The organism is Streptomyces sp. Y309 (assembly GCF_056712025.1).
On the sequence record NZ_CM160048.1, the window covers coordinates 2817088 to 3275479 of the forward strand.

The following is a 458392-nucleotide window of genomic DNA, read 5'->3' on the forward strand; positions in this document are numbered from 1 at the left end:
ACCGCGCTGCCCGACGCGGGCGGCTACGCGCTCGGCTCGTTCTGGCCGACGTGGCTGCTCGCCCTGGTCGCCGCGGGCCTCTCCGGCCCCATCGCCTTCATCACCCTGCTCGGCGACTACACCCGCTATGTCTCCCCCGCGCGGCACTCGCCCCGCCGCGTCCTGCGGGCCACCTGCGTGGGCCTGACGGCGGGACTCCTCGTGCCGCAGCTCTTCGGTACGTTCACCGCGTACGCCGCCGGGGCCGCGCTCGACTACGCCGAACCGCTGGTCGCGGCGGCGCCCGGCTGGTATCTGCTCCCGCTGCTGCTCGCCGCGTCCGCCGGGTCCGTCGGCAATGCCGGGCTGATGCTGTACTCCATGGGGCTCGACCTCGACGCGATCGTGCCGCGGGCGTCGCGGGCGCGAGCCACGTACGCGGTGGCCGTGGTCGCCACCGGGTGCGTGTTCGTGGGGCACTTCGCCTGGGCGGCGCAGGACGCGATGACGTCCTTCGTGCTGCTGCTCACGGCCATCGGGACGCCGTGGGCCGTGATCACGCTCATGGGCTTCGTACGCTGCCGTGGCGTGTACGACGCCGACGCCCTCCAGGTCTTCAACCGCCGTGCGCGGGGCGGGAGTTACTGGTACCGGGGTGGCTGGAACCCGTGGGCCACGGCGGCCTGGGCCCTCGGCGCGGGCGTCGGCCTCCTCGCGGTCTCCCTCCCCTTGTACGAGGGGCCGCTGCTCTCCCTGACGGGCGGGGTGGACTGCAGCTTTCTGCTGTCGGGGGTGGTTGGGGGTGTCGCTTACGCGATGTACCCCAACCCCGCCCCTTCCCGTAACTGGGGCTCCGCCCCAGACCCCGCTCCTCAAACGCCGGAGGGGCTGAATACTTCGCCGGTGCGGCAAGGTTTTAGCCCGTCCGGCGATTGAGGACGAGCCGCGGAGCGGCGATCGGCGGGGGTCGTCCCACCCACCCGGGACACCCACCCCGGGGGTCCGGGGGCGGAGCCCCCGCCCGCGGCAGAGCCGCTAATCGATGCAGCGGGAAGGGGTGGGACTGGGGAAAGCCCCGCAGGGAACCCGCCTCACCCCACCTCCAGCACCGCCTTCCCATGCAACCGCCGCCCCCGCAGCGCCTCCACCGCCACCCCGGCGTCGCCCCACGCCCCCCGCCACGTCTCCCCCGCATCAAGCCGCCCCGCGGCAACCTCCCCGGCCAGCCACTCCAGATCCCGCGCAAGCGCATCACACCCCAGCAGATAGAAGCTCACGACCGCCCGGTCGTGCCGCCCCTGGTCCCCGTACAGCACCCCATGCGGAAAGTGCTCGTCGTCCCCACCCGAGTGCCCCACGGAGACCAACACCCCGCCCGCCCCCAACTTCTCGTACGCGGCGACCAGTTGCCGCCCACCGACGAGATCCACGACCCCGTCCAGGGACCCCTCGGCCTCGGCGGGGTCACCGACGACCGCGTGCGCGCCGAGCCCCCGCAGCAACTCCCCCCGCCCGTCCGGATCCCCGGTCGCGGCCACGACGTACGCGCCGGCCCGCCGCGCGAGCTGCACGGCATACCGCCCGACCCCACCCGTCGCCCCGGTGACCAGGACCCGCCGCCCGAGCAGGGGCCCGACCCGGTGCAGGGCGCGCAGCGCGCTCGCCCCGGCGACCGGGATCGTACTGATGGCTCCGAGGTCGGCCCCCTCCGGCACCACGCCCATGAACCGCGTGTCCACGGCGCGGAGTTCGGCCCACCCGCCGGCCTCGCCGAGGGTCACCACGGGGGTGCCGGCCGCGGGCCCGGAGCCGTCGGCGGCGGCGCGCTCGACGTATCCGGCGGCGTCCCAGCCGAGCACGGTGCCCGGCGCGGCGCCCGGCACGACGCTCGCGACCTCGCCGTAGTTGAGGGAGGTCGCGGTGACCCGGACGAGCGCCTGGTGCGGGGCGGGTTCGGGGTCGGGCGCGGAGCCGAGACGGAGCCCGGCGGGGGCGGAGGGGTCGACGAGGAGAGCACGCATGACGAAGTCACCTTTCACAAGGCACGAAGGACAGGGAGGCCACCCCGGGCAGAACGGAGCCCGGCAACGGAGCGGCACGCAGCACGAAGCGGCACCGCAACGCAGCGACACGGCGGCATCGCGACGCAGCCACACCACGACACCGCGGCACCACGACACCGCGGCACCACGACACCGCGGCACCACGACACCGCGGCACCACGACACCGCGGCACCACGACACCGCGGCACCACGACACCGCGGCACCACGACACCGCGGCACCGCGGCACCACAACGCAAGCGGCACGCAGCACATGGCGCCGCGGGCCGACCTACCTCCGCCATACTGCCACTGAGTGGCATTAGCCCTCAAGTGGCATTGGCTACCGAGCTACACTCCCGGCATGGACCCCGCACGCGCCCCCGCCCAGCTCCCCCTGCGCGAACGCAAGAAGCTCCGCACCCGGCAGGCCCTGGTCGACACCGCCCTCGACCTGTTCACGGAGCGCGGCTTCGACGGCGTCACGCTCGACGAGCTCTGCGACGCCGTGGAGGTGTCCAAGCGGACCTTCTTCCGCACGTTCACCAGCAAGGAGGACGTGGCGATGGCACCGCTCCACGACCTGTGGACGGTGTTCCTCGACGAACTGGGCGAGGTGCGGCCGGACAGCCGCCCGCTGCACGAACTGCTGCGCGACACCCTGCTCGGCGCGCTCGACCGGATGCCCGGCGAGGAATGGGCGCACCGCGTGCTGCTCAACCGCCGCCTCGCCGCGGACAATCCGTCGATGGACGCGCACGGCCTCGCCTTCTGCGACCGCACCGGCCGCGCCGCCCTGGACATCGTCGTACGCCGCTTCGACCTCGGCGACACCCCGCCCGACCCGGACCGGCTGCGCGCGCACCTGGCCGTCGACCTGCTCGTGGCCGCCTGGCACCGCGGCCTCGACGTCTGGACGACCGGCGCCGCCGCGCCCTCGCGGGCCGGTCTCGCCGCCGCGTTCCGCCGGGCGTGCGCGGCCGTACCCGAAAGCCTGACGCTCACCGCGCACCCCAGGTCACCCTGAGAGCGCATGAAGGCCGGGCCCGGCAGCAGTTGCCGGGCCCGGCCTTCACGGACGGACGATCAGGGAAGGGCTCAGCCCAGGCGGTGCATCCACCCGTGCGGGTCGGCCGCGACACCCCGCTGGACATCGAGCAGCGCGTCCCGCAGCTTCATGGTCACCTCGCCGGGGCTGCCGCCGCTCTGCACCCACTCGCCGCGGGCGGACTTGACCGTGCCGACCGGCGTGATGACGGCGGCGGTGCCGCAGGCGAAGACCTCCGTGAGCGTGCCGTTCGCGCTGTCGGCCTGCCACTGCTCGATGGAGACGCGGCCCTCCTCGGAGGTGTAGCCGAGGTCGCGGGCGACGGTGAGGAGCGAGTCCCGGGTGATGCCCGCGAGCAGCGAGCCGGTCAGCTCGGGGGTCACGATCTTGTCGCCGTACACGAAGTACAGGTTCATGCCGCCCAGTTCCTCGACCCACTTGTGCTCGACGGCGTCGAGGTAGGCGACCTGGTCGCAGCCCTTCTCGGCGGCCTCGGCCTGGGCGAGCAGGGACGCGGCGTAGTTGCCGCCGGTCTTGGCGTCGCCCATGCCGCCGGGGACGGCGCGCACGCGGTCCTCGGAGAGCCAGATGGAGACGGGCTTGACGCCGCCGGGGAAGTACGCGCCGGCGGGCGAGGCGATGACGGCGAAGAGGTACTCGTTGGCGGGCTTGACGCCGAGCCCGACCTCCGTGGCGATCATGAACGGGCGCAGGTAGAGCGACTCCTCGCCGCCGTGCGCGGGCACCCAGTCGATGTCCTGCCGCACGAGGGCGTCACAGGCCTCGATGAAGGTCTCGACGGGCAGCTCCGGCATGGCCATGCGGCGCGCGGAGGACTGGAAGCGCCGGGCGTTGGCCTCGGGGCGGAACAGGGCGACGGAGCCGTCGGGCTGGCGGTAGGCCTTCAGGCCCTCGAAGATCTCCTGGGCGTAGTGCAGGACGGTGGTCGCCGGGTCGAGGGAGAGCGGGCCGTACGGCACGAGCTGGCCGTCGTGCCAGCCGCGGCCCTCCGTCCAGCGGATGGTCACCATGTGATCGGTGAAGTGGCGGCCGAACCCGGGGCTGGCCAGGACCGCCTCGCGCTCCGCGGCGGAGACCGGGGTCGAGGAGGGCTTGAGCTCGATCGTGGGCGTCGTCATGGTTGCGTGTCCTTCACCGGTTTGTGTGTGACGGACCACCCACGGGCCCGTACGCCCGCATCCCTCGCGGCGTCCGGGCACGTCGCCGTAACGCGGTCCCACGTTCGATTATCGCTCGTGGCACGGCATGGACGAAACAGCGGTCAGGGCGGCCCTGGGTTCGATGGTGACACCCGGTGGCCGCAAACGAGAAGCCGCCGGGTGCTGGTGCGACCCGGCGGCCAGGGCGTGTCCGATGGGTCCCGTCGGCGTCGCGGCGCCTGGCACGCGCGTCTGCGGCGTTGTCGTCGGTTGCCGACGCTCCGCGTCGACGCCCTCCTCCGCCTTGCAGCCACACGCACCAGACACCGCTCGACCCCACAAAACACGCACCCGGAACACAGCCGACCGGACCCATCGGACACGCCCTTGCTGTGACGGAGCAGTGACCGGCGGATCAGCCCGCTACTCGTACGGCGAGCGCGTCGCCGATCTCGTCGGTGGTACGAGGGGTGTCGCCGCGCCCGCCGAGGTCGGCGGAGACGGCCTCCTCGACACGGATCGCCTCGTTGTCGTAGCCGAGGTGGCGCAGGAGGAGGGCGACGGACAGCACGGTCGCCGTCGGGTCGGCCTTGGCCTGGCCCGCGATGTCGGGCGCCGAGCCGTGCACGGGCTCGAACATCGACGGGAACTCGCGGCTCGGGTTGATGTTCCCGGAGGCCGCGACGCCGATGCCGCCGGAGACGGCCGCGGCGAGGTCGGTGATGATGTCGCCGAAGAGGTTGTCGGTGACGATCACGTCGAACCGGCCGGGGTCGGTGACCAGGTAGATCGTGGCCGCGTCGACGTGGATGTAGTCGGTGGTGACCTCGGGGAACTCCTCGGCCACCTTGTTGAAGACGTTCGTCCAGAGGTGGCCCGCGTACGCGAGCACGTTGTTCTTGTGGACCAGCGTCAGCTTCTTGCGCGGGCGGGCCTGCGCGCGGGCGAAGGCGTCGCGGACGACGCGCTCCACACCGAAGGCCGTGTTCACGGAGACCTCGGTGGCGACCTCGTGCGGGGTGCCCTTGCGGATCGTGCCGCCGTTGCCGGTGTAGGGGCCCTCGGTGCCTTCGCGGACGACGACGAAGTCGATCTCGGGCTGGCCCGCGAGCGGCGTGGCCACGCCCGGAAGCAGCCGCGAGGGGCGCAGGTTGACGTGGTGGTCGAAGGCGAAGCGGAGCTTGAGCAGGAAGCCGCGCTCCAGGACGCCGGAGGGGACCGAGGGGTCGCCGATGGCGCCGAGCAGGATCGCGTCGTGCTTCTTGAGGGCCGCGAGGTCGGCGTCGGTGAGGGTCTCACCGGTGGCGTGATAGCGGCGGGCCCCGAAGTCGTACTCCTTGGTCTCCAGCTTCACATCCTGCGGGAGAACGGCGTTGAGGACCTTGAGTCCCTGGGCCACGACTTCCTGGCCGATCCCATCTCCGGGGATCACTGCGAGATTGATGCTGCGAGACATACCGGCACGGTACTCCTCGTCCCATCCAATGACATGCGCCGTCCACCATACGGACAGCCCAGGTCCGCCTCGCGGGGCCCCACGGGGGCGCCACCACATGGACACCCTCTCTTCACTCCCACGTCTGGCGCGAGTTGGAAGTTACTGGGAAGTTCCCTCGTCATGGAGACCCCCAACCTCGGCATACCCGAGCAGCTCGCGAAGACCATGAGCATGCCGGAGCAGCACGAATACCTCCGCAGCAGGCTCTCCCGGCGCAAGGTGCTGGCGAGTTCGTTCGCCACGGCGGGCGTCGCGGGCGGCATAGGTCTGCTCGCGGGCAGCTCGGGCAGCGCGTACGCCGAGCGCCCCAGCGCCACCTCCCCGCTCGCGGCCCCGCCCGGACCGGTGAAGGTCGACGGCAAGCTCGTCGCGCCGTTCGGCCGCCATCTCGCCTTCGGGGCCGACCCGAAGACCCAGATGCGGATCTCCTGGCAGGTGCCGTTCGCGGTCAAGTCCCCTTACGTACGCGTGGGTCCGAAGCCGTGGGAGCTGAGCCAGAAGATCGAGGCGGAGGTGCGCGACCTGCACACGCCGTCCCTGTCGAAGAAGCTCCCGAAGGTCGAGCAGTACTACCTGCACGCGGCGCTCGACGGCCTGAAGCCCGGCACGACGTACTACTACGGCGTCGGCCACGACGGCTTCGACCCGGCGTCGCCGGAGCGGATGTCCACGATCGGCTCGTTCCGTACGGCCCCCGCGCGGCCGGAGAAGTTCGTCTTCACGGCCTTCGGGGACCAGGGCGTGAGCTACGAGGCGCTGGCCAACGACCAGTTGATCCTCGGCCAGAACCCCGCCTTCCATCTGCACGCGGGCGACATCTGCTACGCGGACACCACCGGGCACGGCAAGGAGGGCGACACCTACGACGCGCGCGTGTGGGACCAGTTCCTCGCGCAGACCGAGTCGGTGGCGAAGTCCGTGCCGTGGATGGTGACGACCGGCAACCACGACATGGAGGCGTGGTACTCGCCCAACGGCTACGGCGGCCAGTCCGCGCGCTGGTCGCTGCCCGAGAACGGCTTCGACCCCAAGGGCGCGCCGGGCGTCTACTCGTTCCGCTACGGCAACGTCGGCGTCGTCGCCCTGGACGCGAACGACGTCTCGTACGAGATACCCGCGAACAAGGGCTACACGGACGGCAAACAGACCGCCTGGCTCGACAAGCGCCTCGGCGCACTGCGCGCCGACGAGGACGTCGACTTCGTCGTCGTGTTCTTCCACCACTGCACGTACTCGACGGCGACGCACGGCTCCGACGGCGGCGTGCGCGACGCCTGGCTGCCGCTGTTCGCCAAGCACCAGGTGGACCTGGTGATCAACGGCCACAACCATGTGTACGAGCGCACCGACGCCATCAAGAACGGCGAGGTCGGCAAGCCGGTGCCGGTCGGCGCGTCGACCGATCCGACGCGCGACGGCATCGTGTACGTCACCGCGGGCGGCGCCGGCAAGGACCTGTACAGCTTCCCGGTCGGGGTCGGCGACAGCTACGAGGGCCACGAGAACGACGAGGGGACGATCCTCACGTTCCACTGGACCAAGCTGCGCCTGCCCGACCCGGACACCGTGGAGTGGTCACGGGTGCGCTACACCGGCTTCTCGTTCCTCGCGGTCGAGGTGACGACCGGAGCGCGTCCGAAGCTCACGGTCTCGGCGCTCGCCGAGAGCGGCGAGCGCGTCGACCACTTCGAGATCGAGCGCCGGAAGTAACGGACCGGCACGGGGAACGCCGGAAGCAGCGCGGTGGCGGACGACCGGCGGGCGGGGCTCAGTGCCCCGTCTCGCCGCCGTTGTCCCTGCGGTCGAGGGCCCGCTGGAGGGCGGCGGCAGCGTTCTTGCGCTCGGACTCGGTGGGACGGACGATGTGGCGGACTCGGCGGGCGGTCGTCTCGGCCATGGGACATCGACTCCTTCGATCGGGCATCCGGGAGTGCTGATCCGCGCACGCGGAGCTGTGCGCGGAGAGGGGGTTACGAGACGCCGGAAGAGGCGGGGAGCGTGGGCCGCAGGGTTCGCCTGCACGGGCCCGGCTCGCGGCCGCCTTCGCTTGATCGAGCGAGACGTTCGGCTCCTACAAAGCTAAGACAGCTTCGGCCACTTGTCTCTACGGTTAGTCGGACTTCCTACTATCTGAGACGACTCTCACTGGAGCGGCCGACCCTGCTTCCGTTTCCGGCCGGCCCCGAAGCGCCCGCAACTCCCGGATGAGGGCCCGTACGGCCAGCGATCCTGCCTGCTCAGGCGTGGTGACATAGCCCACGGAGCGGGTCGGGCGGTCCGGCCCGAGGTCGCTGACCCGGACCGTGGGCGGCGCTCCGGTCAGGGACAGGGCGGGCATGATCGCCATGGCGTGCCCGGCGCTCACCATCGCGAGCACCGCCCCGTCGTCCTCGGTCTGCGTGTTGGCCCTGGGGATCCAGTCCTGGCGCGACCACCAGTCGCGGGTGTACGAGGTGCAGTTCTCGGCCCAGTCGGCGAGCGGCAGGGAGCGCGGGTCGGGGTGGCCCGCCGGGTGCACGAAGGAGTACGGCTCCTCGAGGAGCACGCCGCCGACCAGTCCGCGCGGGATCGGCGACGTGGTGCCGATGGTCGCGATCGCGATGTCCGCGCGCCCGTCGGCAACCTCGCCCGCGGTGCCGCGGCCCAGTTCGCGTACGACACGGACCTCGGGCTCGATGCCGGGGTGGCGGGCCCGCAGGCCGGCGAGCGCGGGCGGCAGCAGGTGCAGGGCCGCACTGCGGAAGGCGGCGATGCGCAGCGGGCCGGTGAGGGTGGCCGCCCCCGGACCCGCGGCGCCGTCGGCGGCCCCGCGTGTCTCGGCGGCGAGGATCTCCAGGAGCCGCAGCACGCGCCGCGCGTGGGCGACGGCGCGCTCGCCCGCGGGCGTGGGCGTGGCGCCCGCGCGGCCGCGCTCGAAGAGCACCGCGCCGAGCTTCCGCTCCGTGCCGCGCACCGAGTGCGAGACCGCGGACTGGGTCAGGTCCAGCTCCCGGGCGGCGCCGGAGAAGCTGCGGGCATGCTCGACGGCGACGACGACCCGCAGTTCGTGCGGGGCCAGGTCGTGCTCGGTCACCGGTTCCCACCTCGTCGTATGAGGAGCGCTCATGGTTCGGCGCGTTCCATGAGCCGAACCCTCTGCCGCGCCCCCGCATTCCCCGCCTACGGTCTGCGCCATGAACGATTTCGCCGGCGCCCGCGCCCTCACCGTCCACCAGACCGCCCGCCCCCACGGCTTCCCCACCCCCGCGGACTTCGCGTTCGTGGAGTCGGCGGTGCCCGAGCCCGCGCCCGGCACGGCGCTGGTGGAGAACCTGTACTGGTCCGTCGACCCCTATCACCGCGAAATGATGGACGGCGAGTTCGCGCTGAACGCCCCGCTCGAAGGCCGCACCATCGGCCGCGTGACCGCGTCCCGGACGCCCGAGCTGGCCGAGGGCGAGATCGTCTTCCACCGGCAGGGCTGGCGCACGCACGCGGTGGTGACGCCCGAGGAGGTGCGCCGGCTGCCGCGCTTCGACGGGGTGCCGCTGTCGGCGTACATGAGCATCCTCGGCGGCACGGGCCTGACCGCGTACGTGGGCCTGACCCGCGTCGCGAAGCTGCGCGAGGGCGAGGACCTGTTCGTCTCCGCGGCGGCGGGCGGCGTGGGTACGGCGACGGGGCGGCTCGCCCGCGTCATGGGCGCGCGCCGGATCGTGGGCAGCGCGGGATCGGCGGCGAAGGTCGCCTACCTGAAGGACCACGTCGGCTACGACGACGCCTTCGACTACCACGCCGGACCGGCCGCGGACCTGCTCGCGAAGACCGCCCCCGACGGCGTGGACGTGTACGTCGACAACGTGGGCGGCGAGCAACTGGAGGCGGCCATCGAGAGCCTGCGGGAGTTCGGACGCATCGTCCGCGTCGGCACCGTCGCCCAGTACAACGACCCGCAGCCCCTGTCCGCGCCCCGCAACCTCACCGAGATCGTCGAGAAGAGCCTGCGCATGGAGGGCTTCCACGTGCGCAACTACCGTGATCTTCAGGAGGAGTTGTACGAGTACGTCGTGCCGCATCTGCAGAGCGGCCGGATCGGGCTCGACGAGACGGTCGTGGACGGGTTCGACCGGATCGTGGACGCGTTCCTGGGGATGCTGCGGGGGCGGAACGTGGGGAAGATGATCGTGCGGGCGGCCGGGGCCGACGCCTGAGCAGGGCTGGTGAAGTCCGCTGCGGTTCGGCCGCGCCCTGAAGGGGCGCGGGGAACTGCGCGACCAGCCACGATGGAGCCGCAGATGATCGACGGCCTATGACTGCCCCGCGGCGGAGCGCTTAGAAGACGTCCCCGTCCCGCCAGTCGATGAACAGAGGGTGCGCGGGGTCAAGCCCGGAGTTCCACAGCATCGGCGGGTCCTCGTCCGGCATGTGCTCGACGCCGTTGGGGCCGAGCGTGCCGACGCCTCCGGTCCAGGTCACCCAGCCGTGCGCGCGGTACAGCTTCTCGCCCTCGGTGGACGGCGAGAGGGCACCCAGGTCGTAGGCCCGCTCGACGATCCCCTCCAGCGCGCCCATGACCTGCCCGCCGAGCCCCTGCCGCTGCCGGTCGGGGCGCACGGCGACGGCCTCGACGTAACCGGCGCGCAGCGAACGGCCGTTGTGCAGGACGCGGCGCTGGACGACGGAGCCGTGGGCCAGCAGCGTGCCCTCGCGATCGTGGACGAAGGCGTGCATGCCGCCGAGGCCGTGCGTCCAGTCCTCGTCGCTGAAGTCGCCGTCGAAGGCGAGGTCCATGAGCGCGCGGGCGGCGCCGAGTTCGGCGGGGGTGGCGTCGGCGGTGTGGGCCGTACGCAGCACGGTCCCTTCGGGGGTACGAGGGATGTCGGGGGTACGAGGGGTGGTCACGGGCTCACCGTACTCAGGCTCCATTTGAGTACGCACCCCGATTATCCGGCGCCCCGCCCGGCGGCAGAGTCGACGGCATGAACGGTTCCTCTGCCTCTTCCGGGCCGACCGGGTCCACGGGGTCCGCCGGGCCCGGGCCCACCGGGTCCTCCCCCGGCCTGGGCCTGTACGCCCTGAAGCCCTGGTACGCCCGGAAGCTGTCGGGCGTGCGCGGCGCGCTGGCCCGCCGCGAGGTGTCGCCGGACGCGCTGACGGCGGCGGGTGTGGTGTGCGCGGCGGGCTCGGCGGCGGCCCTCGCGTGGCTGCCGGCGCCGCTCGCCGCAATCCCGGTGGCGGTGCTGCTGGCCGCGCGCCTGGCGTGCGCGAACCTCGACGGCGCCCTGGCCCGCGACACCGGCCGCACGACACGACGCGGCGCCCTGCTCAACGAACTGGGCGACCGGGCCGCCGACTTGGTGATGCTCGCCGGCTTCTTGCCGCTGGCCCCCCTGTGGCTGGTGGCCACGGCGGCCCTGGCGGCGACGCTCCCGTCCTGGGTCTCCCTGGCGGGCGCGGCGGCGGGCGCGGGACGCCTGAACGGCGGCCCCGTGGGCAAGACGGAACGCTGCGCCCTGGTGATCGTGGCAGCGGCCACCGGCTGGTGGACGCCGGTCCTCGTGGCGCTGGCGGCGGGCTCGGCGCTGACGACGGTGACGCGGTGCGGGCGGCTGTGGCGGGAGCTGGGCGCCAACTCACGGAGCGAACAAGGGGAGCTGGGGATCCGATGAGCGTCGCGATGCTCGCGGGCGAGGCGGCCGCGCGGGCCGTGCCCGTCGTGGCGGGGGTGCTCGGTGCCGGTGGGGTGGCCGTGGCCGCGTTGCCCGCGCGGGTGCGGATGCGGGCGGAGTTGCGCAGGCGGTGGCGGACGTGGGCGCTGGCCGCGCCGTTGTTCCTCGGCGCGTTCTGGGCGGGTCCGGCGGGCGCGTTCGTGCTGGCGGCCGGGCTCGGGGCGATCGCCGTCGGTGAGTACGCGCGCATGGCGGCCCTGCCGCGCGGCGAGCGCGCGGTGCTGTGGGCGGCGGCGGTGCTGCTCCCGGCGGCGGCGTGGGGCGCGCCGGACGCACTCGACGTACGGACGGCCGGGGCACTCCTGGTCCTGGCGGTGCTGCCCCCGCTGCTCTCCGGCGACACGGCCCACGGCTTCACCCGCGCCTGCCGCACCCTCTTCGGCCTGCTGTGGATCCCCGTGTCCCTGACGGGCCTGGTCCTGCTGGGCGACACGGCGGTCGCGGTGGGCGTGGCGGTGGCGTTCGGCGACGTGGGCGCATGGTGCGGCGGCACGGCCCTGGGCCGCCGCGGGCTCCTGTCCCGCCCCCTCTCTTCCCTGTCCCCCAACAAGACATGGGCGGGCGTACTCGGCGCGGCAGCAGCAACAGCCGCCGCCCTGGCGTCCGTTGGCGCCTTCACCCCACTCCTCTGGGCAGCGGTCCTGTCCGGCTGCGTACTCGGCGACCTCCTGGAGTCCATGGTGAAACGGGAGGCGGGCGTAAAGGACGCGGGCACCTGGCTCCCGGGCTTCGGCGGCTTGCTGGACCGCATCGACTCATTGCTCCTGGCCCTGCTGGTGACGACGGCGGTGACGCTGTGACGATTCAGCCCGTCCGGCGTTCGAGGACGAGCCGCGGAGCGGCGATCGGCGGGGGCCTGTCCCACCCGAACGGGACACCCACCCAGCGGGGTCCAGGGGCGGCAGCCCCTGGTTACGGGAAGGGGCGGGACTGGGGAAAGCACAGCGCAGCGCTACGCCGAGCCCTCTGGTGGACCCTCCTGACCCTCACCGGAGGTGTCTCCCGCAGAGGCCACCTCCCCCCGGGAGGCTGCGTGGTCGTGGCCAACCACACCTCGCACGCCGACACGGCGGCCCTCCTCGCGGCCCTGGACGCCCACCACGCCCCCACCATCGCCGCGGCGGCGGACTACTGGTTCGCCTCCCCCTGGCGAAGCCGCGTCTGCTCCCGCCTGGCAGCAGGCTTCCCGGTACGCCGCACAGGCGGCGGCATGGACGACCTCCTGTCCAAGACGGACGCCCTGCGCGCGGGCCGCGCCGTGGTCCTGTTCCCGGAGGGCACCCGCGCCAGGCAGGGCGAGCTGGGCGCGTTCCACAAGGGCGCCCTGGTCCTGGCCCGGCGGGCGGGCGTACCCGTCGTCCCCGTGGGCATCGCGGGAACGGACCGCCTGCTCCCGAAGCACGGCCCACTGCGCCCGTCCCTGGTCCGCGTACGCATCGGCACCCCGCTCCCGCCGACGGCGACCCCCGAGGAGGCCCGCGACGCGGTGGCGGCCCTGCACCGCCGTACCACCGAGGAACCCCTGAAGGACTCCCGCACCCGCAAGCGGATCGCCCGGACGCTCACCTCCCGCTGGGGCCTGCCGCTGGCCTTCGCCTGGGCCTTCGCGGAGGCCCTGAGCTGGCCGCTGATGCCGGAACTGCTCCTGGCGATCGCGTGCGTCGCGGTGCCGCGCCGCGCCCTGAAGCTGTCCCTGACGGCCCTGGCGGGCACCCTCGCGGGCGGCGTACTGGCCCTCCAACTTGCGGCATCCGGCACGGACTTGCCGCACCCGCTCACCACCGACCGCATGCGAGCGGAGGCACACCAGCAGCTGACGACCCAATCCGCGTCGGCGGTCCGCCACCAGCCGTGGAACGGCATCCCCTTCAAGGTGTACGCGGCGGGCGCGGGCCACGCCGACGTGCCCGCCCCCGACTGGCTCGCCCAGTCGGCCGCCGCCCGCGGCTCCCGCACCCTCACCGTGGGCCTGGCCTGCGGTGCCTTCGGCTTCCTCGCCCACCGGCTGCGCCGCTTCTACGGCCTCTACCTGGCCCTCCTGACCGCCGGTTTCACGGTCGGCCTGACCCTGATCGTGGCGGGCTGGAGCTGACGGTCACCGTCGCACCCGGCGAATTCCGGTGGCCGCCCTGTCCGCCCCCTGTCCGCCGTCGGCACCGCGCGGCACACTCGGAACATGTCTGATACCGAACAGAGCAAGCCGGAGACCGGACACCACGACGAGCACTGGACACCCATCCACGGGCAGCCCTACCGCTCCGTTCCGTACCGTCCCGCCCGCATGCCCGTGGCCGAATCCCTCGCCCACGCCGCCGAGTTGAGGGAGCGGATGCGGGAGCGGCGCACGGTGCGGCAGTTCGCGGCGGATCCCGTGCCGCCGCAGGTGGTGCGGGACGCCATCGCCTGCGCGGCGACCGCGCCTTCGGGCGCACACCAGCAGCCGTGGACGTTCGTCCTGGTGCAGGACCCGGAGGTGCGCCGCCGGATTCGCGAGGCGGCCGAGCACGAGGAGCAGATCTCGTACGACGGACGGCTCGGCGAGGAGTGGCTGGCCGCCCTGCGCCCGCTCGGCACGGACGAGGTGAAGCCGCATCTGACGGACGCCCCCGCGCTGATCGTCGTCTTCCAGCAGCGCTACTGGCTGGGCGAGGACGGCACGAAGCACAAGCACTACTACGTCGACGAGTCCGTCGGCATCGCCGTCGGCATGCTGCTCTCCGCCCTGCATCTGTCCGGACTCGCCGCGCTGGTGCACACGCCGAGCCCGATGCGGTTCCTGTCCGAGGTGCTCGGCCGCCCGGAGAACGAGAAGGCGTTCGCCGTGATCCCGGTCGGCTATCCGGCCCCGGACTGCCAGGTCCCCGACCTCGTACGGAAGTCCCTGGACCAGGTCCTCGTGGAGGTGTAGCCGCACGCACCGGACCTGAACCCCCTCCAGCTAACCAGTAAAAGACACTTGACTGGTTAGCTGGAGGCGTGCTCGAATCACCCCATCGCCAACCACCTAAACGGCAATGAGGGGTTAGAAGAGATGAGTAGCACCCAGGTCCGCCACCGCTCCGCCACCGTCCGCGGCCACGAGATCTTCTACCTCGAGGCGGGCCCCGCCGACGCCCCCGCCCTGCTGCTCCTGCACGGCTTCCCGACCAGCTCGCACATGTTCCGCGACCTGCTGCCGCGGCTCGCCCACCGCTACCGCCTCATCGCCCCCGACCACCTGGGCTTCGGCCGCTCGGCGACGCCGTCGGCCGCGGACTTCCCGTACACCTTCGCCGAACTCGCCGTCGTGACGGCCGAGTTCACGGAGGCGATCGGCCTGGACCGGTTCGCGCTGTACGTGCAGGACTACGGCGCCCCGATCGGCCTGCGCCTCGCGCTCGCCCACCCGGACCGGGTCACGGCGATCGTCACGCAGAACGGCAACGCGTACGAGGAGGGGCTCGGCAAGGAGGCCTGGGCGCCGGTCTTCGCGTACATCGCGGATCCGGGCGAGGAGACGGCCGCGGCCGTCCACGCGATCCGCTCCCCCGAAGGCATCAAGTGGCAGTACACGCACGGCGTCCCGGACCCGAGCCTGGTCAGCCCGGACGCCTGGGACCACGACACGGCCCTGATGGCACGCGAGGGACAGGACGAGATCCAGCTCGCCCTCATCGGCGACTACGGCAGCAACATCGAGCTCTACCCGGACTTCCAGGCCTACTTCCGCGAGAGCCAGGTTCCCGTGCTCGCGGTGTGGGGCGCCCACGACGAGATCTTCGTGCCCGCCGGGGCGCTCGCCTTCCAGCGCGACCTGCCGGAGACGGAGGTGCATCTGCTGCCGACGGGCCACTTCGCCCTGGAGACGCACGCGGAGCAGATCGCGGGCCTGATCGACGGCTTCTTGAAGAGGGTCACCGGATGACACGGACAACGCTGGACAGGGTCACCGGACAACACACCGCCCCCGGCCGGGGTGGGGCCCAAGCCGGGGGCGGGGTTCAAGGGGGTGTGATCCCCCGTGGGGGTGTCAGCCCATGTGCGGGTAGGAGTAGTCGGTCGGCGGGACCAGCGTCTCCTTGATGGCGCGGGTCAGGGTCCAGCGCATCAGGTTCTGCGGGGCGCCCGCCTTGTCGTTGGTGCCGGAGGAGCGGCCGCCGCCGAAGGGCTGCTGGCCGACGACGGCGCCGGTGGACTTGTCGTTGATGTAGAAGTTGCCCGCGGCGTAGCGGAGCTTCTCCATCGTGTACGCGGCCGCGGCACGGTCGTTGGCGATGACCGAGCCGGTGAGCGCGTAGTCCGACACCGACTCCATCTGGGTCAGCATCTCCTCGTACTTGTCGTCCTCGTAGACGTGCACGGCGAGGAACGGGCCGAAGTACTCGGTGGTGAAGACCTCGTTGGCCGGGTCGGAGCACTCGACGACGGTCGGGCGCACGAAGTAGCCGACGGAGTCGTCGTACGTGCCGCCCGCGACGATCGTGCAGGAGTCGTCGGACGTGGCGCGGTCGATGGCGGCCTTGTTCTTGGCGAAGGCACGCTCGTCGATGACGGCGCCGATGAAGTTCGACAGGTCGGTGACGTCACCCATCTTGATGCCGTCGACCTCCGCCGCGAACTCCTCCTTGAAGCCGGAGTTCCAGATGGAGGCCGGGACGTACGCCCGCGAGGTGGCGGAGCACTTCTGGCCCTGGAACTCGAAGGAGCCGCGGGTCAGCGCGGTCTTCAGGATGGCGCGGTCGGCGCTCGGGTGGGCGACGACGAAGTCCTTGCCGCCGGTCTCGCCGACCAGACGCGGGTACGAGCGGTACTTCTCGATGTTCTCGCCGACGGTCTTCCACAGGTACTGGAAGGTCTTCGTCGAGCCCGTGAAGTGGATGCCCGCCAGGTCGCGGTGGTGCAGCGCGACCTTGGAGACCTCGATGCCGTCACCGGTGACGAGGTTGATGACGCCCTTGGGCAGACCGGCCTCCTCCAGGAGCTGCATGAGCAGCACGGCGGCGTGGGTCTGCGTCGGGGACGGCTTCCACACGACGACGTTGCCCATGAGCGCGGGCGCGGTCGGCAGGTTGCCGGCGATGGCGGTGAAGTTGAACGGCGTGATCGCGTAGACGAAGCCCTCGAGCGGGCGGTGGTCCAGGCGGTTCCAGACGCCCGTGGAGTTCGCCGGGGGCTGCTCGGCGAGCAGGTCACGGGCGTACTTCACGTTGAAGCGCCAGAAGTCGATCAGCTCGCAGGGCGTGTCGATCTCGGCCTGCTGGGCGGTCTTGGACTGGCCGAGCATGGTGGAGGCGGCCAGCGTCTCGCGCCACGTCGTGGACAGCAGCTCGGCGGCGCGCAGGATGATCGCGGCGCGGTCGTCGAAGGACATCGCGCGCCAGGCCGGCGCGGCGGCGAGCGCGGCGTCGACGGCGTCCTGGGCGTCCTGCTGGGTCGCGTGGCGGCCGTTGCCGATGACCGCCTTGTGGTTGTGCGGCTGCACGACCTGGAACGGCTCGCCGCCGCCGAGGCGCTGCACGCCGCCGATCGTCATCGGCAGCTCGATCGGGTTCTCGGACAGCTCCTTGAGCTTGGCCTCGAGCCGGATGCGTTCCGGGGAGCCGGGGGCGTAGCCGTGGACCGGCTCGTTGACCGGGGCGGGGACCTGGGTCACAGCGTCCATGAGTTCCGTAACTCCTTTGTGCGGGGGAAATCTGGCGGCCGGGGGCCGGCTCAGCCCTTGGTGAGGATCGACCGGCCGAAGAAGAGCAGGTTCGCCGGCTTCTCCGCGAGACGGCGCATGAAATAGCCGTACCAGTCGGTGCCATAGGCGGTGTACACGCGCATCCGGTGGCCTTCGGCGGCGAGCCGCAGGTGCTCGTCGCTGCGGATGCCGTACAGCATCTGGAATTCGTACTCATCCAGTTTGCGCCCGGCGCGGCGCGCGAGCTCCTGGGTGATGGCGATGAGCCGCGGGTCGTGGGACCCGATCATCGGGTACCCCGAGCCCTCCATCAGAATTTTCAGGATACGGACGTACGCCTTGTCGGTCTCGGCCTTGTCCTGGTACGCGACGGAGGCGGGCTCCTTGTAGGCGCCCTTCACGATGCGTACGCGGCTGCCGTTCGCGGCCAGGCGGCGGGCGTCGTCCTCGGTGCGGAAGAGATAGGCCTGGATCACGCAGCCCGTCTGCGGGAAGTCCTTCCGCAGCTCCTCGTGGATGGCGAACATCGAGTCGAGGGTGGTGTGGTCCTCCGCGTCCAGCGTAACCGTGGTGCCGATCGCGGCGGCGGCCTCGACGACGGGGCGGACATTCGCGAGGGCCAGCTCGTGGCCGCCCTCCAGCGCCTGCCCGAACATGGACAGCTTCACGGACATCTCGGCCTTCTCGCCGAGCCCGAGGTCCTTCAGGCGCTCGACGAGCTCCAGATAGGCATCGCGGGCGACGGTGGCCTGCTCGGGGGTCGTGATGTCCTCGCCGACGACGTCGAGCGTGACTTCGAGCCCCTTGTCGATGGAATCCATGATCACGGGGATCACCTGGTCGACGCTCTCACCGGCGATGAACCGGTCCACTACCTGCTTGGTGCCCGGCGCCGCCGACACAAAACGGCGCATCTTGTCACTGCGCGACGCGGCAAGGATCACGGGACCCAGCACGGGGCACCTCCACGGGAGTACGAGCGAGTGCCGCACCGGACATTTTTGCGACAGAACCGGTACGGCACGGAGAACCACCGTGAAACTTAAGGATCGCTCGGATCCTGAGCCATCGACACCTGTCACGCATCCGTGGGCTGGATCTCAGACATATGTATGAGGGGCGGCCGGAACTGCGTGAGAATGGGCTTCGTACGGCGATGGCGCGAGCGGAGGGCGGCGGCGGGTGAAGGGCGACTACCAGGAACTGGTCGACGAGATCTCGGCCCTGCTCGGCGCGCCCGCGACCCTGGAGAACCGCGACTTCGAGCTGATCGCCTTCGGCGCGCACGACGGCGGCGACGGCCTGGACACCCCGGACCTCGACCCGGTCAGGACCCGCTCGATCCTCACCCGGCGCTCCACGGCCCAGGTCCGCGCCTGGTTCGAGAGCTTCGGTATCACGCGCGCGACGCGCCCGGTCCGCATCCCGCCGACCCCGGAGGCGGGCGTGCACCGCGGCCGGGTCTGTCTTCCGGTACGCCACCGGGGGTTCGCCCTGGGGTACGTCTGGCTGCTCGACGACGAGCCGGGGCCCACGGACGCGCAGCTCACCGCCGCGATGGAGGTGGCCGCGCGGATCGGCGCGCTGCTCGCGGACGAGGCGCAGGCCGGCGCCGACCTGACCCGGGAGTTCCGGGCGGCCCTGACGGCGGAGCGCGGCTGGCAGCGCGACATGACGGTGGCGGCGCTGCGCACGGCGCTCGGCCCGCGCGGCGACGGGCTGCACGCGGTGGTGTGCGTGGCGCCCTGGCGCTCCCCCAGCTCCCGGCCTCCCTCGGGCAGGACGGGCGGTCCCGCCGCCGACCCGGACGACGTGCCCGCGGTGCGGACGGTGCCGGGGGCGACCGCGCTGTGCTCCGTGCCGTGGGGAACGGTCGGCCAGTCGCTCGCGGTCCTGGTGCGGCTGCGCTCGGCGGACGTCCTGACACCGGCGCTGACGGTGGCGTCCCGCCTGGTCGAGGCGGCGGGCAAGGGCGCCGCGGCCGGGGTGGCGGGGGCGCGGCGCGGGCTCGACGACCTGGGGGCGGCCTGGGGGGAGGCGACGGCTGCGGCGCGGGCGGCGCTCGCGGAGCCGCGGTTCGCGCCGCTCTCGCGCTGGTCGGACATCGGCCCCTACCGGCTGCTCACGGCGCTGCCCCCGGACGCGGCGCACGACGCGGTGGCCCGCGAACTGCTCTCCCCCGCCCACCGCGAACTCGCCCGCACCGCCGAGGTGTTCCTCGACCGCGCGGGCCAGGCGGGCCGCGCGGCGGCCGAGCTGGGCATCCACCGCCAGACCCTCTACTACCGCCTCTCGCGCGTGGAACAGCTCACGAAGCTGGACCTGGACGAGGGCGAGGACCGGCTGCTGCTGCACATGATCCTTAAGGCGTCACGCCTGTAGGGGGCGAGCAGGTGCCGCGGCCCGTTCCTGCTGTCCCGCCCGCTCCATCACCCGCCGCAGCCCCTCCGTCAACTGCGTGGCGTCGGTCGCCGACTCCGGGTCGAAGAGCCACTGCACCATCAGCCCGTTGAGCAGCGTCGTGTAGAGCCGCCCCTCCGCGTCGAGGACCTCGTCGCCCAGCGTGTCCTCGTCGACGTCGAGCAACACCGCGGCGAGGCCCGCGCGCCCCTCCCGCTGTGCCTTGGCGACGAGTTCGCGCACTCCGGGCAGCCGGTCGCCGTGGGTGACGAACTCCAGGCTGAGCACCCACACCCCGCGCGCCTCGGGAAACGTACGGATGACGTTCCCCCACACCTCCTGGAACCGCTCCAGGGAGCCCCCCGGCGCCGCACCGGCGCCGCCCACCGGGCCGAAGGCGTCGCCGATCGACTCGATGAGCGCGATGTAGGCCTGCGCGAGCAGGGCGTCCTTCGAGCCGTAGTGGTAGCCGATGGACGCGAGATTCGTGCCCGACTCCTTGACGATGTCGCGCGCCGTCGTGCGCACGAACCCCTTCTCCAGCAGGCAGCGCTTGGCGCCTTCCAGCAGATCCTCACGGTGTCCCATGCGGCAACTCTACCCACGATCCAGACGCTCGTCCTATACACTCGTCCTAGACAATTGTTTTATACGTCCGTACAGTTCCTGGGCATGGCTACGAATCCGATGCCCGCCCGTGCGGGCCACAGGGAGTGGACGGCCCTCGCCGTCCTGATGCTCCCGCTGCTGCTCGTCTCGATGGACGTCTCGGTCCTCTACTTCGCGATCCCCGCGATCAACGCGGACCTGGAGCCGACCGGCACCCAGCAACTGTGGATCTTCGACATCTACGCCTTCGTGCTCGCCGGACTGCTCATGACCATGGGCTCGCTCGGCGACCGCGTGGGCCGCCGCCGGCTGCTGCTGTTCGGCGCGGCGGCCTTCGGCGCGGCCTCCCTCACCGCCGCCTACGCCGACAGCGCCGAACTCCTCATCGCCGCCCGCGCCGTCCTCGGCATCGGCGGCGCCACCCTGATGCCGTCCACGCTCGCGCTGGTCCGCACCCTGTTCCGCGACGCCGGGCAGCGCGCGCAGGCGATCGGCATCTGGTCCGGCGTGATGGTCGCGGGCGTCGCGCTCGGCTCGGTGCTCAGCGGGCTGCTCGTCGAGTTCTTCTGGTGGGGCTCGGTGTTCCTGGTCAACCTGCCCGCGATGGCGCTGCTCCTGCTGCTCGCGCCGGTCCTCATCCCGGAGTCCAAGGACCCGCGCCCCGGCCGCTTCGACCTGCTGAGCGTGCCGCTTTCGATGGCCGCGGTGCTTCCGGTCGTGTACGGCCTGAAGGAGATGCCCGCCGAGGGCGTGCGTGTGGAGTACGTCGTGTCGGTCGCCGTGGGCCTCGTCTTCGCGGCCCTCTTCGTACGCCGCCAGCGCACCGCCGCGTCCCCGCTGATCTCCCCCGCCCTGTTCCGCGGGTCGCGCGGCTTCGGTCCCGCGGTGGTCCTGAACCTCGTCTCGTCCTTCGCGATGATGGGTTCGGCGTATTTCACGACGCAGTATCTGCAGTCCGTGCTCGGCAAGAGCGCGATGGAGGCGGCGCTCTGGGCGCTGCTGCCGTCGGTCCTCATCGGCTGCGCGGCGCCGGTCGCGACGGCGCTGGTGCGGCGGGGCACGGACCGGGCGTATGTGGTCGCGGGCGGCTTCGCGGTCGCCGCGTGCGGGTACGGGCTGCTGCTGCTCGCGGACACCGACGCGCTGTGGACGGTGCTCGCGGGGGCGGGGGTGCTCGCGTGCGGGGCGGTGGTGGTCGGCTCGCAGCTCACCGATCTGGCGCTCGGGTCGGCGCCCGCGGAGAAGGCCGGGGCGGCGTCCTCGCTCCTGGAGACCGGCCAGGAGTTCGGCGGGGCGCTCGGGATGGCCGTCCTCGGGTCGATCGGGACGGCGGTGTACCGGCACGAGATGCCCGGCGGGGCGCCGGACGAGGCCCGCGAGACCCTCGGCGGCGCGCTGGCCGCCGCGGGTCGCCTGCCGGCGCCGGCGTCCGATGCCCTTGCCGCGGCTGCGCGTTCGGCTTTCACCGGCGGCATGCATGCCGCTGCGCTGGCGGGGGCGGGGGTGCTGCTTGCCGCAGCCGGGCTGGCGGCGTGGGCCCTCCGAGCCCAGGGGGCTCCGCCCCCGGCCCCCCGCTCCTCAAACGCCGGAGAGGCTGATGTCCCCCACCCGCCCGCCCTCTCATCGCGCTGACGCGCTCGTCCTCAAGCGCCGGACGGGCTATTTCCCACCCGCCCGCCCTTTTTCGCCCTTCGGGCGGAGTGGGGTGGGTGGGGGAAAGCCCGTCCGGCGCTTGAGGACAAGCCGCGGAGCGGCGATCGGCGGGGGTCTGTCCCACCCGCCCTGGACCCCCACCCCGGCTGGGGTCCAGGGGGCGCAGCGCCCCTGCCCGCGGCGGAGCCGCTAATCGATGCAGCGGGAAAGGGGCGGGCCTGGGGCGCCCCGCGAGGGCCCGGCCCCGCCCCCCTAGTCCCCTAGTCCGTCAGGTTCACGGAGCGCACCGAGACCGCGCCGATCTCCTCGGAGAGCTCGGCGAGGACCGGCTGCGGGACCGTGTCGTCGACGGTGAGGACGGCGAGCGCCTCGCCCCCGACGTCGGCCCGGGCAACCTGCATCCCGGCGATGTTGATCCCGGCCTCGCCCAGGACGCGCCCCACGGTGCCGACGACACCGGGCCGGTCCTCGTACCGCAGCACGACCATGTGGTCGGCGAGCGCCAGATCGACGTCGTACTCACCGACGGCCACGATCTTCTGGTGGTTCTTGGGACCGGCCAGCGTGCCGGACACGGCGATCTCCTCGCCGTCGCCGAGCGTGCCGCGCACGGTGACCACGTTGCGGTGGTCGGGCGACTCGGACGACGTGGTGAGCCGCACCTCGACCCCGCGCTCCTGCGCGAACAGGGGGGCGTTGACGTAGCTGACGGTCTCGTCGACGACGTCCTCGAACACGCCCTTCAGGGCGGACAGTTCGAGCACCTTCACGTCGTGCTGGGTGATCTCGCCGTACACCTCGACGTCGAGCCGGGCGGCGACCTCGCCCGCGAGGGCGGTGAAGATCCGGCCGAGCTTCTCGGCCAGCGGAAGCCCGGGGCGCACGTCCTCGGCGATGACACCGCCCTGGACGTTCACCGCGTCCGGCACCAGCTCACCGGCGAGCGCGAGGCGCACCGACTTGGCGACGGAGATGCCCGCCTTCTCCTGAGCCTCGTCGGTGGAGGCACCGAGGTGCGGGGTGCACACGACCTGGTCCAGCTCGAAGAGCGGCGAGTCGGTGCAGGGCTCCTTCGCGTACACGTCGAGGCCGGCGCCCGCGACGCGGCCCTCCTTGAGCGCCGAGAACAGCGCCTCCTCGTCGACGATGCCGCCGCGCGCGGCGTTGACGATGCGCACGGACGGCTTGACCTTGTGCAGCGCCTCGTCGCCGATGAGCCCGAGGGTCTCGGGGGTCTTCGGCAGGTGCACGGTGATGAAGTCGGAGACTTCGAGGAGCTCGTCCAGCGAGAGGACCTTCACGCCCATCTGCGCGGCGCGCGCGGGCTGCACATACGGGTCGTACGCCACGACCTTCATGCCGAAGGCCGACATGCGCTGCGCGACGAGCGCGCCGATGCGGCCGAGGCCGACGACGCCGAGCGTCTTCTCGGCGAGCTCCACGCCGGTGTACTTGGAGCGCTTCCACTCGCCGTTCTTCAGGGCCGTGTTCGCCTGCGGGATGTTGCGCGCGGTGGCGACGATCAGGCCGCAGGCGAGCTCGGCGGCGGTGACGATGTTCGACGTCGGGGCGTTGACGACCATCACGCCGGCCTTGGTGGCGGCGGAGACGTCGACGTTGTCCAGACCGACGCCCGCGCGGGCGACGACCTTCAGCTTGGGCGCGGCGGCGATCGCCTCGGCGTCGACCTTGGTCGCGGAGCGGACCAGGATCGCGTCGGCACCGGCGACAGCGGGCAGCAGATCGGCGCGGTCCGCGCCGTTGCAGTGCCGGATCTCGAAGTCCGGGCCCAGGGCGTCGACGGTGGCGGGCGACAGCTCTTCAGCGATGAGTACGACCGGTTTGCCGTTGGCAGCAGTGCTCACGTGAGTCCTCACAAGTCCAATGCGGACGGCCGTCCCGACGGCCGCAGGCGGTGGAGGGTGCTAGCCGCGTGGAAGACGCACGACGCTGTGGGCCTGACGCGAATGTGGTTTGCAGTGTAGTGGCGCGCCGAGGGCCTTCTCGCGGCTACCCGGAAGGATCACCCGCACGTGGAAGATCCAGCCCCTCCGGCGTTTGAGGAGCGGGGTCCGGGGCGGAGCCCCGAGGCGGTACGCAGGACAACGGCGCGGGTACGGCCCCCGAGGGACCGGCACCGTACCCGCGCCGCACGGCTTACGCCTCCTCGTCCACCCAGGACATGAGCTTGCGCAGCTCCTTGCCGGTGGTCTCCAGCAGGGACTCGGCGTCCTGCTGCTTGTACTCGTTGTACTTCTTCAGGCCGCCGTGGTACTCGGCCATCCAGTTCTTGGCGAACGTGCCGTCCTGGATCTCGGCGAGGACCTTCTTCATCTCGGCCTTGGTGGCGTCGGTGATGATGCGCGGGCCCGTCACGTAGTCGCCCCACTCGGCGGTCTCGGAGACCGACCAGCGCATCTTCTCCAGGCCGCCCTCGTACATGAGGTCGACGATGAGCTTCAGCTCGTGCAGGCACTCGAAGTACGCGATCTCCGGCTGGTAGCCCGCCTCAACCAGGGTCTCGAAGCCGGCCTTCACCAGCGCGGCCGTACCGCCGCAGAGGACGGCCTGCTCGCCGAAGAGGTCGGTCTCGGTCTCCTCGGTGAAGGTCGTCTTGATGACGCCCGCGCGGGTGCCGCCGATGCCCTTGGCGTAGGACAGGGCGAGCTCGAAGCCCTTGCCCGTGGCGTCCTGTTCGACGGCCGCGATGCACGGGACGCCGCGGCCCTCCTCGTACTGGCGGCGGACCAGGTGGCCCGGGCCCTTCGGAGCGACCATGCAGACGTCGACGCCCTCGGGGGCCTTGATGAAGCCGAAGCGGATGTTCAGGCCGTGGCCGAAGAACAGCGCGTCGCCGTCCTTCAGGTTGTCCTTGATGGACTCCTCGTACACCTGGGCCTGGATCGGGTCCGGCACCAGGACCATGATGACGTCGGCTTCCTTGGCGGCCTCCGCGGGCGTGACCACGCGCAGGCCCTGCTCCTCGGCCTTCGCCTTGGACTTGGAGCCCTCGTGCAGGCCGACCCGCACGTCCACACCGGAGTCGCGCAGCGAGAGGGCGTGGGCGTGACCCTGGCTGCCGTAACCGATGACCGCGACCTTGCGGCCCTGGATGATGGACAGGTCGGCGTCGGCGTCGTAGAACAGCTCGGCCACTGGAAATCTCCTATGTGTGCTGGTGTTGCGTCCCACCGTACGGCGGGCTGGGTGAGGGAAGTTGTCGGGTCTCGCCATCCGGAACCAACGCCCGGCGCGCGGGAGCGATGCGGTCTCCCGCGCACAGGATCTCGCGCAGGCTGCCGCGCACGGGATCTCGCGCAGGCTCCCGCGCACGGGGTCAGTCTCGCGCGCGGCGCTCGAGCGCGGCTACGCGGACCGGTCGAGCGCGCGCAGACTGCGGTCCGTGATGGAGCGCGAGCCGCGGCCGATGGCGATGGTGCCGGACTGCACCAGCTCCTTGATGCCGAAGGGTTCGAGCATCTTGAGCATGGCTTCCAGCTTGTCGCTGCTGCCGGTGGCCTCGATGGTGACGGCCTCCGGGGAGACGTCCACGGTCTTGGCGCGGAACAGCTGGACGATCTCGACGATCTGCGAGCGGGTCTCGTTGTCGGCGCGGACCTTCGCGAGGACGAGCTCGCGCTGGACGGCCGAGCCCGGCTCGAGTTCGACGATCTTCAGGACGTTGACCAGCTTGTTGAGCTGCTTGGTGACCTGTTCGAGCGGCAGGTCCTCGACATTCACGACGATGGTGATGCGGGAGATGTCGGGGTGCTCGGTGACGCCGACGGCGAGCGAGTCGATGTTGAAGCCGCGGCGGGAGAAGAGTGCGGCGATCCTGGCCAGGATGCCGGGGGTGTTCTCGACGAGGACCGAGAGCGTGTGCTTGGACATGGGAGTCATGGCGGGTGGTACCTCTCCTGGGCTCTCAGTCGTCTTCGTTGTCGCCGAAGTCGGGGCGCACGCCCCGCGCTGCCATGACCTCGTCGTTGGAGGTGCCGGCGGCGACCATGGGCCAGACCTGCGCGTCCTCGTGGACGATGAAGTCGATGACGACGGGCCGGTCGTTGATGGAGTTGGCCTCCTCGATCACCTTGTCGAGGTCGGCGGGGTCCTCGCAGCGGATCGCGTGGCAGCCCATCGCCTCGGACAGCTTGACGAAGTCCGGGATGCGGGTGCCCGCGCTGGGCTGCTTACCGTCGGCCTCGGGGCCGGAGTGCAGGACCGTGTTCGAGTAACGCTGGTTGTAGAACAGCGCCTGCCACTGGCGGACCATCCCGAGGGCGCCGTTGTTGATGATGGCGACCTTGACCGGGATGTTGTTCAGGGCGCAGGTGGTCAGCTCCTGATTGGTCATCTGGAAGCAGCCGTCGCCGTCGATCGCCCACACCGTGCGCTCGGGCTGTCCGGCCTTCGCGCCCATCGCGGCCGGCACCGCGTAGCCCATCGTCCCGGCGCCGCCGGAGTTGAGCCAGGTCGCGGGCTGCTCGTACTGGATGAAGTGGGCGGCCCACATCTGGTGCTGGCCGACGCCCGCCGCGAAGATCGTGCCCTCCGGCGCGAGTTGGCCGATGCGCTCGATGACCTGCTGCGGGGACAGCTGGCCGTTGTCGGGGTGGTCGTAGCCGAGCGGGTACGTCTCGCGCCACCGGTTGAGGTCGGCCCACCAGGCGGTGTAGTCGCCGACGTGGCCGGCGGTGTGCTCGGCCTGGATGGCCTGGACGAGGTCGGCGATGACCTCGCGGGCGTCGCCGACGATCGGGACGTCGGCGGCGCGGTTCTTGCCGATCTCGGCGGGGTCGATGTCGGCGTGCACGACCTTGGCGTACGGGGCGAAGCTGTCCAGCTTGCCGGTGACGCGGTCGTCGAAGCGGGCTCCGAGGGCGACGATCAGGTCGGCCTTCTGCAGCGCGGTGACGGCGGTGACCGCTCCGTGCATGCCCGGCATTCCCACGTGCAGCGGGTGGCTGTCGGGGAAGGCGCCCAGTGCCATGAGGGTGGTGGTGACGGGCGCGCCGGTGAGCTCGGCGAGGACCTTCAGCTCGGCGGTGGCGTGAGCCTTGAGGACGCCGCCGCCGACGTAGAGGACCGGCCGCTTCGCGGCGTTGATCAGCTTCGCGGCCTCGCGGATCTGCTTGGCGTGCGGCTTGGTCACCGGGCGGTAGCCGGGCAGCTCCTGCTGCGGCGGCCAGCTGAACGTGGTGCGCGCCTGCAGGGCGTCCTTGGCGATGTCGACCAGGACCGGGCCCGGGCGGCCCGTGGCGGCGATGTGGAAGGCCTCCGCGATGGTGCGCGGGATGTCCTCGGCCTTGGTGACCAGGAAGTTGTGCTTGGTGATCGGCATCGTGATGCCGACGATGTCCGCCTCCTGGAAGGCGTCCGTGCCGATCGCCTTGGAGGCCACCTGGCCGGTGATCGCGACGAGCGGGACGGAGTCCATGTGGGCGTCCGCGATGGGCGTGACCAGGTTGGTGGCGCCGGGGCCGCTGGTCGCCATGCAGACGCCGACCTTGCCGGTGGCCTGCGCGTATCCGGTGGCCGCGTGGCCGGCGCCCTGCTCGTGCCGGACCAGGATGTGGCGCACCCGGGTGGAGTCCATCATCGGGTCGTACGCGGGGAGGATCGCGCCTCCGGGAATGCCGAATACCGTGTCGGCCCCGACTTCTTCGAGAGAACGGATCAGCGACTGCGCGCCCGTGACGTTCTCGACGGAGACGGTCTGCGGTCCTGAGGATCGGGGCCGCGGCTGCGGATGGGCCCCGGTGGCCTGCTCGGTCATCGGCATTCTCTTCTCGAAGCTGAGGGTTTCTGCTGAGGATTCTGCGGGGTGTCGCTGGGGTTTTGCCTGGGTTTGGCCGGTGCCAGTGCAACAAAAAACCCCTCGTGCCGTGAGGCAAGCGAGGGGAGCGCGCCGGGTGCGGTCGCTGGGTCTCCGGTGTCCGGACCGGGGCGTCCCAGCTTCAGCCGACGCGCTTTCCAAGTACGAGAATTCGGGTGCGCATGGCTCTGACCCTCCCCCTGGCGTGCTACGACTGTCAAGTAGGTGGGACGGGCGTCTCATTATGTGAGCGGCCGTAGGGGGCGGATCCAGCCGCGTACGCACCCGTTCCACCGAAGGGCGTGGTGGGGCCGCCGAACGGCGTCGCGGCCTCGCCGTACGCCGCCGACGCGGCTTTGAAGGCCGGCGCGCCCTCTCCGTAGACAGCGGGCTCGGCCGTCGGGCCGCCCACGCACACCGGCTCGACGGGGGCGCCCGGCACGGGATACTCCCCGGCCGCGAGGGCCCGGCGCAGCCGGTATTCGTCGAGCGGGCCGGAGAAGGCCATGCCCTGCCCGTGCGTGCAGCCCATCGCGCGCAGGGCGATGACCTGCTCGGGAAGGTCCACGCCCTCGGCGACGGAGCACAGGCCGAGGTCGCCCGCGATCCGGAGCAGCCCGGCGGTGATCTTGTGCAGCCGCGCGGACTCCACGACGCCCTCGACGAGCCCGCGGTCCAGTTTCAGTACGTCGAGGGGGAGCCGGCGCAGTGCGGTGATGGCCGCGCTGCCGCTGCCGAACCCGTCGAGCGCGACGCGGACGCCGAGGCGGCGCAAAGCAGCCAGGCGGCGCTCCAGGTCGTCGAGGGAAACGCGAGGGTCGCTGTCCGCGAGCTCGACCACGAGTCCACCGGACGGCAGCCCGTGCCGGGTGAGGAGCGCCTCGACGGAGCCGAGCGGCATGGAGCGGTCCACCAGGCGGCGTGCGCTGACGCGCACGCAGACGGGCACCGCGTGGCCGGTCTGGGCGCGCTCGGCGGCGTGCTCCACGGCTTCTTCGAGGAGCCAGCGGCCGAGCTCGGCGGCGCGGTCGCCGCCGTCGGCGGTGCGCAGGAACTCGGCGGGCGTGAAGAGGATGCCCTGGGCCGAGCGCCAGCGCGCCTGGGCGGCGACGGAGGTGATGCGGCCGGTCTCCAGGGACACCACGGGCTGGTGCAGCAGCACGAACTCGCCGTCGTGCAGGGCGCTGCGCAGCCGCGTGGCCAGCTCGGCCTTACGCGCCACGTCGGCCTGCATCTGGGGTGCGTACAGCTCGACGCGGCCCTTGCCCGCGGCCTTGGCGCGGTACATCGCGAGGTCGGCGTTGCGCAGCAACTCGCCCGCGCCGACGCCCGGTTCGGCGAAGGCGACGCCGATGGACGCGGCGACCCGGACATCGTTGCCGTCGATGTCGTAGGGCTGGGAGAGCCGGATTCTCAGCCGGTCGGCGAGCTCGAAGATGTGCTTCTCGCGCGCGGTCTGGTCCCGGGTGCCGTCGCCGACGATCAGGGCGGCGAATTCGTCGCCGCCGAGCCGTGACGCGGTGTCCGAGGTGCGGACCGCCTCCTGGAGCCGCTGTGCGGCCTGCACGAGCAGCGCGTCGCCCGCCTGGTGCCCGATCGTGTCGTTGACGGCCTTGAATCCGTCGAGGTCGATGAAGAGGACTGCGGTGCCCCGGTCGGTGACTCTGCGACCGCCGAGCGCGGCGGCGACTCGGCGGGTGAAGAGTGCCCGGTTGGGCAGGTCGGTGAGTGGATCGTGCTCGGCGTTGTGCTGCAACTGCGCCTGCAGTCGCACGCGTTCGGTGACGTCACGGCTGTTGAAGATGAGGCCGCCGTGGTGACGGTTGACGGTGGACTCCACGTTCAGCCACTCGCCGCAGCCGGACTTGAAGCGGCACTCGATGCGGGTGGTCGGCTCCTCCACGGGGTTGGCGGCGAGGAAGCGGCGCACTTCGTGGACGACGCGGCCGAGGTCCTCCGGGTGGATGAGCGTGGCCAGTTCGGAGCCGACGAGTTCGTCGGCCTCGCGGCCGTAGACACCGGCGGCGGCCGGGCTGACGTACCGCAGGATGCCGCTCGGCGCGGCGATCATGATGACGTCGCTCGATCCCTGCACGAGGGACCTGAAGTGGTTCTCCTTCTGGGCCAGTTCCTGGGTGAGCGTGATGTTGTCGAGCAGCATGATGCCCTGGCGCACGACGAGAGCGAGGACGACTGTGCCCGCGGTGAAGAGCACCACCTCGTCGACGCTTCTGCCGTTGAGGACGTTGTAGAGGATCCCCAGTGTGCAGACGGCGGCGGCCAGGTAGGGCGTGAGGGCGGCGAGCGATCCGGCGATGGGGCGGGTGGTGGCGTACCTCCCGCGGTTGTCGCCGCGCTCGCCCGGCCGGGCGTCGCGGTCGTCGTGCTCGCGGCCGCGTACGTCGGTGAACCGGGCCCTGCCGTACGCCCGGTACGACGCGGACGCCGGGAGCTCGTCGGCGCGCGCGTGCCAGGGCGCGGCCCATGGGGCGTACGCGAGGAGCAGCGAGCCGGCGAACCAGCCCGCGTCGAGGAGCTGCCCCGAGCGGTAACTGGCGTGCAGCAGCGGCGAGGTGAACAGCGCGTCGCACATCACCGTGAGGGCGAGGGCGCCGATCGCGGTGTTCACGGCCGTGCGGTTGGCCGAGGACCTTCTGAAGTGCAGCGCGAGGACCATGCTGACGAGCGCGATGTCCAGCAGCGGATACGCGAGCGACAGCGCGGCGTGCGCGACACTGGGGCCCTCGAACTGCGCGTTGTGCGCGAGGGCGAGGCTCCACGACAGCGTGAGCAGTGAGCCGCCGATGAGCCAGGCGTCGAGCGCGAGGCACACCCAGCCGGCCCTGGTGACCGGCCGCTTGGCGAGCACGAGGAGCCCGATGATGGCGGGTGGCGCGAAGCACAGGAAGAACAGGTCCGCGATGCCCCGGTCCGGCACGGGCACCTGCAGGACGACCTCGTACCAGCCCCAGACGCCGTTGCCGCAGGCCGCCATCGCGGAGGAGAGCGCGAAGAGCAGCCATGCGGGTCGAAAGCGGCTGCGGCGGGTGCGGGAGTACCGGAAGCAGGACACGGCGGCTGCTGCGGCGGCGGCGCTCAGGCCGAAGTCGCCCATGATCAGGGCGAGTCGGCCCGATCCCCAGCCCAGCGCGGACCCGGTCGCGTATCCCCCGCAGACCAGCAGCAGGACGACCTGGGAGAGCAGTCCGGCGCCGCCGCCGGAGGCCGGGCGCCGGGCCGTCGGCGTGCCCGGCGGCGGCACGGACGCCCCGATCCTGCCCTCCAGGACGGTGGCGGAGGCCGACTGCCCGCTCACCGGCTCGCCCCGCTCCGTGCGGCGGCGCCCCGGCAAGGGACGCCACGACCGCGGACCCCGGGGGTCGCGCCCGCGCGGCAGCCACCCGCCGCGGGGCCGCGGCACGACGGGCTCACGGCACGGAAGTCGCTGATCCGCCGGGCCGTCCGGCGTGGATGCGCGCACGAGGGCGTCGTACGCGGCAAGCTGGTGCGGGTTCGGTTCATGCGGATCGGGCTCATACACGACGAGTTCGGACGCGACGGGCTCACACACGGCGCGCCCGAACGCGACGACGCCGCCCGGCAAAACTCCGGACGCGACGGGCTCGTACACGACGGGTGGGTGGGTGGCGGGGTGACACGGGACGGCTGCGAACGCGGGCATGCTGGGCGAGAGTTGCCCGGCGGGCCACCGCCCCGTGAACGGGGTCCCGAGGGGCGGGTGTCCGGCGGGGGGTTGCCCGGAGGCTGGCTGCCCCGCGAGCGGGTTCCCGACGGGCGGCTGTCCGGCGGGGGGTTGCCCGACGGGCGGTTGTCCGACGGGGGGTTGCCCGACGGGCGGTTGTCCGACGGGGGGTTGCCCGACGGGCGGTTGTCCGACGGGCGGTTGCCCGACGGGCGGGTTCCCGGCATTCGGTTGTCCAGCGGGCGGGTTCCCGAGGGGCAGTTTCCCGGCGGGCGGCTTCCCTGCAGACGGGTTCCCGACGGGCGGCATCCCGGCTTTCGGCTGCCCGGCGGACGGCATCCCGGCATTCGGCTGCCTGACGGGCAGCTTCCCGGCGAGCGGGTTTCCTGCGGACAGCTTCCCTGCGAACAGGTTTCCGACGAGCGGCTTGCCGACGGGCGGGTTCCCAGCGAGTGGTTGCCCGGCATTCGGTTGCCCGGCGGTCGGCTTCCCGACGGGCGGCTGTCCGGCGGGTGGATTCCCGACGGGCGGCTTCCCGGCAATCGGTTGCCCGGCGGTCGGCTGCCCCACGTGCGGGTTGCCGATGCGCGGTTGACCGGCGGATGGGTTCCCGACGGGCGGCCTCCCGGCGCGTGGTTGCCCGGCAAGTGCTTCGGGCGGGGCCGGGACGGGTGCGTCGCCGACTGCGCGTGTGTCGCCGACGCGTACGTCGCCGACCGGGCCGTCACCGGGCGGTGCGCCTGCGGGCGGTGCGGCCGGAGGCGGTGTGGTAGGAGGCGTCGCGTGGGTGTCGGTGGGGCGGCGGTCGTCAGGGGGCGGAGCGGTGTGGGCCTCCGCCGCGCGTGGGTCACCGGACGGTGCCGGCCGGACCGGCACATGAGTCGGTGGCGCCTGGCATCGTGCCGGCGTCTGCGGGCTGGTGTGCGTGAGAGTCGCCGGCGGTGGTCCCGCCGCGTCGGATCGTTCGCCCATAGGCCGTGCATCGCCCGTCGCCCCCCTCGCAGTCCTGTTGCTCACATCCCCGGCGCCGAACGGTGCGCGGCGCATCCCCAGTCGGGACGATACACCAGTCTCGTCACTCAGGGACAGGGTCGCTCTACTCTCCGTGACTGCCAGCGTCAATGCGGACACGCGGCGCACGCGGGCGGCTGCGGAGCGTGCGCAGAACGGGGCTCCCCGCTTCCGCGCCCCTCGGGCTAGGACGTCGTCAGGACGACGTTGGCGAGCGGCTCCCCGGCGGCGTAACGGTTCACCTGACCCGACAGCAGGCGCTTGGCGCGGGGCCGGAACGCGGACGTCGGACCGCCCACGTGCGGGCTGATGAGCACGCCGGGGGCCTGCCACAGCGGGTGGCCGGCGGGCAGCGGCTCCGGGTCGGTGACATCCAGGGCCGCGGTGAGGCGGCCGCTCTCGAGCTCGGCCAGGAGCGCCTTGGTGTCGACGACGGGCCCGCGGGCCACGTTCACCAGCAGCGCGCCGTCCTTCATGCGCGCCAGGAACTCGGCGTTCACCAGGCCGCGCGTGCCGGCGGTGAGCGGCGTGGAGAGGATCACGACATCGGCGTCGGGGAGCAGTCGAGGCAGTTCGGAGAGCGGATGCACAAGACCGCGCTCCGTAGTGCGCTCGGAGCGCGCGACGCGCGCCACCCGCGCACACTCAAAACCCGCGAGCCGGTCCTCGATCGCGGAACCGATCGATCCGTACCCAACGATGAGGACGGACTTGTCGGCGAGCGCCGGATTGAACCCCTGCCGCCACTCCTGCACCCGCTGCCCCTCCACGAAACGCGGAATGCCCCGCAAAGAGGCGAGGGTCAGCGTCAGCGCGAGCTCGGCCGTGCTGGCCTCGTGCACCCCGCGCGCGTTGCACAGCTGAACACCCGGAGGGAGCCGCTCGACCGCGGGGAGCACGTGGTCGACCCCCGCCGTCAGGGTCTGCACGACGCGCAGCGACGTCATCGCGGCCAGCGGGCGCGCGCAGATGTCGGGATCGATCATGTAGGGAACCGCGTAGAAGACGCAGTCGGCGGGGTCGGCGGGATAGTCCCCGCCATTCCAGTATCGGTACGTGAGACCTCCTTCGGAGGGCGCCGGCAGCCCCTCCATCTCGGACGCTTCCACTGGCAGCCATACGTCGGTTGTCATGGTCAGGAGGCTAATGCGCACAGGCCGCACGCGCCGCGCCCGGGCGCAGAGGTTACGTTGGGGGCCGCCGGGACGAAGATCACCGGACAGGGGAGGGTACGGCCAGGTGGAGCGCAGGACGATCGGCGCCGGGGCGCTCGCAGTGGGCGCCGTCGGACTCGGCTGCATGCCGATGAGCTGGGCGTACACCGGCTCGCGGCAGCGGGGGGAGGACTCGCTGCGGACCGTGCACGCGGCGCTCGACCAGGGTTCGTCGCTCCTCGACACGGCCGACATGTACGGGCCGTTCACCAACGAGCTGCTGATCGGCCGGGTGCTCAAGGAGCGGCGCGCGGAGGCCTTCGTGTCGACGAAGTGCGGGCTGCTCGTCGGCGAGCAGCACATCGTCGCCAACGGCCGCCCCGGCTATGTGAAGCGGGCCTGCGACGCGTCGCTGCGGCGCCTGCAGACGGACACCATCGACCTCTACCAGCTGCACCGCGCGGACCCCGAAGTGCCCGTCGAGGAGACGTGGGGCGCGATGGCCGAGCTGGTGACGGCGGGCAAGGTGCGGGCGCTCGGGCTGTGCGCGGTGGGGGCGCGGGCGCGCCGCAGGGCGGGGGCGGGCGCGGGGCTGCACGACGCCACGATCCGGCAGTTGGAGCGGGTCCAGCAGGTCTTCCCGGTGACGGCGGTGCAGGCCGAGCTGTCGGTGTGGTCGCCGGAGGCACTGGAGTCGCTTTTGCCGTGGTGCGCGGCGCGCGGGGTGGGGCTGCTCGCTGCGATGCCGCTGGGGAACGGTTTCCTCACCGGCACGCTGACGCCCGGCCAGGGTTTCGAGCCGGACGACGTGCGGGCCCGCCACCCCCGCTTCACCGCCGAGATGATGGCCGCCAACCAGCCGCTGGTGGTGGGCCTGCGCCGGGTCGCCGAGCGGCACGGCGCGACGCCCGCGCAGGTGGCCCTCGCCTGGGTGCTCGCGCAGGGACCGCAGGTGGTGCCGGTACCCGGCGCCAAGCGGGACCGCTGGGCGCGGGAGAACGCGGGGGCGGCGGGGGTGCGCCTGACGCGCCAGGACTTGGCGGACATCGCGGCGCTGCCGCCGGCGCAGGGGTCGTGGGACTGACCTGCCCCAGTCGGCGGAGGTACCGACCGTCCTCGTCGGCCGAGCGGCCCCAGGCCCCAGGCCCCAGGCCCCAGGCCCCAGCCAGACTGATCGGAATTGGCGCGCGGTGGAAGGGAACCTGCGGGGCAGCTGCGGTGTATGAACAGTAGAAGCGCCGCGTCGAAGGGACCCTGATCGTGCTGTCTGCCCAACGTTCCGCTGTTACGGCCATGTTGGCCGCTGCCGCGCTGCTGCTCGCGACCGGATGCTCGTCCGACGACGACGGCGACCCGGGAGGCGGCAAGAGCGCCGAGTCGAGCCCCGCCGAGACGGGCGCGTCCCCATCGGGCGACGGCCCCGCGCCCCCGCCGGAGAAGGGCTCCGCCGAGGTCACCAAGACGCTCGCGACGGACCTGAAGTCCCCCTGGGGCCTCGCCCCGCTGCCCGGCGGCGACCTGCTCGTGTCCTCGCGCGACGAGGGCACGATCACCCGGGTCGACGGTGAGTCCGGCAAGAAGACGGAGGTCGGCAAGGTGCCCGGGGTCGCCCCCGCGGGCGAGGGCGGCCTGATGGGCCTCGCCCTCTCTCCGACGTACGCATCCGACCACCAGGTGTACGCGTATTTCACCACCGAGTCCGACAACCGCATCGCCCGCATGCTGTACGACGAGAAGAAGCCGTCGGGCCGGCAACTGGGCGCGCCCGACACGGTGTTCAAGGGCATCCCGAAGGGCGTGATCCACAACGGCGGCCGGATCGCCTTCGGCCCGGACAAGATGTTGTACGCGGGCACGGGAGAGACCGGCGAGAAGGATCTCGCCCAGGACAAGAAGTCCCTCGGCGGCAAGATCCTCCGCCTGACCCCGGACGGCGAACCGGCCCCGGGCAACCCGTTCGACTCCCCCGTGTATTCGTACGGCCACCGCAATGTCCAGGGCCTGGACTGGGACGAGGACAAGCGCCTGTGGGCCTCGGAGTTCGGCCAGGACACCTGGGACGAGCTGAACGAGATCAAGGCCGGCGACAACTACGGCTGGCCGGAGGTCGAGGGCAAGGGCGACGGGGACGGCAAGGGCTTCCACGCGCCGGTGGCCGAGTGGAAGACGTCCGAGGGCTCCCCGAGCGGTGTGGCCTACGCGCAGGGCTCGGTCTGGATGGCGGGCCTGCGCGGCGAGCGGCTGTGGCGGATCCCGGTGCGGGGCGTGGACGGCGAGCCGAAGACGGAGGCGTTCCTCACGGAGAAGCACGGCCGACTGCGCACCGTGGTCGCGGCGGGCGGCGACAAGCTGTGGCTCGTGACGAGCGAGACGGACTCCCGGGGCACACCGGAGAAGGGCGACGACAAGATCCTGGAGGTGCGGGTGAAGTAGCGATGCGGGAGCAGTGGCGGTGCAGGTGAAGTAGCGGGCCAGGTGAAAGAGCGGCGACGGTCAGTCGCGGGCCGCGTCACCGGAGTCGGCACGGCGCTCGGCGTCCGCGGACTCCACGGAGTCGTCGGCCTCGCCCCCGCGGTCAGCACGGTCCCCGGGATCCGTGCGGTCCTCGGGTGCTGTGCGGTCCTCGGGATCCGTGTCGGCCTGCTTCGGCACCCGGACGACGACCGTGCCGGAGGACAGATCGATCGGCCCGCGCCCGGGGTCTCCGTCGTCCACGTCGACCCGGGACAGCTCAAGACGCTTGTTCTCGTCGTCCGTGTGCTTGCGCCCCGGGGCGAAGAGTTGCTCGAACACGTTGAACACTGCGCCTCCAGGGACCGGACGGGTGGTCCTCTGTCCAGCGTAAGCGAGGACGCGGGCATTCCCCGGGGGCCGGGACGCGGGCCTACCGGGGCGGGCCCGTCGCCTCCTCCGGTGCGGCCGGGAACAGCTGGAGCCGGTGGGCCAGCGCCGCCGCCTCGCCGCGACCCGCGACGCCGAGCTTGCCGAGGATGTTGGAGACGTGGACGCTCGCCGTCTTCGGGGCGATGAAGAGTTCCTCGGCGATCTGGCGGTTGGTGCGGCCGGCGGTGACCAGGCGCAGGACGTCGCGTTCGCGGGAGGTCAGGCCGAGGGCCTCGGCGGGGTCGGCGGGCGCGGCCGGGGCCGCGCCGGTGAGGGAGAGCCGGGCACGCTGGGCGAGCCGGTCGGCGGCGTCGGCGAGGGGGCGGGCGCCCAGGTGCTCGGCGACGGCACCGGCCTGGCGGAGCAGTTCGGCGGCCCGGTCGCGGTCGGCGGCGCCGCCGGTCGCGGTGTTGGCCGTGAGCAGGGACTCGGCGAGGCGGTGGCGCACGCGGGCGAGGTCGTAGGGGCGCTCCAGCGGGGCGACGGCGGTGAGGGCGGCCAGCCAGTCGTCGGGGGTGGCGCGGCCCTCGGCGCGCCGGAGTTCGGCGCGGACCCAGAGTTCGTACGCCTGCCAGACCGGGACGTTGGCGGGCATGCCCTTGGCGGTGGTGCGGATGAGGTGGAGGGTTTCGGTGCGGCCCGGCGCGGCGACGGGCAGGCCGCGGGCGTCGGCCTCGGCGGTGGCGGCGGCGAGGAGCAGCGGCCAGCCGTACCGCTGGGTGCCGGGCGGGAAGCCGGTGGCGACGGCCTGTTCCAGCTCGGCGCGGGCGTCGAGGATGCGGCCCTCGCCCGCGGCGACGCCGACGGCGACGCGGGCTTGCGGAAGGGAGTTCTGCGGCATCGGGTCATGGGTGCCGAAGTGCTTGCGGGCGTCGGCGAGTTGGCGGGCGGCCTCGGCGATGTCGCCGCGGGCGAGCGCCAGGTGGGCGAGGCGCAGGCAGGCGCCGCCGCGCGGCTTGGCGCTCAGGCCCGCGCGGCGGGCCGATTCGGCGGCCTCCTGCCAGCGGCCGAGGCCGTAGAGCGACTCGGAGTGGTTGACCCACATCCAGTGCTCGGACTCGACCAGGCCGTACCGCTGGGCGAGGCCGATGCCCTCGTCGAGGAGTTCGACGGCCTCGCGGGAGCGGCCGACGCCCTCGAGGACGGACGGCAGGTTGATGTAGGTGCGGCCGATCGGGCCGACGCTGCCGCTCGCGAGCACCTGGTCGCGGACGGCGAACAGCTCGGCGAACCCGGCGTCGATCTCGCCCGCGTCGACCATCAGGCCGCCGAGCGTGAGGCGGGCGGTCAGCTCGATGTCGCGGGCGCCGACCATGCGGGCGTACTCCACGGCCTGTTCGGCGGCGGCGAAGGCCTCGGGGCCCGGCTCGTGCAGCATGGACCAGCCGGCGACCATGGCGAGCACCTCGGCGTGCACGACCGACGGCGGATGGCCGCGGACGAGGTCCTGGGCGGTGGCGAGTTCCTTCCAGCCGTCGCCGCGGGCGAGGGTCTGCACGAGCCGGGAGCGCTGCACCCAGAACCACGCGGCGCGCAGCGCGTCCGGCTCCGGCTCCTCCTCCAGGAGCCGCAGCGCCCGCTTGGTGATCTTCAGGGCGCGTTCGCGCTCGCCGCACAGCCGGCCCGCGACGGCGGCCTCGGCCATCAGGTCGAGATAGCGCAGCGGGGTGGTCTCGGGGTCGCAGCCGCAGGGCGGGTAGACCTCGGTGTAGTCGACGGGGCGCAGGCGGACGCGGACGTCGTCCGGGGCCTCGTCCCAGAGTTCCATCGCCCGCTCCAGGAGCCGCAGTTGCTCGGAGTAGGCGTGCCGGCGGCGGGCCTCGACGGAGGCGTTGAGGACGGCGGGCAGAGCCTTGGCGGCGTCGTGGGCGTGGTACCAGTAGCTGGCCAGGCGGGTGGCGCGCTGGTCGGCGGCGACCAGCGACGGGTCGGCCTCAAGGGCGGTGGCGAAGCGGCGGTTGATGCGGGAGCGCTCGCCGGGCAGCAGGTCGTCGCCGACGGCCTCGCGCACCAGGGAGTGCCGGAAGCGGTAACCGTCGCCGCCGGGCGAGGGGATCAGGATGTTGGCGCCGACCGCGGCCCGCAGCGCGTCGATCAGGTCGTCCTCGGAGAGTCCTGCGACCTCGGCGAGCAGGTCGTACTCGACGGTCGAGCCGCCCTCCGCGACGATCCGCGCCACCCGCTGGGCGTCCTCGGGCAGTTCCTCGACGCGTACGAGGAGCAGGTCGCGCAGCGAGTCGGTGAGGTTCGCGCAACTGCTGCCGTGCGAGGCGACGGCCAGTTCCTCGACGAAGAAGGCGTTGCCGTCGGACCGCTCGAAGACGTCGTCGACCAGCTTCGGCTCGGGCTCGGCGGCGAGGATCCCGGCCATCTGGCGTCCGACCTCGTCGCGGGTGAAGCGGCGCACCTCGACGCGGCGGACCGTACGCAGCCGGTCGAGTTCGGCGAGCAGGGGGCGCAGCGGGTGGCGGCGGTGGATGTCGTCGGCGCGGTAGCTGGCGAGGACGACGAGGCGGCCGTGGCGCAGCGTGCGGAAGAGGTACGACAGGAGGTGGCGGGTGGAGGCGTCGGCCCAGTGCAGGTCCTCCAGGGCGAGGACGACGGTGCGCTCGGCGGCGATGGCCTCCAGGAGGCGTGCGGTCAGCTCGAAGAGCCGGGCCATGGCCTCCTCGCCGTGCCGTCCGGCGCTGCCCGGCAGGGGCGCGGCGTCGCACAGCTCGGGCAGCAGCCGCGCCAGCTCCTCCTCCTGGCCGGCCGCCGCGGCGGCGAATTCGGCGGGCAGTTTCTGGCGCAGCGTGCGCAGGGCCGTCGAGAACGGCGCGAAGGGCAGCCCGTCCGCGCCGATCTCCACGCAGCCGCCGACCGCGACGACGGCGCCGCGCGCGCAGGCTCCGGCCGCGAACTCCTCCAGGAGGCGCGTCTTGCCGACGCCCGCCTCCCCGCCGAGCAGCAGCGCCTGCGGCTCGCCCACCGGCCCCGCCGTGGGGGCGGCGGCGCGGGCGAGCGCGTCGTTGAGTGCGCCCAGTTCGTCGGCCCGGCCGACGAACACCGGGCTGACTGACCTGGTCTCCACGGGCGTGAGCATGGCACAGACCTGGGGCTTTGGGGCAGGGCGTTTCCCGGTGGGCGAAACCGGGGTGGCGTCGGGTGGCGTACGCGGGGGCGGCATGCCCGCCCCGTCACGCGGCGCGTGTGAAGTGGTCCGTGGCGCGTGCCGGTGTCACCCGCCCCTCGGTTGCGTGGCCGCGCTTCCGGAGGGCCTTGCGGGCCCGGCGGGCCTCACGGACGAGGCTGTGCCGCTCGGCCGCCTGCGCGAGCTCGGCGGTCCGCAGCTGGTGCAGTTCGTACTCGAACATGTCGTTCTCCTGGCTTCTCAGTGGTGTGTTCCGTCATCGCTTTCGGCGATGGGTCCACTGTCGTTCGCCAGGGGGGTGCGGCACATCGGGAGAGTGCCGCATCTTGGGGGTGGTGGGGGCCTTAGGGCGGGGGTGGGGCCTTAGACGGGGCTCTTCCCCCATACCGGCACATGATCAACTCGTCGACGGGAGGCCCAGCAGCAGGTCCGTGTACTTCGCGATCGCCAGTACGAGCCCGATCACGCCGAGCGCGACACCGGCCCACGCCACCGACTTGATCCACGGCGCCTGTACGCGCCCCGGGTCGCCGAACGCCGGGCGCAGCAGCACGGCGACACCGGCCACCAGCGCGGCGAGCGCGAACAGGCCGCCGACCAGCGCCGTCGTCTTCCAGGAGTCGCCGTACACCTGCTGGACCTGCTCGGCCACGCCGGCGCTCTGCGACGTCTTGAGCTGGCCGATGAGCGACTCGCGTGCCGACGCGACGGTGCCGAGCCAGCCGCCGGAGAGCCCGACGACGCCGAGCGCGGCGGCGACGACGGCACCGGCGCCCTGGCCGACCCCGGCGGAGGCGGCGGCCTTGCCGGTCGCCGCCTCGGCCTCACCGTCGTCGTCCTGCTCGAAGTCCTCGTCGTCCAGAGCGCCGTCGGCCCCGGCGGACTCGACGGCCTCCTCGGTCTCCGTGGTCTTCCCGGTCACCGGGGCCTTCTCGGCCTCCGTGGCCTCCACGGTCTCGGCGGTCTCTGCGGACTCGTCAACTGCCTTGGTTCCCATGCCCCGCACCGTACGGACGGAGTCTGAGAACTCTCTTACCGCGACGGCCCCATTCTGAGAGTCCCCTTAACGCCGTGCGCCCGCGCCACCGGTCGCGCCGGTCAGCGCCCGCCGCCCTAGGGCGTGTCCGATGGGTCCGGTCGGCTGTGTTCCGGGTGCGTGTTCGTGGGGCCGAGCGGTGTCTGGTGCGTGTGGCTGCAAGGCGGAGGAGGGCGTCGACGCGGAGCGTCGGCAACCGACGACAACGCGGCAGACGCGCGTGCCAGGCGCCGCGACGCCGACGGGACCCATCGGACACGCCCTAGGCCGCACGCGCCGCCCGCGCATCCCGCCACTCCGGCGCGAGCACCGACCACACCTCCATGTCGTGCCGTATCCCCTGCCAGGGGAAGGACTCCCGCAGCACCCCGTCCCGCACGAAACCGAGCCGCTTCGCCGCCTTCTTGCTGCGTTCGTTGAGCGAGGACACCAGCCACTCCACGCGGTGCATGCCGCGCTGGTCGACCGCCCAGTCGATGATGACGCGCGCCGCGTTGGTGATCAGCCCGCGCCCCGCTGCGGACGGCTCCAGCCACACGCCGACCTCGCACGACTCGACCTGCGTGTCGAAGATCCGGAAGAGCACGCCGCCGACGAGCGTCCCGTCGAGCCAGATCCCGTACAGCCGCCCGGTGTCGGCGGCCTGCCGCTCGGCGAAGTGCTGGAGGTGCGCCCGCGCCGACTCCACGTCCTTGACCTTCACCGTGAACGGCACCCAGGGGCCCGCGTACTCGCGCGCCCGCTCCACATGGGCCAGCAGCTCCTCGGCCTGCCACGGCTCGATGGGCCGCAGCTCGGCCCCTTCCCCCACGGATATCGCGAACATCCCCGCCGCTCCTCACACGCTCCGGCCGGGCGCGCGACATCCGCCCGCCCGGCCCTTCGTCACCGGTCGTTCAGCGCGAGCGGGGCGTCCTCCCCGGCACGCTGTCCGGGGATCGTCGCACGTGTCCGCGATTCGGGCACCTCAATACTGATCCGCGGCAGCCAGCGGTCCAGGCGTTTCGGCAGCCACCAGTTGGCGCCGCCGAGCATGTGCATCAGCGCGGGGACGAGCAGCGTACGCAGCACGAACGCGTCGAGCGCGACGGCCGCGGCGAGCGCGATGCCGAACATCGCGATCACCCGGTCCCCGCTGAGCACGAACGCCAGGAAGACCGAAATCATGATCACGGCAGCGGAGTTGATCACGCGGCTGGTCTCGGCGAGGCCCACGCGGACGGCGACACGGTTGTCCCCGGTCTCCAGCCACTCCTCGTACATCCTGCTGACCAGGAACACCTGGTAGTCCATGGAGAGGCCGAAGAGGACGGAGACCATGATGACCGGGAGGAAGGGCTCGATCGGCCCCGCCCGTCCCAGGCCCATCAGCTCGCTCCCCCAGCCCCACTGGAACACCGCCACCACCACGCCGAACGCCGCCGCCACGGCCGCCACGTTCATCACGGCGGCCTTGAGCGGTATCCCGACCGAGCGGAACGCGAGCAGCAGCAGGACGCAGCCCAGGCCGATCACGACGCCCACGAACAGCGGCAGCTTGCTGACGATGATCTCGGAGAAGTCGTCGTAGCCGGCCGTCACGCCGCCGACGTGCAGGTCGAGGGAGGTGCCGGTCTCGGCTCTGGGGAGCACGTCGGCGCGCAGCCGGTCAACCAGGGCGCTGGTCGCCTGCGACTGCGGGGCGGAGTCCGGCACGACGGTGAGGAAGGCGGCGGCCCCGCTGTCGTCGTACGTCACCGGGCTCACGGAAGCGACGCCCGGCGTCGACTTCAGGGTGGAGCCGAGGTTGTCGAGGGCGAGCCGGTCGGGGGCGCCGTTGACCTCGGTGACGAGGGTGAGGGGGCCGTTCACGCCGGGGCCGAAGCCGTCGGCCAGCAGGTCGTAGGCCTGCCGGGTGGTGCTGGTGGCCGGGTTGTTGCCCTGGTCGGAGGTGCCGAGGTGCAGCGAGAGGGTGGGGATGGCGAGCAGCGCGATCACGGCCACGGCCACGCCGCCGAGCAGCTTCGGGTGCCGTTCGACGAACGCGGACCAGCGGGCGGCGAGCCCGGTCGGCACCTCGGGCGCGGGCCCGCTCTCGGCCAGCTTGCGGCGTTCGCGGCGGCTGAGGGCGCGCGGCCCGATGAAGGAGAGCAGCGCGGGGAGCAGGGTCACGGACGCGGCGACCGTCAGGATCACGGTGAGCGACGCGGCGATGGCGACGCCGTTGAGGAAACTCAGGCGCAGGATGAGCATGCCGAGCAGGGCGATGCAGACGGTGGCGCCCGCGAACACGACGGCGCGGCCGGTGGTGGCGACGGCCCGCTCGGCGGCCTCGGCCACGGGCAGGCCGCGTTTGAGGCCCTTGCGGTGCCGGGTCACGATGAACAGCGCGTAGTCGATGCCGACGCCGAGCCCGATGAGGGTGCCGAGCATGGGCGCGAAGTCCGCGACGGTCATGAAGTGGCCGAGCAGCACGATGCCCGCGTACGCCGTGCCGACGGAGACGACCGCCGTGGCGATGGGAAGGAGCGAGGCGGCCAGCGAGCCGAAGGCCAGGAAGAGGACGACGGCGGCGACGGCCACGCCGACGATCTCGGCGGTCTTGGCGCTCTTGGACTCCGTGAGCCCGATCGCGCTGCCGCCGAGCTCGACGTCGAGGCCGTCGGTCTCGGCGGCCTTCGCGGTGTCGACGACGGCCTGGGCCTGGGCCTGGTCGAGGGAGTCGCTCTGCTCACGGAAGGTGACGGTCGCGTACGCGGTGCGGCCGTCCTCGCTGATCTGCGCGGCGCCCGGGTCGGTGTACGGACTGGTGACGGACGCGATCCCCGGCAGGTCCGCGATGCGGTCGAGGGTCTCGGTCATCGTCTGCTCGACGGCGGCGGAGCGGACCTTCTGGTCCGTGCCGGTGTGCCAGACGACGGTGTCGCTGTCGCCGCCGAGCTCGGGGAAGCCCTCGCCCAGGAGCTTGGTCGCGCGGTCGGCCTCGGTGCCCGGCACTTCGTAGTTGTTCGAGTACGCGGAGCCGACCGCGGCGGCCGCGGCCGCCGTGCCGCCGAGTGCGAGGAGCCAGAGCAGTACGGCGACTAGGCGGTGCCTGACGCACCACCGGGCGAGTGCTGCCACGGACTGGCTCCCTGGAGGATTCGCGGATCTTCAGCGGGAACAGCCGGGAAGCGTCGGAGTGACCCGTAAAGAACACATGAGGAATACGTGCGGGGGAAATGGATCATGATCATTGCTTATGCGACGACATGACCCATGCCCGTCACTCTGACACCCCCTGGAGATCCTTAGTCCGTTTCGTGGCCTTACTCACAAGATCACAAGCTCCCCGGGGCGGCTCGCGGCCCGCCCCGGGGGGTCAGCCCGAGACGCTCGCGCGCCCGTTCTCGATGTGCCCCATCAGGCGCCGCCGGAAGGCCTTGTCGCCCTCGGCGGTGACCTCGATGTCGTACCAGCCGCGCTCGTCGCCCGTCTGCCAGGCGATGGTGCGGCTGCTTCCTGCCTTGATCCGAACCGTGCGGGTGCGCCGCCGGACGTCGGCTTCCTCCACGTATCCGAGCGGCCTGACCGTGAAGACGAGGTGCCCCTTGCCCCGGTTGGCCAGCGTCAGATGGATCTCGCGCCGGGTGATCGCCGAGGAGAGGGCGGCCGCGCCTTCCCTCTGTCCTACGAATTCGCGGCGGAATCCGTTCGGCCCGGTGACGGTGAAGTGATACGCGTCACTCTGCTCGGGCAGGATCCAGCCGCCGTCGTGCGGCACGTCCTGGTGCTGCGGAACGGGGAACTCCGCCGCGTACGGGTACAGCGCGAAGTGCGCGCTGCGCCGGCCGCCGTTGCGCAGCCGCACCTTCAGGGTGCCGTCCTTGGTGCGCCTGAGGTCGGCATCCGGCTGGTAGGGCACCGGGCGCGCCCGGCGCACGCCCGGCTCCTGCTCGGGCATCGACTGCTTCTCCGGCGGCTTCGGCTGCCAGCGGCCGCTGAACACCGGGATGGTGCCGGGCTGTTCCACCTCCGGCTGGCGGTGGCCGCGGTGGAAGTCGAAGGCGCCGGTGAGATCGCCCGTGACCGTGCGGCGCCAGGCGCCGATGTTGGGCTCGCGCACGCCCGTCCACCTCTCCAGGAAGCGCACGACGGAGGTGTGGTCGAAGATCTCCGAGCACACATAGCCGCCGACGGTCCACGGCGACACGACGAGCATCGGCACGCGCGCCCCGAGCCCCGTGGGCAGCCCCTGCCAGCGCTCTTCCTGGTGGTCGGTCGGGGGCACGGGCGGCGGCACGTGATCGAAGAAGCCGTCGTTCTCGTCGTAGTTGATGAAGACGGCGGTACGCCGCCACACCTCGGGATGCGAGGCGAGCGCGTCCAGGACCTTGTAGACGATGGTGGCGCTGTGCACCGGCGAGGAGACCGAGGGGTGCTCGGAGTCCAGAGCGGACGGCACCAGATAGCTGACCTTGGCCAGCCTGCCGTCCGCGACGTCGGCGGCGAACGTCTCGGCCAGCTTGCCGGTCGGCACCCGGCGAAGCCCCCGCTCGAACAGCGACCGCTCCCGCTTGGTCAGCGTCTTGACGCCGTCGTCGAGCGCGGCGAGCAGCCTGGCCCGCGCGGCCTCGTCCTTGGCGTCCCGGACCTTGGCGTAGAAGGCCTCCAGATACGTGTCGCCGGTCTTGGCGAGGACCTTGCGCGCGATCGCCTTGAAAGTGGTGAAGAACTCGATCTGGTTGTCGGTGAAGTTCTCCCACTCCGTGTACGTCTGCCAGCTCACGCCCGCCTTCTCCAGGCGCTCGGCGTACGTCCCCCAGTCGTAGCCGGGGTGCTTGCCCTCGTCGTACGCGTCGTTCTCCACGGCGCGCCTGCCGTCCGCCTCGAAGCCCGTCCTGCCGCTCCACAGGTGGTTGCGGTTGGGGCTGGTGGAGGTGTGGATGGAGGAGTGGTAGGCGTCGCAGACGGTGAAGGTGTCGGCGAGTTCGTAGTGCAGCGGGATGTCCTCGCGCGTGTAGTACGCCATGGTGGCCGCGGTCTTCGCGGTGATCCAGCCGTCCATCCAGCCGTCGCGCCAGGCCTTGGCGCCGCCGCGCCAGGAGTGGTCGAGCGCGCCGATGTACTGCAGGTCCTTCTGCTGCGCCGCGGCGGCCTCGCGCACCGGGAACGGCAGGACGGTGCCCGGCCCGCCGGGCTGCTCGAACACGCTCTTGCCGCCGGGCAGTTGGATCGCGTTGCGGTCCGAGAAGCCGCGGACGCCGCGCAGGGTCCCGAAGTAGTGGTCGAAGGACCGGTTCTCCTGCATCAGGATCACCACGTGCTCGATCGCGTCGAGCCCGCCCTTCGGCGGCTCCTTGGCCAGGGCCTCCGTAAGTGCGGGCGGCAGGAAGGACCCCACCGCGGCGGCCCCGAGGGCGCCCCCGCCCACAGCCATCAGCCGCCTGCGCGATATCTCCGCCACGCCCAACCTCCAGTCGACGCCCAATGGTTCAACGGTGACCCATTGGTCTGTTGAGCTGGGACGGTAGTGACTGCCGGTTGCACTGGGAAGACCGACGGCGGAAGTCGGCGTGAACGTCCCCGGCATGCGGAAGGGGGCGCCGCACCCGATGGATGCGGCGCCCCCTTTCGCGTACGGGGAAGGCTCGGCGTCAGCCCTCGACGCCCAACTGCTCCAGGATCAGCTCCTTGACGCGGGCCGCGTCGGCCTGGCCGCGGGTGGCCTTCATGACCGCGCCGACCAGGGCGCCGGCCGCCGCCACCTTGCCGCCGCGGATCTTGTCCGCGATGGCCGGGTTGCCGGCGATGGCCTCCTCGACGGCGGCGGTCAGCGCGCCCTCGTCCGAGACGACCTTCAGGCCGCGCTTCTCGACGACCTCGTCGGGCGTGCCCTCGCCCTTGAGGACGCCATCGATGACCTGGCGGGCCAGCTTGTCGTTCAGCTCACCGGCGGCGACGAGCGCCGAGACGCGCGCCACCTGCTCCGGCGTGATCGGCAGCGAACCGAGGTCCACGCCCTGCTCGTTGGCGTTGCGGGCCAGCTCGCCCATCCACCACTTGCGGGCGGAGACCGCGTCCGCGCCCGCGTCGATGGTGGCGACGATCGGGCCGATCGCACCGGCGTTGAGGATCGACTGCATGTCGTGGGCGGAGACGCCCCACTCCTCGCGCAGCCGGTTGCGCTGGGCCAGCGGCAGCTCGGGCAGCTGCGCGCGCAGTGCCTCGACCCACTCGCGGGTCGGGGCGACCGGCACCAGGTCGGGCTCGGGGAAGTAGCGGTAGTCCTCCGCCTCCTCCTTGACCCGGCCGGGCGTCGTGGAGCCGTCCTCCTCGTGGAAGTGCCGGGTCTCCTGGACGATCTTCCCGCCGGCGCCGAGGACGGCCGCGTGGCGCTGGATCTCGAAGCGGGCGGCCCGCTCCACGGAGCGCAGCGAGTTGACGTTCTTCGTCTCGGAGCGGGTGCCGAACTTCTCCTGGCCCTTGGGGCGCAGCGAGAGGTTCACGTCGCAGCGCATCTGGCCCTGCTCCATCCGGGCCTCGGACACGTCGAGCGCCTTGATGAGCTCGCGCAGCTCGGCGACGTACGCCTTGGCGACCTCAGGGGCGCGCTCCCCGGCACCGACGATCGGCTTGGTGACGATCTCGATGAGCGGGATGCCCGCGCGGTTGTAGTCGAGCAGGGAGTGCGAGGCGCCGTGGATGCGGCCGGTGGCGCCACCGACGTGCGTCGACTTGCCGGTGTCCTCCTCCATGTGGGCGCGCTCGATCTCCACGCGGAAGACCTCGCCGTCCTCCAGCTGGACGTCCAGATAGCCGTTGAAGGCGATCGGCTCGTCGTACTGAGAGGTCTGGAAGTTCTTCGGCATGTCCGGATAGAAGTAGTTCTTCCGGGCGAAGCGGCACCACTCGGCGATCTCGCAGTGCAGCGCGAGACCGATCTTGACGGCGGACTCCACGGCGATCTCGTTGACGACCGGCAGGGCGCCGGGCAGGCCGAGACAGGTGGGGCAGGTCTGCGTGTTGGCGTCCGCGCCGAGCGCGGTCGAGCAGCCGCAGAACATCTTCGTCTTCGTGCCGAGCTCGACATGGACCTCGAGGCCCATGACCGGGTCGTACGTCGCGAGAGCGGCCTCGTACGGCACCAGCTCGGGGGTTGTGACAGTCACGGTGTTGGAACTTCCCTCTCAGCCGAGCAGAACGTCGTCGTCGCCGATGCGCTTCAGCTCGCGCACCAGCAGAGCGATGCCCGTGACGATGGCGGCGGCGGAGACGACCGCGTCGACGAGCTTGAGCGTGTCGTGCTCGGCACGGGCCTTCTTGACCTGCTTGATCGTGCTGAGCGCGCCGAACGCGGTGGTGCCGATGGACAGATACGTGCCGGTCTTGGACTTCTTGAAGCCCTTGGCCTTGCTCAGTGTCTTGCTGCTCACAGCGACGGTGCCTCCTCCAACAGCGGGTGACCCCACTTTTCCACGAAGGCGGCCTCGACGGCGGCGCCCACCTTGTAAAGGCGGTCGTCCTTCATGGCGGGAGCGATGATCTGGAGCCCGACCGGCAGGCCGTCCTCCGGCGCGAGGCCGCAGGGCAGCGACATGGCGGCGTTGCCCGCCAGGTTGGTCGGGATGGTGCACAGGTCGGCCAGGTACATGGCCATCGGGTCGTCGGCGCGCTCGCCGATCGGGAAGGCGGTGGTGGGCGTCGTCGGGGAGACGATCACGTCCACCTGCTCGAAGGCCTTCTCGAAGTCGCGGGTGATGAGCGTGCGGACCTTCTGGGCGCTGCCGTAGTACGCGTCGTAGTAGCCGGAGCTGAGTGCGTACGTACCGAGCATCACGCGGCGCTTGACCTCGTCGCCGAAGCCGGCCTCGCGGGTGAGCGCGGTGACGTCCTCGGCGGACTTCGTGCCGTCGTCGCCGACGCGCAGGCCGTAGCGCATGGCGTCGAAGCGGGCCAGGTTCGAGGAGCACTCGGACGGCGCGATCAGGTAGTACGCCGACAGGCCGAGGTCGAAGGACGGGCAGTCCAGCTCGACGATCTCCGCCCCGAGCTCCTTGAGCAGCTCGACGGACTCGTCGAAGCGCTGCACGACACCCGCCTGGTAGCCCTCGCCGCGGAACTGCTTGACGACGCCGACGCGCATGCCCCGGACGCTGCCGTTGCGGGCGGCCTCGACGACCGGCGGGACCGGGGCGTCGATGGACGTGGAGTCGAGCGGGTCGTGCCCGGCGATGGCCTCGTGCAGCAGGGCCGCGTCCAGGACCGTGCGGGCGCAGGGGCCGCCCTGGTCCAGGGAGGACGAGAAGGCCACCATGCCGTACCGCGAGACGCCGCCGTACGTCGGCTTGACGCCGACCGTGCCGGTGACGGCCGCGGGCTGGCGGATGGAGCCGCCGGTGTCGGTGCCGAGGGCGAGCGGGGCCTCGTACGAGGCGAGGGCGGCGGACGAGCCGCCGCCGGAGCCGCCAGGGATCCTGGTCAGGTCCCAGGGGTTGCCGGTCGGGCCGTACGCGCTGTTCTCGGTGGAGGACCCCATGGCGAACTCGTCCATGTTGGTCTTGCCGAGGATGACGACGTCGGCGGCCTTGAGGCGCTTGGTGACCGTCGCGTCGTACGGCGGGATCCAGCCTTCGAGGATCTTGGAGCCGACCGTGGTCGGCACGCCCTCGGTGGTGAAGATGTCCTTCAGGGCGAGCGGGACACCGGCGAGCGGGCCGAGCTTCTCGCCCCGCGCGCGCTTCTCGTCGACGGCGCGGGCCTGCGCGAGCGCGCCCTCGCGGTCGATGTGCAGGAAGGCGTGCACCTTCTCGTCCACGGCGTCGATCCGGGCCAGGTGGGCCTCGGTGACCTCGACGGCGGTGAGCTCACCGGCGGCGATCTTCGCGGCGATGTCGGCTGCGCCGAGCTTGATGATGTTGCTGTCCGTCATGACTTGTTAGTCCTCCCCCAGGATCTGCGGCACCTTGAAACGCTGCTGCTCCTGTGCCGGGGCTCCGGAGAGCGCCTGCTCGGGGGTGAGCGACGGACGGACCTCGTCCGCGCGCATGACGTTCGTCAGCGGCAGCGGGTGGGAGGTCGGCGGTACGTCTTGGTCGGCGACCTCCGAGACGCGTGCGACCGCGCCGATGATGTCGTCGAGCTGTCCGGCGAAGTGGTCGAGCTCTTCGTCCTTCAGCTCCAGACGTGCTAGGCGGGCGAGGTGGGCGACCTCCTCGCGCGTGATGCCAGGCATGCAGCGATCCTCAGGGGTGAGTGTGATGGTTTCGCCCCCAATCCTATGGGGCGGGCCGAGCTGCCCGCGCCCGACTTCTCTCCGGGGCCGTTCAGCCACGGTGGGTGGCCTGTTCGCGCTGTTCGCGACGTGGCCGATCCGTATCGACAACTTCGGCACCTGAGGTGCAGGCCGACGACGAGGTCGCGCCCCGAAGGGGCGCGGGGAACTGCGCGACCAGCCACGACGGAGCCGCAGAAGCAAAACGACCGGCGCGGCAGATCCAGCGGACCCCCGACGGCTACGGCACCGCCCGGGTGGGCGGCGTCGGAGCCGCGTCCGGCGCAGCGGGGGCGGAGGCATCCGGCGGGTCCACCTGCCGGTGCCACCCGCGCTCACCGCGCGTACGCAACCACGCCGTCGTCTCGCTCGGCGGCATCGCGGCGGCGACCAGCCAGCCCTGGACGGCGTCGCAGCCCAGGTCGCGCAGGCGCTCCCAGGTCTCGTCGTCCTCGACGCCCTCGGCGACGACGAGCAGGCCGAGGGAGTGCGCGAGGTCGACCGTGCAGCGCACGATCTCGGCGTCCTCGTTGTCGACGGCGAGCCGGGCCACGAACGACCGGTCGATCTTCAGCTCGCTGACGGGCAGGCGGCGCAGGTGCACCAGCGAGGAGTAGCCGGTGCCGAAGTCGTCGAGGGACATCTTCACGCCGTGCCCGGTGAGCCCGGCGAGGGTGTCGGCGGCGCGCTGCGGGTCCTCCAGGAGCACGTGTTCCGTTATCTCCAACTGAAGCGCCCCGGCGGGCACTCCGTGGCGGGCCAGGCGCGCGGCGACGGCGCCCGCGAAGCCGGGGGTGTGCACGTCGCGCGGCGACACGTTCACCGCGACCGGGACGTTCAGGCCCTGCTTGCGCCACCGCGCCACCTGGGCGAGGGCGGACTCCAGGACGTACTCCGTCAGGTGCGGCATGAGGCCGGACGACTCGGCGATGGCGATGAACTCGTCCGGCGGCACCTTGCCGCGCTCGGGGTGCACCCAGCGCACCAGCGCCTCCAGGCCGGCCACCTGGCCGTCGAAGCGGACCTTCGGCTGGTAGTGCAGCTCCACGTCGCCCGCGTCCAGGGCGCGGCGCAGGTCGCCCAGGAGGCCGAGCCGGTCGGGGGTGTTGGAGTCCCGCTTGGACTCGTACACCTCCACGCCCGTGCGGTCCCGCTTGGCCTGGTACATCGCCACGTCGGCGCGGCGCAGGAGCCCTTCCGCGTCGAGCGCGTGATCGGGGAAGACGGCGAGGCCCGCGCTGGCCTCGAGGACGAGGGTGAGGCCGTCCAGGTCCAGGGGGGAGCCGAGGGCGGCGACCAGGGAGCGGGCGACGCGCGTGGCGGACGTCGTGGAGTCGGCGACCGGCAGCAGCACCGCGAACTCGTCGCCGCCGAGCCGGGCCGCCTCCGCGCCGCGCGGCAGCGCGAGCCGCAGCCGGTCGGCGATCTGCAGGAGCAGCCGGTCACCGGCGAGATGGCCGAGGGTGTCGTTGACCGAACGGAAACGGTCCATGTCGAACAGCATCAGGGCGGAGCGCGCGCCGATGCGCTCCGCGTCGTCCAGGGCCGTCCAGGTCCGCTCCAGGAGCCACTGCCGGTTGGGCAGCCCGGTCAGCGGGTCGCGGAGCTGCTCCTCGGCTCTGGCCCGCGCGATCCACAGCGTGGAGTCCAGGGCGACGAGCGGGATCGTGAACAGGGGCAGGAGCAGCGGCAGCGACATCGCGACGACGCAGATCAGCGGGGCGATGCCGAGCAGGGCCACGCCGAGCAGGCCCTGCCGGACCAGGGCGGTGCGGGTGACGGTGGGCAGCGCGCCGGTGCGCGGGGCGTGCACGTACCAGAGCAGGACGCGGGTGACGGCGAGATAGGCGACGGCTACGAGGGCCACCTCGGGCGCCGTGTAGAGGTCCCAGCTCTCCGGGTTCCAGGGGGTGTCGGCGGAGGGTGCGGTGCCGAACGCGGCCATCGCGAGGGCGCCGGCGCCGATGCCGAGGATGTCCACGGCGCCGTGCAGGACGCCCTGTCGCCAGCGGTGGCGGCGGGCGACGCCGACGAGGACGACGACGGTGAGGCTGACCATGCCCGCGGGCATCCAGCCGTACAGCAGCAGGACGGCGACGGTCAGCGCGCCGCCGGAGCCCGTGCCGCCCCACCAGCGGTCGCGGCCGAGCGCGACGAGGTGACCGACGATGAGGCCGGTCAGGACCGCGAGGGACCAGCCGACCGTGCCGGACGGGAAGAGCGGGTGGCCGCCGGTGAAGGCGTGGAAGAAGCCGGTGCCGAGGACGACGGCGGCCGCGGCGACGACGGCCGCGGGCAGCAGCTGCCAGCTCCCGCGCCCGGCCTCGTCATCGGCCCCGTCCACCCCGGCCCCGTCAAGTCCCTGGCCCCGCACGTCCGCCCCTCGCGCGTCGGCGCCCCGGGCGTCCGTCCCGCGTCCGCCGCCTCCGCGCCACAGCCCGCGCCGCTGCGCCCCGCCGCCCTCACCCGCCGCGGCGTCCGTCCCGGCCCGCCCACCGCCTCGGCCGGCCGGGGCGTCCCCGCCGACGCCGGCCACCGCACCCCGCACGCCCGCGGCGTCCCCACCTCCCCCGGAGCCGGTCACCGAACCCCTGCCCGCGGAGGACTCCCCGCCGCCCGCGGAGCCGGTGACGGCTCCCCGGAGGGCGGGCGCCGCCGCCCCACCGCGGACTCCACCCGGAACAGCCGGGGAGCCCGCGCCGGCGAGTCCGGGGCCCGCCGTGCCGTCAACTGCCGTGCCGCGCACGGCTGGTGCGGTCGCGGGCGGGGTGGCGTCCGCCGCGATGCCCGTCTCTTCCGCGCCGGTCCAGGGCGCGCCGTGTCCACCCGCGCCCCGCCGCTCACCTTCGGCACTCGCCGTCACGCCAGCCTCCGCCGGGACCACCGCTCGGTGACCGCCGGTTCCCCGCACGGGCACGACCTGTCCGCCCGGCTCCGGTCCCTCACCAATTGCCCTACCCCGTATGGGTGTTGCTTCCTCCTGCGGGGCGGGATCGGGGCCGGAAACGTCCGCCCAGCTGGGCACCGCGACCGCGTCGGCGCCGCCGGGCACGGTCCAGGCCCGCTCACGGGGACGGAACTCGGGGGTCCCGCCGGGCCACGCGGCGGTGTCGCTCCGGGCGGCGCCCGTGCCGTGCGCGCGGCCGCGCCGGGCGCCGAGCGTGCGCCGCAGGAGCGACCGCAGCCATGAGTCCGGGGCGACGCTCTCGGTCGGTTCCATTCCCGTCCCTCTCACAGCCGGCGGTGCCCACGCCACGCGGAGCCACGCGGACTTGAAGATCCCTGGACAGCCGCGTCTGAAACCCTTCCCCCGGCTCTCGGTGAGCGGGGGCTACCCCATCCGCAGCGGGGCACGGCAGGCGCACACCTCAACAGTAGGCCGCAGAAGGCTTCCACGGGCAGCGGTCGTCTACGGTTGCCCGAATGCGACCCGGCCACCCGTATGCATCTGATATGCGCTGAACGGGTGGCCTTCAACCGCTATTCTTCGGTCGGAAGTGCGACTTCCCGCGCGGCGTCCGCCCCTTGTTCGAGCAGGACCGCGAAGCCGTCCTCATCGAGAACGGGAACCTTCACTTGCATGGCCTTGTCGTACTTCGAACCGGGGTTGTCGCCCACTACGACGAATCCGGTCTTCTTTGAAACGGAACCGGTGACTTTCGCTCCGCGGCTCTGCAGCGCCTCTTTCGCGCCATCTCGCGTGTAGTTCTGGAGCGTGCCCGTGACGACGACGGTGAGGCCTTCCAGGGGGCGCGGGCCCTCGGCCTCTCCGCCGCCGACCTCCTCCATGCGCACTCCGGCGGCCCGCCACTTGCGCAGGATCTCGCGGTGCCAGTCCTCGGCGAACCACTGCTTGAGGGACGCGGCGATGGTCGGGCCGACGCCCTCGACGGCGGCGAGCTCCTCCTCCGTCGCCTGCTCGATGCGGTCGATGGAGCGGAACTCGCGGGCCAGCGCCTCGGCGGCGACCGGGCCCACGTGCCGGATGGACAGGCCGGTGATGACGCGGGCCAGCGGGCGCTCCTTGGCCGCTGCGATGTTCTCCAGCATGGCGAGGGTGTTCTTCTTCGGCTCGCCCTTCTGGTTGGCGAAGAAGGTCACGACCTTCTCCTCGCCGGTCTTCGGGTCCCGCTTGGGCAGGCCCGAGTCCTGGTCGAGGACGTACGACTTGATGGGCAGCAGCTCCTCGACCTTCAGGTCGAAGATGTCGCCCTCGTCGAGGATCGGGGGCTCGGCGGGCTCCAACGGCCTGGTCAGCGCGGCCGCGGCGACATAGCCGAAGTTCTCGATGTCCAGGCACTTGCGGCCCGCGAGGTAGAACAGGCGCTCGCGCAACTGGGCGGGGCAGGTCTGCCCGTTCGGGCAGCGGAGGTCGATGTCGCCCTCCTTCATGGCCCGCAGGGTGGTGCCGCACTCAGGGCACTCGGCGGGCATCACGAACTCGCGCTCACTGCCGTCGCGCAGGTCGACGACAGGGCCGAGGATCTCCGGGATGACGTCGCCCGCCTTGCGCAGGACCACCGTGTCACCGATGAAGACGCCCTTGGCCTTGACCACTTCCTGGTTGTGCAGCGTGGCGAACTCGACCTCCGAGCCCGCGACGGTGACGGGCTCCACCACCGCGTACGGCGTGACGCGGCCGGTGCGGCCGACGCCGACTCTGATGTCGACGAGCTTGGTGTTGACCTCCTCCGGCGCGTACTTCCAGGCGATGGCCCAGCGCGGGGCGCGCGAGGTGGAGCCGAGGCGGCCCTGGAGCGGGATCTCGTCGAGCTTGACGACGACGCCGTCGATCTCGTGCTCCACGGAGTGGCGGTGCTCGCCGTAGTACGCGATGAACTCGCGGACGTCGTCGAGGCCCTGGACGACCTTGCTGTGCGTGGTCGTGGGCAGGCCCCATTCGCGCAGCAGCGCGTAGGCGTGGGAGAGGCAGTCGATGTCGAAGCCCTCGCGGGCGCCGATGCCGTGCACCACCATGTGCAGCGGGCGGGTCGCGGTGATGCGCGGGTCCTTCTGGCGCAGGGAGCCCGCCGCGGCGTTGCGCGGGTTGGCGAAGGGCTTGTCGCCGGCCTCCACCAGGCGGGCGTTCAGCTCCTCGAACTTCTCCATGGGGAAGAAGACCTCGCCGCGGATCTCGACGAGGGCGGGGATGCGGTCGCCGTGCAGGCGCTCGGGGATGTCCGCGATCGTGCGGACGTTGGGCGTGATGTCCTCGCCCGTGCGGCCGTCGCCGCGGGTCGCGGCGCGGGTCAGCCTGCCGTTCTCGTACGTCAGGTTGACCGCGAGGCCGTCGATCTTCAGCTCGCACAGGAAGTGGTGGTCGCTGGTGCCGACCTCCTTGGCGACGCGGTCGGCCCAGGCGGCCAGCTCCTCGTCGTCGAAGGCGTTGTCGAGCGACATCATGCGCTCGCGGTGCTCGACGGAGGCGAAGTCCGTCTCGTACGAACCGGCGACCTTCTGGGTCGGCGAGTCCGGGGTGCGCAGCTCCGGATGCCGCTCCTCCAGGGCTTCCAGCGAGCGCAGCAGCTTGTCGAACTCGGCGTCGCTGACGACCGGCTGGTCCTTCACGTAGTACCGGAAGCGGTGCTCCTCGATCTGTTCGGCGAGCTGGGCGTGCTCGTCGCGTGCCTCGGCGGGCACCGTGCCTTCCTGTTCGACAGCCACCGTCTCGTCCTCCCGTTACCTTCAGACCCAGTTACTCAGGGTTGTCCGCGAGTGATCTCGCCGCCCGGACGCAGTGGGCGAGCGCCGCGCGGGCATACGCGGGCGAAGCGCCCGCGAGACCGCACGACGGCGTGACCGTGACCGCCTCCGCGAGCGACCCCGGATTCAGCCCCAGCCTGCGCCACAGCGTCCTGACACCCATGACGCTACCGGCAGGGTCTGACAATGGTCCGTCCGTGCCCGGCACGACACCGGCGAACAGCTTCGTGCCGGCTTCGACGGCCTCGCCGAGTACCTCGTCATCACGCTCGGTGAGCAGCGCGAAGTCGAACGACACGGCGTCGGCGCCCGCCCGGCGCAGCAGCGCGAACGGCACGTCGGGCGCGCAGGAGTGCACGGCGACGGGGCCGTCGTGGACGGCCATGACGTCGCGCAGCGCGCTCTCGACGACCTGACGGTCCACGGCACGGTGGGTGCGGTACTGGCTGGCGGTCTTGATCTGCCCGCGGAGCACGGCGGTGAGCGACGGCTCGTCGAGCTGGAGCACGGGCGTGGCGCCCGGCACCCGCCTGCGGACCTCCGCGAGGTGGGCCCGCAGGCCTTCCGCGAGGGATCCGGCCAGGTCCCGGCAGGCACCGAGGTCGGAGAGCGCGGCCTCGCCGTTCCGCAGTTCCAGGGCGGCGGCGAGCGTCCAGGGCCCGACGGCCTGGACCTTCAGCGGGCCCTCGTACCCCTGGGTGAACTCCTCCAGGGCGTCCAGGTCCTCGCCGAGCCAGGACGCCGCGCGGCGCGTGTCGCGGCCGGGCCGGTCGCCGATGCGCCAGCCGCTGGGCTCCACGCGCGCGTACAGCTCGACGAGCATCCCGGCGGTGCGGCCGATCATGTCGGCGCCGGGGCCGCGCGCGGGCAGCTCGGCCAGGTACGGCATGCCCTGCCCGGGGCCCGCGGCGGACCCCGCCGCTCCTTCGAAGGTGCCGGTGACCGTCTTCGCGGTCTCGCGGGCGTCGCCTCCCGGCATCGATCCGACGCCGGTGGCGCCGCCCCACTGCATCGTGCTCTCTGCCGTGCTCACCGCCGTGTTCACCGTCCCGGCCGCACCGTCAGGTCGTTGACCTCGGCGTCGCGCGGCAGGTCGAGGGCCATCAGGATGGTCGTGGCCACCGACTCGGGGTCGATCCACTGCGCGGCGTCGTACTCCTTGCCCTCCTGCTGGTGGACCTTGGCCTGCATGGGGCTCGCCGTGCGGCCGGGGTAGACGGAGGTGACGCGCACGCCGTTGCCGTGCTCCTCGTTGCGCAGGGAGTCCGCGAGGGCCTTCAGGCCGTGCTTGGAGGCGGCGTACGCGGACCAGTCGGCGCTCGCGCGAAGGCCCGCGCCGGAGTTCACGAAGATCACGTGGCCCTGGGCGACGCGGAGTTGGGGCAGGAAGTGCCGGGTCAGCTCGGCGGGCGCGATCAGGTTGACGTTGAGCTGGTGGCGCCAGGACTTCGGGGTGAGCTCGCCGACGGGGCCGAGGTCGACGACGCCCGCGATGTGCAGCAGCGAGTCCACGCGGTCCGGGAGCGTCTGGTGCGAGAAGGCCCAGGAGAGCTTGTCCGGGTCGTTCAGGTCGCCGACGAGGGTGTTCGCGCCCGGGTACTCGGCGGCGAGCTCCTTGGCGCGTCCCGCGTCGCGCGCGTGCAGCACGAGGGTGTCCCCGCGCGCGTGGAGACGGCGGGCGACGGCCGCGCCGATGCCGGAGCCCGCCCCGGTGATCACATGAGTTGCCATGCGCCCATGGTCGCATTCCGGCCGCACGGGGCCGACGACCAGCCGTCCCCTGTCACCCGTCGCCCGGGCGGCCGGTCAGCGCGTGCCCATGGCCTCCTCCAGATAGGCAAGGGCGCCCACCGGCTCCTCCGCGAAGAAGACCAGGTCGGTCAGCGGCACCGGCAGGAAGCCCTCGTCCTTCATGCGGCGGAACTGCTCCTTCAACCCGTCGTAGAACCCGGCCGAGTTGAGCAGCACCACGGGCTTGGTGGTCCTGCCGTGCTTCTTCAGCTCCAGGATCTCGGTGGCCTCGTCGAGGGTGCCCGTGCCGCCGACCATGATGACGACGGCGTCGGCCTTCTCCAGGAGCAGCGCCTTGCGCTCGGCGAGGTCCTTGGCGATCACCATGTCGTCCACGCCCGGCCGGGCCTTCGCGGCGAGGAAGTCGACCGAGACGCCCATGAGGCGGCCGCCGGCCTCCTGCACGCCGTCCGCCACGACCTTCATCAGGCCCACGTCCGAACCTTCCCCAAGCTCTTAAAGAGCAGGGGAGACCCCACTCACACCAGCGTGTGCCCGCCCTTGCCGAGCAGCTCGGCGAATTCGCGGGCGGGGCGGGTGTAGGTCTCGGGCAGGTCGGCGGCGGAGAGGAAGACGCAGATATTCATGGGCTCCACGGTACGTTCCGCCTCTGACACCCCGCCTCTGACATCTCGGGAAGAAGAGTTCGCCGGAACGCGCTGCACCAGAGAGAGCCACTACAGGAGGGCGGCATCGTGACCGAGGGACACCCCGAAGTACGTCAGGGACACGAAGGACACCAAGGACACCGCATCACCGTCGAGCAGGGCACCCGGCACGTGCGCGTGGCGCACGGCGGGCAGGTGGTGGCCGAGAGCAGGCGGCCGTTGCTGCTGCGCGAGACGGGCTACCCGGTGCGCTACTACCTGCCTCCGGAGGACGTGCGTACGGACCTGCTGACGCCGTCCGAGACGCACACGTACTGCCCCTTCAAGGGGACGGCGTCCTACTGGTCGCTGCCGGACGCCGCGGACACCGTGTGGGCGTACCCGGAGCCGAAGCCCGAAGTGGCCGCCATCAAGGACCACTTCTGCTTCTACGAAGTGGAGGAGGTTCCGGAGGCCTGAGAGGCCCCAGAGGCCTAAGCGGCCGTCGCCGTGAACGTCCTGCGGTAGGCGGCCGGTGACACGCCCAGGACGGAACGCATGTGCTGGCGCAGCGAGTTGGCGGTGCCGAAGCCCGCGCGGTGGGCCACCAGGTCGATGGGCAGGTCGCTGGTCTCCAGGAGGTTGCGGGCCAGTTCGAGGCGCTGGGCGGTGAGCCAGCGGCCCGGCGTGGTGCCCGCCTCGTCGCGGAAGCGGCGCGTGAAGGTGCGCAGGCTCATGCGCGCGTGCTCCGCCAACTCGCCGAGCGTCAGCGGCTCCTGGAGCCGTTCGAGGGCCCACGCGCGCGTGGCCGCCGTCGTGGCGAGCGTCGGCTCCGGGACGGGCCGTTCGATGTACTGCGCCTGGCCGCCGTCGCGCCAGGGCGGTACGACGCAGCGGCGCGCGACGTGGTTGGCGACGGCGCTCCCGTGGTCGCGGCGTACGAGATGCAGGCACAGGTCGACGCCCGCGGCGACGCCCGCCGACGTGAGGATGTCGCCGTCGTCCACGAAGAGGACGTCCTCGTCGAGCCGCACCCTCGGGAACGCGCGCCGGAACTGTTCGGCGACCTGCCAGTGCGTCGTCGCGGGCCGCCCGTCGAGGAGACCGGCCGCCGCCAGGACGAACGAGGCGCTGCAGAACGACACCAGGCGCGCGCCCGGACGCACCCGCGCGAGGGCGGCGCCGACCGGCCCCTTCAGCCCGTCGACGGCGGTCGCCGTGCCGCAGGGGCCCGCGGGCGGGATCACCACCGTGTCCGCCGTCTCCAAGGCCTCCGGGCCGTGCTCGGCGGTCACGGAGAAGCCCGCGTCGGTCCGTACGGGGCGGCCGTCCGCCGTGCACACCACGACGTCGTACAGCGCCTGTCCCGCCGCGTCCTCGGCGTTGCCGAACACGCGCGAAGGGATGCCCAGTTCGAAGGGGTACACGCCGTCCAGGGCGAGGACGACGACGCGGTGCGCGCTGCCGGAGGTCATGGCCAGATCCTGTCACATGATGGCCAAACTGCCAGCACCGCCGTCGGCCTCCCGGTCGCACTCTGGTGACCGCTCACCAGAGAGGAACAAGATCCATGAGCTCCCGTACGACCACGTCCGCGACCACGAGCACGCCGGCGACCACGCCCGCAGCCACCGCCGTCACCATGCGCGCCGTCAGCCCGCGCGCGTGGGGTGCCCCCGACGTCCTGGTCCCCGTCGAGGTGGACCGTCCCGAGCCCGGCCTCACCGAGATCCTGGTCAAGGTGCATGCGGCCGGGGTGAATCCGGTCGACTGGAAGACGCGCGCCGCGGGCGAGTTCGGGACGTGGGGCGACACCCCGATCCTCGGGTACGACGTGTCCGGCACGGTCGAGGCCGTCGGTCCCGGAGTGACCCTCTTCGCCCCCGGTGACGAGGTGTTCGGCATGCCGCGCTTCCCGGAGCAGGCGGGCGGCTACGCCGAGTACGTCACCGCTCCCGCGCGGCGCTTCGCCCGCAAGCCCGCGAACATCGACCACGTCGGGGCGGCCGCGCTGCCCCTGGCCGCGCTCACCGCCTGGCAGGGCCTGATCGAGACGGCCGGGTTGCGCGCCGGTCAGCGCGTGCTGATCCACGCGGCCGCCGGCGGCGTCGGCCACCTCGCGGTGCAGATCGCCAAGGCGCACGGCGCGTACGTCATCGGCACGGCGCGCGCCGACAAGCACGACTTCCTGCGGAGCCTGGGCGCGGACGAGCTGATCGACTACACGGAGGTGGACTTCGCGGAGGCGGTACGGGACGTGGACGTGGTGCTCGACGGGGTGGGCGGCGAGTACGGCACCCGCTCCCTGGCGGTCCTCCGTCCCGGCGGCCACCTGGTCACGCTGCCCGACCCGGGCGGGCTCCCGGACGCCGCGCGGGCCGCCGCGCTCGGCGTGCACACCGGCTGGACGGTCGTGGAGCCGGACCGGCACGGCATGCTGGAGATCGCCCGCCTCGTGGCGGAGGGGCGGCTGCGCGCCGAGGTCGCCCGGACGTTTCCGCTGGCGCGGGCGGCCGAAGCACACGCCGTGGGCGAACTGTCCCGCACCGCGGGGAAGCTGGTCCTCACCGTGACGTGATGCGTATGGGGCTGCGTCCCTTTCCCCCGCATCGCCGCTTCGCGGCTCGTCCTCAATCTCCCCCAAGCTCTTAAGGAGCAGGGGGGACCCCCTCGACGGGCTAGAACCCGCTCAGGCCAGTGCGGTAGCCCGCTCCGTTGTGGCGATTGTCGCCGAGCCCACCACCCGCGTGCCGTCGTACAGGACGATCGCCTGGCCTGGGGCGACCCCCCGTACCGCCTCCGCGAAGGAGACCCGCAGCTCGCCGTCCACCAGCTCCGCCGTGACCGGCGTCTCGCCGCCGTGGGCGCGGAGCTGGGCGGTGTACGAGCCGGACCCGGAGGGGGCCGCGCCGCACCAGCGGGGCTTGATGGCCGTCAGGGCCGTGACGTCCAGGTCGGCGGCGGAGCCGACCGTCACGGTGTTGTTCACCGGGGAGATGTCCAGGACGTAGCGGGGCTTGCCGTCGGGGGCGGGGGTGCCGATGCGCAGGCCCTTGCGCTGGCCGATGGTGAAGCCGTACGCCCCCTCGTGGGTGCCCAGCTTGTTGCCCTCGGCGTCGACGATGTCGCCCTCCGCCCTGCCCAGGCGGGAGGCGAGGAAGCCCTGGGTGTCGCCGTCCGCGATGAAGCAGATGTCGTGGCTGTCGGGCTTCTTGGCGACGGCGAGCCCGCGGCGCTCGGCCTCCGCGCGGATCTCGTCCTTCGTGGTGACCGTGTCGCCGAGCGGGAACAGCGCGTGCGCGAGCTGCCGGTCGTCCAGGACCCCGAGGACGTAACTCTGGTCCTTGGCCATGTCCGAGGCGCGGTGCAGCTCGCGCGTGCCGTCGTCGTTCACCACGACCTGCGCGTAGTGGCCGGTGCAGACCGCGTCGAAACCGAGGGCGAGGGCCTTGTCCAGGAGCGCGGCGAACTTGATCTTCTCGTTGCAGCGCAGGCACGGGTTCGGGGTGCGCCCCGCCTCGTACTCGGCGACGAAGTCCTCGACCACGTCCTCCCGGAAACGCTCGGCGAGGTCCCACACGTAGAACGGGATGCCGATGACGTCCGCCGCGCGCCGCGCGTCGCGCGAGTCCTCGATGGTGCAGCACCCGCGCGCGCCCGTGCGGAACGACTGCGGGTTCGCGGAGAGCGCCAGGTGCACACCGGTCACGTCGTGCCCGGCTTCGGCGGCCCGGGCAGCGGCGACGGCGGAGTCCACGCCACCGGACATGGCGGCGAGGACGCGGAGCGGACGGCTGGTGCGCGGCTGGGCCGAGGAGATCTGCGAAGTCATAGCCCTAACAGGGTACGGGTCCGTGGGAACCCACTGCCCGTGAGTATGCGTTGAGGATCACATGGGGGACGAGAACGCGGAGCACACCGAGAAGGCCGGGCGGGCCGAGGAGACCGGGCGCCCCGGGCAGGCCGGGAATCCCGGGTCCGGCGGCAGCGGGGCGGGCGCGGAGCCCACGCGGCGGCGCGGGCCCACGCGGCGCGCGCTGCTGCTCGGCGGTGCGGCCGCCGGCGTCGGCGCGGCCGTGCTCGCCCGCGACGAGCTGGGCCGCCTGTGGTGGCGGTTCCCCGGCGTCGTCAAGAAGCGCAGGGAGGGCGAGGTCGACGCCCGGGGCGCGCAGTGGATAGCGGCGTCCAGTGCGAACTGGCGGCGGGCCGACCGCCCCTCGGACTACGACATCGACCGCGTCGTCATCCACGTCGTCCAGGGTGGGTACGCGACCGCCCTGAAGGTCTTCAAGGACCCAGGGCACGGGGCGGCGGCGCACTATGTCGTCCGCAAGGACGGGCACGTCGCGCAGATGATCCGCGAGCTCGACGTGGCCTTCCACGCGGGCAACAGGTCCATGAACGAGCGCAGCGTGGGCATCGAGCACGAAGGGTTCGTGGACGAGAAGTCGTCGTTCACGGACGCGATGTACGCGGCTTCGGCGCGGCTCACGGCGGGGATCTGTGGGCGGTACGACATTCCGGTGGACCGGGAGCATGTCATCGGGCATGTGGAGGTGGAGGGTACGGATCACACCGATCCTGGGCCGCACTGGGACTGGGAGCGGTATTTGCGGCTTGTGCGGCGGGAGCGGGACAGGCCTGCCCGGGCGGGCACGCCTGCCTAGTGGGAACCGCGCCGGGGGTGGCCCGGTGGGAGCTCCCGGCTGAATTCCCTCAGCTCAGGCCTGCCGTCCGTGCCCGTTCCACCGCCGGGCCGATCGCCCCCGCCACCGCCTCCACGTCCGCTCGCGTCGACGTGTGGCCCAGCGAGAAGCGGAGGGTGCCGCGGGCCAGGTCGGGGTCGGTGCCGGTGGCGAGGAGGACGTGGCTGGGCTGGGCGACGCCCGCGGTGCAGGCGGAGCCGGTCGAGCACTCGATGCCCTGCGCGTCCAGGAGCAGCAGGAGCGAGTCGCCCTCGCAGCCGGGGAAGGTGAAGTGGGCGTTGGCGGGCAGTCGGCCCCCGGGGGCGGGGTCGCCGCCGAGGATGGCGTCGGGGACGGCCGCGCGGACGGCCGCGACCAGTTCGTCGCGCAGCGCGCCGATCTCGCGGGCGAACCACTCGCGGCGCTCGGCGGCGAGCCGCCCGGCCACAGCGAACGCGGCGACCGCGGGCACGTCGAGCGTGCCGGAGCGCACGTGCCGCTCCTGCCCGCCGCCGTGCAGCACGGGCACGGGGCTCTGGGCGCGGCCGAGCAGCAGCGCGCCGATGCCGTAGGGGCCGCCGATCTTGTGCCCGGAGACGGTCATCGCGGCGAGCCCGGAGGCACCGAAGTCGACGGGCACCTGCCCGAAGGCCTGCACGGCGTCGGCGTGCAGCGGCACGTCGAACTCGGCGCAGACGTCGGCCAGTTCGCGCACCGGCTGGAGGGTGCCGATCTCGTTGTTGGCCCACATGACGGTCGCGAGGGCGACGTCGTCGGGGTCGCGGGCGATGGCCTCGCGCAGCGCTTCGGGGTGCACGCGGCCGTGCGCGTCCACGGGGAGGTACTCGACGGTGGCGCCCTCGTGCTCACCGAGCCAGTCCACGGCGTCGAGGACGGCGTGGTGCTCGACGGGGCTCGCCAGGACGCGGGTTCGGGGCGGGCCGCCGTCCTTGCCGGAGCGTCGCGCCCAATAGAGGCCCTTCACGGCGAGGTTGTCGGCCTCGGTGCCGCCGGAGGTGAAGACGACCTCGCTGGGGCGCGCGCCGAGCGACTCGGCCAGTGTCTCGCGTGCCTCCTCGACGGTGCGCCGCGCCCGGCGCCCCGCCGCGTGCAGTGAGGAGGCGTTGCCGGTGACGGCGAGCTGGGCGGTCATCGCCGAGATCGCCTCCGGAAGCATCGGAGTGGTCGCGGCGTGGTCGAGGTAGGCCATGGTGCGCACGATTCTACGAGCCGCGTGTGCGCGGCCGGACCCCGCGGGGGCCCGTCGGCGCCGGTCAGCCCGCGAAGCTCCAGGACACCGTGTCGTTCAGGGACATCAGTACGCCGAGGAGGACGAGGTCGGCCACGCCGAGCCCGAGTCCGAGCAGCGCACGGCCTCGGCGGGCGGTGCCGCGCCACAGCGCGACGGACGCGAGGGCGATGGCGACGGGGCCGAGCACGATGTTCAGGACGAGCAGCCCGAGCAGACCGAGGACGAAGGAGGCCACGGCCATGCCGTCGGTGTCCCGACGGCCGACGGGACGGTGCGCCGCGTGGCGGTCGGCCGGTGCCTGTGCGGTGAGTTCCATGGTGCGACTCCTCAGGGTGGTCGGATGTCGTACGGAATCCGAGGTCTCGCACGGATCCCAGATCTCGTACGGAATCTGGCGGCCGTACGGAATCGGTGGCGCCGTCAGCGGTGGCGCGCGTGCCGCTCGCGCACCGCGAACACCAGCAGCCACAGGCCGATGGCGGTGGCCATGACGAGCGTGACGGGCAGCGGGGCGTGCGCCACGGTGCCCATGGCGACGCCGAGCAGCAGGAGTGCGGCGACGAGGAACAGCATGGGAGATCCACCTCTCTTCGGTGAACGCTTGTGGTTACAACTGTTCACTGACTGGAGAGTCTACTCGCTCCCCGGCTTTCACATCTCGGAGAACAGTTGTTAACTGCATGGCATGAGTCACACCCTCGACGGCCCGGCCCGGGGCGCCCGGCAGGCGCAGAAGCAGAAGACCCGGCAGGCGCTCCTCGACGCGGCGCTGCGCCTGCTGGAGGAGCAGAGCCTGTCCAGCCTCGGCCTGCGCGAGGTGACCCGCGCCGTGGGGGTGGCCCCCACCGCCTTCTACCGGCACTTCCGTGACACCGCCGACCTGGGCGTGGCCCTCGTCGAGGAGGCCCTGGGCAGCCTGCACGCGACGCTCGTCGCCACGCTCGCGGCGACCGGCGACGGCGAGGAGCGCATCGCGGCCGCCGTTGACCTGATCGCCGCCTATGTGCGCGCCCACCCGGCCCACGCCCGCTTCATCGCGCGCGAGCAGCACGGCGGCGTGAAGCGGGTGCGCGAGGCCATAGGCGCGCAACTGACGCTGTTCGCCGAGGAAGTGGCGGCGCAGTTCGCCATGGAGCCGGAGGCGGCGGGCTGGAGCGAGGAGGACCTGCTGATGCTCGCGCGGATGTACGTGGACCACATGGTGATGACCGCGTCCGCGCTCCTGGAGACCGACGACGAGGGCCCGGTGACGGACACGGCCCGCAGGCAACTCCGCCTGGTGAGCCTCGGCCGCCTGCACTGGCTCGACGCGCCGGTAAGGGGCAACTAGCCTTGTCGGTCATGACGACCACACGCGATGAGACCACCACACCCGACGACTGGCCCCTCGACGAGACCTTCACCTCCTCCTCCGGCACCGTCCGCTGGGCCGCCCTCGGGCCCGCCGGGGCGCCCCCGGTCGTCCTGGTCCACGGCACCCCGTTCTCGTCGTACGTCTGGCGGGGCGTCGCCAGGGCGCTGTCGCGGGAACACCGCGTGTACGTATGGGACTTGCCGGGGTACGGCGCCTCCGAGATGCGGGACGGGCAGGACGTGACGCTCGCCGCGCACGCCCGCGTGCTCACGGAACTGCTCGCGCACTGGGGCCTGGACGGGCAGGACGGGCGGGACGGGCGGGACCTCCCGGCGGTCGTGGCGCACGACTTCGGGGGCTGCGTGGCGCTGCGGGCCCACCTGCTGCACGGAGCGCGCTATGCCCGCCTCGCCGTCGTCGACCCGGTGGCGCTCGCGCCGTGGGGCTCGCCCACGTACCGGCTGCTCGGCGCGCACGCGGAGGTGTTCGCGCAGCTCCCGGCCGCGCTGCACGAGGCGCTGGTGCGTGAGTACGTCGGCTCGGCGAGCCACCGCGGACTGCACCCGGCCGTCCTCGACCGGCTCGTGGCGCCCTGGTGCACCGAGGCGGGCCGGCCGGCCTTCTACCGGCAGATCGAGCAGAACGACCAGCGCTTCACGGACGAGATCCAGGGCAGGTACGGCGAGTTGGCGCTGCCCGTCCTCATCTGCTGGGGCACCGAGGACACCTGGATCCCGGTGGCGCGCGGCCACGAACTCGCCGAGCTGATCCCGGGCGCCGAGCTGCGCCTGATCGAGGGCGCCGGACATCTCGTACAGGAGGACGCGCCGGCGGAACTCACGGCGGAGCTCGGCCGTTTCCTCATTGCGGGCCCTCGTACAGCGCACTGACCGCCGCGGCGGCCCGCGCCATCTCTTCGCGCACCTCCGGCGGCGAAAGCACCTCGACGGCGTCGGAGAACGCGAGCAGCACGCGGGCCGCGCGCGTCTCCTCGCACACCATGCGCACAGTGATCCACTCCCCCTTGCCCCCGGTCCCTACGTCCCCCTCATCCCCCTCATCCTCGGCGACCACCTCGGTGAGCGCGCCCCCGTGCAGTCGAAGGAAGCGCCCGTAGCGGTCGCGGCGCACCCGCGCGGTGACCTCGATGCCGCCGGTGCGCCGCTCCACCCGCCGCTTCAGCACCTGCCAGACATCGGCGAGTTCGACGCCCGGCCTGCGCCGCACGGGCTCGTCCGTGACGCGCGCCGAGCGCACCCGGTCGGCGCGGAACAGCCGCGGCTCCCCGTCCCGGTCGGCCACGAGATACCAGACACCCGCCTTGGAGACGAGGCCGTACGGATCGAGGAGGTAGGTCACCGGCTCGTCCGGGTCCTCCGCGCCGCTGTGCACATAGCCGACGCACAGCCGCCGGTCGGCGAAGACGGCGTCCTGGAGCGTGCCCAGGTGGTCCACCGGCAGCCCGTCGCCCGGTCCGCGCGTCCACCGCGTGGCGTCGACGAGGATCCGGCGGCTGGTCAGTTCGGCGGCGGGCCGGTGCGGTGCGGGCAGCGCCGCCATCACCTTGCGCAGGGCCGAGCCGATGGCCGCGTCCAGGCCGAGCGCGGCGTGCGCGCCCTGCGCGGCGAGGACGAACAGGGCGCGCGACTCGTCGGCGGTCAGCCCCGTGACGTCCGTGCGGTAGCCCGGCAGCAGCGCGATGCCGCCGTGCCGGCCGCGCTCGGCGTACACCGGGACACCGGACGCGGAGAGCGCGTCGACGTCGCGGTAGATGGTGCGTACGGACACCTCGAGGCGCTCGGCGAGTTCGTGCGCGGGCACCGTCCCGCGGGTCTGGAGCAGCAGGAGGATGGAGAGCAGCCGGTCGGACTTCACACGGTCAAGGATCGCGCAGGCCGGGCCCCGGGCACGCCGCGGCCACCCCGGGCCCCGGACACCCGCGGCCACCGTCGCCGCGCCTGATCCAGAAGCGCCCGGTCCAGAAGCGCCCGATCCAGAAGCGCCCGATCCAGAAGCGCCCGATCCAGAAGCGGCGGAAAAGCCCCGTCACCTGTTCCCAAATTCTGCTTATGATTCGGACGTGTTCGACTCCCGGCACATCAGGTCCTTCCACGAAGTGGTCCGCACCGGTTCGTATTCCGCCGCGGCCCGCTCGCTCGGCTATACGCAGCCCGCGATCACCCAGCAGATGAAGGCGCTCGAACGGTCCGTGGGCACGGTCCTGTTCACCCGCGTCGGCCGCCGGATGCGGCTCACGGAGGCGGGCGAGGCGCTGTCCCGGCACGCCGGGGTGATCCTCGGCAACATCGACGCGGCGCAGCAGCAGATGAACGCGATCACGCGGCTGCGCACCGGCCGGGTCAGACTGTGCGCGTTCCCGAGCGCCACCGCCACCCTGATCCCCGAGGCCCTGGCCCGCCTGGCCCGCGGCCACCGCGGCATCCGCGTCGAGCTGCAGGAGTACGAGCCGCCGGAGTCGCTGCGGCGCCTGGTGCACGGCGACGCCGACGTCACGCTCGCGTTCACCTATCCCGGCCTGCGCGAAGACGTGCCGGACGAGGTCGTCGAAGTACCGCTGATGGAGGACCAGTTGACGGTCCTGATGCCCACCCGGCACCCCATGGCGCGGCGCCGCTCGGTGCGGCTCGCCGATCTGTCCGAGGAGCGCTGGATCGCCGGGTGCCTGCGCTGCCGGGCCAACTTCCTGCACGAGTGCGCCGAGCAGGGCTTCGCGCCGGACATCGCCTTCACCACCGACGACAACCTCGTCATACAGAGCCTCGTCTCGGAGGGACTCGGCATCGCGATGATGCCGGGCCTCGTCCTGAACTTCCTGTGCCACCGCTCCGTCACCGGCCGCCCGCTGGACCCGGCGTCGCGGCGGCAGGTGTCCGCGTACGTCCTGCGGGAGCATCTGCGCATTCCGGCCACGGCGCTCGTGCTCGACGAGTTGAAGGCCGTGGCGGCGAACCGGGTGGGTTGCTAGAACGCTCTATCTAGTCTCAACAGGTAAGTTCTCCACCCCATCCATAAGCAAGCTTTGAGGTTCCGCCAAGAAACTGTCGTTGGACGTGATGGATGGTGCGGGCCGACCCTGCCCGTATGACCACCCCCACCGCGCACACCCGCACCCGCACGACGGAGCGCCTCGACGCGCTCGTCTCCGACATCCGCGAGGCCGTCGGCCGCGGCCTGCCGCCGGACCTGACCGCGTACCTGGTCGGCGAGCGCCTCGCGCCCCACCTCGGCGCCGCCGACCTGCTCACCCCCGAGCAGTGCGAGGGCGATCCGGACCGCTACCGCCAGCACCTGCTGCACGCCGAGAGCGACGGCAGCTTCTCCGTCGTCGCTCTGGTGTGGCTGCCCGGCCAGCGCACGTCGGTGCACGACCACGTGTCGTGGTGTGTGACCGGCGTGCACGAGGGCGAGGAGCACGAACGGCGCTACCGGCTCGTGCCGGCCGCGGGGCCCGGCACCGCGGCGCACCTCGTCGCCACGGAGGACGTGGTGAACCCGAAGGGCGCGGTGTGCGGTTTCGCGCCGCCCGGTGACATCCACCGCGTGTGGAACGCGGGTGCCGGGCGGGCGATATCCCTGCACGTCTACGGCGCGGACATCTCGCGGCTCGGCAGCAGCGTGCGGCGCGTGTACGACCTGCCGGCCGACCGCTGATGGCGCTGCTCGGACAGCGCCCGCCGAAACCGGCACCGGCACCGCGTGCGCGCCCGCTCTCGCGGTGGCGCGCGGCCACTTCGGGCCCCTGGCCCGGCCTAGCCCTCGCGGCGACGGGCGTCGCCCTCGCCTGGCTGACCCACCGCCTGGTGCCCGGCATACCGATGCTGACGGTCGCCATCGTCCTCGGTCTGGCGGCCGCGCAGGTGCCCGGTTCGCGGGTGTGGGTACGCGGCTGGGCCCGCCCCGGACTCACCTTCGCCGCGAAACGGCTGATGCGGGTGGGTGTGGTGCTGCTGGGCCTGAAGCTCAGCCTGCGCGATGTGCTGGGGGTCGGCTGGGAGACCGTCGCGATGGTGCTCGTCGTGGTCGCGGCGACGTTCTTCGGTACGTGGTGGCTCGGCCGGAAGCTGGGGCTGCCCGGTGACCAGCCCCTGCTCATCGCCACCGGCTACTCGATCTGCGGGGCGTCGGCGATCGGCGCCGTGAGCGACGTGTCGCGCAGCGAGGAGCGGGACACGGCCGCTTCGGTGGCTGTCGTGACGCTCTGCGGGACGCTCGCGATCGCCGTACTGCCGCTGCTCCAGGGGCCGTTGGGGCTGAGCGACGCGGAGTTCGGGCGGTGGGTCGGGGCGAGCGTGCACGACGTGGGGCAGGTGGTCGCGACCGCGCAGACCGCCGGGGGTGACGCCCTCGGGGAGGGCGTGCTCGTCAAGCTGATGCGGGTGGCGATGCTGGCTCCGCTGGTGGCGGGGGTGGCGATGGCGGCACGGGCACGCGCCGCGGACGCCCCGGGGGCGGTGGACGGCGCGGGTGGGCGACGGCCGCCCCTGGTGCCGCTGTTCGTCGCGGGATTCGTGGGGATGGTGGCGGTACGCAGCACGGGGTGGCTGCCCGACTCGGCCCTCGACGCGGCCGGAGTCGCCCAGGAACTCCTCCTCGCCGCGGCACTGTTCGGCCTCGGCAGCGCGGTGGACCTCCGGTCACTGGTACGCACCGGGGGCCGGGTGGGCCTTGTGGGACTGTGCGCGTGGGTCGTGGTGGGAGGGGTGTCTTATGCGGGGGTGTGCCTTACGGGTTGACGGGTTTCTGGCGGGGCGCCTTGGACACGGGGCCAGGCCTGCCCCTCCCCGTACATGACGGTCAGGGGAGGCGGACTCGGGCCAGTTGGCGGGACTGGGCGACCAGGCGGTCGGCGGAGTCCCAGACTTCGGCGTCCTCCTCCAGATAGCCACCGGCCAGGTTGCGGGTGGAGATGGCGACGCGGAGGGGCCCGGGCACGGGCCGGGCACGGACGTGGACGGTGAGTTCGACGGTGGGCACCCACCCCTTGAGCCCGAGCTCGAACGCCGTCGGCGGCAACGCGTCCACGGCGAGCAACAGCGACAGCGGGTCGGCGGGGCGCCCGTCGGCGAGCCCGAACCACCCCCGCATCTCCCCCTTGCCGGACGGCGCCCCCAACGCCCACCCCAGCGTCGCGGGATCCAGCTTCAGCCACAGCCGGTCGGCGATCGCGGACGACCCTGGCACGGCGCGCTGCTCGGCCGGCGCGTCGTCGGCCCCGAAGCACTCCTCGACGGGCGGCAGCACCGGCGGCACGGCCGACGTACGCACATCGTCGGGCAACGCCCCGAGATCCCCGTACGAAGCAAGCACCCGCAGCCGCTCGACCTCACTGCCGTCGGCCCCGAACTGTACGAGCGAGGCCTGCCCGGTGGAGAGCCCGCGCCCGGTCCGCACGGTCTGGGTGCGGACGACGGCGGGCCCCGGCGCGGACGCCGTCAGATAGTGCGCGGAGACCGTGAACGGGTCGGGATGCGGCAGCGCGTGCGCGAGGGCGCGGCCGACGACCGCGAGGAGATAGCCGCCGTTGACGGCGTTGACGATGGTCCAGCCCGCGGAGAGGTCGGTGTCGTAGACGCCCGGCTCCCGCTCGGTGACCGCCGTGTCGCGGTCGAACTCGCTGTCCCCCACCGCCGCGCGCGCTACCGGCGCCTCAGATGTTTCCACCATGCCAGCAACGTACAACATGAAACTACTGAGCGGTAGCTTTTTTCACGGGCCGAAGCACACACGCCCCCCGTCACCGCCCGCCGCCGGATCGAGGCAGACCTCGGCCCTGCGGGCGTCGCGGGCCGCCGTCATCGGGGTCGCGATGTAGTCGTCGGAGTTCCGCGCGAGGGCCCGCTTGGTGCGCGCGCCCGGCTGGGACAGCTCGATGCGGTCGCCCGCCCGCAGGTTCATGCCGCGCGCCCAGACCGCCCCGCACCGCTCGCTGTACCGGATCTCGACGCGCTGCCCGCCGGGGGCCGTCCGCATCAGTGGCGAGACGACCATGCCCTGCCTGCCGCACCCCATCTCCTTGGGGTTCTTGCCCTCGCAGGACCGCGCACGGCACCCCGGCTCGAACTGCGCCGGAGGCGCCAAGGGCCGCCCGTCGGCCTCGTCACGTACCGGCCCTCCCGAGCCTCCCGACGCGGCGCCCGTCGACAGGACCACCGCCAGCGTCACGGCGCCGACGGCGGCCGCCACCACGCCGCCCACCAGCGCCGCCCGCCGCCCGCGCCGGACCCGATGCCCGGCCGTGACGGTGGCGGCGGACGGACGCGGCGCGGGCACCGCGGCCCGAGTCGACCGCGCCCGGCCGCTCCACACGGGGTCCGCGAGCCCCCACAGCGCGAGCAGCCGCCCCGAGGGCTCCCGCGCCACCTCGCACAGCGACTCCACCGCCTGTTTCGGCGGCTGCTGCTTGCCGTTGAGATAGCGGTCCCAGGAGGACTTGCTGTACGGCGTGTGCCGCGCGAGCGCGGCCAGGCTCAGGCCCGCGCGCTCCTTCACCTCGCGCAACTCGGCGGCGAGACGGGCGCATTCGAGAGGCGTTTCGGCGTCCGCCCCGCTCACGGCGTGTTCCTTGTGCCCGCTCATGACGTGTTCCTTGTGCGCCTTCACCGTCGCAGCGCCCCCCACGTGTCCGGGCCCACGATCCCGTCGGGCGCCAGGTGCTGGGTCTTCTGGAAGCTCCGGGCCGCGCTCTTGGTCCGCTCGCCGTACGCGCCGTCGACCGTGCCCGGGTCGTGGCCGTGGTGGCGCAGCAGGCACTGGGCCTCCACGACGTCCCAGCTCGTGCTGTTGGTGTCGAGCAGCACCTCGGTGCTGAGGCTGTAACCGGCGTACAGGGCGCCGTCCTTGCGGCCGATGTCGCAACGGTGGCTCTTGCCGGGCCGGAAGACGAACACGCCCCGCTGCTCTCCCGGCTGCCCCTGCTGCGACGTCTGCTCCTGCCGGTCCGGGCGGCCCTCGGACGAGGAGCCGTCGCCGTCCCACGGGCGGCCGATCAGCAGGCTCGTGACGGCGGCGAGCAGGGCGGCGCAGACCACGCCGACCAGGAGGCGACGGCGGCGCGGGCCCCCGGGGCGGCGCGGCGGACCGTCGCGGCCTCCGTCCGCCCCCTCACCACCTTCGCTCGCCTCACTCCCCATGGCCCCCTCCGGGCCCTCGCTCCCCCACGCCTCCGCCGCCACGTCCCGCAGCGCGAGCAGCCGGCCGGGGTCCGCCCCGCACGTCCGGGCCAGCTCCTCGACGGCCTCGCGCGGCGGTAGCGCCTTGCCGTTGAGATAGCGCGCCCAGGACGAGCCGCTGTAGGAGGTCTTGGCTGCGAGAGCGGACTGGCTGAGCCCGCTGTGGTCCTTCAACGCCCGCATCTGTACGACGAGTTGCCACACACGCCGGTCCAGGGAGGCGGGCAGCTCCTTCCAACGCGACATGCTCCACCCCTGACGCGTTCGAGATCCCCCGAGGCGACGAGTGCCTCCCGCCGTGTGGCGGCAGGCCGTACGCCCTTCCCCCGAAGGATGGCAAGGGCGCGGGGTCCGGTTCCAGCCTTTCCCCGGCCACCGTTCAACACGCGCCATGGTCGACAAGCCGCGTCGGGGTCCGAGGGCCGTCCCGCCGTCCCACGACGACGGCATGGGACACGGCGCCCCCGCAGGTCAGAGGCCCGGGCCTCCCGCGAACCCGCCACTTCGCGGCTTCCCCTGTCCGCCGTGCCGCGGCCCGGCGCACAGTCGGTGACGCACAACGGGCGGCGTGGTCCACCCCACGCCGCCCCACCACACAGGAAGGGACGAAGCCACATGATCATCGGTAAGCGCGCAGCAATCGGCACGGCGGCCCTGGCTCTCGGCGGCGGCCTGATGGCCTCGGGCGTGGCGCCCACCGCCTTCGCCTCCCAGGGGTCCGCCGCCCAGCGGGCACCGCAGGCCACCATGGCCGTCACGGACCAGGGCACCCAGCAGTCCGCCGACGCGCGGCGGCCCGGCTGCCCCTGGCCGTCCGTCTGCTTCTACAAGGGCAACACCCTGCTCGCGAAGTACAAGGACATGGGCTACCAGAACCTCGGTCCGCGGGCCAAGCAGGCCAAGGTCATCACCAACTCCCGCCGTGACGACGGAGCCAAGCTCTACTTCGTGCACACGAGCGGCCAGCGGAAGTCGGCCTGCCTCAAGCCGCGCAAGACCGGCTACGTCAATCCTGGCTGGAAGCCGTACGCCATCAACATCCGCAACAGCCCCAGCTGCCGGTGACCGACCGGCCCTGCGGTGACCCGGGTGGCCTCCGGTGACCCGGGTGATCCCGGTGACCCGGGTGACACGACAGCGGGCGGCCCGTCCTCCCTCGGGGGAGAGGACGGGCCGCCCGCCTGCCCTGCCCGGGTCAGACCGACTCCTCGGCGGCCGACGAGCGGCGGTTCCAGGCGCGCGGCGCCCGCCAGTGGTAATGCATCGCGAGCAGCCGCAGCACGAACGCGGTGACGATGGCGAACGCCGTCGTGAACCCGTTCAGGGCGTCGAAGCGGATGCACAGGGCGACGATCGTGGCGCCCACGACGGCGGGGACCGCGTACAGGTCACGGTCCCAGCGGACCAGGGACGGCACCTCGTTGGCGACGATGTCGCGCAGGACGCCGCCGCCGACCGCCGTGGCCAGGCCCAGGGTGGCGGACGCGGTGAGGCCGAGCCCGTAGTCGTACGCCTTCGTGGTGCCCGTGACGCAGAACAGGCCGAGGCCGGCCGCGTCGAAGACGTTCACCGCGAACTGGGTGCGTTCGACCTGGGGGTGCAGGAAGAACACGAGGAGTGCGGCGAGCAGCGGCGTGAGGAAGTAGCCGAGATCGGTGAAGGCGGCCGGGGGGACCGCGCCGATCACCAGGTCGCGGAAGAGGCCGCCGCCGAGGGCCGTGACCTCGGCGAGTACGGCGATGCCGAAGACGTCGAAGTTCTTGCGTACGGCGAGGAGGGCGCCGGATATCGCGAAGACGAAGATGCCGACGATGTCCAGTGCGTGCTGGACCCCCGGGCTGAACAGTTCCTGAAGCACGCACCATTGTCCCCCAACCGAAAGCCACCCCTCCCGCCCCAGCCCCTGACCACCCCGGGCAGGAAACGCGCCGCGAGCGGCAAAAGCCCCGGGGGGCGGGGAACCCCGGCACATGCCGGGGGTCGGCAGAGGAACGCGCCGCCAGCCGTAAGGGCGGACGGGTGGGTGGGGGAAAGCCCGTCCGGCGATTGAGGACGAGGCCGGAGGCCGATCTGCGGTGCGGCGGCCTCCGGCACCAAAAGCACGCTCAGTCGGTCGTGCCCGAGCCCTTCTTCAACCCCGCGCCCTTCTTCGAACCCGTGCCCTGTTCCGGACCCACGTCCTCCCCCGGCTCGGCGTCCTTCTGCAGCTCGGCGTCCGCTCGCGGCTCGGCGTCCACCTGAGGCTCGGCGGGCCCGTCCGCCACCGCAGGCTCCTCCGCCTCGGCGGCCTCAGCCTCCGGAGCAGACACCTCCGCGGCAGCGGACTCCTCCGCGGACGCAGGCTCCTCCGCAGGAGCGGACTCCTCCGGAGACGCGGGCTTCTCCGCCTCGGCGGCCTCAGCCTCCGAAGCAGGCTCCTCCGCAGCAGCGGCCTCCCCCGGAGACGCGGCCTCCCCCGCGGCAGCGGACTCCTCCGCGGACGCGGCCGACGCCGGCGCCGGCGACTCGGCGGCGCCCCCACCTCCCGTACCCTCCGCGGCAGCGGCCTCCGCATCCGCCACGGTGCTCACCGACACCACATCGATCGCCTCCCTGGCCACCTGGAGGAGCTTCGTGTCCTCGGGGGCCTGGTCGGAGGCGTTCTCGGGGTGGTGGCAGGCCACCTGGTGGGCGGTTTCGAGGGCGAGGAGCGGAGGCTCCTTGACCGCGCAGATCTCCGTCGCCTTCCAGCACCGCGTGTGGAAGCGGCACCCGCTCGGCGGGTCGATGGGCGAGGGCACGTCCCCGCGCAGCAGGATGCGCTCGCTCTTGACCCCGCGCCGCTTGGGGTCCGGCACCGGCACCGCGGACAGCAGCGCCTTGGTGTACGGATGCATGGGCCTGGTGTACAGGTCCTTGCGGTCCGCGAGTTCGACGATCTTGCCGAGGTACATCACCGCGATGCGGTCGGACACGTGCCGGATGACCGACAGGTCGTGCGCGATGATCACGTACGTGAGCCCGAGCTCGTCCTGGAGGTCGTCGAGGAGGTTGACCACCTGGGCCTGGATGGACACGTCCAGGGCGGACACCGGCTCGTCGGCGACGACCAGCTTCGGCTGGAGGGCGAGCGCCCGCGCGATGCCGATGCGCTGGCGCTGGCCGCCGGAGAACTCGTGCGGATAGCGGTTGTAGTGCTCGGGGCTGAGGCCGACCCGCTCCAGCATCCCCTGGACGGTCTTCTTGACGCCGCCCTCGGGGCTGACGCCCTGGAGCTTGAAGGGCGCGCCGACAATCGTGCCGATGGTGTGCCGGGGGTTCAGCGACGAGTACGGGTCCTGGAAGATCATCTGGACGTCGCGGCGCAGCGGCCGCATCTTCGCCGTGCCCAGGTGCGTGATGTCCACGCCCTCGAACTCCACGCGCCCGCTGGTCGGTTCGAGCAGCCGGGTGATGAGCCGCCCCATCGTCGACTTGCCGCAGCCGGACTCGCCGACGACGCCGAGCGTCTCACCGGAGCGCACGTCGAAGCTCAGCCCGTCGACGGCCTGGACGGCCGCGACCTGCCGCTGGAGCAGCCCCTTCTTGATGGGGAAGTGCTTCACCAGGCCGTCGACCTTGAGCAGCACGTCCCGCTCGGCGTCCGGGGCGGGTTTCGCCTGCGGGGGGATGGTCATGTCCTGGTCCTTCACAGCTTCGGCGCAATCTCTTCGGTCCAGATCTTGGTGCGCTCCTCGCGCGACATGTGGCAGGCCGAGTAGTGCCCGGAGCCGACCTCGCGCAGCTCGGGGCGCTCGGTGCGCGTGATCTGGTCCTTGGGCACGTCGGCGTGCGGGCAGCGCGGGTTGAAGGCGCAGCCGCTCGGCAGGTTGATGAGGCTGGGCGGGGAGCCCTTGACCGGTACGAGGCGCTCGGTCTCCTCGCGGTCGATGCGCGGCATCGAGCCGAGCAGGCCCCAGGTGTAGGGGTGCTGGGGCTCGTAGAACACCTGCTGCGCGGAGCCGCGCTCGACGCACCGGCCGCCGTACATCACGAGCAGGTCGTCGGCCATCTCGGCCACCACGCCCAGATCGTGGGTGATCATGATGACCGCGGAGCCGAACTCCTTCTGCAGATCGCGGATCAGGTCCAGGATCTGCGCCTGCACCGTCACGTCGAGCGCCGTCGTGGGCTCGTCCGCGATGAGGAGTTCCGGGTTGTTGACGAGCGCCATGGCGATCATCGCGCGCTGCCGCATGCCGCCGGAGAACTCGTGCGGGTAGGCGTCGACGCGCTTGTCCGGCTGCGGGATGCCCACGCGGTCGAGCATGTCGATGGCCCGCTTGCGCGCGACCTTCTTGTCGACGTCGTGGTGGACCCGGTACGCCTCGACGATCTGCTTGCCGATGGAGTAGTACGGGTGCAGCGCGGACAGCGGGTCCTGGAAGATCATCGCCATCTCGCGGCCGCGCAGCTTGCGCACCTCGTCCGCCGGGGCGCTGAGCAGTTCGGTGCCGTTCAGCCAGATCTCGCCGGAGAGCTGCGGCTTGCGACGGCCGTATTGCCCGGCCGTATGCAGGCCGAGGATGCCGAGCGAGGTGACGGACTTGCCGGAGCCGGACTCGCCGACGATGCCGAGGGTGCGGCCCTTCTCCAGCTGGAAGGAGAGCCCGTCGACGGACTTGACCAGGCCGTCGTCGGTCGGGAAGTGCACCTTGAGGTCGCGCACCTCGAGGAAGGCGGTGGGAGCGGGCGAGCCGGAGACCACTTCGCCGACGGCCGCGCCGGATTTGGCGACCGAGGTGCTCTCGGGAGCGGCTCCGCTCTTGGACAGTTCGGTCATCCCAGCCTCACTCGCGGGTCGATGACGGCGTACAGAAGGTCCACGACGAGGTTGGCGACGGCGATCGCGAGGGCCGCGCACAGGGTGACGCCGAGGATCACGGGCAGGTCCTTGCTGCTGATGGCCCTGACCGCTTCGAGGCCGAGGCCCGGAAGGTTGAAGGTGGACTCGGTGAGCACGGCGCCGCCCATGAGCACGCCGAGGTCGAGTCCGAAGACGGTGAGGATCGGCGTCATCGCGGAGCGCAGTGCGTGTCTGCGGATGACGGCGGGCTCGCCGAGGCCCTTGGCGCGCGCGGTGCGGATGTAGTCCTCGCCGAGCACTTCCAGCATGGTGGCGCGGGTGAGACGGGCGTACATCGCGGCGTTCAGGAAGGCGAGGACGATCCACGGCAGGATCAGCGTCTGGAACCAGACGTCGATGGAGTCGTCCGTACTGAGGCTGTCGGCGATCTCCACCCAGCCCAGGTTGTGGACGAAGATGCCCATCGCGATCATGCCGGTGAAGAAGACGGGGAGCGAGACGCCGCCGAGGGCGGTCGTCATCGCGGCGCGGTCCCAGACCGTGCCCCGCTTGAGCGCGGAGACCACACCGGTGAGGACACCGGCACCCAGCCACAGCACACAGGCGCCGGCGGCGAGCGCGCCGGTCACGGGCAGGGCGTCCTTGAGGGTCTCCCAGACGGGGGCCTCGGTGCGGAAGGAATAGCCGAAGCAGGGCGCCGGGCAGTGCGTGACGTCACTGCCGTTGGCGTAGTCCCGGCCCATCGGGATGCCCTTGATGAAGTCCCAGAACTGGATGATCAGCGGGTCGTCGAGGCCGAGTTTGGTGCGGATGCCTTCGAGCTGCTCGGCTCCGGCCTGCTTCCCTGCGAAGAGGACGGCGATGTCCTGTCCCGCCCACTTGGGCAGCATGTAGAAGACGGTGAAGGTCGCGAGCAGTACGACCAGCACCATGATGATGACGGCGATCAGGCGCCGGATGAGATAAGCAAGCACTGTGCGCGGCCCGGCGGTGGCTCCCCGGCCCCCTTGTGAGGGGCCGGGGAGCCACCGCCCGGGGCCATCACCTGCCCTTCGGACTGGCGGGATGCGGCGGCGGTGTGGCGGTCGGTCGAGTAGTACGGTCGCCGCGGCGGGATTCACGCCCGCCGCGGCGGCTCTCCGGCGTTACTTCTTGTCGTTGACGCCGAGCGAGACGTAGTCGTACCGGCCGTTGTAGGCGTCGGACATGTAGGCGTTCGTCAGCCGCTCGCCGCGCCAGGTGATGTTCTTCTCGTACAGGAACGGCATCCAGTCGGCCTGGTCGAGGATGCGCTTGTCGATCTTCTTGTAGATCTCCGCGGCCTTGGTCAGGTCGGTCTGGGCGATCGCCTCGTCGAACATGGCGTCGATCTTCTTGTCCTTGATCTGGGACTCGTTGTAGTTGCCGTTCTCGTTCAGGAAGCGGCTGTCGAACAGCGGCTGCGCGTAGCCCTGGCCGGTCGGGAAGTCCGGGCCCCAGCCGCTCATCTGCATGCTGTAGCCGCGCTTCTGCACGACGGACGGCGAACCGGTGATGCTGGCGGAGTCGGCGCCGTCGAGCTGCTCGACGGAGACGTTGATGCCGACCTTCTTGAGCTGCGCCTGCAGGGCCTCGGCCGTGTCGACCTCACCCGGGTTGTTGTTGCGCGCGGTGATCTTGGCGCTGAAGCCGTTCGGCTTGCCGCACTGCTTCAGCTCGTCCTTGGCCTTGGCGATGTCCGGCTTGCCCTTGCGCTCAAGGACTCCGTACGGGTCGTAGTCGCTGGAGCCCGGGACCGCCTTCGGCAGGGTGCTGTTGGCGATGTCACCGGCCGCGAGCTTGCCGCCGCGGGTCTGCTGCAGGCCCGCGAAGTCCGTGCCGTAGAAGACGGCCTTGCGGCAGTGCACGTTGTCGAACGGCTTGGCCGTGTGGATCAGTGCGACATAGCGCACGAAGGACGTGTGCATGTTGTCGACGTTCGCCTTGTGCTTCTGCACCGCGGTGACACGGCCGGACTGGGTCATGCCCGTGCCGTTGAGGTCGACGTCGTAGTCGCCGTCCATCAGGCGCTTGTCGTTCTCCTCCAGGTTGGCGGAGATCGTCACGTCGATCTTGTCCGGCAGGGCCGGGCGGATCGGGTCCGAGTCCTTCTTCCACTTGTCGTTGCGGACCAGGACGATCTTCTTGCCGGGCTTGTACGACTGGAACTTGTACGGGCCCGAGGAGAACGGCCGCGAGGTGTACTTGGCCTTGGTGTCCTTGGCCGCCTTCACCGGGGAGCCGGCCGGCATCGCCAGGAACTGCTCGAAGTCACCGTTGCGCTTGGGCAGCTTGAAGACGATGGTCTTGTCGTCGGGCGTCTCGATCGCCTTCAGACCCAGCTTGTCCTTGGACGTGTCCTTGTACGGACCCTTGTACTCACCCTTGGGGTCGAGCGTCTGGCGGATGTAGCCAGGACCACCGGTGATGGTGTCGGTCGCCCACAGGCGCTCGATGCCGTACTTGACGTCCTTGGAGGTCAGCGGCGAACCGTCCTCCCAGGTGACGCCGTCACGCAGCTTGTACGTGTAGGTCTTGCCGTCCTTCGAGATGTCCGCGGTGGACTCGGCGAGGTCCGGGACCAGCTTCGTGCCCTCCTTGCCCGGCTTGGTGTCGTACGACACCAGCTGCCGGGTGTAGAAGCGCATGAAGTCCCAGGACATGCCGTAGTAGGCACGCTGCGGGTCGGTCGAGTCGAGGTCCTGCTTGCCGACCATGCGCAGCGTGCCGCCGGCCTTCTTGGACGGGTTGGCGACCTTGTTCAGGGCGGCGTTGTAACCCGCGCCCTTCCCGCCGCCGTTGTCGTCGTCGCCACCGCCGCACGCCGTGGTGGTGACCAGTGCCGCGACGACGAGGGCCGCACCAGCGGTGAGCCGTCGTTTCGGGGAAACTCTGGGCATTTTCTCGCAACCTCCGAGATTCGCGGTCCCTGGCCTATCGCTGCCGAGAACCATGGAATGAGCCACCTGACCAGCGGCAGGGGCAAGTCAGTTGGACTGCTAGCGGGTTCCCTTGGGGTCGAGCGCGTCGCGCAGACCGTCCCCGAAGAGGTTGAAGGCGAGCACCGTGATGAAGATCGTCACACCCGGGAAGACCATGAACATCGGGTCGTGCTCGTACGTTTCGAGGGCGTCGCGCAGCATGCCTCCCCAGGAGGCGGTCGGCGGCTTGACGCCCGCGCCGAGGAAGCTGAGAGCGGCCTCCGTGAGGATGTTCGTCGGGATCATCAGCGTCGCGTAGACGGTGATGGGGGCGACCAGGTTGGGCAGCAGCTCGCGGAAGAGGATGTGGCGCCGGCCGCCGCCGAGGCTCTTGGCCGCCTCGACGTACTCGCGCTCGCGGAGCGAGAGCGTCTGGCCGCGCACGATGCGTCCGATGTACGGCCAGCCGAAGAAGCCGATCACAAGGACGAGGATCGCGACGCGCACGCTCGTCCCTTCCAGGCCCATCAGGTCGTCGGGGAGCACCGAGATCAGGGAGATGATGAAGAGCAGCTGCGGGAACGAGAGCAGCACGTCCATCACGCGGCTGATCAGGGCGTCGACCCAGCCGCCGAAGTAGCCGGCGATGATCCCGAAGAGCGTGCCGAGGACCACGGCGACGATGGCGGCGAGGAAGGCCACGAGCAGTGAGATGCGTGCGCCGTAGACGATCCGGCTGAATACGTCGCGGCCCTTGTTGGGCTCGACGCCGAACAGGAAGTCGCCGCTGACGCCGCCGAGCGAGCCCGTGGGCAGGTTGGTCAGCGGGTCCAGCTTGTCCTGGTGGAAGTCGTTCGGCGGATGGCCGAGGACGCTGACGATCAGGGGCGCGAAGACGGCGACCAGGACCAGGACCAGCACGGTGATGCCACCGGCCAGCGCGACCTTGTCCCGCTTCAGCCGGTTCCAGGCGATCTGCTTGAGGGACCGCCCCTCGACCTTCTTCACCCCTGCACCGCCTGCGGGAGCGACGTCCTCAGTGGGTTTCGCGTCCGCAGGTGTGTCATGCAATGGCGCCGTCATCGTGGCAGGGACCCCTCTCAACCGGCGGTGACCGGCCCGCACTTGCCGCTGTAGCGACGTGATCAGTCCGTCGTACACAGGGGCGAAGGCCCCTTGTGAGCGGGAGTCTTCAACGGGGCCGCGATCTGTTACCAGACTTGTCGGGGAATGGATGCGCAACCGTGATGCTGATCGAGGTGTTCCGTTATCCGGACGTGACTGAACGCCGGGCGAACACGGGGCAGTTGGGGTCCAAGGCGCCACAGGAGCCCATAACGTCGCTCCGGCCCCGTTAGCGGACATCGCGCACGTCGGCGCTGTTCAGGCCGATGGCGGTCGTCGGTTTTCGGCCTGCGGCCGGATGATGTCCGGATCGAGGTGGTGGAAGTTTCGGGGTTTTCGCGGGTTTTACGGCGGTTTTCTTCAGTACGACGCGGGATAGCCGTATCCGCCTGCGGCGGGGGCCGGGGCCGCCTGCGGGTCGCGGTCGTAGAACGGGCGGGCGTTGGCGCGCAGCCACATCGCGACCGGGTCGTGCGGGTCGGACATCGCGACGGTCGAGACCGGCAGGCCCTCGGGGACGGCGCCGATGGACTGCTGCATCATCGCGCGGACCGTGTCGACCGACCCGGGCGAGGTGTCGTACACGTCCAGGCCGATGGCCAGGTACGGGGCGCCGAGGGCGGGCTGGACCCAGGCGCGGCGCAGCGAGCGGACCGCCGGGGTGCGGTGCGCGTTCTGCGTCAACAGGGCGTAGAACTGCGGGAGTTCGATGGCCGGGTCGGTCAGCCGCAGCGGGCCCGCGGGCTGCAGGTCGAGGCCGCTCGCGATGCGGCGCAGGTCGAGCCAGGGGATGCCGACGCCGCCGCCCGGGGCGTGCGGGTTCAACCACAGGCCGTAGTGGTCCGGGTACAGGGCGCGGGCCGCGTCGACGCCGCCGATCACTTCGTACCCGCGGTTCCAGCCGCTGGCCGCGAGCTCCTGGGCGGAGGTCACGCAGGGGGCGTAACCGAGGCCGTCGACCTCCATGTTGCCGTACTGCGCGTCGGGGGAGCCCGCCTGGCCGTGCCAGAGCAGCATCCAGACGCGGCCGTCGGCGAGGGCGTGCAGGAGCGCCTCGTACGCGTCATAGCGCCCGGGCGTCACCTGGCGCAGCATGTGCTCGACCTGTCCCGCTGCGGCCGTGCCCGACGCACTCACCCGTAACCGCCCCTTCGCGACGTACCCGACGTACCCGACCTGCCCGCACGGCCGTGTCGACCGAGTCGGGTTCCCAGCTTACTTCTGGCGGGGGCGCCTTGATCGGGGCTCGGCCCTGGCGCACCGTAGCGGCAACCGCCGCCACCGCTGCGCGGCGGCGTTCTCCCACCCACCCACCCGTTACTGTCGGCCCCGCCGCACCGCCGGGGCTGGACCTTGGCCCTGTGGGGGGGGAACCACCACGCGGCGCGAACGGACGCGTCCACCGGGCTGCGGCCCCCGGCCCACCCTGCGGCCCACAGTCACGGGTGGGCGGGTGGGAGAAAACGCCGCGCGCAGCGCGGCGCACCACCCACCCAGCCGCGGACGAAGCACAACGCGAGGACAGCGACCACCGCGCGGCGCGAACGGACGCGTCCACCGGAATCCGGCCCCCGGGCCCACCCTGCGGCCCACAGTCACGGGTGGGCGGGTGGGAGAAAACGCCGCGCGCAGCGCGGCGCACCACCCACCCAGCCGCGGACGAAGCACAACGCGAGGACAGCGACCACCGCACGGTGCGAACGGACGCGGGCACCGACCTCAGGCCCCCGGCCAGGAACGGCAGCCGCGGACGCAGTCACCTACCGAACCGAGAAGAACGGCCGCGTCCGCTCCCTCATCCAGTCGGCCACCGGGTCCTGGGCGACGTCCAGGAGGACCAGGTTGACCGGCCAGGGGACGGGGAACCGGGTGAGGGCGCGGCCCAGGGCCTGCATGGGGGCGTCGCGGGCGTCGCCCTCCCAGGAGGTCAGTTCGACGCCGACGAAGAGGGAGGGCGCGTCGTCCTCGACGGCGGCCAGGCAGCGGCGCGCGGTGAGCACGACACCCGCCGCCTCGAACTCCCGGGACGCGGCGGACAGGAAGTCCACCGGGTCCTCCTTCCAGTCCGGCTCGAACAGCCGCACCCGCCCCCCGCTCGCGGGACCGTCCAGCTCGGTGCGCCCCACGCGGCACAGCGCGGCGACGGCCGGCGGCGGCAGCGGCACGGCGACGGTGCCCTCGGGGTTCAGGGCGATCCCGAGCTGCGGCGGCAGACCGCGCGCGAACTCCACGGCCGGCGCCACCGTGCAGTTCATCCGGCCGCCCGTGGCCTGCTGGAACTGCTGCTCGGAGGTGAAGACGGGGACGTACGCCTGACCGTCGATCTCCAGCGTCGGCAGGTCGAGGGTCGCGCTCTCGGGGCCGCCGCCTCCGGGCAGGGGCACCCAGACGTGGCTGCGGCCCAGCGTCTCGACCATGCGGGCGCCCACCGCGTCGGACGGTGGCGCCCCGAGCGAGGCCGCGAGCACCTCCTCCAGCTCGTTGGCCGGCCATCCCCCGTCGGGATGCGCGTGCGCCGGAAAGTCCCCCGGAAAGTCCATCTGTCCCAACCCTTGCTCTGCCCTGCGCGTGCCGTTCTGCCTTGTGCCTGCCTCGCGCGCTTCCGGGGCCGACCCTAACGCCGGGCCCTCGCGGGGCGCCCCAGGCCCACCCCTTCCCGTAACCAGGGGGCTGCCGCCCCCTGGACCCCTGCTTATCGCCGCTTCGCGGCTCGTCCTCAAACGCCGGACGGGCTGACAACTCCCGCCGAACAGACCTACACGTCCGCCCCGAACCCGATCTCCCCCAACACCCCCGCCGCCTCCCGGTCGAGCAGCACCGCCGAGCCGCAGCCCCGCGGCAGCTCCCCGCGCTCGGCGGAGCGGACCAGGTGGCCGACCGTCCTGCGGTGCCGCGCGAAGGCGTACCGCGACACTCCGCGCCCGCGCGCCCGCTGGCCGTCCAGGGCCACCTCGACCGGCACGTCGAGCAGCAGCAGATGCAGCGTCGCCCCGCGCCGGACGGCGGCGCGGGCCAGCCAGCGGCGCACCCACGGCTGCGTACCGCAGTCGTGCACGACGACGCCGGCGCCGGAGCGCAGCGCCCGGCGCAGGCCCGCGTAGTGCGCGAGGCGGACCAGGGGGCGGTAGAGCGCGTACGGAAGCAGCCGGGGCATGCGGGCCGCCCAGCGGTCGCGGGTGTCCTGGGAGTCCACGCGCGGGCCCGCCACGGCGCGCCGCATCAGCGTGGACTTGCCGCTGCCGGGCAGCCCGGAGACGACCACGACGTCGCTCGCGGCGAACACCAGGCGCCGCGGCCCGCGCCCCGCCCGCTCCCGGAGGTCGCGCACGACGGCCCGCGGGAAGAACCCGAGGCTCTCCCGCGAGGGGGCGCCGGACTGCGACGGCAGCGCGACACCGACGCCGCTGCCCGGCAGCACGACACCGCCCTCGGGCAGCGCCACCCCCGTGGTGGTCGCACCAGCACCGCTCCTGCGCACCGTGATCGGCCTCCCCATGCTGGTCACGTCACTCATCCCCAGTACTTCTCCGTCGAGTGTAAAGAGAAGGTAATGCTGTACAAGGGCGCCAAGGCCCGGGCTGTTCCCCGAACCGGCGCATCGGGTTGCGGCTGTTGTGAAGCGGGGGCGCGTGCAATGATGAGCGCGCCAACTCCATACCGGCCGCTTGAATCCGCGCGGGAGAGTTCCCAGGGACACGACACTCGTCCTGGGGCGCCGAAGGAGCAAGTTCCTCCCTTGAATCTCTCAGGCCCCGTACCGCGCGGGCGAGGCACATCTGAAAAGCGGGCCACTCCCCCGGTCAACGGGACGGCTCCACCCAAGGTGCAAGTCATGACCCGTCATACGTACGGGACGTGGTGAACCTCTCAGGTTTATGACAGATGGGGAGGATCGACCTCGCCCGTCATGCCATGCCCGGGAGTCAGTACTGATGAGCCACACCCCACGCCACACCGCCCTCGATGCTTTGCATCGTTCGCTGGGCGCCACCATGACCGACTTCGCGGGCTGGGACATGCCGCTGCGGTACGGCAGCGAGCGCGACGAGCACAACGCGGTCCGCACCCGCGCCGGCCTCTTCGACCTCTCCCACATGGGCGAGATCACCGTCACCGGCCCCGAGGCCGTGGACCTGCTCAACTACGCGCTCGTCGGCAACATCGGCTCCGTCGGCGCCGGCCGCGCCCGCTACACCATGATCTGCCGGGCGGACGGCGGCATCCTCGACGACCTGATCGTCTACCGGCTCCAGGACCAGGAGTTCATGGTCGTCGCCAACGCCGGCAACGCCCAGGTCGTCCTCGACGCCCTCACCGAGCGCGCCGCCGGCTTCGACGCCCGGGTGCGGGACGACCGGGACGCGTACGCGCTGATCGCCGTGCAGGGCCCCGAGTCCCCCGGCATCCTCAAGTCCGTCACGGACGCCGACCTGGACGGCCTGAAGTACTACGCGGGCCTGCCCGGCACCGTCGCGGACGTGCCCGCCCTGATCGCCCGCACGGGCTACACCGGCGAGGACGGCTTCGAGCTGTTCGTGGCCCCCGAGCACGCCGAGAAGCTGTGGCGGGCGCTGACCGAGGCGGGCGCCCCGGCGGGCCTGATCCCGTGCGGCCTGTCCTGCCGCGACACGCTGCGCCTGGAGGCGGGCATGCCGCTGTACGGGCACGAGCTGACGACGGACCTGACGCCTTTCGACGCCGGTCTGGGACGGGTCGTCAAGTTTGACAAGACGTCGCACGCGGACGACTTCGTGGGCGCCGAGGCGCTGCGCGCCGCCGCCGAGCGCGCCGAGGCCGCTCCCCCGCGCAAGCTCGTCGGCCTGGTCGCCGAGGGCCGCCGGGTCCCGCGCGCGGGCATGAGCGTGGTCGCCGACGGCGAGGTCATCGGCGAGGTCACCTCCGGCGCGCCGTCCCCGACCCTCGGCAAGCCGATCGCGATGGCCTACGTGGACGCGGCGCACGCCGCCCCCGGCACGCCGGGCGTGGGCGTGGACATCCGCGGCACGCACGAGCCGTACGAAGTCGTCGCGCTGCCGTTCTACAAGCGCCAGAAATAACGCGTCAGAAATCGCGAGAAGTCGCGAGAAGTAACGCTTCCGCGCGTGCCGCGGACGCCCCGTGCGTCCCACCGGCTCCCGCGGTGTCACGCGTCCGTCTCAGTCCGTCTCAGTCCGTAAGACCCACGTGCATCAGCACACGCCCGCGTACAGGAGAATTCAGGCCATGAGCAACCCCCAGCAGCTGCGTTACAGCAAGGAGCACGAGTGGCTGTCGGCCACCGAGGACGGTGTGGCGACCGTCGGCATCACGGAGTACGCGGCCAACGCGCTCGGTGACGTCGTCTACGCCGACCTCCCGGACGTCGGCGCCACGGTCACCGCGGGCGAGACCTGCGGCGAGCTGGAGTCGACCAAGTCGGTGTCCGACCTCTACTCCCCCGTCTCCGGCGAGGTCGTCGAGGCCAACCAGGACGTCGTGGACGACCCGTCCCTGGTGAACTCGGCCCCCTTCACGGGCGGCTGGCTGTTCAAGGTGCGCGTCGCGGACGAGCCGGGCGACCTGCTCTCCGCCGACGAGTACACCGACTTCGCAGGCAGCTGACCACGGCGTAAGGACTGATCTTCCGATGTCGCTTCTGAACACCCCTCTCCACGAGCTCGACCCGGACGTCGCCGCCGCCGTCGACGCCGAGCTCGACCGCCAGCAGTCCACCCTCGAGATGATCGCCTCGGAGAACTTCGCTCCGGTCGCCGTCATGGAGGCCCAGGGCTCGGTCCTCACCAACAAGTACGCCGAGGGCTACCCCGGCCGCCGCTACTACGGCGGCTGCGAGCACGTCGACGTGGTCGAGCAGATCGCGATCGACCGCGTCAAGGAGCTCTTCGGCGCCGAGCACGCCAACGTCCAGCCGCACTCGGGCGCGCAGGCCAACGCGGCCGCGATGTTCGCGCTGCTCAAGCCGGGCGACACGATCATGGGTCTGAACCTCGCGCACGGCGGGCACCTGACCCACGGCATGAAGATCAACTTCTCCGGCAAGCTCTACAACGTGGTCGCCTACCACGTGGACGACGAGACCGGCCAGGTCGACATGGCCGAGGTCGAGCGCCTCGCCAAGGAGGCCAAGCCGAAGCTGATCGTCGCGGGCTGGTCGGCGTACCCGCGCCAGCTCGACTTCGCCGCCTTCCGGCGCGTCGCCGACGAGGTCGGCGCGTACCTGATGGTGGACATGGCGCACTTCGCGGGCCTGGTGGCCGCGGGCCTGCACCCCTCCCCCGTCCCGCACGCCCACGTGGTCACCACCACCACGCACAAGACCCTCGGCGGCCCGCGCGGCGGCGTCATCCTGTCCACCCAGGAGCTCGCCAAGAAGATCAACTCGGCGGTCTTCCCCGGTCAGCAGGGCGGCCCGCTCGAGCACGTGATCGCGGCCAAGGCCGTCTCCTTCAAGGTCGCCGCCTCGGACGACTTCAAGGAGCGCCAGCAGCGCACCCTCGACGGCGCCCGCATCCTGGCCGAGCGCCTGGTGCAGGACGACGTCAAGGAGCACGGCGTCTCCGTCCTGTCCGGCGGTACGGACGTGCACCTGGTCCTGGTCGACCTGCGCCACAGCGAGCTGGACGGACAGCAGGCCGAGGACCGCCTCCACGAGGTCGGCATCACGGTCAACCGCAACGCCATCCCGAACGACCCGCGCCCGCCGATGGTCACCTCCGGCCTGCGCATCGGCACCCCGGCCCTCGCCACCCGCGGCTTTACGGCCGAGGACTTCCGTGAGGTCGCGGACATCATCGCCGAGGCCCTCAAGCCCGGCTTCGACGCCGAGTCCCTCAAGGCCCGCGTGTCCGCTCTGGCCGCGAAGCACCCGCTGTACCCCGGACTGAAGTAGTTTCGTACGCTTTAGTTTGGTACCTCGTTGGTACGGACTTCCGGGGCACCGCGCACACTGGACATGAGGACAGTGCGCGCGGTGCCCCGCACCACGTGCCCCGAAAGCACCGCTTGCCCCACCGCACCGCTTGCTGTCCCCCGCACGACCGGCAGACAACGGCGTCTACCACCCATCATTGGAGTTCTCCCGTGGCCATCTCGGTCTTCGACCTGTTCTCGATCGGCATCGGCCCGTCCAGCTCCCACACGGTCGGCCCGATGCGCGCCGCCCGCCTGTTCGCCCGCCGCCTGAAGAACGAGGGCCTGCTGGCCCACACCGCCTCGATACGGGCGGAGCTGTACGGCTCCCTCGGCGCCACCGGCCACGGCCACGGCACCCCCAAGGCCGTCCTGCTCGGCCTGGAGGGCGAGTCCCCGCGCACGGTGGACGTCGAGTCCGCCGACGACCGCGTGGCGGAGATCAAGTCCTCCGGCCGCCTGAACGTCCTCGGCGTGCACGACATCCCCTTCGCCTTCGACGACGACCTCGTCCTGCACCGCCGCAAGACCCTGCCGTACCACGCCAACGGCATGACCGTCTTCGCGTACGACGCCGAGGGCGCGCTCATCCTGGAGAAGACGTACTACTCCGTGGGCGGCGGCTTCGTCGTCGACGAGACCGTCCTCAACCAAGAGGGCGCGGAGGGCCAGAACCCGATCGTCCCCGACGACACGGTCCTGAAGTACCCCTTCCGCACCGGCGACGAGCTGCTGCGCCTGTCCGCCGAGACCGGCCTGTCCATCTCCGCCCTGATGCTGGAGAACGAGAAGGCCTGGCGCACGGAGGCGGAGATCCGCGAGGGCCTCCTGGACATCTGGCGGGTGATGCAGTCCTGCGTGTCCCGCGGCATGTCCCGCGAGGGCATCCTGCCCGGCGGCCTCAAGGTCCGCCGCCGCGCCGCGAACTCCGCCCGCCAGCTGCGCGCCGAGGGCGACCCGCAGGCCCGCGCCATGGAGTGGATCACGCTCTACGCGATGGCGGTGAACGAGGAGAACGCCGCCGGCGGCCGCGTCGTGACCGCGCCGACGAACGGCGCGGCGGGCATCATCCCGGCCGTCCTGCACTACTACATGAACTTCGTGCCCGGCGCCGATGACGAGGGCGTCGTCCGCTTCCTGCTCGCCGCGGGCGCGATCGGCATGCTCTTCAAGGAGAACGCCTCCATCTCCGGCGCCGAGGTCGGCTGCCAGGGCGAGGTCGGCTCCGCCTGCTCGATGGCCGCGGGCGCCTTCGCCGAGGTCCTCGGCGGCTCCCCCGAGCAGGTCGAGAACGCCGCCGAGATCGGCATGGAGCACAACCTCGGCCTCACCTGCGACCCGGTCGGCGGCCTCGTCCAGATCCCCTGCATCGAGCGCAACGGCATGGCCGCCGTGAAGGCCGTGACCGCCGCGAAGATGGCGATGCGCGGCGACGGCAGCCACAAGGTGTCCCTCGACAAGGTCATCAAGACCATGAAGGAGACCGGCGCCGACATGAGCGTCAAGTACAAGGAGACGGCGCGCGGCGGGCTCGCCGTGAACATCATCGAGTGCTGAGCCGCGCCGCCCGCCGGACGGCTGCCTAGTTGTGGGCGATCAGTGACTCCACCAGACCGGCGCGGGTATTGGGGTAATCCATCGGTACGATCCCGAGCCCGCGCCAGCCGCGTCCCTCCGCGCTCTCCAGGAGGGAGTGCGTCTTCGGGTTGAGGTCGTCGGAGTTCCAGCGCGGCGGCAGCCCGGCCGCCGTGCTCACGAAGTTGACGTACTGCTTGCCGGGTTGGCCCGCGGCCTTCCTGAAGTGGGCCTCGATCTTCGGGTACTTGGCGCCGGGCGCGGCATTCCAGTCGTCCTGGATGTCGAAGACGTTCCCGTCGCCCCACCGGATGCCGCCGGGCAGCCCGCCGTTGTCGGCGATGAGCACGACCTTCCCGCGTACGTCGCCGAGGCGCGGCCAGGCGTCGCCGATGTGGAAGAGGGAGCGCCAGCCGCGCCGGTCCAGATAGTCGTCGAAGACGGCCCGGAACGCCGCGTCACTCTCCTCCGAGTACTCCTGCTTGACCCGCATCAGCACGGTCTCCGTGGACTGGCCGCGCAGGTAGTCCCGGCAGGCGCCGAGGACGTCGTCGAAGTTCAGGTGCTGGTAGAACGCGCCGTGGTGGATGGTGAAGGACCCCTCGAACACCCGGCACCGGATGTCCAGGAACCGTATGCCGGAGGCGAGTTGCTGATGCAGCGTGGTGTTCTGGCACTCCACCCACCAGCCGCCGAAACGGGCGCCGGAGTCGTGCGTGCCGGGAATCGTCAGGCGCTGCAAGGGGGTTGAGGAATCGATGCCCGCCATCCAGTTCTGTACGCCGAGGACGCGGCGGGCGCGGCCGACGCTGGTCCCGGCCGTGGCCCTGGCGGGCGGGGCGAGAAGGGCGGCGGAGGCCGTCGCTGCGGCGGCGGAGCCGAGGAAGGCGCGGCGGGTCAGGGGCATGTGGGGGTCCCGTATCCGTGAGTCGTCGGGTGGGGCTGGCAGGATGCGCGTGCACATACGGATGCACACCACGTAGAGATACGGATGCGCACGCGCGCACGTACAGATACACATACGGACGCCGGGAACGCCAGTACGAGGGTGGAAGCGGCCCCTCACGGGGAACGGTCAAGTAACAGTCAACTTTTGACTGTTCACCCACCACGCGCCGGGCGCGAACGCCCCACACACCCGGCGCAGGCGCACTCCCCCCACCCCTGGAGGCCCCCCATGCTGCGCGGCATCGACGTCAGCTCCTACCAGTCGTCCTTCAACACCGACGGCCTCTCCTTCGTCATCATCAAGGCGACGGAAGGCCGCTCGTACATCAACCCCCGCCTCACCGCCCAGACAAAACTCGCCCGCGACGGCGGCTGCGTCGTCGGCTTCTACCACTTCCTGTGGCCGGGCAACCTCACCGCCCAGGCCGAGTACTTCGTGAGCAAGGCCCCCGAGAGAGCAGGGGACTTCCTCGCCGTGGACTGGGAGTGGACGGGCGACCACACGGCGGCGACGAACGCGGAGAAGGATCGTTTCATCCGGGAGGTGAAGCGGCTGCGCCCGAACCACAGAGTGATGCTGTACTGCAATCGGGACTTTTGGCTCAATAGGGACACAACGTCCTACGCGGGCGACGGCCTCTGGATCGCCGACTACGTGACGGCGGGCAAGCCCCGCATCCAGGCCAAGTGGCGCATCCACCAGTACACGTCGACGCCCATCGACAAGAACGTGGCGGATTTCGCGAGCGAGGACGCGATGCGGGACTGGGCCACGCCGTAGCCCGGCCCTGCCCCGCTCGCGCCGCCCGCTCCGCGCGCCGCCGCGGGCGCCCGGCCTACGGCCGCACCACGATCTTCCCGATGTGGGTGTTCGTCTCCATGAGGCGGTGGGCGTCCGGCATGCGGTCCAGGCCGTCGAAGATTTCGGCGATCTCGGGGCGCAGGGTGCCGTTCGCCAGGCCCGAGTTGAGGTAGGCGGTGGCGCGGCGGCGGGCGTCGGCGGTGTCGGTGACGATGCCGTTGTTGTAGCCGTGGACGGTGACGGGCCAGGTCATCGGGACGGTCGTGGGACGGCCGTCGAGCCAGCCGTAGAGGACGTACGTGGCGTCCTGCGCCGCGGCCTCGCCGAGGGTCTGGAAGGCGGGGCCGCCGATGGCGTCCAGGACGATGTCGGCGCCCCGGCCGTCGGTGAGCCGCTTCGTCTCCTTCGCCACGTCTTCGGTGCCGGTGACGACGACGTGCTCGGCGCCGAGGTCGAGGAGTTGGCGCCGCTTGTCCTCGGTACGGGTGGTGGCGATCGGGATCGCGCCCGCGCGGCGTACGACCTGGAGGGCGGCCGTGCCGACCCCGCTGGACGCGCCGGTGATAAGGACGTGGTCGCCGGGGCGCATCCCCGCGCGCAGGTGCAGGGCGCCGTAGGCGGTGGTGTACGTGAGCCAGACGGCGGCCGCCGTGACCGCGTCCACGTCGGCGGGGCGCCGGGCGACCGCTTCCTGCGGCAGCACGACGCGGTCCGCGTACACGCCGTGGGCGCTCAGTTCGAAGTTGCCGGTGGTCAGCACGGTGTCGCCGGGCGCGAACGCCGTCACGCCGTCGCCCACCGACTCGATCACACCCGCGGCCTCGTAGCCGTTGCGGGAGGCGGGCAGGGTGGCCGGGTAGTAGTAGGTCCCCGAGCGGAAGAGGGCGTCGGCGCGGTTGAGGCCGAGCGCCTCGACCCTGATGAGGACTTCGCCGGGTGCCGGGGCGGCGAGTTCCACGTCTCGCACCTTCAGGACCTCGGGTCCGCCGACTTCGTCAAAGAGCACGGCACGGGCAGCAGTTGAAGTTGATGTTGAAGTCATGGCTGCCACGCTATGTACGGGCTGCGAGACGAACCATGCCTGCTTGTCTTGGTTTTCTGTCCGTGCGTCTCGCTGCCGGTCCCACGCGCTACCGTTCAGGCATGGACGTACTCAGCGACGCGATCGCCGCCATGCGGCTGGGGCTGCCGCACTCCGCGATCCGCGACAAGTACGCGCCCTGGGGCGTGCACTTCGGGACGCACGAGGGTGCCGGGTTCCATGTGCTGCTCCAGGGGTCGGCCTGGCTGATCGCCGATCGCGCGGGCGACGGGCGGGCGGCCGCGGAGCCCGTGGCGCTCGGGCCCGGCGACGTGGTGTTCCTCGCGCACGGCTTCGGGCACGCGCTGGTGAGCGAGCCCGGCGTGGAGCTGGAGCGGTTCAGCCTGAACCCGGACGGCACCTGGCCCGAGGCCCCGCCCCGCCGCCCCGCGTCGGTCACGGGCGAGGGCCCCTCCGCGGTCCTCCTGTGCGGCGCCTACCGCATCGACCGCTCCTGCGCCCACCCGCTCCTGTCCGACCTGCCCGACGTCGTCCACCTGCCCGCCCGCGTCGGCGCGCACGGCTCGGTGCGCGCCGCCGTGGAGCTGCTCGGCGCCGAGCTGGAGAACCCGCAGCCCGGCTCGGACACGATCGTCTCCGCCCTCCTCGACACGCTCCTGCTCTACATCCTGCGCGCCTGGTGGCTGCGCAAGCACGACGACGCCGCCACCGACCACCCCACGGGCTGGTCCGCGGCCCTCGCCGACCCGGCGGTGGCGGCGGCGCTGCGCGCGATGCACGCCGACCCCGCGCGCCCCTGGACGGTGGCGGAGCTTGCCGCGCTCGGCGGACTGTCCCGGGCCCCGTTCGCGCGCCGCTTCACCGCGACGGTGGGCTCGCCCCCGCTCGCGTACCTGACGTGGTGGCGCATGACGACCGCGGGCCGCCTGCTGCGCGAGGAGGACACCCCGCTGCGCGTCCTCGCCCAACGCGCGGGCTACACCTCGGAGTTCGCCTTCGCCAAGGCCTTCAAGCGGGCGTACGGGGTGCCACCAGGCCGGTACCGGCGCACCCGGGCCGCCTAGCGGCGTCAGCAGACTCAGCGTTTTGGGGGCAGCGTGGCCGCCACGTACGCCGCCGCCTCCGCGAGGAGCGCCTCGTCGTACGGGGCGTCCCGCTCCGCCTTGCTGGACATGATCGCGATCAGCAGGGGCGGGCCCTTCGGGGGCCACACGACGGCGATGTCGTTGAGGGTGCCGTAGTCGCCGGTCCCGGTCTTGTCGGCGACGGTCCAGTCGCGCCGCAGGCCGGCCCGGATCCGGCCGGCCCCGGCGGCGGTGGCGTTGCGTTCGAGGAGGTCGCGGAGGAAGGCGCGCTTGGGCTTCGGCAGGGCGTCGCCCAGCACGATCTCGCGGAAGCTGGTGCCGAAGGCGCGGGGCGAGCTGGTGTCGCGCGGGTCTCCGGGCGTGGCTTCGGTGATCGCCGGTTCGAACCGGTCCATCCGCGTGACGTTGTCGCCGAGCTCGCGGGCGTACGCCGTGAGCCGGTCGGGGCCGCCGATGTCGCGGAGCAGCAGATTCCCGGCGGTGCCGTCGCTGTACCGGATTGCGGCGTCGCAGAGTTGACGGATCGTCATTCCGTTGTCGACGTGGCGGGAGGTGATCGGGGCGTGCTTCATCAGGTCGGCCTTGCCGTACCTGACGCGGTCGTCCAGGTGGGACAGCGGGTTGCCGTCCAGGACCGCCGCCGCCGCGAGCGCCTTGAACGCGGAGCAGAACGCGAAGCGTTCGTCGGCACGGTGGGCGATGGTGTGGCCGGTGGCGGTGTCGAGGGCGTACACGCCGAGGCGCGCGTCGAACCTCCGCTCCAGCTCCGCCAGTTGCGGGTGGCGCTTCCCCCTCCCCGCGGAAGCTGAGGGAGAGGGAGAAGGGGACTTGGTTCGGCGGGCCGGTCGGGCCGCCTCCGGCTCCTTGTCCTGCGCGCAGCCGGCCAGCGGCAACAGCGCGGCCGCTCCCAGGAATCCGCGTCGCGTGAGGGCCGTTCGGGGTGCCGTGATCACCTTCATGCTCTCCCTCTACATCATCTTCATGCTCCCCCTCTACCCTTCAACCTCCCGAACGTCTCCTCCAGTTCGACGAGCGCCACCCGCTCGGCCTCCTCCGGGTCCCCCGCCTCGACCGCCCGGACCAGGGCCTCGTGGGCCGCGTCGCCGTGGTCGGACTCCTCCCGGTGGATGTCGATCAGGTCGAGCAGGGCGACCAGGCCCTCGCGCAGGGCTGGCACGAACTCGCCGAACAGGTCGGTCAGGACGGGGTTGTGCGCGGCGGCCACGACGGACGCGTGCAGGGCGATGTCGGCGTCGATGAAGGCGGCACCGGCGGCGGGGGCGGCGGCTCTGCGGGCGGTGAGCGCGGCGTGCATGGCGCGGATGTCCTCGGGGGTGCGGCGGGCCGCCGCGAGCCGCGCCGCCTGCACCTCGACCAGCATCCGCACCTCGTACACATCGCCGATCGCCGCCTTGCGCAGCCGGGCCGGCCAGTCCTCGGCCGGCTCCGTGGCGGTGACGAAGACCCCGGCGCCCTGCCGTGCCTGCACCAGGCCCGCCCCGGCGAGGGCGCGCAGGGCCTCGCGGACCGTGGAGCGGCCGACGCCGAGCTCCTTGGCGAGGGTCGTCTCGCCGGGGAGCTTGCTGCCGACCGGCCAGTGACCGTCGGTGATCTGTGCGCGCAGCCGCTCCGTGGCCTGTTCGACCAGAGGGCTGGGGCGGAGGGAGCCGAGCGGCATGCGAGGGGTCACCTGTCTGTCTGCGGGCGTCGGATGCGTATGCACTACTGCATTACCTGCGTACGCAGAGTGTACTTGTCTGAGGAGTACTTGTCTGAGGACCTGAGGTGTGCTTAGGGTGCCGTACATGATCTGGAACCCGCAGCGCCCCAGCACGATGCCCTTCCACCGCTACCGGCCCTACGAAGACCGGGTCACCGTCCTCGCGTCCGACCGCAGTTGGCCGTCCGCGCGGATCGAGAGCGCCCCGCTGTGGGTCCCCGTCGACCTGCGCGACGGCAATCAGGCCCTCGCCGAGCCGATGGACACCGCGCGCAAGCGCCGCTTCTTCGACCTGCTGGTGTCCATGGGCTTCAAGGAGATCGAGGTCGGCTATCCCTCGGCGAGCCGCACGGACTTCGACTTCGTACGCCACCTCGTCGAGCTGGTCCGCTCCGGCGCCGTGCCGGACGACGTCACGCCCGTCGTGTTCACCCCGGCGCGGGCCGACCTCATCGACCGCACCTTCGAGTCGATCGACGGCCTGCCGCGCGCGGTGGTGCACCTGTACATACCGACCTCGCCGGTCTGGCGCGACGTCGTGCTCGGCCGCGACCGGGCCGCCGTGCGCGCCACCCTCGAGGAGGCCGCCGCGCACATGGCCCGCCTGGCCGACGCCCGCCCCGAGTCCCACATCCGGTTCCAGTTCGCGCCCGAGACCTTCAACCTCACCGAGCCCGACTTCGTACTCGAACTCTGCGACGGGCTCACCGAGTTGTGGGACGCGAGCCCGGACCGCCCGGTGACGCACAACCTCCCGGCGACCGTCGAGATCGCCACGCCGAACGTGTACGCCGACCAGATCGAGTACATGCACCGCAACCTGGCCCGGCGCGACTCCGTCATCCTGTCCGTGCACCCGCACAACGACCGCGGCACCGGCGTCGCCTGCGCCGAACTCGCGGTGCTCGCGGGCGCGCAGCGCGTCGAGGGCTGCCTGTTCGGCAACGGCGAGCGCACGGGCAACGTCGACCTGGTCACGCTCGCGCTGAATTTGTACGCGCAGGGCGTGGACCCGATGCTGGACTTCTCCGACATCGACGCGGTCCGCGAGGTCGTCGAGCACTGCAACCGGCTGCCGGTGCACCCGCGCCACCCGTACGCGGGCGACCTGGTGCACACCGCGTTCTCCGGCACCCACCAGGACGCCATCGCCAAGGGCCTGGCCCACCACGCCAAGCAGGCCGCCGAGCTGGGCGTCGAGCCGCGCGAAGCGCCCTGGAACGTGCCCTACCTGCCGCTCGACCCGGCCGACATCGGGCGTTCGTACGAGGCCGTGATCCGCGTCAACTCCCAGTCCGGCAAGGGCGGCACGGCGTATCTGCTGCGCACGCACCACGGGCTCGACCTGCCCGCCGAGCTGCGCGCCGACTTCTCCCGCACGGTGCAGGAGGCCACCGACGACAGCGGCGGCGAGGCGTGCCCGGACGAGCTGTACGAGCTGTTCCGTACGACGTATCTGGTGCCGGGCAGGCCGGGCTCGGGCGGCGGTCTCGCCCTGCTGTCCTGGGCCGCGGACACCGCCCCGGACGGCGCGCACCGCTGCGTGTGCACCCTCCAAGTGGGCGACCGCGCAGGGGACTTCGAGGGTTTCGGCAACGGCCCGCTGTCCGCCTTCGTGGACGCCCTCGCGGCCGCCGGGGTCGCCGTCGACATCCTGGACTACAGCGAGCACGCGGTCACCTCGGGCGGCACGAGCGAGGCGGCGGCGTACGCGCTGTGCCGGGTCGGCGGGGCCGACGGCGCCCGCGTCTGGGGGGTGGGCGTGGACACCTCGCTGCTCACGGCGTCGGTGCAGGCGGTGGTGTCCGCGGTGAACCGGGCGGGGGTGACGGTGTGACGGCGCCGCCCCGCACCGCGACGGACACCCCGCGCCCCACGCCCGCCACCGGCGCCACGTCCGGGCCAGGAGTCGCTTCCGCGCAAAGCACCGCCTCGGGTCCCGACACCACCCCCGTCCTCCACGCCGCCTCCGTCACCGTCGTCCGCGACGGCCGGCGCATCCTCGACGACGTCTCGCTCACCGTCCGGCCCGGCGAGCACTGGGCGCTGCTCGGCGCCAACGGGGCGGGAAAGTCGACGCTCCTGAGCCTGCTCGGCGCGCTCACGCACCCGACGCACGGCACGGTGGAGGTGCTCGGCCGCCGCCTGGGCACCGTCGACCTGCGGGAACTGCGGGCGTACCTGGGCCATGTCGACCCCCGCCACCCGCTCCGCTCCCCGCTGCCCGTGCGCGAGGTCGTGCTCACCGGGCTGACGAACAGCGTGGCGCGGGTGCCGCACCGGCTACCGACCGAGGCGCAGCGGGAGCGGGCCGAGCACCTGATCGCCACCATGGGCCTGGCCACGCGTGCCGACGCGCGCTGGCCCACGCTGTCGCAGGGCGAGCGCGGCCGGACGCTGATCGCCCGGGCGCTGATGCCCGACCCGCGGCTGCTGCTCCTCGACGAGCCCGCCACCGGCCTCGACCTGCCGGGCCGCGAGCGGCTCCTGGACAGCCTGGACGCGCTGCGCGCCGCGCACCCCGACCTCGCCACGGTCCTGGTCACCCACCACCTGGAGGAGCTGCCCGCAGGCACCACGCACGCGCTGCTGCTGCGCGCGGGCCGCGCCCTGGCTTCCGGGCCCGCCGCCGACGTCCTCACCACCGGCCCGGTCGGCGCGTGCTTCGACCACCCGGTACAGGTGGAGCGGCACGGCGGGCGCTGGACGGTGCGGGCCGCCGCGCGCGGCTGAACGCATGCGAAGGGGCCGCACCCCGTGTACCGGGGGCGGCCCCTTCGTGTTCGCGCACGGGCGCTACTTGTTCAGGCTGGCCCAGAACTCGTCGAAGGAGAGCAGCTTGTCGCCGTTCGCGTCCTTGGACTTGATGATGGCCTCGGCGACCGACTCGGTGACGTTCCAGTCCCCCATCTGCGCCATGGCCGTCTTGTACTCCGCAGCCGTGATGAATCCGTCGCTGTCCGCGTCGAACCGATCGAACGCCTTACGTGCCTCTTCGATGTCCGCCACCGGGTCCGCCCCTTCTTTGTGCAGTACTGACGGGGGTTAGGGTAACGGCCGTTCCCCGAGCCGATCGCAAGGAGTACAGCCATGGCCAGCGCATCGTCGGCGCTCGCGGACATCCTCGCCGCGGCGGGGCTCGGCGACTTCCCGCCCGCGGACGGCGGGACGACGGTCGTGCCGCAGCCGAGCCACCGCGACGCCGGGGTGCTCGCGTTCACGGCACACTCCGTGATCTTCACGGACGAGGACCCGCGGTGGGTGCGCTCCGCGCTGGCCGCCGTCGACTGCGATCCGCTGGCCGCCACGATGAGCCCGCGGTTCCTCGCCGCGTTCCAGGAGCGGACGGGCAGGTCCACCGACACCACGGACCTGCTGACGGTCGCCGCCGCACTGCCCGGCCCGCCGGACGCCGCGCTCGGCCTGCGGGAGCTGGACGACCCCGACCATCCGCGGGTGGCACGGGCCCGCAAGCGGCGCGACGACGTGCGGGTGTGGGCCGCGGCGGACGGCGGTGTGCTGGTCATCGGGCGCGGTGTCGCGGGGCGTTGGGAGACGGCCGTCGAGGTCGAGGAGGGTGCCCGGCACCGGGGGCTCGGCCGGGCCCTTGCGACGGCGGCGCGGCATCTGGTCCCCGCCGGGGACGTGGTGTGGGCGCAGCAGGCGGCGGGGAACGCCCGCAGTGTGCGGGCGTTCCAGGCCGCCGGCTATCGGCCCGTTGGGGCCGAGGCTCTGTTCTTCGCCCGGTAGGGCCCCGGGTTCTTCGCTCGGTGGGGCCCCGGGTTCTTCGCCCGGTGGGGCCCCGGCCCGCTAGCGGAAGATGCCCGTGTGCCCCAGCGAGTAGCGGCCCGGCTGGGGGTACACCGCGAGGCCGTGGGGGCCGCCGCCCACCGGGATGCGGGCGAGTTGGACGCCGGTGCGGGTGTCGATGGCGTACACCTCGGAGTCGTAGCGGCCGGAGAGCCAGAGGACCTTGCCGTCCGCGGAGACGCCGCCCATGTCGGGGCTGCCGCCGTCGGGGAGGTGCCACTTCTTGGTGAGCTTGTTCCTGGTGAAGTCGAAGACGGACACCGAGCCCTCGCCGCGGTTGGAGACGTACATCTCGCGCGAGTCCCGGCTGACGTACAGACCATGGCAGCCCTTGCCCGTGGGCAGCAGCTTGGGCTTGGAGAAGGTGTCGCCGTCCAGGACCCACATGCCGTCGGCCATCATGTCGGCGACGTAGAACCGCTTGCCGTCCGGGGACATCTTGACGTCCTGCGGCATGGCGCCCTTGAAGGGCAGCTTCTGCTGGCCGACGACCTTCATCTTCTCGGTGTCGACCTTGAGGAGTTCGCCGGAGAACTCGCAGGAGACGATGAAGTAGCGGCCGTCCAGGGAGAAGTCGGCGTGGTTGACGCCGTAGCAGCTCACCGGCTCCGTCTTGAGGCGCTTCATGGTGTGCGGGTCGCGGAAGACCAGCTCGCGGTCGAGCGAGGCCATGACGACGGCGTATTTGCCGTTGGGCGTGAAGTAGAGGTTGTACGGGTCGTGCACCTCGACCGGCTTGCCCGCCTTGCCGGTCTTCGGGTCGATGGGCGTGAGCGTGTGGCCGCGGTTGTTGTTGACCCAGAGCGTCTTCATGTCCCAGGAGGGCACGACGTGCTGCGGCTGGACGCCGACGCGGATCGTGTCGACGACTTCGTACGTCTTGGGGTCGATGACCGACACCGTGTTGGAGTTGGTGTTGGGGACGTAGACCCGGGAGGGGAAGTCCTTGACCACCGGGGAGAGCTTGCCCGGGCGGTCGGCGGCGTAGACGTCCTTGGGGTCGAGGACGGGCGGCATGCCGGGCAGCCCGTCCACCGCCTTGGGTTTGGCGGGCTCCGGCGGGACCTTGGTGGTCAGGGCCTTGTTCTGGCGGTCGCCCTGCTCGGTGCCGCAGCCGGCGAGCGCGGCGGCGACGGCGGCACCGGCGGCGAGCAGCACGCCGGTCCGCCTGGTCAGGGTCAGGGGGGTACGGGTACGAGTGGGCATCAGGTCAGCAGCTCCGTGGTCGTGACCGCGCGCAGGCCGCGGCGGTGCAGGTCATCGAGGACGGCGGGGAGCGCGGCGACCGTGTCCGCGTACCCGAAGTGCAGGCTCACCACGGAGCCCGCGCGGACCTCGGCGGCGAGGGTGCGGGCGACGGCCGGGGCGCCGGGCGAGGTGAAGTCCAGGGAGTCGACGTCGTACGACAGGACGTGCGGGTAGCCGGCGCGGCGCGCGAGGCGGGCGACGAGCGGGGTGGCCCGGCGGGCCCGCGAGGGCCGGAACCAGTTGCCGATGCCGCCGGTGAGGCGGCGCAGCCGGTCCGCGCAACCGGTGATCTCGGCGTACGCCGCCTGTTCGGACAGCGCGTTGATGTCGCGGTGGTTGAGGGTGTGGTTGCCGAGGTCGTGGCCGCCGTCGAGAATGCGGCGGGCGATGCGGGGGTGGGCGTCGAGCCAGGTGCCGACGGCGAGGACGGTCACGCGGGCGCCCGCGCGTTCGGCCTCGGCGAGCAGGGCGTGGGCGGTCCTGGGGTCGCCCTGGCCGTGGAAGGTGAGGGCGACCTCGGGGCGGCCGCGGGGGCTGCGGGTGATCTGGACGGGCAGGCCGGGGAAGCCGCGGGGGCCGGGGGCGGGGCCGGGGTGCGGCGGCGATCCGGTGGGCCGGGGCTCCGTGCGCTTCCGCGCCGTGCCGCAGCCGGCGGCGAGTGCGCCCGCGAGGGCCATGCCCGCCGACGTACGCAGTAGTCGGCGGCGGTCGGTCCCGTCTGCGCGCTCAGTCACGGGGACCATTTAATGGGGACTGAGGGTGAAAGCAGCTGATTGACCTGATTCAGGACGTTTGCGGGTCGCTGGCCTGGACCAAGCGAGCCTCATGAGCCCTGTCCATCGGCTCACACAGCTGGCGTTTAGCCATCGTTTACAAGGCAGGTGCTCTATCTCACCAAGGATTCACCTCTAAACTGTGCCGTTCTGATCCGATATGCCCGAGTTGGGACTTTTGGATCAGTGGCTCCCATCTGCCATAGTCGGGCACAGCGACTCTCATTGACCCGAGCTACGTCGCCTTTCGCGGCCGTGAACTCACCCCATACGTTCACGGTCCCGCTCGAAGGCCCCCGACAGCGCCGCACCCACGGCCCCGGGGGCTTTCGCGCGTCCGGGGCGGCGCTAGCGCTCGGTGACCCGCATCTCGAACCACGTCGTCTTGCCCCGCGGCAGCAGGTCCACGCCCCAGCGGTCGGCGAGCTTGTCGACGAGGAAGAGGCCGCGGCCGCTGATGTCCAGCTCGTGGACGGGCATCAGGCACGGCAGTCCGCGCGAGGGGTCGCGCACCTCGACCCGGATCCAGCCGCGCCGCCGCAGCGTGCGCAGGCCGAAGACCCGGGCGCCCGTGTGCCGCACGGCGTTGCCGACGAGCTCGGAGACCAGGAGCACGACGTCCTCGGTGAGCTTGGGCGTCAGGCCCCAGTGCCGCAGGACCACCACTTGAGCGAGCCGGCGGGCGATGGCCGCGGACTCGGGGCGCGAGGGCAGCGGGACCTCGGCGTCGATCGGGTTGCCGAACAACTCCAGTGCCTTCAGGGCGTGTTCGTCCTCCACCGCCGGAGTCCAGCGCGCCGCGGTCGCACCCGCGTGCTTCCGTGGCTGTTCGAAACCCTCCTGCCCCGCCATGCCCCCCATCATGGCCGTCCCGAGACGGGGTTGGGGCCGTTCCGACGGAATAAGCCCCCCGGAAGCTTCCATTCCGGAGGGCCGTCCAGGCATATGCCTAAGGCAGTTCAGCCTCCGTCACACCCGCTCCCACCTGCGCTGGCTTCTTGCTCATGAATGATCACGGAGCGCCCGGAAGCGAACTTCCTTAAGGTTGGCTTAAGGCTGTCATAATCCGCCCCTTCGGGGGACACTTTGGCTGACGAGCCTTCAACTGGCCTGTTCTCAGAGGAACTTCGCCTTGCCGGGGCCCTCCTCGACGAAGCTGCGCATGCCCCGTTCGCGGTCCTCGGTGGCGAACAGGCCCGCGAACCATGTGCGTTCCACGGCGAGGCCGGTGTCGATGTCCGCCTCCAGGCCCGCGTCCACGGCCTCCTTCGCGGCCCGCAGCGCGAGCGCCGGGCCCTTGGCCAGCTTGGCGGCCCACGCGTGCGCCTGCTCGTACACCTCGGCGGCGGGCACGACGCGGTCCACCAGGCCGATGTCGAGCGCCTCGTCGGCCTTGACCATGCGACCGGTGAAGATGAGGTCCTTCGCCTTGGACGGGCCGATCAGGCGCGGCAGCCGCTGGGTGCCGCCCGCGCCCGGGATCAGGCCGAGCAGGATCTCGGGCTGGCCGAGCTTGGCGTTGTCGGCGGCGATCCGGACGTCGGCGCACAGGGCCAGTTCGCAGCCGCCGCCGAGCGCGTAGCCGGTGACGGCGGCGACGACCGGCTTGGGGATGCGGGCGATCGCGGTGAAGGAGTCCTGCAGGGCCCGGGACCGCAGGATCATGGCCGTGTGGTCCATGTCCTGCATTTCCTTGATGTCCGCGCCCGCGGCGAACACCTTCTCGCCGCCGTAGAGGACGACGGCGCGCACGTCGTCGCGTGCGGTCACCTCCGCCGCGAGGTCCTTGAGGCGGTCCTGGAGCTCGATGTCCAGGGCGTTCATGGGCGGGCGGTCCAGGCGGATCGTGCCGACGCCGTCCGCGACTTCGAGATGCACAGTTGTCATGCGGGGCACGTTAGCCGTGCCCCGCACGCGCGTGGGGAAGGGCTGGGCCTTCCCGTGGGGAAGGGCTACGCCTTCCACTTCTCCCAGGACATGTTCCAGCCGTTGTAGCCGTTGTCCGGGGCGATCTTCTTGTCGTTCGAGTTCTTCACCACGACGACGTCGCCGACCATCGAGTTGTCGAAGAACCAGGCGGCCGGCACCTTCTTGTCGTAGCCGCCGCGCACGTCCCGCAGGCCGATGCAGCCGTGCGAGGCGTTGTAGTTGCCGAACGCGCCGCCGCCCCAGTAGTTGCCGTGGATGAACGTGCCGGACGTGGACAGGCGCTGGGCGTGCGGCACGTCCTTGATGTCGTACTCGCCGCCGTAGCCCACGGTCTCGCCGTTCATGCGGGTCACCTTGAGGCGCTCGCTGATGACCATCTGGCCGTTCCACGTCTCGTAGCCGGGCTTGCCGGTGGTGACGGGGATCTTCTTGAGGACCTTGCCGTCGCGCTCGACCGTCATCTTCTTGGTCTTCACGTCGACCGTGGAGACCTGGCTGCGGCCGATCTCGAAGGCGATGGTCTTGGACTGCTTGCCGTAGACACCCGGGCGGCCCTCGACGCCGTCGAGGTTCATCTTCACGGTGACCTTGGTGCCGGGCTTCCAGTACTTCTCCGGGCGGAAGTCCAGGCGGTCGTTGCCGAACCAGTGGCCCTCGACGGGCACGGACGGCTCGGTCTTGATCTCGATGGCCTTCTCGACCGCGCCCGGCGCGGTGATGCCGCGCGTGAAGTGCACCGAGAACGGCATTCCGACGCCGACCTTCGTGCCGTCCTCGGGCGTGAACTGGCCGAGGAAGGTGTTCTTCGGCACCAGGGTCGTGAACGTCGAGTCCTTCGCGGACGTGCGCCCCTCGGAGTCCTTGGCGATCGCGTGCACCTTGTACTTGGTGCCGGCGGCGAGGTGCCGCTCGGGCGCCCATTTCGCGCCACCGGACGTGATCTTCCCGGGGATCGCCCTGCCCTTGGGGTCCTTGACCGTCACCTCGGACAGCTTGCCCTTGGCGGCGGATATCTTCAGCGCCCCGCTGGTGGCCACGGCGTCCGCGCCGTCCTTCGGCGCTATGGTGACGACGGCCTGCGAGGGCTTGTCGGCGGCAGCCCCGCCCTTGCCGTCACCGCCGTCGCCGGAGTCCGAGCCGCCACCCCCGCACGCGGTCACGAGCAGCAGCGTCGCCCCCGACGCCGCCGCGAACAGTGTGTTGGCGCCCCGCCGCCGCCCGCGCTTTCGCGCGTGGGCCGACGCCCCCGATATCGGTCGCCCGTTCACGTTTCTTCTCCCCTCGCACGGCCCGAATCAGGCCCGCACTCCAATGCCCCGGCGCGGTGGTCGAAAACAAGCCGACTCGCGCACTGCGCTAGATAACCACAAGGCTCGAAGCGATGACTCCCCGCCAATGTCACCGTTCAGTCCCAACTGTGCTCATGGCACGGGCCGGTGGCCCTCAGGGCCGGCCGGAGCGGGACTTCTTGTCGCCCTTCGCCCTTTCTGCGGCTTTCTTTCCCGCCTTCTTCTTTCCCGTCTTCCATTCCTCCCAGTCCATGTTCCAGCCACCGAGGCCGTTGTCGGGAGCCACTTTCTTGTCGTCGCTGTTGACGACCTCGACGACGTCGCCGATGAGCGTGCGGTCGAAGAACCAGCCCGCCGGGGTCTTCGGGCTGCCGCCCTTCACGTCGCGCAGGCCCACGCAGCCGTGGCTGACATTGGTGTTGCCGGGCGCGTCCGGCGCCCAGTAGTTGCCGTGCAGGAAGGTGCCGGAGGTGGTCAGGCGCATCGCGTGCGGCACGTCCGGGATGTCGTACTCGCCGCCGAAGCCGACGGTGCGGCTGTTCATGCGGGTCACCTCGAGCATCTCGGTGACGACCATCTTTCCGTTGTACGTGGTGGTCTTCGGGGCGCCCGCGGTGATCGGGACCATGGAGATCAGCTCGCCGTCGCGGCGTACCTCCATGGTGTGCTCCTTCGCGTCGACCAGGCTGACCTGGCTGCGGCCGATGGTGAAGGCGAACGTCTTGTCCTGGAGGCCGTAGACGCCGGGCGCGGCCTTCACGTCGCGCAGGTCCAGGTCGACGGTGACCTTGGTGCCGGGCTTCCAGTACTTCTCGGGGCGGAAGTCCAGGCGGGTGCCGCCGAACCAGTGCGGCCGGATCTCCACGGCCGGCTCGGCCCGCACGCGGACGGCGCGCTGGACGGCCGCGCGGTTGACGACCTCGCGGTTGAACTCCAGGGAGACGATCATGCCGGTGCCGACCGTGGCGCGGTTCTCCGGCGAGACGTATCCGATGAAGCGCTCGTCGGGCACGAACGTGGTGAACGTCGTGTGCCGCGCGACGCGGCGGCCGTGGCCGTCGAGCGCGACCGCGTCCACCGTGTACTTGGCGGCGAGCGCGAGCGGCCCGCCGTCGAGCGGGCGCCAGGTCGTGCCGTCCTCGACGACGCGCCCCGGCACGTCGGTCTCCTGCGCGTCCTGGGACCGCACGACCCGCACGGACTCCAGGCGCCCGTCCGGCACCCGCACTTCGAGCCGCTCGTCGCGGCGCACGTTCTTGTCGCCGTCGCCGGGCGTGACCCGGATCGCCTCGGCGGGCCTCGGCGGCTTGCCGAGCATCCCGTCGAACTCCGAGCCGGAGCAGCCCGTGGCCCCGAGCACCAGTCCTGCCCACGCCACCGCTGCGGCCAGCGCGGCTCCTGCGCGCCGAGCGCGCCTCGTTGCCTGTCTCACGTGGGTCCCAACGACCGTGCCCGCCCGGGGAAACGTGAGTGCGACGCACCGGGTGGGCAGAACAGACAGAAGGACGCCGTGCGGGCAGCCGCGGCCGGGACGCCGCACACCCCGGGCACGCGCGTCCACGGCCCGAGCCGCGGGAGGCGAGCAGGTGTCGAGCGCAGCCGAGCAGGAGGAGGCGGCGGTCCAGCGGGCGCGGGCGGTGGGCCGGGCCCGGCCCGACGACGACTCCGCCACCGCCGGGCAGAACGGCGGGCGCGGCGCGCGGGCGCGGCAGGCGCCGTCGCGGACCGTGTGGCCGGGGGCGCCGACGCCGCTCGGCGCCCGGTTCCGGGTGGGGCCCGACGGGGTCGCGGGCACGAATTTCGCGCTGTGGGCGGGCGGGGCGGAGGCCGTCGAGCTGTGCCTTTTCGACGAGGAGGACCATGCGGACGGCGGGGACGGCAGGGTGGACGTGGACGGCGGGGTCAGCGCGGACGGCCCGGATGGCGGGGTCGGCCCGGACGGCGGGGTCGGCCCGGACGGCGCCGGTGGGCGGCTCGTCGAGACCCGGTGTCCGCTGACCGAGCTGACGCACGAGATCTGGCACGGCTTCGTGCCGGGCGTCCTGCCGGGGCAGCGGTACGGCTTCCGGGTGCACGGCCGCTGGGACCCGTGGACCGGCGCCCGCTTCAATCCGGCGAAGCTGCTGCTCGACCCGTACGCCCGCGCGGTCGACGCGGGCGCGGGCAACGACTACGGCGCGCTGCCGCCGGAGGTCTACGGCCATGTCAGGGACTGGCCGCAGCAGCAGGTCGCGGACACCGTGCGCGACGACCGGGACTCGGCTCCGTACGTACCCAAGGGCGTCGTCGTCCACGACGACGCGCCGGACGACGAGTGGTGCGACGACCGGCGCCCGAAGACGCCCTGGGCGGATTCGGTCATCTACGAAGTGCATGTACGCGGCTTCACCATGCGGCACCCCGATGTCCCGCCCCAACTGCGCGGCACGTACGCCGGGTTGGCGCACCCGGCGGCCGTCGAGCATCTCGTACGCCTCGGTGTGACGGCCGTCGAGCTGCTCCCGGTGCACCAGTTCGCGCACGAGGACCATCTGCTGCGGCGCGGTCTGCGCAACTACTGGGGGTACAACTCCATCGGGTACTTCGCGCCGCACGCCGCGTACGCCGCGTCCGGCACCCGCGGGCAGCAGGTCGGCGAGTTCCGGCGGATGGTGCGGGCGCTGCACGAGGCGGGGATCGAGGTGATCCTGGACGTGGTCTACAACCACACCGCCGAGGCGGGCGAGCTGGGGCCGATGCTGTCCCTGAAGGGCATCGACAACCGCGGCTACTACCGGCTGCAGGACGACGCGCGGCGGTACGCCGACTACACGGGCTGCGGGAACACCCTGCACGTCGTCCAGCCGCAGGTGCTGCGCCTGATCACCGACTCGCTGCGGTACTGGGTGACGGAGATGGGCGTCGACGGCTTCCGCTTCGACCTGGCGGCGGCGCTCGCGCGGTCCTTCCACGACGTCGACATGCTCTCGCCGTTCCTCGCGGTCATCGCGCAGGACCCGGTGCTGCGGCGCGTGAAGCTGATCGCCGAGCCGTGGGACGTCGGGTCGGGCGGCTATCAGGTGGGGGCGTTCCCACCTCTCTGGACGGAGTGGAACGACCGTTACAGAGGCGCGGTGCGGGACTTCTGGCGGGGCGCGCTGCCGGACGTGCGGGACCTCGGCTACCGGCTTTCGGGGTCGAGCGACCTGTACGCGTGGGGCGGGCGGCGGCCGTACGCGTCGGTGAACTTCGTGACGGCCCACGACGGCTTCACGCTGCGCGACCTGGTGACGTACGAGAGGAAGCGCAACGAGGCCAACGGCGAGGGCAACAGGGACGGTTCGGACGACAACCGGTCCTGGAACTGCGGCGTCGAGGGCGAGACCGCCGACCCCGGCGTGCGGGCCCTGCGTCGGCGGCAACTGCGGAACCTGATGACCACGCTGCTGCTCTCGACCGGCGTGCCGATGCTCGTCGCCGGGGACGAGATGGGGCGCACGCAGCGCGGCAGCAACAACGCGTACTGCCAGGACAACGAAGTGAGCTGGGTGGACTGGAAGTCGCTGGACGAGCCGGGGTGGCGGGCGCTGTTCGGGCTCACCGCCCGGCTGATCGCGTTGCGGCACCGGCATCCGGTGCTGCGGCGGCGCGCCTTCTTCTCCGGGCGGGCCCACTCGGCGGACGGGCTGCGGGACCTGGCGTGGTTCACGGCGCGCGGCACGGAGATGACGGAGGCCGACTGGTACGCGCCCGCGGCGACGCTCGGCATGTATCTGTCCGGGCGCGACATACCGGGGCGGGACGCGCGCGGGGCGCCGGTGACCGACGACAGCTTTCTCGCCGTGCTGCACGCGGCGGACCGGCCGGTGGACTTCGTCCTCCCGGGGCCGCCGTGGGCCGCGGCCTACGAAGTGCTTGTGGACACCTGCCTGGAGGAGCAGGAGGAGGCCCCGGGGACGCTGCTCGCAGCGGGGGCGGCGGTGACGGTCACCGCGCGATCGGCGTTGCTGCTGCGGGCGGTCGTGAATAGCCCGTCGAGGGGGTCCCTCCCTGCTCCTTAAGAGCTTGGGGGAGCTTGAGGACGAGCGCGCAAGCGCGATGCCGGGGTGCAGAACGTCGGGGAGAGGTCGGACGTGACGGGCATTCAGGTCCGTACCAAGGTATTGCACCCGACCCGGGGGCGGACGAAGCTCGCCGCATGGACCTGGAGTTGCGGCACCTGAAGACGATCCGGGCGATCGCCGACGCGGGCAGCCTCACCAAGGCGGCGACCGCGCTCGGACTCGCGCAGCCCGCGCTCAGCGCGCAGTTGAAACGGATCGAACGGGCCCTGGGCGGCGAGCTGTTCGAGCGCGGGCGGTTCGGCGTGCGGGCCACCGCCCTCGGTGAGTTCGTGCTCGCGCGGGCGCGCATCGTGCTGCCGGCGGTCAGCGGGCTCCAGGAGGAGGCCGAGCGGTTCTCGCGGGTGTGGCAGGACCGGCGCGGGTTCCGGCTCGGCGGGACGCACGGGCCGCTGCTCGGCGGTCTGGTGGACCGGCTCGCCGCCGCGCACCCCGACCAGTCCGTGTCGACGTACACCTCCTGGTCCGAGCGCGACATCGCCGCGCAGGTCGCGGACGTGCGGCTCGACTTCGCGCTCATCGGTACGTGCGGGGCGAGTACACCGCCCGAGAGCGAGCGGCTGGTGTGGCGGGAGGTGGCGCGCGATCCCGTGTTCGTCATGCTGGCCACCGGGCATCCGCTGGCCGGGGCCGCGGAGGTCGAGCTCGGCGAGCTGGCTGGGGAGGCGTGGACCGATGTGCCGGGGGACGGGTGTTTCGGGGACTGCTTTACGGCTGCGTGCGCGCGGGCGGGGTTCACTCCCTCTTCGGTGTACGAGACCGACACCTCGTCGTGCGTTCATCTGGTGCAGGTGGGGCGGGCGGTGGGGTTGTGCCGGGCCACGTTTCCGCCCACGGAGGGGATCGTTACCCGGCCGCTGGCCGGGGCGCCGCTCTACTGGCGGCATTTGTTGGGGTGGCATCCGGAGACGTACGCGCATGACACTGCGGCCGCTGTGCTTGCGCATGCTCGGGCTGCGCATGCTGCGGCTGCTGCTCGCAGTGAGAGTTACTCGGCCTGGCTGGCTTCGCCGGGGGGTGCTTCCATAACGTCGACGTAGGGGGGCAACTAGCATCTACTGAGCCCCTGTTGACGCTTCTACGGTGTGGTCGACCGGAGAACGAGCGGATCCGGCTTCCCCGCGTTCACGGGTCCGCCGCTCCCCGTCCACACCGAGGAGAGACCCCCATGCAGCAGCACAGACATGCCTCCCCGACTCCACCTCCACACCGTTGTAGTCTCCGCCGCGTCCAGGCGGCGGGTGCCGCGCTCGCCGCCGCCGGTGCGCTCGTGCTGGCCGGGATGCCCGGCTCGGCGGCCGCCCAGTCCGACTCCCCGTCCCCCACACCGCACGACGCCGCGGCCACCGCAGCCGTGGCGAAGACGTCACCCGGCGTCCTCAAGGCCATGCAGCGCGACCTCGGGCTCACCGCGGGGCAGGCCAAGGAACGCCTGGTCAACGAGGCGGAGGCGGGGGCCACCGCCGGGTCCCTGCAGGCCGCGCTCGGCCGGGACTTCGCGGGCGCCTGGGTGGGCGGCGCCACCTCGGCCACGCTCACGGTCGCCACCACCGACGCCCGGGACGTCGCGGCCATCGAGGCCGAGGGCGCCCGCGCCCTGGTGGTACGTCACTCCGTCGGCCAACTGGACGCCGCCAAGGCCAAGCTGGACCGGGCCGCGAAGAGCACCCGGACGGCCGACGCGCCCGTGTGGTACGTCGACGTGAAGTCCAACGCGGTCGTGGTGAACGCCGTCAAGGCCTCCGCCGCCAAGGCGCTGGTGGCCGAGGCGGGCGTGGACTCCGGCCTCGTACAGATCAAGAAGACCGCCGACCGGCCGCGCTCCTTCTACGACATCGTGGGCGGCGAGGCGTACTACATGGGCAGCGGCGGCCGCTGCTCGGTGGGCTTCTCCGTCACGCAGGGCGCGACGCAGGGCTTCGCCACGGCGGGTCACTGCGGGCGTGTGGGCACGACGACGCGTGGCGTCAACCAGCAGGCCCAGGGCACGTTCCGCGGTTCGATCTTCCCGGGCCGGGACATGGCGTGGGTGGCCACGAACGCGCAGTGGACGGCCACTCCGTACGTCAAGGGCTCCGGCGGGCAGCGCGTGAGCGTCGCCGGTTCGACGCAGTCGCCGGTGGGCGGCTCGATCTGCCGCTCCGGGTCGACCACCGGGTGGCACTGCGGCACGATCTCGCAGCACAACACCAGCGTCACCTACCCCGAGGGCACCATCAACGGCGTGACGCGCACGACCGTGTGCGCGGAGCCCGGTGACTCCGGCGGCTCGTACATCTCGGGCAGCCAGGCGCAGGGCGTCACCTCGGGCGGCTCGGGCAACTGCCGCACCGGCGGGACCACGTTCCACCAGCCGATCAACCCGCTTCTCCAGCAGTTCCAGCTCACGCTGAAGACCATCGGCGGCGAGGACCCCGGTCCCGGCCCCGGTGACCCGAGCGGCACCTGGGCGGCGGGCTCCGTCTACGCGGCCGGTGACACGGTCACCTACAACGGCGTGACCTACCGCTGCCTCCAGCCGCACCAGGCGCAGCCGGGCTGGGAGCCGCCGGGCACGCCCGCGCTGTGGGAGCAGGTCTGATCCAGGTCTGATCCAGGCTGTTCCGATCCACTCGGGCCCGCTGTGGACCCACGGCGGGCCCGCTGCTCATCCGCGCTGGTGGGGCGCGGGTGCGGACCCAGGGCCGGGAGGCCGTGATTCCGGGGGGAGTCGCGGCCGCGAGGACCGGATTCCGGCCTCGGCCGACGTGGCCCCGACGTCAGCCGAGGATGCCGCGGCCGTACGCCGCCGCGACGGCCGCGGCACGGTCCTTGGCGCCCAACTTGCCGTAGATATGGGTGAGATGGGTCTTGACCGTGGCTTCGCTGATGAAGAGCTCCTTGGCGATGTCGCGGTTGGACGTGCCCTTGGCGACGAGTGCGAGCACTTCCCGTTCGCGGGAGCTCAGCGGCTCGTCGCCGGGGGCACGTACGCGTTTCACCAGGCGGGACGCGATCGCCGGTGACAGCACCGTGCGGCCTTCGGCGGCGGCGCGGACTGCGGTGAACAGCTCGTCGCGCGGGGCGTCCTTCAGCAGATAGCCCGTCGCGCCCGCCTCGATGGCGGGGAGCGTGTCGGTGTCCGTGTCGTACGTGGTGAGCACCAGGACGCGGGTGCGGGCGCCGCGCCGGGTGAGCTCGGCGATGGCGTCCACTCCGCCGCCGCCGGGCATCCGCAGGTCCATGAGGACGACGTCCGGGTCGAGCCGGGCGACCAGCTCGACGGCCCGGACGCCGTCGGCCGCCTCACCGAGGACGGCGAAGCCCGGCGCGGACTCGAACATGCCGCGCAGGCCGTCGCGCACCACGGGGTGGTCGTCCGCGACGACGAGGGTGATCACATCAGCGTTCATCGCCCACCAACGGTACGCGCGCCGATATGGCCGTGCCGCCGCCGGGCTCCGACTCCACGGTGAGGGTGCCCGCGATGCGCTCGGCGCGGGCACGCATGCCGGCCAGGCCGAAGCCGCCGGAGCGGGTGCGGGCGGGCGCCGCGAGCGGGTCGAAGCCGCGGCCGTCGTCGCGGACGTCCAGGGCGACCTCGTCCGCCATGTACGACAGGGTGACGCCGAGGCGGGTGGGGGCGGCGTGCCGGGCGGCGTTGGACAGGGCTTCCTCGACGATCCGCAGCAGGGTCGCCTCGACCTCGTCGTGCAGGGGTTCGGCGGCGCCGGTGAGGGTGAACTCGGCGCGCACGCCCGTGCGCTCGCCCCACGCGGTGACCGTCTTGCCCAGCGCCCGGGGCAGCGCGTCGTGCTCCAGGGCGACCGGGGCGAGGTTGTGCACGGAGCGGCGGGCTTCGCCGAGGCTGTGCCGGGCGAGGGCGGCGGCGCGGTCGAGGTGCTCGCGGGCGAGGCGCTCGTCCGGGCTGTTCGCGACGACCTGAAGCTGGGCGATGATGCCCGCGAGGCCTTGCGCGATGGTGTCGTGGATCTCGGCGGCGAGGCGTCTGCGCTCGTCGGCGACGCCCGCTTCGCGGGCCTGGACGAGGAGTTGGGCGTGCAGCGCGGCGTTCTCGTCGAGGGCCTGCTGGAGGGCGGCGTTGGTGGCTTCGAGCTGGTCGATGGTCTGTTCCTGGAACCGGGTGCGCTCCTCTTCCTTGTGAGCGATGTGGGAGAAGACGGCGAGCAGCCCGACGTTGGCGGCGAGCATCGCGCCGAACAGCATCCAGGCACCCGTTCCGCGCGGCGGGAGCCCGCCCGACTGGCCGCCCGCCATCACGACGGCGGTGGCGAACAGGCCGACGGGGACCAGGCGGCGGGCGAGGAGGCGCTCGGAGCCGAAGTACCCGGTGACGGCGTAGAACACGAAGAACGGGTTCAGCCAGGACAGCGTGAAGGCGAAGGCCCAGCGGAGGAAGTAGTACGCGGTGCCCGCGCGGGAGGGTCCGGGCCGGGTGCGGGCGGCGAGGGTCCACCAGACCTGGAGCAGGACGGCGGCGGCGACGAGCCCGGCGGCCGCGCCCCACTCACCGCGCCCCATGCCCACGGTCTCGGCGGTGGCGGCGGCGAGCAGGGTGGAGAAGGCGAGCAGGGTGAGCGGGCCCCACCGGTGGAACAGCTCCCAGCGCTCGTCCACCAGGGCCGTGGGGGACGTGGCGGATGCGGGGGACGTGGGAGGCATCGCGGCCGCCGGGGACGTGGGGGTCATGACTCCAGTTTCCTGGAGGCTGCCGCCGGTGACCTGCCCGTCCCTCGTTCGGGATCGAAGCGCAGGGGCACCCGGCGCGCCCGCCGTCACTCCCACCGGAACCACCGGGCCGCGGCCGTGGTGAGGGCGGCCGTCCACAGGACGAGGACGCCGAGGTGGACGGGGCCGGGCCAGTCGCCCGCGGCCGCCTGGTTCAGCGCCTCGGCGGCGGCGCCGAACGGGAGGGCCTCGACGACATGGGCGAGCGCGTCCGGCATCGCCCGCACCGGCAGCCAGACCCCGGCGCTGAACATCATCGGGAAGAACACCGCGGAGCCGACCGCGGTGGCCGCCTTGGAGGTCCGCGCGAGCGCCGAGACCAGGGCGCCGAGCGCCAGCGCGGAGGCTATGGCGAGCAGCAGGGCGACCGCGTACCCGACGCCCTGGCGGGGCAGGGGCACGTCGAAGGCGATCCGGCCGACCGCGAGGGAGAGCAGCGCGGAGCCGAGGGCGGCGGCTCCGTGCAGCCCCATCTGCGCGCCGAGCACGGCGGAGGGGCGCACGGGGGTGGCTGACATGCGGCGCAGGATGCCGCGCTCGCGATACCCCGTGACGACGGGCGGCATCGCCTGAAGCCCGGACATGATCATGGCGAGCAGCACCGTCACGGGGACATAGGCGTCGACGAGCCGGATGCCGCCCAGGTCGTCCTGCGCCTCGCGGAACGACGGGATCGAACCCAGGATCACGAGGAGCAGCGTGGGGAAGACCATGACCCAGAACAAGGAGCCCGGTTCACGCCGGAACAGGCGCAGCTCGGCCTTGAAGACGGCGCGGACGGCGCGGGTGGTGTGGGTGCCATGGGTGGCGTCGGAGAGGGGGGCTGCGGTGGTCATGCCGGGGCTCCGTGGTGTCCGGGGCGGGCGGTGGGCGGGTGCCGGTCGGCGCCGTCGGTGCGGCTGTCCGTGAGGTCCAGGAACGCGTCGTCCAGCGTGGCGTCGGTGACGCGGAGTTGGTGGGCCGTGATGTGGTGGCGGGCCAGGAAGGTGAGGAGCGCGTCGACCGTGGCGTCCGTGCCGTTGAGGGTGACGCGGCCGTCCTTCTCCGTGGCGGAGGCGACCCGGGGCAGCGCGGCCAGGTCGGCGGGGGCCAGCGGCACGGACGGCGTGAAGGAGATGACCGTGGAGCTCGCGGTGCGGCCGATGAGGCCGGCGGGGGTGTCGAGGGCGGCCACCCGGCCCCGGTCGATCACCGCGATGCGGTCGCACAGCCGCTGGGCCTCCTCCATGAAGTGGGTGACGAGCAGGATCGTGACCCCGCTGTCCCGCACGTCCTCGATGAGGCGCCAGGTGTCGCGGCGCGCCCGCGGGTCCAGGCCGGTGGTCAATTCGTCGAGCACGACCACGCGGGGGTTGCCGATCAGCGCGAGCGCGATGAACAGGCGCTGCTTCTGGCCGCCGGAGAGCTTGGCGAAGCGGGTGGTCAACTTGTCCGTGAGACCGAGCCGCTCGGCCAGGGGGCGCCAGTCGGCCGGGGTGGCATAGAACGCGGCGTACAACTCCAGGGCCTCGCGGACCGTGAGCTTCGGCTGGAGCTCGCTCTCCTGGAGCTGCGCGCCGAGGACACGCGTGACGCGCATGTGGTCCGCGACCGGGTCGAGACCGGCGACGCGCACCGCGCCCGCGTCGGGCACGCGCAGGCCCTCTACGCATTCGACGGTGGTCGTCTTGCCCGCGCCGTTCGGACCCAGGACGCCGAAGATCTCGCCCTGCTCGACGGCGAAGGAGACGCCGTCGACGGCGGCTCGGCCGCCATAGACCTTGCGCAGGTCCCTGACTTCGATGAGAGGAGGAGGCATGCGACAAGCCTCGCCGCCGAGGCCCCTCCCCCACATCGGCCATCCCGCTCCGCCCGGCATCCTCCGATCGGTTGATGGACCCCTACGACCTCCCAGGTCACGGCCGGTGCGGGCGCGACTCGGTGGGTGATCCGGCGGCCACTCCGGCCGCAATCCGCCGACCACCTCGGCGGCAATCCGCCGGCCACCCCGGCCGCGATCCGGCGGGCCACCCGGCACGCGTCCTAGGACCAGCGGCCGACCCCGGCCGGTCCAAAACTCGGTGGGCTCTGTCAGTGGTGAAACGTAGGCTCGCCCCTGATGCCGACGATTCATGCACCTGCCAAGGAACCCGGCGGCCGGTCCGCCGTCCGGACGCTCAGCCGACTGTGGCCCTATGTGCGCCCCGTCCGAATACGCCTGTTCAGCGCGGCATTTGTCGCCGTCGTGGCGTCGTGCACGGGTCTGGTGTTCCCGCTCGTCCTGAAGTGGATGGTGGACGGTCCTGTGGCCGACCGGGACACCGGGGGCGTCTGGCTCGGCGCGCTGCTCCTGCTGGTGCTCGGCATCGCGGAGGCACTCCTTTTCGGCTTCCGGCGCTGGCTGGTGGCGCGGCCGCTCGCGAGCGTGGAGGCGGCGATGCGGGCGGACCTGTTCCGCCATCTCCAGCGCCTGCCCGTCGCGTTCCACGACCGGTGGGCGTCCGGCCAGTTGCTCTCGCGCGGCACGACGGACCTGATGCTGCTGCGCATGTTCCTCGCGTTCCCGCTGACGTTCCTGGTGGTCAACGGCGCGACGATCGCCGTCGGCATGGCCATTCTGCTCGCCCAGGAGTGGACGCTCGGCCTGGTGCTGCTCGCCCCCGTGCTGCCGATGGTGGCCTTCCTCGCGTACTTCGAGGGGCGGTACGCCGCCGTGGCGCGGCGCGCGCAGGACCAGGTGGGCGACCTGACGACCGTCGTCGAGGAGAGCGTGCTCGGCATCCGGATCATCAAGGGCTTCGGGCGGCACCGCAGTCAGGCGCGCGCCTTCCGCGAGCTGTCGCGCACGCTGCGCGGCACGGAGCTGGTCAAGGCCCGGCTGCTCGCCGCGATCTACGGCGTCATCATGACGCTGCCGGAGCTGGCGATCGGGGCGGCGCTCGTCCTCGGCTCGGTGCAGGTGGCCGACGGCGGGCTCTCGACGGGCACGCTGGTGGCGTTCCTGTCGACGGCGCTCGCGCTGCGCTGGCCGGTGGAGTCGATCGGCTTCCTGCTGGCGATGAGCCAGGAGGCGGCGACGGCGACGGAGCGGTACTTCGAGGTGCTGGACGCGGAGCCGGAGACGGAGACGAAGGCGAAGACCGCGTCGGGGTCGGGGCCCGGCGCGGTCGGTGAGACCACGGGTGCCCCCGTCCCGGCGCCGCGCACGGCGGGCGCCGCGGCCGCCCCCGTACCCGTCCCGGCGCCCCGAAAACCCGGCGTGCCCGCGGCTCCTGCTTCCGCCCCGGTCCCCATCCCCGCCCCCGACCCCGCCCTCGCCCTCGCCTCCGCCGACGGCATCCGTTTCGACGCCGTCGAGTTCCGCTACCCGGACGCGCCGGACGACGCCCCGCCCGTCCTGGAGCGGATCGACCTGCACATCCGCACCGGCGAGACCGTGGCGCTCGTCGGCGCCACCGGCAGCGGCAAGACCACGCTGACCGCCCTCGTACCCCGCCTGCACGAGGTGACCGGCGGCCGCATCACGCTCGACGGCGAGGACATCGCGGCGATGGCACGCGCACGCGTGCGCGCGCTGGTGTCCATGGCCTTCGAGGAACCGACCCTGTTCTCCGCCTCCGTGGGCGAGAACGTCCTGATGGGCGCCGGCGGGAGCGCGGCCGACGGAGCGCTGGAGCGGGCCCTCGCGGTGGCGCAGGCCGAGTTCGTGCACAGCCTGCCGCAGGGGGCGGACACGCAGGTCGGCGAGCAGGGGCTGAGCCTGTCGGGCGGACAGCGGCAGCGGCTCGCGCTGGCCCGCGCGGTGGTGGGCCGCCCCCGGTTCCTCGTCCTCGACGACCCGCTGTCCGCGCTCGACGTACACACCGAGGCACTGGTGGAGGCGGCGCTACGGCGGGTCCTGAAGGACACCACGGCGCTGGTCGTGGCGCACCGCCCGTCGACGGTGCTCCTCGCGGACCGGGTCGCGCTGCTGTCCGGCGGGCGCGTCACGGCCGTGGGCACGCACCAGGAACTGCTGCGGCAGAACGCCGAGTACGCATGGCTGATGTCTGGGGGGACGGACAGGTGACCACGGTCAACGACAAGGACGGGAAGAAGGACGGGAAGAAGGCCGGGGAGAAGGCCGGGCCCGGGGCGGCGGACGAACGCTCAGGGACCCCCGCCCCCTCCACGGCCGCCCTGGACGCCGCCTTCGACCAGGACACCCTGCCCGCTCCCCCGGGCGCCACCCGCGCCCTGCTGCGTTCGCTGCTCGCGCCCCGGCGCGCCCGCGTGGCCGTGGCCGCCGTGCTGCTCCTGGTGCAGCAGGCCGTCATCCAGGCCGGGCCGCTGCTCGTCGCGTACGCCATCGACCGTGCCGTACCCGCCTTCCGCGCGGACGACAACGGCCCGCTGATCGCGGTCGGCGTGGCCTACCTGGCGTGCGCGGCGGCAGCGGGCGCCTTCCAGTACGCCTTCATCGTGGCGTCCGCCCGCGTCAACCAGGACGTGCTCCTCGACCTGCGCGGCCGCATCTTCCGGCACGCGCAGGCGCTGAGCGTGGACTTCCACGAGCGGTACACGTCGGGACGGCTGATCTCCCGTGCCACCACGGACGTGGAGTCCCTGCGGGAACTGCTCGACGAAGGCCTTCAGGAACTGCTCACCGTCATCCTGTCGTTCGTCTCCATCTCCCTGATGCTGCTCTGGCTGGACCTGGGCCTCGGCGCCGTCGCGGTCCTGTCGTTCGTGCCGCTGTACCTGCTCATACGGCTGTACCAGCGCCGCGCGGGGAAGGTCTACCGCGCGCGGTCCACCGCCATCGCCGCCGTCATCGTGAAGTTCACGGAGACGATGAACGGCATCCGTCCGGTGCGCGCGTTCCGCCGCGAGCGGGCCAACGAGGCGCAGTTCGCCGCGCTCAACCACCGGCACGAGCGCACCAACGGCGACGCGCTGCTCGAAATGGCGCGGTACGTGGTGGGCTCGCGGCTCGTCGCGAACACGGCCGTCGCGGGGATCGTGCTGTGGGGCGCGTACCGCGTCGCGCAGGACACCCTCGCGCTCGGTGTGCTCGCCGCGGCCGTGCTGTATCTGCGCCGGCTGTACGACCCGATCGACCGGCTCGGCATGTTCCTCAACTCGGCCCAGTCAGCGGCGGCGTCCCTGGAGAAGATCGCGGGGCTGCTCGCGCAGACGCCGTCCGTCCCGGAGCCCGCGCCCGGCGCCGGGAAGCCGCTGCCCGAGCGCGCCTCCGAACATCCCGGCCGCACCGTGGAGTTCGACGGTGTGCGCTTCGCGTACCGCACGGGCGGGGAGGTCCTGCCGCGCTTCGACCTGACGCTCCCGGCCGGGCAGACCGTCGCCGTCGTCGGCTCCACGGGCGCCGGCAAGTCGACCCTCGCGAAGCTGCTCGCCCGCTTCTACGACCCGACCGACGGCCGGGTCCTCCTCGACGGCGTCGACCTGCGCGACCTCGCCAACGCCGAGCTGCGGCGGGGTGTCGTGATGGTGACGCAGGAGGCGTTCCTGTTCTCCGGGACGGTCGCCGAGAACATCGCGATCGGCCGCCCGGACGCCACCCGCGAGGACGTCGAACGCGCCGCGAAGGCCATCGGTGCCCACGACTTCATCACGTCCCTGCCCGACGGCTACGACACCGACGTACGCAAGCGCGGCGGCCGCATCTCGGCAGGTCAGCGCCAACTGGTCGCGTTCGCCCGGGCGTTGCTTGCCGATCCCGCCGTGCTGATCCTCGACGAGGCCACCAGCTCGCTGGACATCCCCGGCGAGCGGGCCGTGCAGCGGGCGATGGACACGGTGCTTCGCGGTCGCACCGCCGTCGTGATCGCCCACCGCCTGTCGACGGTGGAGATCGCCGACCGGGTGCTCGTGATGGAACACGGGCGGATCGTCGAGGACGGCAGCCCGGCCGAACTCATCGCGGGAACGGGCCCGTTCGCGGAGCTGCACCGGGCCTGGCGGGACAGCGTGGTGAGCGGCGGAACGCCGTAGCGGCGGCCCGCTGGTCCACGTCCTCGCAGGTCAGCGGTCATTGTCAGTGGCGGCTGGCACCATCGCCGTATGACTGAGACGAACGCGAGCACGGGGGCCGGACCGGAGTTCGGCTGGCGGGAGTTCCTGGCGCGGTGGAGCGAGGAGTGGTCCGGCGCGCAGGATCCCGACGAGGAGGGCCTCGACGGCGACGAGGAGGCGCTGCACGCCCGCTGGCTCGGGTTCGCGACCGCGACGCCCGAGCGGATCGCCGCGTTCGAGGAACGTCTCGGCCGTCACCTCCCGCCGTCGTACCGGTCCTTCCTTGAGGTCACCGACGGGTGGCGGCACGCGGGCGGGTTCGTCTATCTGCTCGCGGGCACGGAGCACGCCCACTGGCACGAGGACGCGTCGGGCATCGGCGCCGAGTTCCAGGAGTATCTGGAGGAGGACGCCTCGCCGGAGGAGATCCGGGAGGTCACCATGTGGAGCCGGGCGCTCCAGCTCGACGTCGACTCCGACTGCATGTATGTGCTGATGGATCCCGGGGACGTGGACGAGCACGGCGAATGGGCCGTGTACACATGGGCCCACTGGAGGGCCGCACCGCCCGAACGGTTCGCGTCCTTCTGGGAGTTCATGCAGGACGCGTATCGGGAGTTCCACAGTCTGGCGGCGGGGCGCGACGAGGGGCCGGAATTCGCCAATGCCACGACCGAGGCACTGGACACGGCCGTCGACGAGGCCCGGCAGGCGGCGCTGGCCGGGGAGTTCGAGCGGGCAGCCGAGGTATTCGAGGAGGCGGTGGCCTTCGGGCGGCCCCGGGCCGCGGCGCTGCGCGCCCAGTTGGCTCTCTGTCAGGGGGACCAGTCGCCGTCGGGGCTCAGGGCGCTCACGAATGATCCCGCGTACGCCCCAGAGGTGCTGCCCGTCCTCGCGGCCATGGGCCCCCGGGGCAGACCGCACGACGACTCCTGGACCAGGCACTACGTCGGGGCCGAACTGAAACCGGCGGCGAAGGAGGCGGCCCGGCAGGCACAGGCGGGGACGTTCCAGTACGAACCGGAGGGACCGTTCGGCGCGGCCGTCGAGACCGCGCGGGACCAGGCGCGCTGGGGTGAGCACGACGCGGCCTGGCGGACCCTGCTCGCCGCCCTGCCGCGGTGGCGGCCGCTGGGGCCCGACCACTTGGCCCCGATAGCCCTGCTGGCCGACCCACTCCTCGGGCCACTGCTCACGCCGGAGCGGGGCCGGGCCCTGCTGGCCACCCCGAGGGGCACCGCCGCCGCGGAGGCGGCCGGCGCTCCGCGCGCGGTGGCCGACCAGGAACCGGGAGGCCTTGCCTGGCTGGCGCAGGAGGAGGGGAACGGCAACGACCGGGCGTACCGCTTCGTCCTCGTCGAGGGCGTGCAGCCGCCCGAACTGCCCGCGCTCGTCGGAGAGGACGAGGGCACCGCGTTGCACGAGCCGATGACCCGGTGGGAGGCGCGGTCCAAACTGTGCAACAGCGGGGAGAGTTCGCCCTACGACGACAAGGCGCTGGCCGCCGTCGGCAGGGCCGGGCCCGGCTGGAGCTTCGCCTTCGACGGGGACCCGAGCCCGTTCTACGCGCCCCGGTTCACGTCCCCGGCCGCCGCCGCGTCCCGGGACGGCCGAGCGGTGGTCGTGTGGGCGGAGCCCGACCGCACGTACACGTCCGGGGCCCTCTTCCACCTCTCCGTCGCGGAACACGGCGAGGAGCTGTACGCGTTCACGGTCCAGGGCGACCAGGTCGACCGCACCGGGCACATCCCGGCATCCCTGGACCCCGACCGCTTCTTCGGCCCCGCAGCCGAACGGCCCGAACCCGAACAGCCCGGCGCAGCCGCCGCCTTGGCGGCCGTCGCCGCCGAGTTCGGGGTGTCCCTGCCGCGCTCCGCGCTCACCCACGGCCGCCTGCACACCTTCACCACCCGCTCCTGGACCCGCCCGCCGGGCCCCGGCGAAACGTACGCAGTCATCCGCATCGGCCCACTGCAGCCGGCCCCGGAAGCGTCCAGGGGCGCGGGTGCGGGCGGGGGATGAAGCCCGTCCGGCGTTTGAGGACGAGGGCCGAAGGCCCGAAAAGGCAGGGGGAGCGGGGGCGCAGCCCCCATAGGGTGGCTCGCCCCAGGCCCCCGCCCCACCGCGCCCCGCGAGAAACCGCACCCCCGCGAGACCCCGCATATCGGACACAAAAATTCGGGCACCGAACGTAATCCAGCCAATGTGGGTTTACTCACCTGACATGTCCCTGTCTCGAATGGCACTCTTCCCCTCACCAGTCGCACGCGCGCTCGCGCGCCCGCGGCTCACGGCACCACGTACTGCCCTGCTCCGCCCCGGACGGTCACCGCCGTCCGGTTGCCCCCTGGCCGCTCGATCAGCGGTCGCGCAGAAGGAGTCCGTGTTGAGCAGCAACTCCCCCACACCCCGCAGACGTACCGCCCGCAGGCGGGCCACCGCCATCGGCACCTTCACCGCCGTCGCCGCCCTGTTGGGCATGGCCGTGCAGGCGGGCACCGCCACCGCCGACGGGCCGTCCACCGGCACCAAGGCCGACGCCGGCGCCCTGCCCATGAAGCTCTCCCCGTCGCAGCGCGCCGAGCTGATACGCGAGGCGGACGCGAGCAAGGCCGCCACCGCCGACACCCTCGGCCTCGGCGCCAAGGAGAAGCTCGTCGTCCGCGATGTGATCAAGGACCGTGACGGCACCACGCACACCCGCTACGAGCGCACCTACGCCGGACTCCCCGTGCTCGGCGGCGACATGGTGGTCGCCACCGACAAGGCAGGCAAGGTCACGGACGTCAACCGCGCCTCCAAGGCCCGCCTGACGGGCATCGACACCGGCGCCGACGTCAAGCCCGCCGCGGCCGAGAAGCAGGCGCTCGGCGCCGCGAAGGCCGAGAAGTCCACGAAGACGAAGGCCTCGCAGGAGCCGCGCAAGGTCGTCTGGTTGGTCGACACCAAGGGCGGCGCGCCCGTCCTCGCGTACGAGACCGTGGTCGGCGGCCTCCAGAACGACGGCACGCCGAACGAGCTGCATGTCATCACGGACGCCGCCACCGGCAAGAAGCTGCGGCAGTGGCAGGCCGTGCACAACGGCACCGGAAACACGATGTACAGCGGCCAAGTCACCCTGGGCACCGCCCAGTCGGGCTCGCAGTACACGCTGTCCGACACCCAGCGCGGCAACCACCGCACGTACAACCTCAACCGCGCCACGTCCGGCACCGGCACCCTGTTCAGCGGCCCGGACGACGTGTGGGGCAACGGCCAGCCGACCAACATGGAGACCGCGGGCGCCGACGCGCACTACGGCGCGGCCCTCACGTGGGACTACTACAAGGGCGTGCACGGCCGCAACGGCATCCGCAACGACGGGGTCGGCGCGAGCTCCCGCGTGCACTACGGCAACAACTACTCCAACGCGTTCTGGTCGAACGGCTGCTTCTGCATGACGTACGGCGACGGCGCGGGCAACGTCAAGCCGCTCACGTCCATCGACGTGGCCGCGCACGAGATGACCCACGGCGTCACGTCCGCGACCGGCAACATGCAGTACAGCCGCGAGCCCGGCGGCCTGAACGAGGCGACCAGCGACATCTTCGCCGCCGCGGTCGAGTTCAACGCCAAGAACGCCTCGGACGTCGGCGACTACCTCGTCGGCGAGAAGATCGACATCCGCGGCAACGGCACCCCGCTGCGCTACATGGACAAGCCGAGCAAGGACGGCAGGTCCCTGGACTACTGGAGCAGCAACGCCGGCAACGTCGACGTGCACTACTCCTCGGGCATCGCCAACCACTTCTTCTATCTGCTCAGCGAGGGCAGCGGGAAGAAGGTCGTGAACGGCGTCTCCTACGACTCGCCGACGTACGACAACAAGCCCGTGACCGGAATCGGCATTGACAAGGCCGCCAAGATCTGGTTCCGCGCGCTCACGACGAAGTTCAACACGACCACCAACTACGCGGCGGCGCGCACCGGCACCCTCGCGGCCGCGAGCGAGCTGTACGGCGGCACGGGCAGTGCCGAGTACGCCGCGGTGGCCAACGCGTGGGCGGCGGTCAACGTCGGTTCCCGGCCGTAGCGAAGGCACCGTACGGGGGCGTCGCCCCGACCGTCCGGCGGCACCAACTCCCCGGAGCGACACCCCTGTTCACCCACCGTTCGCATTACGGACCTTGACCATCGGCCAACGAACGTAATTTGGCCAACATTCAATCAAGGTCCTGACATGTACCTGGCCCAAATGGCACGCTTCCCACGCACGGCACACGAACACCGCACAGCACTTCCGGCCCGGGTGGTCCCCCATGCCACCCGGGCTCCCCCACACAAGGAGCCTGCGTGACCCCCCACATATCGAGGAAGCGCTCCACCCTGGCCATCGCCACCGCTGTCGCCGCCGGAGCGCTGCTCACGGCCGGTCTTTCCACCGGCGCGTCCGCACAGCAGGACGTCAGCAACACCAAGGCCGACACCCCGTCCGCCTCGCCCATGCAGCTCTCCGCCTCCGTCCGCGCGGGCCTCATCCAGGACGCGGAGACGAAGACGGCGGCCACCGCCGAGAAGATCGGCCTCGGCGCCAAGGAGAAGCTGATCGTCAGGGACGTCGTCAAGGACCGCGACGGCACCACGCACACCCGCTACGAGCGCACCTACGCCGGACTGCCCGTCCTGGGCGGCGACTTGGTCGTGCACACCGCCAAGAACGGCGCGGTCAAGAGCGTCAGCAAGGCCACGAAGGCGTCCGTGAAGGTGGCGTCCACGAGCGCGAAGCTCGCGCCGAAGGCGGTCGCGAAGTCCGCCGAGTCGACGGCGGCGAAGACCGGCGAGACGAAGAAGGCCGACGCCAACGCGCCCCGCAAGGTCGTCTGGGCCGCGCAGGGCAAGCCCACGCTGGCCTTCGAGACCGTCGTCACCGGCACTCAGAAGGACGGCACGCCGAGCGAGCTGCACGTCATCACGGACGCGGCCACCGGCAAGAAGCTGTTCCAGTACCAGGCCGTCGAGAACGGCAAGGGCCACAGCCAGTACAGCGGCGACGTCGAGGTGGGCTCCACCAAGAAGGGCAGCGGCTTCGAGCTGACCGACGGCGGGCGCGGGAACCACAAGACGTACGACCTGAACCACGGCTCGGGCGGCGGCAAGATCTTCACCGACGCGGACGACACCTGGGGCACGGGCAAGCCGGCCGACACCCAGACCGCGGGCGTCGACGCCGCCTACGGCGCCGGTCTCACCTGGGACTACTACAAGAACGTGCACGGCCGCAGCGGCATCAAGGGCGACGGCAAGGGCGCCACGTCCCGCGTGCACTACGGCAACAACTACGTCAACGCGTTCTGGCAGGACTCCTGCTTCTGCATGACGTACGGCGACGGCGAGGGCAACGCGAAGCCGCTCACCTCCATCGACGTGGCCGCCCACGAGATGACCCACGGCGTCACCTCGGCCACCGGCAACATGGAGTACAGCGGAGAGTCCGGCGGCCTGAACGAGGCGACCAGCGACATCTTCGCCGCGGCCGTCGAGTTCAAGGCGGACAACGCCCAGGACAAGGGCGACTACCTCATCGGCGAGAAGATCGACATCAACGGCGACGGCTCCCCGCTGCGGTACATGGACAAGCCCTCCAAGGACGGCAACTCGCTGGACTACTGGGACTCCAACGCCGGCAACGTGGACGTCCACTACTCGTCCGGCATCGCCAACCACTTCTTCTACCTGCTCAGCGAGGGCAGCGGCGCGAAGGAGATCAACGGCGTCAAGTACGACAGCCCGACCAAGGACGGGGCCAAGGTCGAGGGGATTGGGCGCGAGAAGGCCGAGAAGATCTGGTTCAAGGCCCTCACCGCGTACTTCACCACCACTACGGATTACGCGCAGGCGCGCAAGGACACCGTGAAGGCTGCCGGTGACCTTTATGGGGCTGACTCTGCGGAGCAGAAGGCTGTCGCGGCCGCGTGGGCCGGGGTGAACGTTAAGTAACCGGGCCCCTGGGCCTCTAAAGCCGGGCGGCATCCGGGGGAACGAACCCTCGGATGCCGCCCGCACCATGTTCTGTTTCGTCTGCGGGGTGGTGGGGGCTGGTCGCGCAGTTCCCCGCGCCCCTTAGGGAAGCTCCCTTGCCGCGCGCATTCCCTTGCCGCGCACATCCCTTTACCGCGCGCATTCCCTTACCGGACGCATCCCGCCTACCTCATCAGTACCCCCGCCGCCTCCCCCGTCGCCTCCGAAGGCACTGCCACCAAGCCCAGTTCCGCACCGTCGGCGAGCAGTCGATGGGACGGGAGGATGCGGACCGTGTAGCCGAACGGGCCTGTGCGGTCCAGGGTCAGGGGGCCCTCGTACAGGAGGCGGCCCTCCGTGTCGGGGGTGCTCGCGGGCTTCAGGGGGACCGGGGTGGCGTCGGCGATGTGGTCCTCCGGGTCTACGCGGCCCGCGATGGCCTGGACCTCGACGTCGTCGGGGGTCAGTTCGCCGAGCTGGACGCGGACCCGGAGGGCGAGGGTGGCGCCGAGTTCGGCGGTGGTGCCGACGGCGGAGGCCTCCACGTGATCGACGGCGACGCCCGGCCAGGCCGCGCGGACCCGGGACTTCCAGGCGGCGAGCCCAGCGGCGGCGTCCGGCGCGAGCATGCGGTGGGCGCGCGCCGCGGGGACGTACAGGCGCTCCACGTACTCGCGCACCATGCGGCCCGCGAGGACCTTCGGGCCGAGCCGGGTGAGGGTCCTGCGGACCATCTCGATCCAGCGGTCGGGCAGGCCGCCGGGCCCGTGCTCGTAGAAGCGGGGTGTGACGCGGCGCTCCAGGAGGTCGTACAGCGCCGCGGCTTCGAGGTCGTCGCGGCGGTGGTCGTCGGTGGCGGCGCCGTCGGCCGTGGGGATGGCCCAGCCGAAGTCGGGCTCGAACCATTCGTCCCACCAGCCGTCCAGGACGGACAGGTTGAGGCAGCCGTTGAGCGCGGCCTTCATGCCGGAGGTGCCGCACGCCTCCAGCGGCCGCAGCGGATTGTTCAGCCACACGTCGCAGCCCGCGTACAGCTTCTGCGCCATCGCCATGCCGTAGTCCGGCAGGAACACGATGCGGTGGCGCACGCGCGGGTCGTCGGTGAAGCGCACCAGGTCCTGGATGAGGCGCTTGCCGCCGTCGTCGGCGGGGTGCGCCTTGCCCGCGACGACGATCTGCACGGGCCGCTCGGGGTGGGTGAGCAGCTCCATCAGCCGGTCCTGGTCGCGCAGCATCAGCGTCAGTCGTTTGTACGAGGGGACGCGGCGGGCGAAGCCGATGGTGAGGACGTCGGGGTCGAGGACCTCGTCGATCCAGCCGAGTTCGGCGGTGGCGGCGCCACGCTGCCGCCACGACACGTGCAGCCGCCGCCGCACCTCGTCGACGAGCTGGGCGCGCAGTTCGCGGCGCAACAGCCAGATGTCGCCGTCCTGGATGTCGGCGACGGCGTCCCAGCGCTCGGAGCCGCCGACGGACAGCGCGCGGTCGGTGCGCTCCTGGCCGATCTGCCGGGCGCCGAGGCGGATCACCTCGGGGGCGACCCAGGTGGGCGCGTGCACGCCGTTGGTGACGGAGGTGATGGGCACCTCCTCGGGGTCGAATCCCGGCCACAGGCCCTGGAACATCTCCCGGCTGACCTTGCCGTGCAGCGTGGACACGCCGTTGGCGCGGCGCCCGAGCCTGAGGCCCATGACGGCCATGTTGAAGAGGTTCGGCTCGCCGCCCGGATAGGTCTCCATGCCGAGGCGAAGGACCAACTCCGCGTCGATGTCCGGCAGTTCGGCGGCCGGGCCGAAGTGGTGGGCGACCAGTTCGCGGTCGAAGCGGTCGATGCCCGCGGGCACGGGGGTGTGGGTGGTGAAGACGGTGCCGCCGCGCACGGACTCCAGGGCGGCGTCGAAGTCGAGTCCGTCGCCGACGAGTTCGTGGATGCGCTCGAGGCCCAGGAACCCGGCGTGGCCCTCGTTGGTGTGGAAGACCTCGGGTTCGGCGTGCCCGGTGAGGCGGCAGTACGTGCGCACGGCCCGTACGCCGCCGATGCCGAGCAGCATCTCCTGGAGCAGCCGGTGCTCGCTGCCGCCGCCGTAGAGCCGGTCGGTCACCTCGCGTGCGCCGGGGTCGTTCTCCTCGACGTCCGAGTCGAGCAGAAGCAGCGGTACGCGGCCGACCTGCGCCTGCCAGACGTGCGCGGCGAGGGCCCGGCCGCCGGGCAGGGCGAGCCGCACCTGGGCGGGGGTGCCGTCGGCCTCGCGCAGCAGTGACAGGGGCAGCTCGTTGGGGTCGAGCACGGGGTAGTGCTCCTGCTGCCAGCCGTCGCGGGTCAGGGACTGCCGGAAGTAGCCGTGCCGGTAGAGCAGTCCGACGCCGATGAGGGGTACGCCGAGGTCGCTGGCCGCCTTCAGATGGTCGCCGGCGAGGATGCCGAGCCCGCCGGAGTACTGCGGCAGGGCGGCGGTGACACCGAACTCGGGCGAGAAGTAGGCGATGGCGGCGGGCAGTTCGCCGTCGGCCTCGGCCTGCCGCTCCTGGTACCAGCGCACCCCGGTGACGTACTCGCGCAGATCGTCGGCGGCCTCGCCGAGCCGCCGCAGGAAACCGTCGTCGGCGGCGAGCTCGGCGAGCCGCGCGGGCGGCACGGAGCCGAGCAGCCGCACGGGGTCGCCGCCCGAGGCCCGCCACAGCACCGGGTCGACGTCGCGGAACAGATCGCGGGTCCCGGCGTGCCAGGACCAGCGCAGATTGCGGGCGAGCTCGGCGAGCGGGCCGAGGGGGGCGGGGAGCACGGGACGTACGGTGAATCGGCGGATGGCTTTCACGGGGCACCTCTGTCGGAGGACGGACGTGTCGGCTCGACGGTAGGGGGTCGCGCCGCCCCGCCACCACGGCGCGCGCGACGCGCCCTGGGGGCACGGGCGTCGACCCCCGCCCGGTCAGGGCGCGTGCTCCACCCGGTCAGGGCGCGTGCTGAAGCCCGCCCCGTCAGGGCGCGTGCCCGGAGATCACCTTCCCGTCGACCGTCGTGAAGACGGCACCGCCGGCGTACAGCGGCTGGCTGAAGCGGGCGAAGCCTGAGTCCACGCCGCTGGCGTCGCCCCTCGGGACGTTCTTGCTGCGCAGGGTGTCGACGTCTCCGTCGAGGCGCAGGCCGCGCATCTCGGCGTCACCCGTGGACAGCACCCGGTCGTCCGCGAGGGCGAGGGTGTTGAGCCCCGTGGGGGCGCCGTAGCGCCAGAGGCGTTTGCCGGTGCGCCAGTCGTAGCCGCTCAGGTGGTGGTCGACGGTGGGGTCGTCGTTGCTGGTCGCCACGACGAGGACGCCCGCCGCGCCGACCACGGGCCGGGGCCCGGCGGGCTCCGCGTCGGGGGCGAGGACGCGCCGGGTCCGCAGGGTGTCCGGGTCGAGCTCGCGCAGGCCCGCGCGCCCGTCGCTCCAGCACACCAGCGCGGACGGGTTGCGCAGCAGCAGCTGGCCGCAGGGGACTTGGGCGGTGCGGACGACGGCGCCGGTCTTGGCGTCCAGGCGGACGACGGCGCCCTTCTCCAGAGCGGTGAACACCCGCCCGCCGTGCACGGCGAGGGACCTGGACGTCTTGGGCAGTTCCTTCGAGTGCCACAGCTCGCGGCCGTCGGCGGCGGAGCGGGCGCGGATGACGGTGCTCGCGGGCGGGCCGTCGGGGCCGTAGCCGCCGAAGCGGAACTCGGCGACGTACACCACGCCCTTCGCGTACGCCATGGCGAGCACCCCGGAGTTCCCCTCCGCCCGCTTGCGCCAGCGCTCGGTGCCGGTGGCCACGTCGACCTTGGTGACGCCGAGTTCGCTCGGTACGAAGACGGCGCGGCCGTCTGCGGCGGCCTCGGGCGCCACCGTGTGCAGGCCGGTCAGGCCGACCTCGGCGCCGCTGAAGCCGCGCGTCGTCCACTTGTGGCGGCCGCTCGCCGCGTCGAAGGCGGCGGCCGCGCCCTTGCCGTCGCGGCACACCAGCGTGTCGTTGGCCAGGACGCAGCCGTCGCCCTGGGCGTCCAGGCCCTTGGGCCGGGGCACCGACCAGGGCTTCCAGCCCTTGGGGCGGGCGGCGGCGCGGGTGGCCTCGGGGCCCTGGTCGCCGGAGAGGAGGGCGCTGCCGTACTGGGTGACGACGCGCGGGCCGCTCGCGGTCTTGTCGCCGCCCTTGCCCGCGCCGCCGTCGCTGCCGGAGGAACCGGCTCCGTTCGCGCCGCCCGCCGAGCCGCCGGCACCGCCGTCGCCCGGCAGCAGCACGGCGGCGACGGTCACGGCGGCGACGGCGAGCGCGGCGGCGGTGATCCAGGGCCAGCGGCGGCGCGCGGCCGGGGCCGGTGCCTCCGCAGTGGTGGCGAGCGGAGCCGGAGGAGGCGGCGTCGGCAGGCGCGGCGCTCCCCCGGTGACGGTGTGCGCCTCCGCCAACCCCTCCGCGACGGCGCCCCGTTCGCACCGTTCCACGGCCTCGCGGTGCTCGGCGAAGAGGGACAGGACCTCGGCGGGCCAGGGCACCCCTGCCGCCCTCGCGGCCCCGGTCCCTTCGAGCCGCCCCGCGAGCTCCGCCGCCGTCGGCCGGTCGTCCGGCGCGGGCGCCAGGCAGGCCGCCACGGTCTCCCGCAGCCCGTCGTCCTCCGGCACCCCGGACAGGTCCGCGTCGCCCTGCGTGATGCGGAAGATGACGGAGGCGAGCTCCTGGTCGTCGAAGGGGCCGCGCCCGCTCGCCGCGTACGCGAGCACCGAACCGAGCGCGAACACGTCGGACGCGGGCACCACGGCGTGGCTGCCGAGGAGTTGTTCGGGCGCCATGAAGCCGGGCGTGCCCACGAGCATGCCCGCCGTGGTGAGGGCCGTCGCGTCGAAGGCCTGCGCGATGCCGAAGTCGATGAGCTTCGGCCCGTCCGGTGTGAGCAGGACGTTGCCGGGCTTGAGGTCGCGGTGCAGGACCTGCGCGAGGTGCACGGCGCCGAGCGCGTGCGCGAGCCGGGCACCGATACCGCGCACCGCGGCGCCGGGCAGCGGCCCGCATCGCCGCACGGTCTGCCCGAGCGCGGGCCCGGCCACGTACTCGGTGGCGAGCCACGGCACCTCGGCGTCCGCGTCACCGTCGAGGAGCGCCGCGGTGCCGGGCCCGGACACCGCCCGTGCGGCGGCTATCTCCCGGCGGAAGCGGACCCGGAACTCGTGGTCGATGTCGAGGTCGGGCCGCACGGTCTTCACGGCGACGAGCGGCGCGCCCGGCACGGCCCGCGCATCGGACCGCGCCCTGGGCCCCGTCCCGGCCCGCGCCTCGGGCCGCGCGAGGAAGACCTCCCCCATGCCGCCCGCGCCGACGCGGGCGAGCAGACGGTAGGGGCCGACGCGGCGCGGCGGCCCGCTGAGCGGTTCGAGCAAGGGGTCTCCAGGTGTGGGGGGGCAACGGCAGTGCGAGAGGGGCGGGTTCAGGAGGAGATGAGTACGGAGTTCACGAGGGGATGCGTACGGACACGACCGTCCCCTGGTCGTAGACGATCGTCGCGACACCGCCCAGCGGAAGGACCATCGGCGGCCGCAGGTGGTCGGCGATGACGGTGCCGAGGTCGTCCCCCTGCTTCGGCGCGCGGTTGCCCGGCGCGCCCGGCACCCGCAGGGACCGCACCTCGCCGGACGCCTTGAGCGGCACCGTGCGCAGGGTGGTGTTGTCGGCGGACAGGGCCCGGTCGCCGATGAGCAGCGGCGGCGAGGACACGCTGCGCTCGATCTGGTCGTCGACGACGGACATCGGCTCCTTGCGCGTGATCCGCCCCTTTTTCGACTCGGCGACGACGAGTTGGCGACGCTGGACGTCGTACGCGGCCGCGTTCTCGGGGCCGACCGCGCTGACGACGACGTCCGGCGCCACCGTCCCGTCCGCCTCGACCGGCGGCGTCTTCAGGCCGAAGGCGCCCTCGACGGCGAAGGTCTTGGCGTTGAGCCGGGTCACACGGGTCTGCGGATCGTCGGTGGCGTCACCGAGGCCGGACCTGCCGGTGAGCACGGACGGGCACACGATCTGCGCGCCGACGGCCATTACCGAGCGGCACTGCGCGTCGTCGTACGCCTCGCCCACACGCGCGCCGGTATTGACGTCCAGGGCGACGAGGCCCTCCTTGGCGTCGGTGTAGACCCGCCCGTGCCGGACGACTTCGGCGCCGTACTGGCCGTTCTGCTCGGCGCCCGCCAGGTCCTCGGTGCTCAGCGGCGCCGTCCAGCGGGGGGCTCCGCCCTTGAGGGGGTACGCGATGAGCTCCGCCCCGCGGAAGCCGCCGCTGCCGGAGGGCTTGGCCTCGGCGGCGACGAGCAGCAGGCCGTCGCCGATCAGGGCGCGCGTGAAGAAGCGGCCGTCCGGCGGGCTCGCGGACCACCGCACGTCGCCGCTCCGCGAGTCGCGCACCTGAAGGCGCCCCTTGTGGGCGATGACGGCGGTGCCGCCGCGCACGACCGGCGCCAGGCTGTCGCCGGGTACGAACAGCTTCCCGGAGGGGCTGATGTACGCCTCGCCGCCGGTGTCGCCGTCGGCGCCGGTGCGGCCGTCGGAGGCCCACAGGCGCTTGCCGTCGGCGGCGCCGAGGGCCTCGTACGTGCCGTTGGTGAGCAGGCAGACGACGGCGCGGGTGTCTGCGGCGCAGTTCATCGGCGCGTGCGAGAAGGCGCCGCGCCACGGCTTCCAGCCCTTGGGCCGCTGCTCCGCGAACTGCGGGACGAGGCCGCTGCGGTCGTCGGTTCCCTTCGCGTCCACGCCCGCGGACGCGACGAGTTGGACGGGCGACAGCGGGCTGGACGGGGTGGCGCCGGGGCGCGCCGTGTCGCCCTTGCCTCCCCCGTCGTCGCCGGAGTCCGGCCCGAGCAGCGCGAGCAGGGCGCCCACGGCGCCTCCGGCCACGGCGACGGCGGCGATGACGGCGAGCGCGGTGCGGCGGCGCCGGGGGGCGGGGGCGGCGGGGAGGGTGGCGACGGAGGGCGAGGCCGCGCCCATGGTGGGCAGATCGTGAGGCGACGAGGGCGGCGGTGTGCCGGGCGCGGTGGGGGCGTTGAACGCGGTGGGGGTGGGGATCTGCCCAGGTGGTACGGCGGGCTGCGCGGGCAGGGGAAGCAACGGCCGCCCGGCGGCGCACAGTTGCTCGACGTCGCGCCGCACCTCGCCGATGGCCTCCAGGACGGGGGCGGGCCACCCGAAGTCACCGCCGCCCCCGCCGCGCAGGGCCCTGAGGCGCTCGGCGAGTTCCTCCGGCTCGGGGCGTGCCGCCGCGTCGACAACCAGGCACGCGGCGAGGACGTCCCGCAACTCCTCCGGTACGCCGTCGAGTTCGGCCTCGGCGCGGGACACCCGGTACAGGACGGCGGCCACGGGCCCGTCGCCGAACGGGTCGTGCCCCGTGGCCGCGTACGCGAGCACGGAGGCGAGGCAGAAGACGTCGGACGCCGCCACCACGTGCCGTCCGCCCGCGACGTGCTCGGGCGACATGAAGCCGGGGGTGCCGACAAGCAGCCCGGTGGAGGTCATCGTGGTGGCGCCGGGGGTGCGCGCGACGCCGAAGTCGATGAGCTTCGGCCCGTCGGGGCCGATGAGGACGTTGGCGGGCTTCAGGTCGCGGTGCAGGGCCCCGGCGGCGTGCACGGCGGCGAGCGCCTCCGCCATGGCGGTGCCGAGCGCGGCGACCCAGGCGGCGGGCAGCGGGCCGTGCCGCCGCACCGCTTCGGCGAGGGTGGGACCGGGCACGTACTCCGTGGCGAGCCACGGCTGTTCGGCGTCGGCGTCACCGGCGACGAGTCGCGCGACGTACGGGCTGGTGACGGAGCGGGCGACGGCGATCTCCCGGCGGAAGCGGGCCCGGAAGGCGGGTTCGCCCGCGATGTCGTTGCGGACGGCCTTGACGGCGACGAGCTCCCGCGGGTCGTACGAGCCCGCCGGCGCACCGGCCGCCCCCTGCGGTCCCGCACCGGCCGCCCGCTGCGGGACGGCGAGAAACACCTCGCCCATGCCGCCCGCGCCGAGCCGGGCTATGGTCTCGTACGGCCCTGTCCGGCGCGGGGACGATTCCCTCAACTGACCGATCATCCCGCCCCGTCCCTCTGTTTTCCTGTGCTCGCAGCCGTGTGCGCCGGGCCGGCCGTACGGCCGTCACCTCACGAAACGCCCCGGCAGACTACTCGCTTCACAGGGAGCCCGACAGCTCGTCAGGCTGATGGTCCCGGCGGCGGGAACGGCACATCGGCGAGGACCGGGACCAGCCAGGCCTCCTCGTACTCCAGGTGTGCCGTCAGCTCTCCCGCCATGCGGTCGAACTCCGCGAGGAACACGCCGGGGTCGGCCGTCGCGAGGTCCGCGAGCAGGGCGACCAGGCTCTCCTTGATCCGGGCGATGGCACGGTGTTCCGCGCCGAGCCGCTCCAGGGTGGGCCGCAGCTGCGGGTGGTACTGCGCGACGCCGGGGAAGACGTGGTCGTCCTCGCTGGTGTGGTGGAAGGTGAGCGCGTCGCAGAACTCCAGGCAGCGCTGCCGGATCTGCAGGCCGAGCCCCGGAGCGGGCGGCTGCCCCGGCCCCTGGTGGGCGGCGCGTTCGGCGAGGTGCGCGGCGGCGTCGGCGCGCAGGTGGACCAGCTCGCCGCGCAGCCAGTCGTGCACTTCGAGGAGTTTGTCGGCGAGGGTGTGGATCTCTCGGGGGGTCTGCTGTGCGGGTTCGGATGTGGGCGTGGGCATGCGGAAGAGGCACTCCAGACAGGTGTGGTGCGGGCGCGGCGGGCTACGCCCCCAGGGTGCGAAGGCTGGAGGGGGCGCGGCACGGAGGCCCGCGAAGGAAGGGTGGCTCGGGGTGCGGTCGCGCTCAGGCCGGAGTGGCCCGGCGCGCGGGCGCGGTCACGTCAGAGGCGTGGCGCCGCGGCACGGCGAGGTGAAGTGAGTACGCAAGGTCATGTCCCTTGGTGAAGGCGCTCGCCCGGTCACCGGCCTGCCCACTGCTCTCTGGCCGGTGCCACGCGGCACGCGCCCATTACAGACGCCGTTCCCGCGCCCTGTCAACGCGGAACGACCACCGCCGGCCACCCCCGGCCACCACCCCCGCTACGCCCCGACGTGCTCCTCCCCGCACGCCGCCGCGATCGCCGCCGTGTCCCAGTAGAACGGCCACACCTCCGTGATCCGGCCGTCCGCGACCGTCACGGTCTGCAGGATCGGGAAGGCGAGCTCCCGCCCGGTCGCCCGTGCCCGGGCCCGGATCTCGCTCCGTACGACGACGGTCCCGCCGTCCGCATCCGGGCCCCCGCCCACGAGGAACCGCTGTTCCCCGATCTCGAACTCCGCCCAGGCGGCGCTCATCGCGAGGAAGAACCGCTCCATGCCGTCGTGCCCGCGCCACGTCCCGCCGTACGGCAGGGCGTCGGCCTGGTGCAGGACGACGTCCGGGGCGAAGTAGGGCGCGAGCAGGTCGAACGAGGCGCGGCCGGGGCCGCCCGCCGCGAGGTAGCGGGCCTCGGCGGCGTACATGGCGGTGAGCACGGCGCGCGGGCCGGTCGGGTGCGGGGGCGTGAGCGAGGGCGTAGGCGTAGGCGTAGGCGTAGGCAAGATCGTCATGGCTCACAGGGTCACCGGACCCGCCACGCCCCGCTGGCGGTCTTCGGACGTCGTCCCCGACGGGGAACGGGGACGACGGGGACAACGGGGCGGTGGGGCGACAGGGCGGTGGGTCGGCACCCGCCCTCGCCCCCGCCGGAGTCCGGACTGCGGCGGGGGTCCGGTGCGGGTTGCCGCCCTGGGCCCTGACTGGATCATCGGGCACCGCGAAAACCCAAGTCAATCCTAGGATTTGCTGGCATACACCCAAGCTCTGCCTTGGAGTTGGGGCGAGTTGACCATGATTCGCGACGGTATGGCCGCTTCCACCGCCTGGGACTGGCTTGTCTGGTCTTGTCGTGGTGACCCCCGCACGAGACGCTCGGGGTACTCAGGGGAGGGAATCCGGCACATGACTGGACCACGCACAAGACACTTACGCCTCACGGGAGTTGCGGCGGCGTTCGTCACGGCGGCGGCGCTGTCGGCCGTCCCGGCGCCCGCGCACGCCGCGCCCCCCGCCGACGCAGGCCCCCGGATCGGCTACATCGTGACCCTCGCGCCCGGCACGAAGGCCGCGTCCGCCGCGGGCCGGGACCTCGCCCGGACGTACGGGGCGAGCATCGACCGCACGTACAGTGCCGCCCTCAACGGCTATGCCGTGCGGGCCGACGCGGGCCAGGCACGCCGGCTCGCCGCCGACCCGGCGGTCGCCGGGGTGGTCCCGGACGCGCAGGTGCGGACGGGCGCGCGGGTGCAGCAGGTACAGACCGGCGCGCGGCAGCAGAATCCGCCGTCCTGGGGCCTCGACCGCGTCGACCAGAAGCGGCTGCCGCTCGACAGGTCGTACACCGCGCCGCGGCGGGCGGGCGCGGGCGTCACGGTGTACGTCATCGACACCGGCGTGCGCACCTCGCACCGGGACTTCGGCGGACGCGCCAGGTCCGGCCGGGACTTCGTGCAGAACGACGGCGTGGCACAGGACGGCCACGGCCACGGCACGCATGTCGCCGCGACCGTCGCGGGCACCAAGTACGGCGTCGCGAAGAAGGCGAAGATCGTGGCCGTGCGGGTCCTCGACGACGAGGGCGCGGGCACCACCGCGCAGGTCCTCGCGGGCATCGACTGGGTGACCCGGCACGCGAAGAAACCCGCGGTCGCCAACCTGAGCCTCGGCGGCCCGCCCAACGCGCAGCTCGACGCGGCCGTGCGGGCCTCCATAGCGTCCGGCGTGACGTACACGGTCGCGGCGGGCAACGAAGGGGACCGCGCGAGCCTGTCCTCGCCGGCCCGCGTCGAACAGGCCATCACGGTCGGCGCCACCGACCGCCGCGACGCCCGCGCCCCGTTCTCCAACTGGGGCACCGCACTCGACCTGTTCGCACCCGGCGTCTCGATCAGGTCCGCGTCGATCAGGAACGACGGCGCCGCCGCCCTCTCGTCGGGTACGTCGATGGCGGCACCGCACGTCGCGGGCGCGGCCGCGCTGTATCTCTCCGGGCCTCCCTCGGCGAAGCCGGCCGGGGTCGCCAAGGCGCTCACCGGGCGGGCGGTGACGGGACGGGTGTCCGGTGCCGGTTCCGGCTCACCCGACAAGTTGGTGCAGGTGGACGGCCTCTAGGTGGCAACTACCGGCCGTGGCTCGCCGGTTGTGGACCGGTTCCGTCCATCCGGGCGGGGCCGGTCCGCGCATGTCTTGTCGCGCTTTCCACGTGATCGGTCTTGTGCTGACCGTTACGCGCGAGTAGTTAACAAAGCGCCGGATTGCCCACCCGAGGAGCGTGGGAAGGCTCCTCCGGTACGCACACGCACACGCCCGCGACGGTGCTCGTGGGCCTCGTGCGTGTGCGCCGCGGAACCCCTCCACAGCCCATCTCCGCCCACTCGTACGCGGAACAGGAGCGGTCATGCCCCAACCCCGTAGGACGCCCCCGGCGTCCCCTGCGCCCCCGGCGCCCCCGGCGCCCCCGGCGCCTCGAGCGTCCGGGGCGCCCCAGGTGCCCCAGGCGCCCAGAGCCCTCACCGGGCGCATCCCCGTCCTCGACGTCGGGCCGGTCGTGCACGGCGGCCGCAAACCCGCCAAGGCCGTCGTCGGCGAGACGTTCGAGGTCACCGCGACCCTCTTCCGCGAGGGGCACGACGCGGTCGCCGGGAACGTCGTGCTGCGCGACCCCGAGGGACGCGTCGGCCCCTGGACCCCGATGCGCGAGCTGGCCCCGGGCACCGACCGGTGGGGCGCGCGGGTCACCCCGGACCGGGAGGGCGACTGGACCTTCGCCGTGGAGGCGTGGGGCGACCCGGTGTCGACCTGGCGGCACCACGCGGGCATCAAGATACCGGCGGGCATCGACACCGATCTCGTCCTGGAGGAGGGCGCCCGCCTGCACGAACGGGCCGCCGCGGAGATCGCCGCGAGCCAAGCCACCGCGGAGGTACCGGGAAGCCGCGCCGCCACGGAAGTGCCCGGAAGCCGCGCCGCCACGCATGTGCCGGGAACCCCGGCCCCCGCCCCCGCCGCCGACGTCCTGCTTGCCGCCGCCGCGGCCCTGCGCGACCTCTCCCGCCCGCCCGCGGCCCGGCTCGCCGCCGCCCTCACCCCCGAGGTGGACGCCGTCCTCGCCCGGCACCCGCTGCGCGAACTGCTCACCTCCACCGAGGAGTTCCCCCTGCGGGTGGACCGCAGGCGGGCGCTGTTCGGGTCCTGGTACGAGTTCTTTCCGCGGTCGGAGGGCGCGCTGGTGCGCGAGGGCGCGCCGCCAATCTCCGGCACGTTCCGCACGGCCGCGAAACGGCTGCCCGCGATCGCGGACATGGGCTTCGACGTCGTGTATCTGCCGCCGATCCATCCCATCGGCACCACCTTCCGCAAGGGTCCCAACAACGCCCTGTCGGCGGGGCCGCACGACGTGGGCGTGCCGTGGGCGATCGGCTCGCCCGAGGGCGGCCACGACGCCGTGCACCCCGACCTGGGCACGCTGGAGGACTTCGACGCGTTCGTGCGCGAGGCGGAACGCCTGGGCATGGAGGTGGCCCTGGACTTCGCCCTCCAGTGCTCCCCGGACCACCCATGGGTGGACAAGCATCCCGACTGGTTCGCCCACCGGGCGGACGGCTCCATCGCGTACGCCGAGAACCCGCCGAAGAAGTACCAGGACATCTACCCCCTGGCCTTCGACCGGGACCTGCCGGGTCTGGTGGCCGAGACGATCCGGCTGCTGCGGTTCTGGATGGGCCACGGCGTGCGCGTCTTCCGCGTCGACAACCCCCACACCAAACCCGTCGCCTTCTGGGAGGAGGTCCTCGCCGACATCCACCGCACCGACCCGGACGTGCTGTTCCTCGCGGAGGCCTTCACCCGCCCCGCGATGCTGCGCACCCTCGCGGCGATCGGCTTCCACCAGTCGTACACGTACTTCACGTGGCGCAACACGAAGGACGAACTCACCGACTACCTACGGGAGTTGTCCACCGAGACGGCGCACTACCTGCGGCCCAACTTCTTCGTGAACACGCCCGACATCCTGCACGCCTACCTCCAGCACGGCGGTCGGCCCGCGTTCGCGGCACGCGCAGTGCTCGCCGCGACGCTCTCGCCCACCTGGGGCGTCTACAGCGGTTTCGAGCTGTGCGAGAACACCCCGGCACGGCCCGGCAGCGAGGAGTACCTGGACTCGGAGAAGTACCAACTGCGCCCGCGCGACTGGGCCGCGGCCGAGCGCGCAGGACGGACGATCGCGCCCCTGATCACCGCGCTCAACCGGATCAGGCGCGCCAACCCCGCCCTCGCCGGACTGCGTGACCTGCACTTCCACGACACCGACAACGACTCGGTGATCGCCTACTCCAAGTCGGCGGCGGACACCGGCGGTTCGAACACGGTTCTGGTGGTCGTGAACCTCGACCCCCACCACACCCAGGAAGCCACCGTCTCGTTGAACATGCCACAGCTCGGGCTCGACCCGCACGAGTCCGTGCCGGTGCGTGACGAGCTGACCGGCGAGACCTATCACTGGGGCAGGTCCAACTACGTGCGCCTCGATCCGGGCCGGGCGCCCGCGCACGTGCTGGTCCTGCGACCGTCCTCACCGCTGATCGGAGGGTCACCCACACCATGATCTTCAACGAGCCCGTCCAGGACACCTTCGAAGACACCCCCGCCCGGGACCGCGACCCCGACTGGTTCAAACGCGCCGTGTTCTACGAAGTCCTGGTGCGTTCCTTCCAGGACAGCAACGGCGACGGCATCGGCGACCTCAAGGGCCTGACCGCCAAACTGGACTACCTGCAATGGCTCGGCGTGGACTGCCTGTGGCTGCCGCCCTTCTTCAAATCCCCGCTGCGCGACGGCGGCTACGACGTCTCCGACTACACCGCCGTGCTGCCCGAGTTCGGCGACCTCGCCGACTTCGTGGAATTCGTCGACTCCGCGCACCAGCGCGGCATGCGCGTGATCATCGACTTCGTCATGAACCACACCAGCGACCAGCACCCCTGGTTCCAGGCATCGCGCGCCGACCCCCACGGCCCCTACGGCGACTACTACGTATGGGCCGACGACGACAAGCAATACAGCGACGCCCGCATCATCTTCGTCGACACCGAAGCCTCCAACTGGACCTTCGACCCCGTCCGCAAGCAGTACTACTGGCACCGCTTCTTCTCCCACCAGCCCGACCTCAACTTCGAGAACCCGGCGGTCCAGGAAGAGATCGTCTCGGCGCTGCGGTTCTGGCTCGACCTGGGCATCGACGGCTTCCGCCTCGACGCGGTCCCTTACCTCTACGCGGAAGAGGGCACCAACTGCGAGAACCTGCCGCGCACCCATGAGCTCCTGAAGCGGGTGCGGGCGGAGATCGACGCGCACTACCCCGACACCGTGCTCCTCGCCGAGGCCAACCAGTGGCCCGAGGACGTCGTCGACTATTTCGGCGACTTCGCCGACGGCGGCGACGAATGCCACATGGCCTTCCACTTCCCCGTCATGCCCCGCATCTTCATGGCCGTCCGCCGCGAATCCCGCTACCCCGTCTCCGAGATCCTCGCCAAGACCCCCGCCATCCCCTCCGGCTGCCAGTGGGGCATCTTCCTGCGCAACCACGACGAGCTCACCCTGGAGATGGTCACCGACGAAGAACGCGACTACATGTACGCGGAGTACGCCAAAGACCCGCGTATGCGCGCCAATATCGGCATCCGGCGGCGGCTGGCCCCCCTGCTCGACAACGACCGCAACCAGATCGAACTCTTCACCGCCCTGCTGCTCTCCCTCCCGGGCTCGCCGATCCTCTACTACGGCGACGAGATCGGCATGGGCGACAACATCTGGCTCGGCGACCGCGACGCCGTACGCACCCCCATGCAGTGGACCCCCGACCGCAACGCGGGCTTCTCCTCCTGCGACCCGGGCCGCCTCTACCTCCCCACGATCATGGACCCCGTCTACGGCTACCAGGTCACCAACGTCGAGGCCTCCATGAGCAGCCCCTCCTCCCTGCTCCACTGGACCCGCCGGATGATCGAGATCCGCAAGCAGAACCCCGCCTTCGGCCTCGGCTCCTACACCGAACTCCCCTCCTCCAACCCCGCCGTCCTCGCCTTCCTCCGCGAGGCACCCTCCACGAGCCAGGACGGCGAACCCGGCGGCGACGACCTGGTCCTGTGCGTGCACAACTTCTCCCGCTTCGCCCAGCCCACCGAACTCGACCTGCAGGCCTTCAACGGCCGCCACCCCGTGGAGCTGATCGGTGGCGTGCGCTTTCCGGCCATCGGTGAACTGCCGTATCTGCTGACCCTCGCAGGGCACGGGTTCTACTGGTTCCGGCTGCGCGACGACTCGGCGTAAGGTCGCCGTTACGGGGGCACTCGCTCAGTTCGGCACATCACCTGCCCGGCACCTCCCTCGGTACCTGACTTGTCCGCGGTGCGGAAAGGACGGGACATCATGTCGGAAGCCGCCACCCGCCCCAGTGCCAACGCCGGCGCGCTCCTCGCGTCCCTCGATCCGCTGCTGCGCGGCTGGCTGCCGCGACAGCGGTGGTTCGCGGGCAAGGGGCGCCCGGTCACGGGCTTCGACCTGGTGGCGGCGACCGAGCTGCTGCCGCCCGGCGCCGAGCCGGGGCTGCTGCATCTGCTCATCCGCGTCCGCCAGCCACTGCCGCCCCCGGTCCCGGCGACGCCCGAACCCGAACTCCCCGCCGACTGCTACCAGTTGCTGATCGGCGTACGCACCGAACTCCCGCCCCGGCTCGCGCCCGCGCTGATCGGCCACGTGACCGACGGCGCGCTGGCCGGGCGGACGGTGTACGAGGCGCTGCACGACCCGCGCCTCGCCGCGCTGCTCCTGGAGCGGCTGCGGGTGCCGGGGCGGCTCGGCGTGCTGCGGTTCGCGCGCGCCGACGGACCCCCGGGGACCGACATCCCGTCCGGTCTCGCGCCGCGCGCGCTCGGCGCGGAGCAGTCCAACTCCTCGCTCGTGTACGGCGACGCGTTCATCCTGAAGCTGTTCCGGCGGGTGGTGCCCGGCGTCAACCCCGACCTGGAGCTGCCGCTCGCCCTGGCCCCGCAGGACTGCCGCCGGGTGCCGCCGCCCGCCGCGTGGATGACGGCCGACGGCCCCGACGAGCCGCTGGTGCTCGGGGTGCTCCAGCCGTACGTGCCGGGGGCGACGGACGGGTGGGAGCTCGCGCTCCAAGTCCTCGCCAAGGGTGAGGACTTCAGCGGTGAGGCGCGGGCCCTCGGCCGGGCCACCGCCGAGGTGCACGCGGCCCTCGCGGCGGCGCTGCCTACGGTGACGCTCGGCCGCGCGCAGGTGGAGCTGCTTGCACGCGGCATGACGGAGCGCCTGGAGGCCGCGGCGCGGGCCGTTCCCGCGCTGCGTCCGTACGAGCCCGCGCTGCGCACCGCCTACGCGGCGCTCGCCGACCTGGCCGCCGAGGGCGGTGCCACGCTGACGGCGCAGCGCGTGCACGGCGATCTGCACCTGGGCCAGTGCCTGCGCGCGCCCTCCGGCGAGTGGACCCTCATAGACTTCGAGGGCGAGCCCGCGCGGCCCCTGGCGGAACGCCGCATGCCGCAGCCGCCCGCACGCGACATAGCGGGCATGCTCCGTTCCTTCGACTACGCCGCCCGCAGCGTCCCCCAGGCTCCCGGCCCCGCCGCCCGGCCAGGAGAGACCCCGGCCCCGTCCCGGTGGTCCCCCGAGTGGGCCGACGCGTGCCGCGCCGCCTACTGCTCCGGCTACGCCGACGTCGACGGCCACGACCCCCGTACGTCCCCGGTCCTCCTGCGCGCCCACGAGACGGACAAGGCCGTCTACGAAGCCGTGTACGAGGCCCGCCACCGCCCCGAGTGGCTCCCGGTGCCGCTGGCCGCCCTCGACCAGCTGGCGACCGACGCCTCCCTCTGATCGCCCCGACCCCCTGACAGGAGGCCTCCCCCGTGACCCGCCGCCCCACCTCCCGCACCCCGTCGGACGAGCCCCAACCCGAGGTCACGCCCCCGCAGCCGGACCCCGCGAAGGCCAAGACGGCCAAGGCCGCGAAGACCGCCAGGTCGGCGGGGGGCGCGCGAAGCGCGAAGACCTCGAAGCCTGCGCGGGCCGCCAAGAACACGAAGTCCACGAAGACCGCCAAGACCGCCAAGGCGGCCCAGAAGAAGACGGCCGCCGCAGGGAAGACCGCTTCCGGGAAGACCGGCTCCGGGAAGACCGCTGCCGCCGCCGTGCCGAAGGCCCGGTCGGCCTCCGCCGCCGCGGCCGGGGCGAATCCCGGGCGGGCGGCGTCCTCGCCCCGCTCCCCCGTGCCGGAGGCGGACCGTGCGCGGCTGCTCGCCGGGACCCATCACGACCCGCACTCCGTGCTCGGGGCGCATCTCACCCCGGACGGCACCGTCTTCCGCGCGCTGCGCCCGTACGCGCGTGCCGTGGCCGTCGTCGCGGGCGAGCTGCGGGCCGAACTCCTCGACGACGGCGAAGGGTTCTTCTCGGCGGTGGTGCCGCTGCGCGCCGTCCCGGACGACTACCAGCTGCACATCACGTACGACGAGACGGAGTTGGAGATCCCGGACGCGTACGGGTTCCTGCCCGCCGTCGGCGAGTTCGATCTGCATCTGATCGGCGAGGGCCGGCACGAGCGGCTGTGGGAGGCTCTCGGCGCCCGGACGATGACGCACCAGGGCGTCGACGGCACCCGCTTCACGGTGTGGGCGCCCAACGCCCAGGGCGTGCGCGTCGTCGGGGACTTCAACTACTGGGACGGGATCGGCTTCCCGATGCGGTCGCTCGGCGGCACCGGCGTGTGGGAGCTGTTCGTGCCGGGGCTCGGCGCGGGCGAGCTGTACAAGTTCCAGATCACCCGGCCGGACGGCGGCATGACGTTCCGCGCGGACCCGCTGGCGCGCCGCACCGAGGCGCCGCCCGCCAACTCCTCCGTGATCGACGCCTCGCACCACGAGTGGGGGGACGAGGAGTGGATGCGGCAGCGTGGTGACGTCCCCGTGCACGAGGCGCCCTTCTCCGTGTACGAGGTGCACCTCGCGTCGTGGCGGCCGGGCCTCACGTACTGCCAACTCGCCGACCAACTACCGGCGTACGTGGCCGACTTGGGCTTCACGCACGTGGAGCTGATGCCCGTCGCCGAGCACCCCTTCGGCGGCTCCTGGGGCTACCAGGTCACCGGCTTCTACGCACCCACCGCCCGCCTCGGCACCCCCGACGACTTCAAATACCTCGTCGACGCCCTGCACCAGGCGGGCATCGGCGTCCTCATGGACTGGGTGCCCGCGCACTTCCCGCGCGACGACTGGGCGCTCGCCGAGTTCGACGGGCGGACGCTGTACGAGCACGAGGACCCGGCGCGGGCCGCGCACCCCGACTGGGGCACCCTGGAGTTCGACTACGGGCGGAATGAAGTACGCAACTTCCTTGTTGCCAACGCCACTTACTGGTGCGAGGAATTCCACCTCGACGGGCTGCGTGTCGACGCCGTCGCCTCCATGCTCTACCTCGACTACTCCCGCGAGCACGGCGAGTGGACGCCGAACGAGCTCGGCGGCCGGGAGAACCTGGACGCGGTGGCGTTCCTCCAGGAGATGAACGCGACCGTCTACCGGCGCTGCCCCGGAGTCGTCACCATCGCCGAGGAGTCGACCGCGTGGGACGGCGTCACCCGCGCCACCCACCACACCGGGCCCGGCGCCAAAGGGAGTCCAGCACGCGGGGGGCTCGGCTTCGGGCTGAAGTGGAACATGGGCTGGATGCACGACTCGCTGGGCTATATGACCAAGGAACCGGTGCACCGCAAGTACCACCACCACGAGATGACGTTCTCGATGGTGTACGCCTACAGCGAGAACTATGTCCTGCCGATCTCCCACGACGAGGTCGTGCACGGCAAGGGGGCGCTGGTCTCGAAGATGCCCGGCGACTGGTGGCAGCAGCGCGCCAGCCACCGCGCCTACCTGGGCTTCATGTGGGCCCACCCCGGCAAGCAACTCCTCTTCATGGGGCAGGAGTTCGCGCAGGGCGCGGAGTGGGCCGAGGGGCACGGGCCCGACTGGTGGCTGCTCGACCCCGCGTACGGGGCCGAGGCCGACCACCGCGGGGTCCGGGACCTCGTGCGCGACCTCAACGCCACCTACCGGTCGGTGCCCGCCCTCTGGCAGCGGGACACCGATCCCGGTGGGTTCGCGTGGGTCGACGGGGATGCCGCCGAGGACAATGTGTTCGCCTTCCTGCGGTACGACGCGGAGGGCTCGCCGCTGCTTGCCGTGTCCCACTTCTCGCCCGTGGTGCGGCGCGATTACCGGCTGGGGGTGCCGGACGAGTACGCCGCGTGGCAGGAGGTCCTCAACACGGATGCCGCCTCGTACGGCGGGGGTGACGTGCGCAACCCCGGCGTCCTCAAGCCGGACGCCGTCCCCGCGCACGGCCGAGGCGCCTCCCTGCGCCTCACGCTCCCCCCACTCGCCACGGTGTGGCTGCGCCCGGCCTAGCGGTGCGGTACCGCGCCCCGAAGGGGCGCGGGGCTGCATCGACATGCGGCTCCGCCGCGGGGCGCGATCAGCCCCCACCCGCCCGCAGGATCAACACCGCACATCCAGCGAAGCGCTGAGCGCCGGGGGCAGGGCGTCGGCGTAGAGGATGCCCAGGCGTTGCGTGGCTCGGGTCAGGGCTACGTACAAGTCGCTCGTGCCGTACAGCGCGGGTTCCACCACCAGGACCGTGTCGAACTCGAGGCCCTTGGCCTGGCGGGGGTCGATGAGGACGACGGGGCGCGTCAGGTCGGGCGAGGCGCCGGGCGAGACGTCCGGCAGCTTCCCGGCCAGGGTTCCGTGCAGCTCGCGCGGAGCGATCACGGCGAGCCGCCCCACGGCGGCCGCCTCCTCGGCCACCGCGTCCGCCACAGCCGCCGCGAGATCGTCGACGCGCCGCGCCCACGGCCGCACCCCGGTGGACCGGACGGAAGACGGCGGCTGAAAGCCGACAACCCCCGCGGCCCGCGGCACCTCCGCCGCGACGTCCATGATCTCCGCGGGCGTGCGGTAGTTGACGCCGAGGCGCGCGTACTCCCAGCGGTCCTCGACGTACGGCGCGAGGATGTCCCGCCACGAGCCGACCCCACCGGACTCGGCGGTCTGCGCCGGGTCCCCGACGAGCGTCATCGACCGCGTCGGACACCGCCGCATCAGCAGCCGCCACGCCATCGCGGACATCTCCTGCGCCTCGTCGACGATGATGTGCCCGAACGCCCAGGTCCGGTCGGCCGCGGCCCGCTCGGCGGCGCTGCGGTGATCGGCCTCCTCCTGGCGCTCGGCCATCCGCTCGGCGTCGATGATGTCGTGCGCGAGGAGCACCTCGGCGTCTTCGTCGTCCTTGTCCTCGAACTCGTAGGTGCGGGAGGCGTACGAGACGTCCAGCACGCCCTGCGCGTACGCGACCGCCCGCTGCCGCTCCGCCTCCGCGCGAGCGCGCGCCGCACTGTCGTCCTTGCCGAGCAGCTCGGCGGCCTCGTCGAGCAGCGGGATGTCGGCCGGCGTCCACGCGGCGCCCGGGGCGCGGCGGACCAGGGCGGCGTCCTCGTCCGACAGGTGCACGGGCTCGGCCAGGTACTCCGTGACGAACCGCTCCGGCGTGAGCGTGGGCCACAGCTCCTCCAGCGCGGCGTGCACCTCGGCGCTGACGGCGACGCCCTTGCCGAGCTGGGCGATGTCGTCGGGCCCGAGGAAGTTGGGCCCGCCGTACGGATCGTGGCCGATGCGCTCGGCCAACTGCCGGGTGAGCGCGTCGATGACGTGGAAGGCGAACGTCGGCCGCGCGAGGTTGTGCGGCAGATCGGCCTCGCGGGCGGCGGCCCGCGCCTCGTACGCGATCTCCCAGTCCAGGATCAGGTCGCCGTCGTCGTGCTCGATGATCAACGGCGCGCCGGGCTCCGGCAGTTCCTGCCGGTCCCGCAGCGCGAGCGCGAGCACGTCGGCCATCTCGGCACGGCCCTTCACCTCGGCCGCGGCGGGCGTGTCGGTGCCGGTGGCCGTGACGCCGGGGAACAGCTCGCCGAGCGTCGCGAGCAGCACACCGGTCTCGCCGAGCGCGGGCAGCACCTCGCCGATGTAGCCGAGGAAGGCCGGGTTCGGGCCCACGACCAGGACGGCCCGCTTGGCGAGCAGCTCCCGGTGCGCGTACAGCAGGAACGCGGCGCGGTGCAGCGCCACGACCGTCTTGCCGGTGCCCGGACCGCCCTCGACGACCAGCACGCCCTGGTGCGGGGCGCGGATGATGCGGTCCTGCTCGGCCTGGATGGTCTGCACGATGTCGTGCATGCGGCCGGTGCGCGCGGAGTCGAGCGCCGCCAGCAGCACCTCGTCGGCGTCCGCCGCCTCATGGCCGGTGCGGGTGGTGTCGGTGAGGTCCAGGATCTCGTCGTGCAGGGCCGTGACCTCGCGGCCCTCGGTGGTGATGTGCCGACGCCTGCGCAGCCCCATCGGGGTGTGCCCCGTCGCGAGATAGAAGGGCCGCGCCACCTCCGCACGCCAATCGATCACCAGCGGAGTGCGCTCGGTGTCCGACGCGCGGATTCCGATCCGCCCGATGTGGTGATCCCGTCCGTCGCGGAATTCGAGCCGCCCGAAACAGAGACCGTTCTCGCCCGCGTCCAGGGCGGCGAGCACCCCGGACTGCTCGGCCACCATGACATCGCGCTCCATGCGCGCCTGCAGCCCGTTGCCCACCTGCGCCAATGACGCCTGCACGGCGGACTCGGCCTCCTCGCGCAGCGCGTCGAGGCGCGCATACAGCCCGGAGACGAATTGCTGCTCTTCCCGCAATTCCTCGGTTGACAATTCAGCCCCTCGCCAGTTACAGTGCTCTTATACAGATTCTCGCGTTGCCCCTTTGCGCGTCAAGGCAGGGCTTCGCGAAAGAATCCAATATACGCAGAGAAAAGCCCCGGACGTCAATTCCTCCGGGGCTTTTCTCATGCACTGGCTACAGCACGCCGGCGCCCTCCAGGTCCGCGAGCAACCGCCGCTTCGCCCGCGCGCCCACGCTCTGCCACACCGGCTCCCCGTCGCGGAACACCATCAGCGTCGGCGTCGACAAGACTCCGTACGCCACCGTGGTCTCCGGGTTCCGGTCCACGTCGAGCTGCACCACCTTCAGGCGCTCCGCCTCCTCCCGGGCGATCTCGCCGAGGACCGGCGTGAGCTGCCGGCACGGCCCGCACCACTCCGCCGTGAACTGCACCAGGACCGGCCGGTCCACCCCCAGGACCTCGAACCCGAAGTCCCCGTCGGTCACCTCGCCGAGCCCGTCCGCCTTCACCACGCTCATCCCGTACCCCTCAGTTCGCACCGCGGCTCCGGACCACCCGGAGCCGCTCCCGCGTCGGCGGCGAGCCCCGCCATCGCCTCCTCGGCCCGCGCCAACTGCGCGCCGACCTGCGCCCGCACGGCGCTCAACTCGCCGATCAGCGCGTCGAGTTCACCGAGCTTGCGGCGGTAGACGGCGACGGACGCCGGGCACGAGTCGCCGGCCGGATGCCCGGACCGCAGACACTCCACGAACGGCCGGGTCTCCTCCAGCTCGAACCCGAAGTCCTGCAAGGTCCTGATCTGCTCCAGCAGCCGCACGTCGTCCTCGCCGTACGTGCGATAGCCGTTGCCGTCGCGCCGCGCGGGCAGCAGCCCGCGCGACTCGTAGTAGCGCAGCGTCCGCGTGGTCGTCCCCACGCGCCGCGCGAGCTCGCCGATTCGCATACCGCGACGGTAATCCTTGACGTCGGCGTCAACGCCAGGGCCGAGTCCAGGACAGTTCCTGTCCGGGTCAGGCGGTTTTCTGGATCAGGTGGTTTTGCGGACGCCCTCCACCGTGGCCGACCAGCTGTCCGCCCCGTGCCCCAGGTCCACCGCCCGCTGAGCCACGTCCCGCACGCTCCGCAGCACGGAGACGTCCAGGCCGCGGCGCTCGGCGACGTGCAGGATGTGCTCGATGCCCTGCACCTCCGTGGCGAGGTTCGCCTCGGCGCCCGGGTACTCCCCCGCGTCCACGTCCTTGGCGGTCTCGTCGACGAGCAGGGCGAGAAGCGAGATGTGGGCCTTCAGGAACGGGGCGATCGACGCGGCCGGAACACCGTCCTTGGCGGCGAGCGCGTACCCGTGCACCAGGCCGGACATCGACGTCCAGAAGAAGTCGAGCATGGACAGGTCGTAGACGGCGGCGAGGCCGTGGTCCGCGCCGACGTACGCGGACTGCCCGCCGAGGGACTTCAGCAGCTCCTCGTGCTGGTCGTACGCGGCCTTGTCACCGGAGTAGAAGAGCAGCGCCTCCGGGGTGCCCACCATCATGGTAGGAATCATGACGGCGCCGTCGAGGTACGCGATCCCGTGCCCGGCCGCCCACTCGGCCGCCTCGCGGGCGCGCTCCGGGGAGTCCGAGGTGACGTTCACGAGCACGCGCCCGGCGAGGTCGGCGGCGAGCGGCTCCAGGACCGACTGGGAGGCGTCGTAGTCGACGACGCACACGACCACGACCTCACCGGCGCGCACCGCCTCCGCCGGGGTCGCGGCGCGCGTGGCGCCCTGGGCGACCAGGTCCTCGCCCTTGCCCGCCGAACGGTTCCAAATGGCCGTCGGATGACCGGCCTTGAGGAAGGCCCCCGCGAGGGCCCGGCCCATGGCGCCGAGGCCGATGACGGTGACAGGGGTGGGGGTGAACGCAGCAGTGGACACAGAAATGGGGTTCGTGGGGTTCGTAGTTGCCATGGCTTCATCGTTGATCGGCACATCCCCAGCCACAAGTACCGACTATTTTGTGAGGTACTCACCAAAAGGTAAGGAAGCGGCGGGCTCGCGCACGCGCGAGGGGTCGTACTCCTGCGTGCCCACCGTCTCCAGCGCCAGCGCGGCCAGCGCGCAGCCGAGCCGTGCCGAGCGCTCGGCCGGCCAGCCCCGGGCGACGCCCGCGAGGTAGCCGGCGCGGAAGGCGTCGCCCGCGCCCGTCGGGTCGGCGATTCTGCGCGCGGGCACGGCGAGCAGCCGCAGTGGCGCGTGGCCCGCGCGGGCGATGGTCACGCCGTCCGCCCCGAGCGTGGTGATCCAGGAGCCGACGCGGGCGAGGACCTCGTGCTCGGTCCAGCCGGTGTGTTTGCGCAGCAGGCCCGCCTCGTAGGCGTTGGTGAACAACAGGCTTGCGCCGTCGACGAGTTGGCGGGTCTGTTCCGGGTCGAGCCGGGCGAGCTGCTGGGAGGGGTCCGCCGCGAACGGGACGCCCAGGGCCTTGCAGGTCGCCGTGTGGCGGAGCATCGCCCGGGGGTCGTCCGCGCCGACGTGGACCAGCCGGAAGCCGCCCGCGCGCGGGGCGAGGGCGGCCAGGTCGATGGTGCCCGCCTCGGCCATCGCCCCGGCGTAGAAGGTGGCGATCTGGTTCTGGTCGCGGTCGGTGGTGCAGATGAAGCGCGCGGTGTGGCGGCGCTCGCTGACGTGGACGCCCCGGGTGTCGACGCCCGCCGCGCGCAGCCGGGCCGCGTGCTCGGCGAAGTCCCGACCGGCGGCGCCCACCAGGAGCGGCCGCAGCCCGAGCCGGCCGAGCCCGAAGGCGATGTTGGCGGCCACGCCGCCGTGCCGCACCTCCAGGTCGTCGGCGAGGAAGGAGAGGGAGACCCGGTCGAGCTGTTCCGGGACGAGCTGCTCGGTGAACCGGCCCGGGTAGGTGAGGAGGTGGTCGGCCGCGATGGACCCGGTGACGGCGATCCGCGCGCCCGGCCCGGACGCCACCTCAGGCCCCCGCCACCGCGCGCAACGCGTCCGCCCGGTCCGTGCGTTCCCAGGTGAACTCCGGCAGTTCACGGCCGAAGTGTCCGTACGCCGAGGTCTGCGCGTAGACCGGCCGCAGCAGGTCCAGGTCCCGGATGAGCGCGGCCGGGCGCAGGTCGAACACATCCGTGATGGCCTGCTCGATGCGCGCCTGGGACACCGTCGCGGTGCCGAAGGTCTCCACGAACAGGCCGACCGGCTCGGCCCGCCCGATGGCGTACGCGACCTGCGCCTCGCAGCGCCGCGCGAGGCCCGCCGCGACCACGTTCTTGGCCACCCAGCGCATCGCGTACGCCGCCGAACGGTCCACCTTGGAGGGGTCCTTGCCGGAGAAGGCGCCGCCGCCGTGGCGCGCCATACCGCCGTACGTGTCGATGATGATCTTCCGGCCGGTGAGGCCAGCGTCGCCCATCGGGCCGCCGATCTCGAACCGGCCCGTCGGGTTCACCAGGAGCCGGTAGCCCTCGGTGCCCAACGCGGTGCCCTCCTCGCGCAGTTCCTCCAGGACGTGGTCCACGACGAACTTGCGGATGTCGGGGAGCAGCAGCGCGTCGAGGTCGATGTGGGCCGCGTGCTGGGAGGAGACGACGACGGTGTCCAGCCGCACCGGGCGGCTGCCCTCGTACTCGATGGTCACCTGGGTCTTGCCGTCCGGGCGCAGATACGGGACGGAACCGTTCTTGCGGACCTCGGTGAGGCGCCGGGCGAGGCGGTGCGCGAGCTGGATCGGCAGCGGCATCAGCGACGGCGTCTCGTCGGTGGCGTACCCGAACATCATCCCCTGGTCGCCCGCGCCGCCGGTGTCCACGCCCTGGGCGATGTCGGGCGACTGGGCGCCGATCGACAGCGAGACCCCGCAGGAGGCGCCGTCGAACCCCTTCGCCGAGGAGTCGTAGCCGATCTCCACTATGGCGTCGCGGACGAGTTGGGCGACGGGGACGTACGCGGTGGTGGTGACCTCGCCCGCGAGGTGCACGAGACCCGTGGTGATCATGGTCTCCACGGCCACGCGGGCCGTGGGGTCGACGCTCAGCAGGGCGTCGAGCACCGTGTCGCTGATCCGGTCGGCGATCTTGTCGGGGTGTCCTTCGGTGACGGACTCGGAGGTGAACAGGCGTCGTGGCATCAACTGGTCCCTGTCTGTGGGCAGTTCATATCTGTGGGCAGTTCAATATCTGTGCTCGATGGAGAGATTCAGGGCGGTCACAGCCAGGCGGCCGCCGCCCCGAGCAGCAGCAGATTGCAGACGCCCTGCGCGGCGGCGCAGGCGAGGGCGGAGCCGGTGACGGCGCGGCAGACGCCGAGGGCGAGGCCCATCAGGAACACCGACGGCAGCAGCCCGCAGAGCACCTTCAGGTTGAAGGGGTGCAGGCCGTAGTCGCCGACGTGCACCGCGGCCCAGCCGGCCGCCGTGGTCACCACGGCGGCGTAGCCGCCCCAGCGGACCTCGACGGCGCGGTACAGGACGCCGCGGTAGCAGACCTCCTCGACCAGCGGCACGAGCACGCCGAGGGCGAGGACCATCGCCACCACGTCGGCCCAGGGCGCGCCCGGCACCGTGCCTTCGAAGAGCCGGGGCATCCACGTGGTCCAGTTGTCGTCGCCGTCGCCGAACGCGTCGCGGGTGGCGAGGAACGTCTGGCCGTACACGACGGCCACCAGGGCCGTGCCGAGGACGGCGGGCAGCAGCGCGGAGCGGCACACCCCGGCCCCGGCCCAGTCGGCGCGCGGCAGGACGAGGAGCACGGCCGCGCTCAGCGCCACGGACAGGACCATGACCGGGAAGGTGAAGGCCCCGGCGACGCGGACCGCGGCGAGCACGGCGAACAGCGCGGCCGCGGACGTCACCGGGAACGCGGCGTGGTGCGCCCGCAGTCGGCCCAGGGCGCCGGTCCCGGGCGTGGCCGCGCCGGCCCGGTCGGGCGTGTGCAGCGTCATGCGCGTCACCCCGCGGGCACCTTGTCGAGGCGGCGCCGGCGCACGCCGAGGCTGGGCAGCCACCAGTTGTACTTGCGCAGGAGCAGCAGGGTGGCCGGGACGAAGAGCATGCGGATGACGGTCGCGTCGAGCAGCACGGCGAGGCCGAGCCCGGCGCCGTACTCCTGGAGCATCAGCGTGGACGACAGCGCCATCGTGCCGAGGCTGCCCGCCATGACCAGGCCCGCGGCGTTGATGACGCGTCCGGTGTCGACGACGGCCCGTATCGTGGCTTCCTCCTGCGACAGACCGCTGCGGAGCAGGTCGCGGACGCGGGTGACGAGGAAGATCTCGTAGTCCATGCCGAGCCCCATCATCAGGACGGTGAGGAAGATCGGCAGATCGTCGATGATCGCCTCGCCGCGCCAGTGGTGGAAGATCAGCACGGTGAGGCCGACGGCCCAGACGTTGCTGAGCATGATGGTGGCGATGAGGCGCAGCGGTACGAGCAGCGAGCGCAGCGTGAACATCAGCATCACGAAGACGCCGACGCTGACGAGGGCGACCATCTGCCAGAAGCTGGAGCTGAGCGCGTCGCCGTACTGCTGGTCGACCTGGGTGGTGCCGCCGATCTCCAACTCGGCGACGCCGCCGCCCTGTTGGTCGGCGACGCGTTCGAGGCGGCCGACCGTGGCGGCGGCCTCCTCCGCGTACGGGTCGTCGTCGAGGGCGACGACGAAGCGCAGGGTGCCGTCGCGGGAGACGTAGTCGTCGAGGAGGGGGCGGCCCGCGTCCGCGAGCTGTCCGTCGGACCAGCGTGTGCCGAAGGGGTGGGTGGCGGAGTCGACGGACGCGACGCCCGGGACAGCGTTGAGGCGCTCGGTGAGCCGGGCGACCGCCTGCCGTCCCTCGGGGGTCAGTTCGCCGTCGCGTACGACGCCGGGGTCCGCGCGGCCGACGGCGATCGTCGGCATGACGGCGGCGTCGCCCCACTGCTCCGCGACGGTCGCGAAGCCGTCGCGGGAGTCGGTCGCGGGGCTCAGCGCGACGGGGTCGGACGTCGAGCGGTTGCCCGCGACGAGCAGCGCGAAGGGGATGGTCGCGGCGAGGAACGCCACCACGATCCGCCCCTTGCGGCGGCGCGCGAACTCCGCGGTGCGGCGCAGGTGTTTGCCCATCGCGCCGGTGTGCTCCATGTCGGACAGGGGTGCGCGGCCCACCGCGAAGAAACGGTCGCCGAGCAGCACGAGCAGGCAGGGCGTGAGGGTGAGCGCGGCGGCGAGCACGATGGGGATGCCGATGAGGCCGCCGTAGCCGAGCGGCGGGATCCAGTCCACGGGCGAGAGCAGGGTCGCGCCGAAGGCGAGGGCCACCGCGCCCGCGGCGAGCAGCATGCTCTCGCCCGCGTGCACGGTGGCCTGCACCGCCGCTTCCCGCGGAGAGCGCCCGGCGACGCGTTCCTGCCGGTAGCGCGAGGACAGCAGCATGCTGTAGTCGACGCCTGCGCCGAGCATCACGAACTGCATGATGGTGACGGTGAACTGAGTGAGCGTCACCTGTTCGCCGAGGGCGTGCAGGGCCGCCTGGCTGACGTTCATGGACAGGCCGATGACGGCCAGCGTGAGGATCGCGGGGACCAGGGCGCGGAAGAACACCAGCAGGATGACGAAGATGATGACGTACGCCACCGACTCCATCAGCGAGTTGTCGGCCTCGGCCTTCTCGTACGTGTCGTGGATGAGCGCGAGCTCGCCGGTGACGTGCACTTGGGCGTCCTTGGCGGCGCCGCTGTCGGCGAGCAGTTCGCGGGCGGTGTCGCGCAGCCACTCCACGTCCGGGTCGGCCCCGGCCTTGTCCGTGTAACTGACGGACGCCAGTGCCGCTTTGCCGTCGTCGGAGATCAGCCGCGCCACGGCGTCGCCCGGCACGGGCAGCGGGAAGCCGCGCCAGTCGGTGGCCGCCGCGAACTTCCCGGCGACGCGGGGCACGGCCGCCGCGTCGGGTGCGGCGGCGGCCTCGCGGGCGGCCGCGGCGAGCGCGGCGGGGACGCGGCCCGCGTCGGCCTCGCGGTCGACGAAGGCGCGCCGCCCGGCGGGGTCGTCCGCCGCGTCCCGGGCACGGTCGCGCACGCCGGTGAGGAAGGCGGCCGTCGTGTCGCGATACAGCGTGTACGCGGACGAGGTGCGCTCGACCTCGCCGGTGCCGCGCAGCTTCGCGAGCCGGGTGTCCAACTGGGCGAAGAGAGCCCGCACTTCGCCGTCGCGCACGTCGGGCGCCTCGACGACGACGGTCACCTCCCGCTCGGAGCGGTGCGGGAAGGCCTTCTTCGTCAGCTCGTCGGCGCGGGCGCTGCTGGTGCCGGGTACGACCTTGGAGGCGCCCTGGTCGGTGAGGGCGTCGTCGAGCCCCATGGCGTACGGCGTGCACACCGCGATGAGCACCGCCCACGCCAGGATCACGGTCTTGGGCCGCTTGGCGAGTCTCTCCGCGAAGCGGTGCAGCGCCCGCTGGACGGCGCCGCGCGCCGCGCCGGGCGGCACCCGGGAGCCGTCCCCCGGCGGTGGCGTCGGCGCGGGCGGGTCGGCGGCCCTGGTCGGGTTCGTCATGCGACGCCGGCCTCCTCGCCGGTCCGGGCCCCGTGCCGGGCGCGGGGCGCGACGGGCTTGGCGCCGGTGACCACGACGAAGGTGTGCTGGATCTCCAACGTGCCCTTCTTCCGCAGGAGTTCGGCGAGGCCCGCCTCGACGCGGTCCAGGACGAGCTGCTCCCGCTCGTTGTCCACGGCGGTCTTGAAGCCCGCGGCGGCGCCGGAGCGCTGCACCCACTCCAGGACCGCGGCCGGGGTGTGGGCGGGGATGACCTGGGCGCCGTCCCGCTGACCCGTGACGGTCAGCCCCGCCTTGGTGAACCACCGGGCCACGGCGGCCGCGTTCTTCGGCAGCGACACCCTGATGAGGCTGGTGAGCAGCGAGGGGTCGTCGGCGAAGACCTTCTCCAGGCCCTCGGTGAGCGCCTGGTGGGCGTCGGCCCGGGTCTCGATGACCATGACGCGGCCGCCGGGCCGCAGCACCCGCCCGATCTCCGCGAGCAGCTTGGTCGGCTTGGTGTAGCAGATCGCCCAGCCGACCACGACCAGGTCGGCGCTCTGGTCGGGCAGACCGCGGACGAAGGAGTCCATGTCCCCCACGGACAACTCGACGCCGAGCCCGGGCGTGCCCTCGGTCAGCGCGTGCACCTTCTTCTTGGCGACGTCGAGCATGCCGGGCGACTTGTCGACGGCCCGCACGGTGCCCCGGCCGTCGAGCCGCCGGATGATCTCCGCCGTCAAGTGTCCGGTACCACAGGCGAGTTCGACGACGCTGTCACCGGGCGCGATGGGCACTTCGTCGAGAGCGGTGGTGGAGTGGCCTCCCATGACGGGGCTGAAGAACGTGTCGTAGTCGGAACTGGCCGCGTCGTAGTCCGCCGTAGGATCGGCGTGCGCCCGATTGAGCGCGAGACGCAGGGCACGGGCGGCAAGGCGTACACGGGACATGTGCGGCTCCTTGGGTGATCGCGGGTCACAGGTCAGTGGTCGGTGGGGTCGGTGGCCGGCGCGCGCCGAACTGCGTCCGGGCGGCGAGTAATAGCCCGTCCGGCGTTTGAGGACGAGCCGCGAAGCGGCGATGAAGGAGGGCCAGGGGGCGAAGCCCCCGTGCGTGTCACACGGGCAAGCTGCAGCAGCCCCACCGCGCAGGCCAAGGCGCCAGCCGCCCCCCGGGCCTGCGGGAGCCAGCACCCGGCGGCGAGACCACCCGCCGCGAAGGCCACCACGGCCAGGGCGAGGGCCGACGCCGAACTGGCCCACGGGCACCGCCCGTCCAGAAAGCGCGCCGTGGTAAACCCGGCGGCGCCTGCGCAGCCGCACAGCGCCACCACACCCACCGCGACCACGCCCACGGCACCGCTGCACAGCAGCGCCGTACCGAGAACGAGCAGCGCGGCGGCGACCTCGGGGCGGGGGTCACCGCCGCGCCGCCCACGGACGCCGCGGCGCGCGAGAACCGCGCCCGCGGCGAGCGAGAGGCCCCAGCCGAGCAGGGTCGGCCGGGGCACGTCGGGCCCGCCCGCCGGGGCGAGGCAGGCCACGGCGGACACCCCGGCCGCGCCCGCCGTCGCCACGAGGGCGAGCGCCGGGCCCGCGGCGTCGGCGTCCGCGGGCCGGGCGACGCCGACGTGCCCCACACGGCCCGGACGGCCCGGACGACCGGGACGCCCCCCGGCGGCCGAGAGGTTCATGCCGCACTCGCCGACGAGGCGACCCGCCCGGCGGCGCTCTCGGCGGCGCGCCGCAACTCCGGTTCCGCGCCGAGCACTTCGACGACGCGGTCGAGCTGGTCGTGGGTGTGGGTGGCCATGTAGCTGGTGCGCAGCCGGGGCGAGGCGGCGGGCGGCAGGACCGGGTTGACGTAGACGCCCGCGCGGATCAGGCGTTCCCAGATGGCGAGGGTGCCCTCGGCGTCGGGCACCGGGACGGGAATGATCGGGGTGGTGCTCTCGCCGGTGCCGACGCCCGCTTCGGCGAGCCCGCGCCGCACCCGGTCGGCCTTGGCCCGCACGTCGGTGGTGAGGTGCGGTTCGGCGCGCAGGATGCGCAGGGCGGTGAGCGCCGTGGCCGTGCTGGCCGGGGTCATGGAGGCGCTGAACATCAGGCTGCGGGCCTTGTGCTTGAGGTAGTGGATGGCCTCCTCGCTGCCGGCGACCGCGCCGCCGAGCGAGGCGAGGGACTTGCTGAAGGTGACGGTGATCAGGTCGACCCGGTCGGTGAGGCCGAAGTGGGCGGCGGTGCCGCGCCCGCCCGCGAGGACGCCGAGGCCGTGCGCGTCGTCGACGAGCAGCCGGGCGCCGTACCGGGCGCAGACCGCGGTGATGGCCGGCAGGTCGCAGATGTCCCCCTCCATCGAGTAGACGCCGTCGACGATCACGAGCCGGGCGGCGTCGTCGGGCAGTTGCTCCAGGGTCTGCCGCAGGCCCTCGGCGTCGTTGTGCGGGAACCTGCGCAGCTTGGCGCCGCTGAGCCGGACCCCGTCGACGAGGGAGGCGTGCGCGTCCCGGTCGACGACCGCGTAGTCGCGGGGCGTGAGGAGTCCGGCGAGGGCGCCGAGGTTGGCCTGGTAGCCGGTGGACAGGACCAGGGCGGCGGGCTTGCCGAGGAAGTCGGCGAGCTCGGCCTCCAGTTCCTCGTGCAGATCGGTGTTGCCGTTCAGGAAGCGGGAGCCGGTGCTCGAGCTGCCGTACCGCTCCAGGGCACCGCGGGCGGCGGCGTGGACGCGCGGGTCCGACGTGAGGCCCAGGTAGTTGTTCGAGCCGCACATGATCAGTTCCCGTCCGCTCCTGCGTACGGTCGTGCCCTCCTGCCCGGCGAGGGGCAGGAAGTAGGGGTAGAGACCGGCCTTCATCAGGTCGGATGCCGCGGTATAGCCCGCGAAGCGAGAAAAGAGGTCGGGCGGTTCCGATGCATTGAACATTTATTTCCCTCTGTGAATTCAGGCGCTTCCCGTAAAGAAATGGGCGCGTTCGAGCAGCCCGGGATTCAGGGATGCGCACAGGACTTTGCATGCTGCCGGATTCCCCTGGGAACGGGCAGGCGCAAGCGCCACCAGAGGGCACGTCCGGAGCATGGGAGCGAACCGGTGGAGAATCCGCGGCTGCCGCCACGGACACGGAAAGGTCGCCTTTGACCTGGGCAGATTCCGGGCCCTGCGGGCAGCTTGAAGCCCGCGGGCAACGGGCGCGCAGGGCCCGCCGTCCGGCGAACACAGAGAGTTAATACGCAGATGACTCGAACATGCAGCCCCCGATTGATGATCAGTCCTGGCTAGGGATTCGTCGAACGAATCAGCCAGGCAGCGACTTTAGACAACTTTCGACGAAAGCGTCAACCAATCTCTTGACGTAACCCGTGCGGTGAAATGCAGAATTAACCCTTCCGCTTCCACGGCACCCCCCGGGAATGCTCATCGCACCTCGTCATGACCCATGCTAGCCTGCATTCGACCGTCCAGACGGTCGGAAACTCCGAAACGATATAGATCAATTAGATCGACGAGATCGACGACAAAGATCAATTGCGGTGAAGATCGCAGATCGCAGATCGACGGAGATCAGGAAAACAAGAGCGGCGACGACCGAAAGACGGTGTGAAGCGTGCGCAACCGGCTCCTGAACGCGGCCGAGAGACTCCTGGTCAAGCAGGGCGTCGACGCCATCCGCCTGGACGCGGTGGCGGCCGAGGCCGGCGTGAGCAAGGGCGGCCTGCTCTACCACTTCCCGACCAAACAGGCCCTCGTGCAGGGCGTCGTCGAGCGCCTGGCGGACCGCTTCGAGGCGGTGCTGCCGGGACCGGACGCGCCACCGGGCTCCTATGCCCGCGCCTGGCTCGACGCCTCCATCCCGCCCGAGGCCCCCGAGGGCGAGTCCGCCCCCTCCGACTCGGTCCCCGTCGCCCTCCTCGCGGCGGCCAACGGCCCGGAGGTGCTCGACATCCTCCAGGTGCGGTACCGCACCTGGCAGGAACGCCTGGAGCGGGACGGCCTGCCGCCCGGCGTCGCCACCCTCGTCCGCATGGCCGTCGACGGCTGGTGGACCGCCCGCCTCCTCGGCCTCGCCGACCCCAAGGGCGACCAGCACGTCCAACTACGGCGCCTGGTCAATGACTTGACCGAGCACTCGAACTCGAAGGAGTCGGCCTGATGGGCATCGTCCTGGTGGCCGGCGCCATCGTCTCCGAGATCGCCGCCACGCTCTCGCTGCGCGCCTCCCACGGCCTGACCCGCCTCGGCCCCAGCATCCTGGTCGTCCTGGGCTACGCCGCCGCGTTCGTGCTGCTCGCGCAGGCCCTGAAGACCCTGCACGTCGGGCCCGTGTACGCGGTGTGGTCCGGCCTCGGCACGGTCGGCGCGCTGGCCGGCGGCGTGCTCCTCTTCGACGAGAACGTCCGGCTCGCGACGGTCGCGGGCGCGCTGCTCATCGTCGCGGGCGTGGCGGTCATGTACGTCGGCGGGGGCCTGGAGCACTGATGGTCCAGGCACCGCCGAAGCCCCGCGCCGACGAGCCGTCCGCCCCCGGGCTCACCTCCGTCAAGGTCGCCATGCTGGTCACCGACCTCGGCTTCCTCGCGTACTGGAGCGCCGCGTTGCTCGGCCTGATCCCCGCCGAGTACGCGTACAAGGACTACGGCGACCCGGTGATGAGCGACTGGAACTACTCGTTCCTGCCGCTGGACGTCGCCGCGAGCGCGACCGGACTCACGTCCCTGTACCTGTGCCGCCGGGAGCGCTGCGACGCCCGCCCGCGCCGGATCGCCTGGCGCCCCCTCATGCTGGTCTCCCTCACCCTCACCAGTACGGCCGGCCTGCAGGCGGTCGTCTTCTGGGCGCTGCGCGGCGACTGGTCCCCGACGTGGTGGATCCCGAACCTGGCGCTGCTCCTGTTCCCGATCCCGGCGATCGCGCGCCTGCTGCGGCAGGACACCCCATAGCGGTCGCTTTCCCGTATACGTCTACGTCACCTCACCGCAGCGGACGGTACGACGCCGACGTGAAGAACCCGCCGCCGTTCTCACCGAGGCGACCCGGGCCCGGGCGGCGGGGCCGACCGCCTCGGCCACCACCGCCACCGTCGTCATCGTCGCCGTCGTCATCCTCGTCGTCGAACTCGTCCCCCAGCTCGTCCGGGTCCTCGTCCTCCCCCCGCACCCCGAGCAGCCGCCGCGTCAACTGGTCGCGGTCCGAGAGGAGTTCGTCGACGGCCTCGCGGAGGTCCTGGGCGGCGGTGTCCGCGTCGCGTTCGGCGGCGATGAGGACCGCGCGCCGCACCAGCTCCTTCGCGAACGACGCCGTCGTCCCCTCCGTGCGCTCGACGATCTCCTCCGTGACCTCCTCGCCGAGGCCGAGCCCGCCGCCGTACAGAGCGAGGAGGCGGCGCCGCCCCGCGGCGTCGGGCAGCGGGATCTCGACGGCGAGGTCGACGCGGCCGGGGCGCTGGGCCAGGGCGGGCTCCAGGAGGTCGGCGCGGTTGGTGGTGAGCAGGAAGGCCACGTCGGCGTCGTCGCCGAGGCCGTCCATCTCGTTCAACACCTGGAAGAGCAGGGGCTGTTCGCCGCCGCCGAAGTCCCGCGACTCCGCGATGAGGTCGCAGTCCTCCAGGACGACGAGGGCGGGCTGGAGCATGCGGGCGAGGGCGCAGGCCGGGCCGATGGCGCCGATGGTCGTGCCGGACAGCAGGACGACGGTGAAGTCCGGCAGGTCCGAGAGGAGGTAGCGGACGGTGTGCGTCTTGCCGGTGCCGGGCGGGCCGTACAGGAGCAGTCCGCGGCGCAGGTGCTGGCCCGCCGCGCGCAGCCGCTCGCGCTGCCGGGCGACGCCGACGACCTGCCGCTCCACCCGGTCGAGCAGTCCGTCGGGGAGCACGATGCCTTCGCGGGTGAGGCCGGGGCGGCGGTGGAAGCGGAACGGGCCGAGCCCCTCGCCGAAGGCGGCGCCCTCGAAGGACAGGACCTGGCCGCGGTAGATGTTGTGCTCGCCCAGGAACGCGTCGACGCCGCCGAGCACCCGCCGGGCGGTGTCACGGGTCGCGGCGAGCACCTCGACCTGGACCTTCTCGCGGCCGTAGTCCTCGTTCGGGCCGCGCAGCAGGACCACGCAGCGCTCCTCGCCGCCGTCGGGGGTGCGCTCCGTGCCGAGGTAGAACCCGAAGGACACGCAGGCGAGTTCGTCGTCCGGCGAGATCGGCAGGTGGGTGTAGTCGACGGCGCCGATCACGAACTTGTCGTAGCGGTCGGCGGATTCGATGATCTCCGAGAGCGCGTAGTGATTGCGGTGGTCGGAGCCCGTCATGCCGACCAGTTCGTACGAGCGGGATTCCGCGGTGAACCAGCGCTCCAGAGCGAGGTGGACGTTCGGGTGGTCGTACGCCGCGTACGTGGCCTTGACCACGGGGGCGTCGCCGGGCTCCATGCCGAGGTGCTCGCGCAGGCGCTCGGTGAGGTCCCGGTCCGGGCCGTCGCCCCGGGGTGGGCGCGCGACCGCCTCCAGGAAGTCCTCGAACAGCTGGCTCACGCGCTCGAGGCCGGGGCCTCCGTCGTCGGACGGGCGTCCCGCCACGATCTCCGTCACCTTGTCCCCCTCGTCCATGGTCGTCCACTCTCCGTAGGGCTGCCGCTGGTCGGGCGGCTCCGGCGGTTCCGGCCTCTCAGCGTGGGTGGGGGCGGGGGTGCGGTGCAACTGTATTGCCGGCGCCCGGGACGACTCGGGGCATCCTCCCGGACGGCTTGCGGTGAACTCCCCGCTCCCTTCGGGAAGTTGACGGCGCCTAGCCATTGACGGTCGCCCCGTCCACAACTACAAAACCCTGAGAGCGCTCTCAGAGATTGACCCCCGCCATCCCGCCCCCTGCACGGAGGTGCACCATGAGCACCACCACCCGCAGCACCCACACCACCCCCAGACGCCGCACCCTCCTCGCCGGACTCGCCGCCGTCGGCCTGACGGCCGCCCTGATGACGCCCGGCGAGGCCCAGGGCGACGTACCCCCTGCCCCCGGCTGGACCCTGCAGTGGAGCGACGACTTCAACGGCCCGGCCCGCTCGCTGCCCTCCGCCGCGAACTGGCAGATCGACACCGGCCACAACTACCCCGGCGGGCCCGCGAACTGGGGCACCGGCGAGATCCAGAACTACACGTCGTCCCCCGACAACCTGAGCCTCGACGGCAACGGGAACCTGCGCATCACGCCCCTGCGGGACGGCGCGGGCAACTGGACCTCGGCGCGCGTCGAGACCAAGCGCGCCGACTTCAAGGCCCCGGCGGGCGGCACCCTCGCCATCGAGGGCCGCATCCAGATGCCGAACGTCACCGGCGAGCAGGCGCTCGGCTACTGGCCGGCCTTCTGGGCGCTCGGCGCGCCCTACCGCGGCAACTACTGGAACTGGCCGGGCATCGGCGAGTTCGACGTCATGGAGAACGTCAACGGCATCAACTCCGTGTGGGGCGTGCTGCATTGCGGCGTGAACCCGGGCGGTCCGTGCAACGAGACCAACGGCATCGGCGCGAGCCGCGCCTGCCCGGGCGCCTCGTGCCAGTCCGCCTTCCACACGTACCGCTTCGAATGGGACCGGGCGGCGAGCCCCAACGTCCTGCGCTGGTACGTCGACGGGCAGCTGTACCACAGCGTCGACCAGAACCGGGTGGGCGCCGAGGCGTGGAACAACATGACCAGCCACGCGGGCTACTTCATCCTCCTGAACGTGGCGATGGGCGGAGCGTTCCCGGACGGGGTCGCCGGGCGGGCCACGCCGGTCCCGGCCACCGTGCCCGGGCGGGCGATGGCCGTCGACTACGTGGCGGTGTGGACGCGGGGCGGCGGGGGCGGCGACCCGGGGCCCGGCACGCCGTCGTCGCTGCACCTGCGCCAGGGCGGCACGCTCGGCCCGTCCGCGGGCGCCGCGGCGGCCACCACGCTCGCCTCCGCGGGCGGCGCCAACCACGACGGCACGCCGCACAGTCCGCAGACGTTCACGGCGACCGGCGTCGACGGCACGTACAACGGCGGCTCGACGGAGTTCGACCTGCTGGTCGACGCGGGCACGTCGGTGGCCAACGGGCAGCAGGTGAGGGTGAGTTACGACCGCACGGGCGACGGCTCGTGGGAGCGCACGGAGACGTACCAGTACTTCGCCACCGACCCCGTGCCGGGATACGAGCACTACACGCAGGCCAGGGGCCTGAAGTCGGCGTCGGGCACGCACGGCACGATGGCGGGCGGCACGGTCCGGGTCGAGGTCTGGAACGCCATCGGCAACGGCACCAGCACGGTGGGCACCGGCAACCAGTCGGTCGTACGCATCCCGTACGGGTCGGCTGCCGCGCGGTAGCCGCACCCCGCGGCTACGTTGGAACGGTGAACGCCACCGACGACGCCCACACGCACGCCGAACTGACCGCCGTCGCCGAGGAGTGGGCGGCGGCGATCGTGGCGAACGACGCCGACCGGATCGCCGGCTTCATGGCGGACGAATGGGTGATGGTGTCCGAGTCGGGCATCTCCCCCAGGGCCGAATTCCTGTCGGTGGTCGCGTCCGCTGACCTCACGCACTCCGCCATGGACCGGGTGGGCCCGCCCCGCATCCGCGTCCACGGCGACACCGCCCTGTTCACGGCCCGGGTGACGAACACCGCCCATTACCAGGGGCGGCGCTACGACGCGGACGAATGGACGACGGACGTCTTCGTACGACGTTCCGGCCGCTGGGAGTGCGTGCTGAGCCAGATCACACCGGCGGCTCCCGAAGCACCCGAACGGAGTGTTTGAAGCCGAACTCCCGTCTGGAACGGCCCCGCCCCGGAGAGCATGGCACCCGGCCATCACCCGTGCCATGACGTCGCGGAACGATGCTCACGGCCCGGACCACTCAGGGGGGACCCAATGACATCTCCGCCACCTCGAACATCTCCACGCAAGCGTCGGGCGCTGCCCGTGACCCTGGCGGCCGTCGCGGCCCTGGCGGCATCCGCACTGCCCGCGCCCCTGGCGGCGGCCGCACCGGCCGCGCCGGACGCACCGCCGACAGTGCTCGCTCCGCCTCCCGCGGCACCGGCGGTCGGCCCGTTCCAGGTCAGAAACCAGGGCGTGGGCCGCTGCATGGGCATGCCGGCCGGTGACGACCGGATGCGGGTGTGGAACTGCACCTCGGAGGCGTACCAACTCTGGGACCTGATCCCGGACGGCCGCGGCCGGTACCACATGGTGACCCGCAGGGACGGCCGCTGCCTGGCGGGCTACGCGCAGGGCCCGAGCGGCTGGGCGACCTGGCTGTCGGACTGCGACCGAAGCTTCACCGACGTGGACCAGCTCTGGTACGTCCACCCGGCCCACTCGGCCGACCCCGCCCCGATCACGAACCTCTACGGCCGCGTCCTGGAACCCGACCGCGGCTGGGGCGGCGCGAACGAGTCCCCGGTCGTGACGAACGACAACCAGGGCCTGCCGAACCAGCAGTGGACATTGATCTACGGTCCGTGAGGCCCGGGCGCCTCACTGCGCCCGAGCTCCCGGCGCATCCGCCCACAGACCTCGGCCACCGCGTCCGCGTCCGGCCCCGTGCCCTCGGCGAACATCGCCGCCTGGAGCGCGGGGCCGTGCGCGGCATGCCGGTCGAGGTCGCGCGTGCGGGCGGGCTGGATCACGAAATGGATGTGTCCGGGGGCCCGCCCCGCGTGCGACCACAGACAGACGTACACCTGCTCGCAGTCGTCGACGACCGCGCGCACGGCGTCGGCCACCCGCGTGAGCAGGGGCCCGAGTCCCGCCGCCTCGTCCGCGGACAGTTCGTGCACGCCGGTCACGTGCCGCAGCGGCTTGACGACGAACGTGCCGACGCCCAGCGGGCCCACGCAGTGCTCGACGCTCCAGTGCGCGGTGCGCAGCACGGGCCCGCCCGGCAGGGGCACGGAGCCGTCCGTGAGCCCACAGGCCAGGCACGGGGGCGGGGTGGCCGCGGCGGGCGTCACTTGTCCGCCCCGTATGGCCTCGGCTGTCCGCCCGGTACGGCCTCGGCTCGCTGTTCACGACCTGTGTTCACGAACAGAAGGACGCCGTCGGCCCTAATTGACCTGCTTCACCGGCTCCTTCGCCGGGGCGGACGCGGAGGCCCCAGAGGACCCAGAGGACCCAGAGGACTCGGCCGCCTCCGAGCCCGAGCCCAGGCCCGCCTTCGTGTGGTCCTTGCGCGGCAGCAGCAGTGCCACCGCCACCGTCCCCATCCCGAGGATCAGTGCTCCGACGAGGCTCGTGTGGGACACCGCGTCCGAGAAGGACGTGCCGACCGCGTGCTTCATCTGTTCAGCGCCCTGGGCCAGTTCGCTCGCCTGGGCCTTCAGTTCGGCGGCCTTCTGGGGGGTGGTGCCGGGGGCGGCGGCGCGTTCGGCCAGCTGGCGGGCCTGGGCGGCGATGGCCTGGGCGACGCCGCCGCCCGCGCCGACGGAGTCCTGGGCCTGTTCCAGGGCGGCGGCCGGGAGCTTGCTGCCCGCCGTCTCGTCCGCGAGGCCGGAAGAGTACGAACTCGCCAGGATCGAGCCGAGGACCGCGATACCGAGGGAGCCGCCGAGTTCGAGGGAGGTGTCGTTGACGGCGCCGCCGACGCCCAGCTCCGACTCGGGGAACGCCCCCATGATCGCGTCCGTGCACGGCGAGACGGCGAAGCCGAGGGACAGGCCGAGGATGGCGAGAGGGGCGACGAAGTCCGTGTACGTGGACTCCGCGGACGTCTGCGTGAGCAGCGCCAGCGCGGTCGTGCCGCCCACCATGCCCGCCGTCACCATGACCTTCGCACCGAGCCGCGGCGTGAGCACACCGGTGAGCGCCGAACCGACGAACACCGCCCCGGCCAGCGGCAGCATCCGCACGCCCGTCTCCAACGGGTCGTACTCCAACACGAACTGGAGGTGCTGCGTCAGGTAGTAGAAGGCGCCGAAGACGGCCACGAAGAACAGCGCCACGGCGAGGTTCGAGCCGGAGAAGCCGCGCTGGGTGAACTTCCGTACGTCCAGGACGGGGCGCGGGTGCCGCAGCTCCCAGACGACAAACAGCACGAGGCCCACGCCCGCGATCACCGCCGCGGTCACCGCACTCGCGCCCCAGCCGAAGCCCGGCCCCTCAATGATCATGTAGATCAGCGCGCCGACCCAGACGACGGACAGCAGCCCGCCCACGTAGTCGATCCGGCCCGGATCGGCCGCCTTCGACGGCGGTACGAGGACGAAGGCGCCGACGATCGCGAGCACCGCCACGGGGATGTCGATGAGGAACGTCGACGCCCAGCCGTAGTCCTCCAGGAGCGCGCCCGCGATCAGCGGTCCCGCCGCGATCGCGATGCCGGACGTCGCCGCCCACAGCGTGATCGCCTTGGCCCGCTCCGCGCGCGGGAAGGTCGCGGCGAGCAGCGAGAGCGTCGCGGGCATGATCATCGCCGCGCCCACGCCCATCACCGCGCGCGAGACGATGACGGCCGTCGAGCTGTCGGATAGCGCCCCGGCCCCCGCACCGACGCTGAGCACGACGAGCCCGAGCACGAGCGCCCCACGACGGCTGTACTTGTCGCCGATCGCGCCGAGCAGCAGCATCAGCGCGGCGTACGGGACGGTGTACGCGTCGATGACCCACTGCAGGTCGGAGCTGGAGAGGTCGAGGTCGCGGGTCATGTCGGGGGCCGCCACGGTGAGCGCCGTGTTCGCCATGACGGCGATCAGCAGGCTCAGGCACAGCACGGCCAGCGCCCACCACCGGCGGGCATAGGGCCGGTCCATCCGCTCGACCGGCTCCTTGATCAGCAAAGGCATCGGGTCCACCCCTCGGAATCCGCCCCGTACGGGACGTACGCGATCTTGCACAGCCGCGTGCAACTTGCACAGCACTGTGCAATGTACGCGACGACCGGCCTCGTTGCACATCGATGTGCAAGCACGGGTGCGCGCGGCAGAATGCCCTCATGAGCCGTACGAAGCCGACGCCGCCGCCCGCGACCGCCGCGCCCCCGCCTTCCGCCTCCGGCACCCCCGCACCCGCGACCGCCGCAACGACCCGCGCCGACGCCAACCGCCGCCGCATCCTCGACGTCGCCTTCACCGAGCTGACGCGGGACCCGGACGCGTCGATGGACCAGATCGCGCGCGCCGCGGGTGTCGTACGCCGGACCGTGTACGGCCACTTCCCGAGCCGCGAGGCGCTGGTGGGCGCGATCCTCGACGAGGCCGTCGCGGCGGTGGCGGCCGCGCACGCCGCGGCCTACGAGGGCGTCGAGGACCCGCCGCGGGCCGTGGCCGGCGCGATGCTCGGCGTCTGGCACGTCACCGGCCGCTACCGCCTGCTGCTCTCGCTCGCGCAGCGCGCCGTCACGATGGAGGGCATCCGCGAACGCCTTGCGCCCGTGCACGCGCGGGGCATCGAGATGCTCCAACGCGGCCTGGACGAAGGCAGGTTCACCTCACCGCTGCCCGCGCCCGCCCTCGTCTACGTCCTGGAGAACATCATGTTCGGCCTGATGGAGGCCGTGAACGACGGCGTCCTGGAATCGGAGGAGGCGGGCCGGTCCGCCGCGATCACGTTCCTGTGCGCGGCGGGGATGCCCACCACCGAGGCCGCCGCCCTGGTGGCGGAGGTCGCCGCCGAGCGCACGTAGCGGGGATCGCCCGGCAGGGCCCCGGCTCGCTTCTCCTGTCGGCGGCGCCTACGGAACGCGCGACGGACTTCCCTCGGCGTTCTCGACGACGGCCTTGAGCTTGTCGCGCTGTTCGTCGTTCGCGAGGGCGATCAGCCTGTCCTCGACATGCGGTGGCAGATCCTTGAGGCCGAGTTCGACGCCGGAGTCGTGCGAGTGGTCGATGAAGGTCAGCAGCGCCTTCGCCCCGGACATGTCGATGTAGTTCACGTCCTTCAGGCTCAGTGACACATTCGTCCGGTCGTCGCGCAGTGTGGTGAAGACCCGGTCGACGGAGAGGAACGACAGCGGTCCCTCGATGCGGTAGCCGTCGGCGTCGTCGGGAACGACCGAGGCCTTGCCCCGGCGCGACTGCACGGCATGCACGAGGAGCGCCAGGAGGACGCCGGCGGCGACCGCCACGGTCAGGTCGACGAGGACAGTGACGATCATCGTCACGAACATCACGGCGACGTCGCCCCTCGGGGTGACGTGCGCCTGCCGCAGGCTCTCCCAGTCGAACATGCCGATCGCGGTCAGGATCAGGATTCCTGAAAGGACCGCGAGGGGGATGTACTGCACGACGGTCCCGAGGCCGATCACGACGGCAAGGAGAATGACGCTGTGCGTGGCCGCGGACAGTGCGGTGCGGCCGCCGCTTCGGATGTTGACCACGGACCGGACGGTCGCACCGGCACTGGCCAGGCCGCCGAACAGCCCGGAGGCGGCGTTGCCGATGCCCTGGCCGATCAGTTCCTTGTTGCTCCGGTGCCGGGTGCCGGTGATGTTGTCCATGACGACCGAGGTCAGCAGCGAGTCGATGGAGCCGAGCAGCGCGATGCTGAGTGCGGGCAGCAGGAGGGTGAGGAGCTGCGACCCGCCGACGTCGGGGACGGTGATCGAGGGTATGGCCTCCGGAATCCGGCCTATGTAGTCGATCGCCGTGTTGAGCGGGACCGGTCCGACGCGCACGTCCTGAAGCAGCGGGTCCGCGAACCGCAGGAGCACGGTCATGATCACGAGCGCGATCAGGCTCGCCGGTATCACCTTGATCACTCGCGCGGCCCCGAGCATGAGCAGCACCGTGGCCGCGACCACCAGGAAACTGCTCTGCACCTGGTCCAGCTCGCCCAGGATGATGATCAGCGCGATCCCGCCCATGAAGCCCGACACCACAGGGTGCGGGATGAAGCGTATGAGTGAGCCGAGCTTGCACAGGCCGAACAGGACCTGGAGCGCACCGGCCATGATGAACGCCAGGAACGCTCCCTCGAGTCCGTGCTCGGCGATGACTCCGGTGGCGACGACGGTGATGGGGCCCGTGGGGCCGGTCACTTGACCGGGCGTACCGCCGAACAGGGCCGCGAAGAATCCTGCGAAGATCGCGCCGTACAGTCCGACGAGCGCACCCTCGGACGTCCCGGTCGCGGTGATGCCGAAGGCTATGGCCAAGGGCAATGCCACGATGGCAACGGTCAGGCCGGACAGGACTTCCCTGGTGATGCGCTGGAGCATCGGCACCCATTTCGGTCGACAGTCGACAGCAGACTGAACTCGGCCCACGGGGGCCGAGTTGCCGACCAGACTTCCCGGCGCACCGACCCGTAAAGATGCCGTATGGATTGGCTAAAGACAAGACCAAACATCACTATGTGAGATCCCTCTTGTGCTGTCGGCTTGTGCTGCCAACGGTCGATCCCGGTGCTCCATGGCGCCTGCAACCGCTGTGACCTGGAGGTTTGCTGCGATCGAAGGAGCTTGCTCCCAGCCTTCGAGCGCAGCCTCCGGCGCTGTGCGACCCCCTTGCGCCCTTGCCCAAGAGGGCTCAGGGAGGTTTTGATTAAAGGGAAGGCAAACGAACCCAGGGAAGATCCAGCGCCGCGGGGACGCAGCCGTGACCATCTGCCACCGGAAGCCGGAAGAGGGCCATGACCGCCATTGACGAACTGCTGCAGCGCAACGCCGACTTGCCGCTGCGGGGTGCGCCGACCATCGACACGCCAGTGCCCAGCCTGCACCTGACGATCGTGACCTGCATGGATGCCCGCATCAAGGTGTTCGATGTCTTCGGCCTGAAGCACGGCGAAGCGCACATCCTGCGCAATGCCGGAGGTGTCGTGACCGACGACATCATCCGCTCGCTCTCCATCAGCCAACGCAAGCTGCACACCCGTGAGGTCGTCGTCATGCAGCACACACAGTGCGGCCTGGCGACCTTCACCGAAGACGAGTTCAAGGACGAACTGGAGAATGACACGGGCCTGCGGCCCACCTGGTCGGTGGAGAGCTTCCGGGACGTCGAGGCCAGCGTGCGAACCTCGGTGGCCAGGGTGCGGCACGCCCCGTTCCTCCTGCACACCGACCGGGTCCGCGGACTCGTCTACGACGTGCGTGACGGCTCACTGACCGAGGTCGACGCCGTGCCGCGTACGCTCTCTGCCTGACCTTGTCGTGCGGTCGGCGCTGCCCCGGTCAGGGGCCGCTCGAGATGCGCTCCTGCCGGTCGTACCGCGACGCGGGTACTTCCCGGAATTCCTCACGCCGCCGGCGGGGGCGGCCGGAGTGGAAGGCCTCGGTGCTCCAGGCCCTCGGGGGCGACCCCACCACCACCGAACTGGCGCGCCGGGCCGGCGTCTCGCTCTCCTCGACCAGCGAGCACGCCGCCGTGCTGCGCGGCGCGGGCCTGGTCTCCAGCGTCCGGCAGAGCAACGCGGTGCGGCACGCGCTGACGCCGCTCGGCGCGGCGCTGCTGCGGGCGGACACGGCCTAGCCGACAAGCTCGGCCAGGTGGTGCAGCGAGTTGGTGAGGTGCTCAGGGCCGAACGGCGGGAAGTGGAGGTACTCCCGGATGAACTGCGGCACCGCCGACCAGTCGTAGGTGAGCGTGACGCTGGTCTCGGACGGGCCGAGCGGCGCGAGGTCGTAACGCCAGGTCCAGCCGCCGAACTCCAGGTGGCCGTCCTCCTTCTCCTCTCCCGTCAGCCAGCCGATGGCGCGCGGCGGGTCCATCACGTTGACCTTGTTGGCCACCTGGTACTGACCGTTCGGATGGTCGGGGTGATACATGTCCATCCGGAAGATCTGCCCCGCCTCGGTCAGCGGCGCCCGGTCGACAGCTTCCGAGACCCAGCCGGTGCCGTCGATCGCGGCGTGGGTCGTCGGGTCCGCCAACACCGCGAACACCCTCTCGGCGGGCACGCCGACCGTCAGGGTGGCGCTCACGTTCTCCTGGTCCACGTTCTCCTGGTCCACGGTGTGCACGCTCCTCGTCGTCTGATCTCGGGCCGCCACCCTCAAGCATCCCCGCGGGAGATCCGGGCGCGGACCGTCTTACCCTGCTCCGGGCGCAGGAACCAGCCCACTTCGTGAGCGAGTTCGCGTACGACCAGCAGCCCCCGCCCATCCTCCCCGAGCGACGCCCCGGACGCCGCCGCCCGGGACCCGAACCCGGGAAACGCGGGATTCGGGTCCGACACGTCGACGATGAGACCGCCGTCCTCCACGACGGCGAGCCGCAGCCACAGGTGGTGGCCCGCCACCTTGCCGTGCCGCGCGGCGTTCGCGACGAGCTCGGAGACGACGAGTACGGCGTCGTCGATGTCGCCCTGCCACTGCCAGGAGGTCAGCCTGCGGCGCGTGTGCAGGCGCGCGAGGCGCGCTGCCGCGCTGGTCATGGGGTAGCTGGTGGACCAGTCGTGGGTGGGGAGGGCTGGGGAGGGGGGTGCGGTTGGGTTGGTCATGCAACTACGGTTGCGGGCCTGCCCGTTCGACTTCAATCGAATGTCGCCTGATTAATCAGTGAGTTGAGAAGTGGACTATGCCTGGTTCTGCGCAAGCGGCTGCGCGATGCGCATACGCGGTGCCACACTCGGCGGACGGGGCCAAGTGACACGTACAACAGCGCACAGGTGATGCACATGGCAGCGAAGCGCGGGCGCACCGTTCAGCGGATCGAACTGGGCCTACAGCTCAGGCAGTTGAGGGAGAGCTGTGGATTGGGAGATCGAGGAGGCGGCTTCACCCGCAAGCAGGCGGCCCAGGGCCTACGGATCTCCGAGGCATCCCTGCAACGTATCGAGAACGGTGACCTGAACTTCCGCAACGTCGGGGACCTACGGAAGCTCCTGGACAAGTACGGGGTCACTGACGAGGACGTCATCGAGGCCCTGATCAACCTCAACCGTGAGTCGTCGACACAGGACTGGCTGACCCAGTATCGCGGGCTCATGCCCGCTGGAATGCCGGGCTTCGTCGGCCTGGAACCCGAGGCTCGCAGCATGAAGGCGTACCACCCCACGCTGGTGTACGGCCTCCTCCAGACGGAGAGGTACGCCCGCGCGATCCACGAAGTGGAGAAGCCGATCGAGGAGACCACGTCCGAACTCATCCGGAACAGCGTGGCCTTGCGTATGAAGCGTCAGGAGATCCTCACACGCGAGAACCCGGTCCGGCTCCACGTCATCCTGGGCGAGGCGGCCCTGAGGTATCCAGTCGGGGGCGCCGACGTGATGCGTGAGCAGTACGCGAAAATCGCTGAGCTGGCAGCTTGGACCCATGTCACGATTCAAGTGCTGCCGTTCCGTACGGGCTACCGGTCTGCGAGCGACTTCGCCCTCCTCCAGCTCGGCGACCAGCTGCCCCCGCGAGTTCAGATCGACAACGCGTGGGGAGCCGTCTCCACCTCGGACAAGCCCCGCGAGGTGGACCGCTTCACCCGTCGGTTCGACGCCATGGTCGCCTCGGCCTTGCCGCCGGAAGACACCGCCGACTTCGTGAACCAACTAGACAGAGAGCTGTAGGCCGATGAGCACGCATTGCCGGACCGCACGTGAACTCGCTCCCGAGAACGCCTGGTTCAAGTCGTCGTACAGCGGCGGCACGGGGAACAACTGCGTCGAGGTCGCCGACCTCACCCCGCACCCCACAGGAAGCATCGGCATACGTGACTCCAAGAACCCCCAAGGCCCCGCCCTTGCCCTCGGCCTGCCCGCCTGGAAGGCATTCCTCGCCGGGCTCCGCTAGGGCGTGTCCGTCGTGTGCCTGCCCGGGTGTCACGACGAGGGCCAGAGGTCGGCCCTGCCGGGCATGACAGGGCATGACAGGGCATGACAGGGCATCGAAATCAGACCGCAGACGTGCTGCTCACCCCGGGCCGGTGGCCCGGCCGGGCTCAGTCGATCGTCTTGACCACCCGGGCGGGGACTCCCGCTACCAGGGTGCGGGCAGGAACATCACGACTGACCACCGCACCGGCAGCGACCACCGCACCAGCACCGATGGTCACTCCCTGCAGGATCACGGCAGACGTCCCGATCCAGACGTCGTCTTCGATGACGATCGGGGCGAAGGAGAGGTACTCGCGACGCTCGGCGGGCGGCAGAGGGTGCCCCCCGGTGATGAGGCTGACCTTCGGGGCGATCATGACACCGTCGCCGATGCGGATCCCGCCCTTGTCCATGAACGTGCATCCCTGGTTGACGAAGACGTTCTCCCCGAACGTCGTGTTCAGCCCGTGCTCGGTGAAGAACGGCGGGTAGATCGTCACCGACTCCGGGAGCGGGCCACCGAACACAACGGAAAGTAGTTCAGTACGGCCTTTGCTGTCGCTGAACGGCAGCACGTTCAGTCGAGACGTCGCGTCGGTCACCTCTACGATTCGCTCCGCATGGCGCGCGAACTCGGGCGTCTGGACATACATGACCTGCTCTGTGCGGGTAGGCATACGACGATTCCACCACCCCGGAGGGCAGGCGATCAAACAACCGCAGACCCACCAGAGACAACCGATCGTTGTGGAAGTAGGCTGAAGGTGTGGATGCTGAAGCCCTGCGGACGTTCGTGGCCGTCGCCGAGACCGGCCAGTTCCAGGCAGCAGCGGACGAGCTCGGGATCAGCCAGCAGGCGGTCTCCAAGCGGATCGCGACCCTTGAGAGACACCTCAAGGTCACGCTCCTGGTGCGAACCTCACGAGGCTCCCGGCTGAGCCTGGACGGGCAGGTCTTCCTGCCCCACGCCAAGAAGGTCCTCGCAGCCCTCGAGCAGGCCGAGCAGGCCGTGCGCCCCGGCAGCCGGCCCTTGCGCGTCGACGTCCTCCACCGGCGCATCGCACCGGCCCAGGCCGTCTACCGGTTCTACCGCTCACACCCCGAGATGAACCTGGACACGGTCACACTGAGCAACGAAAACGCCGCCCAGGCTGCCCAGGCGGTGCTCGAAGGAACCGTCGACGCGTCCTTCCGCGCCCTGCCGGTAGACCAGGTCCCAGCCGGGATCAGCGCCGAACGACTCCTGGACGCACCCCTGGAGCTCCTGGTCGGGCCCGGCCACCCCTTGGCGAACGCACCTTGGGTCAGGCCTGCGGACCTGGCCGGCCACCGCATCTGGATCCCCGGAATCAGACCAGGCACGGAGTGGGCAGCGTTCTACCAGGCGCTGTCCGAGGCCTTTGGTCTGAGCATCGACGCGCTCGGCCCCAACTTCGGTGACGAGGCCCTGATGGACGCGCTGGCAGACTCGGCCTCGCTGGCCACCCTCGTCGGCAGTGGGGACCGGTACCTGTGGCCCCAGACCCACGACCTGCGGCGCATCCCGTTGCACAACCCGACCCCGGTGTACACGCACGTGCTGTTGTCCCGCACCGGAGACCAGCACCCCGTGCTGACCGCGCTACGCGACCATCTGCGTACCTCAGGGCCGCGCACCCCGGACGACGTGTGGCTGCCGGACTCGATAGACCGCTGATGAGACGCCCGATTCGACAGACACGCCCTAGCCGGGGCCGCGGGCCAGCCACTCCTGCAGCTCCCGGTGCCGGAACCGGTACTCGCCGCCCACCACGCGGAGCAGACCCGCGTGGTACGCCCAGGCGAGGAAGGCACCGGGGCGCGGGGGCATGCGGCCGAGGGCGGCGAGGGCGGTGAGTGCGACGGCGAGGCCACTTCAGGCTCGCCCGAGCCCGCCGCACCGCCGCGTTGGCGGCCCGCGTCGCCGCCGGAACGTAACCGGCGAGCAGCCGCTCACGAATCTCGGCGGCAGAAGCACAGCCCGTGGGCGGCACCGCGCCCGCCGACTCCCCGTACACGGCGAACGCGAGCCCCAGGTAGAACGGTGAACTGAGTGCCTCGGCCATGGCCCCGTCCGCCGCGCCGTCCCGCATGGCGTCGACGACCGCGTCCATTGAGGAAGTCCGCCCGTCGGAGCGGAGGTTGACGTACCGGCGGGCCTGCTCGGCATCGACGGCGCCGACGCACAGGAGCGTCGCCTCACGCAACCACGCGTGGGACGCGGACAGTTCCTCGTACCTCCTCCCCCGGCAGGTCAGGACGAGGGGCGCGCTGCCGCCCACGGACTGGTAGGCGTTGAGTTCGGCGAGGGCCCGGCTCGCGCGCCCCGGCTCAGCCCCCGCCTCGTCGGGGTCCATCTCGTCCAGGCCGTCCAGTACAGGCACGACAAGGCGCCCCGCCACAGCGGCGGCGGGTGCGTGCCGGAGGCAGGTCGCGGATGGCGAGGCGGACCGGCACCGGGTCCGTCGCCGCGCGGGCGTCGAGCAGCCGCACGACGAGGTGCACCGCGAAGACCGTCTTCCCGGCGCCGGGAGCACCGGTCACGACGAGTCGGCCGGGCGCGGCGGAGTACCGGTCCGCCACGTCGGAGAGCCGCTGCCGTCCGGGCGGCTCGGCGCCGCCCTGTCGCGGAGTCACGTCGACAGGAAGGTCGATGAGGTGCGCGCCGGTGCCCAGCATGTGGGTGCGCTCGGCGACCTCCACGTCCTGGACGGCGCGGGCGAGTTGGTCGAGCGCGGCGGCGCGGGCGTCGGTCCCCTGCTGGAGCCGGAACGCGCGGAGGCTGATCGCGGCGCCGACGAGAATGCCGAGCACACCGAGCGGCAGCCCGAGCACACCGGCCATGTCCTGCGGTTCGAGCGCGCCCCGCCGTACGGTCACGGCGGCCCAGCCGCACCCGGCAACCAGGACCGCGACCCCGCCCCCGAACACCCACCGGAGACCACCGGCAGCGCCCTGCCTCCCTGGCTCAAAGCATGCCGAGGGGCGGCAGTGGTTGGGCGTGTTCCGCCCGGAAGGACTGCAGGAGGTAGGCGAGGAGGCGGCGCGACGCGGCCGGTGAGCCCCCCGGTGACGCGGCGACGACGGCACTGTTCGCCAGGAGCACGAGCCTCATGTCCGTCACATGGAAGTCACGGCGCAACTTCCCTGCGTCCTGGGCGCGTTGGATCAGCCCGGCGAGGACCCGATCCGCGCGCGCACGCTCGCGCTCATGGTCGACGGCATCGGGGAACCGGGTGAGGAACGCCTCCGCGAACCCCCGGTCCACGGTCTGCGCGGTGCACACGTGGTCGATGACGGAGCAGAAGCCGCGCCAGGGGTCGGGATCCCGGCTCGCCTCGTCGACCACCGCGGCGCAGCGGGCGAGCTGTTCGGCGAAGGCCGCGGTGACGAGCGTCGCGCGGGTGGGGAAGTGCCGGTAGAGGGTCGCCGCGCCGACACCGGCACGGCGGGCGATCGTGGTCACGGGCACGTCGATCCCGTGCACGGCGAACGCCTCACGGGCGGCTTCGAGGATGCGGTCGCGGTTGCGCCGGGCGTCGGCGCGCAGGCCCGCCGCCGGACGGAAGTGCCCTGCGGAAGGGGCGGGTTGACGTGGCTTCCGAGAGGGCTGTGCAGGCATGTCTCTCACTTCGCCGTAAAGCGGAAAGGGGGGTCCGGTTACGACGTTAGCGTGACGGAACGAGCGGCAATCAGCGACCGCTCTCTCCCCCGCAGCAACTCAACCCCTCCCACGAAAGGCACCGCCATGTCCGCACCCACGCGCAGGACCGCCGTCGTCATCGGAGCCGGGCCCGGCCTGGGCATGTCCATCGCGCATCGTTTCGGACGCGAGGGATACGCCGTGGCCCTGGTGTCGCGAACCGCCACCAGGCATGCCGCGTACGTCGCGTCCCTGGCCGCGGCCGGCATCGAAGCCGAAGCGTTCGTCGCCGACGTGCGCGACCGCGACCGGATCCTCTCCGTCCTCGACACCGTCGCCGAACGGTTCGGAAGCATCGACGTCGTCTACTACGGCCCCGGCTCGACCGATCCCAACGCGCATCCCAAGCCGATCGCCGAGACGGACACCGCGAGCGTCAGGGAGGCCATGAGCTGGGTCTATCCGGCCGTCGACGTGGTCGGCAAGGTGCTGCCCGGCATGGTGGAGCGCGGCACCGGCGGGCTGCTGTTCGCGGGCGGCCTGAGCGCCGTCAGGCCGATGCCCGCCCTGGGCAACCTGGCGGTCTCGTCGGCAGCCCTGCGCAACTACGCCCTGACCCTCAACGCCGGACTGGCCGAGCAGGGGATCTACGCCGGGGCCCTCGTCATCGGCGGCCTCATCGAACGCGGCGACATCCACCGGATGGTGACGTCCCAGCCGCAGCGCTTCGGCGACGTGGGCAACGCGACCCTCGACCCGGACGACATCGCCGCCACCGCCTGGAATCTCTACACCAAGCGCGACAGCCCCGAGACGGTGATCAGCGCTTTCGGCTGACGTCAGTCACTGAGTAGGTGTCACTTTGCCTGATCACCACCAGCTACCAGTACAGCTTTCCGACGTGGGCCCCGCCTACGCCGGCTGCAGGCTACTCGGGAGGATCTGGGTACGCGTGCCCAGGCGGTGCGCGGGACCGGCTGCCTAGCCTGCGAGCATGACCGTTGAGCAGATGGCCGGGCCGGGGGCACGGGGGGCGGCGCGGCCGCAGGTGCGGGGTACGGCGTCGCTGGTGCTGGGTGCGGCCGCACTCGCGATGGTCGTGTTCCCGCTGCTGGTGCAGGTCCAGGCGGCAACCGTGTCCGCACCGGCCAGTACGGGATCTGTGGGGAACCTGCCCCACGGGATGGGGGCCATGACAGCAGGCCAGTAGTTGCGACCGTGCCTACTTGCGCACGTGGAAGCGCAGCATGGTGACCCCGCCCGACTGGACGTTGCTGAACGGTTCCAGGTCGATCCGGTCGAGGCCCGGCGGCGCGAAGCGGACGCCGTCGCCGAGCAGCACCGGCAGCACGTACACCAGGATCTCGTCGACGAGGCCGCGCTGCAGGCACTGGGCGGCCACGTCGGCGCCGAGGATCTCCAGGTTCTTGTCGCCGGCGGCGCGGCGTGCCGTGGCCACGGCTTCCTCGATGTCGCAGGTGAGGAAGGTGACGTTGGGGTCCGGCTCGTCGGGCGGGCGGTGGGTGAGGACGAACTGCGCCCCGCCGTCGTAGTCGGTGTTCTCGTCGGACATGCGCTTGCCGACCTCGTACGTGCCCCGGCCGATGAGCATGGCGCCCGTGGCCGCCATGACCTCCGGGAACGTCGCCGACGTCATGTGCTCGAAGATCCAGTCCATCGTGTGGCCGGGACCGGCGATGAACCCATCGAGGGACATCACCCTGTTCACGACCACTTTGCCGGTGCTCGCATCCGTCATGCGTCTTCTCCAAGCAGGTGGAGGGCCGGGATCGCATCATAGGTCGGCGAGCAACATCTTCTCCGGCGGCAGCCACTCATGGGGCGCGGTGCCGTCGGGTTCGACCTGGCGGAGTTCGACTGGGGTGCGACGGAGCGGGAAAGTGCCCGCGCGAAGGACTTCGTGCTGCGTGCCACCGCACTCGCGGCGAGCGGACATCGCTGGAGCGAGCTGGGCAGCAGCTACCGCAAGCACTTCGTCGAGCACGCCGCCGCCCTCGGCATCACGGGACAGAACAACGGGAGGAAACGACCTCTACGGCCTCTGAGTACGCGTACTCAGAGGCCTTGGTGACTGAAACAGATCGGGCCCAAGTGCCCGACGCCGTACCGTACATGTCGATCACCACAAGGTTGCGTTGGCACATGAACGGGGAGGGGCCCGCATGGCGTGGGAGGAGTGGGAGCAGCTCAAGACCGAGGCTGCCGCGCGGCACAGCGAACGGATGCAACTGAACAAGGTCCCGTCCGAATCGGGCGGTGGCTTCGGCGACTTGGTGTCGAGCAAAGCGGCGTGGTCCAAGGCCGGCCACGATGTCCGCTCGTTCCGCGAGAGCATCGACAAGGCGCTGGGAAAGCTCTCCGACGGCCAGAACGGCCTGGGGGCGGACACAGGCTGCCGAACTGCCGCTGCCCAGAAGGAAGTTCACGACTCCTGGGAGCGCTACGTCAAAAGTGTGAGCCGCCGCTGCGGAAAGCTCGCGGGTCTGCTGGAAAAGGTCGGCAGCGACCAGCTGAAGACCGACGAAGCGATCATGGCCGAGATCGGCAACTTGAAGGTGGCGTACGGCGACACTCCCGCGATCGGCGGACAAGGCAAGGGGCGGTAGTCGGAAGCCATGGATCTTGCGACGCTCAAGGCCCTCAAGCCGAACGAGTACGCGGAGGCGGCCGACGGATACCGCCGCACATCCGACATGGCGAATGCGGCCCATGACCGCATCACGACTCAGATCGCCGTAGCCATGCGGAAGTCGTTGAGGGGCAAGGCCGCGACAGCAGCGGTCGGCCAACTGACGGAGCTGGGGAAGAACTTCCACTACGTCCAGACCGAGTGCGGTCTCGTCAGTGCGGCCCTTGAAGCCTTCTCGTACGAGATGGAAGCGGCGAAGAAGAGACTCGACGCAGCCCTGGCGGACGCCAAGGCCGCAGGCCTCACCGTGCACGCCGACGGCTCGGTCAGCTATCCGCCGGGCGGCGAGAAGAGCAAGGACGGCAAGACCCCTGAGGGCGGCACGGCCACCGGCCTGACGGACGACACCGCCTCCGCCGTCGGCCGTCAGGCCGCCAACTTCAACCCCAACCCCAAGGCCCGACTCGCCCAGGACTGCGCGGACATGATCGCCACGGCCCTCAAGGAGGCGACCGAGGCCGACACGAAGTGGGCCCCGAAGCTGCGGGCACTGAAGGCCGACGACGACCTGACCGTCAGCGACCGCGACTGGGCCGACGTGTCATCGGACACGAAGGGTGTGAAGGCGGCGGGCAAGGAGTACCTCGACTCGCTTCCGCAGCCGCCCAAGAAGGGCGACCCAAAAGCCAACGCGGAGTGGTGGAAGGGCCTCGACGCCGACGACCGGGCGGCGTGGATCTCCATGCGGCCGGATTCCGTGGGCAACCTGGACGGCCTGCCGTCCACGGTCCGGGACGAGGCGAACCGGATGGTTCTCGCCGAGGCACGTGGTGTCGCGCAGGTCGAATACGACACGTGGCTGAGGAGGAATCCGGAGCCCCCGCGGTACACGGACTACATCAACCCCATGACCGGGACCATCATGAAGGGCGTCAAAGTCGATAGCGTGGCATGGAAGGAATGGGACGAGGCCCGGAAGAGCGCCCACAAACCCATCGACGGCATGGACGCCATCCAGAATCGCTTCGACGAGACCGGCACGAAAGGACTGCCTGAGGCGTACCTACTGGGCTTCAGCACCGATGGGGACGGCCGCGCGATCGTCGCCAACGGAAATCCGGATACTGCGGACCATCAGGCGGTCTATGTGCCGGGCACGACAGCGGAGCTCGGGAAGGTCGAGGGGGACATCAACCGTGCGGCCAGTGTGTGGAAATCAGCCAACGGCAAAGCCGATGGCGAGTCCGTTTCCACCATCACCTGGCTCGGGTACGACGCACCTGACTCCGTCGCCAAGGACGCACCATTCGAGCACTACGCCTACGACGGCGCACCGGCGTTCAACCGCTTCTTGGACGGCCTTGAGGAATCACACACCGGCGATACAGCACCGCACCGCACCGTGTTCTCCCATTCGTACGGAACGACCCTTGTCGGTGCGGCGGCCCAGACGGGACATCTCAACGCCGATGACGTCATCTTCGCAGGCAGCCCCGGCGTCAAAGTGTCGGGCGCCGATGAGATGGACGTCCCCAAGGGGCATGTGTGGAACGAGGAAGCCGAGGGAGACGTGGTTCCAGACGTCGGCCGCTATGGACACGGTGGGGACGGCTTCATCATTCCCAGCGATCCGGGATTCGGAGCCAACCAGATGACCACGGACACCCAAGGCCACAGCGGCTACTGGGATGAGGGGTCGACAAGTCTGCTGAATCAGGCGCTGGTGGTGGCAGGCAAGGGTGATGAAGTGGACTTGAAGCCGCCGCCCAACCCATTGACGAGTGACGAAGTGAAGCGTTCGAAATAGGAGAACCAAACGTGAAGACCAGAACGCGCGCCTTCGTGCTCGCCGTACCCCTTGTACTCACGACTCTGACCGGATGCAGCATGACTGACGACAAAAGCTCTGGCGTCCCGTCCGCAGGCACAAGCACCTCGCGTGACGCCGCCGACAGGATGGAAAGAATCTCCAGCGGCATCTACGACCTGATCGGCGTGAAAGGAAAGGCGTCAGAGAACTTCCCGGGCGTCATGGACTGCTCGGGCAAGGACACGAAGACACACTTCCGCATCTTCCATCCATGGAGCTTCACCCCTGCCTCGGCGAGCGACCTCGACGAAGCGATGAAGCGACTCAAGAGGGAACTACCGAAGCACGGGTGGGAGATCGTCGAATACGGGCCGAACAACAGCAAGAACAAAAGCATCACCCTGACCGCCGACAACGACAAGAAGAAGGTCAGCGTAAAGATCATCAAAATGGCGAAGAACGACCCTCCGAAGCTGACCCTGGACCTCGTGTCCGGTTGCTACAAGGTCCCGGACGGCGAAGAGGTCGAGCGATTCTGAAACCTGGCCCCGGCCCCTCCGGGCCGGGGCCAGGGGCCAGGCGACTACACCTTCGCCGGTTCCTTCTCCAGCACCACCGGCTCCCCGTCGGAGCCCGGCACACGCACCGGCTCAGACGCAGAGTCATCGTCCAGCAGCGTCCGCTCGTCGAACGGCAGCTTCCCGTCGAGCACGAGGGCGACGCGTTCGCGGTCGACCTCCTTGGTCCACGTACCGATCAGGAGCGTCGCCACCGCGTTACCCGCGAAGTTCGTCAGCGCCCGCGCCTCGCTCATGAAGCGGTCGACGCCGATGATCAGGCCGACGCCGTCGACCAGGGCGGGCTTGTGCGACTGGAGGCCGCTGGCGAGGACCGCGATGCCCGAGCCGGAGACGCCCGCCGCGCCCTTGGACGCGATCATCATGAAGAGGAGCAGGGAGATCTGCTCGCCGACACCCAGCGGCTGGTCCATCGCGTCCGCGATGAACAGGGACGCCATCGTCAGGTAGATCATCGTGCCGTCGAGGTTGAAGGAGTAGCCGGTCGGCACGGTGATGCCGACGACGGGGCGGCTCACGCCCAGGTGCTCCATCTTCGCGATGAGGCGCGGCAGCGCCGACTCCGACGAGGACGTGGACACGATGAGCAGGAACTCGCGGCCCAGGTACTTGAGCAGCTTGAAGAGGTTCACTCCGGTCGCCAGGCGCAGCAGCGTGCCGAGCACCACCAGGATGAACAGGGCACAGGTGACGTAGAAGCCGATCATGATGGTGGCGAGGGCCTTCAGGGCGTCCGTACCGGTCTCGCCGATCACGGCCGCCATCGCGCCGAACGCGCCGAGCGGCGCCGCCCACATGATCATGCCGAGCACGCGGAAGACCAGCCGCTGGATGTGCTGCACCCCGCGGAGCACCGGCTCGCCCGTCTTGCCCATGGCCTGGAGGGCGAAGCCGACGAGCAGCGCGACGAGGAGGGTCTGGAGGACCTCGCCCGTGGTGAAGGCGGAGACGAGCGTCTTCGGGATGATGCCGAGTGTGAAGTCGACGAGGCCCTTGTCCGCCTCTTCGGCGGCGTCGTGGCCCGCGCCCTTCGCGGACTCGGTCAGGTCCATCCCGGAACCCGGGTGCAGGATGTTGCCGACGATCAGGCCGATGGCGAGGGCGACCACCGACATCGCCATGAAGTAGGCGAGCGCGAGCCCGCCGACCTTGCCGACCTTCGCGGCCTGCCGCACGGAGCCCACACCGAGCACGATCGTGCAGAAGATGATCGGCGAGATCATCATCTTGATCAGGTTCACGAAGCCGGTGCCGATCGGCTTGAGCTCCTTGGCGAAGTCCGGCGCGGCGAAGCCGACGGCGATGCCGATCAGTACGGCGACGATGACGGCGATGTAGAGGTAATGGGTCCGGTCCCGCTTCGCGGGCGGTGTGCCCGTACCGGCGGCGTCGGCCGCCGTCTGTCCCTGTGCCACGGGTGCCTCCTTGGGCTACGTACCTGCGTACGACTGGCGTCTGCGTCTGGCGTGTGCGTCTCGCTAGTCGTGCGGCTCACGTCCTGGCGATTCCGGGTGACTATCTCCCGGCCTGTGATAGCGGTCACCCTTACGTTCATTGAGTTCGCACACGGACGTAACGGCAGACTGGGACCATGCCCCAGGCCCCCCGCCCGCCCCGCCGACCCCGCGGCCCCCGCAGCCTCGCCGGTCAGCTCTTCGCGATGCAGGTGGTCCTGGTGGCGGTCGTGGTCGCGTGCTGCGCCCTGTTCACGTACCTGAGCGACCGGCATCAGGCGGAGGAGGCCGCGCGCCGCCAGGCCACGGCGGCGGCCCGCGCGGTGGCGGACGCGCCCTCGGTGCGGGAGGCGATCCGCGGTGACGATCCGTCCCGCAGTCTTCAGCCGTACGCGTCCGACGTGCAGCGGCACACCGGCGTCGCCTTCGTGACGATCATGGATCCGCGCGGCATCCGCTGGACCCACCCCGACCCGGACCGCATCGGCGAGCGCTTCCTCGGCCACACCGCGGAGGCCCTGCGCGGCCGGACCTTCACCGAGATCTACACCGGCACCCTCGGCCCGTCCGTGCGCGTGGTCACGCCCGTCTTCGACGGCGGGGACGACCGGCGCGGCGAGAACGGCCGCATCGTCGGCCTGGTCAGCGCCGGCATCACCATCGACGCGATCAGCGAGAAGGCGCGCGGCCAGCTCGTGGCGCTGCTCGGCGTCGCGGCGGGCGCCCTCGTGCTCGGCGCCGTGGGTACGTACGTGATCAACGCCCGGCTCCGCCGCAGCACGCACGGCATGAACGCCGCCGAGCTGAGCCGCATGCACGACTACCACGAGGCCGCGCTGCACGCCGTGCGCGAGGGGCTGCTCATGCTGGACGGGCGGCGGCGCGTCGCGCTCATCAACGACGGCGCGCGCGAGCTGCTCGGCGTGCCCGAGGGCGTCGTCGGCCGGTACGTCACCGACCTCGGGCTGCCCGCGCCGCTCACCGGCGCGCTGCTCGACGCCGAGCCGCGGGTGGACGAGGTGCATCTGACGGCCGACCGCGTGCTCGTCGTGAACACCTCGCCGGTGTCCGGCGGCGACCGCAAGGGCACCGTCGTCACCCTGCGCGACCACACCGAACTCCAGTCCCTGGCAGGCGAGTTGAACTCCGAGCGCGGCTTCACCCGGGCGCTGCGCTCGCAGGCCCACGAGGCCGCGAACCGGCTGCACACCGTCGTCTCCCTGATCGAGCTCGGCCGCGCGGACGAGGCGGTGGAGTTCGCCACCGCCGAGCTGGAGCTGGCGCAGGCCCTGACCGACCGGGTCGTCGCCGCCGTCAACGAACCCGTCCTCGCCGCCCTGCTCCTCGGCAAGGCCGCCCAGGCCAACGAGCACGGCGTGGAGCTGGTCGTCTCCGCCGACACCAGCATCGACGACGGCATGCTGCCCGCCGGCCTGCCGCCGCGCGACCTGGTCACCATCCTCGGCAACCTCGTCGACAACGCCGTGGACGCCGCCCAGGGCTCCCCGGCGGCCCGGGTCACGGTGACGGCCCGCGCGGAGTCCGGCGGCCTGCTCCTGCGCGTCACGGACACCGGCCCGGGCGTGGACCCCGCCCAACGCGAGTCGGTCTTCCAGCACGGCTGGAGCACCAAGGCCCCCTCGGGCCGCGGCCTCGGCCTCTCCCTGGTCCACCAGACGGTGACGCGGCACGGGGGCACCTTGACCTTGACGGAACCGGCGGGGGGCGGGGCAGAGTTCACGGCGAACCTGCCCCTGGAAGCCGTACCGGCCGTGGGCGTCCGTACAGAAGATGGGGCCGGCAGATGACCAAGGCAAACATCAAGGTCCTGGTCGTCGAAGACGACCCCGTTGCCGCGGACGCCCACGTCCTCTACGTCAACAGAGTCCCCGGCTTCGAGGCGACAGCCACGGCTCACACCGCCGCGGAAGCCCGCCGCGCCCTGGACAGAACCCCCGTCGACCTGATCCTCCTGGACCTGAACCTCCCCGACGGCCACGGCCTGGCCCTGGCCCGCACCCTGCGCGCCGCGGGCCACCGCGCGGACGTCATCGCGGTGACGTCGGCCCGCGACCTGGCGGTGGTCCGCGAGGGCGTCTCCCTCGGCGTGGTCCAGTACGTACTGAAACCCTTCACCTTCGCGACGCTCCGCGACCGCCTCACCCGCTACGCGGAATTCCGCACCGCCGCGGGCGAGGCGGCGGGCCAGGACGAGGTCGACCGCGCCCTGGCCACCCTCCGCTCCCCCGCCCCCGCCGCCCTGCCCAAAGGGCTCAGCGGCCCCACCCTGGAGCGGGTGACCCGCACGCTCCAGGACGCCGCGCCCGACGGCCTCACCGCCGCGGCGACGGCGGACACCACGGGCCTGTCCCGGATCACGGCCCGCCGCTACCTGGAGCACCTGGTGACCACGGGCCACGCGGCCCGCAGCCCGCAGTACGGCCACGTGGGCCGCCCGGAACTGATCTACCGCTGGCTGCCGCCGGCCTAGCCGACGCGAGCCGTTGCAAGGGCATTGACCTTGGTCCGAGCGCGCGCTTACGTTCACCGCACCGGCAGCCGCCGCATGCGGTGGCGCAGCCGCGTCGGACCGTAGGAGGTCGTGCCCCGTGCGCCCCACCGCTCCCGCCCCTCTGCTCCTGGCAGCCGTGCTCGCCGCCTCCGCTCTCACCGCGTGCGGCGGCGGCTCCGGTGACGACCCGGACACCGTGAAGGTGTCGTACAAGCAGTCCATGGACAACCAGATCAGGGTCATGGACAACTACCTGGAGTCGATGAAGAAGCAGTTCGAGAAGGCGAATCCCGGCAAGAAGGTGAAGCTGGTGCCGATCAAGGCACCGGACGCGGAGTACTACACGAAGGTGCAGCAGATGCTGCGCTCCCCGAAGACCGCGCCGGACCTGGTCTACGAGGACACCTTCCTCATCAACTCCGACATCACCAGCGGGTACTTGAAGCCGCTCGACCCCTATCTGAACAAGTGGAAGGAGTGGCCGAAGTTCATCGGCACGGCCAAGGCGGCTTCGAAGGCGGAGGACGGCAAGACGTACGGCGTGCCGGACGGCACGGACACGCGCGGGCTGTGGTTCGACCGGGACATCTTCAAGAAGGCGGGCCTGCCGCAGGACTGGCAGCCGAAGAACTGGGACGACCTTCTGGAGGCGGCCCGCACCATCAAGAAGAAGGTGCCGGGCGTCGTCCCGCTGAACGTCTACACGGGCAAGCCGGGCGGTGAGACCTCGGCCATGCAGGGCCTGGAGATGCTGCTGTACGGCACGGGCGAGAACCCGCTGTACGACCCGAAGGCGAAGAAGTGGGTGGTGGGCAGCCAGGGCTTCAAGGACTCCCTGAAGTTCGTGGAGACCGTCTACAAGGAGAAGCTCGGCCCGGACGTCGAGGACGCCCTGGACCCGAACATGGCCACGCGGGTGCGCGGCGACTTCATGCCCAAGGGCAAGCTCGGCATCAACCTCGACGGGTCCTGGCTGCCGCAGGACTGGCTGCCGGGCTCGGGGCACGAATGGCCCGAGTGGCCGAAGGAGTTGGGGCTCGCCGCGATGCCCACGCAGCACGGACAGGCGCCCGGCAAGGTGAGCATGTCCGGCGGCTGGACCTGGGCCATCCCGTCGAAGGCGGGCAACCCCGACCTGGCGTTCAAGTTCATCGAGACGATGCAGACGAAGGAGAACGCGAAGAAGTGGTACGTCGCCAACTCCGGCATCTCGGTGCGCGAGGACGTCGCCAAGGACCCGGAGTACGTGAAGGCGCAGCCCGGCATCAAGTTCTTCACCGACCTGGTCGCCTCGACGCACTACCGCCCCGCCTACCCCGCGTACCCGAAGGTCTCCACGGCGATGCAGGAGGCGATGGAGCAGGTCACGACGGGGGACGGCTCGGTGGACAAGGCGGCGGGCGGCTATGACGACGAGGTCAAGTCGGCCACCGACGGCAAGGTGATCGAGAAGTGAAGGCTCCGTCGGCTCGTTCAGCGGGCCGGACGGAGCCAGGCCCACGAAGGCCCCCGGGCCACCGGCGGCTCGCCCGCTCGCTGGCCCGGGCCCTGCCGGTGTCGCCCGCCGTCGTCCTGATGCTCCTCTTCCTCGCGGGCCCGATCGGCTACTGCGCGTACATCGCCTTCACCGACCTCCAGTTGACCGGCCAGGCGCACGAGTCCTTCGTGGGCTTCGAGAACTTCCGTACGGCCTTCGGCGACGAGGACTTCATCAACGCGGTCTGGCTGACGCTCGTCTTCACGTTCCTGTCGTCGATCGTCGGGCAGAACACGCTGGGCCTGGCCCTGGCGAGCCTGATGCAGCGCGCGTCGAAGCCGGTCCGGACGATCACGGGCGCCGTCGTGGTCGCGGCGTGGGTGATCCCGGAGGTGGTGGCGGGCTTCCTGCTGTACGCCTTCTTCCGCCGCGACGGCACCCTCAACGAGGTCCTGGACTTCCTCCAACTGCCGTCCCAGAACTGGCTGTACACGCTGCCGATCCTCGCGGTGTCGTTCGCGAACGTGTGGCGCGGCACCGCCTTCTCGATGCTGGTGTACTCCGCCGCCCTGAACGAGATCCCCAAGGAGATCACCGAGGCCGCCGAGGTGGACGGCGCGAGCGGCTGGCGCCGCATGTGGCACATCACGCTCCCGATGATCCGCCGCTCCATCGGCACCAACCTGATGCTCAACACCCTCCAGACCCTGTCGGTCTTCGGCCTGATCTGGGTGATGACGCGCGGCGGCCCGGGCAATCGCAGCCAGACCCTCCCTCTGTTCATGTACGAACAGGCCTTCCAGAAGAGCATGATCGGCTACGGCACGGCGGTGGCCCTGCTCCTGCTCCTGGTCGGATCCCTGTTCTCGCTCGTCTACATGCGCCTGCTGCGCACGGAGGTCTGAGTGTCGTCCGCTCGCCGTACGAGAAGCCGCAAACTGGCCGCGGACATCGGCCTGCTCGCGGTCGCCGCGGCCTTCGCGGTGCCGCTCGCCTGGGTGCTCCTGTCCGCCATCGACCCCAAGGCCGACGTGAGCGTGAAGGCTCCGGACGGCTTCACGCTCGACAACTTCGACGCGGTCCTGACCGACGAGATCGCGTTCACGCCGATGCTCAACAGTCTGCTGCTGTGCGGCGGCGGCACCCTGCTGACCGTGGTGGGCGCGGCCCTCGCGGCGTATCCGCTCTCCCGCTACAAGTCCCGCCTGAACCGCCCGTTCATGCTCACGATCCTGTTCGCGACCAGCCTGCCCATCACGGCGATCATGGTTCCGGTGTACGCGCTGTTCGTGCGCGTCGACCTCATCGACACGATGCAGGGCACGATCTTCTTCTTCGCCGCCTCCCAACTCCCGTTCGCCATCTGGCTGATGAAGAACTTCATGGACGGCGTCCCCAAGGAACTGGAGGAGGCCGCCTGGACGGACGGCGCCTCGTCCTTCCAGTCCCTGATCCGCATCGTCCTTCCCCTGATGGGCCCGGGCGTGGCCGTCGTGACGGTCTTCTCCTTCGTCATGATGTGGGGCAACTTCTTCGTCCCCTTCATGCTGCTCCTGTCCCCCGACCAGATGCCGGCGGCGGTGAGCATCAACGACTTCTTCGGCAGCAAGGGCGCCATCGTGTACGGGCAGTTGGCGGCGTTCTCGATGATCTACTCGACGCCGGTGATCCTTTTGTACGTGCTGATCGCGCGGCGGCTGGGCGGGGGGTTCGCGCTGGGCGGGGCGGTCAAGGGCTGATCCGCGCGGGGCGGTGCGGGGTGCGAAAGCCCGTCCGGCGATTGAGGACGAGCGCGCAGCGCGATAGGCGCGGACCCAGGCAGAGGGCGCCCCGCCGACAGGGCGTACAGAAGCACGCAGAGGGCGCCCCGCCAGCCGTAGCTTCGTACGAGCTGCAACCCTGTGTGAACAAACCGTAGTCGCCGCCGCCGCGTGCCCATACCGTGTGCCCGTGCAACCGAGCCAGCCCACGCCTCCGTTCAACTTCCCCGCAGCGCGCCGTCTCCGTGAAGCACTGGGGATGGCGCCGGGCCACGTCGCGTACGGAATGCGGGCGAGCTACGGGCTCGCCCACATCACTCCGGACCACATCATGGCGTGGGAGCGCGGTCTCGCGTCGCCGACGTCCGCCGAACTGGCCGCGCTCGCCGCGACGTTGTGGTGCTCGCCGGGCGAGCTCATGGGCGCCGCCACGACGCTGCGCGAGCACCGCCTGGCCCGCGGCCTCGCCCCGGAGGACGTGGCGCGCGGGGCGGGCGTGGAGATCCAGGCGTATCTGCGCATGGAGGAGACCAACGAGTGGCGCGGCACCGACCGCCAGTCCGCGGCCCTGGCGCGCACGCTCCGCCTGCCCCTGCCCGACTTCGTCACGGTGACGGGCCGCGCGGACGATCTCGCCGAACTCCTGCGCAGCGCGGTGACGACCCGCTGGCAGGGCTACGTACGCCCGGTCAGCAAGCTCCTCGCCGTGGAGAAACGGGACATCGAGGGCCCGCTGCGCAAGCTGCACGACGAGTACCAGGCACGCATGGTGCGCACCCTGAGCTGGGGCGGCGGCGCGAGCGCGGACGCGTCGGGGCACGCGGGCCGCGACTTCCTGGACCGCATCCTGGACCACTTCTGGCCGACGGTGCCGGACCTCACGGGCTGACGGCCCGGCCCTGATCGGGTTCTAGAAGACGATCGGGTTCTAGAAGACCGACTCCGCTTCGTCCATCCGGTCCTTCGGGACCGTCTTCAGCTCGGTGACCGCCTCCGCCAGCGGCACCATCACGACGTCCGTGCCCCGCAGCGCCGTCATGTTGCCGAAGTCCCCGCGGTGCGCGGCCTCCACGGCGTGCCAGCCGAAGCGGGTGGCGAGGACCCGGTCGTACGCCGTCGGCGTGCCCCCGCGCTGGACGTGGCCGAGGATGACCGGCTTGGCCTCCTTGCCGAGGCGGCTCTCCAGCTCGAAGGCGAGGGCCGTGCCGATGCCCTGGAAGCGCTCGTGGCCGAACTGGTCGATGGCGCCCACGCCGTAGTTCATGGTGCCCTCGGCGGGGTGCGCGCCCTCGGCGACGCAGATGACGGCGAACTTCTTGCCGCGCGCGAACCGCTCCTCGACCAGCTTGACCAGGTCGGCCGGGTCGAAGGGCCGCTCGGGCAGGCAGATGGCGTGGGCGCCGCCGGCCATGCCGGACTCCAGGGCGATCCAGCCGGCGTGCCGGCCCATGACCTCGACGACCATGACGCGCTGGTGGGACTCGGCGGTGGTCTTCAGGCGGTCCATCGCCTCGGTGGCGACGCCGACGGCCGTGTCGAAGCCGAAGGTGCGGTCCGTGGACGAGATGTCGTTGTCGATGGTCTTCGGGACGCCGACGACCGGGACGCCCGCGTCCGACAGCATCTTCGCCGCCGTCAGTGTGCCCTCGCCGCCGATCGGGATGAGCGCGTCGAAGCCGCTCTTCTCGATCAGTTCCTTGGCGTTGTCGCAGGCCGCGCGGAAGCGGGCGCGCTCCAGGCGGGACGAGCCGAGGATCGTTCCGCCGCGGGCCAGGATGCCGCTGACCGCGTTCAGGTCCAGGGTGCGGTAGCGGCCGTCGAGCAGGCCCGCGTACCCGTCCTCGAAGCCGATGACCTCGTCGCCGTAGTTCGTGACCGCTCGGTGCACGACCGACCGGATCACTGCGTTGAGGCCCGGGCAGTCGCCGCCCGCGGTGAGAATTCCGATACGCATCGCGCTGAGTCTCCTGCTCGCTGCTGTTCCTTGTGAGCCGATCCGATTGTTCCACGGCCCCGGGAGGGCCGCCGTCTTTCGTCCGGCCTGCGACGTAGCCAGCCGCAGAGGTATTGTCAAGAGGGCACAGCCAACAATATCGGGTGTTTTTCCGGCCATGCCGGTGCCGTCACCTGCGGCGATGCCCTGCCCCGCGGGCAGCCACCATCAGCGACGTAGAGACGTAGAAACGGAGAGCACGCGTGACGCGCAGCGTGTACGTGACCGGGATCGACCGGGGCGACGGCCGCCAGGTCGTCGAGCTGGGAGTCATGGAGCTCCTGACCCGTCAGGTCGACCGCGTGGGCGTCTTCCGTCCGCTCGTCCACGACGGACCCGACCGCCTCTTCGAGCTGCTGCGCGCCCGCTACCGACTCGCGCAGGACCCGGCGTCCGTGTACGGCATGGACTACCACGAGGCGTCCGCGCTGCAGGCCGAGAAGGGCACCGACGAGCTGGTCTCCCAGCTCGTCGACCGTTTTCACGCCGTCGCGCGCGAGTACGACGTGGTCCTGGTCCTCGGCACCGACTTCGCCGCCACCCAGCTCCCGGACGAGCTGTCGCTGAACGCCCGGCTCGCGAACGAGTTCGGCGCCTTGGTGCTGCCCGTGGTCGGCGGCAAGAACCAGACCGCCGAGTCGGTGCGCGCCGAGACCCGCAACGCCTTCCGCGCGTACGAGTCCCTCGGCTGCGACGTCCTCGCGATGGTCACCAACCGCGTGGCCCCGGCCGACCGCGACGCGATACACGAGCGCCTGGCGGCCCGCCTCCCGGTGCCCTGCTACGTGCTCCCCGACGAGGCCGCCCTGTCCGCGCCGACCGTCGCGCAGATCACGCACGCCCTCGGCGGCAAGGTGCTGCTCGGCGACGACTCGGGCCTGGCCCGCGACGCCCTCGACTTCGTCTTCGGCGGCGCCATGCTGCCGAACTTCCTGAACGCCCTGACCCCGGGCTGCATGGTCGTGACCCCCGGCGACCGCGCCGACCTGGTCGTGGGCGCGCTGGCCGCGCACAGCGCCGGCACCCCGCCCCTCGCGGGCATCCTGCTGACCCTGAACGAGCAGCCGGGCCCGGAGATCCTGCGCCTGGCCGACCGGCTCGCGCCCGGCACGCCCGTGGTCGCCGTGGCCGGCGGCTCCTTCCCGACGGCTCAGGAGCTCTTCGCCCTGGAGGGCAAGCTGAACGCGGCGACGCCGCGCAAGGCGGAGACCGCGCTCGGCCTCTTCGAGCGGTACACGGACACCGCCGACCTCCTCAAGCGCCTCTCGGTCTCCGGCAGCGACCGGCTCACGCCGATGATGTTCGAGCACAAGCTCCTGGAGCGGGCCCGCGCCGACCGCCGCCGCGTCGTGCTGCCCGAAGGCACCGAGGAGCGCGTCCTGCGCGCCGCCGACGTGCTGCTGCGCCGCGGCGTGTGCGACCTGACGCTGCTCGGCCCGGCGGAGACCATCCGCAAGAAGGCCGCCGACCTCGGCGTCGACCTCGCGGACTCGCAGATCGTCGACCCGGCCGTCTCCGAGCTGCGCCAGGGCTTCGCCGAGGAGTACGCGCGCCTGCGCGCCCACAAGGGCGTGACGGTGGAGCTGGCGTACGACGTGGTGGCGGACGTGAACTACTTCGGCACGCTGATGGTGCAGCGCGGCCTGGCCGACGGCATGGTGTCGGGCTCGGTGCACTCCACCGCCGCCACCATCCGCCCCGCCTTCGAGATCATCAAGACGAAGCCGGACGCGTCGATCGTGTCGTCCGTCTTCTTCATGTGCCTGGCCGACAAGGTCCTCGTGTACGGCGACTGCGCGGTCAACCCGGACCCGAACGCCGAGCAGCTCGCGGACATCGCCGTCCAGTCGGCCGCCACGGCCGGGCAGTTCGGCGTCGAGCCGCGCATCGCGATGCTGTCGTACTCGACCGGTACGTCCGGCTCGGGCGCCGACGTCGACAAGGTCCGCGAGGCCACCGAGCTGGTCCGCACCCAGCGCCCGGACCTGAAGATCGAGGGCCCGATCCAGTACGACGCCGCGGTCGAGCCGTCCGTCGCGGCCACCAAGCTGCCGGGCTCCGACGTCGCGGGCCAGGCCAGCGTGCTGATCTTCCCGGACCTGAACACCGGCAACAACACCTACAAGGCCGTGCAGCGCTCGGCCGGCGCGATCGCCGTCGGCCCGGTCCTGCAGGGCCTGCGCAAGCCCGTGAACGACCTGTCCCGCGGCGCGCTCGTCCAGGACATCGTCAACACGGTCGCCATCACGGCGATCCAGTCCCAGTCCCCCACCGAGAAGGCCCCCACCTCGTGAGCTCGACCCGTGTCCTCGTCCTCAACTCCGGCTCCTCGTCGGTGAAGTACCAACTGCTGGACATGGCGGACAGCAGCCGCCTCGCGATGGGCCTCGTCGAGCGCATCGGCGAGGAGACCTCCCGGATCAAGCACACCCCGCTGACGGGCGGCGGCGCCGAGCGCGAGCGCACCGGCCCGATCGCCGACCACGAGGCCGCGCTGAAGGCCGTCGCCGAGGAGCTGGCCGCCGACGGGCTCGGCCTGGACTCGCCGGAGCTGGCCGCGATCGGCCACCGCGTCGTGCACGGTGGCAAGCACTTCACCGAGCCGACCGTCATCGACGACGCCGTGCTCGCCGAGATCGAGCGGCTCATCCCGGTGGCCCCGCTGCACAACCCGGCCAACCTGACCGGCATCCGTACGGCTCAGGCGCTGCGGCCCGACCTGCCCCAGGTCGCCGTCTTCGACACCGCCTTCCACACGACGATGCCGGAGGCGGCCGCGCGCTACGCGATCGACGTGGCCACCGCCGACGAGCACCGCGTGCGGCGGTACGGCTTCCACGGCACCTCGCACGCGTACGTGTCGCGGGCGACCGCGAAGCTGCTCGGCAAGGCGCCCGAGGACGTGAACGTCATCGTGCTGCACCTCGGCAACGGGGCGTCGGCCTCCGCCGTGCGGGGCGGCAAGTGCGTGGACACTTCCATGGGGCTGACGCCTTTGGAGGGGCTCGTGATGGGTACGCGGTCGGGAGACCTGGATCCGGCCGTCATCTTCCATCTGGCGCGCGTCGGCGGCCTTTCCATCGACGAGATCGACACGCTTCTCAACAAAAAGAGCGGCCTTGTCGGCCTCTGCGGCGACAACGACATGCGGGAGATCCGCCGCCGGATCGACGAAGGCGACGCACAGGCACAACTGGCCTTCGACATCTACATTCACCGCCTGAAGAAGTACATCGGCGCCTACTACGCGGTGCTCGGCCGGGTGGACGCCATCGCCTTCACGGCGGGCGTCGGCGAGAACGCGGCGCCGGTGCGCGAGGCCGCCGTGGCGGGCCTGGAGGAGCTGGGCCTCGCGGTCGACGGCGGGCTCAACGGCGTACGAAGCGACGAGCCGCGGCTGATCTCGCCGGAGTACGCACGGGTCAAGGTCGCCGTCGTGCCGACCGACGAAGAACTGGAAATCGCGACGCAGACTTATGCACTGGCCGGAAAGAACAGCTGAGCGCCGGCTCGCCCATTTGTAGATTCCACCAGACGGAATATTCCGTAGCGAAACAAACCGATAGGATCGCCCCCATGCGCCGTTCCAAAATCGTCTGCACGCTGGGCCCCGCCGTCGACACCGAAGAGCAGCTCGTCTCGCTGATCGAGGCCGGCATGAATGTGGCCCGCTTCAACTTCAGCCACGGCACGCACGCCGAGCACCAGGGCCGGTACGACCGCGTCCGGGCCGCGGCGGAGCGCACGGGCCGCGCGGTCGGTGTCCTCGCCGACCTGCAGGGCCCGAAGATCCGTCTGGAGACCTTCGCCGAGGGGCCCGTCGAGCTGGTGCGCGGTGACGAGTTCACCATCACCACCGAGGACGTGCCCGGCGACAAGTCGATCTGCGGCACCACCTACAAGGGCCTGCCCGGCGACGTGACCAAGGGCGACCCGGTCCTCATCAACGACGGCAACGTCGAGCTGAAGGTCACCGAGGTCGAGGGCCCGCGCGTCAAGACGATCGTCATCGAGGGCGGCGTCATCTCGGACCACAAGGGCATCAACCTGCCCGGCGCGGCCGTGAACGTCCCCGCCCTGTCCGAGAAGGACATCGAGGACCTGCGCTTCGCGCTGAAGATGGGCTGCGACCTGGTGGCGCTGTCCTTCGTGCGGGACGCGAACGACGTCAAGGACGTCCACAAGGTGATGGACGAGGAGGGCCGCCGCGTCCCCGTTATCGCCAAGGTGGAGAAGCCGCAGGCGGTGGCGAACATGGAGGCCGTCGTGGCGGCCTTCGACGGCGTGATGGTCGCCCGCGGCGACCTGGCCGTCGAGTATCCCCTCGAGAAGGTCCCGATGGTGCAGAAGCGCCTCGTGGAGATGTGCCGCCGCAACGCCAAGCCGGTGATCGTCGCGACCCAGATGATGGAGTCGATGATCACCAACTCCCGCCCCACGCGCGCCGAGGCGTCCGACGTCGCCAACGCGATCCTGGACGGCGCGGACGCGGTGATGCTGTCGGCCGAGTCGAGCGTGGGCGCGTACCCCATCGAGACGGTCAAGACCATGTCGAAGATCGTCACCGCCGCCGAGGGCGAGCTGCTCTCCAAGGGCCTGCAGCCGCTGGTGCCCGGCAAGAAGCCGCGCACGCAGGGCGGTTCGGTGGCCCGCGCGGCCTGCGAGATCGCCGACTTCCTCGACGGCAAGGCCCTTGTCGCCTTCACCAAGTCCGGCGACACGGCCCGCCGTCTTTCCCGCTACCGCGCGGCGCAGCCGATCCTGGCCTTCACCACGGACGCGAGCACCCGCAACCAACTCGCCCTGAGCTGGGGCGTGGAGACCTACGTCGTGCCGCACGTGGACAACACGGACGCCATGGTCGAGCTGGTCGACGCCGAGGTCCTCAGGCTCCAGCGCTACAACGACGGCGACACGATGGTCATCACCGCGGGCTCGCCCCCCGGCATCCCCGGCACCACCAACATGGTCCGGGTCCACCACCTGGGCGGCGGCGACCGCGACTGATCCGGTTCGGTCCCCGGCTCCGTACGACACTGAGGGCGCCCCCTGTTGCAGGGGGCGCCCTCAGTGTCTTGCGGCTCCCGGAACGGGCTTCGGGCTCAGTCGGTGATCGACTGGTGCAGGCCGGGGACGGTGAGTTCGCCGCCGAACTGGCCCGCCTGCTGGACCTTCACGTTCGTGAAGTAGATCAGCGGCAGGTTGAGCGGTGGCGGGTGCTCCGGGTCGAACGTGATCGGGATCAGGCCGAAGAGATTGCCGGAGATCCGCTCCGTGTACATCGTCGTGTCGCCGTTGCGGATCGTGGACGTGGAGCCCTTGGCGGCCTGGACGTGGTACTTCTTGCCGCCCGGTCCGTCGACGATCTGGTGCAGGTCGCCGATGTCCGTGCCGCCGCTGATGACGTACTTCAGCGCCTGCTTGGTCTGGCCGTTGGGCATCTTCAGGTTCACGACGCCCTTGTAGTCCGCGCCCTTGAGGAGCAGGGAGCTGGCCTCCAGGTGCCACGGCTGGTTCGGGATCGGCGCGGGCGACTGCTCGTCGTCGCCGTCGACCTTCTTCTCCACCACGCACGGGAACGGCTTCTTGCCGTTCTCGTCCGGCGCCATCGGGTCCTTGGCCTCGTCGGAGTCGGGGTCGGCCTTGTCCTTGGCCTTCTCCGCTTCCTTCTCGGCCTTCTCCGCGGCTTCCTCGGCCTTCTCGACGGTGTCCTTGACGCCGTCCTCGGCCTTGTCCGCCGTGTCCTTCAGGCCGTCCTTGAGACCGTCCTTCGCCTTGCCGAGGGTGTCCTCGACGGGCTTGGTGGCCTGGTCGGAGTCCTTGGTGTCCTCGTCGGCCTTGGCGTCGGAGTCCGTGTCGTCCTGGGCGTCCGCGGAGTCCGACGGCTTCGGGTCGGCCTGCTCCTTCTCGGCCGCCTCCTTCTCGTCGGGCGTGAGGATGTCCTTGAGGGCGTCGCCGACTCCCAGCGGGTCCAGCGGGTTCTTGGGCTTGGCGGGCTCCTCCGCCGAGCCCTCGTCGCCGCCGGAGTCGTTGTTGTCCGCGTCGCCGGACGGAGTGGACCCGGACGTGCCGTCGTCGGCTCCGTCCTTGCCGTCGGTGCCGTCGGCGTCGTCGTCACCGGCGGACCCGGACGGGGTGGACCCGGACCCGGACTTGCCGTCCTTGGCCTCGTCCTTGGCCTCGGCCTTCTTCTTGGCCTCGTCGGCCTTCTTGCGCGCGGCCTCGGCCTTCTCCTCGGCCTCCTTCGCGTCCTTGTCCTTGGCCTTCTGCTCCGCCTCCGTGGACTGCTCGTCCGGCGCGGTGACGCAAGGGCCGTCCCGGAAGGGGTTCTTGGGGACGCCCGGCTTCGCCTGCGCGAGCTGGGGCGTGAGGCCCATGCCCATGAGTACGGCGGTGGGCATGGCCGCGATGGCTATCGCCTTGCCCGCGGGCAGCTGCAGCCGGGTCAGCAGCGGCTTCTTCGGGGCCGCGTGCCGCGGCCCCGTTCTCGCGCGGGACGTGGCCGCATCAGTCCCGCGGCGCACCTCGTCAGCCGGCACGGTGCCTCCCGTTCGTCCCGTTCGTCGGGCTCGATCCTGACAAGTCATCGATCGCACCGCCCGCCGCCGGCGTGGCCCCGTTCGCGGCCCCCGCGGCCGCGGGCTCCGGTGCCCCGTCGTCGAGGTCTCCGGCGTCCGGCGCCTTCTCGCGCCGCTTCGACCGCTTCTCGGGCTTCGTCGGCATCCAGGAGACGCCGAGCGCACCGCCGATGAGGGCGAGCAGGAAGCCCATGACGAAGCCGCCGAAGTTGGACACCACCAGGGAGACCAGGGCGAGCAGAATCGCCGCGACACCCGCGAACACGCGGGACTGCGGCTGGAACCACATGGTCAGGCCGAGCACGACAAGCAGCACGCCGATGATCAGCGATCCGGCTCCGGCGGTGGTCGCCATCCGGATGGTCATCGTGCCGAGCGTGAGGTTCGCGTACGGGAAGTACATGATCGGGATGCCGCCGAGCAGAGTCAGCAGGCCACCCCAGAACGGGCGCTGACCGCGCCACCCCCGGAAACGAAGGCGCACCCGGCCCAGCTTGTGACCAAGGCCCACTTGCGCTTCGGCGCTCATGTCGTACAGCTCCTCGGGTATGGCGTTTGGTTCTGTGTGTGCGGATTCGGGCACGGGGACGGCTGGTTGAAGACGGTTGGCGCCCCCGCGCCCGGCCGTTCAGCGCAACAAGTGCGGCTTAGGACAGCAATGGCCTCAAGTGCGGCCTCAACGACGGCCTCGGTGGATACGAAGCGGATGAGATCGAGGTGACCGAGGCCGCTACTGCCTCAGTAGCACTCGTGCTTGCCCTTCTTGACCGACATACCGAGGCCGGAGAGCTTGAAGGTGCCGGCCGTGGTCGCCCACGCGCGCTGCTTGACGTCGGTGAAGCGGACCTTGTCGGCCTGCTGCGCGAACGAGTCCGGGACGTACTTGTCGCCCTTGGCCGGACCCGGGCCCTTCGTCGTGCGGTCGACCGAGACACCGATGTCGACGTTGGTGAACGTCGCGTTGGCGCGCAGGTCGTCGGCGTCGATGTAGAGCTTCTTCGCCTCGACCCTCGGGCTGCCCTTGCCACCGGCCTTGAGCACCATCGAGATGTCACCGAAGACCGGGACCGGCACGACCACGGACTGGCACAGATTGGTGATCTTCGCCGAATCCATGCCGACCACGGCGACCGGGTGGTTGCCCGACTTGCCGCTGTCCATAGCCCCGTACTGGACGAATCCCGTACCGTCGAGCTGCTTTGCGGTCACCTTGAACTGCTGACCCGACACACTGAACGATGCCGCGAGCGCACCCTGCGAGAGGGCCACGCCTATCGCGGCAGTCGCCGCGACGCTCGGCACCATGACCACGGCGAACCGCTTCCATCTGGTTCCGCCACGAGCCACGGACTCCATGACTTTCCTCCTTCTCGGACGTACATCTCCGGCCCTTGCCGCTCCCTCTCGGGCTCTCGGCCGGGCGGGGATGGGAGAAGTGCTACGTCCTCGGTAAGGAGAGCGCCTGTGCGAACAGCGGACGCGTTGTGCGCCTCGATCACCGGCGATCACCCCCGAGCGACAACCACTGGTCGCGCCTGACGCATCACGCACAACCTTGCTGGACAGGCCCTGCCGGGACCGGCAGAGACCCCCCTGTCCCAGACCGGCGACGGTGCCGCCGGCCTGCCCGGTGGGGACCCAGAAATCCCGTCTCCCGATTGGCTTTCGGGCTGCGGGCAATGGACCGAGCGTGGCCGATCGTGGTGCATTCTCGACGCCCGCACAAGGGGGGTCGTTACTCACTGGTAACGGCCGGATAACTGGCCCGGCACCGCCCGGCATCGGCCCGCGACAGACGGTGTTGTCAACAGGCGGACTAGAACGGTTGATTGAGGAACAGAGTCGGACAGATCGACTGTCGCGCCTTACTCCAAGTAACAGTGGCCGCGTTTACCAAGATTTGGTAAACGCGGCCACTGTGGCACCGCCTTGACAGACTTTTCACTTGAGCCCCACGCCCCCGGACGCTTAGCGACTGGTCAGCGTCCGGCGCGGGGCAAATCCGGCAGAACGCCGGGGCGGGGCGACGCGCCCCGACGGCACGTCAGAAGAGCACCCTCGCCAGCGCCGTGCGCGCCGCGGTCACCCGCGGGTCGTCCGCGCCGACCACCTCGAAGAGTTCGAGAAGCCGCACCCGGGCGGCGTCCCGGTCGTCGCCCGCGGTGCGCTTGACCGTGTCGATGAGACGAGCGAAGGCGTCCTCGACATGGCCGCCGACCAGGTCGAGATCGGCGGCGGCGATCTGCGCCCCGACATCGCCGGGCTTCTCGGCGGCGTCCTTGCGTACGGCGGCGGGGTCCAGGTTCTGCACGCGCTGGAGCAGTTCGGCCTGGGCGAGGCCGAGCTTGGCCTCGGTGTTGCCGGGGTCGTCGCTCAGCACGTTCTTGTACGCCTGGATCGCGCCGCCCAAGTCGCCCGCGTCCAGGGCCCGGACGGCCGCTTCGAGCAGCGCGTCGTACGGACCGGCCGGGGCTGCGGGCGCCTCCGGCTGCTCCTCGCCCTGGGCATCCGCGTCGACGACGAGACCCGTGAGGCCGAAGCGCTCCTCGCCGACCTGGATGAGCTGGTCCAGGGTCTGGCGGATCTGGGCCTCGGGGGCCGCGCCCTGGAAGAGCGGCAGAGCCTGCCCGGCCACCACCGCGAAGACCGCCGGGATGCCCTGCACCCCGAACTGCTGCATCAGCATCTGGTTCGCGTCGACGTCGATCTTCGCGAGCACGAAGCGGCCGTTGTACTCGCGGGTCAGGCGCTCCAGGAGCGGGCTGAGCTGCTTGCACGGCTCGCACCACTCGGCCCAGAAGTCGATGACGACGGGCACTTCGGTGGAGCGCTGCAGGACATCACGCTCGAAGCCCGCCTCGTCGACGTCGATGACGAGACTCGCGGGAGACACCGCGGACCCGGCGCCCCCGCCGCCCTTGGCCGCTTCGGCGCGCGCCTGCTCCGCCTTCGCCTTGGCCTCCTGGGCCGCCTTCACCGCGGCGAGGTCGACGACTCCGCTCATGGACATGTTCCGTGGCTGCATGAGTACATCCTCCCCCAAGCCGCGCGGGAACCGCGCCTGTCCGTGCCCCCCGCCGGATTGCGGGGCCGCCGGACGAACCCGGTTCCTTCGTCACCGCAGGTCCCGAGGAGGACCGTGCGTCGCGCGGGGTCCCCACCCCGCGCCGTGGTTGCCGCCCCTGGGGCGGTGTCTGACTCGTACGTCCGTACGCAGCTTTCGCTACGGCCCGTAGCGTAACTGGCGGACGCGGGGCGCGGCAGCGGGCGTCACGTGATCTGCCTCACTCGGCGCTGGCCAGGGCGCGGATACTCGCCGGTATGGTCGCGGGATGCAGAGCCGCAGCACACCGCCGACGCGCGCCGGAGGACGACCGCGCAGCGCCGAGGCGGACACCGCCATCCTCGAGGCGACCAGGCAGGCCCTGGTCGACCTCGGCTGGACCAAGCTGACCCTGGGCGACGTGGCCACGCGGGCGGGGGTGGCCAAAACCACCCTCTACCGGCGGTGGGCGGGCAAGAGCGAGCTGGTGGTGGACGCCGTGGCCGAGCTTTTCGACGAGCTCGAACTGCCGGACAGCGGCAGCCTGGCCGCGGACATCGAGGGCGTGGTGCTGCGGTTCGCCGCGCTCCTCGGCCGACCCGAGACGAAGACCGCGCTGATGGCCGTCGTCGCCGAGTCCACGACCGACGAGCCGCTGCGCGAACGCATCCGCGCGTCCATCGTCGACCGCCAGAAGCGGCTCGTCCTCACCGGCCGGGCACGCGCCCAGGCCCGCGGCGAACTCCCCGTCGAGCCCGACGCGGCCACCGCCGCGGCCACCGCGGACCTCATCTTCGACGTGATTGCCGGCGCCGTGGTGCACCGCGCCCTGGTCAGCGCGGAACCGGTGGACACGGAGTGGGCCCGCCGCTTCACGCTGCTGATCCTGGGGGGCCTGTCCGCAGCGGCTTCTGGCCGGGGGCCTGGGGCGGGGTAGGCGATTTTCTCCCACCCGCCCACCCGTTGCGGTCCGTTGCGCGGGTGCCGGTTCAGGCCGGCTGCCCCGGCACTGGTGACCGGCACGCCGGGGTGCCCGGGACCGGGGACCCCCCAGTGACCGCCCACAATCCCCCACCGCGAACGGATATTTCCCACCCGCCCACCGATTGCGGTCGGACGCCCGGTGAACGACGGCCGCCCCCGCCGCCGCTCCCCGGCACGCCGGGGTGACCGGGGCCGGGGAACCCGGGGGGCGAGGCGGCCGGGAGGTGTGTCTGAACCGGCACCGGGCAACGGACCGCAACGGGTGGGTGGGTGGGAACGATCCGCCGCGAAGCGGCGGGCAAGGACAGCACCCGCAGCCGAAAGAGACGAAGAAGAACCCTCAGACCTGGTACGTATGCGCAGCGAAGAGGGACAGGTTCTCGGCGACCCACGCCGACGTACGGGCAAGCCCCTCGCGGAGCGGAACGACCGGCTCCCAGCCGGACAACTCCCGGGCCAGGGAGTTGTCCGACACGAGCCGCTCCACCTCGCTCCCAGCAGGCCGCATCCGCGCGGGATCGGCCACCACAACAGCCTCCCGCCCACTAGCGGAGATCAACTCCCGAGCCAGCTCCCCGATGGAGATCTCCCGGCCCACGCCGAGGTTCACCACCTGCCCGACAGCGGCATCGCACTCGGCCACCGCGAGGAACCCGCGCGCCGTGTCCGTCACGTACGTGAAGTCCCGCGTGGGCGTCAGCGACCCGAGCCTGATCTCCCGCGCCCCGGCGTGCAGTTGGGCGAGGATGGTGGGGATCACGGCGCGGGCGGACTGCCGCGGACCGTAGGTGTTGAAGGGCCGCACCACGGCCACCGGCAGCTCGAAGGCGTGCCAGTGCGACAGCACCGTCATGTCGGCGCCGATCTTCGAGGCGGAGTACGGCGACTGCGGCTGCAGCGGATGGCTCTCGGAGATGGGCGCGGTGAGCGCGGTCCCGTACACCTCACTGGTCGAGGTGTGGACAAGTCGACGTACGGAGTGCCGCCGGCAGGCCTCGGCGACGTTCTCCGTACCGACGACGTTGGTCTGCACGTACGCGCCGGGAGAGTCGTACGAGTACGGGATCCCGATGAGCGCGGCGAGGTGGAAGACGGTGTCGCACCCGGCGACGGCGTCCATCACGCGCCCGGCGTCGCGGACGTCCCCGGCGAGGAACTCGACCCGCGGGTCCCCGGCGAGATGCGCGAGGTGCCCCTTGTCGCCGTACGGCTTGTAGTGCACGAAGGCACGGACCTTCGCGCCCCGCTCCAGGAGCAGGTCGACGAGCGTCGAGCCGATGAAGCCCTCGGCGCCGGTGACGAGGACGGTGCGGTCGTGCCAGGAAAGGGCGTTCATGCGGCGTACTCCAGGTGATCGGTCTGCTGGGTGGTGAGGTGCAGGACCCGCTCGGCGAGCAGGTCGGCGGCCCGGGCGTGCGGCCCGGGATCCGCGGCGCCGCTCATGGCGGCGAGCCGGGCCGGTTCGGCGAGCAGCGGTTCGACGAGGGCCGCGAGCCGGTCGGCGGTGGTCTCGGCGTCGGGCAGCAGCAGCCCCGCGCCGGCGTCGGAGAGGACCCGCGCGTTGTGGGTCTGGTGGTCGCCGGGGGCGTGCGGGTAGGGCACGAGGACGGCGGGCACGCCGGTCGCGGCGAGCTCGGCGACGGTGGCCGAGCCCGCGCGGCAGACGACGAGGTCGGCGGCGGCGTAGGCGAGGTCCATCCGGTCCAGGTACGGCACGGCCCGCGCGACCGCTTCCCCGCCCTCCTGCGCGAGCCGCCGCCGCGTCTCGTCGAGCGCCGCCGGACCTGTCTTGATCAGCAGCGATACGTCGCCCCGCCACCGCCAGCGGGCGGCGAGCCCGACCGCCGCCTCCGTGAGGCGGGCCGCGCCCAGGCTGCCGCCGTTGAAGAGCAGCAGCCGCGCCCCGTCGGGCACGCCGAGGGCACGCCGGGCCTCGGCGCGCAGCGCGGCCCGGTCGAGGGAGGCGAGGGCGGCGGCGATGGGCATGCCGGTGGTGGTGGCGCGGTCGCCGCCCGGCAGGTGGGCCCGGCTGCGGTCGAAGGCGACGGCGATGTGCGGGGTGAGCCGGGCGGCGAAGCGGTTGGCGCGGCCGGGCACGGCGTTGGACTCGTGGATGAGGCTGGGCAGTCCGGCCATGCGCGCGCCGACGATCACGGGCGCGCTCGGGTAGCCGCCCATGCCGACGACGACCTGCGCGCCTTGGTCCCGCAGGATGGCCCGGCACTGGGCGCCGGACTTCAGCAGGGCCGCGGGCAGCAGATAGCGGCGGGCGCCGAGCGAGGGGTCGAAGGGGATCATGTCGACGGTGTGCAGCCGGTAGCCGGCCTCGGGAATGAGCCGGGTCTCCAGGCCGCGCTCGGTGCCCACGAAGGAGATCACCGCGTCCGGCACGGCCCGGCGCAGCGCGTCGGCGAGGGCGAGGCCCGGATAGATGTGGCCGCCGGTGCCGCCCGCGCCGATCACGACGGACAGCGGCCTGTTCGTGTGGGTCGCCGCGGGGTGGGCCGTGGCGGAGGTGACGGGAGTTCTCATGGCACCGGAGCCTCGCGACCCGTCCTAAGAGGGTTTTAAGAGCCGCATTTGGCACCTTTGGTTCATGAGCTGGTTCACGAGCGGTACGAGGCCGACGAGCCGTACGAGGCGTACGCGCCGCATGAGGAGTACGAGCCCCACGAGATGTACGCGGCATACGCGGCGTACGAGGTCCGGGGCTCCGGGCGCGGGCGGCGCCGCATGACGCCCGCGGCCAAGGTCCTCGTCGTCGACGACGACCCGGAGGTGCGCGCCGCCGTGGAGGACGCGCTGACCGTCGAGGGGCACCACGTGCGCGGGGCCGCCGACGGCCACCGCGCGCTGACCGCGGTGGCCCGCTGGGAGCCGGACCTGCTGGTCCTGGACGTGATGATGCCGGTGATGGACGGCCTGGCGGTGTGCCGCAGGCTGCGCGCGGCGGGCGACCGCACGCCGGTGCTCGTCCTGACGGCCCTGGACTCGGTGAGCGACCGCGTCGACGGCCTGGACGCGGGAGCCGACGACTACCTCGTCAAGCCCTTCGCCCTGGACGAGCTGGTGGCCCGGGTCCGCGCGCTGCTGCGCCGCGCCGCCCCGGACGCGGCCGGGCCCGGCCGCGACGGCGACGACCTCTCGTACGGCGATCTGACCCTCGACGTACGCACCCGCACCGGCGTGCGCGACGGGCGGCGCATCGAGTTCAGCCGCACCGAGGCGACCCTCCTCGAACTGCTCCTGCGCAACGCCGGCCAGGTCCTCCCGCGCGAGCTGATCCATGAGTCGGTGTGGGGGCGCGACTTCGGCCCGGACTCCAACTCCCTTGCGGTGTACGTCGGTTATCTGCGCCGCAAGCTGGAGTCCGGCGGCGAGGCGCGGCTCGTGCACACCGTGCACGGCGTCGGCTACCGGTTCGGCTCGCCGTGAGCGCCCGCCGTGCCCACCGCGGGCTCGGGGCGCGCTGGCGGCGGCGCCGTCCGCTGCGGACGCGGCTCGCGGTGGCCGCGTCCGCCGCGGTGGCGCTTGTCGCGATCTGCGTGTGCGCCGCGTCCTTCTTCGTGATCCGCTACAAGCTCTACCAGCAGCTCGACCAGAACCTCGCCCAGACCGCGACCCTGGTCGCCCAGCAGCACCACTACGAGCAGAACTACGGCGTGCTCACCGGCGAGTGCCGCTTCCTCGGCGCGCCCGCCTGCTCGCAGATCGTCCCGGCGGACGCGGCGGACGACCCGAAGAAGCCGTACCTGCTGCCCGTGACCCGCGCGACCCGCCAGGTCGCCACCGGCGAACTGGCCCCCTACTACACGAGTTTCACCCTCCCCAACGGCAAGCCGGCGCGGATGCTCACCACCCCCTACGGCAAGGGCATGGCCGTGCAGGTCGCGCTGCGGGCCGACATCGCCGAGCGCGGGGTGCGGCAGACCGCCGCGATCCTGGCCGTGGTCGGCGGGGCGGGTGTGCTGCTCTCCGCGCTCGGCGGCTACTGGGTGTCCCGGACCGGGCTCGCGCCGGTCGCGCGGCTCACCGCGACGGCGGAGCGGATCGCGGCGACGCGGGACGCCCGGCACCGCATCGAGCTGCCGCCCGGGCCGCCGGAACGGGCCGGGCGAGCCCGGAAGTTCGGCCGCTTCGGGCGCTTCAGCCGGAAGGGCGGCGAGGACGAGGTGACGCGGCTCGCCACCGCCTTCAACACCATGCTCGGCGAGCTGGAGGAGTCCGTCGCCGCACGCCGCCGCCTCGTAGCCGACGCCTCGCACGAACTGCGTACGCCGCTCACCGCGCTGCGCACCAACGCCGAACTCCTCGCCCGTGCCGACCTGTTGAACAAGGCGCAGCGGGACCGGGCGTCCGGGGCGCTCGCCCGGCAGCTGCGGGAGGTCACCGGCCTGGTGAACGACCTGATCGAGCTGGCCCGGGACGAGGAGCCGCAGCCGCTGGTGGAGGATGTGGCGCTGGCGCCGCTCGTGGAACACGTCGTGGACGCGGCACGGGAGCACTGGCCCGGAGTCGTATTTGTACTCGACACCTCACCGGACGCCACCGACCTCACTCTCCCCGGCGTGCCCGCCCGCCTCGCCCGGCTCCTCACCAACCTCCTCGACAACGCCGCGAAGTTCAGCCCACCGGGCGGTGTGGTCGAAGTCGCCCTGTCCCCCGCCTCCCTGACGGTCCGTGACCACCACGGCCCCGGCATCTCCCCCGAAGACCTCCCCCACGTCTTCGACCGCTTCTACCGCGCGGAAAAGGCCCGCTCCCTGCCCGGCTCGGGCCTCGGCCTGGCCATGGCCCGCCAGATCGCGCGGGCGCACGGGGCGGAACTGTCGGCGGAGCATGCGCCGGGCGGGGGCGCGATGTTCAGACTGACGCTGCGCTGAGCCTGCCCCAGTCCCGCCCCTTCCCGAAACCGGGGGCTCTGCCCCCGGACCCCCGCTCCTCAAACGCCGGAGGGGCTGGAGATAGCCCGTCCGGCGTTTGAGGACGAGCCGCGAAGCGGCGATACGGGGGTCCAGGGGGCGGAGCCCCCTGGTTACGGGAAGGGGCGGGATTGGGGAGCCGCCCGGCAGGGCTAGAACCCCGCCGGCTCCGTGTACACCCCCCACTCGTCCCGCAGCACCCCACAGATCTCCCCGAGCGTCGCCTCCGCGCGGACCGCCTCCAGCATGGGGGCGATCATGTTGTCCCCGCCCCGCGCAGCGGCAAGCATCGCGTCCAGAGAAGCCCGCACCCGCGCCTCGTCCCGCGAGGACTTCCGCCCGCCGAGCACCTCCACCTGGTCCCGCTCGACCTCATGGCTGACCCGAAGGATCTCCAGGTCACCGGTCACGGAGCCATGGTGGACGTTGACGCCGACGACTCGCTTGTCGCCCTTCTCCAGGGCGCGCTGGTACTGGAAGGCGGACTCGGCGATCTCGCCGGTGAACCAGCCGTCCTCGATGCCGCGCAGGATGCCGGAGGTGATGGGCCCGATGGGGTGCTGCCCGTCGGGGTGCGCCCGCCGGCCCCGCTCCTTGATCTGCTCGAAGATCTTCTCGGCGTCGGCCTCGATGCGGTCGGTGAGCTGCTCGACGTACCAGGAACCGCCGAGCGGGTCGGCGACGTTGGCGACGCCGGTCTCCTCCATGAGCACCTGCTGCGTACGCAGCGCGATCTCGGCGGCCTGCTCGCTCGGCAGGGCGAGGGTCTCGTCGAGGGCGTTGGTGTGGAGGGAGTTGGTGCCGCCGAGGACGGCCGCGAGGGCCTCCACGGCCGTGCGGACCACGTTGTTGTACGGCTGCTGCGCGGTCAGCGAGACGCCGGCGGTCTGCGTGTGGAAGCGCAGCCACTGGGCCTTGTCGGTCTTGGCGTCGTACTCGTCGCGCAGCCAGCGGGCCCAGATCCGCCGGGCCGCGCGGAACTTGGCGATCTCTTCGAAGAAGTCGACGTGGGCGTCGAAGAAGAAGGAGAGACCGGGGGCGAAGACGTCGACGTCGAGGCCGCGGCTGAGCCCCAGCTCCACGTACCCGAACCCGTCCGCGAGCGTGTACGCCAGCTCCTGCGCGGCCGTCGCCCCGGCCTCGCGGATGTGGTAGCCGGAGACCGAGAGGGGCTTGTACGCCGGGATCTCGCGCGCGCAGTGCTCCATCAGGTCGCCGATGAGCCGCAGGTGGGGCTCGGGTTCGAAGAGCCACTCCTTCTGGGCGATGTACTCCTTGAAGATGTCGGTCTGGAGCGTGCCGTTCAGGACGGCCGGGTCGACGCCCTGCCGTTCGGCGGCGACGAGGTACATGCAGAAGACCGGGACGGCGGGTCCGCTGATCGTCATCGACGTCGTGACGTCGCCGAGCGGGATGTCCTTGAACAGGACCTCCATGTCGGCGGCGGAGTCGATGGCGACGCCGCAGTGGCCGACCTCGCCGAGCGAGCGCGGGTCGTCGGAGTCGCGGCCCATGAGGGTCGGCATGTCGAAGGCCACGGAGAGGCCGCCGCCGCCGTTGGCCAGGATCATCTTGTACCGCTCGTTCGTCTGCTCGGCGTTGCCGAAGCCCGCGAACTGGCGGATCGTCCACGTACGTCCCCGATAGCCCGTGGCGTACAGACCACGGGTGTAGGGATATTCGCCGGGCCATCCGATCCGCTCGAACCCCTCATAGGTGTCCCCGGGCCGGGGCCCGTAGACAGGCTCGACCGGGTCGCCGGAGAGCGTACTGAAATCGGCGTCCCGCGTCTTCGCGGCGTCGTACCGGGCCTGCCAGCGACGGCGGCCCTCCTCGATGGCGTCAGCGTCCATACCGCCAATTTACTTGGACGTCCTAGCAAATGTCGATGGCTGACCGCCACGGGTCGTCCGTGGCGGGGAATCGCCGGGGCGGCGGACGCTGTGCCCTTGGCCGTGACCGCTACGCCTTGGCCGTGACCGCGGACGCGTCGGTGATCATCGGCTCGACCTCGCGTACGACCTTGCGCTCGACGAAGAACGCGGCCGTCGGGATGGTGCCGGAGACCAGCACCCACAGCAGCTTGCCGAACGGCCACTTCGCCTTGGAGCCGAGGTCGAAGGCGAAGACCAGGTAGATGATGAAGAGGACGCCGTGGATCTGGGAGACCGCGAGCGTCAGGCCCTCGCCCTTGTCGAAGCCGTACTTGACCACCATGCAGGCGCACAGGATCAACAACATGACGGCGGTGACGTAGGCCATTACCCGGTAGCGGGTCAGCACGCTGCGTTTCATGGCTACGAGCGTAGCCCGCTCCCTTTTGCGATCTTTCGGCGCCCCATTTCTCCCGCCGACCCGTTTTCCCCGCCCACCCGCCCCGTCATCGCGCTGCGCGCTCGTCCTCAAACGCCGGACGGGCTCGTTTCCCCACCCACCCGCCCTTTTCGCCCTTCGGGCGGGGGGGCGGCGGGGCAGTGCGAGCAGGCAGCGGGGGGGCGGGCGGCCGCGGGCTGCACCGGCAGGTGGTGGGGGCGGGCGACCGCGGGGGCTGTTCCGGCGGGTGGTGGTGAGGGCAGGTGCCCGTGGGGGCGGTGTCGGCGGGCAGCGAGGGCGGGCCGCCGTGGGAATTGCTCCGGCACGGGGTGAGGGTGGGCGGCCACAGGGGCTGTTCCGGCGGGTGGTGAGGGCGGATGGTCGCGGGGGCGGTTCCGGCGGGTGGTGAGTGGGGATGGTCGCCGGGGCTGTTCCGGCAGGCAGCAAGGGCCGGTGGCCGTGGAAGGGCTGCTCCCGCAGGTCGTAAGGGCGGGCGGGTGGGAAGGGCCGCTCCCGCAGGCAGCAAGGGTAGGCGGGGAAGGGCTGTTCCGGCAGGCAGTGAGGGCCGGTGGGCGGGGAGGGGCTGCTCCCGCAGGCAGCAAGGGTCGGCGGGTGGGGAGGGGCTGCTCCCGCAGGCAGCAAGGGCCGGTGGGCGGGGACGGGCTGCTCCCGCAGGCAGCAAGGGCCAGCGAGTGGGGACGGGCTGCTCCCGCAGGCAGTAAGGGCTGGCGGCCGTCGAGAAGCTGCTCCCGCAGGTCGTCAGGGCGGGCGGGTGGGGACGGGCCGCTCCCGCAGGCAGTTAAGGGGCGGTGGCCGTGGAAGGGGTGTTCCCGCTGGTCGTCTGGGCGGGTGGGTGGGGGCGGGCTGTTCCGGTAGGTGGTGAGGGCGGGTGGGTGGGGAAAAAGCCTGTCCGGCGTTTGAGGACGAGGCCCGGAGGGCCGATCAGCGGCGCCGTAGGGCTAGCTAGTCCTCGAAGTCCTGCGCGGCCACCCGCAACGGCCGCAACATCGCAAAAATGTCCCCGCACTGTTCCGCGTCGTAGACGCCGAGGCCGAAGTCCATCGCCATCAGCTCCCGCGTCGCCTCCTCGACGACCTCGCGGCCCTTCTCCGTGATGGAGGCAAGCGTGCCCCGCCCGTCGTTCGGGTTCGGCCGCTTGTCGACCAGGCCGGACTTGACCAGGCGGTCCACCGTGTTCGTGACGGAGGTGGGGTGCACCATGAGCCGCTCGCCGATCTTGGACATCGGCAACTCCCCCGCCTTGGAGAAGGACAACAGCACCAACGCCTCGTACCGCGCGAAAGTCAGCCCGTACGGCTTGACGACCGCGTCGACCTCGGCGAGCAGGATCTGGTGCGCGCGCATGATCGAGGTGATGGCACCCATCGCGGGCACGGACCCCCAGCGCTGCTTCCAGAGTTCGTCGGCGCGGGCGATGGGATCGAAGGGGAGACTGAGCGGCTTCGGCACAGCGTCGACCTTAGCCGTCGGTCACATACCGGTCAGCCCCAGTCTCACGATTCGGCAGCGCGTACGCCGCCACCGTCCCGCCCGGTGATACGGACCTCCCGGGCCAGGACCAGGCAGCACACCGTACCGAGCACCCCGGCGGCCGCCACGACCGTGCTCACCGCGAAGAACTCCGCCGCAAGCCCCGCGAGCGCCATGCCCGCCCCCTGAAGCGTCATCAGGCCCGCCGTGTGCACGGTCATGGCGCGGCCGCGCAGCTCCGGCGGCACGGAGTCGACGAACCAGCGGTCGAGGCCGAGGGTGTACGCCGATCCGGCGCCGGCGAGCAGCAGCGCGGGCAGGGCCCAGGCCAGGCCGGGCGTGAAGGCGTACGCGACCAGCGGGAGCAGGGTGGTCGCGGCCAGCGGCAGCACGATGCGGGCGCGGGCCGCGGCCGTGAGCGCGGACCCGGCGTACACCTCGCCCGCGATGGTGCCCACGGGCATCACGCACATCAGCAGGCCGACCCCGGCGGAGCCGACGCCGATCTGCTCGGCGTACGGGGCGGCCAGTGCCTCCGGGGCGACGGCGAACATCGGGGGCGCCCAGAGCAGGAGCAGCAGCGCGCGGATCCGGCGGTGGCCGAGGACTTCGCGGGCGCCCGCGAGCGAGTACCGCATGAGCGCGGCCCCCTCGCCGCCGCCCTCCCCGCTCCCCTTCCCGCTCCCTAGGCCGCTCCCCCGCGCGGGCCGCCGCTTCGTGCCGCAGCGCAGCAGCAGCGCGGAGGCCGCGAACGTCACGACCGTGATGACCAGCGCCCCGCGCGGCGGGACGACGGTGAGCAGGACGCCGCCGAGCCCGAAGCCGACGAGGACGGCGCTCTGCGACACCATCCGCAGCAGGGAGCGCCCGAGCACGAACAGGTCCCCGTCGCCCAGGACGTCGGTGAGGGTCGCCATCCGGGTGCCGTTGAAGACCGGTGAGACGGCGGCGATCAGGCAGCGCAGCGCGAGCAGCCCGGCGACGGGCGTCGCGGGCAGCGCCATCAGCACCGCGCACCCGGCGCACAGCAGATCGCAGGTGACGAGGACCCGGCGCGGCGGGTACCGGTCGGCGATCCCGGCGAACAGCGTCCCGCCGACGAGGTACGGCAGCATCCCCAGCGCGAAGGCCAGCGCGCTGAGCAGCGGCGACCCGGTCAGGTCGTACACGAGCACGGTCAGCGCGATCTCACTGACGACGACCCCGAGCAACGACAACGCGTGCGCGACGAACACGACCCGGAACTCCGGCACCCCGAAGACCCGCCGATACCCCCCGGCCGCCGCCCCGCTCCCACGAGTGGCGGACGCGTCGTCCAAACCCACCGCGTCCACGTCCACCTCTCCCAGCGCGCCCGAGCCCGGCGCCCCGGCCGACGTCACCGCCCCGGCCACTGTCGACGTCCCACCCGCCGCGCCCCGCGCCTCCGCCGCTTCCGGCAACCCCAGTGCTCCCGGCACCCCCGGCACACCCTCCGCCCCAGCCCCGCTCATTCGCCCCTCAGTCATGGCGACACCCTGGCGGCACCCCGCAGCCGCTCCTAAAGTTTCGGCTGTGGCCGAATCCACGGGCAGGTCGCGGTCGCGTCACGTGGTCGGCCGAAGGCGGAAGGCGGAAGACCGAAGGCGGAAGGCCGAAGGGAGGACGTCGGCGTGCCCTTTCAACTGCACTTCGGTGAAGGCGATCTGCTGCGGTGCCGGTTCGCGGTGTCGCCGTTGTGGGAGACGCAGGAGGCGGTGCGGACGCTGAAGCGGCCCGAGCGGCACGGGTATCACCCGCGGTGGCTGCGCGGGGTCCGGGAGGCGGGGGCGCGGCTCGACCTGGAAGCCGTGTGGCTGCTCATGCCGTCGCGGGGGCACAGCCCGGACTTCCTGGGGCCGCCGCCGCTGGGCCCCGCGGCGAGCTTCGAGGAGGAGATCGCGGCGGTACGCGCGGCCGACCCGGAGGCCGCCAGGGACGACATGGCGCGGGCCCTCGCCGAGACGCCGGGCGCCGCCGAAAGCGCGACCGGACGCCGGCTCCTCGCCGAACCGGCGTGCGCGGTGGGCGAGTTGGCGGACGCCATGGAAGCCGCCTGGCACGCCCTGGTCGAGCCGTACTGGCCCCGCCTGCGCGCCCTGCTCGAAGCGGATGTGACGTACCACTCGCGGCGGCTCGCCGAGGTCGGCCTCGGCGCCCTGCTGCCGGAGCTGGACCGCCGTCTTGCCTGGGACTCCGGGACGCTCACGGCACAGTGGCGCGGCCGGCACGTGCGGCACCTGGACGGACGCGGCCTGGTCCTCATGCCCAGCGTCTTCAGCTGGCCCGACGTGATCAGCGGCTACGACCCGCCCTGGCAGCCGACCCTGGTCTACCCCGCGCGCGGCCTCGCCGGCCTGTGGTCCGCCCCCGCGGACCGCGCCCCCGACGCCCTCGCCCGGCTCCTCGGCCGGAACCGCGCCGCCGTCCTGGCCGCCCTGGCCGAGCCCGCAGGCACCTCGGCACTCGCCGACCGCCTGGCCCTGGCCCCGTCCTCGGTCTCGGCCCATCTGCAGGCGCTGCGCGACGCGGGCCTGCTCACCTCCCGGCGATACGGGCACCAGGTCCTGTACGAGCGCACCCCGCTGGGCGTCGCCCTCGCGACGGGCGACTGAGCGCAGACACCGGGCACGGACGACGTACCGCGGGCACCCAGTACGGGCGACCGACACGGCCACCCGGCGGTGTCGCACACGCGGGCGATAGATCCCTTATGTCACGATTGCGGCACAACTCGCCTGCCCGTCACCGTCGCCCAAGGGGTCTGGATGCACCGGCTGCTCCGAACGTTCACGGCACTCACGGCCGCCGCGGCCCTAGCGCTCACGGCGGGGTGCTCGTCCGGGTCCGGTTCGGGACCGGGCAAGGAGAAGGAGAAGAAGGCCGAGAGGTCTTCCGCCGCGAGCCCCAAGGCCGCGCAGTCGACCCAGCACCGCTTCTGGGTCGACCCGCAGAGCGAGGCGGCACGCCAGGTCAGGGAGTGGCAGCAGGAGGGCCGCACCCAGGACGCCGAAGCGCTCAAGACCATCGCCGACCAGCCGATGGCGGTGTGGCCGGCCGGGGACGACCCGGCGCCGGACATCGAGAAGGCCACCGCGGGCGCGGCGGACGAGGGCCGCACCGCGGTGCTCGTCGCCTACAACATCCCGCACCGCGACTGCGGCCAGCACTCGGCGGGCGGCGCGCACGACGCGGCGTACTACCGGCAGTGGCTCGGCACGTTCGCCGACACCATCGGGAACAGCAAGGCCCTGGTCATCCTGGAGCCGGACGCGATCCCGCACATCGTGGACGGCTGCACCCCCGCCCAGTACCACGAGGAGCGCTACGAGCTCCTGTCGGAGGCGATCGAGCGGCTCAAGCGGCAGCCGAACGTCAAGGTCTACCTGGACGCGGGCAACCCCGGCTGGATCAACGACCCGTACCAGCTCACCCTGCCGCTGCAGCGGGCGGGCGTCGCACGGGCCGACGGCTTCTCGCTCAACGTCTCCAACTTCCAGAGCGACGAGACCGTCAAGGCGTACGGCCGCAAGGTCTCCGCCACCGTCGGCGGCAAGCACTTCGTCATGGACAGCAGCCGCAACGGCAAGGGCCCGCTCGCCGGCGACCGGCAGGACGCCTGGTGCAACCCGCCGGGTCGTGGCCTCGGCACCCTGCCCACCGACCGCACCGGCGACCCGCTGCTCGACGCCTATCTGTGGATCAAGCGGCCCGGCGACTCGGACGGCCCGTGCCGCGGCGGACCGGCCGCGGGCCAGTGGTGGCCGGACTACGCGCTCGGGCTCGTGCGCAACGCGAAGGCGTAGCCGGTCTGATGATCGAGTGGACGGTGTGTGGAGGTCAACTCTCGGGGGCTGAAAGGCCTTTGACCGAGCTGGCCAAAGCCCCGCGGTTGCTGGCAGCCTGAGGGCGCATGGGGCGCGAAGACTTCTCTCAGGCGGGCTACGGCGTGCGGTTCGAATGGGGCACGTCCGGAGCGAAACGGCTGGCGCCCGGCGTCGCCAGCCTGGTGATCGTCGACGTGCTGTCGTTCTCCACGTCGGTGTCCGTCGCCGTGGAGTCCGGTTCCCGGGTCTTTCCGTATCCGTGGCGCGACGAGAGCGCCACGGCGTTCGCCCGCCAGATGGACGCCCGGCTCGCGGTGGGGCGGCGCGCGGTCACCGATGCCAGCCCCTGGTCGCTGTCCCCGGCCGCGCTGCGGCGCGCCCCGCTCGCCCCGCGCCTGGTGCTGCCCTCGCCCAACGGCTCGACGATCGCCGCGGCGGCGGGCGACGTGGCCGTCGCGGTCGGGTCGCTGCGCAACGCCACCGCCGTGGGCAAGTGGCTCACCGGCCGGGGGCACGGCACCCCCGAGCACCCCGTCGGCGTGATCGCGGCGGGCGAGCGCTGGCCCGACGGTACCCTGCGGCCCGCCCTGGAGGACCTGCTCGGCGCGGGGGCCGTGATCGCCGCGCTGCGCGCCCGCGGCGGCACGGAGCTGTCCCCGGAGGCGGCCGCGGCCGCGTCGGCCTTCGTCGCGGCCGTGGACGTGGGGGAGGCCGTCGCGTCCTGCTCCTCCGGCCGCGAGCTGGCCGACGGCGGCTACGCGGAGGACGTGGAGATCGCGACGGAGCTGGACGCGTGCGCGGTGGTGCCGGTGCTGACGCACGGGGCGTTCGTCGCGGCGGAGTGAGCGTCCCCGCACGTTACTTGACGTGCACCCACTTCGCCTTGGACGAGGCCCCGTCCGTGTCCGTCACGAACAGCATGTACCAGCCGGGCGGCACCAGCGCCGTGTCCTCGCGCGGCACCTGCACGGTCACCGAGCCCGGCCCCTTGGTGAGCCCGAGCGCGATGGACCGCTGCTCCACGTCCGTGGTGTGTGTGACGGCGCTCGGCCGCATCAGCCGGGCCGAGACCAGCTTCTCGGGGTGCTCGGTGCGGAACGTCGCGCGGCCGTCGGCGGGCAGCTGCTCGGGGCCGACGCCGAGCACGGGGCGGTCCTTGCCCGCCTTGTGCAGGGAGGGCGGGGTGTAGACCTCCATGCGCTGCTCGAAGTGGCCGAGCTTGGTGTTCTGTTCGTTGTCGAAGAGCGGGTCGGAGCCGAAGGTGGCGACGCGCCCGTCGGGCAGGAGCAGCGCCTCGGAGTGGTAGTTGCGGCCGACGCGGGGCGATGCGGCGTTGCGGAAGGCACCCTGGCCGGCGTTCGCCCGCGGGTCGTAGAACTGGGCCTTGAGGATGTTGCTGCCGCTGCGGCCGCGGTAGTCGGACGAGCCGTTGGTGGTGAACACCGTGTCGTCCGGCATGATGACGCTGTTCAAGTAGCGGGTGCCCTGCGGCAGTTGGGGCCCGGTCTTGAAGGCCGGGTTGTCCTGCCGCAGGTCGATCACGGCGGTGCGCCGGGTGGACTTCTTGGACTCGCCGACCCCGCCCCCGCCGAGGATCATCACCTTCTGGTCCTGGGCGGGCGGCAGCAGGACCGACGCGGACGTCTCCGTCTGGTCGAGGTCCGCGAGCCCGGGCACCTTCTCGAACTTGTTGGTCTTCGGGTCCCACAGGCCCGGCGCACGGCCCTTGGTGGCGGGGCCGTAACCGGCGTTGGACGCGGGGTAGAAGAGCTTGCCGCCCTTGGTGAGGAAGAGCGCCGGGTAGGTGGGGAAGTACCGCTTGGGCCCGTCGGTCCACTTCTTGGTCTTCGGGTCGTAGATCTCGTTGTCGCCGGGGTCGACGACACCCACGTCGTCGAGCCCGGACACGGCGAGCACCCGGCCGTCCTCCAGGCCGACCAGCGTCGGGTACCAGCGGGCCTTCTTCATCGGCTCCACGGCGACGTACTTCTCCGCCTCGGGGTCGAACTCGTACGCGGCCTTGATGCCCTGGAAGTCCTGCTTGTCCATGGTGAGCTTCTCGGCGATGCCGTACGTGTTGTCGGCCTCCTTGCCCTTCAGGCCCTCGATCTCGTACTGCGCGGACTCCTCCGTCACCGACTCCTCGCCGTCCTGGAGCGCCTCCACGAAGACCCGCGCCTCGCTCGCGACGACCTTCGTCTTCCAGGGCTGCATCGCGCCGGCCTTGGAGTACTTGATCTCGTAGTCCCGCAGGGCCTTGGGGACCTTCACGTCGAACTTGCTGACGTACTCGATGCCGGAGGGCGAGCGGAACCTGGTGCCCTTCTTCAGGACGACGGGCGCGTCGGGGTTCTCGTTCTTGACCCGCATGCCGCCGCCGGCCCGCTCCACCTCGCCGTCGAGGAGTTCGTAGCGGGCGGTGCCGCCGGCCACCAGGAGGCGGCCGTCGGGGAGCTGGGCGTGGCCGGAGCAGAAGAAGTCCTCGGGGGTGGGGATCTTCTTGAAGGTGTTGTTCTCCGGGTCCCACAGCACGGTGTCGAAGGAACCGGCGTCGAATTTCTTCTGCTCGTTCCCGGACCCGGCGACGATCAGCACCTTGCCGGTGTGCAGCAGGGCCGCGTGGATGGCGTTGGTGCGGTACTCCTTCGGGATGCCGACCTGCTGCCACGAGCCGTACTTCTTCTTGTAGCCGGGCTGCGCGATCTTGTACTCGTAGTACTTCTCCTCGGCGAAGGAGACGGCGGCGGGGGCGTTGAGGCCGATGAGCACAGCGCCCGCGCCCACGCCGAAGGCGATCTTCTTGGAGCGCTTGGAGAGTTCGGGGAACCGGTAGGCCATGGCGTCAGTTACCTCCAGTCGTCGTGCCGGTGGCGAAGGCGGGCTCCGGCTCGCCTTCGGCGTCCGCGGCGCGCGCCCTGAGCCGCTGCCGGGCCGCCGCGCGCACCTTGCGCGTCCGGCGCTCCTTCAGCTCGGTGAAGCCCCACACCGCGACCGGCGCCAGCGATATGGCCAGGGCGAGTGACGCCCAGGTCCGCATCGCCACATGCGTGTGGCCGAGCACGAACGACGCGACGAGCGAACTGGCGAGGACCACCGCCCAGAACAGATGGATGCGGAAGGTCAGCAGCCGGTCGACGGTGACACCGCCGCCCTTGGGCGTGACGACGAAGCGGCTCGGGCGGCGCAGCACGGCGGCGCCGAGCGACTTGGCGTAAATGGGAGCGGAGAGTGCGGACATGGCCATCCCCGCAAGCCCGCCGGAGCCCTCGGGTTCGTGCGGCGAGACGTTGTGGCGCCGGTTCCACAGGTACAGGCCGATCTGCAGGGCGGCGGCGTCGCTGTAGAGCATCAGCCACACGGAGGCGGCGACCTGGGTGCCGGACGCCCCGAACCACAGGAAGAGCACGCAGCTCAGAATGCCGAGCAGCCAGTTGACGGCCGTCATCGGGTAGTAGACGAGCATCAGTGTGTACGAGAAGAGGCGGCCGGGCGGCATGCTGAACGGCGCCCTCCAGTACTGCTTGAAGAGCGTCTCGTAGGTGCCGCGCGACCAGCGCATCTGCTGCGTGAAGAAGTCCGTCCAGGAGGCCGGGCCCTCGCCGACGGCCAGCACGTCCGGGGTGTACACGGAGCGCCAGTGCCGGCCGGTGCGCGGGTTCTTGTGCCGGTGCAGCTCGAAGCCGGTGGCCATGTCCTCGGTGATGGAGTCGTGCAGCCCGCCTATCTGGCGCAGAGCTTCGATGCGTACGACGTTGTTGGTGCCGACGAACATGGGCGCCCGGTAGCGGTTGCCCGCCCGCTGGATCAGCGCGTGGAAGAGGAACTGCTGGGACTCGGCGGCCTTGGTGACCGGTGAGGTGTAGTTGCCGTACACCTGGGGGCCGACGACGAAGGCGACGTCCGGGTCCCGGAAGAAGCCCATCATCCGCTCCAGGAAGTTCGGCAGCGGCACGTGGTCGGTGTCCACGGAGGCGAAGAAGTCGTAGTCGTCGCCGTGCATGGCGAGCCAGGCGTTGTAATTGCCGTGCTTGGTGCGGGTCTTGTGCGGGCCCTGCTCGCGGTTCCACTCCGGGACGCCGAGGCGGGTGAAGTGGTGTACGCCGAGCTCGTGGCAGAGCGCCTTGGCGTCCTCGTCGTCGCCCTCGTCGAGCAGCCAGACGTCCAGCGGGCCCGGGTGGTGTATCCCTACGGCGCCCTGAAGGGTGGCGCGGACCATGGCGAGGGGTTCCTTGCCAGGGACGTACGTCGTCAGGAAGGCGACGCGGGTGCCGGGCTCGGGCACGACCGGGACGGGGTCGCGGGCGACCATCGTGGCGTGCGCGATCGACACGACGTTGACCAGCATGAACACTTCGATCAGGCCGATGGCCAGGAGCATCGTGACGTCGAGGCCGATCAGCCAGCGGTCGCCGCCCTCACGTTCCGTCCAGTGGGTGGGCCAGACGAGGTACACGAGCAGGGCGCCGGTCAGGATGGGGGCCAGCGTCATCAGCAGGACGGCGCGTATTCGGTGGGGCTCGCGGGCGAGGAGTGGTCGGTACCGCACCCGGTAGCCGCCGGGGCCGCCGCCCGGGCCGTCCGGGCCGTCCGGCTCGGTGAGCGGTCCGGCGAGCCGGCTGTGGGTGTCGTAGTCGTAGCCCTCCGGCCGCACAGCGCCCTCCAGGTGATCGAACAAGCCGATATGTCCACAAAAGTGGAGTTATCCCGGCGTGTCGAACCGGACGCGTCCGTGCGAGCGGTTTTATCCTGCGGATCGCTGTACGGGGGCGTGGCCGGGGGCGGGCGGGGTTCCCCCTCCCGCGGCCTCCTGCCACACCGGGGGCACCGCCCCTCTCCGCCGCTCCGCGGCGGATCTCCCACCCTCCCCCAAGCTCTTAAAGAGCAGGGGGGACCCCCTTCCCGTTTACTGGCACAACCTGTGCGGCGGGGGCGTTCGGCGTTCCGTCGGACAAGAGGGACCCTGCACCTGGGCGGGCCTCGGTGGCAGGGCTCGTTCGGCGTCTGCGGCCACCAGATTCCTCTCCACCTGCCGACGACTCCCACACCCGCCCACCTGCCGACGGCTCCCACTCCCACTGCTGAGCTCCCACTGCTGGGGCTCCCCCTCCCGCTCCCACTGCTGCGGCCCCCATTACTGGGGCTCCCCCTCCCGCCGCTGAGGGCTCCTTCTTCCTCCGCCGCGAACCACTCACCCGCTCCCACCACGGCCAAGCGCCCCACCCGCCGCGGGGCAGTCGACCCGCCCACTCCTGCCGTGAGCAACTGGTCCGTCCACCGCTCCCGCCACTGGCAACTGCCCCACCCCGCACTCCTGCTGTGGGCAGCCGGCCCGCGCGCCACTCATGCCGTGGCCAGCCGCCCCGCTCCCGCCGCAGGCAACTGACCCGCCCACCGCTCCCGCCATGGGCAGCCGCACCACTCCCGCTCCGGTCCCCGCCGTGGACAGCTGACCCACCCCCATTCCCGCCGCAGGCGGTTGCCCCCCCACACACACAACTCCCGTTCCCGCTGTGGGCAGCCGCCCCCTCCCGTTCCCGCTGTGGGCAGCTGGGCCGCCAGGGGCGGCTCCCGACCCTTAAGGCAGCCCAGGCCGACGGCGTCAGTCCGGGCGCGGCACCCCCGTCCGCGGGGCGGGGGTGCCGCGCCTCGGACCAGCCCAGGTCAGCCCCGCGCAGCCCGGCGCAGGCGGTGGCGGACTGCGCGTTGGGCGACGGGGCCCAGGTCGTCCAGGGCGGCGGCCACGGCGGACAGTTGTTCCAGGGCGTCCAGCGCCCGCCCCGCCCCGTCCCGGTCCACCCCTTCGTACAGCTCGATCCCGACGAACGCCGCGGCGACGGCCCGCGCGAGTCCGACCGGGTCGGCGAACTCACCTAGGGGCGTGGCGGAAAGCACCCGCACCAGGACCTTCTCGACCTCGACGACCCACAGGGAAAGCCCCGCCGCCGTCGCGGCGGCAAGCCGCGGCTGCGTCTGCGCGCCCGCGAGCAGCTGCGCGAGCACCGCGACATGCCCCGCATCCCGCTCCTCCTCGTGCATCTCCCGCCCGAAGGCCAGCAGTTCACCGAGCGAGGAGATCGAGGCAAGCCGCTCCCGGTAGCGGTCGACCCGCTGCTCGGTCGCGTACCGGCATGCCTCGGAGAGGAGTTCGTCGACCGACCCGAAGTGGTAGAAGACGAGCGCCTGGTTCACCCCGGCGGCCGCCGCCACGCTCCGCGCCGACGTCTTGGCGATCCCCTGCTCGACAAGCGTACGAATGGCCCCGTCGAGCAGCTTCTCGCGCGTCTGGGCGCGCGCCCGCGCCTGCGGAGTCACGCGCGCACCTCCTCGCGCACAGGCCGCAACCCGTCCCGCACCCCGCACTCGCGCACATCGCGGTACGTCGCCGTGAACGACCCCTCGTACCCGAAGAGCGGCCCGAAGTACCGGTTCGTGACCCGCACTTGGATGCGGAAGCGCCCGGAGCGGTCGTCATACGACTCGCGTACCTCCGCGTCTCCCCCGATCACATCCGGCACCCGCACGTCCACCGGGCCCTCCCGGAACCGGTGCGTCCCGGACCGGATGACCAGCGAACCGTCGGGCCGCGCCGAGAAGTGCAGGTCGCTCGCGAGGTGCTGATGGGTGCCCAGGTAGTCGAGCACGCGGTCGCCCCGGGGGCCGAGCACCATCTGGGCGTCGAAGCGCCGGGCCCGGCCGGGCAGGTGGAAGGTACGCACGAAGGTCACCGTCTCACGGCCGAACGAGTCGGCGTACGGCACGTTCTCGATGGTGAAGGGGACGTTCCGGCCCGCGCGCGGAACGAGGATGTTGCGGGTCGTGCCGACGGCGAGGAACGGTTTCACGAAGCTGCGCCCGTGCCAGATCCGGTCCATCACGCCCCGCCCGAAGCACGCCTCGCCACTGCCGAGTCCGACGGAGAAACGCCGTTGGAGCGCCGGGTGCAGCCGCTCGAAGTCGTCGCCGAGGACCGTGCGGAAGATCGAACAAGGGGGAGACGAAGAGGGCGAGGTCATGCTTGGTGCTCCTTGAGGGTCGGCCGGTGGGCGGTCCCGCCCTCGGGCGCGGTCAGGGTCGCCAAGAGGCGCGGCGCACGCGCCCGCCCCGGGGGCGTGCGCAGACAGCGCCGCGCCGCCGGAGTCGTCGGCAGCGGCGGCACGGCGAGCGCGAGCACGGCGACGGCCAGGGCGGCCACCGGCCCGGCGAACGCCCACGCCGCGGCGGCGCACAGGGTGCGCGCCACGGCCTCGCCGACGCCGTGGAGGAGCCCCCGCTCGGGGGTGATCCCGCGCTCCAGCCACAGCCGCAGCCGGTCGAAGGACCACGCCGTCGCCCAGCCCATCAGCGGCCGCAGCACGGCCCGGTCGGCGAGCGCCCCGAAGCGCCCCCAGCGCGGCCGGTAGTCGTAGCCGGTGAGGAAGCGGACGCCGTCGCCCGTCGGTACGTAACGCCAGTAGCCGCTGCCCTCGGCGAGCAGCGAGAGCGGGTGTGGCGAGGCGAACCGGAGCGCGGAGGTCCGGGTGCCGTCGGGGCGGCGCTTCTCGCCGGCGCTGATCCCGGTCCCGGCGATGGCCAGGAAGGGCAGCACACGCGTCGCGTACCGGAAGCTCTGCGGCTCCCCGGAGACGGCCGGCAGGTAGTCGATCTCCGTGAAGCGCAGGTCCCAGCGCTGGTGGCACCCGGGTTCCTGCGTGCGCATCCACAGCTCGTCGAGGTCGGCGCGGATCAGCGCCTCGACGTACAGACCCGGCGGACTCCCGTACTGCCTCATGGCAGAACCCCCACATCAGCAAGCTCATGGACACGTTTTGAGCGACTGCTCAAAACCGCTGCGACGTAACGTACAGCGTATTTGAGCAGTCGCTCAAGTCCGGTCGGCGGGACGGGCGGTGGGCAGCGTCGGGGCACGCGAAAGCCCCCGCCGGGTTTCCCCGGCGGGGGCTTCGAAGAAGGCGGTCTCAGCCCTGGGACAGGTGCTACTCCACCGCGCCCTGGGACAGGTGCTGCTCCACCGTCTCGACCTTGGACGTCAGTCCATCCGTCACGCCCGGGCGGATGTCGGCCTTGAGGACGACGGAGACGCGCGGCGCCCGCGCCTCGACCGCGGCGACGGCGCGCTTGACGACGTCCATCACCTCGTCCCACTCGCCCTCGACGGAGGTGAACATCGCGTCGGTCCGGTTGGGCAGACCCGACTCGCGGACGACACGGACGGCGTCGGCGACGTACTCCCCCACGTCCTCGCCGACGCCGAGCGGCGTCACGGAGAAGGCGACGATCATGCGTTCACGACTCCCTCGCGGCGGGCGCGGGAGGCCATCAGCGCGGCCTCGGTCTCACGCTTCAGCTTGCGGTCGGCGAAGAAGCCGCCGGTGGGCAGGACGGAGAGCACGAAGTAGAGGATGCCGGTCTTCGCGTCCCACTTGGTGCGGTTCCAGGCGTCGAGCCAGAACAGGACGTACAGGACGAAGAGCAGGCCGTGGATCATGCCCATCACCGGCACGGCGTTGAAGTCCGTGGTCCGCTTCAGCACCGAGCAGACGATGAGCAGCAGGAAGGACACGGCCTCGGGAACCGAGACCAGACGGAGGCGGCGGAGAGCGGAAGCGGTCTTGATGTCCACGGGTCACCTTCGGGGGCGGGGTCGACGTCGATCTTGTGAATGGATGCACAAGCGTCCCCCATTGTGGCATCAGGGAGTTTCCAGGGTTCGCTCAGGGTCCGGTGCCCTGTCCTCCGCCACCGCGCTGCGGCTACCTTCGCTCTCGTGGCTACGTTCCGATTGCAGGGCAGCAGAATGCTCGCCGTCGACATGACCGGCGACACGGTCAAAGCGAAGAACGGCTCGATGGTCGCCTATGACGGCACGATGAACTTCAAGAAGTTGACCGGGGGCGGCGAAGGCATCCGCGGCATGGTCACACGCCGGCTCACCAACGAACAGATGACGGTGATGGAGGTGAGGGGACACGGCACCTGCTGGTTCGCCGACCAGGCGACGGAGATCAGCCTGGTGGGCCTGCAGGGCGAGAAGCTCCACGTGGAGGCCGACAACCTCCTGTGCACGGAGGGAAGCCTGCGCACGGGCACGACGTTCACAGGCCTGCGCGGCGCGGCCCAGGGCAACGGCATCTTCACCACCACGGTCGAGGGCACGGGCCAGGCGGCGCTGATCTCGGACGGCCCGGCGGTGATCCTGCGCGTGACGAAGCAGAATCCCCTCCACGTCGACCCCGGCGCGTATGTCGCGCACCAGGGCAGTCTGAAGCAGAGCTTCCAGTCAGGCGTCACCTTCCGCACGTTCATGGGCGAGGGCGGCGGCGAGGCCTTCCAGATCCGCTTCGAGGGCGAAGGCCTCGTCTATGTCCAGGCCAGTGAGCGCAACACGATCGCGGGAGACGTGTGACATGCCGTTCCGTGAGGTCAACGCGAAGATGGTCGAGGCGACCGTCCAGCCCGGCACCAAGATGTTCAGCCAGCGCGGCGCCATGCTGGCCTACAAGGGGGATGTCTCCTTCACTCCCAACGTCACCGGCGGCCAGGGCGGCCTGATGGCCATGATCGGCCGCCGGGTCGCCAACGAATCCGTCCCGCTGATGACGGTGGAGGGCAACGGCACGGTGATGTTCGGGCACGGCGGTCACCACGTCCACGTGATCAGCCTGACCGGCGACACCATGTACGTGGAGGCGGACCGCCTGCTCGCCTTCGACGGCACCCTCCAGCAGGGCACGATGTTCCTCGGCTCGCAGGGCGGCGTGATGGGCATGGTGCGCGGCCAGGTGTCGGGCCAGGGCCTGTTCACGACGACGCTCAAGGGCCACGGCGCGGTCGCCGTGATGGCCCACGGCGGCGTGGTCGAGCTGCCGATCACCCCCCAGCGCCCGGTGCACGTCGACCCCCAGTCGTACGTGGCGCACCACGGGGACGTGCGCAACAAGCTGTCCACGGCGCTCGGCTGGCGCGACATGGTGGGCCGGGGCTCGGGCGAGGCGTTCCAGCTCGAGTTCAGCGGCAATGGCGTGGTGTTCGTCCAGGCATCGGAGGAGAAGCTGTGAGCACACCCGTGATCTTCGACCCGATGACACTCCCGAGCGACGACAACGTCAACGCGTACACCTTCTGTGTGGAGCTGACGGGCGGCCAGTGGTTCCTGCAGAAGGGCAAGATGATCGCCTACTACGGGCGCATCGACTTCAACGGCATCGGACACGGCCGCCTCGACCGCCTCGTGCGCACGTCCTTCCACTCCCCGCTGCACGCGAGCGACTGGGTGGTGGCCGAGGGCCAGGGCAAGATGCTGCTCGCCGACCGCGCCTTCGACGTGAACTCCTACGACCTCGAGGACGGCAACCTCACCATCCGCGCGGGCAACCTCCTCGCTTTTCAGCCAACTCTCGCGCTGAAGCAGTCCATCGTCCCGGGTTTCCTCACTCTCATCGGGACCGGCACATTCGTGGCGGTGTCGAGCGGTCCGGTGGTCTTCATGGAGCCGCCGATCCGGGTGGATCCGCAGGCCCTCGTCGGCTGGGCGGACTGCCCCTCCCCCTGCCATCACTACGACCACCAGTACATGACCGGTGTGATCGGCGGCCTCCGCGCCCTCACCGGGATCGGCGGCACGTCCGGCGAGGAGCACCAGTTCGAGTTCGTGGGCGCGGGCACGGTGCTGCTGCAGTCCTCGGAGGCACTGATGGCGGAGACGGCGACGGGCGCGGTGCCGCAGCAGGCCGGTGTGCCGGGAGGGCAGGGCGGCCAGGGGGCTCAGCCCGCATCGGGACAGCGAGGGCAACATGGCCAACGTGGACAGCAGCCGCAGGGACCGCGCCTTCCCGGACAACTAGGGGACCTCCAGCGTCGCTTCGGCCTGTGAGCGGTAGTCTGCGGAGTGTGACGGCGAACGCCTGTACCCCTCGAAATCCGGGGGGTGCGAGACGCGTCACACCCCGACACTCGTTCACCATTCAACTTCTTAGGTAGAATCGATTCCATGGAGACCGAGACGGCCCCGCAGTGGCTGACCGACGACGAACAGTGCGCCTGGCGTACCCACGTAGAGGTCAACAGGATGCTGACGTATCAGCTCGAGAAGGATCTCCAACCGTTCAACCTCACCATGAACGACTACGACATCCTCGTGCATCTCTCCGAGTCCGAGGACCACCGGATGCGCATGAGCGATCTCGCGGCCGCCACCCTGCAGTCCAAGAGCCGGCTCTCCCACCAGATCACCCGCATGGAGAACGCGGGCCTGGTCCGCCGGGAGAACTGCGAGTCCGACCGCCGCGGACTGTTCACCGTACTGACCGACGAGGGCATGGAGACCATGAAGCGCGTCGCGCCGCACCACGTGGCATCCGTGCGTCAGCACTTCGTCGACCTGATCTCACCGGAAGCGCTCAGCGATCTGCACAAGGCGCTCACGCCGATCGCGGAGCACTTGCGCGGGTTGCGCGGCAAGCCGTGACCGACGCTGGCGCTGTGCCGTAGCCGGGTCCGGGGCGGGGCGCCCCCTGCCCCTTAAGTGCCTCGCGGGTAGGGCCGTGTCTGCGCTGCGGGCCGTCAGTGGCTGGTCGCGCAGTTCCCCGCGCCCCTTTGGGGCGCTTCCGTACCGTCTGCCTCTCCTCGCGGCAGGCGCAGGATGAACAGGGCACCTCCCTCAGGGGACTCCGTGACCGTGAGGGTGCCGTTGTGGCGGGTGGCGACGTCGCGGGCGATGGCGAGGCCGAGGCCCGCGCCTCCGTCGTCGCGGGTGCGCGCGTCGTCGAGGCGTACGAACCGCTCGAAGATCCGCTCCCGCTCCTCCGGCAGCACCCCGTCGCCGTCGTCGGCCACCTCAAGGACCGCCCACGCCCCGTCGGCGCGGGTGGTGACCGTGACCCGGGACCGGGTGTGCCGCTGCGCGTTGGTCACCAGATTGCCGAGCACCCGCGCCAACTGACCGCGAGAACCGGCCACTTCGACGCTGTCCAGGCTCGTGGTGACGGCCACCCGGTCCCCCACGCGCTGCGACAGCTCCTCCCGGGCCAGGGCCGCGAGATCCACGCGTCCCTGGCCCGGCTTCTCCCCGGCGTCAAGGCGGGCGAGCAGCAGCAGGTCGGCGGCCAGCTCCTGGAGCCGCACGGTGTCCTCGACGGCGCCGGGCACATCCAGCAGATCCGGGTGCGCGGCGCCCACTTCGAGCTGGGTGCGCAGGGACGCGATGGGGCTGCGCAGTTCGTGCGAGGCGTCGGCGACGAAGCGGCGCTGGCGCTCCACGGACGTCTGCAGGGCGGCCAGGGTCTCGTTCGTGGTCCGGGCCAGGCGCGCGATCTCGTCGTGCGTGTCCGGCTCGGGCACCCGGCGGGCCAGGTCCTCCGAGGCGGTGATCTCGGCCATCTCGGCGCGAATCGCGTCGACGGGCCGCAGCGCGCGGCGCGTCACCAGCCAGGTGACGCCCGCGATCACGGCGAGCAGGACCGGGAAGCCGATCAGCATCGCCGTCAACGCCGTGGTGACGGCGCTCTGTTCGGCGGTCAGCGGGGCGCCCGCGTGAACGGTCAGCTCACCCTTCGACCCGGTGTCCACGCGCACCCCGGCGAAGCGGTAGTCCTGGGTGTCGCCGTCGACCCGTGCGGAGCCCTCGCCGATGCGGGTCTCGTCGGAGATGTCGCCGGGCTTGAGGGAGTCGCCGTCGTCGTCGGAGGCGTCGTCGGCGGCGTCCGCGGCGTCCTCTGCGGCTTCCTTGCGGTCCTCGGCGGCTTCCTTCTTGTCGCTCTCCGTGTCGCTCTCGTCGCCCTCGTCGTCGCTGTCGTCGGCGTCGTTGCCCGTGTCCGTGGGGGTGGGCTTCCCCGTGGGCTCAGGCGTGGGCTTCGAGGTCGGCTCGGGCGTCCGCGGGCCCGGATCGGGGCGTACGTCACTCACTCCCGTACCCGTCACCCGCTCCAGGTCGTCGCTCGCCGCGACAAGGCGGCCCTTCTCGTCCACGACCTGGACGGGGCTGTCCTCGTCGTCGGGAAGATCCAGCTTGTCGTACGCGACATTGGCGGCGAGCTGCGCGGCCACCTTGCGGGCGGCCGACTCGGCCTGGGCGTCGGCCTGGTCGATGAGGCTGCCGCGCAGCGAGAGCAGCACGGCGGCACCTGCGGCGACCAGCGCGAGCGCCACGACGAGGGTCGCGCCCACGGTGGCGCGGGCGCGCACGGAGCCGAACAGCCTTCTCATCGGGGGGCCTCCAGGCGGTAACCGGCGCCGCGGACCGTCTTGATGAGCGGGGCGCCGAGCTTGCGGCGCAGCGCGCTCACATACACCTCGACGATGTTGGGATCGCCCTCGTACGCGAAGTCCCAGACGTGCTCCAGGATGTCGGCCTTGGACACCACCTGGCCCACGCGCAGGACCAGCTGCTCCAGGACCGCGAACTCCTTGGCGGTGAGGGTGATTTCAGTCTCGCCCGTGTCGCCCTCGCCTCCCGTGGTGCGGAACACGCGGCGGGCGGCGGTGTCGATCTTCAGGTTGCCCAGGGTGTAGACGGGCGACGGGGACGCGGCGCGGCGGCGCAGCAGGGCCTTCACGCGGGCGACGAGGACGACGTACGAGAAGGGCTTGGTGAGGTAGTCGTCGGCGCCGGTGTCGAGGCCTTCGGCCTCGTCGTACTCGCCGTCCTTGGCGGTGAGCATCAGGATCGGTACGTCGTGTCCTGCGGCGCGCAGCGTCGAGCAGACGCGGTAGCCGTTCATGCCCGGGAGCATGATGTCCAGGATGACCAGGTCGTACGCGCCCTCGGTGGCGCGGTGCAGGCCGTCCACGCCGTCGTGGACGACGTCGACGGCGTAGCCCTCGGCCATCAGGCCCTTGGCCAGGGACAAGGCCAGTCGCTTCTCGTCTTCCACGATCAACAGGCGCATGCGCCCAGGATGCCCGAGCGAACCTGAAGAGTTCTTCAGGCTCCTTCAGGGGGCCTTCAGCTTCGCTCGGCCAGATTGGTTCTCGTCGGAACGGACGGCCCCGCCAACGGGGCCAACCACTCGGGAGGAACCCTCATGAAGCGCAACATCGTCATCGCCACCATCGCCGCCGCGGCGCTCGTCTCCGGCGGAACGGCGACGGCCTTCGCGCTGGGCGGCGACGACGAGCCGTCCGCGGCCGGCAAGTCCAGCGTGCAGCTGAAGGACGACGACCGCGGCGACCGCGGCTACGACGAGCGGGACGACGCCCACGACGACGACCGTGACGACCAGGACGACGCCCACGACGACGACCGCGAGGCCCGGGACGACGCCCGCGAGGATGCCCGCGAGGCCCAGGGCGACAAGGCGGAGAACGCCGCCGAGGTGAAGGGCGCCAAGGTGAGCGCCGCCGAGGCGATCGCCGCCGCGCTGAAGTCCACACCCGGGACCGCGGTCTCCGCCGACCTCGACGACGACAACGGCGGCCTGATCTGGGACGTGGACGTCCTGGGCAAGGACGGGCGCACCTGGCACAGCGTCGAGATCGACCCGGGCACGGGCAAGGTGCTCGGCTCGCACGTCGAGCGGGACGACGACGGCGACGACGCCGCGGAGGACTCGCGGGTCGCGTCGGCGGTCAAGGGTGCGTCGGTGTCCGCCGTCGACGCGGCCGAGGCTGCCTCCGGCAAGGGTGCGGTGACCTCCGTGGACGTCGACGATGACGGTTCTGGCGTGGGCGCCTGGGACGTCGAGACCACGTCGGCCGATGGTGCCGAGGGCCACTGGAACGTCGACCTGAACACCGGCAAGGTCACCGTCGACCGCACCGACGACTGATCCCGCCGCTTCGCGGCGGATGCTCTCCCACCCGCCCACCCGTTTACTCAGCACCGAGAGGTGCGGCGGGGGCGGGCGGGGCGCCCCCGGACGTGACCATCAGCCAAGCCCTCGCCACCCTCGGTGGCGGGGGCCACTTGGCGTCTGCGGCCGGTGTTCGTTCCCACTGTGGGCGGCTGGGCCGCCCACAGGGCGGATCCCGACCCTCAAGGCAGCCCAGGCCGAGGGTGCCCGTCATGCCAACGGCAACCCCGCCCGCCCCCCGGGCCCCGCCTAAGACGACGTCAAGCCCTCCACCAGCGAATCCGCCGCCGCGTAAGGATCAAGCTCCCCGGCAACAATGCGCTCGGCAAGAGCGCCCAACCGCACGTCCCCGTGGAGGTCCGCGATCCGCTCGCGGAGGCGGGTGACGGCGATGGCCTCGACCTCGCCCGCCGCCCGGGAGACCCGCCGCGAGGCGAGAACCCCCCGCTCCTCCATCCACGCCCGGTGCTTCTCCAGCGCCTCGACGAGCTCGTCGGTCCCCTCGCCGCGCGCGGCGACGGTCTTGACGATGGGCGGCCGCCAGTCCCCAGGGGACCGGGACTCCCCGAGCCCGAGCATGTGGTTCAGCTCGCGGGCGGTGGCGTCGGCCCCGTCCCGGTCGGCCTTGTTGACGACGTACACATCGCCGATCTCGAGGATGCCGGCCTTCGCCGCCTGGATGCCGTCGCCCATGCCGGGCGCGAGCAGCACCACCGAGGTGTCGGCCTGCGAGGCGATCTCCACCTCGGACTGCCCGACGCCCACGGTCTCCACGATGATCACGTCGCAGCCGGCCGCGTCCAGCACGCGGATGGCCTGCGGCGCGGCCCAGGCGAGCCCGCCCAGGTGGCCGCGGGTCGCCATGGAGCGGATGTAGACGCCGGGGTCGGAGGCGTGCTCCGACATCCGGACGCGGTCGCCGAGCAGCGCGCCGCCGGAGAACGGCGAGGACGGGTCGACGGCGAGGACGCCGACCCGCTTCCCGGCCCGCCGGTACGCGCTCACCAGCGCCGACGTCGACGTCGACTTGCCGACGCCGGGCGAGCCCGTGAGCCCGACGACGTACGCGTGCCCGGCCAGCGGGGCCAGCGCGGCCATCACCTCGCGGAGCTGCGGCGACGCCCCCTCGACCAGGGAGATGAGCCGGGCCACGGCCCGCGGCCTGCCCTCGCGGGCCTGCTCGACCAGGGAGGGGACGTCCTGCATTGCGGCTCCGTTCCGTACGTACGTATACGAGCAAGCGTCAGCGGCACCGGCAGGCCGGTGTCAGCCCTTCGCCACCTTCAGGATGAGCGCGTCGCCCTGACCGCCGCCGCCGCACAGCGCCGCCGCGCCCACGCCGCCGCCGCGCCGCTTCAGCTCCAGCGCCAGGTGCAGTACGAGCCGCGCGCCGGACATCCCGATCGGGTGACCCAGGGCGATGGCACCGCCGTTGACGTTCACCTTTTCCGTGGACACCCCGAGGTCCTTCATTGACTGGACGGCGACCGCGGCGAAGGCCTCGTTGATCTCGATGAGGTCGAGGTCCTCGACGCCGAGGCCCTCCTTCTTCAGGGCGTGCTGGATCGCGTTCGACGGCTGCGACTGCAGGGAGTTGTCGGGGCCCGCGACGTTGCCGTGCGCGCCGATCTCCGCGATCCAGGCGAGACCGAGCTCCTCGGCCTTGGCCTTGCTCATCACGACCACGGCGGCCGCACCGTCGGAGATCTGCGAGGCCGTGCCCGCCGTGATCGTGCCGTCCTTGGCGAACGCCGGGCGCAGCTTGCCGAGGGACTCGGCGGTCGTCTCGGCGCGGATGCCCTCGTCGCGGGAGACGAGCACGGGCTCGCCCTTGCGCTGCGGGACCTCGACGGGCGTGATCTCGGCGTCAAAGGTGCCGTTCTTCTGGGCGGCGGCCGCGCGCTGGTGGGACAGGGCGCCGATCTCGTCCTGCTCGGGGCGGGCGATGCCGAGGCGGGTGTTGTGCTTCTCCGTGGACTCGCCCATGGCGATGTTCTCGAAGGGGTCGGTGAGGCCGTCGTGCGCCATCGCGTCGAGCATCTCGATCGCGCCGTACTTGTAGCCCTCGCGGGACTTGGGGAGCAGGTGCGGGGCGTTGGTCATGGACTCCTGGCCGCCCGCGACCACGATGTCGAACTCGCCCGCGCGGATGAGCTGGTCGGCGAGCGCGATCGCGTCGAGGCCGGACAGGCACACCTTGTTTACGGTGAGCGCGGGCACGCTCATCGGGATGCCCGCCTTGACGGCGGCCTGGCGCGCCGGGATCTGCCCCGCCCCGGCCTGCAGCACCTGCCCCATGATCACGTACTGCACCTGGTCGCCGCCGATGCCCGCCCGGTCGAGCGCGGCCTTGATCGCGAAGCCGCCGAGGTCCGCACCCGAGAAGGACTTGAGTGAGCCGAGCAGACGCCCCATGGGCGTGCGCGCGCCCGCGACGATCACTGAGGTGGTTCCGGTCGTTCCAGACATGTGGCACGGCCCCTTCCAGCTGGGAAGCTGAGGAGAGTGAACGAGGGTTTACTCGAATGTACTGAGCGGTACGGCGCCCGTCACCGGGCAGCCGGTGTGATCGCGCGCACGTTGCGTAATCACGGTCGGGGGCGCTGCACTTGAGGCATGCTGACGCGAATCGATCACATTGGGATCGCCTGCCGAAATCTCGACGAGACCGTCGACTTCTATCGTGCTACATACGGCTTCGAGGTGTTCCACACCGAGGTCAACGAAGAACAGGGCGTGCGCGAGGCCATGCTGAAGATCAACGAGACGTCCGACGGCGGCGCCTCCTACCTCCAGCTCCTGGAGCCCACGCGGGAGGACTCCGCCGTGGGGAAATGGCTGGCCAAGAACGGGGAGGGCGTGCACCACATCGCCTTCGGCACGGCGGACGTCGACGGGGACGCCGCGGCCATCAAGGACAAGGGCGTGCGGGTGCTGTACGAGCAGCCGCGCATCGGGTCCATGGGGTCCCGCATCACCTTCCTGCACCCCAAGGACTGTCACGGCGTCCTCACCGAACTCGTCACTTCCGCGCCCGCCGAACAGCCGGAGCACTGACCCCCACATATCCGGGCCGGTAGGGTTGGGGGCGGCCGTCCGAACCTTGGGCGGTCGCTTGCCGGGGTCCGGGTTTCGGGGGACGAGCATCGGGGCAGCAGCCCGAGCTCCGCTGTTGATCTGACACCATTCCCCGGGGGCCCCGTGCGGTGAGGACGGACGGGGTTCGCACGAAGAGACTTGCGACCAGGGGACGGATGGGACCGCGCAGTGCGGGGCTACGAGAGCCAGGACAGCCGGCGACCGGCTGAGGCCGACCATCTCACGCGGTTCGAGGCCGAGATGGACCGGCTGAAGACCGAGCGGGAGAAGGCCGTCCAGCACGCCGAGGACCTCGGCTACCAGGTCGAGGTGTTGCGCGCCAAGCTGCACGAGGCGCGCCGCAACCTCGCGAACCGCCCTGCCTACGACAGCGCGGACATCGGCTATCAGGCCGAGCAGTTGCTGCGGAACGCCCAGGTCCAGGCCGAGCAGTTGCGCGCCGACGCCGAGCGCGAGCTGCGCGAGGCGCGCGCCCAGACCCAGCGCATCCTGCAGGAGCACGCCGAGCAACAGGCCCGGCTGCAGTCCGAGCTGCACGCGGAGGCCGTGTCCCGGCGCCAGCAGCTCGACCAGGAGCTGAACGAGCGCCGCCAGACCGTCGAGTCGCACGTCAACGAGAACGTCGCGTGGGCCGAGCAGCTGCGCGCCCGCACCGAGCAGCAGGCCCGCCGACTGCTCGATGAGTCGCGTGCCGAGGCCGACCAGGCCCTCGCCGCCGCGCGTACGGAGGCCGAGCGCGTCGCCGAGCAGGCCCGCCAGCGGCTGTCCGCCGACGCCGAGAGCGCCCGCGCCGAAGCCGAAGCGATCCTGCGCCGGGCCCGCACCGACGCCGAGCGCCTGCTGAACGCCGCCTCCACCCAGGCCCAGGAGGCCACGGACCACGCCGAGGCGCTGCGCTCGTCCACCGCGACCGAGTCCGACCAGGCCCGCCGCCAGGCCGCCGAGCTGAGCCGCGGCGCCGAGCAGCGCATGGCGGAGGCCGAGGCGGCGCTGCGCGAGGCGCGCGCGGAGGCCGACAAGGTCGTCGCCGACGCCAAGGAGGCCGCGGCCAAGCAGCTGGCGTCCGCCGAGGCGGCGGGCGAGCAGCGCACCCGTACGGCCAAGGAGCAGGTGGCCCGGCTCGTCGGTGAGGCGACCAAGGAGGCCGAGGCCGCGAAGGAGGCGGCCGAGCAGAAGCTCCAGGACGCCCGGGACGAGGCCGAGAAGCTGATCGCGGAGGCCGCCGAGAAGGCCCGCTCGATCACCGCCGAGGAGACCGCCTCGGAGATCGCGAAGGCCGCGCGGACCGCCGAGGAGGTCCTGGACAAGGCGTCCGAGGAGGCGAAGGCGACCACGCGCGCCGCCGCCGAGGAGGCCGAGCGGGTCCGCGCCGAGGCGGAGGCCGAGGCGGACCGGCTGCGCAGCGAGGCGCACGACATCGCCGAGCAGCTCAAGGGCGCGGCGAAGGACGACACCAAGGAGTACCGCGCCAAGACGGTCGAGCTGCAGGAGGAGGCGCGCCGGCTGCGCGGCGAGGCCGAGCAGCTGCGGGCCGACGCGGTCGCCGAGGGCGAGAAGATCCGCGGCGAGGCGCGGCGCGAGGCCGTCCAGCAGATCGAGGAGGCGGCGCGCTCCGCCGAGGAGCTGCTCGGCAAGGCGAAGGCCGACGCGGAGGAGGCCCGGCAGGCCGCGACCACCGAGGCCGAGCGGGTCCGCACGGAGGCCATCGAGCGGGCCACGTCCCTGCGCAAGCAGGCCGAGGAGACCCTGGAGCGCACCCGCGAGGAGACCGAGCGGCACCGCACGGAGGCCGCCGAGCAGGCCGACACGGTCAAGTCCGAGGCCGAGACGGCCGCGCAGGCGCTGCGCGAGGAGACCGAGCGTGCCGTGGCGGCGCGCAGGTCCGAGGCCGACGCCGAGCTGACCCGGCTGCACACGGAGGCCGAGGAGCGCCTGGCCGCCGCCGAGCAGGCGCTGACCGACGCGCGCGAGGAGGCCGAGCGGCTGCGCCGGGAGGCCACCGAGGAGACGGAGCGGCTGCGCTCGGAGGCCGCCGAGCGGATTCGTACGCTCCAGTCGCAGGCGGAGACGGAGGCCGAGCGGCTGCGTACCGAGGCCGCGTCGGACGCCTCGGAGTCGCGCGCCGAGGGCGAGGCCGTCGCGGTGCGGCTGCGCTCGGAGGCCGCCGCCGAGGCGGAGCGGCTGAAGAACGAGGCGCAGGAGTCCGCGGACCGGGTGCGCGCGGAGGCCGCCGCGGCCGCCGAGCGGGTCGCCGCCGAGGCCGCCGAGGCCCTGTCGGCCGCGCAGGAGGAGGCCGTACGCCGCCGCCGCGAGGCCGAGGAGACGCTTGGCGCGGCGCGTGCGGAGGCCGACCAGGAGCGGGAGCGGGCGCGCGAGCAGAGCGAGGAACTGCTCGCCTCGGCGCGCAAACGCGTCGAGGAGGCGCAGGCCGAGGCGGTCCGCCTGGTCGAGGAGGCCGAGGCGCGAGCCACCGAGATGGTCTCGGCGGCCGAGCAGAAGGCCCAGTCGGTCCGGGACTCGGTGGCGGGTCTGCAGGAGCAGGCGCAGGAGGAGATCGCGGGCCTGCGGTCGGCGGCCGAGCACGCCGCGGAGCGCACCAAGCAGGAGGCGCAGGAGGAGGCGGACCGCGTCCGCGCCGACGCGTACGCCGAGCGGGAGCGGGCGAGCGAGGACGCGAGCCGCACCCGCAGCGAAGCCGCGCAGGAGGCGGAGGCCGCCAAGTCGCTCGCGGAGCGCACGGTCGCGGAGGCCATCACGGAGTCCGAGCGGATGCGTTCGGACGCGTCCGAGCACGCCCAGCGGGTGCGCACGGAGGCGTCTGGACACCATCGCGTCGGCCGAGCAGGACGCCGCGCGCACCCGCGCCGACGCTCCGGCGAGGACGCCAACCGCATCCGCAACGACGCGGCGGGCCCAGGCCGACACCTGATCGGCGAGGCCCGCAGCGAGGCCGAGCGGCTCACTCACGGAGACGGTCACCGAGACCGACCGGCTCAAGGCCGACACCGCGGCCGAGGCCGAGCGGCTGCGTGCCGAGTCGGTGGCGAAGGCCGAGAAGCTGATCGCGGACGCGTCGGGCGACGCCGAGCGGCTGCGCGCGGAGGCGGCGGAGAACGTCGGCTCGGCACAGCAGCACGCCGAGCGCGTCCGCGCCGAGTCCGCGCGCCTCAAGGAGGAGGCCGACGCCGAGGCGGAGCGGGTCGGGGCGCAGGCGCGCGAGGAGGCCGAGCGCACCCTCGACGAGGCCCGCAAGGAGGCCAACAAGCGCCGCACGGAGGCCGCGGAGCAGGTCGACAAGCTCATCACGGAGGCCGCGGCCGAGGCCGAGAAGCTCACCACGGACGCCCAGGAGAAGGCCCTCAAGGCGACGACGGACGCGGAGGCGCAGGCCGACACGATGGTCGGAGCGGCCCGCACGGAGGCCGAGCGCCTGGTCGCCGAAGCCACCGTGGAGGGCAACTCGCTGGTGGAGAAGGCGCGTACGGACGCGGACGAACTGCTCGTCGGCGCGCGCCGGGACGCCACCGCGATAAGGGAGCGGTCCGAGGAGCACCGCGAGCGCATCACCACCGAGATCGAGGAGCTGCACGAGCGCGCCCGGCGCGAGTCGGCGGAGGCGATGAAGACCGCGGGCGAGCGCTGCGACGCGCTGGTGAAGGCCGCCGAGGAGCAGCTGGCCGAGGCCGAGGCGAAGGCCAAGGAGCTGCGCGCGGAGGCCGATTCGGAGGCCAGCTCGGTGCGGATCTCCGCAGTGAAGAAGGCCGAGGGCCTGCTCAAGGAGGCCGAGACGAAGAAGGCCGAGCTGGTGCGCGAGGCCGAGCGGATCAAGAGCGAGGCACAGGCCGAGGCCGAGCGCGTGGTCGACGAGGGCAAGCGGGAGCTGGAGATCCTCGTCCGGCGCCGCGCGGACATCAATGCGGAGATTTCCCGTGTCCAGGACGTGCTCGAGGCGTTGGAATCCTTTGAGGCCCCGCAGAGCGGCGGCAAGGACGGCGGCGTCAAGGCGGGGGCAGCGGCCGGCGCGACCCGTTCGGGTGGCAAGCCGTCAGAAGGCTAGCCACAGGGCCAGTTCCGTGCTCGGCAAGGACCTTCGGCACTGTCGCTGGCAAGCAGTCTGCCGGTTAGCCACTCAAAAGGGGTGTCATTCTCCAGATCAAACGGGCATACGCTCGATGACACGCCGCAACGCCCCCTAGGATTCCCTCTATCACCTCACCCGGTCTCATTCGACAGGAACCCCATGAGCGACACTTCCCCCTACGGCTTCGAGCTTGTGCGGCGTGGGTACGACCGCGCTCAGGTGGACGAACGTATCTCCAAGCTCGTCTCCGACCGTGACTCCGCTCTCACTCGAATCACTGCTCTGGAAAAGCGCATCGAGGAGCTCCACCTCGAGACGCAGAACGCCCAGGCCCAGGTCGCCGACGCCGAGCCGTCGTACGCCGGTCTCGGTGCCCGCGTCGAGAAGATCCTCCGCCTCGCCGAGGAGGAGGCGAAGGACCTGCGCGAGGAGGCGCGGCGCGCGGCTGAGCAGCACCGTGAGCTCGCCGAGTCCGCCGCCCAGCAGGTGCGCAACGACGCCGAGTCGTTCGCCGCCGAGCGCAAGTCCAAGGCCGAGGACGAGGGCGTCCGCATCGTCGAGAAGGCCAAGGGCGAGGCGAACGCGCTGCGTGCCGAGGCGCAGAAGGACGCGCAGTCCAAGCGCGAGGAGGCGGACGCCCTCTTCGAGGAGACCCGCGCGAAGGCCGCCCAGGCCGCCGCCGACTTCGAGACGAACCTCGCCAAGCGCCGCGAGCAGTCCGAGCGCGACCTGGCGTCCCGTCAGGCCAAGGCCGAGAAGCGCCTCGCGGAGATCGAGCACCGCGCGGAGCAGCTCCGCCTGGAGGCGGAGAAGCTGCGCACGGACGCCGAGCGCCGCGCCCGCCAGACCGTCGAGACCGCACAGCGCCAGGCCGAGGACATCGTCGCCGACGCCAACGCCAAGGCGGACCGCATCCGCAGCGAGTCGGAGCGCGAGCTCGCGGCCCTCACCAACCGCCGCGACTCGATCAACGCGCAGCTCACGAACGTCCGCGAGATGCTCGCGACGCTCACCGGCGCGGCCGTCGCCGCCGCGGGCACGCCCGCCGAGGACGAGCCGATCTCGCGGGGGGTTCCGGCACAGCAGAGCCGCTGAGGCGGAGCACATCAGCACGGGGTGAACGCACCGAAGCCCCCTGTCACGCCAAGTGGCAGGGGGCTTCGTCCCGTTTTAGCGTGTGCGCATGATCGAGCTCGAGGGGCTGACCAAGCGGTACGGCGAGAAGGTCGCCGTCAACAACCTCACCTTCACCGTCCACCCGGGCATCGTCACGGGCTTCCTCGGGCCGAACGGCGCCGGCAAGTCGACGACGATGCGGATGCTGCTCGGTCTCGACAACCCGACCGCGGGCGATGTGCGCATCGACGGCAAGCACTACGCGCAGCTGAAGGATCCGCTGAAGTACATCGGCGCGCTCCTGGACGCCAAGGCCATGCACGGCGGCCGCAGCGCCTTCAACCACCTGCTGTGCCTCGCGCAGTCCAACGGCATTCCGCGCGCGCGGGTGCACGAGGTCCTGGACACCGTGGGTCTGACGCCGGTCGCCAAGAAGAAGGCGAAGGGGTTCTCGCTCGGCATGGGCCAACGCCTGGGCATCGCGGGCGCGCTGCTCGGTGACCCCGAGATCCTGATGTTCGACGAGCCGGTCAACGGCCTCGACCCCGAGGGCATCCACTGGATCCGGAACCTGATGAAATCCCTCGCCTCCCAGGGCCGTACGGTCTTCGTCTCCTCGCACCTGATGAGCGAGATGGCCCTCACCGCCGACCACCTCGTCGTCATCGGCCAGGGCCGCCTCCTCGCCGACACCTCCATGGCGGACTTCATCCGGCAGAACTCGCGGTCCTACGTCCGGCTGCGCTCCCCGCAGCGCGAGCGGCTGCTCGACGTGCTGCACCAGGCCGGGATCACCGCCGTCGAGGCGGCGGGCGGCACGCTCGAAGTGGACGGCACCGGGCCGGAGCAGCTCGGTGAGCTCGCCGCGCAGCACCAGCTAGTCCTGCATGAACTCAGCCCACAGCAGGCGTCGTTGGAGGAAGCCTTCATGCAGCTCACGGCGGAGTCGGTGGAGTACCACGCGCACGCGGACCACCAGGGCCCCGGCGACGCGGCAGCCGGTGGGGCACCGGCCGGCGGGCCGCCCCCGGGACAGACGCCTGGCCAGGCGCCCGGCCAGGCGCCGGGACAGGCTCCAGGTCAGGGCTGGGGATCCGGCTGGCAGCAGCCGCGGAAGGGGAAGTGACCCATGGCCGCGACGCAGGTACTGAAGTCGGAGTGGACCAAGATCCGCTCGGTCTCCTCGACGGTGTGGACGCTCGGCCTCGCCGTCGTCGTCACGATCGCCCTCGGCATGCTGATCAGCATCCTGTCGAAGAACGACTACGACAACCTCAGCCGCGAGGACAAGATCACCTTCGACCCGACGTTCATCAGCTTCGCCGGGATGTCCCTCGGGCAGCTCGCGATGATCGTCTTCGGTGTCCTGGTGGTCTCGAACGAGTACAGCACCGGCATGATCCGCACCTCGCTCGCGGCCGTCCCGCAGCGCGCCACCTTCCTGTTCAGCAAGGTCGCGGTCGCCACGGTGCTCGCGCTCGTGGTCGGCCTCGCCACCAGCTTCGCCGCGTTCTTCCTCGGCCAGGCGATGCTCGGCGAGTACAAGGCGCAGATCGGCGACCCGGGCGTGCTGCGGGCGGTCATCGGCGGCGGGCTCTACATGACGCTCATCGCCATGTTCTCGATGGGCGTCGCCGCGATGCTGCGCAGCCCGATGCTCTCGCTCGGCATCCTGATGCCGTTCTTCTTCCTGATCTCCAACATCCTGGGCAATGTCGGGGCCACGAAGAAGGTCGGCCGCTACCTGCCCGACCAGGCCGGCAGCAAGATCATGCAGGTCAAGAAGCCGTTCGACGACGCCACTCCGTACGGCCCGTGGGGCGGCCTCGGCATCATGGCGGCCTGGACGGTGGCGGCACTGATCGGCGGTTACGTACTACTAAAGAAGCGAGATGCTTAGCCGAAGGGCGAGGTTTTACCCGCTCTTGGCTGGAACCGTCAGTTCACAGATATCCTCCTAACCCTTACGGGGGCGTGTGCCCCGACGTCCTGAACCATTCGATGGGTGCGGAGAATGATCGAGGCAGTCGGCCTGACGAAGCGCTACGGCGCCAAGACAGCCGTGTACAACCTTTCCTTCCAGGTGCGGCCCGGCACCGTGACCGGCTTCCTCGGCCCCAACGGGTCCGGCAAGTCCACGACGATGCGCATGATCCTCGGGCTCGACGCGCCCTCGCAGGGGCAGGTGACGATCGGCGGCTACCCGTACCGAAAGCTGCCGAACGCGCCCCGCCAGGTCGGCGCGCTGCTCGACGCCAAGGCGGTGCACGGCGGCCGGCACGCCCGCAACCACCTGCTGTGCCTCGCCCAGCTCTCCGGCATCCCGGCCCGGCGCGTGGACGAGGTGCTCGGTGTCGTCGGCCTCCAGGAGGTGGCGAGGAAGCGCTCCAAGGGCTTCTCGCTCGGCATGGGCCAGCGGCTCGGCATCGCCGCGGCGCTGCTGGGCGACCCCCAGGTGCTGCTCTTCGACGAGCCGGTCAACGGCCTCGACCCCGAGGGCATCCTCTGGGTGCGCAACCTGATGAAGTCCCTCGCGGCGGAGGGGCGCACCGTCTTCGTCTCCTCGCACCTGATGAGCGAGATGGCCCTCACCGCCGAGCACCTCATCGTCATCGGCCGCGGGCAGCTGCTCGCCGACATGAGCGTCACGGACTTCATCTCGGCGAACTCCGCCGATTTCGCCCGGGTGCGCACCCCGGACACCGACCCGCAGCAGCGCGAGAAGCTGACCGCCGCGCTCACCGAGGCCGGCGGCCAGGTGCTGCCCGAGCAGGACGGCGCGCTGCGCGTCACCGGCCTGCCGCTGCCCCGCATCAGCGACCTCGCGCACGGCGCGGACGTCCGCCTGTGGGAGCTCTCGCCGCACCAGGCCTCGCTGGAAGAGGCGTACATGCGCATGACGCAGGGCGCCGTCGACTACCGCTCGACGATCGACCAGCGCGCGGGCCTGCAGGAGCAGCTCCCGCCCGGCGCGATGCCGCAGCCGCAGCTTCCCGTGCCCGGCCAGGGCCAGCACGGCTGGTACGCCCCGCCGCCGCCCCAGCAGGGCGGTCAGCCCTTCGCGATGCCGCAGGGCGCGCCCGGCGCGGCCCCCGGCGACGCGAACCCGTACGCCGCGGCCCCCCAGCCCCCGGCCGGTGCCCCCGCCCCCGCCCCCGAGATGACCAAGCGCGCCACCGACAACGAGGAATCCCGATGACCACGCCTCCGACTCCGCAGCAGCCGCAGGCGCAGCCCCAGCAGCCCCAGGCCCCCGCCCAGCAGCCCCAGCAGGCCTACGCGGGCGCCATGGCCGCCCCGCAGGGCCCGCCAGCCATGGTGCCCGCCCCGCCGCCCGCGCCCGCCGCCCCGGCCCCGCCGTCGGCCTGGCAGCAGGCGATGAGCAACGCCTACACCTCGCCGATCCCGATCAAGAAGACCAACCTCGGGCACGCCCTCGCCTCCGAGTGGACGAAGATCAAGTCGGTCCGCTCCACGGTGTGGACGCTGAGCATCTTCCTGATCCTGGTCATCGGCATCGGCCTGCTCGCGGTCGCGAACACGCAGGCCGACGACTACCAGGACGTGCCGTTCACCGTCCCGGCGTTCTTCGGCCTGATGCTCGGCCAGATCTGCCTGATCACGCTGGGCGTCCTGGTGACGTCGTCCGAGTACGGCACCGGCATGATCCGCACCACCTTCACCGCCTCGCCGCAGCGCCACCGCGTCCTGGCGGCGAAGGCCCTGATCTTCTTCGTGGTCGCCTTCGTCGCGTCCGCGGGCTCGATCCTCCTGGTGGGCCTGATGGCGTCGGGCGCGCACAGCGGCCCGGAGGCGGGCGACATCCCGTGGGGCGGCACGGTCCTCAAGGGCGCCCTGTACGTCTCGCTGCTCGGCGTGCTCGCGCTCGCCGTCGGCTCCATGCTGCGCCACTCCGCGGGCGCCATCACGACGATGCTCGGCGTGGTTCTCGTACCGGCGATCCTGCCCGGGTTCCTGGGCATCTGGGAGAGCACCCAGAAGCTCGGCGAGAAGATGGCCGACTACAACGCGATCAACTCGCTCGCCGCGGTCTTCCAGATCGACGGCCCCGACAGCAGCAGCGGCTCGGGACAGCTGGTGCTGCTCGTCGTCGTCACGGCCGCCGCCGTCGTCGGCGCCTTCGCGCTCCTGGAGAAGCGCGACGTCTGAGCACGAACAGCCCGCCGGGGCCAGTACCCCGGCGGGCGCCGGGGGCTAATACCTCGGCGCGTTACGAGACCGCTGCACCCGCGTGGTGCGGCGGTCCTTCGCGTTCCAGCACGCCGTGTGCCAGTGTCTGCGCTCGTCCACGCCCGAGTGCTCGGGCCAGGCGACCACGTGCGCGAACCGGGAGGGGATCTCCTGGTCGCAGCCCGGGCAGCGGTAGGTCTTGCCGTTCGCGCTCGCGCCCGCCACGTGCCGCACGCTCCACTCCTCGCCCTGCCAGCTCTCGGCACGCTGGAAGCCGCCGTAGCGGCCGGGCGGCTCCGCCTCCTGGGGACCTTGGCCCGGCCTGGGATCTCCGGCGCCCTTGGGGCGGTTACGACGCGGCGACACAGGACACCTCACGAGGACTGGGTGGCAGGCGGTGGGACAGTGGGCAGACGTACGCCCAGCCTACGCACCGTACAGAGGGGTAGACGTCCTTCACCAACCCCCACAGATCCCCCCTGCCCCGAGCAGAAAATCTGCCAATCTGCATGCCAAGCCGTGCCCTTGGCACTTGTCATGCGTTGTTGCCGGTAGGGGAGTGCCTGCGTCGGTGCCAAGGAGGCAGGAAGTTCGATGCGCTTAGGAAGTTTTGTGCTGGCCGCCCAGTTCCCGGGCCAGGGCCATGGGGAAGCACTGCACCGCGCGGTGCGTTCGGTGGAAGTGGCCGAGGAGGCGGGGCTCGACTCCGCCTGGCTCGCGGAGCACCACTTCGTGCCGTACGGCACCTGTCCTTCCGCGATCACGCTCGCGGCCCTGCTGCTCGGGCGCACCCGCCGCATCCGCGTCGGCACCGCCGTGAGCGTACTGCCCACCGCCCACCCGGTGGCACTCGGCGAGCAGGCCGCGCTGCTGCACCTCACCTCGGGCGGCCGCTTCTCGCTGGGCGTGGGGCGCGGCGGGCCCTGGGTGGACCTGGAGGTATTCGGCGCGGGCATCGAGGCGTACGAGAAGGGGTTCCCGGAATCGCTCGACCTGCTGCTGCGCTGGCTCAGCGGGGCGCCGCGGGTGGCCGGGCCCGGCGGGCGGTTCGCCTTCCGTGACGTGGCGGTCGTGCCGCGCCCGCAGGAGGCGCTGTCGGCGCCGCCGGAGTCGCAGGGCCCGTTCCCGGACCTGCCCGCCCCGCCGGAGCAGTCCGCGCCGGAGCGGCCCGCGCCGCCCTCCGGCCCCGAGGTGGTCGTGGCGTGCACCTCGCCGTCGAGCGTCCGGCTCGCCGCCGCCCGCGGTCTGCCGATGCTGCTCGGCATGCACGTGGGCGACGAGGAGAAGGCCGAAATGGTGGCGTTGTGGAGCAGGCACGCGCGCGCGGCCGGGCGCACGCCGGACGAGGTGGCGCAGGCCGCGCACGTCTCGGCGGGAGTCGTGCAGATCGCCGACCGCCGCGTGGAGGCGGCCGAAACCCTCACCAAGGCCATGCCGGGCTGGCTGCGGTACGGCCTGGACGCGCACGTCACCGTGGACGGCCGCGTGCGCGCCATGCGCGACCCGCTGGGATACACAGAACTGCTCTGCGGCATCCACCCCGTGGGGACACCCCAGGTATGCGTGGACCGCCTGTCGGCAACATCAGAACGCACAGGCATCACACGCTTCGCCCTACTGGTGGAGGGCTCAGGCGACCTGGCAACAACAGAGGACAACGTACGCCGCCTGGGCACAGAGGTCCTCCCACAGCTGACCTAGGAAGCGGCGCCCCGAACAGACGCCCCGAAGGGGCGCCGTGAAGGGGCGCCGTGAAGGGGCGCGGGGAACTGCGCGCCCAGCCCCCACAAACCGGCAGACCAACGAGAGAGGCACCCCCCACCCCGGGGGCACCCGCACAAGGCGCCCACGCCAGCTGCCGCTCCGGTACTGAAACACCTCCCGCGCACGGAGCGGCAGCAACTGGCGTCAGCAGTCCCGTAGTTCGGGCGACTGGTTCAGCAACTGGCCACGGATGGAAGTGAACTTGGCCAGCCTGTCGTCCGCGGAGCCGTCCAACGGGAACACCGCCACACGGTGGCAGTTCTGGAACGCCAAACGGACCCCGAAGTGGCGCTGCAGGGCGCCGCGAATCGCGTCACTCGCGAGCGCGCGCAGCAGCTGGCCACGCGCCTGCTCGTCCGGCGGCGGCGTCTGGTTGTCGGCGAACTCTCCACCGTCGACCTTCAACTGGGCCACCAGGGAGCTGATCATCTCCCACGCGTAAGGCAGGGAGGTCCGGACGCAGTCGACGAAAGCTGCTTCGTCGACCTCGCCTCGCTCGGCCTGTTCCAACAGTGCCGGTGAGACGTCGAGCGACATGGGTTCTCCTCTCGCACCCCCAGGGAGCAGGGGCTTACGGACAGGGAAGGAGCTCGCATACGCAGCGTGCACGTGCGACGACCTCCTGCTTATACGGTAGGCAACGGCCCGGGCGGGCACCAGGAGATTGGGCGCATAACCGGCCAGGATCGAACGGGCTCATCGCTGGACAAGTGGTGCGGCCCACAAAGCCTCCGGAGCCGTCCCGGGCCCACGGAATTCGCTGGACCACCCCGCGTCGAGTAGCGTTGCCGACCATGCGTCTCGTCATCGCCCGCTGCTCCGTGGACTACGCGGGCCGGCTCACCGCCCATCTCCCGTCGGCCCCCCGCCTGATCCTCGTCAAGGCGGACGGCAGCGTCTCCATTCACGCTGACGACCGGGCCTACAAGCCCCTCAACTGGATGTCGCCGCCGTGCACCCTGAAGGAGGGCGCGGGCGACGACACCGGAGTGTGGACCGTCATCAACAAGGCGGGCGAGAAGCTCATCATCACCATGGAGGAAGTCCTCCACGACTCCTCGCACGAACTGGGCGTGGACCCGGGCCTCATCAAGGACGGCGTGGAAGCACACCTTCAGGAGTTGCTCGCCGACCGGATCGAGACCCTCGGCGAGGGCTACTCACTGATCCGCCGCGAATACATGACGGCGATCGGCCCGGTCGACATCCTCTGTCGCGACGCCGACGGGCAGACCGTCGCGGTCGAGATCAAGCGCCGCGGCGAGATCGACGGCGTCGAGCAACTGACCCGCTACCTGGAACTGTTGAACCGCGACCCGCACCTGGCGCCGGTCAAGGGCATCTTCGCCGCCCAGGAGATCAAGCCGCAGGCACGGGTGCTCGCCACGGACCGCGGCATCGGCTGCGCGGTCCTCGACTACGACGCGCTGCGCGGCATCGAGGACGACAAGCTCCGCCTGTTCTGAGCGGACCGTCCCGACGCACGTAGGGAAAGGGGCCGGATTCCCGTAGGGATCCGGCCCCTTTCGCGTAGGCGCGGCACCTCTTGGACGTACGACGACCTACGACCACGGACGACGGGTACGTCGCGTCGGACCGCCCGCGTACGTCGCGTCAGATCATCGTGGACGGTCCCGGGCCGGATCCGCTCGGCGAACCGGACGTGTCACTCGTCGCCGAGGCGCTGCTCGCCGGGCTCGACGCCGGCGGGCCGCCGGCCGAGTTGGACGTATCCGGTGAGGACGGCGTCGTCGGCGGGGTGGTCGGCGGCGTCGTCGGCGGAGTGGTGGGCGGGGTCGTCGGTGGCGTCGTGGGCGGCTTCGTGGGCTTGGTCGGCTTGTCCGTCGGCTTGGTGGGCCCGTCCGTGGGCTTGGTCGGCTTGTCGCTCGGCTTGTCCGACGGCTTGCCGCTGGGCTTGTCGGACGGGTCCTTCGGGTCGTCGTCGTCGCTCTGCGAGGGCGTGCCGCCGGTGCTGGGCGTCGGGTCGTCCGAGGTGCCGGGCACGCCGTCCTTGCCCGGGTCGGTCGGGCGGGACGTGGAGTCCTTGCTCGGCTTGTCGGCGTCGAGGCCGCCGCCCTCGTCGTCCGTGCTCGCCGACTGGTCGGTGCGCACCCGGTCGGGCGGGCCCTCGTCCTTGTCGGAGGTCGCGCCGAGCGTCACCACGGTGCCGAGGACCGCGACGAGCACCGCGCCCGCCCCGGCCGCGGCCAGATTGCGCCGCGTGCCCCGCACGATGGAGCGGCGGTTGGGCGCGGGCGCCGCGCCCGCGCCGGACGCGGCCCCGGCGGGGCCGGCCTGCTGGGTCACGAGGGTGTCGGGCTCGGGCGGCGGGGCGGGCAGCGCGGCGCCCGCGAAAGCCGCGGGGACTCCGCCGGGCGGCGACGCCGATTCCTCGTAGCGGGCGTCGGGCACCTCTTCGCCTGCCGTGGCCTGGCCGCCGCCGGGCAGCACGCCGCCCGAGCGGTCGGCGACCAGGGCGAGGGCCCTGCGCCCGGCGATCATGCCGCGCTTGTCGGCGAGCGCGCCGCGCAGCCCGATGGACGCCTCCAGTTCGGCGCGGGCCCGGTCGAGACGGCCCACGCAGAGCGCGAGGATGCCCAACTCGTGGTGGAAATAGGCCTCTTCGGCGACCTCGCCGGAGGTGCGCGAGGCCTCCTGGCCGGACCGCAGGGCCCGCTCCCAGGCGCCCCAGTGCAGTCCGCCGGCGAAGGCGGGCGCGACGTTGCGGGCGAGCAGCACCGCGGCGGACGGCTCGGCGGCGCCGCTGTCGGCCCCGACGCCCGGCCCGTTGATCAGCGCGGCGAGCGCCGCGAGGACCGCGTCGGCCTCGGCGGCGACCCGTTCGGGGCCCACCGAGGGGTGCCCGGACCACCAGGCGTAGTGCTGGGCGGCGGACTGGGCGTTCGCGGCGGCGTCGTCGGCGTACCCGGCGCTCTCGAGCTGGGTCCGCACCCCGGCCGCGAGCCGGTAGTGCCCGCCGACCGGGGTGACCAGGGCGCAGTCGACCAGTTCCGCGAGCGCCGCGTCGGCGTGGGTGTCGCCGACGAGCGCGGGCAGGTGGGCCGGGTGCGGCAGTTCGCCGCCGAGCGCCACGGCGAAGCGGAGCGCGGCGCGCGCGGACGCGCTCAGCCGGGAGGCGAGCAGGGCCGCGGGCGCGGCGCCGTCGGCGAGGGACGGCAGCGGTACGTCGTGTCCGTCGCCCGCGTCGAACGGGGCGTCGTAGGGGGCGGCGCCGGAGCCGTCGTAGTTTCCGTACGCGTCGAAGGCCGTCGGGTCGGCCCGCAGCTGGTCGCGTTGCCGCAGCAGGGCGCCGGCCTGGACGAAGCGCAGCGGCAGTCCCTCGGACTCGAACCAGAGGTCGCCGGCCCAGTTGGCCTCGTCGTCGGTCAGGACGCGGCCGACGACGCGCTCCAGGAGTTCCAGGCCGCCGCCGCGGCCGAGCCCGCCGAGGAAGACCTCTTCGAGGTGGGACTCGGGCGCCGGGGCGGCGACGTCGGGCGTCGCGGACACGAGGAAGGCGCACTCGGGTGTGGCGTCCAGGAGCTCTTCGAGGGCGGCGCCGCCGAACTCCAGGTCGTCGAGGACGACGACGGCGCCGACGTCGCGGAGCAGTTCGCGCAGCAGGGTCCCGTCGGGGCGGTGCAGCGGCGCGTCGTAGACGGTGGCGAAGAGGTCGTACAGCAGGTCGTTCACCGTGCGGTGGTAGCCGCTGAGGCGGACCACGCCGTCGGGGGCGAGGTCCGCGCAGTCCTCGGCGACGGCGGCGAGCAGCGCGGTGCGGCCGGCTCCGGCAGGGCCGGTGAGGCGCACGGAGCGCCCGCGCGCGAGCAGCCGCACCAGGCGTTCGCGTTCCTCCTGCCGTTCGAGCAGGGGCAGCCGCGGCAGGGCGGGTCCCGGCGGCACGGGCGGCAGCGCGGCGCGGCGGCGTTCGTCGCGCTCGGCGGCGGTGTGCTTGCGCGGGCGTCCGGGCTGCTCTCCCGGCGGGCAGGGTTCTATCTCGCTGCCGTCGACGGGGTTCACGGTGAGCAGGAAGTCGCCGGACACCACTTGGACGGTGCGGGCGACCGCGGGCGGCCCGAAGTCGGCCGTGGCCGGGGTGCTCGGGCCCGGCGGGCCCTGTGGACCCGGCGGACCCGGCGGGGCGTCCTGCGGCGGGCGTGCTTCGTACGCCTCGCCGGACGCGCGCGCCGCGCTGTCGTCGTCGATGCCTTCGCGGCCGGGGCTCGCGTCTTCGCGGCCGTCACCGTCGTGGCCGTACTCTTCCGGTCCCGTGTTCATCGGGTCCATCGTCCTAGCCCCCCAGATGCGTCGTGTGTGCGAAGCCCCCTCCGGCCTTGGGCACACCGCGCTGTCGCTTCTGGTCCGGTGCCCCCCGTGCGGGTTCGTCCATCGGCAGGCGACCGAACCCTAAACCGTCCTCAGTATCTATGCGGAGGGCGGGGTACCGCCCAGCCCGAGACGTCACAGTCTCGTGAGGATTGTGCGCGTTACACGCGCGGGAGCGATTCGACCCCGATGCCGCCTTCGATGGCGAGGATGCGGTGCAGCCGGGTGGCGACGAGGAGTCGCTGCATCTGCGGGGGCACACCGCGCAGCACGAGCCGGCGCCCGCATCGTCCTGCGCGGCGGTGCGCGCCCATGATGACGCCGAGTCCCGTGGCGTCCCACGAGTCGAGTTCGGACAGGTCGAGCACCAGGTCGCCGGCGCCGTCGTCGACGGCCGAGTGCAGGACCGTACGGGCGTCCGCCGCGCTGCGTACGTCGAGGCGTCCCCCGACGACCAGCTGGGCCTGGTCGCCCCTGATGTGCATATGCGCTCCCCAAGAGTGCGGTGTCGTATGTGACGCCTGTGCCGCGAGGCGTCTGTGTATGTCACAGCAACTGACGGCCGCTCGGGTACGGAAGTTGCCGTCTGTAAGCGAACCGATACCGAATTCACCCCGAGGGGTGATCCCGGGAGCGCACAGGTGTCGGTATGAGGCGTCAGTGCTTGTAGAAGCCCTGCCCGCTCTTGCGTCCGATGTCACCGGCGTCAACCATCCGGCGCATCAGCTCCGGAGGGGCGAACTTCTCGTCCTGGGACTCGGTGTAGATGTTCTCGGTGGCGTGCAGCAGGATGTCGACGCCGGTGAGGTCGGCGGTCGCGAGCGGGCCCATGGCGTGGCCGAAGCCGAGCTTGCAGGCGATGTCGATGTCCTCGGCGCTGGCGACGCCCGACTCGTACAGCTTGGCCGCCTCGACGACGAGCGCCGAGATGAGGCGGGTGGTGACGAAGCCCGCGACGTCGCGGTTGACGACGATGCAGGTCTTGCCGACGGACTCGGCGAACTCGCGGGTGGCGGCGAGGGTTTCGTCGCTCGTCTTGTGGCCGCGGACCAGTTCGCAGAGCTGCATCATCGGGACCGGCGAGAAGAAGTGGGCGCCGACGACGCGCTCCGGCCGCTCCGTCACGGCCGCGATCTTGGTGATCGGGATGGCGGAGGTGTTGGAGGCGAGCACCGTCTCGTCGCGCACGAGCTTGTCGAGCGTCCGGAAGATCTCGTGCTTGACCTCGAGCTTCTCGAAGACGGCCTCGACGACGACGTCCGCGTCGGCGGCGGCGTCCAGGTCGGTGGTGGTGGTGATGCGGCCGAGGGCGGCTTCCGCGTCGGCGGCGTCGAGCTTGCCCTTGCCGACGAACTTCTCGTACGAGGCCTTGATGCCGTCGGTGCCGCGGGTCAGCGCCTCGTCGGTGACGTCGCGTAGGACGACGTCCCAGCCCGCCTGGGCGGAGACCTGGGCGATGCCGGACCCCATGAGTCCGGCTCCGATGACGGCGAGCTTCCGTGCCACGTTACGACTCCCCTTACCTGCGTACGACTGAGCTCTTACACGCTGTTTACGTTTCGCTCTTGAGCGGACATTAGCGCCCGTGAGCGGCCGTGGGGCGGTGAAGAGACGCACGCCACGTCCCATTTGACGGACATCACACGGGCAGGGGCGCGACAGGGGTCCGGCGGGGGCCGTCAGGGCGTCATGTGGCCGTGCGGATCCCGTAGTTGAGGACCTTCTCGCCGAGGAGGTCCTCCATCTCGTCGATGAGGACGAGGGCCTCGCGGGAGACCTCGTCGATGGGGCGGCGCTTGCTCATCTCCTCGCCGATCACGCCGAAGACGGTGGCGTTCAGCCAGTGGAGCTGTCCCGCGACGAGTTCGGGAAGCCGGCCGGGGACGGGGCCCGCCTCGTCGCGCAGCGTGGCCGCCAGGTCCTTCAGGCTCTCCTGCTGGATGGCCCACAGGCGCGAGCGCAGCGCCGTCGACTCGGTGATGACCTTCATGAAGTCGGCGTACCCGTCGAAGAGCCCGACGGCCGGCGAGACGCCCTCGACCTGGGCGCGCAGCTCGCGCAGGACCGCGTCGGCGCACGACTCCCCCACCGGCCGCCCGCGCACCCACCGGGAGAGCCGGTCGACGACCTCCTCGCCGCGGTCGAGGAACAGGTCCTCCTTGGCCGGGAAGTAGTTGTAGACGGTGTTGACCGACACGTCCGCGGCGTCGGCGACCTCCGCGACGGTCACCGTCACGAAGCCGTGCTCCAGGAAGAGCCCGGTCGCGATGTCGGAGATGCGCTGCTTGGTCTGCCGCTTCTTGCGCTCCCTGAGCCCCTCAGCCATGACGCCGCTCTCCCTGTCCGTCAGCCATGCCCTCATCGTAACTTTGCTGGGCTCGATGAAAACTTGGGCACATTGCAAAATTTAAGAGTCTCTGTTTTTGTGGTCTCCATGGCAATCATCAGCACGGCCGGACTGGCCAAGACGTTCTCCACGAAAGCGGGCCCCGTCGAAGCCGTGCGCGGCATCGACCTCACCGTCGCCCCCGGCGAGATCCTCGGCTTCCTGGGCCCCAACGGCGCGGGCAAGACCACCACGCTGCGGATGCTCACCACCCTGCTCGCGCCCACCGGCGGCGCCGCCACCGTCGCGGGCGTCGACCTGCGCCGGAACCCCGCCGCCGTACGGAAGAAGATCGGGTACGTCGCCCAGTCCGGCGGCGTCGACCCGCAGGAGACCGTGCGCGACGAACTCGTCCTCCAGGGGCGGCTCTACGGCCTGACGAAGGCCGAAGCGACCGCCCGCGCCGCCGAGTTGGCGGCGGACCTCGGCCTCACCGAGCTGCTCGACCGCAGGACCGCCGCCCTCTCCGGCGGCCAGCGGCGCAGGCTCGACATCGCCCTCGGCCTCACCCACCGCCCCGAACTGCTCTTCCTGGACGAGCCGACGACCGGGCTCGACCCGGCCAGCCGCGCCGACCTGTGGCAGTTGGTGCGGGAGCTGCGCGACACGCACGGCACGACCGTCTTCCTCACCACCCACTACCTGGACGAGGCGGACGCGCTCGCGGACCGGATCGTCGTCGTGGACAAGGGTGTGGTCGCCGCCGAAGGCACCCCGGCCGCGCTCAAGGAGCGCTACGCGGGATCGCCCGATGCCTCGCTTCAGGACGCCTTCCTCGCCATCACCGGGCGCGCCCCGGCCCCCGTCGACGCCACTCCCGTCGCCGTCTAGCGACCAGCCCGCCAAAGACAGAAACAGACACCAGGACACCGCCATGCTGTTCCACGACACCGCGCTGCTGTTCCGGCGCTACGCCCGCCAGACCCTGCGCTCGAAGTTCCAGATGCTCTTCGGCGCCCTGATGCCGCTGCTCTACCTGCTCTTCTTCGGGCCGCTGCTCACCGACATGCCGCTGGGCTCGCGCGGCGACTCCTGGCAGATCCTGGTGCCCGGCCTGCTGCTCCAACTCAGCCTGTTCGGCGCCTCGTTCAGCGGCTTCGCGCTCATCCTGGAGAACAACTGGGGCGTGGTGGAGCGGCTGCGCGTGACGCCGGTGAGCCGGCTCGCGCTGCTGCTCGGGCGGCTGCTGCGGGACGCCGCGCTGTTCGTCTTCCAGTCGGTGCTGCTCGTGCTCGCCGCGCTGGTGATGGGGCTGCGCGCGCCGCTCGCCGGGATCCTGCTCGGCTTCGCCTTCGTGGCCCTGCTGACCTGCGCGCTCGCCTCGCTGTCGTACGCGCTCGCGCTGAAGGTCGCCGCCCCGCAGTCGTTCGGCCCGATGGTCAACGCGCTCGCCATGCCGTCCATGCTGCTGTCCGGCCTGATGCTGCCGATGGCGCTCGCGCCCGGCTGGCTCGACGTGCTCTCGCACTTCATGCCGTTCCGCTATCTCGTGGACGCGGTGCGCGACGCGTACGTCGGTGAGTACGCGACTGCGTCGATGCTGTACGGGGCCTTGGTGGCCGTGGGCTTCACGGTGCTCGCCGTGGCCCTCGGCACCCGGGCTCACGGGGACGGCGGGACCTGACGGTCCCGGTAGCCCCGTAAGGGGCGGCCCCGACAGGGAAGTCCAAGAGTGCCTTCGCGGGCGTCGGAGGCGCTCACTACGCTGGCCGCATGGTCAATCTGACGCGCATCTACACACGGACCGGCGACCAGGGCGCCACGGCCCTCGGCGACATGAGCCGGACCGCCAAGACCGACCTCAGGATCGCCGCGTACGCGGACGCCAACGAGGCCAACGCCGCCATCGGCACGGCCATCGCGCTCGGCGGCCTCGGCGCGGAGGTCGTGAAGGTCCTCACCCGGGTCCAGAACGACCTCTTCGACGTGGGCGCGGACCTGTGCACGCCGGTCGTCGAGGACCCGAAGTACCCGCCGCTGCGCGTCGAGCAGTCCTACGTCGACAAGCTGGAGGCGGACTGCGACCGCTTCAACGAGGACCTGGAGAAGCTGCGCAGCTTCATCCTGCCGGGCGGCACACCGGGCGCGGCGCTCCTGCACCAGGCGTGCACGGTGGTGCGGCGGGCCGAGCGCTCGACGTGGGCGGCCCTGGAGGCGCACGGCGAGACGATGAACCCGCTCACCGCGACCTACCTCAACCGCCTCTCCGACCTCCTGTTCATCCTGGCGAGGACGGCGAACAAGGAGGTCGGCGACGTGCTGTGGGTGCCGGGCGGGGAACGCTGACGCTGTCGCTAGACCTTGGTGAGGTCGTGCGGCCGCTCGTCCCGCTCCCCCGTGCCCCCGGCCGGGCCCTTCTTCGGGAACAGGGCGTAGCTCAGCGCGACCAGGCCGTGGATGCCGGCCGCGCGCCATGCAGTGTGCATCCAGGACTCCAGGGACGACGTGCGGCTCGGGTCGTCGACGTACCACATGGCGAGCAGCAGCAGACCGGTGGCGACCGCCGCCGCGACGACCGTGCCGAGCCACGTCTTGCCCTCGTGCCGGGCGCGGGCCCAGCCGTAGCGCGGCCGGCGCGGCACCGGCGTGCCGTGGAAGCGGTGGGCCGCGTGGCCGTCGAGCCACTTGATGGTGCGGTGGCCGTGGCCGACGGTGTATCCGATGTACACGGCGGCGAGGCCGTGCTTCCAGCTCGGGTCGGCGCCGTTCTTGAGGTCGAGGGCGGTGACGACCAGCAGAACCAGCTCGAGCAGCGGTTCCAGGAGCAGGATCGCGGCGCCGAGGCGCGGCATCTTCAGCAGATAGCGGGTGGCGAGGCCCGCGGCCAGGAGCACCCAGAAGCCCACCTCGCAGATGATGATCAGGGTGACGATCACGGCTCGTTCCTCCCGGCCTCGCTGGTTTTCTCGGTCACTTCTCCAGGCTCCCGGCCGGGGGCGCGCGGATCATCGTCGCCAGTGACGAAGTGCGGCTGCATACTTCGATGTACTCGGGCTTCACCCGGCATAGGGAGGCCCGGGCGCCGCCCGCCGTGTTGGATGGAGTCATGCGCCTGCCGCTCGCCCGCCGCCCGGACGTCGTCGACGTACGCATCTGTGTGGTCAGCCTGCTCAGCGGTGTCGCGCTGTGGGGACTCGGCCTTCCCATGCAGCAGGACCGGCCGCTCGGCCAAGGCTGGTCGCTGCTGCCGCTGTGCGTCATGGCGGGCCTGGAGCTGACCCGCCGTACGGCGCCGCAGTTCGCGCTGGTCGCGGGCACCTTCACGCTGGTCGCCGACCAGTTCACGGCGGGGAATCTGGCGACGATCGTGATGTTCACGGATCTCGTGTACGCCGCCGTGGTGTTCGGCACGCCCGCCGCGGCCCGGCGCATCCCCGTCGCCACGGGGCTGATCACGGTGGCGGTCACCGTCGGCTTCCTGGCCTGGTTCCGGGAGCCGGAGGCCATCCTCATCGGCGCCCTCGTCGCCCTGGTGTCGTTCGCACCCGCGACCACGGGCGTCCTCGTCCGCAGCCACCGGGAGGCCGCGGACCTGGCTCGGCTGCGCGCCGAGCAGACCGCCCTGCTCGCCGAGATGGACCGCACCCAGGCCGTCACCGCCGAGCGCGCGCGGATGGCCCGCGAGCTGCACGACATGGTCGCCAACCACCTGTCGGCGATCGCCATCCACTCCACGGCCGCGCTGTCCCTGGACGACCCGCGGACGACCAAGGACGCGCTCACCGTCATCCGTGAGAACAGCGTCGCGGGCCTGGACGAGATGCGCCGCCTCATCGGCATCCTGCGCGACTCCAGCGGCGACCTGGAACCGGCCGCCGCGCCCACCCTCGACGGCCTCGGCTCCCTCCTCGAGAACGCCCGGACCAACGGCCTGGACGTCCGCCTCGACGACACCCGCGCCCCGGACGACGCCCCCCTGCCCGCGCCGGTCGAGCTGGCCGCGTACCGCATCGTCCAGGAGTCCCTCACCAACGCCCTCAAGCACGCGGCGCCCGGCCTGGTCACCGTGTTCCTGGCCCAGCAGCCGGGTGCGCTGCGCGTGCGCGTGACCAGCCCGTACGGGGAGGTGCGCGGGCCGCGGGCGCCGGGGTCCGGGGCCGGGCTCGTCGGCATGGAGGAGCGGGCCGGGCTGCTCGGCGGCACCTTCGAGTCCGGCCCCGAGGCGCATCCGGACGTGCCCGGCGCGAAAGTCTGGCGGGTCGAGGCCCGCCTGCCCGTAGACCCCAAGGACCAAGGAGTTCCCGAATGATCCGCGTGCTCGTCGCCGAGGACCAGTCCGCCGTGCGGGCGGGCCTGGTCCTGATCCTGCGCAGCGCGCCCGACATGGAGGTCGTCGGGGAGGCCGCGGACGGCGAACAGGCGGTGGCCCTCGCCCGGGAGCTGCGGCCCGACCTGGTCCTCATGGACGTACAGATGCCGCGCCTCGACGGCGTCTCGGCGACCCGCCAGGTGGTGGCCGAGCGGCTCGCGGACGTGCTCGTGCTGACCACGTTCGACCTGGACGAGTACGTCTTCGGGGCGCTGCGCGCGGGCGCGTCCGGGTTCCTGCTGAAGAACACGGAGGCGCGGGATCTGCTGGAGGCGGTGCGCACGGTCGCGCGCGGCGAGGGGCTGATCGCGCCTGCCGTCACCCGCCGGCTGATCGCGGAGTTCGCCACGCCGCGCCGTACGCCGCGCGAGGGCAGCACCGTGGATCCGGCGGTGCTCGACACTCTCACTCGGCGTGAGCGCGAAGTCCTCTCCTGTCTGGGCGAAGGCCTCTCCAACGCGGAGATCGCGGGGCGCTTGGATATGGCGGAAGCCACGGTGAAGACCCATGTGAGCCGCCTGCTGGGCAAGTTGGAGCTGCGCAGCAGAGTTCAGGCGGCGGTGCTCGCCCAGGAGCTGGGGGTCTGACCTGTCCCGCGGTCGGGCTGACCGCCGATCGGCCTGACGGCCTCGTCCTCAAGCGCCGGACGGGCTATTTCCACCCTTGTCCGGCCAACTCCCGCTCTTCGGGCATTGGTTCAGACCCTTGACCCCTGGTCCAGACCTTTCTATTCTCACCGCACTGCGGTGGGCACATGTCAGGCACAGGACACACACTCCGTGCTCACGGGCGTCGCAGGGTTCCAACCCCCACCCCCGGAACTCACCCGAGGAGCACACCTTGCGCGTCAGACACCGATCCAGACACCGGATCATCGCGGGACTCACGACCTTGCTGCTCCCGTTCGCCACTCTGGTGGCCCTCGGAGGCAACGCAGAGGCGGCCCCGGACGCCGCACCGCAGGCCGCGAAGGCCGCCGCCACGGCCACCGCCACGTACGCCAAGACCCAGGACTGGGGCACCGGCTTCGAGGGCAAGTGGACGATCAAGAACACCGGCACCACCGCACTCAGCTCCTGGACCGTCGCGTGGGACTTCCCCGCCGGCACCAAGGTGACGTCGGCCTGGGACGCGACCGTCACCAACTCGGGCGACAAGTGGACCGCGAAGAACCTCGGCTGGAACGGCTCGCTCGCCCCCGGGGCCACCGTCTCCTTCGGCTTCAACGGCTCGGGCCCCGGCTCCCCGTCCAACTGCCTGCTCAACGGCGAGAGTTGTGACGGCGGCGGCCAGCCCGGCGACAGCGCGCCCTCCGCCCCCGGCACCCCGACCGCGTCCGGCATCACCGACACCTCGGTGAAGCTGGACTGGAAGGCCGCCACGGACGACAAGGGCATCAAGAACTACGACGTCCTGCGCGACGGCGCCAAGGTCGCGACGGTGACCGGCACGTCGTACGCCGACTCCGGGCTCACCGCGGGCACCGACTACTCGTACAGCGTCCAGGCCCGTGACACCGCCGACCAGACCGGGCCCGCCAGCGGCTCGGTGAAGGTGCGCACCACGGGCGGCGACCCGGGCCCGGGACCCGGCGACAAGGTGAAGCTCGGATACTTCACCAACTGGGGCGTCTACCAGCGCAATTACCACGTCAAGAACATCGTCTCCTCCGGCTCCGCCGAGAAGATCACGCACATCAACTACGCGTTCGGCAACGTCCAGGGCGGCAAGTGCACCATCGGTGACGCCTACGCCGACTACGACAAGGCGTACACCGCCGACCAGTCCGTCGACGGCGTCGCCGACACCTGGGACCAGCCGCTGCGCGGCAACTTCAACCAGCTCCGCAAGCTGAAGGCCAAGTACCCGCACATCAAGGTCCTCTGGTCGTTCGGCGGCTGGACCTGGTCCGGCGGCTTCACCGACGCCATGAAGAACCCGGCGGCGTTCGCGGACTCCTGCTACAAGCTGGTCGAGGACCCGCGCTGGGCCGACGTCTTCGACGGCATCGACCTGGACTGGGAGTACCCCAACGCCTGCGGCCTGAGCTGTGACACCAGCGGCCCGGCCGTGATGAAGACGATGACGCAGGCGTTCCGGAACAGGTTCGGCGCCGACAACCTCGTCACCGCCGCCATCACCGCCGACGCCTCCCCCGGCGGCAAGATCGACTCCGCCGACTACGGCGGCGCCGCGCAGTACACCGACTGGTACAACGTGATGACGTACGACTTCTTCGGCGCCTGGGACGCCAAGGGCCCGACGGCGCCGCACTCGCCGCTCACCGACTACCCGGGCATCCCCAAGGGCGGCTTCAACTCCGCGGCGGCCATCAACAAGCTGAAGGCCAAGGGCGTACCGGCCAAGAAGCTCCTGCTCGGCATCGGCTTCTACGGCCGCGGCTGGACGGGTGTCACCCAGAAGGAACCGGGCGGCACGGCTACCGGCGCCGCGCCGGGCACGTACGAGGCGGGCATCGAGGACTACAAGATCCTGAAGAACTCCTGCCCGTCCAACGGCACGGTCGCGGGTACCGCGTACGCGCACTGCGGCAGCAACTGGTGGTCGTACGACACCCCGGCGACCATCCGCGCCAAGATGGCCTGGGCGAAGGAGCAGGGCCTCGGCGGCGCCTTCTTCTGGGAGTTCAGCGGCGACACCGCGAACGGTGAGCTGGTGAGCGCCATCAACGACGGCCTGAAGTAGGCCCAGGCCACACCTCCCCCTGAACGAAGCCGGGGAGACAGGAACGCCCCCTGTCTCCCCGGCTTCTTCTGTCTCCGCGGCTTCTTCTGTCTCCCCGGCTTCTTCCCGGCTTCTTCGTGGCGGGCCGTCAGCGGCGGAGCGGCTCCGACGCGTGCGGCCGCTTCCACGCGGAGGGCTCATGCGGTGCGTACGGCGCGTACTCGGGAGTCCGGGGCGCGCGGTGTTCGCCGCCGTGGCCACCGGGCGCGCGGCCCGACTTCGACGGCCACCAGGTCGCCCGGCCGAGCATCGCCACCACCGCGGGCACCAGCATGATCGAGAGGACCAGCGAGGACAGGCCGATGCCGAGCGCGGTGACGAGGCCGATCTCCTGGGTGCCCGGGGACGGGTTCACGGCGAGGCTCGCGAAGGAACCAGCGAGCACGATCCCGGCGGTGACGATGGCCGGAGCCGTGTGCCGGACAGCGGCGGCCACCGCCTGGCGGGCCGAGCCCGGCCGGCCCATCTCCTCCCGGATGCGGTCGCTGATCAGGATGTTGTAGTCGGTGCCGAGGGCGACGACGAACAGGAAGAGCACGAGCGGCAGCGTGAACGACACCCCCGGCCGGCCGAGGATGTGCTGGAACACGAGCACACCGGACCCGAGCGTCGCCGTGAAGCCGAGCCCGATGGCGAGCATGAGGACCATCGGCGCGAGCAGGCTGCGCAGCAGGGCCACCAGGATCAGCGCGATCAGCGCGGCGGCCACGGGGAAGACCACCTTGAGGTCCTTCGACACCGCCTCGGACACATCCGAGAAGATCGCGGCCTGGCCGGTCACATGGGCCTCGGTCCCGGGCGGCGCCTGCTTCTCGACGACGGGCCGCACCTCGTCGGACACCAGGTCACGGGCCCGCTGCGACTGCACGTCGACGTCCAGATAGAAGTCCACCCTGGCGGCCGTGTGCCGCTCGTTGAGCACGGGCCGCGCCACCCGGCCGACGCCCTCGACCGCCTTCAGCTCCTTGGTCAGCCCCTTGAGGGCCGAGGGATCGAGCCGTACGTCGCGCCCATCGCCCTTGGCGGCCCCCTTGCCGTCGGCCGCCGCGACGTACACCGTGTGCGGGCTCGCCACCCCGCCGGGCAGCGCGCGGGATATCTCCTTCGCCGTCACCGCCGCGGGTGTGTCGTCCGGCCCCGCGTCCGTGCCGTAGTCCATCCGCATGCCGAGGACGCCGGCGCTCAGCGCGCAGAGGAGCCCCACGCTGGCGGCCACGAAGAGGAACGGACGACGCGCCACGCGCTCCCCGAGCCGCGCGCTCAGCCCGGCGCGCGGCTCCCGGCGCAGCGCCCGGGACGGCCAGAACATGCCGCGCCCGGACACCGCGAGGAGCGCCGGCATGAAGGTGAGGCTGGCGACGAGCATCACCAGGACGCACACCGCGATGGCCGGGCCGAGCACCTGGAACTGCCCGAAGCTCGCGATCCCCAGGGTGGCGAAGGCGGCCACGATGGTGAGCGCGGCCGAGGTGATCGCCGCCCCGACCCGGCCCGCGCACTCCGCCGCGACGCCGCGGGCGTTCTTCTTCGGGTTCGGGTGCTCGCGCATCAACTCGCGGAACCGGAACAGCATGAACAGGAAGTAGTCGATGCCGATGCCGAGCAGGACCACGGTGATCAGGGACGGTGTCGACGGGTCGAGCTTGAAGTCGAAGAGCAGTGCCGTGCCGACCACCGCGCCGGTCGCGGCGCCGCCGACGAGGACGACCGCGAGCAGCGGCAGGATCGCGGCGAGGAAGCTGCGGAAGGCCAGGACGTTCAGGAGCACGATGAGCCCGAAGGTCAGGATCGCGACCAGCTTCTCGGTGTCCTCCTGGGCCTCCGTGGTGTCGGCGAGGTCCGCGATGCCGCCGGTGAAGCCCGTGCGCAGGTCCGCCCGGCCGAACTCGTCCTCGGCGCGGTCGCGGAAGTCCCGGTAGAGGTCCTGCAGCGCCGGGTCGTTCATGTTGCCGTCGAGCGAGACGGACAGGAGCCGGAACGTGCCGTCGGGCGCGGCCGCACCGGACTTCACGACCGGGGTCTGGGAGTGGTCCGTCAGCAGGAACGAGGGGGTACCGTCGGGATTGGCCATCTTCAGGCGCCGCTCACCGAGACCGGAGGCGATCCTGTCGATGTGCCGCCGGTCGCCGCCGGTGAGCTTCTTCCCGTCCTCGCGGCCGACGAGCAGGGTGACGGCGTTGTCGTCGGGCTTCGCGCCGAACTCGTCCTCGGCGATCTGCAGGGCCGCCGCCGAGTCGTACGACTTGGGCAGGAAGCTGCCGACGTCGGGCTGGGTGACACTGTGCATCTTGGCCTGGCCGACCATGGACAGGGCGAGGGCGACCACCGTCCAGAGCAGGATGAATTTCCAGGCGTGGCGGGTGGTCAGGGCGGTGAGTGATCTGATCACGGTTCCTCCGGCGGTGGGGCGGGCGGCCCGGTCCCGCCGGGCCCCTCCAGAAGATCACCGGCACCCCCGCCGACTCGTCGCCCGCGACGACGAACCCGCCCCGGGACCAGGGCCGTGGCAGCCACCGCGACCAGGACCCAGCTCCCAGACGCGAACTCCACCCGGGGGAGGACGCCGCTGCCCCGCCCCCGGCCTTGAATGGATCACGGACCCGCGCGTAAGGAGAACGACGGCATGCCCGCACGCAGCCGACCGCCCCGGACCGGGGACACCGAGGAAGAAGCCGGCACGCCTCGCCCCGGAGACCTCCGGCCGAACCGCCAGGACGTCCTGGTGGCCCTCGGCGCCCTGGTGATCGAGGTCACCGGCTATGCCCTGAGCATCGAGCCCGGGGGCACGTCCTGGAGCCCGGGCGTCCTCGCGCTGCACCTGCTGCCCACGACTCCGCTGCTCTGGCACCGGCGCTTCCCCGTGGCCGTCCTCGTCGCCGTCCTCGCGGCACAGGCCGTGCTCACCCCGTTCACCTCGGTCCCCTACGGCCTGCCCATCTCCCTGGTGGTCGCCCTGTACTCGGTGGCCCGGCTGCGCAGCGCCCGCGTCACCGGCGCCGCGGCGGTGGTGGCCCTCGCCGGCCTCCAGGTGCCCGGCCTCGGCGAACACGAGGAGCTGGCGCGGGCGATCTTCGCGGACGTGGTGGGCGTCTGCATAGCGCTCGCCGTGGGCTGCGCCGCGCGGCGGTGGCAGCGGCAGGACGCCGCCCACCGCAAGCTGCTCGCCGACCACGCGGTGGCCGCCGAGCGCCGCCGTATCGCCCGCGAACTGCACGACGTCGTCGCCCACCACATCACCGCCATGCAGCTGATGGCGGGCGGTGCCCGGCGCGTGCTCCACCACGACGCCGACCTGGCCCGGGACGCCCTGAAGTCCCTGGAGGACTCCGGCCGGCTCGCGCTCGGCGAGATGCGCCAGCTCCTCGACGTGCTGCGCGCGGACGACGACACCGAGGGCGGTCCGGCCGCACCCCAGCCGGGCGTGGACGACCTGCCGCGGGTGGTCGCGGACTCGTGCCGGGCGGGCGTCGACACGGAGCTGCTCGTCGAGGGCGCACGCCAGGAGCTGGCGCCCACCCTGGGTCTCACCGTGTTCCGGATCGTCCAGGAGGCCCTCACCAACGTCCGCAAGCACGCGCGCGGCGCCCACGCGACCGTACGGCTGGACTACGGCCCCGGCCTGCTCACCGTCGAGGTGCGCAATGACGGCGCCGGCAGCGGCGGCAGCGCACGCAAGGGCGGGCCGGGACACGGCCTCGTCGGCATGCGGGAACGCGTGGCCCTGCACGGCGGCACCCTGGAGACGGGCACCCGCCCCGAAGGCGGCTTCCGGATCCTCGCGACCCTGCCCGTGCCCGCCGACGTACCCTCGGCCTTCGACGACGCCCCCGCGCCCCACGAGAAAGCGGCGACCCGGTGACCACGCCACCCACTCCCCTGACCGTCCTCATCGCCGACGACCAGCCCCTGGTCCGGCGCGGCCTCGCGCTCATCTTCCACGCCGACCCCGGCGTGACGGTCGTCGGCGAGGCCGGGGACGGCCGCGCAGCCGTCGACCTGGCCCGGCGGCTGCGCCCCGACGTGGTCCTCATGGACATCCGCATGCCGCACCTCGACGGCGTCGGCGCGACGGCGGAACTCACCGCCGGACTCCCCGAGTGCCGGGTCCTGGCGCTGAGCACGTTCGACATGGACGAGTACGTCGTCGGCGCGCTGCGCGCGGGCGCCGCGGGCTTCCTGCCCAAGGACGTCTCACCTGAGGAACTGGTGGCGGCGGTCCACACCGTCAACGCGGGCGAGGCGGCAGTGGCCCCCCGCCTCCTCACCCGCCTCATCTCCGCGTACGTCACCACGCCCGCGCCCCCACCCCCACGCGTCCGCCCGGACCTCACGTCCCGCGAGACGGACGTCTGGGCCCTCATCGCCAGGGGCTACGACAACACAGAGATAGCCGAGGCCCTGCGCATCAGCCCCTCCACGGTGAAGAACCACGTCACAGCGGTCTTCGCCAAACTGGGCGTACGCGACCGCGCCCAGGCGGTGATAGCGGCGTACGAGTCAGCCCTGGTCAAGGCAGGCGACTAAAGCCCGTCCGGCGTTTGAGGACGAGGCCCGAAGGGCCAAAAAAGCGGGGAGAGGGGCGCAGCCCCCTAAGAAACCGCCCAAACGCTACGCGACGTTGACCCGCTGACCAGGAGGCGCAGCCTCCAGCCAAGCCAGAAACCCGGTGAGCGCATCCTCGCTCATGGCGAGTTCCAACCGCACCCCACGGTGCAAACAGCCCAGCACAACGGCATCGGAAAGAAGCGCCAGCTCTTCCTCCCCGTCGGGGGCCCGACGGTCGACGACCTCGATGGACGCACGCTCAAGGACCCGCCGAGGCCGAGGAGCGTACGAGAACACACGGAACCACTCGACCCGATCCCCGTTGTAGCGGGCCACGCCATAGCCCCACCCCTTGCCGGAGGTGTCGGACGCCTCCGCGGGATCGGGCGCGTTCCACCGCAGGCTGCAGTCGAAGGTGCCGCCGGACCGCTGGATGAGCCGGCGGCGCAGTCCGAAGACGAAGAGCCCCAGCAACACCAGCGCGATCAACACAAGTCCGCACACGACCAGAACGAGGATCATCGGCACCGACCTCCTCGTCTCACCACAGTCTCAAACAAGACTTCTGACACGGACCGAACAACCGCTCCCGAAACTGCATCCGCATTGCCTCAGCCGCGACCACGTCCGGAGAGCTCCGGACCTGGCCGCGGCTGAGTCACGTTACGCCGCGCGCTGGGGGTCAGCGCACCGCCACCGCCCGCAGTCGGACGTCGGCGCGCCGCTCGGCGGAGGCGTCGGCCTCCGACTTGGCACGCTCGAGCGCCCGCTCCGCACGCTGGATGTCGATCTCGTCCGAGAGCTCGGCGATCTCGGCGAGCAGCGACAGCTTGTTGTCGGCGAACGAGATGAATCCGCCGTGCACCGCGGCGACGACGGTCCCGCCGTCGCTGGTACGGATGGTCACCGGGCCCGACTCCAGCACACCGAGCAGCGGCTGGTGACCGGGCATGACGCCGATGTCGCCGGACGTGGTGCGCGCGACGACCAGGGTGGCCTCGCCGGACCAGACACTGCGGTCCGCGGCGACCAGCTCGACATGCAGCTCAGCAGCCAAGGGTGGCTCCTCGGGTCACCACCCGGCGGTTCAGCCGGGTGTTGGGTCAAATTCTAGTGGGCGTATGGGGAGGGGCGGGAACGCGGTCCCCGTGAAGGGGTGCACCCGCCCCTCTCCAGGAGTCATGAGACTCAGGAAACGCCGAGTTCCTTCGCGTTGGCCTTGAGGTCCTCCAGGCCACCGCACATGAAGAACGCCTGCTCGGGGAAGTGGTCGTACTCGCCGTCGCAGATCGCGTTGAAGGCCGCGACCGACTCGTCCAGCGGGACGTCCGAACCGTCGACGCCGGTGAACTGCTTGGCGACGTGCGTGTTCTGCGACAGGAAGCGCTCCACGCGACGGGCGCGGGAGACGACCAGCTTGTCCTCCTCGCCGAGCTCGTCGATGCCGAGGATGGCGATGATGTCCTGGAGGTCCTTGTACTTCTGCAGGATCCCCTTGACGCGCATGGCGCAGTCGTAGTGGTCCTGCGCGATGTAGCGCGGGTCCAGGATGCGGGACGTGGAGTCCAGCGGGTCGATCGCCGGGTAGATGCCCTTCTCGGAGATCGGACGGGACAGCACCGTCGTCGCGTCGAGGTGGGCGAACGTGGTGGCCGGGGCCGGGTCGGTCAGGTCGTCCGCGGGGACGTAGATCGCCTGCATCGAGGTGATCGAGTGACCACGGGTCGAGGTGATGCGCTCCTGGAGGAGACCCATCTCGTCGGCCAGGTTCGGCTGGTAACCCACGGCCGAGGGCATGCGACCCAGCAGGGTCGAGACCTCGGAACCGGCCTGCGTGAAGCGGAAGATGTTGTCGATGAAGAACAGCACGTCCTGCTTCTGCACATCGCGGAAGTACTCCGCCATGGTCAGACCGGCCAGGGCCACGCGCAGACGGGTGCCCGGGGGCTCGTCCATCTGGCCGAAGACAAGGGCGGTCTTGTCGATGACGCCCGACTCCGACATCTCCTCGATGAGGTCGTTGCCCTCACGGGTGCGCTCGCCGACACCGGCGAACACGGAGACACCGTCGTGGTTGTTGGCGACGCGGTAGATCATCTCCTGGATGAGCACCGTCTTGCCGACGCCGGCACCGCCGAACAGACCGATCTTTCCACCCTTGACGTACGGGGTGAGAAGGTCGATGCACTTGACGCCGGTCTCGAACATCTCGGTCTTCGACTCGAGCTCGTCGAAGTTCGGGGCCTTGCGGTGGATGGACCAGCGCTCGCCCTCGTAGGTCTCGTCGACGTTCAGGACCTCACCGAGGGTGTTGAACACCTTGCCCTTGGTGAAATCGCCGACCGGGACGGTGATGCCGTCGCCGGTGTCGGTCACCGGGGCCTGGCGGACCAGGCCGTCGGTGGGCTGCATGGAGATGGTGCGGACGAGGCCGTCGCCGAGGTGCTGGGCGACCTCGAGCGTCAGCGTCTTCTTCGCGCCGTCCTGCGCCGGGTCGGCGACCTCGACGTGCAGGGCGTTGTAGATCTCCGGCATCGCGTCGACGGGGAACTCCACGTCGACGACCGGGCCGATGACCCGGGCGACGCGGCCCGTGGCAACGGCCGTCTCAACAGTGGTCGTCATTACTTGTCACTCCCCGCGGTCGCGTCGGCAAGGGCGCTCGCGCCACCGACGATCTCGCTGATTTCCTGGGTGATTTCGGCCTGGCGGGCCGCGTTGGCAAGCCGGGACAGATTGTTGATCAGGTCCCCGGCGTTGTCGGTCGCCGACTTCATCGCGCGGCGCGTGGCGGCGTGCTTGGAGGCAGCCGACTGGAGCAGCGCGTTGTAGATACGGCTCTCGACGTAGCGCGGCAGCAGGGCGTCGAGGACGTCCTCCGCCGACGGCTCGAAGTCGTACAGCGGAAGGATCTCGTCCTTCTTCACCGCGGACTCCTCCGCCACCTCTTCGAGGCTGAGCGGCAGCAGTCGGCCGTCGACGGCCGACTGCGTCATCATCGAGACGAACTCGGTGTAGACGATGTGGAGTTCATCCACGCCGCCCTCGGCCGTGTCCTTCTCGATGGCCTCGATCAGCGGTCCCGCGACCGCCTTGGCGTCCGCGTACTCGGGCTGGTCGGTGAAGCCGCTCCACTGCTTCGCGATCTTGCGCTCGCGGAAGTTGTAGTGGGCGACACCGCGGCGGCCGACGATGTACGTGTCGACCTCCTTGCCCTCGGCCTGGAGGCGGGCGGTGAGCTGCTCCGCGGCCTTGATGGCGTTGGAGTTGAAGGCGCCGGCCAGACCGCGGTCGCTGGTCAGGAGCAGCACGGCGGCTCGCGTCGCCGTCTCCGCCTCCGTCGTCAGCGGGTGCTGGGTGTTCGAGCCGGTGCCCACCGCCGTGACCGCGCGGGTGAGCTCGGTCGCGTACGGCGTGGAGGCCGCCACCTTGCGCTGCGCCTTGACGACGCGCGAGGCGGCGATCATCTCCATCGCCTTGGTGATCTTCTTGGTCGCGGTGACGGATTTGATGCGACGCTTATAGACCCGGAGCTGGGCTCCCATGAGTCAGGTCCCTTCCGTCGTCACTTGCCGGGAGCAGCCGGAGCGTCCTCGCCGAGAAGCTTCCCGTCCGAGGTCTCGAACTGCTTCTTGAAGTCCGCGATGGCGTCCGCGACGGCGACGAGCGTGTCGTCCGACATCTTGCCGCCCTCCTTGATGGAGGTCATCAGGCCCTGCTCCTTGCGGTGCAGGTAGTCGAGCAGCTCGCGCTCGAAGCGGCGGATGTCGGCGACCGGTACGTCGTCCATCTTGCCGGTGGTGCCGGCCCACACGGAGACGACCTGGTCCTCGGTCGGCATCGGCTGGTACTGGGCCTGCTTCAGCAGCTCGACCATGCGCTGGCCGCGCTCCAGCTGCGACTTCGACGCGGCGTCCAGGTCGGAACCGAAGGCGGCGAACGCCTCCAGCTCACGGAACTGGGCGAGGTCCACGCGCAGTCGGCCGGAGACCTGCTTCATCGCCTTGTGCTGAGCGGAACCACCGACTCGGGACACGGAGATACCGACGTTCAGCGCGGGGCGCTGACCGGCGTTGAACAGGTCCGACTCCAGGAAGCACTGGCCGTCGGTGATGGAGATGACGTTGGTCGGGATGAACGCCGAGACGTCGTTGGCCTTCGTCTCGACGATCGGCAGACCGGTCATCGAGCCCGCGCCCATGTCGTCGGAGAGCTTCGCGCAGCGCTCCAGCAGACGGGAGTGCAGGTAGAAGACGTCGCCGGGGTAGGCCTCGCGCCCCGGCGGGCGGCGGAGCAGCAGGGACACGGCGCGGTAGGCGTCGGCCTGCTTCGAGAGGTCGTCGAAGATGATGAGGACGTGCTTGCCCTCGTACATCCACTGCTGGCCGATGGCCGAGCCGGTGTACGGCGCCAGGTACTTGAAGCCGGCCGGGTCGGACGCCGGGGCGGCGACGATGGTCGTGTACTCCAGGGCGCCGGCCTCTTCGAGGGCACCACGCACGGAGGCGATGGTCGAGCCCTTCTGACCGATGGCGACGTAGACGCAGCGGACCTGCTTCTTCACGTCGCCGGAGCGCCAGTTGTCGCGCTGGTTGATGATCGTGTCGACGGCCAGGGCGGTCTTGCCGGTCTGGCGGTCACCAATGATCAGCTGACGCTGGCCACGGCCGATCGGGGTCATGGCGTCGACGGCCTTGTAGCCCGTCTCCATCGGCTCGTGCACCGACTTACGGGCCATGACGCCCGGAGCCTGCAGCTCAAGGGCGCGGCGGCCGGACGTCTCGATCTCGCCGAGGCCGTCGATCGGGTTGCCGAGCGGGTCGACGACGCGGCCGAGGTAGCCCTCGCCCACCGCGACCGACAGGACCTCGCCGGTGCGCTGCACCGACTGGCCCTCCTCGATGCCGCTGAACTCACCGAGGATGATCGAACCGATCTCGCGCTCTTCCAGGTTCAGCGCGAGACCAAGGGTCCCGTCCTCGAACTTCAGCAGTTCGTTGGCCATGGCCGAGGGCAGGCCCTCGACCTTCGCGATGCCATCGCCGGCCAGGGTGACCGTACCGACCTCCTCGCGCGAGGCCGCGTCCGGCTTGTACGCCTGGACAAAGTTCTCCAGCGCGTCCCGGATCTCCTCCGGCCGGATCGTGAGCTCCGCCATCTGGGTTCCCTGCTCTCCTTGTTGGGCCCGAAGTTTCTTTGGGGGATCTGGGGGCTCCCCCCAGAAACTTTGCATCCTCTGCACGGCCCAACTCGGGCCGTTGGTCTTGCTTGTTGAGTTACTAGCCCGCCATACGGCGGTGCGCGTCCTCGATGCGGTCCGCGATGGAGCCGTTGATGACCTCGTCGCCCACCTGCACCCGGATCCCGCCGAGGACCTCGGGGTCCACGTCGAGGTTCAGGTGCATCTCGCGCCCGTAGATCTTCGCGAGCGCCGCGCCGAGCCGTTGCTTCTGCTGGTCCGACAGCGGAACAGCCGAGGTGACGACGGCGACCATGCGCTCCCGGCGGTCCGCGGCCAGCTTGGAGAGGGACTCGAGTCCCGCTTCCAGGCTACGTCCACGGGGCGCGGTCACAAGACGGTCGACCAGCCGCTCCGTGGCGGCGTCCGCACGCCCGCCGAGCAGGCCGCTGACCAGCCCGCTCTTGGCGGCGGTGGTCGCGCCGCGGTCGGTGAGCGCCGCCCGCAGCTCGGTGCTGGACGCGACGATCCGGCCGAACCGGAAGAGCTCGTCCTCGACCGTGTCCAGCGCGCCCGACCGCTGCGCGGCGGTCAGGTCGGCGAGGTCGGTCAGCTCCTCCAGGGCGTCCACCAGGTCGCGCGACTGCGACCAGCGGGAGCGCACCATGCCGGCCACCAGGTCCGCGGCCTCGCCGCCGACCTTGCCGCCGAGCAGCCGTCCGGCCAGCTCGGCCTTGGCCTCTCCGGGCTGCGCCGGGTCGGTCAGGACCCGACGCAGTGAGACCTCGCGGTCGAGCAGCGCGGTGACCGAGGCCAGCTCGTCGGCCAGCTGCTTCGCGTCGACCGTGGTGTTGTCGGTCAGCGCGTCGAGACGCTCGCGCGCGGCGGCCAGGGCCTCGCGGCTGGCTCCATGCGCTGTCATCGAGTCGCCTCGGCCTTCGCGTCGAGCTCGTCGAGGAAGCGGTCGATCGTGCGGCTCTGGCGGGCGTGCTCCTCGAGCGACTCACCGACGAGCTTGCCGGCCAGTTCGGTGGCCAGCTGGCCCACGTCCTGGCGCAGCGCCTGCGCGGCGGCCTTGCGGTCGGCCTCGATCTGGGCGTGACCGGCGGCGACGATCTCCTCGCGCTGCCGCTGGCCCTCGGCCCGCATCTCGGCGATGAGCGTGGCGCCCTGCTCCTGCGCCTCCTGGCGCAGACGCGCGGCCTCGTGCCGGGCCTCGGCGAGCTGAGCCTTGTACTGCTCAAGAACGCTCTGGGCCTCGGTCTGAGCGGCCTCGGCCTTCTCGATACCGCCTTCGATCGCCTCCCGGCGCTCTTCCAGAACCTTGTTGATGTTCGGGAGGAGCTTCTTCCAGAAGAAGAAGAAAACGATGGCGAAGGCGATGGCGCCGACAAGCAGCTCGGGACCCGGCGGGACGAGCGGATTCTGCTCCTCCTCGGCCGCCAGCTGAACCAGGTTGGCGATCACATCAGTGCCTTTCGTCGAAAAGTGTCAGCAAGCAGTGATTACTTACCGAACACGAACGGCATAACGATGCCGATGAGGGCGAGCGCCTCACAGAAGGCGAAGCCCAGAATCTGGTTGGCGCGGATCAGGCCGGCGGCCTCGGGCTGACGGGCCAGGGCCTGGGTGCCGTTACCGAAGACGATGCCGACGCCGATGCCAGGACCGATGGCCGCGAGGCCGTAGCCGATGGAACCGAGGGAGCCGGAGACGCCAGCGGCGAGTTCGAGGGTCGCGGACATGCCGTTACTTCCTTCTCTTTCATGGGCCGGTGGGGGTTGGCCACCGGACGATCTGGGGGCTTGGGGGCCAGAGGTTGACTCAGTGGTGCTCGGCGAGAGCGCCCTGAATGTACGTGCAGGCAAGGAGCACGAAGACGTACGCCTGAACCGCCTGCACGAAAAGTTCGAAGAGGACCATGACCATGGTCATGACGAAGGAGACGCCCGCGGCCGGAATCATCCAGCTGTTCAGCAGGTACCAGGAGGCGACGGTGAACATCACCAGCATCAGGTGACCGGCGAACATGTTGGCGAAGAGTCGCACCGCGTGCGTGAACGGGCGCACCAGCAGGTTCGAGAAGAACTCGATGAACGAGACCAGCCACTTGATCCCGCCGAGCGAGTTGTCGTAGCCGGTGATGTTCTTCCAGCCACCGGCGAAGCCGTGGCGCTTGAAGGTCAGCGGCACCCAGATCAGGTAGGTGATCAGCGCGAGGATGATCGGGTATGCGATCACCGACGAGACCGGGAACTGGGCCAGCGGAATCACGGACCAGATGTTCATGATCCAGATGAAGAAGAACATCGAGACCATGAGGGGGACGTACTTCTCGCCCTCCTTCTTGCCGAGCGTCTCGTACACGATGCCGCGGCGTACGAAGTCGTAGCCCGCCTCACCGATCATCTGGAGCTTGCCCGGGACGACCTTGGCCTTGCCAAAGGCGGCGTAGAAGAAAGTGATGACGACCAGCGTCGTGATCAGGGCGAGCAGCATCACCTTGTTGAACTCGAACCCACCGACCTCGAAGATCGGCTTGAAGAGGAACGAGTGCAGGCCCGGAGCCGGGAAGCCACAGCCGTTGTCGGACATGATCCGACAGCTCCAGTCAAAGGCGAGCTCAGTTTGGTCAGCACTCACCGCGGGCTCCTTCGGCGTGACGCATAGGTACGGCAACCTCGTTGTCGTGTCGGCGCGGCGCGCAGCCGCGGGTCGGCACCGGACTGGTGTTTCGGAAGTGTGAGCGGCGTTCAGGCATCGAGCCTCGCGATGGTGCAGGCGTCAGCTCAGATGCCCGCGCCTGCAGTGCCGCAGTTGGCACCGGACGATAGCAGCATCTCGAACGTGCATTTATCCCGGCCCTACCTCTCACGTCGAGGACCCCGACTTCTCCGTCTTCTCACTCTTCTCGGAGGAGCGGGCGGAGGAAGGTTCGGGTTCCGGGTCGACGTAAAAGATCTTGGCCTTCATGTGAGCACGAGCCTGCGATCCCATCCACGCGACGGTGGCGATCACGAGCGCGAGCGCGAAGGTCTTCGGGTTGAAGAGGTCAGTGTCCTTGAACAGGCCCACGAAGACGAGAAGCAGCAGAAGCTGGGCGACGTAGAGCATGAGCCCCATCGCCTGGAACAACTGCGGAAGCGATTTTGCCGTCCGCTGCAGGACGTACAGGCCAAGCCCCATGAAGGCGATGACCACCAGCGTGCCGATGCCCGCGCCGAGCGCTCCCTTGCCACCGGCGACGACACCGCTGACGGCGGCGACGATCGCGCCGACCACTGCTGTGGGCACGGCGGATTGCAGGAGATTCCGGGTGTCTTGGGACGGCATGGCGGCAGCTCCGCTTACTGATGGGGGCAGGGTGTCGTCATGGACGAGCGTAGACCCGGGCCGAGTGGGGTCCTCGGGCCAAGAGACCGTCGCACTACGGTCCTTCGGCTCTGTTGCCGGGTTTCGTGAACGGTATCACAAACTATTTGATGAGGTCTTTACCTGCCGAGTGTGCTCGCCGTCACACATGAGAAGTAACGCGCGCGTCTGTGCACGCAGGCGAGCAAGTTGTCTGGTAATGGGCCGGTTTGGCCGCCCGCGCGTCATCGCGGCGAACCCGCCTTGCGCCGGTCCAGGAAGCGCGGGCGGGTGCCCAGCGCCGTGGCACCGTTGACGCCGACGCCCACGGGCCGACGGGGCTCCCCGTCCTCGTCGGCGTCCGAGGCGTCCTCGCCCGTCTCAGCCGTACCGGTAGCGGCGGTCCCGGGTCGGGCCTCCCCCGTCCCGTACGCGGATCCGGTGGCCGCCGTCTCCCCCGCGAGCGCCGCCCGCCTGCTGCGCCGGTACCGCGGCGGCACGAAGCTCTCCGCCCAGCCGGGGGTGTGCGGGGTGAAGCGCGGCAGCAGGAGCAGGGCGAGGCCGACCGCGCTGAGGGCGACGATCAGGAGCAGGATCCACATGTTCGTGGAGTGCACCGAGTACGCGACGGTGCCGAAGGCGATGAGGGCCGACCAGAAGTACATGATCAGGACGGCGCGGCTGTGCGAGTGGCCGACCTCCAGGAGTCGGTGGTGCAGGTGGCCGCGGTCGGCGGCGAACGGCGACTGGCCCTTCCAGGTGCGGCGCACGATGGCGAGCACCAGGTCCGCGAACGGGATCGCGATGATCGTCAGCGGCATCAGCAGCGGGATGAAGACGGGGAGCATCGCGTGCGTGGCATCGCGCGTGCCGCCGAGGTTCAGCTTCATCGCGTCCGGGTCGACCTGGCCGGTGATGGAGATGGCGCCGGCGGCCAGCACGAGCCCGATCAGCATCGACCCCGAGTCGCCCATGAAGATCCTGGCCGGATGCATGTTGTGCGGCAGGAAGCCCAGGCACATGCCCATCAGGATGGCGGCGAAGAGCGTGGCGGGGGCGGCGGCCTCGATCCCGTACCCGTACCAGATCCGGTAGGCGTACATGAAGAACGCCGCGGCGGCGATGCACACCATGCCCGCGGCGAGACCGTCGAGGCCGTCGACGAAGTTCACGGCGTTGATGGTGATGACCACGAGGGCGACCGTGAGGAGCGTGCCCTGCCACTGGGTCAGGGACACCGTCCCCGCGCCCGGGATGGGCAGCCACAGGATCGTCAGGCCCTGCATGACCATGACGCCCGCGGCGATCATCTGGCCGCCGAGCTTGATCAGCGCGTCGATCTCGAACTTGTCGTCGAGGACGCCGATGATCCAGATCAGCGCGGCGCCCGAGAGCAGCGCGCGCGGCTCGTTCGACTTCGTGAAGACCTCATTGAGGTTCGGCAGGTGGTCGGCGACCAGGAGCCCCGCGCACAGCCCGAAGAACATCGCGATACCGCCGAGCCGGGGCGTCGGCTCCCGGTGTACGTCGCGCGCGCGGATCTCCGGCATGGCGCCGGCCACGATCGCGAACTTCCGCACCGGGCCGGTCAGCAGATACGTCACCGCGGCCGTGATGCAGAGCGTCAGCAGATATTCACGCACGGGCTTCCCCACAGGTATCGCTGGCCATCTCAGCACCACACCCTAGCTTCGCGCGCATAAGGTTGGGGACGCATGGGTAGCGAGGATCGTTGCACACGTCCTCGCACACGTCCGCTAGCGGGACCCCGTGGCCGCCGTTCCCGAGGCCGGATACGGCGGAAACCGGCCAGCCAGCTCCCGCACCTCGTCCCTGACGTTGTCCTCCTCTCGGACGGCCCCCGCGAACAGCGCGGCGATCCGCGCCATTTCACTCTCGCGCATGCCCTGCGTGGTGACGGCGGCCGTGCCGAACCGGAGGCCGCGGCTGTCGCCGTGCGGCAGCGCGCAGGTGTCGAGCACCAGGCCGGCCGCGGCGAGGCGGCCGCGGGCCACGTGGGCCTCCACGCCCTGCGGGGCGGGGTCGGCGAGGATGAGGTGGGTGTCCGTGCCGCCGGTGCTCACGCCGAAGCCCTCGGCGGCGAGGGCGGCCGCCAACACCCTTGCGTTCGCGACGACTTGATGGGCGTACGCGGTGAAGGCCGGGGTCGCCGCCTCGCCGAACGCGACCGCCTTGGCGGCGATCGTGTGCATTTGGGCGCCGCCCTGGGTGAACGGGAACACCGCCCGGTCGACCCGCTCCGCCAGGTCGCCCCGGCACAGGATCATGCCGCCGCGCGGGCCGCGCAGCACCTTGTGGGTGGTGGCGCACACGACGTCCGCGTACGGCACCGGGCTGGGCGCCGCGCCGCCCGCGACCAGGCCGATGGGGTGGGCTGCGTCCGCGATGAGACAGGCCCCCACGTCGTCCGCCACGTCGCGGAACGCCGCGTAGTCGATGTGCCGCGGGTAGGCGATGGAGCCGCAGACGATCGCCTTCGGGCGGTGGGTACGGGCCAGGGCGCGGACCTGGTCGTAATCGATCAAGCCACTTTCCGGGTCGAGGCCGTACCCGACGAAGTCGAACCACCGCCCGGAGAAGTTCGCGGGTGAGCCGTGCGTGAGGTGGCCGCCGTAGGGCAGGCCCATCGCCAGGACCGTGTCTCCCGGGCGCAGCAGGGCCGCGTATGCCGCCAGCACGGCCGAGGAGCCGGAATGCGACTGTACGTTCGCGTGGTCGGCGCCGAAGAGCGCTTTCGCGCGGTCCGTGGCGATGCGTTCCGCGACGTCCACGAGTTCGCAGCCGCCGTGGTGGCGGGCGCCCGGGTAGCCCTCCGCGTACTTGTTCGCCAGCGGGGAGCCCAGGGCCGTCAGGACGGCCTGGGACGTGAAGTTCTCCGCGGCGATCAGCTGCAACGTCGTCGACTGGCGGTCGAGCTCGCCGAGGACCACTTCCGCGAGCTCCGGATCCTGTCTGCGCAACACGGCGTACGCCGCCGCAGCGGCGGGCTCCAGACCGGCCGTCGTCATTCCTCCAATGTAGGCCCGGGGGCGCGGGGGTGCGCGATGGACGCTGCCGCGAGGTCCCGAAACTGGGGGCTCTGCCCCCCCAGACCCCCGCTCCTCAAACGCCGGAGGGGCTATATCCCCCACCCACCCGCCCTTACTACCCGCCGGAACAGCCGGCGAGGTTTCAGCCCGCGCGGCGGAATTTCAGCCCGCCCGGCGATTGAGGACGAGCCGCGAAGCGGCGATCGGCGGGGGCCTGGCCCACCCACCCGCGACCCCCACCCCTCCCAGCCCGTCCGGCGTTTGAGGACGAGCCGCAGACCGGCGATAGCGGGTGTCTGTCCCACCCACCCGCGCCCCCACCCCTCCCAGCCCGTCCGGCGTTTGAGGACGAGCCGCGGAGCGGCGATCAGCGGGGGTCCAGGGGGCGGCAGCCTCCTGGTTACGGTGAAGGGGCGGGACTGGGGCGCCCCCGCGAGGGCACCTACGCCCGTGCCGCCGGTACCCCCGTCAAGGCCGTCACCACCGGCTCCAGCGCCTGCTGGATCTCGCCGCCGACGGAGCGGAAGAAGGGGAGCGGGGCGCCGTAGGGGTCGTAGACCTCGTCGGCCTCGGCGGAGGGGGCGAGGAGCCAGCCGCGCAGCGCGGCGGCGGCCCGGACGAGCGCGCGGGCCCGCTCGACGATGCCGTCGGCGCCGTCGGGGTCCGGCAGAGTGGCCGGATCTATGGCCCGCACGAGCCGGGTGAACTCCTTCAGAGTGAAGGTGCGCAGGCCGGCGGAGTGCCCCATGGAGATGACCTGGGCCCGGTGGTCCCGGGTGGCGGTGAGCACGAGGTCGGCCCGGATGACGTGGTCGTCGAGGAGCTCACGCCCGACGAAACCGGAGGCATCGGCGCCGAAGTCCGCGAGGACGGTCTCGGCGTTGGTCTCCATGGGCGCGCCTTCGTGCCCCCACGTGCCCGCGCTCTCCACGATGAGCCCCCCGGTGAGGGGATCGCCGAGCCGGTCGGCGAGGGCATGCCGGGTCAGCCGCTCGGTGATCGGCGAGCGGCACACGTTGCCGGTGCTGACGTGGAGGATGCGGAAGCCGCCGGGTGTGCCCGCGGCCCCGAGGGAGCCGAAGCCCACCGAGTGCTCGGTGCGGCCCGCTATGCCACGCCCCGTCTCAGGGGCCCTCAATTGGCCACCTCGAGGTCGGGTACGACCTTGCGGAGCTCGTCCGCGTCGAGCGCCCCCGCGCGCAGCAGGACGGGCACCTTGCCGGTCACGTCCACGATGGAGGACGGCACGATGCCGGGCGTGGGGCCGCCGTCCAGGTACACGGAGATGGAGTCGCCGAGCATCTCCTGGGCGGCGTCGCAGTCCTCCGGCGCCGGGTGCCCGGTGAGGTTGGCGGAGGACACGGCCATCGGGCCGACGTCGGTGAGCAGCTCGATCGCGACGGGGTGCAGCGGCATCCGGATGGCGACCGTGCCGCGGGTGTCGCCGAGGTCCCACTGGAGCGACGGCTGCTGCCGGGCGACCAGCGTGAGGGCCCCCGGCCAGAAGGCGTCGACGAGCTCCCAGGCGGACTCGGAGAAGTCCGTGACGAGGCCGTGCAGGGTGTTCGGGGAGCCGATGAGGACGGGCGTCGGCATGGAGCGGCCGCGGCCCTTGGCGTCGAGCAGGTCGGCGACCGCCTCGGGGCTGAACGCGTCGGCGCCGACCCCGTACACGGTGTCGGTGGGCAGCACGACCAGTTCGCCACGGCGGACGGCGGACGCGGCCTCGCGCAGACCGGTCGTACGGTCGGTCGCGTCGTTGGTGTCGTATCGCCGTGCCATCTAGCGGGCCTCCTCGCACACGTACGTCTCGTGGACGCACATCACGTTCTGCGTACTCTGCGTATTCTGCGTATTCTGCGTCGCGGCCGTCGTCACGGCAGCGCCTTGCGGGCGGTCGCGAACCGCGGCCGGTTGTTCAGGTCGGGGTGGTCGGCGGCGTCCGCCCAGCCCCGCTCCTCGGTGAAGATCCACGGCACTTGGCCGCCCTGCGTGTCCGCGTGTTCCACGACGACGACACCGCCCGGCCGCAGCAGCCGGTGCGCGGTGCGCTCGATGCCGCGGATCAGGTCGAGGCCGTCCTCGCCGGAGAACAGGGCGAGTTCGGGATCGTAGTCGCGGGCCTCCGGCGCAACGTACTCCCATTCCGTCAAAGGGATGTACGGGGGGTTGGAGATGACGAGGTCGACCTGGCCGTCGAGGTCGGGGAACGCGTCGCGCGCGTCACCCTGACGGAGGTCGACCCGGGAGCCCTCGACGTTCTTGCGCGTCCACTGCATCGCGTCGGCGGACAGCTCCACGGCGTGCACGCGCGAGCGCGGCACCTCCTGGGCCATGGCGAGCGCGATGGCCCCCGAGCCGGTGCACAGGTCGACGATCAGCGGCTCGACGACGTCCATCGCGCGGACCGCGTCTATGGCCCAGCCGACGACCGACTCGGTCTCGGGGCGCGGCACGAAGACGCCGGGGCCGACCTGGAGTTCCAGATAGCGGAAGAAGGCCCGGCCGGTGATGTGCTGGAGCGGCTCGCGGGCCTCGCGGCGCGCGATCGCCTCCCAGTAGCGGGCGTCGAAGTCCGTGTCCTTGACGGAGTGCAGCTCGCCCCGCTTCACGCCGTGCACGAAGGCGGCGAGCTCCTCCGCGTCGTTGCGCGGCGAGGGCACGCCGGCGTCGGCCAGCCGCTGGGTGGCCTGGGCCACTTCCGCGAGCAGCAGGTTCACGCTGGTCCTCCGGGGGGCATGTGAGCGGGGCGGGCGACGGCGTACGCGGGCGGGCTCGGGTCGGGCTTACGCGGCGGCGAGCTTCGCGGCGGAGTCCGCGTCGACGCAGGCCTGGATGACGGCGTCGAGATCGCCGTCGAGCACCTGGTCCAAGTTGTACGCCTTGAAGCCGACGCGGTGGTCGGAGATGCGGTTTTCCGGGAAGTTGTACGTACGGATCTTCTCGGAGCGGTCGACGGTGCGGACCTGGCTGCGACGGGCGTCCGCCGCCTCCTTCTCCGCCTCCTCCTGTGCCGCGGCGAGAAGCCTGGAGCGCAGGATACGCATCGCCTGCTCCTTGTTCTGGAGCTGGCTCTTCTCGTTCTGGCAGGAGGCCACGACTCCGGTGGGGATGTGCGTGATGCGCACGGCGGAGTCGGTGGTGTTGACGGACTGGCCGCCGGGCCCGGAGGAGCGGTAGACGTCGATGCGCAGGTCGTTCGCGTGGATCTCGACGTCGACCTCCTCGGCCTCGGGCGTGACGAGCACACCGGCCGCGGAGGTGTGGATGCGGCCCTGCGACTCGGTCGACGGCACGCGCTGCACGCGGTGCACGCCGCCCTCGTACTTCAGCCGTGCCCACACGCCCTGGCCGGGCTCGGTGGCGCCCTGGCCGCCCTTGGTCTTCACCGCGACCTGGACGTCCTTGTAGCCGCCGAGCTCGGACTCGGTGGCGTCGATGATCTCGGTCTTCCAGCCGACGCGCTCGGCGTACCGCAGGTACATGCGCAGCAGGTCGCCGGCGAACAGCGCCGACTCGTCGCCGCCCGCGCCCGCCTTGACCTCGAGGATGACGTCCTTGTCGTCGCTCGGGTCGCGCGGCACGAGCAGCAGGCGCAGCTTCTCGGTGACCTCGTCGCGCTGCTCGGTCAGCTCCTTGACCTCGGCGGCGAAGTCCGGGTCGTCGACGGCGAACTCGCGCGCGGTCTCGATGTCGTCACCGAGCTGCTTCCAGGTGCGGTACGTCGCGACGATCGGGGTCAGCTCGGCGTAGCGCTTGTTGAGCTTGCGCGCGTTGGCCTGGTCGGCGTGGACCGACGGGTCGGCGAGCTTCTTCTCCAGATCGGCGTGCTCGCCGATCAGTTCCTCGACCGCCTCGAACATCTTCGGGCTCCTGGTTTCTGCGTGATGCGTGAAGGGCTGCGGGACGGCAAACGCCGGTCCCGGCCGCCCGGTGCGGGGCGGCCGGAGACCGGCGCAGGTGGCTCGCTACTTGTTGGCGGAGCCGGCAGCCTTGCCGAAGCGGGCCTCGAAGCGGGCCACACGGCCACCGGTGTCGAGGATCTTCTGCTTGCCCGTGTAGAACGGGTGGCACTCGGAGCAGACCTCGGCGCGGATGGAGCCGCTCTGGATCGTGCTACGGGTGGTGAACGACGCGCCACAGGTGCAGCTGACCTGCGTCTCGACGTACTCGGGGTGGATGTCGCGCTTCAAGGTGTCTCCTAGTTTCGGGAGGGCGCCGGGTCGCACGCGCGGGATGCGGGTGCGTGAACCGGGGCCGACGTACCAGTCTGCCAGGACCGGTCGCATCTGCCCAAACCGGGGTCGGGCCGGAAGTATTCCCGGCCCGGCCCCGGCGGGGTCGGTCGGCCCGCACCCCGGGGGGCGGTCGCCGTCGGAAGGGTCAGTCGCTGGTGACGACCTTGCCCGCGTCGCCCTGGTCGCCCGCGGACTTGTCCGTGGCGGACTTCGGGATGGGCTTGTCGGCCTTGAGGGCGTCCCAGACCTGCTGGTCGGCCTCTTCGAGGGGAATGACGCGGTTGCGGTCGGCCGGGTCGTACTGGACGGGCAGCGTGACCATCTTCATGTCGCCCGAGCCGATGCCCTTGAGGCCATTGGCGAAGCCGGCGAGGTCCTTGACCGTGTCCAGGTCGGAGTCGGTGGTGATGGCGCTGGTGGCGGAGTCCGCGAGGTCGTAGAGCTTCTTCGGGTTGCCGAAGAGGTTGATGTCCTTGACCTGGTTCATCAGGGCCTTGATGAAGGCCTGCTGGAGCTGGATGCGGCCGAGGTCGCTGCCGTCGCCGACGCCGTGCCGGGTGCGGACCAGGCCGAGGGACTGCTCGCCGTTGAGCTTGTGCGCGCCCGCGGGCAGGTCCAGGTGGCTGTCCTTGTCCTTGATCGGCTGCTTGGTGGTGATGTCCACGCCGCCGAGGGTGTCGATGAGCTTCTTGAAGCCCGTGAAGTCGACCTCGATGTAGTGGTCCATGCGGATGCCGGACATCTTCTCGACGGTCTTCACGGCGCAGGCCGGGCCGCCGACCTCGTACGCCGTGTTGAACATCTGGCGCTGCCCGCCCGGGTCCGTCTTGCTGTCGTCGTCCTTGGCCTGGCACTCGGGCCGGGTGATGAGGGTGTCCCGGGGTATGGAGACGATGCTCGCCTTCTTGTGGCCCTTGTACACGTGCACGATCATCGCCGTGTCGGAGCGGGCGGCGCCCTCGTCCTTGCCGTACTTGGCGTTCTTGCCGGACCGCGAGTCGGAGCCGAGGACGAGGATGTCCTGCGAGCCGTTGTCGATGTTGTCCGGGCGGTCCGTGCCGAGCGCGGCGTTGATGTCGACGCCGTGGATGTTGCCGTTGAGCTTGAAGTACACGTAGCCGAGGCCGGTGCCCCCGAGGACGACCACGGCCGCGGCGGACCACGCCGTGATGACGAGCGCCTTCTTGCGCTTGCTGCGCGGCTTGCGACGGCGGCCGCGCTTGCCGCGGTGCTTCGGCTTCGCGTCGGCGGGGCTGCTCTCGTCGGTCATGCGCTCCTCAGTCCTCGTCGGTCGGTTACCCCCTGCTTTCAGGGTCAGGCTCGGCTTTTCGTCACTTGTCAGACGTGAAAACCGAAAGAAGGGTTGCATAGCGCCCTGTGTGCGCCCTGGGGTCCGACGCTCACGCAGCGTGCGGATCGTCTAGTACTTTTGGCCCCCCACCTGCACTTTCGTGCCCGATGGCGCTACCGCCAGTGACGGTAAGAATCTCTTATCCGTGTGGGCAAGGTCATTCCCGGCCGACCCGGCACCTCGGGTACCTGCCCGCATCCCACGGCATACGGAAGGGGCCGGTCCCGTCATGTGACGGGACCGGCCCCTTCCGGTAACCCTGCTCAAGGCGCAGGCGCCAGGTCAGTCGTTGCCGTTGCCCGGCGTCGGCGTCGTCTTCTGGATCTGGAGCAGGAACTCGGCGTTCGACTTCGTCTGCTTCATCTTGTCCAGGAGGAGCTCGATGGCCTGCTGCTGGTCGAGCGCGTGCAGCACGCGGCGCAGCTTCCAGGTGATCGCGAGCTCGTCGCTGCCGAGCAGGATCTCTTCCTTGCGGGTGCTGGACGAGTCCACGTCCACCGCCGGGAAGATCCGCTTGTCGGAGAGCTTGCGGTCCAGCTTGAGCTCGAGGTTGCCGGTGCCCTTGAACTCCTCGAAGATCACCTCGTCCATGCGGGAGCCGGTGTCGACGAGCGCGGTGGCCATGATGGTCAGCGAGCCGCCGTCCTCGATGTTGCGCGCGGCGCCGAAGAAGCGCTTGGGCGGGTACAGCGCGGTCGAGTCGACACCACCTGAGAGGATGCGGCCGGAGGCCGGCGCCGCCAGGTTGTAGGCGCGGCCCAGACGCGTGATGGAGTCGAGCAGGACGACCACGTCGTGGCCCAGCTCCACCAGGCGCTTGGCGCGCTCGATGGCGAGCTCGGCGACCGTGGTGTGGTCCTCGGCCGGGCGGTCGAAGGTCGAGGAGATGACCTCGCCCTTGACCGACCGCTGCATGTCGGTGACCTCTTCCGGACGCTCGTCGACCAGGACGACCATCAGGTGGCACTCGGGGTTGTTGTGCGTGATCGCGTTGGCGATCGCCTGCATGATCATGGTCTTGCCGGTCTTCGGCGGGGCCACGATCAGACCGCGCTGGCCCTTGCCGATGGGCGCGACGAGGTCGATGATGCGGGTCGTCAGGACGCCCGGGTCGGTCTCCAGGCGGAGCCGGTCCTGCGGGTAAAGGGGCGTCAGCTTGTTGAACTCCGGCCGCCCGCGCCCGGATTCGGGCGCCATGCCGTTCACGGAGTCCAGGCGCACGAGCGCGTTGAACTTCTCGCGGCGCTCGCCATCCTTGGGCTGGCGCACCGCGCCGGTGACGTGGTCGCCCTTGCGCAGGCCGTTCTTGCGGACCTGGGCCAGCGAGACGTACACGTCGTTCGGACCCGGGAGGTAGCCCGACGTACGGATGAACGCGTAGTTGTCGAGAATGTCCAGGATGCCCGCGACCGGGATCAGGACGTCGTCCTCGGAGAGCTGCGGCTCGCCCGCGAAGTCGTCGCGGCCACGGCGGCCACGGCGGTCGCGGTAGCGCCCACGACGGCCGCGGCGGCCGCCGCCCTCGTCGTCGAAGTCGTCCTGCGGGCCGTTGTCGCGCTCCTTGCGGTCCTGCCGGCCGCCGCCCTGCTCCTTGCGGTCCTGACGGTCCTGGCGGTCCTGACGGCCGCCCTGCTGGTCGTCGCCCTTATTGCCGCGGCGGTCGCGGTCCCGGCCGCGGCCCTGGCGGTCGCGGCGGCCCTGACGGCCCTCGCCGTCGCCGGCCTCGCCACGGTCGGCCCGGTCGGCCCGGTCGGTCTTCGCCTCGGTCTCCGTCTTGACGGCGCCGGCCTCGGCCTTCGCCTCGCCCTGGCCCTTGGCCTCGGCGGTCACGGTCTCGGGGCTGCCGGCCTCGGCGGTGACGCGGCGGCGGCCGCGGCCGCTCGCGGACTTGTCGTCGCTCGCGGGCTGGCCGGGGATGTCGATCTGCTGCTGGGCGGCCTTCGGCTGCTCCGCGGCGGCCTCGTCGGTCTTGGCCGCGGTGGCCTTGGCGGGCGCCTCGCCGGTGCGCGCCTTGGAGGTGGCGCGGCGCTTCGGCTTGGTCTCGGTGTCCCCGGAGGACGCCGCGGCCGGGGCGCTCTTCGCCGGGGCGCCGCCTGCGGCCTGCGCCTCCTTGATGACCTCGATCAGCTGGCTCTTGCGCATCCGCGCGGTGCCCTTGATTCCAAGGCCCGATGCGACCTGCTGCAGTTCCGCCAGCACCATGCCCTCGAGGCCGGTGCCGCGGCGCCGCCGGGACCCGGCCGAAGCACCGGTGGCAGGCGCCGCAGAGGCGTCCGTGGCGGGCGTGTCGGCAGTCACGCCCATCAGATCGGTGGTGTCGCTCACGAAGGGTCCTTCCCTGGAGCGGACGTCGGCCTGTCTGGCTCGGCGACCGGTTGTGCTGTCCGGCGGTCCTTGGTGTGTGGACCGTGCCGGGGCGGTGGTCCGCCAACGCGGCGGAAGAATTCACAGATGTGGCGTTTCCCTGTGCCCGGCCACTGAGGTGCGGTGGTCACTCGGCTGGGTCACGCCGGTTCCGGAGCGTGCTCGACACCGCTCAGTGCGGGGCACAGAGCAGTTTTGGAGGCTCCCGGAAGGATGGATGTCCCGGACGGGGACACAAAGCACCTCGCCATGGTGAGGTCGGGTGCAGACTTGAGATTAACACTACCGGATCCAACAAACATTCCCCCTCTCCAAATCCGGACACCGCGTGCGTGCCGCTCCCGCGTCAGGGCGCAAGCGGCAGCACGCTCGCTCCGGTGGCGTCGAGCGCCAGGCGATTGGCCGCCCAGCCCTCCCCCGCCAGTCGTGCGACCTTGTCGGCCGCACTGTCTTCGGCCAGCGCGAGGACCGTGGGCCCCGCGCCGGAGATCACCGCGGGCACGCCGTCGGCGCGCAGCCGCTCCACCAGGGCGGCGCTCTCCGGCATGGCCGGGGCGCGGTAGTCCTGGTGCAGGCGGTCCTCGGTGGCGGGCAGCAGCAGCTCGGGGCGCCTGGTCAGGGCCTCGACGAGCAGGGCCGCCCGGCCCGCGTTGGTGGCCGCGTCCACGTGCGGGACGGTGCGCGGGAGCAGTCCGCGGGCGGTTTCGGTGAGCATGGGTTTTCCGGGGACGAAGACCACCGGAACGATGGAATCCGCCGGGTCCATCCTGATGGCGCGCGCGGCGGAGCCGTCCATCCAGGACAGCGTGAAGCCGCCGAGCAGGCAGGCCGCGACGTTGTCGGGGTGGCCCTCGATCTCGGTGGCCAGCTCCAGGAGCGCGGCGTCGTCGAGCTTGCTGTCGCCGCCTATGGTCACCGCGCGGGCGGCGACGATGCCGGCGCAGATGGCGGCGGACGAGGAGCCGAGGCCGCGGCCGTGCGGGATGCGGTTGGCGCAGACGATTTCCAGGCCGCGCGGCTGTCCGCCGAGCAGGTCGAAGGCGGTCCTCAGCGAGCGGACGAGCAGGTGCGACTCGTCGCGCGGCAGGGTCTCGCTGCCCTCGCCGGCGATGTCGATGCCCAGGCCGGAGTCGGCGACGCGGACCACCACGTCGTCGTAGAGCCCCAGCGCGAGGCCCAGGGCGTCGAAGCCCGGACCGAGGTTTGCGCTGGTGGCAGGCACGCGCACCCTGACGGCGGCGGCGCGGAACGCGGGACCGGCCATCGCTCGATGACTCTCCTTGAGCTGCGATTTGTGGAGGACTTGCCGCCTCGACCAGCACACGACCGACGAGAAACGGCAGCACCCTGGGGCCGCCTCTGCGGGCGGCACCGCGGCATACGCGGCGGCATATGCGGGGTGGGTTGCCTACAGCCTATCGAAGGAAGGTTCTGTGGCGACATAGGGCGCACAGGAGGCGCACGATGCGTGTCGCGAGCCCCCTGTGCACCCCCTGTGGGGAGTTGAGAGGTTTGCGCGTTACGCCAGGCCGAGGCGCTCCGCCGCGGCGGCGGCGTCGACCGGGACCGTGACCGGCTGCGGGGCGCCCGCGACGGCCCAGTCCGGGTCCTTGAGGCCGTTGCCCGTGACGGTGCAGACGATCCGCTGGCCCTTGTCGACCTTGCCCTGCTCGGCGGCCTTCAGCAGGCCGGCCACGGACGCGGCGGACGCGGGCTCGACGAAGACACCCTCCTGGGACGCCAACAGCTTGTAGGCGCGCAGGATCTCACGGTCCGTCACCTCGTCGATGAAGCCGCCCGACTCGTCGCGCGCGGCGAGCGCGTGCTGCCACGACGCGGGGTTGCCGATGCGAATCGCGGTGGCGATCGTCGAGGGGTCCTTGACGACCTCGCCGCGCACGATCGGCGCCGAACCGGAGGCCTGGAAGCCCCACATGCGCGGAGCGCGCGTCGACACCGAGTCGGCCGCGTACTCCTTGTAGCCCTTCCAGTAGGCCGTGATGTTGCCCGCGTTACCGACCGGCAGGACGTGGATGTCGGGCGCGTCACCGAGGGCGTCCACGATCTCGAAGGAGGCCGTCTTCTGGCCCTCGATGCGGAACGGGTTGACCGAATTGACCAGCGCCACCGGGTAGTTCTCGGAGAGCCCGCGCGCGAGGTTCAGGCAGTCGTCGAAGTTCCCGTCGACCTGGAGGATCTTCGAGCCGTAGACGAGCGCCTGGCCCATCTTGCCGAGGGCGATCTTGCCCTGCGGGACGAGCACGGCGCAGACCATGCCCGCGCGGACGGCGTAGGCCGCCGCGGAGGCCGACGTGTTGCCGGTGGAGGCGCAGATGACGGCCTTCGCGCCCTCCTCCTTGGCCTTGGTGATCGCCATGGTCATGCCGCGGTCCTTGAAGGACCCCGTCGGGTTGGCGCCCTCGACCTTGAGGTGGACCTCGCAGCCGGTGCGCTCGGAGAGCACCTGCGCGGGCACGAGCGGCGTGCCGCCCTCGCGGAGCGTCACGACCGGCGTGGTGGGGGAGACGGGAAGGCGGTCCCGGTACTCCTCGATGATTCCGCGCCACTGGTGGGTCATTGCTGCTTACTCCCCTTCAACCCGCATGATGCTGGCGACACCACGCACGGTGTCGAGTCGGCGCAACGCTTCGACGGTGCCGCTGAGGGCGGCGTCGGGCGCGCGGTGGGTGACGACGACGAGGGAGGCCTCGCCGTCCTTGCCCGTCTGACGGACCGTATCGATCGATACGCCGTGCTCGGCGAAGACCGTCGCGACCTGGGCGAGCACGCCCGGTTTGTCGGCCACGTCGAGGCTGATGTGGTACCGCGTGACGACCTCGCCCATGGGGCTCACGGGCAGCTGGGTGTACGCGGAGTCGCCGGGCCCGGTGGCCTCGCCGAGCTTGTTGCGGCAGACCGCGACGAGGTCGCCGAGGACGGCGGAGGCGGTGGGCGCGCCGCCCGCTCCGGGGCCGTAGAACATGAGCTGTCCTGCGGCCTCGGCCTCCACGAAGACGGCGTTGTACGCCTCGCGGACCGATGCCAGCGGGTGGCTGAGCGGAATCATCGCGGGGTGCACGCGGGCGGTGACGGACCCGCCGTCGGCGGCCCGCTCGCAGATGGCGAGGAGCTTGATGGTGCAGCCCATGCGCTTCGCGGACGCGAAGTCGGCGGCGGTGACCTCGGTCATGCCCTCGCGGTAGACGTCGTCGAGGCGCACCCGGGTGTGGAAGGCGATGCCGGCGAGGATCGCGGCCTTGGCGGCGGCGTCGAAGCCCTCGACGTCGGCGGTCGGGTCCGCCTCGGCGTACCCGAGGGCGGTGGCCTCGTCGAGGGCCTCCTGATAGCCGGCGCCCGTCGAGTCCATCTTGTCGAGGATGAAGTTCGTCGTGCCGTTCACGATGCCGAGGACGCGATTGACCTTGTCGCCGGCGAGGGACTCGCGCAGCGGCCTGATCAGCGGAATCGCTCCGGCGACCGCCGCCTCGTAATAAAGATCACGCCCGTGCTGCTCGGCCGTGGCGTGCAGCGCCGCGCCGTCCTGGGCGATCAGCGCCTTGTTCGCGGAGACCACGGACGCGCCGTGCTCGAAGGCGGTGGTGATGAGGGCGCGGGCGGGCTCGATGCCGCCGATGACCTCGACGACGACGTCGATGTCGCCGCGTTTGACGAGCGCGGTCGCGTCGGTGGTGACCAGCTCCGGGTCGATGCCCGCGCGCACCTTGGAGGGGCGGCGGACGGCGACCCCGGCGAGCTCCACCGGGGCGCCGATCCTCGCTGTGAGGTCGTCGGCGTGCGTCGTCATGATGCGCGCCACCTCTGAGCCGACAACCCCACAGCCCAGCAGCGCCACCTTCAGCGGACGCGTACGCATCATCCGACCTCGTTTCCTTCTCCAACTACGGTGGGACCAGTCTCACCCACCCATACGGTGTTTCTGACCAAAGTCCGGATCGTGAGACATCTATTTCACGAACCAGGTGTTGCCGGTTTCACGAACCGGCTGCTTGCGGGGCAGTGTCGGCCCACGTCTTGCGGAGCCGTGTCCAGCCCACGTCTTACTGGGCCGTGTCAGCCCACGTCGAGGCGGAGCAGGTCCTCCTCCGTCTCGCGCCGCACGATGACGCGGCCCGCGCCGTCCTTCACCGCCACGACCGGCGGCCGCAGCGCGTGGTTGTAGTTGCTCGCCATGGACCGGCAGTACGCGCCGGTCGCGGGCACGGCGATCAGGTCACCGGGGGCGAGGTCGGCGGGCAGGAAGGCGTCGCGCACGACGATGTCGCCGCTCTCGCAGTGCTTGCCGACCACGCGCGCCAGCATCGGCTCCGCGTCGGACGAGCGGGACACGAGGGCGACGCTGTACTCGGCGTCGTACAGAGCCGTCCGGATGTTGTCCGACATGCCGCCGTCCACGGAGACGTACGTCCGCAGCCCTTCCAGCGGCTTGATGGTGCCGACCTCGTACAGCGTGAAGGCGGTCGGGCCGACGATGGCGCGGCCCGGCTCGACGGAGATACGGGGCGTGCGCAGCTTCGCGCCCGCGCACTCGCGCGTGACGATCTCGCGCAGCGACGCGGCGATGTCGTGCGGCTCGGCGGGGTCGTCGTCCGAGGTGTACGCGATGCCGAGGCCGCCGCCGAGGTCGATCTCGGGCAGTTCGACGCCGTGCTCGTCGCGGATCTCGGCGAGCAGCGACACCACGCGCCGGGCCGCCACCTCGAATCCGGCGGTGTCGAAGATCTGCGAGCCGATGTGGCTGTGGATGCCGACGAGCTCCAGGCCGTCGAGCTTGAGCGCGCGCCGCACGGCCTCGGCGGCCTCTCCCCCGGCGAGCGCGATGCCGAACTTCTGGTCCTCGTGGGCGGTGGCGATGAACTCGTGGGTGTGGGCCTCGACGCCGACGGTCACGCGGATCTGTACGCGCTGGCGCGTGCCGAGCCGGTCGGCGATGTGGGCGACGCGCACGATCTCCTGGAAGGAGTCGAGCACGATGTGGCCGACGCCGGCGGCGACGGCGCGCTCGATCTCCTCGGGGGTCTTGTTGTTGCCGTGGAAGGCGATGCGCTCGGCGGGCATGCCGGCGTCGAGCGCGGTGGTCAGCTCGCCGCCGGAGCACACGTCGAGGTTGAGCCCCTCCTCGTGCAGCCACCGCACGACGGCGCGGGACAGGAAGGCCTTGCCCGCGTAGAAGACGTCGGCGTCCGCCCCGAAGGCGTCGCGCCAGGCCCGGCAGCGGGCGCGGAAGTCGTCCTCGTCGAGGAAGTACGCGGGCGTGCCGAACTCCTCGGCGAGCCGGGTCACCTCGATGCCGCCGACGGTGACGGTGCCGTCGGCGGTGCGGGTGACGGTCTGGGACCAGACCTTGGGGTCGAGGGCGTTGAGGTCGGCGGGCGGCGCGGAGTAGTGACCCTCGGGAACGACGTCTGCGTGGCGGGGGCCTGCGGGGTGGGCGGAACGGCTCATGACTCGTCTGACTCTTCTCGTCTCACAGATATTCGGGCGCGCTGATGCCGAGCAGGGACAGGCCGCCGGCGAGCACCGTCCCGGCGGCTTCGGCGAGCGCGAGCCGGGCGCGGTGGGCGGCCGAGGGTTTCTCGTCGCCGAGCGGCAGCACGGTGCCCGCCTGCGCGAGGAAGGCGTCGGCGGTCCGGACGAGGTGCCGGGTGAGGCGGTCCGGGGCGTGGTGGCGGGCGGCGGCCGCCAGGACGGTGGGGTAGTCGCCCAGGGCGGTCAGGAGGCTGTGCGCCGCCGCGTCCGCGGGGTCGTGCGATGCCGCGTCCGCGGGGTTGTGCGGTGCCGCGTCGGTGAGGCCTTGCGATGCCGCGTCGGTGAGGCCTTGCGCGCCTGCGTCGTACGCGGAACCGGGTGCGTCGGCCTCGCCTGGGGCCGCGGAGAAGCCCAGGTCGGCCGCGTTCCGGGTGAGCGCCCGGGTGCGGGCGTGTGCGTACCGGACCCGGAACAGGGGGTTCGACTCGCGCTGGGCGAGGTGGTCGTCGTCGCCGGTGCGGGGGCGGTCGTGGGGCGCCGGGTGCAGCAGGGCCCAGCGGGCGGCGTCGCGGCCGAGGCGGAGCGGGTCGGGGGTGCGGGGGGCCGGGACGGGGCGGAGGGTGGTCGGGGGACTGAGGGGGGCGGCCGGGTGCCCGTGCCCGTCCACCCGTACGCCCAGGACCTGGACCCACTCGGGGGCGGGGGCCTCGTCGCTGGTCACGCGGACGAGGACGCCCTGGGAGCGCAGGATGCGGCGCGCGGCGTCGGCGACGACGAGGGCGCGCAGGTCGTGCGGGGTGTGCAGCTGGGCGAGGGCGCCGGTGTCCGGGGTGATGTGGCCGTAGCGCCCGCCCTGCTCCAGGATCTTCTGTACGAGGCGGGGGGCGCTGTCGCCGTCCAGCGTGATGTTGAGGAAGCCCGGCCCGGTGACGTCGGCGCGGGCGATGCCGGGTTCCGCGGCGAGGCGGGCCGAGAGGGTCTGGGCGACGCGGCGCGGGGGTGCGGACGCCTCGCGGGCGACGCGGAGGGCGAGGTTCGTGGCGTAGTCACCCGTGCCGCCGGGGCCGGGGCGCTCGATGTGGGCGCGGTCCGGGACGGTGGCGGCGAGCTCTCCGGCGTCCACTGCGCGCCGCATGGCACGCAGGACGGTACGGGAGAGCTCTTCGGGAGTCACGGGTCAAGGGTATGGGAGGTGGGGGGTGGGGTGCTCGGGGGTTTCTGACGGGTTCCTGGCGGGGGCGCCTTGGGCGGCACGGCGTGCGCGGGCTGGCCGCGGCCTGACCGCGGGCTAGGAGCAGCCCGGGACCGTGGACGGGTCCGGGGTGCGGTCCAGGGGTCCGGGGCCGCCCCGGTCGACCAACTGGCGCACGATGCCCAGGAGTTCCGAGGGCTCGAACGGCTTCGCCAGGAACGCGTCGACCCCGACCTCGATGCCCGCCTCCACCTCGTACTGCGTACAGGCGCTGACGATCACGAGCGGCAGACCTCGCGTGCGCGGATCGGCGCGCAGCCGGGCGGCCGTCCGGAGGCCGTCGAGCCGCGGCATCACGACGTCGAGCGTCACGACGTCGGGCCGGACCTGATGGACGACATCCAGACACTCGGCACCATCGGCCGCGGTCACGACCTCGAAGCCCTCCAGCTCGAGATTGACCCTGATCAGTTGCCGGATGACCTTGTTGTCGTCCACAACAAGCACACGGCCGGACACGCCTGGCACAACTCGAGAGTAGGTCGGCACCCGCCATCGCGTCCGGGTTTTGCCGACTTCTGCCACTTGCGGGGGAGCCGCGACAGGCCGCCCGGGCGGGGTAGGCTCCGCCTCCCCAGGCAAGGAGAAGGCCGTCATGACGACCTTTGTTGTTTTCGACCTCGAGTTCACGACCTGGCCGGACGCGCTGGAACAGAACTGGTCGGCACCGGGGCAGTTCCGGGAGATCGTCCAGATCGGGGCGCTGCGGCTGCGCGCCGAGGCGGGCGACGGGGCCGGAGCGGCCGACGGAGCCGACGGGGCCGTCTACTCGGTCGTCGAGGAGTACGAGACGCTGGTCCGCCCGGTGATGAACCCGAGCCTGTCGACGTACTTCACCGAACTCACCGGCATCGACCAGGAGTCGGTGGACCGGGACGGGCTGCCGCCGGCCGAGGCCCTGGCCGACTTCCTGGCGTTCTGCGAAGGGCAGTCCGTGCTCTCGTACGGCAACGACATGGTCGTACTCGGGGAGAACCTGGGCTGGGCACGCGCGCGCGGAGAGGAAGTCAAGGGCAGCTTCCTGACCGCCGGCTTCCTCAATGTCCGCCCGTGGCTGAACACGGTCGCCCCCGCCACGGCGGCGGCCAACGTGGGCCGCCTGTGGCAGGTGCTCGGCCTGCCCGAGCCGGTCTCGACGGCGTCGTCGGGCGGGGAGCATTCGGCGCTCTTCGACTGCCATTCCTTCGCGGCGGCGCTGCGCCACCTGCGGGCGACGGGCGCGGCCTTGCCCGACGCGTGGCTCTGACCGGGCCGTACCGGCCCACGCGAAGGCCCCGGCCGCAGCGTGTCTTCACTGAGGCCGGGGCCCGTGTCACGTGAACGAAAGATGGACTGTCACGTGGACGAAGGAGTGCCGGACGAAAGAAGAACTGTCACGCCCGTCACGCCCGTCACGCCGGATCGATCCGATAAACACTGCCGCCGATGTCGAGGACGTACAGCTCCCCCTCGCCGTCCTGGGCGAACGAGACGACTTCGCCGCCGTTGACGCCGAGGTCGCCCTTGTCGGTCACCTTGCCGTTCTCGATCTTCAGGGTACGGAGGGTGCCGTCGCAGTAGTCGCTGTACACGTACTGCCCCTTGAGGTCCGGGATCGCCGCGCCGCGGTAGACGTATCCGCCGGTGACGGAGCAGCCCAGGCCGGACCGGTCGTACTCGTGGACCGGCGGCACGTGGTTCGCGGGCTCGGTGCCGCCGCGGAAGGGATGGTTGCCCTCCATCTGGGACCAGCCGTAGTTCTCGCCGCCCTTGCTGGCTGCGGGGGCCCAGTCGATCTCCTCCCAGGCGTTCTGACCGACGTCGCCGATGAGCAGGTCGCCCGTGCCCGAGTCGAAGGAGAACCGCCACGGGTTGCGCAGCCCGTACGCCCAGATCTCGTCCTTGGCCCTGGGGTCCGTCACGAACGGGTTGCCGGGCGGGATGGCGTAGGGCTTGCCGGCGCTCGGCTTGCTCGGGTCGATCCGCAGCAGCTTGCCGAGCAGTGTGTCGAGTTTCTGCCCGTTGCCGTGCGGGTCGCCGCCGGAGCCGCCGTCGCCGAACGCGATGTAGAGGTAGCCGTCGGGGCCGAACCTGATGTCGCCGCCGTTGTGGTTCGAGTACGGCTGCGTCTGGGTGAGGATGGTGCGCCGGGTGCTGGGCTGGGGCTTGCCGCCCTTCACGGCGAACTCGTCGATGGTGCTGGTGCCTTGGCGGTTCGTGAACGAGATGTAGAAGTGCGCGAAATTCTTGTCGAACGCGACGCCCAGCAGGCCGCGTTCACCGTCGGTGGTGGTCTGGCCGGATATGTCGAGGACGGGTGCGCCGAGTCCCGTGTCGTCCAGGACCCGTACGGTGCCCGCGCGTTCGGCTATCCAGACCGTGCCCCCCGGCCCCGCGGCGGCGGCGGAAGGGTTCTTGGCGGCGGCCACCTTGGTGAGCGCGGCCTTCGCGGCCTGCCGCGGGGAGGCAGCGGGCTCGTCGGCGGACGCGGTGCCTAAGGCGGCCGTGCCCAGGGCGAGGGACGCAGCGAGACAGATGCTGCCGATGGTGCCAATGATCGCCGAGCTTCTGGTGCGAACTTTCACCGTGATCCTCCTGGAGGCGGCGAATGGGGGAAGTCACCCAGCTGCTTGGGGGCAGTGTTGTGTTGTAAGGGCATCGCCCGCGCCAGCACGCAACCTGGGTGGGGGGAAGGGTGTGCCGCTGGCCACGCATGAGAATACTGGGGCTGGGCGGCTTGGCGTAGACCAGTACGCCACTCTTCTCCTACCCGCACACACGCGAAGACCCCGACCTCAGCGTCTCCGCTGCTGACGGGGTCTCGGGCACCTCATGAAGGGTGCCCCCGGCAGGATTCGAACCTGCGCACACGGCTCCGGAGGCCGTTGCTCTATCCCCTGAGCTACGGGGGCGTGTCGGCCGTTTGTGGCGGCGACGGGTAGAACACTACCAGCTTCGTGGGGGTCGTCAGGAACCGGTATTCGTGCAGCGTCCGGGGGCTTCGCGGGGCACCCCGGACGCTTGCGGGGGCGAAGGTTACGGCTTGCGGGCGACGCCCGCGTAGGCGTCGACCGCTGTCGTCGTGTCCGTCGTGGGCTCGGGGCGCCAGTGGGTGACCGGGGTCACGCCGGGGGCGGTGAGGGTGAGGCCGTCGAAGAAGCCGGTGATGTCCTCGACGCTGCGGACGTAGTACGGGATCGCCCCGCTCTTGTTGTACGCCGCCGACGCCGCGATCATGCCCTCGCTCGTCGACGTGGAGTCGCTGATCACCAGGTGGCTGCCGGACGGCAGGCCCGCCATGAGGCGGTCGACGAGGTCTCGTGCTTGCTCGTACGAGGACACGTGGCCGAGGGTGTTGAGGATCATCAGGGCCACGGGGCGGGTCAGGTCCAGGGTCTCGCCCGCCTTCGCCAGGATCGCCTCCGGCTCGTACATGTTCGCGTCGATGTACGACGTGACGCCCTCGGGCGTGCTCGTCAGGAGGGCGCGGGCGTGGGCCAGGACCAGCGGGTCGTTGTCCACGTACACGATGCGGGACTCGGGCGCGACGCGCTGCGCGACCTCGTGAGTGTTGTCGGCCGTCGGCAGGCCCGTGCCGATGTCCAGGAACTGGCGGATGCCCTGTTCCCCTGCCAGGTGGCGGACCGCGCGGCCCAGGAAGTGCCGGCTCGTGCGGGCGACGTCCACCAGGCCCGGGAAGATCTCCTTGATCTGGTCGCCGAGCTCGCGGTCCTTCTCGTAGTTGTCCTTGCCGCCCACGAAGTAGTTCCAGAAGCGCGCCGAGTGCGGCTTGCTCGTGTCGATCCGTGCGCGTATCTCGGCGGACGAGTCGAGCTTGGGGTCGGAGCCTGACACGGGGGCCTCCTGCGGGGCGGGGCGGGGTGCGTGAGCCGGTCGATCACTCGCTCACTCATCTGGCAATCGCAACCTAGCAAGTATGTGGCAGGTCAGGAGGGTTGTGGGGGGCCTGGCCCGGTGGCCTTCCCGGCTACCGCTTCTCCTGCCAGTTCCCCCTACGCCTTCGGCTCCTGCATCGTCGCGCAGTGGATGCCGCCGCCGCCCGCCATCAGGCGGTCCACGTCCAGTTGGATCACCTCTCGGTCCGGGAAGGTGCCGGCCAGTGCCCTGCGGGCGCCCTCGTCCGTCCTCCTGTCGCCGAACTGGGCCGTGATCACCGCGCCGTTCACCACATGGAAGTTGAGGTACGAGTCGAGGAAGGTCGGCGCCGTCGAGCGGATCTCGGTCGGGCCCTCGACCTTGATGACACGCAGGCGGCGGCCGCGCGCGTCCGTCGCGCGGGACAGGATCGCGAGCTGCTCGCGGGCGTCCCGCGCCCAGATGTCCGTACGGTCCGCGGACGGTACCTGCACCATCACCACGCCGGGGCGCACGAAGCGCGACGTGGCGTCGATGTGGTCGTCGGTGATGTCCTCGCCCTTGATGCCGGGGGCCCAGATCATCTTCCGGGCGCCGTACGCCCGCAGCACCTCCGCCTCGATCCGGTCCCGGGTCTTCCCGGGGTTGCGGTTGGAATTGACGAGGCTGCTCTCCGTCGCCATCACCGTGCCCGCGCCGTCGGTCTCGATGCCGCCGCCCTCGCCCACGAACCCGGCCCGCGTGAAGTCGCGCCGCGTGAACTCGGCCACCCGGCGCGCCACTTGGGCGTCCCTGCGGTGCCGCTGCTTGCCGCCCCAGCCGTTGAAGCCCAGGCCGACCGCGTCCACCCCGCCCGCCCCGTCCCGCCGGAACACCGCGCAGGTGTCCCGCATCCACAGGTCGTCGGTGGGGATGGAGTCGAGCACGGTCACCTTCGGGCCGCACCGGGCCCGCGCCCGCGCCGCCTCCCGCCGGTCCGGCGCGCACATGACCACGGGTTCGTACGCCGCCACGGTGCGGGCGAGCAGCGCGATGTCGCGTTGCACGCCCGCCAGGTGGTCGCCCCAGACGGCGTCACTGGTCGGCCAGGACATCCAGGTGCGCCGGTGCGGGGCCTCGTCGGCCGGGACCGTCCAGCGCCGGCGGGTGCTCCGCGCCGCGTTCGCCGGAGCGCTCGCCTCCGCCTGGCAGGCCGTGGTCGTGGCGGTCAGGGCGCCGCCCAGGGCGAGGGCGGCCGTGCCCGCGCCGGTGACCCTGAGGACTCCTCGGCGGGTGGGGCGGGGCGACTCGTTCACGGGTACGTACCTCCGGGCAGCGGGCGTAGGGGTGCGTCATCCACTCTGGCCCTGACTGAAATTTCAGTCAAGTTTTCACCGGCAGCGTACGGTGCTCGGATCCATGTCGTACGGAGCAGGCCGGAGGGTCGTACGGAGAGTCCGGAGGGTCGTACGGAGAGTCCGGAGGCCGGGCTAGCGCTCTCCCAGCTCCAGCGCGAACGCCTCCCCCAGCAGCCCCCGCGCCCGCTCCAGCTCCATCGAGCCCGCGAGCCAGCGGCCGCTCAGGCCCTCTACCAGGGCCGTCAGGCGTTCCGCCGCGGCGGGGGCGGCCACGTCGTCGCGTACCGTGCCCGCGTCCTGCGCCTCGCGGATCAGCTCGGCGGCGTACTCGACCCACTCGGCCGTCGCCCGGCTCAGCTGCTCCCGCAGCTCGGGGTCGAACTTGGCGCTCGCCTGGAACTCGCCCCACGCGGTGCTGTTCTCCACCACCTCGGGGTCGTCCTGCAGCTCCAGGAGCAGCATCTGCTCCAGGTGGGCGCGGGGGTCGGCGGCGGGGGTCGCGGTGGGTTCCGTGTAGCGCTCGGCGCGGTCGTTGATGAAGGCGAGGGTGCGGCGCATGAGGCCGGCGCGGTCGCCGAAGTGGTAGTAGATGAGGCCGGTCGAGACGGACGCCTCGGCCGCCAGCTCCTCCACCCGCAGGCCGCGCACCCCGCTGCGGGCGATGAGACGGGTGGCGGCTTCGAGGATCTGGGTCTGGCGCTTGGACACGCAGCCACGATAACCGCGGGTCGGCGGGCCGCCGTCCCTGTCCGCGGCGCCGTACGTGGGGCGGTGGCCGCCCCGTACTCAGCCGCGTCACTCACCCCGCCCGAGTATCCGTACGGATGCCCCCTCCCCCGCCCGCGGCGACGCTGGCGTACATGACGAAATCTCTGCGGAACCTCAAGTGGGCAGTGTTGCGGGGCCTGTTGGGCACGGTCGGGCGGGCCTCGCGGGGCATCCGGATCGGCTACCGGTACGGCTTCGACAGCGGCACGATGCTCGACTACGTGTACGTGAACCGCGCGCACGGCGTCCTCGGCGTCGGCCGCCTCGTCGACCGCGGCTATCTGAACGCCGTCGGCTGGCGCGCCATCCGCGCCCGGCGCGCGCTCCTCCAGGACGTCCTGCGCGAGCAGCTCGGCCGGCGGCCCGGCCGCGAGGTCGCCGTGCTCGACGTCGCCGCCGGGCCCGGCCGCTACCTCCAGGACCTGGCCGCCGAGTACGGGCCCGGCCGGGTGCGGGTGCTGTGCCGGGACCTGGCGGAGGCCGGGCTGCGGCAGGGCGAGCGGCTCGCGCGGGCGCGCGGGATCAGCAACATCTCGTACGAGGCCGGGGACGCCCTCGACCCCAAGGCGCCGGAGGCGGGCGCGCCGGACGTCGTCGTCGTGTCCGGGCTCTACGAGCTGCTGCTCGACGACGACGCGATCCGGGCCTCGATCGAGCGGCTGCGGGGGCTGCTCGCGCCGGGCGGCACCCTCGTCTTCACCACCCAGACCCGCCATCCGCAGCTCGACTTCATCGCCAACGTACTGCCCAACAGGGACGGGCAGTTGTGGGTGATGAAGTGCCGGGACGTCGCCGAGACGGAGGGGTGGGCGCGGGGGGTGACCCCGCGGGTCGGCGGGGTCACCCCGCAGGCGGGGTGGGGTGATCCCGCGGGCGGGGTGGTGCGCCCCGTAGGGGCGCGGGGAACTGCGCGCTCAGCGCGCGAAAAGCCGCAGACGCGTCTGCTCAGATACTCGGCAGATGCGGCTGCGGCTTTGTTGTGGCTGGTCGCGCCCACGCGGCGGAGCCGCACATCGACACAGCCCCGCGCCCCTACGGGGCGCTTACGCCGTCGCCCTCTTCCTCGGCGTCGTCTTCTTCGCCGTCGCCGTCTTCTTCGAAGTGCTCTTCTTCGCCGCGGACTTCGCGGTGGCGGAGGTGCTGGAGGAGGAGGCCGTCTTCTTCTTCGCTGTGCTCTTCTTCGGGGCTGCGGACGTGGACTTCGCGGCCGTCTTCGACTTCGTGGCCGTCGACTTCTTGCCGCCCACCTGCTTGGGAGCCGCCGGGGCCGACTTGCGGGCCGGGGTCTTCGCGGTGCCGGAGCGGCGGGACCGGAGTGCGGTGACCTCGGCGTCCTTGCCCTCGTCCGCCGCGGCGCCGGACCCCTTGCCGCGCGGCGAACGGGCGGCCCGGACGCTGCTCTCCAGGGCGGCCATCAGGTCGATGACCTTGCCGCCGCCCTCCTCGGCCGCGGGTGCCGGGGCGGCGGTCTCGCCGCCCTCGACCTTCGCGGCGATCATCTCCTCGACGGCTTCGCGGTAGTCGTCGTGCAGCGAGTCCAGGTCGACCTCGCCGAGGGTGTCCATCAGGGCGTCCGCCAGGTCCAGTTCGGCCTCGCGGATCTTCACGTCGCTCTCCGGCGCGACGCCTTCGGTGGCGCGGATTTCGTCCGGCCACAGCAGGCCGTGCATGGCGATCACGTCGTCGACGACCCGGAGCATGCCGAGCCGTTCGCGGCCGCGCAGTGCGAACTTGGCGACGGCCACCTTCTGGCTGCGCTTCAGCGCCTCGCGGAGCAGGGTGTAGGGCTTGGCGGCCGGTACTCCATTGGCGGACAGGTAGTACGCGGTGCCCATCTGGAGGGGGTCGATGCGGTCGGCCGGGACGAACGCGACGATCTCGATGGTCTTCGCGGTCGGGATCGGCAGGGAGGCCAGGTCGTCGTCCGTGATCGGGATGACCGAGCCGTCGGCGTCCTCGTACCCCTTGCCGATCTCGGCGGTCGGGACCTCGCGGTCCTCCAGCTCGCACACCTTGCGGTAGCGGATGCGGCCGCCGTCCTCCGAGTGGACCTGGCGGAAGGAGATCGAGTGGTTCTCCGTGGCGTTCACGAGCTTGATCGGGATGCTGACCAGGCCGAAGGAGATGGCGCCGTTCCATATGGACCGCATGTGGAGGACCTTTCGGCACGTCTTTGTGGCGTCTCAGTGGCGTCGCTGTGGTCTGTGGCGTCTTTTGTTACGTCTTGGTGCGATTCTCCGGTTTTGTGCGATTCTCATCGTATGTCGCCTATCACCGAGGTGGAGGGGCGAAGGATCGCGCTCAGCAACCTGGACAAGGTGCTGTATCCGGCGAGCGGCTTCACTAAGGGCGAGGTGCTGCACTACTACGCCACCGCCGCCGAGGCGCTGCTCCCCCACCTCCGCGACCGCCCCGTCTCCTTCCTGCGCTTCCCGGACGGGCCCGAGGGGGAGCGCTTCTTCGCCAAGAACGTGCCGCCGGGTACGCCCGCCTGGGTGCGGACGGCCGAGGTGCGGCGGTCGGACGGGGTCTCGCGGCAGATCCTCGTGCAGGACCTGCCCACGCTGATGTGGGCGGCTAACCTGGTCACGGAGTTCCATACGCCGCAGTGGCTGGCGGACGCGCCCGGGCTCGCCGACCGGCTCGTGCTCGACCTCGACCCGGGGCCGCCGGCGGGTGTCGTGGAGGCGTGCGAGGCGGCTCTGTGGCTGCGGGAGCGGCTGATGGGCGACGGGTTCGAGGTGTACGTCAAGACGTCCGGCAGCAAGGGGCTGCACATTCTGGTGCCGTTGCGGCCGGCTCCGAGTGCGGAGGTCACCGCGTACGCGAAGGGGCTTGCCGTGGAGGCGGAGCGGGCGCTGCCCGGGCTTGTGGTGCATCGGATGACGCGGAGCCTGCGGCCCGGGAAGGTGTTCGTCGACTTCAGCCAGAACGCTGCCGCGAAGACGACGGCCACGCCGTACACGTTGCGGGCGCGGGCCGAGCCCACGGTGTCCACGCCGGTGTCGTGGGACGAGGTGTCCGCGTGCGCGGCGCGGCGGGAGGCTGGGCTGCTGGTGTTCCTCGCGCCCGAGGTGGGCGGTCGGTTGGAGCGGTACGGGGATTTGCTGGGGCCGTTGCTGGAGTCCGGGCGGGGCGGGGTGCTACCCCCTTCGGGGTGACCGCCGACTTGGACGGCACCGTCGGCGTGGGCTGCCGTTAGGGTCGGGACCCGCCCTGCGGGACGATTGCCCACAGCGGCAGCGGGACACTGCGGCGCACCGCAGCGGCAGCCGCCAACGGCGCAGCACCCCCGCCGGAGACGTCCACCCTGCGGTCAACTGGAAACGGGCGGGCGGGCGGGAGATGTCCGCCCGCGGAGCGGCGGGGTCAGATGCGGTGCCAGGTGTGGCGGTCGCGGGCCAGGGCGTGGAGGGCCTCGACGTCGGCCGGCTTGAGGACCCCGCCCGCCCGGGCCAGACCGGCCAGATCGTGCTCGAGGAGCACGCGAACCTCCCGCGGCGGCGCCGCGACGTCCACGTCCACCGCCCCCACGGGCACCAGCACCGCCCGCACCTCCGCCGTCAGCGCGAACGACGCCCGCCCGGCGTCCGCCCGCAGGTCCCGCAGCAGCGGCACGGCCCGCCCCCGCCCCACCGCCACCATCGGGTCGGCCACCCGCACCCGCTGCCTGCGCGCGGGCACGGAACGTACGCAGAACAGTCCGCCGGGCCCGATCAGGAGGTGGTGGATCCGCGCGCCGCCCGGGAGGCCGATCGAGTGCAGGGCGCGCCAGCCGCCCGCGTCGAGGCCGTCAAGGGCGTCCCCGACGGCGGTCTCCGCCGCGAGCGCCCGGGACCGCGGATCGGACCGCAGCCTGCGCGGGGGCGGCGGATCGCGGTCGATGGCTATGCGCAGCGCCTCGCCGGGCCGGTTCGGCGCGAGGTCGTCGTCCGGGTGCAGCGTGAGCCGGGCCAGCTCGGCCGGCGTCGGCACGGGCGGCGGCCCCACCGAGACGTTCCCTGTCAGGAACGGGGCCAGGACGTGCAGCACGTCGGCCTCGCGGTCGGCGCTCAGCAGGTTCACCCGGGCGGTGTCCCTGTCGTACCAGGCCACGTTCCTGCCGTCCGGTCGGCAGACGTAGAGCCGCTCCTGACCGTGCCTCCATGCCGGTACGACGCGCAGTCCGCTCATGCCCCATCACCCCATGACCATGGGAGCAGCCCGGACGCTCCTCGGGCAAGAACCTGACGGCGCCCCACGGAAGTTGATGCCAATTCGCCCCGCGTGCGCCACCCCGGGCGAGGTCTGTACGCCATGTCACCACCCGTCCCGTAACGGCACCGCCCACACAGCTATGGCGCCCTGTTACAAACTCGCCGAATTGCCGCAATGGCGGACACCTAGCTTCGTACGTGTCCACGATCGCCGCCGAGCGCAAGGAACGCACCGCGAGCAACCGCCGCCGCACCGACGGCTGAACAGGAATCCACCCGCTCGCACGGCCCCAAGGAGCCACCGTGACCACCCCCACCACCCCCGAAGCCGAGCAGCAGCCCCGCTCCCCCCAAGGCGCCCCCGCCCGGAAAGGCGCCCCCGCCAGGCGCCTCGCCGCCGCCGCGGCCCTCACCGCCGCCGTCGGGCTCGGCCTCATCGCCTGCGGGCAGGGCGGCGGCTCCGGCGGCCCCGCGCCCGACGTCACCGTCAAGAACGCCGCGACCCGGCAGGCCAAGCAGGCGCCGCTGCCGCTGAAGGAGTCCCGGCCGACCGGTCTGCGGATCCCGGCCGCGGGTGTGGACGCCAAGGAGATGCTGGACCTCGGCATCGGCGCGGACGGCGAGCTGGAGGTGCCGCCCCCTTCCAAGGGCGAGGTGCCCGGCTGGTGGACCGGCGGTGTCACGCCCGGCCAGAAGGGTGCGGCCGTCCTGGTCGCGCACTACGACACGGCGAACGGCCCGGCGCTGCTGCGGAACGTCGCGAAGGTCCAGGTCGGCGACAAGATCATGGTGCCGCGTGCGGACGGTGCCACGGCGACGTTCGAGGTCCGTGAGGTCCAGCAGGTCGGCAAGGAAGACTTTCCAACCCATAAGGTGTACGGGGCGACCGACCGGCCGGAGCTGCGTCTGCTGACCTGCGGCGGCCCGATCAAGGACGGTCACCGGACCGACAACATCATTCTCTATGCCGACCTCGTGCGCTGAGTACGTCCCCGGGCCTGCCGGGGCCGGGCTCGCGTACCCACCGGCCATCGCAAGCAGGAGTGCAGTTGAACCGCAGCCGCAGCTCGCGAGGGCGCGGCCCCCGCGGGCGCCGCGCGCTCGCCACGGCCGTCTTCGCGCTGTCCGCGGCCGCGCTCGCCGCGGGCTGCGGCGACCCGGGCGACCTGCGGAGCGCGGGCTCGACGCCGACAGCGGTCGGCCCCACCCGGTTGTGGCCGGACCTGCCGCCCGCGTCCTCGCCGCTCGGTGACTACGGGACGGCGGACACCGAGGAGGTCAAGGGCGTGCCGGTACCCGGAGGCGACCTGCGCAAGGTGAATCCGGTCGACATCGTGCGGGCGCAGGCCGCCGCACACCCCGACGACTACTCAGGACCCTCCGCGCTCTACAAGGAGACCGCGGACGACCTGAAGAACTGCGGCAAGAAGAACGACGCCAAGGAGTGTCCCGTCCTCAAGGCGTACTACCGCGATTTCACCGGTGACGGCAAGGACGACGTGGTCATCGGCATCCGCATGCCCGAGGAGCAGCTGGCCATCCGCGTCTACGCGATGGAGAAGGGGCATCTGACCCAGATCATGGGCACGTCCGACGCGGTGCTCGGCATCGAGCTCGCCGGGCGCGATCTGGTGCTGCGCGCGGTCTCCGACATCCCGGGCTACGAGTACCGCACGGCCTGGTCCTGGGACCGGCACCAGCGCGCGATGCTGCCGACGCGCGACGAGTTCCTGCGTTCCTCGGACGCGCCCCGGCCCAAGGGCGGCCGCAGCCCGCTGCCCCAGCCGACCGAGGGCCCCCGCCTGGAGGGCCCGAGCCCGGGCGCGCGGCCGAGCTCCGAGGAGTCCGTGGACGGCGGGGACTCCGGGGACTCTGCGGGCTCCGGCGGCTCCGGCGGCTCCACCGGCGAGGGCTCATGACGGGCACCGGCGCGGCTCCCCGCCGCCCGCGGCTGCCGCTGCGCCTGCCCGCCTGGACCGCGACGCTGACCTGGAAGGCCGCGGTGTTCATCACCGTGATGTGCTGCGCGCTCGCGGCGCTGCTCGGCGTACTCGTGCACGTCGCGGTGACCAACCAGACCGTGGGCCAGGCCCGCGACCGCGCCCTGACCCGGCTCGACGACGCCACCAAGCAGTACGAGGCGGGCGGCAGGCTCGACCCCGGCGCGAGCATCGACCCGCAGAACCTGCCCGAGGCGCTGCGTGACCTCGCCGTCGGCGGGGAGCGCGGCACCATGGTCGGCGACCACGACGAGCGGCCCACGGTGTGGGCGGCGGGGCCCGCGGACGGCGGGCGCGCCATCGCCGTCCAGGTCGACTACGCGCAGGGCGCCCGCACCATCGAAGGGCTCGACCGCGCGATCCTCGGCTCGTCGGCGCTCGCCATCGGGGCGACGCTGCTCGTCGGCTCGTTCGCGGTGACGCGCGTGACCCGGCGCCTGCACCTGACGGCCCGGGTCGCGCGCCGCATCAGCGCCGGTGACCTCGACGCCCGCGTGAACGACCCGCGCACCCGGGACTCCGACCGCCACCAGGACGAGGTGGCCACCGTGTCCGGCGCCCTGGACACCATGGCCTCGTCGCTGCAGAGCAAGCTCCTGAGCGAGCAGCGGTTCACCGCCGACGTCGCGCACGAGCTGCGGACGCCGCTGACCGGGCTGCACGCCGCCGCCGAACTGCTGCCGCCGGGCCGCCCCACCGAGCTGGTCCGGGACCGGGTGGCCGCGCTGCGCACCCTCACCGAGGACCTCCTGGAGATCTCCCGCCTCGACTCGCGCAGCGAGCGCGTCGACCTCGACGCGGTCCGCCTCGCTCCACTGGCCGAGCGCGTCGTACGGGCTTCCGGGGGCGACGTGGAGCTGCGGATCGTACGGGACATCGTGGTGGACACGGACGGGCGGCGCCTCGAGCGGGTGCTCGGGAACCTCGTCGCGAACGCCCTCAAGCACGGGGCTCCGCCGGTGTCCTTGACCGTGGACGGGCCCGTGCTCACCGTGCGGGACCACGGCCCCGGCTTCCCCGACTACCTGGTGGAGCACGGGCCGCAGCGGTTCCGCACGGAGGGGACGACCAAGGGCCACGGCCTGGGGCTGACCATCGCCCTGGGGCAGGCCCAGGTGCTGGGGGCCCGCCTCGAGTTCACCAACTCGGCCGACGGCACCGGGGCGGTGGCCGTCCTCACTCTCCCCCAAGCTCCACAGGAGCAGGGTGGGACCCCCTCGACGGGCTAATTGCCCGCGCCTCCACGCGTCGTCACTTTTAGTGTGAATTACGGCCTTTGACGGCCGTACGTTTCCACTCGGCTCTGCCCAGGAGGCTCCCATGGCCCTTCGCCCCCGCCCCTCCGTCGCCGCCCGCCTCTCGATACTTGTCGCCGGCGGCGCCCTCGCCGCCGCCACCGTACTGACCGCCGCCCCCGCGGCCGTCGCGGACAACGCGGCCCTCGCGGACGACGCGAACAACAATCCGCCCCTCTACAAGGGCCGCGTCATCGCCAAGGGCGGGCTCCTGTTGCGGGACTCGCCGACGCGGGGCAGCGCGGTCATCCGCAGTGAGCCGTACGGCGCGATCGTGCACATCTACTGCAAGGCGCGCGGCCAGCACGTGCACCACAACGACCGCTGGTATCTGCTCACCGACGGCACCTGGGCGTGGGGCGCCGCGCACTACATCGACAACATCGGCCCCGCGCCACGCTGGTGTTGACACCTCACCGCGGGCGGCGGCGACATAACCGGACATTAGGCCCGCCGCTTGCTACGTTCCGGGCATGACCGGAACAGCAGCGGAGCCCGCCACCGTCCCCGCTGTCCGCGTCCCCCGGCGCCGTGGCACCGAGCTCACGCTGCTCGTCGTCGCCGTCCTGCTTTCGGTGTACGGCTACTGCGACGTGGGCCTGGCGCGCAACGGCTCCGTCCCGCCCGGCGCCGCCGGTTACGGCGCCGGGCTCGGGGTGCTCGCGCTCCTCGCCCATCTGGCGGTCCGGCTGCGCGCCCCGTACGCCGACCCGCTGCTCCTTCCCATCGCCGTGCTGCTCAACGGCCTCGGCCTGGTGCTGATCTACCGGCTCGACCTGGAGACGCCCGGCGACCACGCGGCACCCACCCAGCTCGTCTGGTCGACGGTCGGCGTCGCCCTCTTCATCGCCGTGGTGCTCTTCCTGCGCGACCACCGCATGCTCCAGCGGTACGCGTATCTGTCCGTGGTCACGGCGCTCGTCCTGATGATCGTGCCGATCTTCTTCCCCGCGGTGAACGGCGCCCGCATCTGGATCCGGATCGGCGGATTCTCCATCCAGCCCGGCGAGTTCGCGAAGATCCTGCTCGCGGTCTTCTTCGCCAGCTACCTCGCGGCCAACCGCAACGCGCTCGCGTACACGGGCCGCACGGTGTGGAAGTTCAAGCGGCTGCAACTGCCCACCGGCCGGGTGCTCGGGCCGATCGTGGCGATCTGGCTGCTGAGCGTCGGCGTGCTGGTCCTGGAGCGCGATCTCGGCACGTCGCTGCTGTTCTTCGGCCTCTTCGTGATCCTGCTGTACGTCGCCACCGGGCGCACCGGCTGGATCGCCGTCGGGCTGCTGCTCGCGGCGGTCGGGGCGTTCGCGGTCGGTTCGCTGGAGCCGCACGTGCACAGCCGGGTCCAGGACTGGCTGCACCCGTTCGCGTCCATCGACGCGGGCGAGGGGCCGAACCAGCTCGCCCAGTCGCTCTTCGCTTTCGCGGCCGGCGGGCTGCTCGGCACCGGGCTCGGGGACGGGCACTCCATCCTCATCGGCTTCGCCGCCAAGTCGGACTTCATCCTGGCGACGGCCGGGGAGGAGCTGGGGCTCACCGGCATTGCCGCGATCTTCCTGCTGTACGCGCTGCTTGTGGAGCGCGGCTACCGGGCCGGGCTCGCCCTGCGCGACCCGTTCGGGCGGCTGCTCGCGATCGGGCTCGCGTCGATCGTGGCGCTCCAGGTGTTCGTGATCGCGGGCGGGGTGACGGGGCTGATCCCGCTGACCGGGATGGCCATGCCGTTCCTGGCGCAGGGCGGTTCGTCCGTCGTGACCAACTGGATCATCGTGGCGCTGCTCATCCGGGTCAGCGATTCGGCGCGCGCTCAGCCTCTTCCGGCCCAGCCTCTTCCCCAGGAGCGGGCGTGACCAAGTACATCCGCCGGGCCGCCGCGTTCTGCGCGCTGCTCCTCGTGGCGCTGCTCGTCAACGCGACCCGCGTCCAGGTCGTCGACTCCGGGACGTACGACGACAATCCCGCCAACCGCCGCCAAGCCATCACCCGCTTCGACCAGCCGCGCGGCGACATCCTGGTGGACGGCCGGGCCGTCACCGGCTCCCGGGACACGGGCGAGCAGCTCCGCTACGAACGGACGTACCGCAACGGGCCGTTGTACGCCCCGGTGACCGGCTTCGCCTCGCAGGTGTACGGCACCACCTTCCTGGAGCACGCCGAGGACGACGTCCTCTCCGGCACCGACCCCATGCTCGCGCCGCTGCCCCTGTGGAACGACGTCACCCGCACCCAGAACCCGGGCGGCGAGGTCGTCACCACCATCAAGGCGGCCGTGCAGCAGGCCGCCTACACCGGGCTCGGCGGCAAGAAGGGCGCCGTGGCCGCGCTGGACCCGGCCACCGGCGAGATCCTGGCCCTGGTCTCCACGCCCTCGTACGACCCCGAACGCCTCTCCGGCACCGGCACCGCCGTGACCGATGCCTGGGCCGACCTGAACGCCGACCCCGACAAACCGATGCTCAACCGCGCGCTCAGCCGGACCTATCCGCCGGGGTCCACGTTCAAGGTGGTGACGGCGGCCGCCGCGCTCGACGCGGGCGAGATCGACGACTTGGACGCGCCGACGAAGTCCCCGGATCCCTACACCCTGCCCGGCACCTCGACGAGCCTGGCCAACGAGGTCGAGGGCTGCGCGGACGCCAGCCTGCGGTACGCCTTCCAATGGTCCTGCAACACCGTCTTCGCCAAGCTCGGCGTCGACACGGGCCAGCGCGCCCTCGCAGGCACCGCGAAGAAGTTCGGCTTCGACACCCCCGGCCTGAAGGTCCCCTCGCCGGTGGCCACCAGCACCTTCGACACCTCCATGGACGACGCCCAGCTCGCCCTGTCCGCCATCGGCCAGTACGACACGCGTGCCACGCCGCTGCAGATGGCGATGGTCTCGGCGGCCGTGGCGGGCGGCGGCTCGGTCAAGGCGCCGCACCTGGTGGACCGGACGACGACCGACGACGGCGACACCGTCGCGTCGAGCGGCACCGAGACCCTCCGGCAGGCCATGAACCCGGGCACGGCCGTGCAGTTGCGCGAGCTGATGACGGACGTCGTCGAGAAGGGCACCGGCACCAACGCGGCGATCGACGGCGTGACCGTCGGCGGCAAGACCGGCACCGCCCAGCACGGCATCGGCAACACGGGCACCCCGTACGCCTGGTTCATCGCCTGGGCCCAGAAGCCCGGCGACGCGGAGGCGTCCGTGGCGGTCGCCGTCGTCGTGGAGGACGCCGCGGCGGACCGCCAGGACATCAGCGGCGGGGGCAGCGCGGCCCCGATCGCGAAGGCGGTGATGGAGGCGGCGCTGCGCTGAGGCGTACGGCGCCGCTGTCGCTGCGGTTCGGCCGCGCCTCGAAGGGGCGCGGGGCTGTATCGATATGCGTCTCCGCCGCGAAGGGGGTCCCCCCTGTTCGAGCGAAGCCGAGAACTTGGGGGAGCGACCAGCCACGATGGAGCCGCAGACAACCGACGGCCCACCGCGGCACATCCAGCGAAGCGGTGGACGGGGCGAACACCACGGCGCAGCCGGGAACTTAAGCGTCGGCCCCGCCGGAGGCGATCGCCTCGGAGACCTCCGCGACCCGCTCCCGCTCCTCCGCGGCGAAGCGCTCGGCGTCCAGCTTCTCCGCGATCTCCTCGTCCTGCGCCATCAGCAGATCGAGGTTGGAGTCGCCCATCTCGAACACGCCCATGTCGACGTACGCCTGCTGGAGCCGCTTGCCCCACAGGCCGATGTCCTTGACGCACGGCACGATGCGGCTGAACAGCAACTGCCGGAAGAGCTGGAGGTATTCGGAGCTCTCGCTGCACTCCTCGGCCTCCTGCAGCGGGATGCCGAAGTTCGTGAGGACCTCCACGCCGCGCAGCCGGTCGCGCATCAAGTAGCAGCCGTCGATGACGAATTCCTCGCGCTCGCGCAGCTCGGCGTCGGTGAGCTGCTTGTAGTAGTCGCGCAGCGCCATCCGCCCGAAGGCCACGTGCCGGGCCTCGTCCTGCATGACGTACGCGAGGATCTGCTTGGGCAGCGGCTTGTCGGTGGTGTCGCGGATCATGCCGAAGGCGGCAAGGGCGAGGCCCTCGATGAGGACCTGCATGCCCAGGTACGGCATGTCCCAGCGGGAGTCGCGCAGGGTGTCGCCGAGCAGCGACTGAAGGTTGTCGTTGACCGGGTAGAGCATGCCGATCTTGTCGTGCAGGAAGCGGCCGTAGATCTCCGCGTGCCGGGCCTCGTCCATGGTCTGGGTCGCGGAGTAGAACTTCGCGTCCAGGTCCGGCACCGACTCCACGATGCGCGCCGCGCACACCATCGCGCCCTGCTCGCCGTGCAGGAACTGGCTGAACTGCCAGGAGGCGTAGTGCTTGCGCAGTTCACCGCGCTCGGCCGCGGACATCCGGTCCCAGTGCCGGGTGCCGTAGATCGACATCGCCTCGTCGGGGGTGCCGAGCGGGTCGAGCGGATCGACCTCCAGGTCCCAGTCGATGCGCTTGGACCCGTCCCACTGCTTGTCCTTGCCCTTTTGGTAGAGGTTCAGGAGGCGCTCGCGGCCCTCGTCGTACTCCCAGCTGAAGCGGGCGGCGCCGGTCGCGGGCACCTGCCAGGCGAGGGGGTCCTGGGCGGGGTCGCCCTGGGCGGTGGCGCCCTGCTCGTACCCGGCCTTGACGTACAGATCGCGCGTAGACACTGACGGCTCCTCGCGAGTCTCGGCGGCCCCCGCTGCCGCGCAACCGCCGCACAGGGGTGGCTCCTTGGCAGGCTCACACGGTGGTAGATGCCGGGTCAACAAGTCGTGCGCAAGGGATTGACGGTCTTGCTGACAAGCAGTCTCATAAGAGGTGACCGCCGGTAACCTGTTCAGAAGCCAGGAGACACCATGACGACCGTGACCGAAGACACCGGGCTCTCAGGTCTCCGGGACGCGCTCGGCCTGCTCAAGGACCGGGAACAGGTGGCTCTGCGACTGCTCGAGTCCTCCGCCAGGCACTCCTTCGACCCGGACAAGGAGCTCGACTGGGACGCGCCCGTCGAGGACGGCAAGTGGTTCTGGCCGCCGGAGCTCGTCTCGCTCTACGACACCCCGCTGTGGCGCCGGATGTCCGAGGAACAGCGCATGGACCTCGCCCGGCACGAGGCGGCCTCGCTCGCCTCGCTCGGCATCTGGTTCGAGATCATCCTCATGCAGCTCCTCGTGCGGCACATCTACGACAAGTCCGTGACCAGCGCACATGTGCGGTACGCCCTCACGGAGATCGCCGACGAGTGCCGCCACTCCATGATGTTCGCCCGCATGATCCAGAAGGGCGGGGCGCCCACGTACCCCGTCACGAAGCTCAACCACAACCTCGCCCGCGTCCTCAAGACCGTCTCCACCACCCCCGGCTCCTTCGCCTGCACCCTCCTCGGCGAGGAGATCCTCGACTGGATGCAGCGCCTGACGTTCCCCGACGAGCGCGTGCAGACCATCGTGCGCGGTGTGACCCGCATCCACGTCGTGGAGGAGGCCCGCCATGTGCGGTACGCCCGCGAGGAGTTGCGCCGCCAGATGGTGACCGCGCCGCGCTGGGAGCGCGAACTGACCCGCGTCAGCAGCGGCGAGGCGGCCCGCGTCTTCTCCATCGCCTTCGTCAACCCGAAGGTCTACACGGACGTCGGCCTCGACCGCCGCGAGGCCCTGGCCCAGGTCAAGGCGAGCGGCCACCGCCGGGAGGTCATGCAGACCGGCGCCAAGCGCCTCACGGACTTCCTGGACGACATCGGGGTGATGCGCGGGGTCGGGCGCAGGCTCTGGAAGTCGTCGGGGCTGCTGGCATAGGCGGGCCGTCGACGCAGGCGCGGGTTCCCGGACCGACTCTTCGTACGAAAACACGGTTACGCTGCGGGACATGACCTCAGCCGTCGGCCCCACCCGCGCGTACCGGCGCCTCAGCGTCGAGGAGCGCAAGAGCCAGCTCCTCGACGCCGCCCTCAACCTCTTCGCGCACCGCGCGCCCGACGAGGTCTCGCTCGACGACGTCGCGGAGGCCGCCGGGGTGTCCCGACCCCTGGTGTACCGCTACTTCCCCGGCGGCAAGCAGCAGTTGTACGAAGCCGCGCTGCGCACGGCGGCCACCGAACTGGAACAGTGCTTCGCCGAACCGCAGGACGGCCCGCTGACCCGGCGCCTGGGCCGCGCCATCGACCGCTACCTCGCCTTCGTCGACCAGCACGACGCCGGATTCAGCGCGCTGCTCCAGGGCGGCAGCGTCGTCGAGACCTCGCGCACCACCGCCATCGTCGACGGGGTGCGCCGCTCGGCCGCCGCGCACATCCTCGCCCACATGGAACTGCCCGAGCCGCCGGGGCCGCGGCTGCGGATGACCGTCCGGATGTGGATCACCGCGGTCGAGGCCGCCTCCCTGATCTGGCTCGACGAGGACAAACAGCCGCCGCTGGACGAGCTGCGCGACTGGCTGGTCGAGCAGTTCGTGGCCCAGATCGCGGCCACCGCGGGCCGCGACCCGCAGACCGCCGCCGTGGTCCGCCGCGCCCTGGCCCTGGAGAGCGCGGAAGGACCGGTGGGCGAGCTGGCCCGGCGGGTGCTTCCGGTGGTGGCGGAGGCGGGGCATCTGCTCTGACGGCACCGGGTGGGCCGGGTGACGCCGGTGCCGTGCGGACGGGGTGACACTGGTGCCGTGAAGAGTGAAGACACCCCCTTCGTGGGCGGCCCCCTCGACGGCCGCGTGCTCCCGGTCCTGCTCGGCCCGACCGGCCACCCGCCGAAGGTCTACCGCGTCCCGGTCCCGGACGACGCGGGCGGCGAGCCCACGGTCCTCGTGTACCGGCGGGTGCCTGCGGGCACCGCGCGGCGGTTCGGGCTGCACCCCGGCTGGAAGTACGAGTACGTCGCCGGGGGCCGCGGGGACGAGGGCGGCTTCCGGAACCTGAAGTGGCCGTGGTCGAAGCCGGACCCCGGGCGGGCGGCCGGTACCGATGCCGACGCGTCGGCGGAGCGGGAAGACCGGGACGGCGGGCGCAACCTGCCGCGCCGGGGAGACCTGGACGAGTGACCTCATTGCGCCGGGCGCCCGCCCCCGACGGGCGGCCCGCGCGCAGGCGCCCGAAGCTCGCGGTGCGCGGCGGAAGGACCGCCCCGCACCGGGAGGTGATGACGTGTCAGGAAGGTTGCTGCGCTGGGTGTGCACCGGATCGGCGCTCTCCGCGCTGGTCACGGCCGCGCCCCTGGCTCCCCTGACCCCGTTCCCCGCGTCCGCGGCCCATGCGGTACCCGGCCCCGGCGAACGCCCCGTGGCCCGGCTCCTGACGGATCTTCAGCGGCTGTACCGGCAGGCCGAGGAGTCCACGGAGACGTACAACGCCACCGAGGAGAAGCTGAAGGACCAGCGCCGCCGGGTCGACGGCCTCAACCGCGGCCTGGCGGAGGCCCGGGCCTCCGCCCACGACGGCAAGGGCGCCGCGGGCCGCCTCGCCCGCCAGCAGTACCAGACCGGCACCATGGAGATCTCCTCCTACGTACGCCTCCTCCTCGCCCGCGACCCGCGGGGCGCCCTCGACCAGCGCCACGTCATCGGCCGCGCCGCCGCCGAGCGGGCCGCCGCCGTCACCCGCCTCGTCGAGGACGAGAAGAAGGCCGACGGCCTCGCCGGGGCGGCGCGGCGCGCCCTGGCCGAGCAGGTGTCGCTCGCCCAGCGGCAGAAGAAGGCACGGGACACCGTGCGTGCGCGGCTGCGGGAGGTCGAGGAGCTGCTCGCCTCGCTCTCCGCCGAACAGGTGGCCGCGCTGGGGCGGGCGGAGGAGTCCGGCGCCGCGAGCGCGCAGCGCAGGCTTGTCGCCTCCGGGGCGCTCGGGGCGCCCGCCGCTCCCGGGCGGGCGCCGTCCGCGCGGGGGGAGCGGGCCCTGCGGTACGCCGTCGCGCAGATCGGGAAGCCGTACGAGTGGGGGGCCGAGGGGCCCGCCGCCTTCGACTGTTCCGGGCTCACCCAGCGGGCCTGGGGGGCCGCCGGGCGGGGGATTCCTCGGACCAGTCAGGAGCAGTGGAAGCGGTTGCCGCGGGTTTCCCTGCGGCAGCTTCGGCCCGGTGACCTGGTCGTCTACTTCCCCAAAGCCACGCACGTCGCCCTCTACCTCGGCCGCGGCAAGGTCGTCCACGCGCCTCGGCCCGGGGCCCGGGTCAAGGTCTCCCCCCTCGCCGCGAACCCCGTCCTCGGCGCGGTCCGCCCCGACCCGCGGGCCACTCCCGTCCCCGACTACCGCCCGCCGCGGTTGCCGTCGGGGGCAACGAAGGGGGCGGACCGGGGGTGGGCGGGTTGAGCCCTCGCGGGGGCGCCCCAGTCCCGCCCCTTCCCGAAACCGGGGGCTCTGCCCCCAGACCCCCGCTCCTCAAACGCCGGAGGGGCTAGAACTCAGCCGCACATTCTCAGCCCGTCCGGCGTTTGAGGACGAGCCGCGAAGCGGCGATAGCGGGGGTCCAGGGGGCGGCAGCCCCTGGTTACGGGAAGGGGCGGGATTGGGGGCTACGCAGCAGCGACCTCCGCCACATAACCGTTCGCCGGCTCCGCGTCGTAGAAGTAGTTCTCGAAGTCCCCGGGATCGTTGAACCCGTTGGCGAAGCGGTCGGCGACGGGCTGGAGGTCGCCTGCGGCGCCGAGGAGGTTGAGGACGTGCTCCGGCGGCGGCAGCAGCATCGCGTTGGTCCACTTGGTGACGTGCTGAGCAGTGGCCCAGTACCGGTCGAAGGCGGCCTGCATCCACGCCTCGTCGAACGGCCGGTCCCCGTGGGCGACGATCGAGGAGAGGTACGAAGCCGCGCACTTGGAGGCGGAGTTGGACCCCTGCCCGGTGATCGGGTCGTTGGCGACGACGACGTCGCCGACGCCGAGGACGAGCCCCCCGCCGGGCAACCGCCCGACGGGCTTGCGCACGGTGGGCGCGTACCGCCCGGCCAACGTACCCCCGGCGTCGGTGAGTTCGACCTTGGTGGCGCGGGCGTACTCCCAGGGCAGGAACTTCTCCAGGAGTTCGAGGGTCAGGGCGAGATGCTCACCGGGATCCTTCACGCCCCGGAAGACGTCGAGCGGCCCACCGGGAATGCCCTCCCAGAAGAGGATGTCGGCCCGGCCGGAAGTGGTGAACGTCGGCATGACGAAGAGTTCGCCGACACCCGGCACCAAGTTGCAGCGCACCGCGTCGAATTCGGGGTGCTCGGGGCGCGGCCCGAGCCCGTGGACGTACGCCACGGCGAGCGCCCGCTGCGGCGCGTCGAACGGCGAGCGCGCGGCGTCCCGCTCGAACATCGACACCAGCTCGCCCTTGCCCGCGGACACCAGGACGAGGTCGTACGTACGGGAGAAGTAGTCCAGGTCCGAGACCGCCGCGCCGTGTATGACGAGCTGCCCGCCGCGCTGCGCGAACGTCTCCATCCAGCCGGCCATCTTCACCCGCTGGTCGACCGACTGCGCGTAGCCGTCGAGCCTGCCCACCCAGTCGATGACGCGAGCCGATTCGGGTCCGGCGACCGAGACCCCCACGCCCTCGATCCTCGGGGCCTGCGACTCCCAGAAGTTCAGGCCCAGGTCGCGCTCGTGCTGGAGTGCCGTGTGGAACATGCACTGCGTCGACATGACCCGGCCGGCCCGGATCTCGTCCGCCGTGCGGTTGGACATCAGCGTGACCTCGTACCCCTGCGACTGGAGTCCGAGAGCGATCTGGAGGCCGGACTGACCGGCTCCGACGATGAGTATCTTGCGCATGGTGCTACAGATCCTTCTCTTCAGGGCTACTCGGGGGTGACGTCCAGCGCGTGGCCCACCAGTGCGAGCAGCGACTCGATCGCCGAGATCCGCTGCCGCGCGTCCATGATCAGGACGGGGATGTGCGCGGGTACGGTCAGCGCCTCGCGGACGTCCTCCGCCTCGTACCACTCGGTGCCCTCGAAGTGATTGACGGCCACGATGTACGGAATTCCGCAGCTCTCGAAGTAGTCGAGCGCCGGGAAGCAGTCGGTGAGGCGGCGGGTGTCGGCGAGCACGACGGCGCCGATCGCGCCGCGTACGAGGTCGTCCCACATGAACCAGAAGCGCTGCTGGCCCGGTGTGCCGAAGAGGTAGAGCACCAGGTCGTCGTCCAGCGTGATGCGGCCGAAGTCCATGGCGACCGTGGTCGTGGTCTTGCCCGGGGTCGCGCTCAGGTCGTCCGTGTCCGCGCTGGCCTGCGTCATCAGCGCCTCCGTCTGGAGGGGCGTGATCTCGGAGACGGCGGTCACGAGCGTCGTCTTGCCCACGCCGAAGCCGCCCGCGACGACGATCTTCGTGGCGATGGGCGCGCGCGTGCGGTCGGTCTGCCAGGACCGCAACTGCTCCTCGTCCTCGAGGAGTTCGAACGTATCGGCGCTACCGGCGTAAGGACCGGCGGTGGTGGCGTCGGGGCCGGCAGTCGCGGAGTCGAGGCCGGCAGTCGCGGAGTCAGAGACGGCGGAGTCCACTCAGCACCCTTTCGAGCAGTGCGCGGTTCGGCTGCCCGGGGCCGTGGCCCGTTCCGTACACGCGGATCTTTCCCTGGTCGGCGAGGTCACTGAGCAGCACGCGGACCACGCCGAGCGGCATCTTCAGGAGCGCGGAGATCTCGGCGACCGTACGCATCCGGCGGCAGATCTCGACGATGGCCCGCATCTCCGGCATCACCCGCGAGCTCAGCGGGTCGCCCTGCGCGAGCTCCCGCCGCTCCTCGGGCGCGTCGAGGGCGGGGTTGGCGGCCACGAACGTCTCGACGAGCAGGACGTGGCCGAAGCGGGTGCGGCCGCCGGTCAGCGAGTACGGGCGTACGCGCGCGGGCTTCCGGTCGCCGCCGCGCACGGGCAGCTTGGGCGGGCGCAGCTTGTGCTCCGGGAGCTTGGCCGCGGGCGGTTTGCGTTCGGGGCCCTCGGGCGCGCCGCTCATCACGCGTCCTCCAACGACTGGCGCAGCTCGCTGCGGAGTTCGGGGGTCAGGACGTGTCCGGCGCGGCCGACGAACAGCGCCATGTGGTACGCGACGACCGTCATGTCGCAGTCGGGCGTCGCGTGCACACCGAGCAGCGAGCCGTCGCTGATCGCCATCACGAAGAGGCTGCCCTCGGCCATGGCGACGACGGTCTGCTTGACCGGACCGCCGTCCATCAGCCGGGCCGCGCCGACGGTGAGGCTGCCGAGCCCCGACACGATCGTGGCCAGGTCGGCGCTCGACCCCCTGGGCCCGGTGGGGCTCGTGGCGGGGCGGCGCTCGGCGTTGCGCGCCGGGTCGGAGGAGAGCAGCAGGAGCCCGTCGGACGAGACGACGGCGACCGAGAGGATTCCGGGGACCTCGTCGACCAGGTTCGTCAGCAGCCAGTGGAGGTTCCTGGCCTCGCTGCTGAGTCCGTACGCGAGGGGCTCGCCGGACTCCGTCGGCGACGGGGGGCGGGGGCCGGGCACGGCGGCCGTGTCGGGCTCCGCGGCGGCCTCTGCTGCCGCGGCGGGTTTCGCGGGCTCGGCGGAAGAACCGGGTGTGCGCATGGGCGCAGTCAACTGCTTGCCTCCTCGACTGGGTCCCCCGGAACATCTGCGGCACGGTGGCCTTCGCCCGTGCCGGTGGCCTGCGTGGGCCCGGCCGTCTCGGCCAGTTCCGCCGCCACGGCGCGGCGGCCGCTGTTGGCCCCCTGCTGGAACCCGCCGAGCCTGCGGCGCAGTTCCTCGGCGTCCACGGCGGCCCGCGGTTTCGGCGCGGCGCTCCCGGCGGCCGCGCTGATCTTCGGGGTCCGCTTGGGGAGCCCCTTGGCGGTGAACGCGGGGGCCTGGGGAGCCTTGTCGGCCTCGGGAGCCTCGTTGGCCTCGGTGGCCGACGGGGTCTCGGTGTCCGACAGGACTTCGGCGTCCGACAGGACTTCGGCGTCGGGCAGGGCTTCGGGCTCGGCCCCGGCCCCGACCCCCGTACCGGCGCCGCCCCGCGGCAGCGGCAGCGGCTCCGCGCCCTCCGGCATTTCCTCCGCCGCGAGCGCGGCGTCGGGCTCCGTCGGGGACTGCGCGTCCGGCCTGGGGCGCGCCTCCTGCTCCGGCCGGACCTCGTCGTCCGGCCGCGCGTGCGGCTCCGCCTCGTCCGGGTGGTCGGCCGGGACGGGCGGTGCCAGGAGTTCGAGTGTCGTCTCCGCGGCGGCGATCAGGGGGTCCCGCTCGCCCGAACGGGGCGGCAGGACATTGGAGTTGGCCTCGGCCTCCGAGCCGGGCAGGTGCACCGGCGGCGCGTCGGTGCGCGCGGCGGGCACCGTCCCGGGTGCCCCCGGCGCGGGCGGGTCGGCGAGGATGCCGCCGGGCAGCACGACGACCGCCGCGACGCCGCCCTGCTTCTGCTCGCGCAGCCGCACCCGCGCCCCGTGCCGCGCGGCGAGCCGCGCCACCACGTACAGGCCGAGCCCGAGCCCGTCGCCGCCCTCCTGGTCGTACACGTCGTCGGCGGAGAACTCCGCGAGCCGCGCGTTGAGTTCCTCCAGGCGCTCCGCGCCGACGCCGATGCCCTCGTCCTGCACGGAGAGCATCACCTCGCCGTTCTCCAGGAGCCAGCCGGACACCTCGACGGCGGCGTCCGGCGGCGAGAACGACGTCGCGTTCTCCAGGAGTTCGGCCACCAGGTGGCTGATGTCGTCGGCCGCGAACCCCGCGATGTGCGCGTGCGGCGGCAGCGTGGCGATGGCGACCCGCTCGTACCGCTCGATCTCGCTGACGGCGGCGCGTACGACGTCGACGAGCGGCACCGCGCCGGCGTGCTGGTGGCCGTGCTCGGCGCCCGCGAGGACCAGGAGGTTCTCGCTGTGGCGGCGGGTGACGGTGGCGAGGTGGTCGAGCTTGAAGAGGGTGGCGAGCCGGTCGGGGTCCTGCTCGCGCTCCTCCAGGCCCTCGATGACGGCGAGCTGCCGCTCGACGAGGCCGAGCGTGCGCAGCGCGAGGTTCACGAAGGTGCCGTGGATGCTGCGCCGCACCCGCTCCAAGTGGACGGACGCCTCGGCGAGCTCGGCGCGCAGCGCGTCGCGCTCGTCGGCCATGGCCTGGCGAGCGTCGGCCATCGCCTGCCGCTTGCCGATCAGGTGCTTGCGGTCGGCCTCCAGGGTGGTGAGGCGTTCCTGGAGGGCGACGGCGTGGCCGTGCAGCGCGTTGACGGACCGGACGACCGCCGCGAACTCGTCGTCGCGGCCGGTGAAGCGCACCGGCTCCTCGGTGCCGGGCGCGGCCGCGACCCGCGCCGCGCCGAGGCGCAGCGCGGCGAGCGGCCGGGTCAGCGAGCGGGCCGTGCCCATGCACACGCCGACCGCGACGAGCAGCAGCACGCCGACGAGCGCGATGCGGATCTCCAGCGCGGTGACGTCGTCGTCGCGCAGCTCGCCGAGGCTCTCGGTGCGGGCGGCGGCGAGGGCGTTCTCGGCGCCGCGCATCGCCTCGACGCGGGCGGAGAGCGCGCTGTCGAGCTTCTTCCGGTCCAGGCGCCGGTCGGCGGCGGAGAGCCTGGGCTCGTCGGTGAGGCGGGCCAGGTACTGCTCGGCGGTCGTCACGCCGTTGCCGGTGACGGTCGATTCGTACGTGGCGCGGGTCTTGGCGGGCGCGGTGTCCAGGAAGTCGGCGAGCGCGGCCAGCTCCCGCACGTGGGCCTGCTGGGCGGCGGCGCTGAGGCCGTCGCGGCGGCCGTCCTCCTCGCTGTCGCCGGTGCCGGAGCCGGTTCCGGTGGATCCTGGGGCGGTCGGCAGGCCGGTGACGGGGTCGACGGTGGTGCCGGTCGGCGCGGGGCGGGGCACGGCGAGCGCGGCGAGGAGCAGGCCGCGCGCGGCGCCGGCCTGGTCGACGGCGTGGTCGAGATCGGCCAGGGCGTGGCCCCCGGAGCCCGCGCGCGGCGGGAGTCTCTCGGCCAGCTCGCGGGTCAGGCCGTGCAGTTCGGTGATGGCCTTCGCGTACGCCTTGTGGGCGTCCAGCGCGCCGGTCTTGCCGGTGAGGGCGGCCCTGCGCACGGCCGGGAGGCGGTCGAGGTCGCGGCGCAGGTCCGCGGTGACGGAGGTGTTGGTGCTGGCGTCGGCGGCGGCCTCGCGCAGTTCCTCGATGCGGCGGTCCACGCGGGCGCTGCGGCTCTCGGAGAGGCCCTTGCCGTCGGGGCGTCCGGCGGCGATGTACGCGGTGACCTCGTCGCGCTCGTCGGCCAGCGAGTGACTGAGGGTGATCGCCTGCTGGGTGAGCTCGGAGAGCGTCACCAGGCTCTGCGAGTCGTTGAGTTGCCCCGAGGCGCCGACGATCACGGGTGCCCCTGCCCCGGCGACGGCCGCGGCGACGACCGCGACGGCCGTTATGAGGCGGTTGCGGACGCGGGCTTTGGGGGGTTTGGGGGGTGCGGGGGTGGGTGTGGGTGCGGCGGGGGCCGAGGGGTCCGCCGGGGCGGCCGAGGGGCTCGTCGGGGAGGCCGAAGGGCCCGTCGGGGAGGCCGAGGTCGCCGTCGGGGCGGTGGAAGTGGCCGCCGGGCCGGTCGAGGGGTCCGCCGGGGAGCCCGAGGTGGCCGTCGGTCCGCCCGTGCCGGACTCGGGCGTGCCCTCCGCGGTGGCGGACGCCCGCTCGGCGGGAGTGGTCGCGCCCGGCGGGTCCCCTTCCGGGGCCTTCTGCCTGCCTTCGCGCCGAGGCCGCATCTCTTGCACCGGTGCTCGCATTCCTGTTTTTCGTCTGCCCTGGGGCCCGGGTGACGATCCGTCAACGCGAGCGCGCCCGGCCCGGATCCCGAACTTCGCAGACGATTCCAGTGCCGGTACGCGGCAGTCGCGCATCGCCTGCCTGGCCACCTGAAGGAGTGAACATCGACAGGGAGTTGGTGAGCAAGTCACCCTGTGTGTCGTGAGGGCCGCACGCGGTGTTCCGGTTGGACGTCTGTGGGCTGCTTTGGCAGGATGCGCCGCCACACCCTCGCCGGAGTCGATCATTCCGGCCGAAATCCGACGCCCGGCCTGCGCGTGTCCTCCCGCACTCCGGCACGCACGGGTCTTCGGGGGAACCCGTGAAGGCCTCGTGCAGACTGAGCGGATGCGCATCGAACTGGCCACCGAGCCCGGCGACCCGGACCGCCCCAACGAGGACTACGCGTCGGTGGCGCTCCCCGCGTCCGGACAGGGCGGATCACTGGTGCTCCTGGACGGCGTGACACCCCCGTCCGGCGACGTCGGGTGTCTGCATTCCGTCCCCTGGTTCACCGCCCGGCTCGGCGGCGCACTGGGTGAACTGTCCGTTTCACGGCGGGATATGACGCTGCCTGAGATTCTCGCGGCGGCCATCTCACGCACCGCGGACACCCACCGTGACACCTGTGACCTTTCTCACCCGCGCACGCCTCAGGCAACGGTGGTGCTCGCGCGGTGGGACGCGGAGCGCGTCGAGCACCTCGTCCTGTCGGACTCGGCGCTGCTCGTGGCCGGTCCCGACGGCGGGGTGGAGGCGATCCTCGACCCGCGCCTGGACCAGCTCCCGCCCGCGATCGGGGAGCTGCGCGACGCCGTACGGGCGCTGCCGCGCGGCTCGGCCGAACGGCAGGCCGAGGGCCGCCGGTACGCGGCGGCGGTCGAGGCGCTGCGGAACGCCGAGGGCGGCTTCTTCACGGCGGCGGCGGACCCCGAGGTGGCCGCGCTCGCGATCACCGGCGCGCACCCCCGCTCCGCCGTCACCGCGCTCGCGGCCTTCACGGACGGCGTGGGGCGCTGGGTCGAGACGTTCCGCGAGGGCGACTGGGCGGACTGCTTCGCGCTGCTGCGCAAGATCGGCCCCCAGGGACTGGTGGACCGCGTACGGGAGTTGGAGCGGGCGGACCCCGACGGCACGTCGTTCCCGCGCGGCAAGCGGCACGACGACGCGGCGGTGGTGTACGCGGAGTTGTAGCAGTTGCAGCTCCGCGGGCGCGCGGAGTCGCGGCGCCGCACGCGCCCGGAGTCATGGCGCCGCACGCGTTTCGGCACCCGCCGACCGGGACATAACGAAAAACAATTCAATTCTCCATTCCCGCGATCCTGGGTCCCGCGATCCTGACCGAACTGATCTCCGGAACATTTCAACTGAAGTAGAGATCAGGAATTGCCTGTTGAAATTCCATTCGACAACAGGGAAGGATCAGCGACCGAGGGGAACGCATGACCACATCCGGTCATGTGCCCGCGCACGAAGGAGAATTGAATGTCCCAGCGCATGGCGGTCATCGCGGGTTCGGTACTCGCGGCCGCGCTGGTGCTCAGCGGCTGTGGTTCGGACGACGACGACGGCGGGAGCAAGGAGGGCGATTCGGGGTCGGCCGCGGCCGAGGCGAAGGTGCTCGCCAAGGTGACACAGCCGAAGGTCAGCGAAATGGCCGGGGCCATGGGCATGTGGACGACGGACAAGAATTTCGTCAAGGCCGGGCTCAAGAAGATATCCGGCTATCCGCTGGCCGGCGGAAAGGCCGAGTGGGAGGTCCCGCTGACCGGCGAGGTCTGCTGGTCGTCCCAGACGCCCACCAAGGACGGAAAGGTCGCGGTCGTCTACCAGGACGACAAGAAGGACCCGTCGGTCTGCACCGAGGTCGGCGTCGTCGACATCAACAAGGGAAAGCTGCTCTGGCACAAGCAGGCCGTGGACGAATACGGCAGCGCCCAGATGTTCGACGAGGTCACCGTCGGCGGCGGCACGGTCGCCGCCGCGGGCACCAGCGCCAACGCGGGCTGGAAGCTGGACGGCACGCCCCTGTGGAAGCCGTCCGACGAGACCTGCGACACCGTCGGCTACGCGGGCGACGAGACCAAGCTGATCGCGGTCCGCGACTGCGGCGACACCGACAACCCCAAGCTCCAGGTCGAGACGGTCGACCCGAAGACGCGCACGGCGAAGTCGACGTACAAACTGCCGCAGGGCACCGAGTACGTCCATGTCGCCGCCGTCGACCCGCTGGTGCTCGCCGCCGACGACGGCAAGTCGCAGGGCGGCTCCGGGATCTCGCGGTTCATCACGGTCGACGACAGCGCCGCGCAGGGCAAGGAGCTCAGCACGATCCCGGTGGGCGGCGGCAAGCACGGCAAGTACGAGGCCGAGTGCCCGGCCACCGAGGTCACGGGCTGTGCGCAGCTCGCGGTCAGCAAGGAGAAGAACGCGCTGTACCTGGGCACGTCCGACCCGGCGAGCAGCTCGTCCGAGGCCAAGAACGACCTGGTGTCCTTCGACCTGAAGACCGGCAAGCAGCTGCGCCGCGCCCCGGGTTCGGACTCGGGCCGTCTGATGCCGATCGGCCTCGACGACTCCGGCAAGGTCATCGCGTACGAGGAGGCGAACATCGCCCGTGAGGAGGGCGGCGCGGTCCACAAGGTCGACCCCGCCACGCTCAAGCAGACGAGGGTCCTCCAGAACCCGGCCGACAGCTACGAGATGGAGGCCCGCTTCGAGTCGGACCGCCGCACCCTGTACGCCGGCAACCGCCTCTACCTGGGCGCGGACCACGTGACGGAACCGTCGACGGTCTACAAGACACCACAGCCGCTGGCGGTGGTGTTCGGGGAGAAGTAATTCCCCGAGACGACCGGCAGCGCAGGGAAAACATGAACGCGGACGCACCGGGCGCAACGTCCACTGTCCGGCGCGGGGTAAACGGGTGGAGCGGGTGGGAGATCTCCCGCCGCGAAGCGGCGGGGCCAGGACACAACCCCAGCTAGGACGCAGCCCCAGCCAGGACACAACCCCAGCTAGGACTCAGCCCCAGAGTTGAGCTTCCCCAGCAGCCGAGCAAGCTCGGCAACTTCCCCCCGGTCCCACCCGGCAAGCTGCCGAACATACCGTCCACGCCGCGCGCGGCGCACCGTACGAAACCGCTCCCGGCCTTCGGCCGTAAGCCGCACGAGCCAGGCCCTGCCATCGGCGGGGTCTGGCTCACGCGCGACAAGGCCCAACTCCTCCAGAGCCCGCAGCTGCCTGCTCATCGTGGCCTTGCCCACCCCGATGAACGCGGCGAGATCGGTGGCCCGCCGAGGCCCCGACTCGTCGAGAAACGCGAGCAGCCCATACGCGGCCGGCTCCAACTCCGGATGCACCTGCCGGGCCATCTCCCCGGAGGACGCCCGCGCCCGGCGCAGCAGCAGCGTCAATTCCCGCTCCAGGGCAAGGAATTCCTGATCCACACCGCCGCCCCCAGCCGGGCCCGCCCCGGACCCCTCACCGGGGGCCACCCCGGCACCCTCGCCGGGGGCCACCCCGGCCCCCTCACCGCGGGCCGCGCCCTCGCGCATCTCAGCACCCATGCCACACTTTCCCGATCCTGAAAGTTTCCGCCAACCGCGGCCATCGCCGCAGCTCGCCCAGTATTTCGCAGGCGTAGACCAACGGCGGGCATCAGCACCTCTTCCCCTGCGCGGTCTACGTGCGTAGCGTCTTTAGTGACATGTTCACACCAGCGACATGTCGACAGGTCCCCCCACCGAGTCCCGTACGCACCGCGCGCCCGCCCCGCGACGTGGGAAACCGTGAGCCACACGTACGGCGCGGCGCGTCGGCGTACGAACTCCACGAGGCCTTTCGGAGGCACGCCATGCCCGTGCACAGACCCGGTACGGCCCGTCGCGGACACCCCGCGGCCGGCATTCTCCTCGCCGTCCTCTCCGCCCTGTCCCTCCTGATCACCCTGCCCGGCGCCGCACAGGCGGCCGACGGTGACAGTGACGTACCGCCGCGCGGCTCCGCCCGCATGGGCATGGGCGTCGTCGAGCACGACGGCGAGGGCGGCCGGCCGAGCGGCGGCGACGCCGTCCAGACCGAGGGCGTCGATGTCAGCAGCCACCAGGGCAACGTCAATTGGTCGGCCCTGTGGAACAGCGGCGTGAAGTGGGCCTACGTCAAGGCGACGGAGTCCACCTCGTACAAGAACCCCTACTTCGCGCAGCAGTACAACGGCTCGTACAACATCGGCATGATCCGTGGCGCCTACCACTTCGCCACGCCGGACACCTCCAGCGGCGCCACCCAGGCCAACTACTTCGCGAGCAACGGCGGCGGCTGGTCGCGCGATGGCAAGACCCTGCCGGGCGCCCTCGACATCGAGTGGAACCCGTACGGCGCCGCCTGCTTCGGCAAGTCGCAGAGCGCGATGGTCAGCTGGATCCGCGACTTCCTGAACACCTACAAGGCGCGCACCGGGCGCGACGCGGTGATCTACACGGCCACCAGCTGGTGGAAGCAGTGCACGGGCAACTACGGCGGCTTCGGGTCCGCCAACCCGCTGTGGATCGCGCGCTACAACACCAGCCCCGGTGAACTCCCGGCCGGCTGGGGCTTCCACACCATGTGGCAGTACACGTCGTCCGGCCCGATCGTCGGGGACCACAACAAGTTCAACGGCGCCTACGACCGACTGCAGGCCCTGGCCAACGGCTGAGCACCGGCCGACGGGCCCCGGCCAACAGCTGAACGCCCGGCCGACGGGCCCCGACCGACAGGCCCCCGGCCAACGGCTGAACGCCCGGCCGACAGGCCCTGAGCGCGGCAAGGCCCGGGATCCCTGCGGATCCCGGGCCTTCACTTCCCCGCCGCGCCCGTCACGCCGCGGCGGGAACCTTCGTCACGCCGCCGCCGGAACCTGCACCTCGGCCGCCGCCGACGCCGGCGTGAGCGCCAGCTCCAGGACCTGCCGGACGTCCGTCACCGCGTGCACGTCCAGCTTCTCCAGGACCTCGGCCGGGACGTCGTCCAGGTCCGGCTCGTTCCGCTTGGGTATGACCACGGTGGTGATGCCCGCGCGGTGCGCGGCGAGCAGCTTCTGCTTCACACCGCCGATGGGCAGCACCCGCCCAGTCAGCGACACCTCACCGGTCATCGCCACGTCCGTGCGCACCAGTCGGCCGCTGAGCAGCGACGCGAGCGCCGTCGTCATCGTGACGCCCGCGCTCGGGCCGTCCTTGGGCACCGCACCCGCCGGGAAGTGGATGTGCGCGCCCCGGTCCTTCAAGTCGCCGACCGGCAGCTCCAATTCGGCGCCGTGCGAGCGCAGGAAGGAGAGCGCGATCTGCGCGGACTCCTTCATGACGTCACCGAGCTGGCCGGTGAGCGTCAGGCCCGACGCCCCCGTCTCGGGGTCGGCCAGCGAGGCCTCGACGAACAGCACGTCGCCGCCCGCTCCGGTGACCGCGAGCCCCGTGGCCACACCGGGCACCGCGGTGCGCCGCTCGGCCGGGTCCTGCGCGGACTCCGGGACGTGGTGCGGCCGCCCGATCAGGCCGCGCAGATCGCCCTCGGCGACCGTGAACGGCAGCTCGCGCTCGCCCAGTTCGTGCTGGGCCGCGACCTTGCGCAGCAACCGCGCCACGGACCGCTCCAGGTTGCGCACGCCCGCCTCGCGGGTGTACTCCCCCGCCAGCTTGCGCAGCGCGCCCTCGTCGATCGTCACCTCGCCGTCGCCGAGCCCGGCCCGCTCCAACTGGCGCGGCAGCAGGTGGTCACGGGCGATGACGATCTTCTCGTCCTCCGTGTACCCGTCGAGCCTGACCAGCTCCATGCGGTCGAGCAGCGCCTCCGGAATGGCCTCGAGCACGTTGGCCGTCGCCAGGAACACCACGTCGCTCAGGTCGAGTTCGACTTCCAGGTAGTGGTCGCGGAAGGTGTGGTTCTGCGCCGGGTCGAGCACTTCGAGCAGCGCGGCCGCCGGGTCGCCCCGGAAGTCCGAGCCCACCTTGTCGATCTCGTCGAGCAGGACGACGGGGTTCATGGAACCCGCCTCCTTGATCGCCCGCACGATGCGCCCGGGCAGGGCACCCACGTACGTACGCCGGTGGCCGCGGATCTCCGCCTCGTCCCGCACACCGCCGAGCGCGACCCGCACGAACTTGCGCCCCATGGCGTGCGCCACGGACTCCCCGAGCGAGGTCTTGCCGACACCGGGCGGGCCGACCAGAGCGAGCACCGCGCCGCCGCGCCGTCCGCCCACGACACCCATGCCGCGGTCCGCGCGCCGCTTGCGCACCGCCAGATACTCGGTGATGCGCTCCTTCACGTCCTGCAGGCCCGCGTGCTCGGCGTCGAGGATCTCCTGGGCGCCCTTGATGTCGTACGCGGAAGCACTGTCATCGGTTCGCTCGTTCCACGGCAGTTCGAGCACCGTGTCGAGCCAGGTGCGGATCCAGGAGCCCTCGGGCGACTGGTCGCTCGCGCGCTCCAGCTTCTCTACTTCCTTCAGGGCCGCTTCCCGCACGTTCTCCGGCAGGTCGGCGGCCTCCACCCGGGCGCGGTAGTCGTCGGACTCCTCCTCGCCGTCCTTGCCGTTGAGCTCGCGCAGCTCCTTGCGCACCGCTTCCAGCTGGCGCCGCAGCAGGAACTCGCGCTGCTGCTTGTCGACTCCCTCCTGCACGTCCTTGGCGATGGACTCGGCCACGTCCTGCTCGGCCAGGTGCTCCCGCAGCTGCTCGGTGGCCAGCTTCAGGCGCGCCGTCGGGTCCTCGGTCTCCAGGAGCTGGATCTTCTGCTCGGAGGTGAGGAACGGCGAGTACCCGGAGTTGTCCGCGAGCGCGGAGACGTCGTCGATCTGCTGCACGCGGTCGACGACCTGCCACGCGCCGCGCTTCTTCAGCCAGCTCGTGGCCAGCGCCTTGTACTCCTTGACCAGCTCGGCGGTGGCGCCGGGCAGCGGCTCGGGCACGGTCTCCTCGACCCGGGTGCCCTCCACCCACAGAGCCGCGCCGGGCCCGGTCGTGCCCGCGCCGATGCGCACCCGGCCACGAGCGCGGATCAGCGCCCCCGGGTCTCCGTCCGCCAGCCGGCCGACCTGCTCGACGGTGCCGAGCACGCCCATGCCCGCATACGTCCCGTCGATCCGCGGAACAAGCAGCACCTTTGGCTTGCTGCTGCTTCCACTGGACCGGGCAGCGGCCTGGGCGGCCTCCACCGCGGCGCGTACATCGGCATCGGACAGGTCGAACGGCACCACCATGCCGGGCAGCACGACCTCGTCGTCGAGCGGCAGCACGGGCAGAGCGAGCGGTGTGTACCCCGTGGACTCAGCAGCCATGATCTCCCCTTCGGCATTCAAGTTGAGCTATACCGACTCAATGCTTGTGAGCCTCCGAATGTTCCTCGGGCTTGTTCGCTGTCAGCGATCACCTCTGTCGCCCCGGAAATCCTCAAACGTAAGGTTCACCCACCAGAAGCAGTCATTACATACCCCGTCATCATCGGAATCTGGATCTGAATCTGAAGGGTTGCCCCCATGCACAGCACAGAGGACGCCCCGATCGCGGACAGCGAGGCCGTGCGGGCCTGGGTCGACGGCTGGGTCGTCTCGCGCGGCGCCGCCCCGCCGGTGGTGGAGCCCTGGGGCTTCACCATCGACGTCGGCCAGGCCAAGCACCCGACGCGGCATGTCCTCGGTGCCACCGGCGCGGGCGTCCAGGAGGCCGACGTACGCAAGGTCGCCGCGTCGGTGACCGGAGCGGATGTGTGGCTGAAGGTCTTCGATCACCCGGACCGTGTCGCGCCGTGGCTCGGCCCCGAGTGGTGGCTGGACCCGGAGCCCGGCTACCTGATGACCGCGCCTCTCACCCCCGTCGCCCCGCACCGCCTGGCCGCCCCCGACGGCTACCGGCTGCGCACCTGGTCGCGTGGCGGCGTCATCCGCACGATGGTCACCGCCGCCGACGGCACCTGGGCAGCCCGCGGCCAGATCGCGCCGACCGGCCGCACTGCGGTCGCCGACCAGATCGAGACTTCCCCGCAGCACCGCCGCAAGGGCCTGGGCAGCCTCGTCATGCGCACGCTCACGGTCGCGGCCGTCGAGCAGGGCGCGGAACTCGGCGTCCTGGGCGGGACTCCGGAAGGGCGGGCCCTGTACGAGTCGTTGGGCTGGCGGGTGGTCGCTGGGCTGACGAGCGCACGACGGAAGTCGGCGGAGGAAGAGGAAGAAGGGGAAGAGGAGGGAGCCTGAGCCGCCGGCCCGCTCGGGCTCGTAGCCCGCTGAACGCTTGCGTCCCGCTCGGGCTCGTAGCCCGCTGGGCGCTCGCGGCCCGCTGAGGCTCGCGGCCCGCCGGGGTCGTGGCCCGCCGGGGTCGTGGCCCACCAGCCGCTCGCGGCTCACTCGGCGGCCACCGACCCGCTGGGCGCTGGTGACTTACGCGGCGTCGGCTTCCGCTGTCTTTCTCGCGCGGGTGTCCATGTACGCGTACGGCAGTCCGGGCAGCATCAGGAGCACGGTCCCCCACAGCGGCAGGCGGAAGAGCGTGTCGTCGCTGGCGAGCCAGGAGGTGAGCTGGGCGAAGGCCACTCCTATGAGGCCGACGAGCAGCCACCCTTTGAAGCCGAGGGAGCCACGCCTTGTCTCCAGGGCGACTGTGCCCGCCAGTATCACTGCGTAGAAAGCTATGCGTGGTGCCTCGACGGACAGCGTGAGCGTCCGGTCCAGAAGGTGCGTGAGGAGCAGCAGCGAGCCGAGGACGAACGGGGTCAGCGCCGCCATCCGCAGCACCCGCCGGTGCAGGGGTGTGCGCGCCCGGGCCCAGGCCGCGGCGAACGCCTTCGCGTCCGCACCGACCACGTCCCGCGCCGAGCGGCCCGCGGCCGCGGCCTCCTCCAGGTGCGCGGAGAGCTCGGCCAGCATCTCGCGTGTGGAGGCGTCGTCGATGCCTCTGTACTCCCAGTTGCTCCGGCAGACCGCCAGGACGCGGACGCGTTCCGCCGCGTCGGCCGCGTTCCCTTCGGCCTCCTTCCCAACCGTTGCCGTCGCGTCGACCCCGCTATCGCGGGCCGTGGCCTCATCGATCGCGTTCTCGCCGGTCGGTGTCTCGCTGGTCGTCTGGTGCGTCATGTCGTGCGTCCCCCGTGTCGCTGTCTCGCGCGTCCTTCTTGTCCCTTGTCCTCGTCCTGCCCGCCCCGCCCGTCGCCCTCCCCCTGCAAGGTCCTGGAGACCGCCACCGTGAAGGTGCTCCAGGTGGCGCGGCCCGCGGCCAGCTCGGCCGCGCCCGCGTCGGTGAGGCGGTAGTACTTGCGCGGCGCTCCGCCCGCCACGGACGGAGCGCGGTAGGAATCGACCAGCCCGGCTCGCTCCATGCGGGCGAGCAAGGGGTAGATGCTGCCCTCGCTCACCAGGTCCAGGCCGCTCTCGGTGAGGGCCTCCACGAACTCGTAGCCATACCGAGGCCGTTCGCCGATGAGCGCGAGCAGGCACAGATCGAGCACCCCGCGCAGCAACTGACTGCGCCGCTGGTCGTGCGTCGCGGCCAGTTCCTTTGTCATGCGGTACAAGATAGTCGCCAAGTACCTTGCGTCGCAAGGGTTTTATCCGGAGCCTGCGATTCCGCCGAAACCGGCCTCACGGCAGGGCGGGAAGCCCGAGCCCACGGCCTACGCGGACGCGCCCGACCCCCGGCGCCGCAGCAGCGGCCATGTCGCGACGCCGACAACCAGCGCCAGCAGATGACCCCAGTTGGTCATCGGGTCGGTGAAGGCGACGAGATCCGTGACGAGCATCCAGCCGAACCCCGCGAGGACGGCCCAGCGCAGCCAAGGCGTCAGCATCCCGGCGAGCGCGCCGACGCTCGCGGCGACGCCGAAGCTGATGCCGTAGTCGAGGCGGTGCAGGGAACTCCCGGGCAGATGGCCGGCCAGCACCGAGAGCCCGACCGGCACCTCGGTGGCCAGCGTGGCGACCACGTGTCCCAGCAGGAACACACCCGCCGTACGCAGCCCGCCGACGCGGCGTTCCAGAGCGGTGAGGACCAGCAGGAACCCGATGGCGTACGGCGACGTGATGCCGCCCGCGATCCACAGCGCACTCGCGACGAGGACGAACACCGGACGGTCCGCGAGGTGCGCCACGTCCGTGCTCGAACCCTGGTGCAGCGAGGAGATGAGGGAGGGGTCCGCGTACTCGGTGAGGAGCGAGGTCAGGAGAAGGACGAGGGCGTACCCGAAGGTGAAGGGCGTTCCGGTCGGCGAGGGCAGCAGCCGCCAGGGCCGCAGCCCTCGCAGTCCGGCCGGCACCCGCGTCCGCGCACCACGGACACCGGGCCTCCGCACACCACGGACACCGGGCCCGCCCACCACAGCCTCGTCACGACCAGCCCCACCCGCCACAAACGCACCACCAGCGGCCCCACCCGCCACAGCCCCGCCGTAAGCGACCTCGGCGAGCGACTTCTCGACCACGAGCGGCCCCTCGACGGCACCCCCACGCCGAGCCACAACCTCGGGCGCACCCGGCGCCCGCCTGCCGGCCTGACTGGGCACCGCGTCAAGCGTCAAAACCCCCGACTCGCCGACCACGACTTCATGCGCCACAGGCCCCGGCCCACCGGGCACGACATCGCGCACCACAAGCCCGGGCTCACCGGCCACCGCGCCCACACCCCCGGGCGAACCCCCCACCCCCGCGGCGGCGCCCCCGCCAGAACCCGCTCCGCCAGAAACCCGCCCAGACCGGTTCACGCTGCGGTGCTCCCTCCATCACGGCTTCACGGACCTTCCATCACGGATAGATCACGGATCACGCTTCACCGATCGTTCCCGCGCTGTCTATGACCGACGCCACGTGAGGCGCGATTCACAGGAACTCACAGCAACCCCACACCATTCCCCGGCGTCCCGCAGAACCGCACCCCCGTACTCCCCACACCCACCCCATTCGGCAGGAAGATGGGCAGATGCACACCCCGTACCGACCTGATCCCCCCGTGGTTCTCGACCGGCGCGAAGGCCCCTACGGCGAAGTCGTCCTGCGGCGCCACGGAGACCTGCTGCAGATCATTGCCAACGGCATGTTCCTGATGGACACCTCGGACGGCCGCTCGGAGCGGCTCCTGATCGACGCGGCGTACGACGCCCTCGATGGGCGGCCGCGGCCGAGCGCCCTCATCGGCGGCCTGGGCGTCGGCTTCTCCCTAGCCCACGCGGCCGCCGACCCCCGCTGGGGCCGCATCACCGTGGTCGAGCGCGAGCAGGCCATCATCGACTGGCACCTCGACGGGCCGCTCTCGGAACTGTCCCGGGAGGCGCTCGCGGACCCGCGCACCGAGATCCTGCACACCGACCTGGTCGCATATGTCAACGGCTCATTCGCAGGCGCCAACGGCTCACCGGCCACGTACGACGCCCTGTGTCTCGACATCGACAACGGCCCCGACTGGACCGTCACAGAGGACAACGAGAGCCTCTACTCCCCCACCGGCCTCGCCGCCTGCCAGGCCCGTCTGAACCCCGGCGGTGTTCTCGCGGTGTGGTCCGCGCAGCCGTCACCCGCTTTCGACTCCGCTCTACGGAATGCCGGGTTCCAACAGGTACGTACGGAAGAGATCCCCGTTGCCCGGGGCGTACCGGACGTGGTTCATCTCGCGGCAAGGGCTGCGTAGCCGAGGGGCCTTCACGCCCCGTACTCTGCTGACCGGACACCAAGCGATCACGTCAGGGGCGGGGCGATGGAGCAGACACACACCTCCCACAACAGCGCCACGGCAGCGATGCCGGGCGCCCAGCGCCGGGTTCTGGTGGTCGAGGACGACCCGACGATCGTCGACGCCATCGCCGCCCGGTTGCGCGCCGAGGGTTTCGTCGTGCAAACAGCGGCGGACGGCCCGGCAGCGGTGGACACCGCACAGGCCTGGCAGCCGGATCTGCTGATCCTCGACATCATGCTGCCGGGCTTCGACGGCCTGGAGGTCTGCCGTCGCGTGCAGGCCCAGCGGCCGGTGCCGGTGCTGATGCTCACCGCGCGGGACGACGAGACGGACATGCTGGTCGGGCTCGGCGTCGGCGCCGACGACTACATGACCAAGCCGTTCTCGATGCGCGAGCTCGCCGCGCGCGTGCACGTGCTGCTGCGCCGGGTCGAGCGGGCCGCGCTCGCGGCCACGACGCCGCGCAGCGGCATCCTGCGCCTGGGCGAGCTGGAGATCGACCACGCGCAGCGGCGCGTGCGGGTGCGCAGCGAGGACGTACACCTGACACCCACGGAGTTCGACCTCCTGGTGTGCCTGGCGAACACCCCGCGCGCGGTGCTCTCGCGCGAGCAGCTCCTCGCCGAGGTGTGGGACTGGGCCGACGCGTCCGGCACCCGCACCGTCGACAGCCACATCAAGGCGCTGCGCCGCAAGATCGGAGCGGAGCGCATCCGTACGGTCCACGGGGTCGGGTACGCCCTGGAGACCCCGACGCCATGACGGCGGACCCCGGCGCCGCCGACGGCACGGCTCGCGGCGCCCTGAGCGGCACGCCGGGCAGTGCCCACGGCACGCCGGGCGGCACGGCGGAGCTCGCGCGGGACCGGGCCCGGAACTGGCGCTGCGACCGGGGCGGTGGCATCGGCCTCAACGGGCCCTTCGCGGGCCTCAGGCCGTTCTCCATCAAGACGAAGCTCGGCACCCTGGTCGTCGTCTCCGTGTTCATCACCACGGGGCTGCTGATGGTGGCCATGGAGACGGAGACCGAGCTCCGCTTCATCACCGTCTTCTCCGTGATCGCCACCCTGTTGATCACGCAGTTCGTGGCCCACAGCCTCACGGCGCCGCTGGACGAGATGAACTCGGTGGCCCGCGCGGTCTCGCACGGCGACTACACGCGCCGCGTGCGCGGTGCCGACCGCCGCGACGAGCTGGGCGACGTGGCCATGACGATCAACCGCATGGCCGACGACCTGGAGGCGCAGGACCAGCAGCGCAAGGAGCTGGTCGCCAACGTCTCGCACGAGCTGCGCACCCCCATCGCCGCGCTGCGCGCCGTCCTGGAGAACGTCGTCGACGGCGTCTCGGCGGCCGACCCGGAGACGATGCGTACGGCCCTGAAGCAGACCGAGCGCCTGGGCCGTCTGGTGGAGACCCTGCTCGACCTGTCCCGCCTCGACAACGGGGTCGTCCCCCTCAAAGCGCGCCGCTTCGAAGTGTGGCCCTATCTGTCGGGCGTCCTGAAGGAGGCCAACATGGTGGCTTCCGCGCGCAAGGGGGTGCCGTCGGGCTCCGGCAGTCATACGCGTACGGACGTCCATCTGCACCTGGACGTCTCCCCTCCGGAGCTGACGGCGCACGCGGACGCCGAGCGCCTGCACCAGGTCGTCGCCAACCTCATCGACAACGCGGTCAAGCACAGCCCGCCGCACGGCCGCGTGACGGTGCGTGCCCGGCGCGGCCTGTATCCCGAGTCCCTGGACCTGGAGGTCCTCGACGAGGGCCCCGGCATTCCGGAGTCGGAGTGGCACCGCGTCTTCGAGCGGTTCAACCGCGGCGCGCACGCCGGCGCACCGCCCGGCAGCGACGGCGGCACGGGGCTCGGCCTCGCGATCGCGCGCTGGGCCGTCGATCTGCACGGCGGGCACATCGGCGTGGCCGAATCGGCTCGGGGCTGCCGAATTCAGGTCACCCTTCCGGGCCTGCCCGAAGCCTGAAGTTGACGTAAGGTTCGAAGTGGAAGCGCTCTCCGGGCGCGCGCACGACGCGTCGGACGGGCCGCAGCCGCGTGTCGACGCACCCAGGGGGTGCGCAGGACGTGCACAGAGGTGCACAGACGTCCCCACCAGGGCCTCACGCGGTGCACTGTCGTAGGCAAACTTCGCTTGTTTCCCGCCATTTACAGCGCCGAAACCAGCTTTCCAGTGTGACTTACGCGACGGATGACCGGCCCGGTCTGCACTGTGCGCCGATGGAGGCGTAGCCTTTATTTCCGCTGTCCATCACCTTGTGAAGCGGAAGAGGGCGGTTGCCGCCGTGTCGCCACAGTCCCCCAGTAACTCGAGCACCACGACCGACCAAGAAGCGCAGGGCAAGAACCCTGCTGCCGCGTTCGGTCCCAATGAGTGGCTCGTCGACGAGATCTATCAGCAGTACCTCCAGGACCCGAATTCGGTCGACCGTGCCTGGTGGGACTTCTTCGCCGACTACAAGCCGGGAGTAGGCGCAGGCGTAGCCTCCGCCCCGGCCATGCCGGCGGGTGACGCGGCCGCGGGGGCCGCGTCCACCACGTCCCCCGCCCCGGCCGCCGCGCAGCCAGCTCCGGCGAAGCCCGCGGCCGCCGCCGCGCCCGCCACGAAGGCCCCGGCCCCCGCCGCCAAGCCCGCCACCGCGAAGCCCGCAGCCGCCAAGGCCGCGCCCGCGAAGGCGGAGCCCGCCAAGGAGACGGCGGGGCCCGAGTACGTCCCGCTGCGCGGCCCCTCCGCGGCCGTGGCGAAGAACATGAACGCCTCCCTGGAGCTGCCCACGGCCACGTCCGTGCGCGCCGTCCCGGTGAAGCTGCTGTTCGACAACCGCATCGTCATCAACAACCACCTGAAGCGTGCCCGCGGCGGGAAGATCTCCTTCACGCACCTCATCGGGTACGCGATGGTGCAGGCGATCAAGGCCATGCCGTCGATGAACTACTCCTACGCGGAGAAGGACGGCAAGCCCACCCTCGTCAAGCCGGAGCACATCAACTTCGGCCTGGCCATCGACCTGGTGAAGCCCAATGGCGACCGCCAACTGGTTGTAGCGGGCATCAAGAAGGCCGAGACCCTGAACTTCTTCGAGTTCTGGCAGGCCTACGAGGACATCGTCCGCCGCGCCCGTGACAACAAGCTCACGATGGACGACTTCACGGGCGTCACGGTCTCCCTGACCAACCCCGGCGGCCTCGGCACGGTCCACTCCGTGCCGCGCCTGATGCCCGGCCAGTCGGTCATCATGGGCGTCGGCTCGATGGACTACCCGGCGGAGTTCCAGGGCACCTCCCAGGACACCCTGAACAAGCTGGGCATCTCCAAGGTCATGACGCTGACCTCGACGTACGACCACCGCGTGATCCAGGGTGCGGCGTCCGGCGAGTTCCTGCGCATCGTCGCGAACCTCCTCCTCGGGGAGAACGGCTTCTTCGACGAGATCTTCGAAGCCCTGCGCATCCCCTACGAGCCGGTCCGCTGGCTCAAGGACATCGACGCCAGCCACGACGACGACGTCACCAAGGCCGCCCGTGTCTTCGAGCTGATCCACTCCTACCGCGTCCGCGGCCACGTCATGGCCGACACGGACCCGCTGGAGTACAAGCAGCGCAAGCACCCGGACCTGGACATCACCGAGCACGGGCTGACGCTCTGGGACCTGGAGCGCGAGTTCGCCGTCGGCGGCTTCGCCGGCAAGTCGATGATGAAGCTGCGCGACGTCCTCGGCGTCCTGCGCGACTCGTACTGCCGCACCACCGGCGTCGAGTTCATGCACATCCAGGACCCGAAGCAGCGCAAGTGGCTGCAGGACCGCATCGAGCGCCAGCACGCCTCCAAGCCGGAGCGCGAGGAGCAGCTGCGCATCCTGCGCCGGCTGAACGCCGCCGAGGCCTTCGAGACCTTCCTGCAGACGAAGTACGTCGGCCAGAAGCGCTTCTCCCTGGAGGGCGGCGAGTCCGTCATCCCGCTCCTGGACGCGGTCATCGACAGCGCGGCCGAGTCGCGCCTGGACGAGGTCGTCATCGGCATGGCCCACCGCGGCCGCCTGAACGTCCTCGCGAACATCGTGGGCAAGTCGTACGCGCAGATCTTCCGCGAGTTCGAGGGCAACCTCGACCCGAAGTCGATGCACGGCTCCGGAGACGTCAAGTACCACCTGGGCGCCGAGGGCACCTTCACCGGTCTGGACGGCGAGCAGATCAAGGTCTCGCTCACCGCCAACCCCTCCCACCTGGAGGCGGTGGACCCCGTCCTGGAGGGCGTCGTCCGCGCCAAGCAGGACATCATCAACAAGGGGGGCACGGACTTCACGGTCCTGCCGGTCGCCCTGCACGGTGACGCGGCCTTCGCGGGCCAGGGCGTGGTGGCCGAGACGCTCAACATGTCGCAGCTGCGCGGCTACCGCACGGGCGGCACGGTCCACATCGTCATCAACAACCAGGTCGGCTTCACGGCCGCTCCGGAGTCCTCGCGTTCGTCGATGTACTCCACGGACGTGGCCCGGATGATCGAGGCGCCGATCTTCCACGTGAACGGCGACGACCCCGAGGCCGTCGTCCGTGTCGCGCGGCTCGCCTTCGAGTTCCGCCAGGCGTTCAACAAGGACGTCGTCATCGACCTGATCTGCTACCGCCGCCGCGGACACAACGAGTCCGACAACCCGGCGTTCACGCAGCCGCTGATGTACGACCTGATCGACAAGAAGCGCTCGGTCCGCAAGCTCTACACCGAGTCCCTGATCGGCCGCGGCGACATCACCCTGGAAGAGGCCGAGCAGGCCCTCCAGGACTACCAGGGCCAGCTCGAGAAGGTCTTCACGGAGGTCCGTGAGGCCACCTCCCACCCCGCTCCGGCCGAGGTTCCCGAGCCGCAGCCCGAGTTCCCGGTGACCGTCAGCACGGCGATCAGCCAGGAAGTCGTCAAGCGGATCGCCGAGTCCCAGGTCAACATCCCCGACCACGTCACCGTGCACCCGCGCCTGCTGCCGCAGCTGCAGCGCCGCGCGGCCATGGTCGAGGACGGCACGATCGACTGGGGCATGGGCGAGACCCTCGCCATCGGCTCCCTCCTCCTGGAGGGCACCCCGGTGCGCCTGGCGGGCCAGGACTCCCGCCGCGGCACGTTCGGCCAGCGCCACGCGGTCCTCATCGACCGCAACACGGGCGACGACTACACGCCGCTGCTGTACCTCTCCGAAGACCAGGCCCGCTTCAATGCCTACGACTCGCTGCTCTCCGAGTACGCGGCCATGGGCTTCGAGTACGGCTACTCCCTGGCGCGTCCCGAGTCCCTCGTGATGTGGGAGGCGCAGTTCGGCGACTTCGTCAACGGCGCGCAGACGGTCGTGGACGAGTTCATCTCGTCGGCCGAGCAGAAGTGGGGCCAGACGTCCGGCGTCACCCTGCTCCTGCCGCACGGCTACGAAGGCCAGGGCCCCGACCACTCGTCGGCCCGCCCGGAGCGCTTCCTGCAGCTCTGCGCGCAGAACAACATGACGGTCGCGATGCCGACCCTCCCGTCGAACTACTTCCACCTCCTGCGGTGGCAGGTGCACAACCCGCACCACAAGCCGCTGGTGGTCTTCACGCCGAAGTGGATGCTGCGCCTGAAGGCCGCGGCCTCCAAGACGGAGGAGTTCACCACGGGCGGCTTCCGTCCCGTCATCGGCGACGACTCGGTGGACCCGAACGCGGTCCGCAAGGTCGTCTTCTGCGCGGGCAAGCTCTACTACGAGCTGGAGGCCGAGCGGCAGAAGCGCGGTATCAAGGACACGGCGATCATCCGCATCGAGCGGCTGTACCCGCTGCCGGGTGCCGAGCTCCAGGCGGAGATCGCCAAGTTCCCGAACGCCGAGAAGTACCTGTGGGCCCAGGAGGAGCCGGCGAACCAGGGCGCGTGGCCCTTCATCGCCCTCAACCTGATCGACCACCTGGACCTGGCGGTCGGCGCCGACATCCCGCACGGCGAGCGGCTGCGGCGCATCTCGCGCCCGCACGGCTCTTCCCCGGCGGTCGGCTCCAAGAAGCGCCACGAGCAGGAGCAGGAGCAGCTGCTGCGCGAGGTCTTCGAGGCCTAGTCCGCGGCGGTTCGCACAGTTCGGTACGTCGGGTGGGCCCGGCCCCGAGTCCTGGTACGGGACTTGGGGGCCGGGCCCTCCGGCGTACGGCCGTACGATGAAACGGAACGCAAACCGCCCCGGCCGCCGGCCCGGGTCCCGCCCCACCAGGAGCAAGAGTTGTACTTCACCGACCGTGGCATCGAGGAGCTGGAGAAGCGGCGCGGCGAGGAAGAGGTCACCTTCGAGTGGCTCGCCGAGCAGCTCCGCACCTTCGTGGACCTCAACCCGGACTTCGAGGTCCCGGTCGAGCGCCTCGCCACGTGGCTGGCGCGGCTCGACGACGAGGACGAGGACGAGTAATCGGCTCCTCCGGGGGATGCCGGTAGGGGGAACTCCGGTTCCTGGACTCGGGTGCAGAGCACTTGGGCCTGACGAGCACCTGGTGAGCGGCTTCTGCCTGCGGATGCCCTGGATGCCCTTCCCGGCTGTTTCCGGCGCCCGGATGCCCCGACTGCGCCCGGCTGCCGGACGCCCCGGTGCCGGGATGCCCGGGTGCGCAGGTGCCCGCATGTCCGCGGAAAAATCACTTGCCGGGGAGACCCGGCCTTCGCCTACGCTGCCTCGCATGTCTGCCTCCGCGGCCGCCGCTGTCACGAGGACCCGCCGCGCCTAGCGGCGGGCCGGCCTCACTTCACTCATGAACGCCCCGCCGCTTCAACGCGTAAGCGCCGAGCGGCACTTCGTGCTGCCCGGCTTACCTCGAAGCCGCGGAGATCCTGTGCGCACGCAAGCCCATGGCCGCCATGAGTTCGGCCAGAACTTCCTCACCGACCGCAGCACCATCAGCACCTTCGTCGACCTCGTGGACCGCACCCACGGCCCGATCGTCGAGATCGGCACCGGAGACGGCGCGCTGACCCTCCCCCTGGAGAGGCTCGGCCGACGCCTGACGGGCATCGAGATCGACCACCGCAGGGCCGAACGGCTGCGGCGGCGCACCAGCCCCTCGACGACGATCGTCACCGCCGACTTCCTGCGGTTCCGGGCCCCCGCCGCACCGCACGTCCTGGTCGGCAACCTGCCCTTCCACGAGACGACCCCGATGCTGCGCCGCATCCTGCGCTCACCGGCCTGGACCGACGCCGTCCTGCTCGTGCAGTGGGAGGTCGCGCGCCGCCGTGCCGGGGTCGGCGGGGCGACACTCATGACGGCCCAGTGGTGGCCCTGGTACGAGTTCGGCCTCGAAGGCCGCGTTCCCGCGACGGCGTTCCGGCCGCGCCCGAACGTCGACGGCGGCCTGCTGACGATCACCCGCCGGGAGCGGCCGCTGGTGGCGGACGCGCGACGGCAGGAGTACCAGGAGTTCGTCCGCCGGGTGTTCACCGGCCGGGGCCGAGGGCTCCGCGAGATCGTCGCCGCGGCGGCCCCCGACCTGCCCCGGCGCCGTATCCAGGAGTGGGCGCGGCGGTGCGGAGGCGGCACCGCGCGCCTGCCGAAGGACCTCGGGGCCAGGGAGTGGGCGGAGTTGTTCGGGATGCGGGTGGAGCGGCGAGGGCTGGGGTAGGGCGGTGGGGCCCTGCGTGCGCCTCACGGGGGCGTAGGGCTGCTCCTCACGGGCCCGGGTGGGCGGCGAGCACGCTGGCCGGGCGGGGAGCACCCCGACGGGCCGAGGCACCCCGACGGGCCCGGGACCCCGACGGGGCGGGCGCCGGTCAGGCGGTGAGTGCCGGCGCCAGCTCCCGCCACTGCCGCATCGGCAGCTCGGCGGGATCCGCCGTCAGCACCTGTACGCAGACGTGGTCCGCTCCGGCCGCGAGGTGCTCCGCCACGCGCGCGTGGAGTACGTCGACGTCTCCGTAGGCGACGATCGCGTCCACGAGGCGGCTGCTGGGCGCCCCACTCGTGTCCTCCTCGCTGAAGCCGAGCCGGCGCAGGCTCGCGACCTGGTGCGGTGCCCTCAGGTACCCGGCGACATGCTCCGTGGCCACCTCGCGTGCCCGCGCGCGGTCCCGGTCGAGTACGACGGCCTGCTCGACCCCCAGGAACGCATCCGGCCCCAGAATGTCCCGCGCCCGCGCGGTGTGCTCCACGGGGACGAAGTAGGGATGCGCGCCCCAGGCGCGCTCGGCGGCGAGACCGAGCATCTTCGGCCCGAGGGCGGCCAGGACCCGGCGCGGTGCGGGGTCCGGCACAGGGCCGTGCGCGGGCGCCGCGTCCATGGCGTCCAGATAGCCCCGCATGGTCGCGACCGCCCTCCCGCGCGCGGGCACCGGATAGCCGTCCACCTCCATGACGGTGTCGTCGACGCGGTGTCCGCCGAGCCCCAGGACGTAGCGCCCTGGGAACGCCTCTCCCAGCGTCCGCTCGGCGTTCGCCGTTGCGAGCGGTTCGCGGTAGGCGATGTTGGCTATGCCGGACGCGACGACGAGCCGCCGCGTGGCGGACAGCAGCAGCCACGCCTGCCCGAACGTGTCCCGCCCGAACGCCTCTCCGTACCAGATGGCCCCGTACCCCAACTCCTCAATTTCCGCGGCGGCTTCGCGCACCCGGCCCGCGGGATGCCTCTCGAAGGCGAAGGTCCAGATCCCGGCACGCCCGAGCCCACCGGCTCGCTGGAGGTCACTCATGCTCCCCACCCCTCCTTAATTACCGGAGAAGCTCTCCGGATACCTGCGGAGTACGATACGGAGAACTTCTCCGCACAGCCAGCCCTCTCCGAAACCCGAACCCGAACCCGAACCCGACCTCGCCCGCCCCCTCGGGAACCCAAGACTCCGGGAACGCAGAGATGAACCAGCCGCAAGCCGAACCACAGCCACAGCTACAGCCCGAAGGGCGGACCGCGGCCGTCGGCCGCCCCGCGCGGGCCGACGCCGTCCGCAACCGCGAACGCATCGTCGCCGCCGCCCGGGAGGCCTTCGCGGAGGCGGGCCCCGAGGCGTCATTGAACGAGATCGCCCGCCGAGCGGGAGTGGGCCCGGGCACGCTCTACCGGAACTTCTCCGGCCGCCCGGAACTGCTCGCGGCCGTCCTGAAGGACCGCATCGACACGCTGTGCGCCCACGCGCGGGACCTGCTGTCGGCGGATTCGGCGGGCGACGGCCTGGCGGAGTGGCTGCGCGCCTTCCTCGACCACGCGCGCGTGAACCAGGGTCTTGGCGGCGCGCTGATGCTGGAGCAGATGGAGGCGACGGGCGCCCTCGGCACCGACTGCCACCAGCGCATCCTCGACGCGGTGACCGCGCTGCTCACCCGGGCCCAGGACGCCGGCGCCGCCCGCCGCGACCTCGCCCCCGCCGACCTGCTCCAACTGGTCGTCGGGATCGCCCTGTCCACGACGCACAAGCAGGAGTCACCGGACGATCCGGAGCAGGCGGAGCGGCTGCTCGGGCTGATCCTGGACGCGACCAAGGCTCGCTGAGCCATTCAGTCGGGTTAGTCGTGGCCGATTCGGCCACCGTGCGCGAGGGACCGCCTCACGCGCGGTCGGCCGCCTCGCCCCGCACCCTTCCGCGCTCGCGGGCCAGCCCCAGCGCCCCGTGCACCACCAGCACGGCTCCCGCCACCGCCCAGCCGCGGCCTCGGTGGCGCAGGGACCAGAGCAGGAGCGGGATCCCGGCCGCGAGCTGAGCGCCGGACAGGGCCCGGGCCAGGGGGCCGTGTTCCACGGCGTCGAGCTCCGCGCGGACCGCGTCCCGCCAGCCGGGCCACTCGACCTGGCGCACGCCGTCCCACACCTGGGCCGCCTCCCGCAGCCGGTCGGCCGGTTCGCCGGGCCGCAGGCCGGGAGGCAGGTCGACGCCCGCCCGGGTGAGGACCGCGAGGAGCCCTCGCATACGGGCCCGCGCGTCGGCCCCCGAGTCGGGCCGGGTCAGCGCGTCCAGGGCCTGCATGTCGAGCACCGGGTCCAGGCCGAGGCGGGCGGCGAACGTCCGCATCGCCTCGTCCTCGCCGACCGGGGTCCCGTTCGCCAGCCACACGTACCCGACCGTCCGCCGGAAGCCCGCCGCGAGCGTGTAGCCGGCACGGTCGGCGTCCCACCACAGCGCGAGCACCGGCCACGACGAGCCGACGGCGAGGGCGGTGGCCCAGCCGGTGAGCACCCGGTCGACCGGCTCGCCGCCGTGCAGCCACGGCTTGCCCTCGGGTACGAGCACGCTCCACTCGTCGCCCGCGGGTGCGAGCAGCATCCGCTCACGCAGGAGCTGCGCGACCGCCTCGACGGAGCCCGCCCCGGCCCGGCAGAGCAGCAGCGCGCCGACAGGTCCACCGACCGAGTCGGCCGGTTCGGACGGCTCGGAGGGCCGGGAGGGAGGCCACGGCTCGGAGGGCATGGCTCCACGCTAGGACAATTCATGCCCTTTGGCCCAGAACAGAGAGTGCGGCCGACAGCGGGGAACGCGGAGAAGAGATAGGTCTTGACTTTCCGTATCCGCGATATATCGTGTGTTGCACAGACGCGATATGGCGCGTCGCGTCCGTCCCGCTCAAGGAGGTCCGCCACCATGCCAGAGTGGTCCGTCGCCGAGCCCAGGAAGCTGACGTTCGACGAGCCCGTGAGGACACTGCGCGTCCGCGTGGTGAACGGCACGGTGAACGTCGTAGGCACAGACGAGGACGCGGCAAGGCTGGAGGTCTCCGAGATTTCGGGCCCTCCCCTCACCGTGGCACAGCACGACGGCACCCTGTCCGTGGCGTACGACGACCTGCCATGGCAGGGCCTCCTGGAATGGCTGGACCCCACGGGCACCCGCCGCAACGCAGTGGTCTCGCTGGCCGTGCCGGCCGGGACCCGCGTCGAGGTGGGCGTCATCCGGGCGGGGGCCGTGATCTCCGGGATCGAGGGCGGCGCCGAGGTGCGGGGCGTGACGGGCGACACGACGCTCGTGGGCCTCACGGGCCTGGTCCGGGCCAAGACGTTCTCCGGCAACGTCGCGGCCCAGCGTGTCACCGGCGACCTCCGCTTCGACTCCGTCTCCGGCGACCTGACGGTCTTCGAGGGCTCCGGGCCGTCCGTTCGGGCCGAGTCGATGAGCGGCTCGATGATCGTGGACCTGGACCCGGCCGTCGGCCCGGCCGACATCGGGCTCACGAGCATCTCGGGCGAGATCGCGGTCCGCTTCCCCCACCCGGCCCACGCACAGGTGTCGGCGAACACCACGAGCGGCTCGGTCTCCAGCGATTTCGACGACCTCCGGGTGAGCGGCAATTGGGGCGCGAAGAAGCTGACCGGCACGCTCGGTTCGGGCAGCGGCCAGCTTCGGGCGAGGACGGTCTCCGGCTCGATCGCGCTCCTGCGCAGGCCCTCCATGGAGGAAGATCTGCACGGGGCGGACGAGCCCCTGAGGGACGCACCGCCCGCGGACTCCCTGCCCCCGACCCCGACCCCTCCGGCTGTCGCCATGACCGGCGTCCCGGACGCGGACGCCCCCACCGACGCCCCGAAGGCGGACGCCGCCGACGGCCCGACCGACAAGAAGGTGCTCTGAGATGCCTCCCGTGTTCGCCCACGGCCGCCTGCGCCTGTATCTGCTCAAGCTCCTGGACGAGGCCCCGCGCCACGGCTATGAGGTGATCCGCCTCCTCGAGGAGCGCTTCCAGGGTCTGTACGCCCCCTCGGCGGGCACCGTGTATCCGCGCCTGGCCAAGCTGGAGACGGAGGGCCTGGTCACCCACACCACCGAAGGCGGCCGGAAGGTGTACGCCATCACCGACGCGGGCCGCGCCGAACTGGCCGACCGCAGCGGCGAGCTGGCCGACCTGGAGCTGGAGATCCGCGAGTCGGTGGCGGAGCTCGCCGCCGAGATCCGGGAGGGCGTGCAGGGTGCGGCGGGTGAGCTGCGCCGGGAGATGCGGGCGGCAGCGCAGGAGGCGCGCGCCGGCAGCACGTCCGGCGCGGGCTTCCCGAACCCCTCCGACTTCTTCGACAGCTCCTGGACCGGCAGCGACGGATGGCAGCTGGCGAAGGAGGAGTTCCGGCGCGCCCGGCAGGAGTGGAAGGAGCAGGCGCGGCGGGCGAAGGACGAGAGTCGCCGCGCCCGCGAGGAGGCCCAGCGGGCGCGCAGGCAGGCGAAGGACGCGCAGGAGGAGGCGTGGGCACAGGCCCAGGAGGAGTTGCAGCGCATGGCCAAGAAGGTGCAGGACCAGGTGCAGGACCACTTCGCGCGGGGCGACTGGCCGACGGGCGTCCGTGAAGGCCTGACCGAGCTCGCGAAGGAGTTCGGCGACTTCGGGAAGGAGTTCGGGAAGGACTTCGTGGGGGACTGGGGTTTCGGTACATCGGACAAGGCGTCGAAGACGTCGAAGGACGAGGCGTCGAGGGACGACACGTCCGGGCCGGGGCCCGTGTTCACGGCCGAGCGGGACGAGGTGCCCGTCGAGTACGTCCCGGACTGGGCGCACGAGGAGTCCACCGGCGAGCCCGCGCGCGACCTGGACCGCCTCCTGGACCGCTTCCGCGACGACATTCGCGACGCGGCGCGCGACCACGGGGTGTCCGAGGACCAGCTCCGCGACGTCCGCCGCCACCTCTCGGAGGCGGCAGCTCACATCGGCGTAAAGCTGCAGTCCCCCAAGGCCCCCAAGGCCCCGCAGACACCCGAGACTCCCGAGCCCCCGGAGGAGACCTCCAAGTCCTGACACTGGGCACCCCTGGGGCACCCCTGGCCCCTGGCCCGGCGGCACACCCGCCACCACCGCCGACCACCACCGCCGACCGCCACCACCCCCTTCCCCGCACCGGTCGCCGTTGGCCGTTCGGCCGACCGGAGCGCGGAGGAGGCACACGCCACCGCTGGTCGACCGACGGGCCGGACGGCCGACCGGAGCAGGGAGAGGGCACACGCCACCAGCGGTCGGCCAACCGGGCCGGCCCCCGCCCCGGGCCGGCCCACCCCCACCGCGGCCCACCGCGGCCCGGCCCCTAGGCCTGGTACAGGACGCGTTCGACCGTCATCCGCGTCACACCGTGGTCCGCCAGGACCTCCGCCGTCACGCCGGGGCGGGTCGTCAGGGCGAGAAGGATGTGTTCGTCGCCGATGCTGCGGTCGCGGCGGGCCGTGGCGATGCGCAGGGCCCGCTGCAGGATGTCCTTGGCGTCCGGGGTGAAGCTGCGGTGCCCGATCCAGGCACCGAGGCTCTTGCGTCCGTGCCCGGCGCCCGCGCCCGCCAGCGCCCCGGCGCCATGGGCCTGTTCGACGCGGGAGACGATTTCCTCGACGTCGATGCCGAGCCCGGCGAGGGCCTCGGTCTCCGCCTGGGTGAGCCCGCCCCGGCGCCGGGCCTCGGCCAGCGCCCGGGTGATGTCCTCGCGCCGCCGGTCGGCGCCGAGTGCGGCGAGGGCGAAGGAGGCGCGGGTGCCCTGCCGGTCGAGGAGCGCGAGCAGGAGATGCCCGTCGTCGATGGAGTCGGCGCCCGCCCGTTCGGACTGCTCGACGGCGCCCGTGACCACATCCCGGGCACCTCTGGTGAACCGTTCGAACATCACTGCCTCCCGTACTTCTTGTGCACTGCCTGCCTGCTCACGCCGAGTTCCCCGGCGATCTCCTGCCACGACCAGCCCTGCTGGCGTGCGCTGCGCACCTGCACGGCCTCGAGCTGCTCCACCAGGCGCCGCAGCGCGGTGACGGCTCGCAGCCCGACTCGTGGATCGCGGTCGCCCGCGCGCTCGGCGAGATCCGTTGCTTCGGTCATACTTGTCAACGTACGTTGACACCTCCCGCACGTCAACCACGGTTGACATGCGGGAGGTGCCGACAGAGACGCGGAAACCTTGAGCAGGCAGGCCAGACGGGTCAGGCCCAGATCAGACCGTCAGCACGATCTTGCCGAACTGGCCGCCCGCCTCCAGACGTTCGAAGCCCTCGCGGGCGCGGTCCAGCGGGAGCACTTCGTCGATGACGGGCCGTACACCGGTGGCGGCGCAGAACGACAGCAGGTCCTCCAACTCGTCCTTGGAGCCCATGGTGGAGCCGACGATCTTCAGTTCCAGGAAGTAGACGCGGGTCAGCTCGGCGTGGGAGGGGCGGTCGCCGCTGGTGGCGCCGGAGATGACGAGGGTGCCGCCGGGCCGGAGCGACTTGATCGAGTGGGACCAGGTGGCGGCGCCGACGGTCTCGATGACGGCGTCGACCCGCTGGGGCAGCCGCGCTCCGGACGGCAGGGCCTCCACCGCGCCCAGTTCGCGGGCCCGCTTGCGCTTGGCCTCGTCGCGGCTGGTGGCGAAGACCTTCAGGCCCGCGGCCTTGCCGAGCACGATCGCGGCGGTGGCGACGCCGCCGCCGGCGCCCTGGACGAGGACGGAGTCCCCGGGGCGTACGCCGGCGTTGGTGAAGAGCATGCGGTACGCGGTGAGCCAGGCCGTGGGCAGGCAGGCGGCCTCGGCGAAGGACAGTTCCCGGGGCTTGGGGAGGATGTTCCAGGTGGGGACGGCGACCTGTTCGGCGAAGGTGCCCTGGTACTTCTCCGTGAGGATGGAGCGGCGCTCGTGCGGACCGACGCCGTGGCCGGTCTGGCCGATGACGGAGTGCAGGACGACTTCGTTGCCGTCCGCGTCGACGCCGGCCGCGTCGCAGCCGAGGATCATCGGGAGCTTGTCCTCGTCGAGGCCGACTCCGCGCAGGGACCAGAGGTCGTGGTGGTTGAGGGAGGCGGCCTTGACGTTCACGGTCGACCAGCCGGGGCGGGGGTCGGGGGCCGGGCGGTCACCCAGTTCCAGGCCGGTGAGGGGTTGGTCGGGGTCGATTCGGGCGGCGTAGGCAGCGAACATGGCGCCGACGATATGCCTGGCCCCAGGGCCTCCGGAACGCCCCACGCGTGTGACCCGCACCGCGTCCCGGCCCGGCGCCCCGGCCCCACAACCCAATCGCCGTCGGCACCGGCACCTGTCGCAGGGCCCCCAGGCAGCCATGCCCACCGCACCCCCCACGGCACCGCCGCACAGCAGCGCCACAGCGGAGGCCAGCCCACCCACAGCAGCAGAGCAGCAGACGCCGACGGCGAGGCACCCCCGCCGGAGACGGTCACCCCGCGGACAACCAGAAACGGGCGGGCGGGTGGGAAAAGAAGAAGACCACCGGCGCGCAGACGCCGACGGCGAGGCACCCCGGAGAAAGGCAAGGCCCCGCCACCCAAGGCAACGGGGCCCGCACGCCTAACGGCGAGCCACACCCTCCGCCCGAGCGGCCGCCGCAACAGCCGCCGTGACGGCCGGAGCGACCCGCTCGTCGAACGGCGACGGAATCACGTAGTCGGCGGACAGCTCGTCCCCGACGACATCCGCCAGCGCGTCGGCCGCGGCGATCTTCATGCCCTCGGTGATCCGAGAGGCCCGCACCTGCAGCGCCCCCGCGAAGATCCCGGGGAACGCGAGCACGTTGTTGATCTGGTTCGGGTAGTCCGAGCGCCCGGTCGCCACCACGGCGGCGTACTTGTGGGCGATGTCGGGGTGTACCTCGGGGTTCGGGTTGGCCATGGCGAACACGAACGAGTTCGGCGCCATCGAGGCGACCGCCGGCTCGGGCACCGTACCGCCGGAGACGCCGATGAAGACGTCCGCGCCGGCCAGGGCGGATTCGAGCGAGCCGCTGAGCCCGGCCTTGTTGGTGAGCTCCGCGAGCTCCCGCTTGACCGGCGTGAGGTCGTCCCGGTCCCTGGACACGACGCCCTTGCGGTCCGCGACCGCGACATCGCCGAGCCCCGCCTCGAGCAGGAACTTCGCGATGGCCACGCCCGCGGCGCCCGCGCCGGAGATGACGGCCCGCAGGTCGCCCAGGGTGCGCCCGGTCAGCCGCGCGGCGTTGCGCAGCGCGGCCAGCGTCACGACGGCCGTGCCGTGCTGGTCGTCATGGAAGACCGGGATGTCGAGCCGCTCCTGGAGCCGCCGCTCGATCTCGAAGCAGCGCGGCGCGGAGATGTCCTCGAGGTTCACCCCACCGAACGACGGCGCGAGCCGCACCACGGTGTCGATGATCTCGTCGACATCGGTCGTGGCGAGCGCGATGGGCACCGCGTCGACCCCGCCGAACTGCTTGAACAGGATGGCCTTGCCCTCCATCACGGGGAGCGAGGCCTCCGGGCCGATGTCGCCGAGGCCGAGCACGGCGGTGCCGTCGGTGACGACGGCGACGACGCTCGACTTCCACGTGTAGTCGTGGACGAGCTCGGGCTGCTCGGCGATGGCGCTGCACACCTTCGCGACGCCCGGCGTGTACGCCAGGGACAGGTCGTCCTTGTCGCGCACCGGAACGGTCGCCTGGACGGCCATCTTGCCGCCGCGATGGAGCGCGAACGCCGGATCGAAGGGCTCCTCCGCGCCTTCGTGACCGGCTGTGCTGCCGCTCGCACCACGGCTGCCGCTGCTGTCGCTGCGAGGATTGACGATCTCCGCTGCCACTGTGTCTGACCCCTTAAGTCTTCATGGTTGAGGGTGAACCACTTCCTGGTGCAGAAGTGGGGCGGGCACCGCGTCCGTGCTGAAGCCGCGGGCCTGTCGGCCGTTGGCTCTCCGCCTGTCGGCGAAGCGGTACGGGAGGTACGTACGAACGCGCGGGCACGCCGCACACGTGCCCTGAGCCCCGGATGAGGGGTGTAACCGTCTTTTCTACCGGATGCCCCCGACCGCCGACGAGCCATATCTGTGTCAGACCGATGTGAACAGCAAGTATCTAGTAGACCTCCAGGGCAAAATGTCCGTATTATTGGGAAAACTCCATCCCGCCGGTCCGTATCGCGAGATTGGGTGGTTATTGAGTGGTTGGAGATTGTTCGCCCCGGTGCGCCAATGACCGGCACGCACCGGCCTGTTGGGGTTTAGGGATCGCCCGTTATCCGATTTTGACATCTCCAGCCCCCAGAATCGGGCCGTCCGAATGGCAAGATGCCTCATCACACGAGGTCGCGACACCCGAAGGTGTGTGCACGACCACCGCATGGCTACTCCCCCATCCGCCGGAGGACTCCTATGACCGCAGGCACCATTTGTCGCACGACCGCCGCGAAGTCCGCGAAGTCCCGGATCGTCGCTGTCGGCGCGATCGCGGTCGCGGGCACGCTGCTGCTCACCGGCTGCGGCGACCAGACGGACAAGAAGGAGGACGGCGGCGACAAGGTCGTCAGTGCTCCGCTCTCCGACGAGCTGCCCGCAAACATCCGCAACAAGGGTGTCATCAAGGTCGGCTCCGACATCGCCTACCCGCCGGTCGAATTCAAGGACAAGGACGGCAAGACGGTCGGCATCGACCCGGACATCGCCGACGCGCTCGGCAAGCAGCTCGGCGTCCGGTTCGAGTTCGACAACGGCACCTTCGACACCCTCCTCGGCGGTCTGCGCTCCAAGCGCTACGACATCGCCATGTCGGCCATGACGGACACCAAGAACCGTCAGGAAGGCATCGACGAGGAGACCGGCAAGAAGGTCGGTACCGGCGTCGACTTCGTCGACTACTTCACCGCGGGCGTCTCGATCTACACCAAGAAGGGCGACGACCAGGGCATCAAGACCTGGTCCGACCTCTGCGGCAAGAAGATCGTGGTGCAGCGCGGCACCGTCTCGCACGACATGGCCAAGGCCGAGTCGAAGAAGTGCAAGGGCGGCAAGAAGATCGCGATCGAGTCCTTCGACAACGACCAGCAGGCCCAGACCCGGCTGCGCTCCGGCGGCGCGGACGCGGGCTCCTCGGACTTCCCGGTCGCGGCGTACGCGGTGAAGACCTCGGGCGGCGGCAAGGACTTCCAGCTCGTCGGCGACCAGGTCGAGGCCGCTCCGTACGGCATCGCGGTCTCCAAGAACAACCCCAAGCTGCGTGACGCGATCAAGATGGCGCTGGACGCGATCATCGCGAACGGTCAGTACGAGAAGATCATCAAGGAGTGGGGCGTCGACGCCGGCGCAGTCAAGGAAGCCAAGATCAACGGCGGCAAGTGACCGCGTCTCGTCATCTCGTCGCTGAAAGGCCACACCCGTGACAACGGACATCAGCAAGTCGGGCGACTCCGCGCCCAAGGATGAGCCGCCGCGCTCCGCCCCCGAGGCGATCAGAGCGATCCCGGTGCGCCACTTCGGCCGGTACATCGCGGCCGTCCTCGCCATCGGCGTGCTCGGCGCGATCGTCCTCGCGTTCGCCAATGGCGACATCAACTGGGACGCGATCCCGGACAACTTCTTCGACGACCGCATCATGAAGGGCGTCCGCGAGACGCTGATCCTGACGGTCCTGTCGATGCTCATCGGCGTGGTCGGCGGCATCACGCTGTCGGTCATGCGGCTGTCGAAGAACCCGGTGACCTCGTCGATCGCGTGGTTCTACATCTGGTTCTTCCGCGGTACGCCGGTCCTGGTCCAGCTCTTCATCTGGTTCAACCTCGGCTTCGTCTTCGAGTACATCAACCTCGGTCCGATCTACAAGGACGAGTGGTCGGACTTCATGACGCCGTTCCTGACGGCGCTGCTCGGTCTCGGCCTGAACGAGGCCGCGTACATGGCGGAGATCTGCCGTGCGGGCCTGCTCTCGGTCGACGAGGGCCAGACGGAGGCCTCGCAGGCGCTCGGCATGAGCCACGGCAAGACGCTGCGCCGCATCGTCATCCCGCAGGCCATGCGCGTGATCGTGCCGCCGACGGGCAACGAAGTCATCAACATGCTCAAGACGACGTCGCTGGTCGCGGCCGTCCAGTACTACGAGCTCCTGAGGTACGCCCAGGACATCGGGACCTCGTCCGGCGCGACGGTGGAGGCGCTGCTCCTGGCCGCCACCTGGTACCTGATCATGACGTCGATCCTCAGCGTCGGTCAGTTCTACCTGGAGCGCTACTACGCGCGCGGCTCCTCGCGCGCCCTGCCGGACACGCCTTGGCAGAAGATCAAGGCCAACATGCTGTCGCTCAGCAACCGTGGGGGAGGCATCCGATGACCGCCATGGTGAAGGCCGAGGGCGTCCACAAGTCGTTCGGTCACGTCGAGGTCCTGAAGGGCATCGACCTGGAGGTCGCGTCCGGCGAGGTGTTCTGCCTCATCGGCCCGTCCGGCTCCGGCAAGTCGACGTTCCTGCGCTGCATCAACCACCTGGAGAAGATCAACGCCGGGCGGTTGTACGTCGACGGGGAGCTGGTCGGCTACCGGCAGAAGGGCGACAAGCTGTACGAGCTGAAGGACAGCGAAGTCGCCATGAAGCGCCGGGACATCGGCATGGTCTTCCAGCGCTTCAACCTCTTCCCGCACATGACGGCACTGGAGAACGTCATGGAGGCGCCGGTCCAGGTCAAGGGCCAGTCCAAGGCGGAGGCGCGGGAGCGCGCGGGCCAGCTCCTGGAGCGGGTCGGTCTCGCCGACAAGGCGAAGAACTACCCCTCGCAGCTCTCCGGCGGCCAGCAGCAGCGCGTGGCGATCGCCCGGGCCCTCGCGATGGACCCGAAGCTGATGCTGTTCGACGAGCCGACGTCCGCGCTCGACCCGGAGCTGGTCGGTGACGTGCTCGACGTCATGCGCGACCTCGCCGAGTCCGGCATGACGATGATCGTCGTCACGCACGAGATGGGCTTCGCGCGCGAGGTCGGCGACAGCCTGGTGTTCATGGACGAAGGTGTAGTGGTCGAATCCGGCCACCCGCGCGACGTACTGACGAACCCGTCGCACGAGCGGACGAAGTCGTTCCTGTCGAAGGTCCTGTAGAGCGCAGGTGCGGTAAATCGATGTCTACGTAGAGGGGCGGTACGGATCGGTGATCCGTACCGCCCCTCTACGTAGGTGCGTTGCAGGGATTGCCGTGCTGTCGAAGTCCCTAGAAGTCCCTACTTGAGGCCTAGGACCAGGGCGTCCGACGGGGACGCCCAGACCGTGCGGGCCTCGGCGAAGCCCGCCTCGCGCAGGGTGCGGACGTGCCACTCCGGGGGCGGGGTGTCGCCGTCGGCGTGCTCTCCGTAGATCTCGAACCGCTTGGCGGTGGGTTCGGCGAGCACGGGGTCCTTGGCGGCGAGTGCCCACCAGTCGGCCCAGTCCAGGGCGCCGGAGTTCTTGGCGGCCTCCTGGCGGGCGTGCCGGAAGTCGCGGTCGGCGGCGTTGATGCGCGGGGTGGCCGGATCCGGCATGTGGTCGGCGTTCATGAAGACGCCGCCGTCGGCCACGATCCCGGCGAGCTGGTGGTAGAGCGCGGCGAGGGGTTCGCTGAACAGCCAGTGCAGGGCGGTCGCGGTGAGGACGGCGTCGTACGAGTCGTGGGGCAGCTGGGAGGTCCAGTCCGGGTCCTTCAGGTCCGCGGTCACGAAGGTGACGCGGTCGTCCCCGGCGAAGGTGCCCTCGGCGATGGCGAGCAGTGCCGGGTCGAGGTCGACGCCGGTGCTGACGGCCTTCGGGAACCTTTTGAGGAGTCTGTCCGTAATACTTCCCGTACCGCACGCGAGGTCGAGGACGCGCGGCTCGGGGCCGACGAGGGCCTCGACCATGTCGAGCATGACGCGGAACCGCTCCTCGCGGTCCGGCAGGTACCACTCCTGCTGCCGGTCCCAACTCTCCTGCCAGGCACGCCAGTCGGTTCCGAACCCCGTACCGCTAGCCGTTTCCGTCACCGGAAGACCTCCGTCCCGTACTACGCTCGACTAATCTCGCCGAGTAACACCCGCAAATGAAATGCGACCGTTACCTCGCACGCAGACGAAGATAGCCCGCCCCGGTAAGGACTACAAGTGGAACTGGCCTATTACTCGGACTACGCCGTACGCCTGGTCAACACCGAGGAGCCGGCTCGCAACAAGGACTCGCTGACCTCCGTCGACGCGGTCCGCGAGCTGTTCGGTGCGAACCAGCAGGCCGCCCGTCGCGCCACGGACTCGGACGTGACGCGCTTCCGCTCGGTGCGGGGGCGGCTGCGGTCGGTCTTCGAGGCGGCCGACGGCGGCGACGAGACCCTGGCCGTGGACCTGCTGAACTCCCTGCTCCTGGAGTTCCCGGTGAGCCCGCAGATCTCCGGCCACGACTATCGGGACGACGACGGCCGCCCCCTGTGGCACATGCACCTCGCCGACCACCCGTCGAACGCCACCGCGGGGTACGCGGCGATCGCCGCGATGGGCCTCGCCTTCCACCTCACCGAGTACGGCGTGGACCGGCTGGGCCTGTGCGAGGCGGCGCCGTGCCGCAACGCCTATCTGGACACCTCGACCAACCGCTCCCGGCGCTACTGCTCGGACCGCTGCGCGACGCGTGCGAACGTCGCGGCCTACCGCGCGCGCAAGCGCCTGGAGAGCGAGCGGTCGGCGAGCACCGGGCGCACGGCCAAGAAGGTCCAGGAGACCAGCGCGGCGAGCGAGAGCTGACGCCGCCCCTGCGCCGCACGCTCCTGGCGGAATCGGCCCAGCGGCCGGAACCGCGCGCGCACCCGCGCCAGGACCAGCTCCTCCGGGACGACCCCGTACACCGTGCTGTCGCCCCCCGCGTTGTACGGGTTGTCGCCGAGCACCCACCAGCCTCCCTCGCGCCGCTCGACGGCGCGCTTGACCACCAGCAGGTCCTGCTGCAGCGGATGACGCAGAATCACCACGTCACCCGGACGCACCCGGGCGCCGTGCCGCACCAGCATCCAGTCCCCCGGATTCAGCGTCGGCACCATGGACGGCCCGTCGACCTCGATCAACTGGAACGGCACGCGTGTCTCCCGCCCGTCTGCCGTCGTCTCCGGCATCAGACAACCTCCCGGACAATCCTCCACCGGCCTCCCGGTCCCATCCTCCACCGTCTTCAGTGTGACCCTGGACTTTTGTCCTAAGCCCATGGGGGCACTCGCGAAATCACGTCTCTCACGGAGTAATGTCCCACCTGAGAAGACGATCACGAGGAAGGACAGCTCAATGCTCTCCCGCCTGTTTGCCCCCAAGGTGAAGGCCAGCGCGCACTGCGACCTGCCCTGCGGCGTGTACGACCCGGCCCAGGCCCGCATCGAGGCGGAGTCGGTCAAGGCCGTCCAGGAAAAGATGGCCGCGAACGACGACCCGCACTTCCAGGCCCGCGCCACCGTCATCAAGGAGCAGCGCGCCGAGCTCGCCAAGCACCACGTGTCGGTGCTCTGGAGCGACTACTTCAAGCCCCCGCACTTCGAGAAGTACCCGGAGCTGCACACGCTGGTCAACGACACCCTCAAGGCCCTCTCGGCCGCGAAGGGTTCGACTGACCCGAAGACCGGTGAGAAGGCGCTCGAGCTGATCGCCGAGATCGACCGGATCTTCTGGGAGACCAAGAAGGCCTGATCCGGGCCCGGTCCCGGGCTCAAGCCCGGGCGCCGCGCCCACCCGACCGCACCCGGTCCCCTGGTGCCGCCGAAAACGGCGGGCCCGAGGGGCCGGGTGCGGTCGTATGTCACGCCACCAGGACGGCCGGACGCTAAATCGGTTGCCTGCGCCCGGCGCTCCTGCTGCAGTTGCCGCGTCACCAAACCGCCTAGTCGACGGAAACCAGGAGCCCCAGATGCGCCAGACGTCCATGTCCCACCAGGAAGGAATCGCCCCCCAATACGAGGACATGACGCCTAGTGCAATCGCACCCGCATCAGCAGAACCAGAAGCACCAACACACCCTTAACCTGGGCATCCTGGCGCACGTAGACGCCGGAAAGACCAGCCTGACCGAGCGGCTGCTGCACGCCGCCGGTGTCATCGACGAGATCGGCAGCGTCGACGACGGCAGCACCCAGACCGACTCCCTCGCCCTGGAGCGGCAGCGCGGCATCACCATCAAGTCCGCGGTCGTCTCCTTCGCGATCGACGACGTCACCGTCAACCTCATCGACACCCCCGGCCACCCCGACTTCATCGCCGAGGTGGAGCGGGTCCTGAGTGTGCTCGACGGTGCCGTGCTCGTCGTGTCAGCCGTCGAGGGCGTCCAGGCGCAGACCCGCGTCCTGATGCGTACGCTGCGCCGGCTCGCCATCCCCACGCTCGTGTTCGTCAACAAAGTGGACCGCCGGGGCGCCGACCCCGAGCGCGTACTCGCCGAGCTGCGCACGAGGCTGACGCCCGCCGTGGCTCCCATGGGCACGGTCCGCGCCCCTGGCACCCACGCGGCGCGCTACGTCCCGTACGCCGCCGACGACCCCCGCTTCACTACCCGCCTGACCGAGCTCCTCGCCGAGCACGACGACGCGCTGCTGTCCGCGTACGTCGAGGAGGACACCGCCGCCCTGGCCTTCGGCGGGCTGCGTGACGTACTGACGCGGCAGACCGGGCAGGCCCGGGTCCACCCGGTGTTCTTCGGCTCGGCGATGACCGGCACCGGCCTGGAGGCGCTGACCGACGCCGTCAAGGAGCTGCTGCCCGCGGCGGCCGGTGCCGCGGACGGGCCCGTCGCGGGGACCGTCTTCAAGGTCGAGCGCGGACCCGCGGGCGAGAAGGTGGCGTACGTCCGGATGTTCTCGGGCACCGTGCGGGTACGCGACCGGGTGCCGCTCGCCGGGCACCCGGAGGACGGCAAGGTGACCGCCGTCAGCGTCTTCGAGCGGGGCGTGGCCGTGCGGCGCGACGCGGTCGCCGCCGGGCAGATCGCGAAGCTGTGGGGGCTCACCGGCGTACGGATCGGGGACGTGCTCGGCGACGCGCGTGACGTACCCGAACGGCACGCGGCGGCACACCACTTCGCGCCGCCGACCCTCGAAACCGTCGTCGTGCCCCGCCGCGCCGCCGACCGTGCTGCCCTGCACGCCGCGCTGACCCAGCTCGCGGAGCAGGACCCGCTGATCGACCTGCGCCAGGACACGCTCCGGCAGGAGATCTCCGTGTCGCTGTACGGCGAGGTCCAGAAGGAGGTCATCGAGGCCACGCTCGCGGACGAGTTCGGCGTCGGTGTCGATTTCCGCGAGACCACGACGATCTGCGTGGAGCGGGTCGTCGGGACCGGGGCGCACGTGGAGATCATCGACACCGACCCCAACCCGTTCCTCGCCACGGTGGGGCTGCGCGTGGAGCCCGCGCCGGCCGGGGCGGGCGTGCGGTTCCGGCTCGGAGTGGAGCTCGGCTCGATGCCGTACGCGTTCTTCAAGGCCGTCGAGGAGACGGTCAAGGAGACGCTGCTGCAAGGGCTGTACGGGTGGGAGGTGCCGGACTGCCTGGTCACGATGACGCACTCCGGGTACTGGCCGCGGCAGAGCCACGCGCACGCCGTCTTCGACAAGAGCATGTCGAGCACGGCCGGGGACTTCCGGCAGCTCACGCCGCTGGTCCTGATGGACGCGCTGCGGCGGGCGGGCACCCGCGTGCACGAGCCGATGCACCGGTTCCGGCTCACCGTGCCCGCCGATGTGTTCGGCACGCTGCTGCCCGCGCTGGGGCGGCTGCGCGCGGTGCCGCACACACCTGCGGCGCACGGGTCCGCGTACGTCGTCGACGGTGTGATCCCCGCCGCGCGCGTGCACGACCTGGAGCAGGCGCTGCCCGGACTCACACGCGGCGAGGGCGAGTTGGAGTCCGCCTTCGACCACTATGCGCCGGTGACCGGGCCGCCGCCGGAGCGCCCGCGCACGGACCACAATCCGCTCGACCGGAAGGAGTACGTGCAGCGGGTCACGCGGCGGACGGGGGTGAGGGAGGTGAGGTGAGGCGGCTGGGGTGAGTCTGCCGGCGTCGCCGGTCACGTCGGCGGGACAGCCAGCGCCGGCGGTCGGCTTCCCGACTCCAGCCGACGCCGGCGGTCGGCTCCGCGATTCAGTCGGCGTCGGCGATCACCTCGGCGAGAGTGCGCTCGTCGAGCAGCGCCTCCAGCCGCTCCCGGTCGGCCAGGATGTTGATCTCGACGATCCGGCCCTCCCGGACGGTGAACTCGCCGACGGAGAAGGCCTTTCCGTTGTGCACGCTGATCTGGCCCACCTTGCCGTTGACCATCGCCAAGTACGTGGAACCGGCCAGCGTGGCGAACGAGCGCGCCCCGGCGACCACGGCCGTCGCGCCGCGCACCAGCCGGGACAGCCCGGCGATCTCGCCGCCGTCGGCCCGCAGCACCACGTCCGGGTCGAGCAGTTCGAGCAGCGCGTCGAAGTCGCCGCCACGGGCCGCCGCGAGGAATGCCTTGACGACCTCGCGGTGGCGCCTGCGGTCCGGGTCCGGCTCGGGGGCCGCGTCGCGCACCCGGCGGCGGGCGCGGCTGGCGAGCTGCCGGGTGGCGGCCGGGGCCCGCTCGACGATGGTCGCGATGTCCTCGAACGGCACGGCGAACATGTCGTGCAGCACGAACGCGAGGCGTTCGGCGGGGCTCAGCGTGTCCAGGACGACGAGGAGCGCGAGGCCCACCGAGTCCGTGAGCAGGGCCTCCTGCTCGGGGTCGACGGCTTCCCGGCCGCCCGGCAGCGAGCCGATCTGCGGGTCGGGCACGTGGATGCCGGGCACGTGCGGGTCGGATCCCTGGACGTCCAGGGGCTGTTCGCCGCGCTGCTTGCGCGTCCGCAGCAGGTCGAGGCAGACCCGGCCCACGACCGTCGTGAGCCAGCCGCCCAGATTCTCCACGCCCTCGCCGTCGGAGCGGCTGAGCTTCAGCCAGGTCTCCTGGACGGCGTCCTCGGCCTCGCTCAGGGAGCCGAGCATGCGGTAGGCGACGGCCTTCAGACGGGGCCTGTGCTCCTCGAACCGCTCCGCCAGAAGTTCTCTTCCGTCCACGTCACATTCCTTCGTCGCGATCCGTCATAGCAGTGACGCGCCCCGCGAGGGCGGCGCGCCGCAGGCCGGCACGGCTGATGCGGACAAGCAGATCACGAAGCACCGCGACGGTGCCGTGGATATCGATGTGACTTCGATCCGACATGGAGGTCCGGCATTGAGGACTGTGACATGGAGGAGCGCGACATGGAGGCCAACGTCATGAACGCACGCATGAAGAACCCGGCCCAGCTCCTGCCGGGCGCCACCCCCGCCATCCACGACCTGGTCAAGGCCGCGAACCAGGGCGGTGTCCCGCAGGAGGTCATGCACCTCGTCCACCTGCGGGCCAGCCAGATCAACGGCTGCAGCTACTGCGTGATCGGCGGTGCCGTGAAGGCGAAGGAGCAGGGCGAGACCGACGAGCGCCTGTTCGCGGTCGCCGCGTGGCGCGAGGCGACCTGCTTCTCCGACGCCGAACGCGCCGCCCTCGCCCTCGCGGAGTCGGCGACCCGCCTCGCAGACTCCTCCGACCCGGTCCCGGACCACATCTGGGAGGCGGCCACCGAACACTTCGACGACATGCAACTCGCGTCCATCGTCCTGTGGATCGGCATCACCAACCTCTTCAACCGCATCAACGCGACGACCAGGCAGCCCGGCGGGCAGACCTGGTGAGGGCGGGGGACACGGGGTGGGGGCGGTGCCGGTGCCGCCCCGGTGCGGCAGCGGTGCCCTCCTAGACCCGGCGTCTCGGCCCGCCCGCTCGCCCCTGCGTCTCGGCTCGGCGTCTCGGCTCGGCGTCTCAGCCCGGCGTCGAACGGGAGCCGGGGCCGGGACGCGCTGTCGGCCAGGACGCGCTGCCGACCGGGACGCGCTGCCGACCGGGCTCAAGCACCGCCTCCGAGCACGCCCCGCACGGTCGCCCGTATCCGCTCCTGGTCCGCGCGCACCGCCTCGTACGCGGACCGGTGGCGGGCTATGTCGCGCCGCTGCAGCTCGGCCGCGACGGTCCACCACACCCCGGCGGTGTTGTGCTCGCGCTTGCACTCGATGTCCGCGACGGCTGTGTCCCGCTCGCGCGGCGTGCGCTTGGTGTCGCCGTCGTCGCCCCTCCCCCATGCCTTGTCGCGGAAGGCGGCCTCCGGGCTCGCATACCGCTTGAAGCCCTTGTCGGCGACGCAGTCCGCCCACTCGTCCAGGGCACGCCGCATCCGCGGGTCCTTGGCGACGGCCTTGTCGAGCGCCGCGCGGCGGCCGACGACGTACCGCGTCATGCGGGTGTCGTCCTTGACGTCCGCCCGCACCCGCCGCGCCCCGGCCTGGGCGCAGCCGCCCTCGGGCACCCCGCGCCCGAAGCCCTCGGCGCCGTGCAGCGTCTCGTACTCGTCCTTGGTGACCAGGCGCCCCTTGCGCTCGTGCTCCTTCTCGTACTTCTTGAGGGCGTCGCGGTCGATCCCGTAGCCGTGGCGGCGGGCGTCGTCGAGGTCGAGGGAGCCGTACAGCGTCGTGGACACGAGCACCGCTGTCCGGGAGTTGGCCATGTCGAAGTCCTGCTCGCGCCACTGCCGGGGGAAATCGGGGAAGCCGTGGGACTTCATGCACCGCTGGGTGAAGCGGTCGGCCGCCTGTTCCTGGCGGTCGTAGTCACGACTGCTGAACTCATAGCGGTCCAAGGGCAGTTCGGGCAGGTCTTTCTCGTCGTCGACCTCGGGCACACCCGAGCCGCGCGCCATGCTCCGTCCGCTCTCGCCCTGTTCGGCCCCACAGCCCGCGAGCGCCACGACCCCCACGACAGCCACCACAGCGGCAGCCCAACACCCGCTTCGTTTCCCCCACTTCAGCTTCATGCATGCGAGCGTAACCGCGCCCACTGACAGTCGGCGGGCGAGGCGGGGATTCAGGGGCCGGGGGCCGCCGTCACGCCCCGCGCGCGGGGCCCGCGCGGCTCACGCCCCGGTGTCCTCGCGCTTGGACGCGGCCTTCGGGTCCACCTCGGCCCCGGCCGTCAGGTCGATCCTGGGTCCGGTCTCGGGGGCACCCTTGAGGTCGCCGGGGTCGACCTTGGGGTCCCCGGGAGAGACCCGGGGCCCCGGCTCGGAGTCACGTCTCGACAGGTGTCCGCGCTTGTACTTGCCCTTGTGGCCGCGGCCCGCCCGCGACTTCTCGTCCGGCTCACCGGAGACGTACGCGTCGCACTCCGGGTTGTGGCAAGGGCCGGGGCCCCACACGGGGACGTACGCCCCGAGCACCTTGCGCCGCTTGATGGCCGTGCCGACTGGCCGTCCGCAGTGCTCGCACACGGGCTCGCTCTGCGGGCGGGGGCCGGACCGGCGTCCGTCGCTGCCCATAACCCCAGGATATGGCGTTTTCCGGAGGTCGGACAGTCCAGCGGTCACTCCTTCTCGCGCTTCCGCGCATACGTACGGACGACGACTCCGTTGCCGAAGACCCTGGACGAGGTCAGCTCGAACTCGCTGACCGCGGACTCGACGCCCTCGAACATGGGCATGCCCGAGCCGAGCAGCACCGGGTAGGTCTTGAGGACGAGCTCGTCGACCTCGTCGAAGAGCTGGCCGGCGATCCGCGCGCCGCCGCACAGCCAGACGCCGAGCTCGCTGTCCTCGGCCTTGAGCTCGCGGACCTTGCCGATCAGGTCGTCGGCGATGATCTCGACGTTCGGGTCGGGGGACTTGCCGAGGCTGCGCGAGGCGACGTACTCCCGCATGTGCCCGTACGGGCTCGGCATGTTCTCGTCCAGGCCGAGCTGATAGCTGCCCATGCCCTGGATGACGGTGTCGAACTTCTCGTTCGGTACGTCGTCGAAGCCGAGGATGCGGCGTCCGGCGGCGGAGACGGTCTCCGGGTACTCCGTTTTGAGGAACTCCAGGAACTCGTCGTTCACAAACGACATGAAGGAGTTGGCGTCACCGCTCGGGTCACCGATGAACCCGTCGATCGACACGGCGACGAAGTAGGTGAGCTTTCGCAAGCTGAATCTCTTTCCGCAGAAGACAGAGGGAGTCGAAGGTCGGGTGACCTTCGCTTGGGCCACCCGACTCTCTTGGGCAACCCGATCTCGAACAACTGCATTTATAGTGCTTCAACCGCAGTGGTTTCAACCCTCTTTCTCGAACCGGCCCAGAAAAATCGGCCCCGGAGGCCGGGTCACCCGGTCCGAGGCCGATCTGAAGCTCTACGTCCAGCTCCGCGTCACAGGTCCCACGTCACGACAACCCCCGCGGCTCCCGCCACATGGGCCACATCCGCGGCCCGTCCGGCAGGTCGAAGGCGTTGCCCAGGTCGGCGAAGCCGAGCCGCAGATAGAGCTCCCGGCTGCGCGCGCTGCTCGCCTCCAGGTAGGCGTGCAGGCCGTCGCGGTCGCACCGCTCGAGCACCGAGCCGACGAGTGCCGTGCCGACGCCCTCCCCCTGCCGCTCCGGCCTCACGGCGATCATGTGGAGGTACTGGTGCGGCCGGTCGGTCGGATGGATCTCGGACGTCAACCGGCCGATCACCTCGACCCGTTCGTTGTCCGGGTCGACGGCCTGCCGCAGTTGCGCGGGCCCGTCGGCGGCTCCCTTGTGCGCCGGCCCCGCGGGCACCGACCACCACAGCGCGACGGCGGAGCCGTCCTCGGCGATGTCCACGTGCCCCTCCGCGAAGGCGAGCCCCAGGAAGGCGTCCATCAGCGCGCCGTGCCTGCTCCGCCGCCGCTCCTCGTCCGGGAACACCCAGCTGCTCACCGGGTCCCCCATGAACGCCTCGTTGAGCAGCCTGATCGCGTCCGCCCGGTCGCCCTCACCGGCCCTCCGGATCGCCACACCCACGGCTTCTCCCCTCCGCCTCGTCGGCCCTCAACTCCCGCCCCGGATCTGCCGCTTGCAGCCTAAGTGAGCATTTCGTACGCGACGACGGGCCCCGCGACACCAATTTCCCGGTGACGCGGGGCCCGTGCGTCGGTCGCCTCCCCCTCCTCGCTCAGCCCCCTCGCCCCCAGCCGCCGGCCAGTGACCAGCTCCCGGCGTCAAGAGGCCTCCGCCCTGTTAGCCCTCCGACCCACGGGTTCCCCACCCCGCCCCCCGGCCGACGGGCCCTCGGCCCCGGCGCCCCTCAACAGGCTCCCCCTTCGACAGCACCTCCATCCGCTGCCTCCCCTCAGCCCCTCTAGCCCCCCTTAGCCCTCCCCCTTTCAACAGAACCTCCGTTCTCCGCCCCTCCCAGGGCGCTCGCAGCCTCCGCCCCGGTCAATGCGCCCTCCGGGTGACGAACTCCGCGAGCGCCAGCAGGCCCCCCGCCCGGTCCGGGTCGGGCACCGCGCGGGCGAGTTCCCCGAGTGCCCGGGACATCCGGTCCGCCGCGTGGAGCTGCGCCCAGTCCCGACCTCCGGCCCGCTCCACGGCACGGGCCATCCGCTCCAGATCCCCCTCGGCCCCCTCGACCGTCTCTCGCCCGTACAGCCTGGCGAGTTCCTCCCCCTCGGGCGTGCCGGAGGCCAGTGCGGCGACCACCGGCAGGGACTTCTTGCGTGCGGCGAGGTCCGCGCGCGCGGGCTTGCCCGTACGCGCGGGATCCCCCCAGATGCCGATCACGTCGTCGATGAGCTGGAAGGCGAGCCCGGCCTGCCGGCCGAACCCGTCCAGCGCCTCCGCCGTGTCGGCCCCCGCCCCCGCGTAGACCGCCCCGATCGCGCAGGCGCACCCGAGCAGCGCACCCGTCTTGGCCTCGGCCATGGCGAGGCACTCCGTCAGCGAGACCTCGTCCGGCGCCCGGCTCTCCAGGGCGCAGTCCGCGTGCTGCCCCGCGCAGAGCTCGACGACGCAGGCGGCAAGCCGGGCGGCCGCCGCCGGGGCCCCCGGGTGGGAGTCCTCGGCGAGCAGCCGCTGCGCCAGTGCCTGCAGCGTGTCACCGGCGAGGATCGCGTCGGCGTCACCGAACACGGTCCAGGCGGTGGGCCGGTGCCTGCGCGTCGCGTCGCGGTCCATGACGTCGTCGTGCAGCAGTGTGAAGTTGTGCGTCAGCTCCACGGCCGCGGCCGCCCTGACCGCGCTCAGCGGGTCCCCGCCTAGGGCCCGCACGGCGGCCAGGACGAGGGCGGGCCTGATGGCCTTGCCCGCGTTCCCGGCCGCGGGCGTCCCGTCGGCGTGTTCCCACCCGAAGTGGTACAGCGCGACACGGCGCATCGAACCGGGAAGCGACTCGATGGCCGCGCGCAGCTCCGGGTCGACGCACAACCGCGCCGACGCCAGGATCTCCGCGGCCTCGTACCCCTCCCCGGGAGGGAGTCCCCGGGGTTCCCCGGGACCGTGCCCCCGGGGTCGCGGCGCGCGTTCCGTCATGTCCGTGGTGTCCGTCATGGACTCACTCCGGCGGGGCGGCGGGCGGTGGCGGATCCTGGGCCTGCGGGCGCGTATGCCAGGGGTCTACCCCTCGCCGCTCCCACCGACACGGACGGCGGCCCGCCGCCCGCCGCAACAGGGTGTCGCCTCACCTCCACCGGCCGATCTCGACGTTCTCCAGGATGCCGAGCGCGTCCGGCACCAGGATGGCCGCGGAGTAGTACGTCGACACCAGGTACGAGATGATCGCCTGCTCGCTGATGCCCATGAAGCGCACGGACAGGCTGGGCTCGATCTCGTCCGGGATGCCCGCCTGGTGCAGTCCGATGACGCCCTGGTCCTCCTCGCCCGTACGCATGCAGATGATCGAGGTGGTCCGCTCCTCGGTCACCGGGATCTTGTTGCACGGGAAGATCGGCACACCGCGCCAGGTGGGGATGCGGTTCCCGGCCACGTCGATGGACTCCGGGACGAGCCCGCGCTTGTTGCACTCGCGGCCGAACGCGGCGATCGCGCGCGGGTGAGCGAGGAACAGCTTCGATGCGCGCCGGCGGCTGAGCAGTTCGTCCATGTCGTCCGGGCTGGGCACGCCGTCGTGCGGCTGCAGGCGCTGGTCGTACTCGCAGTTGTTGAGGAGTCCGAACTCGCGGTTGTTGATGAGCTCGTCCTCTTGGCGTTCCTTCAACGCCTCGACGGTGAGCCGCAGTTGCTGCTCGGTCTGGTTCATCGGCTGGTTGTAGAGGTCGGCCACGCGCGTGTGGATGCGCAGCACGGTCTGGGCGACGCTCAGTTCGTACTCGCGCGGCCGGGACTCGTAGTCGACGTACGTGCCGGGGAGGACGGCTTCCCCTACGTGGCCCGCGGAGAGGTCGATGGGCGCCTCTCCGTAGGTGTTGGTGCGCTGGGCGGGGATGGAGCGCAGCCGGTCGAGGTGGGCGCGCAGGGACTCGGAGCGCTCCGCGACCTGTTCCAGGTCCTGGCGGGGGAGGGTGAGGACCGTGCAGGCCGTCACCGCGCGGACCGTGTACTCCCAGATGGTCTCCGGGTCGATGAGGGCCTGCTCGCCGAAGTACGCCCCGTCGGCGAGTGTCCCTAGGACGGTGTCGTCGCCGTACGGACCGGTGCCGATCTTCTCGGCCCTGCCGTGGGCGAGCAGGAACACCTCGTCCGCCTGGTTGCCGAACGACGTGAGGACCCCGCCGGCCTCGAACTCCCGCTGCTGGCAGCGACGGGCCAGCTCCGTGAGCACCTCCTGGTCCTCGAAGTCCCGCAGGACCGGCAGTTCGCCCAGCTCGGCCGGGATCACCTCGACGCGGTCCCCGGTCTTGACGAACGTGACACGGCCGTCACCGACCGAATAGCTCGTCCTGCGGTTCACGCGATACGTACCGCCCTGCACCTGCACCCAGGGCAGCATCCGCAGCAGCCAGCGGGAGCTGATCTCCTGCATCTGCGGCGCGGACTTGGTGGTGGTGGCCAGATTCCGCGCAGCGGATGTGCCGAGACTCTTCTGCGGCCTGTCCTGCTCCGAACGGATCTCTTCGCCTACCGACATGGAAACGCCTCCCGATCATGCGCTGACCTGCGACTCGCAAGCCTTCCAGCACGGTGAGTGCGGGCGCCATTACACATATGAGCGGGAATGGATCTCGGCGGACGGGGCACGTTGCCGTCCACCTGGCCGGATCCTTCGTACGTTCGTCCAAGGCCGCCGCGGACGGCGGGCCACGCGGAGCGGAACGCGGAATACCGGCCGCCGATCCGAATGATTCCGGCCAACCAGTGGGGTGCGGGCCGACCGGCTGACGCGGGCGCGGGCCGGATACGGCGGCGGGCCCGAGGGGAACTCCAAGATCCATGCACTCGTTCAACAGGACGAGCGCAGCGCAAGCACCATCCGCACCACATTCGTCAGGAGAAGCGACATGGCAGGCTTCCTGGACCGCGCCAGAGAACAGGTGCAGTCGGGTCTCAACCAGGGCAAGCAGAAGCTGGACGACGTGCAGGCGCAGCGGGCGGGCAACGACCTGCTCAAGCAGCTCGGCGCGGCGTATTACGCGGAGCGGCGCGGCAGCGGCACTGCGGACGCCACCCAGCAGGCACTCTCCGCCCTCGAGGCACACATCGCGACGCACGGCGACGGCTTCCTGCGCGGCTGACACCCGCGCGCCGCGGGGCCCGCGCCGCCGCCTGACCAGCCTTTCGCTGACCGGATCGACTCGCACGGTGCCCGAACAAATGGTTCGGGCACCGGCAGTTCCGGTACAAGCTGCGTACGAGGCGGTCCGCGACCGGCGACCGTCGCGCCCGCAAAGGAGGCGGCCATGGCCTCACCCATGTCCGCGAACAGATTCCTGGACGCGCTGCAGGACGAAGGTGCCACGATCGTCGAGGTCGGCAACTGGCGTGAGCACAACCGCAACCACGTGGGCCCGTGGGGCCCTGTGCACGGCGTGATGGTCCACCACACGGTCACCTCCGGCACCGAGGAGACGGTCGACCTGTGCCGCGACGGTCACGCCGCGCTGCCCGGCCCGCTCTGCCACGGCGTCATCACCAAGGACGGCCGCGTCCACCTCGTCGGCTACGGCCGCGCCAATCACGCGGGGCTCGGCGACGACGACGTCCTGCGGGCCGTCATCGCGGAGAAGGCCCTCCCTCCGGACAACGAGCTGAACACCGACGGCAACCGCCACTTCTACGGCTTCGAGTGCGAGAACCTGGGCGACGGCGAGGACCCCTGGCCCGAGGCCCAGCTGGAGGCCATCGAGAAGGTCTCGGCCGCCGTCTGCCGCCACCACGGCTGGACGGCCCGCTCGGTCATCGGCCACCTGGAATGGCAGCCCGGCAAGATCGACCCCGAGGGGTTCACGATGGCCGCGATGCGGGACCGCATCCACGAGCGCCTGAAGTAGCCCGTCCCCCCGTCCCGGCAAGGGGGAGAATGGCGGGGTGCCCGCCACCCCGCCCACCTCCGCACTCCACCCCCGGCTCCCCACCCCGCTCCAGCCGGTCGCGGACCCCCGTTTCGAGGCCCGCGGCGTCCGACTGCTCCTCAAGCGCGACGACCGGATACACCCGGACCTGCCCGGCAACAAGTACCGCAAGCTCGTCCTCAACCTGGACGAGGCGAGGGCGGCGGGCCACAGCACCCTGCTGACGTTCGGCGGTGTCTACTCCAACCACCTGCGGGCCACGGCGGCGGCGGGCCGCCTGCTGGGCTTCGCCACCGTCGGCGTCGTGCGCGGCGACGAACTGGCCGGCCGTCCCCTGAACCCGTCCCTCGCGCAGTGCGCGGCCGACGGCATGCGGCTGCACTTCGTCGACAGATCGACGTACCGGCAGAAGCGGGACCCCGCTGTCTTGGCGGAACTCCGGCGCACGACGGCCACGCAGGACGCGTACGTCATCCCCGAAGGCGGCAGCAACGCCCTCGCCGTCCAGGGCTGCACGGCTCTCGGCGAGGAACTGCGGGGGCACACGGACGTCGCCGCCGTCGCCTGCGGCACCGGGGGGACCCTCGCGGGCCTGGCCGCGGGCCTCTCCCCCGGCCAGCGCGCGCTCGGCATACCCGTCCTCAAGGGCGGCTTCCTCGGCCCCGAGATACAGGGCCTCCAGCGCGCCGCCTTCGGTGCCCCCGGCGCCAACTGGACCCTCGACGAGCGCTTCCACTGCGGCGGCTACGCCCGCACCACCGGCGAACTCATTGCCTTCGCCGACGACTTCGAGGACCGGCACGGCCTCCCCGTGGAGCGCGTCTACGTGGCCAAGCTCCTGTTCGCGCTGACTGCACTCTCCGAAGAGGGCACGTTCGCCCCGGGGACGACGGTCACAGCCGTCATCACGGGCACGCCGCCCGCGTCACCCGCGCCTCACTCCTCGACCTCCCGGTAGGCCGCGGCCTCCTCCAGGTCCAGCTTCCGCAGCAGCGTCCGCAGCAGCTCGTCGTCGATGCGCCGCTCGTCCCGCATGCGCACGAACACCTCGCGCTCCGCGGCGATCGCCTCGCGCGCGAGCCTGCGGTAGGTGTCGTCCGCGGATTCACCCGTGATGGGGTTGGGCTGGCCGAGCCGCTCCCACACGGAGTTGCGGCGCCGCTCGAGAACCGTGCGCAGACGGTCCTGGAGCGGCCCTGGCAGGCTGTTGCGCTCGTCCTCCATGAGCTCCCGCATCCGGGCCTCCGCGGCCTGCGAGGCGGCGTTCTGCGCCTGCGCCTCGGCCAGCGTCTGCTGCTGCGCGTCCCGCCCGGGCAGCTTCAGGACCCGGATCAGCCACGGCAGCGAGAGCCCCTGCACCACCAGCGTCCCGATGACCGTCGTGAAGGTCAGGAAGAGCACCAGGTTGCGGGCCGGGAACGGCTCGTCGTGATCCGTCACCAGCGGGATGGAGAACGCGATGGCCAGCGACACCACGCCCCGCATCCCGGCCCAGCTCACGATCAGCGGCCGCCGCCAGTCCATGTCGCTCTCGCGCTCCCGGATCCGCGCGGACAGCACGCGCGGCAGATACGTCGCCGGATACGACCACACGAACCGCACCGCCACGACGCACACGAAGACCGCGACGGCGTACCAGACGGCCTGCCCCACGCTGTACTCGCCGAGCTCCCCGAGGACGACCGGCAGCTGCAGACCGATGAGGGCGAACACCGCCGACTCCAGGAGGAAGCCGACGACCTTCCACACCGCGGCCTCCTGGAGCCGCGTCTCGAAGTCGACCTGCCAGGAACGGTGCCCCAAGTAGAGGGCCACCACGACCACGGCGAGCACTCCGGAGGCGTGCACCTGCTCCGCGGCGGCGTACGCGACGAAGGGAATGAGCAGCGACAGCGTGTTCTGGAGCAGTGATTCCTTCAGGTGGGTGCGCAGCCAGTGGATCGGCACCATCAGGAGCAGCCCCACGCCGACGCCGCCGACCGCCGCCACCAGGAACTCCTGGATGCCGCCCGCCCAGCTCGCGCCCTCGCCGACGGCCGCCGCGAGCGCCACCTTGTAGGCGGTGATCGCGGTCGCGTCGTTCACCAGGGACTCCCCCTGGAGGATGGTGGTGATGCGCGCGGGCAGTCCCACGCGGCGCGCGATGGCGGTGGCGGCGACGGCGTCCGGCGGCGCGATCACCGCCCCGAGGACGAGCGCGGCGGTCAGCGGGAGATCGGGGATCAGCAGATACGCGAGCCAGCCGACGACGAGCGTTGCGAACAGAACGTAACCGACCGACAGGAGCGCGACGGGCCGGACATTGGCCCGCAGGTCCAGATACGAGCTCTCCAGGGCGGCCGTGTGCAGCAGCGGCGGCAGGATCAGCGGCAGCACCACATGCGGGTCGAGGTGGTACTCCGGCACCCCCGGAACGTACGCGGCGATCAGGCCCACGCCGACCAGGAGCAGCGGGGCGGGCACCGGGGTGCGGCGCGCGGCGCCGGCGATCGCGGCACTCGCCGCGATCAGCGCCACCAGGGGCAGTACGTCCATCGGCCAGGCCCTCCGCCGTCCGCTCTCCCGTCGTAACCTGGCCATCATGAACGAGTGCTCGCACGTCAGCGCGCTGCCCCACCCCGAGCCGACGCCTCTGAGCGACACCTGCCCGGAGTGCCTCGCCGCCGGCAGCCACCCCGTGCAACTGCGGCTGTGTCTGGTCTGCGGGCACGTGGGCTGCTGCGACTCCTCGCCCTTCCGGCACGCGACGGCACACTTCAAAGAAACCGGGCATCCGGTGATGCGGACCTTCGAGCCGGGCGAGAAGTGGCGTTGGTGCTTTGTCGACGGTTCGATCGTCTGAGGCCTGGGTACGTCAACCCGACGCTCGTTCTTTCCAATTGAGCCCGCGAAACCCTAGCCACTGTCCGTACCCGTAGGCTTACTATGAGTGACAGCAACGGGATGGGGTCCCCGGGACACGGAACTGAGCAGCGCGGTAGCGTCACCGCTGGAAACGTGGTGCGTCACCCGTGTGACGCAGTCCGGACCGCCGCGGTGCGACGGCCGGAGCCCCGAAAGTGCTTGTACCACCTTGGAGGTGAGGGTGTCCCAGATCGCAGGCGAGCCCGGGAATCAGGACTTCGTGGAGGTCCGCCTTCCGGCTGCGGGTGCCTACCTGTCGGTGCTGCGTACGGCCACGGCCGGCCTCGCGGCGCGCTTGGACTTCACCCTGGACGAGATCGAGGACCTCCGCATCGCTGTCGACGAGGCCTGCGCGATCCTGCTCCAGCAGGCCGTGCCCGGCTCCGTGCTCAGCTGCGTCTTCCGGCTCGTCGACGACTCCCTCGAGGTGACCGTCTCGGCACCCACCACCGACGGCCGCGCCCCGGAGCGTGACACCTTCGCCTGGACTGTGCTGTCGGCCCTCGCGGGCAAGGTCGACTCCTCGGTCGCAGACGACAAAACCGTTTCGATCAGCCTCTACAAACAGCGCGGCGCGGGACCCGGGCCGGCGTGAGGGACGGGGACGGGCCCGTGCGGGACGAAGAGCGCGGAACACGTGGCACACACGGTCTGCCCGCCCGCGGCAGGGGCGGCACACGTCCGGCCACGGGGCGCGGTCCGGTGGAGCCGGGGTCTGCCCCCGGAGGCATCCCCGAACAGCAGGCGAGGCCGCACCCACAGGATCCGGAACAGCCGGGTCCGCCGACGGCGGCCGACACGGCCACAGTGCCAGAGCAGGCAGAGCCGACCGCCGGGGACGGGATCGACGAGCCGTCCGGCCCGGGCGGACGACAGGACCAAGTAGGCGCCGCACGCAGGGGGTCCCCCCGGGCGTCCAGCACTGGGGGCGGGTCCCCAGAAGGGCGGCGGCTGGTGACGGGCGGGACGATGAGCGAGCACGAGCAGCACAGCCGGCACGATCCACAGGACCGCAGCGGCGCGCGAGCGATGTTCGTCGAGCTGCGCTCACTGAAGGACGGCAGCCCCGAGTACGCGGAGCTGCGCAATCAGCTCGTCCGCATGCACCTGCCGCTCGTGGAGCACCTGGCCCGCCGCTTCCGCAACCGCGGCGAGCCGCTGGACGACCTGACCCAGGTCGCCACGATCGGCCTGATCAAATCGGTGGACCGCTTCGACCCGGACCGCGGCGTGGAGTTCTCCACGTACGCGACCCCGACAGTCGTCGGCGAGATCAAACGCCACTTCCGCGACAAGGGCTGGGCCGTGCGCGTGCCCCGGCGCCTGCAGGAACTGCGGCTGGCCCTGACGACGGCGACGGCCGAGCTCTCCCAGCTCCACGGCCGCTCCCCGACCGTGCACGAGCTGGCGCAGAAACTGGCGATCTCCGAAGAGGAGGTCCTGGAGGGCCTGGAGTCGGCGAACGCCTACTCCACACTGTCGCTCGACGTCCCGGACACCGACGACGAGTCACCGGCCGTCGCCGACACCCTCGGCGCCGAGGACGAGGCCCTGGAGGGCGTGGAATACCGCGAGTCCCTCAAACCGCTCCTGGAGGACCTGCCGCCGCGCGAGAAGCGCATCCTGCTGCTGCGGTTCTTCGGAAACATGACCCAGTCGCAGATCGCCCAGGAGGTCGGCATCTCCCAGATGCATGTCTCCCGGCTCCTCGCGCGCACGCTGGCGCAACTGCGCGAGAAGCTCCTCGTGGAGGAGTGAGCGGACCTCCCGGACGGGAGAAACCCTGACCGACCGGAAGAAAACCCGACCGCCTGAGACCTGACCGCCTGACCGGCGGGAGCGGCAGCACGAAGGGCGGCGAGCACAGCGCTCGCCGCCCTTCGTGCTGCCAGGTGCCGCTGTGCTGCTACTTGCCGCCCTCTTGTACGTTGCCGGGGCCGCCGATGCCGAGTGCCTCGGTGGCGGCGGGATTGACCAGGAGGACGAGCGTCGCGACCGCGGCCGCGGCGAGCGCGATGCCTCCGGGGATCATCGCGCTGTCCGCCTGCAGCAGCTGCCAGGCCACGGGCAGCGCCATGATCTGCGTGATGATCGCGGGGCCGCGGGCCCAGCGGCGCAGCCGGAGCAGACCGCGCGCGGCGAGCAGCGGCAGCAGCGCGAGGACGATCAGCGTGACGCCGCCGGTCGTCGCCTGCCGAGGGTTGTCGGGGTCGCCGGCGAGCCCCATCACGAGCATGTAGACACCGCCGACGACGAGGGCCAGGCCCTCAAGACCGGCAAGCGCCGCGGCGGCCGTGAGGCGCCCGGGGCGGGGTCCCGACTCGGGGGCTTCTGGGGTGGTCTTCGGCTCAGTACTCACGCATCGAGGGTAGCCCCGGACGTCCGCGCCCCGGCACGTCGGTGCGGTCCGGACACGGCCTCGGTCGGGTCCAGGTCGTGACCTCGGTCTGGGCGAGGTAAAGACCGCTAGGTAGTCTGCTGCGCATGCGTGCACTTCTCGTGATCAACCCGGCGGCTACCACTACCAGTGCGCGCACGCGTGACGTACTGATCCATGCCCTCGCGAGCGAGATGAAGCTGGAAGCGGTCACTACGGAGTACCGCGGTCACGCCCGCGACCTCGGCCGGCAGGCCGCGGAGAGCGAGGACATCGAGCTTGTCGTTGCCCTCGGCGGCGACGGCACCGTCAACGAAGTCGTCAACGGTCTGCTGCACAACGGCCCCTCTCCGGAGAACCTGCCCCGCCTCGCCGTCGTCCCCGGGGGCTCGACGAATGTCTTCGCGCGCGCCCTTGGACTACCGAACGACGCCGTGGAGGCGACCGGTGCCCTTCTGGACGCGCTGCGTGAGGGAAGCGGACGCACAGTGAGCCTCGGCCGGGTCTCGGGCACCCCGGGTACCGACGACGAGGCGGTGCCGCCGCGCTGGTTCACCTTCGCGGCCGGGCTTGGTTTCGACGCGGGTGTGGTCGGCCGGGTCGAACAGCACCGGGAGCGCGGCAAGCGCTCGACGCACGCTCTTTATGTGCGTCAGGTGGTACGCCAGTTCCTCGGCGAGGGCGACCGGCGGCACGGTTCGATCACGCTGGAGCGGGCCGGCGAGGAGCCGGTGACCGACCTCGTGATGTCCATAGTGTGCAACACCTCCCCATGGTCCTACCTGGGCAATCGCCCCTTGTACGCGTCTCCGAAGGCGTCCTTCGAGACGGGTCTCGACGTGCTCGGACTCAAGCGTCTGTCGACTGCTGCGGTGGCCCGATACGGCACCCAGTTGCTGCGGTCGACGCCCGAACGCGGGCCCCACGGCAAGAACGCCGTGTCGCTGCACGACCTGACGGACTTCACCTTGCATTCGAAGGTGCCCCTGCCCCTCCAGATGGACGGTGACCACCTGGGGCTGCGGACGAGCGTGACGTTCACAGGCGTACGCCGTGCACTGCGTGTGATTGTGTGAGTGGAAGGGCCTAAAGTCCTTTCACTCGAACGTTTAGGCCAGGCTCCACCCCATGGAAGTACGGCTGTGACTCAGTCGACACCGAGGAATCAAAAAAAACTTTCCGGAAGGGGTTGTATCCGCCGCCGAGGTTTGCGAATCTCTACATGGCGATCGGGACGGCCCGCAACACCGGCCTCTACAGCTCGCCAGAACCCCTCCTCACCACAAGGTCCACACCAGGCAACTGGGAGTCGGCCCTTCCCGCGCGGGGGGATTCGTGAAAGCGTTCACATTCACAAGCAATCTTCATGTAAGACCAAGGAGAGGTAGCAGCCATGGACTGGCGTCACAACGCCGTTTGCCGCGAGGAAGACCCCGAGCTGTTCTTCCCCATCGGCAACACCGGTCCTGCGCTGCTGCAGATCGAGGAAGCCAAGGCCGTCTGCCGTCGCTGCCCCGTCATGGAGCAGTGCCTGCAGTGGGCGCTCGAGTCCGGCCAGGACTCCGGCGTCTGGGGTGGCCTCAGCGAGGACGAGCGCCGCGCGATGAAGCGCCGCGCCGCCCGCAACCGGGCGCGCCAGGCCAGCGCCTGACGCCCACGCCCCTTACGAGCCCGAGCCCGGCGGCGCGTGTGCCTGACGGCATTACTCCGTAGACAGCGCGTACGCAACCCCCGCCCCCGAGCCGCAGCCGCGCAGTACCCCCGGTGCGCATCGCAACGTGAGCAAGAAGCCCCGGACCGACCAGGTCCGGGGCTTCTTGCTGTGCGCACCCGCGCACCGCGCGCACCCGGGCGTCACTTGTCGGCGCGCACCGGGATGTCGAGGACCACGCGCGTGCCGCGCTCCGGGGCGGGGACCATGTCGAACGTGCCGCCCAGCTCGCCCTCGACGAGGGTGCGTACGATCTGCAGGCCCAGATTGCCCGAGCGGTGCGGGTCGAAGTCGGCGGGCAGGCCGACGCCGTCGTCCTGGACCGTGATCAGGAGCCGGGACTCCTTGGCGGTGCCGCCGCGGACGGCGGAGACCTCGACACTGCCCGTGTCCCCCTGGGCGAAGCCGTGCTCCAGGGCGTTCTGCAGGATCTCCGTGAGGACCATCGACAGCGGCGTCGCGACCTCCGCGTCGAGGATGCCGAAGCGACCGGTGCGCCGGCCCGTCACCGTACCGGGCGAGATCTCCGCGACCATGGCGAGGACGCGGTCGGCGATCTCGTCGAACTCCACGCGCTCGTCCAGGTTCTGGGAGAGCGTCTCGTGGACGATGGCGATGGAGCCCACGCGGCGCACCGCCTCCTCCAGTGCCTCGCGGCCGGAGACGGAGTCGATGCGGCGGGCCTGCAGCCGCAGCAGCGCCGCTACCGTCTGCAAGTTGTTCTTCACCCGGTGGTGGATCTCCCGGATGGTGGCGTCCTTCGTGATCAACTCCCGCTCGCGGCGACGCAGTTCGGTGACGTCGCGCAGCAGGACGAGCGAACCGATGCGCGGGCCCTTGGGTTTGAGCGGGATGGCGCGCAACTGGATCACTCCGTCACCGCCCTCGATCTCGAACTCGCGGGGCGCCCAGCCGCTGGCGAGCTTGGTCAGCGCCTCGTCCACCGGCCCCCGGGACGGGGCCAGTTCGGCGGTGGCCTTGCCCAGGTGGTGTCCCACCAGGTCGGCGGCGAGTCCGAGGCGGTGGTACGCGGACAGGGCGTTCGGCGAGGCGTACTGGACGACGCCGTCCGCGTCCAGGCGCAGCAGGCCGTCGCCCACGCGCGGGGATGCGTCCATGTCGACCTGCTGGCCCTCGAAGGGGAACGAGCCCGCGGCGATCATCTGCGCCAGGTCGGACGCCGACTGCAGATAGGTGAGTTCGAGGCGCGAAGGGGTGCGCACCGTGAGGAGGTTGGTGTTGCGGGCGATGACTCCGAGAACACGCCCCTCCCTGCGTACGGGAATGGACTCGACGCGCACGGGGACCTCTTCGCGCCACTCCGGATCGCCCTCGCGCACGATGCGCCCCTCGTCGAGGGCCGCGTCGAGCAGTGGACGGCGGCCGCGCGGGACGAGGTGTCCGACCATGTCGTCCTGGTAGGAGGTCGGGCCCGTGTTGGGCCGCATCTGCGCCACGGAGACGTAGCGCGTGCCGTCGCGCGTGGGCACCCACAGCACGAGGTCGGCGAAGGAGAGGTCGGAGAGGAGCTGCCACTCCGAGACCAGCAGATGCAGCCACTCGAGATCGGAGTCGCCGAGGGCGGTGTGCTGGCGTACGAGGTCGTTCATGGAGGGCACGTCTGCGAGCGTACCTGGCGCTCTTCCCGACGGGCCGCGGCGCCGGGGCGGGACCCTCAACCCGGCCCCAACACCGCAGCCCTTCAGGTGCATCGGCAGCCAGAATGTGCGGTACCGGCAGCCGATTCCGGGAAGGTCCGACGCGGTCAGGGCAGAGAGCGCCGGCTCCTCGGTCCGCTCTTCTGTGCGGGAAGAGCGGGGCTTTACTCCCGCATTGTGGACTAGACCATTCTCCTGTGTCTATGCGCGGAGCGGGGTTTGTTCCCGGATCTTCCTCCAGCCCCGGGAGGGGCGAGCCCCGCCGCCCCTCCTTCCCTGCTCAGCTCTCCGGCCAGGCCCGCATCGCGAGGTCGACCACGGCCTCCAGGTCCTCCCTGGTGGCGCCGTCGCGGGACTGCTGGGACAGCCCCTGGAAGACGGCTCCGACATAGCGGGCGAGGTCGGCGGCGTCCGTGCCCTCGGGCAGCTCACCGGCGGCGATGCCCTGCTGGATCCGGGACGCGAAGGTCGCGATGTTCGCGTTGCGCTGCTCGCGCAGGGTCTGCTCGACCTCCGGGGTGGTGCAGTTGGTCGCCGCGTGGATGACGAGGCAGCCATGCGGGTGGCCCGGCTCGGTGAAGACGGCGGCCGCCTCGCGCAGGACGCGCTCCATCGCGGCACGCGCCGTCGGCTCCTCGGCAAGGGCGCGGCCGCCGAAGGCTCCGTACGAGCCCGCGTAGCGCACCAGGACTTCGCCGAAGAGCGTCCGCTTGTCACCGAAGGCCGCATACAGGCTCGGGGCGCCGATGCCCATCTCGCGGGTGAGGTCGGAGACGGTCGTCGCCTCGTACCCGTGCTCCCAGAACTGGCGCAGGGCCTTCTCCAGGGCCGTCTCGCGGTCGAAGGAGCGGGGCCTGCCTCGCTGTTTCGTCGCCATGAGGAAATTTTATAGCGGGCGCTAGAAAAGCGGGGCGCGGTGGGGTACGGTTTTTTGTGTAGCGACCGCTAGAGAAAGTTGGGGGGCGCCTGATCATGGGTGCGCTGACGGAGAAGACGGCCGAGCCGAATGCGAGGGCAGCCTCGCAGGCCGAGGTGGTCGGTGGGCGGCTGGCCGGTAGGACCGCGCTGGTCACGGGCGGCAGCCGGGGCATCGGGCGGGGCATCGCCGAGCGACTGGGACGGGACGGCGCGCGGGTCGGCGTGCATTACGGCAGCAATGAGGCGGCCGCGAAGGAGACGGTGGCGGCGATCGAGCGGGCGGGCGGCTCCGCGTTCGCGATCGGCGCGGAGCTGGGCGTGCCGGGTGACGCGGCGGCGCTGTGGGAGGCGTTCGACACACACGCGGACGGCCTGGACATCCTGGTGAACAACGCCGGCATCGGCACGTCGCGCCCCTTCGCGGACACGGACGAAGCGGAGTACGACCGGCTGTTCGCGGTGAACGCCAAGGCGCCGTTCTTCGTGACCCGGCTCGGCACCGAGCGGCTGCGGGACGGCGGCCGCGTCATCAACATCTCGTCGGGCGTCTCGCACGCGGCGGTGCTGCCGGACATCATGACGTACGCCATGACGAAGGGCGCCCTGGACGTCTTCACGCGGAACCTGTCGAAGGTGCTGGGGCCCCGCGGCATCACGGTCAACGCGGTGGCCCCGGGCATCGTGGACACGGACGTCAACGCCGCCTGGCTGCGCGGCGAGGAGAACAAGGACGCGTGGGCGGGTGCGGCGGCGATGTCGGCACTCGGCAGGGTCGGGACGGCGCAGGACATAGCCGACGTGGTCGCGTTCCTCGCCTCACCGGACGGACGGTGGGTGACGGGGCAGTGGATCGACGCGACGGGAGGGTCGCTGGCGTGAGGCCGGAGGGTTCCGACTCGGGACAGGGAGTTCGCTGACGCGAGGCCGGGGGCGAGGGCGCGCCGGCCTCCGGCCCAGGGGCCCAGCCGCACGCAGGCGCCCGCCCCGGGTCCGGCGGCCGAGCCCGGGGCGGCACACGGGTGGGCTCACCTCGTTTCGGTCACCTTGGCCAGGGCCCTCGGTGCGTCCGGGTCCTGGCCGCGGGCGATCGTGACCTCGTAGGCGAGGAGTTGGAGGGGGATGATCTCCAAGATGGGCTGGACCTCCTCGGGCACGTCCTCCGTCGGCAGGACGAACCCGGCGGAGGCCTGCTCGACCTGGGCCTTCGGGCCGATGACCACCAAGTCGGCGCCGCGGCCGCGCAGCCGGTCGAGGACGGGCTGGAGCGCCTCTCCTCCCCTGCCGTCCGGCACGACGGCGATGACCGGGGAAATGTTGTCGACCATGGCGAGGGGGCCGTGCAGCAGATCGGCGCCGGAGTAGGCGAGGGCGGGGATGTAGCTGGTCTCCATCAACTTCAGGGCGGCTTCCTTGGCGGTGGGATAGCCGTAGCCGCGGGAGGTGATCACCATGCGTTCGGCGAAGCGGTAGCGGGCGGCGAGCGTCCGGACCTCCTGCTGCCGGGCCAGGAGATCGGCGGCGAGATCGGGCAGGGGGCGGGCCGGGGCGCCGTCGCCGTCGCGCAGCCCCTCGATGAAGAGATAGAGGGCAAGCAGGGACGCCGTGTAGGTCTTCGTGGCCGGCAGAGCCTTCTCCGGGCCCGCGAGGATGTCGATGTGGTGCTCGGAGACGGCGGCCAGCGGGGAGTCGGGGTTGTTGGTCACGGCGAGCGTGATGGCGCCGGCCTCGCGGGCCGCCTGGGTGGAGGCGACGAGGTCCGGTGAGCCGCCGGACTGGCTCACGGTGATGACCAGGACGTCCCGGAGGTCGGGCCTGGCTCCGTAGGCCGTGGTCGTGGACATGGAGGTCAGGCCGCAGGGCAGGCCGAGACGGACTTCGAGGAGGTATTTGGCGTAGAGGGCGGCGTGGTCGGAGGTGCCGCGGGCGGTGAGCAGGACGAAGCGGGGGCGTTGCGCGGCGACCTGGGCGGCGGTCTCGCGGATCTTCGGGGCACCGGTGTCGAGGAGCCGACGCAGGACCTCGGGCTGTTCGGACATCTCGCGGGCCATGATGCGGCCGGGCTGCTCGCTGTACGTGGAGGACGACGTCACAGTCATGCCTCCCACTCTGCTTGCTACTGGCCGGGAGCGCTTGTTTCTGGCCGGGGGCCTTGAGCGGGGCGGGGTGAGGCTGGGGCTGCGGGAGCACGCTTTGCGTGGGGCAGCCCGCCTGGGGGGACGTTGGGCAGCCCGCCGGGGGGGGACGTTGGGCAGCACACCTTGAGCGTGGGGCAGCCCGCCTGGGGAAGGGACGTTGGGCCGCACGCTTTGAGCGTGGGGCGGGGCGTCTTGGGCGTCGGGAAGCGTGCCTTGGGCGTCGGGCAGCACAGCTGGGGGGCGCCGGGCAGCACGCCTCGGGTACGGGGTGCAGCACGCCTCGGTTACGGGGGCAGCACGCCTTGGGGGGCCGGGGAGCGTGCCTTGGGCGTCGGGCGGGGCGGCTTGGGCGTCGCCCGCGTGCCCTTGGGCGTCGGGCAGCACATGTTGGGCGTCGAGCAGCGTGCCTTGGGCATGGGGCACCGCGCCTTGGGCATGGGGCTGGGCTCCCTTGGACGTCGTGCCTCGGCGTCGGACCTCGTGCCTGCGGCCTCAGGCATCGGGGGCGCGCCTCGCGTTCGGCGTCGGCTTCCGGCTTCCGGCTTCCGGCTTCCGGCTTCCGGCTTCCGGCTTCCGGCTTCCGGCTTCCGGCTTCCGGCTTCCGGCTTCCGGCTTCCGGCAGCATGTTCGGGTGTCGGGCTCGACGAGCGGGCAATGCGTGCCGGGGGCCTTGCGGCGTATTGGCGGGGAACGGGCGGTGCCGGGTGCGCGGGGCTGGGCGACCCCTGCGTGAGGGCGGGGTGGCTCTGCTAGATTGGTCTATACCACACTTGTAGCCGGGCGTTCTGCGCTCGTCCCCCTCATCCAGTCCTACTCCAGATCGGCAGGCCCAGCGTGGAAGTTGTCATCGTCCCGGACGCCAAGGCAGGCGGCGCGCTCATCGCGGAGGCCATGGCCGCCCTGGTGCGCCGCAAGCCCGACGCCCTGCTCGGTGTCGCCACCGGCTCGACTCCGCTGCCCATCTACGAGGCGCTGGCGGCGAAGGTGCGCGCGGGTGAGGTCGATGCGGCGCGGGCGCGGATCTGCCAGCTCGACGAGTATGTGGGGCTGCCGGCCGGGCACCCGGAGTCGTACCGCTCGGTGGTGCTGCGTGAGGTCGTGGAGCCGCTCGGGCTGAGCGAGTCGGCGTTCATGGGGCCGGACGGCAGCGCGGAGGACGTGCAGGGTGCGTGTGAGGCGTACGACCGGGCGCTGGCGGAGGCGGGCGGGGTCGACCTGCAGCTGCTGGGGATCGGTACGGACGGGCACATCGGGTTCAACGAGCCCTGCTCTTCGCTGGCCTCGCGGACGCGCATCAAGACGCTGACGGAGCAGACGCGGGTGGACAACGCGCGGTTCTTCGAGGGCGACATCGACCAGGTCCCGCACCACGTCATCACGCAGGGCATCGGCACGATCCTGGAGGCGCGGCACCTGGTGCTGCTCGCGACGGGTGAGGGCAAGGCGGATGCCGTGGCGGCGACGGTCGAGGGGCCGGTGGCTTCCGTGGTGCCCGCGTCCGCGCTGCAGTTGCATCCGCATGCGACGGTCGTTGTGGACGAGGCTGCCGCGTCCAAGCTGAAGCTTGCGGATTATTTCCGGCATACGTTCGCCAATAAGCCGGCGTGGCAGGGGCTTTAGCCTCCGGCAGGGTGCGGAGACGGCGCCGGGCGCCCCCTTGGCGGGGGCGTCCGGCGCCGTCTGCATGCTGGTGCCCCGCCCTGTTTTCGGGCTCGGGCCGGGGGGTGGTTTGTGCCCACCCGTTCCGCCCTGCGGAACGACTGCCCACAAACCACCGGGGGACATCAAACGACTGCCCGCAAACCACCGGCAGACATCAAACGACCGCCCGCAAACCACCGGGGGACATCACGTGCCCGTCAGGACCTCTGCTGCTGCCTGGCCGCAGACTCGGGCGGCGCCGTGTGTGGCTATGTGCAGGGCGCCGGACGGCTTGGCCTGGGGGACGCCCATCTCGACGACGACGGTGTCGGGGCGGGCGGTGAGGAGGTGGTCCACGGCGGCCGCCATCCACGGGTGGCGGTGGGCGTCGCGGACCACGGCGACGATGCGCCGGTCGCCCGCGGCGGCCAGGGCCTCGGCGCCCGCCCGGTCACCGCTGAAGGAGCCGGTCTCCGTGCCGGGGAGCCGACGCTTCAGCTCGGCGGCTACGCCCCACGGGGTCTCGTCGCCGACGGCGATGTTGGCCACGGGGGTGAAGGCGGCGACATAGGGGGCGTCGGTGAGCGGGCCCGCGTAGGTCTCGGTGTGGGTGACCGTCAGGGCGCGGCGGGCCGCGCGCAGGCCGATCTCGGGGTCGGCCCCGGCTGCCGGACCGCCGGCCGCACGCGAGGCCGAGGCCCAGTCGGCGAGCGCGCGCACCCGGGCTGCGGCGTCGGCGAGCCGCTCCTCCGGGAGTTCGCCCGCGCGCACCGCGGCGACCAGGGCGTCGCGCAGCCGCAGCACCGTGAGTTCGTCGTGCAGGCCGCCGCCCACGCAGATCGCGTCGCAGCCCGCGGCGACGGCGAGGACGGTGCCGCGCTCGATGCCGTACGTACCGGAGATCGCGCGCATCTCGATGCCGTCGGTGACGATGAGGCCGTCGAAGCCGAGTTCGCCGCGGAGCAGGTCGGTGAGGATGCGGCGGGACAGGGTGCCCGGGTGGTCCGGGTCCAGGGCCGGGACGCTGATGTGGGCGCTCATCACCGCGCGGGTGCCGGCGGCGATCGCGGCGCGGAAGGGGACGAGTTCGCGGGCGGCGAGCACGTCCGCGTCGACGTCGATGCCCGGCACCGCGTGGTGCGAGTCGACCGCGGTGTCGCCGTGGCCGGGGAAGTGCTTGGCGCAGGCGGCGACGCCAGCGGACTGCATGCCCTCGATGTAGGCGGCGGTGTGCCGGGCCACGAGGTCCGGGGCGGCGCCGAAGGAGCGTACGCCGATGACGGGGTTGCCGGGGTCGGAGTTGACGTCGGCGGACGGCGCCCAGTTGAAGGTCACGCCGCACTCGGCGAGGCGGCGGCCGAGCTCGGCGGCGACGCCGCGGGTCAGGTCCGCGTCGTCCACGGCACCGAGCGCGTGGTTGCCGGGGAAGGACGAGCCGGTGCGCACCTCTAGGCGGGTGACGTCGCCGCTCTCCTCGTCGATGGCGACGACGATGTCCTCGCGTTCGGCCCGCAACTGGGCGGTGAGCGCGGCGACTTGCTCGGGCGTCTGGATGTTGCGGCCGAACAGGCCCACGGAGGCGAGGCCTTCGCCGATGCGGCGCAGCAGCCAGTCGGGCGCGGTGGTGCCGCCGAAGCCGGGCTGCAGGACGGTCAGCGCGTCCCGCGTGAGGCTGTCCGGCACACGGGAGCCGGAGCCACCGGAGGTCATGGAACCAGAAGAACCCGCGGAGGATGCTGAAGAAGCAGAAGACATGGTGCGTTATCCCTTCACAGCGCCATCGGTCAGCCCGGCGACAGCCCTGCGCTGGAGGAAGACGAAGAGGACCAGGATCGGAATGGCGAACATCGAGGACGCCGCCATCGTGGCGCCCCAGTCGTCGCCGTAGACGGTCTGGAAGCCGGACAGCCACACCGGCAGCGTCTTCGCCTCGGCCTCCTTGTTGATCACGAGGACGAGCGCGAACTCGTTCCAGGCGGTGATGAAGCCGAAGAGCGAGGACGCCATCAGGCCGGGCGCGAGCAGCGGCAGGATGACGCGGCGGAAGGCCTGCATGCGGGAGCAGCCGTCGACCATGGCCGCCTCCTCCAGCTCGCGCGGCACGGCCGCGACGAAGCCGCGCAGCGTGAGCAGCGTCAGCGGCAGGATCATGATCGTGTAGAAGAGCGTCAGCGGGACCAGGCTGTTCAGCATGTCCGCGTCGCGCACGAGCATGTAGATGGCGATGGTCATGACTTCCCACGGCGCCATCTGCGCGATCATGAAGCCGACGATGAAGCCGCGCCGCCCCTTGAACCGCATCCGGGCCAGGGCGAACGCCGAGGCGAGACCGACGATCAGCGCGAACACCACGGCGAGGACGGTGACGGTCACGGAGTTCATGACCATCGTCCAGAAGTGGTCCGCGTCGGCGGCGGTCTTGAAGTGCTCGAACGTCGCGTTGAACGGGATCCAGACGGGGTCTTCGCTGATGATGTCGCCGGTCGGCTTGAAGGCCGTGGCGAACATCCAGTAGACGGGGAAGACGAAGCCGATGAACAGGAGGACGGCGACGACATTGGGCCAGGCACGGCCGAACCACGAGCGGTTCACAGCTCGTCCTCCTCTTGCTTGAGCACCAGACGCAGGTAGTAGAAGGACAGCGACAGCAGGATCAGGATGGTGAGCAGCGAGATGGCCGCGCCCATGCCGTAGTGCTGGTTGCCGAAGCCCTCGATGTAGGCGTAGACGGGCAGGATCTCGGTGAGCCGGTCCGGGCCGCCCTCATTGATCGCGAAGACCTGCGGGAACGCCTTGAAGACCCAGATGACTTCCAGGAACGTGGTCGCGAAGAGGAAGGGCTTCAGGTACGGCATCGTCACGTTCGTGAACGCCTTCCACGCGCCCGCGCCGTCCAGCGCCGCGGCCTCGTAGAGCTCCTTGGGGATCGTCGTCGTCGCGGCGTACAGGTTGATCGCCACGAACGGGACGGACTGCCAGACGATCAGCGTGATGATGACGAAGAAGGTGGAGTACTGGCCGCCCATCCAGTCGTACTCGGCCATCGAGCTCCAGCCGAGCTTGGCCAGGACCCAGTTGACGACGCCGAAGCGCTGGGCGAACAGCCACTGGTAGACGGTCGTCGAGGCGATGATCGGCATCGCCCAGGCGAGCACGAGGCCGAAGAGCAGCAGCAGCCGCATCTTCTTGCCGAGCCGGGCGAGCAGCAGGCCGACGAGGGTGCCGATCACCATGATGAGGACGACGTTGATGGCGGTGAAGGCGATGGACCGCCCGGTGACCCGCCAGAACTCCTCGTCGCCGAGGACGTCCTTGTAGTTGTCGATCCCGTTCCACTCGGTGAGGTGCAGGATGAACTGCCTCATATTGAGGTTCTGGAACGAGATCAGGCCGTTGTTGACCAGCGGCCAGCCGAGCAGCAGCAGCGTGCCGGCGATCGCGGGGAGCAGCAGCAGATACGGCGTCAGCGCCGTGGCCCGGTACCAGGCCTTCCGTGGGTCCTTCGGCTGCCCGCCGTCCGATTTCAGAACATCCGTCGGGCCTGAGGGCGGCCGTTCGGTCTTCTGTACGGTCATGCTCGCCATCTCTCTCGTGGGCATCACGCGACGCGCGTCCCGTGGGCTGCACGCGACGCACGGGTGCCGGGGCGGCGGGCACCACGGGGTCGGGTGACCGTGGCACCACGGGAGTCAGGTCACCGTGGTGCCACGGGGGTCGGGCCACCGTGGTCCGCCGCCCCGGCGGGACGCGTCCTTACTGCTTCTTGGCCAGGCGCTCGTTGAGCTCGCCCTCGACCTTCTTGGCGGCGTCGGCGGGCGAATCGCCGTTCAGGACCGCGGTCATGTAGTTCTTGATCGGGTTCGGCGGGTTCTCCACGGCCGCCCACTCCGGGATCAGCGGGGTGGTGCCGCCGCCGGCGGTGGCCGGGGCCATGGCCTCGGCGGCCGCGTTGCCCTTGAGGTTGGTCTCCAGGGCCTTCTTGTTCGGGATGACGCCGCTCTCCTTGGCGAGCGCGCCCTCGTACTTGTCGGACAGCGCGATCTTCAGGAACTCCTTGGCGAGCTCCTGCTTCTCGCTGGTCGCGGCGACGGCGAGGTTCGAGCCGCCCAGGAACACGCCCTCCGGCTTGGCGGCCGTGGCGCCCGGGATCGTGAAGTAGCCGATGTCCTTCTCGATCTTCTTGTTGGCCTTGATCGCGGTCGCGGCCTCCCAGCTCATGCCGATGAACGCGCCGGTCTTGCCCTTGGCGAAGACCTCGGCCTGCTGCGGCGTGGCCTCGTCCTTGTTCTTCGGCGCCTTGGAGAGCTTCTGGAACTTCTGGTACGTCTCCATCGCCTTGGTGACCTTCGGGTCGGCGAGGTTGGAGACGTACTTGTCGCCGTCCTTCTTGACGAGCTCGGCGCCCTCACCGATGGTCAGGCCGACGAAGTGGTACCAGTTCTGGCCCGGCAGGTAGATCGGCTCGGCGTCGGTCTTGTCGTCGATCTTCTTCAGGGCGGCGTAGAAGTCGTCGCGGGTCTTGGGCAGTTCCTTGATGCCGGCGTCGGCCCAGACCTTCTTGTTGTAGATCACGACGCGGTTGAGCACGAACCACGGGGCGGCGTACTGCTTGCCGTCCACGACCGAGGACTTGTTGATCGACTCGGTCCAGTCGGCGCCGACGGACTCCTTGAGGTCGCTCAGATCGGCGAGGCCGCCGGTCTTGGCGTACGCGGGAGTCTGCGTGTTGCCGATCTCGAAGACGTCCGGCGGGTTCTCCTCGGAGAGGGCGGCCGTCAGCTTCTGCTGGATGCCGTTCCACTGCTGCACCTCGAGCTTCAGCTTGGCGCCGGTCTTCTTCTCGAAGGCCGCCTTGACGTCCTTGGTCCAGGCGTCCGGCGTGGAGCCGTCCATCGCCCAGAGCGTCAGCGTCTCGCCCTTGAAGCCGTCCGCCCCGGACTTCTTGCCGTCCTTGTCGTCGCCGCCACAGGCCGCGACCGAGACCAACATGCCCGCGACACCGATAGCCGCTATGAGCTTGCGCTTCACAGTCATCCTCCTTTGGATGCCAGCCAACCCCCCACCCGCAGCGACCAAGAGGACCGAAAGTACTGCCCGTGGGACTGGACCTGGTCTTTAATGGTGTAGACCAGTACGGGGAGCTTGGCCTAGACCTATAGGGGTGTCAAGGGTGTATAAGAAGGGCAGTCGGGTCCGTTATCGGACCGACACCTGAGGGGGTACGAGCCTCCACCGGGCCATCGGATTCCCCCGAGATCGCGGCCTCGTCGGCGGCCTCGACCGCGGCCCACGTGAGCGCTCACGCGAGCACACGCGTGACCTTCGCGCGAGCAGGGGGGCGCCCCTCGCCCCGGACCGTGCCACGATGTGAGCCGCGACAGACGGAGGACCCGGTGACCACAGCACAGGAGCCGGTGACAACAGCAGCACAGGAGCCGGGAAGGCGGAGCATGGGCACAGAGGCGGGCAGTACCCAGGCCGGGACGGCCACGTCCGCGACGGCATCGGCGGGGACGTCCGCGACGGCGTCCGCGGGCACGGCGGCGACGGCGGCAGCGTCGCCGGCGGCGTCCACGAGCACCGCGGCCGCCACCACGGCGGACGGCTCGGGCCCCGGCAAGTCGGTCCGCCCGGCCCGCGTGCCCAAGTACTACCGCCTGAAGCGGCACTTGCTCGACATGACCGAGACCCTGCCGCCGGGCACCCCGGTCCCGCCCGAGCGCACCCTCGCCGCCGAGTTCGACACCTCCCGCACGACGGTCCGCCAGGCCCTCCAGGAGCTGGTCGTCGAGGGCCGCCTGGAGCGGATCCAGGGCAAGGGCACGTTCGTGGCCAAGCCGAAGGTCTCCCAGGCCCTCCAACTCACCTCGTACACCGAGGACATGAAGGCCCAGGGCCTGGAGCCGACCTCCCAGCTCCTGGACATCGGCTACATCACCGCCGACGACACCCTCGCCGGCCTCCTCGACATCGCCACCGGCGGCCGCGTCCTGCGCATCGAGCGGCTGCGCCTGGCCAGCGGCGAGCCGATGGCCATCGAGACCACGCACCTGTCCGCCAAGCGCTTCCCCGCGCTGCGCCGCTCCCTGGTCAAGTACACCTCGCTCTACACCGCGCTCGCGGAGGTGTACGACGTGCACCTCGCGGAGGCCGAGGAGACCATCGAGACCTCGCTCGCCACCCCGCGCGAGGCCGGACTGCTCGGCACCGACGTCGGCCTGCCCATGCTGATGCTGTCGCGGCACTCGCTGGACGGCTCGGGCCAGCCGGTGGAGTGGGTGCGGTCGGTGTACCGGGGCGACCGGTACAAGTTCGTGGCCCGGCTCAAGCGCCCCCAGGAGTAACCCGGCGCGGAACGACCGCGGAACGACCGCGGGACGCCCCGGCGAAGAGCCGCCCACCCCTCGTACAGACGCAGTCCCGTCCGCCCCATGGCGCAGATCACTTTCCTGGCCTACGGTCCTCCCGTCACCGCAGATACGTGAACGGGAGGACGGCCCCGTGCGCACAGCGAACCCCAAGAGCATCGCTCTCTGGACAGTCGTGGCTCTGGTGGGTGCCGCTGGCTGGACCGTACTCGCGCTCTCCCGGGACGAGGAGGTGTCCGCCGCCTGGATGGTGGCCGCCGCCCTCGGCTCGTACGCCATCGCCTACCGCTTCTACGCGAAGTTCATCGCGTACAAGGTCCTGAAGGTCGACAAGCGCCGGGCCACCCCCGCCGAACGCCTCGACAACGGCATCGACTACCACCCGACCGACCGGCGCGTGCTGCTCGGCCACCACTTCGCGGCCATCGCGGGCGCCGGGCCGCTGGTCGGACCGGTGCTCGCCGCCCAGATGGGATATCTGCCCGGCACGATCTGGATCATCGCGGGCGTGATCTTCGCGGGCGCCGTGCAGGACATGGTGGTCCTGTTCTTCTCCACCCGCCGTGACGGCCGCTCCCTCGGGCAGATGGCGCGGGACGAGATCGGTCCTTTCGGCGGGGCCGCGGCGCTGCTCGCCGCCTTCGCCATCATGATCATCCTGCTCGGCGTGCTCGCGCTCGTCATCGTGAACGCGCTCGCCGAGTCGCCGTGGGGCACCTTCTCCATCGCGATGACGATCCCGATCGCCCTGTTCATGGGGTTCTATCTGCGGATCCTGCGGCCGGGCCGGGTCAGCGAGGTCTCGCTCATCGGCGTCGCGCTGCTGCTGCTCGCGCTGATCGCGGGCCGCTGGGTGGCCGAGTCGTCGTGGGCGGAGGCGTTCACGCTCGCGCCGTCGACGCTGGTGATCTGGCTGGTGGCGTACGGCTTCATCGCCTCGATCCTGCCGGTGTGGATGCTGCTCGCGCCGCGCGACTATCTGTCGACCTTCATGAAGATCGGCACCATCGCGCTGCTCGCACTCGGCGTCGTCATCGCGCTGCCGACGCTCAAGATGGACCCGGTCACCGACTTCGCCTCGCGCGGCGACGGGCCGGTCTTCGCGGGCTCGCTCTTCCCCTTCGTGTTCATCACCATCGCGTGCGGCGCGCTCTCCGGATTCCACTCGCTGATCTCCTCCGGCACGACACCGAAGATGATCCAGAAGGAGACGCAGGTCCGGATGATCGGCTACGGCTCCATGCTGATGGAGTCGGCCGTGGCGATCATGGCCCTGGTGGCGGCGTCCATCATCGACCCGGGGCTCTACTTCGCGATGAACGCGCCCGCGGGCGTCGTCGGCGACACCGTCCAGGAGGCGTCGAAGGCCGTCGCGGGCTTCGGATACACCATCTCCCCCGAGGACTTGGCGCAGGCCGCCAAGAACGTGGAGGAGAGTTCGCTGCTCTCGCGCACGGGCGGCGCGCCCACCCTCGCGATCGGCGTCTCGGAGATCTTCTCCAAGGTCACGGGCGGCTCGCTGCGCGCCTTCTGGTACCACTTCGCGATCATGTTCGAGGCGCTGTTCATCCTCACCGCGCTCGACGCGGGCACCCGCGTGGGCCGCTTCATGCTCCAGGACATGCTGGGCAACGTCTACAAGCCCTTCAAGAACATCAGCTGGAAGCCCGGGCTCGTCCTGACCAGCGCGGCCGTGACCGGCCTGTGGGGCTACTTCCTGTGGGTCGGCGTGCACGAGCCGCTCGGCGGCATCAACCAGCTCTTCCCCATCTTCGGCATCGCCAACCAGCTGCTCGCGGCCGTCGCGCTCGCCGTCTGCACGACGCTGCTCGTGAAGTCCGGGCGGCTCAAGTGGGCCTGGATCACCGGGATTCCGCTCGCCTGGGACGCCACGGTCACGCTCACCGCGAGCTGGCAGAAGGTGTTCTCCAGCGACCCGCGCGTCGGCTTCTTCAAGCAGCGCTCGATCTACCAGGACGCCATCGACGACGGCAGGATCCTCGCGCCGGCCAAGTCGATGGACGACATGCACACCGTCGTCACCAACTCCACGGTGGACGGCGTCCTTTCGGCCGCCCTCGCGCTCCTCATCGTGATCGTCGTCGTGGACGCGCTCCGCATCTGCCTCCGCCACATCCGCGATCCGCTGTCGTCGAAGCTGAGCGAGGCGCCGTTCGTGGAGTCGCAGACGGTGGCGCCCGCCGGGCTGTTCCCGACCAAGGAGGAGAAGGCGGAGCTGGCCGCCGCGTCGGCCGCTCCCGCCGCCCCCTCCGCTCCCGCCGCCCCTCGGGACTCGTCATGATGAGCAGGCTGCTGCGCGCGGGGCGCTGGATGCGTTGGTACGTAAGGGAGTTGACGGACGAGTCGGCGTACGAGCGGTACGTGGCCCATGCGCGCAAGGAGCACCCCGGGGCCGCCGTGCTCAGCCGCCGCGCGTTCGAGCACATGCGGACGGACCGGCAGGAGTCGGACCCCCGGCAGGGCTTCCGCTGCTGCTGAGCCGCCGCTGAGCAGGCACGACCACAGTTCCGGTACCCGTCCGTTATACGGACAGGGGTTCCGTACCGCGAGACCGTCGCTTAGATTTCCCGCACGTTAAGCACGGGATAAGCGAGGGAACGGAGCCGCGGTATGTCAGATGCGCCTGAAGTGCCGGTTGCGCCTGAAGTGAGTCAACCGGTGGTCACACCGGTCCGCGTGGTCATCGCCCTCTGCCTCGTGGCGCCCTTCGTGGCGATGCTCTGGGTGAGTTCCTACGCCAAGGCCGACCCGGCCTTCATCGGCATCCCGTTCTTCTACTGGTACCAGATGCTGTGGGTGCTGATATCGACCGCGCTCACGATGATCGCGTACAAGCTGTGGCAGCGTGACCAGCGCGCCCGCAAGACCGCAGAGGCCGCCAAGGCCCTCAAGGAAGGTGCGTCCCGGTGAACGACGGCGTCAACGGCGTCGCGCTCGCCGTCTTCATCTTCTTCTTCCTCGCGGTCACCGTCATGGGCTTCCTGGCGTCCCGCTGGCGCCGGGCCGAGAACGACCAGAGCCTCGACGAATGGGGCCTGGGCGGCCGGTCGTTCGGGACCTGGGTGACCTGGTTCCTGCTCGGCGGCGACCTCTACACCGCTTACACCTTCGTGGCCGTCCCGGCGGCGATCTACGCGGCGGGCGCGGCCGGCTTCTTCGCCGTGCCGTACACCATCCTCGTCTACCCGCTGATCTTCACCTTCCTGCCCCGCCTGTGGTCCGTCTCGCACAAGCACGGGTACGTCACCACCTCGGACTTCGTCCGCGGCCGCTTCGGCTCCAAGGGCCTGTCCCTCGCGGTGGCCGTCACCGGCATCCTCGCGACCATGCCGTACATCGCGCTCCAACTGGTCGGCATCCAGGCCGTGCTTGACGTGATGGGCGTCGGCGGCGGCGAGGACACCAACTGGTTCATCAAGGACCTGCCGCTGCTCATCGCCTTCGGCGTGCTCGCCGCGTACACGTACTCCTCCGGACTGCGGGCCCCCGCGCTGATCGCATTCGTGAAGGACACCCTGATCTACATCGTGATCGCGGTGGCCATCATCTACATCCCGATCAAGCTCGGCGGCTTCGACGAGATCTTCCACGCGGCGAACGAGAAGTTCTCCGCGACGAACGAGGCCACCGGCAAACCCGTCGGCGCGCTCGTGCCCGGCGACGCGGGGACCTGGACGTACGCGACGCTCGCGCTCGGCTCCGCGCTCGCGCTGTTCATGTACCCGCACTCGATCACCGCGACGCTGTCCTCGCGCAGCCGCGACGTGATCCGCCGCAACACCACCATCCTGCCGCTGTACTCGCTGATGCTCGGCCTGCTCGCGCTGCTCGGGTTCATGGCGATCGCGGCCGGAGTCAAGGTCGAGAACGGGCAGTTGGCGATTCCGCAGCTCTTCGAGGACATGTTCCCGGACTGGTTCACGGGCGTCGCGTTCGCGGCGATCGGCATCGGCGCGCTCGTGCCCGCGGCCATCATGTCCATCGCGGCCGCGAATCTCTTCACCCGCAACATCTACAAGGACTTCCTCAAACCGGACGCGACACCCGAGCAGGAGACCAAGGTCTCCAAGCTGGTCTCGCTGCTGGTGAAGGTGGGCGCGCTCGCCTTCGTGCTCACCATGGACAAGACGGTCGCCATCAACTTCCAGCTCCTCGGCGGCATCTGGATCCTGCAGACCATGCCCGCGCTGGTCGGCGGCCTGTTCACGCGCTGGTTCCACCGGTGGGCGCTGCTCGCGGGCTGGGCGGTCGGCATGGTCTACGGCACGGTCGCGGCGTACGGAGTCGCCTCGCCGACGCAGAAGCACTTCGGCGGCTCGTCCAAGGAGATCCCGGGCATCGGTGAGATCGGCTACATCGGCCTGACGGCCTTCGTCCTGAACGTCGTCGTGACCGTCGTCCTCACCTTCGTCCTGAGGGCCCTCAAGGCCCCCGACGGCATCGACGAGACGTCCCCGGAGGACTACACCGCCGACGCCGGAGACAAGGGCGTGGCGGCCGAACCACCGAAGGTCGGGGCAGCTTCCGGCCACTAGGCCTTGTACGGTGACAACGGGCCGCCGATGAATCGGCGGCCCGTTGTCGTGTCCGCGGCCGACACAACATGTGGGCCTGCTCGCATCGTCGGACACAAGATGTATGCTCGTGCTCGCTGTCGCCGCAGGGGAATCCGGTGCAAGTCCGGAACTGTCCCGCAACGGTGTACTGGTACGCATTTGGGCGCCCGCGCCACACGCTGTGCCAGTGAGTCCGACGACCTGCCGACGGCGTACCCGGATCGTCCGGTCCGGGTGCCGAGACGTCCGGGCCTCGCGGAATGGGTTGGTGGACGCGGATCGCCCCTGCGCGGGCGCAGCCGCGCCGCGCCGCTCCCCCGAAGGCCCAGAGCCGAGCGAGGGAGAGCACCACGTGACCATCGCGCCCGCCGAACCCGCGTCAGCGCAGGCCCAGCAGCAGCCGGCGCAGGCCGGCCAGCAGGCAGCGGCCGAGCAGGCCGCGCCGACCACCGACGGTCCAGGCACCGCGCTGCTGCGCACCCTGACCGACCTCACCGCCGACCTCCCTGACGCCGACCCCGGCCGCGTCGCCGCCGCCGCGCTGCGCGGCCGCTCGGCGAAGGCGGACGAGGCCGAACTGCGGGAGCTCGCGACGGAGGCGGCCGCCGGACTCATCTCCGAGGACCCCGCCTACTCCCGGCTCGCCGCCCGGCTGCTGACCATCGGCATTCGTGAGGAAGCCGCCTCACAAGGCGTCACGTCGTTCTCCGAGTCGGTCGCCGTCGGCCACCGCGAGGGCCTGATCGCCGACCGCACCGCCGAGTTCACGGTGCAGCACGCCGCCCGCCTCGACGGTCTCGTGGACGCCGCGCTCGCCGACGGCGCCGACCGCCGCTTCGAGTACTTCGGCCTGCGCACGCTGCACAGCCGCTATCTGCTGCGGCACCCCATCACCCGCAAGGTCGTCGAGACGCCGCAGCACTTCATGCTGCGCGTGGCCGCCGGTCTCGCCGAGGACACCGCGTTTGACTCAGCGGAAGCGGGCGAGCGGGCGCTCGACGAGGTCGCCGCGCTCTACCGCCTGATGAGCCGCCTCGACTACCTGCCGTCCTCGCCCACGCTCTTCAACTCCGGTACCCGGCACCCGCAGATGTCCTCGTGCTACCTCCTGGACTCGCCGCTGGACGAGCTGGACTCCATCTACGACCGGTACCACCAGGTCGCCCGGCTCTCCAAGCACGCCGGCGGCATCGGGCTCTCGTACTCCCGCATCCGCTCGCGCGGCTCGCTGATCCGCGGCACCAACGGGCACTCCAACGGCATCGTGCCGTTCCTGAAGACGCTTGACGCCTCCGTCGCCGCCGTGAACCAGGGCGGCCGCCGCAAGGGCGCCGCCGCCGTCTACCTGGAGACCTGGCACTCCGACATCGAGGAGTTCCTGGAGCTGCGGGACAACACCGGCGAGGACGCCCGGCGCACCCACAACCTGAACCTGGCGCACTGGATCCCGGACGAGTTCATGCGCCGCGTGGCCGCCGACAAGCCGTGGTCGCTGTTCTCCCCCGCCGACGTGCCCGAGCTCGTCGACCTGTGGGGCGAGGAGTTCGACGCCGCGTACAAGAAGGCGGAGGCGGCCGGTCTCGCGCAGAAGACCATCCCCGCCCGTGAGCTGTACGGCCGCATGATGCGCACCCTCGCGCAGACCGGCAACGGCTGGATGACCTTCAAGGACACCGCCAACCGCACGGCCAACCAGACCGCCGAGCCCGGCCACACCGTCCACTCCTCCAACCTCTGCACGGAGATCCTGGAGGTCACGGACGACGGCGAGACGGCCGTGTGCAACCTGGGGTCGGTGAACCTCGGCGCGTTCGTCGACACGGAGCGCGGCGACATCGACTGGGAGCGGCTCGACGCCACCGTGCGCACGGCCGTCACGTTCCTCGACCGCGTCGTGGACATCAACTTCTACCCGACCGAGCAGGCCGGGCGGTCGAACAGCAGGTGGCGCCCCGTGGGCCTGGGCGCGATGGGCCTCCAGGACGTCTTCTTCCAGCTCAAGCTGCCCTTCGACGCGCCCGAGGCGCGCGCCCTGTCCACGCGCATCGCCGAGCGCGTCATGCTCGCCGCGTACGAGGCGTCCGCCGACCTCGCCGAGCGCAACGGCCCGCTCCCCGCCTGGGAGAAGACCCGCACCGCGCGCGGCGTGCTGCACCCCGACCACTACGGTGTCGAGCTCGCCCCGCCCGAGCGGTGGGCGGCGCTGCGGGCGCGGATCGCGAAGACGGGCATGCGCAACTCGCTGCTTCTCGCCATCGCGCCGACGGCCACCATCGCGTCCATCGCGGGCGTGTACGAGTGCATCGAGCCGCAGGTCTCCAACCTCTTCAAGCGCGAGACGCTGTCCGGCGAGTTCCTCCAGGTCAACTCGTACCTGGTGGACGAGCTGAAGCGGCTCGGCGTGTGGGACGCGCAGACCCGTGAGGCGCTGCGCGAGGCCAACGGCTCGGTGCAGGGCTTCACCTGGGTCCCCGCGGACGTGCGCGAGCTGTACCGCACGGCCTGGGAGATCCCGCAGCGCGGGCTCATCGACATGGCCGCCGACCGTACGCCGTTCCTGGACCAGGCGCAGTCCCTGAACCTGTTCCTGGAGACGCCGACCATCGGCAAGCTCTCCTCGATGTACGCCTACGCCTGGCAGCGCGGCCTGAAGACCACGTACTACCTGCGCTCGCGCCCGGCGACGCGCATCGCCCGCGCGGCGGGCGGTTCGAGTGCCGGTGCCGCCGCCCCCACGCCCGCCCCCGTCCCCCAGCAGGTGACCGACCCCGACGCGATCGCCTGCTCCCTGGAAAACCCCGAGTCCTGCGAGGCCTGCCAGTAATGTCCCAGTCCGCCGCCCACACCGTCACCACCCAGGGTGAGAAGAACCTGCTCGACCCGGGCTTCGAGCTCACGCTGCGCCCCATGCGCTACCCGGACTTCTACGAGCGCTACCGCGACGCGATCAAGAACACCTGGACCGTCGAGGAGGTCGACCTCCACTCGGACGTCACCGACCTGGCCAAGCTCTCGCCCGAGGAGCAGCACCTGATCGGCCGCCTGGTCGCGTTCTTCGCGACCGGCGACTCGATCGTGTCGAACAACCTCGTCCTCACCCTGTACAAGCACATCAACTCCCCCGAGGCGCGGCTGTATCTGAGCCGGCAGCTCTTCGAGGAGGCCGTGCACGTCCAGTTCTATCTGACGCTGCTCGACACCTATCTGCCCGACCCGGAGGACCGCAACGCGGCCTTCGCGGCGGTGGAGAACATCCCGTCCATCCGGGAGAAGGCCGAGTTCTGCTTCCGCTGGATGGACTCGGTGGAGAAGCTGGACCGCCTGGAGACCCAGGCCGACCGGCGCCGCTTCCTGCTGAACCTGATCTGCTTCGCGGCGTGCATCGAGGGCCTGTTCTTCTACGGTGCGTTCGCGTACGTGTACTGGTTCCGCAGCCGCGGCCTGCTGCACGGCCTGGCGACCGGCACCAACTGGGTGTTCCGCGACGAGACGATGCACATGAGCTTCGCCTTCGACGTCGTCGACACCGTGCGCAAGGAGGAGCCGGAGCTCTTCGACGACGCGCTCCAGCAGCAGGTCACCGACATGCTGAAGGAGGCGGTCGACGCCGAGCTGCAGTTCGCGCGCGACCTGTGCGGTGACGGCCTGCCCGGCATGAACACCGAGTCGATGCGCGAGTACCTGCAGTGCGTCGCCGACCAGCGCCTCCAGCGCCTGGGCTTCGCGCCGGTCTACGGCTCCGAGAACCCCTTCTCGTTCATGGAGCTTCAGGGCGTGCAGGAGCTGACCAACTTCTTCGAGCGGCGCCCGTCGGCGTACCAGGTCGCCGTGGAGGGGTCGGTCTCGTTCGACGACGAGTTCTGAGCCACGGGGGCCCGCCCCGGCTGCGGGCCCTGCCGTGGCTCCGGGCCCTGCCCGCGCTCGGCCTCGCGCAGCTGGCGGGCGATCCGCCGGTCGTGTGCGTGGCCGATCAGTGACGGCAGCGCCATGAGCAGGAAGACTCCGAGGACGGCCGCCGTGTTGAGTACGTCATGTGCGTTCATGACGTCCACTCTCGCGGCGGCCGTCCGCGTACGTCAGTGGCAGGACTGCCGCACACCCTCGATTTCCTGCCAGTCGCACGGCACACTGGGCCCATGTTGAACAACGTGGCCGCCGTCGTGCTCGACGGCGTGCACCCCTTCGAACTCGGCGTCGTGTCCGAGGTGTTCGGCCTCGACCGCAGCGACGAGGGGCTGCCGGTGTACGACTTCGCGGTCGCCTCGGCCGAGGGCCCGGTGCTCTCCACCCACGCCGGGTACTCGATCACCACCTCGCACGGCCTGGAGCGGCTCGAAGAGGCCGACCTCATCACCGTCCCGGCCGGCGACTCGTACGTGACCCGGGAGTTTCCGCCCGAGCTGCTCGACGCCCTGTGCCGCGCCGCCGACCGGGGCACCCGCGTGCTCAGCGTCTGCACCGGCGCCTTCGTGCTCGCCGCGGCCGGGCTGCTCGACGGGCGGCGGTGCGCGGTGCACTGGCGGCACGCCGAGGAGCTGATGCGGCGCCATCCGCGCGCGATCGTCGAACCGGACGTGCTGTACGTCGACGAGGACCCGGTCATCACCTCCGCGGGCACCGCCGCGGGCATCGACGCCTGCCTGCACCTCGTCCGCAGGGAGAACGGCATGGAGGTCGCCAACGCCATCGCGCGCCGGATGATCGTGCCGCCGCACCGCGACGGCGGCCAGGCCCAGTACATCGAGCGGCCGCTGCCCCGCACCCGGTGCGACACCGTCGGTGAGGTGCTCACGTGGATGGAGCGCCACCTCGACCAGGAGCAGGCCGTCGACCAGCTCGCCGCCCGCGCCCATATGTCGCCGCGCACCTTCGCCCGCCGCTTCCAGCAGGAGACGGGCACGACGCCGTACCGCTGGCTGCTGCGCCAACGCCTGCTCCGTGCCCAGGAGTTGCTGGAGGCGACGGACGAGACGGTGGACGCGATCGCGGGCCGCGCCGGCTTCGGGACCGCGGCCGCGCTGCGCCATCAGTTCGTACGCGCCCTCGGGACCACGCCGAACGCCTATCGGCGCACGTTCCGCGGGCCCGGCGCCGACTCGGCCGCCTGAACGGGCGGGAGCCGGCACCGGGCGCGCGGGGTCAGCGTCGCTTCGCCCGCAGGACCAGCTTCTTCGGGTGCAGCGTGATGCCGACCTTGGTGCCCGTGTCGGTCCGCTCGACCCGGGACAGGCGCCACTTCGGCGACACGGTGGCCAGGATGATGGTGAGTTCGGCCAGACTGAAGTGATCGCCGGGGCACTTACGGTTGCCGACACTGAACGGCATCATCGCGAACTCCGGTACGCTCGCGGCGCGTTCCGGATTCCACCGGTCCGGGTCGAACTCCAGATGCCGCTCGAACGAACGCGGATCGCGTTGCATCGCGTACACGCTGTACACGATGTCCGTGTCGGCCGGAATGCGATAGCCGCCGAGACTGGTCTCGGCCACCGCGCGGCGCGTGAAAATCCACGCGGCCGGGCGTATACGCATCGCCTCCGTGACGACATTGCGTGTATGCGGCAGCTCCTTGAGATCGGCGAAGGCGACCGGACGCCCTCGCGTCACGGAATTTACCTCTTCAACCAACCGCCTTTCCTGCTCCGGGTGTTCGGTCAGCAGATGGAACGTCCATGCCAGCGTGGACGCCACATTCTCGGCTCCCGCCACCACCAGCGAGACGACGTGGTCGTGGATCTCCTGATCGGCCAGCGGCTGCCCCGATTCGTCGCGCGCCCGGAGCAATACGGCAAGCAGGTCCTCTTCCCGGCCGCTCCCGCAGGCGCGGCGTTCGGCGATGATCTCGTCGACGAGCGCGTGCAGATCGGCCAGTGCGCGTTCGAAGCGCCGGTTGGCGGGGGTCGGCACGCGGTAGAGCGGGCCGACGGAGAGCACCATCCGGCGGTAGAGGCCTTCGAAGACGGTGTGCAGCGAATCGCTGATGCGGTCCGCCTTCTCACCGATCGACTCGACTTCCAGGAGTGAGCGGGACACGATCCGCACCGCGGTGCGGAACATCTCCGCGCTGACGTCCACCGTGCTGCCGTGGTCCCAGCGGGCCGCGGTCGCCTGTGCCTCCTCCTCCATCACGCGGGCGTAGTCGGCGATGCGCTCGGGCCGGAAGGCGGGCTGCATCATGCGGCGCTGGCGCCGGTGCAGCGGGCCGTTGCTGGTCGCAACGCCCTTGCCGAGCAGGACCTCCAGGGTGTCCCAGAGCGGGCCGCCGACGACGAAGTCGGTGCTCTTCAGCATCTCGCCGACGAGTCGCGGCGCGCACACCGCGTACGCGGTCTTGGGCCCGAGCCTGATCCGGACGAGATCACCGTGGTCGCGCAGGTCCGCCAGGAATCCGAGCGGATCGCGCACCAGGTTCCATGCGTGGCCGAGAAGTGGTGCTCCGCCCTGGACCACGGGCGGAATGCGGAGCCGTTCGGGAGCTGCGGGTGCGGGTATCGCGGACGCTGCTGATTCGACGGTCATTCTTCACCACCAGAGGGATTGTTTCCTGCCAGTTCGATGCCGGGGAATTCGGGGGCGACGACGTCGGAGACATACGGGGGATGAGTCCGGTCGACCCAACTGTCGACGCGATACCTGCCGGATTCGTGATGGAACCAGTACACGGAACTGAACCAGTTCCGCATGTTGAACACACAGGATTGCAGCGCGGCGCTGACTTTCATTCCCTCAGCCGTTCCGTCCGCCCATACATCGGCCAGTCGGAGAACATCGGGCTCCACCGCGAGAAAATCTCCGACGCAGTCACTCACGCGTCGATGAACTTCCGCCACCGCCTGTTCCAGCGACATTCCCTCGTGCTGAATGAGAGATATTCCGAGGTTGTGCACCTCGTCGCCGGCAAGCTCCTTGGGAAGGGAGCAGAGGTCGTTGTACCAGGCGGAAAAATCCTGTGTCGCGAGCGCCGCCGCACGATAAGCCGGATGTTTCCGTACGGCCTCCGGCAATTCCCACCGTGCGGTGGGTTCGAGCAGATCGATCCAGATCCAGTGCGCGAAGGTGAGCCGGCGCAGTTCCACATAGGCCTCGACGCCCGGGACGGTCCCGGTGCGCCGGTTGCCGAACTCGTGGTCGTACGCGTCGATCACCGGGTGGAAGTGCCGGGCGAAGCGCGCGTTCCACCGTGGCCCGAGGTGCGCGTAGAGCCTGATGACACAGTCCGCGAAGGCCGCGACCAGTGGGTCCCGGTGGCCCAGTTGCTGCCGCGGGTGGTCCAAGGTCGCGTGCAGGCCCTGGCACAGCCGCCGCCACTGCACCGTCCTGCCGTGCACCGCGTCCCGGTCGTGCCGGTCGTCCCAGCCGAAGAACCAGGAGCTCAAGTCCGCGATGGCGTCGAGCAGTTCATCCGGGGCGCCGATGTAGTAGCCGGCGACCAGGTCGGTGTAGCAAAGGCTGTCGGCATATGCCGCGACCTTGTCGGGGGGCATGAGCCGCTTTTCCAGGAGCCATGCCCGTGAGTTCTCCTGAAGCTTTGGCCAATACGGATGCAGATGACGGGGAAACTCCGACTCCACCACCGGAAGGGCCAGAGCGGGCGGTACGGATACCGCCCGCGTTCGAAGGGCCGGGCGCAACGGCCCGGTCGGCTTCCGGCGTTGCCGCGGTACGCGTTCCGCTGCATATGCCGGAAGCCCTGCCGGTACCGCTGTCGTCCGGTCCGACTGTGAAGTGCTGTGTGAGGAAGCAGGCACGAACAAACCCCTCTCGACCGCCTGAGGACCCACGCCCCTCCCGCCGTGCCGGGCGCGCGCCGTTGCGTATCCCCGCGCTTTCTATTCAGCACCACAACTGACCGTTCAGGGAACAGATTTGCGCCATTCACTACCCCAGCGTGCCGAGAACATCCCCTTACGTGACCGAATATGGATCACCAGCGGCTGATCGTGGGCTAGTCCTGTCCTGTTCTGAGCGGGTATAACAACGGCCCCTGGTCAGGGGGGTGTTCCCCGACCAGGGGCCGCTGCTGCTGTCACGTGCTTCCCGCGCGCCTCAACCGTGGCGCAGATCAGTCGTTCGGCACCACGGGATAGCGCGGGGTGCCCTCTTCCATCTGCCGCAGCGCGTCCTTGCGCTCGCGCTTGGAGAGGCGGTCGATGTACAGGTACCCGTACAGGTGGTCCGTCTCGTGCTGGAGGCAGCGGGCGAAGTAGCCCTTGCCGCGCACCTTGATCGGGTTGCCCTTCTCGTCCTGGCCGGTGACGACCGCGTAGTCGGGGCGGGCCAGCTCGGCGTAGGCGGTGGGCACGGAGAGGCAGCCCTCGCCCGAGTCGTCCAGGCGGCGCTGGTCGGCGGGCAGCTCCTGGAGCACGGGGTTGCAGACCACGCCCACGTGCCGGACGCCGTCGTCGTCCATGCAGTCGTACACGAAGACCTTCAGGTCGACGCCGACCTGGTTGGCGGCCACGCCCACGCCCTGCGCGGTGCGCTGGCTGGCGAACATGTCGTCGACCAGCTTCGCGAGATCGTCGTCGAAGGCGGTGACGTCCTTGCACTCCTTGTGCAGGACCGGGTTGCCGACGACCGTGATCGGCCGGGACGTGCCGCGCTCGCGGTAGGCCGTCTCGCGCTCCTCGCAGTCCTCCGTGTCGATGACGAAGCCCTCGTCGTCGACCGGGAGCACTCCGCCCGGCCGCTGCTGCTCAGTGTCCTGCGCCATGTCCGCCGTATGCCTTCTTCCTGGGAACCGCTGCCTGTCGTGCCCATACAGGGTACGGCGTCCTCAGTCGCCGGACGGGCTCTCTCTCCCCCGCCCACCCGCCCCTTCCGGGGGCGGACGAGCGCTCGAGACATGGAAAGGGCGGGCGGGTGGGGAAAAGCCCGTCCGGCGACTGAGGACGAGCGCGCAGCGCGACAGCCACCAACGCGCCCGCAGACAGACAGTCCAGCCCTGCGCTAGCAGACCTCTTCCAGGTCCCGCCAGTCCCTGGAGTCCGGGCTGTCGGCAACCCACCCGTCGAGGAGCCCACGCACCAGCCCCGCAGGGGCGGCGATCCCGCACTCCCGCTCGGGAACCCACAGCGCCCCGGGGCTCCGGTGGCCCAGGGGCCCAGGATGCCCGGGCTCACTGTGGTCGTGGGGGTCCAGGTGCTCCCCGTCCCCCTCATCGCTCGGCATCCGCGACTCCGAGCACATCCGGCACAGCAGCCGCACGGACGACGACCAGTCCTCGGCGGCGAACCCCGCGTCGGCGGCGAGCCGCTCCAGCGCGTCCCGGTCCTCCTCGGTGGCGGCCTCGAGCAGCACCACCCACGTGGGCACCGGCGAGGGCGCCCACAGCTCGATCTCGTCGAAGACGGGGTACGCGTGCCCGGCGGCCGTGGTCCGCTCGCCGTGCGGCACCCCGTCGTGCAGGACGACCTCGCCCCAGCGCCGCCCGGAGGACGGCAGCGGGATGGAGAGCACCTCTATCCGGGCCGGGTCGAGGCGCCGGCCCCACACGACCTCCGCCTCGCCCTCCGGCGAGAGCCGCACGGCCGCGCTGCCCAGCTCCATGCCCATGGGCTCACCGGTGGCGGCGACCCCGCCGGGCACCTTCAGGCCGTACGCCTGCCAGGCGCGGCGGGCGAGCGGCCAGTCCTGCAGGGCGGTCGCCGCGATGCCCACGTTCCACCAGTCCGGGGCGCCCTGGGAGCGGTCGAGCAGCGCCACGGCCCGCAGGCCCGCGGCCCGCGCCTGCTCCCAGTCGTGCCGGAACTTGTGCAGGAGCGCGAGGTTGAACCAGGACTCGGACAGCCAGGGTTCGAGATCGGCGGCGCGTGTCAGGAGCGCGCCCGCGTCCTCGTAGCGGCCGTCGCCGATGAGCGTGAACGCCCGGTCGGTGGCCTGCCGCCAGGAGGCGGAGGGCCGGTGCCGTCCCTTGCCGAAGATCCTCACGATTCCCGCCTGCCAGCTCTTGTCGGGGTTTCCCCGCTGCCGTGCTGTCGCGCTTTCGCGCTTCCTTCGCATCCAACCACGGACCGTCGGACGGCCGCTCATTACCCATGGGTTACCCAGGTGAGCGCAGGGTCAGACCGCGTTGTGGGCACACCGCGGCGCGGTCACCCGCGCTCCCCCGCGGGACCCTTGCGGACGGCCTCGGAGGGGCCCGTGGCGGGGCCCTCGGAGGGTCCTCCCGCGCCCCGCCGTTCGCCGGGCCGCCCCCTGCCCCGCGCGAGCACCCGCGCGAGTGCCTCGACGACCTCCGGCTCGTAGTCGCGGCCGGTGGCCAGGCGAAGCCGCTCCAGGGCGGTGAGGGGCCCTTGGGGCCCTTGTTCCCTGGCCATCTCGTCGTATGCGTTCGCGACCCGCACGATGCGCGCGGTGAGCGGCTGCTCGCGGTACGGATCGGCCTGGCGCTCCACGACGAGCGCAACGTCCGCGGCGACGCCTGTCTGGCGTACGACGGCCCCGCCGAGCAGGGCGATGCGGCGCCGCTCGGCCTCCGGCAGGGCGGCGGTGGCGCCGGCGGGGACGGGGTCGACGAGGGAGAGCTGGCCGATGTCGTGCATCAGGGCGGCGTACTCGAGAACGCCCAGGTCAGGGCCGGAGAGGCCGAGGTCGCGGCCCACGGCGCGGCTGAGGTCGGCGACGCGGCGGGCGTGGCCGGCCGGGGTGTAGCCGGCGATCTCGGTGGCGCGGGCGAGGGAGGCGATCGTCTGGCGGTAGGTGGTCCGTACGGCCGCGTACCGGCGGAAGGCCAGTTGGGTGAGGAGCAGCGGCAGACTGAAGACGGGCAGCGCCCACAGCCCGGCCACGGCGACGGCGAGCGCCATCACGGCCCCCGTCGCGCACACGGCGGACCCGATGCCGGACATGCCCCGCAGCTCCTCGCGCAGCAGCGGCCCGAACGGCCACCCCGACCGGGCGTGCGCCATGGCGGCGGCGAGCACGGCGTCGCACAGCGCGGTGAGCGCGAGGAGCGTCACGATGACGACGGCGTACGCGGGCCCGTGCCCGGTGAGCGCCGCCAACTGCCCGGAGTTGTAGAGGGGTTGGAAGCACAGCGCGGCGAAGCCGACGGCGAGCACCCGGCGGGCCAGGTGGTCGAGGCAGGGGCCGCGGCCGACCGCCACGTGCGGCACGGCCCCGACCAGACCGGCCGCGACCACGACGGCGACGACCTGGAGGACGCCGTGATGGGTGGGCTGCCCGCCGCACTCGCCGAGCAGGGCGTAGGCGAGGGCGCCCGCGGAGCCCAGCGGCGCGGGCTCGCGCTGCCCGCCGCTCCCCCACCGCGCCAGCTCGCCCACGGCTATGAGCACCCCGAAGGCCAGCGCGATGCCCGGCTCCTCGGCCCCGCGCCACAGGGTCGCGCCGAGCGCACCGGCGGCGAGGAGGGTGGCGGCGGCCCGCACCAGGGCCGGCACGACCGCGGACGGGGGCCCGCCGGGGCGTGGGGTCACCGTCGGGCGGGGCGGTACGTCGCGGGGGCGTCGGCCACGGCTTCGGGACTCCCGGCCGGGGCCCCGCCGACCGGGCCACCGTCCGGGCCGCTGACCGGCGCGACGACCGGGCCGCCGACCGGCGCGACGACCGGCTCCTCGGCGGAACGCACCACGCCCCCGGCCGTGACCTCCGAGTCCCACCCGTGCCGGTCGAGCGCCCGCACCAGCGCCCCCACCATCGCCGCGTCGAACTGCACCCCGGCGCAGCGCTCCAGTTCGGCCACGGCGGCCGGGACGGGGCGGGCGCGGCGGTAGGAGCGGGTGGACGTCATGGCGTCGAACGCGTCGGCGACGGCCACCACCCGCGCGGATTCCGGGATTTGAGTGCCCGTCAGGCCGTAGGGGTAGCCGCTGCCGTCGATGCGTTCGTGGTGGTGCAGGATCGCCGCCCGCGCCTCGCCGAGGAAGCCGATGCCGCGGACCATCTCGTGTCCGTACTCGGGGTGCAGCTCGATCACCCGGCGCTCCTGTGCGGTCAGTGGGCCGTCCTTGCGCAACAGCCGGGTGGGGACGCCGAGTTTGCCGACGTCGTGCAGGATCCCGGCGAAGCGCAGCACTTCCACGCGTTCGTCGTCCATGCCGAGTTCGCGCGCGATCAGCACGGAGGCGCGGCCGACCCGCTCGCTGTGGCCGCGGGTGTAGCGGTCCTTGAGGTCGACGGCCTGCACGAGCGCGCGGATGGTGGCCTGGTGGGCGGAGCGCTCGCGGTGGTACTGCGCGAACACCCAGCAGGAGACGCCCATCGGGAGCAGGACGAGGAGCGCGGCGGGCGGGCCGTAGGGGCTGGACCAGAGCACGGCCATCATCAGCCCGGCGAGCCCGTGCACGGCGACGGGCGCGAGCGACCGGAGCAGCAGCCCGCGCCAGGCCGCGCGCGCGGGCACCCGCTCCGCCGTCACGAGGATCCCGCCGTCGAGGAGGGTCAGCGCCCCGGCGAAGGCCAGCACGGCGGCCGCGGCGGGCAGCAGCACGTACGGGAAATCGGGCGCCGAGGCCGCGACGGGCCCGCCGAACACGGCATACGCGTGTCCGGCGGCCCAGGCGGCCAGGGCGAGCTGCGCGGATCGCCAGACCCGGCGCAGGACGCGCGGCTGCCGCTCGACGGGGGCGCACAGCGCGCCGGGGACGGCGACGAGCGCGGCCGCGGCGGGCGGCAGCAGGAAGACCCCGGCGAGCAGCACGGGGAAGAAGGTGCGGGCGGCGACGTCGCGCCGCACCGCGTGCTCGCCCCCGGCGTACAGGGCGGCGAGCAGCGCGAGGACGGACCAGCGGGTGTCGGGGCGGAGCGCGGGCACGACGCAGGCGACGCCGCCGAGGGCGGCGCACAGGACGTACCCCCGGGCCCGTGCGGGCACCGAGCGCATGGCCACCTCCTCCCCGATTCAGGTCCGGAGACTAGAACGGGGGTCGGGCACGCCACGGCTCGCAGCCGCGAATTAGCACCTTCGAGTGAGAAACGGCGAAAGAAACAAGAGAAACGAACGACGGCCGACCGAAACCGGCCGGAGGGGCCGGGCAGCGTGCAGGCCGACGGGGCCCAGAGGCCCGGGTCAGGCCTCGGCTGCCGTGCCGTCCGCCGGCGCCGCCGTCAGGTCCGTGTCGGGCACGGCCTGGCCGGAGCGGATCAGGTCGATCCGGCCCATGACCTTGGCGCGCAGGTCGGCGGGCACGTCGTCATGGCCGCAGCAGCGCTTCACCAGCTTCTTGACCGCCTGCTCGAGGCCGTACTTCTCCAGGCACGGAGAGCACTCCTCGAAGTGCGTCTCGAACTTGGTGCAGTCACTGTCCGGCATCTCGTGGTCCAGGAACTCATAGAGATGGTCCAGGACTTCACTGCAATCAGTCTCGTGCGGCTCTCCGCAGCTCATGAGCCCGAGCCTTTCGCTTCGTTCGTCGACTCTCCGGCACCGGCCGGGACCAGACCGCGGTCGCGCGCGTAGTCCTCGAGCATGCCGCGGAGTTGGCGGCGGCCGCGGTGAAGACGGGACATCACCGTACCGATGGGTGTACCCATGATGTCGGCGATCTCCTTGTACGCAAAGCCCTCTACGTCCGCGAGATAGACGGCGATGCGGAATTCCTCCGGGATCGCCTGCAGCGCGTTCTTCACGTCCGAGTCAGGCAGGTGGTCGAGCGCCTGCGACTCGGCCGAGCGCAGTCCGGTGGACATGTGCGACTCGGCACGCGCGAGCTGCCAGTCCTCGATCTCCTCGGCGGCGCTGCGCTGGGGCTCGCGCTGCTTCTTGCGGTACGAGTTGATGAACGTGTTCGTGAGAATGCGGTACAGCCACGCCTTGAGGTTGGTGCCCTCACGGAACTGGTGGAACGACGCGTACGCCTTGGCGTAGGTCTCCTGCACCAGGTCCTCCGCGTCCGCCGGATTGCGCGTCATGCGCAGCGCCGCCGAGTACATCTGGTCGAGGAACGTCAGCGCGTCCCGCTCGAAGCGGGCCGTGCGCTGTGCGGCCGTCTCCTCGGACCTCTCGGGCTGCCCGGACTGCTCGGCCTGGCCGTGCTCGGTCCCTGCGTCGGTCCCAGCGACCGGACCCACCTCCTCCGACAACGACGTGGTGGAACCGATGCCGACTCCACTCGAATCGGAGGATAGACGACGACCCGCACCGCGCGCCGCTCGAATAGGGGCGGCCTTGGGCGCGCTCAGCACGCTCCACTCCAGGTCAGAGGCGCTGGAGCGGTTCGGGCAGATGGTCGAACCCATGCGGCGGACTTCCTCTCGTACGAACAGCGTCTGTGGTCTGTTCCGCACAACAGCGGTCACCGCCGCACCATTCCCGCCGTCCAGGCGACGACGGCGTCCGTGACGAGTTTCACCGCGTCGTCCTGTGAGATATCCGCTTTCTTCGGTACGGCGAGGCCGTGATCAGCGAAAGGGATCTCCACGAGGTCGTACGAGTTCTCGTTCTTGTTCTTGCCGTTCTTGTTCTTGCCCTTCTTCCCGTCCGGGAATTCGGCGGGCCTGCCGAAGGGGTCGTGGCCGCCCTGTACGACGAGGGTGGGCACCCCGGCGCCGAGGAGCTCGTCGGCGCGGGACTTCTCCGGCTTGCCGGGCGGGTGCAGCGGGAAGCTGAGCGCGAGCACGGCGGCGGCGCCCAGCTCGCCCGCGGTGCGGCAGGCGACCCGCGCCCCGGCGCTGCGGCCGCCCGCGATCACGGGCAGGCCAGGCTCGGTGAGCGCGGGCCACACCCCGCGCCAGCCGACGTCGAGGGTCTTGGGCGCGGGCGCCACCTTCTTGCCCGCGACGCGCCACGGCTGCTCGACGAGGGCGACGGTCACGCCGTGCGCGGGCAGCGTGGCGGCGAGGGCCTGGATGTCCCTGGCCTCGATCCCGCCGCCGGCACCGTGGCTGACGGCGAGGACGAGCCGGGCGTCCTTGGCCGCGTACCAGGTGATCCGCGCCTCACCGGCGCCGGTCTCGACCGTCTCGATGGTCCCGGTTGTCTTGACGGTCCCGGTTGCCTCGACGGTCTCGGTTGTCTCAAGGGGCTTGCTCTTGGTCACGTCAGAAGAGTGTGCCCTCTTCCGGACCCTCCAGCTCCTTCAGCAGCTCCGGCCCGTTGTTCCGTACGTTGCTCACCGCCGTGGTCACGGGGTAGGCGCGCATGAGCCCGGCCGGGGGCGGCTCCAGGAGGGACCGCAGGTCGTCCACGTCCGTGCGGGCGGGGTCGAGCCAGGCGTCCCAGCGGTCGGGCGTCAGCATCAGCGGCATGCGCGGGTGGATGTCCGCGAGCGCCTTCGGGCCTTCCTCGGGGGCGACGGCCAGCGGCGTCGTCTCCGCCTCCGTGGTGATCACGGAGCACGTCACCCACCACGCCAGGGGGTGCTCGTCGGGGAGCGTCTTGTCCCGCCAGAACTCGTAGAGCCCGGCCATGGCGAACACCGACCCGTCGGCGGGCGTCACGAAGTACGGCTGCTTGCGGGGCCGCTTCTTCTTGCCCTCGACCTCCAGGTCCCGCTCGGCCTGCCCGGTCACCCACTCGTAATAGCCGTCCGCGGGCAGCACGCACCGGCGTGCGGCGAAGGCCCGGCGGTAGGAGGGCTTCTCGTGCACCGTCTCGGCGCGCGCGTTGATCATCCGCGCGCCGCCCTCCGGCGTCTTCGCCCAGGACGGGACGAGTCCCCACTTCAGCTTGCGGAGCTGGCGAACCGGACGACGGTCCTCGGCGTCTCTCAGAGGACGGTCGAGGACGGCGTAGACCTCTTTCGTGGGAGCGACGTTGTAGTCGGGCTCCAGAGCCTCTTCCGGCTCCCACTTCTCGATCTCAAAGATTCCTGCGAGATCCTCTGGTCTACGACTCGATGCATACCGTCCGCACATACGTGCCACACTGCCATGCCGCGGCCGACGACAGGGAGCCAACCGAGCAATGCACACCTCCGCTTCCGCCAGCGCAAGCGACCTCTGGGACCGCCTCACGGGTACGCAGTCCGCGCCCGAGCAGTGGCTGGTGATCGCCGCAGGGGTCGTCGCGCTCGCCGTCGTCGTCCCGCACGGCCCCTGGCGCGTCGCCCGCAACGCCGTCACCATCGCCCACGAGGGCGGCCACGGCCTGGTGGCCCTGCTCACCGGGCGCCGCCTGGACGGGATCCGCCTGCACTCCGACACCAGCGGCCTGACCGTCAGCCGCGGCAGGCCCACCGGCCTCGGCATGATCCTCACCGCCGCCGCGGGCTACACCGCGCCCCCGCTGCTCGGCCTCGGCGGCGCCGCGCTGCTCGGCGAGGGCCGCATCACGGCGCTGCTGTGGATCGCCACCGCCCTGCTGGTCGCGATGCTGGTGATGATCCGCAACGCGTACGGCGCGCTGACCGTGATCGTCTCGGGTGGGGTGTTCCTGGGCGTCTCCTGGCTCGCGAACACCGACGTGCAGGCGGCCTTCGCGTACGCCGCGGTCTGGTTCCTGCTCCTCGGCGGCGTACGTCCCGCCTTCGAGCTGCAGGCCAAGCGCAGGCACGGCGGGGCCGGGGATTCCGACGCGGACCAGTTGTCGCGGCTGACGCACGTTCCGGCCGGGATGTGGCTGTTCCTGTTCCACGCCGTGTCGCTGTGCTCGCTCATAGGCGGCGGCCGCTGGCTGCTCACGGTGTGAGGGGGCAGATGGTGACGGGGCAGGCGGTGTGACGGTGCAGATGATTACCGGGCCGTCACCTCACGGCCACCCCGCGTCAGCCCCTTGGCAGCCCCGTAGCAGCCCCCGCTCCGTACCAGTTCTCTGTTTCGCCTGAGTTTCGCCACATTTGATCAAGATCTGCCGTCGGCGGCAGCCACTAAAGTGTGGGCATGACCGTGAACCCGACACACACCGCCCTCTGGCCAGCCCCGCACGCGAGCGGAGCCGTCACCGCGACGGTCCACGTCCCGGGCTCGAAGTCGGTCACCAACCGTGGCCTGGTGCTCGCGGCGCTCGCCCACGAGCCGGGCTGGCTGCGCCGCCCGCTGCGCTCGCGCGACACCCTCCTGATGGCCGCCGCGCTGCGCGCCATGGGCGTCGGCATCGAGGAGACCGTCTCGTCCAGCTCCGCCGTCGCGGGCGGCCAGGACGGCTCCGGCGAGGCCTGGCGCGTGATCCCCTCCGGCCTGCGCGGCCCCGCCACGGTCGACGTCGGCAACGCGGGCACGGTCATGCGCTTCCTGCCGCCGGTCGCCGCGCTCGCCGACGGCCCGATCCGCTTCGACGGCGACCCCCGTTCGTACGAACGCCCGCTGCACGGCGTGATCGACGCGCTGCGCGCCCTCGGCGCCCGCATCGACGACGACGCGCGCGGCGCGCTGCCCCTGACCGTGCACGGCGGGGGCGCCCTGGACGGCGGCCGGGTCGAGATCGACGCCTCCTCGTCCTCCCAGTTCGTGAGCGCGCTGCTGCTGTCGGCCCCGCGCTTCAACCAGGGCGTGGAGGTACGGCACGTGGGCAGCGCCCTGCCCTCCATGCCGCACATCCGCATGACCGTCGACATGCTGCGCGCGGCCGGCGCGCAGGTCGACACCCCCGAGGCGGGCGGCGAGCCGAACGTCTGGCGGGTCACGCCCGGCGCCCTGCTCGGCCGCGATCTGACGGTCGAGCCGGACCTGTCCAACGCCCAGCCGTTCCTCGCGGCGGCCCTGATCACCGGCGGCCGCGTCACCATCCCCGACTGGCCCGCGCGCACCACGCAGCCCGGCGACGCGCTGCGCCAGATCTTCACCGAGATGGGCGGCTCCTGCGAGCTGACCGAGCAGGGCCTGACGTTCACCGGCTCCGGCTCGGTGCACGGCATCGACGTCGATCTCAGCGAGGTCGGCGAGCTCACCCCGGGCATCGCCGCCGTCGCGGCCCTCGCCGACTCGCCCTCCACCCTGCGCGGCGTCGCCCACCTGCGGCTGCACGAGACGGACCGCCTGGCCGCACTCACCAAGGAGATCAACGAGCTGGGCGGCGACGTCACCGAGACCGCCGACGGCCTGCACATCCGCCCGCGCCCGCTGCACGGCGGCGTCTTCCACACGTACGACGACCACCGCATGGCCACCGCCGGCGCCATCATCGGCCTCGCGGTGCCCGGCGTGCGGATCGAGAACGTCGCGACGACCGCCAAGACGCTGCCCGACTTCCCCGAACTGTGGGCCGGGATGCTCGGGAACTGACGGGCGATCACGACCATGCGCCGCTACGGCAAGAACCCGGACGAGGACGACATCCGCGTCCGCCCCAACCGCAAGGGCAACCGCCCGCGCACGCACATCCGCCCCAAGCACGAGGACGCCGCCGAGGGCATGGTCCTCACCGTCGACCGCGGCCGGCTGACCTGCCTCGTCGAGGACCGCGTCATCATGGCGATGAAGGCCCGTGAGCTTGGCCGCAAGGCCGCCGTGGTCGGTGACCGCGTCGACATCGTCGGCGACCTGTCCGGCAAGAAGGACACGCTCGCGCGCATCGTCCGCATCGGCGAGCGCGCCTCCGTGCTGCGCCGCACCGCCGACGACGACGATCCGTACGAGCGCGTGGTCGTCGCCAACGCCGACCAGCTCGCCATCGTCACCGCCCTCGCCGACCCCGAGCCGCGCCCCCGCATGATCGACCGCTGCCTGGTCGCGGCGTACGACGGCGGGCTCTCCCCGCTGCTCGTCCTGACCAAGTCGGACCTGGCCCCGCCGGACAAACTCCTCGAGCTGTACGGCGACTTGGACATCCCCTACGTCGTCACCAGCCGCGACGAGCTGGAGAACGGCGACGCGGCCGACCGCGTACGCGCCGAACTCGCCGGAAAGATCACGGCGTTCGTCGGCCACTCCGGCGTCGGCAAGACGACTCTGGTGAACGCCCTGGTCCCGGCGGACCGGCGGCGCAGCACCGGCCTGGTGAACGCGGTGACCGGCCGCGGCCGGCACACCACCACCTCCGCGCTCGCGCTGCCGCTGCCGGACGACGAGGGCTGGGTGGTCGACACCCCGGGCGTGCGCTCCTTCGGCCTGCACCACGTCGACCCGTCGCGCGTCATCCACGCCTTCCCCGACCTGGAGCCCGGCACGGAGAACTGCCCGCGCGCGTGCAGCCACGACGAGGCGGACTGCGCGCTCGACGCGTGGGTGGCCGAGGGGCACGCGGATCCGGCGCGGCTGTATTCGCTGCGGCGGCTGCTGGCGACGCGGGAGCAGCGCGAGGGCGACTGATCCCCGTCAACTCCGCGTTGTTTACGTACCCCCCGCTCCGGTAAGGGCATAATCGCACCAAGATTGAATCAAGCTTTGGTGAAGCGGTCACGGAACGTACGGACGTGGGAGGCACAACCATGGCGTGGCTGCTGGTCATCGTCGCCGGGATCCTCGAGACGGGCTTCGCGGTCTGCCTGAAGTTGTCCCACGGGTTCACCCGGCTCTGGCCGACCATCGCGTTCGCGTCCTTCGCCCTGGGCAGCTTCGGCCTGTTGACGCTTGCCCTGAAGAAGCTCGACGTGGGGCCCGCGTACGCGGTCTGGACCGGCATCGGCGCGGCGGGCACGGCGATCTACGGCATGATCTTCCTCGGTGATCTGGTGTCCACGCTGAAGATCGTGTCCATCACGCTGGTGATCGTCGGCGTCATCGGCCTCCAGCTCTCGGGGTCGGCGCACTGAGGCGGGTGCCTCAACGTCCCACCGCCCCCGCGATCACCCGCCGCACCAGCCGCGCCGGGTCCTCCTCCCGCCCCGCCGGAGCCACCACGTACGACAGCGCGAGGCGCACCGCGCTCTCGCAGGCCCGCGCCAGGTCCTCCGTCTCGGACGGGCGGCCCCGCTCCACCAGGGCGGCCATCGCGCGGTCCCTGACCTGGGTGAGGAGTTCGGCGGGTGTGGGCACGCCCGCGTCCGCGCGGCGCTGGGCGGGGACCGGGGAGCTGGACACGGCCGCCCGGCTCGGCGCCGGCAGCCGCTCGCTCCAGAAGCCGGTGAGCACCGCGCGCACCAGGACGTTGTCCCGCGCGGCGCCGATCGTCCACGCGCTCACCGCGGCGAGCCGGTCGACGGGGTCGCGGGCCTGCGCCAGCGCCCGCTCGACGCCGCGCAGATACGTGTCCGTCTCGCGCCGCAGCAGCGCCCGCGCGAGGCCGTCCTTGCTGCCGAACTCGTTGTAGAGGGTCTGCCGGGACACCCCGGCGACGGCCGCCACGTCAACCATGCGCACCCCGGCCCACGGCCGGCGGGCGAGCGCGGTGTAGGCCGCGTCGAGCAGTGACTCCCGCGCTGCAGGCATCGTCGCCTCCCGCTGCCCAGGGCCCGGTCGGCCCGTGCGGTCATGCTCGTCAGAGTTGACGCGCCCACGGGCACTGTCAAGGGTTCCGGCGGGCGCCGCCCGATACGCGCTGTGGCCCGTGCGAAACGAGATCGATACTGTTCACCCATGCCCGACTACCACGATGATCTGCGCCTCGCCCACGTCCTCGCGGACGCCGCCGACGCCGCGACGATGGACCGGTTCAAGGCCCTCGATCTCAAGGTCGAGACCAAGCCGGACATGACGCCGGTGAGCGAGGCCGACAAGGCCGCCGAGGAGCTGATCCGCGGCCAGCTGCAGCGGGCACGGCCGCGCGACGCGATCCTCGGCGAGGAGTACGGCATCGAGGGCACGGGCCCGCGCCGCTGGGTCGTCGACCCGATCGACGGCACCAAGAACTACGTACGCGGCGTGCCCGTCTGGGCCACGCTGATCTCCCTCATGGAGGCGGGCGAGGGGGGCTATCAGCCGGTCGTCGGCGTCGTCTCCGCGCCCGCGCTCGGCCGCCGCTGGTGGGCCGCCAAGGGCGGCGGCGCGTACACGGGCCGCAGCCTGTCGTCCGCGACGCGGCTGCACGTCTCGAAGGTCGCGCGGCTCCAGGACGCCTCGTTCGCGTACTCCTCGCTGACCGGCTGGGAGGACCAGGGGCGCCTGGACGGCTTCATGGACCTCACCCGCGCGGTCTGGCGCACCCGCGCCTACGGCGACTTCTGGCCGTACATGATGGTCGCCGAGGGCTCCGTCGACATCTGCGCGGAGCCGGAGCTGTCGCTGTGGGACATGGCGGCCACCGCGATCGTCGTGACGGAGGCGGGCGGCCGCTTCACCGGCCTCGACGGCACCCCGGGCCCGCACAGCGGCAACGCGGTGGCCTCGAACGGCCTGCTCCACGGCGAGCTGCTCGGCTATCTCAACCAGCGCTACTGACGTGAATCCGCGCGGCGTGCGGCCGCGCTTCCGGCATCCGGCGAACTGACCCCGTACGCCCTCTTGTTGGCACCCGGTGTGCCTGCGACTCTGAGAGTCCCCCCACTTGTGAACTTGTGAACCCGTTCTCTAACCGATACCAGAGATCCCTGCCTCCGCAATGAAGCGGAGGCAATCCTTCGGCATCGTACGAACCACGGATTCACCAAGGAGGTGGCTCCAGCCCATGCTCGTCCGCGACGCCATGAGCACTGTGGTCCTCACCATCGGCCCCGCCCACACCCTGCGCCAAGCGGCCCGCCTCATGGCGGCCCGCCGCGTCGGCGCGGCCGTCGTCCTCGACCCCGACACCTACGGCCTCGGCATCCTGACCGAACGCGACGTCCTCGACTCCCTCGGCCTCGGCCAGGACCCGGACCACGAGACGGCGGGCACGCACACGACGACGGACGTCGTCTTCGCGGCGCCGACCTGGACCCTGGAGGACGCCGCGGACGCGATGGCGCACGGCGGTTTCCGGCACCTCATCGTGCTCGACGGCGACGAGCCGGCGGGCATCGTCTCCGTACGCGACATCATCCGCTGCTGGGCGCCGGTGCGGCGGCAGGCGGCGACGGTGGCCTGAGCACACGGCGCCTGCGCGGACAACATCCGCACAGGCGCCGCACGAAACAGGAACCATCAATTGAGCAACCCCCACGCCGAGCAACCAGGTCCGCGAGAGCGGCGCCGGTTTAGGCGCAAAAGGGGGTCTTAGCCGCGTAGGGCCTGGACCGCGGCCTCCAGCCGCTTGCCGAAGTCGTCGTCCGCCTGGCGGAAGTTGTTGATGGCGCGCTCGGCGATGTCGTCACGGGAGACGCCCGCGATGTTGCCCGCGAGGTTCTCGATCAGACGGGCCTTCTCGTCCTCGGACATCAGCCGGTACAGGTTTCCGGCCTGCACGAAGTCGTCGTCCTCCGCGTGGTTCACGGCCGCGTGGTTGCCGGTGCCACCGGTGACCGCGATCGAGGCCCACAGCGGCCGGTCCGTCTGGAACGGGCCGCCGAAGGAGTTCGGCTCGTAGTTCTTCGCGCCCTTGTGGCGGCCGTCGTACAGGAAGCCGTCGCGGGAGTGCGTGCGCGCCTCGGTGGCGTGCGGGCGGTTCACCGGGAGGTGGTCGGCGTTGATGCCGACGCGATACCGGTGGGCGTCGCCGTACGCGAAGAGGCGGCCCTGGAGCATCTTGTCCGGGGACGGGCCGATGCCGGGGACGAAGTGCGCGGGCGAGAAGATCGACTGCTCGACCTCGGCGAAGATGTTCTCCGGGTTGCGGTTGAGCTCCAGCTTGCCGATCTCGATCGGCGGGTAGTCCTCGTGCGGCCACACCTTGGTGAGGTCGAACGGGTTGAAGCGGTACTCCGCCGCCTCGGCCGCCGGCATGATCTGCACCTGCACGGTCCAGGACGGGAACTCGCCGCGCTCGATGGCCTCGCGCAGGTCGCGCTGGTGCGAGTCGGGGTCCTTGCCCGCGAGGACCTCCGCCTCCTGGGCGGTCAGGTTCTTGATCCCCTGGTCCGTCTTGAAGTGGTACTTGACCCAGAAGGCCTCGCCCGCCTCGTTGTTCCACTGGAACGTGTGCGAGCCGTATCCGTTCATGTGGCGGTACGACGCGGGGATGCCGCGGTCGCCGAACAGCCACGTCACCTGATGCGTGGCCTCCGGGCTGAGGCCCCAGAAGTCCCAGACGTTGTCGGCCTCCTGGGAGCCCGTGTACGGGTCGCGCTTCTGGGTGTGGATGAAGTCCGGGAACTTGATGGCGTCCTTGATGAAGAACACCGGGGTGTTGTTGCCGACGAGGTCGTAATTGCCCTCCTCGGTGTAGAACTTCAGCGAGAAGCCGCGCGGGTCACGGACCGCGTCGGCCGCGCCGAGGTTGCCGGCCACCGTGGAGAAGCGGAGGAAGGTCTCGGTCTGCTTGCCGACCTCGGAGAGGAACTTGGCCCGCGTGTACTTGGTGACGTCGGCGGTCACCGTGAAGGTGCCGTAGGCGCCCGCGCCGCGTGCGTGCACGATGCGCTCCGGGATGCGCTCCCGGTTGAAGTGCGCGAGCTTCTCCAGGAGCAGCTGGTCCTGGATCAGCATGGGGCCGCCGACGCCCGCGGTCTCGCTGTTCTGGTTGTCCGCGACCGGCGCGCCGGCCTCCGTGGTGAGCGGTCCCTGCGTCACGTGCGCCTCCTGCGTCATTTCGTGCAAGTCCTGTCCCTTGGCGTATGCCGAACTCGATCCTACGATAGACTTTGTCTAAGTCAAGTAAGCATCCAAAGTCACACCCGTTCGGGACCTAGGTCCCTCGCCTGTTAGGCTGGCTTTATGAGTGACCTGTTGGAACGACTGCGCGGACGCGGTTGGCGCATGACCGCGCAGCGGCGCGTCGTGGCCGAGGTCCTCGACGGAGAGCACGTGCATCTGACGGCCGACGAGGTGCACGCCCGCGCGGTCGCGAAGCTGCCGGAGATCTCCCGGGCGACCGTCTACAACACCCTGGGCGAGCTGGTCACGCTCGGCGAGGTCCTCGAGGTCTCGACGGACCGCCGAGCCAAGCGGTACGACCCGAACGCGCACCGGCCGCACCAGCACCTGGTGTGCGCCCGCTGCGGCGCCATCCGCGACGTGCACCCCACGGGCAACCCGCTGTCCGCGCTCCCCGACTCCGAGCGCTTCGGCTTCACGATCTCGGACGTGGAGGTCACGTATCGGGGCCTGTGCCCGAACTGCTCCGCGAGCGCGTAGCGATGCTCTGACGCTTTGAACGTATGAAGGGCCCGGCACTGTGAGGTGCCGGGCCCTTCGGGCGTTCCGTGACCGCCGACGGCACAGACGACTGAGGGCCGGGTCCATGTGGACCCGGCCCTCAGTCTTCTTCATCAGTAGCGGGGACAGGATTTGAACCTGCGACCTCTGGGTTATGAGCCCAGCGAGCTACCGAGCTGCTCCACCCCGCGTCGATGAACCCAACACTACGTCAAGCCCACGACCAGCGCAAATCCCTTAGACGCCGCCCTCCGCTGCGAGTAGCCGAGCCGCCTCGCGCCCCGCTGTGGGCAGCTGACCCGCCCTCCCGCCCCCGCTGTGGGCAGCTGGTCCGCCCAGAGGGCGAGGGGGGTACCTCCCTGCTCGAGCGAAGCCGAGAGCTTGGGGGAGGGTGGGCACAGCGGGACCCCGCGGCGCCGGGCTGCGCACTCTCCCTGCGGCACCCCCGGCGCCGGGCACCCCAAGGCCGACGGCACCCGCTAAGCCGTAAGCTCCTGCCGCAGCGCCTCGCGCAACCGCGCCGCCCGCTCGGCAACCTCCGCAGGCCCGAGCTCAACGGCACGGGACGCCCACCGCTGCCCCTCGGCAAGCTGCCCCCGCCGCGCATAGAGCAGCGCGAGCCGCAGCGCGGCCCGCCCGTGCCCCGCGTCGGCGGCCCGGGTCCACCACAGCGCGGCCTCGGGCTCACTGCCCTCCCGGGCGAGGAGCAACCCGAGGTTGAACGCCCCGTTCCGGCTCCCGGCCTCCGCCGCGAGCCGGTACCAGCGCGCGGCCTCGACCACGTCCCCCCGCCCCGCGGCGAGCATCCCGACGCGGACCTGGGCGCGCCGGTGCCCCTGCTCGGCGGCGCGCTCGTACCACTCCTCGCACTCGGTCTTCTGCGCCGCGGGCTCGCCCAGCGCGGGCGGTCCGGCGGGCGGGCGCCGGGCGTCGAGCACGGTCCCGAGGCGGTACGCCGCCTCCGCGCTGCCGCCCCCCGCCGCGCACCGCAGGTGCCGCTCGGCGGCTCGCTCGTCGCCGTCGCGCAGCCGTGCCGTGCCGACCTGGAGCGCGGCCTGGGTGTGCCCGGCCGCGGCGGCCCGCTCGTACCACTTGAGAGCCGCGGCGTCGTCGCCCCGGCCGGCGTACAGAATGCCGAGGTTGAACGCCGCGTCCACGCTGCCCGCCTCCGCGGCCTTGGAGAACCACGGCTCGGCGCCGGCCGCGTCGCCGCCCTGGAGCAGCAGCACGGCGAGCGCGTTGGCGGCCTCGCGGTGCCCGGCGTAGGCGGCGCGGCGGTACCACTGGTCGGCCTGCGCGGTGCGCTTCTGCTCGGCGCAGAGCAGGCCGAGGTTGTACGCCCCGTTGTTGTCGCCCGCGTCCATCGCCGCGCGGTACCAGCGCTCGGCGGTCTGGGTCTCGCCGCGCTCGGCGTGCAGCGCGCCCAGCGCGTTCGCGGCGTTCCCGTCGCCATCCTTGGCGGCCTTGAGCCACCACACGGCGGCGTTGTCCTCGTCGCCCGCGTCGCGCAGCAGGAAGCCGAGCGCGCACGCGGCCCGCGCCTCGCCGTCCTTGGCGGACGTCAGATACCAGCGGCCGGCCTCCTTCAGCTCGCCGCGCCGCTCCAGGATCGCGCCGAGGTGCAGCGCCGCACGGCGGTGACCGCGCGCGGCCGCCTGGCGGTACCACTGCTCGGCCTCGTCGGTGAGCGAGAGCCCGCCGTCGGCGCGCTTGGCATCCGCGCCGCCGCCCGTCCGGGCACCGTCTCCGCGTCCGTTGTCAGAGCGCGCGGCACCGGAGCGCGTGGCGCTTCCGGGGCGCGCGCCGTTGGGGCGCGCCCCTTCGCCGGGGCGTACGACACCTGCCTTCGCTGCGCCGAACCGCGCACCCGCGCCGGGACGCCCGGGACCACCGGAGCGCTCGCCCGCCCCGCGCCGTGCGCCGTCCTCTCCCGGACCCTCCCGCTCCGCACGCTTGTCCAGCGCCCGCGCCAGGCGGTACGCCGCCTCGCGGTGGCCGCGCTCGGCCGCCGTGCGCATCCAGCGCTCGGCGCCGACGTCGCCGCGGTGCTCCAGGAGGTCGGCGAGGGCGTACGCCCCCAGGGTGTGGCCCTGCTCGGCGGACTGCCGGAGCCAGTACTCGGCGGCGGGCTCGTCGCCGCGCTCGCGGTGGTGCCGTCCGAGCGCGTGCGCGGCAGCGGCGGAACCGGCGACGGCGGCGATGCGCCACCACCCGGCCGCTTCGTCGACATATCCACGCTGGTGCAGGAGGACGCCGAGGTTGTTGGCGGCGGCGCGGTCACCGGCCGCGGTCGCGCCGCGCAGCAAGGATTCGGCACCGTCGAGATCGCCGCGGCGCAGCAGCAGGCTGCCGAGAACGCTCATCGCGTCCACGTCTCCGGCCTCGGCCGCGAGCCGGTGCCGCATCTCCTCAGCGGCCGCCCCGGGATCCTCCCGGTCGGCCGGCTGCGCAAACCGCCCCGTCTCCAACAGCGTTGCCTTGTCCCCCATAACGTCCATCGTCGCACCACCTGCAACCTGGGTACACCTGGTATACCGCAGCCAGTGAGGTCACTACAGCGTTTTGTCGACTTGCCCACAGAGAGATAAGTGAAACACAGCTTTGCTCAACTCCCCCCGCTCGGACCACTCTTCGCACGAACCCCACACCACTGGCATGGGCCTTCGGTATAGACCCGGCGTGGCGCGGGCCGGACCATGACGCCGGGACATGACGAAGGCCCGGATCCTCTGGAGGATCCGGGCCTTCGTCTTGCAGTAGCGGGGACAGGATTTGAACCTGCGACCTCTGGGTTATGAGCCCAGCGAGCTACCGAGCTGCTCCACCCCGCGCCGTTGTGTTGCAACCGTACCACGGCGCGAGGTGGCTCCCGCGCGCTGTCCGCGCGCTACCGGCGGGCCGGCGGCGGACTAGCCGCTGTCGCCGCCCTTGTCCGGCTCTTTGTCCGGCCCCTGGTCCGGCTTCTTGTCCGTCCCCTTCCCGTCGCCGCCTCCCGACGGCTTGGTCTGGGCGTCCTCCGCCCGCTGCAGGGCGTCCTGGAGCTTGTCCTGGGCCTTGCCGTAGGCCTCCCAGTCGTCCCGCTTGAGCGCCTCCTTGCCTTCGTCGATCGCCTTCTGGGCGTCGTCGATGGCCTTCTGGAGCTCAGGATTGTCGGAGTCGCCAGTAGCCGGTGGCTTCTCCTTGTCGGGCTTCTCGCCTTCGTCCGGTGGCTCGACGGGCGTCTTGTCCTCCGTACCGAAGACCACGTTGAGCGCCTTGTCCAAGGTGTCCTCGAAGGCGATCTTGCTGCCGTAGGTGACGAGGACCTTCTTCAGGAGCGGGTACTTCAGCCCGCCGCCCTTCACGTAGACGGGCTCCACATAGAGCAGGCCTCCGTCCAACGGCACCGTCAGCAGATTTCCGTAGTCGACTTCGGAGTCGCCGCCCTTGAGAAGTCTGATCTGTTCCGCGATCGCTTCGTTGGAGTTGAACTTGCTCTGGACCTGTTTGGGTCCGTCGACCGTCGTACTCGACGGCATCTTCAGGATTCTGATCTTGCCGTAGTCATCGGTCCCCGGCTCCGCGTTGACCGACATGAAGGCACTGAGGTTGTCCCGGCCGTTGGGATTGAAGGACGTCGTCAGCGAGAAGTCCTGCTGTTTCTGGCCGGGCATCTTCATGCTCAGGTAGTACGGCGGGACGGCGCTCGACGTCTGGTTCGTCGGGTCGTCCGGCACCTGCCACACCTCGCTGCCGCTGAGGAACGTCTCGGCGTCCTTCACGTGGTAGCGGGTCAGCAGTTCGCGCTGCACCTTGAACAGGTCCTGCGGATAGCGCAGGTGGTCCATCAGGTCCTGGGAGATCTCGCTCTTGGCCTTGACGGTGCCCGGGAACGCCTTGCGCCACGTCTTGAGGACGGGGTCCTTGGTGTCCCACTCGTACAACTTGACTTCGCCGGTGTACGCGTCGACGGTCGCCTTCACCGAGTTGCGGATGTAGTTGACCTGGTTCTGCTGGGCCACCACCGCGCGCTGGTTGTTCCTCGCGGTCAGCGAGTCGGCCGTGGTGTCGCCCAGCGTGGTCCGCGAGGCGTACGGATAGCCGTTCGTCGTGGTGTACGCGTCGACGATCCACTGGATCTTCTTGCCGACGACCGCCGGATAGGCGTCGCCGTCAATCGTCAGCCAGGGGGCGACCGCTTCGACGCGCTCCTTCGGCGTGCGGTTGTACAGAATCCGCGAGCCCTCGCCGATCGCTCCGGAGTAGAGCATCTGCGGCTCGCCGAACGACACCGCGTACGCCGCCCTGTTCAGCGGGTTGGAGAGGTTGACGCCGCTCTTGCCCTTGTAGCTGGTCGTCTTCTCGCCGTCGTCGTCGGAGTAGTCGATCTCCTTCTGGGGACCGCCGACGATGGAGTACTGCGTGGTCTTCTCGCCGTAGTAGATCCGCTGCTGGTACTGGCCCAGGCTGCCCTTGGACGGCAGATCGGACTCGGTGAACTTCGGCCGTCCCTGTTCGTCGGCCTCGGTGCCCTTGGCCGCGACCACTCCGTACCCGTGGGTGTAGCGGAAGTGGTCGTTGATCCAGTTGTTCTTCGGGATGCCGTCCAGGTTCAGCTCGCGCAGGCCGATGACGGTGTCCTGCTCCTTGCCGTCCTTGGTCTTGTACCGGTCGACGTCCAGGTTCGACGGGAAGCCGTAGTAGTTCTTCATCTGCTGCAGCTGCTGGAACGTCGGCGAGACGATGTTCGGGTCGAGCAGGCGCAGGCTCGCGGCGCCCGCCACGTCGTCGCGCAGCTTCGTCTTGTCGGTGGTCTTGCTGACGCCGGGGTACTCCGTGACGTTCGTGCCGCCGATGCCGTACGCCTTGCGGGTCGCCTCGAGGTTCTTCTCGACGTACGGAGACTCCTTGGCCTGCTCGTTCGGCTGGACCTGGAACTTCTGCACGATGGCCGGGTACAGCCCGCCGATGAGGATCGCGGAGAGCACCATCAGGCCGAAGCCGATGACCGGCAGCTGCCAGGTGCGCCGCCACAGCGTCGCGAAGAACAGCAGCGCGCAGATCACCGCGATGCAGAACAGGATGGTCTTCGCCGGCAGATAGGCGTTGGCGTCCACATAGCGCAGGCCCGTCCAGTTGCCCGTGGCCTTGAAGTCACTGGACTTCACCGCGAGGCCGTACCGGTCGAGCCAGTACGCGACCGCCTTGAGGGCGACGAAGATGCCGATGAGCACCGAGAGATGGCCGGTGGCCGCGGCCGTGGCCCGCCCGCCGGGGCTGGTGATGCGCAGGCCGCCGTACAGATAGTGGGTCAGGGCGGCGGCGATCACCGAGAGCACCGTGGCGGCGAAGCCGAAGCCCAGCAGGAAGCGGTACCAGGGCAGGTCGAAGGCGTAGAAGGACACGTCCAGATGGAACTGGGGGTCCTTCTGGTTGAAGGGGACGCCGTTGACCCACATCAGCCACGTGCGCCACTGGCCCGAGGCGGAGGCGCCCGCGATCAGGCCGACGAGGGCCGTGATGCCGATCAGCAGCCACTTCTTGTAGGGCGCGATCGCCATGCGATAGCGGTCGAGGCTCTGCTGCTCCATCGACATGGCGCTCAGCGGCGGGCGCAGCCGGTGCGCCAGCCAGATGTTCACGCCGATCGCGGCCGCCATGAGCAACCCGAAGACGAAGAACAGGCCGATCTTGGTCCACAAGGTCGTCGTGAAGACGGATGAGTAGCCGACCGAGCGGTACCAGAGCCAGTCCGTCCAGAATCCCGCGAACATGACGAACGCCATGGCCAGAACGGCCAGGACGCCCAGCGTCATGAGCAGGGTCCGGACGCGACGGGACGGTCGGCCCACTCTGATCCGTGGCCCCGTCGGGCCTCCGCCGCGGTCCGGCATCTGGAAAGCCAAGGTGCGCACCTCGAAGTTCGCTGTAGCTGTGGCTGTTGGCTGTGGTCGTGCTGCTGGCTGAAACAGGCCCCGCGATCGTAGAGCCCACTCATGCAACTTACCGACGCTTTACTCAGTTCCCGTTCCCGGGTCTGAACGAGGCAGGATATTGGGCATGCCCAACGTTTCCTCCTCCGGCCCACCGATGGCCGCGAGCCCCCTCACCCGCGCAGTGCTCGAAATCGACGAGTATGTCGCGTCGCTCGGCTGGGATCAGCCCGCCCGCCTCTTCGCGCTTGTCGACACCGCCCAACTGCGCGCACAGGAGCCGACCCTGGCGGCCCGCCTCGGTCTGTCCGACGACCCGTCCGCCGGGCCGCTCACCCCCATCGAGCAGGACGAGCTGCCCGCGGGCGCTCCGCTCGACGAGTTCCTCGGCACCATCGCCTGGCCCGACTCGGTCGCGGGCTGCGCCCTGAGCGTGGAGCGCATGATGCTTCCGCCCTCGGCTGAAGCCTCCGTTCCGGAGGGCATGAGCGAGAAGCAGCTCGCCAAGTGGGTGGCCGAGCACCCTGACCGTCAGGAGGTCCGCATGACGGTCGCGGTGCTGCGCGACGGCGCCCGCGAATCGGCGCTGCGGCTGCGCGAGAAGGACTCCGCGACGGATGTCCTCACCGGCTCGGATCTGGTGCCGGGCCTCGCGGAGGCGTTGGCGGCAACCTTCGCGGAGTAGGTTTTCGTGTCCTATGTGGCCGGGGCCGGCGTCGTCCGCCGCCCCGGCCACCGTCGTTCCGTCAGCCCTTGGTGGTGCACTTCGGCAGGTCGGCGGTGTCGCCCTTGTTGATCGCCTTGAGCGACTTCACGGCGTCGTCGATGGTGTCCACCTTGACCAGCGTGAGCCCGTCGGGGACATCGCTCGCGGCGGCCGCGCAGTTGTCCTTCGGCGTCAGGAAGTACTCGGCGCCCTTGTCGCGCGCGCCGACGGTCTTCATCTCGATGCCGCCGATCGCGCCGACCTTGCCGGCGTCGTCGATGGTGCCGGTGCCGGCGACGAACTTGCCGCCGGTGAGGTCGCCCGGCGTGAGCTTGTCGACGATGCCGAGGGCGAACATCAGCCCCGCGCTGGGCCCGCCCACGTCGGCGAGCTTGATGTCGATGGTGAACGGGAAGGTGTGGTCGGTCCCGGCCTTGATGCCGACCACCGCGCGGCCGTCGTCCTCGGCCTTCTCCGTGGTGATCTTCACTTCCTCGGACGCGGTCGGCTCCTTGCCCGCCTTCTCGGCGGCGGCCGCCTCCTTGACGGGGACGATGCCGAACACCACCCGCTCACCGGGCTTGTGCTTCGTGACCAGCTTGGCGACGTCCGTGAACTGCTTCACGGCGGTGCCGTCGACGCTCTTGATGACGTCGCCCGCGTGCAGCCGGCCCTCGGCCGGACTGTCCTTGAAGACGGTGGAGACGACCACCTGGGACTTCACGGGGATGTCCAGTTCCTTCAGGGCGGCGACCTTCGCGCTCTCCTGGGACTGGCTGAACTCCTCGGCGTTCTCCTGCGTGGACTGCTGCTCGGTCTTGCCGTCCGGGTACAAGGTGTCGTGCGGGACGACGATGTTGTCGTGCGCCACCCAGCCGTACACGGCCTCCGCGAGGTTCATCTTGTAGTCGGCGCTGGTCACCCTGACCGTCGTCATGTTCAGGTGGCCGCTCGTGGCGTACGTCTTGCGGCCCGAGATCTGCAGCACCGGCTCGCCGTCGTGGTCGCCCAGGGTGTTCACCGTCGGCCCCGGGGACATCTCCGAATACGGCACTTTGATGAGCACTCCGGCGCAGAGCAGCGCGATCAGCATCAGGGTGGAGGCGAGCATCGTCGCAGTGCGGCGTGGCATGGAACGACAGTACGGGACGGTCCTGTGGGTGCATCCCTGGGGCGTCCGTACGGGATTCGGTACGCGGAGTCCGTACGGGGATCCCGTGTGTGGAGCCCTTACGGGATCAGGCAGGGGTGTCGGAGCCCGAGTGGGACTTCTCCATCGCCTCGCGGAACGCGGCGTAGCCGTGCAGCTCGGTGTTGTCACCGGTCCTGCCGCTCTTGCGGTTCCGGTTGGCCCAGCCTGCCCACAGACCCGCACCGATCGCCGCCAGAAGCGGAATCAGCAACCAGGCGAGTGACGCCATGTCGACCTCCCGACCCGCATGAGCGACCACAACTGACTGATCAGCAGATTAACCCGCTGCTCCGTCAACGCTCACGGCAGGGGTCGGGTTACGCAACCGGAGCCCTGTGGAGCAACGACGGCGCTATGCGCCGACCCACTCTTCTTGGCCATCGGAAAACCGCTGGTGCTTCCAGATGGGCACCTCGTGCTTGAGGTCGTCGATCAGCTTGCGGCAGGCCGCGAAGGCCTCGGCCCGGTGCGGGCAGGACACCGCGACGACGACCGCGAGGTCGCCCACGGAGAGGTCACCGACCCGGTGCACCGCGGCGAGGGCACGCACCGGGAACTCGGCGACGACCTTCTCCGCCACGCGCCGCAGCTCCGCCTCGGCGCTGGGATGGCTCGAGTACCCGAGCTCGTCGACGTCCGCGCCTCCGTCGTGATCGCGCACCGTCCCGACGAACAGCGCCGTGCCCCCCGCGGAGTCGTCCCCGACGGCCTTGAAGACCTCGTCGAGCGAGAGCGGGGTGTCACGGATCGCGAGCAGCCGAATCGGCTCGGCAGCGGCCTGCTCACCGGGGTGGTCCATCGGATTACGTCCCATGCAGCCATCGTGCCGCACACCACTGACATCCAGGAATAGCGTTTTCACCAGGCCCACACGCACAAGCTTTGGACCTCCCTACAGCCCACCACTGCCGCCGCCTGCCGCCGCCGCTGCCGCCTGCCGCCGCCGCCTGCCGCTGCCGCCGCCGCTGCCGCTGTGGGCAATCGTTCCGCAGGGCGGAACGGGTGGGCACAGCACACCGGTGCCGGGCACCTTATGTCCGGACGCCAGCCCCGGTGCCGGACACGGGGCGGCATGGCGGCCCCCCGGCCCCGGGGGCTACAACCGCCGCCGAGCCTTCCGCGCCCGCCGCACCAACGCAGCCGTACCCAACAGAGCCACCGTCGCCCCCGCGGCACCCGCAGCAGTCGCGTCCTTGCGCCCGAGCCGCCGCCCGACCACGGTGCGCCGCCCCGCGACCTCTTCGAGCAGTTCCGCGAGCACTTCCTCGTTGGTCCACTGCGGCCGCCACCCCGCGTCGTGCAGCCGGCTGACGCTGACGACCCAGGGATACATCGTGTACGCGAGGTCCCCCGCCGGGGACGGCGTGAGCCCGATCCGGTGGAGCCGGGCCGCCGCGCCGAGAGCGACGGTGGACGGCAGCTCCATGCGCCGGATCCCGCTCAGCTCCTCGACCTCCTCCTGCTCCAGCCACCCGTCGCAGCCGACGGCCAGCTCCCCGTCGACCTTCTCCACGACGGCGTACTCCAGCGCGCTGCACAGATCGTCGACATGGCAGAACTGCCACACGGGCCGCGACCCCGCCACCACTAGGAGCCGCGGAGACTCGAAGTACCTGGTCAGCGCGGTGTCCGTGCCGCCCACCAGGATCGCGGGCCGCACCACGGTGACGTTCAGACCGGGATGCGCGCGCGGGGCGCGCCGGGCAAGGCGTTCGATCTCCAGGAGGTCGCCGACGCCCGTCGCCTCCGCCGTCGCCCGCAATTCGGCGTCTTCGGAGAGGGGCAGTTCGTTGTCGGACAGGGCTCCGTAGACCATCGCCGACGTGCACAGCACGACACGGTGCACGCCCGCGGCGGCGGCCGCCGTCAGGACGGTCTGGGTGCCGCGCACGTTGTACGCCGTACGGGCCGCGGCGTCGGTCTCCAGGTCGAGGTCGAGCGCCAGGTGCACCACGACGTCCACACCGCGCAGCTTCTCCGCGATCGCCGGGTCCCGGACGTCCAGGATGTGCCACTGCGCCTGCGCGCAGTCGCCGCGCCGTTCGTCGATGGCCACGACCTGCTTGATCGCCTCCGAGGCGGCCAGGCGCTCGGTGAGCTGCGCGCCCACGCCCGCCGCCGCGCCGGTGACGGCGACGACGAGGCCGCGCAGGCCCGCGGACGAGGAGCCGTCGCGCAGGGGAACCACCAAGGGGGGCGGCTCCCCCGCTCGGACGGAGTCCGGCTCTCCGGCGGTGTCGGTCGGCTTTGGGTCTGAAGGGTTTCGCGCTGCGCGAACCTGTGGATCTGGGGAACTCACCGGGCGTCTCCAGCGGTTGTCTTCAGTACATGCGCGAACTGACGCGTACGTACCAGGTGGCATCCATCCTGCCGCAGCCCCCGAGGCGGCGAAGCACCGAGGCCCGAACCGGCCGCGGTGTCTACGCTGGGTGGTGTTGTCGGGCAATCGCCACCGGACCGAGATCCGGTGGCCCAACGAGCCGAGGAATCCCGTGAGTGACACCCCATTCGGATTCGGCCTTCCGCCGGAGGAGCCGGAGAACGGCGACGAGGGCAAGAAGAAGGACACCCCCGGAGGGGGACAGGGTTCCGGTGGCCCTGCCAACCCGTTCGGTTTCGGGCCCCTGGGGGCCGGGGGCGCCGGCGGCGACAATCCCTTCGCCGCCATGTTCGGGTCGATGAACCCGAACGACCTGGGAGCCGCCTTCCAGCAACTCGGCCAGATGCTGTCGTACGAGGGCGGCCCGGTGAACTGGGACATGGCCAAGGACATCGCCCGCCAGACCGTCTCCCAGGGCACGGCGGACGGCACCAAGGACGCGAGCGTCGGCCCCGCCGAGCGCACGTCGGTCGAGGAGGCCGTGCGCCTGGCGGACCTGTGGCTGGACGACGCGACGTCCCTGCCGTCCGGCTCCGGCAGCGCGGTCGCCTGGAGCCGCGCGGAGTGGGTCGAGGCGACCCTCCCGGCCTGGAAGGAGCTGGTCGACCCGGTCGCCGAGCGCGTCGGCCTGGCCATGGGCGACGTCCTGCCCGAGGAGATGCAGGCCATGGCGGGCCCGCTGATCGGCATGATGCGCTCCATGGGCGGCGCGATGTTCGGCCAGCAGATCGGCCAGGCCGTCGGTGTCCTCGCGGGCGAGGTCGTCGGTTCCACGGACATCGGCCTGCCCCTCGGCCCCGCCGGCAAGGCCGCGCTCCTCCCGGTGAACGTGGAGGCCTTCGGCAAGGACCTGAGCGTCCCCATGGAGGAGGTGCGCCTGTATCTGGCGCTGCGCGAGGCCGCCCACCAGCGGCTCTTCGCCCACGTGCCGTGGCTGCGCTCGCATCTGTTCGGCGCCGTCGAGGGGTACGCCCGCGGAATCAAGGTCGACACCTCCAAGCTGGAGGACGTCGTCGGCCAGTTCGACCCGCAGAACCCGGAGCAGCTTCAGGAAGCACTCCAGCAGGGCATGTTCCAGCCCGAGGACACGGCCGAGCAGAAGGCCGCCCTCGCGCGCCTGGAGACCGCTCTGGCCCTCGTCGAGGGCTGGGTGGACGCGGTCGTGCACGCGGCGGCCAAGCCGCGCCTGGCGTCCGCCGACGCGCTGCGCGAGACGCTGCGCAGGCGCCGCGCCACCGGCGGCCCCGCCGAGCAGACCTTCGCCACCCTCATCGGCCTTGAGCTGCGCCCGCGCCGGCTGCGGGACGCCTCGCGCCTGTGGGCCTCGCTCACGGACGCGCGCGGCGTGGACGGCCGCGACGGCCTGTGGGCCCACCCGGACATGCTCCCCACGGCGTCCGACCTGGACGACCCGGACGGCTTCGTGCACCGCGAGCAGCTCGACTTCTCCGAGCTGGACAAGATGCTCGGCGAGGCCGCGGACAGCGGCGCGGCGGGCAAGCCGGACCTGTCCAAGGGCGACGACGCCGCTGCCGACGACAGCAAGGACGACGGCAAGGACGACGACGGCAAGTGAGCCTGCACGACGACGCCGTTCTCGTACTGAAGGCCTACGAGAACCAGGAAGAGCTGCGCCAGTACTACCTGGACCACCTGTCCGCACACCCCGACGACGGCATGTGGAAGGCCTGCACGGACGGCCACGTGACCGCCAGCGCCCTGGTCGTCGACCCGTCGCGCGGGCGCGTGCTGCTCACGCTCCACAAGAAGCTGCGGATGTGGCTTCAGATGGGCGGCCACTGCGAGCCGGGCGACGCCTCCCTGGCCGCCGCCGCGCTGCGCGAGGCCACCGAGGAGTCGGGCGTCCCGGGCCTGTCGCTGCTGCCCGGCGGACCGGTCCGCCTGGACCGGCACCCGATCCCGGGGCCGTGCACCCAGCACTTGGACGTGCAGTACGCCGCGCTCGCCCCGGCCGACGCGGTCGAGTCGATCAGCGAAGAATCGTTGGACCTGCGCTGGTTCGCGTACGACGAGGTGGCGGACGTCGCGGACGAGTCCGTCGTCCGCCTGGTACGGGCCACTCGCGCCCGGCTGTGACCCGCCCATGAGGCATGCGTAAGGGGCGGTCGCCATGGTGACCGCCCCTTACGCATGTCACTGGAGGATCAGTTCCAGACGTTGCCCTGGTTCTGCCCGCGGGCCCCCTGCTGCCCCATGCCGAACTGGGCGCGCGCCCCCTGGCCGATGGTGGCGTGCTGGGGCGGCAGCATCTCGCTCGGCTGGACGAGGGCGTAGCCCTGCCCCATGAAGCTGAGCTCCCAGCCCTCGCCGGTGTTCCCACGGCGCCGCCACACGCCCGAGGAGTGCGTCTGGGCCTGCATCTGCACCCGCAGGCCGTTGGACCAGGCGACGATCGCGTCGGCGTCGGCGTTGACGTACCGGTCCGGGGTGACCTGGAGCATCAGCGGCTGGCCCGACGTCATCAGGGCGACCTTGCCCCGCCCGGTGATGTTGAGCTGGTACTTGCCGGAGCCGGAGATGCCGTACTGGCTGTCCACGGCGATGACCTGGTGGGTCAGGGACGAGTCCATCGCGAGAACGTATGAACTGTCCACCGTCAGGCCGTCCTGCTCCACGTCCACCAGGTGGATGTACTGCGCGAGGTTCGCGAAGTAGACGGTGCCCTGCCCGTGGCAGCGCATCAGGTCCAGGCCCTCGCCGGTGCGCGCGCGGGCGCGCTGCTGGCCCCGGTTCTGATACTCGGCGTCGAACTCCACGAGGCCCTGGTAGGCGACCATGGCGCCCTTGCGGGCGAGCACGTCGTCGTGGCCTTCGAGGGCGACCCGCAGGAGCTGCGGGTTCTGGACGGTGTAGCGCTCCTGGGTCTGTTGCTCGGTGTGCGCGAAAAGCGGGCTCTGCATGGTGTGTTGCTCCCCCTCAGCTCCGGATCCGGAGGCGGTCGGTGCTGTCCTCACTGGGCTGTACGACAACGATGCCCTCTCCGGAGAAGCCCATCTGGTAGGCCTCGCCGCTGCCGCGCCCGATCAGGGAGCCGGCCCTGAAGCTGCGCTTGCCCTTGACCTTCAGGTTCGGCGACCAGGCGATCAGCGCGTCCGGGTCCACGTACGTCTCGTCCTCGCCGCGGCCGCAGTCGACGACGATCGGCGTCCCGCGCGAGGTCAGCGCCACCCAGCCCTGACCGGAGACCTTGATGTTCCACAGGCCCTGTCCGGCGAACTTCGCCAGGCCCTTGACCCGCTCGACGCCCCACTGGAGGCTCGCGTCGAAGGCGAGCAGGTTGGTGCCGTTCACGGAGAGCGAGTCGCCCGCCAGGTTGATGACGACGACGTCCGCTCCGTAGTCCGCGAGATAGAGCAGGCCGTCTCCGGAGCACTTCATCAAGGGCGCACCCTCGCCGGTGATCCAGTCGCGCGCGATCTGGCGGACGGCGGGCGGGTTCGGCTCATACTGCACGAAGCCTTCGTAGGCGACCATCGACCCCACGCGCGCGAGGAGGTCGTTCCCGGTCTGCATGGCGACCTTGACCATGTGGTGGCCGTGGTTCTCCATGCGGGCGGCGACGGGTGCCGGGGCAAAGCCCGCAAGCTGCTGGTTCATGACGGGCTCCCTCAGACCTCGAACGGCTGGACGACGATGAAATTGCCGGGCGCGCCACGGAACTGGAGGTTCACGCTCTCCCCCGTGGAGCCCGCGGAGGCGTTGCCGCGCAGCCTGACCTGGCTGGACACGATCGCCTGAGCGGCCGCCGACCACGCCACCACGGCGTGGCAGTCGGCGAAGGTCGTCGGCGTGACCGGCAGCACGACAGGCGTGCCGTGCGTCTTCACGACGACCGTGCCGCTCCCCTGGAACTGCATGACGAACAGCGCGCCACCGGGAATCCCATGGCCCTCGATGCGGCGCACCTCGTGCTGGAGGGACTCGTCGAAGGCGAGGACGTTCTCGGCGGAGACGCAGATCGCGTCCCCCTGGAGCTCGATGGGGTGCAGGTGCGTGCCCTCCTCGGCGAGGAAGACCTGGCCGCGTCCGGAGCAGCGCATGAGCTGCATCTCCTGGCCGGTCGCGTTGCCCACGATGCGGCCCTGGAAGCCCGCGCCCTTGTAGCCGAACTCGACCTTGCCCTGGTACAGCACCATGCTGCCCTGGCGGGCGAGCACGGGCTGGTCGCCGACGCCCAGGTCGACGCGGACCAGCTTCTCGTTCTGCTGCGTCCAGCGCTGGCCCGTGGCCGCCTCGCGGTACTTCTGGAGCGCGGCGGCGACACCGGCGCCCTGCGGGGCGGCCTGCGGGACTCCGCCCGCGGCACCCGCGGCGAACGGGGCCTGCGCCTGGCCCGGGATCTGCCCCGGGGCCGGGGCCTGGGGCTGCTGGCCGTAGCCGGGCGGCGCGGGCGCGGCGGCCTGCTGGCCGTAACCGGGGGGCGGGGGTGCCGAGGGCTGCTGCTGGTCGTAGCCCGGCGGGGGCGGTGCGGTGGGCTGGCCGTAGCCGGGCGGCGGGGGTGCGGACGGCTGCTGGCCGTAGCCCGGCGGCGCGGGCGGGGTCTGGCCGAACTGCGGCTGCTGCGGGGGCTGTTGGCCCGGCTGGCCGTGCTGGCCCGGAGGCTGCGCGCCCGGCTGGCCGTACGGCGTCGGGGCCGACGGCGGCGGCACGGCTCCGCCCGGCTGGTTGATCGGCGCGACGATGGTCTGCGCGGCGTGCACCGAGGGGTCGGCGGGGGCCGGGGCGGGCGGCGGGGTGGCGCCCGCGGGGGGCGCGAAATGCTGTGCGGGCGCGGGATCCGGGGCGGGAGCCGGGGACGGCGTGGCCGGGGCCGCGGGCGCGCCGAACGCGGGCGGTGCCGCGGCACCGGCGGCGGGCGGCGCGAAACCGGGGGCGGCCTGGGGCTCCGGGGCCGCGGGCTCCTCCTCGGCGACCTCCCCGCCGAAGTTCCTGATCAGCGCGTCGAGCCCGCCGTCGAAGCCCTGCCCGACGGCGGCGAAGCGCCACACGTCCTTCAGGTAGAAGTCGCCCAGCATCAGGGCGCGCTCGGTAGAGAACTCCGCGCCGGAGAAGGAGTAGCGGGCCACTTCCTCGCCGCCGGCCACGATCCGGATGTAGCCGGAGGAGATCTGCGACATCTGCCCGGCGCCGTCGATCGACGCGGTGAACGACAGCTTCTGGATCTGCGGCGGAATACGGTCCAGCGTGACGCGGAACGACTCGTGGTCGCCGGCCTGCGCGCCCAGGAGCTGAAGCGACTCCTCCGGAGACTTCGGCTGGTTGAAGAAGATGAAGTAACGGTCGTCCGAGAGCCGCTCGCTCCCGTCGAGGCCGAAGCAGCTGATGTCGAAGCTCACCCCGGGGGCAGCGATGTGCACCCCTACGTACAGATCGGTGCCCGCGGTGAGGTCACTGATCTTGGCCTTGTGGCCGCGTTGGAATTCCCTGGCCATACGTAACGACCGTCCCCCATCCCGAATGTGAATGCGTCGCGCCAGGCTAACCGCTCAGTCCGACAACGAACCAAGTCGGTACAGACCCGGTACACAACGCGCGCACCAGGCGCCTCTCATTCCTCCCGGGCGGCCGGCAGATGCGGCAGCCGGTCCGCCGCGACCACGCCTTCGAGGTAGCCGCGAGCCCGCTCGGTACGCGGATACGCCTCGAGGAGGCGCCAGAACCTCGGCCCGTGCCCGGGCACGAGGAGGTGCGCGAGCTCATGCAGCAGGACGTAGTCCACGACGTACTCCGGCATGCCCTGCAGCCGGTGCGAGAGCCGGATGCTGCCCTCCGACGGCGTGCACGAGCCCCACCGGGTGTTCTGGTTCGTAACCCAGCGAACGGATGTGGGCCGCGCCCGGCCGTCGAAGAACTGCTCGGACAGCCGCTGGGCCCGCTCGGCGAGTTCGCTGTCGCCCAGAACGCGTTTGCTCTCTTGTGCCGCCAACTTGTCCAGCATCACGTTCACCCAGCGCTGTTCCTCCGCCTCGGACATGCGGGCCGGGATCAGGACGACGGTGCGGTCGCCCTCCCGGTACGCCGAGACCGTTCTGCGGCGGCGGGCGCTCCTTCGCACCTCGACCGCGCTCGCCGCCGAGCCGGGTGACGGCGGGCTGGTCGCGCTGCGCTGTGGTCCTGTGGCGCGGTGCAGTGGGTCGGCGGGCACGCCTCGACGTTACCCGCTTGGCGTGGGGGAAGTCCCGCCTCCGGGACGGTTGGGTCCCGATCCACTCCCCATGCGCTTGATTAGTACGACAAGTATTCGCCGCCTGTGGACAACCGCGCGCACACCCCCGGACGGGCGGGCATTCTGGCAGCGCGGACACGAAACGGGGGGCCGACCATGCATCCGATCCTGAAGCCTGCGCTGCGCCGGGGCTGGCGCAATCTGAACACCGTCCAATTCGGGGTGACGCGGGCGCACGCCCGGGTCCTGGAGCCGGTCGACACGGCGACAGGCAGCTTCCTCACCCTCCTCGACGGCACCCGCGGGCTGCCGCTGCTGCGCGAGGAAGGGCAGCGGATGGGCCTGCCCGACGGCCACGTGGACCGGCTCCTGCACCGGCTGGCCCGGGCCGGACTCCTCGACGACGCGACGGGCGGAGGCCCGGCGGCCGACGCCCTGCGTTCCCGCACGGAAGTCATGGACCGGCTGCGCCCGGACCTCGCCGCGCTGTCGGCCATCACCCCGGAGCCGAACCAGGGCATCCGCAAGCTGGCCGCGCGCCGGGCCACCCGCGTGCGCGTCCAGGGCACGGGCCGGGTGGGAGCGGTCGTCGCCTCGGTCCTGTCCGGCGCGGGCGTCGGCCAGGTCGAGGTGATGGACGGGGGCTGCGTCGAGCCGTGGGACGTCGCCCCGGGCGGGCTGCCGCCCGAATCGGTCGGGCAGCGCAGGGACGCCGCCGCGAGAACGGCCGTGCGCCGCGCGGCACCGGGCCGCCCGCCGCGTCACCCCGAGGACAGGAGCGACGGCGAGCGCCCGCTGTCCCTGATCGTCCTCGCCCCGCGCGACGGCCTGGACGCCTTCGCTCCCGACCCGCTCGCCGCCGAGCCCCTCATCGCGGCAGGGACTCCGCATCTGTACGCGGGTGTGATCGAGGGCACAGGGGTGCTCGGCCCGTTGGTGCTGCCGGGCGCGACCGCCTGCGCCGGGTGCCTCGCCCTGGACCGCGCGGACGCGGACGCCGCGTGGCCGCGCATGCTGGCCCAGTGGCGCTCGGGCCGTCGCCATCAGGTTCCGGCCTGTGACCTGGCTCTCGCCACCACGGTGGCCGGGCTGGCCGCGGCGCACGCCCTGGCCTTTCTGGACGGGGCGGAGCCGACTCTCGCGGGTGTCCGGTGGAAGGTCCCGGCTCCCGGTCTGACCTGGCACCGCCGACGTGAGCGGGCGCACGCCTCCTGCCCCTGTGGGGCGAGTGAGCAAGTTAAAGGGGAGCGCACCTCCGTGGATCGAGAGCCGCACGACACAATGGCCGGGTAACCGCCTGAAAGGGCGCGGCTGTCTGGGATTTGGAGGGGCGCATGTCTGATCTTCCCCGGAAGGCGGTAACCCGTACCGCCAAACTGGCCGCGCTGCCGCTCGGCTTCGCCGGCCGCGCGACCTGGGGGCTCGGCAAACGCATCGGCGGGAAGTCGGCGGAGCTCGTCGGCCGTGAGCTGCAACAGCGCACGGCGGAGCAGCTGTTCAAGGTGCTCGGTGAGCTGAAGGGCGGCGCCATGAAGTTCGGCCAGGCCCTCTCGGTCTTCGAGTCGGCCCTGCCGGAAGAGGTCGCGGGGCCCTACCGCGCGGCGTTGACGAAGCTTCAGGAGGCGGCACCGCCGATGCCGACCCGCACCGTGCACGCGGTGCTGGAGGAGCGGCTCGGCTCGAACTGGCGCGAGCTCTTCCTGGAGTTCGAGGACAAGCCCGCGGCGGCGGCCTCGATCGGCCAGGTGCACCGGGCGGTGTGGGAGGACGGGCGCGACGTCGCGGTGAAGGTGCAGTATCCGGGCGCGGGCGAGGCGCTGCTCTCGGATCTGAATCAACTGAGCCGCTTCGCGCGGGTCCTCGGGCCGCTGATCCCGGGCATGGACATCAAGCCGCTCATCGCCGAGCTGCGCGACCGCGTCTCCGAGGAGCTGGACTACGCCCTGGAGGCACAGGCCCAGCACGCCCACGCCGAGGAGTTCGCGGAGGACCCGGATGTCGTGGTGCCGGACGTGGTCCACCAGAGCGAGCAGGTCCTGGTGACGGAGTGGATGGACGGGGTGCCGCTGTCGGAGGTGATCACGGAGGGGACGCAGGAGCAGCGTGACCGTGCCGGACAGCTCCTCACCCGCTTCCTCTTCTCCGGCCCGGCCCGCACGGGTCTGCTGCACGCCGACCCCCATCCGGGGAACTTCCGCCTGCTCCCCGGCGACAAGGGATCATGGCGGCTCGGCGTCCTGGACTTCGGCACGGTGGACCGGCTGCCCGGCGGGCTGCCCCCGACGATCGGCGACTCGCTGCGGATGACCGTCGAGGGCGAGGCCGACGCGGTGTACGAGATGTTGTGCGAGGAGGGTTTCGTCAAGGAGACGGTCGACCTGGAGCCGGAGGCCGTCCTCGACTATCTGCTGCCGATCATCGAGCCGGCCGTGGCCGACGAGTTCACCTTCACCCGCGGCTGGATGCGCAGCCAGGCGGCGCGCGTGGCCGACCCCCGCTCCCCCGCCTACCAGTTGGGCAAGCGTCTGAACCTGCCCCCGTCGTATCTCCTGATCCACCGCGTCACGCTGAGCACCATCGGCGTCCTGTGTCAGCTGGGCGCGACGGTGCGTATGCGTGAGGAACTGGAGGAGTGGCTGCCGGGGTTCGTGCCGGAGGAGATCGAGGAGATGGAGGACGCGATCGAGGAAGAGGGCGACCTGGAGGAAGCGGCGGTCGAGGCGTGAGGGTGCGCCTGCCCGGCGGCGAGGCCGGTCACCACCAGGAGGAGTCGAGGCGGCCTTCGATCGCTCGGATGTTGTCCCGGGCGCAGGCGTCGCAGAAGTAGTGCCGGACGCCGTTCTCGACGGAGCAGATCCAGGTCGGGGGCCGGCCTTCGGCGACCTTGCCGCAGCTGGCGCAAACGAGGTTCTCGGCGTCCGCAGGTTCAGGAGGCTGCTGGTCCACCCGGCGACCTTATCGCCGCCGCCGAAGGATCGGTGAGCACAACGCACCGCGGGGGCCGGTCCGTTCGGACCGGCCCCCGCGGGCTACTGCGAGTGAAGCTCGACGGGAGCTTCCGTGATGTGCGTGTGCAGTGCGTCTCGCGGTTGCCGCGTGCCTACTGCATGACCGCCATTGCGAGCGCGCGCCGGGCACGCAGGGACGCGCGCTCGGCGCGGCGCTGCATGCGGCGGGCCGCGATCAGGCGGGCGGCCGGACGGTGCTCGTCGGCCTCACGCATGCGTTCGTGCATATGCGCACGAGCCAGGGCTTCTGGGATGAGTTGCATTTCGCGGGTCCTGTTCTGGCGCGACCCGGTCGCGCCGGTGGTGAAGAAGTCTGGGGTGGCGGAGCCGCTGGGCTCGCTGGTGGGTGCCTTCATCGGGGCCTGCTTCTTGGGGTCGTGCGTCAGGGGGCGATCGATCGTGCCGGCGGTGCTCATGCCACTACCGGGTTCTTCCGCGGGCGGCCACGCGGCCGCTTGCGGGCCACGACCACGCCCTGGACGAACAGTTCGCCGCCCCAGACGCCCCACGGCTCACGCCGCTCCTTGGCGCCGGCCAGGCAGGCCTCCATCAACGGGCAGGTACGGCAGAGGGACTTGGCGTACTCGACGTCCGCCGGCGACTCGGCGAAGAAGACCTCCGGGTCGTAGGCACGGCAGGGGACGGGTACGCCGAGGTTCTCGATGGCGTCGTCGAGCGCGGTGAGCGCGGTCAGGGGAGTCAAGGTCGGGTCCTCCGTGGGAACGGGCGGGGGGAGCGGGTCTGAAGGCGGTACGGACGGGGCGTGCGCTTCGAGTTGCACGGTGGTGTCTTCCTCGTCTGGTCGTTCCGGCCTGGTCGGCCGGCTGGCGGCTGGTACCGGGTCTTGCTCGGCCCCTTCGCTCCGTCTCCCCGCTTCGGGGCAAACAGAAGGGCCGCGGATCCCGGGTGGGGTTCCGCGGCCCTGAAGGCGCCGGCCTGATCGAAGATCAGGCTGGATCACTCCAGGGTTCGAGCCCACGGAAGGCCCACATCGTGTGGTGCTGCGTCGTCTGCTTCCGGAATCCGGCACCGGCTGCCGCGAAGGCATAGGCGTGCGCCTGTGCCGTCGCTACTGCTTCCGGTGCCTTGGTCGGTCGCTCATTGCCCTCACGGATCTGGAGACCCGAGAGAGGCAGGGAGGCGGACGCCGGACGCACGGCGGCATTACCGACAGAAGGAGCGGCGGTGCCGACGGACAGACCGGTGCCCAGGTTCGAGAAGCCGAGCAGGCAGGAAGCGACGACCGAGCGATCGGTCATTTTGGCGGTGCTGATGAAGCTCTTCTTGATGCTGATCACTGGAATTCGCCTCCTCTCGGCGTCTGGGGGATCGGCCGGAACCGATCCTGCGGACTGACAAGTACAGCACGGGACCAGGGCTTCGGTGAAGCCGCCGTTCCCGTGCTTAAGAACCTATGGGGATTGCTGGCGCATGCGCAAACTATTTTTTCGACGAGTTTGAATCAGTTCGCCTCGTCGGCTCCGCCAAGCTCCTGACCTGCACAGATGGCGAGGACATCGGCACCGAACCGGTTGAGCTTGCGCATGCCGACCCCGGGGATCCGGGCCAGATCGCCCTCTTCCTCGGGTGCGGCCTCGGCGATGGCGATCAAGGTTTTGTCCGTGAAGACGCAGAACGCGGGCTGCCCGAGGCGCTGGGCCTGGCCGGAGCGCCAGTCCCGCAGCCGTTCGTAGAGCCCTTCGTCCATGTCCGACGGGCAGTCCTCGCAGCGCATGAGCTTCATCTCACCGGCCTCGGTGAGGGTGCGGCCGCAGACGCGGCAGCGGGCCGGGGCGCGGCTGCCGCGGCGTCGGCTCCGGGGGGCGCCGGGCTCGGTGCCGCCGCCGGTGCCCCGCTCGATGCCGCCGGGCCCGCCCGCCGCGCGCCCCCCGGACGCCGTGCCCGAGCCGGGGCGCAGTCCGTCCAGGAAACGGCTGGGGCGGCGGTTGGGGCGGCCGCCCGGGGATCGGGAGAGGGCCCAGGACAGGGACAGGTGGACGCGGGCGCGGGTCACGCCCACATAGAGGAGCCTGCGCTCCTCCTCGACCTGTTCGTCGGTCTTGGCGTACGTGATCGGCATCATGCCCTCGGCGAGGCCGACCAGGAAGACGGCGTCCCACTCCAGGCCCTTCGCGGCGTGCAGGGAGGCGAGGGTGACGCCCTGGACGGTGGGCGCGTGCTGGACGGCGGCGCGCTCGTCCAGCTCGGCCACCAGGTCGGCGAGCGTGGCCTCGGGCCTGGCGGCGGCGAAGTCCTCGGCGAGGCGCACCAGGGCGGCCAGGGACTCCCAGCGGTCCCGCACCGCCCCGGAGCCCGCGGGGGGCTGTGTCGTCCAGCCCTTGGTGGAAAGGACGGCACGCACCTGCGAGGGCAGGTCCACCACGTCGTCCAGGAGGGCGTCGTTGGATCCGAAGCGGGCGGCGCCGCGCAGGGCGGCGCCCGCCTCGCGGACCTCCGTGCGCTCGAAGAAGCGCTCGGCGCCACGCAGCTGGTAGGGGATGCCGGCGTCGGCCAGGGCCTGTTCGTAGATCTCCGACTGCGAATTCGTGCGGAACAGGACCGCGATCTCGCCTGCGGGGACGCCGTCGGCCATCAGGGCGCGGATGCGGCGGGCGGCGCCTTCGGCTTCGGCGGGCTCGTCCGCGTACTCCGTGTAGACGGGGTCGGTGCCGCGCTCGCGCTGGGAGACCAGTTCGAGGCGGTGGTCGGCGGCGCGGCCACTGGCCTGGGCGAGCAGGCCGTTGGCGAGGTGGACGACCTGGGGGGTCGAGCGGTAGTCCCTGACGAGCTTCACGACCGTCGCGCCCGGGTGGCGGGTGCGGAAGTTCAGCAGGTGGTCGGGGGTGGCGCCGGTGAAGGAGTAGATGGTCTGGCTGGCGTCGCCGACGACGCAGAGGTTGTCGCGGTCGCCCAGCCACAGCTCCAGGAGGCGCTGCTGGAGGGGGCTCACGTCCTGGTACTCGTCGACCACGAAGTGCTGGTACTGGGAGCGGACCTGGTCGGCGATGTCGTGGCGGTCCTGGAGGATGCCGACGGCCAGGAGCAGGACGTCTTCGAAGTCGATGACGGTGCGGTCGCGCTTGATGTCCTCGTACGCCGCGTACAGCTGGGAGATCTCGGCGGCGGCGCGGGGGATGTCGCGGCCGGACTTGGCGGCCGCCGCTGCGTAGTCCGCGGGGACGGTCTGGGTGACCTTGGACCATTCGATCTCGCCGGTCACGTCCCGCAGTTCGTTGCGGTCCAGGCGGATGCGGCAGGCGGCCGCGGCCTCGGCGACGAGCTGGACCTTGCGCTCGACGAGGCGCGGCAGCGGGCCGCCGACCGCCTTCGGCCAGAAGTACTGGAGCTGGCGCAGGGCGGCGGAGTGGAACGTGCGCGCCTGGACGCCGGTGGCGCCGAGCTGGCGCAGGCGGCCGCGCATCTCGCCGGCCGCGCGGTTGGTGAACGTGACGGCGAGCACACTGGTGGGCTGGAGGATGCCCGCACGCACCCCGTACGCGATGCGGTGGGTGATGGCGCGGGTCTTGCCCGTGCCGGCGCCCGCGAGCACGCACACTGGCCCGTGCAGGGCGGTGGCGACCTCGCGCTGCTCCGGGTCGAGCCCGTCGAGCACCGCGTCGGCCCCGCTCGGCGGAGCCGAGCACTGAGAGCCGCCGGAGTCCCGCGGGAAGAGGGTGGAAGGCGTTGCTGCTGTCACCCCGCCATGCTGCCAGGTCCCGAGGGGCCGCAGAGCCGGTTGTCCACAGGGAGGCGCCTGCAGTCGTACTAATGCGGGAATGGTGACCGGGTCACGTACGTTCGAGACAGTGCGACGACGCACCCGAAGTGCGATGACGCCACCCGAGCCTTAAGGAGCACGAGAGACATGCCGGGCACTGTGACGATGTACAGCACCACGTGGTGCGGCTACTGCCGCAGGCTGAAGGGCCAGATGGACCGCGAGGGGATCGCGTACAACGAGATCAACATCGAGCACGACCCGGACTCCGCGGCCTTCGTGGAGAAGGCGAACGGCGGCAACCAGACGGTTCCCACCGTTCTCTTCCCCGACGGTTCGACGCTGACCAACCCCTCGCTGGCCCAGGTGAAGCAGAAGCTGGCCGCCTGACCGGCTAGCCGACCGTTCCGGGCTTCGGCAGAGGCTTGCCGTACCAGAGCTCGATCAAGCGGGCCGCAATCGAGATCCCGTAGGGAGGCAGGACCTCCCCGGACTCGAAGGCGGCCCGCAGGTCGTCGCGGGAGAACCAGCGCGCCTCGTGGATCTCCTCGCCGTCGACGTTGATCTCCGAAGAGGTCGCGCGGGCCATGAAGCCCAGCATCAGGCTGGAGGGGAACGGCCACGGCTGGCTCGCGACGTACTCGACGTCGCCGACCGTGACGCCCGCCTCTTCGAAGACCTCGCGGCGTACGGACTGCTCGATCGACTCGCCCGGCTCCACGAAGCCCGCGAGCGTCGAGAAGCGGCCTTCGGGCCAGTGCACCTGGCGGCCGAGGAGCGCGCGGTCCTCGTCGTCCGTCACCAGCATGATCACGGCCGGGTCGGTGCGCGGGTAGTGCTCGGCACCGCAGGCCTGGCAGCGGCGGATGTGGCCCGCGGCCGCGATGACGGTGCGCTCGCCGCAGCGCGAGCAGAAGCGGTGCATCCGCTGCCAGTTCTCCAGAGCCACCGCGTGCACCATCAGGCCCGCGTCGCGCGGGGACAGCAGCAGGCCCGCCTCGCGCAGGCCGGCCGCGCGCGCGGACGCGTCCATGCGGCCGGGCAGCGAGTCCTTCTGGAGCGCGAAGTAGCTCACGCCGTCCTCGTCGGTCCCCAGGAAGTAGCGGTGGGCTTCGGTGAGGGGCGCCTCGAACGACGGAGTCATCACGAGTTCGGTGTGGCCCTCGGGGGTCTCGTCGATGAGCACCTGGCCGCCGGAGACCACGAAGACCCGTGTCGACGGGTGGCTCCACGCGGCGGCGAGCCAGGCCTCGTCGAGACGGTGGTGGGCCGCGCGGTCGATGCCGCTCGGCGCGGTGAGCGAGATCGGACGGTCAGCGGCGCGGTCGGTCCAGGTGGTCACTGGTGCTTCCAACTCCCCCGGTGGAATGGGTGGTTCAGCGAGCGGATCTGTTCAGTGTGCATCGCGGCGGGCGACGCGGTTCGCCGGCTCAGGGGGCGCCGCGCCAGTGTTCCGCGAGGTCGCCCCACAGGTAGGCGCTGGTTTCGACGCCCTTGAGGAGCAGGTCGAGCTCGACCTTCTCGTTCGGCGCGTGCCAGCCGTCCGAGGGAATGGAGATGCCGAGGAAGAGCACCGGCGCCTCCAGGACGTCCTGGAGGTCGGCCGCCGGTCCCGAGCCGCCCTCGCGCGTGAAGCGGATGTCCTGCTCGAAGGCGCGGCCCATGGCGCGGGCGACGGACTGCAGGGCCGGGTGGTCCAGCGGCGTCAGACAGGGACGCGTCGCGCCGCTGAAGGCGATCGTGTGCCGGATCCCGGTGGGCAACTGATCGGCCACCCACGCGCGGACGGCCTTCTCGACGCGGTGCGGGTCCTGGCCCGCGACCAGCCGGAAGGACAGCTTCAGGAGCGCGCTCGACGGGATGATCGTCTTGCCGCCGGCGCCCTGGTAGCCGCCGCCGATGCCGTTGACCTCGGCGGTCGGGCGGGCCCAGATGCGCTCCAGAGTGGTGTGTCCGGCCTCTCCGTGGGCGGCGTGCGACTTGGCCGTACGCAGCCACTCGGCCTCGTCGAACGGCAGCTCGGCGAAGAGCTCGCGCTCGCGGTCGGTGAGTTCGACGATGCCTTCGTAGAAGCCCGGTATCGCTACGCGCGCGTGCTCGTCGTGCAGCGCGGCGACCAGCCGGGCGGCGGCCGTCGCCGGGTTGGGCACGGCGCCGCCGAAGGAGCCGGAGTGGATGTCCTGGTCCGGGCCGTACAGCTCGATCTCGCACTCGGCGAGGCCCCGCATGCCCGTGCACACCGTGGGGGTGTCCTTGGACCACATGCCGGTGTCGGAGACGATCACCGCATCGGCGGCGATGCGCTCGCGGCGCTCCTCGATCAGGGCGCGGAAGTTCGGGGAGCCGGACTCCTCCTCGCCCTCGATGAGCAGCTTCAGGTTCACGGCGGGGGCGCCGCGGCCGGTGGCGGCGAGGTGGGCGCGGACGCCGAGCGTGTGGAAGAAGACCTGGCCCTTGTCGTCGGCGGCCCCGCGCGCGTAGAGGCGGTTGTCGCGGACGACCGGCTCGAAGGGGTCGGTGTCCCAGCCGTCCTCTAGGGCGGCGGGCTGCACGTCGTGGTGGCCGTAGACGAGGACGGTGGGCGCGTCCGGGTCGCCGGAGGGCCACTCGGCGAAGACGGCGGGGGCGCCGGCCGTCTCCCACACTTCCGCCGTCGGGAAACCGGTCGCCGTGAGCCGCGCGGCGAGCCAGTCGGCGCTGCGGCGCACGTCGGCGGCGTGGTCGGGCTGCGCCGACACGGACGGGATGCGCAGCCACTCGGCGAGGTCGTCGAGGAAGGCGGCGCGATGGTCGCCGATGTACGCGCGCACGGCGTCGACTGCAGTGGCGGCGCTGCTGGCGCTGACTGCACTGGCAGCGCTGCTGACGGGCTTGCTCATGGTCACGAGCCTATCGGCCCGCGGGAGCGGTCCGGTCGGGCGGCCGGTCGGCCCGCTGCCCGCCCGGCGCCGCGGCGCCCGTGCCGCCCGCGCCCGCCCCGGCTGCCGTGTCCGAGGAGGCCTCTTGCCCGTCCTCCCCGTTCTCTCCGTCCTCCCCCAGCAGAATCCGCTCCAGCTCGGCCCGGCCCGGCAGGTCCGCGGGGCGGACGGTCTCGCCACTGCGTACGTAGAGGAAGGCGGCCCGCACCGACTCCGGCGGGACACCGTGCTGATCGGCCCAGGCGAGGCGGTAGACGGCGAGCTGGAGGGGATCGGCGTTCTGGGTGCGGCTGGTCTTCCAGTCGACGATTTCGTACGTGGTGTCGTCGCCGTCGCCGTACTTGTAGACGGCGTCCATGCGGCCGCGGATGACGCGGCCCGCGATGGCGAGCTGGAAGGGGGCCTCGACGCGGTAGGGCGTGCGGTGGGCGTACTCGGTGCGCTCGAAGGCTTCCTTGAGCTCTTCCAGGTCGCGTTCGTCGGCGATCTCCGCCTCCCCGGGGCCGCCGCCGGGCAGCTCGTCCGGGCCGAGCATGGGCAGCCGCAGCTCTTCGAAGCGCGCCTCGACCCAGGCGTGGAAGCGGGTGCCGCGGCGGGCCGCGGGCTGCGGCGGGCGGGGCATGGGCCGCGCCAGCTCCTGCGCGAGCCCGTCCGGGTCGCTGGCAAGCCGCAGCACCTGGGAGGCGGTGATCGTGGCCGGCAGGGGGACGTCCCGGACGCTCTCGCGGGCGCGCAGGAGCTCGCCGGTGAGGGCGTCCAGATCACGGTCCCAGGAGGTGAGGGTGCGGATCTCCTCCGGGGTGAGGTGGGGCCTCGTGTGCGGCACGCGCGCGTGCCGCGTCGGGCTTTCCCGGGCGGTCCAGGAATCCCACGCCGTGGGGTCGGCGCCCTCCGAGGGTTGGACGTCTTCGTAGATGTCTCCCTCGTAGACGCCTTCTTCGTAGACGCCCTCTTCGTGGACGTCTGTTGCGTAGACGTCTTCTCCGTAGACACCCTCTTCGGCGAGAGCCTCGTCGTCCGGGGGCGGCGGCCAGTCCGGGTCCGTCGCGTACTCCGGGGGTTCGGCTGCGTACGCGGGCGTGGCGGCACCGGCGGCGGGGTGGGCCTCTTCGTGGGAGCGGGCGTCGTCCGCCGCCAGGCGGTCCAGGTGGGCGAGAACGGTGTCCGCGGCGGCGCGGCGGCGGGCCAGGGACGCGGCGTCGAGCGGGAGCGGCCAGACCTGGTCGGCCGTCTTCTCGTGCAGCGCCGGGTTCTCCTCGTCCTCCGCGGGCTCGGCCGCCCAGGCCTCGATCTCGCCGTGGCCGGCCGCGCAGTGGTCGTACAGGGCCCGCAAGAAGTCGGAGGGGCCGCGCGGCTTCTTCTGGGTGGGGCCCCACCAGTGGCCCGAGCCGAGCAGGAGGCTGCGGGGGCGGGTGAACGCGACGTACCCGAGGCGGAGTTCCTCCGTGTGCTGGTGGTCCTTCATGTCCGCGTGGAAGGCCTTCATGCCCTTGGCGTCCCACGTGTCGATGTCGGGCAGGGTGTCGGCGTCGCCGCGCAGGGCGTGCGGGACGACCTTGGCCTGGGCCGTCCACTTCTCGCGGCCCTGGGTGCTCGGGAACGTGCCGGTGACCAGGCCGGGCACGGCGACGACGTCCCACTCCAGGCCCTTGGACCGGTGGGCCGTGAGCACCTTGACGGTGTTCTCGCCGCCGGGCAGGGCGTTGTCGAGGCCCTTCTCGTACTGCGCGGCGGTGCGCAGGAAGCCGAGGAAGGCGAGCAGCGAGGCCGAGGGGTCGTTGGCGGCGAAGGAGGCGGCGACGTCGAGGAAGTTCGACAGGGTCTCGCGGCGGCGGGCGGCCAGGGCGTGCGGGGACGCGGAGAGCTCGACCTCCAGGCCGGTGACGGCGAGCACCCGGTGCAGGACGTCCATCAGCGGGTCGGCCAGCGAGCGCCGCAGGTCGCGCAGTTCGGTAGCGAGGCGCGCGAACCGGACCCGCGCCTCGGCGGAGAACGGCAGACCGTCGTCTCCGGAGGCGTCGGAAGGCGTCTCCAGGAACGTGTCGAGCGCGTCCGCGAGCGATATCACCTCGGACGGGTCGACGCCCTCGACGGCCTCGGCGAGCCGCCGGTCGGGGTCGTCGGGCGCGCTGTGCCCGTGCCGCACGAGGAGGCGGGCGCGGCGGCCCAGGAGGGCGAGGTCGCGCGGGCCGACGCGCCAGCGCGGGCCGGTCAGGAGGCGCACCAGGGAGGCGTTGGCGCCCGGGTCCTGGAGGACTTCGCAGACAGCCACGAGGTCGGCGACCTCCGGCAGGTGCAGCAGGCCGGACAGGCCGACGACCTCGACGGGCACGTCGCGGGCGACGAGCGCGCCCTGGATCTCCGCGAAGTCGGTGGCCGTGCGGCACAGGACCGCGATCTCGCCGGGGGCCTTGCCGGTGGCCACGAGGTGGGCGATGGAGTCGGCGATCCAGGCGATCTCCTCGCCGTGGGTGCGCAGCAGCGCGCAGCGCACGCTGCCGTCGCGCTCGGCGCCCGGGGCGGGCCGCAGGGCCTCCACGCCCGCGTGCAGGGCGCGCAGGGGCTCGGCGAGGCCGTTGGCGAGGTCGAGGAGGCGGCCGCCGCTGCGGCGGTTCTCGCTGAGGGCGTGGCGCGTGGCGGGGCGGCCGTCGGCATGCGCGAAGTGGTCGGGGAAGTCGTCGAGGTTGGCGACGGAGGCGCCGCGCCAGCCGTAGATCGCCTGGCAGGGGTCGCCGACGGCGGTCACCGGGTGGCCGGTGCCGCCGCCGAACAGGCCGGACAACAGGACGCGTTGGGCCACCGACGTGTCCTGGTACTCGTCGAGCAGGACGACGCGGAACTCCTCGCGCAGGATGCCGCCGACCTCCGCGCGGGTGCGCGCGAGGGTCGCGGAGTGGGCGATCTGGTCGCCGAAGTCGAGGAGGTCGCGGGCGCGCTTGGCGTCTCTGTACCGCTCGACGAGGCCGGTGAGCTCGGTGCGGGCGGCCGCCGCCTCGGGGACCTTGCGCAGGTCGGCGTTGGTGAGCTTCGCGGCGGCCAGCGTGCGCAGCAGTTCCGTGTCGTACGCCCGCAGGGTCGCGGGGGCCACCAGGTGCTCGGCGAGCTCGCTGTCGAGGGCCAGCAGGTCGCTGACGAGGTCCGGGAAGGAGCGGGTCAGCGCGGGATACGGGCCGGGGGCCTCGCGCAGCACGCGGGCGGCGAGCTGGAAGCGGGTGGCGTCGGCGAGGAGGCGGGCGGTGGGCTCCAGGCCGATGCGCAGGCCGTGGTCGGTGAGGAGGCGGCCCGCGAAGGCGTGGTACGTGGAGATGACCGGCTCGCCCGGCGGGTTGTCCGGGTCCACCGCGTCCGGGTCGGTGACGCCCGCCCTGATCAGGGCCTTGCGCACCCGCTCGGCGAGCTCGCCCGCCGCCTTGTTCGTGAACGTCAGGCCGAGCACCTGCTCGGGGGCGACCTGGCCGGTGCCGACCAGCCACACCACGCGCGCGGCCATCACCGTCGTCTTCCCCGACCCGGCTCCGGCCACGATCACCTGCGGGGCGGGCGGCGCGGTGATGCAGGCCGTCTGCTCCGGGGTGAAGGGGATGCCGAGGAGCTCTTTGAGCTGCTCGGGGTCGGTGAGGCGAGGAGACACGTCAGAGAGGCTAGCGGCGGCCACTGACAGCCGGGGCGGGACGGGTTCGTCCGTCGCCGCCGCCCGTGCCGGTGACCGCCGTCGCGGGAACGGGGCGGATCAGAGGCCCGCCAGCTCCTTCTGGTCGACGACCTCGCCGGACGACGGGGCCTTGACGTCGACGGGCTCGCCGTAGCCGCTGAAGGTCGCCGTGCCCTTGTCGTCACCGTCGTTGGTGACCTTCAGGAAGTAGGGCTTGCCCTCCATGGCGACGTAGAAGGTGGTGGTCTCGTCGCCCTTCTTCTTGACGAGGACGGCGGCCTTCTTGCCGTCGACCTCGGCGTCCTTCTCACGCTTGAGGCCCTTGAGCTTGTTGCTCTGGAACATGTCGCCGAGGTTGCAGGCGCTCTGCCCCTGGGAGGGCGCCTTCACCCAACGCCCCTTGACGCGCCCGGCGATCGTGGAGCCGGCGGTCGCCTTCCAGTACTTCTCGTCGGCCTTCATGTACGAGGACTTGCCTACGGTGAGCATCTCGGAGTGGCCGTTCTTGGGCGACTCGATCGTGGCCTTGCAGTCGCCGCCCTTGGCGACGGCGAACTCGCCGGTGGTCCGCCCGCCGCCCTCCTTGACCTCGCTCTTCATCGTGAAGGAGCCCGCGTTCTTGGAGGCGGTTGAAGCCTTCTTGGCGATCTTGTCGGCGCTCATGCCCTTGAAGGGGTCCTTGTCGCCGTCGTCGCTGCTGCAGCCCGTGATGCCGATGACGGCGGCGGCGCAGGCGGCTGCCGCGGCCAGGAGCTTCCGGTTGGCTGCCATGTGTGTTTCTCCTTGGAAAGACTTCAGGTTTACCGCGACCTTAGATGGCCTGTGAGAGTGCTATGGGCGCAGGTGACGGGACGTGACGTTGGCCACCGGTGGTGGCGGTGGGGCGTGGGTCAGTCCACGACGTGGCGGCCCTCCGGGCGGGCGCTGCACGACGCGCGGAACGCGCAGTGCGTGCAGTGCTGGCCCGTCGCGGGTGTGAAGCGTTCGTCGAGGACCTTGCCCGCGGCGGTGGCGAGGAGGTCCCCGACCCAGTCACCGGCGAGCGGCTCCTGGGCCTGGACCTTGGGCAGCGCGTCACCGCCGTCCTTCTTGGCGGCGCCCTGGCGCAGCTGGACCAGTTCCGCGCCGCCCACGTCGGGGCGTACGCCTTCGAAGACGTCGTCGGCAGCGCCCTCGCGCAACGCGAGCTGGTAGACGGCCAGTTGCGGGTGGCGGGCGACGTCGGCGGCGCTCGGGGCCTGCTTGCCGGTCTTGAAGTCCACTACGTAGGCACGGCCTTCGCCGTCCCGCTCGACGCGGTCCATGGAGCCGCGTACACGCACTTCGTAGGGACCCGCTTCGAGCGTCACGTCGAAGCCGTGCTCACTGGCGACCGGGGCGCGGCCCGCGTGGGCGCCGCTGACGTGCCACTGGAGGAAGCGTTCGAGCGCCACGCGCGCGTGCTCCTTCTCCTGTTCCGACTTCCAGGGGGCGTCGAAGGCGAGGGCGTCCCAGACGGAGTCGAGGCGCTCCATGAGGACGTCGAGGTCGGCGGGCGTGCGCCCGGAGGCGACCTCGTCGGCCAGGACGTGCACGACGTTGCCGAAGCCCTGGGCCGCGGTCGCGGGCGCGTCGGCCTTCACCTCGCGGCCCAGGAACCACTGCAGAGCACAGGTGTTGGCGAGCTGGTCGAGCGCGCTTCCCGAGAGGACGACCGGCTTGTCGCGGTCCCTCAGGGGCACCGCGCTCGCCGTCGGCTCGAACATGCCCCACCAGCGGTGCGGGTGCGCGGACGGGACGAGCGGACGCCCGTCGGCGTCGTCGAGCGCGGCCAGGCGGGCCAGACGCTGTGCGGCGGCTTCGCGCAGGGCGTCCGAGGCGTGCGGGTCGACGGTAGTGGCCCGCAGCTCCGCGACGAGCGCGGCGACGGACAGCGGGCGGCGCGGGCGGCCGGTCACGTCCTTCGGCTCGACGCCGAGTTCGGTGAGGAAGCGGGAGGGCTGGTCACCGTCGTCGGCGGGCGCCTTGACGGCGGTCACGACGAGGCGTTCTCGCGCGCGCGTGGCGGCGACGTAGAACAAACGGCGCTCTTCGGAGAGGAGTGCTCCCGGGGTGAGGGGTTCGGCGATGCCGTCGCGTCCGATGCGGTCGGCCTCCAGGAGCGAGCCGCGGCGGCGCAGGTCCGGCCAGAGGCCTTCCTGGACGCCCGCGACCACCACGAGCCGCCATTCGAGGCCCTTGGAGCGGTGTGCCGTCATCAGGCGTACGGCGTCGGGGCGCACGGCGCGGCGCGTGAGCGTGTCCGCGGCGATGTCCTGCGCCTCGATCTCGTCGAGGAAGTTGAGGGCGCCACGGCCGCCGGTGCGTTCCTCGGCGCGGGCCGCGGTGGCGAACAGGGCGCAGACCGCGTCGAGGTCGCGGTCCGCGTTGCGGCCCGCCGCGCCGCCGCGCCGCGCGGTGCGCTCCAGGCGGCGCGGCCACGGCGTGCCGTCCCACAGGTCCCACAGCGCCTGCTCGGCGGTCCCGCCGCCCGCGAGGCGCTTCCTGGCCCGGCTCAGCAGTTCGCCGAGGCGCTGGGCGCCCTTCGCGTACGAGGGGTCGTGCGCGGTCAGCCGCTCCGGCTCGGCGAGCACGCGGGCCAGCAACTCGTCCGAAGACGGCGGCAGATGGTTGCCCCCGGCCCGCTCCTCCTCCCGCAGGGCCCGGCCGAGGCGCCGCAGGTCGGCGGCGTCCATGCTCGCCAGGGGCGAGGTGAGGAGCGTGAGGGCGGTCTCGGTGTCGAGCCAGGCGGGAGTGGTGGGCGCGGCCTCGCGCGAGTCGTCGGACGACGGCTCCGGGGGCGACGGTTCGCTGGACGCCGCCTCCGGGGACGCCGATTCCGCGGACTCCAGCTTGTCCGGCGCCGCAGACTCCGGCTCGTCCAGCTCGTCCAGCTCGTCCAGCTCGACCAGCTCGACCGGCGCCGCCGACCCGTCCCGCTCCCCCGACTCGTCCGGCACCCCCTCCCCCGACTCCGCCCCCTCCCCCGACTCCGCCCTCGCCACCGCCCGCAGGGCCGTCAGCAGGGCCGTCACCGCGGGCTCGTGGCGCAGGGGGATGTCGTCGCCGTCTATGTCCAGGGGGACGCCCGCCGCGGTGAGGCTGCGGCGGACGGACGGGATGGTGCGGGTGCCCGCGCGGACGAGGACGGCCATCTCGCTCCAGGGGATGCCGTCCTCCAGGTGGGCGCGGCGCAGGATGTCCGCGATGTTGTCGAGCTCCGTGCCGGCCGTGGGGTACGTACGGACGTCGACGCGGCCGCCGTCCCTGGCGGCCGTCAGTTCCCGGTGGGCGCGCACCTTCTCCGCGGGCAGCCGGGTGAGCGGCATGCGCGCGGTGATCAGGCGGGTGGCCGCAAGGAGCCGCGCCCCGGACCTCCGGGACGTTGTCAGGACCTCGACCGGAGCGGGCGTGCCGTCCGCGCGCGGGAAGTCCGCCGGGAACTGGAGGATGCCGTTCACGTCGGCGCCACGGAAGGCGTAGATCGACTGATCGGGGTCTCCGAAGGCGACGAGGTCGCGGCCGCCGCCCGCGAGCGCGTGCAGCAGGCGCACCTGCGAAGGATCCGTGTCCTGGTACTCGTCGACGAACACCGCGTCGTACTGGGCCGCCAGCGCGCGGGCGACCTCGGGGCGGCGGGCGAGCAGCACCGCGCGGTGCACCAGCTCCGCGTAGTCGAGCACTCCTTGCATGTCGAGCACGTCGAGGTACTCGGCGAGGAACGCCGCCGCGGCGCGCCAGTCGGGGCGGCCGCCGCGCCGGGCGAAGGCGTCCAGGGCCGCCGGGCCGAGGCCCAGTTCGCGGCTACGCGCGAGCACGGCGCGCACCTCGTCGGCGAAGCCGCGCGTGGTGAGGCAGGCGCGCAGCTCGTCCGGCCAGCGCACCCGCGCGAGGCCCTCCCGCGCGAGGTCGGTCTGGCCGGCGAGGAGCTCGCGTACCGCCACGTCCTGCTCGGGTCCCGACAGCAGCCGGAGGGGTTCCACGAAGAGGTCGGCGTCCTGGTGGGCGCGGACGAGGGCGTAGCAGAACGAGTGGAACGTGGTCGCCTGCGGGGCGTCGGCGGCGCCTATGCGGTGCGCCATCCGGTCCCGCAGCTCGACGGCGGCCCTGCGGCTGAACGTGAGCACCAGGACGCGCTCGGGATCGGTCCCCTTGGCCACCCGCGCGGCCACCGCCTCCACCAGGGTGGTGGTCTTGCCGGTGCCCGGACCTGCGAGAACGAGCATCGGACCGCCGGCATGGTCAACCACGGCGCGCTGGCGTGCGTCCAGGTGAGGGGGATCCGCAGGGACCGGCGGGGTACGCACCAGTCGATAGGCGCCCGAGTTCCCCTGTCGTACCTGAGGGTGCGACGGGTGCCGGGCGTGCCGGACGGATGAAGTGGAGCTCACGTGGATCGCCGGTCCTGGTGGGTGTACTGGTCGAGGTGCGGCTGCGCGACAGCTGCGGGGTGAGTGTGAAATGCGTGCTGTCGACGCTACGCCAGCGAACGCGCGGGGCGCGTGGCTTCCCCCGGACGGGCCACCGGTCCGCCGCCGGTCCCGTGCATGGCGGAAGCTGTCAGGTGTGAGGCTCCGGAGCCACGTCCGCCGTGCCGCCGTCCCAGCGCGCCCTGCGCATGTCCAGGCGCGGCATGCTCCGCTCGGCCGCGCGGCCCACCTCCCGCAGCGGGGTGCCCTCCGCGCGGTAGGCCGCCAGCGCGCGCAGTTCGTGGCCCGGCAGCAGCACGCCGTCCGAGCGCACCACGCGCCACCACGGCACCGCGCCTCCGTAGAGCGCCATCACGCGGCCGACCTGGCGCGGGCCGCCCTCCTCCAGCCACTCCGCGATGTCTCCGTACGTCATCACGCGACCCGGAGGGATTCGTTCCGCCACATCCAGGACCCGCTCCGCGTACTCCGGCAGCTCCGCTTCGTACCCCGACAGCTCCGCTTCCGATCGGCTCTCCTCGCTCATCCGGACCATCCTGCCGCATGGCACCGACACGGTGACGGCTGCGCGACAGAGCGTGCGACAGTGCAGGCAACAGGGGCCGAAGTGGCAAATCGTGACCGTTTCGCGCCCCCGGATTGCCCCCTGATGCCCCCCGTTGTCAGCGGGGCATGCCACCATCGTGCGGGCGGTGACTGGTGATACGAGATCAAGAAGAGGCGACGGAGCAGCAGGGCGTGCATTCCGACAAGACGGCAGGCACCCCTGCGGACACGGCACGCCCGGACACCGGTGAGCACGTCCTGAAGTCCGACGAGACCGACGGCGGGTCCCACGACAGGTCTCACGACACGTCCCACAGCACGTCCCGCGACGACCGGCCGAAGCGATCGGAAATGGCCGGAAACCACCGCCGCCCGGACGAGGACCACTCGGATCCGGAAAAGGAACGCCCCGATCGGGATCGGGATCGCCCCAATCCGGATCGGGATCGCCCCGACACGGACGGGGAACACCCCGGCTCGAACGCCGACCACCCCGCACCACAGGACCCGGCACCACAGGACCCGGCACCACAGGACCCGGCACCACAGGACCCGGCACCACAGGACCCGGCACCACGGGACTCCGCCCACCTCCCCGACTGCGCCGACGAAGACGCGCACTCCGAGCGCGTGGAGGGCGACGAACCCCTCCTCCCCGCGCGCGTGCACCGCCCCTCCGACCTCATGCGGCTGCTCGTCGGCATCCTGGCGATCGCCGTGCTGCTCGCGATCTCCGCGTTCGCGCACGGCACGACGTCGGGCCTGGAGCAGGACATCAACGCGGGCACGGGCGAACCCCCGGACCTGCTGATGAAGCTGGCGGGGCTCACCGCGAGCATCGGCGTGCTGCTCGTCCCCGTGGCGTTCGCCATCGAGCGCCTGATCAAGCGGGACGGGCTGCGCATCGCCGACGGCGTCCTCGCGGCCGTCCTCGCGCACGGCGTGACGCTGGCCACCGACCTGTGGGTGGCCAAGGCCGCCCCGGAGTCCATCCAGGACGCGCTCACCCAGCCCTCACCGGGGGACATCAACTCCCTCACGGACCCGGTGCACGGCTACCTCGCGCCGGTCATCGCGTACATGACGGCCGTGGGCATGTCCCGCAGACCCCGCTGGCGCGTCGTCCTGCTCGTGGTGCTGCTGCTCGAAGCCTTCACGATGCTCGTCTCGGGCAACACGACACCGTTCTCGATCATCCTGACGGTGCTCATCGGCTGGAGCGTGGCGTACGGCACGCTGTACGCGGTCGGCTCGCCCAATGTGCAGCCCACCGGCCAGACGCTGCTCACGGGCCTCAGGCACGTCGGCTTCCGCCCGGTGGGCGCGGCCCGCGAGGAGTCCGGCGACGCCTCCGACCAGGACAACCGCGGCCGGCGCTACTTCGTGACGCTGGAGGACGGCCCACCCCTGGACGTCACGGTCATCGACCGCGAGCAACAGGCGCAGGGCTTCTTCTACCGCGTGTGGCGCCGGCTCACGCTGCGCGGCATCACCCAGCGCCGCAGCCTCCAGTCGCTGCGCCAGGCCCTGGAGCAGGAGGCCCTGCTCGCGTACGCGGCGATCGCGGCGGGCGCCAACGCGCCCAAGCTGATCGCCACCTCCGAGCTCGGCCCGGACGCCGTGATCCTCGTGTACGAGCACACGGGCGGCCGCTCCCTGGACTCGCTGCCGGACGCGGCCCTCACCGACGACCTCCTCCGCGACACCTGGCGCCAGGTCAAGGCGCTGCAGTCGCGCCGCATCGCACATCGCAGGCTGGCCGGTGACGCGATCCTGGTGGATCGTTCCGGCACGGTCATCCTGACCGATCTGCGCGGCGGCGAGATCGCGGCCGGTGACCTCGTCCTGCGCATGGACATCGCCCAGCTCCTGACCGCCTTCGGGCTGCGCGTCGGCGCCGAGCGCGCGGTCGCCACGGCCGTCGACGTCCTCGGCCCGGACGCCGTGGCGGACTGTCTGCCGCTTCTCCAGCCGATCGCGCTGACCCGCTCCACGCGCGGGACGCTGCGCAAGCGGGCCCGGGAGCGCGCCGAGCAGGAGCGCGAGGCCGTCCTCGAGGCGTCCCGCAAGGCCAGGCTCACGCGCGAAGAGGGCGACGACGTCTCCGAAGAGACGGACGCGGCCGCCTCCCGCAAGGCCGCGCGCGTGGAGAAGCCACGGAAGCAGGCCGAGAAACAGGCCATAGACGAAGCCCTGGAACAGGCACGCGAGGAGGACCTGCTCACCCAGATCCGCCACCAGGTGCTGCTGATCCGGCCGACGGCCCCCGTGGAACCGGCACAGCTGGAACGCATCAGGCCGCGCACACTGATCAGCTTCATCGCCGGCGCCGTCGGCGCGTACTTCCTGCTGTCGCAGCTCACGCACGTCGACTTCGGCACCATCGTCGGAGAGGCCGAGTGGGGCTGGGTCGCCGCGGCCGTGGCGTTCTCGGCGCTGAGCTACTTCGCCGCCGCGATGAGCCTGCTGGGCTTCGTGCCGGAGCGGGTGCCGTTCCTGCGAGCGGTGTCGGCGCAGGTCGCCGGGTCGTTCGTGAAGCTCGTGGCCCCCGCCGCGGTGGGCGGCGTGGCGCTGAACACGCGCTTCCTGCAGCGCTCGGGGGTGCGCTCGGGGCTCGCGGTGGCGAGCGTCGGTGCCTCCCAGCTCTTCGGCCTCGGCTCGCACATCCTGCTGCTGCTGATCTTCGGGTATGTGACCGGCACGCAGAAGACGCCGACCCTGACGCCGTCCCGTACGGTGATCGCGGGCCTGCTGACCGTCGCGGTCCTCGTCCTCGTGGTGACCGCGATCCCGTTCCTGCGGAAATTCGTCGTCACGCGTGTGCGGTCGCTGTTCGCCGGTGTCGTGCCGCGCATGCTCGACGTCCTGCAGCGCCCGCAGAAGCTGCTCACCGGCATCGGCGGCATGCTGCTCCTGACGTTCCTGTTCGTGCTGTGCCTGGACGCCTCGGTGCGGGCCTTCGCGAGCGAGGAGATGGGCACGCTGAGCCTCGCCAGCGTCGCGGTGGTCTTCCTCGCGGGCAACGCGCTGGGCTCGGCGGCGCCCACGCCCGGCGGGGTCGGCGCGGTCGAGGCGACGCTGACGGTCGGCCTGATCGCGGTGGGCGTACCGAAGGACGTGGCGGCGCCGGCGGTGCTGCTCTACCGGCTGCTCACGCTGTGGCTGCCGGTGCTCCCCGGATGGCTGTTCTTCAACCACCTCACCCGTAAGGGGCTGTTGTAGGGGCGCCTTGACGGACTCCGCCGCAGGATGGAGCCATGCCCAAGCTCCCGCCGCGCGTCAAGGCCCTGTCCGCCACCGCCGTCCTGCTGACCGCCGCGCTCACGGCGTGCGGGGGCTCCGACTCCTCGGACGACGCGTCGCCGGACCAGAAGCTGAGCTGGAAGGACTGCCCGGCCCCGGCCGCGGCGGAGGGCGGCGGCGAGGCGCCCTCACCGCTGCCCGGCGGCGCGGAGTGGCAGTGCGCCACCATGAAGGCGCCGCTCGACTGGGACGAGCCCAAGGGCGACACCGTGGACATCGCCCTGATCCGCGCGAAGGCCAGCGGCGACGAGAACAAGCGCATCGGCTCCCTCGTCTTCAACTTCGGCGGTCCCGGCGGCTCGGGCATCACCACGCTGCCCGCCTTCGGCTCGGACTACGCGACGCTGCGCACCCGCTACGACCTGGTGAGCTTCGACCCGCGCGGCGTCGGCCGCAGCGAGGGCGTCACGTGCGAGGACACCGAGGGACTCGACGAGTACTTCCAGCAGGACGCGACGCCCGACGACGACGCCGAGCGGACGAAGCTCATCGACAACGTCACGACGTTCAACGGGGAGTGCGAGAAGAACTCCAAGAAGGTGCTCCCCCATGTGCGCACCACGGACGCGGCCCGCGACATGGACCTGATGCGGCAGGTGCTCGGTGACGACAAGCTGCACTACTTCGGCATCTCGTACGGCACCGAACTCGGCGGCGTGTACGCCCACTTGTTCCCCAAGAACGTGGGCCGCGCGGTCTTCGACGCGGTCGTCGACCCCACCCAGACCCCCGAGCAGGGCTCGCTCGGGCAGGCCGAGGGCTTCCAGCTCGCGCTCGACAACTTCGCCAAGGACTGCACTTCGCGGGCCGAGGACTGCCCCGTGGGGAACAGTGAGCAGGACGTCAAGGACCGCATCGCGCAGCTCCTGAAGGACCTCGACAGCAAGCCGCTGCCCGCGCTGCCGCCGCGCGAGCTGACGCAGACGGCGGCGACGAACGGCATCGCGCAGGCCCTGTACTCCAAGGACTTCTGGCCCTACCTCACCCAGGGCCTCGAAGACGCCTACGACGGCGACGGCAAGATCCTGATGGTCCTGTCCGACTCGATGAACGGCCGCAACGAGGACGGCGAGTACAGCAACATCCAGGCGGCCAACGTCGCCATCAACTGCGCCGACGACAAGCCGCGTTACACGCCCGACGACGTCGAGTCGAAGCTGCCCGAGTTCCGCAAGGCCTCGCCGCTGTTCGGCGACTATCTGGCGTGGGGCATGGTCAACTGCACCGACTGGGCGGTCGACGGCGCCGCGGACCACCCGGACGTGAGCGCTCCGGGCGCCGCGCCCGTCCTCGTCATCGGCAACACCGGCGACCCGGCCACGCCGTACGAGGGCGCGCGCAAGATGGCGGCCGCCCTCGGCGAGGGCGTCGGCGTCGAGCTGACGTACAAGGGCCAGGGGCACGGGGCGTACGACAGCAAGAACAAGTGTGTGCGGGGTGCCGTGGACGGCTATCTGCTGGAAGGCACGGTGCCCAAGGCGGGCACCATCTGTACCTGATCGCGCACCGGCCGTTCCGGATCGGGCGCCCGCCGTGACTGATCGGCCGCCCGCCAGATCCACTTGTCAGTGGCCGTGCCTACTATGGCCTGACTGTCTTCCGAGGGGGGAAGCGTCATGCCGCGTTTCGTACGGTCAGCAGCTCTGGCCGCCGCAGGGGTTCTGGTGGCCGGGCTCGCCGTGGGATGCGGTGGCTCGTCCGACGACAAGGACGACCGGGCCGACGGGAAGCGGCCCGCGCCCACGGGAGCCGATCCGGCGCCGAAGCCCGACCCCTCCTCCACGCTGCCCGCCTCCGTCACCACGCAGAAGCTCGACTGGGGCCGCTGCGAGGCCTCCGGCAGCGAACCGGCGCCGGGCGACGAGTGGCAGTGCACGACGCTGAAGGTCCCGCTCGACTACGAGAAGCCGGACGGCGAGACGATCGGCATCGCGCTGATACGCGCGAAGTCCACCGGCAAGGGCGACCGCATCGGCTCGCTCCTGTTCAACTTCGGCGGCCCGGGCGGCTCCGGCGTCTCCATGCTGCCCTCCTTCGGAGACTCGTACGGCAAACTGCGCGAGCGGTACGACCTGGTGAGCTTCGACCCGCGCGGGGTCGCTGCCAGCGAGGGCGTGCGCTGCCGCAGCGACAAGGAGACCCAGGCCGCGGAGAACACCGACCTCACCCCGGACACCCCGGCCGAGGAAAAGGCGTACTTCGAGGACGCCGCGGACTTCGGCGCCGGCTGCGCGCGCGCCGCCAAGAAGCTGCTCCCGCACGTCTCGACGGCCGAGGCCGCCCGCGACATGGACGTGCTGCGCCAGGTCCTCGGCGACGAGAAGCTGCACTACTTCGGCATCTCGTACGGCACCGAACTCGGCGGTACGTACGCCCACTTGTTCCCCAAGAAGGTCGGCCGCCTCACGCTCGACGCGGTGGTGGACCCGACGTCGGGCACGGTGGGCCACGCCGAGAACCAGGCGCGGGGCTTCCAGCGCGCCCTCGACAACTACCTGAAGGCCAACGGCCAGGACCCGAAGGCGGGCACCAAGAAGATCGTCGACCTGCTGCGCCGCATCGACGCCAAGCCACTGCGCACGGACACGCCGGGCCGCAAGCTGAGCGAGGCGCTCGCGACGACCGGCATAACGGTCACGCTGTACAGCAAGCAGACCTGGCCCGCCCTGACCAACGCCCTGGCAGAGGCGGAGAAGGGCGACGGCACGGCCCTGCTGCAACTGGCCGACGCGTACAACGAACGGGACGCGTCCGGGCGTTACAGCACCCAGAGCCACTCGCAGCGCGCGATCTCCTGCCGTGACGGCAAGGAGCGGCCGACGCCCGAGCAGGCCAAGGCGGAGCTCGGCCGATTCCGCGAGATATCCCCGCTGTTCGGCACGTTCATGGGCTGGGACACGGCGGGCTGGTGCCACGACTGGCCGGTGGCCGGGCTGCACGACAGCCCCGAGGTGAGCGCCCCCGGTGCCGCCCCCGTCCTCGTCGTCGGCAACACCGGCGACCCGGCCACGCCGTACGAGGGCGCCCGGAAGATGGCGGACGAGCTGGGCAAGGGCGTCGGCGTCCACCTGACGTGGAAGGGCGAGGGCCACGGGGCGTACGGCAACGGCAGCGACTGCGTGGACGGCACGATCAACGACTACATGCTGGACGGCAAGGTCCCGGACGACGGCAAGGTCTGCGAGTCCTGAGCATCGGGCGGCCCGCGGTTCGGGCGCGCCCGGGCTCTGCGTGGTCACGCGCGGTCCCGGCGTGGGCAGGCGCGCGGGCCCGGACAGCCGAAGGCCCCGCCCACCGGAGTGAGCGGGGCCCGGGGGAAAACCGCGCCTAGTAGACCGGCTTCTCCGGCTCGACCTGGTGGACCCACCCGATCACGCCGCCGCCCACGTGCACCGCGTCCGCGAAGCCCGCGGACTTGAGCACGGCGAGGACTTCCGCACTGCGGACACCCGTCTTGCAATGCAGGACGATCTTCTTGTCCTGCGGGAGCGTCTCCAGGGCGGTGCCCATGAGGAACTCGTTCTTCGGGATCAGCTTGGCGCCCGGGATGGAGACGATCTCGTACTCGTTCGGCTCGCGGACGTCGATGATCTCGATCTTCTCGTCGGCGTCGATCCACTCCTTGAGCTGCTTGGGAGTGATCGTCGAACCGGCCGCCGCCTCCTGGGCCTCTTCGGAGACGACGCCGCAGAAGGCCTCGTAGTCGATGAGCTCGGTGACGGTGGGGTTCTCGCCGCAGACCGCGCAGTTCGGGTCCTTGCGGACCTTGACCTGGCGGTACTGCATCTCCAGGGCGTCGTAGATCATCAGGCGGCCGACGAGCGGCTCGCCGATGCCGGCGAGGAGCTTGATGGCCTCGTTGACCTGGATGGAGCCGATCGACGCGCACAGGACGCCGAGGACGCCGCCCTCGGCGCAGGACGGGACCATGCCGGGCGGCGGGGGCTCCGGGTACAGGCAGCGGTAGCACGGCCCGTGCTCGGACCAGAACACCGAGGCCTGGCCGTCGAAGCGGTAGATCGAGCCCCATACGTAGGGCTTGTTCAGGAGCACGCACGCGTCGTTGACCAGGTAACGCGTGGCGAAGTTGTCGGTGCCGTCGACGATCAGGTCGTACTGACCGAAGATGTCCATCACGTTCTCGGCCTCGAGCCGCTCTTCGTGCAGGACCACGTTCACGTACGGATTGATGCCGAGCACCGAGTCCTTCGCGGACTCCGCCTTGGAGCGGCCGATGTCGGCCTGGCTGTGGATGATCTGGCGCTGCAGGTTCGACTCGTCGACCTCGTCGAACTCCACGATGCCGAGGGTGCCGACGCCCGCCGCCGCGAGGTACATCAGCGCCGGTGACCCGAGGCCGCCGGCGCCCACACAGAGCACCTTGGCGTTCTTCAGCCGCTTCTGCCCGTCCATCCCGACATCGGGGATGATCAGGTGGCGGGAGTACCTGCGAACCTCGTCGACGGTGAGCTCGGATGCTGGCTCGACCAGGGGTGGCAGCGACACGGGGACTCCGTTGGTCGGAAGTGCGATCGGGGTCCCCCGGGCCCGGCGCGGCCGGGTCCGGGGGACGTTTGTTCTCTTCGTAACACTGCCACGGCCATCTTCATTCCGAGACACCTGGTCCGATACGCGAGACGATTTCGTCCCAGTAACCGGGCAGGGCCTCCCAGGGGGCGGCGGCCCGGCCCGCGTCGGTGCGGTCGGTGAAGTAGATCGTCGAGGCCCCCTGCCAGCGGGCGACGCGCAGTGCCTCGTCGAGGTGACCGAGGGGCATGCCGTGGACGAGGTGGCAGAAGCGCTCGGGCGGGTGGTCGGCGGTCCACTCGGCGACCTGCGACCAGCGGTAGTCGCTCCAGGGCCCGGCGAAGGTCACCAACTGGTCGGCGGCGTCGGCGTATCCGGGGTACGGGTGCGTGCCGTGCCCGAACACGATGTGCCCGTCGTCGGCCCCGGCCCGGAGCAGGGCGCGCAGGGTGGTCACCGTGCGCGCGACCTCCGGGAGGGCCGCGCGTTCGGTCGGGCAGCGGCCGAGGAAGAAGCCGTCCACCAGATACCAGTCGAGGTAGCGGTGGGCGTCGGAGACCAGCTCGCCGAAGCCGCGGGCGCCGTACGTCACATCGAGGTGCCCGAGGACCCGGACCCCGGCGTTCCGCAGCCGTCCGGCGGCGTCGAGGCAGTGCGGGTCGGGCCGGTCGCCCGGGCCGTTGTCGACATTCAGGACAACCCAGTGCAAAGGGGTGCCGGGGCGGGCGAGTTCGTTCCATTCGGAGGGGGCGAGCAGGGGGTGGGCGAAGCCGGGGACGCCGAATCCGACGCGTACGTCGGTCTGGGCGACGCCCGTGGCCGTGCTGCTCAGATGCGGCATGCCGCCTCCATCCAGATGTCGGCCAGGGACTCTTCGAGGTTGATGCGGGGCCGCCAGCCGAGCCGGTCGCGCGCGGTGCGCACGTCGGCCTGCTGCCAGCTTCCGCAGCCGTCGGGGTAGGGGTACGCGGTCGGTCCCGCGTGCTCCGGATCGGCGCGGGGGTGGCCGATGGCCGGCCGGAGCGGCGGCTGGTCGAGCTCGTGCAGCGCGCCGCCGTAGCCCGCGACGCGCGCGAGCACGGCCGCCGCGTCCCGCAGCCGCACGGCGCGCCCGGAGCCGATGTTGACGATGCCCTGGGCCGCGGAGAGCGAGGCGGCGTGCACGGCGCGCGCGATGTCGCGTACGTCGATGAAGTCCCGCTGGACGCCGAGTCCGCCGAGCTTGAGCTCGCCGTCGCCGGACTGCATGGCGCGCCGCATGGCCTCGGCGAGCCGGCCGAGCGGCGAGCCGGCGGGGGTGCCGGGGCCCGCGGGCGAGAACACCCGCAGGACGACGGCGTCGAGGCCGGAGCCGAGGACGAGTTCGGTGGCGGCGAGCTTGCTGACGCCGTACGGCCCGCCGGGGCGGGGCACGGCGTCCTCGGCCGTCGACGAGCCGGGCTGGCTCGGTCCGTACTCGGCGCCGCAGCCGAGCTGCACCAGGCGGGCGCCGCAGCCGCTGCGGCGCAGGGCCTCGCAGATGGTCGCGACGGCGACGGTGTTGTGCCGGGTCAGCTCGCGGGCGCCGCCGCGGGTGGCGCCCGCGCAGTTGATGACGACGCCCGGGTGCACGGCGTCCAGGAAGCGGGTGAGCGCGCCGGGGCTGCCGCTCGCGAGGTCGAACCGCACGTCCGAGTCGTCGCCCCGGCCGAGCGCGGTGAGCTGCACGGCCGGGTCGGCGAGCAGCCGGTCGGCCACGAAGCGGCCGAGGTATCCGTTGGCTCCGATCAGCAGCACCCTCATCGGGCGACTCCCGGGACGGACGCTCGGAAGGTGGGGGTGATCATCTGGGCTTCTCCTTCAGGGTGTTGCCGATTCACGGTGTTGCCGATTCCGGTGTTGCCGATTCACGGTGTTGCCGAGTTCAGGGCTCAGGGCACTGGTGGTCTGGGGCGTGGTCTGGGAGCGGGGCGCGGGGCCCGGGGGCGGGCCGGTGCTGCGGCCGCGCGTGGCGCCCCTGTGTGGACAGGGGCGCGGGACGGTGTCGGGGGGTGCGCCGAGGTGACGGCACGCTCCCGTGCGGCGGTGCGCTCCGGGGTGGCAGAGCGCACCGGGGCGACGGGGCGGGGGTAACGCGCTCACCGCGCACCACCCGCGGTCGCGTGTGCGGAGGCCCGGCCCGCGGAATGTGCGGAGGCCCGGCTCAGGGCGTGTGCGGAGGCCCGGCCGAGGACCCGGATCGCGCGGGCGAGCAGCACCGCGGCCCCGGCGGCGCAGGCGAGGACGGCCACGGCGCCGGTGCCGCTCGCCGCGACCAGGCGTTCGACCGGCGCCGCGAGGAATCCGCACCCCGGCAGGCGCCCCGCGAACACCAGGGCCACCGCGGCGGCCTGGGTCGCGCCGACCGTCGCGTAGACGAGGGCAGGGGCGCGGCGGGAGCCGTGGGTCCGGAGCATCCTGCCGAGCCACAGGAGCGCGGCCAGCGCGCCCGCGCCGGTCAGCGTGAGGGGCGCGTCCGGTCCGGGCACCGGCAGGGCGCCCGCTCCGGCGAACAGCGCGCCGACCGCGCACAGGAAGAGCGCGAACACGGCGATCAGCAACGGCCTTACGGAGGCGGCGAATTCGGCGAGTCCCCGGCTGGCGCCGAGCCTGCCGTCCGCCCGCACCGCGAACAGCCGGGCGCACCACACGCCGGGCGCGACGGCGCCCGCGAGGACGAGGGCCGCCGCGGCGGACGGCGCCCAGGGCCCGCCCGACCCGTCCGCTCCGCCCGGGGCGGCGGCCCGCAGCAGCCCGTCGCCGAGCAGGGCGTACGCCAGCAGCCAGCACACCCAGGCGCCGGTGGCGCGGCCGGCCGGGCACGCGGCGCGCAGCGGGCCGTACCGCAGAGCGACCCATCCGGCCGCCGCCACGGCGAGCGCGCCACCGAGGCCCACCGCGAGGCGCGCGGGGCCGTCGACCAGGCCGAGCCCCGCGACGGCAAGGGCGCAGACGGCGCCCGGCAGCAGGGCCAGCACCGCCCAGCCGGGCGGGACTCCCGTTCCGGTCTCGCCCCGGACATCGCCCGCGGTGTCGGCCAGGGCGTCCCACTCCGCGCTGTCCTGCGGCACGCGCGCGTACATCTCCTCCGCGAGCGCGAACACGTCGCGGTGCCGGAACCGCGCGGCCGTCCGGTCGGTGACTCCGTGCGCCTCCAGGCCCGCCGCGATCTCCAGCGGGTCGACGGCGCGCTCGCAGAGGTCGCGGTGGCGGTGCATGAGCGCCTTCACCGGGTCGGCGGGGCCGCGGCGGGGGGGTGCGGGGGCGGCGGTACGTTCGGGGGCAACTTCGGGGGTACGTGGCGGAGTTACCGATTCCGCAGCGGCGCCGTCGACCGGGGCGCCCGCTCCGGCATGCCCGACTCCGGCGTCCGCCCCGGCACCGACGCCAACCTCAGCCCCAGCCCCGTCGCCGGGTCCAGCCCCAGCCACCAACTCCTCCGACCGCGCGTCCCAGCCCCCCGCGCCCCCGGGCGCCCGCGGCACGTCCACCGAGCGTTCCGGCCAGCCCGTCATGACAACGCCTCCCTCAGCCCAAGACCCAACCCGGGCCGTACACCGCTCTGTTGGCGCGCGGCGGCCGCCCAGCTCGGCGCGGGCGCGGACGTAGGCGCACCGGCGGCCCCGACCACACCGCCCGCACCGGCCGTATCGGACGCATCGTCTGCACCAGACACCCCAGGTGCTCCAAGTGCTCCAAGTGCCCCGGACGTCCCGAACACCCCGCCGCCGGACACACCTCCACCAGCACCCGTCCCGCCCCGCGCCGCCCACCGACCCGGCACATACGCCTCGGCGGGGTGGGCGAACGGCACCGGCTCGCCCGCCTCGTTCACGGCCTCCCGCGGGACCGGGCAGTGCGAGACGATCTCCAGGTAAATGCCGTTAAATGCTGCAATGTTCTGCTCGACCGTGAAGAGTTCGAGCGCTCGTGCCCGTGCCGCCGCCCCCAGGCGCGCGCGGCGCTCGGGGTCGCGCAGGAGCGCCACGCACGCCTGCGCGAGCGCCCGCGGATTGCGCGGCGGGACCACGAGGCCGGTGCCGCCGATGACTTCCACCACCGCGCCGACGTCCGTCGAGACGGTCGCGCGGCCGCAGAGCATCGCTTCGATCAGGCTGATCGGAAAGCCCTCGACGACGCTGGACAGGACGACCACGCCGCCCGCGGCATACGCGTCCGGGAGGTCGGGCACCTCCGGGCCGCCGACCTCCTCGAAGGACACCGGGTTGGCGCCGACGGCGTGCGCGCCGTCCGCCTCGTCGGGGAAGAGCTGTGCGGCGAGCGCGCGGCAGTGGTCGAGGTACGCCGCCTCCTCCGGGCCGTCCGCGAGCGCGCCGACGATGCGCAGGCGCGCCTTGGGCTCTGCCTTGCGGACCTCCGCGAAGGCGTGCAGGAGTGAGATCAGGTCCTTCGCGGGCTCGACCCGGCCGACCCAGATCAGGGTCTCCGGCTCCCCCGCGTCCTCGCGCTCGCCGACCTCGCCGAAGCGGCCCGCGGGCAGGCCCGGGTAGACCGTGCGCAGCTTCGCGCGGTCGGCGCCGCACCGTTCCTGCCAGCGGCGCGCGTGCGCGTTGCCGGGGGTGACGACGGCGGCCTGGCGGTACACCTCGGCGGCGAGCCGGCCGTGGAAGGCGGCGAGCAGCGCCCGCGCGGGCGCGCCGAGCCCCGGCTCACCACTGCCCCCAGTTCCCGCAGCCGCACGCGCACCGGCACCGGCACCGGCCCTCGCACCCGCACCCGCACCCGCACCCGCACCCGCCAGATAATGCGCCCGCAACTGCACCCCGTACTCGGTGACCAGCAGCGGAACCCCCGCGAAGTGCTTGGCGAGGAGTCCCGGCAGCGCGGCGCCGCCGCCCGCCGTGGCGTGGCAGAGGTCGACCGCGCCCAGCTCGTCGTCCCCGTACCAGTCCAGGGACAGCGGGCGCAGCACGCGCTCCCACTCACCCGCGACGGCCAACAGATCCGGCACCCGGGCGGCGCGCGCGGCCCGCGGTGCGCCCGGCGCGCGGCAGGCGCTCTCAAGGGCGCGCACGGCGGCTTCGGAGCGCAGGGCGCCGGCCAGGCCACCCGACCCACCCGACCCACCAGACTCGCGGGCGAGTTCGGCGAGCCCGTACAGAGCGCTGCCGAAACGGTCCGCCAACTGGCCGGAGTCGTCCGCTCCAGCGCATACGGCCCCTGCCAACTCGCCGAAGCCCTCGGCGAACCTGCGTCGCACCCGTCGGCCGAGGCCGAGCCGGGCGCCGTCACCCGGCCCCCACAGCGGAGCGCTCCGCACCCGCCGCACCTGCGCGGGGAGCTCCACCCAGCCCCGCGCCTCCTGCCGCTCGCTCCGGCTCAGCGCGTACACGTCGAACTCGTGCTGCCCGAGCCCGCGCACGAGCCGGTCGCACCAGAGCCTGGCCTCACCGCCCACATACGGATAACCACCCTCCGTAAGCAGTCCAATGCGCACGCGTGCACCCCCGATCTCCCATATGGGGAGCCGCCGTTGGACCGACGGCTCGCAGCGGGACGAACGTATGCGGACATGCCGGTGGCGCGACGGACGGTTGTCCATCGCGCCACCAGAAGGGGTGAAGAGCCGTAACTTTCCCGCGCCGGTCGCGTTCCGTCGCGCTATGGAAGGCTCAGGTCAGGCCGATAGCCCAATGAATGCCGCATATCACCCCAAGAGGGTGCGCACACTGTGACGCAGGGTCACGCTGCGGCCAGTTCCTTGCCCGCAGCACCCCCCGCGCCCGCCGCGCCCTCCGCTCCAGTCGCGCCCGCCGCGCCCGCCGCACCTCGCCGCGCCGCACGCCGCTCCGCCGCGGCCGCCGGGTCCAGCGCGGGCACGGCCGCGAGCAGCTGCCGTGTGTACGGGTCCTGGGGAGAGCCGTACACCTCGTCCACGGTTCCGTGCTCGACGATCCGCCCGCGCCGCATCACCGCGACCCGGTCGCTGACCTGGCGTACCACCGCCAGATCGTGCGCGACGAAGACCAGCGCGAGCCCCAGCTCCCGCTGCAGCTCGGCCAGCAGGGCCGTGACCTGCGCCTGTGTGGTGACGTCCAGGGCGGAGACCGGTTCGTCGCAGACGATCAGGCGGGGCTCGGCGGCTAGCGCCCGTGCGATGCCCACGCGCTGGCGCTGGCCGCCGCTGAACTCGTGCGGGTAGCGGCCGTAGTACGCCGGGTCGAGGCGGACGCGCTCCATGAGGTTTCGTACGCGGGCGCGGATCGCGTCCTCGTCGCGGTCGCCCCGCGCGCGCAGCGGATCGGCGATCGACTCCCCCACCGAACGCCGCGGGTTGAGCGACGAGACGGGGTCCTGGAACACCATCTGCACCCCCGGCACGACCCCCTTGCCGGACTTCTCCACACCCCCGTGGCGGAGCAGCCCGGCCGTCGGCTCCAGGAGCCCGACGAGCATCCGGCCGAGGGTGGTCTTGCCGCTGCCGCTCTCGCCGACGATGCCGAGCGTCTCGCCGCGCCGCACGCTGAGCGACACCCCGTCGACAGCGGCGAAGGCCCGCCTGCCGCGCCCGAACTCGCGCCGCAGCCCTTCGGCCTCGACCACCACGTCGGCCTCGGCGCCGGTGTCCGCGGGGCGGCTTTCACGGGCCGCGTCCACCCGCGGCACGGCGCCCAGCAGGTCCTTGGTGTACGCCTCCTGGGGCGCCCCGAGCACCTGGGCCACGGCGCCGCGCTCCAGCACGCGCCCGCCGCGCATGACGAGCACGTCGTCCACGCTCTCGGCGGCCACGCCCACGTCGTGGGTGACCAGGAGCAGGCCCATGCCGGTCTCCTCGCGCAGCGCGTGCAGCAGGTCGAGGATCTGCGCCTGCACGGTCACGTCCAGGGCGGTCGTCGGCTCGTCGGCGACGATCAGCTCCGGCTCGCAGGCGAGGGCCATGGCGATCAGGGCGCGCTGGCGCATGCCGCCGCTGAACTCGTGCGGCCGGGACCGCGCGCGCCGCGCGGCGTCCGCGATGCCGACCCGGTCCAGCACGTCGAC

The 458392-nt window shown here is 71.5% G+C and carries 390 protein-coding genes, 3 tRNA genes, 3 pseudogenes and 3 riboswitches (2 of these 399 running past the window's edge); of the genes and pseudogenes, 165 read left to right on the top strand and 231 right to left on the bottom strand.

The annotated features are described in order from the left end of the window. A protein-coding gene (locus AC0KTA_RS10555; RefSeq protein WP_481054850.1) for a cytosine permease crosses the window boundary here: on the top strand, positions 1-915 show its 3' portion. Its footprint begins 564 nt before the window's first position; 915 of the gene's 1479 nt are visible here — the last part of the coding sequence; its start codon lies off the left edge, out of view; the stop codon is at positions 913-915. Positions 916-1070: 155 nt separating this feature from the next. On the opposite strand, the gene AC0KTA_RS10560 is transcribed toward AC0KTA_RS10555, so the two are convergent. Continuing rightward, positions 1071-2000: a zinc-binding dehydrogenase gene (locus AC0KTA_RS10560; protein ID WP_481054851.1), complete on the bottom strand. Its 930-nt coding sequence runs from the start codon at positions 1998-2000 to the stop codon at positions 1071-1073. A gap of 385 nt (positions 2001-2385) precedes the next feature. Between AC0KTA_RS10560 and AC0KTA_RS10565 the strand changes: the two genes are divergently transcribed. Continuing rightward, positions 2386-3048: a TetR/AcrR family transcriptional regulator gene (locus AC0KTA_RS10565; RefSeq protein WP_481054852.1), complete on the top strand. Its 663-nt coding sequence runs from the start codon at positions 2386-2388 to the stop codon at positions 3046-3048. A gap of 71 nt (positions 3049-3119) precedes the next feature. On the opposite strand, the gene AC0KTA_RS10570 is transcribed toward AC0KTA_RS10565, so the two are convergent. Together AC0KTA_RS10570 and AC0KTA_RS10575 are read right to left on the bottom strand one after the other, a co-directional pair. Then, positions 3120-4208, bottom strand: coding sequence for a branched-chain amino acid aminotransferase (locus AC0KTA_RS10570; RefSeq protein WP_481054853.1), 1089 nt, complete (start codon positions 4206-4208; stop codon positions 3120-3122). A gap of 436 nt (positions 4209-4644) precedes the next feature. Continuing rightward, positions 4645-5685, bottom strand: coding sequence for a 3-isopropylmalate dehydrogenase (locus tag AC0KTA_RS10575; RefSeq protein ID WP_481054854.1), 1041 nt, complete (start codon positions 5683-5685; stop codon positions 4645-4647). Between the two features lie 162 nt (positions 5686-5847). Here AC0KTA_RS10575 and AC0KTA_RS10580 point away from each other — a divergent pair, with 162 nt between their 5' ends. Further along, positions 5848-7437 (top strand): purple acid phosphatase family protein, encoded by a 1590-nt coding sequence (locus tag AC0KTA_RS10580; RefSeq protein ID WP_481054855.1) that lies wholly within the window; start codon positions 5848-5850, stop codon positions 7435-7437. 58 nt (positions 7438-7495) lie between these two features. Here AC0KTA_RS10580 and AC0KTA_RS10585 read toward each other — a convergent pair whose 3' ends face one another. Both AC0KTA_RS10585 and AC0KTA_RS10590 read right to left on the bottom strand, forming a co-directional pair. Next, positions 7496-7624: a hypothetical protein gene (locus tag AC0KTA_RS10585; protein WP_481054856.1), complete on the bottom strand. Its 129-nt coding sequence runs from the start codon at positions 7622-7624 to the stop codon at positions 7496-7498. Positions 7625-7837: 213 nt separating this feature from the next. Next, complete coding sequence (locus AC0KTA_RS10590; RefSeq protein WP_481054857.1) at positions 7838-8833, bottom strand: LysR family transcriptional regulator; 996 nt, start codon at positions 8831-8833, stop codon at positions 7838-7840. 67 nt (positions 8834-8900) lie between these two features. Here AC0KTA_RS10590 and AC0KTA_RS10595 point away from each other — a divergent pair, with 67 nt between their 5' ends. Beyond that, on the top strand, positions 8901-9917 hold the full coding sequence (locus tag AC0KTA_RS10595; RefSeq protein WP_481054858.1) for an NADP-dependent oxidoreductase: 1017 nt from the start codon (positions 8901-8903) through the stop codon (positions 9915-9917). 121 nt (positions 9918-10038) lie between these two features. On the opposite strand, the gene AC0KTA_RS10600 is transcribed toward AC0KTA_RS10595, so the two are convergent. Beyond that, positions 10039-10608, bottom strand: a complete 570-nt coding sequence (locus tag AC0KTA_RS10600; RefSeq protein ID WP_481054859.1) for a GNAT family N-acetyltransferase — start codon at positions 10606-10608, stop codon at positions 10039-10041. A 77-nt stretch (positions 10609-10685) separates the two neighbouring features. Here AC0KTA_RS10600 and AC0KTA_RS10605 point away from each other — a divergent pair, with 77 nt between their 5' ends. The 5 genes from AC0KTA_RS10605 to AC0KTA_RS10625 all read left to right on the top strand — a co-directional run bounded on the left by AC0KTA_RS10605 (position 10686) and on the right by AC0KTA_RS10625 (position 15339). Next, positions 10686-11375, top strand: a complete 690-nt coding sequence (locus AC0KTA_RS10605; protein ID WP_481054860.1) for a CDP-alcohol phosphatidyltransferase family protein — start codon at positions 10686-10688, stop codon at positions 11373-11375. Then, positions 11372-12235, top strand: a complete 864-nt coding sequence (locus AC0KTA_RS10610) for a phosphatidate cytidylyltransferase (RefSeq protein WP_481054861.1) — start codon at positions 11372-11374, stop codon at positions 12233-12235. Before AC0KTA_RS10605 ends, AC0KTA_RS10610 begins: the two co-directional genes overlap by 4 nt. 56 nt (positions 12236-12291) lie before the next feature. Further along, positions 12292-13527 carry a lysophospholipid acyltransferase family protein gene (locus AC0KTA_RS10615; protein ID WP_481056378.1) on the top strand — a complete coding sequence of 412 codons (1236 nt, stop codon included), beginning with the start codon at positions 12292-12294 and terminating at the stop codon, positions 13525-13527. 84 nt (positions 13528-13611) lie between these two features. Then, positions 13612-14343: a nitroreductase family protein gene (locus AC0KTA_RS10620; RefSeq protein WP_481054862.1), complete on the top strand. Its 732-nt coding sequence runs from the start codon at positions 13612-13614 to the stop codon at positions 14341-14343. 123 nt (positions 14344-14466) lie between these two features. Beyond that, entirely contained in the window at positions 14467-15339 is an 873-nt protein-coding gene (locus AC0KTA_RS10625; protein ID WP_481054863.1) for an alpha/beta fold hydrolase, read from the top strand. 105 nt (positions 15340-15444) lie between these two features. Here the strand turns inward: AC0KTA_RS10625 and pruA are convergent, their stop codons facing one another. Then, a complete protein-coding gene (gene pruA, locus AC0KTA_RS10630) occupies positions 15445-17076 on the bottom strand; it encodes an L-glutamate gamma-semialdehyde dehydrogenase (protein WP_481054864.1) in 1632 nt (543 codons plus the stop codon). Positions 17077-17126: 50 nt separating this feature from the next. After that, positions 17127-18053 carry a proline dehydrogenase family protein gene (locus AC0KTA_RS10635; RefSeq protein ID WP_481054865.1) on the bottom strand — a complete coding sequence of 309 codons (927 nt, stop codon included), beginning with the start codon at positions 18051-18053 and terminating at the stop codon, positions 17127-17129. A gap of 226 nt (positions 18054-18279) precedes the next feature. Here AC0KTA_RS10635 and AC0KTA_RS10640 point away from each other — a divergent pair, with 226 nt between their 5' ends. Continuing rightward, positions 18280-19479 carry a PucR family transcriptional regulator gene (locus AC0KTA_RS10640; protein ID WP_481054866.1) on the top strand — a complete coding sequence of 400 codons (1200 nt, stop codon included), beginning with the start codon at positions 18280-18282 and terminating at the stop codon, positions 19477-19479. Here AC0KTA_RS10640 and AC0KTA_RS10645 read toward each other — a convergent pair. Continuing rightward, positions 19468-20085 carry a TetR/AcrR family transcriptional regulator gene (locus AC0KTA_RS10645; RefSeq protein ID WP_481054867.1) on the bottom strand — a complete coding sequence of 206 codons (618 nt, stop codon included), beginning with the start codon at positions 20083-20085 and terminating at the stop codon, positions 19468-19470. The genes AC0KTA_RS10640 and AC0KTA_RS10645 overlap by 12 nt on opposite strands. Before the next feature lie 84 nt (positions 20086-20169). Here AC0KTA_RS10645 and AC0KTA_RS10650 point away from each other — a divergent pair, with 84 nt between their 5' ends. Further along, entirely contained in the window at positions 20170-21738 is a 1569-nt protein-coding gene (locus AC0KTA_RS10650; RefSeq protein ID WP_481054868.1) for an MFS transporter, read from the top strand. Positions 21739-22019: 281 nt separating this feature from the next. On the opposite strand, the gene serA is transcribed toward AC0KTA_RS10650, so the two are convergent. From serA to AC0KTA_RS10680, 6 genes are all read right to left on the bottom strand, one after another. Beyond that, complete coding sequence (gene serA, locus AC0KTA_RS10655; RefSeq protein WP_481054869.1) at positions 22020-23624, bottom strand: phosphoglycerate dehydrogenase; 1605 nt, start codon at positions 23622-23624, stop codon at positions 22020-22022. A gap of 292 nt (positions 23625-23916) precedes the next feature. After that, on the bottom strand, positions 23917-24915 hold the full coding sequence (ilvC, locus tag AC0KTA_RS10660) for a ketol-acid reductoisomerase (protein ID WP_481054870.1): 999 nt from the start codon (positions 24913-24915) through the stop codon (positions 23917-23919). A gap of 210 nt (positions 24916-25125) precedes the next feature. Beyond that, positions 25126-25650, bottom strand: coding sequence for an acetolactate synthase small subunit (gene ilvN / locus AC0KTA_RS10665; protein ID WP_481054871.1), 525 nt, complete (start codon positions 25648-25650; stop codon positions 25126-25128). A 34-nt stretch (positions 25651-25684) separates the two neighbouring features. After that, positions 25685-27541, bottom strand: a complete 1857-nt coding sequence (locus AC0KTA_RS10670) for an acetolactate synthase large subunit (protein ID WP_481054872.1) — start codon at positions 27539-27541, stop codon at positions 25685-25687. A 250-nt stretch (positions 27542-27791) separates the two neighbouring features. Then, entirely contained in the window at positions 27792-30848 is a 3057-nt protein-coding gene (locus tag AC0KTA_RS10675; RefSeq protein WP_481056379.1) for a putative bifunctional diguanylate cyclase/phosphodiesterase, read from the bottom strand. Positions 30849-32473: 1625 nt separating this feature from the next. Beyond that, positions 32474-33421: a 2-hydroxyacid dehydrogenase gene (locus tag AC0KTA_RS10680; RefSeq protein ID WP_481054873.1), complete on the bottom strand. Its 948-nt coding sequence runs from the start codon at positions 33419-33421 to the stop codon at positions 32474-32476. 106 nt (positions 33422-33527) lie between these two features. Between AC0KTA_RS10680 and AC0KTA_RS10685 the strand changes: the two genes are divergently transcribed. Both AC0KTA_RS10685 and AC0KTA_RS10690 read left to right on the top strand, forming a co-directional pair. Then, on the top strand, positions 33528-34526 hold the full coding sequence (locus AC0KTA_RS10685) for an aldo/keto reductase (protein ID WP_481054874.1): 999 nt from the start codon (positions 33528-33530) through the stop codon (positions 34524-34526). Between the two features lie 209 nt (positions 34527-34735). Beyond that, positions 34736-35875, top strand: a complete 1140-nt coding sequence (locus AC0KTA_RS10690; RefSeq protein ID WP_481054875.1) for a PQQ-dependent sugar dehydrogenase — start codon at positions 34736-34738, stop codon at positions 35873-35875. 60 nt (positions 35876-35935) lie between these two features. Here the strand turns inward: AC0KTA_RS10690 and AC0KTA_RS10695 are convergent, their stop codons facing one another. From AC0KTA_RS10695 to AC0KTA_RS10770, 16 genes and pseudogenes are all read right to left on the bottom strand, one after another. Continuing rightward, positions 35936-36244 (bottom strand): DUF6191 domain-containing protein, encoded by a 309-nt coding sequence (locus AC0KTA_RS10695; protein WP_481054876.1) that lies wholly within the window; start codon positions 36242-36244, stop codon positions 35936-35938. An 82-nt stretch (positions 36245-36326) separates the two neighbouring features. Then, positions 36327-39410: a helix-turn-helix transcriptional regulator gene (locus AC0KTA_RS10700; protein ID WP_481054877.1), complete on the bottom strand. Its 3084-nt coding sequence runs from the start codon at positions 39408-39410 to the stop codon at positions 36327-36329. A 94-nt stretch (positions 39411-39504) separates the two neighbouring features. After that, positions 39505-39681, bottom strand: a complete 177-nt coding sequence (locus AC0KTA_RS10705; protein WP_481054878.1) for a hypothetical protein — start codon at positions 39679-39681, stop codon at positions 39505-39507. Positions 39682-39855: 174 nt separating this feature from the next. Further along, entirely contained in the window at positions 39856-40455 is a 600-nt protein-coding gene (locus AC0KTA_RS10710) for a hypothetical protein (protein ID WP_481054879.1), read from the bottom strand. A gap of 301 nt (positions 40456-40756) precedes the next feature. Then, positions 40757-41320: a GNAT family N-acetyltransferase gene (locus AC0KTA_RS10715; protein ID WP_481054880.1), complete on the bottom strand. Its 564-nt coding sequence runs from the start codon at positions 41318-41320 to the stop codon at positions 40757-40759. A 59-nt stretch (positions 41321-41379) separates the two neighbouring features. After that, complete coding sequence (locus AC0KTA_RS10720) at positions 41380-43596, bottom strand: MMPL family transporter (protein WP_481054881.1); 2217 nt, start codon at positions 43594-43596, stop codon at positions 41380-41382. A 238-nt stretch (positions 43597-43834) separates the two neighbouring features. Then, the gene (locus tag AC0KTA_RS10725; RefSeq protein WP_481054882.1) at positions 43835-45919 is read right to left on the bottom strand and encodes a phosphocholine-specific phospholipase C; all 2085 of its coding nucleotides are present in this window, start codon (positions 45917-45919) and stop codon (positions 43835-43837) included. A gap of 190 nt (positions 45920-46109) precedes the next feature. Next, the gene (gatB, locus tag AC0KTA_RS10730; RefSeq protein ID WP_481054883.1) at positions 46110-47624 is read right to left on the bottom strand and encodes an Asp-tRNA(Asn)/Glu-tRNA(Gln) amidotransferase subunit GatB; all 1515 of its coding nucleotides are present in this window, start codon (positions 47622-47624) and stop codon (positions 46110-46112) included. Between the two features lie 18 nt (positions 47625-47642). After that, a complete protein-coding gene (locus AC0KTA_RS10735; RefSeq protein WP_481054884.1) occupies positions 47643-47888 on the bottom strand; it encodes a hypothetical protein in 246 nt (81 codons plus the stop codon). Then, the gene (gene gatA / locus AC0KTA_RS10740) at positions 47885-49384 is read right to left on the bottom strand and encodes an Asp-tRNA(Asn)/Glu-tRNA(Gln) amidotransferase subunit GatA (protein ID WP_481054885.1); all 1500 of its coding nucleotides are present in this window, start codon (positions 49382-49384) and stop codon (positions 47885-47887) included. The genes AC0KTA_RS10735 and gatA overlap by 4 nt, the downstream gene beginning before the upstream one ends. A 6-nt stretch (positions 49385-49390) precedes the next feature. Continuing rightward, the gene (gene gatC / locus AC0KTA_RS10745; protein WP_016642027.1) at positions 49391-49687 is read right to left on the bottom strand and encodes an Asp-tRNA(Asn)/Glu-tRNA(Gln) amidotransferase subunit GatC; all 297 of its coding nucleotides are present in this window, start codon (positions 49685-49687) and stop codon (positions 49391-49393) included. A gap of 280 nt (positions 49688-49967) precedes the next feature. Next, the gene (locus tag AC0KTA_RS10750; protein WP_481056380.1) at positions 49968-52100 is read right to left on the bottom strand and encodes a putative bifunctional diguanylate cyclase/phosphodiesterase; all 2133 of its coding nucleotides are present in this window, start codon (positions 52098-52100) and stop codon (positions 49968-49970) included. 1106 nt (positions 52101-53206) lie between these two features. Next, complete coding sequence (ligA, locus tag AC0KTA_RS10755) at positions 53207-55390, bottom strand: NAD-dependent DNA ligase LigA (protein ID WP_481054886.1); 2184 nt, start codon at positions 55388-55390, stop codon at positions 53207-53209. 31 nt (positions 55391-55421) lie between these two features. Then, a complete protein-coding gene (locus AC0KTA_RS10760) occupies positions 55422-56441 on the bottom strand; it encodes a methionine synthase (protein ID WP_481056381.1) in 1020 nt (339 codons plus the stop codon). Positions 56442-56470: 29 nt separating this feature from the next. Further along, complete coding sequence (locus AC0KTA_RS10765) at positions 56471-57160, bottom strand: SDR family oxidoreductase (RefSeq protein WP_481054887.1); 690 nt, start codon at positions 57158-57160, stop codon at positions 56471-56473. A 75-nt stretch (positions 57161-57235) separates the two neighbouring features. Further along, positions 57236-57807: pseudogene (locus AC0KTA_RS10770) on the bottom strand (LOG family protein). Positions 57808-57915: 108 nt separating this feature from the next. Between AC0KTA_RS10770 and AC0KTA_RS10775 the strand changes: the two are divergent. Further along, a complete protein-coding gene (locus tag AC0KTA_RS10775; RefSeq protein ID WP_481054888.1) occupies positions 57916-58287 on the top strand; it encodes a DUF427 domain-containing protein in 372 nt (123 codons plus the stop codon). A 14-nt stretch (positions 58288-58301) separates the two neighbouring features. On the opposite strand, the gene AC0KTA_RS10780 is transcribed toward AC0KTA_RS10775, so the two are convergent. Then, positions 58302-59282 (bottom strand): GlxA family transcriptional regulator, encoded by a 981-nt coding sequence (locus tag AC0KTA_RS10780; protein ID WP_481054889.1) that lies wholly within the window; start codon positions 59280-59282, stop codon positions 58302-58304. A 95-nt stretch (positions 59283-59377) separates the two neighbouring features. Here AC0KTA_RS10780 and AC0KTA_RS10785 point away from each other — a divergent pair, with 95 nt between their 5' ends. Next, positions 59378-60385: an NADP-dependent oxidoreductase gene (locus AC0KTA_RS10785; RefSeq protein ID WP_481054890.1), complete on the top strand. Its 1008-nt coding sequence runs from the start codon at positions 59378-59380 to the stop codon at positions 60383-60385. A gap of 111 nt (positions 60386-60496) precedes the next feature. On the opposite strand, the gene mnmA is transcribed toward AC0KTA_RS10785, so the two are convergent. Then, positions 60497-61639 (bottom strand): tRNA 2-thiouridine(34) synthase MnmA, encoded by a 1143-nt coding sequence (gene mnmA, locus AC0KTA_RS10790; protein WP_481054891.1) that lies wholly within the window; start codon positions 61637-61639, stop codon positions 60497-60499. A gap of 61 nt (positions 61640-61700) precedes the next feature. Here mnmA and AC0KTA_RS10795 point away from each other — a divergent pair, with 61 nt between their 5' ends. Further along, positions 61701-62474, top strand: a complete 774-nt coding sequence (locus tag AC0KTA_RS10795; RefSeq protein WP_481054892.1) for an N-acetylmuramoyl-L-alanine amidase — start codon at positions 61701-61703, stop codon at positions 62472-62474. A 49-nt stretch (positions 62475-62523) separates the two neighbouring features. On the opposite strand, the gene AC0KTA_RS10800 is transcribed toward AC0KTA_RS10795, so the two are convergent. The 3 genes from AC0KTA_RS10800 to AC0KTA_RS10810 all read right to left on the bottom strand — a co-directional run bounded on the left by AC0KTA_RS10800 (position 62524) and on the right by AC0KTA_RS10810 (position 64317). Next, positions 62524-63702 (bottom strand): cysteine desulfurase family protein, encoded by a 1179-nt coding sequence (locus AC0KTA_RS10800; protein WP_481054893.1) that lies wholly within the window; start codon positions 63700-63702, stop codon positions 62524-62526. A 64-nt stretch (positions 63703-63766) separates the two neighbouring features. Beyond that, on the bottom strand, positions 63767-64060 hold the full coding sequence (locus tag AC0KTA_RS10805; RefSeq protein ID WP_481054894.1) for a DUF4190 domain-containing protein: 294 nt from the start codon (positions 64058-64060) through the stop codon (positions 63767-63769). A gap of 104 nt (positions 64061-64164) precedes the next feature. Next, on the bottom strand, positions 64165-64317 hold the full coding sequence (locus tag AC0KTA_RS10810; protein ID WP_481054895.1) for a hypothetical protein: 153 nt from the start codon (positions 64315-64317) through the stop codon (positions 64165-64167). Between the two features lie 112 nt (positions 64318-64429). On the opposite strand from AC0KTA_RS10810, the gene AC0KTA_RS10815 reads away from it, so the two are divergent. Next, a complete protein-coding gene (locus AC0KTA_RS10815; protein WP_481054896.1) occupies positions 64430-65074 on the top strand; it encodes a TetR family transcriptional regulator in 645 nt (214 codons plus the stop codon). A gap of 11 nt (positions 65075-65085) precedes the next feature. Then, entirely contained in the window at positions 65086-65988 is a 903-nt protein-coding gene (locus AC0KTA_RS10820) for an alpha/beta fold hydrolase (protein ID WP_481054897.1), read from the top strand. On the opposite strand, the gene AC0KTA_RS10825 is transcribed toward AC0KTA_RS10820, so the two are convergent. Continuing rightward, entirely contained in the window at positions 65960-66973 is a 1014-nt protein-coding gene (locus tag AC0KTA_RS10825; protein WP_481054898.1) for a helix-turn-helix transcriptional regulator, read from the bottom strand. The genes AC0KTA_RS10820 and AC0KTA_RS10825 overlap by 29 nt on opposite strands. A 205-nt stretch (positions 66974-67178) precedes the next feature. Between AC0KTA_RS10825 and AC0KTA_RS10830 the strand changes: the two genes are divergently transcribed. The 3 genes from AC0KTA_RS10830 (at position 67179) to AC0KTA_RS10840 (ending at position 69852) form a co-directional block, all read left to right on the top strand. Continuing rightward, entirely contained in the window at positions 67179-68084 is a 906-nt protein-coding gene (locus AC0KTA_RS10830; RefSeq protein WP_481054899.1) for a LysR family transcriptional regulator, read from the top strand. 116 nt (positions 68085-68200) lie between these two features. Beyond that, complete coding sequence (locus AC0KTA_RS10835) at positions 68201-68770, top strand: cysteine dioxygenase family protein (RefSeq protein WP_481054900.1); 570 nt, start codon at positions 68201-68203, stop codon at positions 68768-68770. Continuing rightward, positions 68770-69852, top strand: coding sequence for a YeiH family protein (locus AC0KTA_RS10840; RefSeq protein WP_481054901.1), 1083 nt, complete (start codon positions 68770-68772; stop codon positions 69850-69852). The genes AC0KTA_RS10835 and AC0KTA_RS10840 overlap by 1 nt, the downstream gene beginning before the upstream one ends. Before the next feature lie 61 nt (positions 69853-69913). Here the strand turns inward: AC0KTA_RS10840 and AC0KTA_RS10845 are convergent, their stop codons facing one another. From AC0KTA_RS10845 to AC0KTA_RS10855, 3 genes are read right to left on the bottom strand one after another with little or no spacing between them, the layout of a single operon-like run. After that, positions 69914-70783 carry a thioesterase family protein gene (locus tag AC0KTA_RS10845; protein WP_481054902.1) on the bottom strand — a complete coding sequence of 290 codons (870 nt, stop codon included), beginning with the start codon at positions 70781-70783 and terminating at the stop codon, positions 69914-69916. Positions 70784-70825: 42 nt separating this feature from the next. Beyond that, on the bottom strand, positions 70826-71695 hold the full coding sequence (locus AC0KTA_RS10850) for a helix-turn-helix domain-containing protein (RefSeq protein ID WP_481054903.1): 870 nt from the start codon (positions 71693-71695) through the stop codon (positions 70826-70828). Between the two features lie 20 nt (positions 71696-71715). Further along, positions 71716-72534, bottom strand: a complete 819-nt coding sequence (locus AC0KTA_RS10855; RefSeq protein ID WP_481054904.1) for a helix-turn-helix domain-containing protein — start codon at positions 72532-72534, stop codon at positions 71716-71718. Positions 72535-72903: 369 nt separating this feature from the next. Between AC0KTA_RS10855 and AC0KTA_RS10860 the strand changes: the two genes are divergently transcribed. Beyond that, complete coding sequence (locus tag AC0KTA_RS10860) at positions 72904-73353, top strand: hypothetical protein (RefSeq protein WP_481054905.1); 450 nt, start codon at positions 72904-72906, stop codon at positions 73351-73353. Positions 73354-73483: 130 nt separating this feature from the next. On the opposite strand, the gene AC0KTA_RS10865 is transcribed toward AC0KTA_RS10860, so the two are convergent. The 9 genes from AC0KTA_RS10865 to AC0KTA_RS10905 all read right to left on the bottom strand — a co-directional run bounded on the left by AC0KTA_RS10865 (position 73484) and on the right by AC0KTA_RS10905 (position 84691). Further along, on the bottom strand, positions 73484-74146 hold the full coding sequence (locus AC0KTA_RS10865; RefSeq protein ID WP_481054906.1) for a trimeric intracellular cation channel family protein: 663 nt from the start codon (positions 74144-74146) through the stop codon (positions 73484-73486). A gap of 247 nt (positions 74147-74393) precedes the next feature. Beyond that, complete coding sequence (locus AC0KTA_RS10870; protein ID WP_481054907.1) at positions 74394-75944, bottom strand: ABC transporter ATP-binding protein; 1551 nt, start codon at positions 75942-75944, stop codon at positions 74394-74396. An 11-nt stretch (positions 75945-75955) separates the two neighbouring features. Beyond that, positions 75956-77089 (bottom strand): ABC transporter ATP-binding protein, encoded by a 1134-nt coding sequence (locus AC0KTA_RS10875; RefSeq protein ID WP_481054908.1) that lies wholly within the window; start codon positions 77087-77089, stop codon positions 75956-75958. Then, positions 77086-78087 carry an ABC transporter permease gene (locus tag AC0KTA_RS10880; protein WP_481054909.1) on the bottom strand — a complete coding sequence of 334 codons (1002 nt, stop codon included), beginning with the start codon at positions 78085-78087 and terminating at the stop codon, positions 77086-77088. Before AC0KTA_RS10880 ends, AC0KTA_RS10875 begins: the two co-directional genes overlap by 4 nt. Before the next feature lie 171 nt (positions 78088-78258). Continuing rightward, positions 78259-80031 (bottom strand): ABC transporter substrate-binding protein, encoded by a 1773-nt coding sequence (locus AC0KTA_RS10885; protein WP_481054910.1) that lies wholly within the window; start codon positions 80029-80031, stop codon positions 78259-78261. Positions 80032-80130: 99 nt separating this feature from the next. Beyond that, positions 80131-81135 carry an ABC transporter permease gene (locus AC0KTA_RS10890; protein ID WP_481054911.1) on the bottom strand — a complete coding sequence of 335 codons (1005 nt, stop codon included), beginning with the start codon at positions 81133-81135 and terminating at the stop codon, positions 80131-80133. A 402-nt stretch (positions 81136-81537) separates the two neighbouring features. Then, positions 81538-82314: an enhanced serine sensitivity protein SseB C-terminal domain-containing protein gene (locus AC0KTA_RS10895; RefSeq protein WP_481054912.1), complete on the bottom strand. Its 777-nt coding sequence runs from the start codon at positions 82312-82314 to the stop codon at positions 81538-81540. 623 nt (positions 82315-82937) lie between these two features. Beyond that, on the bottom strand, positions 82938-83717 hold the full coding sequence (locus AC0KTA_RS10900; RefSeq protein WP_481054913.1) for an enhanced serine sensitivity protein SseB: 780 nt from the start codon (positions 83715-83717) through the stop codon (positions 82938-82940). Positions 83718-83932: 215 nt separating this feature from the next. Continuing rightward, positions 83933-84691 carry an AAA family ATPase gene (locus AC0KTA_RS10905; protein ID WP_481054914.1) on the bottom strand — a complete coding sequence of 253 codons (759 nt, stop codon included), beginning with the start codon at positions 84689-84691 and terminating at the stop codon, positions 83933-83935. Between the two features lie 152 nt (positions 84692-84843). Continuing rightward, positions 84844-84947, top strand: a riboswitch (glycine riboswitch). Then, positions 84948-85069, top strand: a riboswitch (glycine riboswitch). 40 nt (positions 85070-85109) lie between these two features. Between AC0KTA_RS10905 and gcvT the strand changes: the two genes are divergently transcribed. The 4 genes from gcvT to AC0KTA_RS10925 all read left to right on the top strand — a co-directional run bounded on the left by gcvT (position 85110) and on the right by AC0KTA_RS10925 (position 89643). After that, positions 85110-86234, top strand: coding sequence for a glycine cleavage system aminomethyltransferase GcvT (gcvT, locus tag AC0KTA_RS10910; protein ID WP_481054915.1), 1125 nt, complete (start codon positions 85110-85112; stop codon positions 86232-86234). A gap of 166 nt (positions 86235-86400) precedes the next feature. Next, positions 86401-86778 carry a glycine cleavage system protein GcvH gene (gene gcvH, locus AC0KTA_RS10915; RefSeq protein ID WP_481054916.1) on the top strand — a complete coding sequence of 126 codons (378 nt, stop codon included), beginning with the start codon at positions 86401-86403 and terminating at the stop codon, positions 86776-86778. 25 nt (positions 86779-86803) lie between these two features. Beyond that, positions 86804-88066: a serine hydroxymethyltransferase gene (gene glyA, locus AC0KTA_RS10920; protein ID WP_481054917.1), complete on the top strand. Its 1263-nt coding sequence runs from the start codon at positions 86804-86806 to the stop codon at positions 88064-88066. 191 nt (positions 88067-88257) lie between these two features. Then, a complete protein-coding gene (locus AC0KTA_RS10925) occupies positions 88258-89643 on the top strand; it encodes an L-serine ammonia-lyase (protein WP_481054918.1) in 1386 nt (461 codons plus the stop codon). Between the two features lie 25 nt (positions 89644-89668). On the opposite strand, the gene AC0KTA_RS10930 is transcribed toward AC0KTA_RS10925, so the two are convergent. Then, complete coding sequence (locus AC0KTA_RS10930; protein WP_481054919.1) at positions 89669-90568, bottom strand: phosphatidylinositol-specific phospholipase C; 900 nt, start codon at positions 90566-90568, stop codon at positions 89669-89671. A 270-nt stretch (positions 90569-90838) separates the two neighbouring features. On the opposite strand from AC0KTA_RS10930, the gene AC0KTA_RS10935 reads away from it, so the two are divergent. Then, entirely contained in the window at positions 90839-91390 is a 552-nt protein-coding gene (locus AC0KTA_RS10935) for a glycoside hydrolase family 25 protein (RefSeq protein WP_481054920.1), read from the top strand. Between the two features lie 55 nt (positions 91391-91445). Here AC0KTA_RS10935 and AC0KTA_RS10940 read toward each other — a convergent pair whose 3' ends face one another. Further along, positions 91446-92453: a zinc-dependent alcohol dehydrogenase family protein gene (locus AC0KTA_RS10940; protein WP_481054921.1), complete on the bottom strand. Its 1008-nt coding sequence runs from the start codon at positions 92451-92453 to the stop codon at positions 91446-91448. Positions 92454-92554: 101 nt separating this feature from the next. On the opposite strand from AC0KTA_RS10940, the gene AC0KTA_RS10945 reads away from it, so the two are divergent. Then, entirely contained in the window at positions 92555-93517 is a 963-nt protein-coding gene (locus tag AC0KTA_RS10945; protein ID WP_481054922.1) for an AraC family transcriptional regulator, read from the top strand. Between the two features lie 14 nt (positions 93518-93531). On the opposite strand, the gene bla is transcribed toward AC0KTA_RS10945, so the two are convergent. Beyond that, a complete protein-coding gene (gene bla / locus AC0KTA_RS10950; RefSeq protein WP_481054923.1) occupies positions 93532-94497 on the bottom strand; it encodes a class A beta-lactamase in 966 nt (321 codons plus the stop codon). A gap of 20 nt (positions 94498-94517) precedes the next feature. Beyond that, positions 94518-95216, bottom strand: coding sequence for a FadR/GntR family transcriptional regulator (locus AC0KTA_RS10955; RefSeq protein WP_481054924.1), 699 nt, complete (start codon positions 95214-95216; stop codon positions 94518-94520). 127 nt (positions 95217-95343) lie between these two features. Between AC0KTA_RS10955 and leuA the strand changes: the two genes are divergently transcribed. After that, positions 95344-97095, top strand: coding sequence for a 2-isopropylmalate synthase (gene leuA / locus AC0KTA_RS10960; protein WP_481054925.1), 1752 nt, complete (start codon positions 95344-95346; stop codon positions 97093-97095). Between the two features lie 161 nt (positions 97096-97256). After that, complete coding sequence (locus tag AC0KTA_RS10965; RefSeq protein ID WP_481056382.1) at positions 97257-97991, top strand: ABC transporter ATP-binding protein; 735 nt, start codon at positions 97257-97259, stop codon at positions 97989-97991. 63 nt (positions 97992-98054) lie between these two features. Here the strand turns inward: AC0KTA_RS10965 and AC0KTA_RS10970 are convergent, their stop codons facing one another. Beyond that, positions 98055-98267, bottom strand: a complete 213-nt coding sequence (locus AC0KTA_RS10970; RefSeq protein WP_481054926.1) for an EF-hand domain-containing protein — start codon at positions 98265-98267, stop codon at positions 98055-98057. An 81-nt stretch (positions 98268-98348) separates the two neighbouring features. On the opposite strand from AC0KTA_RS10970, the gene AC0KTA_RS10975 reads away from it, so the two are divergent. Beyond that, on the top strand, positions 98349-99008 hold the full coding sequence (locus AC0KTA_RS10975; protein ID WP_481054927.1) for a GNAT family N-acetyltransferase: 660 nt from the start codon (positions 98349-98351) through the stop codon (positions 99006-99008). Between the two features lie 60 nt (positions 99009-99068). On the opposite strand, the gene AC0KTA_RS10980 is transcribed toward AC0KTA_RS10975, so the two are convergent. The 6 genes from AC0KTA_RS10980 to AC0KTA_RS11005 form a co-directional block, all read right to left on the bottom strand. After that, positions 99069-100274 (bottom strand): YncE family protein, encoded by a 1206-nt coding sequence (locus AC0KTA_RS10980; RefSeq protein ID WP_481054928.1) that lies wholly within the window; start codon positions 100272-100274, stop codon positions 99069-99071. Further along, a complete protein-coding gene (locus AC0KTA_RS10985; RefSeq protein WP_481054929.1) occupies positions 100274-101059 on the bottom strand; it encodes a polysaccharide deacetylase family protein in 786 nt (261 codons plus the stop codon). Before AC0KTA_RS10985 ends, AC0KTA_RS10980 begins: the two co-directional genes overlap by 1 nt. Before the next feature lie 378 nt (positions 101060-101437). Beyond that, a complete protein-coding gene (locus AC0KTA_RS10990; protein ID WP_481054930.1) occupies positions 101438-101941 on the bottom strand; it encodes an ATP-binding protein in 504 nt (167 codons plus the stop codon). 264 nt (positions 101942-102205) lie between these two features. Continuing rightward, a complete protein-coding gene (locus AC0KTA_RS10995) occupies positions 102206-102976 on the bottom strand; it encodes an enoyl-CoA hydratase/isomerase family protein (RefSeq protein ID WP_481054931.1) in 771 nt (256 codons plus the stop codon). Positions 102977-103041: 65 nt separating this feature from the next. Then, complete coding sequence (locus AC0KTA_RS11000) at positions 103042-104286, bottom strand: L,D-transpeptidase (protein WP_481054932.1); 1245 nt, start codon at positions 104284-104286, stop codon at positions 103042-103044. A gap of 175 nt (positions 104287-104461) precedes the next feature. Continuing rightward, a complete protein-coding gene (locus AC0KTA_RS11005) occupies positions 104462-105739 on the bottom strand; it encodes a L,D-transpeptidase (RefSeq protein WP_481054933.1) in 1278 nt (425 codons plus the stop codon). A 154-nt stretch (positions 105740-105893) separates the two neighbouring features. On the opposite strand from AC0KTA_RS11005, the gene glgX reads away from it, so the two are divergent. The 3 genes from glgX to AC0KTA_RS11020 all read left to right on the top strand — a co-directional run bounded on the left by glgX (position 105894) and on the right by AC0KTA_RS11020 (position 110988). Continuing rightward, positions 105894-108347 carry a glycogen debranching protein GlgX gene (gene glgX / locus AC0KTA_RS11010; protein ID WP_481054934.1) on the top strand — a complete coding sequence of 818 codons (2454 nt, stop codon included), beginning with the start codon at positions 105894-105896 and terminating at the stop codon, positions 108345-108347. Between the two features lie 137 nt (positions 108348-108484). After that, positions 108485-109447 (top strand): LysR family transcriptional regulator, encoded by a 963-nt coding sequence (locus AC0KTA_RS11015; protein WP_481054935.1) that lies wholly within the window; start codon positions 108485-108487, stop codon positions 109445-109447. Positions 109448-109575: 128 nt separating this feature from the next. Beyond that, positions 109576-110988: a carbohydrate-binding protein gene (locus tag AC0KTA_RS11020; RefSeq protein WP_481054936.1), complete on the top strand. Its 1413-nt coding sequence runs from the start codon at positions 109576-109578 to the stop codon at positions 110986-110988. A gap of 178 nt (positions 110989-111166) precedes the next feature. On the opposite strand, the gene AC0KTA_RS11025 is transcribed toward AC0KTA_RS11020, so the two are convergent. From AC0KTA_RS11025 to AC0KTA_RS11040, 4 genes are all read right to left on the bottom strand, one after another. Next, complete coding sequence (locus AC0KTA_RS11025; RefSeq protein ID WP_481054937.1) at positions 111167-111799, bottom strand: response regulator; 633 nt, start codon at positions 111797-111799, stop codon at positions 111167-111169. Beyond that, positions 111789-113096, bottom strand: coding sequence for a sensor histidine kinase (locus AC0KTA_RS11030; RefSeq protein ID WP_481054938.1), 1308 nt, complete (start codon positions 113094-113096; stop codon positions 111789-111791). Before AC0KTA_RS11030 ends, AC0KTA_RS11025 begins: the two co-directional genes overlap by 11 nt. Before the next feature lie 86 nt (positions 113097-113182). Then, on the bottom strand, positions 113183-113971 hold the full coding sequence (locus tag AC0KTA_RS11035; protein WP_481054939.1) for an ABC transporter permease: 789 nt from the start codon (positions 113969-113971) through the stop codon (positions 113183-113185). Further along, positions 113968-114933: an ABC transporter ATP-binding protein gene (locus tag AC0KTA_RS11040; protein ID WP_481054940.1), complete on the bottom strand. Its 966-nt coding sequence runs from the start codon at positions 114931-114933 to the stop codon at positions 113968-113970. Before AC0KTA_RS11040 ends, AC0KTA_RS11035 begins: the two co-directional genes overlap by 4 nt. A 300-nt stretch (positions 114934-115233) precedes the next feature. Here AC0KTA_RS11040 and AC0KTA_RS11045 point away from each other — a divergent pair, with 300 nt between their 5' ends. The 5 genes from AC0KTA_RS11045 (at position 115234) to AC0KTA_RS11065 (ending at position 125105) form a co-directional block, all read left to right on the top strand. Then, positions 115234-117183 carry an ABC transporter ATP-binding protein gene (locus AC0KTA_RS11045; protein WP_481054941.1) on the top strand — a complete coding sequence of 650 codons (1950 nt, stop codon included), beginning with the start codon at positions 115234-115236 and terminating at the stop codon, positions 117181-117183. After that, positions 117153-119108: an ABC transporter ATP-binding protein gene (locus tag AC0KTA_RS11050; RefSeq protein WP_481054942.1), complete on the top strand. Its 1956-nt coding sequence runs from the start codon at positions 117153-117155 to the stop codon at positions 119106-119108. The genes AC0KTA_RS11045 and AC0KTA_RS11050 overlap by 31 nt, the downstream gene beginning before the upstream one ends. Before the next feature lie 69 nt (positions 119109-119177). Further along, positions 119178-121151, top strand: coding sequence for an SMI1/KNR4 family protein (locus tag AC0KTA_RS11055; RefSeq protein WP_481054943.1), 1974 nt, complete (start codon positions 119178-119180; stop codon positions 121149-121151). Between the two features lie 364 nt (positions 121152-121515). Then, positions 121516-123201 (top strand): M4 family metallopeptidase, encoded by a 1686-nt coding sequence (locus tag AC0KTA_RS11060; protein WP_481054944.1) that lies wholly within the window; start codon positions 121516-121518, stop codon positions 123199-123201. A 260-nt stretch (positions 123202-123461) separates the two neighbouring features. Beyond that, positions 123462-125105 carry a M4 family metallopeptidase gene (locus AC0KTA_RS11065; RefSeq protein ID WP_481054945.1) on the top strand — a complete coding sequence of 548 codons (1644 nt, stop codon included), beginning with the start codon at positions 123462-123464 and terminating at the stop codon, positions 125103-125105. A 206-nt stretch (positions 125106-125311) separates the two neighbouring features. Here the strand turns inward: AC0KTA_RS11065 and glgP are convergent, their stop codons facing one another. From glgP to AC0KTA_RS11090, 5 genes are all read right to left on the bottom strand, one after another. Further along, a complete protein-coding gene (gene glgP / locus AC0KTA_RS11070; RefSeq protein ID WP_481054946.1) occupies positions 125312-127942 on the bottom strand; it encodes an alpha-glucan family phosphorylase in 2631 nt (876 codons plus the stop codon). A gap of 163 nt (positions 127943-128105) precedes the next feature. Beyond that, positions 128106-130514 carry a protein kinase domain-containing protein gene (locus tag AC0KTA_RS11075; RefSeq protein WP_481054947.1) on the bottom strand — a complete coding sequence of 803 codons (2409 nt, stop codon included), beginning with the start codon at positions 130512-130514 and terminating at the stop codon, positions 128106-128108. Positions 130515-130584: 70 nt separating this feature from the next. Further along, positions 130585-133185 (bottom strand): serine/threonine-protein kinase, encoded by a 2601-nt coding sequence (locus AC0KTA_RS11080; RefSeq protein WP_481054948.1) that lies wholly within the window; start codon positions 133183-133185, stop codon positions 130585-130587. A 131-nt stretch (positions 133186-133316) separates the two neighbouring features. After that, complete coding sequence (locus AC0KTA_RS11085; protein ID WP_481054949.1) at positions 133317-133838, bottom strand: hemerythrin domain-containing protein; 522 nt, start codon at positions 133836-133838, stop codon at positions 133317-133319. A gap of 360 nt (positions 133839-134198) precedes the next feature. Further along, positions 134199-134708 (bottom strand): nuclear transport factor 2 family protein, encoded by a 510-nt coding sequence (locus AC0KTA_RS11090; protein ID WP_481054950.1) that lies wholly within the window; start codon positions 134706-134708, stop codon positions 134199-134201. Between the two features lie 391 nt (positions 134709-135099). Here AC0KTA_RS11090 and AC0KTA_RS11095 point away from each other — a divergent pair, with 391 nt between their 5' ends. The 5 genes from AC0KTA_RS11095 to glgB all read left to right on the top strand — a co-directional run bounded on the left by AC0KTA_RS11095 (position 135100) and on the right by glgB (position 144677). Next, positions 135100-136308, top strand: a complete 1209-nt coding sequence (locus tag AC0KTA_RS11095; protein WP_481054951.1) for a S8 family peptidase — start codon at positions 135100-135102, stop codon at positions 136306-136308. A gap of 286 nt (positions 136309-136594) precedes the next feature. Beyond that, a complete protein-coding gene (locus tag AC0KTA_RS11100; protein WP_481054952.1) occupies positions 136595-138802 on the top strand; it encodes an alpha-1,4-glucan--maltose-1-phosphate maltosyltransferase in 2208 nt (735 codons plus the stop codon). Next, complete coding sequence (treS, locus tag AC0KTA_RS11105; RefSeq protein WP_481054953.1) at positions 138799-140529, top strand: maltose alpha-D-glucosyltransferase; 1731 nt, start codon at positions 138799-138801, stop codon at positions 140527-140529. Before AC0KTA_RS11100 ends, treS begins: the two co-directional genes overlap by 4 nt. 99 nt (positions 140530-140628) lie before the next feature. Beyond that, positions 140629-142092 carry a maltokinase N-terminal cap-like domain-containing protein gene (locus tag AC0KTA_RS11110; RefSeq protein ID WP_481054954.1) on the top strand — a complete coding sequence of 488 codons (1464 nt, stop codon included), beginning with the start codon at positions 140629-140631 and terminating at the stop codon, positions 142090-142092. A gap of 32 nt (positions 142093-142124) precedes the next feature. Further along, positions 142125-144677, top strand: a complete 2553-nt coding sequence (gene glgB / locus AC0KTA_RS11115) for a 1,4-alpha-glucan branching enzyme (protein WP_481054955.1) — start codon at positions 142125-142127, stop codon at positions 144675-144677. A 90-nt stretch (positions 144678-144767) separates the two neighbouring features. Here the strand turns inward: glgB and AC0KTA_RS11120 are convergent, their stop codons facing one another. From AC0KTA_RS11120 to AC0KTA_RS11170, 11 genes are all read right to left on the bottom strand, one after another. Further along, positions 144768-147020, bottom strand: a complete 2253-nt coding sequence (locus AC0KTA_RS11120; protein WP_481054956.1) for a HelD family protein — start codon at positions 147018-147020, stop codon at positions 144768-144770. Positions 147021-147165: 145 nt separating this feature from the next. Then, positions 147166-147510: a thioredoxin family protein gene (locus AC0KTA_RS11125; RefSeq protein WP_481054957.1), complete on the bottom strand. Its 345-nt coding sequence runs from the start codon at positions 147508-147510 to the stop codon at positions 147166-147168. Continuing rightward, the gene (locus AC0KTA_RS11130; protein ID WP_481054958.1) at positions 147507-147935 is read right to left on the bottom strand and encodes a MerR family transcriptional regulator; all 429 of its coding nucleotides are present in this window, start codon (positions 147933-147935) and stop codon (positions 147507-147509) included. The genes AC0KTA_RS11125 and AC0KTA_RS11130 overlap by 4 nt, the downstream gene beginning before the upstream one ends. Positions 147936-148019: 84 nt before the next feature. Further along, on the bottom strand, positions 148020-148940 hold the full coding sequence (locus AC0KTA_RS11135; RefSeq protein WP_481054959.1) for an NAD(P)-dependent oxidoreductase: 921 nt from the start codon (positions 148938-148940) through the stop codon (positions 148020-148022). A gap of 42 nt (positions 148941-148982) precedes the next feature. Then, positions 148983-149951, bottom strand: coding sequence for a carbohydrate kinase family protein (locus AC0KTA_RS11140; RefSeq protein ID WP_481054960.1), 969 nt, complete (start codon positions 149949-149951; stop codon positions 148983-148985). Between the two features lies 1 nt (position 149952). Then, the gene (metK, locus tag AC0KTA_RS11145; protein WP_481054961.1) at positions 149953-151116 is read right to left on the bottom strand and encodes a methionine adenosyltransferase; all 1164 of its coding nucleotides are present in this window, start codon (positions 151114-151116) and stop codon (positions 149953-149955) included. Between the two features lie 77 nt (positions 151117-151193). Next, positions 151194-151928 carry a CPBP family intramembrane glutamic endopeptidase gene (locus AC0KTA_RS11150; protein ID WP_481054962.1) on the bottom strand — a complete coding sequence of 245 codons (735 nt, stop codon included), beginning with the start codon at positions 151926-151928 and terminating at the stop codon, positions 151194-151196. Between the two features lie 5 nt (positions 151929-151933). Then, positions 151934-154513, bottom strand: a complete 2580-nt coding sequence (locus tag AC0KTA_RS11155) for an MMPL family transporter (protein ID WP_481054963.1) — start codon at positions 154511-154513, stop codon at positions 151934-151936. Continuing rightward, a complete protein-coding gene (locus AC0KTA_RS11160) occupies positions 154510-155442 on the bottom strand; it encodes a class I SAM-dependent methyltransferase (RefSeq protein WP_481054964.1) in 933 nt (310 codons plus the stop codon). The genes AC0KTA_RS11155 and AC0KTA_RS11160 overlap by 4 nt, the downstream gene beginning before the upstream one ends. Positions 155443-155474: 32 nt before the next feature. Then, complete coding sequence (locus AC0KTA_RS11165) at positions 155475-156185, bottom strand: hypothetical protein (protein ID WP_481054965.1); 711 nt, start codon at positions 156183-156185, stop codon at positions 155475-155477. Further along, positions 156182-157414 (bottom strand): aminotransferase class I/II-fold pyridoxal phosphate-dependent enzyme, encoded by a 1233-nt coding sequence (locus AC0KTA_RS11170; protein WP_481054966.1) that lies wholly within the window; start codon positions 157412-157414, stop codon positions 156182-156184. Before AC0KTA_RS11170 ends, AC0KTA_RS11165 begins: the two co-directional genes overlap by 4 nt. Before the next feature lie 679 nt (positions 157415-158093). Between AC0KTA_RS11170 and AC0KTA_RS11175 the strand changes: the two genes are divergently transcribed. Genes AC0KTA_RS11175 through AC0KTA_RS11185 form a run of 3 tightly spaced genes read left to right on the top strand, consistent with a single transcriptional unit; the run spans position 158094 to position 159426 of the window. Then, positions 158094-158639 carry a TetR/AcrR family transcriptional regulator gene (locus tag AC0KTA_RS11175; RefSeq protein ID WP_481054967.1) on the top strand — a complete coding sequence of 182 codons (546 nt, stop codon included), beginning with the start codon at positions 158094-158096 and terminating at the stop codon, positions 158637-158639. Beyond that, on the top strand, positions 158639-158965 hold the full coding sequence (locus AC0KTA_RS11180) for a DMT family transporter (protein WP_481054968.1): 327 nt from the start codon (positions 158639-158641) through the stop codon (positions 158963-158965). Before AC0KTA_RS11175 ends, AC0KTA_RS11180 begins: the two co-directional genes overlap by 1 nt. Further along, positions 158965-159426, top strand: a complete 462-nt coding sequence (locus AC0KTA_RS11185; protein WP_481054969.1) for a DUF5360 family protein — start codon at positions 158965-158967, stop codon at positions 159424-159426. Before AC0KTA_RS11180 ends, AC0KTA_RS11185 begins: the two co-directional genes overlap by 1 nt. Before the next feature lie 31 nt (positions 159427-159457). Here AC0KTA_RS11185 and AC0KTA_RS11190 read toward each other — a convergent pair whose 3' ends face one another. Next, the gene (locus tag AC0KTA_RS11190) at positions 159458-161080 is read right to left on the bottom strand and encodes an AAA family ATPase (RefSeq protein WP_481054970.1); all 1623 of its coding nucleotides are present in this window, start codon (positions 161078-161080) and stop codon (positions 159458-159460) included. A 275-nt stretch (positions 161081-161355) separates the two neighbouring features. Between AC0KTA_RS11190 and AC0KTA_RS11195 the strand changes: the two genes are divergently transcribed. The 3 genes from AC0KTA_RS11195 (at position 161356) to AC0KTA_RS11205 (ending at position 163967) form a co-directional block, all read left to right on the top strand. Continuing rightward, positions 161356-162819, top strand: a complete 1464-nt coding sequence (locus AC0KTA_RS11195; RefSeq protein WP_481054971.1) for a glycoside hydrolase family 16 protein — start codon at positions 161356-161358, stop codon at positions 162817-162819. 26 nt (positions 162820-162845) lie between these two features. Beyond that, a complete protein-coding gene (locus tag AC0KTA_RS11200; protein ID WP_481054972.1) occupies positions 162846-163256 on the top strand; it encodes a nuclear transport factor 2 family protein in 411 nt (136 codons plus the stop codon). Between the two features lie 165 nt (positions 163257-163421). Then, positions 163422-163967 carry an RICIN domain-containing protein gene (locus AC0KTA_RS11205; RefSeq protein ID WP_481054973.1) on the top strand — a complete coding sequence of 182 codons (546 nt, stop codon included), beginning with the start codon at positions 163422-163424 and terminating at the stop codon, positions 163965-163967. Here the strand turns inward: AC0KTA_RS11205 and AC0KTA_RS11210 are convergent. Then, entirely contained in the window at positions 163955-164455 is a 501-nt protein-coding gene (locus AC0KTA_RS11210; RefSeq protein WP_481054974.1) for an HIT family protein, read from the bottom strand. The two genes, AC0KTA_RS11205 and AC0KTA_RS11210, sit on opposite strands and share 13 nt — an antisense overlap. A 93-nt stretch (positions 164456-164548) precedes the next feature. After that, a complete protein-coding gene (locus AC0KTA_RS11215; RefSeq protein WP_481054975.1) occupies positions 164549-166282 on the bottom strand; it encodes an MFS transporter in 1734 nt (577 codons plus the stop codon). A 149-nt stretch (positions 166283-166431) separates the two neighbouring features. Between AC0KTA_RS11215 and AC0KTA_RS11220 the strand changes: the two genes are divergently transcribed. Then, a complete protein-coding gene (locus AC0KTA_RS11220) occupies positions 166432-167121 on the top strand; it encodes a TetR/AcrR family transcriptional regulator (protein WP_481054976.1) in 690 nt (229 codons plus the stop codon). Between the two features lie 48 nt (positions 167122-167169). Here the strand turns inward: AC0KTA_RS11220 and AC0KTA_RS11225 are convergent, their stop codons facing one another. Then, entirely contained in the window at positions 167170-168654 is a 1485-nt protein-coding gene (locus AC0KTA_RS11225) for a SulP family inorganic anion transporter (RefSeq protein ID WP_481054977.1), read from the bottom strand. Between the two features lie 413 nt (positions 168655-169067). Here AC0KTA_RS11225 and AC0KTA_RS11230 point away from each other — a divergent pair, with 413 nt between their 5' ends. Both AC0KTA_RS11230 and AC0KTA_RS11235 read left to right on the top strand, forming a co-directional pair. After that, entirely contained in the window at positions 169068-169583 is a 516-nt protein-coding gene (locus AC0KTA_RS11230) for a beta-class carbonic anhydrase (protein ID WP_481054978.1), read from the top strand. A 122-nt stretch (positions 169584-169705) separates the two neighbouring features. After that, a pseudogene (locus AC0KTA_RS11235) lies at positions 169706-169909 on the top strand (helix-turn-helix domain-containing protein); the annotation flags it as partial. Here AC0KTA_RS11235 and AC0KTA_RS11240 read toward each other — a convergent pair. Together AC0KTA_RS11240 and AC0KTA_RS11245 are read right to left on the bottom strand one after the other, a co-directional pair. Then, positions 169906-170391, bottom strand: coding sequence for an SRPBCC family protein (locus AC0KTA_RS11240; RefSeq protein ID WP_481054979.1), 486 nt, complete (start codon positions 170389-170391; stop codon positions 169906-169908). The pseudogene AC0KTA_RS11235 and the gene AC0KTA_RS11240 overlap by 4 nt on opposite strands. 41 nt (positions 170392-170432) lie before the next feature. Beyond that, positions 170433-170879 (bottom strand): ATP-binding protein, encoded by a 447-nt coding sequence (locus tag AC0KTA_RS11245; protein ID WP_481054980.1) that lies wholly within the window; start codon positions 170877-170879, stop codon positions 170433-170435. A 177-nt stretch (positions 170880-171056) separates the two neighbouring features. On the opposite strand from AC0KTA_RS11245, the gene AC0KTA_RS11250 reads away from it, so the two are divergent. Both AC0KTA_RS11250 and AC0KTA_RS11255 read left to right on the top strand, forming a co-directional pair. Next, positions 171057-171938 carry a helix-turn-helix domain-containing protein gene (locus tag AC0KTA_RS11250; RefSeq protein WP_481054981.1) on the top strand — a complete coding sequence of 294 codons (882 nt, stop codon included), beginning with the start codon at positions 171057-171059 and terminating at the stop codon, positions 171936-171938. A 4-nt stretch (positions 171939-171942) separates the two neighbouring features. After that, the gene (locus AC0KTA_RS11255; RefSeq protein WP_481054982.1) at positions 171943-172161 is read left to right on the top strand and encodes a DUF397 domain-containing protein; all 219 of its coding nucleotides are present in this window, start codon (positions 171943-171945) and stop codon (positions 172159-172161) included. A gap of 148 nt (positions 172162-172309) precedes the next feature. Here AC0KTA_RS11255 and AC0KTA_RS11260 read toward each other — a convergent pair whose 3' ends face one another. After that, positions 172310-172837, bottom strand: a complete 528-nt coding sequence (locus tag AC0KTA_RS11260; protein WP_481054983.1) for a sugar O-acetyltransferase — start codon at positions 172835-172837, stop codon at positions 172310-172312. Positions 172838-172950: 113 nt separating this feature from the next. On the opposite strand from AC0KTA_RS11260, the gene AC0KTA_RS11265 reads away from it, so the two are divergent. Next, the gene (locus tag AC0KTA_RS11265) at positions 172951-173880 is read left to right on the top strand and encodes a LysR family transcriptional regulator (RefSeq protein WP_481054984.1); all 930 of its coding nucleotides are present in this window, start codon (positions 172951-172953) and stop codon (positions 173878-173880) included. A 27-nt stretch (positions 173881-173907) separates the two neighbouring features. Here AC0KTA_RS11265 and AC0KTA_RS11270 read toward each other — a convergent pair whose 3' ends face one another. From AC0KTA_RS11270 to AC0KTA_RS11280, 3 genes are all read right to left on the bottom strand, one after another. Further along, complete coding sequence (locus tag AC0KTA_RS11270; RefSeq protein ID WP_481054985.1) at positions 173908-174033, bottom strand: hypothetical protein; 126 nt, start codon at positions 174031-174033, stop codon at positions 173908-173910. A gap of 500 nt (positions 174034-174533) precedes the next feature. Next, positions 174534-175082 (bottom strand): hypothetical protein, encoded by a 549-nt coding sequence (locus tag AC0KTA_RS11275; RefSeq protein ID WP_481054986.1) that lies wholly within the window; start codon positions 175080-175082, stop codon positions 174534-174536. An 88-nt stretch (positions 175083-175170) separates the two neighbouring features. Continuing rightward, entirely contained in the window at positions 175171-175824 is a 654-nt protein-coding gene (locus AC0KTA_RS11280; RefSeq protein WP_481054987.1) for a TetR/AcrR family transcriptional regulator, read from the bottom strand. Positions 175825-175950: 126 nt separating this feature from the next. Between AC0KTA_RS11280 and AC0KTA_RS11285 the strand changes: the two genes are divergently transcribed. Both AC0KTA_RS11285 and AC0KTA_RS11290 read left to right on the top strand, forming a co-directional pair. Beyond that, entirely contained in the window at positions 175951-176682 is a 732-nt protein-coding gene (locus AC0KTA_RS11285; RefSeq protein WP_481054988.1) for an SDR family NAD(P)-dependent oxidoreductase, read from the top strand. 157 nt (positions 176683-176839) lie between these two features. Then, positions 176840-177055 (top strand): hypothetical protein, encoded by a 216-nt coding sequence (locus AC0KTA_RS11290; RefSeq protein ID WP_481054989.1) that lies wholly within the window; start codon positions 176840-176842, stop codon positions 177053-177055. A gap of 12 nt (positions 177056-177067) precedes the next feature. Here AC0KTA_RS11290 and AC0KTA_RS11295 read toward each other — a convergent pair whose 3' ends face one another. Then, positions 177068-177604, bottom strand: a complete 537-nt coding sequence (locus AC0KTA_RS11295) for a dihydrofolate reductase family protein (RefSeq protein ID WP_093903461.1) — start codon at positions 177602-177604, stop codon at positions 177068-177070. A gap of 424 nt (positions 177605-178028) precedes the next feature. Here AC0KTA_RS11295 and AC0KTA_RS11300 point away from each other — a divergent pair, with 424 nt between their 5' ends. Genes AC0KTA_RS11300 through AC0KTA_RS11310 form a run of 3 tightly spaced genes read left to right on the top strand, consistent with a single transcriptional unit; the run spans position 178029 to position 180844 of the window. After that, on the top strand, positions 178029-178472 hold the full coding sequence (locus tag AC0KTA_RS11300) for a hypothetical protein (RefSeq protein ID WP_481054990.1): 444 nt from the start codon (positions 178029-178031) through the stop codon (positions 178470-178472). A gap of 9 nt (positions 178473-178481) precedes the next feature. Then, complete coding sequence (locus AC0KTA_RS11305) at positions 178482-180302, top strand: alpha/beta hydrolase (RefSeq protein ID WP_481054991.1); 1821 nt, start codon at positions 178482-178484, stop codon at positions 180300-180302. A gap of 11 nt (positions 180303-180313) precedes the next feature. Beyond that, positions 180314-180844, top strand: a complete 531-nt coding sequence (locus AC0KTA_RS11310) for a hypothetical protein (protein WP_481054992.1) — start codon at positions 180314-180316, stop codon at positions 180842-180844. A gap of 44 nt (positions 180845-180888) precedes the next feature. Here the strand turns inward: AC0KTA_RS11310 and AC0KTA_RS11315 are convergent, their stop codons facing one another. Further along, positions 180889-182298 (bottom strand): cation:dicarboxylate symporter family transporter, encoded by a 1410-nt coding sequence (locus AC0KTA_RS11315; RefSeq protein ID WP_481054993.1) that lies wholly within the window; start codon positions 182296-182298, stop codon positions 180889-180891. Between the two features lie 176 nt (positions 182299-182474). Here AC0KTA_RS11315 and AC0KTA_RS11320 point away from each other — a divergent pair, with 176 nt between their 5' ends. From AC0KTA_RS11320 to AC0KTA_RS11345, 6 genes are all read left to right on the top strand, one after another. Continuing rightward, positions 182475-184145 carry a sensor histidine kinase gene (locus AC0KTA_RS11320; RefSeq protein ID WP_481054994.1) on the top strand — a complete coding sequence of 557 codons (1671 nt, stop codon included), beginning with the start codon at positions 182475-182477 and terminating at the stop codon, positions 184143-184145. Then, on the top strand, positions 184142-184828 hold the full coding sequence (locus tag AC0KTA_RS11325; protein ID WP_481054995.1) for a response regulator: 687 nt from the start codon (positions 184142-184144) through the stop codon (positions 184826-184828). Before AC0KTA_RS11320 ends, AC0KTA_RS11325 begins: the two co-directional genes overlap by 4 nt. A 118-nt stretch (positions 184829-184946) precedes the next feature. Next, on the top strand, positions 184947-186305 hold the full coding sequence (locus AC0KTA_RS11330) for an extracellular solute-binding protein (RefSeq protein WP_481054996.1): 1359 nt from the start codon (positions 184947-184949) through the stop codon (positions 186303-186305). Positions 186306-186424: 119 nt separating this feature from the next. Beyond that, complete coding sequence (locus AC0KTA_RS11335; RefSeq protein WP_481056383.1) at positions 186425-187231, top strand: carbohydrate ABC transporter permease; 807 nt, start codon at positions 186425-186427, stop codon at positions 187229-187231. Continuing rightward, positions 187232-188065, top strand: a complete 834-nt coding sequence (locus tag AC0KTA_RS11340; RefSeq protein WP_481054997.1) for a carbohydrate ABC transporter permease — start codon at positions 187232-187234, stop codon at positions 188063-188065. A 280-nt stretch (positions 188066-188345) separates the two neighbouring features. Further along, the gene (locus AC0KTA_RS11345) at positions 188346-188975 is read left to right on the top strand and encodes a helix-turn-helix domain-containing protein (RefSeq protein WP_481056384.1); all 630 of its coding nucleotides are present in this window, start codon (positions 188346-188348) and stop codon (positions 188973-188975) included. Between the two features lie 39 nt (positions 188976-189014). Here AC0KTA_RS11345 and AC0KTA_RS11350 read toward each other — a convergent pair whose 3' ends face one another. After that, positions 189015-190040 carry an ATP-dependent 6-phosphofructokinase gene (locus AC0KTA_RS11350; RefSeq protein ID WP_481054998.1) on the bottom strand — a complete coding sequence of 342 codons (1026 nt, stop codon included), beginning with the start codon at positions 190038-190040 and terminating at the stop codon, positions 189015-189017. Between the two features lie 242 nt (positions 190041-190282). Here AC0KTA_RS11350 and pta point away from each other — a divergent pair, with 242 nt between their 5' ends. The 3 genes from pta (at position 190283) to pyk (ending at position 195086) form a co-directional block, all read left to right on the top strand. Further along, on the top strand, positions 190283-192373 hold the full coding sequence (pta, locus tag AC0KTA_RS11355; RefSeq protein ID WP_481054999.1) for a phosphate acetyltransferase: 2091 nt from the start codon (positions 190283-190285) through the stop codon (positions 192371-192373). Further along, on the top strand, positions 192370-193581 hold the full coding sequence (locus AC0KTA_RS11360) for an acetate kinase (protein ID WP_481055000.1): 1212 nt from the start codon (positions 192370-192372) through the stop codon (positions 193579-193581). Before pta ends, AC0KTA_RS11360 begins: the two co-directional genes overlap by 4 nt. A gap of 74 nt (positions 193582-193655) precedes the next feature. Continuing rightward, positions 193656-195086 (top strand): pyruvate kinase, encoded by a 1431-nt coding sequence (gene pyk / locus AC0KTA_RS11365; protein ID WP_481055001.1) that lies wholly within the window; start codon positions 193656-193658, stop codon positions 195084-195086. A gap of 95 nt (positions 195087-195181) precedes the next feature. On the opposite strand, the gene AC0KTA_RS11370 is transcribed toward pyk, so the two are convergent. The 4 genes from AC0KTA_RS11370 to AC0KTA_RS11385 all read right to left on the bottom strand — a co-directional run bounded on the left by AC0KTA_RS11370 (position 195182) and on the right by AC0KTA_RS11385 (position 199682). After that, a complete protein-coding gene (locus tag AC0KTA_RS11370; protein WP_481055002.1) occupies positions 195182-196618 on the bottom strand; it encodes a hypothetical protein in 1437 nt (478 codons plus the stop codon). Continuing rightward, the gene (locus tag AC0KTA_RS11375) at positions 196608-197186 is read right to left on the bottom strand and encodes a DUF6114 domain-containing protein (protein ID WP_481055003.1); all 579 of its coding nucleotides are present in this window, start codon (positions 197184-197186) and stop codon (positions 196608-196610) included. Before AC0KTA_RS11375 ends, AC0KTA_RS11370 begins: the two co-directional genes overlap by 11 nt. A gap of 209 nt (positions 197187-197395) precedes the next feature. After that, positions 197396-198013 (bottom strand): DUF6230 family protein, encoded by a 618-nt coding sequence (locus AC0KTA_RS11380; RefSeq protein ID WP_016641323.1) that lies wholly within the window; start codon positions 198011-198013, stop codon positions 197396-197398. Between the two features lie 688 nt (positions 198014-198701). Then, entirely contained in the window at positions 198702-199682 is a 981-nt protein-coding gene (locus tag AC0KTA_RS11385) for a tetratricopeptide repeat protein (RefSeq protein WP_481055004.1), read from the bottom strand. A gap of 307 nt (positions 199683-199989) precedes the next feature. Here AC0KTA_RS11385 and AC0KTA_RS11390 point away from each other — a divergent pair, with 307 nt between their 5' ends. Beyond that, the gene (locus AC0KTA_RS11390; RefSeq protein WP_481055005.1) at positions 199990-200637 is read left to right on the top strand and encodes a TetR/AcrR family transcriptional regulator; all 648 of its coding nucleotides are present in this window, start codon (positions 199990-199992) and stop codon (positions 200635-200637) included. 387 nt (positions 200638-201024) lie between these two features. Here the strand turns inward: AC0KTA_RS11390 and AC0KTA_RS11395 are convergent, their stop codons facing one another. Then, entirely contained in the window at positions 201025-202020 is a 996-nt protein-coding gene (locus AC0KTA_RS11395) for a GDP-mannose 4,6-dehydratase (protein WP_481055006.1), read from the bottom strand. Then, positions 202017-203216 carry a UDP-N-acetylglucosamine--N-acetylmuramyl-(pentapeptide) pyrophosphoryl-undecaprenol N-acetylglucosamine transferase gene (locus tag AC0KTA_RS11400; RefSeq protein WP_481055007.1) on the bottom strand — a complete coding sequence of 400 codons (1200 nt, stop codon included), beginning with the start codon at positions 203214-203216 and terminating at the stop codon, positions 202017-202019. The genes AC0KTA_RS11395 and AC0KTA_RS11400 overlap by 4 nt, the downstream gene beginning before the upstream one ends. A 201-nt stretch (positions 203217-203417) precedes the next feature. Between AC0KTA_RS11400 and AC0KTA_RS11405 the strand changes: the two genes are divergently transcribed. Then, positions 203418-204119, top strand: coding sequence for a response regulator transcription factor (locus tag AC0KTA_RS11405; RefSeq protein ID WP_481056385.1), 702 nt, complete (start codon positions 203418-203420; stop codon positions 204117-204119). Continuing rightward, on the top strand, positions 204116-205567 hold the full coding sequence (locus tag AC0KTA_RS11410) for a sensor histidine kinase (RefSeq protein ID WP_481055008.1): 1452 nt from the start codon (positions 204116-204118) through the stop codon (positions 205565-205567). The genes AC0KTA_RS11405 and AC0KTA_RS11410 overlap by 4 nt, the downstream gene beginning before the upstream one ends. 191 nt (positions 205568-205758) lie before the next feature. Here AC0KTA_RS11410 and icmA read toward each other — a convergent pair whose 3' ends face one another. From icmA to AC0KTA_RS11430, 4 genes are all read right to left on the bottom strand, one after another. Then, on the bottom strand, positions 205759-207459 hold the full coding sequence (gene icmA / locus AC0KTA_RS11415) for a coenzyme B12-dependent isobutyryl-CoA mutase large subunit (RefSeq protein ID WP_481055009.1): 1701 nt from the start codon (positions 207457-207459) through the stop codon (positions 205759-205761). A 109-nt stretch (positions 207460-207568) separates the two neighbouring features. Next, positions 207569-207901, bottom strand: coding sequence for a DUF3817 domain-containing protein (locus AC0KTA_RS11420; protein WP_189727702.1), 333 nt, complete (start codon positions 207899-207901; stop codon positions 207569-207571). 981 nt (positions 207902-208882) lie between these two features. Next, entirely contained in the window at positions 208883-209389 is a 507-nt protein-coding gene (locus AC0KTA_RS11425) for a MarR family winged helix-turn-helix transcriptional regulator (RefSeq protein ID WP_481055010.1), read from the bottom strand. 44 nt (positions 209390-209433) lie between these two features. After that, positions 209434-210918 carry an MFS transporter gene (locus tag AC0KTA_RS11430; protein ID WP_481055011.1) on the bottom strand — a complete coding sequence of 495 codons (1485 nt, stop codon included), beginning with the start codon at positions 210916-210918 and terminating at the stop codon, positions 209434-209436. 144 nt (positions 210919-211062) lie between these two features. Here AC0KTA_RS11430 and AC0KTA_RS11435 point away from each other — a divergent pair, with 144 nt between their 5' ends. The 3 genes from AC0KTA_RS11435 to AC0KTA_RS11445 all read left to right on the top strand — a co-directional run bounded on the left by AC0KTA_RS11435 (position 211063) and on the right by AC0KTA_RS11445 (position 214100). After that, positions 211063-212043 (top strand): ArsR/SmtB family transcription factor, encoded by a 981-nt coding sequence (locus AC0KTA_RS11435; RefSeq protein ID WP_481055012.1) that lies wholly within the window; start codon positions 211063-211065, stop codon positions 212041-212043. 153 nt (positions 212044-212196) lie between these two features. Beyond that, positions 212197-213234, top strand: coding sequence for a glycoside hydrolase family 6 protein (locus tag AC0KTA_RS11440; RefSeq protein WP_481055013.1), 1038 nt, complete (start codon positions 212197-212199; stop codon positions 213232-213234). A gap of 107 nt (positions 213235-213341) precedes the next feature. Beyond that, the gene (locus AC0KTA_RS11445) at positions 213342-214100 is read left to right on the top strand and encodes a 2-phosphosulfolactate phosphatase (RefSeq protein WP_481055014.1); all 759 of its coding nucleotides are present in this window, start codon (positions 213342-213344) and stop codon (positions 214098-214100) included. A 13-nt stretch (positions 214101-214113) separates the two neighbouring features. Here AC0KTA_RS11445 and glxA read toward each other — a convergent pair whose 3' ends face one another. From glxA to AC0KTA_RS11480, 7 genes are all read right to left on the bottom strand, one after another. Then, positions 214114-216093, bottom strand: a complete 1980-nt coding sequence (glxA, locus tag AC0KTA_RS11450) for a radical copper oxidase GlxA (protein ID WP_481055015.1) — start codon at positions 216091-216093, stop codon at positions 214114-214116. A 4-nt stretch (positions 216094-216097) separates the two neighbouring features. Further along, positions 216098-217906: a glycosyltransferase family 2 protein gene (locus tag AC0KTA_RS11455; protein WP_481056386.1), complete on the bottom strand. Its 1809-nt coding sequence runs from the start codon at positions 217904-217906 to the stop codon at positions 216098-216100. A gap of 1010 nt (positions 217907-218916) precedes the next feature. Continuing rightward, a complete protein-coding gene (locus AC0KTA_RS11460) occupies positions 218917-219567 on the bottom strand; it encodes a TetR/AcrR family transcriptional regulator (RefSeq protein ID WP_481055016.1) in 651 nt (216 codons plus the stop codon). Further along, on the bottom strand, positions 219564-220268 hold the full coding sequence (locus tag AC0KTA_RS11465) for a DUF4166 domain-containing protein (protein WP_481055017.1): 705 nt from the start codon (positions 220266-220268) through the stop codon (positions 219564-219566). The genes AC0KTA_RS11460 and AC0KTA_RS11465 overlap by 4 nt, the downstream gene beginning before the upstream one ends. Then, complete coding sequence (locus AC0KTA_RS11470; RefSeq protein WP_481055018.1) at positions 220265-221023, bottom strand: hypothetical protein; 759 nt, start codon at positions 221021-221023, stop codon at positions 220265-220267. Before AC0KTA_RS11470 ends, AC0KTA_RS11465 begins: the two co-directional genes overlap by 4 nt. 205 nt (positions 221024-221228) lie before the next feature. Further along, a complete protein-coding gene (locus AC0KTA_RS11475) occupies positions 221229-221534 on the bottom strand; it encodes an MTH1187 family thiamine-binding protein (RefSeq protein WP_481055019.1) in 306 nt (101 codons plus the stop codon). Then, positions 221531-221875: a DUF3817 domain-containing protein gene (locus AC0KTA_RS11480; protein ID WP_481055020.1), complete on the bottom strand. Its 345-nt coding sequence runs from the start codon at positions 221873-221875 to the stop codon at positions 221531-221533. The genes AC0KTA_RS11475 and AC0KTA_RS11480 overlap by 4 nt, the downstream gene beginning before the upstream one ends. A gap of 144 nt (positions 221876-222019) precedes the next feature. Between AC0KTA_RS11480 and AC0KTA_RS11485 the strand changes: the two genes are divergently transcribed. The 4 genes from AC0KTA_RS11485 (at position 222020) to AC0KTA_RS11500 (ending at position 224719) form a co-directional block, all read left to right on the top strand. Beyond that, positions 222020-222658: an AIM24 family protein gene (locus AC0KTA_RS11485; RefSeq protein WP_481055021.1), complete on the top strand. Its 639-nt coding sequence runs from the start codon at positions 222020-222022 to the stop codon at positions 222656-222658. A gap of 1 nt (position 222659) precedes the next feature. Further along, a complete protein-coding gene (locus AC0KTA_RS11490) occupies positions 222660-223310 on the top strand; it encodes an AIM24 family protein (protein WP_481055022.1) in 651 nt (216 codons plus the stop codon). A gap of 23 nt (positions 223311-223333) precedes the next feature. Further along, positions 223334-224125, top strand: coding sequence for an AIM24 family protein (locus AC0KTA_RS11495; RefSeq protein ID WP_481056387.1), 792 nt, complete (start codon positions 223334-223336; stop codon positions 224123-224125). Between the two features lie 117 nt (positions 224126-224242). Then, positions 224243-224719, top strand: coding sequence for a MarR family winged helix-turn-helix transcriptional regulator (locus AC0KTA_RS11500; protein ID WP_481055023.1), 477 nt, complete (start codon positions 224243-224245; stop codon positions 224717-224719). Positions 224720-224814: 95 nt separating this feature from the next. On the opposite strand, the gene AC0KTA_RS11505 is transcribed toward AC0KTA_RS11500, so the two are convergent. Next, complete coding sequence (locus tag AC0KTA_RS11505; protein WP_481055024.1) at positions 224815-226455, bottom strand: sensor histidine kinase; 1641 nt, start codon at positions 226453-226455, stop codon at positions 224815-224817. Continuing rightward, positions 226452-227138, bottom strand: coding sequence for a response regulator transcription factor (locus AC0KTA_RS11510; RefSeq protein WP_481055025.1), 687 nt, complete (start codon positions 227136-227138; stop codon positions 226452-226454). The genes AC0KTA_RS11505 and AC0KTA_RS11510 overlap by 4 nt, the downstream gene beginning before the upstream one ends. 135 nt (positions 227139-227273) lie before the next feature. On the opposite strand from AC0KTA_RS11510, the gene AC0KTA_RS11515 reads away from it, so the two are divergent. Then, the gene (locus tag AC0KTA_RS11515) at positions 227274-228017 is read left to right on the top strand and encodes a PepSY domain-containing protein (protein WP_481055026.1); all 744 of its coding nucleotides are present in this window, start codon (positions 227274-227276) and stop codon (positions 228015-228017) included. Between the two features lie 273 nt (positions 228018-228290). Here the strand turns inward: AC0KTA_RS11515 and meaB are convergent, their stop codons facing one another. Both meaB and AC0KTA_RS11525 read right to left on the bottom strand, forming a co-directional pair. After that, positions 228291-229247, bottom strand: coding sequence for a methylmalonyl Co-A mutase-associated GTPase MeaB (meaB, locus tag AC0KTA_RS11520; RefSeq protein WP_481055027.1), 957 nt, complete (start codon positions 229245-229247; stop codon positions 228291-228293). 60 nt (positions 229248-229307) lie between these two features. Then, positions 229308-230510 (bottom strand): acetyl-CoA C-acetyltransferase, encoded by a 1203-nt coding sequence (locus AC0KTA_RS11525; protein ID WP_481055028.1) that lies wholly within the window; start codon positions 230508-230510, stop codon positions 229308-229310. Between the two features lie 147 nt (positions 230511-230657). On the opposite strand from AC0KTA_RS11525, the gene mce reads away from it, so the two are divergent. The 7 genes from mce to AC0KTA_RS11560 all read left to right on the top strand — a co-directional run bounded on the left by mce (position 230658) and on the right by AC0KTA_RS11560 (position 240507). Then, the gene (mce, locus tag AC0KTA_RS11530; RefSeq protein ID WP_481055029.1) at positions 230658-231098 is read left to right on the top strand and encodes a methylmalonyl-CoA epimerase; all 441 of its coding nucleotides are present in this window, start codon (positions 230658-230660) and stop codon (positions 231096-231098) included. 210 nt (positions 231099-231308) lie between these two features. Beyond that, entirely contained in the window at positions 231309-235106 is a 3798-nt protein-coding gene (scy, locus tag AC0KTA_RS11535; RefSeq protein WP_481055030.1) for a polarized growth protein Scy, read from the top strand. 274 nt (positions 235107-235380) lie between these two features. Further along, positions 235381-236316: a coiled-coil domain-containing protein gene (locus AC0KTA_RS11540; RefSeq protein WP_016642338.1), complete on the top strand. Its 936-nt coding sequence runs from the start codon at positions 235381-235383 to the stop codon at positions 236314-236316. A gap of 88 nt (positions 236317-236404) precedes the next feature. Continuing rightward, a complete protein-coding gene (locus AC0KTA_RS11545) occupies positions 236405-237463 on the top strand; it encodes an ABC transporter ATP-binding protein (RefSeq protein ID WP_481055031.1) in 1059 nt (352 codons plus the stop codon). Positions 237464-237466: 3 nt separating this feature from the next. Further along, positions 237467-238237, top strand: a complete 771-nt coding sequence (locus tag AC0KTA_RS11550) for an ABC transporter permease (protein ID WP_481055032.1) — start codon at positions 237467-237469, stop codon at positions 238235-238237. A gap of 114 nt (positions 238238-238351) precedes the next feature. Next, entirely contained in the window at positions 238352-239536 is a 1185-nt protein-coding gene (locus AC0KTA_RS11555; protein WP_481055033.1) for an ATP-binding cassette domain-containing protein, read from the top strand. Positions 239537-239652: 116 nt separating this feature from the next. Then, positions 239653-240507 (top strand): ABC transporter permease, encoded by an 855-nt coding sequence (locus AC0KTA_RS11560; protein ID WP_481056388.1) that lies wholly within the window; start codon positions 239653-239655, stop codon positions 240505-240507. Between the two features lie 45 nt (positions 240508-240552). Here AC0KTA_RS11560 and AC0KTA_RS11565 read toward each other — a convergent pair whose 3' ends face one another. Then, positions 240553-240894: an ATP/GTP-binding protein gene (locus tag AC0KTA_RS11565; protein ID WP_481055034.1), complete on the bottom strand. Its 342-nt coding sequence runs from the start codon at positions 240892-240894 to the stop codon at positions 240553-240555. A gap of 228 nt (positions 240895-241122) precedes the next feature. Here AC0KTA_RS11565 and AC0KTA_RS11570 point away from each other — a divergent pair, with 228 nt between their 5' ends. Then, positions 241123-242229 (top strand): LLM class flavin-dependent oxidoreductase, encoded by a 1107-nt coding sequence (locus AC0KTA_RS11570; RefSeq protein ID WP_481055035.1) that lies wholly within the window; start codon positions 241123-241125, stop codon positions 242227-242229. Positions 242230-242436: 207 nt separating this feature from the next. Here AC0KTA_RS11570 and AC0KTA_RS11575 read toward each other — a convergent pair whose 3' ends face one another. After that, on the bottom strand, positions 242437-242829 hold the full coding sequence (locus AC0KTA_RS11575) for an SCO5389 family protein (protein WP_398120657.1): 393 nt from the start codon (positions 242827-242829) through the stop codon (positions 242437-242439). Positions 242830-243086: 257 nt separating this feature from the next. Between AC0KTA_RS11575 and nucS the strand changes: the two genes are divergently transcribed. Next, positions 243087-243758 carry an endonuclease NucS gene (nucS, locus tag AC0KTA_RS11580; protein WP_481055036.1) on the top strand — a complete coding sequence of 224 codons (672 nt, stop codon included), beginning with the start codon at positions 243087-243089 and terminating at the stop codon, positions 243756-243758. Positions 243759-243906: 148 nt separating this feature from the next. Here nucS and AC0KTA_RS11585 read toward each other — a convergent pair whose 3' ends face one another. From AC0KTA_RS11585 to AC0KTA_RS11600, 4 genes are all read right to left on the bottom strand, one after another. Beyond that, positions 243907-246579, bottom strand: coding sequence for an ATP-binding protein (locus AC0KTA_RS11585; RefSeq protein WP_481055037.1), 2673 nt, complete (start codon positions 246577-246579; stop codon positions 243907-243909). A 200-nt stretch (positions 246580-246779) separates the two neighbouring features. Continuing rightward, positions 246780-247103, bottom strand: coding sequence for an STAS domain-containing protein (locus AC0KTA_RS11590; protein ID WP_030361223.1), 324 nt, complete (start codon positions 247101-247103; stop codon positions 246780-246782). Between the two features lie 172 nt (positions 247104-247275). Next, positions 247276-248124 (bottom strand): 3-hydroxyacyl-CoA dehydrogenase family protein, encoded by an 849-nt coding sequence (locus AC0KTA_RS11595; RefSeq protein ID WP_481055038.1) that lies wholly within the window; start codon positions 248122-248124, stop codon positions 247276-247278. 181 nt (positions 248125-248305) lie between these two features. Then, positions 248306-248944, bottom strand: coding sequence for a TetR/AcrR family transcriptional regulator (locus AC0KTA_RS11600; protein WP_481055039.1), 639 nt, complete (start codon positions 248942-248944; stop codon positions 248306-248308). Between the two features lie 108 nt (positions 248945-249052). Between AC0KTA_RS11600 and AC0KTA_RS11605 the strand changes: the two genes are divergently transcribed. From AC0KTA_RS11605 to AC0KTA_RS11615, 3 genes are all read left to right on the top strand, one after another. Continuing rightward, a complete protein-coding gene (locus AC0KTA_RS11605) occupies positions 249053-249835 on the top strand; it encodes an ABC transporter ATP-binding protein (RefSeq protein WP_481055040.1) in 783 nt (260 codons plus the stop codon). 43 nt (positions 249836-249878) lie between these two features. Next, positions 249879-250628, top strand: coding sequence for an ABC transporter permease (locus AC0KTA_RS11610; RefSeq protein ID WP_481055041.1), 750 nt, complete (start codon positions 249879-249881; stop codon positions 250626-250628). An 89-nt stretch (positions 250629-250717) separates the two neighbouring features. Beyond that, on the top strand, positions 250718-251290 hold the full coding sequence (locus tag AC0KTA_RS11615; protein ID WP_481055042.1) for a cob(I)yrinic acid a,c-diamide adenosyltransferase: 573 nt from the start codon (positions 250718-250720) through the stop codon (positions 251288-251290). Positions 251291-251298: 8 nt separating this feature from the next. Here AC0KTA_RS11615 and AC0KTA_RS11620 read toward each other — a convergent pair whose 3' ends face one another. Beyond that, the gene (locus tag AC0KTA_RS11620) at positions 251299-251880 is read right to left on the bottom strand and encodes a hypothetical protein (RefSeq protein WP_481055043.1); all 582 of its coding nucleotides are present in this window, start codon (positions 251878-251880) and stop codon (positions 251299-251301) included. 170 nt (positions 251881-252050) lie between these two features. On the opposite strand from AC0KTA_RS11620, the gene AC0KTA_RS11625 reads away from it, so the two are divergent. The 3 genes from AC0KTA_RS11625 (at position 252051) to AC0KTA_RS11635 (ending at position 256019) form a co-directional block, all read left to right on the top strand. Further along, positions 252051-253253 (top strand): sensor histidine kinase, encoded by a 1203-nt coding sequence (locus tag AC0KTA_RS11625; protein WP_481055044.1) that lies wholly within the window; start codon positions 252051-252053, stop codon positions 253251-253253. Continuing rightward, complete coding sequence (locus AC0KTA_RS11630) at positions 253250-253900, top strand: response regulator (RefSeq protein WP_481055045.1); 651 nt, start codon at positions 253250-253252, stop codon at positions 253898-253900. The genes AC0KTA_RS11625 and AC0KTA_RS11630 overlap by 4 nt, the downstream gene beginning before the upstream one ends. Before the next feature lie 253 nt (positions 253901-254153). Further along, positions 254154-256019 carry a glycosyl hydrolase family 18 protein gene (locus AC0KTA_RS11635; protein WP_481055046.1) on the top strand — a complete coding sequence of 622 codons (1866 nt, stop codon included), beginning with the start codon at positions 254154-254156 and terminating at the stop codon, positions 256017-256019. A 127-nt stretch (positions 256020-256146) separates the two neighbouring features. Here AC0KTA_RS11635 and AC0KTA_RS11640 read toward each other — a convergent pair whose 3' ends face one another. Beyond that, a complete protein-coding gene (locus AC0KTA_RS11640) occupies positions 256147-258447 on the bottom strand; it encodes an MMPL family transporter (protein WP_481055047.1) in 2301 nt (766 codons plus the stop codon). Between the two features lie 234 nt (positions 258448-258681). Here AC0KTA_RS11640 and AC0KTA_RS11645 point away from each other — a divergent pair, with 234 nt between their 5' ends. Then, positions 258682-259917, top strand: a complete 1236-nt coding sequence (locus tag AC0KTA_RS11645; RefSeq protein WP_481055048.1) for a sensor histidine kinase — start codon at positions 258682-258684, stop codon at positions 259915-259917. After that, the gene (locus AC0KTA_RS11650) at positions 259914-260582 is read left to right on the top strand and encodes a response regulator (protein ID WP_481055049.1); all 669 of its coding nucleotides are present in this window, start codon (positions 259914-259916) and stop codon (positions 260580-260582) included. The genes AC0KTA_RS11645 and AC0KTA_RS11650 overlap by 4 nt, the downstream gene beginning before the upstream one ends. Positions 260583-260666: 84 nt before the next feature. On the opposite strand, the gene AC0KTA_RS11655 is transcribed toward AC0KTA_RS11650, so the two are convergent. From AC0KTA_RS11655 to AC0KTA_RS11775, 25 genes are all read right to left on the bottom strand, one after another. Beyond that, positions 260667-261125 (bottom strand): DUF2550 domain-containing protein, encoded by a 459-nt coding sequence (locus AC0KTA_RS11655; RefSeq protein WP_481055050.1) that lies wholly within the window; start codon positions 261123-261125, stop codon positions 260667-260669. 160 nt (positions 261126-261285) lie between these two features. After that, positions 261286-261660, bottom strand: coding sequence for a F0F1 ATP synthase subunit epsilon (locus AC0KTA_RS11660; RefSeq protein WP_481055051.1), 375 nt, complete (start codon positions 261658-261660; stop codon positions 261286-261288). A gap of 131 nt (positions 261661-261791) precedes the next feature. After that, positions 261792-263228, bottom strand: coding sequence for a F0F1 ATP synthase subunit beta (gene atpD, locus AC0KTA_RS11665; protein WP_481055052.1), 1437 nt, complete (start codon positions 263226-263228; stop codon positions 261792-261794). Then, positions 263228-264148 carry a F0F1 ATP synthase subunit gamma gene (locus tag AC0KTA_RS11670; RefSeq protein ID WP_481055053.1) on the bottom strand — a complete coding sequence of 307 codons (921 nt, stop codon included), beginning with the start codon at positions 264146-264148 and terminating at the stop codon, positions 263228-263230. Before AC0KTA_RS11670 ends, atpD begins: the two co-directional genes overlap by 1 nt. Positions 264149-264168: 20 nt before the next feature. Beyond that, positions 264169-265761 (bottom strand): F0F1 ATP synthase subunit alpha, encoded by a 1593-nt coding sequence (gene atpA / locus AC0KTA_RS11675; protein WP_481055054.1) that lies wholly within the window; start codon positions 265759-265761, stop codon positions 264169-264171. A gap of 121 nt (positions 265762-265882) precedes the next feature. Further along, entirely contained in the window at positions 265883-266704 is an 822-nt protein-coding gene (locus AC0KTA_RS11680; protein ID WP_481055055.1) for a F0F1 ATP synthase subunit delta, read from the bottom strand. Continuing rightward, complete coding sequence (locus AC0KTA_RS11685) at positions 266701-267249, bottom strand: F0F1 ATP synthase subunit B (protein ID WP_481055056.1); 549 nt, start codon at positions 267247-267249, stop codon at positions 266701-266703. The genes AC0KTA_RS11680 and AC0KTA_RS11685 overlap by 4 nt, the downstream gene beginning before the upstream one ends. A 38-nt stretch (positions 267250-267287) precedes the next feature. Further along, on the bottom strand, positions 267288-267527 hold the full coding sequence (gene atpE / locus AC0KTA_RS11690; RefSeq protein ID WP_055564408.1) for an ATP synthase F0 subunit C: 240 nt from the start codon (positions 267525-267527) through the stop codon (positions 267288-267290). A 79-nt stretch (positions 267528-267606) separates the two neighbouring features. Next, positions 267607-268425, bottom strand: a complete 819-nt coding sequence (gene atpB / locus AC0KTA_RS11695; protein WP_481055057.1) for a F0F1 ATP synthase subunit A — start codon at positions 268423-268425, stop codon at positions 267607-267609. Between the two features lie 228 nt (positions 268426-268653). Then, a complete protein-coding gene (locus tag AC0KTA_RS11700) occupies positions 268654-269115 on the bottom strand; it encodes a Cg1360 family ATP-synthase-associated protein (protein ID WP_481055058.1) in 462 nt (153 codons plus the stop codon). A gap of 263 nt (positions 269116-269378) precedes the next feature. Next, complete coding sequence (locus tag AC0KTA_RS11705) at positions 269379-270776, bottom strand: MraY family glycosyltransferase (protein WP_481055059.1); 1398 nt, start codon at positions 270774-270776, stop codon at positions 269379-269381. A 114-nt stretch (positions 270777-270890) separates the two neighbouring features. Beyond that, entirely contained in the window at positions 270891-272162 is a 1272-nt protein-coding gene (locus AC0KTA_RS11710) for a serine hydroxymethyltransferase (RefSeq protein WP_481055060.1), read from the bottom strand. Between the two features lie 463 nt (positions 272163-272625). Then, positions 272626-273321, bottom strand: a complete 696-nt coding sequence (locus AC0KTA_RS11715) for an arsenate reductase/protein-tyrosine-phosphatase family protein (protein WP_189727806.1) — start codon at positions 273319-273321, stop codon at positions 272626-272628. Continuing rightward, positions 273318-273965 (bottom strand): L-threonylcarbamoyladenylate synthase, encoded by a 648-nt coding sequence (locus AC0KTA_RS11720; protein ID WP_481055061.1) that lies wholly within the window; start codon positions 273963-273965, stop codon positions 273318-273320. The genes AC0KTA_RS11715 and AC0KTA_RS11720 overlap by 4 nt, the downstream gene beginning before the upstream one ends. Before the next feature lie 92 nt (positions 273966-274057). Beyond that, the gene (gene prmC, locus AC0KTA_RS11725; protein ID WP_481055062.1) at positions 274058-274903 is read right to left on the bottom strand and encodes a peptide chain release factor N(5)-glutamine methyltransferase; all 846 of its coding nucleotides are present in this window, start codon (positions 274901-274903) and stop codon (positions 274058-274060) included. Positions 274904-274969: 66 nt separating this feature from the next. Next, positions 274970-276046, bottom strand: coding sequence for a peptide chain release factor 1 (prfA, locus tag AC0KTA_RS11730; protein ID WP_481055063.1), 1077 nt, complete (start codon positions 276044-276046; stop codon positions 274970-274972). 105 nt (positions 276047-276151) lie between these two features. Then, positions 276152-276376, bottom strand: coding sequence for a 50S ribosomal protein L31 (gene rpmE / locus AC0KTA_RS11735; protein WP_189727814.1), 225 nt, complete (start codon positions 276374-276376; stop codon positions 276152-276154). Between the two features lie 190 nt (positions 276377-276566). Then, complete coding sequence (locus tag AC0KTA_RS11740) at positions 276567-277691, bottom strand: LCP family protein (RefSeq protein WP_481055064.1); 1125 nt, start codon at positions 277689-277691, stop codon at positions 276567-276569. A gap of 363 nt (positions 277692-278054) precedes the next feature. After that, positions 278055-280097, bottom strand: coding sequence for a transcription termination factor Rho (gene rho, locus AC0KTA_RS11745; RefSeq protein WP_481055065.1), 2043 nt, complete (start codon positions 280095-280097; stop codon positions 278055-278057). Positions 280098-280482: 385 nt separating this feature from the next. Next, entirely contained in the window at positions 280483-281400 is a 918-nt protein-coding gene (thrB, locus tag AC0KTA_RS11750; protein WP_481055066.1) for a homoserine kinase, read from the bottom strand. Between the two features lie 255 nt (positions 281401-281655). Continuing rightward, a complete protein-coding gene (gene thrC / locus AC0KTA_RS11755; RefSeq protein WP_481055067.1) occupies positions 281656-282714 on the bottom strand; it encodes a threonine synthase in 1059 nt (352 codons plus the stop codon). Positions 282715-282720: 6 nt separating this feature from the next. Further along, positions 282721-284010, bottom strand: coding sequence for a homoserine dehydrogenase (locus AC0KTA_RS11760; RefSeq protein ID WP_481056389.1), 1290 nt, complete (start codon positions 284008-284010; stop codon positions 282721-282723). Between the two features lie 197 nt (positions 284011-284207). Beyond that, a complete protein-coding gene (lysA, locus tag AC0KTA_RS11765; protein ID WP_481055068.1) occupies positions 284208-285599 on the bottom strand; it encodes a diaminopimelate decarboxylase in 1392 nt (463 codons plus the stop codon). 22 nt (positions 285600-285621) lie between these two features. After that, positions 285622-286797, bottom strand: a complete 1176-nt coding sequence (gene nrtL, locus AC0KTA_RS11770; protein WP_481055069.1) for an ArgS-related anticodon-binding protein NrtL — start codon at positions 286795-286797, stop codon at positions 285622-285624. A 114-nt stretch (positions 286798-286911) separates the two neighbouring features. Further along, positions 286912-287472, bottom strand: a complete 561-nt coding sequence (locus AC0KTA_RS11775) for a response regulator (RefSeq protein WP_481055070.1) — start codon at positions 287470-287472, stop codon at positions 286912-286914. Between AC0KTA_RS11775 and AC0KTA_RS11780 the strand changes: the two genes are divergently transcribed. Next, the gene (locus tag AC0KTA_RS11780; protein WP_481055071.1) at positions 287471-288121 is read left to right on the top strand and encodes an exonuclease domain-containing protein; all 651 of its coding nucleotides are present in this window, start codon (positions 287471-287473) and stop codon (positions 288119-288121) included. The two genes, AC0KTA_RS11775 and AC0KTA_RS11780, sit on opposite strands and share 2 nt — an antisense overlap. Positions 288122-288266: 145 nt before the next feature. Here AC0KTA_RS11780 and AC0KTA_RS11785 read toward each other — a convergent pair whose 3' ends face one another. The 5 genes from AC0KTA_RS11785 to AC0KTA_RS11805 form a co-directional block, all read right to left on the bottom strand. Then, positions 288267-289439, bottom strand: coding sequence for a PQQ-dependent sugar dehydrogenase (locus AC0KTA_RS11785; RefSeq protein ID WP_481055072.1), 1173 nt, complete (start codon positions 289437-289439; stop codon positions 288267-288269). Positions 289440-289694: 255 nt separating this feature from the next. Next, positions 289695-289766: transfer RNA gene (locus AC0KTA_RS11790), tRNA-Arg, on the bottom strand. 124 nt (positions 289767-289890) lie between these two features. Beyond that, complete coding sequence (locus AC0KTA_RS11795) at positions 289891-290709, bottom strand: SAM-dependent methyltransferase (protein WP_481055073.1); 819 nt, start codon at positions 290707-290709, stop codon at positions 289891-289893. 158 nt (positions 290710-290867) lie between these two features. Further along, positions 290868-292025 (bottom strand): agmatine deiminase family protein, encoded by a 1158-nt coding sequence (locus AC0KTA_RS11800; protein ID WP_481055074.1) that lies wholly within the window; start codon positions 292023-292025, stop codon positions 290868-290870. Positions 292026-292199: 174 nt separating this feature from the next. Next, positions 292200-292775, bottom strand: coding sequence for a TetR/AcrR family transcriptional regulator (locus AC0KTA_RS11805; protein ID WP_481055075.1), 576 nt, complete (start codon positions 292773-292775; stop codon positions 292200-292202). 152 nt (positions 292776-292927) lie between these two features. Between AC0KTA_RS11805 and AC0KTA_RS11810 the strand changes: the two are divergent. Continuing rightward, a pseudogene (locus AC0KTA_RS11810) lies at positions 292928-293575 on the top strand (class I SAM-dependent methyltransferase family protein); the annotation flags it as partial. Between the two features lie 303 nt (positions 293576-293878). Here the strand turns inward: AC0KTA_RS11810 and ku are convergent. After that, positions 293879-294985: a non-homologous end joining protein Ku gene (ku, locus tag AC0KTA_RS11815; protein ID WP_481055076.1), complete on the bottom strand. Its 1107-nt coding sequence runs from the start codon at positions 294983-294985 to the stop codon at positions 293879-293881. 111 nt (positions 294986-295096) lie between these two features. On the opposite strand from ku, the gene ligD reads away from it, so the two are divergent. Then, complete coding sequence (gene ligD, locus AC0KTA_RS11820; protein WP_481056390.1) at positions 295097-295996, top strand: non-homologous end-joining DNA ligase; 900 nt, start codon at positions 295097-295099, stop codon at positions 295994-295996. Positions 295997-296204: 208 nt separating this feature from the next. Here the strand turns inward: ligD and AC0KTA_RS11825 are convergent, their stop codons facing one another. Then, positions 296205-297008: a nuclease-related domain-containing protein gene (locus AC0KTA_RS11825; RefSeq protein WP_481055077.1), complete on the bottom strand. Its 804-nt coding sequence runs from the start codon at positions 297006-297008 to the stop codon at positions 296205-296207. Positions 297009-297334: 326 nt separating this feature from the next. Here AC0KTA_RS11825 and AC0KTA_RS11830 point away from each other — a divergent pair, with 326 nt between their 5' ends. The 6 genes from AC0KTA_RS11830 to AC0KTA_RS11855 all read left to right on the top strand — a co-directional run bounded on the left by AC0KTA_RS11830 (position 297335) and on the right by AC0KTA_RS11855 (position 303624). Next, positions 297335-298015 carry a class F sortase gene (locus tag AC0KTA_RS11830; protein WP_481055078.1) on the top strand — a complete coding sequence of 227 codons (681 nt, stop codon included), beginning with the start codon at positions 297335-297337 and terminating at the stop codon, positions 298013-298015. A 59-nt stretch (positions 298016-298074) separates the two neighbouring features. Beyond that, positions 298075-298950 (top strand): hypothetical protein, encoded by an 876-nt coding sequence (locus tag AC0KTA_RS11835; protein ID WP_481055079.1) that lies wholly within the window; start codon positions 298075-298077, stop codon positions 298948-298950. Beyond that, positions 298947-300260: an ATP-binding protein gene (locus AC0KTA_RS11840; protein WP_481055080.1), complete on the top strand. Its 1314-nt coding sequence runs from the start codon at positions 298947-298949 to the stop codon at positions 300258-300260. Before AC0KTA_RS11835 ends, AC0KTA_RS11840 begins: the two co-directional genes overlap by 4 nt. A 91-nt stretch (positions 300261-300351) precedes the next feature. After that, the gene (locus AC0KTA_RS11845) at positions 300352-300735 is read left to right on the top strand and encodes an SH3 domain-containing protein (protein ID WP_481055081.1); all 384 of its coding nucleotides are present in this window, start codon (positions 300352-300354) and stop codon (positions 300733-300735) included. A 64-nt stretch (positions 300736-300799) separates the two neighbouring features. Next, a complete protein-coding gene (locus tag AC0KTA_RS11850; RefSeq protein ID WP_481055082.1) occupies positions 300800-302173 on the top strand; it encodes an FtsW/RodA/SpoVE family cell cycle protein in 1374 nt (457 codons plus the stop codon). Beyond that, on the top strand, positions 302170-303624 hold the full coding sequence (locus AC0KTA_RS11855; RefSeq protein ID WP_481055083.1) for a penicillin-binding transpeptidase domain-containing protein: 1455 nt from the start codon (positions 302170-302172) through the stop codon (positions 303622-303624). Before AC0KTA_RS11850 ends, AC0KTA_RS11855 begins: the two co-directional genes overlap by 4 nt. A 220-nt stretch (positions 303625-303844) precedes the next feature. Here AC0KTA_RS11855 and AC0KTA_RS11860 read toward each other — a convergent pair whose 3' ends face one another. Continuing rightward, positions 303845-304993, bottom strand: a complete 1149-nt coding sequence (locus tag AC0KTA_RS11860) for a ferritin-like domain-containing protein (RefSeq protein WP_481055084.1) — start codon at positions 304991-304993, stop codon at positions 303845-303847. A 189-nt stretch (positions 304994-305182) separates the two neighbouring features. On the opposite strand from AC0KTA_RS11860, the gene AC0KTA_RS11865 reads away from it, so the two are divergent. From AC0KTA_RS11865 to AC0KTA_RS11880, 4 genes are all read left to right on the top strand, one after another. Next, positions 305183-306121, top strand: a complete 939-nt coding sequence (locus tag AC0KTA_RS11865) for an AurF N-oxygenase family protein (RefSeq protein WP_481055085.1) — start codon at positions 305183-305185, stop codon at positions 306119-306121. Positions 306122-306191: 70 nt separating this feature from the next. Next, on the top strand, positions 306192-306923 hold the full coding sequence (locus AC0KTA_RS11870) for a TetR/AcrR family transcriptional regulator (RefSeq protein WP_481055086.1): 732 nt from the start codon (positions 306192-306194) through the stop codon (positions 306921-306923). A gap of 57 nt (positions 306924-306980) precedes the next feature. Further along, on the top strand, positions 306981-307355 hold the full coding sequence (locus AC0KTA_RS11875; protein ID WP_481055087.1) for a hypothetical protein: 375 nt from the start codon (positions 306981-306983) through the stop codon (positions 307353-307355). 103 nt (positions 307356-307458) lie between these two features. Further along, positions 307459-308616 carry a C40 family peptidase gene (locus AC0KTA_RS11880; protein WP_481055088.1) on the top strand — a complete coding sequence of 386 codons (1158 nt, stop codon included), beginning with the start codon at positions 307459-307461 and terminating at the stop codon, positions 308614-308616. Positions 308617-308819: 203 nt separating this feature from the next. Here AC0KTA_RS11880 and AC0KTA_RS11885 read toward each other — a convergent pair whose 3' ends face one another. From AC0KTA_RS11885 to AC0KTA_RS11905, 5 genes are all read right to left on the bottom strand, one after another. Further along, entirely contained in the window at positions 308820-310055 is a 1236-nt protein-coding gene (locus tag AC0KTA_RS11885) for a styrene monooxygenase/indole monooxygenase family protein (RefSeq protein WP_481055089.1), read from the bottom strand. Positions 310056-310081: 26 nt separating this feature from the next. Beyond that, positions 310082-310657: a GTP-binding protein gene (locus tag AC0KTA_RS11890; protein ID WP_481056391.1), complete on the bottom strand. Its 576-nt coding sequence runs from the start codon at positions 310655-310657 to the stop codon at positions 310082-310084. Positions 310658-310766: 109 nt separating this feature from the next. Continuing rightward, a complete protein-coding gene (locus AC0KTA_RS11895; protein WP_481055090.1) occupies positions 310767-311240 on the bottom strand; it encodes a DUF742 domain-containing protein in 474 nt (157 codons plus the stop codon). Next, the gene (locus tag AC0KTA_RS11900; RefSeq protein WP_481056392.1) at positions 311240-311752 is read right to left on the bottom strand and encodes a roadblock/LC7 domain-containing protein; all 513 of its coding nucleotides are present in this window, start codon (positions 311750-311752) and stop codon (positions 311240-311242) included. The genes AC0KTA_RS11895 and AC0KTA_RS11900 overlap by 1 nt, the downstream gene beginning before the upstream one ends. Before the next feature lie 89 nt (positions 311753-311841). After that, positions 311842-314970, bottom strand: a complete 3129-nt coding sequence (locus tag AC0KTA_RS11905) for a sensor histidine kinase (protein WP_481055091.1) — start codon at positions 314968-314970, stop codon at positions 311842-311844. A 388-nt stretch (positions 314971-315358) separates the two neighbouring features. On the opposite strand from AC0KTA_RS11905, the gene AC0KTA_RS11910 reads away from it, so the two are divergent. Continuing rightward, on the top strand, positions 315359-316204 hold the full coding sequence (locus AC0KTA_RS11910) for a protein phosphatase 2C domain-containing protein (protein ID WP_481055092.1): 846 nt from the start codon (positions 315359-315361) through the stop codon (positions 316202-316204). A 291-nt stretch (positions 316205-316495) separates the two neighbouring features. After that, positions 316496-317851: a YncE family protein gene (locus tag AC0KTA_RS11915; RefSeq protein WP_481055093.1), complete on the top strand. Its 1356-nt coding sequence runs from the start codon at positions 316496-316498 to the stop codon at positions 317849-317851. Between the two features lie 176 nt (positions 317852-318027). On the opposite strand, the gene AC0KTA_RS11920 is transcribed toward AC0KTA_RS11915, so the two are convergent. Continuing rightward, positions 318028-318579: a MarR family winged helix-turn-helix transcriptional regulator gene (locus tag AC0KTA_RS11920; RefSeq protein WP_481055094.1), complete on the bottom strand. Its 552-nt coding sequence runs from the start codon at positions 318577-318579 to the stop codon at positions 318028-318030. Positions 318580-318866: 287 nt separating this feature from the next. Between AC0KTA_RS11920 and AC0KTA_RS11925 the strand changes: the two genes are divergently transcribed. Further along, positions 318867-319709, top strand: coding sequence for a lysozyme (locus AC0KTA_RS11925; protein WP_481055095.1), 843 nt, complete (start codon positions 318867-318869; stop codon positions 319707-319709). Between the two features lie 183 nt (positions 319710-319892). Here AC0KTA_RS11925 and lon read toward each other — a convergent pair whose 3' ends face one another. Beyond that, complete coding sequence (gene lon, locus AC0KTA_RS11930; protein ID WP_481055096.1) at positions 319893-322331, bottom strand: endopeptidase La; 2439 nt, start codon at positions 322329-322331, stop codon at positions 319893-319895. 198 nt (positions 322332-322529) lie between these two features. On the opposite strand from lon, the gene AC0KTA_RS11935 reads away from it, so the two are divergent. Beyond that, positions 322530-323243: a GNAT family N-acetyltransferase gene (locus AC0KTA_RS11935; protein WP_481055097.1), complete on the top strand. Its 714-nt coding sequence runs from the start codon at positions 322530-322532 to the stop codon at positions 323241-323243. A gap of 183 nt (positions 323244-323426) precedes the next feature. On the opposite strand, the gene AC0KTA_RS11940 is transcribed toward AC0KTA_RS11935, so the two are convergent. The 3 genes from AC0KTA_RS11940 to AC0KTA_RS11950 all read right to left on the bottom strand — a co-directional run bounded on the left by AC0KTA_RS11940 (position 323427) and on the right by AC0KTA_RS11950 (position 325330). Then, positions 323427-324119 carry a hypothetical protein gene (locus AC0KTA_RS11940; protein WP_481055098.1) on the bottom strand — a complete coding sequence of 231 codons (693 nt, stop codon included), beginning with the start codon at positions 324117-324119 and terminating at the stop codon, positions 323427-323429. Then, positions 324116-324547, bottom strand: coding sequence for a PadR family transcriptional regulator (locus tag AC0KTA_RS11945; RefSeq protein WP_481055099.1), 432 nt, complete (start codon positions 324545-324547; stop codon positions 324116-324118). The genes AC0KTA_RS11940 and AC0KTA_RS11945 overlap by 4 nt, the downstream gene beginning before the upstream one ends. 108 nt (positions 324548-324655) lie before the next feature. Next, on the bottom strand, positions 324656-325330 hold the full coding sequence (locus AC0KTA_RS11950; RefSeq protein ID WP_481056393.1) for a rhomboid-like protein: 675 nt from the start codon (positions 325328-325330) through the stop codon (positions 324656-324658). 623 nt (positions 325331-325953) lie between these two features. Here AC0KTA_RS11950 and AC0KTA_RS11955 point away from each other — a divergent pair. From AC0KTA_RS11955 to erm, 6 genes are all read left to right on the top strand, one after another. Continuing rightward, complete coding sequence (locus AC0KTA_RS11955; RefSeq protein WP_481055100.1) at positions 325954-326658, top strand: spermidine synthase family protein; 705 nt, start codon at positions 325954-325956, stop codon at positions 326656-326658. 66 nt (positions 326659-326724) lie between these two features. Continuing rightward, the gene (locus AC0KTA_RS11960) at positions 326725-327465 is read left to right on the top strand and encodes a response regulator transcription factor (RefSeq protein WP_016641312.1); all 741 of its coding nucleotides are present in this window, start codon (positions 326725-326727) and stop codon (positions 327463-327465) included. Further along, positions 327462-328682, top strand: coding sequence for a sensor histidine kinase (locus tag AC0KTA_RS11965; protein WP_481055101.1), 1221 nt, complete (start codon positions 327462-327464; stop codon positions 328680-328682). The genes AC0KTA_RS11960 and AC0KTA_RS11965 overlap by 4 nt, the downstream gene beginning before the upstream one ends. 319 nt (positions 328683-329001) lie before the next feature. Beyond that, positions 329002-332784 carry a multifunctional oxoglutarate decarboxylase/oxoglutarate dehydrogenase thiamine pyrophosphate-binding subunit/dihydrolipoyllysine-residue succinyltransferase subunit gene (locus AC0KTA_RS11970; protein ID WP_481055102.1) on the top strand — a complete coding sequence of 1261 codons (3783 nt, stop codon included), beginning with the start codon at positions 329002-329004 and terminating at the stop codon, positions 332782-332784. Positions 332785-332943: 159 nt separating this feature from the next. Continuing rightward, positions 332944-333126 carry a DUF6104 family protein gene (locus AC0KTA_RS11975; RefSeq protein WP_003961784.1) on the top strand — a complete coding sequence of 61 codons (183 nt, stop codon included), beginning with the start codon at positions 332944-332946 and terminating at the stop codon, positions 333124-333126. A gap of 418 nt (positions 333127-333544) precedes the next feature. Beyond that, positions 333545-334330, top strand: coding sequence for a 23S ribosomal RNA methyltransferase Erm (erm, locus tag AC0KTA_RS11980; protein WP_481055103.1), 786 nt, complete (start codon positions 333545-333547; stop codon positions 334328-334330). 148 nt (positions 334331-334478) lie between these two features. Here the strand turns inward: erm and AC0KTA_RS11985 are convergent, their stop codons facing one another. Next, positions 334479-335393 carry a TIGR03620 family F420-dependent LLM class oxidoreductase gene (locus AC0KTA_RS11985; RefSeq protein ID WP_481055104.1) on the bottom strand — a complete coding sequence of 305 codons (915 nt, stop codon included), beginning with the start codon at positions 335391-335393 and terminating at the stop codon, positions 334479-334481. A 161-nt stretch (positions 335394-335554) separates the two neighbouring features. Here AC0KTA_RS11985 and AC0KTA_RS11990 point away from each other — a divergent pair, with 161 nt between their 5' ends. Further along, a complete protein-coding gene (locus AC0KTA_RS11990) occupies positions 335555-336187 on the top strand; it encodes a TetR/AcrR family transcriptional regulator (RefSeq protein WP_481055105.1) in 633 nt (210 codons plus the stop codon). A 55-nt stretch (positions 336188-336242) separates the two neighbouring features. On the opposite strand, the gene AC0KTA_RS11995 is transcribed toward AC0KTA_RS11990, so the two are convergent. After that, a complete protein-coding gene (locus AC0KTA_RS11995; protein ID WP_481055106.1) occupies positions 336243-337100 on the bottom strand; it encodes a hypothetical protein in 858 nt (285 codons plus the stop codon). A 171-nt stretch (positions 337101-337271) separates the two neighbouring features. Here AC0KTA_RS11995 and AC0KTA_RS12000 point away from each other — a divergent pair, with 171 nt between their 5' ends. Together AC0KTA_RS12000 and AC0KTA_RS12005 are read left to right on the top strand one after the other, a co-directional pair. Beyond that, positions 337272-338255: a DUF4097 family beta strand repeat-containing protein gene (locus tag AC0KTA_RS12000; protein ID WP_481055107.1), complete on the top strand. Its 984-nt coding sequence runs from the start codon at positions 337272-337274 to the stop codon at positions 338253-338255. A 1-nt stretch (position 338256) separates the two neighbouring features. Further along, positions 338257-339405: a PadR family transcriptional regulator gene (locus tag AC0KTA_RS12005; protein WP_481055108.1), complete on the top strand. Its 1149-nt coding sequence runs from the start codon at positions 338257-338259 to the stop codon at positions 339403-339405. 283 nt (positions 339406-339688) lie between these two features. On the opposite strand, the gene AC0KTA_RS12010 is transcribed toward AC0KTA_RS12005, so the two are convergent. The 4 genes from AC0KTA_RS12010 to AC0KTA_RS12025 form a co-directional block, all read right to left on the bottom strand. Continuing rightward, a complete protein-coding gene (locus AC0KTA_RS12010) occupies positions 339689-340249 on the bottom strand; it encodes a Clp protease N-terminal domain-containing protein (protein ID WP_481055109.1) in 561 nt (186 codons plus the stop codon). Continuing rightward, positions 340249-340458, bottom strand: coding sequence for a helix-turn-helix domain-containing protein (locus AC0KTA_RS12015; protein WP_481055110.1), 210 nt, complete (start codon positions 340456-340458; stop codon positions 340249-340251). The genes AC0KTA_RS12010 and AC0KTA_RS12015 overlap by 1 nt, the downstream gene beginning before the upstream one ends. A gap of 112 nt (positions 340459-340570) precedes the next feature. Further along, positions 340571-341533, bottom strand: coding sequence for a zinc-binding dehydrogenase (locus tag AC0KTA_RS12020; protein WP_481055111.1), 963 nt, complete (start codon positions 341531-341533; stop codon positions 340571-340573). A gap of 384 nt (positions 341534-341917) precedes the next feature. Continuing rightward, positions 341918-343159 (bottom strand): NAD(P)-dependent malic enzyme, encoded by a 1242-nt coding sequence (locus AC0KTA_RS12025; RefSeq protein ID WP_481055112.1) that lies wholly within the window; start codon positions 343157-343159, stop codon positions 341918-341920. 567 nt (positions 343160-343726) lie between these two features. Here AC0KTA_RS12025 and AC0KTA_RS12030 point away from each other — a divergent pair. From AC0KTA_RS12030 to AC0KTA_RS12040, 3 genes are read left to right on the top strand one after another with little or no spacing between them, the layout of a single operon-like run. After that, on the top strand, positions 343727-344689 hold the full coding sequence (locus tag AC0KTA_RS12030) for an ABC transporter substrate-binding protein (RefSeq protein ID WP_481055113.1): 963 nt from the start codon (positions 343727-343729) through the stop codon (positions 344687-344689). A gap of 37 nt (positions 344690-344726) precedes the next feature. Continuing rightward, positions 344727-345674: an amino acid ABC transporter permease gene (locus AC0KTA_RS12035; RefSeq protein ID WP_481055114.1), complete on the top strand. Its 948-nt coding sequence runs from the start codon at positions 344727-344729 to the stop codon at positions 345672-345674. After that, positions 345671-346432, top strand: coding sequence for an amino acid ABC transporter ATP-binding protein (locus AC0KTA_RS12040; RefSeq protein WP_481055115.1), 762 nt, complete (start codon positions 345671-345673; stop codon positions 346430-346432). Before AC0KTA_RS12035 ends, AC0KTA_RS12040 begins: the two co-directional genes overlap by 4 nt. A gap of 119 nt (positions 346433-346551) precedes the next feature. Here AC0KTA_RS12040 and AC0KTA_RS12045 read toward each other — a convergent pair whose 3' ends face one another. Next, complete coding sequence (locus tag AC0KTA_RS12045) at positions 346552-347325, bottom strand: class I SAM-dependent methyltransferase (RefSeq protein WP_481055116.1); 774 nt, start codon at positions 347323-347325, stop codon at positions 346552-346554. A 117-nt stretch (positions 347326-347442) separates the two neighbouring features. On the opposite strand from AC0KTA_RS12045, the gene AC0KTA_RS12050 reads away from it, so the two are divergent. Then, positions 347443-348072: a CGNR zinc finger domain-containing protein gene (locus tag AC0KTA_RS12050; protein WP_481055117.1), complete on the top strand. Its 630-nt coding sequence runs from the start codon at positions 347443-347445 to the stop codon at positions 348070-348072. On the opposite strand, the gene sodX is transcribed toward AC0KTA_RS12050, so the two are convergent. Further along, positions 347976-348437 (bottom strand): nickel-type superoxide dismutase maturation protease, encoded by a 462-nt coding sequence (gene sodX / locus AC0KTA_RS12055; RefSeq protein WP_481055118.1) that lies wholly within the window; start codon positions 348435-348437, stop codon positions 347976-347978. The genes AC0KTA_RS12050 and sodX overlap by 97 nt on opposite strands. Positions 348438-348603: 166 nt before the next feature. Between sodX and sodN the strand changes: the two genes are divergently transcribed. Together sodN and AC0KTA_RS12065 are read left to right on the top strand one after the other, a co-directional pair. Next, positions 348604-348999 carry a superoxide dismutase, Ni gene (sodN, locus tag AC0KTA_RS12060; RefSeq protein WP_481055119.1) on the top strand — a complete coding sequence of 132 codons (396 nt, stop codon included), beginning with the start codon at positions 348604-348606 and terminating at the stop codon, positions 348997-348999. 281 nt (positions 349000-349280) lie between these two features. Then, complete coding sequence (locus tag AC0KTA_RS12065) at positions 349281-351338, top strand: GTP-binding protein (protein ID WP_481055120.1); 2058 nt, start codon at positions 349281-349283, stop codon at positions 351336-351338. A gap of 106 nt (positions 351339-351444) precedes the next feature. Here AC0KTA_RS12065 and AC0KTA_RS12070 read toward each other — a convergent pair whose 3' ends face one another. After that, the gene (locus AC0KTA_RS12070) at positions 351445-352389 is read right to left on the bottom strand and encodes a sigma-70 family RNA polymerase sigma factor (protein WP_481055121.1); all 945 of its coding nucleotides are present in this window, start codon (positions 352387-352389) and stop codon (positions 351445-351447) included. Between the two features lie 171 nt (positions 352390-352560). On the opposite strand from AC0KTA_RS12070, the gene AC0KTA_RS12075 reads away from it, so the two are divergent. Further along, complete coding sequence (locus tag AC0KTA_RS12075; protein WP_481055122.1) at positions 352561-353046, top strand: carboxymuconolactone decarboxylase family protein; 486 nt, start codon at positions 352561-352563, stop codon at positions 353044-353046. A 212-nt stretch (positions 353047-353258) separates the two neighbouring features. Here the strand turns inward: AC0KTA_RS12075 and AC0KTA_RS12080 are convergent, their stop codons facing one another. From AC0KTA_RS12080 to AC0KTA_RS12105, 6 genes are all read right to left on the bottom strand, one after another. Next, entirely contained in the window at positions 353259-354173 is a 915-nt protein-coding gene (locus AC0KTA_RS12080; protein WP_481055123.1) for a hypothetical protein, read from the bottom strand. Positions 354174-354317: 144 nt separating this feature from the next. Continuing rightward, entirely contained in the window at positions 354318-354719 is a 402-nt protein-coding gene (locus AC0KTA_RS12085) for a hypothetical protein (RefSeq protein WP_481055124.1), read from the bottom strand. Between the two features lie 44 nt (positions 354720-354763). Next, complete coding sequence (locus tag AC0KTA_RS12090) at positions 354764-355360, bottom strand: dihydrofolate reductase family protein (RefSeq protein ID WP_481055125.1); 597 nt, start codon at positions 355358-355360, stop codon at positions 354764-354766. Positions 355361-355595: 235 nt separating this feature from the next. Next, positions 355596-356198, bottom strand: coding sequence for a GNAT family N-acetyltransferase (locus AC0KTA_RS12095; RefSeq protein WP_481055126.1), 603 nt, complete (start codon positions 356196-356198; stop codon positions 355596-355598). A 417-nt stretch (positions 356199-356615) separates the two neighbouring features. Further along, positions 356616-357725, bottom strand: a complete 1110-nt coding sequence (locus AC0KTA_RS12100) for a family 2 encapsulin nanocompartment cargo protein polyprenyl transferase (RefSeq protein WP_481055127.1) — start codon at positions 357723-357725, stop codon at positions 356616-356618. A gap of 130 nt (positions 357726-357855) precedes the next feature. Continuing rightward, positions 357856-359262 (bottom strand): family 2B encapsulin nanocompartment shell protein, encoded by a 1407-nt coding sequence (locus tag AC0KTA_RS12105; RefSeq protein WP_481055128.1) that lies wholly within the window; start codon positions 359260-359262, stop codon positions 357856-357858. Positions 359263-359632: 370 nt separating this feature from the next. Between AC0KTA_RS12105 and AC0KTA_RS12110 the strand changes: the two genes are divergently transcribed. The 3 genes from AC0KTA_RS12110 to AC0KTA_RS12120 all read left to right on the top strand — a co-directional run bounded on the left by AC0KTA_RS12110 (position 359633) and on the right by AC0KTA_RS12120 (position 361601). Then, on the top strand, positions 359633-359866 hold the full coding sequence (locus AC0KTA_RS12110; protein ID WP_481055129.1) for a hypothetical protein: 234 nt from the start codon (positions 359633-359635) through the stop codon (positions 359864-359866). A gap of 165 nt (positions 359867-360031) precedes the next feature. Beyond that, positions 360032-360622 carry an N-acetylmuramoyl-L-alanine amidase gene (locus tag AC0KTA_RS12115; RefSeq protein ID WP_481055130.1) on the top strand — a complete coding sequence of 197 codons (591 nt, stop codon included), beginning with the start codon at positions 360032-360034 and terminating at the stop codon, positions 360620-360622. Between the two features lie 37 nt (positions 360623-360659). Continuing rightward, complete coding sequence (locus AC0KTA_RS12120; protein ID WP_481055131.1) at positions 360660-361601, top strand: 1-aminocyclopropane-1-carboxylate deaminase/D-cysteine desulfhydrase; 942 nt, start codon at positions 360660-360662, stop codon at positions 361599-361601. On the opposite strand, the gene AC0KTA_RS12125 is transcribed toward AC0KTA_RS12120, so the two are convergent. Continuing rightward, a complete protein-coding gene (locus AC0KTA_RS12125) occupies positions 361580-363178 on the bottom strand; it encodes a Na+/H+ antiporter (RefSeq protein ID WP_481055132.1) in 1599 nt (532 codons plus the stop codon). The genes AC0KTA_RS12120 and AC0KTA_RS12125 overlap by 22 nt on opposite strands. A gap of 46 nt (positions 363179-363224) precedes the next feature. Between AC0KTA_RS12125 and AC0KTA_RS12130 the strand changes: the two genes are divergently transcribed. The 3 genes from AC0KTA_RS12130 to AC0KTA_RS12140 all read left to right on the top strand — a co-directional run bounded on the left by AC0KTA_RS12130 (position 363225) and on the right by AC0KTA_RS12140 (position 365305). After that, positions 363225-363485, top strand: a complete 261-nt coding sequence (locus AC0KTA_RS12130) for a UBP-type zinc finger domain-containing protein (RefSeq protein WP_481055133.1) — start codon at positions 363225-363227, stop codon at positions 363483-363485. Positions 363486-363728: 243 nt separating this feature from the next. Continuing rightward, positions 363729-364142, top strand: coding sequence for an ATP-binding protein (locus AC0KTA_RS12135; protein ID WP_016639611.1), 414 nt, complete (start codon positions 363729-363731; stop codon positions 364140-364142). Continuing rightward, positions 364139-365305, top strand: coding sequence for an RNA polymerase sigma factor SigF (locus AC0KTA_RS12140; protein ID WP_481055134.1), 1167 nt, complete (start codon positions 364139-364141; stop codon positions 365303-365305). Before AC0KTA_RS12135 ends, AC0KTA_RS12140 begins: the two co-directional genes overlap by 4 nt. Positions 365306-365453: 148 nt before the next feature. Here the strand turns inward: AC0KTA_RS12140 and AC0KTA_RS12145 are convergent, their stop codons facing one another. Continuing rightward, a complete protein-coding gene (locus AC0KTA_RS12145; RefSeq protein WP_481055135.1) occupies positions 365454-365906 on the bottom strand; it encodes a hypothetical protein in 453 nt (150 codons plus the stop codon). Positions 365907-366031: 125 nt separating this feature from the next. On the opposite strand from AC0KTA_RS12145, the gene AC0KTA_RS12150 reads away from it, so the two are divergent. Next, positions 366032-367000, top strand: a complete 969-nt coding sequence (locus AC0KTA_RS12150) for a diacylglycerol/lipid kinase family protein (protein ID WP_481055136.1) — start codon at positions 366032-366034, stop codon at positions 366998-367000. 317 nt (positions 367001-367317) lie between these two features. After that, positions 367318-367575, top strand: coding sequence for a WhiB family transcriptional regulator (locus tag AC0KTA_RS12155; RefSeq protein ID WP_016639615.1), 258 nt, complete (start codon positions 367318-367320; stop codon positions 367573-367575). A 203-nt stretch (positions 367576-367778) separates the two neighbouring features. Here the strand turns inward: AC0KTA_RS12155 and AC0KTA_RS12160 are convergent, their stop codons facing one another. Together AC0KTA_RS12160 and AC0KTA_RS12165 are read right to left on the bottom strand one after the other, a co-directional pair. Then, the gene (locus AC0KTA_RS12160) at positions 367779-369245 is read right to left on the bottom strand and encodes a sensor histidine kinase (protein ID WP_481056394.1); all 1467 of its coding nucleotides are present in this window, start codon (positions 369243-369245) and stop codon (positions 367779-367781) included. A gap of 328 nt (positions 369246-369573) precedes the next feature. Further along, complete coding sequence (locus AC0KTA_RS12165; RefSeq protein WP_481055137.1) at positions 369574-370170, bottom strand: TetR/AcrR family transcriptional regulator; 597 nt, start codon at positions 370168-370170, stop codon at positions 369574-369576. 95 nt (positions 370171-370265) lie between these two features. Here AC0KTA_RS12165 and AC0KTA_RS12170 point away from each other — a divergent pair, with 95 nt between their 5' ends. Continuing rightward, entirely contained in the window at positions 370266-371090 is an 825-nt protein-coding gene (locus AC0KTA_RS12170; RefSeq protein ID WP_481055138.1) for an SDR family oxidoreductase, read from the top strand. 146 nt (positions 371091-371236) lie between these two features. Here the strand turns inward: AC0KTA_RS12170 and AC0KTA_RS12175 are convergent, their stop codons facing one another. Beyond that, on the bottom strand, positions 371237-372307 hold the full coding sequence (locus AC0KTA_RS12175; RefSeq protein WP_481055139.1) for an SIS domain-containing protein: 1071 nt from the start codon (positions 372305-372307) through the stop codon (positions 371237-371239). An 873-nt stretch (positions 372308-373180) separates the two neighbouring features. Here AC0KTA_RS12175 and nagB point away from each other — a divergent pair. Further along, positions 373181-373966 (top strand): glucosamine-6-phosphate deaminase, encoded by a 786-nt coding sequence (gene nagB / locus AC0KTA_RS12180; protein WP_481055140.1) that lies wholly within the window; start codon positions 373181-373183, stop codon positions 373964-373966. A 228-nt stretch (positions 373967-374194) separates the two neighbouring features. Here the strand turns inward: nagB and AC0KTA_RS12185 are convergent, their stop codons facing one another. The 4 genes from AC0KTA_RS12185 to AC0KTA_RS12200 form a co-directional block, all read right to left on the bottom strand. Then, positions 374195-375697 carry a glycoside hydrolase family 3 protein gene (locus AC0KTA_RS12185; protein WP_481055141.1) on the bottom strand — a complete coding sequence of 501 codons (1503 nt, stop codon included), beginning with the start codon at positions 375695-375697 and terminating at the stop codon, positions 374195-374197. A gap of 51 nt (positions 375698-375748) precedes the next feature. Continuing rightward, positions 375749-376579 carry a carbohydrate ABC transporter permease gene (locus AC0KTA_RS12190; protein ID WP_481055142.1) on the bottom strand — a complete coding sequence of 277 codons (831 nt, stop codon included), beginning with the start codon at positions 376577-376579 and terminating at the stop codon, positions 375749-375751. Beyond that, positions 376576-377562, bottom strand: a complete 987-nt coding sequence (locus AC0KTA_RS12195; RefSeq protein ID WP_481055143.1) for a carbohydrate ABC transporter permease — start codon at positions 377560-377562, stop codon at positions 376576-376578. The genes AC0KTA_RS12190 and AC0KTA_RS12195 overlap by 4 nt, the downstream gene beginning before the upstream one ends. Before the next feature lie 178 nt (positions 377563-377740). Next, the gene (locus tag AC0KTA_RS12200; protein WP_481055144.1) at positions 377741-379015 is read right to left on the bottom strand and encodes an extracellular solute-binding protein; all 1275 of its coding nucleotides are present in this window, start codon (positions 379013-379015) and stop codon (positions 377741-377743) included. Between the two features lie 422 nt (positions 379016-379437). Here AC0KTA_RS12200 and AC0KTA_RS12205 point away from each other — a divergent pair, with 422 nt between their 5' ends. From AC0KTA_RS12205 to AC0KTA_RS12235, 7 genes are all read left to right on the top strand, one after another. Further along, positions 379438-380331 (top strand): GntR family transcriptional regulator, encoded by an 894-nt coding sequence (locus AC0KTA_RS12205; protein ID WP_481055145.1) that lies wholly within the window; start codon positions 379438-379440, stop codon positions 380329-380331. A gap of 157 nt (positions 380332-380488) precedes the next feature. After that, positions 380489-382657: a carbon starvation CstA family protein gene (locus AC0KTA_RS12210; RefSeq protein ID WP_481055146.1), complete on the top strand. Its 2169-nt coding sequence runs from the start codon at positions 380489-380491 to the stop codon at positions 382655-382657. Further along, positions 382657-382854 carry a CstA-like transporter-associated (seleno)protein gene (locus AC0KTA_RS12215; RefSeq protein WP_481056395.1) on the top strand — a complete coding sequence of 66 codons (198 nt, stop codon included), beginning with the start codon at positions 382657-382659 and terminating at the stop codon, positions 382852-382854. The genes AC0KTA_RS12210 and AC0KTA_RS12215 overlap by 1 nt, the downstream gene beginning before the upstream one ends. Positions 382855-382986: 132 nt before the next feature. Further along, positions 382987-383286, top strand: coding sequence for a DUF3311 domain-containing protein (locus AC0KTA_RS12220; RefSeq protein ID WP_481055147.1), 300 nt, complete (start codon positions 382987-382989; stop codon positions 383284-383286). Beyond that, positions 383283-384911, top strand: coding sequence for a monocarboxylate uptake permease MctP (gene mctP / locus AC0KTA_RS12225; RefSeq protein WP_481055148.1), 1629 nt, complete (start codon positions 383283-383285; stop codon positions 384909-384911). The genes AC0KTA_RS12220 and mctP overlap by 4 nt, the downstream gene beginning before the upstream one ends. Positions 384912-385014: 103 nt before the next feature. Beyond that, positions 385015-385155: riboswitch (cobalamin riboswitch) on the top strand. A 129-nt stretch (positions 385156-385284) separates the two neighbouring features. Further along, a complete protein-coding gene (locus AC0KTA_RS12230) occupies positions 385285-387756 on the top strand; it encodes a ribonucleoside-diphosphate reductase subunit alpha (RefSeq protein WP_481055149.1) in 2472 nt (823 codons plus the stop codon). After that, positions 387756-388796, top strand: a complete 1041-nt coding sequence (locus AC0KTA_RS12235) for a ribonucleotide-diphosphate reductase subunit beta (protein ID WP_481055150.1) — start codon at positions 387756-387758, stop codon at positions 388794-388796. The genes AC0KTA_RS12230 and AC0KTA_RS12235 overlap by 1 nt, the downstream gene beginning before the upstream one ends. Here the strand turns inward: AC0KTA_RS12235 and AC0KTA_RS12240 are convergent. Beyond that, positions 388700-388975: a hypothetical protein gene (locus AC0KTA_RS12240; protein WP_481055151.1), complete on the bottom strand. Its 276-nt coding sequence runs from the start codon at positions 388973-388975 to the stop codon at positions 388700-388702. The two genes, AC0KTA_RS12235 and AC0KTA_RS12240, sit on opposite strands and share 97 nt — an antisense overlap. 93 nt (positions 388976-389068) lie before the next feature. On the opposite strand from AC0KTA_RS12240, the gene AC0KTA_RS12245 reads away from it, so the two are divergent. Continuing rightward, positions 389069-390040 carry a helix-turn-helix domain-containing protein gene (locus tag AC0KTA_RS12245; RefSeq protein ID WP_481055152.1) on the top strand — a complete coding sequence of 324 codons (972 nt, stop codon included), beginning with the start codon at positions 389069-389071 and terminating at the stop codon, positions 390038-390040. Between the two features lie 31 nt (positions 390041-390071). On the opposite strand, the gene AC0KTA_RS12250 is transcribed toward AC0KTA_RS12245, so the two are convergent. The 10 genes from AC0KTA_RS12250 to AC0KTA_RS12295 all read right to left on the bottom strand — a co-directional run bounded on the left by AC0KTA_RS12250 (position 390072) and on the right by AC0KTA_RS12295 (position 400748). Beyond that, positions 390072-391451, bottom strand: coding sequence for a bifunctional albaflavenone monooxygenase/terpene synthase (locus tag AC0KTA_RS12250; RefSeq protein ID WP_481055153.1), 1380 nt, complete (start codon positions 391449-391451; stop codon positions 390072-390074). Further along, complete coding sequence (locus AC0KTA_RS12255; protein WP_481055154.1) at positions 391448-392416, bottom strand: terpene synthase family protein; 969 nt, start codon at positions 392414-392416, stop codon at positions 391448-391450. Before AC0KTA_RS12255 ends, AC0KTA_RS12250 begins: the two co-directional genes overlap by 4 nt. A gap of 578 nt (positions 392417-392994) precedes the next feature. After that, complete coding sequence (gene def / locus AC0KTA_RS12260) at positions 392995-393645, bottom strand: peptide deformylase (RefSeq protein WP_481055155.1); 651 nt, start codon at positions 393643-393645, stop codon at positions 392995-392997. Positions 393646-393881: 236 nt separating this feature from the next. Continuing rightward, complete coding sequence (locus AC0KTA_RS12265) at positions 393882-394862, bottom strand: tetratricopeptide repeat protein (RefSeq protein WP_037662734.1); 981 nt, start codon at positions 394860-394862, stop codon at positions 393882-393884. 164 nt (positions 394863-395026) lie between these two features. Further along, positions 395027-396370, bottom strand: coding sequence for an HD-GYP domain-containing protein (locus AC0KTA_RS12270; RefSeq protein ID WP_481055156.1), 1344 nt, complete (start codon positions 396368-396370; stop codon positions 395027-395029). After that, positions 396367-397776: an HD-GYP domain-containing protein gene (locus AC0KTA_RS12275; RefSeq protein ID WP_481055157.1), complete on the bottom strand. Its 1410-nt coding sequence runs from the start codon at positions 397774-397776 to the stop codon at positions 396367-396369. Before AC0KTA_RS12275 ends, AC0KTA_RS12270 begins: the two co-directional genes overlap by 4 nt. Before the next feature lie 186 nt (positions 397777-397962). Next, a complete protein-coding gene (rsrA, locus tag AC0KTA_RS12280) occupies positions 397963-398280 on the bottom strand; it encodes a mycothiol system anti-sigma-R factor (RefSeq protein ID WP_481055158.1) in 318 nt (105 codons plus the stop codon). Next, a complete protein-coding gene (locus AC0KTA_RS12285; protein ID WP_481055159.1) occupies positions 398277-398963 on the bottom strand; it encodes a sigma-70 family RNA polymerase sigma factor in 687 nt (228 codons plus the stop codon). Before AC0KTA_RS12285 ends, rsrA begins: the two co-directional genes overlap by 4 nt. A gap of 224 nt (positions 398964-399187) precedes the next feature. After that, positions 399188-399859, bottom strand: a complete 672-nt coding sequence (locus AC0KTA_RS12290; protein ID WP_481056396.1) for an alpha/beta hydrolase family protein — start codon at positions 399857-399859, stop codon at positions 399188-399190. A gap of 73 nt (positions 399860-399932) precedes the next feature. Then, positions 399933-400748 (bottom strand): SOS response-associated peptidase, encoded by an 816-nt coding sequence (locus AC0KTA_RS12295; protein ID WP_481055160.1) that lies wholly within the window; start codon positions 400746-400748, stop codon positions 399933-399935. 49 nt (positions 400749-400797) lie between these two features. On the opposite strand from AC0KTA_RS12295, the gene AC0KTA_RS12300 reads away from it, so the two are divergent. The 4 genes from AC0KTA_RS12300 (at position 400798) to AC0KTA_RS12315 (ending at position 404521) form a co-directional block, all read left to right on the top strand. Further along, entirely contained in the window at positions 400798-401520 is a 723-nt protein-coding gene (locus tag AC0KTA_RS12300) for a M50 family metallopeptidase (protein ID WP_481055161.1), read from the top strand. A gap of 191 nt (positions 401521-401711) precedes the next feature. Then, entirely contained in the window at positions 401712-403052 is a 1341-nt protein-coding gene (gene aroA / locus AC0KTA_RS12305; protein WP_481055162.1) for a 3-phosphoshikimate 1-carboxyvinyltransferase, read from the top strand. A 15-nt stretch (positions 403053-403067) separates the two neighbouring features. After that, positions 403068-404078 carry a ribosome small subunit-dependent GTPase A gene (rsgA, locus tag AC0KTA_RS12310; RefSeq protein WP_481055163.1) on the top strand — a complete coding sequence of 337 codons (1011 nt, stop codon included), beginning with the start codon at positions 403068-403070 and terminating at the stop codon, positions 404076-404078. Between the two features lie 119 nt (positions 404079-404197). Further along, complete coding sequence (locus AC0KTA_RS12315) at positions 404198-404521, top strand: DMT family transporter (protein ID WP_189729266.1); 324 nt, start codon at positions 404198-404200, stop codon at positions 404519-404521. 10 nt (positions 404522-404531) lie between these two features. Here AC0KTA_RS12315 and AC0KTA_RS12320 read toward each other — a convergent pair whose 3' ends face one another. Then, entirely contained in the window at positions 404532-405137 is a 606-nt protein-coding gene (locus tag AC0KTA_RS12320) for a TetR/AcrR family transcriptional regulator (RefSeq protein ID WP_481055164.1), read from the bottom strand. A 147-nt stretch (positions 405138-405284) separates the two neighbouring features. On the opposite strand from AC0KTA_RS12320, the gene hisN reads away from it, so the two are divergent. Both hisN and AC0KTA_RS12330 read left to right on the top strand, forming a co-directional pair. After that, on the top strand, positions 405285-406085 hold the full coding sequence (gene hisN / locus AC0KTA_RS12325; RefSeq protein ID WP_481055165.1) for a histidinol-phosphatase: 801 nt from the start codon (positions 405285-405287) through the stop codon (positions 406083-406085). A 226-nt stretch (positions 406086-406311) separates the two neighbouring features. Then, positions 406312-406710, top strand: a complete 399-nt coding sequence (locus AC0KTA_RS12330) for a CBS domain-containing protein (protein ID WP_481055166.1) — start codon at positions 406312-406314, stop codon at positions 406708-406710. A gap of 128 nt (positions 406711-406838) precedes the next feature. Here the strand turns inward: AC0KTA_RS12330 and AC0KTA_RS12335 are convergent, their stop codons facing one another. Next, a complete protein-coding gene (locus AC0KTA_RS12335) occupies positions 406839-408308 on the bottom strand; it encodes a catalase (RefSeq protein WP_481056397.1) in 1470 nt (489 codons plus the stop codon). Between the two features lie 126 nt (positions 408309-408434). On the opposite strand from AC0KTA_RS12335, the gene AC0KTA_RS12340 reads away from it, so the two are divergent. Further along, entirely contained in the window at positions 408435-408854 is a 420-nt protein-coding gene (locus AC0KTA_RS12340) for a Fur family transcriptional regulator (protein ID WP_189728015.1), read from the top strand. Positions 408855-408992: 138 nt separating this feature from the next. Here the strand turns inward: AC0KTA_RS12340 and AC0KTA_RS12345 are convergent. From AC0KTA_RS12345 to AC0KTA_RS12360, 4 genes are all read right to left on the bottom strand, one after another. Next, positions 408993-409066 (bottom strand) — tRNA-Met (locus tag AC0KTA_RS12345). A gap of 288 nt (positions 409067-409354) precedes the next feature. After that, positions 409355-411373: a tetratricopeptide repeat protein gene (locus AC0KTA_RS12350; RefSeq protein WP_481055167.1), complete on the bottom strand. Its 2019-nt coding sequence runs from the start codon at positions 411371-411373 to the stop codon at positions 409355-409357. A 259-nt stretch (positions 411374-411632) separates the two neighbouring features. Then, positions 411633-411706 (bottom strand) — tRNA-Met (locus AC0KTA_RS12355). A gap of 78 nt (positions 411707-411784) precedes the next feature. Next, positions 411785-414748, bottom strand: a complete 2964-nt coding sequence (locus AC0KTA_RS12360) for a UPF0182 family membrane protein (protein WP_481056398.1) — start codon at positions 414746-414748, stop codon at positions 411785-411787. Between the two features lie 166 nt (positions 414749-414914). Here AC0KTA_RS12360 and AC0KTA_RS12365 point away from each other — a divergent pair, with 166 nt between their 5' ends. After that, positions 414915-415472, top strand: coding sequence for a PPA1309 family protein (locus tag AC0KTA_RS12365; protein WP_481055168.1), 558 nt, complete (start codon positions 414915-414917; stop codon positions 415470-415472). A gap of 61 nt (positions 415473-415533) precedes the next feature. On the opposite strand, the gene AC0KTA_RS12370 is transcribed toward AC0KTA_RS12365, so the two are convergent. From AC0KTA_RS12370 to AC0KTA_RS12385, 4 genes are all read right to left on the bottom strand, one after another. Beyond that, the gene (locus tag AC0KTA_RS12370; RefSeq protein ID WP_481055169.1) at positions 415534-416625 is read right to left on the bottom strand and encodes a YlbL family protein; all 1092 of its coding nucleotides are present in this window, start codon (positions 416623-416625) and stop codon (positions 415534-415536) included. A gap of 106 nt (positions 416626-416731) precedes the next feature. Continuing rightward, positions 416732-416914, bottom strand: a complete 183-nt coding sequence (locus AC0KTA_RS12375) for a hypothetical protein (RefSeq protein ID WP_481055170.1) — start codon at positions 416912-416914, stop codon at positions 416732-416734. 123 nt (positions 416915-417037) lie between these two features. Further along, positions 417038-417499, bottom strand: a complete 462-nt coding sequence (locus tag AC0KTA_RS12380; protein ID WP_481055171.1) for a molybdenum cofactor biosynthesis protein MoaE — start codon at positions 417497-417499, stop codon at positions 417038-417040. A gap of 282 nt (positions 417500-417781) precedes the next feature. Next, positions 417782-418984 carry an SDR family oxidoreductase gene (locus tag AC0KTA_RS12385; protein ID WP_481055172.1) on the bottom strand — a complete coding sequence of 401 codons (1203 nt, stop codon included), beginning with the start codon at positions 418982-418984 and terminating at the stop codon, positions 417782-417784. Between the two features lie 193 nt (positions 418985-419177). On the opposite strand from AC0KTA_RS12385, the gene AC0KTA_RS12390 reads away from it, so the two are divergent. Further along, positions 419178-420641, top strand: coding sequence for a zinc-dependent metalloprotease (locus AC0KTA_RS12390; protein WP_481055173.1), 1464 nt, complete (start codon positions 419178-419180; stop codon positions 420639-420641). Then, positions 420638-421162 carry an NUDIX hydrolase gene (locus AC0KTA_RS12395; RefSeq protein ID WP_481055174.1) on the top strand — a complete coding sequence of 175 codons (525 nt, stop codon included), beginning with the start codon at positions 420638-420640 and terminating at the stop codon, positions 421160-421162. The genes AC0KTA_RS12390 and AC0KTA_RS12395 overlap by 4 nt, the downstream gene beginning before the upstream one ends. Before the next feature lie 68 nt (positions 421163-421230). Here AC0KTA_RS12395 and AC0KTA_RS12400 read toward each other — a convergent pair whose 3' ends face one another. The 4 genes from AC0KTA_RS12400 to AC0KTA_RS12415 all read right to left on the bottom strand — a co-directional run bounded on the left by AC0KTA_RS12400 (position 421231) and on the right by AC0KTA_RS12415 (position 425231). Further along, entirely contained in the window at positions 421231-421986 is a 756-nt protein-coding gene (locus tag AC0KTA_RS12400; RefSeq protein ID WP_481055175.1) for an AIM24 family protein, read from the bottom strand. 16 nt (positions 421987-422002) lie between these two features. Then, the gene (locus AC0KTA_RS12405) at positions 422003-422683 is read right to left on the bottom strand and encodes an AIM24 family protein (protein WP_058849678.1); all 681 of its coding nucleotides are present in this window, start codon (positions 422681-422683) and stop codon (positions 422003-422005) included. A gap of 11 nt (positions 422684-422694) precedes the next feature. Next, positions 422695-424518 (bottom strand): TerD family protein, encoded by a 1824-nt coding sequence (locus tag AC0KTA_RS12410; RefSeq protein WP_481055176.1) that lies wholly within the window; start codon positions 424516-424518, stop codon positions 422695-422697. A gap of 116 nt (positions 424519-424634) precedes the next feature. Then, positions 424635-425231, bottom strand: coding sequence for a M48 metallopeptidase family protein (locus tag AC0KTA_RS12415; RefSeq protein ID WP_481055177.1), 597 nt, complete (start codon positions 425229-425231; stop codon positions 424635-424637). A 177-nt stretch (positions 425232-425408) separates the two neighbouring features. Between AC0KTA_RS12415 and AC0KTA_RS12420 the strand changes: the two genes are divergently transcribed. Both AC0KTA_RS12420 and AC0KTA_RS12425 read left to right on the top strand, forming a co-directional pair. After that, complete coding sequence (locus AC0KTA_RS12420; protein WP_481055178.1) at positions 425409-426545, top strand: ThiF family adenylyltransferase; 1137 nt, start codon at positions 425409-425411, stop codon at positions 426543-426545. A 41-nt stretch (positions 426546-426586) separates the two neighbouring features. Beyond that, positions 426587-427978 (top strand): ABC1 kinase family protein, encoded by a 1392-nt coding sequence (locus AC0KTA_RS12425; protein WP_481055179.1) that lies wholly within the window; start codon positions 426587-426589, stop codon positions 427976-427978. A gap of 28 nt (positions 427979-428006) precedes the next feature. Here AC0KTA_RS12425 and AC0KTA_RS12430 read toward each other — a convergent pair whose 3' ends face one another. The 5 genes from AC0KTA_RS12430 to AC0KTA_RS12450 all read right to left on the bottom strand — a co-directional run bounded on the left by AC0KTA_RS12430 (position 428007) and on the right by AC0KTA_RS12450 (position 431990). Then, entirely contained in the window at positions 428007-428198 is a 192-nt protein-coding gene (locus AC0KTA_RS12430; protein WP_481055180.1) for a hypothetical protein, read from the bottom strand. A gap of 154 nt (positions 428199-428352) precedes the next feature. After that, positions 428353-428676: a hypothetical protein gene (locus AC0KTA_RS12435; protein WP_481055181.1), complete on the bottom strand. Its 324-nt coding sequence runs from the start codon at positions 428674-428676 to the stop codon at positions 428353-428355. Further along, a complete protein-coding gene (locus AC0KTA_RS12440) occupies positions 428673-429041 on the bottom strand; it encodes a WhiB family transcriptional regulator (RefSeq protein WP_481055182.1) in 369 nt (122 codons plus the stop codon). Before AC0KTA_RS12440 ends, AC0KTA_RS12435 begins: the two co-directional genes overlap by 4 nt. Positions 429042-429207: 166 nt before the next feature. Further along, entirely contained in the window at positions 429208-429558 is a 351-nt protein-coding gene (locus AC0KTA_RS12445; RefSeq protein ID WP_481055183.1) for a hypothetical protein, read from the bottom strand. A gap of 164 nt (positions 429559-429722) precedes the next feature. Beyond that, the gene (locus AC0KTA_RS12450; RefSeq protein WP_481056399.1) at positions 429723-431990 is read right to left on the bottom strand and encodes an ATP-dependent DNA helicase UvrD2; all 2268 of its coding nucleotides are present in this window, start codon (positions 431988-431990) and stop codon (positions 429723-429725) included. 135 nt (positions 431991-432125) lie between these two features. Here AC0KTA_RS12450 and AC0KTA_RS12455 point away from each other — a divergent pair, with 135 nt between their 5' ends. After that, positions 432126-432368, top strand: coding sequence for a mycoredoxin (locus tag AC0KTA_RS12455; RefSeq protein ID WP_481055184.1), 243 nt, complete (start codon positions 432126-432128; stop codon positions 432366-432368). A 4-nt stretch (positions 432369-432372) separates the two neighbouring features. Here AC0KTA_RS12455 and nudC read toward each other — a convergent pair whose 3' ends face one another. The 6 genes from nudC to AC0KTA_RS12485 all read right to left on the bottom strand — a co-directional run bounded on the left by nudC (position 432373) and on the right by AC0KTA_RS12485 (position 443522). Continuing rightward, entirely contained in the window at positions 432373-433320 is a 948-nt protein-coding gene (gene nudC, locus AC0KTA_RS12460; RefSeq protein WP_481055185.1) for an NAD(+) diphosphatase, read from the bottom strand. A gap of 88 nt (positions 433321-433408) precedes the next feature. Beyond that, positions 433409-434857: a dipeptidase gene (locus tag AC0KTA_RS12465; RefSeq protein ID WP_481055186.1), complete on the bottom strand. Its 1449-nt coding sequence runs from the start codon at positions 434855-434857 to the stop codon at positions 433409-433411. A 10-nt stretch (positions 434858-434867) separates the two neighbouring features. Beyond that, positions 434868-438527, bottom strand: coding sequence for a UvrD-helicase domain-containing protein (locus AC0KTA_RS12470; RefSeq protein WP_481055187.1), 3660 nt, complete (start codon positions 438525-438527; stop codon positions 434868-434870). Between the two features lie 99 nt (positions 438528-438626). Next, the gene (locus AC0KTA_RS12475; protein WP_481055188.1) at positions 438627-439319 is read right to left on the bottom strand and encodes a hypothetical protein; all 693 of its coding nucleotides are present in this window, start codon (positions 439317-439319) and stop codon (positions 438627-438629) included. A gap of 119 nt (positions 439320-439438) precedes the next feature. After that, positions 439439-442957, bottom strand: a complete 3519-nt coding sequence (locus AC0KTA_RS12480) for an ATP-dependent helicase (protein ID WP_481055189.1) — start codon at positions 442955-442957, stop codon at positions 439439-439441. Positions 442958-443126: 169 nt separating this feature from the next. Continuing rightward, positions 443127-443522, bottom strand: coding sequence for an MGMT family protein (locus AC0KTA_RS12485; RefSeq protein ID WP_481055190.1), 396 nt, complete (start codon positions 443520-443522; stop codon positions 443127-443129). A 173-nt stretch (positions 443523-443695) separates the two neighbouring features. On the opposite strand from AC0KTA_RS12485, the gene AC0KTA_RS12490 reads away from it, so the two are divergent. The 3 genes from AC0KTA_RS12490 (at position 443696) to AC0KTA_RS12500 (ending at position 450036) form a co-directional block, all read left to right on the top strand. Then, positions 443696-446764 carry a lysylphosphatidylglycerol synthase domain-containing protein gene (locus tag AC0KTA_RS12490; RefSeq protein ID WP_481055191.1) on the top strand — a complete coding sequence of 1023 codons (3069 nt, stop codon included), beginning with the start codon at positions 443696-443698 and terminating at the stop codon, positions 446762-446764. 35 nt (positions 446765-446799) lie between these two features. Further along, positions 446800-448344, top strand: coding sequence for an alpha/beta hydrolase (locus AC0KTA_RS12495; RefSeq protein WP_481055192.1), 1545 nt, complete (start codon positions 446800-446802; stop codon positions 448342-448344). A gap of 117 nt (positions 448345-448461) precedes the next feature. Continuing rightward, positions 448462-450036 carry an alpha/beta hydrolase gene (locus tag AC0KTA_RS12500; protein WP_481055193.1) on the top strand — a complete coding sequence of 525 codons (1575 nt, stop codon included), beginning with the start codon at positions 448462-448464 and terminating at the stop codon, positions 450034-450036. Positions 450037-450172: 136 nt separating this feature from the next. Here AC0KTA_RS12500 and moeZ read toward each other — a convergent pair whose 3' ends face one another. The 6 genes from moeZ to AC0KTA_RS12530 form a co-directional block, all read right to left on the bottom strand. Further along, positions 450173-451351: an adenylyltransferase/sulfurtransferase MoeZ gene (moeZ, locus tag AC0KTA_RS12505; RefSeq protein WP_481055194.1), complete on the bottom strand. Its 1179-nt coding sequence runs from the start codon at positions 451349-451351 to the stop codon at positions 450173-450175. 100 nt (positions 451352-451451) lie between these two features. Next, on the bottom strand, positions 451452-452213 hold the full coding sequence (locus AC0KTA_RS12510) for a spherulation-specific family 4 protein (protein ID WP_481055195.1): 762 nt from the start codon (positions 452211-452213) through the stop codon (positions 451452-451454). Then, positions 452201-453154 (bottom strand): NAD-dependent epimerase/dehydratase family protein, encoded by a 954-nt coding sequence (locus AC0KTA_RS12515; RefSeq protein WP_481055196.1) that lies wholly within the window; start codon positions 453152-453154, stop codon positions 452201-452203. The genes AC0KTA_RS12510 and AC0KTA_RS12515 overlap by 13 nt, the downstream gene beginning before the upstream one ends. 335 nt (positions 453155-453489) lie before the next feature. After that, entirely contained in the window at positions 453490-454608 is a 1119-nt protein-coding gene (locus AC0KTA_RS12520; RefSeq protein WP_481055197.1) for a hypothetical protein, read from the bottom strand. Positions 454609-454901: 293 nt separating this feature from the next. Then, a complete protein-coding gene (locus AC0KTA_RS12525) occupies positions 454902-456848 on the bottom strand; it encodes a glycosyltransferase (RefSeq protein WP_481055198.1) in 1947 nt (648 codons plus the stop codon). A gap of 245 nt (positions 456849-457093) precedes the next feature. After that, positions 457094-458392, bottom strand: partial view of a dipeptide ABC transporter ATP-binding protein gene (locus AC0KTA_RS12530; RefSeq protein ID WP_481055199.1) — the 3' portion only. Its footprint extends 381 nt past the window's final position; the window shows 1299 of its 1680 coding nt (coding positions 382-1680); its start codon lies beyond the right edge, outside the window; it ends in the stop codon at positions 457094-457096.

Bases quoted from the DNA above. Each gene is read 5' to 3' on its own strand.
- AC0KTA_RS10560 (WP_481054851.1), bottom strand. From the start codon at position 2,000: ATGCGTGCTCTCCTCGTCGACCCCTCCGCCCCCGCCGGGCTCCGTCTC.
- AC0KTA_RS10565 (WP_481054852.1), top strand. From the start codon at position 2,386: ATGGACCCCGCACGCGCCCCCGCCCAGCTCCCCCTGCGCGAACGCAAG.
- AC0KTA_RS10570 (WP_481054853.1), bottom strand. From the start codon at position 4,208: ATGACGACGCCCACGATCGAGCTCAAGCCCTCCTCGACCCCGGTCTCC.
- AC0KTA_RS10575 (WP_481054854.1), bottom strand. From the start codon at position 5,685: ATGTCTCGCAGCATCAATCTCGCAGTGATCCCCGGAGATGGGATCGGC.
- AC0KTA_RS10580 (WP_481054855.1), top strand. From the start codon at position 5,848: ATGGAGACCCCCAACCTCGGCATACCCGAGCAGCTCGCGAAGACCATG.
- AC0KTA_RS10585 (WP_481054856.1), bottom strand. From the start codon at position 7,624: ATGGCCGAGACGACCGCCCGCCGAGTCCGCCACATCGTCCGTCCCACC.
- AC0KTA_RS10590 (WP_481054857.1), bottom strand. From the start codon at position 8,833: ATGAGCGCTCCTCATACGACGAGGTGGGAACCGGTGACCGAGCACGAC.
- AC0KTA_RS10595 (WP_481054858.1), top strand. From the start codon at position 8,901: ATGAACGATTTCGCCGGCGCCCGCGCCCTCACCGTCCACCAGACCGCC.
- AC0KTA_RS10605 (WP_481054860.1), top strand. From the start codon at position 10,686: ATGAACGGTTCCTCTGCCTCTTCCGGGCCGACCGGGTCCACGGGGTCC.
- AC0KTA_RS10610 (WP_481054861.1), top strand. From the start codon at position 11,372: ATGAGCGTCGCGATGCTCGCGGGCGAGGCGGCCGCGCGGGCCGTGCCC.
- AC0KTA_RS10620 (WP_481054862.1), top strand. From the start codon at position 13,612: ATGTCTGATACCGAACAGAGCAAGCCGGAGACCGGACACCACGACGAG.
- AC0KTA_RS10625 (WP_481054863.1), top strand. From the start codon at position 14,467: ATGAGTAGCACCCAGGTCCGCCACCGCTCCGCCACCGTCCGCGGCCAC.
- pruA (WP_481054864.1), bottom strand. From the start codon at position 17,076: ATGGACGCTGTGACCCAGGTCCCCGCCCCGGTCAACGAGCCGGTCCAC.
- AC0KTA_RS10645 (WP_481054867.1), bottom strand. From the start codon at position 20,085: ATGGGACACCGTGAGGATCTGCTGGAAGGCGCCAAGCGCTGCCTGCTG.
- AC0KTA_RS10650 (WP_481054868.1), top strand. From the start codon at position 20,170: ATGGCTACGAATCCGATGCCCGCCCGTGCGGGCCACAGGGAGTGGACG.
- ilvN (WP_481054871.1), bottom strand. From the start codon at position 25,650: ATGTCCAAGCACACGCTCTCGGTCCTCGTCGAGAACACCCCCGGCATC.
- AC0KTA_RS10670 (WP_481054872.1), bottom strand. From the start codon at position 27,541: ATGCCGATGACCGAGCAGGCCACCGGGGCCCATCCGCAGCCGCGGCCC.
- AC0KTA_RS10680 (WP_481054873.1), bottom strand. From the start codon at position 33,421: ATGACAACCGACGTATGGCTGCCAGTGGAAGCGTCCGAGATGGAGGGG.
- AC0KTA_RS10690 (WP_481054875.1), top strand. From the start codon at position 34,736: ATGTTGGCCGCTGCCGCGCTGCTGCTCGCGACCGGATGCTCGTCCGAC.
- AC0KTA_RS10700 (WP_481054877.1), bottom strand. From the start codon at position 39,410: ATGCTCACGCCCGTGGAGACCAGGTCAGTCAGCCCGGTGTTCGTCGGC.
- AC0KTA_RS10705 (WP_481054878.1), bottom strand. From the start codon at position 39,681: ATGTTCGAGTACGAACTGCACCAGCTGCGGACCGCCGAGCTCGCGCAG.
- AC0KTA_RS10710 (WP_481054879.1), bottom strand. From the start codon at position 40,455: ATGGGAACCAAGGCAGTTGACGAGTCCGCAGAGACCGCCGAGACCGTG.
- AC0KTA_RS10715 (WP_481054880.1), bottom strand. From the start codon at position 41,320: ATGTTCGCGATATCCGTGGGGGAAGGGGCCGAGCTGCGGCCCATCGAG.
- gatA (WP_481054885.1), bottom strand. From the start codon at position 49,384: ATGACGGACAGCAACATCATCAAGCTCGGCGCAGCCGACATCGCCGCG.
- gatC (WP_016642027.1), bottom strand. From the start codon at position 49,687: ATGCCTGGCATCACGCGCGAGGAGGTCGCCCACCTCGCCCGCCTAGCA.
- AC0KTA_RS10760 (WP_481056381.1), bottom strand. From the start codon at position 56,441: ATGCAGTGGGGCGGCGCCACCGGCGTCGGATCGATGCCGGGAGGCGAC.
- AC0KTA_RS10765 (WP_481054887.1), bottom strand. From the start codon at position 57,160: ATGGCAACTCATGTGATCACCGGGGCGGGCTCCGGCATCGGCGCGGCC.
- AC0KTA_RS10780 (WP_481054889.1), bottom strand. From the start codon at position 59,282: ATGACCTCCGGCAGCGCGCACCGCGTCGTCGTCCTCGCCCTGGACGGC.
- AC0KTA_RS10785 (WP_481054890.1), top strand. From the start codon at position 59,378: ATGAGCTCCCGTACGACCACGTCCGCGACCACGAGCACGCCGGCGACC.
- mnmA (WP_481054891.1), bottom strand. From the start codon at position 61,639: ATGACTTCGCAGATCTCCTCGGCCCAGCCGCGCACCAGCCGTCCGCTC.
- AC0KTA_RS10795 (WP_481054892.1), top strand. From the start codon at position 61,701: ATGGGGGACGAGAACGCGGAGCACACCGAGAAGGCCGGGCGGGCCGAG.
- AC0KTA_RS10800 (WP_481054893.1), bottom strand. From the start codon at position 63,702: ATGGCCTACCTCGACCACGCCGCGACCACTCCGATGCTTCCGGAGGCG.
- AC0KTA_RS10805 (WP_481054894.1), bottom strand. From the start codon at position 64,060: ATGGAACTCACCGCACAGGCACCGGCCGACCGCCACGCGGCGCACCGT.
- AC0KTA_RS10810 (WP_481054895.1), bottom strand. From the start codon at position 64,317: ATGCTGTTCCTCGTCGCCGCACTCCTGCTGCTCGGCGTCGCCATGGGC.
- AC0KTA_RS10815 (WP_481054896.1), top strand. From the start codon at position 64,430: ATGAGTCACACCCTCGACGGCCCGGCCCGGGGCGCCCGGCAGGCGCAG.
- AC0KTA_RS10820 (WP_481054897.1), top strand. From the start codon at position 65,086: ATGACGACCACACGCGATGAGACCACCACACCCGACGACTGGCCCCTC.
- AC0KTA_RS10835 (WP_481054900.1), top strand. From the start codon at position 68,201: ATGACCACCCCCACCGCGCACACCCGCACCCGCACGACGGAGCGCCTC.
- AC0KTA_RS10840 (WP_481054901.1), top strand. From the start codon at position 68,770: ATGGCGCTGCTCGGACAGCGCCCGCCGAAACCGGCACCGGCACCGCGT.
- AC0KTA_RS10845 (WP_481054902.1), bottom strand. From the start codon at position 70,783: ATGGTGGAAACATCTGAGGCGCCGGTAGCGCGCGCGGCGGTGGGGGAC.
- AC0KTA_RS10850 (WP_481054903.1), bottom strand. From the start codon at position 71,695: ATGAGCGGGCACAAGGAACACGCCGTGAGCGGGGCGGACGCCGAAACG.
- AC0KTA_RS10855 (WP_481054904.1), bottom strand. From the start codon at position 72,534: ATGTCGCGTTGGAAGGAGCTGCCCGCCTCCCTGGACCGGCGTGTGTGG.
- AC0KTA_RS10860 (WP_481054905.1), top strand. From the start codon at position 72,904: ATGATCATCGGTAAGCGCGCAGCAATCGGCACGGCGGCCCTGGCTCTC.
- AC0KTA_RS10870 (WP_481054907.1), bottom strand. From the start codon at position 75,944: ATGACCATCCCCCCGCAGGCGAAACCCGCCCCGGACGCCGAGCGGGAC.
- AC0KTA_RS10875 (WP_481054908.1), bottom strand. From the start codon at position 77,089: ATGACCGAACTGTCCAAGAGCGGAGCCGCTCCCGAGAGCACCTCGGTC.
- AC0KTA_RS10885 (WP_481054910.1), bottom strand. From the start codon at position 80,031: ATGCCCAGAGTTTCCCCGAAACGACGGCTCACCGCTGGTGCGGCCCTC.
- AC0KTA_RS10890 (WP_481054911.1), bottom strand. From the start codon at position 81,135: ATGACGGCGCCATTGCATGACACACCTGCGGACGCGAAACCCACTGAG.
- AC0KTA_RS10900 (WP_481054913.1), bottom strand. From the start codon at position 83,717: ATGGACTTTCCGGGGGACTTTCCGGCGCACGCGCATCCCGACGGGGGA.
- AC0KTA_RS10905 (WP_481054914.1), bottom strand. From the start codon at position 84,691: ATGAGTGACGTGACCAGCATGGGGAGGCCGATCACGGTGCGCAGGAGC.
- gcvT (WP_481054915.1), top strand. From the start codon at position 85,110: ATGAGCCACACCCCACGCCACACCGCCCTCGATGCTTTGCATCGTTCG.
- gcvH (WP_481054916.1), top strand. From the start codon at position 86,401: ATGAGCAACCCCCAGCAGCTGCGTTACAGCAAGGAGCACGAGTGGCTG.
- glyA (WP_481054917.1), top strand. From the start codon at position 86,804: ATGTCGCTTCTGAACACCCCTCTCCACGAGCTCGACCCGGACGTCGCC.
- AC0KTA_RS10930 (WP_481054919.1), bottom strand. From the start codon at position 90,568: ATGCCCCTGACCCGCCGCGCCTTCCTCGGCTCCGCCGCCGCAGCGACG.
- AC0KTA_RS10935 (WP_481054920.1), top strand. From the start codon at position 90,839: ATGCTGCGCGGCATCGACGTCAGCTCCTACCAGTCGTCCTTCAACACC.
- AC0KTA_RS10940 (WP_481054921.1), bottom strand. From the start codon at position 92,453: ATGACTTCAACATCAACTTCAACTGCTGCCCGTGCCGTGCTCTTTGAC.
- AC0KTA_RS10945 (WP_481054922.1), top strand. From the start codon at position 92,555: ATGGACGTACTCAGCGACGCGATCGCCGCCATGCGGCTGGGGCTGCCG.
- bla (WP_481054923.1), bottom strand. From the start codon at position 94,497: ATGAAGGTGATCACGGCACCCCGAACGGCCCTCACGCGACGCGGATTC.
- AC0KTA_RS10955 (WP_481054924.1), bottom strand. From the start codon at position 95,216: ATGCCGCTCGGCTCCCTCCGCCCCAGCCCTCTGGTCGAACAGGCCACG.
- leuA (WP_481054925.1), top strand. From the start codon at position 95,344: ATGATCTGGAACCCGCAGCGCCCCAGCACGATGCCCTTCCACCGCTAC.
- AC0KTA_RS10975 (WP_481054927.1), top strand. From the start codon at position 98,349: ATGGCCAGCGCATCGTCGGCGCTCGCGGACATCCTCGCCGCGGCGGGG.
- AC0KTA_RS10980 (WP_481054928.1), bottom strand. From the start codon at position 100,274: ATGCCCACTCGTACCCGTACCCCCCTGACCCTGACCAGGCGGACCGGC.
- AC0KTA_RS10985 (WP_481054929.1), bottom strand. From the start codon at position 101,059: ATGGTCCCCGTGACTGAGCGCGCAGACGGGACCGACCGCCGCCGACTA.
- AC0KTA_RS10990 (WP_481054930.1), bottom strand. From the start codon at position 101,941: ATGGCGGGGCAGGAGGGTTTCGAACAGCCACGGAAGCACGCGGGTGCG.
- AC0KTA_RS10995 (WP_481054931.1), bottom strand. From the start codon at position 102,976: ATGACAACTGTGCATCTCGAAGTCGCGGACGGCGTCGGCACGATCCGC.
- AC0KTA_RS11015 (WP_481054935.1), top strand. From the start codon at position 108,485: ATGGACCTGGAGTTGCGGCACCTGAAGACGATCCGGGCGATCGCCGAC.
- AC0KTA_RS11020 (WP_481054936.1), top strand. From the start codon at position 109,576: ATGCAGCAGCACAGACATGCCTCCCCGACTCCACCTCCACACCGTTGT.
- AC0KTA_RS11025 (WP_481054937.1), bottom strand. From the start codon at position 111,799: ATGAACGCTGATGTGATCACCCTCGTCGTCGCGGACGACCACCCCGTG.
- AC0KTA_RS11030 (WP_481054938.1), bottom strand. From the start codon at position 113,096: ATGACCCCCACGTCCCCGGCGGCCGCGATGCCTCCCACGTCCCCCGCA.
- AC0KTA_RS11035 (WP_481054939.1), bottom strand. From the start codon at position 113,971: ATGACCACCGCAGCCCCCCTCTCCGACGCCACCCATGGCACCCACACC.
- AC0KTA_RS11040 (WP_481054940.1), bottom strand. From the start codon at position 114,933: ATGCCTCCTCCTCTCATCGAAGTCAGGGACCTGCGCAAGGTCTATGGC.
- AC0KTA_RS11045 (WP_481054941.1), top strand. From the start codon at position 115,234: ATGCCGACGATTCATGCACCTGCCAAGGAACCCGGCGGCCGGTCCGCC.
- AC0KTA_RS11050 (WP_481054942.1), top strand. From the start codon at position 117,153: ATGGCTGATGTCTGGGGGGACGGACAGGTGACCACGGTCAACGACAAG.
- AC0KTA_RS11055 (WP_481054943.1), top strand. From the start codon at position 119,178: ATGACTGAGACGAACGCGAGCACGGGGGCCGGACCGGAGTTCGGCTGG.
- AC0KTA_RS11085 (WP_481054949.1), bottom strand. From the start codon at position 133,838: ATGCCCACGCCCACATCCGAACCCGCACAGCAGACCCCCCGAGAGATC.
- AC0KTA_RS11090 (WP_481054950.1), bottom strand. From the start codon at position 134,708: ATGACGATCTTGCCTACGCCTACGCCTACGCCTACGCCCTCGCTCACG.
- AC0KTA_RS11095 (WP_481054951.1), top strand. From the start codon at position 135,100: ATGACTGGACCACGCACAAGACACTTACGCCTCACGGGAGTTGCGGCG.
- AC0KTA_RS11100 (WP_481054952.1), top strand. From the start codon at position 136,595: ATGCCCCAACCCCGTAGGACGCCCCCGGCGTCCCCTGCGCCCCCGGCG.
- treS (WP_481054953.1), top strand. From the start codon at position 138,799: ATGATCTTCAACGAGCCCGTCCAGGACACCTTCGAAGACACCCCCGCC.
- AC0KTA_RS11110 (WP_481054954.1), top strand. From the start codon at position 140,629: ATGTCGGAAGCCGCCACCCGCCCCAGTGCCAACGCCGGCGCGCTCCTC.
- AC0KTA_RS11125 (WP_481054957.1), bottom strand. From the start codon at position 147,510: ATGAGCGTGGTGAAGGCGGACGGGCTCGGCGAGGTGACCGACGGGGAC.
- AC0KTA_RS11130 (WP_481054958.1), bottom strand. From the start codon at position 147,935: ATGCGAATCGGCGAGCTCGCGCGGCGCGTGGGGACGACCACGCGGACG.
- AC0KTA_RS11135 (WP_481054959.1), bottom strand. From the start codon at position 148,940: ATGGCAACTACGAACCCCACGAACCCCATTTCTGTGTCCACTGCTGCG.
- metK (WP_481054961.1), bottom strand. From the start codon at position 151,116: ATGCCACGACGCCTGTTCACCTCCGAGTCCGTCACCGAAGGACACCCC.
- AC0KTA_RS11150 (WP_481054962.1), bottom strand. From the start codon at position 151,928: ATGACGCTGCACACGCCCGACCGGGCCGGCGCGGCCACGCCCGGGACC.
- AC0KTA_RS11155 (WP_481054963.1), bottom strand. From the start codon at position 154,513: ATGACGAACCCGACCAGGGCCGCCGACCCGCCCGCGCCGACGCCACCG.
- AC0KTA_RS11160 (WP_481054964.1), bottom strand. From the start codon at position 155,442: ATGTCCCGTGTACGCCTTGCCGCCCGTGCCCTGCGTCTCGCGCTCAAT.
- AC0KTA_RS11165 (WP_481054965.1), bottom strand. From the start codon at position 156,185: ATGAACCTCTCGGCCGCCGGGGGGCGTCCCGGTCGTCCGGGCCGTCCG.
- AC0KTA_RS11170 (WP_481054966.1), bottom strand. From the start codon at position 157,414: ATGTTCAATGCATCGGAACCGCCCGACCTCTTTTCTCGCTTCGCGGGC.
- AC0KTA_RS11180 (WP_481054968.1), top strand. From the start codon at position 158,639: ATGGGCATCGTCCTGGTGGCCGGCGCCATCGTCTCCGAGATCGCCGCC.
- AC0KTA_RS11185 (WP_481054969.1), top strand. From the start codon at position 158,965: ATGGTCCAGGCACCGCCGAAGCCCCGCGCCGACGAGCCGTCCGCCCCC.
- AC0KTA_RS11190 (WP_481054970.1), bottom strand. From the start codon at position 161,080: ATGGACGAGGGGGACAAGGTGACGGAGATCGTGGCGGGACGCCCGTCC.
- AC0KTA_RS11195 (WP_481054971.1), top strand. From the start codon at position 161,356: ATGAGCACCACCACCCGCAGCACCCACACCACCCCCAGACGCCGCACC.
- AC0KTA_RS11215 (WP_481054975.1), bottom strand. From the start codon at position 166,282: ATGCCTTTGCTGATCAAGGAGCCGGTCGAGCGGATGGACCGGCCCTAT.
- AC0KTA_RS11220 (WP_481054976.1), top strand. From the start codon at position 166,432: ATGAGCCGTACGAAGCCGACGCCGCCGCCCGCGACCGCCGCGCCCCCG.
- AC0KTA_RS11225 (WP_481054977.1), bottom strand. From the start codon at position 168,654: ATGCTCCAGCGCATCACCAGGGAAGTCCTGTCCGGCCTGACCGTTGCC.
- AC0KTA_RS11230 (WP_481054978.1), top strand. From the start codon at position 169,068: ATGACCGCCATTGACGAACTGCTGCAGCGCAACGCCGACTTGCCGCTG.
- AC0KTA_RS11245 (WP_481054980.1), bottom strand. From the start codon at position 170,879: ATGACCAACCCAACCGCACCCCCCTCCCCAGCCCTCCCCACCCACGAC.
- AC0KTA_RS11250 (WP_481054981.1), top strand. From the start codon at position 171,057: ATGGCAGCGAAGCGCGGGCGCACCGTTCAGCGGATCGAACTGGGCCTA.
- AC0KTA_RS11255 (WP_481054982.1), top strand. From the start codon at position 171,943: ATGAGCACGCATTGCCGGACCGCACGTGAACTCGCTCCCGAGAACGCC.
- AC0KTA_RS11260 (WP_481054983.1), bottom strand. From the start codon at position 172,837: ATGTATGTCCAGACGCCCGAGTTCGCGCGCCATGCGGAGCGAATCGTA.
- AC0KTA_RS11270 (WP_481054985.1), bottom strand. From the start codon at position 174,033: ATGCCCCCGCGCCCCGGTGCCTTCCTCGCCTGGGCGTACCACGCGGGT.
- AC0KTA_RS11280 (WP_481054987.1), bottom strand. From the start codon at position 175,824: ATGCCTGCACAGCCCTCTCGGAAGCCACGTCAACCCGCCCCTTCCGCA.
- AC0KTA_RS11285 (WP_481054988.1), top strand. From the start codon at position 175,951: ATGTCCGCACCCACGCGCAGGACCGCCGTCGTCATCGGAGCCGGGCCC.
- AC0KTA_RS11290 (WP_481054989.1), top strand. From the start codon at position 176,840: ATGACCGTTGAGCAGATGGCCGGGCCGGGGGCACGGGGGGCGGCGCGG.
- AC0KTA_RS11295 (WP_093903461.1), bottom strand. From the start codon at position 177,604: ATGACGGATGCGAGCACCGGCAAAGTGGTCGTGAACAGGGTGATGTCC.
- AC0KTA_RS11300 (WP_481054990.1), top strand. From the start codon at position 178,029: ATGGCGTGGGAGGAGTGGGAGCAGCTCAAGACCGAGGCTGCCGCGCGG.
- AC0KTA_RS11305 (WP_481054991.1), top strand. From the start codon at position 178,482: ATGGATCTTGCGACGCTCAAGGCCCTCAAGCCGAACGAGTACGCGGAG.
- AC0KTA_RS11320 (WP_481054994.1), top strand. From the start codon at position 182,475: ATGCCCCAGGCCCCCCGCCCGCCCCGCCGACCCCGCGGCCCCCGCAGC.
- AC0KTA_RS11325 (WP_481054995.1), top strand. From the start codon at position 184,142: ATGACCAAGGCAAACATCAAGGTCCTGGTCGTCGAAGACGACCCCGTT.
- AC0KTA_RS11335 (WP_481056383.1), top strand. From the start codon at position 186,425: ATGCTCCTCTTCCTCGCGGGCCCGATCGGCTACTGCGCGTACATCGCC.
- AC0KTA_RS11345 (WP_481056384.1), top strand. From the start codon at position 188,346: ATGGCGCCGGGCCACGTCGCGTACGGAATGCGGGCGAGCTACGGGCTC.
- AC0KTA_RS11350 (WP_481054998.1), bottom strand. From the start codon at position 190,040: ATGCGTATCGGAATTCTCACCGCGGGCGGCGACTGCCCGGGCCTCAAC.
- pyk (WP_481055001.1), top strand. From the start codon at position 193,656: ATGCGCCGTTCCAAAATCGTCTGCACGCTGGGCCCCGCCGTCGACACC.
- AC0KTA_RS11375 (WP_481055003.1), bottom strand. From the start codon at position 197,186: ATGAGCGCCGAAGCGCAAGTGGGCCTTGGTCACAAGCTGGGCCGGGTG.
- AC0KTA_RS11380 (WP_016641323.1), bottom strand. From the start codon at position 198,013: ATGGAGTCCGTGGCTCGTGGCGGAACCAGATGGAAGCGGTTCGCCGTG.
- AC0KTA_RS11385 (WP_481055004.1), bottom strand. From the start codon at position 199,682: ATGCAGCCACGGAACATGTCCATGAGCGGAGTCGTCGACCTCGCCGCG.
- AC0KTA_RS11390 (WP_481055005.1), top strand. From the start codon at position 199,990: ATGCAGAGCCGCAGCACACCGCCGACGCGCGCCGGAGGACGACCGCGC.
- AC0KTA_RS11395 (WP_481055006.1), bottom strand. From the start codon at position 202,020: ATGAACGCCCTTTCCTGGCACGACCGCACCGTCCTCGTCACCGGCGCC.
- AC0KTA_RS11400 (WP_481055007.1), bottom strand. From the start codon at position 203,216: ATGAGAACTCCCGTCACCTCCGCCACGGCCCACCCCGCGGCGACCCAC.
- AC0KTA_RS11405 (WP_481056385.1), top strand. From the start codon at position 203,418: ATGACGCCCGCGGCCAAGGTCCTCGTCGTCGACGACGACCCGGAGGTG.
- icmA (WP_481055009.1), bottom strand. From the start codon at position 207,459: ATGGACGCTGACGCCATCGAGGAGGGCCGCCGTCGCTGGCAGGCCCGG.
- AC0KTA_RS11420 (WP_189727702.1), bottom strand. From the start codon at position 207,901: ATGAAACGCAGCGTGCTGACCCGCTACCGGGTAATGGCCTACGTCACC.
- AC0KTA_RS11430 (WP_481055011.1), bottom strand. From the start codon at position 210,918: ATGACTGAGGGGCGAATGAGCGGGGCTGGGGCGGAGGGTGTGCCGGGG.
- AC0KTA_RS11440 (WP_481055013.1), top strand. From the start codon at position 212,197: ATGCACCGGCTGCTCCGAACGTTCACGGCACTCACGGCCGCCGCGGCC.
- AC0KTA_RS11445 (WP_481055014.1), top strand. From the start codon at position 213,342: ATGGGGCGCGAAGACTTCTCTCAGGCGGGCTACGGCGTGCGGTTCGAA.
- glxA (WP_481055015.1), bottom strand. From the start codon at position 216,093: ATGGCCTACCGGTTCCCCGAACTCTCCAAGCGCTCCAAGAAGATCGCC.
- AC0KTA_RS11465 (WP_481055017.1), bottom strand. From the start codon at position 220,268: ATGACCTCGCCCTCTTCGTCTCCCCCTTGTTCGATCTTCCGCACGGTC.
- AC0KTA_RS11470 (WP_481055018.1), bottom strand. From the start codon at position 221,023: ATGAGGCAGTACGGGAGTCCGCCGGGTCTGTACGTCGAGGCGCTGATC.
- AC0KTA_RS11475 (WP_481055019.1), bottom strand. From the start codon at position 221,534: ATGATCGTCGCCTTCTCCGTGACGCCGCTCGGCGTCGGCGAGGACGTG.
- AC0KTA_RS11490 (WP_481055022.1), top strand. From the start codon at position 222,660: ATGCCGTTCCGTGAGGTCAACGCGAAGATGGTCGAGGCGACCGTCCAG.
- AC0KTA_RS11495 (WP_481056387.1), top strand. From the start codon at position 223,334: ATGACACTCCCGAGCGACGACAACGTCAACGCGTACACCTTCTGTGTG.
- AC0KTA_RS11500 (WP_481055023.1), top strand. From the start codon at position 224,243: ATGGAGACCGAGACGGCCCCGCAGTGGCTGACCGACGACGAACAGTGC.
- AC0KTA_RS11505 (WP_481055024.1), bottom strand. From the start codon at position 226,455: ATGAGAAGGCTGTTCGGCTCCGTGCGCGCCCGCGCCACCGTGGGCGCG.
- AC0KTA_RS11510 (WP_481055025.1), bottom strand. From the start codon at position 227,138: ATGCGCCTGTTGATCGTGGAAGACGAGAAGCGACTGGCCTTGTCCCTG.
- AC0KTA_RS11515 (WP_481055026.1), top strand. From the start codon at position 227,274: ATGAAGCGCAACATCGTCATCGCCACCATCGCCGCCGCGGCGCTCGTC.
- meaB (WP_481055027.1), bottom strand. From the start codon at position 229,247: ATGCAGGACGTCCCCTCCCTGGTCGAGCAGGCCCGCGAGGGCAGGCCG.
- AC0KTA_RS11525 (WP_481055028.1), bottom strand. From the start codon at position 230,510: ATGTCTGGAACGACCGGAACCACCTCAGTGATCGTCGCGGGCGCGCGC.
- mce (WP_481055029.1), top strand. From the start codon at position 230,658: ATGCTGACGCGAATCGATCACATTGGGATCGCCTGCCGAAATCTCGAC.
- AC0KTA_RS11540 (WP_016642338.1), top strand. From the start codon at position 235,381: ATGAGCGACACTTCCCCCTACGGCTTCGAGCTTGTGCGGCGTGGGTAC.
- AC0KTA_RS11545 (WP_481055031.1), top strand. From the start codon at position 236,405: ATGATCGAGCTCGAGGGGCTGACCAAGCGGTACGGCGAGAAGGTCGCC.
- AC0KTA_RS11550 (WP_481055032.1), top strand. From the start codon at position 237,467: ATGGCCGCGACGCAGGTACTGAAGTCGGAGTGGACCAAGATCCGCTCG.
- AC0KTA_RS11555 (WP_481055033.1), top strand. From the start codon at position 238,352: ATGATCGAGGCAGTCGGCCTGACGAAGCGCTACGGCGCCAAGACAGCC.
- AC0KTA_RS11560 (WP_481056388.1), top strand. From the start codon at position 239,653: ATGGTGCCCGCCCCGCCGCCCGCGCCCGCCGCCCCGGCCCCGCCGTCG.
- AC0KTA_RS11570 (WP_481055035.1), top strand. From the start codon at position 241,123: ATGCGCTTAGGAAGTTTTGTGCTGGCCGCCCAGTTCCCGGGCCAGGGC.
- AC0KTA_RS11575 (WP_398120657.1), bottom strand. From the start codon at position 242,829: ATGTCGCTCGACGTCTCACCGGCACTGTTGGAACAGGCCGAGCGAGGC.
- nucS (WP_481055036.1), top strand. From the start codon at position 243,087: ATGCGTCTCGTCATCGCCCGCTGCTCCGTGGACTACGCGGGCCGGCTC.
- AC0KTA_RS11585 (WP_481055037.1), bottom strand. From the start codon at position 246,579: ATGGACCCGATGAACACGGGACCGGAAGAGTACGGCCACGACGGTGAC.
- AC0KTA_RS11590 (WP_030361223.1), bottom strand. From the start codon at position 247,103: ATGCACATCAGGGGCGACCAGGCCCAGCTGGTCGTCGGGGGACGCCTC.
- AC0KTA_RS11600 (WP_481055039.1), bottom strand. From the start codon at position 248,944: ATGGCTGAGGGGCTCAGGGAGCGCAAGAAGCGGCAGACCAAGCAGCGC.
- AC0KTA_RS11605 (WP_481055040.1), top strand. From the start codon at position 249,053: ATGGCAATCATCAGCACGGCCGGACTGGCCAAGACGTTCTCCACGAAA.
- AC0KTA_RS11610 (WP_481055041.1), top strand. From the start codon at position 249,879: ATGCTGTTCCACGACACCGCGCTGCTGTTCCGGCGCTACGCCCGCCAG.
- AC0KTA_RS11615 (WP_481055042.1), top strand. From the start codon at position 250,718: ATGGTCAATCTGACGCGCATCTACACACGGACCGGCGACCAGGGCGCC.
- AC0KTA_RS11625 (WP_481055044.1), top strand. From the start codon at position 252,051: ATGCGCCTGCCGCTCGCCCGCCGCCCGGACGTCGTCGACGTACGCATC.
- AC0KTA_RS11630 (WP_481055045.1), top strand. From the start codon at position 253,250: ATGATCCGCGTGCTCGTCGCCGAGGACCAGTCCGCCGTGCGGGCGGGC.
- AC0KTA_RS11645 (WP_481055048.1), top strand. From the start codon at position 258,682: ATGCCCGCACGCAGCCGACCGCCCCGGACCGGGGACACCGAGGAAGAA.
- AC0KTA_RS11655 (WP_481055050.1), bottom strand. From the start codon at position 261,125: ATGATCCTCGTTCTGGTCGTGTGCGGACTTGTGTTGATCGCGCTGGTG.
- atpD (WP_481055052.1), bottom strand. From the start codon at position 263,228: ATGACGACCACTGTTGAGACGGCCGTTGCCACGGGCCGCGTCGCCCGG.
- AC0KTA_RS11670 (WP_481055053.1), bottom strand. From the start codon at position 264,148: ATGGGAGCCCAGCTCCGGGTCTATAAGCGTCGCATCAAATCCGTCACC.
- atpA (WP_481055054.1), bottom strand. From the start codon at position 265,761: ATGGCGGAGCTCACGATCCGGCCGGAGGAGATCCGGGACGCGCTGGAG.
- AC0KTA_RS11680 (WP_481055055.1), bottom strand. From the start codon at position 266,704: ATGACAGCGCATGGAGCCAGCCGCGAGGCCCTGGCCGCCGCGCGCGAG.
- atpE (WP_055564408.1), bottom strand. From the start codon at position 267,527: ATGTCCGCGACCCTCGAACTCGCCGCTGGCGTCTCCGGCTCCCTCGGT.
- AC0KTA_RS11700 (WP_481055058.1), bottom strand. From the start codon at position 269,115: ATGCCGTCCCAAGACACCCGGAATCTCCTGCAATCCGCCGTGCCCACA.
- AC0KTA_RS11710 (WP_481055060.1), bottom strand. From the start codon at position 272,162: ATGACGACGGCCGGTCTGGAGCCCGCCGCTGCGGCGGCGTACGCCGTG.
- AC0KTA_RS11720 (WP_481055061.1), bottom strand. From the start codon at position 273,965: ATGGCACGGCGATACGACACCAACGACGCGACCGACCGTACGACCGGT.
- prfA (WP_481055063.1), bottom strand. From the start codon at position 276,046: ATGTTCGAGGCGGTCGAGGAACTGATCGGCGAGCACGCCGATCTGGAG.
- AC0KTA_RS11740 (WP_481055064.1), bottom strand. From the start codon at position 277,691: ATGACCGACGAGAGCAGCCCCGCCGACGCGAAGCCGAAGCACCGCGGC.
- thrB (WP_481055066.1), bottom strand. From the start codon at position 281,400: ATGGCCGGTCCCGCGTTCCGCGCCGCCGCCGTCAGGGTGCGCGTGCCT.
- thrC (WP_481055067.1), bottom strand. From the start codon at position 282,714: ATGACCCACCAGTGGCGCGGAATCATCGAGGAGTACCGGGACCGCCTT.
- AC0KTA_RS11760 (WP_481056389.1), bottom strand. From the start codon at position 284,010: ATGCGTACGCGTCCGCTGAAGGTGGCGCTGCTGGGCTGTGGGGTTGTC.
- lysA (WP_481055068.1), bottom strand. From the start codon at position 285,599: ATGAGCCGTTCCGCCCACCCCGCAGGCCCCCGCCACGCAGACGTCGTT.
- AC0KTA_RS11780 (WP_481055071.1), top strand. From the start codon at position 287,471: ATGACGACCTTTGTTGTTTTCGACCTCGAGTTCACGACCTGGCCGGAC.
- AC0KTA_RS11775 (WP_481055070.1), bottom strand. From the start codon at position 287,472: ATGACGGCCTTCTCCTTGCCTGGGGAGGCGGAGCCTACCCCGCCCGGG.
- ku (WP_481055076.1), bottom strand. From the start codon at position 294,985: ATGCGGTCCATATGGAACGGCGCCATCTCCTTCGGCCTGGTCAGCATC.
- ligD (WP_481056390.1), top strand. From the start codon at position 295,097: ATGTCGCCTATCACCGAGGTGGAGGGGCGAAGGATCGCGCTCAGCAAC.
- AC0KTA_RS11825 (WP_481055077.1), bottom strand. From the start codon at position 297,008: ATGAGCGGACTGCGCGTCGTACCGGCATGGAGGCACGGTCAGGAGCGG.
- AC0KTA_RS11840 (WP_481055080.1), top strand. From the start codon at position 298,947: ATGACGGGCACCGGCGCGGCTCCCCGCCGCCCGCGGCTGCCGCTGCGC.
- AC0KTA_RS11845 (WP_481055081.1), top strand. From the start codon at position 300,352: ATGGCCCTTCGCCCCCGCCCCTCCGTCGCCGCCCGCCTCTCGATACTT.
- AC0KTA_RS11850 (WP_481055082.1), top strand. From the start codon at position 300,800: ATGACCGGAACAGCAGCGGAGCCCGCCACCGTCCCCGCTGTCCGCGTC.
- AC0KTA_RS11865 (WP_481055085.1), top strand. From the start codon at position 305,183: ATGACGACCGTGACCGAAGACACCGGGCTCTCAGGTCTCCGGGACGCG.
- AC0KTA_RS11870 (WP_481055086.1), top strand. From the start codon at position 306,192: ATGACCTCAGCCGTCGGCCCCACCCGCGCGTACCGGCGCCTCAGCGTC.
- AC0KTA_RS11885 (WP_481055089.1), bottom strand. From the start codon at position 310,055: ATGCGCAAGATACTCATCGTCGGAGCCGGTCAGTCCGGCCTCCAGATC.
- AC0KTA_RS11895 (WP_481055090.1), bottom strand. From the start codon at position 311,240: ATGAGCGGCGCGCCCGAGGGCCCCGAACGCAAACCGCCCGCGGCCAAG.
- AC0KTA_RS11905 (WP_481055091.1), bottom strand. From the start codon at position 314,970: ATGCGGCCTCGGCGCGAAGGCAGGCAGAAGGCCCCGGAAGGGGACCCG.
- AC0KTA_RS11910 (WP_481055092.1), top strand. From the start codon at position 315,359: ATGCGCATCGAACTGGCCACCGAGCCCGGCGACCCGGACCGCCCCAAC.
- AC0KTA_RS11915 (WP_481055093.1), top strand. From the start codon at position 316,496: ATGTCCCAGCGCATGGCGGTCATCGCGGGTTCGGTACTCGCGGCCGCG.
- AC0KTA_RS11920 (WP_481055094.1), bottom strand. From the start codon at position 318,579: ATGGGTGCTGAGATGCGCGAGGGCGCGGCCCGCGGTGAGGGGGCCGGG.
- AC0KTA_RS11925 (WP_481055095.1), top strand. From the start codon at position 318,867: ATGCCCGTGCACAGACCCGGTACGGCCCGTCGCGGACACCCCGCGGCC.
- lon (WP_481055096.1), bottom strand. From the start codon at position 322,331: ATGGCTGCTGAGTCCACGGGGTACACACCGCTCGCTCTGCCCGTGCTG.
- AC0KTA_RS11935 (WP_481055097.1), top strand. From the start codon at position 322,530: ATGCACAGCACAGAGGACGCCCCGATCGCGGACAGCGAGGCCGTGCGG.
- AC0KTA_RS11940 (WP_481055098.1), bottom strand. From the start codon at position 324,119: ATGACGCACCAGACGACCAGCGAGACACCGACCGGCGAGAACGCGATC.
- AC0KTA_RS11945 (WP_481055099.1), bottom strand. From the start codon at position 324,547: ATGACAAAGGAACTGGCCGCGACGCACGACCAGCGGCGCAGTCAGTTG.
- AC0KTA_RS11955 (WP_481055100.1), top strand. From the start codon at position 325,954: ATGCACACCCCGTACCGACCTGATCCCCCCGTGGTTCTCGACCGGCGC.
- AC0KTA_RS11960 (WP_016641312.1), top strand. From the start codon at position 326,725: ATGGAGCAGACACACACCTCCCACAACAGCGCCACGGCAGCGATGCCG.
- AC0KTA_RS11965 (WP_481055101.1), top strand. From the start codon at position 327,462: ATGACGGCGGACCCCGGCGCCGCCGACGGCACGGCTCGCGGCGCCCTG.
- AC0KTA_RS11985 (WP_481055104.1), bottom strand. From the start codon at position 335,393: ATGAGTGACCTCCAGCGAGCCGGTGGGCTCGGGCGTGCCGGGATCTGG.
- AC0KTA_RS11990 (WP_481055105.1), top strand. From the start codon at position 335,555: ATGAACCAGCCGCAAGCCGAACCACAGCCACAGCTACAGCCCGAAGGG.
- AC0KTA_RS11995 (WP_481055106.1), bottom strand. From the start codon at position 337,100: ATGCCCTCCGAGCCGTGGCCTCCCTCCCGGCCCTCCGAGCCGTCCGAA.
- AC0KTA_RS12000 (WP_481055107.1), top strand. From the start codon at position 337,272: ATGCCAGAGTGGTCCGTCGCCGAGCCCAGGAAGCTGACGTTCGACGAG.
- AC0KTA_RS12005 (WP_481055108.1), top strand. From the start codon at position 338,257: ATGCCTCCCGTGTTCGCCCACGGCCGCCTGCGCCTGTATCTGCTCAAG.
- AC0KTA_RS12010 (WP_481055109.1), bottom strand. From the start codon at position 340,249: ATGTTCGAACGGTTCACCAGAGGTGCCCGGGATGTGGTCACGGGCGCC.
- AC0KTA_RS12015 (WP_481055110.1), bottom strand. From the start codon at position 340,458: ATGACCGAAGCAACGGATCTCGCCGAGCGCGCGGGCGACCGCGATCCA.
- AC0KTA_RS12020 (WP_481055111.1), bottom strand. From the start codon at position 341,533: ATGTTCGCTGCCTACGCCGCCCGAATCGACCCCGACCAACCCCTCACC.
- AC0KTA_RS12030 (WP_481055113.1), top strand. From the start codon at position 343,727: ATGACCGCAGGCACCATTTGTCGCACGACCGCCGCGAAGTCCGCGAAG.
- AC0KTA_RS12040 (WP_481055115.1), top strand. From the start codon at position 345,671: ATGACCGCCATGGTGAAGGCCGAGGGCGTCCACAAGTCGTTCGGTCAC.
- sodX (WP_481055118.1), bottom strand. From the start codon at position 348,437: ATGCCGGAGACGACGGCAGACGGGCGGGAGACACGCGTGCCGTTCCAG.
- sodN (WP_481055119.1), top strand. From the start codon at position 348,604: ATGCTCTCCCGCCTGTTTGCCCCCAAGGTGAAGGCCAGCGCGCACTGC.
- AC0KTA_RS12075 (WP_481055122.1), top strand. From the start codon at position 352,561: ATGGAGGAGCGCGACATGGAGGCCAACGTCATGAACGCACGCATGAAG.
- AC0KTA_RS12085 (WP_481055124.1), bottom strand. From the start codon at position 354,719: ATGGGCAGCGACGGACGCCGGTCCGGCCCCCGCCCGCAGAGCGAGCCC.
- AC0KTA_RS12100 (WP_481055127.1), bottom strand. From the start codon at position 357,725: ATGACGGACACCACGGACATGACGGAACGCGCGCCGCGACCCCGGGGG.
- AC0KTA_RS12105 (WP_481055128.1), bottom strand. From the start codon at position 359,262: ATGTCGGTAGGCGAAGAGATCCGTTCGGAGCAGGACAGGCCGCAGAAG.
- AC0KTA_RS12110 (WP_481055129.1), top strand. From the start codon at position 359,633: ATGGCAGGCTTCCTGGACCGCGCCAGAGAACAGGTGCAGTCGGGTCTC.
- AC0KTA_RS12115 (WP_481055130.1), top strand. From the start codon at position 360,032: ATGGCCTCACCCATGTCCGCGAACAGATTCCTGGACGCGCTGCAGGAC.
- AC0KTA_RS12125 (WP_481055132.1), bottom strand. From the start codon at position 363,178: ATGGACGTACTGCCCCTGGTGGCGCTGATCGCGGCGAGTGCCGCGATC.
- AC0KTA_RS12130 (WP_481055133.1), top strand. From the start codon at position 363,225: ATGAACGAGTGCTCGCACGTCAGCGCGCTGCCCCACCCCGAGCCGACG.
- AC0KTA_RS12150 (WP_481055136.1), top strand. From the start codon at position 366,032: ATGCGTGCACTTCTCGTGATCAACCCGGCGGCTACCACTACCAGTGCG.
- AC0KTA_RS12155 (WP_016639615.1), top strand. From the start codon at position 367,318: ATGGACTGGCGTCACAACGCCGTTTGCCGCGAGGAAGACCCCGAGCTG.
- AC0KTA_RS12160 (WP_481056394.1), bottom strand. From the start codon at position 369,245: ATGAACGACCTCGTACGCCAGCACACCGCCCTCGGCGACTCCGATCTC.
- AC0KTA_RS12165 (WP_481055137.1), bottom strand. From the start codon at position 370,170: ATGGCGACGAAACAGCGAGGCAGGCCCCGCTCCTTCGACCGCGAGACG.
- AC0KTA_RS12170 (WP_481055138.1), top strand. From the start codon at position 370,266: ATGGGTGCGCTGACGGAGAAGACGGCCGAGCCGAATGCGAGGGCAGCC.
- AC0KTA_RS12175 (WP_481055139.1), bottom strand. From the start codon at position 372,307: ATGACTGTGACGTCGTCCTCCACGTACAGCGAGCAGCCCGGCCGCATC.
- AC0KTA_RS12185 (WP_481055141.1), bottom strand. From the start codon at position 375,697: ATGACCTCCGGTGGCTCCGGCTCCCGTGTGCCGGACAGCCTCACGCGG.
- AC0KTA_RS12195 (WP_481055143.1), bottom strand. From the start codon at position 377,562: ATGACCGTACAGAAGACCGAACGGCCGCCCTCAGGCCCGACGGATGTT.
- AC0KTA_RS12205 (WP_481055145.1), top strand. From the start codon at position 379,438: ATGGGCACAGAGGCGGGCAGTACCCAGGCCGGGACGGCCACGTCCGCG.
- AC0KTA_RS12215 (WP_481056395.1), top strand. From the start codon at position 382,657: ATGAGCAGGCTGCTGCGCGCGGGGCGCTGGATGCGTTGGTACGTAAGG.
- AC0KTA_RS12220 (WP_481055147.1), top strand. From the start codon at position 382,987: ATGTCAGATGCGCCTGAAGTGCCGGTTGCGCCTGAAGTGAGTCAACCG.
- AC0KTA_RS12235 (WP_481055150.1), top strand. From the start codon at position 387,756: ATGTCCCAGTCCGCCGCCCACACCGTCACCACCCAGGGTGAGAAGAAC.
- AC0KTA_RS12240 (WP_481055151.1), bottom strand. From the start codon at position 388,975: ATGAACGCACATGACGTACTCAACACGGCGGCCGTCCTCGGAGTCTTC.
- AC0KTA_RS12245 (WP_481055152.1), top strand. From the start codon at position 389,069: ATGTTGAACAACGTGGCCGCCGTCGTGCTCGACGGCGTGCACCCCTTC.
- AC0KTA_RS12250 (WP_481055153.1), bottom strand. From the start codon at position 391,451: ATGACCGTCGAATCAGCAGCGTCCGCGATACCCGCACCCGCAGCTCCC.
- AC0KTA_RS12255 (WP_481055154.1), bottom strand. From the start codon at position 392,416: ATGCCCCCCGACAAGGTCGCGGCATATGCCGACAGCCTTTGCTACACC.
- def (WP_481055155.1), bottom strand. From the start codon at position 393,645: ATGGCGCAGGACACTGAGCAGCAGCGGCCGGGCGGAGTGCTCCCGGTC.
- AC0KTA_RS12275 (WP_481055157.1), bottom strand. From the start codon at position 397,776: ATGCGCTCGGTGCCCGCACGGGCCCGGGGGTACGTCCTGTGCGCCGCC.
- rsrA (WP_481055158.1), bottom strand. From the start codon at position 398,280: ATGAGCTGCGGAGAGCCGCACGAGACTGATTGCAGTGAAGTCCTGGAC.
- AC0KTA_RS12295 (WP_481055160.1), bottom strand. From the start codon at position 400,748: ATGTGCGGACGGTATGCATCGAGTCGTAGACCAGAGGATCTCGCAGGA.
- AC0KTA_RS12300 (WP_481055161.1), top strand. From the start codon at position 400,798: ATGCACACCTCCGCTTCCGCCAGCGCAAGCGACCTCTGGGACCGCCTC.
- aroA (WP_481055162.1), top strand. From the start codon at position 401,712: ATGACCGTGAACCCGACACACACCGCCCTCTGGCCAGCCCCGCACGCG.
- rsgA (WP_481055163.1), top strand. From the start codon at position 403,068: ATGCGCCGCTACGGCAAGAACCCGGACGAGGACGACATCCGCGTCCGC.
- AC0KTA_RS12315 (WP_189729266.1), top strand. From the start codon at position 404,198: ATGGCGTGGCTGCTGGTCATCGTCGCCGGGATCCTCGAGACGGGCTTC.
- AC0KTA_RS12320 (WP_481055164.1), bottom strand. From the start codon at position 405,137: ATGCCTGCAGCGCGGGAGTCACTGCTCGACGCGGCCTACACCGCGCTC.
- hisN (WP_481055165.1), top strand. From the start codon at position 405,285: ATGCCCGACTACCACGATGATCTGCGCCTCGCCCACGTCCTCGCGGAC.
- AC0KTA_RS12330 (WP_481055166.1), top strand. From the start codon at position 406,312: ATGCTCGTCCGCGACGCCATGAGCACTGTGGTCCTCACCATCGGCCCC.
- AC0KTA_RS12335 (WP_481056397.1), bottom strand. From the start codon at position 408,308: ATGACGCAGGAGGCGCACGTGACGCAGGGACCGCTCACCACGGAGGCC.
- AC0KTA_RS12340 (WP_189728015.1), top strand. From the start codon at position 408,435: ATGAGTGACCTGTTGGAACGACTGCGCGGACGCGGTTGGCGCATGACC.
- AC0KTA_RS12350 (WP_481055167.1), bottom strand. From the start codon at position 411,373: ATGGACGTTATGGGGGACAAGGCAACGCTGTTGGAGACGGGGCGGTTT.
- AC0KTA_RS12360 (WP_481056398.1), bottom strand. From the start codon at position 414,748: ATGCCGGACCGCGGCGGAGGCCCGACGGGGCCACGGATCAGAGTGGGC.
- AC0KTA_RS12365 (WP_481055168.1), top strand. From the start codon at position 414,915: ATGCCCAACGTTTCCTCCTCCGGCCCACCGATGGCCGCGAGCCCCCTC.
- AC0KTA_RS12370 (WP_481055169.1), bottom strand. From the start codon at position 416,625: ATGCCACGCCGCACTGCGACGATGCTCGCCTCCACCCTGATGCTGATC.
- AC0KTA_RS12375 (WP_481055170.1), bottom strand. From the start codon at position 416,914: ATGGCGTCACTCGCCTGGTTGCTGATTCCGCTTCTGGCGGCGATCGGT.
- AC0KTA_RS12380 (WP_481055171.1), bottom strand. From the start codon at position 417,499: ATGGGACGTAATCCGATGGACCACCCCGGTGAGCAGGCCGCTGCCGAG.
- AC0KTA_RS12400 (WP_481055175.1), bottom strand. From the start codon at position 421,986: ATGCAGAGCCCGCTTTTCGCGCACACCGAGCAACAGACCCAGGAGCGC.
- AC0KTA_RS12405 (WP_058849678.1), bottom strand. From the start codon at position 422,683: ATGAACCAGCAGCTTGCGGGCTTTGCCCCGGCACCCGTCGCCGCCCGC.
- AC0KTA_RS12410 (WP_481055176.1), bottom strand. From the start codon at position 424,518: ATGGCCAGGGAATTCCAACGCGGCCACAAGGCCAAGATCAGTGACCTC.
- AC0KTA_RS12420 (WP_481055178.1), top strand. From the start codon at position 425,409: ATGCATCCGATCCTGAAGCCTGCGCTGCGCCGGGGCTGGCGCAATCTG.
- AC0KTA_RS12425 (WP_481055179.1), top strand. From the start codon at position 426,587: ATGTCTGATCTTCCCCGGAAGGCGGTAACCCGTACCGCCAAACTGGCC.
- AC0KTA_RS12435 (WP_481055181.1), bottom strand. From the start codon at position 428,676: ATGAGCACCGCCGGCACGATCGATCGCCCCCTGACGCACGACCCCAAG.
- AC0KTA_RS12455 (WP_481055184.1), top strand. From the start codon at position 432,126: ATGCCGGGCACTGTGACGATGTACAGCACCACGTGGTGCGGCTACTGC.
- AC0KTA_RS12465 (WP_481055186.1), bottom strand. From the start codon at position 434,857: ATGAGCAAGCCCGTCAGCAGCGCTGCCAGTGCAGTCAGCGCCAGCAGC.
- AC0KTA_RS12475 (WP_481055188.1), bottom strand. From the start codon at position 439,319: ATGGCAGCCAACCGGAAGCTCCTGGCCGCGGCAGCCGCCTGCGCCGCC.
- AC0KTA_RS12485 (WP_481055190.1), bottom strand. From the start codon at position 443,522: ATGAGCGAGGAGAGCCGATCGGAAGCGGAGCTGTCGGGGTACGAAGCG.
- AC0KTA_RS12495 (WP_481055192.1), top strand. From the start codon at position 446,800: ATGCCCAAGCTCCCGCCGCGCGTCAAGGCCCTGTCCGCCACCGCCGTC.
- AC0KTA_RS12500 (WP_481055193.1), top strand. From the start codon at position 448,462: ATGCCGCGTTTCGTACGGTCAGCAGCTCTGGCCGCCGCAGGGGTTCTG.
- AC0KTA_RS12510 (WP_481055195.1), bottom strand. From the start codon at position 452,213: ATGCCGCATCTGAGCAGCACGGCCACGGGCGTCGCCCAGACCGACGTA.
- AC0KTA_RS12515 (WP_481055196.1), bottom strand. From the start codon at position 453,154: ATGAGGGTGCTGCTGATCGGAGCCAACGGATACCTCGGCCGCTTCGTG.
- AC0KTA_RS12520 (WP_481055197.1), bottom strand. From the start codon at position 454,608: ATGCACCGCCACCGCGACCTCTGCGAGCGCGCCGTCGACCCGCTGGAG.